The following is a 326,915-nucleotide window of genomic DNA, read 5'->3' as shown; positions in this document are numbered from 1 at the left end:
GCGGCAGTAGCGCGGTGGTCCCACCTGACCCCATGCCGAACTCAGAAGTGAAACGCCGTAGCGCCGATGGTAGTGTGGGGTCTCCCCATGCGAGAGTAGGGAACTGCCAGGCATCAAATAAGTAAAGTTCGCTTTTACGCGGATTGTTATAAGAATTAGCGTGCTGATATGGCTCAGTTGGTAGAGCGCACCCTTGGTAAGGGTGAGGTCCCCAGTTCGACTCTGGGTATCAGCACCAGTAATAAGCGTAGAGTTCGGTAAATTACAGAATTTGCCTGGCGGCACTAGCGCGGTGGTCCCACCTGACCCCATGCCGAACTCAGAAGTGAAACGCCGTAGCGCCGATGGTAGTGTGGGGTCTCCCCATGCGAGAGTAGGGAACTGCCAGGCATCAAAAAAAGACAAAAGCCCTGCACATTGTGCAGGGCTTTTGTCTTTTTGTTCTACGGATCAGCGATTAAGCACGCAATATTCAAACAAAAGGCCATCCTCAGGATGGCCTTTTCTATTTCTGCGCTCTACTCATCAGTGATTAGAGCTTTGCGAGATCCCGATCCCTGTTTGTGACCGCACAAACTGAGGGTAGAAACGCTCCCTTTCTTTCTGTCCTTCCAGTGAGTTATCTGTAATCGAGAAGAACCAGGTACCGGCAAAAGCAACAATCATCGAGAACAGCGCGGGGTATTCGTAAGGATAAATGGGCTTAGCATGTCCTAAGATCTGGACCCAGATAGTTGGCCCAAGAATCATCAATATGACTGCTGTAAGTAAGCCGAGCCATCCGCCAATCATTGCCCCGCGCGTTGTCAGTTTAGACCAGTACATTGAGAGCAGAATAATGGGGAAATTGCAGCTCGCAGCAATGGAGAACGCTAATCCAACCATGAATGCAATATTCTGTTTTTCAAACAGAATACCCAACGCGATGGCGACGATACCAAGCAGAACAACGGTGATCTTCGAAACCCTTAACTCATCACGTTCTGTTGCTTTACCGTCCTTGATGACGCTCGCATACAGATCATGAGAGACCGCCGAAGCCCCTGCCAGCGTTAAGCCCGCGACCACCGCTAAAATGGTTGCGAAAGCCACGGCAGAGATAAATCCGAGGAAGAAACTTCCACCGACCGCATCCGCTAAATGCACGGCTGCCATATTATTACCGCCGAGTAATATACCGCTGGCATCTTTAAACGCCGGGTTTGAGCTGACCAGAACAATAGCACCGAAACCGATAATGAAGGTCAAAATGTAGAAGTAACCGATAAAGCCAGTAGCATAGAACACGCTTTTCCTGGCTTCTTTGGCATCATTGACGGTGAAGAACCGCATCAGAATATGGGGTAAACCGGCGGTACCGAACATCAGTGCAAGCCCCAGAGACAGAGCGGATATCGGATCTGAAACCAGTCCTCCCGGGCTCATGATTGCAATCCCTTTAGAGTGGACGGCGACCGCCTGAGTAAAGAGGGTATTAAAGTTGAAGCCGACAGATCTCATGACCATAATCGCCATGAATGTCGCACCGGCCAGCAACAGGATAGCTTTGATGATTTGTACCCAGGTCGTCGCCAGCATTCCGCCAAACAACACGTAGAGTACCATCAGGATCCCAACCAGGATCACTGCGACATGATAGTTAAGCCCAAACAATAGCTGGATTAACTTACCGGCACCGACCATTTGTGCGATCAGATAAAGCGCAACAACCACCAGCGAACCGCAGGCTGAAAGCAGCCGGATTGGTTTTTGTTTCAACCGGTATGACGCGACATCTGCGAAGGTATATTTCCCCAAATTACGCAGGCGTTCGGCAATCAGGAACAAAATGATTGGCCAGCCGATCAGGAAACCGATGGAATAGATCAGGCCATCATAACCGGAGGTATAAACCAGTGCGGAGATACCCAGGAAAGAAGCGGCAGACATGAAATCGCCAGCAATTGCCATACCGTTTTGCAGGCCAGTAATGCGGCCGCCAGCTGTATAGTAGTCCTGGCGGGACCGTGTACGCTTTGCTGCCCAATAGGTGATATATAAAGTCGCGCCAACAAACAGCACGAACATTACGATAGCTTCAATATTAAGAGGCTGACGTTTAACTTCCCCGGCGATGCCCTCCGCAGCAAGCAAACTGAACGGGAAGGCGAGGGATAGCATCAGTAAAAGAAGAGAGCCGCGACGTGCGATCATGGCTGCACCTCGCGGATAATATCTGCCGTCAGGCGGTCAAACTCGCCGTTCGCGCGAATGACGTAAATTCCTGTCAGCACGAAGGAAATCACGATCAGCCCCACGCCCACGGGAATGCCGCGGGTGATGGTGGCACCGTCATAGAGAGGTGTTCCCAGCCACTGTGGATCGAACGCAATCAGTAAAATGAAAGCGACATACAGAACCAGCGTGATGCCTGACAGCAGCCAGGCAAAACGACTGCGTTTTTGCACCAGTTCCCTGAAGCGCGGATTACTTACAACTCTCTGATAAATGAGATCATTCATCTCAGTGACTCCTGTGAGGCATTGATAGAGTTCACCGCGCCAGGGCGGTGAAAAATTACGACGGCACTTTCATTGATTGTTTTTCTTCCAGCAATTTATCGACTACGCCCGGATCCGCCAGCGTAGAGGTATCTCCCAGATTGCTTGTGTCTCCGGCTGCAATTTTGCGCAGAATACGACGCATAATTTTGCCGGAACGGGTTTTTGGCAACGAATCAGTCCAGTGAAGAATGTCAGGCGTGGCAATGGACCCTATCTCTTTACGCACCCAGTTGCGTACTTCGGTATAGAGTTCCGGTGACGGTTCTTCGCCGTGATTCAGTGTGATGTAGGCGTAAATAGCCTGACCTTTAATGTTATGCGGAATACCCACAACGGCAGCTTCTGCAATTTTAGGGTGAGAAACTAATGCTGATTCAATTTCAGCCGTCCCAAGGCGATGGCCGGAAATATTGAGCACGTCATCAACACGGCCTGTTATCCAGTAATAACCGTCTTCGTCACGACGCGCACCGTCACCGCTAAAGTACATATTTTTAAACGTGGAGAAATAGGTCTGCTCGAAACGTTCATGGTCACCAAACAGTGTACGCGCCTGACCCGGCCAAGAATCGGTGATGACCAGATTGCCTTCGCATGCTCCTTCCTGAGGAACGCCTTCGTTGTCTACCAGAGCAGGCTGAACACCGAAGAACGGCCGCGTTGCCGAACCCGCTTTCAGCTCAGTGGCACCCGGCAGCGGGGTTATCATGAAACCGCCGGTTTCGGTTTGCCACCAGGTATCGACAATCGGGCACTGGCTGTTACCAATAGTCCTGTAGTACCACTCCCAGGCTTCCGGGTTAATCGGTTCGCCAACTGACCCCATGATCCGCAGTGAAGCACGGCTGGTGCCCTCAATGGCTTTATCCCCTTCAGCCATCAGTGCGCGGATCGCCGTAGGTGCGGTATAGAGGATATTTACCTTGTGTTTATCAATAACCTGCGCCATACGGGCCGGTGTCGGATAATTTGGTACACCTTCAAACATCAGGCTGATGGCTCCGCACGCCAGCGGGCCGTAGAGCAAATAGCTGTGGCCCGTTACCCAGCCGACATCGGCCGTACACCAGTAGATATCGCCATCATGATAGTCAAAGGTGTATTTGAAGGTCAGGGCCGCATAGACCAGATAACCGCCCGTGGTATGCAATACGCCTTTCGGTTTACCCGTGGAGCCGGAGGTATAAAGGATGAAAAGCGGATCTTCTGCTTTCATTTCTTCGGGCGGACAATCTGCAGAAATGCCTTCAATTGCATCATGCCACCAGATGTCACGACCCTCTTTCCATTCCCCCTGTTTGCCGGTGCGTTTGAAAATGATGGAATGTGTGATGCTGGTGACCGACGGGTTTTTCAGCGCATCATCCACATTTTGTTTCAGCGGAATGGTACGTCCGGCGCGCAGACCTTCGTCGGCGGTAATCACCAGTCTGGCATTGGAATCGATAATGCGACCGGCAACAGCTTCCGGGGAGAAACCGGCGAAGATAACGGAATGCACAGCACCGATACGGGCACAGGCCAGCATCGCGACAGCCGCTTCCGGTACCATAGGCATGTAAATAGCGACAACATCCCCTTTCTTAACGCCCAGGCCCTTTAAGACGTTAGCAAACTGACAAACATCATGATGAAGCTGTTTGTAGGTGACATGTTTATTCTCGGCTTTCGGGTCATCACCTTCCCAAATCAGCGCGGTCTGATCGCCTTTGTCGCTTAAATGACGATCCAGACAGTTAGCTGCAAGATTCAGAGTGCCATCCTCAAACCAGCGAATATCGACATTCCCCGGCGCAAATGAAGTGTTTTTCACTTTTGTGAAAGGCTTAATCCAGTCGAGCACTTTGGCCTGTTCACCCCAAAATGCGTCAGGATCTTCGACAGACTGTTGATAATACTGCTGATATTTCTCAGGTGTGATCAGGGTACGCTCTGCTATGGAGGCAGGAATAGGGTGCTTATAAACATGGCTCATGGTTTTTCTCCTTTAATTTGTTAATGATATGTCAATAAAAGGTTGGGTGTAGTTTGCGGTATGCCTTTGTTTGTTTTCTGGGGGACAGATCACGCAAGCGGAGAAAAAACAGCAGGATATATTCATTCGTCATGCGGAGCAGTCCACATAAGTCTGGGAAGTTCAGGAGAGAGTGGGAAAGAGATAAAGTTAAAAAATATGATTCTTAATGTGATTATCTGGTTAAAGAAAGCTTAACTCAGGGTTTGGTGTGGAAATTTTCTTATCTATTACGGAACATTTAATATCAGATATTTTAACCTCTGAGTTAATTTCCTTTCATAAATCGCATGTTTAAAGATTAATCTGAGAGTAAAACTCTTAATATTTGCAATTGGCAAATTATTATAACGTTAAATTTAAAATATCAGTATATTGATCTGGCAAGAGAGGGGTGCTCTCTTCGGTACAGCGAAAAATATCGCTTAATAGCTGCTTAATGCTTAATAGCTACCGTTAAATCTCAAGGACTTATTATGTTTAACGCCAAAAGAAAGACACTGGTTATTGCTTTATCTGCCTGTATTTCTGCATCAGCTTTTGCAGATGATACAACGCCTCCGACAGGAGCTGATCAAGGTTCAGGCCGTATTCATTTCACCGGGACGGTTATTAACGCACCTTGCTCAATTGCCGCAGGTGATGAAGACATTAATGTAAACATGGGGCAGGTCGCGAATAAGGTGCTCGAAAGCGGCAATAAATACTCTCAAAACGTGAATTACACCATTCATTTGCAAGATTGTGACCTGACCGCACAGACGGCGGGCACTGTTCAATATCCGGCTATGTCCAAAGTCGCCGTTTCTTTTGCGGGTACGCCTGACAGCAGCGCCGCTGAACTACTGGCCAACACCGGCAGCGCGAAAGGCGCAGGCATCCGCCTGATTGACGCCAACGGTGACCTGCTGAAAGTGGGAGACACCTCTAAAGATATTAACCTGGTCACAGGGAATAATGAGCTGGTATTCGCCGCACGCGTGGAAGCCAATTCTCAGCCTGTTTCAACCGGTACGATCGTTTCTCAGGCAACTTATGCCCTGAACTACAAATAAATATCGCTGCTATTTAGGGGAGTTTTCTCCCCTTTATTTTTTGGCTGTGCCAGCGCCAGGGATTGGTGTGGATTACTATTTTAGTAAGAAGTGATTTTATTATGTCGTTTGCGATGAATAGAACATCGGCTGAAATCAAGAATGTCCTGTGGTTTATTTTTCTTCTGTCAGGATGCTTTATTTCAGTCAGAAGCTTCGCAGTAGAATTTAACGTTAACTTCATTGATTCTGCCGATCGCAATAATGTCGATCTGTCACGGTTTCAGGTAGCCGATTATATCGCGCCCGGTGAATACCTGCTGGATGTGGTGCTCAATGGCCGCACGTTCGGCGAACAAAGCGTGATTCACTATATTCCCACTGCGGATAAGAAAAATAGCCGCCTGTGTTTACCGCCGGTACTGGTGGATAAATTCGAACTCACTAAAGACGTGCGCGAAAAGCTGACTTTGTGGCATCGCGGTGAATGCACATCTCTCGATCAGCAGCAGGAAGTCACCGCACGTTACGATCAGGAAAAACAAACGCTGAATATCAGCATTCCCCAGGCCTGGCTGACCTTTCACGATCAAAACTGGGTGCCGCCCTCACAGTGGGATGATGGCGTCAACGGTGCATTGCTCGACTACAACCTGCTCGGCAGCCGATACATGCCGCAGTCCGGCGACAGCACCACCAGTTTCAGCAGTTACGGCACCACCGGTTTTAACCTCGGGCCGTGGCGCGCCCGTGCCGATTATCAGTATTCTTCGTCGCGCACGTCCGGCGCGCCCGCCAGTGATAAATTCACCTGGACGCAAACCTATCTGTATCGTGCGCTGCCTTCTGTGGGCGCACGCCTGACCGGCGGGCAGACCTATTTAAGCTCAGATATTTTCGATTCATTCCGTTTTCTCGGTGTTTCACTCAACAGCGATCAGCGCATGTTGCCTCCGTCGCTGCGAGGTTATGCGCCGCAAGTCACCGGCATCGCCAAAACCAATGCCAAAGTGAGTATCAGTCAGAACGGGCGGGTGATTTATCAGACCAACGTGTCACCGGGCCCATTTGTGGTTCAGGATCTGACCGAAGCGGTACAGGGCGCACTGGATGTCAAAATCGAAGAAGAAAACGGCAGCGTGACGACTTATCAGGTGACCACCGCGACCATTCCGTTCCTGACCCGCAAAGGCCAGGTGCGTTTCAAAACCGCAATGGGCAAACCGACCACCGGCAGCAGCAATCACGTCTTGCAGCCGGGTTTTTACAGCGGCGAAATGTCCTGGGGTGCGCTGAATGATTTCTCGCTTTACGGCGGTCTGATCAGCACCACCGGTAACTATCAGGCGCAGGCCATCGGCGTCGGGCAAAACCTGCAAAAACTCGGTGCCGTATCTTTTGATGTCACGCGTTCCTCGGCGACCGTACCGGTGGCAGGGAAACAAACCGGGCTGAGTTACCGCGCCAACTACTCCAAGCGGTTTGACTCGACCGGCAGTCAGATTACGTTTGCCGGATACCGCTTCTCGGAAAAAACGTTTATGTCGTTCAGCCAGTACCTCGACAAGGTGAACGGCGACGGTTATTCCCGCGATGACAAACAAACCTACACCGTGACGGCAAATCAGTACCTGCCGTGGCCGGCGATCACGCTCTATCTCTCTGCTACCCACAAGGTCTACTGGAATGAGAGTGCGAGTAACAATTACAGCGTGTCGGTCAGCAAGGTTTTCGATATCGGCCGCTTTACCGGCATTTCTGCGACGTTTTCCGCCAGCAAGCTGAACTACCGCGATACCGATGAAAATCAGATGTTTCTGTCGCTCAGTTTGCCGTTGTCTTCCGGGCAACAGATCAGCTACGACGCGCAGCAGGATTCGCAAAGTGGTTACTCGCAAACGGCGTCGTATTACAACAGCCAGGATCCGAACAATAGCTGGCGCGTGGGCGCGGGCGGGAGCAGCCCGGATCTGCAAAAAGGTAACGGTGTGTTCCGCGCCAACTATCAGCATATGTCGCCGTACGGTCAGTTCGGTGCGAACGGCAGCGTGAAAAATAACGATTACCGCTCAGTGAATGCCAACTGGTACGGATCGTTTACTGCGACAGCGGCAGGCGCAGCATTGCATCAGAGCAGCGCCGGCAGCGAGCCACGCATGATGGTATCAACCGGCGTGAAAGGCATTCCGATCAGCGACGGTGCGTCAGTGACCAACGATTACGGCATTGCTGTTGTGAATGGTGTGTCCAGCTACCAGACCTCCGATATCCGCGTTGATGTGAATAATTTGCCGGATGACGTGGAAGTTTACAGCTCGGTGGTCAGCAAAACCCTGACGGAAGGCGCAATAGGCTTTCGCAAAATCCGCGCCATTAAAGGTGAACGTCTGATGGCGGTAATACGCCTCGCTGATGGCAGCCACCCGCCGCTGGGCGCCGCCGTTACCGACAACAGTTCCGGGTTTGAAGCGGGCCTGATTGGCGACAGTGGTCTGGCGTACCTGGCCGGAGTATCCGGCGAGAAATCCCTGACTGTTCGCTGGGGAGACGGGCAGCAATGTCAGATCCAGGTGCCACCTCAGCCCGTGACATATTCAGGGCAGGTATTGCTGCCCTGCACTTAATAATTTAAACGCTTTTAACAAAGCAGATCAGGAAAGGAATAATCCGATGAACAGGTATTTTTTGCGTTTTGGGGCAGCATTACTGCTGATGATTGGCATGACTTATCCGGCTTTCGCCGCCGTCAATCTGGACCGGACACGCATCATCTATAACGCCAGTGATAAATCCGTCAGCGTGATGCTGGAAAACCAGAGCAAAGATCTACCGTATCTTGCGCAGGTCTGGCTGGAGAACGCGCAGGGCGAAAAAATCACCTCTCCGCTGGTGGCGTTGCCGCCGATGCAGCGCATTGATGCTGGCCAGAAAAGCCAGATCCGCATTTTGCAGTTACCCGAAACCGCCGGTCTGCCGAAAGATCGCGAATCGCTGTTTTACTTTAACGTGCGTGAAGTGCCGCCAAAAAGTGACATGGCGAACGTGATGCAGGTGGCGATCCAAAGCCGCGTGAAGCTGTTTTTCCGTCCGGTGGAACTCAGGAAGCTGGTGAAAGGTCACTGGCAGGAACAGCTTCAGGTTGCCCGTCTCAGTGATGGGCTAAAACTGACCAATCCGACACCGTTTTATATCACTGTCGGCTATCTGGGCAAAGACAACAAAGGCAATATCCCTGGTTTTGACAGCGTGATGCTCGCACCGTTCGCCAGCGAAAATCTCACCGGCAAGCAGTACGTTAGCCAGCAATATAGTCTGGGTTACATGGATGATTACGGCGGTTTGCAGGTGAACGAGTACAACTGCCAGACACAACAATGTCAGCGCATCAGCAAAGACGCAAAACGCTAAGGAGTGGTGATGGCTGGTATTGACAGATTTCAGGCGGGTCGGATGGTATTTCTCCTGCTGCTGTTGTTTTTTTCCCGCAGTGCACTGGCGCTCGATTGTGTCGAAAAAGGTACCGGTATTGTGGACAAACCGGCTATTCCCGTCGGGCAACTGGCGATCCCGGCGAACGTGCCAGCAGGCACGAAAGTCTGGGAATCCAATGACATCAATGTCACGGCCTATTGCGACAATGTGCTGGGTTCGATCATTGATGTGGTGCATTTCTACTTTAATCCCAAATCACAGTCGATTGGTGAAGGGTTGCTGCTGGGCGTCAGTTACAACGGGCAGGATCTGGAGCAGAACGAACAGCGTCTGAGTACCAACAGTACGCCGATCAAAAAAGGTCAGAATGTGACGGTGAATGTCACGTTCCGTCTGTATATCAAAGTCAGCGGAAATGCGCCTTCCAGCGGACATTATCAGGGGGCCGACCAGTTTACGGTTTTCCAGCTTGACGGCAGCCGCGGGATTAACAAAACGCCGGGCGCAAAAAATCTTAAATACAACCTTTCAGGATTACAGGGGATCCGCTTTCTGGCCTGTGGCTCTGACCTGAAAGTCTATCCTGAGTCTCAGATTGTCGATTTTGGTGCGATTCAAAGTACCACGTTGTCCCGATCGTCCGGCGTTTCACTGCCGTTTGCCATTAAAGCGGTAAAACAAGGGTGCCTTGACAACTTCTCGCTGCAGGCGGAATTTTCCACCGCCAGCCCACTGCTGGACAACACCGCGATTGACCTGTCCAACGGCGCGAAGCTGATGCTCTATAACGACCAGGATAAAGCCATCACTTTCAACCGCTATGATGACTTTGCTGAGCTGAACAATGTGAATGAAGTCACCAAAAACTTTACGGCAAAACTGAGTGCGATTCCGGGGAAAACGCTTTCTCTCGGGCAGTTTGACGCATCCGTGATCGTCAAGATCAACTACTACTGACGACGGCTTAAGGAAAGGAGGAAGGCTATGCTAAGAACGGCAAAATTGCGGGCGCAGGCGCTCGAGGAACCGGTTTATAAGGTCCAGGCACCGGAGCTCATCGCAGAGACTCACATTCATGCCCTGCTGCAAACCCTGCGTGAAGATGCTGGACTGAGTAAGACAGAACTGGCCAGACGGCTGGGCATCACGCCACCGGCCATTACCCGCCTTGAGAAGCGGCCGGCTCAGGCCAGTTTTTGTACCTTGTCGCGTTACGCCCAGGCTTGCGGGTTTCATCTGTACCTCTACTATAAATAAGTGAGTTGCTAAATGTATTTGTATTCAAAGACTTTTTTTGAATACACACAATGCAATCGGAGACTGGTTGCTTTCAATCAACAGGGTGCTGTTATCGTATTTCTTCAGTACCAGCGTGTCAGTATGGCCGGTCAGAAAAAAACTGTTTATCAGCAGGAGAGACGAAATCTGCCAGTCCATATTGTCTACACTGTCGATATTAATCTGACTGCTGGTGAGCGAATACGTACTGGAGTTTGTGCTAACGTGAATATAGTCATAATAAATGTTTCTCAGCAATGTTTTCCGTTGAATAACAATCCCATTTTTGTCATACAAATAACCCGTTCCACTGAGTGAAACTAAAATTTTGTGGTTGTCAAGAAAACTGAAGTAGAGTGCGGCCACCAGTTTTGCGGTTTGATTATCATATTGTGCTTCTATGATCATATTTCCACGGCAAGGTATATTAACAGGGAATGCTTCCCGGTTCTTTTGGACGAAAAAACCATACAGGGTAAAGAGTAATATAAATACAGCCGGGATGAACGGGAGGAGGATGCTCTTCTTTCCCTGAAAAATACGTTTTCTATCACTGAACATGCGTGGTCCTGTCATTTGTATAATAGCTTATGCAAATGTTAGCTTTATAATTATCATCGGTAATGCACTGCGCCATAAAATCACGTACTGAGCCAGTATTGATGGGCGAGGTAAAACGCTCACTTTGGAATATGAAAATATCTCCTGGTTTGCAGGTAATATTATTTTTTTGCAGAAATGTCCCGGCCAGTTGAATAAATTCGCGCTTACGGGACGAAATGACGGGCGCGGTTGAATACAAATCACAGGCACCCAGCCTGGCAATTTTCAGCTCTGTTTTCGGATCCTGTAAATCGTTGTACATAATGAAAAATGCCCACACAGTCAAGACTGCCGCCACAAGCAGGCTTATCATAAAGCCAGAGGGGCGATTTTTTATCCTCTTTTCAGGTTGCGTTTTTAGCTGAAGTGATGCTGCCGTCGGCGCGATGTTCTCTTCCTTTTGCTCTGTTTCAGTCAGCCGGTTTTCCGGTGTTTTGTTGACCTGCACGTTGTGAACCTGAATTTTCTCCTCAGGAGGTTCATGCATGAGGTAAGGTTCAATAATGATTTCTTTACGGATAGTAAAACCGACCTTGGGCACGGTAACGATAAATTCATCAGGGTAACCCAAAGTGACCACTACTTTGCGTAATTTGCTGACGCAGTGATTAAGATTATTATTACTTGCTATCAGTCCGTAGTCATCCCAAACTTTTTTAAAAAATATTTCACGCTCAACAACGATACCCTGTTGTTCTATTAACAATAATAATATCCTGCGCGCAGGATTAGAAATGGCGATCTTGTTTTCTGAATCACCCGCTAATGAAAGTGTGTTATCTTCAGGGTTGAAGACTATTAGATTTTCAATCAGATAATTCATGTGCATTTCACGCCTCCCTGTTAAGAATATCCTGCCTCCACACATGCTTCATGCAATGAGAACAATGCGCACCCGGCGCGCATTCTTGATTTATATCTCACGCATCAGGTCAGTCAGTATAAACCGTTCTATTTCAAAAACAGATTTCTGTCGTAAATGTTTACAGAGCAGTCGTTCGAAATGTAATGGCGGAAAGCGTGGGGGGAAAAGCATATAAATCACGTACGGATTTTTAGTAGTACGTGATTTTTGATTTATTGCTGCAGATACGGGCCGACAATGTCGATGTGCTGCTGAGAGAAGTCGACAGCAATACGGGCACCCAGAGGAAGCGTTAACATCGGATGGGTATGGCAGCAGTCGAAGCCATCAACCAGCGGAATGTCTTGTCCGTTCAGCACTTCCAGCAGCACATCCGCCGGTTGCCTTCCTGTCCCCGCATTATCGAACAATTCGTGTTTGCCGAGCAGAATAGCGCTCACACGGTCGAAAATTCCGTTCAGTTTCAGCATTGAGAAAGAGCGCTCGATGGTCGCGATATTGTGCAAGCTGTCTTCGATAAACAAAATATCGCCCTGACGGATTTCCGGCATATAAGGGCTGCCCCAGATGCCAGACAACGTATTCAGATTTCCGCCGATGACGCGCCCCTCGATGCGTCCCTTGCCGTGAAAACGGCAGGTATTGGCGTACAACGTTTTCGCCCTGACCGGCGTGACATCATTCCAGTTGAGCTTTTCATCCGTCCAGTGCTGCGGTAAAGCGTAGCGATAAGGCTCAGAGCGGCGGGTCATCAGGATGTCAGCGAAAGACGCGTAGGTTTCATCAACCAGCGGCGGAAATTCGCCAAAAGAAGCCACCAGCGCCGGACCGTAAAAGGTGATCAATCCTGTTTGCGCATAAATCCCGGCCAGCAATGCGGTCGTGTCGGAATACCCGATGATGATTTTCGGATCAGTACGCAGCGCATCGTAATCCAGATAAGGCAGCAGGGAGTTAGTGTTGTTACCGCCTATCGACGACATTACACAACGCACCTGCGGATCACGGATCAACTGATTCAGTTCTTCGGCACGTGCCTGAATGGAGCCGGAGCGATAGTGATCATATTGTCCGGTCATTGTGCCGGCTTTCAGCACAAATCCTTTATCTTCAAGGAATTTCTTCCCGCGCAGATAACGGTTAGGGGCGGTGGCAGTCACCGGTGATGACGCAGAGAAAAAACCAATGGTATCGCCGGTTTTCAATGCAGGGGGGAACAGCGAAAGTTCTGACGAGGGCATTTTACATCCTATAAATCTGCTCAATGTTCAACCTGCAATGTATCAATTCAATTGCAGGTTGAACAGGGGCCTTACAGGATAAACCGGAGGATTAATGACCGGCGGCGATTTCTTCCGCTGGCGCTTTTTTGCCAAACAATTCATTCACTTTGTTCTGGCGTACCAGAATAGCCATTGCAATCACACCGACGATCGCCAGGCCACTTGAGAGGATGAAGGCTGACTGATATCCCCCGCCGTACTGGATTAAAAATCCGGTAATGCTCGGGGATAAAATCCCGGCCAGATTCGCCAGTAAATGCACGAAACCGCCTGCGGTCCCGATACGGTGCGCCGGAACGATATCCTGCAACAATGACCAGCACGCCTGTGGCGTCATATAAGCAAAAATACTGGCGACGGTAATCAGCGCCACGGCGCCTGCGGTGTTGCGGGTATAAGCCGTCATCAGCACACAACCGGCAGCAATAATCAGACCGGCGAAAATCACCGCTTTGCGTGAGAAGAGGAAATTACCGCTACGACGGTAGAGAATATCGGCGACAATCCCGCCACCGATGAAACCCGCAGTCGCGCCCAGCCAGGGCAGAATACCGATAATGCTCATGCTCTTAATGTCGAGATGCTGGAAGTCAGTGAGATAGCTTGGCAGCCATGACAGGAAGAAATACTGAATGTAGTTGAAGCAGAAAAAGGCTGCAGCCACCCCCAGCACCGGTTTGGATAAAACGTAATACCACAAGCTGTGCGCATCATTTTCTCTGGCGCCGTTTGTCACCGGTGTCGCCGGGCGGTCGCTGGCAATCAGACGTTTTTCTTCCTCTGAGACCCGCGGATGCTGCTCTGGCTTATCGCGGAAAAAGGTCATCCATGCCGCCAGCCAGACAAAGCCCAGTGCAGCAATCACCACGAAGGCGATGCGCCAGCCGAAATGCAACCCGACCAGCCCGACAATCGGCGCGGCGATGGCGGCCCCCAGTGGCTGCCCCGCATTGGTGAAGCCGACCGCGCGGCCGACTTCCTTGCGCGGAAACCAGTTGGAAATTGATTTGTTGGTGGTGGTGCCCATCGGGCCTTCGCCGATACCAAACATGACGCGCACGACCAGTAAATGCGCGAAACCGGTGACCAGTGCTGTTGCGCCGCAAAATACGGACCAGAACGCAGCAGCGAAGGCGAAGACTTTTCGCGGGCCAAACTTGTCTGCACTCCACCCGCCAATAAAGCAAAACAGGCAGTAGCCAATAAAGAAGGCGCTGAACAAAATCCCCATCTGGGCATCATTGATATGCAGGTCGCCTTTGATCAGTGGCGCCATCACCGATAACGCCGCGCGGTCGAGATAATTGAGCATGCCGGCAAAGAACAGCAGCAGGGCGATGACCACCCGATAATTGGATTTACGCATGTGCGGCCTCCGCGGTCAGAGAAAGGGTTTTCGAGCTGATGAGGTACTTCTGGATGATGGAAAGTGATGGCTCAAAACCTAGCCCCGGCGTATCCGGCAACAGCATATGCGGTTCAAAATTCAGTTGTGAATAAAGCGTTTCCTGCCACTGAATGTAAGGCACTTCCAGACTCACGCTGTCGTCGAGCGTAGCGACCAGTTGGGCGGTGGCCATCAGGCCGGCACCGTAATAAAAACAGTGCGGAACAACGCGGATGTGGTATTGCTTCGCCAGCGCAAACACTTTCAGCATGGCGGTGATCCCGCCGACTTTACTGACGCTGGGCTGTGCGACGTCAATCGCGCCGTGTTCGAAATGCTCCACAAAGCCCTGAACGCCTGCTGCATTCTCGCCTGCGGCAATACGGGTTCCTTGTTTTCGCACTTCCGCCAGACCGGCTAAATCATCCGGTGGCCAGACCGGTTCTTCCAGCCATCCCAGATTCAGAGAACGTAAAGCCTGCGCCTGTTGCGAGGCTTCTGCCACGTTCCACGGACAGTTCACATCAACCATCAGTTCAGCATCGGCAGGCAGTATTTCTCTGGCGGCGGCAATGGCCGGATAAGCCGTTTCATGCAATTTTATGGCGCGGAATCCCGCCTGCCAGGTACTCAGCACTTTTGCTGCCACACGTTCCGGATGATTGCCATAACTGACCAGGCTGGCGTAAACCCCGATTTTCTGACGTTTCGCCCCCAGCAATTGCCAAAGCGGCTGCTTCCATGCTTTCGCCAGCAAATCCCATAGCGCAATATCCACAGCTGAAAGGGCAAACATCACGGGACCGGTGCGCCCGAAAGCATGAAAGTTCACCTCGGCCTGCTGCATCAGTGCAGCAATTTCCTCAGGACTTTCCGGGCAGGTTTGGCCGAGAAAAAATCGCCCGACTAAGCCGTTCATCGCGGTTTCGGTGAGCGGATTACAAAGATGACCGAAACCTTCCCCCCAGCCGTGTAAGCCGCTGTCGGTCGTGATTTTGATCAGTAATGTTTCCATTCTGGTGAGTTCGGGAGATGCCGCGTTATAGGCATCCGCCTGTATCTCTGGTGTTTTATCCCTGTCGCTGCTGAATGGAATCGCAACGCGCAATACCTCAATTTTGGTTATTTTCATGAGACATTCCTGTTTTATAGGGCCTTGAGGAAACTTATCAGGCTAAGGAATCAGTCTAAAACGCAGGGATATGACCGTTAACGGACGTTGGCCTAACTTTTAAGCAGAATTGAACGGGAGTTTTGTGCAAATGAATGAAGGGATGAGAAGTGAATCACGAAAGGGTAAATACGTAAGATTTAAAAAGCAAAAAACCCGCCATAGGCGGGTTTCTTTAAATATGGTGCCCGGACTCGGAATCGAACCAAGGACACAGGGATTTTCAATCCCTTGCTCTACCGACTGAGCTATCCGGGCAACGGGGCGCATTAAACCGTATTGGGCCTGAGCCGTCAACGGGTTTGTTATCTAAAATACATAAAAGCCGTTTGTTTGCTGCCTTTTCATTCAAAAAGGATGAAATCGCCGGGCAGCAATGGGGGGAAGTCAGGAAAGTGCACCATGTTCACGGCAGCGGGCGATGTTCAGCACATCCTCTGCCAGACGGCGTGCGACTTCCACATCGTTCAGTTGGCGTTTAACGAGCAGTTTACTCAGGCAGCCTTCGAGGATCAGTTCCATCTGCTGAGCGACCATTTCCGGGTCATCCGAGCCCATTTCCTGCAAAAGCGACAAGGTGTAGTCGTAGGAGGCCCGTTTCTGCTGTTGAGCTAGCTGATGAATGGGCGCCTCGCTGTCAGGGAAAAACGTGCAAGCTGCGATAAACAGACATCCAGGATAGCGCTGCTGCCGCACCTGCTCATCCAGCACTTTATAGCGCGCCAGCAATTTCTGTGGCGCCGAAAGAGACTCATCCAGCATCAGCTGACGACGCCAGATATCAATCTGTTCGCCGTGATAACGCAGACTGTCATACAGCAGGGCTTCGGCATCCGGCCAGAAACGGCGTAATTCACTGAGCGGGACATCGACCAGTTCGGCGACCGTTTCCAGTGACAATGTTGCAAGGCCACGTTGTTCCAGGAAATTAAGGGTTTTATCGAGAACTTGTTCACGTAGCACGTTTGCCTCCTCACAATTCGCGTACTTCAAAGTGTAGTGTCGTTTAAGGGTGAGTTTTCTGCAAATGCGCGCTGAACTCCGCTGCATCCATAAAACCCGTCACCCGTGACTGTGGCAACTCATGACCATCAGGCCCGAAGAACAAAATTGTCGGCAGGCCCAGAACATTCAGACGTTCTAATAACGCTTTCTGCTCAGGGGAATTCTGGGTGACATCTGCCTGCAGCAATAAGGTATCCGTCAGTTCATTCTGCACGTCTGGCGCTGAGAAGGTATATTTTTCGAACTCTTTACACGCCACGCACCAGTCAGCGTACAAATCCAGCATAACGCGTTTGCCCTGCGCGCCCTGCAGGGCAGCGTTCAGTTCACCGACATTATGGATTTTCTGGAAATTAAGTGCGTGTACCTGTGTTGTCGTGTTAGCGGCTGGCGCAAATGCCCAGTCCTGCAAAGGACGGCTGACGATCAGCGCCGCGGCCAGGAAAAGTAATTGCAGCGTCCGCACCATGCCGCGCTGGCTTTTCAGGCTGAGCAGGAATGCCCAGCCGAAGAACGCCATGCCGAGCAGGCTCCATAAACGCAGCCCCCAGATATCGCCAATCACACGTTCGAGTAACAATACCGGCAGTGCCAGAATGACAAAGCCAAATCCTTCTTTGACGTATTGCATCCACGGCCCGCTGCGGGGCAGTAATTTGTTGCCGAACATCGTCACAATAATCAGCGGAATGCCCATCCCCAGCGCATACAGATACAGCGTGCCAGCCCCCGCCAGCAGATTCCCGCTCTGGGCGATATACAGCAGGATCGCGCTGAGCGGCGCGGTGGTGCAGGGCGAACAAATCAACCCGGCCAGTGCGCCCATAATAAAGACGCCGGGCAGCGAGCCGCCTTTTTGCTCGTTACTCCATAAAGCCAGCCGGGTCTGGACGGCAGAAGGCAGTTGCAGGCTGAACGTGCCAAACATCGACAGCGCCAGAACAATGAACATCACCGAAAGCACAATCAGTACCCACGGACTTTGCAACGCCGCCTGGAACTGCAAACCTGCCGCAGCGACCACCATACCAAGCAGTGTGTAAGTCAGCGCCATGCCCTGCACGTAAACCAGCGCCAGCAGGAAAATTCGCTTCATGCTGTGAGGGCGCTGGCACCCGAGAATAATGCCGGAAATCAGCGGATACATCGGCAGTACGCAAGGCGTAAAGGCAATACCGATGCCGATCAGCAAGGCCCACAGCGGAGAAAATGGTAGTGGTGTGGATAGCTTTTCAGGCGTCGCGATAACCGGTGCGGATGCTGTATCAGTAGCGGGCGTGCTGACACGCGTCGGTTCCGTGACGGCACTCAGCGGTACGTCACGAGTTTCCGGCGGATAGCAGAATCCTGCGGCGGCACATCCCTGATAGGTCACACGAACGGTTGCATCCGCGCTGGCCTGGCGGAGAGGGATCGTCAGATGCAGGGCATTCTCATAAACTTCGCTGTCACCGAAAAACTCATCATGATGATCACGGCCTTTGGGCATCAAAAACGCCGCGAGCTGAGCATTCTTCGGTTCCAGCTCAATCTTGCTGCGATATAAATAATAGCCGTCACGGATTTGCCAGTTCAGTTTGAGGTCGTGACCTTGCTGCTGGAAATCAAAACTGAATGCCTGATCGACGGGGACAAACTGTGGCGCGGCGGGTTTGCCAAATAAAGAGGCATTCGCCTGAAACGGCAAAAGACTCAGGCTGCACAGCAGGAAGAAAATTCGAAGAATGCGGTGATCCATGCGGAGTAAAGTTCTCTTTGTCGCGGCAGATGAACAGCCACTGAGCGAATCGACAGAAGATGCGCACGGCGTCATGCCATAGCGCGTTAATGAATTGTGAGTATACCCTGAGCAATCCCTGAGCAGAAAGCCCCGAGTGCTTAACGGGGGCCGCAGCCCCCGGAAAACTGTCAGAGAATAATACTGCCGAAACCAAATCCAAAAACTACAGACAGGAACACGCCAATCGTGCCGGGAATAAAGAATGGATGGTTGAAGACGAAGCGCCCGATGCGGGTAGTGCCGGTGTCATCCATCTGCACAGCGGCAACCAGCGTCGGATACGTCGGCAGAATGAATAAACCGGAAACAGCGGCAAAAGAACCCACGGCGGTCAGCGGCGATACGCTCAGTGCCAGCGCCATTGGCAGCAGGGCTTTGGTCGTGGCGGCCTGCGAATACAACAGCGCAGAGCTGAAGAAGAAAATCACTGCCAGCAGCCACGGATGCGCCTGGATCAGGCCACCCGCGGTTTCTTTGATCCAGCCGAGATTGGCCTGCACAAAAGTGTCACCCAGCCAGGCCACGCCGAGGATACAAATACAGGCGCTCATGCCGGATTTGAACGTGCTGGAGGTCAGAATGGCGTCGGTATCAATGCTGCACAGCAAGGTGATTAACGTGGCGACACTGAGCATGATAATCAGGATGGCGCTGTTGGTGGTCATCACCGGTTGTGCGACCCAACCCAGGCTCGGGCTGTTAATAACCGCATAAGCGACCACCGTCAGTACGCCGAGCAGGAACAGCAACACCGAGAGTTTGGCGCCGCGTTTGATTTCCAGCACTTTATCGCCACGCAGTTGGATCAAACCTTCTTCATACCGTTTGAGATAAACCGGGTCATTGGAAAGCTTTGCGTCAAAGCACCAGCTGACAATCAGCGACATCAGGATCACTGCAGCCAGTGTGGACGGGATCATCACCATCAGCAGATGAAGATAACTGACGCCGTGGCCTTCCATGGTGGATGCCATGTACACCACTGCGGCAGAAATCGGTGAGGCGGTAATGGCTATCTGCGCAGCAACCACGGCGGTGGAAAGCGGGCGGCAGGGTTTAATCCCTTGCTCTTTGGCGACTTCAGAAATAACCGGTAATGCCGACAGTGAAATGTTGCCAGTGCCCGCCATAATCGTCAGGAAATAGGTGACGATGGGTGCGAGGAGGGTGATGTGTTTGGGATTACGGCGCAGCAGCTTTTCAGTTTGTTGCACCAGATAATCCATCCCGCCTGCTACCTGCATGGTCGAAATCGCGGCGATCACCGCCATGATGATAGAGATTACGTCAAAAGGGATGGTTCCCGGTTTAACGCCTATCAGGGCGAGCACCAGAACGCCAAGCCCGCCCGCGAAACCAATGCCGATGCCGCCTAAGCGCGCGCCGAGGAAAATCGCCGCCAGTACAATAATAAATTCGATAATTAACATGGTTGTCCGTCCATATTCCCAGCACTCCTTAAGGAATTGATAATTAATTGTTGTGTAATTGTTGTGTTGTACAAAGTAAAAAGGCCCGCTGTTCTGCAGAACAACGAGCCTTTAAAAGGTCAGTATTTGAGTCTGTTACTGTTCATTTTCATCGGTATAGCGTTTTGCTTTGTAAGCCGGATGTTTCAGGTTTTCGATGGAGAAAATGTCGTCCAGCTCCGCCTCAGTCAGCAGGCCGCGCTCGAGCACCACTTCCCTGACACTCTTACCGGTTTCAGCACAAATCTTGCCGACGATATCGCCATTGTGGTGGCCGATGAACGGGTTAAGGTAGGTGACGATGCCGATAGAGTTGAAAACGTAGAACTCACATACTTCTTTGTTCGCTGTAATGCCGTTGATGCATTTTTCGAGCAGATTGTAGCAGGCGTTAGTCAGGATATGCACTGACTCAAACATCGCCTGACCAATTACCGGTTCCATGACGTTCAGTTGAAGCTGGCCCGCTTCTGCCGCCATCGTCACGCAGACGTCGTTACCGATGACTTTGAAGCACACCTGGTTCACGACTTCCGGGATAACCGGGTTCACTTTGGCTGGCATGATAGAAGAACCCGCCTGTAATTCCGGCAGGTTGATTTCATTCAGGCCAGCGCGAGGACCGGAAGAGAGCAGACGCAGGTCGTTACAGATTTTAGAAAGCTTCACGGCCAGACGTTTCAGCGAGCTGTGAACCATCACGTATGCGCCACAGTCGGACGTTGCTTCAATCAGGTCTTCAGCGGGTACACAGGCCAGATTGCTGACTTCTGCAAGTTTTTCTACCGCCAGTTGCTGATAACCTTCCGGCGTATTCAGGCGGGTACCGATTGCTGTCGCCCCGAGGTTCACTTCCAGCAGTAATTCGCCGGTACGCAACAGATTGCGGGTTTCCTCTTTGAGCAACACGTTGAACGCGTGGAATTCCTGACCGAGCGTCATCGGAACGGCGTCCTGCAACTGTGTACGGCCCATCTTGATGATGTTTTCGAATTCCTTCGCTTTACGCTCAAAACCGTCGCCCAGCTGGGAAATAGCATCAACCAGTTTCAGCAAGGACGCGTACACGGCGATACGAAAACCAGTAGGGTAGGCATCATTGGTGGACTGGCATTTGTTCAGATGATCATTTGGATTGAGGAACTGGTAATCGCCTTTCTGGTGTCCCATCAGTTCCAGACCGATGTTCGCCAGCACTTCATTCGTGTTCATATTTACCGAGGTTCCCGCACCGCCCTGATAGACGTCGATAGGGAACTGGTCCATGCATTTGCCTTTATCAAGCACTTCGTCGCACGCCTGAATAATGATATCCGCAATGTGACGTGGAATGGTGCGCAGCTCTTTGTTAGCAAGAGCTGCCGCCTTTTTCACCATCACCATGCCGCGAACAAACTCAGGAACATCACTGATCTTGGTGTTGCTGATATAGAAGTTTTCAATCGCCCGCAGGGTGTGAATGCCGTAATAAGCTTCTGCCGGTACTTCGCGCGTGCCCAGCAGGTCTTCCTCGATACGAATGGTGTTTGACATGAGAACCTTCTCTTCGGTACTGAATGCGTTATGCGATGTTTAAAATTATGTTACTGGCCGTAGTAAATTTAAAACGATCAACCGTTGTTTGAGCAACGGAGGCGATCATATGCTGCTTCAGACGAATTGCACGTACTAAGATCACTATCCTGCCCTATTATCGTGCATGTTTTTAGTATCTGTGAGAATTCTCACAATTCATTTACCTGCTCAATTAAATCAGGTCTGGTGGTTGAAATCATGATGAGTGATCACCATCTCAGTGTAGTCAGCCTGCATTTCTTTGATAGCGAAGATCTCAAGCAGGCACTTATTCAGGGTTTGGAATGCCGCTGCGACAGCGCTTCCGGAGCCAAATTACAAGGAGAATGCGGTGCGCTGGTTACCGTTATTACTGTTATTCCTGCTGGCTTACATTGAAATCACCTTATTTATCAAGGTGGCTGCGGTGGTTGGCGTGGCAACAACGTTATTGCTGGTTGTTTTCACCTCTTGCGTAGGTGTCTCTCTGGTGAAGAATCAGGGCATGAAGACGTTTATGCAGTTGCAGCAAAAACTGGCGGTTGGGGAAAGCCCGGCAGCCGAGATGGTTAAAAGTGTTTCGCTGGTGATCGCCGGATTCCTGCTGCTGGTACCGGGCTTCTTTACTGATTTCCTCGGTTTGCTGCTTTTGCTGCCACCCATCCAGAAACGACTGACGCTAAAACTGATGCCGCATTTGAACATTGTGCGTTCCGGCGGTAACTGGGGGAGCAGCGCGCCAACGGGGAATACCTTTGATGGCGAGTTCCAGCGGACGGATGAAACGCAGGAACGTCTGGTTACACCTAAAAAAGATGACGACACAGAGCACCGCGATCGCTAATCTCTGTGGCCTCAATTGTTAAAAGATTGTTGGGAAGCACTGCGAAGGTCGATTTTCGTCAACAGAGCAGCGAAAGAAAAAGAGAAAATTTTTCTGTTCTTCCCCTTGAAGGGCTGCGTATCGCCCCCATTAAACAAACCACGAGGCCGGGCAGGACTTTGCCAGGCATTCAACCCTAAAAATAGATATGGACCCGCTCACAGGAGAGTTATCAATGAAAATTCGTCCATTGCATGACCGCGTTATCGTCAAGCGTAAAGAAGTAGAATCTAAATCCGCTGGCGGCATCGTTCTGACTGGCTCCGCTGCCGGTAAATCTACCCGTGGCGAAATCCTGGCTGTCGGCCATGGTCGCATTCTGGAAAATGGTGAAGTTAAAGCGCTGGACGTGAAAGTTGGCGACATCGTCATTTTCAACGACGGTTACGGCGTGAAAGCTGAGAAGATCGACAATGAAGAAGTGTTGATCATGTCTGAGAGTGACATTCTGGCAATCGTAGAAGCCTGATTGTCCCCCGATCCACTTTTTTCTGAACAGAACGAATTTAAGGGAAATTAACAATGGCAGCTAAAGAAGTAAAATTCGGTAACGACGCCCGTGTGAAAATGCTGCGTGGCGTAAACATCCTTGCTGATGCAGTAAAAGTGACCCTGGGCCCTAAAGGCCGTAACGTGGTTTTGGACAAATCTTTCGGCGCACCAACCATCACTAAAGACGGCGTGTCCGTTGCACGTGAAATCGAACTGGAAGACAAGTTCGAAAACATGGGCGCACAGATGGTGAAAGAAGTCGCGTCCAAAGCGAACGATGCCGCGGGTGACGGTACCACTACCGCAACCGTTCTGGCTCAAGCCATCATCACTGAAGGCCTGAAAGCTGTTGCTGCGGGCATGAACCCGATGGATCTGAAACGTGGTATCGACAAAGCTGTCGTTGCTGCGGTTGAAGAACTGAAAAAATTATCTGTCCCTTGCTCGGACTCTAAAGCCATTGCACAGGTTGGTACCATCTCTGCTAACTCCGATGAAACTGTCGGTAAACTGATCGCTGAAGCGATGGAAAAAGTGGGCAAAGAAGGCGTCATCACTGTTGAAGAAGGCACTGGCCTGCAAGATGAGCTGGACGTTGTTGAAGGTATGCAGTTCGACCGTGGTTATCTGTCTCCTTACTTCATCAACAAACCAGAAACCGGTTCAATCGAACTGGAAAGCCCGTTCATCCTGCTGGCTGACAAGAAAATTTCTAACATCCGCGAAATGCTGCCAGTACTGGAAGCCGTTGCGAAAGCCGGTAAACCACTGCTGATCATTGCTGAAGACGTTGAAGGCGAAGCCCTGGCGACTCTGGTTGTGAATACCATGCGTGGCATCGTGAAAGTGGCTGCGGTTAAAGCACCAGGCTTCGGCGACCGTCGTAAAGCTATGCTGCAGGACATCGCAACCCTGACTGGCGGTACCGTTATCTCTGAAGAGATCGGTCTGGAACTGGAAAAAGCCACTCTGGAAGATATGGGTCAGGCTAAACGTGTTGTTATCAACAAAGACACCACCATCATCATCGATGGCGTTGGCGAAGAAGCAACCATCCAGGGCCGTGTTTCTCAGATCCGTCAGCAGATTGAAGAAGCGACTTCTGATTACGACCGTGAAAAACTGCAAGAGCGTGTGGCTAAACTGGCAGGCGGCGTAGCCGTTCTGAAAGTGGGCGCAGCGACTGAAGTTGAAATGAAAGAGAAGAAAGCTCGCGTTGAAGATGCCCTGCACGCAACCCGTGCTGCGGTAGAAGAAGGCGTGGTTGCTGGTGGTGGCGTGGCGCTGGTTCGCGTTGCTCACACTCTGGCTAACCTGACCGGCGACAACGACGACCAGAACGTGGGTATCCGCGTTGCTCTGCGCGCAATGGAATCTCCACTGCGTCAGATCGTTGTGAATGCTGGCGAAGAAGCCTCTGTTATCGCAAACAAAGTGAAAGCGGGCGAAGGCAGCTTCGGCTACAACGCTTACACCGAAGAATACGGCGACATGATCGCAATGGGTATCCTTGATCCAACTAAAGTCACCCGTTCTGCTCTGCAGTACGCGTCTTCTGTAGCTGGCCTGATGATCACCACTGAGTGCATGATCACCGACCTGCCTAAAGACGATAAAGTCGATATGGGCGGCGCTGGCGGTATGGGTGGAATGGGCGGCATGGGCGGCATGATGTAATCATCATCCCCCTGCGTTCATCCGCAGGTACGTAAAATCAGCGGGCTTTTTTGCTCACTGAGGCAACGTACTGAAGAAACCCGGTCTGTAAAGGCCGGGTTTTTTTATTTGACCCTTTTTTATCAGGTTCAGTAAGATAACTCTCATTGTCTCCGGCCTTTAACGTGTAGACTTGTTTCTGCGTGGATTTCGGATTTTTACCGATAGCACAAACTTGGGTATGCGTGGCAACGGATGCCTAAGAGAGCCAGGTGTTTTCTGATAGGCTTTATGTGATTACAAAAACAAATGGGGAAAGTGATGCGGATTAAAATGTTACTGGGCCTGTCAGCTATCGCGCTGCTTGCCGGGTGCAGTACCACTCATCAACTGGATGCAGCGGGCCAGCAGGTGAAATTCACGGACGACAAACCAGGCGCAAATTGTCAGTTGCTTGGCGAAGTCACCGGTGCCCAAAGCAACTGGTTCTCCGGTACCGGCGGTGACGGCAGCTCCATGCGTGGCGCAGCCAATGACCTGCGTAACAAAGCGGCAGCGATGGGCGGCAACACCATTTATGGTGCCAACAGCCCGTCCCAGAACTTCCTGTCCAGCTTTGCACCGGTTGACAGCAAAATGGTCGGTCAGGTTTATAAGTGCCCATAGTCGCGTGAAGGCTATAAATACTAAAGGGATGCCAATGGCATCCCTTTTTGCGTTCCCCCTTCATACTTCAAGCCGCAGGTGCGTTGGCTACGTTCAGTCACCCGAATCACTTACCTGAGTAAGCTCATCGGGACTCCATCACTTGCCGCCTTCCTGCAACTTGAATTATTTGGGGTTGGAAGAACGTGTTAAGACTGCTTCAGCCGCAGATCCAGAATGGTTTTGCTCGGCTCGCCGCCAATTTCACGGGTCAGTTTCGGTACCATATAACCTGACACTTTACTCATCAGCCCTTTCATAATGACGCGCGCTTCGTCGTCGTTCACCATGAAATGCGCCGCACCCTGTACTTTATCCAGCACGTGGATGTAGTAAGGCAAAATACCCGCGTCAAACAGCGCGTTGCTCAGTGTCGCCAGCACATCAGCAGAATCATTAACGCCCCGCAGCAGCACGCTCTGATTGAGCAGCGTCACGCCATGGCTTTTCAGCTTCGCCATGCTGGCGCGCAATGCATTATCAATCTCATTGGCGTGATTGATATGCGTCACCATCAGCACCTGAAGACGTGATTTTTCAAGGCGCTGGCAGAAGGAATCCGTGATACGTGCAGGGATAACCACCGGCAAACGGGTATGAATACGCAGCCGCTTAATGTGCGCGATCTCTTCGAGTTCACCGATCAACCAGTCGAGTTCATGATCCTTGGCCATCAGCGGATCACCACCGGAGAAAATAATTTCATCGAGTTCCGGGCGAGTGCGGATATAATCCAGCGCCTGAACCCAGTTAGCCTTATTTCCCTGGTTGTCCTGATACGGGAAATGACGACGGAAACAGTAGCGGCAATTTACCGCACATCCGCCTTTCACCAGTAACAGGGCGCGATTGCTATACTTGTGCAACAGACCCGGAACAACGCTGCGTTGTTCATCAAGCGGGTCAGTGGTAAAGCCCGGCGCGGCAATAAATTCCTCGCGTGCGGTCAATACCTGAAGCAATAAAGGATCCTGTGGATCGCCCGGCTGCATACGTGCCACAAAGGCGCGGGGCACGCGAAGCGGGAACAAACGACGGGCTTCACGCCCACTTTGCAGTTCTGCATTGTCGTTAAGTGCCAGAAGAGTAAGCAGTTCATCCGGGTCAGTGATAACATCGCCGAGTTGATACAACCAATCTTCTCTAAATGGCGTGTTTAGGGTTACAATGTTTGCCATTTTTTTGGCTAATACCAGTTTAAAATTAGAGGGCCATCATGGCGACTTATTCTAGCAACGATTTCCGTCCGGGTCTTAAAATCATGTTCGAGGGCGAGCCTTACGCTATCGAATCCAGTGAATTCGTAAAACCAGGCAAAGGCCAGGCTTTCGCACGCGTTAAAATGCGTCGTCTGCTGACCGGTTCCCGTGTAGAAAAAACCTTCAAATCTACTGACTCATGCGAAGGCGCTGATGTTGTAGATACCAACATGAACTACCTCTACAACGACGGTGAGTTCTACCACTTCATGCACCCTGAGACTTTCGAACAGCATCAGGTTGAAGAGAAAACTGTTTCTGACGCCTCTAAATGGCTGCAGGACAACGCAGAATGTATCGTGACGCTGTGGGATGGCCGTCCTATCGCTGTTCAGCCACCAAACTTCATCGAAGCTGAAGTTGTGGACACTGATCCTGGCCTGAAAGGTGATACCGCAGGTACCGGCGGTAAGCCAGCGACCCTGAGCACCGGCGCTGTGGTTAAAGTGCCATTATTCGTGCAGATCGGCGAAATCGTCCGTTGTGACACCCGCTCTGGCGAATACGTTTCCCGCGTTAAATAAGTTCTCAATACTTATTACGCCGGATGAAAGCTGCCACAGGTGAATGCCTGTCGCAGCTTTCCAGCCCCAACTTGTTGAATGGGATTATGTTTACCATGTTGAAGAAGATGATGTTTATCGTGGTTTCAGTGATGCTGCTGGCTTCGTTATCCGGCTGCAACACGGTTCATGGTTTCGGTGAAGACATCCAGCATCTGGGTGGCGCAATTTCCAAAGCAGGCTGATCCCTTCAGCCTCGTTTTACCAAATGTCTTAAAATCCTGCCTGTTCCCTTCTATATCCAGAAAATTAGCTACACTAAAAGTGTCGTACTTTACATTCTCTTATAGGAAGGAGATTTATATGCTGAAGAAAAGTATCCTCGCTATCTTGTCTGTTCTTATCTTGTCTTCTGCCTTAACAGCCTGCAACACCACGCGTGGCGTAGGTGAAGATGTGTCTGCCGGTGGGGAAGCCATTCAGAAAAGCGCGCAATAGCGAGCGAATAACGTTAAGTAAACTGATGTCTGCCTGCACGTTGATGCAGGCAGTGTTGTTTTTATGGCGCGAGTTTTATGGTGTAAGCATCAAGGCTGTTTCACCCACACCAGTTTGCTGGTATCAAATCCGTACTGCTGCGCCGTTTGCAGAAGTTGCTGCTTCACGCTGTCATCCAGCGTTGGCGTACGGGACAGGATCCACAGATAGCTTTTATCCGGTCCGCAGACCAGCGCGTAACGATAATCTTTATCCAGTTCTATGACGTTATAACCGCCATAGAACGGACCGAAGAATGACACTTTCAGCGCCGCGCGCGCAGGTGATCCGGTGAAGTAACCTTTGCCCTCACTTTCCTGCCATTTATTCTTCTGCGGATTAAACCCGCGATTAATCACTTTTACGCCGCCATCATCGCGCAGGCTGTAATTGGCGGTGACGCGTTCCAGTCCGCTTTCAAAACTATGGTCCAGTCTGGCGACTTCATACCAGGTACCGAGATAGCGGGTGAGTTCGAAATTATTGACGACTTTGACGTCAGCAGGCGGCGTTACGCTGCACGCGACTGACATAAGTGCTGTGATGATAACGCTGAGTTTTGACCAGATACGCATGGAGTTTCCTTCCTTAGTATGTTCTCTAAGTGTAGGTAACAAAAAAGAAAAAGGGAAAACCTGCGGATAAAGAATGAAAACAGCGGCCAGAGAGATGGCCGCTGGAAAGTCAGATCTTTGCGGATCAGAGGCGGATCAGCACGATAAGGGTGACGATACTTAAGATCGTCGCCAGCCCGTAGAACACCCATTTTCCGGCCGGAACGTGGATCTTCAGGTCGTGCATGCAGTGATGGATCCGGTGCAGACCGCACCACAGAGGCAGCACGATCATCAGCAGCAGGAACAGACGCCCGATCCCGCTTTGCGCAAATGCCAGCACGCGTGGATAGCTCAGTGCGTCGCCGGGGAAAAAGCCCAGCGGCAGCAGGAAGCACACCAGCAGAATCATCACCGGCGCAAAAATTGCGCTCCACATACCGCCCGCACCAAACAATCCCCAGAACACCGGCTCGTCTGAACGTTTAGGAAGAGTATTTTTCATGTCGCCTCCTTAAAGAAACAGTGCGATGACGAGAACAACCAGCGTCACAACGATCGTCACGCCCCAGAAACCGGCAATCACCGGTTCAGGTCCCATCTTTTTACCTTTCACCACCAGGATGGAGGCTTTCGGTGCCAGTTCGAACCAGGTTTTGGTATGCAACAGGGCCGCAAGCAGGGCGATCAGGTTAATCAGCAAGACCACCGGATTTTGCAGAAAATTCACAAAACCCGCCCAGCTTTCAGGCCCGTTACGTAACGAGCAAACCCCTGCCAGCAGTAAGAGACTGAACCATACTGCCGGAACCGCCGTGCCCTCACGCAGCATATAAAAACGGTAGAACGGTAAATTTTTCCACCAGCTGGCTTTCATCTCACGCACGTAGGGTTTACGTTTGCTGCCCGTACTTTGAGTCGTCATATTTTCCTCCCTCATTGCGGTCTCAGCCTTGCGATCATGAAGTCTTTCGAACTTTCGACTTTGCCTTGCTGAATGGCGGCGGCAGGGTCGACGTGCTTCGGACAGACTTCGGAGCAATAACCGACGAACGTACAACTCCAGACACCATTCTGACTGTTGAGCTGTGGCATACGTTGTGCTTTGCCGTGGTCACGGTTATCGAGGTTGTAGCGATGCGCCAGCGTGATAGCTGCCGGGCCGATGAATTCAGGATTCAGTCCAAACTGCGGGCAGGCGGCATAACATAAACCACAGTTGATACAGCCGGAGAACTGGTGATATTTCTCCATTTGCGCCGGAGTTTGCTTGCCCGGGCCTTCGCCGATCGTGCGGGTATTGCCGATAATGTAAGGTTTGATGGCTTCGAGGCTTTCGATAAAGTGGGTCATATCGACCACCAGATCACGTTCCACCGGGAAGTTCCCCAGCGCCTCAATCTGCATACCGTCCGGATATTCCCGCAGGAAGGTTTTGCACGCCAGCTTCGGCACCCTATTCACCATCATGCCGCACGAGCCGCAGATTGCCATACGGCACGACCAGCGATAGGAAAGGTCAGCGGCCAGATGATCTTTGATGTAGCCCAGAGCATCGAGCAGTGACGTTGTTTCATCGAAAGGCACGTCATACACCACCGGATGCGGCGCGCTGTCCGTTTCCGGGTTGTAGCGCATGATCTCAACCTTCAGGCTGCGCATTTTAGCCACGTGATTGCTCCTTATCTTTTTTATCGTGAGTCTCAGATTCCCCGCCGTACACGCGTTTTGCCGGTGGCAGCGTGGTAATTTTCACGTCGCCATATTCGAGGCGCGGGGCGGAATCTGGCTGATAAAAGGCCAGAGTATGTTTGAGGAAATTCACGTCATCGCGTTCGGTACAGCCTTCATCGAGACGCTGATGGGCGCCGCGTGATTCGCGACGATTGATGGCGGAATGCGCCATACATTCTGCTACTTCCAGGCCATGACCCAGTTCGATGGTATACAGCAGGTCGGTATTAAAGACACTGGAGGTATCCTGAATTTTCACCCGTTTGAAGCGTTCTTTCAGTTCGGCCAGTTTATCGATGGTTTTTTGCATCAGCTCGGTAGTGCGATAAATCCCGCAACCTTCTTCCATCGCCAGACCCATTTCGTCACGGATGGCGGCCCAGCTTTCGTCGCCTTCCTGTGCCATCAGCGCGGCAACACGGTTTTCGATATCACGCACCTGCGCTTCGAGCGCGACGCTGTTGCCGGTGTCTTTGGCTTCAACTGCGCGTTCTGCCGCTTTTTCACCGGCCATACGCCCGAACACCACCAGTTCTGCCAGTGAGTTTGAGCCGAGACGGTTGGCGCCATGCAGACCGACAGACGAACATTCACCGACTGCGAACAGACCTTTGATACGGGTTTCACACTGTGCATCGGTTTCAATGCCGCCCATGGTGTAGTGCGCGGTAGGGCGAACAGGGATCGGGTCCGTAATCGGATCGACGCCGACATACGCTTTGGCCAGTTCGCAGATGAACGGCAGACGTTCACGCAGTTTTTTCTCGCCGAGATGGCGTAAATCCAGATATACCACGTCGCCACGCGGCGTTTCGATGGTGCGTCCGGCGCGCCATTCGTGCCAGAACGCTTGTGATACTTTGTCACGCGGGCCGAGTTCCATGTATTTGTTTTTCGGCTCGCCCAGAGGGGTTTCCGGCCCCATGCCGTAATCCTGCAGATAACGGTAACCGTCTTTGTTGACCAGAATGCCGCCTTCACCGCGGCAGCCTTCTGTCATCAGGATGCCGGAACCCGGCAGGCCGGTCGGGTGATATTGCACGAACTCCATGTCGCGCAACGGAATGCCATGGCGGAACGCCATGCCCATGCCATCGCCGGTGACGATACCGCCGTTGGTGTTGTAACGGTAAACACGGCCTGCGCCGCCGGTCGCCATGACCACGGCGTTAGCCCGAATTTGCACGCGTGTGCCTTCCATCATATTGATGGCGACAACGCCGCGTACCTGGCCTTCATCGACCAGAATATCGAGGACGAAATGCTCATCGAATCGTTTGATTTGTGGGTATTTCAGCGAGGTCTGGAACAGGGTGTGCAGCATATGGAAGCCGGTTTTATCCGCGGCAAACCAGGTGCGTTCGATCTTCATTCCGCCGAAGCGGCGAACATTGACGGAACCGTCATCCTTACGGCTCCACGGACAGCCCCACAGTTCAAGCTGGGCCATTTCAGTCGGGCATTGATGAACGAAATGATCCACTACGTCTTGCTCACACAGCCAGTCGCCTCCGGAAACGGTATCCTGGAAGTGAAAATCAAAGCTGTCGTGATCTTGCGTCACAGCGGCAGAACCGCCTTCGGCCGCCACGGTGTGGCTGCGCATTGGGTACACTTTCGAAATCAACGCGATATTCAGGTTGGGATTGGCTTCCGCTGCGGCTATTGCTGCGCGTAAACCCGCCCCACCTGCACCTATAATTGCAATGTCGGCGTTAAAGGTTTGCACTGCATTCCTCCACTATCATCAATGAGATCGGGTTTGAAACACCCGCGAAAAGCTCTTCATAATCGAAGAGTTAGTGAACCCCGATGACATACAGGCGCTGTCCCGGTGGCTGATATTCTTATTGTTTGTAAGAGAATTATTATACCAAAGGGGTAGTCATGGTAATTTGATGTGAATGCAGGTTTAGGCTTTCTCTGCATTGCGCTTCGTAAAATGAGATATTTGTTTGCCTGCGGGGATGCAGGTAGACTGCATGACTTTTCTGAATTCGGAGTAAATCACCATGAGCGAAACAGCAAGCTGGCAACCCAGTGCTCCCGTCGCCAATTTGTTGAAGCGTGCGGCTATCCTCGCTGAGATTCGACGTTTCTTTGCCGATCGCGGCGTACTGGAAGTTGAAACGCCAGCAATGAGCCAGGCCACGGTGACCGACATTCATCTGGTGCCGTTTGAGACGCGTTTTGTCGGGCCGGGTGCGGCTGACGGCATGACGTTGTATCTGATGACCAGCCCGGAATATCACATGAAACGTTTGCTGGCTGCGGGCAGCGGGCCGATTTATCAGATGGGCCGCAGTTTCCGTAATGAAGAAGCCGGGCGTCATCATAATCCGGAATTCACCATGCTCGAATGGTACCGTCCGCGTTATGACATGTACCGTCTGATGAATGAAGTGGATGATTTACTCCAGCAGGTTCTCGATTGCGATAGCGCTGAAACCCTGTCTTATCAGCAGGCGTTTACCCGCCATCTCGGTGTGGATCCGTTATCCGCCGACAAAACGGAACTGCGTGAAGCGGCGGCAAAACTGGATTTATCCAACATTGCTGATACCGAAGAAGACCGTGACACCCTGTTACAGTTGTTGTTTACGATGGGTGTAGAACCGCACATTGGTCGCGACAAACCGACATTCGTCTATCATTTCCCGGCCACGCAGGCCGCTCTGGCAGAAATCAGTACGGAAGATCACCGCGTCGCCGAGCGTTTCGAGGTGTATTACAAAGGCATTGAGCTGGCGAATGGTTTCCGTGAACTGACGGACAGCCGTGAGCAGCGTCAGCGTTTCGAGCAGGATAACCGCAAACGCGCGGCACGCGGCCTGCCGCAGCATCCTGTCGATAACAATCTGCTGGATGCGTTAGAACACGGTATGCCGGAGTGTTCAGGTGTGGCGCTGGGTGTTGACCGCCTGATTATGATTGCGCTGGGTGCTGCCAGCCTGAGTGATGTCCTGGCCTTCCCGGTGACACGCGCCTGATGAGTGCTTAAGCCCTGTTCCCAAGGTCAGGGCTTCCTTCCACGATTTCCCTTTTTTGCCCCTTCATTGTGCAATAAACCCAAAACTGCACTTTTACTGAAACAAAAGTACCTAAATGACGCAGCGCTGATTTTAAAGTTTCAGTGCTGGCCCTTTCTCGCCAAGCGCCATAAACAGGGTCTTCTGCCTGAGTTAAGCTAAATTTTTTGCTGCTGGCCTGATTTATGCATTACCGGATCATCACTTATTATCCGGAAAACTCGTTATGTCAGAATCCAACGACAAAGAACTTCTTTATGGACTGGAAGAGCGCATTGCACCGGCACCGGCATTTTTCACCGCCATCCAGCACGTGCTGGCAAGCGTGGTCGGAATTATCACGCCGCCGCTGATTATCGGCTCGGTTCTCGGGCTGAATGCCTACTTGCCTTATCTGATCAGCATGTCTTTGCTGGCTTCCGGCATCGGGACATTTATTCAGGCGCGCCGGTTTATGTCGGTGGGCGCGGGGATGATTTGTTTGCAAGGTACCAGTTTTGCGTTTCTGGGGGTGATCCTCTCCGGCGGTATGTTGGTGAAAAGCCGCGGTGGCTCTCCTGAAGACATCATGGCGATGATTTTTGGGGTGAACTTTGTGGCGGCGTTTATCCCGCTGCTGGTTAGCCGGTTTATCGGGCAGATGCGCCGCGTGTTTACACCGCTGGTCAGCGGCACCGTAATCGCGCTGATTGGCATCAGCCTGATTAAAGTCAGCATTACCGACTGGGCGGGCGGCCATGGTGCCGCGAATTTCGGCGCACCGGCTAACCTCGGGCTGGGGGCACTGACGCTGCTGGTGATTGTCGCCTGCAACCGCATCGACGTGCGCTGGCTGCGCCTTTCATCAATAGTTTTAGGCATTGTTGTCGGCTGTATCGCCGCTGCGCTGACCGGCCATCTGACGGTGAAACCTTTGCAGGGCGACTGGTTTGCATTGCCGCAACTGTTCCGTTTTGGTTTTAAGTTTGACTGGATTATTTTTGTGCCGATCGCGCTGGTATCGTTTATCAGCATCCTGGAAGCGGTGGGTGATCTGACCGCTAACTGCATGTTGTCGCAGCAACCGATTGAAGGAGAAAGCTTCCGTAAACGTCTGCAGGGCGGGATTCTGGCTGACGGTATCAGTTGCCTTATCGCCGCAGCCTTCTCGTCATTTCCTAACACAACATTTGCACAGAACAATGGCGTGATCCAGATGACCGGCGTCGCCAGCCGTTTTGTCGGCATGTATATTGGCGCGGTATTACTGGTGCTAGGCCTGTTTCCGTTTATCGGCGAAGTGTTGCAGCAAATTCCTGCGCCGGTGCTGGGTGGCGCAACGCTGGTGATGTTTGGCAGCGTGGTCGCGGCGGGTATCCGAATCATGACGCAGTCGCCGGTCGGACGTCGTGAAATGCTGATAATTGCCATCGCCTTTGGCATCGGTCTGGGCATTGAAGCCGTGCCAGATGTGCTTGGTCAGTTCCCACCCATCGTTGGCAATATCTTCGGGCATGCCGTGACCAGCGGTGGCGTTATCGCTATTCTGCTCAATTTACTGATGCCTGCAGAACGCACCAGCGTGGTCGCGGAGGAGATCAAGGTTCACTGAAATTCTGCGCGTTGCGCCCCTGGATCAGCAGACAGGGCATAACTGAGCTGACTCACTTTTTGAATTTAATGTGACCTTAAAAAGGAAGTCAGACATGTCAGAGCAACGCACGTGGATCAAAAATCCGCTGGCGGTTTTTACCGCCAACTCACTGGATGCCCGTGGCGGCATCGTCACTGAAGGGCAGAAAATTGCTGAGTTGCTGACCGCGGGTCAGCCACCTTCGCAGCCGGTAGATCATATTTATGATGCCTCCGAGTCTGTACTGCTGCCGGGGCTGATTAACACTCATCATCATTTTTATCAGACGCTGACCCGGGCCTGGGCGCCCGTGGTCAACGTGCCGTTATTCCCGTGGCTGAAAAAACTTTATCCCGTCTGGGCGCGTTTAGGGCCGGAGGCGCTGGGCCTGGCAAGCCGCGTCGCAATGGCTGAACTGTTGCTCTCCGGTTGCACTACCACCACTGACCACCATTATCTTTTCCCGCAGGGCATGGAGGAGGCGATCGATGTGCAGGTGGGCGTCGTGCGTGAGCTGGGCATGCGTGCGTTACTGACGCGCGGCTCGATGAGTCTCGGCGAGGAGCAGGGCGGTTTGCCGCCGGAACAGACGGTCCAGTCGGGCGAGGTGATTTTGCAGGACAGCCAGCGCCTGATTGACCGCTATCATCAGCGCGGCGAGGGCGCGTGGATGCAGATTGCACTGGCACCTTGCTCGCCGTTTTCGGTCACCACCGAAATTATGCGTGAGAGCGCCAGACTGGCGCAGCGGGAAGATGTCCGGCTGCATACGCATCTGGCGGAAACGCTGGATGAAGAACAGTTTTGCCTGAAAATGTTTGGTCTGCGTACAGTCGATTATCTGGAAAGCGTTGGCTGGCTGAGTGACCGGACATGGCTGGCACACGGTATTCACTTTAACGACGACGAAATCCGCCGTCTGGGCGCGGCGGGCACCGGTATCTGTCATTGTCCGGTGTCGAATATGCGGCTGGCTTCCGGTATGTGCCCGACGCGGGATCTGGAGGCCGCTGGCGTACCGATTGGTCTGGGCGTTGACGGTTCGGCGTCGAATGATGCATCAAACCTGATGTATGAAGCGCGGCAGGCGCTGTATCTGCAACGTCTGAAATACGGGGCGGAATATGTCACGCCGGAGCGAGTGCTGGGCTGGGCGACGTGCGGTTCGGCGAAGCTTATCGGTCGCGATGATATCGGGCAGATTGCCGTGGGCAAACAGGCTGATCTGGCGCTGTTTAAACTCGATGAATTACGTTTCAGCGGCAGTCATGATCCGATTGCCGCGCTGCTATTGTGTGGTGCGGAAAAAGCCGATCGGGTGATGATCGGCGGGAAATGGCGGGTGACTGACGGTGAAATTGTCGGCATGGATATCAAATCGCTGATCTCTTTGCACCGCAACGCTGCTGCAGCGCTAATCGCGGATCTGTAAACTCCATCAGCCAATGTGCTTAAAAAAGGGCAGAAGAATCTGCCCTTTTGCTGTTCTCTTTTCTCTTACAAATCGCCCGGTGAGCGCGAACTGTTTCCGCTGCGGCCACTTCCGCTGCTGCTGGTAAAGGTCGCGTTATTGCCATTTTGCGCGCGGTGCAGTGTTTCCATACGCACCTGGAATGGCGGGAATGGCAGTGTAATGCCGTGCTCGCGGAATCCAGCCAGGATCAGTTGGTGAATTTCATGGCGAAGCGGCATACGGTGCGCCATTTCAGCGGCATGCATACGCAGCTCGAAAATCTGAATCCCCTGCTGGAGATCCACCAGATAGGCTTCCGGCGCAGGCATATCCAGCACCAGCGAACAGCGATGCGCAGCGTTGAGCAGAATTTCTGTCACTTCTTCACTGTTGGCCTCCGACGGTGCAGGCACGGTTAGCACCACACGCGTGACGGAATCCGACAGCGACCAGTTGATGAACTGCTCGGTGATAAAGGCCTTGTTCGGCACGATAATCTCCTTGCGGTCCCAGTCAGCGATCGTCGTGGCACGGGTGTTGATCCTGGTGATACTGCCGGTCAGGTTGCGGATCGTTACGGTATCGCCGATACGGATCGGTTTTTCAAACAGGATAATCAGGCCGGAAATAAAGTTAGCGAAGATCTCCTGCAAACCGAAGCCGAGACCGACACCGAGTGCCGCCACCAGCCATTGCAGTTTTGCCCACTCGATCCCGATCAGCGAGAAACCGGTCAGGCCGCCAATCAGCAGCAATACGTATTTGGTGACGGTCAGTACGGCATAGCCGGTACCCGGCGTCAGATCCAGGTGTTGCAGCAGCGCCAGTTCCAGCAATGCGGGCAGATTACGCACCAGTTGCGTGGTGATAATCAGCACCAGAATGGCGATCAGCACCGATCCGAGGGTGATCGGCTGCATGCTTTCCACCCCCTGAACCGTAGACGCAACCTGCCAGAGATGAATATTTTCCAGGAAAGAGAAGGCCGAGTGGATTTCAGACCACAGGAAGATCACCGAGATCAGCGCGATCAACGTCAGCAGAGAACGCACCAGCCGCAGCGACTGGGCAGAGATGGCATCCAGATCCACCACCGGTTCCTCAATCTCGACCGTGCCTTCATTGCTGGTGCTGATCTGATGGCCATCTTCCTCACCGCGGGCGCGTTGATTCAGCATTTCCGCACGGCGCTGCTTGGCGCGTTCGAAGGCGATACGACGTCGCTGAATCAGCATCCAGCGGCGGATAATGTGATAAATCACCAGCAACACGAACCAGATGGCGACCGAGGTTTCCAGGCGGGCCAGCAGCGCCTGTGAGGTCGCGAGGTAGCCCATCAGTGAAGCCAGCGCAGCGACAATCGGTGCGCCCAGCAGCATCCACCACAGCGTCTTGTTAATGATGTTTTCGCTGTTGCCTTTTTTATCGTGATACAGCGGAATGCCCGCGCGTTTCAGGCTATTGGTGACCAGTGCGACCACCAGACACAGAATCACGAAGCACAGACGTCCCAGCGTATTAGAGAACTCGCGATCGTTGAGATTATCGAAGGTAATCAGCGCCATAATGAGCGGCACCAGCACCCAGATCGACAGCGCGTAATAGCGCAGTGCCCTTGACACCGCACGCTGCGGCCAGCCGAAGTGTGCCACAAACAATCCCTGAGGATGTGCCAGCGCGGCACTGACCATAAACGCCCACAGGATTGGCAACGTCGCGGTGACGCCATCGCCGATCGCCACCGCAATCGGATACGGCCAGGCACTTTGCAGCCCGAATCCCAGCGCGGCCCACAGCACAGGTAACGGCATCGCCACCAGAATTGACCAGAACACGGTACGCAGGGTCAGCGAGAAATGATCCTGCGTGACTTTGCCGACTTTACTGCTGGCACGTTCCAGAAATGCATAATAGTGCTTGCGGGAACTGATGCTGATAATCACCAGAATCAGTGCGCCAAACAGCGGCAACAGTGTTTCTTTGCTGGTGACCATCATCATCGACGCGCCGCCAAGCTGGCTGAGCGAATCCAGCGAGACCAGCCGTTTCAGGTCATGCGCGACCTGCACCGGGTAAGAAATGCCGATGGCGCTGACGTCTGCCACCCAGAACAGATAACGGTGGGCGGCGTCATGTACGTCATTCAGCGCCTCCACCAGTTGGCTGTTTGCCACTTTCAGCTTGGTCAGTTCAAGAATTTGGGTATCGCAACCCGAGAGCAGGGAATTGAGCAAATCACGTTGCGTCCGCAACTGCGCATCCAGAATTTTTTGCTGATCTGTGGTGAGCGGTTTGCCATCGTCCTGCCGCGCCTGACGGTAAATAGCCTGCTTATCCAGCAAATCTTCATAGTGCAGACGCTGAACGCGCAACTGGCCCATATCGCGGTCAAGCTGTTGCGGTTTTGGCATATCCGGCAGACGCGCAACCTGCGCCCTCAGGGTTTCGCCAAGTAAATTAGACGCGCCAAGCCACTGCGCCTGTTCGCGAATGGTATTAATCGCCTGACGTACCTGCTGAGTCTGTGCAGCGGCCTGACGTTGTTGAGAGGAAATCAGGTCCATCCGCTGCGCCTGCTGATTCAGCGCCAGCGACAACTCGCGGTTTGCCTGTAACTGCTGACTGATCGAGTGTGGCAACTCGCCACTCTGTTCGGCCAGCAGCTCGGTTTTTTCCAGCGCCTGTTCGGCTTCCTGCTGACGTTGATTATTCAGCGTGTTGCGTAAAACCTGTAATTGCTGATCAAGAAAATCGGCGCGCTTTTTGTAGAGATCGGTGCGCATCCGCGACAATTCCTGCCGGTTATTGGCAGAAAGCTGAGCCAGTTCCAGTTCATCCACCTTCGCTTTGCGCGCTGCGGATTCGGCCTGAAGCGCGCTGAGTTGCGCCTGCGCCAGGGGTGAGGAGGTGGCCGCCGCTGTCGCCGCCTGTATGCGCTGATCGATGTCGCTCAGCGCGTTGCGGGCTTCGGATTGCTGTTGCGGGATCAGACTTAGTGAGTCGCTGATGTCACGGGAACGATCCTGCTCCTGACGTAACTGGCGGGTTTCTTCCAGTTGCTGGCTGCTGACTTGCAGAATTTGCTGCTCGAGCTGAGCGGCTGAGATGCTGTTATCCAGCGCGGGTGGCTTGTCAGGCTGATTTCGCAATTCCTGGCGCAGGGCCTGCGTCAGTTTTGGAAAGTCATCAATGACCTTTTGATATTCCGCCGTGCGCCCGGCTGAAACACTGGCTTCATTCAGCCAGTTGAGTGCGCTTTGCAGCGCCTCAACCACCTGCGTCTGATTGGCCATTTCTTTGTTGGCTTCCGCCTGTTTCAGCTCCTGTTTGAGCTGATCTTCAGTCGGGGCTGCACCCGCCATCAATGGCAGGGACAGCAGTAAACTCATCAGCAGGGCGGGGATCAGGCGCACTCGGTCACATCCTTTTTCTCAGTTCTTTTCGTCTGTTCAGGGCGAACTTAATAATCTTTCGGGACTTGTGGTTCAGCCGTTGCCACACCAGCAGGTGTTTCTGTTGCTACAGGTACTTCTGTTGCTGGTGCTTGCGCGTCAGTTGTTGCGGGTGCCGCTGCACGCAGCGCTTCAGCGAACGGTTCGCCCATGCGGGTCACGGTGCCATTGCTCAGATTCGGCATGAAGCGAATTTGTTTAGCGGCAAACAGGTTGATCACCGTAGAACCCAGTTTGAAACGGCCCATTTCCTGACCTTTTTCCAGCGCGATGGCACCTTCTTCGCCCGCCGCCGGATAGGTCCAGCGTTTGATAATGCCTTCGCGTGGTGGTGTGACACCGCCGGCCCAGACGGTTTCAATGCTGCCGACAATCGTTGCGCCGACCAGAATCTGCACCATCGGCCCGAATTCAGTATCAAAGACGCAGATGACGCGTTCGTTACGGGCGAACAGATTTGGCACATTCGCGGCGGTCAGCGGGTTGACGGAGAACAAATCACCCGGCACATAAATCATTTCGCGCAGCACGCCGTCACACGGCATATGCACGCGGTGATAATCCCGTGGTGCCAGATAAATGGTGGCGAACTGGCCGTCTTTGAACTGCTCAGCCAGCAGATAGTTACCCGCCAGCAGCGCTTCTAAACTGTAGAAATGACCTTTAGCCTGGAACAGCTTGCCATCGGTAATTGCCCCTAACTGGCTAACTGCGCCGTCGGCTGGCAGGCAAAGCATATCCAGACCGCTGACGACCGGACGTGCGCCATCGCGCAGCGGACGCACGAAGAATTCGTTAAATGTGGCGTAAGATTTGAGATCCGGGTTTTGCGCTTCTTTCATGTCGACGTTATAAAAACGCGCAAACGCTTTGATCACCCAATGGGTCAGCGTGGCCGCACGTTTGTCCGCGCCCCAGCCAGCAAGACGGGTCAGTCCTTGTTTAGGAAGTAAGTATTGCAGTTTGATTTTGATACTGTCCAGCACGGGGAAAACCTCTTGGATGGTATGAATGACCGGCGTTACCGGTCATTTTGCAGGAGACCCTGAAATCAGTTCAGGGTCACGCAGTGTTGTATGGCGGAGGATTGTAACGGGGTGAAATCAACGGTTCAACTTCCGTTAACCTCACCCGTTTGCCATTAACATGTTAATTCAATTAATTAGCATTACAGCGTGTCGAAGTTTTTACGTGTTTTTACGTCTTCCATGCTTTCCAGAATGCGGTGGTAGTTGTCGAAACGTTCTTCGGCTATTTCACCCCGGTCTACGGCGTCACGGATTGCACAGCCCGGATCACTGCCGTGTTTGCAGTCACGGAATTTGCAGTAGCCAAGGAAAGGACGGAATTCGACAAAGCCCTGGGTGATTTGCTCTGGCGCAAGGTGCCATAAGCCGAATTCACGCACGCCCGGGGAGTCGATGACGTCGCCGCCATGCTGGAAGTGATACAGACGCGCTGCGGTGGTGGTGTGCTGACCCAGGCCTGAGTTATCAGAGACTTCATTCACCAGAATTTGTTTTTCATCCGGTGGCAGCAGGGCGTTCAGCAGGCTGGATTTGCCTACGCCTGACTGGCCGGCAAAAATACTGATGCGGTCAGTCAGCGCCTTTTCAAACGCAGGCATGCCTTCGCCGGTCTGGCTCGACACTTCGAGTACGCGATAATTGATATTGCGGTAGATATCCATCATGCCCTGAACGAATTTACGGCCTTCGTCGTCGAGCAGATCGATTTTATTGAGCACAATCAGCGGCTCAACTTCAACGGTTTCGCACGCTACCAGATAACGGTCAATAATATTGAGCGACAGCTCCGGCAGAATGGCGGAGACAATGACGATCTGGTCAATGTTTGCGGCAATGGGTTTGACGCCATCATAGAAATCAGGGCGTGTCAGAACGGAAGTTCGTTCGTGGACCGCCTCGACGATACCTTTCACACTGGTATTTTCCCCGGCGCGCCATACAACGCGGTCACCGGTGACCAGAGAACGGATGGTACGGCGGATATTGCAACGGTGCTGGCTGCCGTCGGCCGCTTCAACGTCCGCATGCATCCCGAAACGGCTGATGACAACGCCGTCCTGCGGTTCGCCATGCAGAGAATCGTCCAGCTCTTTTCGTTTGTCGGTCTGTGTCAGACGACGCTGATGGTTAGTCTGAACGCGACGTTGTTGCCCTTTAGACAGTTTTGACTTAGTCACTGCGCCTCACTTGACTGGCTTTAATCGCTCGGTGCGACCAAAACGACTATGATACCAGCTATTTTATAGTAATTGCCCGAATGACGGAGATCTCCGTCAACTCTCTACTTTGTAACAGGACACATCATGGCTTCAAATGACTCGAACTTAATTTGGATCGACCTGGAAATGACCGGTCTGGATCCTGAACGTGACCGCATTATTGAGATTGCCACGCTGGTGACGGACGCGCATCTGAACATTCTGGCCGAAGGGCCGGTGATGGCGGTGCATCAGTCTGATGCTCAGCTGGCGCTGATGGATGACTGGAATGTGCGTACGCACACCGGCAGCGGTCTGGTGGATCGCGTCAAAGCCAGCCCGTTTGATGACAATGCAGCCCAGCAAAAAACTATCGAGTTCCTGCGCGAGTGGGTTCCGGCGGGGAAATCGCCGATTTGCGGCAACAGCGTCGGGCAGGACCGACGTTTCCTGTTTAAGTATATGCCGGAGCTGGAAGAGTATTTCCATTACCGTTACCTGGATGTCAGCACGCTGAAAGAACTGGCGCGTCGCTGGAAGCCGGAAGTGCTGGCCGGTTTTAAAAAGCAAAATACCCATCAGGCCCTGGATGATATCCGTGAATCCGTCGCTGAATTAGCCTACTACCGCGAACATTTTATTAATCTCCAGAATAACTGAAATCTTTTTTATTGCGCTGCGGAGCACGAAATCACCGTGTTTCGCTGATTAATTCATCTCTTTGATGTTTTAATCGACACTTGAACGAAAAATTCATTTTTTTGCTTTCAGGGGCTTGCGGCTAAAAGGATTTCTCGTATAATGCGCACCCCGTACCGATGAAGAATTTCGTTGAGTGCGCAGAGCGGGAATAGCTCAGTTGGTAGAGCACGACCTTGCCAAGGTCGGGGTCGCGAGTTCGAGTCTCGTTTCCCGCTCCAAATTTTTAAGTTACGTAGATTCAAAGATTTAAGCCGTAAAAAGCAGTGCCATGCGACGCGGGAATAGCTCAGTTGGTAGAGCACGACCTTGCCAAGGTCGGGGTCGCGAGTTCGAGTCTCGTTTCCCGCTCCAAAGTTTCAAAGGCTGTACATTTATAGCAAATGCCAGTACAGCAGATGTCAGACATCTCAATGCGGGAATAGCTCAGTTGGTAGAGCACGACCTTGCCAAGGTCGGGGTCGCGAGTTCGAGTCTCGTTTCCCGCTCCAGTTTTCTTCTTCAGTTCAAAATCATTTCTTAACGCTTTCTTCCTGCATTTTCTGTGCATAAATGACGTGATCATTACACGATTTGTAGTAATGTTTTAAACAGACTTATCCACAGGTTTAGTTGTTTTTTTACACTGTCTGTTTTTTGCGCTCGCCATATTGCCAAAATATAACTTGTTGATTTAAATCAATATAAATTTATAAAGAAACGTTATGACGATCACTTGCTCTTTTTTTTGCACTTGATTGGCAAAGCATTTTTATTTTTATGCACAGAAAATATCGCTTTTCTCATGCATTGCTTTGGGGAATGGTTATGCATCCCTTGGCAAACCCTTTTCCACTGCGCGGATCAGGCGTTTTTGCTGTGAAGTTTGCACTTCTATCCGATGTTCATTCCTTCTTTCTGTCTGCTGTGCGATTGCCCAACTGATATGTTCATCCAGCAACGCATTTTTCCCTTCCCGCGACTGTAAGGCATTAAGCACGTCTTCCGAATAGGGCGCATTGCCCAGCGCCACTGCAATATTGCGCAGCCAGCGCAGATGTCCGATACGCCGGATCGGCGAACCTTCCGTGATACGCAAAAATTTTTCTTCCGCCCAGCTAAACAATTCAATCAGCTCTGGTGCATGCAGCGCGGCGCGCGGGCTGAAATCTTCTTCATCCGTCAGTTGCGAATAGCGATTCCAGGGGCAAATCAGCTGGCAATCATCGCAGCCGTAGATACGGTTACCCATCAGCGCGCGGAATTCTTCCGGTATTGCGCCTTCCAGCTCAATGGTTAGATAGGAAATACAGCGGCGGGCATCGACGGTATAAGGCGCAACAATGGCACCGGTCGGGCAAGTGGTGATGCAGGCCACGCACTTTCCGCATTTCTCTTCCTGCGGCTGATCGACAGGCAGGGGCAAATCAATCAGTAGTTCGCCGAGAAAGAACCATGAACCGGATTCACGGTTAAGAATGAGTGAGTGTTTACCAACCCAGCCAAGACCGGCTTTCGCCGCCAGCGGGCGTTCCATCACGGGGGCGGAATCGACAAAAGGGCGAAAGGTGACGGTCTGATCAGCGTGTTCAGTACAATGCGCCTGAATCATATCGCCAAGTTTTTTCAGGCGCTGGCGCAAGACTTTGTGATAGTCACGTCCAAGGGCATAGCGGCTGACGTAGCCGAGTTGAGGATTATTCAGGATTTTGGCAAAGGCTGCTTTGGCGGGTAAATAATTCATGCGCACGCTGATCACCCGCAATGTGCCGGGCAGAAGTTCATGCGGCCGTGCGCGTAACATGCCGTGGCGCGCCATCCATTCCATCTCGCCATGATATTGTTTATCAAGCCAGTCTTGCAGTTTAGGCTCTTCGGCAGATAAGTCTGTATCGCAGATGCCAACCTGCTGGAAGCCTAGCGATTGGCCCCATTGCTTGATATGTTGAGCCAGTTGAACGAGATCGAGAGGGAGTGTCATGACGAACCAACGTGAAAAACGAAACGAGGCGAGTTTACCACATTCTGTGTTTTCTGCTGACTGGCTGCGACAGGCTGAACGCCAGGCGGCGCAGGAAACGGGGATTTCTCTGTTTACACTGATGCAACGTGCGGCAAAAGCCGCTTTTTTACTGGCGCAGCGTGAGTTTCCGCAAACCCGCCACTGGCTGATTTTGTGTGGCCACGGTAATAACGGTGGCGACGGTTTTGAAGTTGCGCGTCTGGCGAAAACTGCAGGCATAAGCGTGACGCTGCTGGCCGTGGCAGGCAGCAAGCCGCTGCCAGAAGAGGCAGAAACAGCGCGGCAGGATTGGCTGAAAAGCGGCGGCACGGTTAACCCTGCGGACTTTGCATGGCCGCAGGACGCTGATCTGATTATCGATGGTTTGCTTGGCACCGGTTTATCTTCCGCGCCGCGAGCACCTTATGACGGGCTGATTGAAGCCATTAACTCGGCGTCTTTGCCTGTCATCTCTTTAGATATCCCTTCCGGTCTTGATGCGCAAACAGGTCAGACTGCGGGGAAGGTGGTTCACGCCTCGCATACGATCAGTTTCATCGCCCTGAAACCCGGTTTACTGACCGGGCAGGCGCGCGACTACACCGGCAAATTACACTGCGATGCGCTGGGGCTGGAAAGCTGGCTGGGCGGGCATCTTGCTCCCTTACAACGGCTGGATGCGTCACAATTAGGCGCATGGCTGCACCCGCGTCGCCCTTGTTCTCACAAGGGCGAACACGGGCGTTTGCTGGTAGTGGGCGGCGATACCGGTTTTGCGGGGGCGATCCGCATGGCTTCGGAAGCCGCGTTGCGAAGCGGGGCCGGACTGGTGCGAGTACTCACTCACAAAGAAAATACCGGACCGTTACTGACCGCGAGACCTGAGCTGATGGTGGAAGAACTCACCGCAGAGTCGCTCGATGAAGGGCTTGAATGGGCGGATGTGTTAGTTATCGGCCCCGGTCTGGGTCAGAAAGAATGGGGCAAACAGGCGGTAGAACGCGCAGAAAATTGGGATAAACCGGCCTTATGGGACGCTGATGCGCTTAACCTGCTGGCAATCAATCCGCGGAAACGGCAAAATCGTGTGCTGACGCCCCATCCGGGCGAAGCGGCACGTTTGCTAGGTTGCAGCGTGAACGAAATTGAAAGTGACCGCTTACTTTCAGCGAAGAAACTCACGGAGCGATATGGCGGCGTGGTGGTGCTCAAAGGTGCCGGCACTCTGATTGCCAGTGAGCGTGGCGAGATGGCGGTCGCGGATGTCGGCAATGCCGGTATGGCATCCGGCGGCATGGGCGACGTACTTTCTGGTATTATCGGCGGCCTGCTGGCTCAGAAACTAAATAGTTATGATGCGGCCTGCGCGGGCTCAGTAGTGCATGGTGCTGCCGCAGACGAAATTGCCCACCGGCAGGGAACGCGCGGTATGCTGGCAACTGATCTTTTAGCGGTGATTGCCCCGTTAGTTAATCCAGACCTGAAGAAATAGATATCACTGAATGAATCAACTTAATATCTCTTTACCCGACGAAGCGGCAACGTTGCAACTAGGTGCTTCCCTGGCGAAAGCCTGTGAAGGTTCAACGGTTATCCATCTTTATGGCGATCTGGGAGCCGGTAAAACAACCTTTAGCCGGGGATTTCTTCAGGCATTAGGGCATCAGGGCAATGTGAAAAGCCCGACCTACACACTGGTCGAGCCTTATCAGCTGGAAAAGATTGCCGTGTATCATTTTGATTTATATCGCCTTGCTGATCCGGAAGAACTGGAGTTTATGGGGATCCGCGATTATTTCGCACAGGACGCTATTTGTCTGGTGGAATGGCCACAGCAGGGGGCAGGTGTGTTGCCAGAACCGGATATTGAACTGACGCTGGATTATTCCCTGACCGGTCGCACCGCGAAGCTGGTGGCGGTTTCTGAATCTGGCATAAAATTGCTGCATCGTGTTCAACAGCAAGGATGATCACGCGATGAACTCACGTTTTACCTCTCTTTATATTTCAGCCGCGATGTTGTTATCGACGCTGATATTGTTTGCTGTGCTCGCCTCACCGGTTCTTGCAGCAGGCATGAAAAACATCAATGTTTCCAACGGTGCCACGCAATCTACCGTTACGATTACATTTGATGGCTCACCGGATTACTCTTTTTTCCCTCTGCACAACCCTGAACGCGTAGTGATGGATATCCGTCAGGACGGCGTGATGAAAGGCTTGCCGTTGAATTTCAACGGTCAGAATCTGGTGACGCGTGTGCGTGCCAGTACGCCGCCCAATGCGCAGAGTCAGCGTCTGGTATTTGAACTGAATCAGAAAGTCAGAACCAACGCCACTAAACAAAAAGACGGCGGCCAGTACACCGTGGTGCTGACCATGAACGCCTCTGCTCCGGCACGTCAGCGTGCACCGGTTGCCGTGGCGACCAACACGCCATCGCCAAATGCGGGCAAAATGATTACGCCTTCCGAAAAATCAAACCCGTTTACCAATGATCAGACTAAAGTCGTAGCTACTACGGTGGCGCCGGATAACTCACGCTCTTCTACCGTGTCGACCAGTGACAGCAGGATAATTGTCGCGATTGACGCCGGTCATGGCGGGCAGGATCCTGGCGCAATTGGCGCGGGCGGGCTGAAAGAAAAAAATGTCACCATCTCTATCGCCCGTAAATTACAGGCGATTCTGAATGCCGACCCGATGTTCCAGCCGGTCTTGACCCGCGACGGTGATTACTTTATTTCCGTCATGGGACGTTCCGATGTGGCGCGTAAGAAAAACGCTAATGTGCTGGTTTCCATTCACGCAGATGCCGCGCCAAGCCGCAGCGCGCGTGGTGCATCAGTCTGGGTGCTGTCGAACCGTCGTGCTAACAGCGAAATGGGTAACTGGCTGGAGCAGCACGAGAAACAATCAGAACTGCTCGGCGGCGCCGGGGATGTGCTGGCGAATACCGCTTCAGACCCGTATCTCAGTCAGGCAGTGCTGGATTTACAGTTCGGTCATTCACAACGTGTGGGTTATGACGTCGCGACCCGTGTTCTGCGCGAACTGCGATCCGTTGGCTCTTTGCATAAAGCGAAGCCTGAGCACGCCAGTTTAGGCGTGTTGCGTTCGCCGGATATTCCTTCCCTGCTGGTGGAAACCGGCTTTATCAGTAATTCAACTGAGGAGCGGCTGCTGGGCAGCAGCGCGTACCAGGATAAAATTGCGAGGGCTATCCACATCGGCCTGCGTAATTATTTCCAGTCGCATCCGATACAAAACGGCCCAAAGGTCGAAAACCGTCCGCTGCTGGCCTCATCAGCAGCGGCGGCAGACAGTAGTGCGACAACCCGCTCTGCCGTGAGTCAGCCAGGTCCGATTGAAGTGACTGCCGGGGCAGCCGGTGCCACGCAGATCCATAAAGTGACACGGGGTGAAACCCTGACCGGGATCGCGAACAGCTATGGCACGACAAATGCGGCACTGCGCGACCTCAATAAGTTGAAAAAAGACGGCGTCTGGGTCGGCCAGCGATTGAAAGTCCCTGCGGGAACCCGCACATCTTCAATAGCCGCAGCACCGGATTCGACAGCAAAAACGGCGAAGAAACCCGCGAAACATAAAGTGAAACGCGGCGATACGCTGTCGGCGATCGCCAGTAAATATGGTGTCAGCATGAACGACATCAGAACCGCAAATCATATGAAGTCTGGCGAGGTACAGCTCGGCCAAACCTTAACTATTCCACAGTCATAGGCGGGAATAACCGTCTGCCACAGGAGCCGCTATGCCGATCAAGGTACTGCCGCCGCAACTTGCTAACCAGATAGCAGCGGGCGAAGTTGTCGAAAGACCGGCTTCCGTGGTGAAGGAACTGGTGGAAAACAGCCTTGATGCGGGCGCGACGCGTATTGATATTGATATCGATCGCGGTGGCGCCAAGCTTATCCGCATTCGCGACAACGGCTGCGGGATTGGCAAAGACGATCTGGCGCTGGCGCTGGCACGTCATGCCACCAGTAAAATCACCTGTCTTGATGATCTGGAAGCAATCCTGAGCCTCGGATTTCGTGGCGAAGCGCTGGCCAGTATCAGCTCGGTATCGCGCCTGATTCTGACATCGCGCACCGCAGAGCAGAATGAAGCCTGGCAGGCCTATGCCGAAGGACGGGATATGGCGGTGACGATCAAACCGGCGGCGCATCCGCAAGGCTCGACGGTTGAAGTGCTGGATCTGTTTTACAATACGCCCGCCCGCCGTAAATTCATGCGTACTGAGAAAACCGAATTCACCCATATCGATGAAGTTGTCCGGCGAATTGCGCTGGCGCGCTTTGACGTTTCCGTCAATCTCAGCCACAACGGCAAACTCATCCGTCAGTATCGCGCGGTGAAAGACCGTTCACAGTTCTCCCGCCGTCTGGCCAGTATTTGTAGCCCGGCGTTTGTCGAGCACGCACTGGAAGTGGAATGGAGCCACGGTGATCTGGCGATCCGTGGCTGGGTCGCCGATCCGGCGGGTTCGCGCAGTCTGACAGATATGCAGTATTGCTATGTGAACAACCGCATGATGAAAGATCGCCTGATTAATCACGCGATCCGCCAGGCGTATCAGGATCAGCTCAAAGATGATCAGCAGCCCGCGTATGTGCTTTATCTGGATGTCGATCCGCATCAGGTGGATGTGAATGTGCATCCGGCAAAACACGAGGTGCGTTTCCATCAGTCGCGGCTGGTACATGATTTTATTTATCAGGCGGTGATGTCCGTATTGCAGCAGGCCGGGGCACCCGTTCTTGACGAGCCACAGCTTCAGGAAGATACGCCGCGCTGGCAGCAGGAAAATCGTCAGGCGGCGGGTGGCAATCATTTCTCGCAGCCGGCAGAACGCAAAGTGCCGGCATCGCGGGAAAACAATTCCCCGCGCGAAAATGTGTTTCCTCAAACTGCCCGCGCCAGCCAGCCACGTGAATCTGCTTATCGCAGCACGGAACCTGCTTACAATCCTTCAGAAAGCAAAGCTTACGGACGTTTGTTGCAGCCCGCGCCGGAGTCGTTTTCCTTACAGGAACCGGCACCTGCTGTGGCACAGCCCGCTAAGCCCGCCGTTTCAGTGGCCCGTACACTGACGGAACCGGCGCTGGAATCGCACAGCCAGAGTTTCGGGCGCGTTCTGACGGTATGTTCCGCGGAATATGCGTTACTTGAGCGCGGCAAACAACTGGTGTTGCTGGCGTTACCGGTGGCCGATCGCTGGCTGAAATGGGCGCAGCTGACACCACCCGAAGAAGGATTGCGGCCGCAGCCGTTATTAATTCCGCTGAAGCTGACAATGCAGAAAGAAGAGACCGCCGTGCTGGCGCGCCATCAGGCGTTATTACAGCATTTTGGTTTAGAAATGCTCAGTGAGTCACAGCGTGTGACGGTTCGCGCGGTACCTTTACCATTACGCCAACAAAATTTACAAAAGTTGATACCTGATCTGTTAGGTTACCTTGCTGTTCAGCAGGAGGTGACTTCTGATGCGGTAGCTATGTGGTTTGCCCGCCACTGCGGCTGCGAGCATGAGGTCTGGACGATTTCGCAAGCCATACAATTACTCACGGATGTTGAGCGTCTTTGCCCGCAATTGGTGAAATCGCCCCCGTCCGGCCTCCTGCAACCTCTTGATTTACAGTCCGCGCTGGCGGCTTTTAAGCATGACTGATTCTGAAAACAACGCACTTCCCCCGGCAATCTTTATTATGGGGCCGACCGCCTCAGGTAAAACAGCATTGGCGATGTCGCTGCTGAAACACCTGCCTGTCGAGCTTATCAGTGTCGATTCCGCCCTGATTTATCGCGGGATGGATATTGGCACGGCGAAACCCACGGCAGAAGAGCTGGCTGAAGCACCGCACCGGTTGATTAATATTCTTGACCCGACGGTGGCTTATTCGGCGGCTGACTTTCGTCGAGACGCATTACGCGAAATGGCAGAAATAACCTCGCGCAATAAGATCCCGTTATTGGTAGGTGGGACTATGCTTTATTTCAAGGCATTGCTTGAAGGTCTTTCCCCTTTGCCACCTGCTGATCCTGTCGTGCGCGAGCGTATCGAAAAGCAGGCTGCAGAACAGGGTTGGGAGGCGTTACATGACCAGTTGCGCAAAATAGATCCCGTTGCGGCTATGCGAATTCATCCGAATGATCCGCAGAGACTGTCCAGAGCACTGGAAGTTTTTTTTATTTCGGGTAAAACTTTAACGGAACTGACTAAAATTTCGGGTGAAACATTACCCTATCGCGTACATCAGTTTGCGATTGCGCCGACCCGCCGGGAATTATTACATGTGCGGATCGAGGAACGTTTTAGTCAGATGTTGTCCAATGGTTTTGAAGACGAAGTCAGAACGCTGATAGCCCGGGGCGATTTGCATACAGATTTGCCTTCCATTCGTTGTGTGGGTTATCGCCAGATGTGGTCATATTTGTCTGGTGAATTCGATTACGATGAAATGGTTTATCGTGGTGTTTGCGCGACACGACAGCTGGCCAAACGTCAGATGACCTGGTTGCGAGGTTGGGAGAGTGTCGAATGGCTCGATTCTGAGAAGCCAGAAGAGGCCTTAAACCGTGTAATTCAGGTTGTTAGTGCATAGGTTGGGTGATTGTGTACAATTGATCAGTACTCAGCGCGCAAATTTTTTATGTGATTTATTTTCGAGCCGATAGGCTCAAAGTTACAAACAACAAACTAATAAGGAAAAGATAGAATGGCTAAGGGGCAATCTTTGCAAGATCCGTTCCTGAACGCATTGCGTCGTGAACGTGTTCCGGTTTCTATTTACTTGGTGAATGGTATTAAGCTGCAAGGCCAGATTGAGTCTTTTGACCAGTTTGTCATTCTGTTAAAAAATACGGTTAGCCAGATGGTGTATAAACACGCTATCTCCACCGTAGTGCCTTCCCGCCCGGTGTCACACCATAGCAATAATCCAGGTTCGGGCAGCACCAACAATTATCACCAAGGTAGCACTCCGTCTGCGCAACAGCCGCAGCAGGAAAACGATGACGCTGAATAAAGCGCAACGTTGGTCAACCACGAAGGGGTTCATAAGTATTCCGATTATGCTTATGCACCCCCGGCTGGCGAATTTTTCCCAAATGAGAGGTCGCAAGCTTGTTTGACCGTTATGAAGCCGGTGAGCAGGCCGTACTGGTTCATATCTATTTCTCGCAGGACAAAGACACGGAAGACCTGAGCGAATTTGAATCGCTGGTATCTTCTGCAGGTGTAGAGGCGTTGCAAGTCGTCACCGGGAGCCGCAAGGCACCGCACCCAAAATACTTTGTCGGTGAAGGAAAGGCCCAAGAAATCGCAGATGCCGTCAAAGCAACGGGCGCCTCTGTCATCCTGTTTGATCACGCCTTGTCTCCCGGCCAGGAAAGAAACCTGGAAGCCTTATGCGAATGTCGAGTTGTCGACCGCACCGGATTGATATTAGATATTTTTGCCCAGCGGGCCCGAACACATGAAGGTAAGTTACAAGTAGAACTGGCGCAATTACGCCACATTGCTACCCGACTGGTTCGCGGCTGGACGCACCTTGAGCGGCAGGGCGGCGGCATTGGCGCGCGTGGCCCAGGTGAAACCCAGCTCGAAACTGACCGCCGCTTGCTGCGGGACAGAATCACTTTGATCCTCAGCCGTCTTGAAAAAGTGGCTAAGCAGCGTGAACAGGGTCGTCGTTCACGCGTTCGTGCGGATATTCCGACGGTGTCTTTGGTTGGGTATACCAACGCCGGGAAATCCACACTCTTTAACCGTATTACTCAGGCCGATGTCTACGTGGCCAATCAGTTGTTTGCTACGCTGGATCCTACGCTGCGCCGTATTATAGTGGCAGATGTCGGGGAGACGGTTTTGGCGGACACCGTAGGGTTTATTCGTCACCTGCCCCATGATTTGGTTGCGGCTTTTAAAGCAACGTTGCAGGAAACCCGACAGGCATCTCTGTTACTCCATGTGATTGATGCAGCGGACATCCGTGTTCAGGAAAATATTGACGCGGTGAATACGGTGCTGGCAGAGATCGAAGCAGATGAAATTCCTGCGCTGTTAGTGATGAACAAAATAGATATGCTGGATGACTTTGTTCCGCGTATCGACCGCAACGAGGAGAATTTGCCGGTCAGGGTCTGGCTCTCAGCCGTGACAGGTGAAGGTATTCCGTTGCTTTTCCAGGCATTAACGGAGCGACTCTCTGGCGAGATTGCGCAGCATGAATTGTGCTTACCGCCGGAAGCAGGCCGACTTCGTAGCCGTTTTTACCAGCTTCAGGCCATTGAAAAAGAATGGATTGAAGAGGATGGCAGTATTGGTCTGATGGTGCGAATGCCCATCGTTGACTGGCGTCGCCTCTGCAAACAAGAGCAGGAACTGGAAAGCTATGTCCGCAACCAGAGTCTGTCTGATTTGGCCTGAAGAACACCAATCATAGAATAATGGAGCTATAACATGGCGTGGAATCAGCCCGGTAATAACGGACAGGACCGCGACCCCTGGGGCAGCAGCAATAATAATAGCGGCAACTCTGGTGGAAATTCTGGTGGAAATAACGACAACAAAGGTGGCCGCAATCAGGGGCCACCTGATCTGGATGATATCTTCCGTAAGCTCAGCAAAAAGCTGGGGGGCTTCGGTGGAAAAGGTTCAGGCAACAACAATAACAGCAACAATGGCGCACCAACGGGTTCCGGTCATGGGATGAGTGGTGGCCGGATTGTTGGCATCGCGGTCGCAGCGGTGGTGGTGATCTGGGCAGCAACGGGTTTCTATACCATTAAAGAAGCCGAGCGTGGCGTTGTGACCCGTTTTGGTAAGTTCAGCCATCTGGTTGAGCCTGGCCTGAACTGGAAACCGACCTTCATCGATCAAGTTCGTGCAGTAAACGTAGAATCGGTACGTGAACTTGCTGCGTCTGGTGTAATGCTGACGTCTGATGAGAACGTTGTGCGCGTTGAAATGAACGTGCAGTATCGCGTGACGGATCCTGAAGCTTATCTGTTCAGCGTCGCCAACCCTGACGACAGCCTGAGCCAGGCGACTGACAGCGCATTACGTGGCGTTATCGGCAAATACACGATGGATAAAATCCTGACGGAAGGCCGTACTACCGTGCGTAGCGATACCCAGCGTGTACTGGAAGAAACTATTCGTCCGTACAAAATGGGTATTACCATTCAGGACGTCAACTTCCAGACCGCGCGTCCGCCGGAAGAAGTGAAAGCTTCCTTCGATAACGCGATCGCCGCCCGTGAAAGAGAACAACAGTCTATTCGTGAAGCAGAAGCTTACGCGAACCAGATTCAGCCTCTGGCAAACGGTGAAGCACAGCGCTTACTGGAAGATGCTAAAGCCTATAAAGATCGTACGGTTCTGGAAGCGCAGGGTGAAGTGGCCCGTTTCTCCAAACTGTTACCTGAATATAAAGCCGCGCCGGAAATTACCCGCGAGCGTCTGTATATCGAAACCATGGAAAAAGTCCTCAGCCACACCCGTAAAGTGCTGGTGAGTGATAAAGGGAATAACCTGATGGTCTTGCCGCTGGATCAAATGCTGCGTGGAAATAACGCAGCAGCCAACGACACCAGCAAAAATGATGAAACAGGTTTGTTGCCTTCCGTTCCAGGTTTAACCAGCAGTAACAGTAAAAGCAGTGCCGATAACAGCAGTTCCCGTTCGTCTGGCAGTGTCATGGACCAGCGCCGTGCAAATGCACAGCGTGACGATACACTTCGCGTAGGGAGAGAATAACAATGCGTAAGTCATTTTTACTTATCGTCGTTGTGGTGCTGGTGGCGCTTTATGCTTCACTGTTTGTTGTTCAGGAAGGTCAGCGCGGTATTGTGCTGCGCTTTGGTAAAGTCCTGCGTGACAGCGATAATAAACCGCTGGTGTATGCGCCGGGCCTGCATTTTAAAGTTCCATTCGTGGAATCCATTAAAATGCTCGACGCGCGTATCCAGACCATGGATAACCAGGCTGACCGCTTCGTCACCAGCGAGAAGAAAGACTTAATCGTCGATTCTTACCTGAAATGGCGTATCAGTGATTTCAGCCGCTACTACCTGGCAACAGGCGGTGGTGATGTATCTCAGGCAGAAATTCTGCTGAAACGTAAATTCAGTGACCGTCTGCGTTCTGAAATTGGTCGTCTTGATGTGAAAGATATCGTGACCGATTCCCGTGGCCGTCTGACGCTGGATGTGCGTGATGCCCTGAACACCGGTAGCGTAGGCGATGAGCCTGAAGCGACCACCGAAGCCGATGATGCGATTGCCTCTGCAGCAAAACGTGTTGAGCAGGAAACCAAAGGTAAACAACCTGCGGTGAACCCGAACAGCATGGCGGCATTGGGGATCGAAGTGGTGGATGTACGTCTGAAACAAATCAACTTGCCGGAAGAAGTGTCCAGCGCGATTTACGATCGTATGCGTGCTGAGCGTAATGCGGTGGCATTGCGTCACATCTCTCAGGGTAAAGAAGAGGCGACCAAAATTCAGGCTGCTGCGGATTACGAAAGAACCCGTACTGTTGCTGAAGCAGAGCGTACTGCCCGTATCACCCGCGGTGAAGGAGATGCCGAAGCGGCGAAACTGTTTGCTGATGCGTTCAGCCAGGATCCTGACTTCTACGCATTCATCCGTAGCCTGCGTGCTTACGAGGCCAGCTTTAAGAGCGGCAACGACGTCATGGTGTTAAGCCCTGACAGCGATTTCTTCCGCTTTATGAAGTCACCTGAAAAAAATAAATAATTGCTTCTGCAATTTCCAAAAGGCCCTTCAGGGGCCTTTTGTCTTTTCTGAAATCCTTCTTTCTTTTAAGGAAGGGGTGCAATGAGAACGATTCATCATGAATGCGACAATCTGGCTGGCGCTGGCCTTAGTTTTGGTTCTTGAAGGCCTGGGGCCGATGCTTTATCCAAAAACATGGCGAAAAATGATCCTCTCGCTGGCGAATCTTCCGGACACGGTTTTACGCCGTTTTGGCGGGGGTCTTGTGGTCGCAGGCTTCGTAATTTACTACATGTTGCGTAGTCGTCTGGGTGGATGAGGGTTTGTTACGCCGGGCTTGTCACGTCTCGCTGAGACCGGTAGCACGCAATTAAAATTTTTCCCGCAAACGTGTGCTAAAAGTGCTGGAAAGCACAGAATGAGATGTTAGAATCCTTTTTTAAGCAACCTGGTGATTCTTGAGATGGGTAAGAACGTCGTCGTACTCGGCACTCAATGGGGTGATGAAGGGAAAGGCAAGGTCGTAGACCTGCTTACTGAACGGGCTAAATATGTTGTGCGCTATCAGGGCGGTCACAACGCCGGTCACACTCTGGTTATCAACGGTGAAAAAACCGTTCTTCATTTAATTCCTTCTGGCATTCTGCGTGAAAACGTGACCAGCATCATCGGCAACGGTGTTGTACTGGCGCCTGACGCGTTGATGAAAGAAATGGGCGAACTTGAAGCTCGTGGCATCCCTGTACGCGAACGTCTGTTACTGTCTGAAGCTTGCCCGCTGATCCTGCCTTATCATGTCGCACTCGACATGGCGCGCGAAAAAGCGCGTGGCGATAAAGCGATCGGCACCACCGGTCGTGGCATCGGCCCGGCTTATGAAGATAAAGTAGCCCGTCGCGGTCTGCGCGTAGGCGATCTCTTCAACAAAGAAACTTTCGCTATCAAGCTGAAAGAAATCATCGAATACCATAACTTCCAGCTGGTGAACTACTACAAAGTAGAAGCCGTTGATTTCCAGAAAACGTTGGATGATGTGATGGCGATTGCCGACATCCTGACCGCAATGGTTGTTGACGTCTCTGAGCTGCTGGATGGCGCGCGTAAGCGTGGCGATCTGATCATGTTCGAAGGCGCGCAAGGTACGCTTCTGGACATCGACCACGGGACTTATCCGTACGTAACCTCTTCCAACACCACTGCTGGCGGCGTTGCTACCGGTTCAGGTATTGGTCCACGTTATGTTGATTATGTGCTCGGCATCGTGAAAGCCTACTCTACCCGCGTGGGTGCAGGTCCGTTCCCGACTGAACTGTTTGATGAAACCGGCGAGTTCCTGCGCAAGCAAGGTAACGAGTTTGGCGCGACCACTGGCCGTAGCCGTCGTTGTGGCTGGCTGGACATCGTGGCGGTTCGCCGCTCTGTGCAGATCAACTCCCTGTCTGGTTTTTGTCTGACTAAACTGGATGTGCTGGACGGTCTGAAAGAAGTGAAGCTGTGTGTCGGTTACCGCATGCCTGATGGCCGTGAAATGACGACTACACCGCTGGCTGCTGAAGGCTGGGAAGGTATCGAGCCAATCTACGAAATCATGCCCGGCTGGACCGAAACCACCTTTGGGGTGAAAGAAGTCGAAAACCTGCCGCAGGCAGCGCTTAACTATATCAAGCGTATCGAAGAGCTGACTGAAGTGCCGGTTGATATTATCTCTACTGGCCCGGATCGTAGCGAAACGATGATTCTGCGTGACCCGTTTGATGCATAACAGTCAGAGCTGATTGTGTAAAAACGTCATAACCGGGCAAAATTGCCCGGTTTATTTTTTTCTGAATCCCTTCACTTGTTTACTTTCCATAAACCATCCACTATCTAAATGATTAGCTGCAAAGTTCGCGGCTGGTTTATCATCAAAGTGTCATAATAAACAATCATCTTCACCCTGTTGTCATTGCTGGCGTGGAAAGACCGGGTAATAGCTACCCAGAGGTATGTGTGCAGTTAACGAGTTTTACTGATTATGGTTTGAGAGCGTTGATTTATATGGCTTCGTTGCCTGACGATCAGATGACCAACATTTCGCAGGTCACCGAGGTTTACGGTGTATCGCGCAACCACATGGTGAAAATCATTAATCAGTTGAGCCGTGCTGGTCTGGTCACTGCCGTTCGCGGAAAGAACGGAGGTATCAAACTGGGCAAGCCCGCAGAGACCATTCGCATTGGCGACGTGGTGCGCGAACTGGAACCTCTTTCGCTGGTCAATTGCGCCAGCGACTTTTGTCACATCACGCCTGCATGCCGACTAAAACAAGTCCTGCACACTGCTGTAGAACATTTTCTTGATGAGCTGAATCAGTACACTCTGGCCGATATGGTCAAAGACAACTCAACGCTCTATAAATTATTGCTTGTTGAATGAAAGACTTTCAACAAACTGCTGATGACAACGGAGGAACCGCTATGTCACAAGATCCATTCCTGGAACGAGAAGCAGAAAAATACGAATCACCTATTCCCAGCCGTGAATTTATTCTGGAACATCTCGCGAAACGTGAAACCCCAGCCAGCCGGGAAGAAATTGGTAACGAACTGAATCTTTCCGGAGAAGAAGCGCTGGAAGCCCTGCGTCGCCGTTTGCGCGCAATGGAGCGTGACGGCCAGTTAGTCTTTACCCGCCGCCAGTGCTACGCGCTGCCGGAGCGTCTGGACTTGCTGAAAGGCACGGTTATCGGCCATCGTGATGGTTACGGTTTCCTGCGCCTGGAAGGCGTGAAGAAAGACGATGTGTATTTGTCTGCTGAACAAATGAAAATGTGCATCCACGGTGACGTGGTCCTGGCACAACCAGTTGGAACCGACCGTAAAGGCCGCCGTGAAGCGCGCATCGTGCGTGTTCTGGTGCCTAAAATGAGCCAGATTGTGGGCCGTTACTTTACCGATGCGGGTGCCGGTTTTGTGGTACCCGACGACAGTCGTCTGAGCTTTGATATTCTGATCCCGGCCGATGCCATTAACGGCGCACGCATGGGATATATGGTGGTGGTCGAGCTGACACAGCGTCCGACCCGCCGTACCAAAGCGGTCGGTAAAATCGTTGAAGTCCTCGGCGATAAAATGGGCACCAGTATGGCGGTAGATATCGCCCTGCGTACCCATGAAATCCCGCACGTCTGGCCGCCACAGGTTCTCAAACAGGTCGAAGACCTGAGCGAACAGGTGCCGGAAGAAGCGAAAAAAGGTCGCGTGGATTTACGCAATCTGCCGCTGGTCACCATTGATGGTGAAGATGCCCGTGACTTCGATGACGCCGTGTACTGTGAGAAAAAACGTGGTGGTGGCTGGCGCCTGTGGGTGGCAATCGCCGACGTGAGCTATTACGTCCGTCACGGCACCGCGCTGGACGATGAAGCCCGCAGCCGCGCTACGTCGGTGTATTTCCCGTCACAGGTTGTGCCGATGCTGCCGGAAGTGCTGTCTAATGGCCTGTGTTCGCTGAACCCGCAGGTAGACCGCCTGTGTATGGTCTGTGAGATGACTATCTCCGCGCAGGGCAAACTGACCAGCTCTAAATTCTACGAAGCCGTGATGAGCTCTCACGCGCGTCTGACATACAACAAAGTCTGGCGCATCATCGAAGGCGATCCGGAACTGCGCGAGCAATATTCGCCGCTGGTTAAGCATCTGCTTGAACTGCACACCATGTACAAAGTGCTGGATCAGGCGCGTGCAGAACGTGGCGGTATCGCGTTCGAAACCGAAGAAGCGAAATTTATCTTCAATGCTGAGCGTCGTATCGAACGTGTCGAACCGACCGTACGTAACGATGCCCACAAACTGATCGAAGAGTGCATGATCATGGCGAACATTGCTGCGGCGCGTTTTGTTGAAAAACATAACGAACCGGCGCTGTTCCGCGTGCATGACCGTCCAAGCGATGACCATATCTCCGCGCTGAAAAGCGTGCTGGGTGAATTGGGTCTGGTGATGGGCGGCGGCATGAAGCCTGAGCCGAAAGATTATGCTCAGATCATGGATGAACTGGCCGATCGTCCTGACCGCGAAATGCTGCAAACTATGTTGCTGCGTTCAATGAAACAGGCGATTTACGATCCGGAAAACCGTGGCCACTTTGGTCTGGCATTGCCTTCTTACGGGCATTTTACGTCGCCAATCCGTCGTTATCCGGATCTGGCATTGCACCGCGCGATCAAGTATCTGCTGGCGAAAGAGCACGGCACGTTGAAAGATCGCTGGACGCCAACCGGCGGCTGGCACAGTGATTACGAAGATATGTTGCAGCTCGGCGAGCATTGTTCGATGGCAGAACGCCGCGCGGACGAAGCCACCCGCAACGTGGCGGACTGGCTGAAGTGCGACTTCATGCAAGATCATGTGGGTGAAGTCTTCACCGGCATTATCGCCAGTGTCACCGGCTTCGGCTTCTTCGTCCGCCTCAACGATCTGTTCATCGACGGCCTGGTGCACGTGTCATCGCTCGACAATGATTATTACCGTTACGATAACATCGGTCAGCGTCTGGTGGGTGAATCCTCCGGTGCGGTTTATCGCCTGGGCGATACGGTAGAAATTCGTGTTGAAGCCGTGCATATGGACGAACGTAAAATCGATTTCGCGCTGGTTTCCAGCACCCGCAAAGCACGGGGTGAAGGCAAAACCGCGCGTGACCGCGCGAAAAAAGGTGGCGAACGTACCATGCGTTCTGCCGCGCCAGCTAATGCTGGCCGTCGCCGTACTGCTAAGAAAAACGTGAATTTTGAGCCGGACAGCGCGTTCCGCAAAGATGACGCAAAACCAGCCAAACCGAAGAAAGAGAAAGCGGTCAGTGCTGTGGGTAAAGACGGTAAACCGAAGAAAGCCAAAAAGCCTTCTGACAAAACTGCAAAAATTGCGGCGGCCACCAGAGCCAAACGCGCGAAGAAAAAGCAGTCTGACAGCTAGTCCTTTCTGACGATTCTTCTATGATAGAATCGTCTGTAACCTTACTAAATTGCGGACAGCTTGCTGTCCGCAAGTCTATTTTAAAGAGCATCATGAGCGAAATTATCTACGGTATTCACTCCGTTAAAGCCTTACTCGACAACGATCCGCAACGCTTTCTGGAAGTCTTTATCCTGAAAGGCCGTGACGATAAACGCCTGAAACCGCTGATCGACGAGCTGGAAGCCAGCGGTATCGTGATCCAGGTGGCGAGCCGCCAGTGGCTGGATGAGAAATCCGAAGGTGCTGTGCATCAGGGGATTATTGCGCGTGTGCGCGAAGGCCGCCAGTATCAGGAAAATGACCTGCCTGCGTTGCTGGAAAGCCTCGATTGTCCGTTCCTGCTGGTGCTGGATGGCGTAACGGATCCACATAACCTGGGTGCCTGTCTGCGTACCGCGGATGCGGCGGGTGTTCACGCGGTGATTGTTCCGCGCGACCGTTCCGCGAAACTGAACGCCACCGCCAAAAAAGTTGCCAGCGGCGCCGCTGAAAACGTGCCGTTGATCAACGTGACCAATCTGGCGCGTACGTTGCGCGTATTGCAGGAACATAATGTCTGGATCGTCGGCACGGCCGGTGAAGCGGATCATGACCTGTTCCAGAGTAAAATGACCGGCCCGATGGCGCTGGTGATGGGCGCAGAAGGCGAAGGTATGCGCCGTCTGACCCGCGAACATTGCGACGAACTGATCAGCATCCCGATGGCGGGGAGCGTCTCTTCCCTGAATGTTTCCGTAGCCACCGGTGTTTGCCTGTTCGAAGCGGTACGTCAGCGCGGCCTGAAGAAAAGCTGATTGTCGTTTATTGATCCGCTGATTAAACGGGAGCCTCAGGGCTCCCGTTTGCATTTCTGCCTTTGTGATCTGTCCGCCTGTTAATTTCCCGATTTTTACCATACTTACGCCATATCCTTTTAACAGGGAGCAGGCGATGGACTGGGAAACACACCGGGTTTTCAATCAACCCAAACCACTGAGTAACAGCAATTTATTCCTTTCCGACACCCCGTTGCGCGAAGCGGTTTCCCGCCAGCAGGCGGGCTGGGATGCCGATGTCCTGGCGTCCCTCGGGCAGCAGTTAGGCTCTGCAGAATCGCTGGAGCTGGGAAGGCTGGCGAATACCAATCCGCCCGATCTTTTGCGTTATGACACCACCGGTGAACGTCTTGATGACGTGCGTTTCCATCCTGCGTGGCATCTGCTGATGCAAGGGTTGATCGCCAACCGCGTGCACAATTTACCCTGGCAGGAAGATGCGCGTATCGGCTCGGTGGTGGCGCGTGCGGCGCGTTTTATTCTTCACGGTCAGGTTGAAGCGGGGACGTTATGCCCGGTGACGATGACATTTGGCGCGATCCCGTTGCTGCAAAAATATCTGCCGCCGGAGTTCAGTGGCTGGATGAAACCGCTGTTATCTGACCGTTATGATCCGCATCTGCAATCCGGCGATCAGAAGAAAGGCGTGCTGATCGGCATGGGCATGACGGAAAAACAGGGCGGCTCGGACGTGCTCAGCAACACCACGCGGGCGACGGCGCTGGAAGGACGCGGCAGCGGAAAACCTTATCATCTGGTGGGCCACAAATGGTTCTTCTCCGTGCCGCAAAGCGATGCGCATCTGGTGCTGGCGCAGACTGATGGCGGACTGTCCTGCTTCTTTCTGCCGCGCGTATTGCCCGACGGAACGCGCAATGCGATCCGCATCGAACGCCTGAAAGACAAATTGGGTAACCGTTCGAACGCCAGCAGCGAAGTGGAGTTTCAGAATGCCACCGGCTGGCTGCTGGGCGAAGAAGGCGAGGGCGTCCGCCATATCCTGAAAATGGGCGGTCATACGCGCTTTGACTGCGCGCTGGGAAGCCACGCTATGATGCGCCGGGCGTTGTCGGTTGCGCTGTACCACGCCTTCCAGCGGCAGGTTTTTGGTAAACCGCTTATCGAACAACCGCTGATGCGCCAGACGCTGAGCCGCATGGCGCTGTTGCTGGAAGGGCAGACGATGTTGCTGATGCGTCTGGCCACGGCGTCCGATGCGCAGGATAATCCGGCGGAACAATTGTTATGCCGCCTGCTGACGCCCGCTGCAAAGTTCGAAGTGTGCCGCCAGGGGATGCCGTTTGTGGCAGAGGCGATGGAAGTGTTGGGAGGGATTGGCTATTGCGAAGACAGCGAATTGCCGCGTTTGTACCGCGAAATGCCGGTCAACAGTATCTGGGAAGGATCGGGAAACGTTATGTGTCTTGATGTGCTGCGCACGCTGAAAAAACTGCCTGCCAGCGCGGAAATGGTTCAGCAGATTTTGCATCAGGCGCGCGGACAAAACCGCGTCTTTGACCGGGCGTCGCGCCAGTTTTTACAACGGTTGCGCAGGCCGGAAGAAGCGCAGGGGCGCTGGCTTACCGGTCAGCTATTTAACCTGCTGACCGCGACGCAAATGCTGGAGTTTGCGTCGCCACCGCTAGCAGACGCGTGGTGCCGTATGGTGCTTGATCCGCGTGGAGAAACGCTGTTGCCGGAACGTTTGTGCCAGTTGTTGCTTAACCGGGCGATCGGCGCTGAATAATCAGCGGTAGAGTGTGGCCTGTGAATACCAGCGGCCGGGAATAATAGTTTCGCTGTTAAACATGATCACGTAGTAATGCGCACCCGCCGCATCGGCGCGGCGCTGCACTTCTGCTTCTGCATCCATCGGACTGCCAATCACATCGACCGTGATGCTGCCAATTTTGGTGAGAGTGGAAGTCTGCGCACGGGTAATTTCCTGCGCTTTGGTTGTCACGGCAGGCGGCGGAACCGGCGTGATTTGCATCAGATTACTGCAACCGCTTAGCGCAACCAGTAACAACAGCGCAGCGGAGATTCGGAGGGATTTCATCGTGATATCCGGTAAAAGGGCGATACCCTGAAGTGTAGCCCTTTCACCGGTGTGCTGGCGAGTCCGCGCGGTGTATATTGCCGCGCAATTCACGTCTTACCGTTCGGAAATTTTAAAGACGCTGACCAGTTGTGAGAGATGGCGGCCTTGTTCGCTGAGCGCCGCCGCAGTTTGCTGTGAATTCTCCACCAGCGTGGCGTTCTCCTGCGTCGCTTTACCAATCTGCATAATGGCAATGTTTACCTGTGAAATACCGGACGACTGCTCGTGCGAGGCCAGATCGATATCGCTCATCAGCACTTTGACCTGGCGAATACCCTGCAAAATATCGTTCATGTTTATCTGCGTTTTGGCTGCACTCTGGTGGCCGTCCTCGACTTTGCTCAGGGAATCCGCGACCAGATTTTCAATCTCCTTCACCGCATTTGAACTGCGCTGTGCCAGCGCCCGGACTTCTGCAGCGACAACCGCGAATCCGCGCCCGTGCTCACCGGCTCTGGCGGCTTCTACGGCGGCGTTAAGGGCCAGAATATTGGTCTGGAAGGCGATGCCCTCGATGACGGTCGTGATATCCGCGATACGCGTTGAGGCGTGCTTAATGGCCTCCATGCTCTCAACCGACTGATTTACTGCATCAGCACCGACAGTGGCCGCTTTGTCGGTCTGTTGCACCAGTTGAGTGGCCTGTGTGGCATTGTCCGCCGTGTTCTGTACGGTAGCGGTGATCTGCTCCATGCTGGCTGAGGTTTCTTCCAGACTGCTGGCTTGCGTGCCGATCTGATGATTAATCTGCTCGCTGTCGTGCGCAAGTCCTTGCGTATTCATCATAATTTCAGAGGAAACCTGCCGGACTTCACCGACAATTTTTTCCAGCCCGTGGCCGATGCCGTCGATCGCATGCATCAGGGCACCAATTTCATCAACACGCTGGGTTTCAGCCCGCGCGCGCAGGTCACCGCTGGCATATTGTTGTGCAATACTCACGACGTCGCTCAGCGGGCGGCTGACCAGCTTGCGCGTCAGCCAGATAAACAGTGCAGCGAAACATGCCAGCGCCAGCAGGCTCACCATCAGGAAGTGATTACGCGTGCTGTTGACCTGTTCCACCAGGCTGTTTTTATCGGTACTGCCGACCACCACCCAATGCCAGGCCGGCACATTCGCATATACCATGAATTGCTGATGCTGGCTGGTTGCGTCAGTGTATTCACGCTGGCCTTTTGGCTGTGACATGACCTGCTGCAGTTCGCCTTCAGGCCACGCTGGCGTTTTTCCTTCATCAGTGAAATGCACCAGATATTTACCGAGATCTTTACCGGGTGCGCTGTTCAGCACAAAGAAATAGCCTTTCTCGCCAATGCGTTTGGACAGGATCTTCTGGCGCATATCAGCATATTCCTGGGTGATATCGACACCCACAAATAAAATCCCAATCACGCTGCCCTGCGTATCGCGCACCGGCTGATATTTGGTGATGTATTTCTTGCCGAACAGTGTCGCCAGCCCGTTGAAGGATTGTCCGGCCATAATCTGTGCGTAAGCCGGGCTGCTACTGTCGAGTAAGGTGCCGATGGCGCGGGTGCCGTCCTGTTTTTTCAGGGACGTGGTTACGCGGATAAAGTCATCGCCGCGGCGTGCAAACACTGTGGAAATTGCGCTGGTGCGCGCCAGAAAATCATCGGGGATTTTGCTATCCAGATTCAGTGGCGTACCGCCTGCTTTTATGACAGGTGCTGACTGATCGCCCACCATTATCGGGCTGGTAGTATCAAGTTCGAAATCCGATGGCAGAAAATGGCTGAACAGACGCGTATAGCTGTCCACTTCCGCATTCAGGCTGGCATTGTACATTTCGATCATGTCTACCACCCCGGTCACCTGCTCGGAAATGGCGTTAACGGCCAGTTCATTGACCTGCTTTCCGGCGGAGTGAGTCAGTGACAAAGTGAAAATAATAAATAAGGAACCGACCAGCAGGGAGGCGATGCTGGCCAGTTTTGCGCCAATGCTCCACCGTCGAAATGAGCGTTTTGATGCCGTTTTCATGGGTTTTTCCCGTTAGCTTCTGATAGCGCACTAACGGCGGAGAACGGGAAAGGATTAACGATCAAATGTAACTATTTATTTCATGTAAAATTGATCTGAATCAATGAAATAAATATAAACATGTGAATTTGAATTAAGGTCAGCCAACTGAAAAATGCGGATTTTGAATAACGGGTTATAAATCATACGAAAAAGGTTGTGGTCGCCGTTTTGCAGACCCGTAGAATGTCAAAACTCACAGAGGCCGATATTTTTTCTAAATGCACAGGGGAAAGCACGATGGTTGAGATGTACGAAGAAAATATTGAAGGGATCCAGATCATTCATGCCGTGCCAGCCGGACAGTATCAGCAACAACTTCCGACGATTTTTTTCTATCATGGTTTTCTGTCTTCCAAAGAGATTTACTCATATTTCGGCTACACGCTGGCAAAGGCGGGTTTTCGCGTGATATTGCCTGATGCATTAATGCACGGTGCGCGCGCAGAAAACGACGAAGCGCGATGTCTGGCGAATTTCTGGAGCATTTTGCAGAACAACATTGATGAACTGGCGTGTCTGAAAGACGAGTTTGTCGGACGCGGTCTGGCGGATCCGCAGCGTTTAGGCGTCGCTGGCGTTTCGATGGGGGGCATGACCACCATGGCGGCGCTGATCAAATTCCCATGGATTAAAGCGGCGGCTAACCTGATGGGCTCTGGTTATTTCGCGCGTTTATCTCACCACCTTTTTCCAGCTTACAACGCCGGTGGCATTGTGCAGCGTGACGTATTTGAACGCGAAATCGCGCCTTTGCTGAGTCTGGATTTCACCGGGAAAGCGGCGTTAATCGCAGATATTCCGTTGTTTGTCTGGCACGGTGAAGAAGATGATGTGGTGCCTTTTGCTGAAAGCCAGCGCTTGCGGCAGGAACTGGCTGAAAGCGGTGCAGATGATAATCTGACCTTTATTTCTGAAGCTGGCGCGAAGCATAAAGTCTCGGTTCATGCGCTGGCAGAAGTCACGGCATTCTTCGCTGCAAAGCTGTAGAGAAATTAATCTGCCTTTCTCCTTGAGTTTCCCACAGGCTGTACATATAATTGCGCGTCATTTTTTCGACCGCACACAAACACGTTCCTTGCTTCCATGGGCCGCGGTTGACCCTGACAGGAGGCTGAATAATCCGTAAGGAGCAATTCGATGCGTCATTACGAAATCGTTTTTATGGTTCACCCTGACCAAAGCGAACAGGTTCCGGGCATGATCGAGCGTTACAGTGCAGTAATCACTAACGCAGCTGGTCAGATTCACCGTCTGGAAGACTGGGGCCGCCGTCAACTGGCTTACCCGATCAACAAACTGCACAAAGCCCACTACGTTCTGCTGAACGTTGAAGCTCCGCAGGAAGCGATCGATGAGCTGGAAACTAACTTCCGCTTCAACGACGCCGTTATCCGTAGCATGGTTATGCGTACTAAACACGCGGTAACTGAAGCATCTCCAATGGTTAAAGCAAAAGACGAGCGTCGTGATCGCCGCGAAGACTTTGCTGAAGCTAACGATGATGCTGAAGCTGGGGATTCTGAAGAGTAATTGCCGTGACGGCGAATCGTCTGGTGTTGTCGGGCACTGTGTGCAAGACCCCCATTCGTAAAGTCAGTCCTTCGGGCATTCCACACTGCCAGTTTGTGCTAGAGCACAAATCGTCGCAGCAGGAAGCCGGATTTAACCGACAAGCATGGTGCAGAATGCCCGTGGTTGTCAGTGGACAAGCGTCACAAGCATTAACTCACAGTATAACGGTCGGCACGCAACTCACTGTGACCGGATTCATTAGCTGCCATCAAGGGCGCAATGGTCTGAATAAAGTGGTGTTACATGCCGAGCAGATTGATTTGATAGATTCTGGAGACTAGCCTAATGGCACGTTATTTCCGTCGTCGCAAGTTCTGCCGTTTCACCGCGGAAGGCGTTGTAGAGATTGATTACAAAGACATCGCTACACTGAAAAACTACATTACCGAAAGCGGTAAAATTGTCCCGAGCCGTATTACCGGTACTCGTGCAAAATACCAGCGTCAGCTCGCTCGTTGCATCAAGCGCGCTCGCTACCTTTCATTGTTGCCATACACTGATCGTCATCAGTAATCGGCCACTGTCTATTAACGACTTTGAGAGGATAAAGTAATGCAAGTTATTCTGCTTGATAAAGTAGCAAACCTGGGCAGCCTGGGTGATCAAGTTAACGTTAAAGCGGGCTACGCTCGTAACTTCCTGGTACCACAGGGCAAAGCTGTTCCTGCTACCAAGAAAAACGTTGAGTTCTTCGAAGCACGTCGTGCAGAACTGGAAGCCAAACTGGCTGACGTTCTGAACGCTGCTGAAGCTCGCGCAACTAAAATCAACGAACTGGGTTCAGTAACCATCGCGTCTAAATCAGGCGACGAAGGCAAACTGTTCGGCTCTATCGGTACTCGCGATATTGCTGATGCAGTAACTGCTGCTGGCGTTGAAGTTGCTAAAAGCGAAGTTCGTTTGCCGAATGGCGTTCTGCGTACCACTGGTGAACACGAAGTTGAGTTCCAGGTACACAGCGACGTATTCGCTAAACTGAACGTAGTTGTGGTTGCTGAAGCGTAATAGCGCTGAAGTTAACCTGTGAAACGCCGGCCATGTGCCGGCGTTTTGCTTTTCTGCATGATGAACAATGCAAAGATAAGAAGCCGATCAGTTACCGCGCTGGAAACTGCCGTCCGGCTGACGGGTAAACGTCACGGTAACATTTTGATCCGTTGTCACTTGCAGGGCCATGACCATCCCCTGCGCATCACGCTGTATCTTCACTTCCTGCCCGGTTTTCAGGGTACTCAGCGGTTTGTCCGCCCCTTCTACCCGTGCCATCGAAAATACGTCATTTACTGCCATATTATTATCGCGGAACAACTGCGCCAGCGTCTGACCCGACTGCACCTGATAACTGCGCCACGTGCCGCTGTTGTCATTACTCTGCGGCTGAACAGGCTCAGGCTGCGCCATTTGCGTTGTGCGGCCCTGATCGTTACGCAAATCGGCCTGCATCGGGATACTTGCCGGTTGTTGCGGTTGCGACGGCGCATAGGTGTTTTCTGGCGTATAGGGCCACAGTAATGCCAGCAGGATGACCAGCACAGCCAGAATAATGCCGCGGCGGTGCGCATACGGCAGGGGCGACAACCAGTGGAAATCGTCGCTCATGTGCCAGATTTTGCTCAGCAGCGTTTTGCCCCGGGCGGCGGCGGAAGTACCGGTTTCCGTTTCTGCAGAAGTGATTTCACTCTCGCTTTCACTCTGCGGTGCTGTGGTGTCTCGCATCGGCCTTTTCATAATGGCAATCCAGGATCTCAACATGGGTTGATAAATACGGATGGCTTTCCTTCTCCTGGGCGGGATTCTGCCCATGACGACCTCTCTTGTTAACTGTCGTAATGTCGACTGCCTGTTGCTGCCTAGTATAGCCGTTTAACTGCTTGATGCGGAAAGGGACAAAGCACAAATATCACCCGAACGATGTCGTGAATGGCGTCAAATGCGAAAAATTTACCGAAAAGGGAAAGGAACTGCGCCTGCCGTCATGTTGCCTCACAGAGAATTTTACCCAAAAGCCTTGCGCTGCTATGCTGCGCGTTCGACATTTTTAAGAGCTAAGGAAATTTCATGACTACCCCTTCATTTGACAGCGTAGAAGCGCAGGCAAGTTACGGTATCGGCCTGCAGGTCGGTCAACAGTTGCAGGAATCAGGTTTGCAGGGTTTAGAGCCTGACGCACTGCTGGCAGGCTTACGCGACGCGCTGGAAGGGAATACGCCAGCCGTTCCTGTTGATGTGGTTCACCGCGCACTGCGTGAAGTCCACGAACGTGCTGATGCTGTTCGTCGTGAACGCCAGGAAGCTCTGGCTGTTCAGGGTCAGGAATTCCTGGCTGCAAATGCACAGCGCGAAGGCGTGAGCAGCACCGAGTCTGGTCTGCAATTCTCTGTCATCACCCAGGGCGAAGGCACCATTCCGGGCCGTCAGGATCGCGTACGTGTTCATTACACCGGTAAACTGATCGACGGTACCGTGTTTGACAGCTCCGTACAGCGTGGCGAGCCGGCTGAATTCCCGGTCAATGGCGTGATCGCGGGCTGGATCGAAGCACTGACCCTGATGCCTGTCGGTTCTAAGTGGGAGCTGTATATCCCGCATAACCTGGCTTACGGCGAACGTGGCGCGGGGGCTTCCATCCCTCCATACAGCGCGCTGATCTTCGAAGTTGAGCTGTTGGAAATTCTGTAATTCCTTCCGGATAGCAGAAACAAGAAAGGGCGCATATGCGCCCTTTTTTACCTCTGAAACCTGAATTATTCGCCACGCAGCGCGCGCGGGAACAACAGGTTGTTTTCCAGATGGATATGCTCCATCAGGTCGGTGATGAATTCGTTGATCCCGGCGTACAGCGCCCGCCAGGTCACACACGCCCCTTCCGGCGGCGTCACGTTATTGGTCAGACGTTTAATCTCTTCAAGAATCTGCCCCGCATCATCGTGCTCACGTTCCATGACTGAAATCGGACCGGCAGCCTGACGGCCCATTCCGCCGCGGATCATCGGGAACAGGATCTGTTCTTCTTTCATCATGTGGCTGGTCAGTTCTTCCAGAATCAGTTGCAGCTGAACCGCCAGACCATGGGGGCAAGGCAATTTGTCACCGTGTACCCGTTCCACTTTCTCTGCCATCAGAACCAGTTCAGGCAACTCCTGACGGTGGCGGTCATGGTAGCGAGGAATAATAAAATCGATGATTTGCGCCAGCGGTGCGGTTTTCCAGTCAGTGGAGGTATCCGGCAGCCGGGCAATTTCAGCAATCTGCTGTTCGATGAGATCAATATCCAGCTCTTTTTTGGTGACGGCGCGCAGCAGGGTTTGTTTACCGCCACAGCAGAAATCGAGATCGTACTGACGGAACAGACGGGTAGCGCGCGGAATGGCAACAGCCAGAGCGCCAAGGGGTTGGTCGCGATAGTCCATGATGAAGCCTCGTTAAATGAAAGAATTTATAACATGTATTATAAATACATGTTTAAGGCGCGGCTATAGCTCAAAGGAAGTACAGAAAGAAAAAACGCCCCGGGCGGGGCGTTTGACAGGGCATTATTTTTGCAAATCGACCTGATAAATCTCAAAACCTATGGCATCGGTGCCTTTGGCCATCATCGGGTATTGCGCGTGAGACTGAATAAAGGCCGCCGCTTTGTCGCCAGGAGACGTTTCGAAACGGATATCCAGCGGTTGCGGTGCTGCAATTTTCGCCAGCTTCCAGTTGTTGTCCGCCGTTGGCGTGACCGCGCCTGCTTTTTTGGTTTCGGCACTGATGTACGCCGCAACCACGGAACGGTTTTCATCCGGTGACGCGAAAGCAATGTGTTTATCGCCGGTGCCTGCGAATTTTCCGCCGTAAGCCCGGTAATTATTCGTGGCGACCAGGAAGGTGGCTTTCAGGTCTATCGGCTTACCGTTGTAGGTCAGGTTTTTAATGCGTTCTGCATCTTTATTAATCAGTGCGCATTCACCATCGAATTTTGCCGGCTGGCTGACATCAACTTCATATTTCACGCCGTCGATAACGTCAAAATTATAAGTACGGAAGCCATCCCAGTTGATCAGCGGTTGTGGTTTGGTGCTGTGAATATCGATCTGATTAAACTGTCCGGCAGAACATTCCAGCCAGTCTTTGACTTCCTGTCCGGTGACTTTCATCACCACCAGTGTATTTGGATACAGATACAAATCTGCCGCATTGCGGAAAGTCAGCTCGCCTTTTTCCACTTCCACGAAACTGGCCGGATCGTTTTTACGTCCGCCGACTTTAAAGGGTGCAGCAGCAGAAAGTACCGGCAGATCGGCTAAATCCGGGTCGCCCTGAATGAAATGTTCGGTATAGGCTTTCTGCGCATTATTGACGATTTGTACCGTCGGGTCGTCCTGAACCAGTGCCAGATAGCTGTACATGTTGTCGGTGGATTTGCCGATTGGCTTACTGACAAATTTACGTGTTGCGTCATGAGAAGGGGCGAGCACTTTCACCAGACTCTGATCTTCCGCCGCCAGAGATTTCTTCTGCTCTTTATCGTAAATCGGGCGCGCTTCAGCTTTAGCCGTTTCGACTTTCCAGCTGCCACTGTCGTTGTTCAGCACCATATCCACGACACCAAGATGGTCGCCCCACATGCCGGGCATCACGGCAGGAACACCATTCAGCGTGCCTTGTCTGATGTCCGCGCCTTTGATGCTGGCGAATTCCTCACTCGGGAAAACCGCGTGCGCATGGCCGAACATAATGGCGTCGATGCCTTTCACCTGGCTCAGGTAATACACCGAGTTTTCTGCCATGGTTTTGTATGGGTCGCCGGAAAGACCAGAGTGCGGGATGGCGACAATGATGTCGGCACCTTGCTTACGCATTTCGGGGATCCACTTTTTAGCGGTTTCGGTGATATCCGCCACAGTGACTTTGCCTTGCAGATTAGCTTTGTCCCAGACCATGATTTGCGGCGGCACGAAACCGATATAGCCGATGCGGAGATTATGGGTTTTACCTTCCCGGTCTTTTACCGCGTTATCGGTGATCAGGAATGGTGTGAACAGCGGCTTACCGGTTTTATCATCAATGACGTTGGCATTTACGTAAGGAAACTTCGCCCCGGCCAGCGCTTTTTTCAGATAATCCAGACCGTAGTTAAATTCGTGATTACCGAGATTACCGACCGCATAATCGAGTGTATTCATCGCCAGATAAACAGGATGGACGTCGCCCTGTTTCAGGCCTTTCGCCGCCATGTAATCGCCCAGCGGGCTGCCCTGTATGATGTCGCCGTTATCGACTAATACTGAGTTGGTGACTTCGTTCCGTGCCGCATGGATCAGGCTCGCGGTGCGCACCAGTCCAAATTTATCGGTCGGTTTATCTTTGTAGTAATCGAAGTCCATCATGTTGCTGTGCAGGTCCGTGGTTTCCATAATGCGCAGATCCACCTGTGACGCCTGAACGGATGCTGCCGTCAGTACCGCCAGCAGGGATAACGTCAGATGACGTTTATTCATTGCCTTGCCTCCAGAGAAAGGGATGATGCCCGTAAGAGAAAACCGGATATGTATCTCAAAATTTGCTGAGAATGTAATCAGTTGTCATGGATAAATGTGAGATGTAACAGCTTTATGACGTGTTCACATTACGGGATGGCTATTCGCGGCAAAAAAAACTAGGCTTGAGAAATGAGAATCAAAGCACTGAGGTAAACGATGTTAGAGCAAATTTGTCAGTTAGCGCGCGATGCGGGTGACGCGATCATGGCGGTGTATGACGGTGAACAACCGCTTGATGCGCGCCATAAAAAAGACGATTCGCCGGTCACCGCAGCAGATATTGCAGCGCACAACGTGATTAAAGCCGGCCTGCAAACGCTGGATCCGCAAACGCCGATGCTGTCGGAAGAAGACCCGCAAAGCTGGAGCGAGCGTCAGAACTGGACGCGTTACTGGCTGGTTGATCCGCTGGACGGTACCAAAGAATTCCTGAAACGTAACGGTGAATTCACCGTTAATATTGCACTGATCGAAGACGGTATCCCGGTGTTAGGCGTGGTGTACGTGCCGGTGACCAAGGTGATGTACAGCGCCGCAGAAGGCAAAGCCTGGAAAGAAGAGCAGGGCGAACGTCAGCAGATTGCAGTGAAAGAAGCGCATCCGCCGCTGGTGGTCGTCAGTCGTTCACACTTCAGTAATGACCCTGAATTGCAGGATTACCTGGCGCAACTGGGCGAACATCAGACGGTAGCGATCGGCTCGTCGCTGAAATTCTGTCTGGTGGCGGAAGGTGCGGCACAACTTTATCCGCGCTTCGGACCGACTAATATCTGGGATACCGGCGCCGGTCATGCTGTCGCGCTGGCTGCCGGTGCGCAGGTACATGACTGGAAAGGGCAGACGCTGAACTACGTGCCACGCGAATCGTTCCTGAATCCGGGCTTCAGAGTGTCTTTATTCTGATATGACACCCCGGTTTACGCCGGGGTTTTTACGTTTTATTCTTTTACCAGCTGATCCACCAGCGTAATCACCTGCTGGACTTCCTGCGGTGACAACTGCCCGTCTTTGGCGAATTTAATTACCCCGTGTTTATCCAGAACCACCACCGCTGAACTTTCCGGTTGCAGGTCCCATGCCTTTTTCACCGCACCGTTGCTGTCGACAATTACCTGCGACCACGGGAATTCACGTTTGCCGCTTTCTATGCTTTTACGGACGAACATGCCGGTACCGATAATAGCGTCGTCGGTATTGACGATAGTCGTGGTCTGATAACGGTCATGGGGCAAATTCGCGGCTCTGATCGCCGTAATTAGCGGTTCGTTCAGGGCCTTGGCGCTGCTTCTTCCCGCCATGTGCTGCACAATACGCACTTTTCCAGGAAGTTTTGCGCTGTTCCATTTGCTGTAACTGAATGCATCCTTAACGTCATTCAGTTCGCCTTTATCATCCACCCCAACCGGTGCCAGACGCTGGCCGACGGTAAAGTTGTGGGCAGATGCAAAAAGCGAAAATGTCATAAAAGTGATCACAAAAAGACTTCTTAAAAGCATAGATTCTCCGGGGCGCAAAAGAACAGTCACGCCAATCATAGGACGCCCTAAGTGGTCTGTCCTGTTGGTATGTTAAATTTGTGTTGCTGATTACAAAATTGCCACATAAAGCAGGGTTATACTGTGTTTGAATGTCAGGGTTTAAGACAATACTGAAAATCAATGTAAAAGCAGTTAAATCCACTGGCAATACCTGAGTGCCCTGCTATGTTATAGGTCTCTTCACTGCAAAACACTTTTCTGTCCCGGTATCTGTCGCCTTGCGACGTGGCCGGTACCTGCAGTGATTTAACGGAGAACAATAGAAAAATGAGAATATTCCAGCGTTACAATCCGATGAAAGTCGCAAAGTACGTTAAGACACTGTTTCGTGGACGTTTGTATATCAAGGACGTCGGCGCTTTTGAATTCGACCAAGGCAAGATCCTGTTGCCAAAGGTACGCGATAAGCGCCACTTTAGCGTGATGTCTGAAGTTAACCGTCAGGTTACGCATTTGCAGGCAGAAATGGGCTAAGTGTGCCCTGCGTGTTGTCACTGCTTTATAGCAGCGTGCGCAAAAAGAAACGGCTCCCTGAAGGAGCCGTTAGTGTTTCTGGCGTTTGAATTTTCCACGCTTGAAAAAGCGCCTTACCCCTGCGCTTTCTTGTCGTCTTTAATTTCCTGCGGCGTTTTTGGCAGCAGCGGTGCAGCAGGCTGGTCGACAATACGCGTCACCAGCAACTGATCAATCTTATAGCTGTCGATATCGACCACTTCAAATTTGAAGCCGGAGAATTTCACAAAATCCGTACGCTTAGGGATCTTGCGCAGCATGAACATCATGAAGCCGCCGATGGTTTCATAGTTACCGGATTGCGGGAATTCTTCGATATGCAGCACGCGCATCACGTCTTCGATTGGCGTACCGCCTTCAACCAGCCATGAATGCTCATCACGGGCCACAATCTGTTCTTCCATACCCTGACCCACCAGATCCCCCATCAGCGTGGTCATCACGTCGTTAAGCGTGATAATACCCACCACCAGCGCATATTCGTTGAGGATCACGGCAAAGTCTTCGCCTGCCGCTTTGAAGCTTTCCAGTGCTTCGGAAAGCGTCAGCGTATCCGGCACAATCAGCGCATTGCGGATTTGCACACCGCTGCTCAACATTAAGCTCTGATTACCCAGCACACGGTTCAGTAAATCTTTCGAATCAACATAACCGACGACCTGATCGATATGACCGTCACACACCAGAAATTTGGAATGCGGGTGAGTGGCGATTTTCTCTTTAATACTTTCTTCGCTTTCACGCAGGTCAAAATAAATCACGCTTTCACGCGAGGTCATTGACGACGGAACGGTACGGGATTCCAGCTCGAACACATTTTCAATCAGTTCATGTTCCTGCTTACGCAGTACGCCCGCCAGCGCACCGGCTTCAAAGACGGCATAAATATCGTCGGAAGTGATGTCGTCGTTACGCACCATGGGCAGCTTGAACAGACGGAAAATCATGTTCGCCATACCGTTGAAGAACCACACCATCGGGCGGCAAATCATCAGACAGAAACGCATCGGGTTGACTATACGGACGGCAACCGACTCAGGTGAAATCATACCGATGCGCTTCGGTGTCAGGTCAGCAAACAGAATGAACAGGCTGGTGACCAGCACGAACGAAAAGATAAAGCTGATTTGATCCGCCATTTCAGGCGACATAAAGCGGATAAAAAAGGTCCGGAAAGCCGGGGAAAATGCGGCATCACCCACGATACCACCGAGGATGGCGACGGCATTGAGGCCAATCTGCACCACGGTAAAGAACAGGCCAGGGGTTTCCTGTAACTTCATGACACGGGAGGCATTGACGTTTCCTTCGTCTGCCAACTGTTTGAGTTTTATTTTGCGGGAAGCGGCCAGCGATATCTCTGACAGCGAGAAAAAGGCACTGATCGCGATTAATAAGAGAATCAGTAAAATACTGTTTAACATAATCTATCCGTTTAACACCGGAATTAACCGGCAGAGAAAGGCACTCATTATTTTTGTTGCTTAAAGAACACCCTTTTTAAAAAAACATTAAAAAGCTGTTCAGAAGAAAAAAGCGTTAAGGATGAAAAACAAAGATAATTGCCAGAAATAGTTTTCAAGGGCCACTTTTGTGACCCGCATAGTATAGCAGCAGCACTGAGACTGCCGCCAGCGCTTAAAAATCCCGCATTATTGCGGCGGCAGACAGACGCCTATGCCGCCTAATCCGCAGTAACCTTCCGGGTTTTTGAACAGATATTGCTGATGTTCATCTTCCGCATAATAGAACGGCAGTGCTTCGGTGATTTCCGTGGTAATAGTGCGCTTATCGTTCGCTTCGTCCATCGCCTGCTGGAAACTCGCCAGACTTGCCAGCGCCTGATCCTGTTGTTCTGCGCTCAGCACATACAGCGCGGAGCGATATTGCGTGCCAATATCGCCACCCTGACGCATACCCTGCGCCGGGTCGTGATTTTCCCAGAAAATCTGCAACAGTTTTGTGTAGCTGATAATCGCCGGGTCAAAGACTACGCGCACGACTTCCGCATGACCGGTCTGGCCGGTACACACTTCACGGTAGGTCGGGTTGGGAGTGAAACCGCCGCTATAACCGGCTGCCGTACTGTAAACCCCTTCCTGTTGCCAGAACAAACGCTCTACGCCCCAGAAGCAGCCCATCGCAAAAATCGCGACTTCCATGTTGTCAGGAACATGCGTCATTGAGTGGCCACTTACTGCATGAAGGGTTGCCACCGGCATCGGGGTTGTACGGCCAGGTAACGCTTCTGCCTGCGTGACAGACTGCGTTTTATCGGAAAGTTGCACCACAGAAAACTCCAGTTGTTGCTTTAGTGAACGAGGTTTGTCACAAAAGGTTTGTACGAATAACAACGACCAACAGGTCAGTGTTAGTTGTATCTGATTGCGTCTTTGCACACAATACGAAGGACGTTGCTTCGTCGTTGAACATTTTCAGGGGATTAGCACTAAAATGCTTTCATCAGACTTTAAAAAGATGAATCTGCCAAAGATGGGCAGATAATCTCCGGCGGGCATCTGATATTTTAACAGGACAGTAAAATTTAGCAGGAGTGCGTGTGCCACGATATCGTGAACTGGGTTTGTTATTTGTACTGCTGGCCCCCTCACTTTCCATGGCAGCGAAGGTGCGTTTGCAACTGGAAGGCCTGGATGGCGATTTAGAAAGGAACGTCCGCGTCCGTTTATCAGCCATTCAAAGCGATGAAGTCGGGGCTAACGGACGGTTCCGTGCCCGCGTCAGTGCTGCCATTGAACAGGGTTTAAGGCCGCTGGGGTATTATTCGCCGACCATCGATTTTGATTACCGCGAAACACCGCCGCCCGGGCGTCCGGTGTTGATTGCCAAAGTGACACCAGGGATACCGGTGAAAATCGCTGGCACGAGTGTCGTGATTGAAGGGCAGGCAGACAAAGATAATGAATTCGAACAGCTCAAACAGCGTGATGTGCCTGCGGTAGGGACGATTTTAAACCACGGGACGTACGACAATTTCAAAAGCTCACTGACCGGCATTGCCCTGCGCAAAGGTTATTTTGACGCCACGATGCGTAAAAGCCAACTGGGCGTCATCGAAGACGAGCACAAAGCGTTCTGGGACATTCAGTTTGACAGCGGCGAGCGTTACCGCTTCGGTGATGTGCATTATCAGGGATCGCAGATCCGTGATGAATATCTGCAAAATCTGGTGCCATTTCATCAGGGTGATTACTACACCACGGCGCAACTGGCTGAGCTTAACCGCCGCCTGTCTGCTACCGGCTGGTTTAACTCTGTTGTCGTGTCCCCGGATTTCACGGATGCCAAAGCCACGAAAACCCTGCCGCTGAATGCCGTGGTGTCGCCGCGCACCGAGAATACCATCGAAACCGGTATCGGTTATTCCACGGACATTGGCGCGCGGGTGACGGCCAACTGGAAGAAACCATGGGTTAACGATCGTGGCCAGAGTTTTGAAACCTCAACCACGCTCTCCGGCCCGGAGCAGTCTTTAGATCTCAGTTATAAAATTCCGCTGCTGAAATCCCCGCTGGAGCAATATTACCTGGTGCAGGGCGGTTTCAAACGTGAAGACCTGAACGATACCAATTCAGATTCCACCACCGTCAATCTGGCGCGTTATTGGGATCTCTCGAGCGGCTGGCAACATGCGGTCAATCTGCGCTGGAGCCTTGATCACTTTACACAGGGCAGTGTGACCAACACCACCATGCTGATTTATCCGGGTGTGAGTCTCAACCGTACGCGTCAGCGCGGCGGTCTGATGCCAACCTGGGGCGATTCTCAGCGCTACTCTCTTGATGTGTCCGATACTAGCTGGGGTTCTGATGTCGATTTCGCTGTGATTCAGGCGCAAAACGTCTGGATCCGCACCCTGGCTGACAAGCACCGTTTTGTGTTCCGCGGCAATCTGGGGTGGATTGAAACCAATGACTTCGAACGTGTGCCGCCATCCTTGCGCTTCTTCGCCGGTGGTGACCGCAGTATCCGTGGTTACAAATACAAATCCATTTCTCCACGTGATGACGAAGGCAAGCTGACCGGTGCGTCCTATCTGGGCACCGGTTCTGTGGAATACCAGTACAACGTGACCGGAAAATGGTGGGGCGCCGTGTTTGTCGATTCCGGTGAAGCGGTTAATGACATTACACAAAACGATTTTAAAACCGGCGCGGGTGTGGGTGTGCGCTGGGCTTCACCGATCGGCCCGGTGAAATTAGATGTTGCCGCTCCGGTTGGCGACAAAGATGAGCATGGATTGCAGTTTTACATCGGTTTGGGTCCGGAATTATGAGTTTATTTAAAAAAATCTGCCTGGGATTCCTGATTTTCCTGGTGCTGTTAATCAGCCTGGTGGCCTTTCTGGTCGGCACACAAACCGGTTTGCACCTGATGATCAACGGTGCCAACCGGTTCGTACCGGGCCTGAACATAGCCAGTACCGAAGGTGGATGGCGCGACCTGACACTGAAAGGCGTGCATTACGAAATGCCGGGTGTGGACGTTAAAGCCGGGGAGTTTCACCTTTCCCTCGATTTCTCCTGCCTGAAAAACAGCGCGCTTTGCGTCAATGCGTTGCGGGTGAAAGACGTGAATGTGGTGGTCAATACCAAAGAAATGACGCCAGCCGCCGCGCAACCTGAGCCGGAAAACAGCGAGCCGCTAACCAATCTCAGCACGCCGTATCCGATCACGCTGCGTTTGCTGACGCTGGATAACATCAATATTACGCTGGATGACCGGGCTATTTCGCTGGCGTCATTCCGCACAGGGGCGCACTGGGAAGGCCGCGCAATTCAGCTGATGCCAACGCGTATCGGCGGATTACTGATTGCGCTGCCGAAAACCCCGGTCAGCCCGTTACCGGACGTGGTGCAGGCCGCGCAGGACAAAGCCGTCGAAAAAGCGACGGGCAAACCGGCACAACCGCCGGTGGTCGTGCCGGAGAAACCGCTGGGTGAAACATTGCAGGAGTTGTTTGCTAAACCGCTGCTGCCTGAGTTACCGGATTTCCGTCTGCCGGTTGATCTGGATATTCAGCAAATTCTCGCCGAAAACCTGCGTCTCACCGGCGATACCGATGTGCTGATCACCCGTTTCGAGCTGAAAGCCAGTACGCAAAATCAGATTGTAAAACTGGATAAACTGATGGTGCGCTCGCCACAGGGTTCCGTGGATGGTATGGGGCAGGCGACGCTCAACCAGAACTGGCCGGTCGATATGACCCTCAATACCGCCGTGAATATCGATCCGCTGAAAGGGGAGAAGATCAAACTGAAAGTAGCGGGCGGGCTGCGCGATAAGCTGGATGTTGGCCTCAATCTTTCCGGCCCGGTGCGTGCTCAGCTGGCCTTGCAAACTCAGCTGGCGGAAGCCGGTTTGCCGTTGGATCTGCAACTTACCAGCGATGCGCTGCAATGGCCGCTGACCGGCACGCCGCAGTATCAGGTGAAAGGCTTCAAATTTAACGTGAGTGGTAAAGCGACCGATTACGCGCTGTCACTGCGTTCAGATTTCAAAGGCGAGCAGATACCGCCTGCGACGCTGACCCTTGACGGTAAAGGCAACGTGGAGCAGTTCAAACTGAGCCTGCTGCGCCTTGCCGCGCTGGAAGGCAATACCGACCTGACCGGCGTGGTGGACTGGAGTAAAGCCATCAGCTGGAACAGTGAACTGAAGCTGACCGGCATTAATACCGCTAAACAGTATCCTGACTGGCCGGCGAAATTGCAGGGTAAGATCACCACGCGCGGCAGCCTGTATGGCGGCACATGGCAGATTCAGGTGCCGGTGCTGGATCTTACCGGTAACGTGAAGCAAAACGCGGTCAAAGCGCAGGGTAATGTGCGCGGCAACAGTTATGGCCAGTGGGATATCCCGCAACTGCATCTTGAACTGGGGCGCAATAATCTGGATGTGAAGGGGACGCTCGCTGATACCTGGAATCTCGACGCTAAAGTCGATGCCCCACATCTTGACGGTGCATTGCCGGGGCTGGGCGGCGTAGTGAAAGGAATGCTGCAACTGCGCGGTGATCTCAAGGCACCGAAGCTGCTGGCGGATATAACAGCGACGGGCCTTAAATGGCAGGCGCTGACGGTGCGGCGCGTGGATATTAAAGGCGACGTCAGCTCTACCGATCAGATCCAGGGGAATTTTAGTGTACGCGTTCAGCAGCTTAAACAGGATGCGCTGGATATCACTGACATTAATCTCGAGGCCAAAGGTAACGAGAAAAAGCATGAACTGACGTTGAAAGTCGATGGCAAACCGGTTTCCGGCCGTCTGGCGCTGAGCGGCAGTTTTGACCGTGCAACCGAGGAATGGAAAGGCGACATCACCAATACCTTGTTTGATACGCCAGTCGGGCAATGGCGACTGAACCGTTCGATTGCACTGGATTACTTTAATAAAGAGCAACGGATCACCGTTGGCCCGCATTGCTGGCAAAACCCGGACGCTGATTTGTGTGTACCGAAAACGATTGATGCCGGTGCCAGCGGGCAGGCGAGCGTGGTGCTCAACCGCTTTGACCTGGCGATGATCAAACCTTTCCTGACCGATGATACACAGCTGAGCGGCGTGTTCAGTGGGAAAGCCGATGTGAGCTGGAAAGCGGAAGGCGGACTGCCGCAGGCCAGTGTTTCACTGGTGGGTAAAGGCGTGAAAGTTCAGCAACTGGTGCAGGGCAGCCCGCTGCCGGTGGCGTTTGATACGCTGAATCTGAACGCCGGGCTGAACAACGGTCGTGCCAGTCTCGACTGGCTGATTAAAATCACCCACAACGGTCAGCTTGACGGCAGCATCCAGATTGCCGATCCGCAGGGAAAACGTAACCTCAGCGGTAATGTGAATATTGCCCGTATCTCGATGGCCTTGCTGCAACCCGCGCTGATGGACGGCGAAAAAGCCTCGGGTATTTTGAATGCCAATCTGCGCCTCGGCGGTAACGCACAGAAACCGCTGGTGTTTGGCAGGCTTGCGCTGACCGGTGTTGATTTCGACGCGCAATTTATGCCGTTTGATATCACCGATGCCAATATCGGCATTAATTTCAACGGTATGTCATCCATCATGGAAGGGGTGATCAAAACCGCGCAGGGTCAGCTTGAGCTGAACGGTAACGCCGACTGGAGTGAAATTAATGCCTGGCGCGCCCGCATCGCGGCGAGAGGCAACAAAGTGCGGGTTTCCGTGCCACCGATGGTACGTCTGGACGTTTCACCGGATTTAGTGTTTGATGCCACGCCGCAGTTGTTCTCGCTTAACGGAACCGTTGATATTCCGTGGGCGCGCATTACGGTGCAAGAATTGCCGGAAAGTGCAGTGGGCGTGTCGTCGGATGAAGTAATGCTCAACGACCAGCGTCAGCCTATCGCACCGGCTTCTGCTTCTATTCCGATCAACAGCAATCTGATGGTGAACATTGGTAAAGATGTTCGTCTCGATGCCTTCGGTCTGAAAGCCCGGCTGGAAGGTGCGCTGAAAGTGGCACAGGACAGCCGCGGTCTGGGGCTGAACGGGCAAATTAATATTCCGTCCGGGCGCTTCCATGCCTACGGGCAGGATCTGATTGTACGTAAAGGCCAGTTGCTGTTCTCCGGCCCGGCGGACCAGCCGCTACTGAATCTGGAAGCGATCCGTAACCCGGACGCGACAGAAAACGATGTGGTTGCTGGTTTGAGAGTTACCGGTGAGGCCGATGCGCCTAAACTTGAAATATTCTCAGATCCGGCGATGTCACAGCAGGAAGCCTTGTCCTACCTGCTTCGCGGGCAAGGATTAGACAACTCCGGCGGTGACAGTGGCGCAATGACTTCCGCTCTTATCGGGTTAGGGGTTGCACAAAGTGGTAAACTTGTGGGTAAAATCGGCGAGGCATTCGGTGTCAGCAATCTGGCGCTGGATACTCAGGGCGTGGGAGACAGCTCCCAGGTCGTGGTCAGTGGTTATGTTTTACCGGGTTTACAGGTGAAATATGGCGTCGGGATATTCGACTCGCTGGCAACGCTCACTCTGCGCTACCGGTTGATGCCCAAGCTTTACCTGCAGGCTGTATCGGGCATCGATCAGGCATTGGATTTGCTCTATCAGTTTGAGTTTTAATTCATGTGACTTTTACTATACGAATATAAACATGCGAATAATTGTTTACGGTAGCTTACGACGCAAGCAAGGCAACAGTCATTGGATGACGAATGCTCAATGGTTGGGTGATCATGAGCTGGAAGGTTACGCCCTGTATAATCTGGGTCACTATCCTGCTGTTATACCAGGGGAAGGCAAAGTCTATTGCGAAGTTTACCGCATTAACTCGTCCATCATGGCTGAGTTAGATGAGCTGAAAAGTAATACGAAAGATTATCGTCGTGAGCTGATTTCGACACCTTATGGCAGCGCCTGGATTTACCTCTACATTCGTTCACTGGATGGTGTGCCGAGAATTGAGGGTGGTGACTGGGTTAAGCGTAACGAAGCAGTAAGTGAGTAATCTGAGCAAGGTCGTCGGAAAATAATCGTTGTCTGACAACGCTTAATACATAAAAAAACACCGCCATCTGGCGGTGTTTTTTTGTTCAAATGGCAGAAAACTTATTTGTTTTTAGCACGTTCGAAAGAGGTCACGATTTCAGCTTTTGCAGCAGCAGCATCAGCCCAACCGTCAACTTTTACCCATTTGCCTTTTTCCAGCGCTTTGTATTGCTCGAAGAAGTGGGTGATCTGGCCGCGCAGCAGTTCTGGCAGGTCGTTCACATCTTTGATGTGATCGTATTCTTTGCTCAGTTTGGTGTGCGGAACGGCAACCAGTTTCGCATCTTCACCGGCTTCGTCGGTCATTTTCAGCATACCGACAGGGCGGCAGCGGATCACAGAACCTGGTTGCAGCGGGTACGGAGTTGGAACCAGAACGTCAACCGGGTCGCCATCCAGAGACAGCGTGTGGTTGATGTAACCGTAGTTGCACGGATAGAACATCGCAGTAGACATGAAACGGTCTACAAACAGCGCGCCGGTATCTTTATCCACTTCGTACTTGATTGGATCTGCGTTTGCAGGAATTTCGATCACTACGTAGATATCTTCTGGCAGTTCTTTGCCCGCCGGGACATTCAGTAAGCTCATTGTTGGTTTCCTTCATTGAACCAGGAATAGAGTGCCGCACATTATAGCCAACTCTCCCGCGATTTCCCGCCCTTTTCGTCGAATCGTCTGCGCGCATTTTCCGGCATGACCTGCTGTTGAACCTCGGCTAAATCTTCCGTATTGGCAGTAAAATTTACTGATCCGATACTTTTCCGCGTAACTGCCTGTTTTTGCTTTTCTTATCAAGATATTCGAGCGATTGCCGATAACAATATTCAAACAAAAAATCAGGATTAACCTGATCCCTACCCATCTGAAGTATCTCCTTTTCACCTGAATGGCTGGATAACACCGTATGTTGAATAAGTTGAGCGTAAAAGCCGGTCTGATTGGCCTGCTGGTATTTATGACGTTAATTCTCTTGCTGGTGAGCGTACTGGGGGCGAATGCCATCCGGCAAAGTGCGACATCACTGCAAAAAATTAACCAGCTTCAGGGCGATGAACTTGGTTCACTGGCCGACAGCTACAGTTTCTCGTTGCGCACGCGTGTCGCCAGCGGCGTGGCGGTACGTCAGCTGGAAATTGGCATGATGGATGATGCGAAAAATACAGCGGACCGCATTAGCGGTTATATCAAACAAGCCGATACCGATCTGGCGAAATTTATCAGCATCCAGGATGACACTCAGCAGGGCAGAGATTTATCCGACGCAGTAAAGAAAACCTACGATGCCTATAAAGCTAACGGCTTAGTGCCGCTGCTGGCAGCAATTCAGGCGCAAAGTGCAGACGGTTATTACGATGTGCTGGAAAACAAAATCACGCCTTACAGCAATGCTTATGATAAAGCGCTGGCGGATTTCCGTGCCTATGCCGTAGATAATACCAACAACCGCATTGAACAGGCCCGCGCCAATGCACGTATCCAACTGACGGTGATTGCCACCAGCTTCATCATTGCGCTGATTATCGCGGTGCTGGCATGGTTCGCCTTGCAGAAGATCATCATGCATCCGCTGACATTCTCCATTGCGCAACTGGAATACATCGCCCAAGGCGATCTGACCCATGAAATTGATGATTCCCGTAATAACGAAATGGGGCGTTTACTGAAAGCGATGAAGCAAATGCAGGATTCGCTGGCGCTTTCTGTCGGACGCGTACGCGATGCCGGGAATCAGATCGATGTCGGTTCCCGCGAACTGGCTGCCGGTAACGTCCATCTGGCGCAGCGCACCGAAGAATCCGCTGCATCGCTGGAAGAAACTGCCGCGAGCATGGAGCAACTGACCTCAACCGTGCGCATGAATGCCGCGAACTCTGACCAGGCCAATCAACTGGCGCAAAGCGTGTCAGTCATTGCCAACAAAGGCAGCGAAGTCGTCCATCAGGTAATGGATAAAATGCAGGGCATCACCGATAGCTCAAAACGTATCGGCGACATTATTACGGTCATCGACGGCATTGCCTTCCAGACCAATATTCTGGCGCTGAATGCGGCAGTCGAAGCCGCACGTGCCGGCGAGCAGGGTCGTGGTTTTGCGGTGGTGGCGGGTGAAGTGCGAAGCCTGGCGCAACGCAGTGCGCAATCGGCTAAAGAGATTAAAGAGCTGATTGTGGATTCTGAAAGCCGGGTTTCTGAAGGTTCGGATATGGTGAGATCTGCCGCAAACACCATGCTGGAAATCTCCAGCGAAGTGACTCGAGTGACCAGCCTGATGCGTGAGATTTCCATCGCGACGACCGAACAAACGCACGGCATCGAACAGGTGAACGTGGCGATTACGCAGATGGATCAGGTAGCGCAGCAAAACGCCGCACTGGTGGAACAGGCGACAGCGGCCACACGTTCACTGGAAGAGCAGGCGCAGTTACTGGCAAAAAGCATGGCGGTGTTTAAACTCAATCGAGCCGATCATTTCTGAAAAAATCCTGAGCGGTAAACAATAAAAAAGGTGGCTTTTAAGCCACCTTTTTATGTTTGGGTCAATGCAAAGCTACACAGGTATCACATTCATTCTTTGATGATTTTTTGATGCGTATTTCAGTTATTCATCAGGGAACTGGGCAATGAAGCGCTCCGCGTCTTCCACCATTGAACTGTTGCCCACAAAGAATGGTGCACGTTCATGCAGTTTCTGCGGGATGATATCCAGGATACGGTTTTTACCGTCACTGGCTTTACCGCCAGCCTGCTCGGCCAGGAAAGCCATCGGGTTGCATTCATACAGCAGACGCAGTTTTCCGTTCGGATGGCTGGCGGTGCTTGGATAAATATAAATGCCACCTTTCAGCAGGTTGCGGTGGAAATCTGCCACCAGCGAGCCGATGTAGCGTGAGGTGTAAGGGCGTTGCGTCGCTTCATCCTGTTCCTGGCAATACTTGATGTATTTTTTAACGCCAAGCGGGAATTTAATGTAGTTGCCTTCGTTGATCGAGTACATGTTGCCCTTTTTAGGGAAACAGACTTTTTCGTGAGAGAGGCAGAAAACACCAAGTGAAGGATCGTAGGTAAAGGCATGAACGCCTGCGCCGGTGGTGTAAACCAACATGGTGGAAGAACCATATACCACATAACCTGCGGCGACCTGGCGGTTTCCCGGTTGCAGGAAGTCAGCTTCCGTCACCGGCTGACCCAGCGGAGTCGTACGGCGGTAAATCGAGAAAATTGTCCCGACAGAAACGTTAACGTCGATGTTTGAAGAACCATCCAGCGGATCCATCAAAATGACGTATTTTGCATTTTCAGCGCGTTCACCTTCGAAAATGACAATCTCATCTTCTTCTTCTGACGCGATACCGGCAATCTCACCACGCGCCTTCATCGCGGCTTTTAATTTTTCATTTGCGTACAGATCAAGTTTCATCTGCACTTCACCCTGCACATTCTCTGCACCACTGGTACCCAGAATGTCGACCAGACCCGCTTTGTTGATATCACGGTGAATGATTTTAGCGCCGAGTTTAATTGCTGAAAGTAACGCTGTCAGTTCACCAGTTGCATGTGGAAAATCTTGCTGCTTCTCAACAATAAATTCGCCTAACGTTTTCATGACACTTTCCCTGAATCGAGGATAGATAACGGTACGTTAATAAAAATTTCACAAGAGCGTGAGCAGTTTAGCCCAAATATATGGACGAATCATAGGCAAATCCATTTCTTCTGGAGGATTCTGAGCGGTAGAATAGCGGCTGACTTAAAGGCATTAATGGAAAATATATGCGCATTCATATTCTTGGGATTTGCGGCACGTTTATGGGCGGGCTGGCGATGCTGGCTCGTGCACAGGGGCATCAGGTAACCGGTTCGGACGACAACGTTTATCCACCGATGAGTACGCTGCTGGAAAATCAGGGGATCGACCTGATCCAGGGGTACGATCCTGCCCAGTTAGATCCTCAGCCGGATCTGGTGATCATCGGCAACGCGATGACGCGCGGTAATCCTTGTGTCGAAGCGGTGCTGGAGCTTGGGATCCCTTATGTCTCAGGTCCGCAATGGTTACATGATCATGTTCTGCCAGAGCGCTGGGTTATTGCCGTTGCGGGGACGCACGGTAAAACCACCACTGCCGGCATGGTAACGTGGATCCTCGAAGCCTGCGGTTATGAACCGGGCTACGTCATTGGTGGCGTGCCGGGCAATTTCGAGGTATCTGCGCGTCTGGGCAACAGCCCGTTTATCGTGCTGGAAGCTGATGAATACGACTGTGCGTTCTTCGATAAGCGTTCCAAGTTTGTTCATTACAGCCCGCGTACGCTGATCCTCAACAATCTCGAATTCGATCACGCTGACATCTTTGATGATCTGAAAGCGATTCAGAAACAATTCCACCATCTGGTGCGTCTGGTGCCGGGCAAGGGAAAAATCATTCTGCCGGAGCACGACACACCGCTGAAACAAGTGATGGCGATGGGGTGCTGGAGTGAGCAGGAATTTGTCGGTGATGCCGAAAATTGTGTGTGGGATGCTAAGAAACTGACGCCAGATTCCAGTACTTTCGAGGTTTATTTGCACGGCGAAGCGGTCGGGCAGGTGAAGTGGAATCTGGTTGGCGAGCACAACATGCATAACGGCCTGATGGCGATTGCTGCGGCACGCCATGTGGGCGTGAAGCCGGAAGATGCCTGTAAGGCATTGGGCGATTTCATTAATGCCCGTCGCCGTCTCGAATTGCGCGGCGTAGAAAATGATGTCAGCGTGTACGACGATTTTGCTCACCATCCGACGGCTATTCTGGCAACGCTTTCTGCATTGCGCAGCAAAGTCGGCGGAACTGCACGTATTCTGGCCGTGCTGGAACCCCGTTCAAACACCATGAAAATGGGCATGAGTAAAAATGAACTGGCACCTTCCCTGGGACGTGCTGATGAAGTTTTCCTTTTACAGCCGCAGCATATTCCCTGGCAGGTGGCCGAAGTGGCTGAACACTGTATTCAGCCTGCTCACTGGAGTGCAGACGTCGATTCACTGGTCGATATGGTCGTTAAGGCCTCGCAGCCTGGCGATCATATTCTGGTGATGAGCAATGGCGGTTTTGGTGGTATACATGGAAAACTGCTTACGGCCCTGGCTGCAAAAGCGAAAGCGTCACAAGATCAGTAAAATCATATTTTTATAGTGAATAAGCACAGCAGTTGCTGTGCTTTTTTTATGCCTGTGATCCGCCGTGTTAAGGTTTTCTCAGGCAAAAAAAGCCCCCGAAATTTTGAGGGCCAAAGGGTGTCGTCGGACAGGACGACGAGGGTATCGTTAGCAAGAGAGTCGGGCAGTGGCAGTGTCAACGCTCTTCCCAGCCTCAACAGCGCTTATTTTCGCTGGTCTGTGGCTGTTGAAACCCGGTAACGCTAATTTATGAAATAATCAAACAGCGGTTTTATATCAGTGACTTACTCAGGAATGTTATTGATAGATTTCTGCTGTCGCGTGATAAGCACCGTCGTTATGGGCTTCGATCACACGGAAAGATTTTGCGCCCTTGCTCTCAGCTTTATCAGACAGCTGCTGGCGGATATCCATTGGCACGCCGTTGACGCCGCTAACGCTGACCATGCCCATCGGTTGCAGATTTTCTGCCTGCTGGTTTGTCACAAGCTGTGCGGCAGAGGCACCAAAAGAAACAACAGACAACAGGCTAAGTGCGGCAATAGTGGTAATAATTTTCATGATGGTTTCCTGAATTCACAGACGTTGGTGCTTTTCATCAGAGAGCAACGTCGATTGAGATTTGGATTTATCAGGACTGTAATATCGTGTTCTGGAGCGCATAAAGCGTGCGGGAACGTAGATGGTGCAGTGACAAATCCTTCTTAGTGCGCATAGCGCGGGCCTGAGTCATTCAGGCCCCTTCGCTTCGTTTACCCGAAATTATTGGTAAATTTCTGCGGTCGCGTGGTAGTTACCTTCTTCACGAACTTCGATAACACGGAATGCTTTAGCACCTTTGGCATCGGCTTTATCTGACAGTGCCTGACGGATATCTGATGGTGCACCGGCTACGCCGCTGACGCTGATCATCCCTGTAGGCTGCATTGTTGCGGCTTGTTCTTGTGTAACAGGTTGTGCTGCAAAAACGCCAAATGACAATGCAGAGAGAATGCTTAATGTTGCGATGGTAGTTTTAACTTTCATGATTTTGACCTCGTCGATTTTATTATGTTTCCAACAACTGGTGCTTCACACCACGGAAATGAGTATACATCTAGTCACGCCATAAATTAATAGCTCGCTAATAGTTATTTGGGTTGTTATATGTCAACTATCTTTGTTTTTAATAACAAAAAGGCATAAAAAGTGGATGAAAAACGTTCGTTTCGTGTTAATTTTTAGTAAAATCAATGGAGTGAGTGAATTTGACTATTTGTGCTTATTCTTGCGGTGAATCATACCCTGGAAATATTTGTGTGACGGAATTTCGTAGGTTGTAGCGAGATTTAACAGAAAGGCGGTGCGTTTGCGGTTTTTTTGAGAAACGGAAGGCAGCAATAAAGGAAGGGAATAGCATTGAATGAGGTCAGAGAAGGTAATCTTCTGACCTCAGGCACAGAATGAAAGCGACAGGAGGTGCAAAATGTTGCAGCCCTAGAGCTCCTGCTCGAACAAACTGAGGATCGCATCGTGCAACTGTTTGACGCTAAATCCGCGGGCCGGTGTCGTGAAGATCGTATCATCACCGGCAATTGTTCCGAGGATCCCTTCGGATTTACCCAGGGAATCGAGTAAACGCGCGATCAGTTGTGCGGCTCCCGGGCTGGTTCGGATCACCACAACGGCATCGTTATGGTCGATATCCAGCACAAGATTCTTCAGAGGACTGGTGGTTGTCGGCACGCCAATTTCAGCGGGCAGGCAGTACACCATTTCCATCTTCGCATTACGAGTTCTGACAGCACCAAATTTTGTCAGCATCCGTGAGACTTTTGACTGATTGATATTTTCGAAACCATCATCCTGAAGTGCGACAACGATTTCGCCCTGAGAGCTGAATTTCTCTTCCTTCAACAGTGCCTTGAAGGCTTTGATCAAATCTTCCTGTTTAGCAGGATTACGCATTTTGCACCCTGGTCTCTGAATCATAGTGGGGCTGATTATGCAGATAATTGAATTTTTATGCAACAGAGGTTAATTGCAAAAATCATGAATTAAGCTTGGAACAAGGAATGTAAGTGCCGCTGTATTAAGCTCAATTTAATGAATATGCCAAAATTGTGCATTGCAGGTGAACTGTGTTGCACAAGGGATTTAATGTGATGATCTCGATTCAGCTCTCACATTGGACCGAATTTAACCATTTATTAACCTGGCCTATTTTGTGGTGCTATTTTTAATGATGAAGCTTTCCGATAAAAAGTCACTAAAAGCGGAAAAAGGTCATCTTAGAGATGTTTTTTTACTTTCTAAACGACCAACCTCAGATTCTCTGCAGGTGAGCGATTGTTTTTAACAGCGTAAGTGATTAAGGTCACACCAATTAATTACACGACACTTATAAGTTAATGATAAAAAAGGAGTATAGGATGAAAGTTGCAGTTCTAGGTGCTGCGGGTGGTATCGGTCAGGCCCTCGCGCTTCTGCTCAAGACCCAGCTACCTTCCGGTTCCGAACTCTCATTATATGATATCGCACCGGTCACTCCGGGTGTCGCCGTCGATCTCAGCCATATCCCTACCGCGGTCAAAATTAAAGGTTTCTGTGGTGAAGATGCTAAACCGGCTCTGGAAGGGGCTGACATCGTCCTGATTTCTGCGGGGGTGGCACGTAAACCCGGCATGGATCGTTCAGACCTGTTTAATGTGAATGCCGGGATCGTGCGGAATCTGATCCAGCAAGTTGCCAGTACCTGCCCGAAAGCCTGCATTGGTATTATCACTAACCCGGTAAATACCACGGTCGCGATTGCGGCTGAAGTATTGAAAAATGCGGGCGTCTACGACAAAAACAAACTGTTTGGCGTAACGACTCTGGACGCAATCCGCTCCAATACTTTTGTGGCTGAGCTGAAGGGTAAGCAACCTGAAGATATCGAAGTGCCAGTTATCGGCGGGCACTCCGGTGTGACGATTCTGCCTTTATTGTCTCAGATCCCAGGTGTCTCTTTCACTGAAAGCGAAATTGTTGCACTGACTCAGCGCATTCAGAATGCCGGAACGGAAGTGGTAGAGGCCAAAGCCGGTGGCGGTTCTGCCACGCTTTCAATGGGTCAGGCTGCAGCACGCTTCGGACTTTCACTGATGCGGGCGATGCAGGGTGAAGAGAATGTTGTGGAATGTGCCTATGTTGAAGGTAAAGGCGATTATGCGCGATTTTTCGCACAACCGGTTCTGCTAGGTAAAAATGGCATTGCAGAGCTTATCGATATCGGTCAGCTCAGTGCTTTTGAGCAGCAATCGCTGGATTCGATGCTGGATATTCTTCGCAAAGATATCGAGCTTGGTGAGCAGTTTATTAATAAGTGATCATTGAATAAAGCCGCCGGTTAACGGGCGGCTTTTGTTTTTCTTAACGCGGTGTTTCATTGGTCGGGCGGCAACGGCGTTCAATGATTTGCAACGTTTTGGGATCAAAATACCGGCTAGGCCAGATCAGTGAGGGATGGATACCCAAAGCGCCTGCGATAAGCAATTCTCCTTTTGGCCATGGCCGTGATAATGCATTTGAAAGTGTCGAAGAGCTCAGGCCTGCTGATCGTGATACTGCTGCGAGTGTGGTGCCCTTCTTTCTCAGTGCTGCAATAATATCAGCCTGGTGCCAGTCTTCATTCCTTGTCATCATGATCTCTTCCTTCTGAAAAATGATTTTCAATAAATACGCTATTAAACATACTTTTAAAAATTGCTCATGCTACTCATATAAACCATATCAATGTTTCCTAAAATCCATTATTTTACTTATTTAGAAAATACATTCTTATTTTGATTTAGACAAACAAGTAAATTCCTTTTGCTTTTTGTGATTTGTGTCAGTTTATAATTTTATTATTGTATGTTTTTAAAGTGAAAACGTAACTGGCATGTGTTTTTTTTGAACAAATACATTGATCGGATTAATTAACTAATTGAATTTCAGTTATTTAAATTATGATTTAAGGCGTTTTTTCTTGCTTTTTTAGATGGCTATCTACTTGTTGTAATTTGCTTTTTTTAATTTTCCTCTTATTTTAGTTTAAGATTTTATTTAAACTGCTTTCCGAAAAAAAATTTAATCAGTTCACCCGGCTGTTGATAAACATAATTCATGGAAGCATTTACATACATCTATAGACTCACTCCAAAAAATTGAATATCTTCTTTCTGTCAAATAGGTGTTTTTCTAAATGACTTATGTTAATACCACCTTTTATATAAACGCTCATTACCAGAAAATATCAGCATTACCCTCATGGATGTATAACAACGATCTTTCTTACTTACTTAATAAGAAACAAGGAATGTTATGAAAAAAGAGTGGTTTGCAGCAAAGGAACTGACCGGAAAAGAAGGACTGCCGACGTCAACCCAAGGTGTGCATGGGATGGCTCGCAGATTGTGCTGGATTAAACGCCGCAGGCTGGGCGTTCAGGGACGTGCAGTGGAATATCACATCGACAGCTTGCCCGGTAATGCCGCCGCCAGTTTATCGATGAATGAGCGTTCTGCTGAATATGTGTATACGTCACATCAGGACCCACTGGCGATCTGGATCGAAAGTTATAAGCAACTGAGAGAACCTGAACGTGAAACGATGATCTCATTCATTGTGAGGGAAGGGATATCTGAGTTGCTCAACAGATTACGTGAGCCTGAAAAAAACTAGCGCAATAATGCCTGTCGCGCCTGCTTTATTCCGGCAGGTACGACAGGCAAATATCAGAAATCGCGTTTTACAGACATATGCGCGAGGCCTTCAAGCGCAGAGCGATATTCGGACTCCGGGAGCACCTGAAGCGCCTGGATGGCTTTATCAGCTTCTTCTTCAGCACGCTGGCGGGTGTAAGCCAGAGAGCCCCACTGATGCATTGCTGCCAGCACGGGTTCCAATAAATGGCGCCCGTTACCTTCTTCGATAGCTTTGCGGATCATAGCGGATTGTTCGGCATCACCGTGCTGCATCGCATGCAGAAGGGGCAACGTCGGTTTTCCTTCATCAAGGTCATCGCCAGTGTTTTTGCCCAGCGTTTCGCCATCAGCATCGTAATCGAGCAAATCATCAATCAGCTGGAAAGCGGTGCCCAGATAACGACCATAATCTTGCAAAGCTGTAATCTGCTCATTGTTTCCGCCCGCCAGCATGGCAGAGGCTTGCGACGCGGCTTCAAAAAGACGCGCAGTTTTGCTGTAAATCACCTGCATGTAACTGGCTTCTGTGATGTCAGGATCATTGCAATTAATCAGTTGCTGCACTTCGCCTTCTGCAATCACATTCACCGCTTTTGCCATCAGAGCCAGAACAGGAAGCGATTCAAGATCTGTCATCATTTGAAATGCGCGGGTGTAGATAAAATCGCCGACCAATACGCTGGCGGCGTTGCCAAATGCGGCGTTCGCAGTGGCCTTTCCCCGACGCATATCTGATTCGTCAACCACATCGTCATGTAACAGTGTGGCGGTATGAATAAACTCAATCAGAGCAGCGACTTTGATGTGTTTATCGCCCCGGTAGGATAGTGCTTTGGCTGCCAGTACTGCTATCATCGGGCGGATACGTTTGCCGCCGCCACTGATGATGTAATATCCCAGTTGATTGATGAGAGAAACCTCTGAATTCAACTGTTCAAGGATGGATGCATTGACTGCAGCCATGTCGTCCTGGGTAAGATCAATAATCTGTTCTAGGTTCATTGTGTTTTTTCAGCTGTTGTTCTCTTCACCGCAATGAGGTCTGGCTCACATTGGCACATGGCGCTAACTGTAAAGGGGATTGTACTTGAAAAACAGTGTAGATAAATGATATCGGAAGAACTGCGCTTTTTTTCTTCTTTTGTCGTCATTGTACACTTGTCTTATGCTGATTTTTTGCGTAGAATTCGCGCCCTATTGTGAATATTTATAGCGCCCTCTGGACTATACAAAGTTGAGTGCGCGGAAAGCGGAGTTTTATATGTACGCGGTTTTCCAAAGTGGTGGTAAACAACACCGTGTCAGCGAAGGACAGACTATCCGTCTGGAGAAGCTGGACGTTGCAACTGGCGAAGCTATCGAGTTCGATCAGGTTCTGATGATTGCAAACGGTGAAGAAATCAACATCGGTCTGCCTTTAGTGGCTGGCGGTGTAATCAAAGCTGAAGTCGTTGCTCACGGTCGTGGCGAAAAGGTCAAAATCGTTAAGTTTCGTCGTCGTAAACACTATCGTAAGCAGCAGGGCCACCGTCAGTGGTTCACTGACGTTAAAATCACCGGCATCAGCGCTTAAGATTAGGAGAGCGGAACAATGGCACACAAAAAGGCTGGCGGCTCCACACGTAACGGTCGCGATTCAGAAGCTAAACGTCTGGGCGTAAAACGCTTTGGCGGCGAAGCAGTACTGGCAGGCAGCATCATCGTTCGTCAGCGCGGCACCAAATTCCACGCTGGTATCAACGTGGGTTGCGGCAAGGACCACACTCTGTTTGCTTTGGCTGACGGTAAAGTCAAGTTCGAAGTTAAAGGCCCGAAAAACCGTAAGTACATCAGCATCGAAGCTGAATAAGTTTTTCGCGTCTTAGTAAATAGATGTAAGCCCCGCAATTCGTTGCGGGGCTTTTTACATTCTGGTTAGCCCATTCTGGCGGGATATGGATACGAAATCACAGGCACCTGTCGGGATTCTGTTGGCGCTGATTACTGCCATGAGCTGGGGCTCTTTGCCTATCGCCATGAAGCAGGTTCTGGTGGTGATGGATCCCTTTACTGTGGTTTGGTATCGGTTTTCGATGGCGGCCGTTGTGCTGGGTTGCATTTTGGCCATGAGGCGAAGGCTGCCTCCGAGAGCGATTTTCAGGCGACCGCGTTGGCTGGTTTTAGTGCTGATTGCAACTTGTGGATTACTGGGAAACTTTGTTCTTTTTAGTTCTTCTTTGCAATTTCTTAGCCCGACGGCTTCTCAGGTTATCGGACAGCTTTCTCCGGTCGGTATGATGGTGGCCAGCGTAATCATCCTAAAAGAAAGGATGCGCGTTACGCAGGTTATTGGCGCCAGTATGTTAATTTTTGGGCTGATATTGTTTTTCAATACCAGTCTGATTGAGATTTTCACCCGTCTGACGGATTACACTTTGGGTGTGATTTTTGGCGTCGGGGCAGCAACAGTTTGGGTGATATACGGTGTGGCGCAAAAGGTTTTACTGCGTCAACTGGCTTCACCGCAAATCCTTTTTTTGCTGTACACTTTATGTTCTATCGCATTGCTCCCGCTGGCCAGCCCTGCGGTGCTTTCACAGCTCAGCGGCTGGCAGTTTGCCTGCCTGTTGTTTTGCGGCGCGAATACCTTGGTAGGATATGGCGCCTTAGCGGAAGCGATGGCGAGATGGCAGGCAGCTCAGGTAAGTGCATTAGTGACACTCACGCCGCTGTTTACCCTGCTATTTTCAGATTTATTGGCACTTGCCTGGCCTGACTTTTTTGCTGCACCAGTACTTAATTTTATTGGTTATCTGGGAGCATTTGTGGTGGTGGCGGGTGCAATGTTTTCCGCAATTGGCCATCGATGGTGGCCACGTCGGACAGAGCAAAACCTGGTAGCTAAACTTTAGCTGCCCGGCGAATGATTTACGGAGACAGAACAAATGAAGTTTGTTGATGAAGCCACGATTCTGGTTGTGGCCGGTGATGGCGGTAACGGGTGCGTCAGCTTCCGCCGCGAAAAATACATTCCACGTGGCGGCCCTGACGGTGGCGACGGTGGTGATGGCGGTGATGTGTACCTCGTTGCTGATGAGAACCTCAATACGCTGATCGATTTCCGCTTTGTGAAATCTTATCGTGCTGAGCGCGGTACTAACGGTCAGAGCAGCGACTGTACTGGTAAACGCGGTAAGGACATCACCATTAAAGTGCCTGTGGGAACGCGAGTTCTTGACCAAAGCACTGGCGAAGTCCTGGCCGATATGACCAAAAATGGTCAGGTTAATATGGTCGCTAAAGGCGGTTTCCACGGACTCGGTAACACCCGTTTTAAATCTTCCGTGAACCGTTCACCGCGTCAGAAAACCATGGGCACCAAAGGTGAAGAGCGTGATATCGCACTCGAACTGATGCTGCTTGCCGATGTAGGCATGCTGGGTCTGCCAAACGCAGGTAAATCGACGTTTATCCGCTCCGTCTCTGCAGCGAAGCCGAAAGTGGCTGATTATCCGTTTACCACACTGGTGCCAAGCCTCGGTGTTGTACGTATGGATCACGAACAAAGCTTCGTGGTTGCAGACATCCCCGGTCTGATCGAAGGGGCTTCTGAAGGCGCTGGTCTGGGTATCCGCTTCCTGAAGCACCTTGAGCGTTGCCGCGTTCTGTTGCACCTGATCGACATTGCGCCGATCGATGAATCTGATCCGATCGAAAATGCCAAAGTCATCATCAATGAACTGAAGCAATACAACGCCAAGCTGGCTGAAAAGCCGCGCTGGTTAGTGTTCAATAAAGTTGATCTGATCGAGAAAGAAGAAGCTGAAGCGCGTGCTAAGGCGATTGCTGATGCATTAGGTTGGGAAGGTAACTATTACCTTATTTCCGCTGCAAACCGCGAAGGTGTGAATGCATTGTGTTGGGACGTGATGAAGTTCATCAACGAAAATCCTAAGCACATGGCGATTGAAGAAGCGGCACCCGAGAAAGTTGAGTTCATGTGGGATGATTATCACCGTGAACAACTGGCTGAAGTGGAATCTGAAGCCGACGACGACTGGGATGATGACTGGGATGAAGATGACGACGAAGGCGTAGAAATCATTTACGAACGTTAATCCCGTGTATTAGCGTTTCATCGCTGAAAGAAAGGCTGCCATTGGCAGCCTTTTTCTTTTTGATCGCGTGTTAATCGGAGCGCGTATTAACGGGTGTCTGGTGAAAGTGTCAGCGAGCTTTGTAATGCAACATCCGGTAGCCAGCATTGTGCGCTGAGGCCAGTGTTGCCGGGGCGATTTCGCAATATCAGCGTACCGCCATGCAGGTGCGCAATCCGCACCACAATATTTAAGCCCAGGCCGCTGCCTCCATAACGTTGGTCGACGCGCTTAAAAGCCTGTGTCAGTTCACTGGCCTTCGTTTCATCAATACCCGGACCGGCATCGTCTATCTTTATCAGGAATCCGTTGTCTTGCGGTGCAATTGTGATGCCGATGTCGCTATTTTCAGGCCCGTAGCGGTAAGCATTTTCGACCAGATTGCGTACCATTAAACGTAGCAGCACAGCATCCCCCTGAATTTCAGCACGAGGCGGCAGGTGTATTTTCAAGTTTTGACCGCGTTCACTGAGCATTTCACACAGCTCTTCTCTGAGCGGCTCAACGACGTTACTGATCAGGTCAACCTGCTGATATTCGCCTTTGGCAAAATTCTGTCCGGCGCGGGCAAGCATAAGTAACTGCTCTATGGTATGCATTAACTGGTCGATGCGGCTTATCAGAGTATCGCTGCCTTCTACGCCTTTTTTGCGCATTATTTCCAGATGCAACCGGACGCCTGCCAGTGGAGTGCGCAACTCATGAGCCGCATCCGCAGTGAACAATCGTTCCTGCTGAATGGTGCTGGAGAGACGAGAGAAAAGCTGATTCAATGCATTCGTCACGGCCACAATCTCCCTGGTTTCGCTGTTGAGTGGCAGGGGAGAGAGGTTATCGGCTGAACGGGTCTCCAGTCGTTTTTGTAACTGGTTAAGAGGCCGGATAATCCAGCTGATGGCCCAAAAGGACAGTACCAGAGTAATACTCATCATGAGTAAGGAAGGGGCAATCAGTGAAGCAATGGCTTCTGCAATTTCTTTCTCAACGTGTGCGTTACGGACTTTGGCTGACAGGGTGTCATTGACCAGCAGGTTAATTTGTTCCTGGCTCTCGTGCCAGAGCCAGAAAATACTGATGAGCTGAGTCACGAACAGGATCAGAGCCAGCATAACCAGAAGGCGGCGGCGCATACTGGTCATACGATTATTTCCAGCCTGTAGCCGATACCACGTACAGTTCTGATGACTTCTTTACCCAATTTGCGGCGCAGATTATGAACATGTACCTCAAGCGTATTGGAGCCTAAATCATCCTGCCAGGTATAGAGATCTTGCTGGAGCAACTCGCGGTTTACAGTCTGCCCGGCACGCATCATCAGTCGTGACAAAATCGCGAACTCTTTGGGCGTGACCTCTACCGGCGCATCATTGAGATAAGCCTGCTGAGAGGAGAGATTGATTTTCAGGTTGCCGACGGAAATCTGGTTGTCACTCTGCCCCTGATAACGGCGGATCAGGGCGCGGACACGGGCCTGTAATTCGACTAGGGCAAAGGGTTTAATCAGATAGTCATCGGCACCGGCATCAAGGCCATCGACGCGGTCTTCAAGGGCATCGCGGGCAGTAAGAATCAACACGGGCAGGGAAATACTTTGACGTCGCCACTGGCGCAGCAGCGTTGCGCCATCTTTGTCTGGCAATCCTAAGTCCAGGATCACCAGACTGTACTGACTGGTTTGGATCAGACTCTGCGCCTCGGCCGCGGTTGACGCGCAGTCGCAGGCATAATTTTCACTGGTAAGTGCCAGCGTTAATCCCTGCCGTAAAAGTTCATCATCTTCAACTATCAGCAGTTTCATCGTCTGGCACTTCTCCGTGGTTAATTATTTTGGTAGATATCCCTGTAGAGACGGCTTTCAAAGCGCACCAGCGGTGCACGCCGTGTACGTTGATCTTCAGGGGGAACAGCATAGCCTGAAAGGAACTGCACAAAGGCCATACGCTGTCCGCTGGCTGTGGTGATGAAACCTGCCAGATTATATACGCCAGACAGTGAACCGGTTTTTGCCGATACTTTGCCGTCGACACCCGCTTCATGCAGACCACCGCGGTACTGTAAGGTTCCGTCATGGCCAGCTAAAGGCAACATCGAAATAAAATCTAATTCTTTGTCGTGCTGGGCGATATATTGCAGCACCTGCATCATTGTGGCCGGTGACAATAAATCATGGCGTGAAAGCCCGGAACCATCAACCTGAATCGAGTTACCCAAATCCACGCCTGCTTTCTGACGCAAAATCTGACGAACCGCGTCTGAGCCCGCCCGCCATGTTCCCGGCACACCAAAACGCTGATGACCAATCGTACGGAAGACCGTATCAGCGATCATGTTGTCTGATTTCTTAAGCATCTGATGCAGCAAATCATGCAGGGGCACTGATTGCGTTTGTGCCAGAACCGTACCTGCTGGTGTCGGCTGGGTTTGACGTTTCAGGGTGCCGTCAATCTGGATATCTGCCTGCAACAGCTCATCTTTAAGAATCGCACCGGCATAACTGGCACCATCCTGAATAGCAAAAGCCAGTGGCAGAGGCTCGCTGCGTTGAGTCAGACAACCAGTGAGTGTATATCGGTTGAATTCACCCGGGACGACATCCAGTTCGCAATACTGCGCATCCGGAGAGCCTTTTGCCAGCGTGCGGACTTCACTGAACATATGCACTGGATAATAAGAGGCTACGCGAATAAACGCGTTCTCGTCAGGTTTAGGCGCGCTATAGAGAGATACCGAGAAACAGTTTCTGTCGACAATTGCGGCGGCTGGGGGAGCGCTGAAGCATTGGGTGATATCGTTCCATGGCCATCCGGGAGCTTTGTCATGACTTGCAAACACGGAAGTGTTAATGACCACATCGCCAGTGATTTCTTTGACGCCCTGTTTTTTCAAAACAGCGACCATATTCCGAATATTCTGGCGTTTCAGGGTCGGGTCACCAGAAAACCGAGCGACCAGATCTCCCTTGAGAACTCCGTCAGAAACAGAACCCGATGTTTCGAGTGTAGTGGTGAAACGGAAATCAGGCCCCAACTGCAACAGCGCAGCCAGCGCCGTCAGAATCTTCATAGTACTGGCAGGCAGCGCCATCTGGGTACCGTGATAATCGATCACAGGCGCAGGGGCGCCAATTTTCTGTACCAGCACCGCCAGATTCGTGCCATCAGGCAGATATTCTGTGTAATTTTCGATCTGAGCCGCATTTGTATTCAGAACAAACGCGCATGCTAATCCACTGACAATTCGTAAAAAACGCATTATTTTGAGTAAAGGCTCTGAGTAACGGCAGGATAATGTGGTGCCATACTACGATGCTACGAACCAAGGCGCAACGTGGCTGAAAGTAAACGATGATCCTCAAGGAACTCTACGTTAAAATACGAATCAAAATGCGAAATGATTCCTGGCCTGGTGGCAACGCCGGGTGAGGTTTTTTTTGTTTTTCGCCAGAGAGTCGGTCAGAAGAACTGGCTTAATTTCTTACCTGATTCAATCAGGACGGTGTTTACCGAAAGGACCAAGTTAGAGGTAATAAATATATGAAACCGATTCCGATGACGTTACGTGGCGCAGAAAGATTACGTGAAGAACTGGACCATCTGAAGAGCGTCCGTCGCCCGAAAATCATTTCTGATATCGCGACCGCACGTGAGCATGGTGATTTGAAAGAGAATGCTGAATACCATGCTGCGCGTGAACAGCAGGGTTTTTGTGAAGGCCGTATCCAGGAAATCGAAGCTAAGCTTTCGAATGCTCAGGTTATTGATGTGACCAAAATGCCCGCAACCGGCCGTGTCATTTTTGGTGCGACAGTGACTGTGATGAACCTGGACACTGAAGAAGAACAAAAATACCGCATCGTGGGTGATGACGAAGCAGATTTTAAGCAAAATCTGATTTCTGTGAATTCCCCGATTGCCCGCGGTTTGATTGGCAAAGAGCAGGATGATGTTGTTGTCATCAAAACGCCTGGCGGCGATGTTGAGTTTGAAGTATTGAAGGTCGAATACCTCTAAAATCTGCATTAAAAAGGGCGAAACGTGATGTTTCGCCCGATAATTCTCACATTCATGCAGTGAATTGCTTCACAGTAAATTGAAAACTAAAGTAAAAAGGCCTGCTCAGACCTTCCCCTGAACGTGATTTCGTGGCACCTTTCCGAAAATCTACAGCGCTTTTCGTTAAACCTTAATGGATTAACGCGGTAAGATAATTTTGCGGTCTTCGGTGGAAGGGCGATAAAGTACCAGCATATTGCCGATGACTTGCACATTACACGCCTTGGTTTCACGCACAATCGCGTCTACGATCAAAGACTTCGTTTCGCGTTCTTCTGCCGCGACTTTAACCTTGATCAGTTCGTGATGTTGCAGCGCCTGTTCGATTTCGGCGAGCACACCCTCAGTCAGCCCGTTGTTGCCCAGCATAACAACCGGTTTCAGGGGATGCGCGAGGCCTTTCAGGTACTGTTTTTGTTTATTGTTAAGATTCATCGTCTTTTTTGCTTAAGTTGGGATTGAAAACGGGTCATTCTACCGCCATCTCATGTATATCACCAACCCGGACTGCTTCGGGGAGGGAATAATACTGACTTAGCCATAGACGTCATGATGCTAACAGCTTGTTCCAAAAGCTCTAACTCAGGGTGGTTGGAAAACTATATGGTTACTAAATAATGTCTAATAAAAAGCGTTCTGCAAGTTCCAGTCGCTGGTTGCAGGAACACTTTAGCGATAAATATGTGCTACAGGCACAGAAAAAAGGGCTGCGTTCCCGTGCCTGGTTTAAACTTGATGAAATACAGCAAGGCGATAAGCTGTTTAAACCGGGTATGACGGTGGTTGATTTAGGAGCAGCTCCTGGTGGTTGGTCACAGTATGTGGCGACGCAGATCGGTAACAAAGGGCGAATTATTGCTCTTGACCTTTTACCTATGGATCCTATTGTTGGAGTCGACTTCCTTCAAGGGGATTTTCGTGATGAATTAGTTCTCAAAGCGCTGCTTGAACGCGTGGGAGAAAGTAAGGTTCAGGTGGTCATGTCCGATATGGCCCCTAATATGAGCGGTACTCCGGCAGTCGATATTCCAAAATCGATGTATCTGGTTGAATTAGCATTGGATATGTGTCGGGATGTATTAGCACCAGGCGGAAGTTTCCTGGTGAAGGTGTTTCAGGGAGATGGCTTTGATGAATACCTGCGGGAAATTCGCTCCCTGTTTACGAAGGTGAAGATTCGTAAGCCAGACGCTTCCCGAGCACGTTCGCGAGAAGTGTACATCGTAGCGACAGGGCGGAAACTGTAGTTCCCTAACGCTGTTTGTTAACACAGTTGTAATATGAGGTTAATCCCTTGAGTGACATGGCGAAGAACCTGATCCTCTGGTTAGTCATCGCGGTTGTATTGATGTCTGTATTTCAGAGTTTTGGTCCCAGCGAATCTAATGGTAACAAGGTAGATTACACTACCTTTACAACCGAAGTGGCCCAAGACCAGGTCCGTGAAGTACGTATCAATGGACGTGCGATTGACGTTATCAAAAAAGACAGCAGCAAATACACAACCTATATTCCGGTTAATGATCCTAAATTGCTGGATACGCTGCTGAGCAAAAACGTGAAAGTTGTTGGTGAACCGCCTGAACAGCAGAGTTTCCTGGCGACTATCTTCATTTCATGGTTCCCGATGCTGCTTCTGATTGGCGTCTGGATATTCTTTATGCGACAGATGCAGGGTGGCGGTGGCAAAGGCGCAATGTCCTTTGGTAAAAGCAAAGCCCGCATGCTGACGGAAGACCAAATCAAAACTACGTTTGCTGACGTTGCAGGTTGTGACGAAGCGAAGGAAGAGGTGAGCGAGCTGGTTGATTACCTGCGTGAACCAAGCCGTTTCCAGAAACTGGGCGGTAAAATTCCTAAAGGCGTTCTGATGGTGGGTCCTCCGGGTACGGGTAAGACCTTGCTGGCTAAAGCCATTGCCGGTGAAGCCAAAGTCCCGTTCTTTACGATTTCGGGTTCTGACTTCGTTGAAATGTTCGTCGGTGTGGGTGCATCACGTGTCCGTGATATGTTCGAACAGGCGAAGAAAGCGGCTCCATGTATCATCTTCATCGATGAAATTGATGCCGTTGGCCGTCAGCGTGGTGCAGGTTTAGGCGGTGGTCATGATGAACGTGAGCAAACCCTGAACCAGATGCTGGTTGAGATGGATGGTTTCGAAGGTAACGAAGGTATTATCGTTATTGCCGCGACCAACCGTCCGGATGTTCTGGACCCTGCGTTGCTGCGTCCGGGCCGTTTTGACCGTCAGGTTGTTGTCGGCTTGCCAGATGTCCGTGGCCGTGAACAGATCCTGAAAGTTCACATGCGTCGTGTTCCGCTGGCGACAGATGTTGATGCTTCTGTGATTGCCCGTGGTACACCAGGATTCTCTGGTGCTGACCTGGCTAACCTGGTCAACGAAGCTGCACTGTTCTCTGCTCGTGGTAACAAACGTGTGGTGTCGATGGTCGAGTTCGAAAAAGCCAAAGACAAAATCATGATGGGTGCTGAGCGCCGTTCCATGGTAATGACCGAATCGCAGAAAGAGTCCACTGCATATCACGAAGCGGGACACGCCATCATTGGCCGCCTGGTTCCTGAACACGACCCTGTGCACAAAGTGACCATTATTCCTCGTGGCCGTGCATTAGGTGTGACCTTCTTCCTGCCCGAAGGTGATGCGATCAGCGCCAGCCGTCAGAAACTCGAAAGTCAGATTTCTACCTTATATGGTGGCCGTCTTGCTGAAGAGATTATTTACGGTGTGGAAAAAGTGTCTACCGGTGCGTCTAACGATATCAAAGTAGCCACGTCGATTGCCCGTAACATGGTTACGCAGTGGGGCTTCTCAGATAAATTAGGTCCGTTGCTGTATGCGGAAGAAGAAGGTGAAGTCTTCCTCGGTCGTTCAGTCGCGAAAGCTAAGCATATGTCTGATGAAACCGCCCGTATCATCGATCAGGAAGTTAAGTCTCTGGTTGAACGTAACTACGTTCGTGCGCGTACTCTGCTGATGGAAAACATGGATATCCTTCATTCAATGAAAGATGCCCTGATGAAGTATGAAACCATCGATGCACCGCAAATTGATGACCTGATGAACCGTACTGAAGTTCGCCCGCCAGCTGGCTGGGACGATGCTAACGGCAAAAACGGTAACAGCAACTCCAATGACGGCGGTACGCCAAAAGCGCCAACGCCTGTCGACGAACCTCGTACGCCGAATCCTGGCAACACGATGTTTGAGCAATTCAGCGGCAAGTAAGAGGCTGATTGGAAAATAATGCTGATGACACTCAACCCCGGGCTTGCCCGGGGTTTTTTATGCGTGCATTCTTTGCCTCGGAATTTGAAAAGCCTTTATTGATTGATCAGAAGGGACGTGATTTATGCACCTCACTGCCAGAGAGTCCAGATTGGACCTCACTTTCCCCCAGGTTATGGGGATCCTGAACGTTACCGCCGACTCATTTTCCGATGGCGGGCGACATAACACGCTTGATCTTGCTCTCAGACATGCTCAGGCAATGGTTGATGCAGGCGCGACAATTCTCGACATCGGTGGTGAATCGACCCGCCCTGGTGCAGCAGAAGTCAGCGAAGATGAGGAACTGGCCCGTGTGGTGCCGGTAGTCGAAGCCATTGCGCGGCGTTTTGATGTCTGGATCTCCGTGGATACCTCAAAAGCCGCCGTGATCCGTGAAGCGGCAAATGCGGGCATACATCTGATCAACGATATCCGTTCACTTCAGGAGCCCGGTGCGCTACAGGCTGCGGCCGAAACGGGTTTACCTGTTTGTCTGATGCACATGCAGGGTGACCCCAAAACGATGCAGCATGCCCCGCATTACGACAATGTCGTTGCGCAGGTGGATCAGTATTTTTTTGAGCAAATTGCCCGTTGTGTTAACGCCGGCATTGCGAAAGAAAAATTGTTGCTCGATCCGGGCTTCGGTTTTGGTAAAAATTTGGAGCATAACTATCAGTTGCTCGCACGGTTGGCTGATTTTCATCACTTTGGCATGCCATTGTTAGTGGGGATGTCGAGGAAATCCATGGTGGGGCAACTTCTGCATGTTTCTCCTGAGAAACGGGTTACCGGAAGTGTTGCTTGTGCTGTGATCGCTGCCATGCAAGGTGCTAAGATCGTGCGTGTACATGATGTAAAAGAAACCGTTGAAGCGATGCGTATCGTGGAAGCGACACTTTCTGCAAGGGATAAAAACTAATTATGAGCAACCGTAAATACTTTGGGACAGATGGCATCCGCGGAAAAGTGGGCGATACCCCGATTACCCCTGATTTTGTTCTGAAACTAGGCTGGGCGGCTGGCAAAGTATTAGCACGCCACGGTTCGCGTAAAGTGATCATCGGGAAAGATACCCGCATTTCGGGTTATATGCTGGAATCAGCGTTAGAGGCAGGGCTTGCTGCTGCAGGTTTATCGGCTTCTTTCACCGGCCCGATGCCAACGCCTGCCGTGGCTTACCTGACACGTACTTTCCGTGCAGAAGCGGGCATCGTTATTTCAGCCTCGCACAATCCTTACTACGATAACGGTATTAAGTTTTTCACAATCGACGGGACTAAATTACCTGACGAAGTGGAAGAGGCGATTGAAGCTGAGCTTGAAAAACCACTGACATGTGTTGAATCTGCCGAACTGGGTAAAGCCAGCCGCATCGTGGATGCCGCCGGTCGTTACATCGAATTCTGTAAAGGCACATTCCCGACAGAACTGAGTCTGAACAGTCTGAAAATTGTGGTCGACTGTGCCAACGGCGCTACTTATCACATTGCACCTAGCGTTTTGCGCGAATTGGGGGCAAAAGTCATCGCTATCGGCTGTGAGCCGGATGGGATGAACATCAACGAAGAATGCGGCGCAACGGATGTCCGTCAGTTGCAGCAGCGTGTTCTGGCTGAAAAAGCAGATGTCGGGCTGGCTTTTGACGGCGATGGTGACCGCCTGATCATGGTTGATCATGAAGGTAATAAAGTTGATGGCGACCAAATCCTCTACATCATTGCGCGTGAAGGGCTTCGTCAGGGCCAGTTGAAAGGCGGTGCCGTCGGCACGTTGATGAGCAATATGGGCCTCGAGCTGGCCTTAAAGCAACTGGGCATTCCCTTTACCCGTGCGAAAGTAGGTGATCGCTACGTACTGGAAAAAATGCAGGAAAAAGGTTGGCGGATCGGGGCTGAGAACTCAGGCCATATCATTTTGCTGGATAAAACTACTACCGGTGATGGCATTGTGGCAGGTTTGCAAGTGCTTACCGCGATGGTGCGCAATCATATGAGCTTGCATGACCTGTGCAGCGGCATGAAATTGCTTCCGCAGATCCTGATCAACGTCCGTTTTGCTGGTGAACATGATCCGCTGGAATCCGATGAGGTTAAGCAGGTCACGGCTGAAGTTGAAAAGCAGTTAGCGGGCCGCGGTCGGGTGCTGTTGCGTAAATCAGGTACCGAACCTCTGCTGCGCGTAATGGTCGAAGGGGAAGATGCCGAGCTGGTGGAAAAACTGGCCAACCGTATTGCGGATGCCGTCAAAGCGGTCAAAGCGTAAGCCGATAAAAAACGGTAAATTTTCGGTGAGTTTCTCGCTGCCGGACCTCCTGGCAGCATGTTTTATCCCGATTTGCCGTTTTTTTCCGCAAACGAACAGTTTGATGAAAATTGCCCTTGCACGGTAATACGGCTTTGGTTAGTATTCACACCCGCTTCAGTGGGTCCTTTGATGACCTGCTAAATGGTGAGAAGCAATTGGCATGCGGTGAACCCGCGAGGATACAGGTACTACTATGTACGACGCTCTTCTGGTGATTTTCCTTATCGTAGCAATTGGGCTTATCGCTCTGGTTATGCTGCAACAAGGTAAAGGCGCTGATATGGGAGCCTCTTTCGGGGCAGGTGCTTCTGGCACATTGTTCGGTTCGAGTGGTTCCGGTAACTTCATGACCCGCATGACCGGCGTTTTGGCAGCATTGTTCTTTATCATTAGTTTGATTCTCGGGAACATGAGCACCAATAAAGGCCAAAAAGGAAGTGAGTGGGAAAACCTGAGTCAGCCAGCTAAAACTGAGCAGACGACTGCACCGGCAGCTCCAGCAGCGCCTAACAGTGACGTTCCTCACTAAGCAGTAAACTTCTTATCAAAGAAGCTAAGTTTTCAAACAGTGGCTTATGCTTGGACAGTATAAGCGATTGTGAAAAAAAAGAGTGCCGAGGTGGTGGAATTGGTAGACACGCTACCTTGAGGTGGTAGTGCCCGAATGGGCTTACGGGTTCAAGTCCCGTCCTCGGTACCAATCTTTATGATAATTTGCTTTTTAGCGGTTATCGGCGTAGTATTTGCCACGTTTTCGGACGCGGGGTGGAGCAGCCTGGTAGCTCGTCGGGCTCATAACCCGAAGGTCGTCGGTTCAAATCCGGCCCCCGCAACCACTTTCCCTAAGTGTTTATTTCAAATAGACTTTCAGTATCTTCCTGTGATGTTCTGCAGCTTCAATTTGAAAACAACACTTCGCGAAAGTTGTACCGAAGCCGCTATGCGGCGAATAGGGTCCAGTTGCATAAAGCCCCGATTTATCGGGGTTTTTTGTTATTTGGCAACAGAATCACTGGGCTATTTAGCCCTTTTTTTATGTCTTGGGGGTGGGCTTGTCCACATTAGAACAAAAATTAACAGAGCTGATTACAGCACCAGTCGAGGCACTTGGCTTTGAGCTGGTGGGCATCGAGTTCGTTCGGGCTCGCCAATCGACGTTGCGCATCTATATTGATAGTGACGCCGGGATCAATGTTGATGATTGTGCTGATGTCAGCCACCAGGTGAGCGCTGTGCTGGACGTTGAAGATCCAGTCACTGTCGCCTACAACCTGGAAGTTTCCTCTCCAGGCCTTGATCGTCCTATGTTCACCGCTGAACATTATCAACGTTTTCTTGGCGATGAAGTCAGTGTTGTTTTGCGCATGGCAGTGCAAAACCGCCGCAAATGGCAAGGCATCATTAAAGCTGTCGAAGGCGAGATGATCACGGTGACAGTGGAAGGGAAAGATGAAGTGTTCGCACTGAGCAACATCCAGAAAGCGAACCTGGTACCCCACTTTTAAAGAGTTTGGAAGAGGCAACTAGGATGAACAAAGAGATTCTGGCTGTTGTAGAAGCAGTTTCTAATGAAAAATCCCTCCCGCGCGAGAAGATTTTTGAAGCGCTGGAAATTGCATTATCAACGGCGACCAAGAAAAAATACGAGCAGGAAATCGAAGTCCGCGTCAGCATTGACCGCAAAACAGGCGACTTCGATACTTTCCGTCGCTGGGTAGCAGTCAACGAAGTGACTCAGCCGACCCGTGAAATCACCCTCGAAGCTGCACAATACGAAGATCCGTCAATCGACCTCGGCGGATATATTGAAGATCAAATTGAGTCGGTCACTTTCGACCGCATCACTACGCAGACTGCTAAACAAGTTATCGTACAGAAGGTACGTGAAGCAGAACGCGCGATGGTGGTTGATCAGTTCCGTGAGCAGCAAGGTGAAATTGTTACTGGCGTCGTTAAGAAAGTTAACCGTGACAGTATTGCGCTGGATTTAGGCAGCAACGCTGAAGCTGTTATCCTGCGAGAAGACATGCTTCCTCGTGAAAACTTCCGCTCCGGCGACCGTATTCGTGGGGTGCTGTATGATGTTCGCCCTGAAGCACGTGGTGCTCAGCTGTTCGTCAGCCGTTCACGAAACGAGATGCTGATTGAACTGTTCCGCATCGAAGTGCCGGAAATTGGCGAAGAACTGATCGAAATTAAAGCGGCAGCTCGTGATCCGGGTTCCCGTGCAAAAATCGCTGTAAAAACTAACGACAAACGTATCGACCCGGTCGGTGCTTGTGTCGGCATGCGTGGTGCACGCGTTCAGGCCGTTTCCAGTGAACTGGGCGGTGAACGCATTGATATCATCCTTTGGGATGACAATCCTGCGCAATTTGTTATCAACGCAATGGCACCGGCAGACGTCGCTTCCATCGTAGTTGATGAAGATAAATGCACCATGGATATCGCCGTTGAAGCCAGCAATCTGGCACAGGCGATTGGCCGCAATGGCCAGAACGTGCGTTTGGCCTCCCAATTGTTGAAACAGCATCGTGGTGATGACAAGTGGGAACTGAACGTGATGACAGCAGACGACCTGCAAGCCAAACATCAGGCTGAGGCACACGCTGCGATTGATACCTTTACCAAATATCTGGCCATCGATGAAGATTTCGCCACGGTTCTGGTTGAAGAAGGTTTCTCTACGCTTGAAGAACTGGCTTACGTGCCAGTTAACGAACTACTTGAAATCGACGGCCTGGATGAAGACACCGTGGATGCGCTGCGCGAACGTGCGAAAGAAGCGCTGACCACACTGGCTTTAGCTCAGGAAGAAAGTCTCGGTGACAAAAAGCCTGCTGACGATCTGCTTAATCTGGCGGGTCTGGAACGTAGCATGGCATTTAAACTGGCTGCACAAGGGGTTTGTACGCTGGAAGATCTTGCCGAGCAGGGTGTCGACGATCTGGCTGATATTGAAGGTCTTACTGACGAGCAGGCTGGTGAACTTATCATGGCCGCGCGCAATATCTGCTGGTTTGGCGACAACGCGTAATAAACTGTAGCAGGAAGGAACAGCATGACAGATGTAACTGTAAAATCGCTGGCGGCAGAGATTCAGACTCCGGTAGATCGCCTGGTACAGCAATTTGCTGATGCAGGGATCTCGAAGTCCGAAGCTGACTCTGTGACCCAGCAAGAAAAAGAAACTTTATTGTCGCATCTGAATGGTGGAAATTCAGGTGCGTCAAACAAACTGACGTTACAACGCAAAACGCGTAGTACACTGAATATTCCGAGCACCGGCGGGAAGAGTAAATCGGTGCAAATCGAGGTCCGCAAGAAACGCACTTATGTTAAACGTGATATGACCGAGGCAGAACTTGCCCAGGCCGAAGCGGAAGAGCAGGCGAAGCGTGACGCGGAAGAACAGGCACAGCGTGCAGCAGCGGAGCAAGCCCAGCGCGAAGCTCAGGAAAAAGCCAAACGCGCCGCCGAAGAGCAAGCTAAACGTGAGGCCGCTGATAAAGCTAAGCGTGATGCAGCGGAAAAAGATAAAGTGACCAACCAAAATACCGATGAAGTAACTAAACCAGCTCAGGCAGAGAAAGCACGCCGTGAAGCTGAAGCCGCAGAGCTGAAACGCAAAACGGAAGAAGAAGCCCAGCGTAAGATTGAAGAAAACGCCAAGCGCATCGCAGAAGAGGCCCGTAAAATGGCTGACTCTGGTGTCTGGACTGAAGCTACTGCACCAAGCGAATCAGAATCTGCTGACTATCATGTCACCACTTCTACCCATGCTCGTGCTGCTGAAGACGAAAATGACGCCAAAGTTGAAGGCGAACGTCGCAGCCGTACTCGCGGTGGCAAAGCGACCAAACAGAAAAAAGGCAACAAGCTGTCCGAATCTAAAGCGGATCGCGAAGAAGCCCGTGCTGTTGGCCGTAACGGTAAAGGTAAGCGTAAGCCAAGTACCTTACAGCAGAGCTTTAACAAGCCTGTTGTTGCCGTGAACCGTGATGTTGTAGTGGGTGAAACCATTACTGTTGCTGAGCTGGCAAACAAAATGGCAGTTAAAGGTTCTCAGGTCATCAAAACCATGATGAAACTGGGCGCCATGGCCACCATCAACCAGGTCATTGATCAGGAAACTGCTCAACTGGTTGCAGAAGAAATGGGTCATAAAGTTATCCTGCGTCGTGAGAACGAGCTGGAAGAAGCGCTGATGAGCGATCGTGACACAGGCGCTTCTGCAGCCGCTGAGCCACGCGCTCCGGTTGTGACCATCATGGGCCACGTTGACCACGGTAAAACCTCATTGCTTGACTACATTCGTTCAACGAAAGTGGCAGCAGGCGAGGCCGGTGGTATTACCCAGCATATCGGTGCTTACCACGTAGAAACCGAAAACGGCATGATCACCTTCCTGGATACTCCGGGACACGCCGCGTTTACCTCAATGCGTGCTCGTGGTGCTCAGGCAACGGATATCGTTGTACTGGTTGTTTCTGCAGATGATGGCGTGATGCCACAAACCATCGAAGCCGTACAGCATGCGAAAGCTGCTGGCGTGCCAATCGTGGTTGCAGTGAACAAAATTGATAAGCCAGATGCTGATCCGGACCGTGTTCGTACCGAACTGTCTCAATACGGCGTTATGCCGGAAGAGTGGGGCGGTGAATCTCAGTTCATCCACGTTTCTGCGAAAGTCGGTACCGGTATTGACGATTTGCTGCAAGCTATCTTGCTGCAAGCCGAAGTTCTGGAACTGAAAGCAGTTCGCACCGGTATGGCAAGCGGCGTTGTGATCGAGTCCTTCCTGGACAAAGGTCGTGGCCCGGTTGCAACCGTTCTGGTTCAGGAAGGTACTCTGAACAAAGGCGACATCATTCTGTGTGGCTTCGAATACGGCCGTGTCCGTGCGATGCGTGACGAAATGGGGCGTGACATTACGTCTGCGGGTCCTTCTATCCCTGTCGAAGTACTGGGTCTGTCCAGTGTACCGGCTGCGGGGGATGAAGTTACCGTTGTACGTGATGAGAAAAAAGCCCGTGAAGTTGCTCTGTATCGTCAGGGTAAATTCCGCGAAGTTAAACTGGCTCGCCAGCAGAAATCTAAACTGGAAAACATGTTTGCGAACATGACTGAAGGTGAAGTTTCTGAACTGAACATCGTTCTGAAGTCAGACGTTCAGGGTTCATGTGAAGCGATTTCTGATGCATTGCAAAGCCTTTCTACTGACGAAGTTAAAGTTAAGATCGTCGGTATGGGTGTCGGTGGTATCACTGAAACTGATGCGACACTGGCCGCTGCTTCTAACGCGATCATTCTGGGCTTCAACGTCCGTGCAGATGCTTCTGCCCGTCGCGTCGTAGAAAGCGAAAGCCTGGATCTGCGTTACTACTCTGTCATCTATAACCTGATTGACGAAGTCAAACAGGCGATGAGCGGTATGTTGGCGCCAGAATACAAACAGCAAATCATCGGCCTGGCTGAAGTTCGTGACGTGTTCAAGTCACCTAAATTCGGTGCTATCGCAGGTTGTATGGTGACTGAAGGTATGATCAAGCGTAACAACCCAATCCGTGTACTGCGTGAAAACGTGGTGATCTACGAAGGCGAACTGGAATCCCTGCGTCGCTTCAAAGATGACGTTGCTGAAGTGCGTAACGGCATGGAATGTGGTATTGGCGTTAAGAACTACAACGATGTGCGTACTGGTGATGTGATCGAAGTCTTCGAAATCATCGAGATCAAACGTACTATCGCTTAACGTTTGCGAAGTAGCTGATATCCAGATGGGGGGCCTTGCGCCCCCTTATTTGTCTGGAGCAAGTGAGGAGAAAAGCATCATGGCAAAAGAATTTAGCCGTACTCAACGTGTCTCCCAAGAGATGCAAAAAGAAATCGCCATCATCTTACAGCGTGAAGTCAAAGACCCACGCGTAGGCATGGCGACAGTTTCAGGCGTAGAAGTATCACGCGACCTGGCGTATGCCAAAGTGTTCGTCACCTTCCTGGACGTGCTGACGACTGACAATCACGATCCTGATCGTGTCAAAAATGGCATCAAAGCTTTGCAGGACGCGTCAGGTTTCATCCGTACCCTGATCGGTAAAGCGATGCGTTTACGTGTCGTACCAGAACTGACTTTCGCTTACGACAACTCTTTGGTTGAAGGTATGCGTATGTCCAATCTGGTGACCAATGTCGTGAAGAACGATGCTGAACGCCGTTCAGCTGCAGGCGATGACGAGGAAGCATAATGAGTCGCCCACGTCGCCGCGGCCGTGACATACACGGCGTTCTGCTACTGGACAAATCTTTAGGCTTGTCTTCTAACGATGCCCTGCAAAAGGTTAAACGCCTTTATAACGCTAACCGCGCAGGCCATACCGGTGCGCTCGATCCCTTAGCAACCGGTATGTTGCCGCTGTGCCTGGGTGAAGCGACCAAGTTTTCCCGGTTCCTGCTTGATTCTGACAAACGCTATCGCGTGATTGCCCGCATGGGACAACGTACGGATACGTCAGACGCCGAAGGTGCCATCATTTCCGAACGTGAAATGACTTTCACTCAGCAGCAACTGGACGACGCACTCGACAGTTTCCGCGGAGAAACTCAGCAAATTCCTTCCATGTATTCAGCATTAAAATATGAAGGGAAAAAACTGTACGAATATGCACGTCAGGGCATCGAAGTCCCGCGAGAATCACGCAGCATTACCGTGTATGAATTGCAGTTTATACGCTGGGAAGGCTTTGATGTTGAGCTGGAGATTCATTGCTCAAAAGGCACTTACATCCGCACGATTGTCGATGATCTTGGTGAGAAACTGGGCTGTGGTGCGCACGTGACTTATCTGCGTCGTTTGCAGGTGGCAACTTATCCTTCAGAGCGAATGGTCACTATGGAAAAACTCCATGAGCTGATCGCTCAGGCAGAAGAGCAGGGCATTGAGCCGCGCTTGCTGCTGGATCCTTTGTTGTTGCCGATGGATAGCGCATGTGAAGATTTCCCGGAAGTGAATCTGTTGCCTGTGGTGGCCGGATATGTCAAACAGGGTCAACCTGTTCAGGCATCTGGTGCGCCTGTCAGCGGTATGGTTCGCATCACTGAAGGCGAAGAACGTAAGTTTATCGGTGTAGGAGAAATTGATGATGATGGCCGCATTGCGCCACGTCGTCTGGTCGTTGAATACACCGACTAAGCGCTTTCTGCCCACCTTGCGATCATATATAGCAAAGGGTAGAATAGCGCAGCTTATGCATTGGGTTGCTGAATTAGAGATCGGCACCCGTTTAATTATCTATAATATTTTGGAGTAAGATTATGTCTCTAAGCGTTGAAGCTAAGGCTCAGATCGTTTCCGACTTCGGTCGCGGCACTAACGACAGTGGTTCTACCGAAGTTCAGGTTGCTCTGCTGACTGCTCAAATTAACCATCTGCAAGGTCACTTTGCAGAACACAAAAAAGATCACCACAGCCGTCGTGGTCTGCTGCGTATGGTTTCTCAGCGTCGTAAACTGCTGGACTACCTGAAGCGTAAAGATGTAGCGCGTTACACCGGCCTGATCGAACGTCTGGGTCTGCGTCGCTAATCAAGCGAGTTTCAGTGTAAAGGGGCCAATAGGCCCCTTTATTCTAGGAAGCTCAGCCAAATCAGGGTACTGTATGGCTGCGGTTTCTACTGTTATTCTAAGAACATGAACTTCCGTTACAGATGTTTTCGCGCGGCTAATGAGAGACTTTATTGCCACTTTGTCAGGCATATAAGGATTGTCATTAGTCGCGAGAATGTAGTGAGAAGCTCGGATATTTATCGGCGTGAACTGCTGTCATAACAGCTGCGCGCCACAAAAAAGGATATTACATTGCTTAATCCGACTATTCGTAAATTCCAATACGGCCAGCACACCGTTACGCTGGAAACTGGCATGATGGCTCGTCAGGCAACTGCCGCTGTTATGGTTAGCATGGACGACACCGCGGTATTCGTTACCGTTGTTGGCCAGAAAAAAGCTAAACCAGGTCAGAGCTTCTTCCCGCTGACTGTTAACTATCAGGAGCGTACTTACGCTGCTGGTCGTATCCCAGGTAGCTTCTTCCGTCGCGAAGGCCGTCCAAGTGAAGGCGAAACACTGACTTCACGTCTGATTGACCGCCCGATTCGCCCGCTGTTCCCGGACTCTTTCCTGAATGAAGTTCAGGTTATCGCGACGGTCGTTTCTCTGAACCCACAAGTTAACCCTGACATCGTTGCGATGATCGGTGCGTCTGCTGCCCTGAGCCTGTCTGGTATTCCATTCAATGGCCCGATCGGTGCTGCACGCGTGGGTTACATCAACGACCAGTATGTTCTGAACCCAACCGCAGATGAGCTGAAAACAAGCCGTCTGGACCTGGTTGTTGCCGGTACTCAGGGCGCGGTTCTGATGGTTGAGTCTGAAGCTGAAGTGTTGAGCGAAGATCAGATGCTGGGCGCAGTGGTATTCGGCCACGAACAACAACAAATCGTTATCGACAACATCAACTCACTGGTTGCTGAAGTTGGTAAGCCAAAATGGGACTGGCAGCCAGAAGCGGTTAACGCAGAGCTGCACGCTCGCGTCGCTGCCTTGTCTGAATCCCGTCTGGGTGATGCGTACCTGATCACCGAGAAACAAGAACGTTACAACCAGATTAATGTGATCAAAGCTGACGTTGTTCAGGCTCTGCAAGCTGAAGACGAATCCCTGGACGCTGGTGAAATCTCTGACATTCTGGGCAGCATCGAGAAGAATGTGGTTCGTAGCCGTGTGTTGCGTGGCGAGCCGCGTATTGATGGTCGCGAAAAAGACATGATCCGTGGTCTGGACGTGCGCACTGGCGTTCTGCCACGTACTCACGGTTCTGCTTTGTTCACCCGTGGCGAAACTCAGGCGCTGGTCACTGCCACTCTGGGTACTGCGCGTGATGCACAGAACCTGGATGAGCTGATGGGCGAAAAAACTGACAGCTTCCTGTTCCATTACAACTTCCCTCCGTACTCAGTAGGTGAAACCGGGATGGTGGGTTCGCCAAAACGTCGTGAGATTGGCCATGGCCGTCTTGCTAAGCGTGGCGTGCTGGCGATGATGCCAAAACCAGAAGACTTCCCGTACACCGTACGTGTGGTTTCTGAAATCACTGAATCCAACGGTTCATCTTCAATGGCTTCTGTTTGTGGCGCATCTCTGGCCCTGATGGACGCAGGTGTTCCGATTAAAGCCGCTGTTGCGGGTATCGCAATGGGTCTGGTTAAAGAAGGCGAAAGCTTTATCGTTCTGTCCGACATTCTGGGTGACGAAGATCATCTGGGCGACATGGACTTTAAAGTGGCCGGTAGCCGCGACGGTATCACCGCGCTGCAAATGGACATTAAAATCGAAGGTATCACCCGCGAAATCATGCAGGTGGCTCTGAATCAGGCTAAGGGTGCACGTCTGCACATTCTGGGCGTGATGGAACAAGCTATCAGCATTCCACGTGGCGATATCTCTCAGTTTGCTCCGCGTATCCACACCATCAAGATCAGCCCGGACAAAATCAAGGACGTGATCGGTAAAGGTGGTTCTGTGATTCGTGCGCTGACCGAAGAAACCGGCACCACGATCGAAATCGAAGATGACGGTACTGTGAAAATCGCAGCCACCGATGGCGAGAAAGCGAAATACGCTATTCGTCGTATCGAAGAGATCACTGCTGAAATCGAAGTTGGCCGTATCTATCAGGGTAAAGTGACCCGTATCGTAGACTTTGGCGCATTTGTTGCCATCGGCGGCGGTAAAGAAGGTCTGGTGCATATTTCTCAAATCGCTGACAAGCGTGTAGAGAAAGTGACTGATTACCTGCAGATGGGCCAGGAAGTTCCGGTTAAAGTTCTCGAAGTTGACCGTCAGGGTCGTGTGCGTCTGAGCATCAAAGAAGCTACCGCACCTTCTCAGGACGAAACAACTGAGCAACCTGCAGCAGAATAATCTGTAACAGAAGTTTTACAGCTCCTTTCCATTTGGGAAGGAGCTGTTCGTCTCACGGACGCAGGACGCGTTTGTGTTAAGCAAGCGGATGACAGGATGTTCATCCAATGTTTGTCTCCGGGAGTAGAAATGAAGCCTTTCTTGCGCTGGTGTTATGTTGCGACAGCACTTATGTTGGCAGGATGCAGCAACCATGATTGGCGTAAAAATGAAGTTCTGGCGATTCCGTTGCAGCCGACGTTGCAGCAGGAAGTCATCCTGGCACGCATGGAACAAATACTTGCCAGTCGGTCATTAACCGATGATGAGAGAGCACAGCTATTATATGAGCGCGGTGTGCTGTATGATAGTCTCGGGCTAAGAGCACTGGCGCGAAATGATTTTTCACAAGCGCTGTCTATTCGTCCTGATATGCCAGAAGTTTTTAACTACCTGGGGATTTACCTAACGCAGGCAGGCAATTTCGATGCTGCCTATGAAGCGTTTGATTCTGTACTAGAGCTTGATCCAACTTACAACTACGCGCGTTTGAACCGAGGTATCGCCCTGTATTACGGTGGCCGATTCTCGTTAGCGCAGGATGATCTGCAGGCGTTTTATCGAGACGATCCAAATGATCCCTTCCGTTCGTTATGGCTTTATCTTGCGGAGCGAGAAATCAATCCAAAGAATGCCGACGTAGCGCTTCAACAGCGTTATGACAAAGCGAACAGAGGGCAATGGGGATGGAATATCGTCGAATTCTACCTGGGCAAAATCAGCGAATCTACGCTGATGGAACGCCTCAAGGCAGAAGCAACGGATAACACTTCGCTCGCTGAGCATCTCAGTGAAACTGACTTCTATTTAGGTAAACATTACCTAAGTCTGGGGGACAAGAACAGCGCCGCGGCACTGTTCAAACTGACGGTAGCTAACAACGTCCATAACTTTGTTGAGCACCGCTATGCATTGTTGGAATTGGCGCTTTTGGGCCATGAGCAAGACGACCTATCAGAATCGGACCAGCAATAGCTGACGACACCAATCAGCCTTTTAATCATGGTATTTACCATTTTTAAGCGCCTTAACGGGCGAGGGCTGCTTTGTTCGTTTTATAATCTAATTTGAGCCGGTTCACACTTTTCAATGAAAATGACTGAAAATTTTCTCGACGAGTTATGTAGACTGGCTGCCATTATTAATGAGGCACGTGTACATGACTACTGAGCTTGAAACCTCTTTTGCTGACCTGGGGCTGTCTGCTCCGATCATTTCTGCCCTTACTGATTTGGGCTACGAAAAACCTTCACCAATCCAGGCTGAGTGTATTCCTCACCTGTTAAGTGGCCGCGACGTTCTGGGTATGGCTCAGACAGGTTCCGGTAAAACAGCCGCATTCTCTTTACCGCTGCTGCACAATATTGATGCTTCACTGAAAGCACCACAAATTCTTGTTCTGGCACCTACCCGCGAACTGGCGGTTCAGGTTGCTGAAGCAATGACTGATTTCTCTAAACACATGCATGGCGTGAATGTGGTTGCCCTTTATGGCGGCCAGCGCTATGACGTCCAGTTGCGCGCACTGCGTCAGGGACCACAAGTTGTTGTGGGTACACCGGGCCGCCTGCTGGACCACCTGAAACGCGGCACCCTGAACCTCTCTAACCTGAGTGGCCTGGTGCTGGACGAAGCTGATGAAATGCTGCGTATGGGCTTCATCGAAGACGTCGAAACTATCATGGCGCAGATCCCGGCTGAACATCAGACCGCGTTGTTCTCTGCAACTATGCCAGAAGCTATCCGTCGCATTACCCGTCGCTTCATGAAAGATCCTCAGGAAGTGCGTATCCAGTCAAGCGTGACCACGCGTCCTGACATCAGCCAGAGCTACTGGTCTGTCTACGGTCTGCGCAAAAACGAAGCGCTGGTGCGTTTCCTGGAAGCAGAAGATTTTGATGCGGCGATCATCTTCGTTCGTACCAAAAACGCAACGCTGGAAGTGGCTGAAGCGCTGGAACGCAGTGGCTACAGCAGTGCTGCACTGAACGGTGACATGAACCAGGCACTGCGCGAGCAGACTCTGGAACGTCTGAAAGATGGCCGTCTGGACATTTTGATCGCAACCGACGTGGCAGCACGTGGTCTCGATGTAGAACGTATCAGCCTGGTTGTTAACTACGACATCCCGATGGACTCAGAATCTTACGTTCACCGTATCGGTCGTACCGGTCGTGCTGGCCGTGCGGGTCGCGCACTGCTGTTCGTTGAGAACCGTGAACGTCGTTTGCTGCGTAACATTGAACGCACCATGAAGCTGACCATTCCAGAAGTTGAAATCCCAACTGCAGAAGTTCTGGGCGAACGTCGTCTGGCTAAGTTTGCAGCGAAAGTTCAGCAACAACTGGAAAGCAGCGATCTGGATCAATACCGTGCGCTGCTGGCGAAACTGCAACCTGCAGAAGAGCTGGACGTTGAAACACTGGCGGCGGCACTGTTGAAAATGGCACAGGGCGAACGTCCTTTGATCGTTGCAGCGGATCCGGTCTTCAAAAGCCGTCCACCACGTCGTGAATTCGAAGAACGTGGTGACCGCGGTGATCGTGGCGATCGTCGTGACCGTCCGGTACGTAGCAATGATCGTCCTGCACGTGATGGCGACAGCCCACGTCGTGAGCGTCGTGACGCTGGCGAAATGGAACTGTATCGCATCGAAGTGGGTCGTGACGATGGCGTTGAAGTTCGTCACATCGTTGGCGCTATCGCTAACGAAGGCGACATCAGCAGCCGTTACATCGGTAACATCAAGCTGTTCGGTACGCACTCTACTATCGAATTGCCGAAAGGTATGCCGGGCGAGATCCTGTCTCACTTCACCCGTACACGTATCCTGAATAAACCGATGAACATGCAGTTGATCGGTGATGCGGTGCCACAGGCTCCACGTCGTGATCGTCCGGCCGGTGCTGGCGGTGAGCGTCGTGGTAACGGTGCTCCGCGTCCGTTCAACGGTGAACGTCGTGAAGGTGCCCGTGGTACTGGTGCTCCACGTACTTTCAGTGGTGACCGCCGTGAAGGCGCTTCAGCCGCAGGTGACCGTCGTCCGCCAAGCCGCGCACCACGTCGTACTTCTGACGCATAATCTGATTTCAGTTCGCTGATCCTCAGATAATAAAAAACCAGCCTTCATCAGGCTGGTTTTTTTTCGTCTGCAATTTACGGGGCCGGTTAGCCAATACGCTGCGCTTTAACCAGTTCACCTTGAAGCTGTGAAACAATCTCGAATGAATGCAGGCGTGCCTGATGATCAAAAATCTGGCCGTTGATCATCAGTTCATCGGCTTCGGTTTCACGCAGAATATTTTGCAGACCCTGACGCACCGTTTCTTTATTGCCGACCACCGACATACGTAGCGCATTATCCACGCCAAAACGTTCCTGAGCGGACCATAAGCTTTCGATGTTATCGACCGGCGCAGGCAGTTTGCCCGGCATGCCGCGACGCAAATTGATGAACTGCTGCTGATTAGAGGTGAACATCCGGCGCGCTTCTTCATCCGTATCGGCAGCAATGGCATTGATACAGACCATTGCGTGCGGTTTCTCAAGCTGCGCGGAAGGCTGGAACTTGCTGCGGTAAATCGCTAACGCCTGATACAGCATGTCTGGTGCGAAATGTGAGGCGAAGGCAAATGGCAGGCCGAGGGCCGCCGCCAGTTGAGCGCTGTACAGGCTGGAGCCGAGTAACCAGATCGGCACATGCAAACCCTGGCCGGGCACGGCCTGAACCGGCTGCTGAGGCTGAACATCACCGAAGTACATCTGCAATTCCTGCACATCCTGCGGGAAGTTATCGATTTCACCGGAAAGATGGCGGCGCAGGGCAATCATGGTGCGCTGATCGGTACCCGGCGCACGGCCCAGCCCCAGATCCACACGGTTCGGATAGAGCGTGGCGAGCGTACCGAACTGTTCTGCAATCACCAGCGGTGAGTGGTTTGGTAGCATCACGCCGCCGGAACCCACACGAATCGTTTTCGTTCCACCCGCGATATACCCCAGCAGCACAGAGGTTGCCGCACTGGCGATGCCGGTCATATTGTGGTGCTCTGCCATCCAGTAACGCTGGTAGCCCCATTTCTCGGCATGCTGTGCCAGTTCCAGTGAACACTGGAATGCGCGGGCAGGATCCGCGCCTTGCGGAACCGGTGCCAGATCGAGAACGGAAAGGGGAACGGTGTTTTTATCAGACATAATCGCAGCTCACTCTTAATGGAGGTGAGGGGAGAAAGTATTCACTCCGCTCATAATTAGAACGAGTATTACCCAATGCTGACGTATTGAATACGGCATTTGTGCTCTTAAATGCCGTTTAAACATCCTAAAATCAGATTGAAATAACTTAAACTATCATTTCAGTAAATATGTTGTTTTGTGTTAAAAACGGGCAAACAAAAAGGGTGTCGCACCGATGAGTAAACGAATTTTATTGACCCTCCTGCTGGTCGCCGTTGCGGTTTCTCTGGCGGTGCTGTTTCGGGCGCACAATCAGGATCTCTTGTTACAGGGCGAAGTTGACGCGCCGGAAGTGATTGTGGCGTCGAAAGCTAAGGGCCGCGTCATAGAACGCCATGTGGAACGCGGCGACGATGTCAAAGCCGGGCAGCTATTGATCACCCTCGACAGCCCCGAGCTGATGGCGCAGTTGCGCGCGGCCGAAGCGGCGCGCGATCAGGCAAAAGCCCAGCTTGATCTTTCCGTTAACGGCACCCGTGAAGAAAGTATCCGTAACCTGAAAGCCTCGCTGGCGCAGTCGCAGGCGGAATACATTAATGCACGTGATCTTTATAACCGTAATGCCCAAGTGGCGACCAAAGGCTTTATTTCTGCTTCTGATTTAGAAGATTCCCGCCGTGCCCGCGACAGTGCTTATCAGCAGGTATTAGTCGCCAAAGCTAATCTGGATGAAGGCGTCAACGGCGACCGCGTTGAGCAACGCGAAAGCTATGCCGCCCAGTTGCGTCAGGCGGAAGAAGATCTGCTGGAAGTGAAAGCGCAAACCGATGATTTGCAGGTTAAAGCACCGGTTGATGGTGAAGTCGGGCCAGTTCCCGTGGAAGTCGGCGAGCTGCAAAATGCCTCGAGTCCGTTACTGACGTTAGTTCGTCTGCCTGATGCGTATTTCGTGTTTAACCTGCGGGAAGATATTCTGGCGGGCGTGCGTAAAGGCGATAAAGTCCAGATGCGCGTTCCGGCGCTGAATAACCAGATGATCGAAGCTGAAGTGCGCTACATTGCACCGCTCGGCGATTATGCGACCAAACGTGCCACGCGTGCGACCGGCGACTTTGATTTAAAAACCTTTGAAGTGCGTCTGTACCCTGCGAAACCGGTGCCCGGATTACGACAGGGCATGAGCGCGTTGTGGCAATGGAAAGCTAAGTGAGACCGGTTAAAGCGCCGCGCAGTGAAAGGGTAAAAGCCGCATGGCGCTGTTTCAGTCGGGCTTTTACCCGCGAGACCCGGCACGCTTTCCGCAAGCCGGTGATTCACTGGTTGTGCTGGATTTTCCCTTTGCTGCTTTTCGGGCTCATCAGTAGCAACTTTTCGGAAGGCACTTTGCTGGATTTACCGGTTTCTGTGGTCGACAACGATCACAGCCCGCTGTCCAAAACGCTGATCCGTAAACTGGACGCCGGTTCCCATGCGCACGTGCAGGCTTTCGAAGGCGGCTTACCGGAAGCGGAATACCGTCTGCGTACCGCGCAGGATTACGCGCTTTTGTATATTCCCAACGACTTCGAAGCCGACGTGCTGGCTGGAAAACAGCCCAGCGCGGTGCTCTATTACAACGCTTTATTCTATGGTGCCGGACTGTACTCCACTCAGGATTTCAGCGGACTGATCACCGAACTTAACACCCGTTACCGTTCAATCATTGCGACAGAAATGGGCAAAACGCTGCCGTCGCTGGCAAGCGTCGATGTCTCTTATGGCAGCTTGTTTAACGCCAGCGGCAGCTACATCTATTACCAGCAATTTGCCGCGACCATTCACCTGCTGCAATTGTTTACAGTAACCTGCATGATCTACGTGATGGCGCGCAGTCAGGCCTTACTCAGCGCGCCTTCTTTCACTCTGGCATTGCTCGGTAAACTCGCACCGTATACGTTGTGTTTCACCACTTTGCTGATGGTGGAAATCGCTATGCTGGTCGGATTCTTTGACGCACGTGTCAGCGGTAATCCCTTATACATGCTGCTGATCGGTTTTTTCTATGTGATCGCCGCACAAAGTCTTGGATTGCTGCTTTTCACCTTCACCAAAACCACGATCACGGCTTACACCATGATGGGGATTTTCGTCAGTATCGCGCTGACATTCTCGGGAATGGCGGTACCGGTACTGTCGATGCCACTGCCCGCCCGTATTATCTCCGGCATCGAACCCCTGAGTTACGCACTGGCCGCCATGTTTGACGTTTTTCTGCGTGAAGTGTCGGTGCGCGGCATCCTGATGGTGTGCTGCATCCTGCTGATCTATCCGCTGCTGACCAGTTTGCTGGTACGTAAACGCCTGTATATGCGGATGAAACAACAGGAGCCAGGACAATGACCGGTCGCGAATGGGTTAAAACCTGGTGGAAAACCTTCGGTAAAGTGCTCACCGGTTTGCTCGATAAACCGATGTGGATGATGTTGCTGCTTTCACTGTGCGTGATGAGTCTGGTGTATGCCAACCGTACGGTGTGGGATTTGCCCGTCGCGGTGATCGACCAGGATCACAGCACCGCCAGTCGCATGCTGGCCCGTCAGCTTGATGCGGGATCGAAAATTGCCACTGTCGCTTATGACAATCTGGCGGAAGCGGAACACGATCTGGCGCTGCGAAAACTGTTCGCAGTGATCATCATGCCGGTCGATCTGGAGAAGAAGATCCTCGCCGGACAAAACATCGTGATCCCGGTGTACGGCGATGCGACTAACCGGCTGGCAAACGGGCAAATCCAGCAGGATGTGCTCGCGGCGTATCAGTCGATCCTCACGCAGTACAATACGGATTTGCTGCTCAGTAACGGTTTCAGTGAGCGTCAGGCCAGCGTGGTGCTTTCGCCGATCCTCGGCCAGTCGCTTGACGTGTTTAACCCCGGCATCAGTTTTGCCGCGATTATTTTCCCCGGCTTGCTGGTGATGTTATTGCAGCACTCGCTGCTGATCGCCAGCGTGCGTGTCAGTATTGTGCTCAATAGCGGGCCTGCCGGGAAACCTTCGATCCCGGCTTTTCTGGGGGGGATTTCGGCGCTGATCCCGGTCTGGCTGTTTCTGTCGATCGTATTGTTTGTGCTGTGGCCGTGGGTATTGGGTTACCGGCAAACGGCCACCATTCCTGAAATTTTGCTGCTGACCTTCCCGTTCCTGCTGGCGGTTCTGGGCTTAGGAAAACTGGTGACGGAATGCCTGCGCAGCGTGGAGCTGATTTACCTGACGCTGGCCTTCCTGACCACGCCGGTGTTCTATATTTCCGGTACCATCTGGCCGTTGCAGGCGATGCCAGCGTGGGTTCGGGCCATTTCTTCGATGCTCCCTTCAACGTGGGCGACTAAAGCGATTGCCGGTGTGAATCAGATGGGATTGCCGTTTAAGGATGTCGGCGGTGACATTATGATGCTGCTGATCCTCTGCGTGTTTTACACATTCATCGGCATTGCCGTGGGCATGCTGCGCGATGGTGTCCGGCTGCGCGCGATGTTCCGGCCGAAGCATCCCCGCGCATAAAAAAAGGGATATGACCGTAACGTCATATCCCTTTTTAATTTTGTCTGCATGCGGTTACTGACGCAGTTCCAGCCCGGCGACGCGCTGCCAGTAGCCGTTACAGTCGGCTTTATCGGTGAGCGTCAGCGGATGCAGACCACGTTCGTTAGTACGAAACGCTTCGAGTGTGGCGAGCGTGCCGATGGTTTCCGGCGACAGACGCACAATATCCACCAGTCCCTGCATCGACGTCAGTTCATTGCCGAGGTTATAGCAATACCCGCTCTGCGTCTGAATGCCGTTGAGCACGAACACCTGCTGATTTTCCTGAGACAGCATTTTGCGGCCCTGCGGATAATTGATGCAGCAGGTTTCACACTCATCCTTCGCCCGGTTTTCTGAGCGTGCGGTAAAACAGCGCGCCGAATACGCCAGCGGCAGATGTCCGTAGGACAACACTTCCACTTCAAACTTATCGCGGATGCCCAGATCCTGACACTGGTTCAGCAGGTTCACCAGCCAGTCGCGGGAAAGCTCGACCGGCATACACCAGCGCACCATGCCCTGTTTTTGCAGGATTTTCAGCGTGACCGCGTTATAGCAGTTCAGCGCATGGCCGACGACAAACGGCAGGTTACGCTCAGCCGCCATATTCACCGCGCCGAAATCATTGGCTTCCAGCAAAAACTCGCCATTCTCCACATAACGTTTCAGTTCGTTAAGCTCGGACGGTGCCTGTAACAACGCCAGCGTGGAAATCACCACCTGTTTGCCGGTTGCTGCCAGCTGACGGGCGATCTCCAGCCAGTCGTTCACTTTCATTTCACGGCGTTTGGTACATACATTTTCGCCGAGGTAAATCACATCCGCGCTGCTGGCCGCCGCGGCCTGATAAAAATCTTCAACCTGTGCTTTCGGCCAGTAATAAAGGATGGTGCCTAAAGAATATTTCATCATCGTCTCTTCAGTTACTGCCACTTGCGGTGATAGGCACCGAGCGTCGTTTGTGTGCCCTCAGACATGGAACCCAGCGTGTTCATCCAGGCTTCATCGGTTTTGAAGTTTTGCGGATCGGCCATACAGCGGTCGATGGCCGCACGCCATACGCGCGCGACCTGGCTGACGTACGCCGGGCTGCGCTGGCGTCCTTCAATTTTCACCGAGGCAATATTCGCGGCGAACAGTTCCGGTAATAATTCCAGCGTATTCAGGCTGGTTGGTTCTTCCAGCGCATGGTATTTCGCGCCATCCACCAGATAACGACCTTTGCACAGCGTCGGATAACCGGCGTTTTCACCTTCTTCATAACGGTCGATCAGGACATCATTCAGCCGTGATTCCATGCCCTGTGCGGTCTGTTGCCAGCGCACGAACCGCGCCGGAGAACAGGCACCGACGGTATTTGGCGATTCACCGGTCAGATAAGACGAAAGATAGCAGCGGCCTTCGGCCATAATGCACAAACTGCCGAACGCGAACACTTCCAGCGGCACAACGGTAGTACGGGAAAGCTGACGCACCTGATGCATGGAAAGCACACGCGGCAATACCACTCGGGCGACATCAAAGTTGCGTTTATAAAAACGAATGGCTTCGTCATTGGTGGCCGAAGCCTGCACCGACACATGGCGCTCAACGTGGGGATATTTATTCGCCGCGTAATCCAGCATCGCCAGATCTGCCAGAATCAGCGCATCAGCGCCGAGTTGTGCCGCCATATCCACCGCGCGTTCCCAGCGCTGATAGCCGTCAGGATGTGCAAACGTATTGATGGCGATATGCAGTTTACGGCGGTGGCGGTGAACATAACTGGCGGCTTCCTGCAGCTTTTTTTCCGTAAAATTCAGGCCGGCGAAATGGCGCGCATTGGTGTCATCTTTCAGGCCGATATAAACCGCATCAGCGCCATTGTCGATTGCCGCTTTCAGCGCAGGTAAATTTCCTGCCGGGCAAAGTAGCTCCATTCTCGTTCCTTACTGCAACCGGTCAGCCAAAGCTGAAAAGTTGGGGGTGATGAAAAGCCAGTTGCCGACGTCATTCATTCATCAGTCAGGGCTTTGATTGGTGAACTATTTTAGAGAAGGCAGGGATGCAATATTTTGATTTGAGGCAGTTTCTGCGGCGTTGAAGGGCTTACCGCCGTCGGGGAGGTTGTACGTGGCGTTTTTCTGTTGCAGTATTTATTGATGTAGACCGCTGAACGTTCCCGGCAATGTGTCAAAATAGGCCGTATAACTGCCTTAAAACTTGCCGAAAAGTTACCGAAAGGAGTAGTGCCAGTGTTGCAAAAACTACGTGCACGTTTGGTCCGCCAGGGCCCATCCCTGTTGAGTGTGCCTTTGAAATTTACGCCGTTTGCGTTGCAGCGTCAGGTTGTGCAACAGGTGCTGAGCTGGCAGCTTCGTCAGGCGCTGGCTGATGGCGAACTGGATTTCCTCGAAGGTCGATGGCTGAAAATTGATGTCAGCGATCTGAATCTGAGCTGGCTGATGTCGGTGGACGAAGGCAAGCTGGTGATCGCTGAACACGGCGAGGCGGATGTCAGCTTTAGCGGAAGCGCCAACGACCTGATCCTGATCGCCGCACGCAAAGAAGACCCGGATACGCTTTTCTTCCAGCGACGTCTGCGCATTGAAGGTGACACCGAGCTCGGTCTGTATGTGAAAAATCTGATGGATTCTATCGATCTCGATACCATGCCGCTGTTGCTGAAAAACGGTCTGCTGCGTCTGGCCGATTTCGTCGAAGCGGGACTGCAGGAGGACCGCGGGTCAAAAACTCCGGTAGCTGAGCCATGTTAATCCGTACTGAAATTCCGGTCGATGCTGCGGGCATAGACCGTCTGCTGCGCGCCTCATTCCCGACCGGCGCTGAGGCTGATCTGGTGCAGGAATTGCGCGAAGATGGTCTCCTGACGCTTGGCGTGGTCGCGACCGACGATGAAGGTGGCGTGGTGGGGTATGTGGCGTTCTGTCCGGTGGATATCCAGGGCGAAGACCGCAACTGGGTCGCGCTGGCACCGCTGGTGGTAGAGCAATCTCTGCGGGGGCAGGGGCTGGGTGAAAAACTGGTATACGAAGGGTTAGATTCCCTGAATGAATTTGGTTACGCCGCCGTCGTGGTATTGGGTGATCCTGCCTATTACAACCGTTTCGGTTTTAAACCTGCCGCCGTTCACGGGCTGCATTGCCGCTGGATTGGTACCGAAGCGGCGTTCCAGTTGTTCACCTTATCAGACGATGCGCTGTCTGACGCCAGCGGGGAAGTGGTTTTCCCTTCAGCATTTAACCGTTTCTGATTTTACTCAGAGGCAGTAAAGGCCGGTTTTCCGGCCTTTTTTATTTCCCGCTTTCCGCTAATCCCAGATAATTTTCCAGGCATTCCGGCGCGTTTCTCACCAGCAGCTCTTTCTGTGCCTTACTCAGTTTTTTGACTTTTATTTCCAGCTTTGATGCCAGCGAGCGGTCACCCGCAGGGCACTGGAATGCCAGCTGTAATTCCCCTTTTCCACGCAACGATTTCGCCCCTTTACCCGACTGATGCTGGCCGAGACGCCGCTGCACGTTTGTCGTGATGCCGGTATACAACATCCCGGTGGGGGTTCTCAGCATATATAAAAACCAGTTGGCGGCGGTGGGCATAAGCTCGGGTATGGGAAAGAAAAGGTTGTGTAAGTTTACCCGAAAGGCACAACAGAGTGAGGCAAAACATCGGCATACCGCGTTAAACTGCGAGAAATGAAAATAAGGATCGGCGATGAATAACCCTGATGACCTGAAACATATCCTGAAATTTCTGAAAAAGAACCATGTGCTGGCGCTGTGTGCCTCTGCTGACGGTGAAATGTGGAGCGCTAATTGTTTTTATGTCACCGACGGGGACAGCATGACGCTGTATTTCATGACGGAACTTAAAACCCTTCATGGTTCGCTGATGTCCCGATCGCCCCACATTGTGGGGACGATTGCGCCACATCCGAAAACCATCGCGCTGATTAAAGGCATTCAGTATCGCGGCAAAGCGACCGTTCTTGAGGGTGAGGAGGAAAGCCGTGCACGCAGTCTGTATTGCAAACATTTCCCCGTCGCCATCGCGATGAAAGCGCCGGTCTGGGCGCTGAAACTCAGTCATATCAAAATGACGGATAACGCGCTGGGATTTGGTAAGAAACTGCTGTGGGATCGGCAGTGAGTCTGACTGTCAGCAGTAACAGGAACTGTCTTATAGCGTGATATTCACATTCAGGTAACACTTCAATTCTCTGTGTTTGTATGCCGTTATTTAAAAGGAAGTGATATGGCAAAAGCTCTTCTGCTGGGTGGAAGCGGGCTGATCGGGCGGGAGCTTTTACGCCTGCTGCAACTGGATCCACGTGTCAGCCGTATTGTCGCGCCGAGCCGCCGTCCGCTACCACCGGGCAATAAACTGATTAATCCGCTGGGCGCGAATCTGACCTCGCTGGTTGTCGCACTCGATGAACCAATTGATTTGCTGTTCTGCTGCCTGGGGACCACGCGTAAACAAGCGGGCAGTGCACAGGCATTTCGGGCAGTCGATTACGATCTGGTGGTCGATTGCGCCAAAGCAGCACGGGAGCTGGGCGCACGTCATTGTCTGGCCGTCAGCGCCCACGGTGCGGATGCGCATTCGCGTTTCCTCTATAACCGTACCAAAGGGGAAATGGAACTGACGCTGATGCAGCAGGGCTGGCCGTTGCTCACGCTGGTCAGGCCGTCTCTGTTGGTTGGCCAGCGTCATCCGCCGCGCCTGCTCGAACAACTGAGTGCGCCGTTATTCAAAATGCTGCCAGGAAAATGGAAAGCCGTTGAGTCTGATGTCGTGGCAAAAGCCTTGCAGGAACAGGCATTTAACGCCGGTCTGGGCGGGATCACCGTGCTGGAATCCGATCAGATTGCCGCCAGCATTGAAGAACTTTAATTGGTGTGATCCGCTGAAGCGGATCCTTGTGATAAGGTATCAGGCAAAAAACGCAAATTTTCTGCCTGCCCGACCTTAAGCCCGATCCCTGTCGATCTTCACAGATATTTTTCCGCAAACACCGCCAGATCTCTGAAGTCTGGCATCCTTTCTTTCAGCGTTTCATGATCCCAGTTCCACCACTGACTTTTCTCGATCCTGGCGATCATATTGTCGTCAAAACGCATGCCAATCTTTTTCGCTGCCACACCCGCGACGATGGAGTATGGCCCGACGTCTTTGGTCACCACTGCCGACGTGCCGATTACTGCACCATTGCCGACGGTCACACCAGGCATCAGCACCGCGTTATGGCCAATCCACACATCGTTACCGACCGTGACGTGATGCTCACGCCGCCAGTCAAAGAAATCCTGATCGTCTTCACCGAGTCCGTACGCCGAACTGCGGTAAGTAAAATGGTGCTGCGCCACACGTTGATAAGTCGGATGATTGCCGGGATTGATCCGCACATAGGTGGCGATTGACACAAATTTGCCGATCGTCGCGTAGAAGATCTGATTGTTTCCGGCAGTGTAGGAGTAATCCCCGATCTGCGTTTCTTCGATGATCGCGTTATCTGCAATATGCACATATTGTCCGAGTTGCGATCCATTCAGCTCGACCTGCTGACCGATTTTAGGCTGGGCGTAATTTTGTTCCTCAGCCAGTGAAAAGGGAGAAATAATGTCTGTCATAGGATCCTTCATCGCGAAGTTACGGGATAAACGGGCACGCTGACCGGTAATGAAAGGACAGCCAGAAGATGCTGTAAAGTTTCCTGCAATGCGCCATCGTTGTTTAGCAGATGGCAGCCGGCGGGCAGCGCGCTGGCATATTCTCTGGCGCGCTGAAGACGACAGGCAATTTGCGCCGCGTCTTCGCGCCCGCGCTGCGAAAGGCGCGAGGCCAGCACATCGTCTGAGACCTGTAAACACACCGGCAGCAGGCGCTGACCATAACGCTGACGGGCTTTTTCCAGATGCGCGCGCGAGCCGTTCATGACCACATGACAGCCCAGTTGCATCCAGTGGTCTATCTCAATGCCCACGCCATACCGGCACTGATGCGCGTGCCATTCCAGCGCGAACAACCCCTGCTGGCGACGCTGAAGAAATTCGGCTTCACTCAGCGCAATATGGTTTTCCGAACCGGCGTCTGCGGGGCGCGTAATATAACGATGTGCCACGGTGACGTTGGCCGGTAAATGCTGGCGCAGGGCGTCGAGCAGACTGTCCTTTCCCGAACCCGAAGCGCCCATCAGATAGAGTAAACGACTCATTTTTTCTCCCTTGCTGAGTAAGAATCCGGCCTGCTGCCTCCCCTGCGAAGGGGGAGGAGCAGAACTCTCCTCCCCTCAGAACACCTGAATGCCCTGACGCCAGACGTTTTGCACGTAGTGATGATCGCCATGTGCCCGTGCCAGCACCAGATCAGCGCGCTTGCCTTCTGCGATTTCACCACGATCCTGCAATCCGAGCGCATTGGCCGGATTACGTGTCACCAGCTTCACCGCCTGCGGCAGGCTGAAAGCGTTATTGTCGTCAGTTGCAATGCGGAAGACCGCATCGAGCAGGCTGGCGGGATAGTAATCGGAAGAGAGAATATCCAGCAGGCCGAGCGAGGCCAGATGGTGCGCCGCGACGTTGCCGGAATGCGACCCGCCGCGCACGATATTCGGTGCGCCCATCAGCACCTGCAAACCGTTGGCGTGCGATGCACGCGCGGCTTCTTCAGTGGTCGGGAATTCGGCGATCACGCTGCCGAGTGCCAGTGATTCTTCAACATGCGCGGCAGTCGCATCGTCATGGCTGGCCAGCGAAATATTGCGCTCGCGGCAGTGTGCGGCAATCGCTTCACGGTTTGGCTGCGCCCAGCGGCGCGAGAGGGCTATTTGCTCTTCCTGATAGTCGTCCATCTGCTCGTCGTTAAGGTTGTACTTGCCCTGATAATACTCACGATACTTCTGCGGTGTGGCGAACTGGCGCTGTCCGGGCGAATGGTCCATCAGCGAAACCAGTGACAGTATTGACGTATCCATCAGCTTCTCGAACAACGGCAATGTGGTTTCATGCGGCAGTTCGCAACGCAGATGCAGCCGGTGTTCGGCGCGGTTCAGACCGGCATTCTGGCTGTTGATGATGGCGTCGATCATCTTTTGCAGATTATCCAGACGATGCCCGCCGTCGCGCACATCGCCGACAGCGACGGCGTCCAGTACCGTGGTAATGCCGCTGGCGACCATCAGCGCATCGTGGCTGCTCATGGCAGAATGGGCCGGCCAGTCAACTTTCGGGCGCGGCGTAAAAAATTTATCCAGATTGTCGGTGTGCAGCTCGATTAAACCCGGCAGCAACCAGCCTCCCTGCGCATCCAGCGCTTGCGGCAACTGACTGCTGCTGTCTGCGAAGGCGCTGATCACGCCATTTTTCATCTCAAGCGATCCTTCAACAACCTGATCGTCGAGTACCAGTCTGACGTTATTGATGATCATACGGACATCTCCGGCGCCGTTTCCGGGCTCATTTCATACAAACGATCGGCAACACGTTGGCGCACATCTTCATCGTGGAAAATCCCGACTACTGCTGCTCCGCGCGCTTTGGCCTGTTCAATCAGCGTGACCACGGCGGCGCGGTTGGTCGCATCCAGCGAGGCGGTCGGTTCATCGAGCAACAGCACCGGATAATCCACCACAAAGCCGCGGGCGATATTCACGCGCTGCTGTTCGCCGCCGGAAAACGTTGAGGGCGCAAGATGCCACAGGCGTTCCGGCACATTCAGATGGCGCAGCAATGCGCTGGCGCGGGCTTCGCTTTGCGCTTTATCCACACCCAGTTCCAGCAGCGGCTGCATCACCAGATTCAGTGCGCTGATACGTGGGATCACCCGCAGAAACTGGCTGACCCAGCCGACCGTATGGCGGCGAACGGCCAGGATCTCGCGCGCTTCGGCGCTGACCATATCAATCTGCTGACCCTGATGTTCGACCCAAATTTTGCCGCTGTCCGGCAAATAGTTGCCGTATAACGAGCGCAAAAGGGTGGATTTTCCGCTACCGGAGTGGCCGTGCAGCACCACGCATTCCCCGGCATCGACCGTCAGGCTGGCATTGCTGAACACCGGTAATCTGGCGCTGTTCTGGTTATGCAGAACGAAAGTTTTACTGAGATTTTCGACCCTGAGCTTCGTCGTCATTTTGGTCACTCTTTCTCTGGAATTAGATTCAGGACAGCACGGAAGAAACCAGCAGCTGCGTATATGGATGATGCGGATCGTCGAGCACGCGGTCGGTTAAACCACTTTCCACCACCTGACCTTGCTTCATCACCAGCAAACGGTGTGCAAGCAGGCGGGCAACGCCGAGGTCATGGGTGACAATCACCACCGCCAGTTGCATTTCCACCACCAGTGTGCGCAGCAGATCCAGCAAACGCGCCTGAACGGACACGTCCAGGCCACCGGTCGGTTCATCCATAAACACCAGACGCGGATGCGTCACCAGATTGCGGGCGATTTGCAGACGTTGCTGCATCCCACCGGAAAACGTGGTCGGCAGGTCATCAATACGTGAAACCGGAATTTCGACATCTTCCAGCCACTGACCGGCTTTCTTGCGGATATTGCCGTAATGACGTTCACCGACCGCCATCAGACGCTCGCCGATATTGCCACCGGCAGACACCTGGCGGCGCAAGCCGTCCATCGGATGCTGATGCACCACGCCCCAGTCAGTGCGCAGCAGACGGCGGCGGTCACTTTCTGGCATGTCGTACAGCGACTGCGCAGTGGTCTGGCCGTTGTTGTAGATGACCTGTCCTTCCTGCGGCGCAAGACGGGCGGAAATCGACTGCAACAGCGTGGTTTTGCCGGAACCGGATTCGCCGACAATACCCAGCACTTCACCGGGATACAGATTGAATGACACATCGCAAAAGCCTTTACCCGGCGCATAAAGATGGGTCAGGTTATTCACCGACAGCAGCGGTTCGGCGGCGAGATTTAACGGAGTGTTCATCAGCGGTTACCCTCGTTTGAAGCCTGTTGCTCAACCTGCTGAGCACAAAAATCAGTGTCGGAGCACACGAACATGCGGTTGCCCTGATCGTCGAGCACCACTTCATCGAGATAGCTGTGGTGCGAGCCGCAAATCGCACAAGGTTCATCCCATTGCTGAACGGTGAACGGATGATCGTCGAAATCCAGACTTTCGACTTTGGTGAACGGCGGCAGGGCGTAAATGCGTTTTTCACGTCCGGCACCAAACAGCTGCAATGCGGGCATCATGTTCATTTTCGGGTTATCAAATTTCGGGATCGGCGACGGATCCATCACGTAGCGGTCATTCACTTTCACCGGATAGGCGTAAGTGGTGGCGATATGGCCGAAGCGGGCGATGTCTTCATACAGTTTCACCTGCATCACGCCGTATTCTTCCAGCGCGTGCATTTTGCGGGTTTCGGTTTCACGCGGTTCGATAAAGCGCAGAGGTTCAGGGATCGGCACCTGGAAAATCAGGATCTGATCTTCCTGCAACGGCGTTTCCGGAATACGGTGACGGGTCTGGATCAGGCTGGCTTCCACGGTTTTCCCGGTCGTTTTCACTCCCGCGACGCTCTGGAAAAATTTGCGGATCGACACGGCATTGGTGGTGTCATCCGCGCCCTGGTCGATCACCTTCAGCACATCTTTTTCGCCGATCACGCTGGCAGTGAGCTGGATCCCGCCGGTGCCCCAGCCGTAAGGCATCGGCATCTCGCGACCGGCGAACGGCACCTGATAACCGGGGATCGCCACGGCTTTGAGGATCCCACGTCGGATCATGCGTTTGGTCTGTTCGTCGAGATAACCGTGGTTGTAGCCGGTGATCGTTTGGGCTGCATTATTGTTCATTGGCGGAGTCCTGTTCTTTCGTGGCGCGCAGGCGTTTTAACAACTCCAGTTCGGCCTGGAAATCGACGTAGTGCGGCAATTTAAGATGCGAGACAAAACCGGCAGCTTCGACGTTATCGGCGTGGGACAAGACAAATTCTTCATCTTGCGCCGGACTGCTGATCTGCTCGTTGTATTCACGGGTTTGCAGTGCGCGATCCACCAGAGACATCGACATCGCTTTGCGTTCGGCGCGACCAAACACCAGCCCGTAGCCACGGGTAAAGTGCGGCGGTTTGTCTTCCGGCGCGACAAAACCGTTCACCATTTCGCATTCGGTCAGCAGGATTTCGCCGATATCAACCGCAAAACCCAGCTCTTCCGGCACGATTTCGACGGTCAGCCAGCCGGTACGGATTTCACCGGCGAACGGGTGATTGCGTCCGTAACCGCGCTGGGTGGAATAACTCAGCGACAGCAGGAAACCTTCGTCACCGCGCACCAGTTGTTGCAGGCGCGCTGCTCGGGAGGCCGGAAACACCGGCGGCGTACGGGTGATATCTTCCGGTTCGGTGCCGTCATCTTCTTCACGAACTGCCAGCTGCTGATTCGTCAGCAAATCAAACACATGGCCGCACTCTTCCGGCTGGGGTTCATCGGCTATGGGTGTGAACGGTGCTTCACCTTCGGCCAGCAGCGCGAAATCCAGCAGGCGGTGGGTGTAATCGTAAGTCGGGCCGAGCACCTGTCCGCCGGGCAAGTCTTTATAAATGGCGGAAATCCGGCGTTCGAGGCGCATCGATTTTGTGTTCAGCGGCTCGCTGGTGGCCAGACGCGGCAAGGTGGTGCGGTAAGCGCGCAGCAGGAAAATGGCTTCAACCAGATCCCCGCCGGACTGCTTAATCGCCAGCGCGGCCAGTTCACGGTCATAAATCCCGCCTTCGCTCATCACACGGTCAACGGCTAAGCCCAGTTGTTGTTCGATCTGGTCACAACCGAGTTCATTTACCCCGGTGTTGCCACGGCGCTCGTGCGCCAGCAACTGGTGAGCGGCGGCAATCGCCTTCTCACCCCCTTTAACGGCGACGTACATCAGCACACCTCCACGCGCGTGGTGCGCGGTATGGCAATCAGTTCTTCGCCGCAGGTGAACATAAAGTCCAGTCCCAGCGGGAAACGGTGAGGGCGGTTGAGCAGATAGTCGCGAACGCAATCAGGCAACAGCGGAGAAAGGGTCCGGCTGTTTTCAATACCCGGCCCGCGCAGACGCAGCGGGGTGCCGCCGGTCAGGCTGTCCAGCTGAACAATCACGCTGGTGGCCAGCTCCGGCGACATCTCATCACCGCAGGGGAAAGCCAGCAGGGTGGCGCTGTCGAGCGCCGGATCGGCCAGCGCAAAACTGACAGAGGAAGGATCATCGGTGAGCACTGCGCCGGTATGAAAGCGCAGGTTTTTACGCAGGATTTCATCGTTGAGCGAGGCGCTCAGCCACAGCGGCGTGTCGTTATCGATAAGTGTCAGCAGCACGCAGGCGCTGGCGGAACCTAAAGCACCGAAACCAGGCATGGCGGGAAGTTGCACGCTGACGCCAGGCTCGCTTAACGCTTTGAGGATACGGCGAAAACTGTACTGCGCATCGGCAACCGGATGTTGAAAACTGGCAACAAGTGACATGAGTTATTCTCCGCGAACCAGAGTAAAGAAATCGACGCGGCTGGAAGCCACCTCGCGGGCGCGTTGCTGGCGGCGTTCCTGTTGCAGCGCAGCCAGAGGCGCTATCACGCGTTTATGCAGCAGTTCATCCATGCCCTGCATTTGCAGCAGGCCGTCAATAACCGCGCACAGTTCGGCGTGCGGTTTATTGCGACCACTGACGTAGCTGTAGCCGTAGACGCCACCGTCTAACTGAATGACGGCGCGGGTGACGGTCATATCGCCCATCACAAAACGTTTGCCGGTTCCGCCCATGCGCCCCTGAAGCTGGGTCAGACCGGTTTCAGCGGCGCGGATGCGCTCAAATTGCGGGGACAAATTCAGCGGCTGCCAGTGGGCGAGCAGCTCATCGGGACGGCTGTGAGCCAGCACCGACATCCAGCGCTGGCGGGTTTGCAGGTGATCCATTCAGTGCTCCATGGTCAGTTCGATCATGTCGGCGCGCGTCAGGCTGACGGAGTATTCCGCCACCGTATCGCTGCCTTCACAAATGTTCAGGGTGCGGACACACAGCAGCGGTGCCTGCGGGACGATTTCGAGTAATTTGCTCTCTTTTGCCAGCGCGCGGCGGGCATTGATGCGGGTGGTGCGGCGGCTGAGCTTTTGCTTAATTTCTTCACGGATAAAATCGTGCAGCGAGCCGTTATGGAAATTTTGCAATGCAGGCCACCAGTCGAGATCGGGCAAATAGTGGTCAATCACACAGACCGGCACGCCGTTAACGCGGCGCAGCGTACGCAGGTGAATAATTGTGTCGCCTTCCTGCCGTGACAGCGCCGCCGCGACGTGATCGGTCGCCGGACGCAGCACCGCCAGCAGACGTTCGCTGGTCGGATGGCTGCCCTGATCCAGCAGGTTCTGGCTGAACCGCGCCTGCGAATGCAGCGGATAATCGTAAGGACGCATCAGCACCAGCGTGCCAATGCCCTGCCTGCGTTGCAGCCAGCCGCGATCCACAAGTTCATCCACCGCACGGCGCAGCGTATGGCGATTTACCTGAAAACGTTCGGCAAGTTGTTGTTCCGGCGGCAGATAATCGCCGCAGCGGTAACCGTTACGCAGTTCCTGTTCCAGCTCGGCAGCGATTTGCTGATACACCCTGGCGTGACTGGTCGGATGTCTAGATAAGTTCATCACAATAAATACCTCGCGCAGTAGAAACGGGCAGTAGCAGGGGAAATTTGAAAGCGGTATGAAAGGGTCATGATGCAAACCTCAGTGTGGCGTTGGCATCATCTTGGGCGCGCTAAATGACAATTGGGTGAAGCTCTGGTTGCAGGAAAATGAAGAGTTGGAAGACGTCCCGCAGGAATGAAAGCGGGTGATTTACGGGATGAACAGTACAAATTACACTCTGGTTGTCGGATGTATTTTTAAACATTAATTACAAAAGGACTTTGTATGTCAGAAGCACTCAATCGTGAATTCAACGATTTACCTGTTACGTTAATACCCGAAACACCTGCGCAGAAATGGAGGCGTGAAAATCAAAAAGGAATTGAGGCGATAAATAAATACGTCGAAGAACATGGTTCGTTTTCTGATTATCAGCGTGCATTTTAGAAAAGTGAGGGGAATAATTTCCCCTCTGAAAGCATTAACGCAAATAATGAATCACCTGATTGCCGCTGCCGCGCCAGATAAGCGACGGGTCTTTCAGTTCCTGCACGAACTTCCCGTCGACCAGCACGTTGATTAACGCGGTGACTTCCTGCTGTTCAGCGCTCAGTTCCCCGAGCGTATAACCTGTCCACATCCACACATCTTTGCCAGGGCATTCCGCCTGTACGCGCACTAACAACTGGCGCACCGCCGACAGGTTCTGCGGATGCAGCGGATCGCCGCCGGAGAGCGTCAAACCCTGACGCGGGATCACCGTGTTTTGCAGATCGGCGATGATGCGGTCTTCGTCTTCCTGCGTAAAGAGTTTGCCGGAATCCAGCCGCCAGGTGCTTTTGTTATAGCACCCGCGGCATTCGTGGACGCAGCCGGAAACGAACAGCACGCAGCGTGTTCCCGGCCCGTTCACTACGTCGATTGGATAATATTGATGGAATCTCAAAATATTAACCCAGCTGACCGTTACCCAGATGTTTTATCCGGCGCTTCACTTCTTCCTGCTTACCGGCGTTAAACGGACGTGCATCCGGGCTGCCGAGATAACCGCACACGCGGCGGGTGACCGACACGCGGGAAGGCTCGTGATTGCCGCATTTCGGGCAGGTGAAGCCTTTGCTGGTGCATTCGAATTCACCGGTATAGCCGCAGTCGTAGCATTCATCGATTGGCGTATTGGTACCGTAATACGGCACGCGGGTGTAACTGTAATCCCACACATCTTCCAGCGCTTTCAGATTGTGCTGCAGGTTCGGGTATTCGCCGTAACAGATGAACCCGCCGTTGCTCAGTGGCGGATACGGTGCTTCGAAATCGAGTTTTTCATACGGATTGACTTTCTTCTCGACGTCAAGATGGAAGCTGTTGGTGTAATAACCTTTATCGGTGACACCGGCCACCAGGCCGAATTCGGCTTTATCCAGACGACAGAAACGGTCGCACAGGTTTTCGCTCGGCGTGCTGTACAGGCTGAAGCCGTAGCCGGTTTCATCTTTCCAGCTGTCGGTGGCGGCTTTCAGGCGGGCGACAATCGCCACGGCTTTTTCGCGTAACTGACTGGCATCGAACACGTGGGTCTGATCGCCGAACAGCGCGTTAATGGTTTCATGCACGCCGATGTAGCCGAGCGAAATCGAGGCACGACCATTTTTGAAGATGCCGGAAATATCGTCGTCGGCTTTCAGACGCACACCGCAGGCACCTTCCATGTACAGGATCGGCGCAACGCGGGCCTTGATGCCTTCGAGACGCGCAATGCGGGTCATCAGCGCTTTTTTCGCCAGCAATAAACGCTCGTCGAGCAGTGTCCAGAACGCCGCTTCATCGCGTTTGGCTTCCAGCGCGATACGCGGCAGGTTCAGGCTGATCACACCGATATTGTTGCGGCCTTCGTGGATCATTTCGCCGTTCTCTTCGTAAACGCCCAGGAAACTGCGGCAGCCCATCGGGGTTTTGAAGGAACCGGTGACTTTCACCACCTGATCATAATTAAGAATGTCCGGATACATGCGCTTGCTGGCGCATTCGAGAGCCAGTTGCTTGATGTCGTAATTGGCATCGCCGGCTTTATGGTTCAGGCCGTCGCGGATGGCAAACACCAGTTTCGGGAACACGGCGGTTTTGCGGTTTTTACCCAGCCCGGCAATGCGGTTACGCAAAATAGACTGCTGGATCAGGCGTGATTCCCACGACGTGCCGAGACCGAAACCGAAGGTAACAAACGGCGTCTGGCCGTTGGCGGTGTGCAGCGTATTGACTTCATATTCCAGCGACTGGAATGCGTCATAACACTCTTTCTCGGTACGGTTACGGGCGAACGCTTCGGCATCGGCAATCTGCCATTCTTCAGCGGTCTGACGATGTTTGTTGAAGCTGGCGGTAACAAACGGCGCCAGCACTTCGTCGATGCGGTTAATGGTGGTGCCGCCGTAAATGTGGCTGGCGACCTGCGCGATAATCTGTGCGGTGACGGCGGTTGCCGTTGAAATCGACTTTGGCGTGTCAATTTCGGCATTGCCCATTTTGAAACCGTGATTCAGCATGCCTTTCAGGTCGATCAACATGCAGTTAAACATCGGGAAGAACGGCGAATAATCCAGATCATGATAGTGAATTTCCCCGCGTTCATGCGCCAGCACCACGTCACGGGGTAAAATATGCTGTTTGGCGTAATGCTTGGCCACAATCCCGGCGAGTAAATCGCGCTGGGTCGGGATAACTTTGCTGTCTTTGTTGGCGTTTTCGTTGAGCAGCGCCATATTGCTTTGCTCAACCAGACCACGGATTTCCTGATTCAGGCGTCCGCGCATTTCGCGTTTCACGTCGCGGTCATGGCGGTATTCAATATAGGCACGCGCCAGTTTCTTGTGCGGCCCCGCCATCAGCTGGTTTTCAACCGCATCCTGAATTTCATGGATATCGACGCGCGCCTGATCTTGCAGATTCTCTGCCACAATACGGGCAACCTGCGCGCAATAACCAATGCTGTCGATACCGGCGGCTTCGGCTGCGCGTTGCACCGCTTGTTTGATCAGAACTTCATCGAAAGGGACCTGACAACCATCCCGCTTAATCACGATGGGCTGCATTTTGGTGGATTTTGCGGGTACGGTTTCCTGTCTGTCTGCCTTCACAATGATACTCCTTTTGGGCGGATCCCGCGCCCCACAAGGCTTACAGGCCGGTTGTGTGGCATTCGCGGTAAACCGCTATATATTGGGTTGGGTGTGTACTATACACACTAGATGTAGGATCTACGCGAGCGTTAATTCTCATTTTATTGACCTGAAACAAAGAATTTTTTCGGCGGAGGAATTGATGACCAAATGTAAATTCTGGCCTGAATTTTGCCTGTTGTTTTATAAGGGGATGCATACAAAATAAACGGGTCAGCCACGACTGTGACCGACCCGACATAAGGGGAAATTCAGACTATCGGGCGAGTTGCCAGAGACATTCGTACGGACGAAGCGTGCCGGAAATGGCAGGCGAGGCGTAATTACTCAGCAGCGTGTTGCCATCTAATTCTGCCAGCGTAAGTGTCTGCTCCTGCCCGCTCAGGTTTGCCACCACGCGCAAGGTTTTGCCTGACGCCTGACGGGTATAACACCACAGCTGCGGATGTTCCGGCAGCAAATCCTGATAATCGCCATCGGTCAGAACCGGCAGCGTTTTGCGCAGGCGGATCAGTTGCTGATACAGATAAAATACCGAGTCTTTATCCGCCAGTGCCTGTTCGGTATTGATGTCCTGCGCGTTGTGGCTGACGGAAATCCACGGCGTGCCGGAAGTAAATCCGGCCTGTTCCCCGGCATTCCACTGCATCGGCGTACGTGAGTTGTCCCGTGATTTCCTCGCCAGAATGCGCAACAGCTCTTCGTTGCTGCGCCCGTCAGTTTTCAGTTCGGCAAACATATTCAGGCTTTCCACATCGCGATATTGTTCGAGATGTTCAAAGCCCGGATTGGTCATGCCGATTTCCTCGCCCTGATAAATATACGGCGTACCCTGCAGGCCGTGCAGCACCATTGCCAGCATTTTGGCAGACGTCGTGCGCAGCGCGCCTTCATCGCCAAAGCGCGACACAATGCGCGGCTGATCGTGATTACACCAGAACAGCGCATTCCAGGCGTGACCGTGCATTCCCTGCTGCCACTCGCGGAAAATCTGCTTGAGCTGCACGAAATCCGGCGGTGCATCGGCCCATTTTTCACCGTTCGGATAATCGACTTTCAGGTGATGGAAGTTAAAGGTCATCGACAGTTCGCTGCCGTCATTGGCGGCGTAGCGGCGACAATGCTCCAGCTTTGTTGAAGACATTTCGCCGACGGTCATCAGCCCCAGCGGCTTAAATACGTCACGGCTGAATTCCTGTAAGAACTCATGAATACGCGGACCGTCAGTGTAAAAGCGCCGGCCATCACCGGCATCGTCGGTCGGGAAATCCTGTTGTTTCGACACCAGATTGATCACGTCCAGACGCAGCCCGTCGACGCCCTTATCCGCCCAGAACTGGCAGACTTTTTTCAGCGCCTCGCGCACTGGCGGGTATTCCCAGTTCAGATCGGCCTGCTCGGTGGCGAACAGATGCAGGTAATACTGGCCGCTGGTTTCGTGCCATTGCCAGGCACCGCCACCGAATTTGGATCGCCAGTTATTCGGCGGTCCGCCCTCCGTTGCCCCATCACGCCAGATATAGAAAGGCCGGAACGGGCTGCCCGCATCCTGCGACTGGCGGAACCACTCGTGATGCGTCGAGGTATGATTAAACACCATATCCATCACGATGCGGATCCCACGCTGATGCGCTTCTGCAGTCAGCCGTTCAAAGTCTTCGAGCGTGCCGTAAGCCGGGTCAATCTCGCAGTAATCGGCCACGTCGTAGCCGTTATCAATCTGCGGCGACAGGTACAGCGGTGTCAGCCATATCGCATCAACGCCAAGGGTTTTCAGGTAATCCAGGCGCTGTGTGATGCCGTTGATATCACCGGTGCCGCTGCCCGTGGTGTCCTGAAAACTCTTGGGATAAATCTGGTAAATCACACCGTTTTTCCACCACGGCAATTCGCTGTTCATTCCATTTTCCTTCTTGAATGTCTTACACCACTGCCAGTTCACCCCGGCGGGCTTTCCGCTGATAAACCAGCACGGTCAGGATAATCGGCACCACGATCGCCACCAGCATGGCCAGTGCGTAAATACTCCAGAACTGCGGTTTGATGGACAAAATACCCGGTAAGCCGCCGACGCCGATGCCGTTGGCCGTGACGTGGAACAGGCCGCAAATCAGGCCGGCACCGGCCGAGCCAATCATTGCGCACAGCATCGGGAAGCGGTATTTCAGGTTGATACCGTACATCGCCGGTTCGGTTACGCCGAGGAACGCGGATATCGCTGCGGGCACGGAGATCTCGCGCTCATTATGTTTGCGGCTGACGATAATCACGCCGACGACCGCAGCGGCTTGCGCAATATTGGACAGGGCGATCAGCGGCCACACCGGGGTTCCGCCGGTGCTTTGCACCATCTGCATGTCGATGGCAAGGGTGGTCTGATGCACGCCGGTGATGACCAGTGGCGCATAGAGGAAACCAAACAGCGCGGCACCGATGGGTGCGAGGCTGCCGGTCATGATGAATTTCACCGCGAAAGCCACGCCGTCGCCCACCATGCGGCCAAACGGCCCGATCAGCGTGTGCGCCAGGAATACGGCAATAATCAGCGAGCTGACGGGCACAATCACCAGATACAGATAATTAGGCACGATGCGTTTCAGGCCATTTTCGATCATCGCCAGCGCCATACCGGCGAGAACGGAAGGAATAACCTGCGCCTGATAACCGACCTTTTCGATGGTGAACCAGCCGAAATTCCACACTTCAGGGATTTGCTGCCCGAGGTTGTAGGAGTTCATCAGTTGCGGCGATACCAGCGTTATGCCAAGCACAATCCCGAGGATTTCGGTGCCGCCCATTTTTCTGACCGTCGACCAGCACACCGCCACCGGCAGGAACATAAACACGGCTTCGCCAAGCAGCCAGAGGAAGTCGTAAATGGATTGCCACAGCGGGTGCATCTGCGCCAGCGTCTGGCCGCCGCTCATCGGAATTTCGCCGATAACATTGCGGAAACCGAGAATTAAACCGCCGCTGATCAGCGCCGGTAACAGCGGGAAAAAGATTTCCGCAAAGTGAGAAATGCTGCGCTCAAACCAGCTCATATTCTGGCGGGCGGCAACTTTTGCCTGTTCTTTTCCGGCCGCACTTTTACCGGTGCTGGCGATCAGAACTTTGTAGTAATCATCCACTTCCGGCCCGATAACCACCTGGAACTGACCGGCGTTGGTGAAGCAGCCTTTGACCATCGGCAGGGCTTCGAGACCTTTCGGGTCGGCTTTGGACGGGTCATTGAGGACAAAACGAAGACGCGTAATGCAGTGAGTCACCATCGCGATATTGTCGCTGCCGCCAACGAGGGCGATCAGCTGATCAACATCCTGTTGCTTAACTTTGCTCATGGGAAGTGGCCTGTGATTTTGCGTAAGAGTGTAGGGTACGGTTCAAGCATAGCGAAGGCAGTGGGAACTTGTCCGGGAACGTTCCCGGTTTTGCCGGGACGATCACAAAGTTTCTGCTTTTTAGAAAGTCAAAGGTCAGAAAGGCGGGGGATTCAGAAAGCAAGCTTTCCGGGGATAATCAGCTGCCGCACCGTCGTGGAACCGCTGAGCTGCGCCAGCAGTTGCTTCGCCGCTGCTTCGCCGCCCGCGCCATAGCCGAGCTCTACGGAATACGATTCCGGGAACAGGAAATGCAGCAGCGGGTTGTTGCCGATACCGCATACCTGCACGCCACGGATTTGCTGTTGTTGCAGGTATTTTTGTGCGCCGATGGCAATGGTGTCGGACGCGCAGACGACGGCCTGAATGTTATTTTTCAGCAACTGCGGGATCAGGTCGAAGCCGCTCTGATAGGTCAGTTCGCCCAGCGCAATGTGCGGTGTCAGACCATGCTCTTTACAAAAAGTCCGGAAGGCCGCGCTGCGGCGCTGGCCGGTGGTGGTGTCCTGCGGCGACACACCGATAAAGCCAATCTCCCGTATGTTCTGCGCCAGCAGTTTTTGCATCAGCAGTTGCACCGCACCCGCATCGTCATAACACACCGAAGATAGCCCCGGCATATCGCGTGCCAGCACCACCATTTTATCCTGCCAGGGCGTCAGCATTTGGGCTGAAAGTCCGGTGAAACCAAACAGCACAATGCCATCGATATTGCGCTGTTTCAGCACCTGCAAATGCTCTTTCACGCGCTCTGCGCTGAACTGACTTTCCAGCACAATCGGGTCATACCCTTGCTGATAAAACAGCGGCAACATGGCGCGTACGGCCAGATTTTCCGAAGGAGAGTCGAGACGCGACACGATGATCGCCACAATTTTGTCGCTAAACCCGCGCATGGCCCGCGCCGATTTCGACGGACTGAAATGCTGTTGTTCAATCACCTGCAACACCCGTTCGCGGGTTTGCGGGCTGACGTTGCCTTCGTTATTCAAAACGCGGGAAACCGTGGATTTTCCGACACCGCTCAGGCGGGCAATATCATTAATGGTCAGGCGATTTTGCTGGGTCATGTTTTAAGGTGAATGAGGGTCAGGTTTAAAATTGGTTGTAGTTAACCGGCGTATACTGCGCTCGCCGGAGATGATGTACGCGTCATCCCGTGCCGTTACCCTAACGGATTTTTATACCCGATGCGTATGAATTTCCAAACCGTTCCTTACCGGAGGTGAAAACCCATGGAACCCGACCCCAATTCTGTAGGTCCGTTGTGATCCGGTAAGCACCCGCATTTTTGCCGCTGCTTGCCGTGACTTTACCTGGCAGGCAGTGGCGCACGTCTTTTCGTTCGCCCTGTTTTTAACAACCCTTTTGCCATGCTCATGGCGGCTTCGCTGTGGGCGCAACAAAGGTGCGAATGATGTTCAAAAATTTCACTTCCCGGCTGCTCAGTGCGCTCAGCCGTAATTTACCGCGCCGCTTAGTCCGCCGCGATCCGATGCTGGAAAACGTATCTGCCCGTGCAGTGCAGGCCATCCCTGCCGCTATGTCGGCGCATTGTCAGGCCTGTGCCCGCGCCACCGAAGACCAGCTTTACCTGCAATTTGCCAGTCATCCGGAAGGGCTGACTGCGCAGGAAGCCGATGCAATCCGCGAAGTTTCCGGCCTGAATCAGACCGGCGATCAGCAACCGGCACCCTGGTGGCTGCATCTGTGGCACTGCTACCGCAATCCGTTCAATCTGCTGCTGACCGTGCTCGGGCTGGTGTCTTACGCCACCGACGATTTAACGGCAGCGCTGGTGATTGGCGCGATGGTGTTTATTTCTACTTTCATGCATTTCATTCAGGAGGCGCGTTCCAATAAAGCCGCCGATGCGCTGAAAGCGATGGTCAGCAACACCGCGACCGTGCTGCGCAGTGACGCGCAAACCGGACGCAGCGAAACAGTGGAAATCCCGATCAGCCAACTGGTGCCGGGTGACCTGATCAAATTGTCAGCGGGCGATATGATCCCGGCAGACCTGCGCATTCTTTCGGCCAAGGACTTGTTTATCAGCCAGGCGGCGCTGACCGGTGAATCCCTGCCGGTGGAAAAACATGCCTGCGAGAAAAAACCGGTTGCGGCTGATCCGCTTGAACTGAACACCCTGTGTTTTATGGGCACCAACGTGGTGAGCGGCACGGCGATTGCGATGGTGATCGCCACCGGCAGCAAAACCTGGTTCGGTCAGCTTGCCGAACGTGTGGTACAGGAAGATACACAGCCAAACGCGTTCCAGGCCGGGATCAGCAAAGTCAGCTGGCTGCTGATCCGCTTTATGATGGTAATGACACCTGTGGTGCTGGTGATCAACGGTTACACCAAAGGCGACTGGTGGGAAGCCGCACTGTTTGCGCTCTCCGTGGCGGTCGGGTTGACGCCGGAAATGCTGCCGATGATTGTGACTTCCACGCTGGCCAAAGGCGCGGTAAAACTCTCCCGCCAGAAGGTGATCGTCAAACGTCTGGATGCGATACAGAACTTCGGCGCAATGGATATCCTCTGCACGGATAAAACCGGCACGCTGACGCAGGATAAAATCGTGCTCGAGCGCCACACCGATGTGCTGGGCGTGACCAGTGATGAGGTGCTGCATCTGGCGTGGCTGAACAGCCATTATCAAACCGGCCTGAAAAACCTGCTGGATGTTGCGGTGCTGGAAGCAGGCGATGCCGGTCCGGCGCATAACTCGCTGAAAGTGGATGAAATTCCGTTTGACTTCGACCGTCGCCGTATGTCTGTCGTCGTCGCCGAAAACGACCAGAATCACCGCCTGATTTGCAAAGGCGCGCTGGAAGAAATGCTGTCGATTTGTACGCTGGTGCAGCTCAACGGTGAGATTGTGCCGCTGACCGATGTGCTGCTGGCGCGCATCCGCCGCATTACTGACGATCTCAATCAGCAGGGGCTGCGCGTGGTAGCCGTGGCGCATAAAGTGATGCCATCGCGCACGCAGGGCTACGGCGTGACCGATGAGTCCGGCCTGATCCTGGCCGGGTATATCGCATTCCTCGATCCGCCAAAAGAAAGCACCGCACCGGCGCTGGATGCACTGCAACGCAAAGGCGTGACGGTGAAAATCCTCACCGGCGACAATCCGCTGGTGGCGCGTAAAGTCTGCAAAGATGTCGGATTACAGGCCGATAACGTCGTGATCGGCAGCGATATCGATGCGCTTGACGATGTGCAACTGCTGAACGTCGCCCGCGAAACCACGGTATTTGCCAAACTGACACCGATGCACAAAGAACGCATTGTGCGCGTACTGCGCGGTGAAGGGCATGTGGTTGGCTTTATGGGTGACGGCATCAACGACGCGCCTGCGCTGCGTGCGGCTGACATTGGGATTTCCGTGGATTCTGCGGTGGATATCGCCAAAGAAGCGGCCGATATTATTCTGCTGGAAAAAAGCCTGATGGTGCTGGAGCAGGGCGTGACGGAAGGGCGCAGAACTTTCGCCAACATGCTGAAATACATCAAAATGACTGCCAGTTCCAACTTTGGTAACGTGTTCAGCGTGCTGGTCGCCAGCGCCTTTCTGCCGTTCCTGCCAATGTTGCCGCTGCATCTGCTGATTCAGAACCTGATTTACGATGTGTCTCAGGTGGCGATCCCGTTTGATAACGTGGATGAAGAGCAACTGGCGAAACCGCAGCGCTGGAACGCCGGGGATATTGGCCGCTTTATGGTGTTCTTCGGACCGATCAGTTCCGTCTTCGACATTCTGACTTTCAGCCTGATGTGGTGGGTGTTTAAAGCCAATACGGTGGAGGCGCAGACGTTGTTCCAGTCCGGCTGGTTCATTGAAGGGCTGCTGTCGCAGACGCTGATCGTGCACATGATCCGCACCCGCAAAGTGCCGTTTATTCAGAGCCGCGCGTCCTGGCCGCTGTGCATCATGACGCTGATGGTGGTGATCACCGGTATCGCACTGATCTACTCGCCGGTTGCCGGATTCCTGCAATTGCAGGCGCTGCCGCTGAGCTATTTCCCGTGGCTGATCGCGATTCTTGCGGGCTACATGGTGCTGACGCAGTGCGTGAAAGGCTGGTTCGTGCGCCGTTACGGCTGGCAGTAATCTTTAAAATTCTATCCTGAATGCTAAAAAGCGCGACCGGTGAAGCGGCCGCGCTTTGCATTAATCAGTTCGAAATATTACGACTGCGCGTTGTTCTGGCGATCGTTACGACGGTTCACCCAGGTGTTAATCAGCAGGGTGATGATCAGAATCGACGCAATCACGCCCAGCGAAATCCCCACCGGAATGTGGAACACGTCGAGCAGCAGCATTTTGATACCGATGAAAATCAGGATCACCGCCAGACCGTATTTCAGCATCGAGAAACGTTCTGCCACGCCCGCCAGCAGGAAGTACATCGCGCGCAGGCCGAGGATCGCAAACAGGTTAGAGGTCAGGACGATGAACGGGTCGGTGGTTACCGCAAAGATAGCCGGAATACTGTCGACCGCGAAAATCACGTCGCTCAGTTCCACCATAATCAGCACCAGCAACAACGGAGTAGCGAACAAAATACCGTTACGGCGCACAAAGAACTTCTCACCCTGCAACTCATCGGTCATGCGCATTTTGCTGCGCAGCCAGCGGATCATCGGCTTCTCGCCAACCTCACCGTCGTCTTCTTTCGCCAGCGCCATCTTGATACCGGTGAACAGCAGGAAGGCGCCGAACACGTACAAAATCCAGCTAAATTGCCCCACCAGCCAGCTACCGGCGAAAATCATGCCGGTACGCAGGACGATGGCGCCGAGCACGCCGTAGACCAGTACGCGGCGTTGCAGGCTGGCAGGAATAGAGAAGTAACTGAACAGGATCAGCCAGACGAAGACGTTATCCACCGCCAGCGCTTTTTCCAGCAGATAGCCGGTCAGGAACATGGTGGCCTTGGCGTCGGCCACTTCACGGCCAAACTCGCCGTTGAGATACCACCAGAAGCCGAAGTTGAACAGCAACGACAGGCCTATCCACACCAGCGACCACATCGCGGCACTTTTCATACTCATGGTTTGCGCGCCTTTTCGACCCTGCAACAGCAGGTCGAACGCGAGCATAATTATCACTACCACGGCAAAGGAGCCCCACAACATCGGGTTGCCTACGGAGTTCATCATTGCGATATCCTCGAAAAAACATCAAAAAAAAACGGCCAGCGTCGGAAGACGTTAGCCGCTCATTTTTTGAGCTGTGAGCAAACCTCGCCTTCCGGCAAGGTCTCACTTACAAAGATAAGTATTCATCTTGTGAATGCTTATCTTTGCCCCGGTAACCGGGTGGCTGAGACGGCGCTGCATGAGCGCGGGTCCAGACACCGTAATGACGATTATCCGACGAAGAAGTTACTCCCCTTTGCAGTTCGCAAATTAATGCAAAATGTGTCCGGTGTCAAACATTCAGAAACATTATGGAGCATTAACCCGCCAGTGCCTGACGTTTGCCGAGTGCGCCGACGAAGGCCAGCAGCAGGCTACGGCTGAGGGGTGTTTCGCTAAGTTGCTGAGCCTGATGCGCAAAATCTATCGTATCGTCTTCGGCGATAGAGCCCAGCCATGACAGATACGTCTTCATTACCGCCAGACTGAATTCCGGATGGAACTGCGTGCTGATGGCATTCGGGCCGTAGCGCAGGATCTGATGCGGATCGTGCCGCGTTTTCGCCAGCACCGTCGCTGTCGCAGGCGGCGTAATGACGGTTTGCAGGTGGATCAGATTGGCTGCGAACTGTGCGGGAAGCTGCGATACCAGCGGATCAAGATGCCCGTCCGGCGTCAGCGTCACCTCGTGCGTACCGACTTCAATGCCTTGCGGATGGTAATCCACCTCGCCACCCAGCGCGTATGCCATCAGCTGATGACCGTAGCAGGCACCAAACATGGGTAATTCCTGCAACATGCCCAGCCGCACCCAGTCCGCCGCTTCTTCGCTCCACGCCAGATGCTCGGTGACCATGCTGCGCGAACCGGTAATGATCGCACCGCAATAGTTTTCCGGCGGCAGCGGGCGTTCACCCGCCTGCAAATCCACAATCACCACCTGCTGCGCGTCGATATCGCCCTGACGGATAAACATCTGCGGAAAGTTGTCGTGCGCACGACGGATAGGTTCCGGCGCGTGGCCGGTCTGTAAAATCAACAGCGATTTCTGGCTGGGTGCAATCATCTGTTACTCCCGATTTTTACTTAATATTAAGGCTGGTTATCGGCCGGGAATACCACGCCGGTCTGACGACGGATTTCCGTCAGCACTTTGGCCGTGATACGCGAGACTTCCAGCCCGGGGTGCGCGACAAACTGGCTGTCGACCAGAATCGCAAAAGTTTCTGCTTCATACAGCATGGTGTTGATGTGCTGGGGCTGCGTCAGATCCAGCTTCTGGCTGCCGCGTGGCGTCAGGCTGAGCGTCTGGCATTCAGACAGCTTTTCCATCTGCAAGGTGCCGTCTTCGCCCTGGATCTCACTGGGTAACAGGGAGTCGCTGATTTTCGAATGGTTGATAACCACTTCGAAATCATCCGCATAAGACAAGATCACCGTGCCCTGACCGTCAACGCCGCTTTCCAGCAGGGTTGCCGTGGCTTTCACCGATTCCGGTTCGCCAAACAACGAAATAGCACTCGCCAGACAGTAATAACCGATATCCATGATCGAGCCATTGGAAAACGCCGGGTTAAAGGTATTCGGGTTTTCACCGGCCAGATAGCGCGGATAACGTGAGGAATACTGGCAGTAATTCAGAATGGCTTTACGCAGTTTACCGATGCGGTTCAGCGCGCCTTTCATGTGCAGGAAGTTGGGCAGATACGCGGTTTTAAACGCCTCGAACAGCACCACGTTGTTTTCTTTTGCGCATGCGATCAGGCTTTCCGCTTCACGCAGATTGGAAGCCAGCGGCTTTTCGCAAATCACGTGCTTTTTATTGCTGAGGAACAACAGCGACTGCGGGTAATGCAGGGAGTTCGGGCTGGCAATATAGACCGCATCAATCAGATCAGAGGCGGCCATTGCTTCAAGGGAATCAAAGTAATGTTCAACCGGATAATCCTCGCCGAGCTTTTTAGCGCCTTCCAGCGTGCGGGAATAAATCGCGGTCAGCTTCATTTTACCGCTCTCGTGGGCGGCATCAATAAAACGCTGGGTGATCCAGTTGGTGCCCACAACGCCAATACGAATCATGAGAAATCCCTATAGTTAATTATTATTGATACAACTTACCGAATATTTCCAGATGCGTCAGATACATGCGCGTGTCGAATTCTAACTGATGATAGTCGGGCGTCATATGACAGCACAGGCTGTAGAATGCTTTGTTGTGTTCTTTTTCTTTCAGGTGCGCGAGTTCATGCACCACGATCATTTTCAGAAACGCTTCCGGCGCGCTTTTAAACACCGTTGCCACGCGGATTTCCGCTTTGGCTTTTAGCTTGCCGCCCTGAATACGGGATATTGCCGTATGCAGCCCCAGCGCGTGCTTCATCACGTGGATTTTATTGTCGTAAGCCACTTTGCTTAACGGCGATGAACTGCGCAAAAACTGATTTTTCAGGTCCAGCGTATACTGATAGAGCGATTTGTCAGTGGTCAGCTCGTGCGGTTCGGGATATCGCGTCAGCAAGACTTTACCTAAACGTTCCTGGTCGATTAACTGACGCACCTGAGCCTGAAGCGACTCCGGATAGCCTTGCAGATAGGTCAATTCAGGCATAACTGTTTGCTTTGTCTCTTATTGCCGGGGAAAAGATGCCGAAACGGGGTGCGGGGTTTTTACCACGATCGCGTCGATCCGGCAGATAAACCCCTTTTTAACTGAAAAAACGTTTTACTGATAGACCAAATTAAGGGATAAACAGCGCAAATTGAATATGAGGAGGGCCAATGAGCCAATTTGAAACCGAAACCGGTGGTCAGTTATTGCAACTGCGTCTGGAACGTTATCCGCTGGAAGAAGCGGCAACGCAGTTACAGGCATGGGAAGCGGCCGATGAATATCTGCTGCAAAACCTGAACACCGACGCGCTCAACGGCCGTCCGCTGCTGATTTTCAACGATGCTTTCGGCACGCTGGCCTGCGCCTTGCAGCCGCACAACCCGACCAGCGTCAACGACTCCTTTATGAGTCAGCTGGCGATGCGCCACAACCTGCGCCTTAACGGTTTTGACGAAGACAGCGTGGCGGCGCAAAGCAGCCTGGTGCCGTTGCCGATCAATCCGGGTCTGGTGATCATCAAAGTGCCAAAAACGCTGGCACTGCTGGAACAACAACTGCTGGCGCTGCGTGAAGTGGTGACGCCGGACACGCAGATTATCGCCGGCGCGAAAGCCCGTGATATTCACACGTCAACGTTGCAACTGTTCGAGAAAATCCTCGGACCGACCAAAACCAGTCTGGCGTGGAAAAAAGCCCGTCTGATCCATTGTGAAGCCACCTTGCCTGCGCAAACCGCAGAGCCGGTGATTTCTGAGTGGGCGCTGGATGACAGTGAATTCCGTATTTCCAACCACGCGAACGTGTTCTCACGCGGCGGTCTGGATGTCGGCGCTCGCTTTTTCATGCAACATCTGCCGGAAGGCATCGAAGGGCGCATGGCGGATTTGGGGTGTGGTAACGGCGTGATCGGCATGACCGCACTGGCGCTGAACCCCGATGCGGAAATGCTGTTCGTCGATGAATCTTATATGGCGGTAGAATCGAGCCGTATTAACGTCGAAAACAATTTGCCGCAGGATGTCAGCCGCTGTCATTTCGAAGTGAACAATATGCTGGCCGGTGTCGAGCGCGAAACACTGCACGCCGTGCTGTGTAACCCGCCGTTCCATCAGGGCACGGTCATCAGCGATGACACCGCGTGGCGCATGTTCTGCGATGCCAAACGCTGCCTGCAAACCGGCGGCGAGCTGCGTATCGTCGGCAACCGTCATCTGGATTACTACCAGAAGCTGCGTCGCCTGTTCGGCAACTGCACGACGATCGCCACCAATCAGAAATTCGTGATTTTGCGTGCCGTGAAAACGGCTGCACATCATTGATAGCTGAATTAGTCTGAAGTGCTGAAATGAAAAAGCCGCTTATCGCGGCTTTTTTTTCGTCTGTCGGTTTCTGAAATAGTTTTCTAAATTTTCAGCGCCAGCCGCGTGCCCTGATCGATAGCGCGACGCGCATCGAGTTCGACGGCGACGTCGGCACCGCCAATCAGGTGTACGATTTTTCCGGCCTCCTGTAACGGCTGATACAGCGCGCGCTGCGGTTCCTGTCCGGCGCAGATAATCACGTTATCCACTCCCAGACATACCGGTTCACCGTTCATTATCAGGTGCAGCCCCGCGTCGTCGATGCGTTCATAGCTGACACCACTTTGCATTTTCACGCCACGCTGCAACAGGCTGGTGCGGTGGATCCAGCCAGTGGTTTTCCCCAATCCTGCGCCGACTTTGGTGGTTTTGCGTTGCAGCAGAACGATATCCCGCGCGGCAGGTTCGGGCTGTGGCCCAAGTGGTGCCAGACCGCCACGGTGCGTCAGGCTCTGGTCGATCCCCCATTCGTGGCTGAAAGCCTGAGTGCTGAGGCTCGATGACGGGCCGGTGTGGATCAGGTATTCGGCGGTATCAAAACCAATGCCGCCCGCGCCAATAATGGCGACGCGCTGTCCGACCGGTTTTTTATCCCGCAGTACGTCGAGATAGGTCAGCACGCTCGGATGATCAATGCCCGCAATATCCGGCAGGCGCGGTGAAATACCACAGGCGAGGATCACTTCGTCATAACCCGTTAACTGGCTGGCGCTGACGGTTTCGCCCAGGCGCAGCGTTACGCCCAGTAATGTCAGCTGGCGCGAGTAGTAACGCAGCGTCTGATAAAACTCTTCTTTGCCGGGGATCTGTTTGGCGACATTAAATTGCCCGCCGATTTCATTGTGTGCATCAAATAATGTGACGTGATGCCCGCGGCTGGCGGCGGTAGTGGCAAACGCCAGCCCGGCTGGCCCCGAGCCGACAACGGCCAGATGTTTGGTGATTTCCGCACGGGTAACCGGTAACTGCGTTTCACGGCAGGCGCGCGGATTGACCAGACAGGAAGTGACTTCACCGGCGAATATCTGATCCAGACAGGCCTGATTACAGCCGATGCAGGTGTTGATTTCATCAGCACGTCCCTGCGCGGCTTTTTCGACAAACGCAGGATCGGCAAGAAACGGGCGCGCCATTGACACCATATCCGCACAACCTTCGGCGAGAATTTTCTCCGCCACGTCAGGGTCGTTAATGCGGTTAGTGGTAATCAGCGGAATCCCCACTTTGCCCATCAGTTTTTGCGTCACCCAGATGAACGCCGCGCGGGGCACCATGGTGGCTATGGTCGGAATGCGCGCTTCATGCCAGCCAATACCGGTGTTGATAATGCTCGCGCCTGCCTGTTCGATGCGCTGCGCCAGCATTTCGACTTCATTCCAGTCCGAGCCTTCTTCGACCAGATCCAGCATGGATAAGCGATAAATGATGATGAATTCCCGGCCACAGGTTTCGCGCACGCGGCGCACGGCTTCGGTGGCAAACCGCATGCGGTTATCGGCAGAACCGCCCCAGTTGTCCGTGCGCTGATTGGTGCGCGCGGTGAGGAACTGGTTTATCAGATAGCCTTCGGAGCCCATGATTTCCACGCCGTCATAACCCGACTCTTTGGCAAGCTGCGCGCAGCGGGCGAAATCCGCCAGTGTGGAGTCGATTTCTGCCTCGCTGAGGGCGTGAGGTGTAAAGCGGTTGATCGGCGCCTGAAGCGCTGAAGGCGCGACGGGGTGGGGCTGATAACTGTAACGTCCGGCGTGAAGGATCTGCAGGGCAATTTTGCCGCCAGCGGCATGCACCGCGTCAGTCACCACGCGGTGATGTGTGATGTGTTCCTGTTCAGCGAGAATCGAACCGCCCTGATAAACCACGCCCTGCGCGTTAGGGGAAATGCCGCCGGTGACAATCAGCCCGACGCCTGCGGCGGCACGTTCTGCATAAAAGGCCGCCAGACGTTCCGGCCCGTCCTCCCGTTCTTCCAGCCCGGTGTGCATGGAACCCATCAGCACGCGATTTTTCAGTTGGGTAAAACCTAAATCCAGCGGCGCCAGCAGGTGCGGATAAAAAAGCGAAGCGCGTTCAGTCATGGAATTCTCTTAAGTGGTCGGAGGAGATGAATTCAATTTAGCTGCTGGCAGAACAATTGGAAAGTCAGTGTGTAATGACTGTGATATGTATCACTCTGAGGAATTCGCTGAGCGTTAATTAACTATTACGCTTCTTATTACTCGCGGTTTATTAATTGGCAGAGGTGACTTTTGTCGCCGGAAAACAGCACAAGATAGCAGATGAAATACCTATTTCTTTGTTTTTACACACAATGGTCTTATTGCAGGTTGTTTATTTTTAACATTTTTTTCAGAGATTTTGGTCGTTAGGATTATTTTTAGAAAACCATATCGAATCGATTCAGTTCGGGTTAGAGCTGGACTAGGCTGGGGTTGCTTCACCCTAAAAATTCAATTCTAACCTGGATATATACTATGAATCTTATTGACCATACAGCCTGCCGCCCGTTCACCGAAGCCGGGCATTTGTCCCAGATTGCAGCCTATTATGAAGAGGGTCGTAACGTCATGTGGATGATGCTCAGGTCTTATCCACGTCCCTGTTTTAATCAGGAGCTTATCGAAGACATTATGACGCTGATGTATGCCGCGAAGGCATCCGGTCTGCGTTTTGATTTTTGGGTCACCGGCTCTTTGGTGCCCAATATGTATAATGTCGGCGGTGATCTGAGCTTCTTTGTTGATTCCATCGTCAATAATAAACGCGAAGCGTTACGTGCTTACGCCAGAGCCTGCGTGGATTGCGTTCACGCTGCCGCGCGTGGTTTTGACGTAGGCGCGATCAGTTTATCGATGATAGAAGGCACGGCACTGGGCGGCGGCTTTGAAGCCGCACTGGCACACCATTACGTGCTGGCGCAGAACACCGCCCGGATGGGGTTCCCTGAAATCGCATTTAACCTTTTCCCGGGAATGGGCGGTTATTCGCTGGTATCACGCAAAGCGGGGATGAAGCTGGCGGAGGAACTGATTTCCACCGGGGAGTCGCATACCGCCGAATGGTTTGAAAGCCGCGGGCTGGTGGACGTGTTATTCCAGCCGGGGGAAGCATTCACCGCCACGCGAACGTTCATGGATGTTTTGCGACCAAAACTCAACGGCATCCGGGCGATGATCCGCGCACGTCAGCGTGTGCTGCAATTATCACGTTCAGAACTGATGGATATTACGGAGGATTGGGTGGATGCAGCGTTTACGCTGGAGGAGAAAGACCTGAGTTATATGGAGCGTCTGGTCATGCTGCAAAACCGGCATACGGCGTCATTGCGTAAAACCGGCTAGCAGCAGGCAGAAGCAGCCCGTGACTGGCGCTATTTCTGTTTTGCTTTATGTTTAAAAACATTGGGTGAAGCAATCATTTTTTCCTCAAGCCAGTGCTCCAGTTCATTTGCTGGCATTGGCTTGGCATATAAAAATCCCTGTTTGCTGTCCACACCGATTTCGTCAATCAGCTTCTCTTCTTCCGCCGTTTCCACACCTTCCGCGACCACTGTCAGTTGCAGCGTTTTGGCCACCGCCACAATCGCCCGTACCAGCGCCTGAGACACCGGATTATCATTGATTCCACGAATAAAGCTTTGATCCAGCTTGATGCAGTCGAGGGGGATTCTCGCCAGTTGTGACAGTGAAGAATAACCGGTGCCGAAATCATCCAGATGTACCTGTGCGCCCAGTTTATGCAACTGGTTAATCATGGTGATCGCTGCACCTTCGTCTTCCACCAGGCAACTTTCTGTCAGTTCGAAATCCAGCAGGCAGCCTTTCATGCCGGCATTTTTCATGGCATCCGACAACGTCGTGATGAATGAACTATTGTTAAGCTGTCGTCCGGAGAGGTTTACCGCCACCCGCAAATTCAGCCCTTTTTTCTGCCATTCCGTCGCCTGACGGGTGGCGGTTTCGATCACCCATTTACCGACTGGCGTGATGAGACCGGATTCTTCGGCATAGGGAATAAAGCTCTGAGGTTGGATCAGACCGCGTTCCGGAGAATTCCAGCGCAGCAGTGCCTCCACGCTTTGCACGGTACCATAAAGCGATACTTTCGGCTGATAGTGTAAGACCAGCTGATCTTTCTCAGACAAGGCTTTGCGTAAATGTGTATCTAACCACATGTATTCAGAGGCTTTCTCATTCATCTCTGGTGAGAAAACACAGTGTACATTTTTGCCCTTTTCCTTGGCTGCATACATGGCAGTATCGGCGTTTTGCAACAGTATATCGCCGTCGGTACCGTGTTCCGGGCAAATCGCGATACCTGCTGAACAGCCGGTATACACTTCAATCAGCCCGATGCGGAATGGCAAACTGAGCCTGCGCAAAACGCGCTGACTCAGCGCTTCCAGCGCTTTTATTTCAGCATGCGTGCTGAGAATAATGAATTCATCCCCGCCGAGCCGCGCCAGTTTATCGTTGGGCGACAGGCAATCCTGAATGGCATCAGACACCGCGCGCAGCAGGTGATCACCAAACATATGTCCGTAGGCGTCGTTAACTTTTTTGAAGTTATCCAGATCCAGATAAATCAGCCCGACGTTGTTTTCACCACGCTCGATAAGTGCTCGGGCAAGGGACTCCTGCAAGGCATTACGGTTAGCGAAACCGGTGACCAGATCAGTATTTGCCAGCACGCGCAAACGCTCCTGCGCCTTGCGTTCGTCAGTGATGTCAGAGCCGGAGCAAATCAGATATTTTTGCTGTTTGCCGCTGCCGCTGTGGACGAATTTATTGCGAAACAGGAACAGGCGCTGGCCTTTGACGGTGTTGATCCAGCGTTCCACTTCATAAGATTGCTGATGCTGGAAAAAACCATTGATATTCTGACGTGAGGCCAGGCCTTCTTCCATCGACATAAAAAGGTCATAGGCGCTGCGTCCGATAACATCTTCTTCGCGCAGGCCGGTATATTCCTCGCTCAGACGGTTAAAACGATGGATTTTGCCTTCCTGATCGATAATCACGATCACGGAGTTGGCTTCAGAAACCACCTGCTCAGCAAAGGTCAGACCGACTTCAAGGTCATGGGCGACAGACTCAGTGTCCTGATAGGCGGAGGCCGTACCGGCCCAGGCTTTACTGTCGATTTTTCGCCCGACAAGATACAAACGCGCAGGGGATCCGAATAGCGTGATATCCAGGGTAAAACTCGAGGTGATCCCGGTGAGTTGCCTTATTTTCCCTGCCTGCCACTGCGTCAGAGAGATAGCAATATTGACGACGCCTTTCTCTGCGGATAACTCCAGGGCATTGCTGTCTGAACCCAGTCGCCAATATGGGCGTGGTGTACCAAAGTGCAGGTACAGGAGGGAAGCATCTTGAGAGTCGACCATGAATGTTTCTCCGCAAAGAACGCTATACGCCGCCAGTGTGGCGACGGGCGACAGTCAGCACAGACGGAGCTTACTCTGTTCAGCACATTCGCCACGTTCCGTAAAAAAACGGACAAGGGCGGAATGGCGTAACACATTGAATTTAAGGTTAGCCACTGCCAGTTATATATCCAGTTACCGGACAGAAATTACTGCTCAGAACAGGCGGTCTCCGTTACCGGAATACCGCCTGAGAGAGAAGGTTTTTGATTCTCTTCCGGGCCTGATGTCAGGCCCGGAAAGTTATTTCAGCAGGAAACTGGTTTGTTTCACATCCTGAGAATCTAACCCCACGAATACATTGAACTTTCCAGGCTCTGAAGCCCATTTCAATTTATCGTTGTAGAAGCGTAAATCTTTTTCGGTGATCGTAAAGGTAACAACTTTCTCTTCGCCCGGCTGCAGGTTGATTTTCTCAAAATTCTTCAACTCTTTAACCGGACGACTGATCGATGCCGTGACATCCTGCAGGTACATCTGGACGATCGTCGCACCGCTGACTTTGCCGGTGTTTTTCACCGTCACGCTGGCGGTGAGCGGGTGTCCGGCATCCATCGTGGTGGATGACAAACTCACGTCAGACACACCGAAGCTGGTGTAGCTCAGGCCATAACCGAACGGGAACAGCGGGCCGTTGGTGATATCAAAATAACGGGTGGTGTATTTATCTGGATGCTGAGGATTAAACGGACGGCCGGTATTGAGCACGCTATTGTACAAAGGAATTTGCCCGACTGAGCGTGGGAAGGTCATCGGCAGTTTGCCTGATGGATTGTAGTCTCCAAACAGAACGTCGGCAATCGCATGTCCGCCTTCGGTGCCGCTGAACCAGGTTTCCAGCATGGCATCAGAAATTTCGTTTTCCCACGACAGGGTCAGCGGACGGCCATTCATTAACACGACAACCAGCGGTTTACCGGTGGCTTTCAATGCCTTGAGCAGGTCACGCTGGCTTTGCGGAATGTTAATTTCGGAACGGCTGGACGCTTCGTGCGCCATGCCTTGTGCTTCGCCGACTACGGCGACCACAACGTCAGCTTTTTCTGCTGTTTTCACCGCTTCGTCGATCATATCCTGCGGTTTGCGTGGATCGTTGATCACCTGTTTCTCGTAAGAGTTCAGGAAATCGACCAGAGCCTGATCGTTGGTGACGTTGGCACCGCGGGCATAGAGGATAGTGCCTTTATCACCGAGCACATCTTTCATCCCCTGCAACACAGTGACTGCCTGCGCTGCCTTACCGGCTGCCGACCAACTGCCCATCACATCACGCTTGCTGTCAGCCAGCGCGCCAACGACGGCAATCGTGCCTTTTTTGTTTAACGGTAACGTTTGATTGTTATTTTTCAACAGCACCAGCGAGGTCCGTGCCACTTCGCGCGCCTCCTGACGATGCAGACGGCTTTCGGCGTTGGTGTCAGCCGGATCGCTCGACTGCGGGCCTAAATGACGATATTCATCAACAAACAGCCCCATATCCCATTTCGCGGCCAGAACATCGCGAACGGCGCGATCAATGTCTTTCTGGCTCACCATGCCGTCGGCAAGTAACCCTTTCAGGTACTTACCGTACATATTGTCAGCCATGTCCATATCGACACCGGCTTTCAGCGCCATCGCGGCCGCCTGACGATCGTCTTCGGCTACGCCATGTTTGACCAGCCCGCCAATGGCGCCGTGGTCGCTGACAGTCAGGCCCTTGAACTGCCAGTCATCGCGCAGAATATCTTTCAGCAGCCAGGTATTCGAGGTGGCAGGAATACCGTTAACGCTGTTCAGTGCCACCATCACACCGCCGGCACCCGCATCGACTGCCGCTTTATAAGGTGGCATGTAATCGTTGAACATGCGGGTCAGGCTCATGTCCACAGTGTTGTATTCGCGGCCGCCTTCGACAGCACCGTACAACGCATAGTGTTTGACGTTTGCCATGACGGCGTCAGGGGCAGACGGGTCTTTGCCCTGATAACCGGTAACCATTTCATGCGCGAGGCGCGAGGTCAGATAGGTATCTTCGCCGAAACCTTCAGAAACACGGCCCCAGCGCGGATCACGGGTGATATCGACCATCGGTGAGAACGTCATGTTCAGGCCATCAGCTGCCGTTTCCTGGGCTGAAATACGTGCGCTGGTCGCCACCGCCTGCATATCCCAGCTCGCCGCCAGACCGAGGCTGATAGGGAAAATCGTGCGCTGCCCATGCACCACGTCATAGGCATAAAACGGAGGAATTTTCAGGCGGCTGTACTGCACCTGATCCTGCATACGGCGGATATCGGGCTTAGTTACCGTGTTAAACACGCCACCGACTTTACCGGCGCGGATGTCAGCCATGATGGCTTCTTTTTGGTACTCAGGCCCCACAGTGACCAGATTCAGCTGACCGATTTTTTCATCAAGGGTCATTTTTTTCATCAAATCGGCAATGAACGCGTTGCGCTCTTTCACCTGATCCTGAGGAATGCCCGTTGTTTCAACGGCGAGAGAAGAAGCAGAACTTACCAGTAACACTAACGCGCCAAGCATGTGATGCGTATTCATCGGAATTCCTTCAACCATAAGCAGGGGAGCCAAATCAGAGAAAATTCAGCAGCCTGAAGCAAACAAAGCAATGATCATTCTAAGAAAAGTATAGAGTGAGAATCTAATACGTCCCTTCAACTATTAGCAATGAATAGTTTAGACGCCAGCACAATATCTTTTTACCTTTCGGTACATCCCGCAATTTACAGGTAATCAGAATGATAGATACAAAAAGACATTCGATGCGTCACGCAAATTTTTATATTTAGGATTACATGACATCCGGCTGAACAAATAATCATCAGAAGTAACACGGGGGAAAGCGCGGGATAACAAAAAGGGCAGAACATGCGGTTCTGCCCTTTAATAATCTGGAATATCCGCTAAGGAAATCGGATTAATAGTAGTAAGACATATCGGTCGGGGTTTTGCTCATGACATCAAAGAAAACGTCTTTGGTGTTTGCCCAGAATTGCGCGACGGCAACGGCGTTGTAGCTCATGCCCATCAGGCTCATGACAAAGAAACAGGTCACGGTGAGGCCGATACCACTGCAAACGAATGCCATGGTATTGCGGCTGGACTGGCGACAAACAATATTAAGCTGACTGGTGCAGAACATCAAAAAAGCGCTCAGCAATTCCCAGCGCATCATTAAAATCCCGGCAGTTAATGTACCCATCGATAAAATCCTTACTTACTACAGCCACTTGCACGAAGCCAAAATCAGCCGGAAGGCTGCTACGACGGGCGGGCAATGGGCTTTACAGAAGAAATGGTGAATTACAATTATGTGACGACGGTCACATTATATCACCGGATTTTATTTTTGAGTAAAAAATGTTCGCTAATAAAAAATAGGCATAACACATCAACTTATTTTGACGATGTGTTATGAAAAGCGGAGAAATCGTGATGTATTTTGAAGAGATAATTACGCGCCGTAACCCATCACTTGTAACAGGTGCTGAGCCTGCTGCACCGCTTCCTGCCGGTGCGCAACCCCCAGCTTCTGATACAGATTACGGATATGGGTTTTGATGGTCGTTGATGCAACGTCCAGCTCACCGGCAATCTGGTCATTACTGTAGCCGGAGTAAATCAGCCCCAGAACCTGCCACTCGCGCTGCGTCAGCGGACTGGTACGGATCAGTTCCGGCACTTGCGGATGGGTCAGCAGTTTGTTCACAAAGCCTTCGTCGAAATGCGCAAACTTGTGACGGTGATGCTGGTTAATTTCGCGCAAAATCTGCTGGGCGCGGCGCTGTTCCAGTTCCGGTAGCAGATTAAGCTGGATCAACTGGCGCAGTTGTTGCGCCATCATTTCCCCTTCGATGACGAAATGACTGACAAAACCGGTACGGTTCGCCAGCGCCAGCGCTTCGATCAATGCTTTTTGGGCGTCACTTTTGCGCCCGGTTTGCCAGTAAAGTAAGTTACTCAGCAGCAAATTGCGGTTCAGATCGCTGGTCAGGCGCAACTGCCGGGCATTCTGATTCAGTTCATCGAGCACCACTTCAGCTTCATCAAACTGTTCCAGCAAAATCTGTACGCGGGCAATATTTCGCCACTGGCCTTGCTGGAAATGGTTATCTGCCATGTCCGGTTTACGCGCCTGTTGCAGCCACTGGCGTGCAGCGTTTTTATCGCCAATCATCTGCCAGTAAATCACCCGCGGCTTATCGGTATTGGTCAGCCAGTCAATGTGATACTGACCGGTTTTCAGCAACGCTTCACAGCGCTGTAAATGGTGATGGGCGTTGTCGAGCTGACCGCGTGCCAGCGAACATTTCGCCAACATTGCCAGGCATTGCAACTGCTGTTGTGGCTGGAAATTGCTCAGCACATTAAGCCCTTCACGCGCAGCTTCTTCTGCATCATCGAGCCGCGACCATGACCACAGCAGCTGGGAACGTAAACGCAATAAAAATTCGTGCATCGGCAACTGTTCAAGATGCTGTTCGCGCACCAGTTCAAAAGCGCGATCCTGCATCTCAAACGCGGCCTGCAAAAAGCCCTGAGCAATCAGAATTTCACTCTGTTGCAGCAGCGCCCATAAGGCGTAGTGATAGGCTTCATAACGGCGGGCGATTTGCTCGGTCTGCTGCATCAGCGGCAGTGCGCGGGTGAGATCCCCTTTGCAGTGCTGGATTTCACCGGTCACGGACGTGGCCACAATGCGGCTGTAATAGCTTTCATAAGGCAGATAGCGCAGCGCCTCAGTGGCCAGTTTTTCCGCCTCATCCTGACGTCCGTCGTTGATAGCCACCTGTGCCCGCAGGGCATCAAACTCGGCCGCCAGTGCCTGTTCCATCACAATATTATGCTGTTTCATTTCGCTTTCAGCGCGGGCCAGCAACACCTCGACTTCAGCATAACGGTGCTGACTTTGTGCGAGCCATGCCTGCAACAACACCAGTTTAGGATTCTGAATCAGCCGGTCATAAGGCAGAGCGGCAAGACATTCTTCCAGCAACGCCAGCTCGCTTTGATTAAACAGGGCCCAGGCATGTTGCAGCAGAATATCGCGCAGCAGATTGGTGTCTTCGGCACCCAGCGCATGATGAATGGCTTCGGCCGGAAAACCTTGTGCCAGCCAGCCTTCGGCGGCAGCGCGGTGAATGGCAGGCAGCTCAGATGCCAGTTCCCACTGACAACGCTGACGCAGGAATGTGGCAAACAGCGGGTGGAAGTTAAACCATTCGCCGCTGTCATCCATACGGTTGATGAATAATCCCTGACGTTCCAGTTCTTCCAGCCGTTGCTGACCATTTTCGCTGCCGGTCAGGCGCACAATCAGCGCATCGTTCATTGAGCGCAACAGCGAGCAGCGCAGGAGAAAATCACGCGTCGGGGCATCAACGCGATCCAGCACTTCATCCACCAGATATTCAGAAAGATGGCTGGCATTCAGCCCGGCCAGTTTGCGTGCGGACTGCTGCGTCGAATGCTGTGAAGGGTGAGAAGACTGCCGCGCCGATAACGCAATTAGTTGCAAGGCGGTGGCCCAGCCCGCGACTTCGTCGCACAGCCGGCTGCTGTCTGCCTGATCAATCGGGTCTTTCAGCCGGTTGTCGAAAAATTGCTGTGTTTCCGGATGCGTAAAGGCCAGATGCGAGGCGTTGAGTTCCAGCAGTTGATCCCGCACACGCATATTGGCGATGCCCAGCGGTGGCAGGGTGCGTGAAAGCACCACCAGTGACAGGTTTTCCGGCTGATGGCGCAGGAAAAAACGCATCCCTTCATGAATGGCGTCATTGGAAATCAGATGGTAATCGTCGATCACCAGCAGCAGCGGGCTGTGCCAGTCGGAAAGCTCCACAAAAAGCTGGGCAAACAGCGCAGGTAAACTGGCGTACTGATGCTTGAGACTCAGCGCTTCGCTTTTGATGCAATGCCCGCCGCAGGCCTGCTGCACAGCAGCAATCAGATAGCTGGCAAAGCGCTCCGGCTGATTGTCGCTTTCATCAAGAGAATACCAGCCCAGATCGCTTTTACCTGCAGCCCAGTGCGCCACCAGCGTCGTTTTCCCATAACCCGCCGGACTGGCGACCAGGGTCAGACGATAATTTGGCGCAGTCGAGAGCTTCGTCAGCAGACGTTCCCGAACCACTGTATTTTGCTGCCGCACCGGGCGGCTCAATTTTGAAGGGATCAGCATTTTTTTCGATTCTTTTGACAGAAGGACAGAGGGGACGTTATTTATTTCACAGCGTGTAATTAATCACTTTTTCTAAAGTCCTCCTTTGAAACATTGATTGCAAGAATGTTACGTTTTTACATGCCGTTAAGTTGCTCTGCATCACACTTCTTAATACAAATTTTCAGGCATCTGCCCTGAACCTCCGTCTCCTCCGGCTACGCCCCGTTTCTCCTCCCTGCCTAATCTTTTACGGGAGGATGCCGCTCACCGACATACGCGTCAGCATAGTGATAATCAACACCAGACTTTCCCTACAAATTTCCGGATAAAGAGGCATGTGATGCAGGTGACTTTAGATAAGACGCAGTTTTTAGCCGCGCTGAAACGCCAGTGGCAAGGGTTCGGTTTGCAGCAGGCACAGGATATGACACCGCACCAGTGGTGGCAGGCCACCAGTGCCGCATTATCTGAACAACTGAGCGCGCAACCGGCACCGGCGGCGGCGAAACAGCCGCAACGGCACGTTAACTATATTTCGATGGAATTCCTGATCGGGCGCCTGACCGCGAATAATCTGATCAATCTCGGCTGGTACGACACGGTCAGTCAGGCGCTGAAAGAGCAGGGTGTCGAGCTGGCCGACGTACTGGAGCAGGAAACCGATCCGGCGCTGGGCAATGGCGGATTAGGCCGTCTGGCTGCCTGTTTCCTCGATTCCATGGCGACCGTCGGGCAACCGGCCACCGGCTACGGTCTGAACTATCAGTACGGTCTTTTCCGCCAGTCGTTCAGCGAAGGCAAACAACAGGAAGCGCCGGATAACTGGCATCGCGAATGCTATCCGTGGTTCAGCCACAACAGCTCACTGTCCGTCGATGTGGCGTTTGGTGGCAAACTGACAAAAAACGAAAAGGGCGCTGAACAGTGGCATCCGGCGTTTACCCTGCGCGGTGAAGCCTGGGATCTGCCGGTGGTCGGGTACAAAAATGGCGTTACCCAGCCGCTGCGTCTGTGGCAGGCCACTGACGTGCATCCGTTCGATCTGACGCTGTTCAATGACGGTGAATTTCTTAAAGCCGAGCAAAAAGGCATTGATGCGGCAAAACTCACCAAAGTGCTGTATCCGAATGACAATCACGACGCCGGTAAACGCCTGCGCCTGATGCAGCAGTATTTCCAGTGCGCCTGCTCGGTGGCCGATATCCTGCGCCGCCATCACTTCCTTGGCCGTAAAATTGAGGATTTACCGAAATTTGAAGTCATCCAGCTCAATGACACGCACCCGACCATTGCCATTCCTGAGCTGTTGCGTATTTTGCTCGACGAACACCAGCTTGAATGGGACGCCGCCTGGGCGATCACCCGCCAGACGTTCGCGTACACCAACCACACGCTGATGCCGGAAGCGCTGGAGTGCTGGGATGAAAAACTGGTGCGCAGCCTGCTGCCGCGCCATTTCTCGCTGATCAAAGCCATCAACGCCCGCTTCAAAAAAGTGGTCGAAAAACAGTGGCCGGGTGACAAAGCTGTCTGGGAAAAACTGTCTGTCCATCAGAACAAACAAGTGCGGATGGCAAATCTGTGCGTGGTCAGTGGTTTTGCGGTGAACGGCGTGGCGGCGTTGCATTCCGAACTGGTGGTCAAAGACCTGTTCCCGGAATATCACCTGTTATGGCCGAATAAATTCCACAACGTGACCAACGGCATCACACCGCGCCGCTGGCTGAAACAGTGTAACCCGGCGCTGTCATCGCTGATTGATGACACCCTGAAAACCGAATGGGTGAATGACCTGGACGCGCTGAAAGGGCTGGAAAGTTCTGCGGATAATAAAAAATTCCGTCAGCGTTATCAGGCCATTAAGCGTGAGAACAAAATCAAACTGGCGCATTACGTGAAACAGGTGATGGGGCTGACCCTCAACCCTGATGCCATTTTCGACGTACAGATCAAACGTCTGCATGAATACAAACGCCAGCATCTGAATCTGCTGCACATTTTGTCGTTGTACCGTCAGTTGCGTGATAACCCGGAAATGGACATGGTGCCGCGTGTGTTCCTGTTCGGCGCGAAAGCGGCACCGGGTTATTACCTGGCGAAAAACATCATCTATGCCATCAACAAAGTCGCGGAAAAAGTGAATAACGATCCGCTGGTGCGTGACCGCATCAAAGTGGTGTTTATTCCGGATTACCGCGTGTCCGTGGCTGAACTGATGATCCCGGCGGCTGATGTTTCCGAGCAAATTTCTACCGCTGGTAAAGAAGCTTCCGGCACCGGCAACATGAAACTGGCACTGAACGGCGCGCTGACCGTCGGCACACTCGACGGCGCGAACGTTGAGATTGCTGAAGAGGTCGGGGAAGACAATATCTTCATCTTTGGTAACACCGTCGATCAGGTCAAAGCCTTGCAGGCGAAGGGCTACGATCCGCTTAAAATTCGCAAGAAAGACAAGCACCTGGATAAGATCCTCAAAGAACTGGAAAACGGCTTCTTCAGCAATGGCGACAAACAGGCCTTCAGCCTGATGCTCGACAGTTTGCTTGGCGGCGGCGACCCATATCTGGTGCTGGCTGACTTTGCCGATTACTGCGCGGCACAGCAAAAAGTCGACGCGTTGTATCGCGACCAGGACGAGTGGACCCGTAAAACTATCCTCAACACGGCCCGCGTAGGGATGTTCAGTTCCGACCGCTCGATCCGCGATTATCAGCAACGGATCTGGCAGGCGAAGCGATAAGGAGCCCGCATGGAGAACAAAGCACTGGAGCAGGCCGCCAGGGAGGCGGGGATTGCTTCTGGTTTTATTAATGCGCACGGCAAACAACAGGCAATCGCTTCCGAGACCAAGCGTGAACTGTTATCGGCGATGGGCTGGGTGGCGGGCAGCCGCCGCCCGGTTGCCACGCCGGTGCCGTCGGTCAAAGTGTTTGTCACCGGCAGCCGTCTGGCATTGCCGGTCGGCGGTGAAGGCGAATATGCCTGGACTCTGAAACTGGAAAGCGGCGTGACCCAAAAGGGGCGGATCAGCGGCAAAATGACGCTGGCACTCCCGGGTAAAATTCCTGCCGGTTATCACCAGCTGACGTTGACGCAGGACGCGCAACAGTGGGAGTGTCGGGTCATTGTCGCGCCGAAACGCTGTTACGAACCGGATGCGCTGCTGGCCGGTAAAAAACTGTGGGGCGCCTGCGTGCAGCTTTATACATTGCGCTCGGAAAATAACTGGGGCATCGGTGATTTTGGCGATCTCAATCTGATGCTGAAAAACGTCGCCGAACGCGGCGGCGCGTTTGTCGGGCTCAATCCGATCCACGCGCTGTATCCGGCGAATCCGGTGGCCGCCAGCCCTTACAGTCCGTCATCCCGCCGCTGGCTAAACGTGATTTATATCGACGTCGGCGCGGTAGATGATTTCCGGCAGAGCGATGCGGCGCAACAGTGGTGGCATCAGCCGCTGACGCAGCAACGTTTGCAGGCGGTGCGCGCCAATGACTGGGTGGATTACGCCAGCGTTATGCCGCTGAAATTAGAAGGATTACGGCTGGCTTACGCGCATTTTCAGGGACGTAAGGCGCAGGATCCGCAGGTGAAATCCCTGCGCAACTTCGTCAAACAGGGCGGTGAAAGCCTGTATCTGCAGGCTGCGTTTGATGCGCTTTACGAGCATCTGGCGAAAGAAAGTGATGTGGCACTTGGCTGGAACCGCTGGCCTGAAAAATATCATGATGCCCGTGGCCCGGCCGTGCGGGCGTTCTGCGAACAACATGCGCAGGATGTGGAGTTTTATCTGTGGCTGCAATGGCTGGCGGAAACCCAGTTTACGCAGTGCTATCACACCAGCCAGCGGCACGAGATGCCGATGGGGCTTTACCGTGATCTGGCGGTCGGCGTGGTGGCAGGCGGATCCGAAACCTGGGGCGACGGCGAACTGTATTGCCTGAAAGCTTCAGTGGGTGCACCGCCGGATATTCTCGGCCCGCTCGGTCAGAACTGGGATCTGCGCCCGATGGATCCGCATGTGATGGTGAGGCGCGGCTATCAGCCTTTTATCGATCTTCTGCGTTCCAACATGACGAGTTGCGGCGCGTTGCGCATCGATCATGTGATGGCGTTACTGCGCCTGTGGTGGATCCCGGCGGGTGAAACGGCGGATAAAGGTGCGTACGTGCAATATCCGGTGGATGATCTGCTGGCCATTTTAGCCCTGGAAAGCCAGCGTCACCGTTGCATGGTGATCGGCGAAGATCTGGGCACCGTACCGGTCGAGATCGTCAGCAAACTGCGCGAAAGCGGCGTGTATTCCTACAAAGTGCTGTATTTCGAGCGCGACGAGGAAAACAACTTCCGCGCGCCGCAGTCCTATCCGGTTCAGGCGATGGCCACGATTACTACGCACGACCTGCCGACGCTGCGCGGCTACTGGCAAAGCGACGATCTGGCGCTGGGAAAATCCCTCGGTTTGTACCGCGACGAGGCTGTTTTACAGGAGCTGTACGCCGACCGCGCCCGCGCACGTCAGGGGTTGCTTGATGGTCTGCATCATTACGGCTGCATCCCGAAGAAAACCGGGCATAAAGCCGCACTGATGGAAATGACGCCAATACTCAACCGTGGTCTGCAACGTTACGTTGCTGACAGTGCCTGTGCCTTGCTCGGCCTGCAACCGGAAGACTGGCTGGACATGGGCGCACCGGTTAACGTGCCCGGTACCAGCGATGAATATCCGAACTGGCGCCGTAAGCTCTCCCATACGCTCGAAGAGATGTTTGCCGACGAGCAGGTGAATAAGCTGATTAAAGACCTCGATAAACGCCGCCGGAAAGTATCGGTGAGCTGAAGCTGAAAGGAAGGAAGTGAAAAGGGGTTCTGCCTTAGGGCAGGACCCCTTTTTTATGGGCAACCGTTGGGATCGGATGGCCTGTATATGAATCCTAAGGTGGTCTGGTGATCGCTATACAGTCCATTGCCTCTTGTGAGCTCGCTGATACCTTTGCACCGACTATTTGGTTATTCCCGATCCCTCCATTGCATAAAAAAAGGCGGCTTATTCAGCCGCCCAAGACACAGGGAATTGATCAAGTATTACAAAGCGCATTAGCCTTACAGTTAACCTTTCACACCGCCTGCCGTTAAGCCGCCGACCAGCCAGCGTTGAGCAATCAGGAACACCGCCGTAATCGGGATAGCCGACAATATGGCTGCCGCCGCGAAATCACCCCACAGGTAATTTTGCGGGTTCAGATATTGCTGCATACCGACCGCCAGGGTGTAGCTGTTGACGTCACGCAGCAGTAACGACGCCACCGGCACTTCGGTGATGGCCGCAATGAACGACAGAATGAACACCACTGCCAGAATTGGCACAGACAGCGGCAGCAGAACCAGACGGAATGCCTGCCACGGGCTGGCGCCGTCCAGCGCAGCGGCTTCTTCCAGCGAACCGTCGATGGTTTCGAAATAGCCTTTGATCGTCCAGACGTGCAGGGCGATGCCGCCCATATAGGCGAAAATCACGCCGCCGTGGGTGTTCAGCCCGAGGAAGGGCACGTACATGCCGAGACGGTCGAACAGGGCGTATAGCGCCACCAGCGACAGCACCGCCGGGAACATCTGAAAAATCAGCATCCCTTTAAGCAGCGAACTTTTACCGCGGAATTTCATGCGGGCAAAGGCATAGGCGCAGGTGGTGGAAAGCGCGACGATGCCGACGGCGGTGATCACGGCGATCTTGATCGAATTCCACAGCCACAGCATCACCGGGAACGGCGGTGGCGTAACGCTGCCGTCGCTGTTGTTGACGGCAATGCCGAGCGCCAGTTTCCAGTGATCCCACGAGACCTGATCCGGGATCAGGCTGCCGGTGGCGAAGTTACCCGGACGCAGCGAGATGGCGAACACCATCAGCAACGGGAACAGGATCAGCGCCAGAAAGCACAGCAACAGCAGGTGTGTGACCAGCAATCTGACTTTCTGCGACTTCGGTTTAACCATAGGCATTGTTTGTTTCTCCTCAGTCGAATTTCATACGTGATGCTTTCAGGTTCACGACAGCCAGCGCTCCCACCAGCAGGAAGATTAGCGTGGCAATCGCTGCCGCCAGCCCGAAGTCCTGCCCGCCGCCGCCTTCAAAGGCGATGCGATAGGTGTAGCTGACCAGCAAATCGGTATGACCCGCTGGCGTGGTGGTGCCGAGCATGTCCGGCCCGCCGTTGGTCAGCAACTGGATCAGCACGAAGTTATTAAAGTTAAACGCGAAGCTGGCGATCATCAGTGGCGTCAGCGGTTTGATCAAAAGCGGCAGCGTGATGCGGAAGAAGTTCTGCATCGGCGTCGCGCCGTCCATAGCGGATGCTTCGTAAAGATCGTCCGGGATCGCTTTCAGCAGGCCCATGCACAGGATCATCATGTACGGATAACCGAGCCAGGTGTTGACGATGATGATCATGCTTTTGGCCGTCCATGGATCGCTGAACCACGCCGGTTTGATGCCAAACAGCGCGCTGAGCATCAGGTTGATCTCACCAAAACTCTGGTTGAATAACCCTTTGAAAATAAGAATCGAAATAAACGCAGGCACGGCGTAGGGCAGGATCAGCAGGATGCGGTACGCCGCTTTCCCTTTCAGTTCTTCCCACTGGACCACGCAGGCCAGCACCATACCGACAGCCACGGTGAGCACCACGGTCAGCAGGGCGAATACAACGGTCCAGACGAAAATCGACAGGAACGGTTTCTGGATCCCTTCGTCATGTAACACGCGAAGGAAGTTGCCCCAGCCGATGCCGACGGTAAAGCCGGGGCTGAGTTTTTCTGCCTGCCATTCGCCCTGAGCGTTCACTGCCTGATAGAAGCCGGTGTCCATGTTCGGGCGGTAAATCGTGCCGGTTTGCACATTGGTCAGCTGCTTCTTATCTTCACCGAGTTTGTACAGCGGCTGAGTGCCGGAGAACTGGCGCAGGGAACTCATGCGCAGCGTTTCGCCGTCGGGTAATTTCGCTGAGATCTGACCGAGGGCCAGACGGTTTTGTGTCACTACCCGCAACCCGGCTTTTTCAGCCGATGGCGCGGTTTGCGGCAGCATGTCCAGCGTTTGCGGCGCGGAAGCGTTGAAAGCAAAAGGCGGGGAAACCAGCGTCTCGCTGTTATCCGCCGACGTCAGTGCCAGTTGCCATCTATCGCCCGCAGGGAAGAGTGCGAAATTCAGCACCTTGCCGCCCTGGAATTCACGTCCCATGAGAACGGACTGCGCACGTTCAAAGGTCAGCTGGTTGGTGCTGCTGTAGTTAGTGAAGGCAATCGCGATGGTGCAGATCAGCGGAAACAACACAAATAACGACATCCCGGCCAGACCGGGGTACACGTAGCGCCACGAATACGCGCGGCGGTTGCCATAAATGTATAAGCCGACACCGGATAGGATCAGGGTTAGAACGGCAAAGAGGTATTCACCCTGCGCATACATCAGCACGATCAGATAACCGGTAAAGCAGGCGAGCAGGGCGATGATCAGCCACTTAAGCGCATTGCTGAACGGCCTTTTTTTGGCTACTGGCATAGGGACAATCCTTGTAGTGGCGGTACGGAGCAGGTTGGCTCCGTACCGTTCATTGAGCTAAAACGCAGGCATTACTTGGTAATGCGGGTTTCTACATCTTTCAGTGCTTGCGGAACGGTCTGACGGCCATTCACCGCGTTGATGATGGCGCTGCGTTCTGCGTACCAGAAGGCGCTCATCTGCGGGATGTTTGGCATGATTTCACCGTTCTTCGAGTTCGCCATGGTGGCAGCAATGCGCGGGTCTTTTTCCAGTTTCTCCTGATAAGACTTCAGCGCCACGGCACCCAGCGGTTTGTCCTTATTCACGACGGCCAGACCGTCGTCGGTGATCAGGTAGTTTTCCAGGAACTCTTTCGCCAGCTCTTTGTTCGGGCTGGCGGCGTTGATACCGGCTGTCAGCACGCCGACGAACGGTTTAGACGGCTTGCCGTGGAACGTTGGCAGCAACGTCACGCCGTAGTTGATTTTGCTCTTGTCGAGGTTTGACCACGCCCACGGACCGTCGATAGTCATTGCGGTCTGGCCTTTGTTAAAGGCGGCTTCAGCGATGGAGTAATCGGTGTCGGCGTTGATGTGTTTGTTTTTCACCAGATCGATGATGAATTGCAGGCCAGCCTGTGAACCTGCGTTATTCACGCCGGTGTCTTTGATGTTGTATTTGCCGTTTTCATACTTGAACGCATAACCGCCGTCAGCGGCGATGATTGGCCAGGTGAAGTACGGTTCCTGCAGGTTCCACATGATGGCGCTCTTGCCTGTGGCGCGCAGCTCTTTGTCCAGCGCCGGGATTTCTTCCCAGGTTTTTGGCGCTTCTTTAATGATGTCTTTATTGTAAATCAGTGACAGCGCTTCAACCGCGACCGGATAGCCGATCAGCTTGCCGTTGAAGGTGACCGCATCCCAGGTGAACGGGAACAGTTTGTCTTTGAAGGTCTGGTCCGGGCTGATTTCAGCCAGCAGACCGGATTGTGCGTAGCCGCCAAAACGGTCATGCGCCCAGAAGATGATGTCAGGGCCGCCGCCTGTGGCTGCCACTTGCGGGTATTTTTCTTCCAGCTTGTCCGGATGTTCTACCGTGACTTTAATGCCGGTGTCTTTTTCAAATTTCTTACCGACTTCCGCCAGGCCGTTATAGCCCTTGTCACCGTTGATCCAGATGACCAGCTTTCCTTCTTCTATTTTGGCGAACGCGGAAGATGACAACACCAGCGTAGCCAGCGCCGAGAGTGCCAGTGTGTGTTTAACAATCTTTTTAATGCTGAGGGTCATAATCCAATCCTTTTGTAGTCGGTTTTTTTATCGTCTGAGACGGAAAAGACAGGGTACGACGCCAGTGTGGATTTAACCTGTCACAGCTTCATCATCCCCCCCTCTACGCCCCCACCTCTCAGAATGTGATCCCACCGACACTCTCAGGCGTTATGTGGTTCATCACTCAAAAATATGGTTCGTTTTTTGCCATTCAGATCACGAATTTGATTTTTGCTGTGAACTTTCATCCGGTTGCGGTGAATCGTCATCCTCCCTGCTCCTCCCCCATGAAAAACTTTGTTACGGATGATTACGGTTACCGGCTAATCCTTCACTCTTCGTTGCATTGAGTTTTCTCGCTGGCAGCAAGTACAGGAGTTCAGGATGGCGAGCGTTTCCCTTAACAGCGTGTACAAAGCCTTTGGCGACACCGTGATTTCCAGCGACATCAACCTGGAAATAGAAGAAGGCGAGTTTGTGGTGTTCGTCGGGCCGTCCGGCTGTGGTAAATCCACTCTGCTGCGCATGATTGCAGGCCTGGAAGACATCACGTCCGGTGAATTGAAGATTGGCGATAAACGCATGAATGAAGTGCCGCCCGCCGATCGTGGCATCGGCATGGTGTTCCAGTCTTATGCGCTTTATCCGCATCTGTCTGTGGCAGAAAACATGTCCTTCGGCCTGAAGCTGGCGGGGGCGAAAAAAGCCGAGATCAATCAGCGGGTGAATCAGGTTTCCGAAGTGTTGCAACTGGCGCATTTGCTGGACAGACGCCCGAAAGCGCTTTCCGGCGGACAACGTCAGCGCGTGGCGATTGGCCGTACGCTGGTTGCCGAGCCGACGGTTTTTCTGCTCGATGAACCGCTTTCTAACTTAGATGCTGCGCTGCGTGTGCAGATGCGTATTGAGATTTCACGCCTGCATAAGCGCCTGAAACGCACCATGATTTACGTGACCCACGATCAGGTCGAAGCGATGACGCTGGCCGACAAAATCGTGGTACTCGATGCCGGGCATATCGCGCAGGTCGGTAAGCCGCTCGAGCTGTATCACTATCCTGCCAACCGCTTTGTCGCCGGTTTTATCGGCTCACCCAAAATGAATTTCCTGCCGGTGAAAGTCACCGCTGCTGAGCCTGCGCGCGTACAGGTCGAATTGCCGAACCGCCAGCAAGTCTGGCTGCCGGTGGAAGGGACCGACGTGAAAGTCGGCAGCAACCTGTCACTGGGTATCCGCCCTGAACATCTTCTGCCAAGCGACGTCGCTGAAGTGACGCTTTCCGGCGAAGTGCAGGTCGTCGAGCAACTGGGTAACGAAACACAGATCCACATCCAAATTCCGGCAATTCGTCAGAACCTGGTGTACCGCCAGAACGACGTGGTGCTGGTAGAAGAAGGTGCAACATTCGCCATCGGTTTGCCGCCACACCGCTGCCATCTGTTCCGCGAAGACGGAACGGCATGTCGCCGGTTACACCCCGAACCTGGTGTTTGAAAGCACGCGATCCCCTACAGGAGAAAATGATGATCACAATGCGTAGTTCTTCCCTGGCGCTGGCAGTGGCTGCTGGCATCCTTTCTACACAAGCAATGGCGGTGGATTTCACAGGTTATGCCCGTTCGGGTATTGGCTGGACCGGCAGCGGCGGCGAGCAGCAATGTTTCAAAGCGACAGGTGCAGACAGCAAATACCGTCTCGGTAACGAATGTGAGACGTATGCAGAGTTGAAACTGGGTCAGGAAGTGTGGAAAGAAGGGGATAAGAGCTTCTACTTCGACACCAACGTGGCGTATTCCGTTTCTCAACAGAACGACTGGGAGTCAACCGATCCGGCTTTCCGCGAAGCAAACGTGAAGGGTAAGAACCTGATCGAATGGCTGCCGGGTTCGACTATGTGGGCCGGTAAGCGTTTCTACCAACGTCATGACGTTCACATGATCGACTTCTACTACTGGGATATTTCAGGTCCTGGTGCGGGTCTGGAAGATATCGATCTGGGCTTCGGTAAACTGTCTCTGGCTGCCACCCGTAACACCGAAAGCGGCGGTTCATACGGTTATATCGCTGACCAGCGTAATGAAGTGCCTACCTCCAACGACGTGTTCGACGTGCGTCTGGCAGGCCTGCAAACTAACCCGGGCGGTGTGCTGGAGTTAGGGGTGGATTACGGTCGTGCTAACGCGCGTGATGGTTATTCACTGGCTGACGATGCGACCAAAGACGGCTTCCTGGTCACTGCGGAACATACGCAAAGTATTTACAACGGCTATAACAAATTCGTGCTGCAATATGCCGCAGATTCCATGACGGATCCGGGTCAGGGCGCGGCGAACGGCCACTCGAATGGTGCCGCCATCAACAACAACGGCAGCATGGTGCGTGTGCTCGACCACGGTGCTATCGACTTCAACGACACCTGGAGCCTGATGTACGTGGCGATGTATCAGGACGTTGACCGCGATAACAACAACGGCACCACCTGGTACACCGTCGGTGTCCGTCCGATGTACAAATGGACCCCGATCATGAGCACCTTGCTGGAAGTCGGTTACGACAACGTGAAATCCCAGCGTACCGGCGACAAAAACGGCCAGTACAAAGTCACCCTGGCGCAACAATGGCAGGCGGGCGACAGCATCTGGTCACGTCCGGCCATCCGCGTGTTTGCCACTTATGCGAACTGGGATGAAAAATGGGGCTACGACACTGACAGCGGCGCAAACAATGGCTTAGCGATGAACGACACCAGCACGACCACATACAGCCGTGGTAATGACGACGAAATAACCTTCGGCGCCCAAATGGAAATCTGGTGGTAATTTTTTCCTTCCTCCTTCGCGCTGCCGATGCGTTGGCTGCGCGTCCTCGCCCCGGTCACGTAGTTGTCTACGCTCCCGGGGACTTGGACGCTTGCCGCCTTCCGGCAACCCGAAAGAGTTTGGAAAAATGGCAATGTAAGCTTTAAAAAAACGCAGTAAAGAAGATGTGCTGGCTGGCGGATTATCGCTGATGACCGCCAGCCTTCATGGTGATTTCAAAGGAAACAATAATGAAAAAGAATCTGCTGTCACTGTGTCTGTCGCTGAGCCTGTTGGCTGCTGCCCCTGCGGTGGTGAACGCTGCGCAAAATGATGCGAATACTGCACCGGCTATTTCCAGCCAGACCTTACGCAACCTTTCATGGACGCCGCTGGTTCCGCCAGTGACGCAGGATGTAACGCTGGGGACGTCCAGTGTTGAAATCAATCAGGGTGAGATTCAGGGCGCCGTCGGGGCTTTCGCTTTACCTGCTGACCGGGGTTCGCTTGAAATTACGCTGACCAGTATCGCGACCGGTAAAACCGTGTATGCGCCAAATGTTCTGGTGCTGGATGAGCAGATGCGTCCGGCTGCGTTTTACCCTTCCAGCTATTTCCCGTATCAGAAACCAGGTATCGTCTCGAGCGATCGTCTGGAAGGCACACTGAAACTGACGCCGGCACTGGGTCAGAAACAAATTTATCTGCTGGTGTACACCACCCGTCAGGACTTAGCTGAGACCACGCAGATGGTGAACCCGGCGAAAGCCTTCGCCGCTGGCGTGGGTAACGCGGTGCCGGATATCCCGGATCCGATTGCCCGTCATACCCCGACCGGCACACTGAGTCTGAAAGTCACTGCCGAGCAGAAAACCGGTAACGTGATGATTGGTCAGATCTTCCCGTCTTCCGCACCGGCAGCCGCTGCACCCGTGGTGGTCGGCAGCACACAAGCGCCTGCACCTGCGGCGGCTCCGGCTAAACCGAGCGAGCCAATGCTCAGCGATTCAGAAACCTACTTTAACGATGCGATTAAGAAAGCAGTGAAAGCAGGGGACGTCGATAAAGCCCTGAAATTGCTGGACGAAGCCGAACGTCTGGGTTCCAAAACCGCCCGTAAAACCTTTATTGAAAGCGTGAAGCACTAAGTTTTTCAGCGCCTCCCCCGAGAAAAAGCTGGCAGTTTTTTCAGCTCCTCCCCCTGCGAAGGGGGAGGCCGGGAGGGGGTTTTAAACCCACCGAGTTTTATTCACTCCGCCTATTTGTTACCCTGTTGTTAATTCATTCAGCGGGGGATGTATGGCGTCTGCAAACTGGGTCGATTTATCGAAAGATAAAGACAGCGGGATCGAGACGATCCACGCCCATTTCGAAGGCCATGCTTACGATCCCCACTGGCATGACAGTTATCTGGTCGGTGTCACTCAGTACGGTTTGCAGCAGTTCAGTTGTCGCCGCCAGAAACATCAAAGCCTGCCGGGCAAAGTCTTTATGCTCGAACCGGGCGAAATCCATGACGGCGATGCGGTGCAGCCCGGCGGTTTTACCTATCACATGCTGTATCTCGATCCGCAATGGCTGAGCCGCGAGCTGGCGGCACGGCGCGATTCCCTTTCTCCGGCCGGTGATCCGAGTTTCGAAAATACCTTAGCGCAGGATCCGCAACTGGCGCAGGCGACGTCACGGGCTTTTCAGGCGCTGCACGGCAAAGACCTGCGCATTGTCCGCCAGACCGCGCTCGACGGCTTGCTCTGTGCACTGGGCGGCCATCTCACCTGGCAGCCGCCGCGACTTCAGGGGCATGCGCCCTGGTCGCGGTTGGCGCATCAGGCGCGGGAATATCTGCATGCCCACTTGCACGAAGACATCGGCCTCGAACAACTGGCAGCGGCGACCGGCGAAAGCCGCTTTGTGGTCAGCCGTGCGTTTAAAGCTGAATTCGGATTGCCGCCGCACGCCTATCTTATTCAGCTGAAACTGACCCGCGCCCGTGAAGGGCTGGCGCTCGGGCGCACACCGGCTGACGTGGCGGCTGATTTAGGTTTTGCTGATCAGAGCCATCTCGGGCGCTGGTTCCGCCGCGCCTATCAGCTCACGCCAGCACATTACCGGCGTCTGTGCACAAATCTTCCAGATTGAGAAAAAGTGACGGGTTAAGCTCATGTTTCAACTGAACCGGAGCCTGCCATCATGAATACGCCTGCAACCATTCTGCCTTCGTCACCGGAACGCTGCGTGATTGTCATCAACCAGCAACTTGCCGCCGGACATGCCGCCAATGCCGCCGCCGTTCTGGCCCTGACGCTCGGGCAACGCCATCCGTCGCTGGTGGGCGAGCCGCTGATTGACGCTGATAACCGCGTGCATCCGGGGCTGATCCCGATTGGCATCAGCGTGCTGGTTGCCGACAGCGAACAGCTCACGCACCTTCATCAGCACCTGCTTCATGATGACGAAATGGACGGAATTATTTTTCCGGTCGAAGGACAGCAAACCACGGATTACGCCGCGTTTCGCGAAGCGGTGTCTGTTGTGCCGACGGACAACCTGCAACTGCTGGGCATTGCGCTGGCGGGTAAAAAGAAAGTGGTGCGCAAGCTGACCGGAAAACTCGGTTTGCTCGGCTGATGTTTGTCATTTAAGCGTCACACTTGTTCTCTACTCTCCTGATATTCAAACTAATATCAGGAGTTTTCCCGTGCGTAAGTCCCTCGTTGCTCTGCTGCTTTTCACCCTCGGTTCCACTTTTGTCGTTCAGGCGGCTGACGAAGCCAAACCCTTTATCACCAGCCAGGAACTGGATCTGACGAAATATCTGCCCGCGCCACCGGCGGATGATTCGGCGCAGACCAAAGCGGAACTGAAAGAATTGCTGGAAATTCAGGCCACCCGTACGCCGGAGCAGGAAAAAGCGGCGATTGCTGATGCTGAAGAAAACGTCTGGCGTTTTGCCGATGTGATGGGGCCGGACTTTGATGCTGCGAAACTGCCGAAAACCGCTGCGCTGTTTGATCGTATTGTGGCGACCGAAGACGTGGTGGACGATCACGCCAAGAAAGCCTTTAACCGCCCGCGTCCTTATATGCTCGATGAACAAATTCATCCGCTGCTGAAAAAATCCAAATCCGGCTCATGGCCTTCCGGTCATTCTACTATCGGCTATCTGATGGCGACGGTGCTGGGCGAAATGGTGCCGGAAAAACGCAACGCGCTGTTCACCCGGGCGGCCGGTTACGCCGAAAACCGTCTGGTAGCAGGTTTCCATTACCGTTCTGATACCGTGATGAGTCGCACCGGTGCTGCACTGATCGCGCAAAAAATGGAAGAACAGCCAGATTTCAAAACCGAATTCGACGCGGCGAAAGCGGAACTTCGCGCACAGTTGGGCCTGAAATAATTTTCGTCAGTTCCTGCCTTTCCGGTAAAGTGTGGGGCGTAAAACTTGCAGAGGAAGGGACTGATGGAAAACAGATTCAAGCGGATGGCATCGCCAGTCGGGTTACTCACACTGGCGGCGAAAGGCGATAAGCTGACCGCTATTTTGTGGGAATGTGAAATCGACGGGCGCGTGCCGTTGGGCGATATGATTGAAGACCCGTCGTTTCCGATCTTGCTGAAAACCGAACAACAGCTGAACGAATATTTTGCCGGTAAGCGTACCCGTTTTGAGCTGGAACTCGATTTCACCGGCACCGAATTCCAGAAAGAAGTCTGGGCGGCGTTGCTGGAAATTCCGTTTGGTGAAACGCGCAGCTACGGCGAGATCGCCCGTCGTATCGGTCGCCCGAAAGCGGTTCGTGCCGTGGGCGCGGCCAATGGCCGCAACCCGATTTCTATCGTGGCGCCGTGTCACCGGGTGATTGGTGCTTCCGGGAAATTAACCGGCTTTGCTGGCGGGCTGGACAACAAGTTGTTGTTACTGAAGCTGGAAGGTCGTAAATCTTAGGGTTTTTATTGGGAAATAAATTGCTTGATGTCCGCTTGTCAGTCGATGCATAGTCAAAAAATAAGCAGTAAATAAAAAAGACAACATCACTTACAAACGGAGTTTTACCTTAATGGATCAGATTCAATCCCTCGAACAGTTCTTATCCTCAGTTCAGCAACGCGACCCGCATCAGGTCGAATTCTCCCAGGCCGTACGTGAAGTTATGACCACGCTATGGCCTTTCCTCGAACAAAATCCGCAATACCGCCGTTCTGCTTTACTCGAACGTCTGGTGGAGCCGGAACGTGTCATTCAGTTCCGTATCGCGTGGGTGGATGACAAAAATCAGGTGCAGGTGAACCGTGGCTGGCGTGTACAGTTCAGCTCGGCGATTGGCCCGTATAAAGGCGGCATGCGTTTCCATCCGTCGGTCAATTTATCGATTCTCAAATTCCTTGGTTTTGAGCAGACCTTTAAAAATGCCCTGACCACGTTGCCAATGGGCGGCGGAAAGGGCGGCAGTGATTTCAATCCGAAAGGCAAAAGCGAAGGCGAGATCATGCGTTTCTGTCAGGCGCTGATGCTGGAACTTTACCGTCATCTCGGCCCGGATACTGATGTGCCTGCGGGGGATATCGGCGTCGGCGGGCGTGAAGTCGGCTATATGGCGGGGATGATGAAAAAACTCTCCAACAACACTGCCAGCGTGTTCACCGGCAAAGGGTTGTCGTTCGGCGGCAGCCTGATCCGCCCGGAAGCCACAGGTTATGGCCTGATCTATTTCACTGAATCGATGCTTAAACGCCATGGCCTGGATTTCGAAGGTATGCGCGTGGCGGTGTCTGGTTCCGGTAACGTCGCACAATATGCAATTGAAAAAGCCATGTCACTGGGCGCACGGGTGATTACGGCGTCAGATTCTAACGGTACTGTCGTCGATGAAGCAGGCTTTACTCCTGAGAAACTGGCGCTGCTGACCGAAATCAAAGCCAGCCGCGATGGTCGCGTGGCGGATTACGCGCAAAAACTCGGGCTGACGTATCTTGAAGGGCAGCAGCCTTGGAACGTGCCGGTGGATATCGCGCTGCCTTGCGCCACGCAAAATGAACTGGATGCGGATGCGGCACGCGTGCTGATCGCCAATGGCGTGAAAGCGGTAGCCGAAGGCGCGAATATGCCAACCACGATTGAAGCGACGGATTTGTTCACCGACGCGGGCGTGTTGTTCGCACCGGGCAAAGCGGCGAACGCCGGTGGCGTGGCAACGTCAGGGCTGGAGATGGCGCAGAACGCTGCGCGTCTGAGCTGGAAAGCCGAAGAAGTGGATGCGCGTTTGCGTCACATCATGCTGGATATTCACCAGTCGTGTGTCGAATACGGCGGCAAAAGCCAGCAGACGCAGTATGTCCGTGGCGCAAATATCGCCGGCTTCGTCAAAGTCGCTGATGCCATGCTGGCGCAGGGCGTGCTGTAAGCCCAAAGTCAGGTTTCAGACACAACAAAGCCACCTTTGCAGGTGGCTTTTTTTATGTGGGCAACATACTCAGAAGTGCGTATTCAGGCTCATATAGAACGTGCGGCCCGGCTCGTTGTAGGTTGCCGCGCCTGCGCCGTACATATAGGCGCCGGTGGTGGCATTACCCACGGTCTGGGCATTACCCGCACGGAACTGGCGTTTGTCGAAGACGTTATCAATACCCGCCGTGACGCTGACATTTTTGGTCGCGGTGTAGGTGCCGCTCATGCCGACCACAGAATACGGGCTGACTTCATTCTTCTCACTGCCGGTGACGGCTTCACCTTTGTAGTTGTATTTCTTCGGCTTCTGACGGCCATACCAGGTCAGGGTAGATTGCAGAGAGAGATCTTCCGTCGCCTGCCAGCTCAGCGTGGAGTTGATGGTAAATTCCGGGATGATCGACAGATAATCGCCGGTCTCTTTGTTTTTACTTTCAATCATGTACGTGCCGTTGTTATTCCAGGAAACGGTGCTGCTGACCGGAATATTCAGCGTGCCCTCCAGCCCCTGAACCACGGCTTTCGGCACGTTTTCCCATTTATATACATCAGTTGTGCCGGTGGAGGACGTGCCGGTTGGCAGATAACCGGATTCGATTTTGTTGCGATAATCGTTGCGGAAATAGGTCACGCCCGCCTGATAACCGTTGCGGTGGAATTCCAGTCCGATCTCTTTGTTAACGCTGGTTTCCGCATCCAGATCTTTATTCCCCACCAGATAACAACCGCCGCCGCTGGCCGCACAACCCTGGCCTTTACTGTACAGCACGTAGTTCGGGTTGGTCTGATACAGGCTCGGCGCTTTATAGGCGCGGGCGATACCCATTTTCAGGGTGAAATCGTCGCCCAGTTCCTGAGACAGGTTCAGCGACGGGCTCCAGTTATTGCCGACAATGGAGTGATGGTCGAAACGCAGACCCGGCACCAGCATGGTGCTGTCGGTCAGCTCAATATTATCTTCGGCAAACAGCGAGAAAATCTCTGCCTGAGAATAGGGGCTGCGGTTGGTGCTGTCGGTACCGGCAATCGCGCCGCCGAGCATAGCCTGCGTGTTGGAAGACGGATCTTTCATCTTCTGCTGGTTCCATTCCGTGCCGAACGTCGCGGTTTGCGGCACGCCCAGTTCAAACGGAATACTGACTTCGCTGTGCGCCAGAATGTCGCCCAGTGCGATGGTGTTGAAGTCTTCGTCAGAGAAGATGCCTTCGGTACCGCCCGCCAGCCCTTCATCCATGCGCGAGTTACGGGTTTTTTCGTACTGCACGTAGTTGTTGGTGGTCACACCGTTATCCCACGCGCCTTTGTAGGTCACCGAGTAGGACTGGCGGTAAATGCGGTTAGTCTCTTCACCGTACATGCTTTTCACCAAATCACTGGTGTTGGTGTTCTGCGTGTCGCCTGCGTACAGGTTGCCCTGACGGCTGTTGGACACTTCAAATTCCAGCGACTGCATACGGGCAAAATCCCAGTGCAACAGGGCGTCGATATTCTTATCGATCACGCCTTCGCGACCTGCCGGAACGGTGTCGGCATAGGTGCCGGTACGCTCAGACTGATGACCCTCGTTGATATATTGCGCGTCAGCCTGCGTTTTGCTGTAGCCACCGAACAGGCGGAAACTGAACTGATCGTTGAGCGGGCCGGAGAGGCTGAAATCGGTACGTTTGGTCGAGCCTTCGTCCTTATGTTGTGGTGCGTTCAGATAGGTATTCCAGGAACCGTGCCACTCCTGAGTGTCTTTTTTAGTGATGATGTTCACCACGCCACCCGCCGCGCCGTTACCGTAACGCGCCGCCGCCGGGCCGCGGATCACTTCGATGCGCTCGATCATATCGGGCGGAACCCAGCTTGTGTCGCCGCGGGTATCACGCTCACCGCGCCAGCCCTGACGCACTGAGTTGCGGCTGTTCACCGGCTTACCGTCGATCAGGATTAAGGTATTTTCCGGGCCCATACCCCGGATGTCGATCTGGCGGTTATTACCGCGCTGGCCGCTGGTAGAGTTGCCGGTCAGGTTTACGCCGGGCATGGTGCGGATAAGTTCGTTGATGTCGCGTGCCGGAGGGCGTTTTTGGATTTCATCAGAAGTGATGGTGGAAACGCCGGGAGCCTGAAGGTTTTGCTGTGCGGCGGTGACAACCAGTGTGTCGCTGGTGTCTTCCTGTGTTTCTGCGGTGTTCTGGCTGGCGTCTGTTGTGCGGGTTGTGGTGCTTTCTGCCGCGCTGACGGGCAAAGAAAGTGCTGATCCCAGCCCGATTAAGGTTGCCAGAGAATAGTGTGGTAGCCTGCTTTTCATAGTGGATTCTGCCCTGAAATCCATCCGTTCCTGCAAAACAGATTTAGTGAACAGGAGGATGGCCTGTTGTGTGTGTATTTTTATCGTCCCGTTTACGGGCGGTAACACACTATTGCAAATGCAAACAATTATCAATACGATTCCCATTCATAATTTGCAGGAAGCAGGTCAATTATTCTGCAAATTATGCCTTCTCTCACTGCCAAAAGACTGTAAAGCGTAAACATGATGAAATCGCAGTTTCCGGAAAAACCCACCGCGCAGGCGATGTTAGCAAGCTCTCAGGCGGGAAGTGCCGAATGGTGGAAAGACATTAAAGCGCAGGGTTCACCCTTGATCGAACGGCTGAACGATGATGTATGCAACGTAACGTTCTTCTGGCGGGATCCGCAGGGCAGTGAGGCGACATCGGATTTCCAGCGGGTGTGGATCAACATCAACGGCATCACCGATCACCATCAGTCTTTACCGCCGCAAAGCCTGCAAAGACTTGCGGGAACCGATGTCTGGTCGCTGAGTATTACGCTGCGCTCCGGCTGGCGCGGCAGTTACAGCCTGATCCCGCGCACCAGGCCCGGCAGAGAGTTCCCGCAGGATCCCGATGCCTATACCGCCATGCTGGCTGCGCGGGAATGGTGGAAAGATATGTTCGCCCATGCGATTTATGACCCGCTGAATCCGAATCAGCCGTGGCCGGGGGCGAAATCTCACGCGCTGTCGCCTTTGCATATGCCCGACGCATTGCCGCAGCCTGCCTGGCGGGAGTTTGATCTCCACGGTGCCGCGTTGCCACAGAAACCGGCAAAACTGCAAACCTATCAGTGGAACAGTGCGCGTCTGGGCAACCGGCGCAAGGTCTGGATCTACACTACCGGCGAAAGCCAGGATCCGGCATCGCGCCCGCTGGCGCTGTTGCTCGACGGCCAGTTCTGGGCGCAGCAGATGCCGGTCTGGCAGCCGCTGATGCAACTGACGCAGGAAGGCACATTGCCGCAGGCCGTCTACGTGCTGATTGATGTGATCGATACACAGACCCGCAGCCGCGAACTGACCTGTAATGCAGATTTCTGGCTGGCCGTTCAGGAGGAGTTATTGCCCGCCGTGGCGACGCTCGCACCGCACAGCAGCGATGCGAACAAAACAGTGGTGGCGGGGCAGAGCTTTGGCGGGCTGTCAGCGTTGTACGCCGGTTTGCACTGGCCGCAGCGCTTCGGTCTGGTACTCAGTCAGTCCGGTTCTTTCTGGTGGCCGCGACGTAATAAATCGCAGCAGGATGAAAATCCTGACGAGGCGGATTTGTTACTGCGTGCGGTGAGTAACGGGCTGGGGGCTGCCAGCCATCTGAAAATTTTCATGGAAGCGGGCAGCAATGAGCGACTGATTTATCAGGTGAATAATCAGATGGATGAACTGCTGAGCGGCACCAAAAACAGCGTGCGTTATCGCGTGGTCGATGCCGGTCACGATGCGCTGAGCTGGCGCGGCGGATTAGCCGATGGCCTTCAATACCTGTGGAACGAAGAGCCATGGAGCACCGGAGATTCAACCGTTACCCAGCGGGATAATTAACGGTGTATGCGAAACCGGACAGTCGATAATGGCGCAGCGTAGCCCGAAAACCTGTTCGATCAGTGCCGGTGTGACGATGTCTGCCGGTGCGCCCTCAGCCAGTATTTTTCCATCGCGCATGGCAATCAGATGCCCGGCGTAACGACATGCCTGATTCAGGTCGTGCAACACCACCACCAGCGTGCGGCCGTTTTCCTGATTCAGGCGACACATCAGTTCCATCAAATCAATCTGATGCGCGATATCCAGCCAGGTTGTCGGTTCATCCAGCAATAACAACGGCGTTTGTTGCGCCAGCACCATGGCTATCCACACCCGCTGGCGCTGTCCGCCGGAAAGTGAATTCACCGTGCTTTCCGCCAGTTCGAATACTCCCGTCGCGTGCATGGCGTCGTTCACCGCCAGCGTATCTTGCGCTGTCCAGCGGCTGAACAGGCTCTGATGCGGGTAACGCCCGCGGGCCACCAGATCCGCCACACTGATATCGCCCGGCGCCGTTGAACTTTGCGGCAGTAAACCCAGACGTTTCGCGACGTCTCTGGTGCCGTAATCACCGATCAGTTTGCCGTCCAGAAATACCGTGCCGGATTGCGGCGGCATCAGGCGGCTGAGCGTGCGCAATAATGTGGATTTACCGCAGGCATTCGGCCCGATAATCACGGTGAGTTTTCCCTGAGGGATAGAGACGGAGAGTTCGCGGGCGACGATTTTTTTATCGTAGCCCAGCGTCAGATCTTTCGCGTACAAAGGGGAAGAGTGTTCAGTATTCATGAGCGTCGCGACTCCCGGATCAGCAACCCAATCAGATAAATGCCGCCCAGACTGACGGTCAGCACGCCCACGGGTAACTGATAGGGCGTGAACAGCCGTTGTGCAGTGACATCGGCGGCGAGCAACAGCAGCGCGCCGGTCAGCGCCGCGAAAAATAAAGCGTGCTGCTGGCTGGCGCAAAGACGACGCGAAATTTGCGGTGACACCAGCGCAATAAAGGAAATTGGCCCGGCCAGCGCGGTGGCTGCGGCGGTCAACGCCACGCCCGCCAGCATCAGCAATAAACGTGAACGCGTCACCGGTACGCCCAGCGCACAGGCGGCATCATCGCCCATTTCGAGCAACCGCATCGGAGCGGATAAGCAACGCGCCAGCATGCAGGCGACGATAATCATCCCGGTCGCCGGCAGGCTTTTCTCCCATGTGATGCCATTGAGCGAACCAGCATTCCACAAGCCAGCCGTCAGCGCCGATTCCAGCGAGGCGTGAATAATCAGCCAGGTATTGACCGCAATCAGCAGCGCCCGTACGCCGATACCGACGATAATCAGGCGGAACGTTTCGATGCCCTGACGCCACGCCAGGGCGTATACCACCAGTGCGGTCACGACGCCGCCTGCCATCGCGCCGGGGAGAAGGTCGCCCGCAGCGCCATTGAACAACACGATAATCAGCAGAACGCCGGTATACGCGCCGGTGTTAAAACCGATAACGTCCGGACTTCCCAATGGATTGCGCAGCAGCGACTGAAAAATCGCGCCGCTGATGCCGAGTGCGGCACCGAGAATCATCGCCATCACCACGCGCGGCAGACGCCATTGCGTGACAATAATGCTCAGGTTTTTCGGCCCGTCGCCGAGCAGGGCGCTGACAACCTGCGACGGCGTCAGTGCCAGTGTTCCGCTACCCAGCGCGTAAACCGCCAGCAGGATCAGGCATAACACCAGTCCGCAGGCGGTCAGAAAGGGGCGCGACAGCAGCAAAGGTTTTTTCAGCGGGCGAGGTTCTGTAAGAGTCTGGCTCATGGTTAACCTCTGTGTAATCCACCGGGACGGCGTACCAGGAAAATAAGCACCGGCGCGCCGATAAAGGCGACCACCACGGAAACCCGCAATTCTCCGGTAACCAGAAAACGCCCGGCGATATCGGCTGCCAGCAACAGCGTCGGGGTTAACACCAGCGTCCACGGCAGCATCCAGCGCGGATCCGCACGACAGATCCAGCGCGCCATATGCGGCACCATCAGGCCGACAAAGGCGATGGGGCCGACAGCCGCTGTGGCGCTGCCGCACAACAACGTAATCGCCAGTAATCCCAGCAACTGCGTGGTCGCGATTTTGGTGCCGAGCGCCGTCGCCAGTTCGCTGCCCATCGTCAGATTATTCAGGGAGCGGGCCATCAGTAAGCTCAGGACAACCGCAAAAGTCACCGGCGGTGTGATGGTTTTAATCACGGTAATATTGCGGATATCCAGCGAGCCAGCCTGCCAGAATCGCAACTGATCGTAGACGGTCGGGTTGAGCAGGGAAATCCCCGAAGACATGCCTTCCAGCACAGCGCCGAGCGCGACGCCCGCCAGAGTTAAGCGTACCGGATCCAGCTTTCCGCGTCCCAGCGCGCCGATCATGGCGACCAGCAATGTTGCCAGTAAGGCACCGGCAAACGCGAACCACAAATAGTGGCTGACATCCGTTGCGCCAAAAAAGGCGATACCGATAACCACCGCGAAAGCCGCACCCGCATTAACGCCAAGAATACCGGGATCAGCCAGCGGATTGCGGGTGAGGATTTGCATCAGCGCACCGGATAATCCGAGCGCCATCCCTGCCAGCAAACCGGCCAGCGTGCGCGGCACACGGGCATCGGTGACAATCACGCAGTCCGCCCCAGTGCACTGGCCGTTAAGCGCTGACATCACGGTGCCGGACGCAAGCGATTTCTCGCCCAGCACCAGACTCAGCGCCATCATCAGGCAGAGCAAAAACAAGGCAACCAACAGCGCTGTGAGATTTTTTATTGAGCGGGACATCAGTGAGTTACGAACAGTTTTTCAAGCTGATTCAGCATGTTGCTGGCGCTGTAATAATCGAGTCTGAACGTGTCGTCACCCATGGCATACACGCGCCCGGCCTGCACGGCAGGTAACTTCGCCAGAAAAGGATTGGTCAGCAGCCGTTGTGCATCAGGCTGACTGGCGGAAAATAACAGCAGCGTCTGGCCGTTCATCGCCTCCGGCATTTTCTCACCGGCAAGCTGGATGATGTCATGGCGTTTGCCCTGACTGTAACTGGCGGCTAAATTCAGCGGAACCGGCGCGAGGCTGAATCCTAACTGCCGGAGCAACTGACCTTGCGGTGACGCGGGCGTCCACAGATTGGCGCTTTTGCCATCTGATCCATAAACCAGCGCGGACACCGGCTGCGGTGGCAAATGTATCGCTTTTTTCAGACTGTCTTCACGGGCTGAAAACTGCGCGATAACCTTGGCGGCATCGGTTTCTTTACCCGTCGCCCGGCCTAATTCGGTGGCGAGTTCCTGCCAGCTTTTATCGTCGTAATTGACCACCATGACCGGCGCAATGGCCGACAGCTGATCATAGAGTTTCAGTGCGGAATCCCCGCCTGTGGCGGCAATAATGATGAGATCCGGTGCCTGTCCGGCAATGGCTTCAGCATTCGGTTCGCCGATATAAAGCCGCTGCACACCGCGTTGTTTCGCGACATCGCCCCACTGGCGGAAAAAGCCCTGAGCATCGGAAACCCGATTATTGGGCGCAGTCGCTCCGCTGGCGATAACCGGCGCATTAATCGCCAGCAATGTGCCGGTGACGGTGACGCTGGTGGAGACAATCCGCTGCGGCGGCTGTTGTAATGTGATGCTTCCCTTTGAGGTCATAACTTGCCGTGGCCAGCCTTCTGCGAAAGCCTGCGTGGCGACAAGCAGCGATAACAACAGCGCAACCATCCCTGAAAAACGGCGAAAACCAGCCCTTGTCATTGGATCCATTCCTGATTCTTTAATGTTAATGGTTATCATTATTATATGCAGGGCGTATGGGGTCAATGACGAGAGAGGTTCAATCCGTGGAAAAGTCAGGGGAAGACAGGTATTCACGCAACAAAAAAGCCACTCCGTATGAAGTGGCTTAATCGTTTGAATCTCAAACTAAAATCTGGTGGCCCTTGCTGGACTTGAACCAGCGACCAAGCGATTATGAGTCGCGTGCTCTAACCAACTGAGCTAAAGGGCCGAGGTGCGGGATTATACGGTAAACTCTGCTTACAGGTCTATATGTCTTCGGTTTGTATGCGCGTTTTGTGCACAGTTTTAGTCTGTTGTGTTCACTGCGTTTTTACCTATAACTCAGGTAAATACATCTTAAGGGATAATAATGATTACAGATATTATCGCCCGGGATCTTTCTGTCGTGTTTTGCGGCATCAATCCCGGCTTATCCACTGCTCATCATGGTTTCCATTTCGCTAATGCCAATAACCGCTTCTGGAAGGTTATCTATCAGGCGGGTTTTACCGGGCGTTTACTTAAGCCTGAAGAAGAACAGCATTTGCTGGATACAGATTGCGGGATCACCATGCTGGTGGAACGTCCGACCGTTGAGGCAACGGAGCTGGTTCGCGATGAGTTGCGCGAAGGGGGCGCAGCGTTGATGGCAAAAATTGAATACTATCAGCCGCGTGCGCTGGCTGTTTTAGGCAAACAGGCATTCAGTAAAGCGTTTGGCATCAGTAAGGTGAACTGGGGACGTCAGGCGTTGAAAATCGGTGACACGGAAGTTTGGGTGCTGCCTAACCCAAGCGGCCTGAACCGGGCGACGCTGGATGAACTGGTATCCGCATACCGTGAACTATTCTTATCATTAGAAAACACAGCATAATCCCGTCACCTCCTCTTATTATTCCCTCAGATATAAAATCTCGCCATGATGATTATTTTATTAATAATCGTCTTGGTTTTGGTTGATTTACCAAATTATTTCGCTATTAAAGCAGCTTTATACTCTCTGAACCCCACCTGAATACATTTGCATATTTAATGTAAGAGGAATGCTTCCCCCGTGTGAATGCGCTCAACTGAACTAAAACTTATTCCATCGCCTCATTCGGGGTGAGCAGCAAAGTAGTCAGGCAGTTTGATTCTTCAGGAGCAGGAGATATGGCTAATGTTGAAACCGAAGAAAGACAGGAAAATCTGGAGGAATGGTTCGAACTATTTTCAGGACTACCGCTCCGGCATTCAGAAAGAGAAGCAAGATTAATCAGCTTTTGTGAAAAAAACAGCGTCTGCATCATGTCGGTGATGCCCTGGATAGCATCGGAATTTGCTGAACATGGTGGTTTCGCCGGATTATTTCATTTTATTCATCTCCATGGAGGGAGAAAAATATACATGCCCAAAGAGGCAGAGAAGTTTTATCAGATCTACGGGATTAATATCCCGCAAAATAAATATAACAGAATTTATAAAAAAATTGATTCTTCTGGATATCTGGATACGCCATCCAACTGGGGGGTGTTTATCGCTATTCGCCGGGCAGCAATGCAAGTGGCGATGAAAGAAGATATTCCGGCAAAACTACTCACACAAACTTTTGGTATTACGATGCGAAGTATCCGGCTAATTAAATCACGTAACGCGTGTCTGTAAAGGAGGTCGAGGAAGTTAAGAGAAGGCAAAGACTACACACAATTATTTTCTCATTCATTTTAATATAAAAGGTAAATATTATGACTCAATATTCTGTCACTGTAGCAAACAACTCTGTAAATACCGGCGCAATTTGTATTTATCAAACCTCTCCGGATATCACCGATCCCAAAGTGATGTCACTGGCGTGGTTCTCCAAAGTGGCACATCCAAAAACCAAAGTGCAGTTTGACTGGGGAATTGATTACAGTTTTGTTTGGGATGAAACCGGTGTGCTGATCCCCGGTGTGAAATTCGATGCCTCTCAAACCCTTCCTGCCAGCCTGACGAACAATAATCAGGTGACGCTGAGCTATTCCGAGGGGGCGTTTGAATTCGAACAACAGACCACCGGCGGAAAGAACGGTACGTTGTATGTCACGAACGACAGCAGTTTACCGCTGAATCAGGCCTCTGTCGGGGTCGGTATGTCGGGGGCGGGTACCTTTGTTGTTCAGGCACAGCCGAACATCAACCTGACCTTCACGCCGCATCCAACTTATTGGATCACTTTTGGTAATTATACGCCGGGTCAGGTGCTTGATATTGGTCAGATTACCAATAAGCAGCAGCTTGAGTTTGCGCCGAATACTTACAACCTGAATGTTCAGCTGAAAAATGATAACACCTGGTCTGTTGGCTGAGTCATCAGTTTAATTTACTTACGGAGTAATATTATGATTCTTATCGTCTGTACCGATGATCCGGAACTGGAACATGTTGCCAGTGCTTCAATGGCGCAGTACCAGTCAGTCTTTAAGTCGAGTTACAAAATATTTCATTCTGAGTTGCGGTTACTGGAACAGAATGAAAATCTGTTTATTATCTCCCACGGTGCTTTTCAGGGGGATAATGACCGGCCGGTCATCGGTGATAAAGCCCAGGCCTTTTATGTTAATGGTGATACGCTTTATTTAAACGTGAAAAGTATTTTCCCACCGGGTTATACGGGTAACGTTTATATTGATGCCTGCGAGTCAGCAGACAGTACGGAAGTTTTACTCAGTTTTGCTCAGACGTTTTATCTGGAATTGCATGCTGATTCGCCGGCCTCGAAAGTATTTGGTTTGACGGGTGTCAGCAGCGGGCTTATTCCATTACCGGATAATACTGCCTGGGTGAATGTCAGTTTAGAAAACCAGTAATAAAAAGCCCCGGCATTTCTGCCGGGGCTTTTCTGTTCGTGACTGACAACCAGAGGACGATTAATCGTCCAGGAAGCTGCGCAGCACTTCGGAGCGGCTTGGGTGGCGCAGTTTACGCAACGCTTTCGCTTCGATCTGACGGATACGTTCACGGGTAACGTCGAACTGTTTGCCCACTTCTTCCAGCGTGTGGTCAGTGTTCATATCGATACCGAAACGCATACGCAGAACTTTAGCTTCACGTGCGGTCAGGCCAGCCAGAACGTCATGTGTTGCAGAACGCAGGCTTTCAGACGTTGCAGAATCCAGTGGCAGCTCGAGGGTGGTATCCTCGATGAAATCACCCAGATGCGAATCTTCATCGTCGCCGATTGGCGTTTCCATGGAGATTGGTTCTTTCGCAATTTTCAGCACTTTGCGGATTTTGTCTTCCGGCATCAGCATACGTTCAGCCAGTTCTTCCGGCGTCGGCTCGCGGCCCATCTCTTGCAGCATCTGACGGGAGATACGGTTGAGTTTGTTGATCGTCTCAATCATATGTACCGGGATACGGATGGTACGCGCCTGGTCGGCGATGGAGCGGGTGATAGCCTGACGGATCCACCAGGTCGCATAAGTTGAGAACTTATAACCACGGCGATATTCAAACTTATCAACGGCTTTCATCAGGCCGATGTTACCTTCCTGGATCAGGTCAAGGAACTGCAGACCACGGTTGGTGTATTTCTTCGCGATCGAAATAACCAGACGTAAGTTTGCTTCAACCATCTCTTTCTTCGCGCGACGGGCTTTCGCTTCGCCGATAGACATGCGACGGTTGATGTCTTTTACCTGTTCGATAGTCAGGCCAGTTTCTTCTTCGATCTGACGCAGCTTCATCAGGCCGCGCTGTACGTCTTCGGTGACTTCTTTCAGCTTCTCAGACCAGGGTTTACCCATTGCCAGAGCAGCATCAAACCAGGTATCGCTGGTTTCGTTACCGGCGAACAGATTGACGAAGTTTTTCTTCGGCATTTTGCACTGTTCAACGCACACTTTCATGATCAGACGTTCCTGAGCACGAACGCGATCCATCATGGAACGCATGCTGTTAACCAGGAAATCGAACTGTTTTGGCACTAAACGGAATTGTTTGAACACATCGGACAGCTTCAGGATTTCTTCTGCTGCGCTCTTGTGGCTACGGCCGTTTTTCTTGATGACCAGACGCGTCGCTTCATGCTGTTCACGCAGTTCGGTGAACTTCTGGCGAGCCAGTTCCGGGTCGATGCTGTTGTCGTCTTCAGCATCGTCGTCTTCATCTTCGTCTTCATCATCATCATCCTGCTCTTCGGTGGTCAGTTCAGAACCCACGTGAGTCGCAGTTGGTGCGATTTCTTCTTCGGCGTTAGGGTCAACAAAACCTGTGATCAAGTCAGACAGGCGGACTTCGCCAGCTTCTACACGGTCATATTGCTCTAACAAATAAGTGATAGCTTCAGGATATTCAGCAACGGAGCACTGAACCTGGTTGATACCGTCTTCGATACGTTTGGCGATGTCGATTTCGCCTTCACGGGTCAGCAACTCAACGGTACCCATCTCGCGCATATACATACGCACAGGGTCGGTGGTACGGCCAATTTCGGATTCAACGCTGGAAAGTACCTGCGCCGCCGCTTCTGCAGCGTCTTCGTCGGTATCAGGGCGGTTTTCGGCCAGCATCAAATCATCGGCGTCCGGTGCTTCTTCAAGTACCTGGATGCCCATGTCGTTAATCATCTGGATGATGTCTTCGATCTGGTCGGAATCGACGATATCTTCCGGCAGATGGTCATTGACCTCAGCATAGGTCAGATAGCCTTGCTCCTTACCACGGGTGACAAGTAGCTTAAGCTGTGACTGCGGGTTTTGCTCCATAAGACGGTATCCACACTTCAGAGTATTTGGGTTGGTGTCGGTCGGGTAACATCGCCAACAATAACGTTAGGGGCGTTTATTGTGCCGCGGCCCACCAGGGCGGCTCTGCGCAGGGCCGTGCCCCGCTTTATATCGGCACTTAAGCCGTTTTTTAGTAGTAACGCCTGACGCATTACTTTTTATGTTCTTGTTATTTAACTTGTTAACTCTTTCTCGCTAACACCTGATTCAGGGAACTGACTTCGGTCCGTTCCTCCGGACTCAGGCCATGCGTCCTGGCTTTTGCAATCAAAGTTTCAAGCCGTTGCTCTAAAATCGAGTCATACAGGCTGGCTAACGTGGCGCGAAATTCCTCCTCGACCATGTCCTCTACGATCATGTGGTTCCATGTCGCCAGAGTTTCAAGCTGCTGGTAGAACTTATTGTCGCGATAAAGTTCCAGTAACTGGCCCGTCGTCAGCCCCGGCTGGGCTAAGCAAGTGGTTACTAACTCGCTGAACAGATCCAGTCCTGGTTGCTTCGCTTGCTCCAAACCTTGCAGTGAGGGTATAAGTGTAGCCAGTTGTGGATTTTGTACCAGTAACCCTATAAGTATACGCATGGTTGTGCGTTTTAGCTGGGGCGCCTGATAGACATTGCTACTTTCTGCCTGTTTAGGCATCAGCTTTTCCAGCTGGCTGTCATCCAAAATACCGAGCTTATTCCCTAACTGCTGACGCAAATACATTCGTAACGTTTCACCGGGAACCTGGCGGATCAGCGGCAATGCCAGCATGCTCAATTTGGTCCGCCCGTCAGGGCTGCTCAAATCTACCTGCGGCAACAGCGAATCAAACAGGAAAGTGGACAGCGGCATCGCCTGTTCCATACGTTGTTCGAACGCTTCTTTGCCTTCTTTACGCACCAGCGTGTCTGGATCTTCGCCGTCGGGTAAAAACATAAAACGCAGCTGGCGGCCATCATTAAGATACGGCAGTGCCGTTTCCAGTGCGCGCCATGCGGCTTCACGTCCCGCGCGGTCACCGTCGTAACAGCAAACGATGTTGTCTGTGCTGCGGAACATCAGCTGAATATGATCAGCGGTCGTGGACGTGCCCAATGAGGCAACGGCATAATCAATGCCGAACTGCGCCAGTGCGACGACATCCATATACCCTTCAACCACCAGCAAACGCGCTGGCGTCGGGTGCTTTAACTGTGCTTCATACAGGCCATACAACTGGCGGCCTTTATGGAAAATTTCGGTTTCCGGTGAGTTCAGGTATTTCGGCGTACCGTCACCGAGAACCCTGCCGCCAAAGGCAATTACGCGGCCACGTTTATCACGAATAGGAAACATCACCCGTTCGCGGAAACGATCATAGCTGCGGCCATTGTCATTGGTGACCAACATACCGGCATCAATCAGAGACGCTTTATCATCGGCATTTTTACCGAAACGCTTTAATGCGTTGTCCCAACCCGGTGGGGCGAAACCAATGGCGAAATGGCTGATGACGTCTTCACTTAAACCGCGCCGGGCAAGATATTCCCGTGCGGGAGCCCCTGCAGCCTGTTTAAGTGATTGCTGATAGAACTCGCTAAGCGGTGCCATCAACTGGTAGAGGCTTTGACGCTGATGACGCTCCATCTGGCTCGGACCGGTGCCTGCTTCGTACGGCACTTCCAAACCCTGCATTGTCGCCAGTTCCTCAATGCTTTCGACAAACTCAAGCCTGTCATAGTTCATCAGGAAATCGACGGCGTTGCCGTGGGCACCACAGCCGAAACAGTGATAAAACTGCTTATCGCCATTTACGGTAAATGAGGGTGTTTTCTCATGGTGGAAAGGGCAGCACGCGTGATAATTTTTACCCTGTTTCTTGAGCTTTACCCGAGCGTCGATCAAATCGACGATATCGATGCGAGCCAGCAAGTCATTGATAAATACGCGCGGAATTCTCCCAGCCATAAGCCCCTTACTCACTAGCCTATAAACGAGAACAAGCCGCGCATTCCTTTCGGAAAGCACGGCCTTCGTATGCTACTACGCAGTCTGCGCGTTCTTAATATTGCAAATCACGCGATTTGGGGTTGCCCCCGAAGATTAATACAGACGAGTGCGGCGTGCGTTTTCGCGAGCCAGTTTCTTGGCGTGGCGTTTTACTGCAGATGCTTTAGCGCGTTTACGTTCGGTAGTCGGTTTTTCATAGAATTCACGACGACGAACTTCTGCCAGAACACCTGCTTTTTCGCAGGAACGCTTGAAGCGACGCAGAGCTACGTCGAACGGCTCGTTTTCACGTACTTTAATTACAGGCATGTGCCTCTCACCTCGATAAAATCGGTTTGTTTGCTGATGTTGTACCAGCACATTTCAAAATGGTGCGGAATTTTACTCCAATTCGCGTCGTCTTGTAAAGCATAACGGCAAATTGAAACAGGCGCTTTCTGCAACCCTTCTGCAACATTGTGCGCTTGTTTTGCGTCGGGCGGCGATTATATACCAATCAATCAAAATTGCTCGACATTAATTGGCCTGCGAAGCGAGGAATTCCCACTCCGGTGCAGCACCCGCCGAAGCTTGTGTGCTAAACTGCGCGCCGCGAGTTAGCGCGAAAACATGATGGAAAGAGTGATGCGAGTACTGGGTATTGAAACCTCCTGCGATGAAACCGGAATTGCAGTTTATGACAGCGAAGCCGGTTTGTTAGCCAACCAACTGTATAGTCAGGTAAAACTGCATGCAGATTACGGCGGTGTGGTGCCAGAACTGGCATCGCGTGACCATGTACGTAAAACAGTACCCTTGATTCAGGCTGCGCTGAAAGAAGCCGGGCTGACTGCTCAGGATATCGATGGCGTGGCGTACACCGCCGGCCCTGGTCTGGTCGGGGCGTTGCTGGTGGGCGCAACCATCGGGCGTTCTCTGGCATTTGCGTGGGATGTGCCTGCCGTGCCGGTGCATCACATGGAAGGCCATTTGCTGGCACCGATGCTGGAAGATAATCCGCCGGATTTCCCGTTTGTGGCGCTGCTGGTTTCCGGCGGACATACGCAGTTAATCAGCGTCACCGGAATTGGCGAATATACCTTGCTCGGCGAATCCATTGATGATGCTGCCGGTGAAGCCTTTGATAAAACAGCTAAATTGCTCGGCCTTGATTATCCGGGGGGGCCGTTGCTGTCGAAAATGGCTTCTCAGGGCGTTGCCGGACGTTTTACCTTCCCGCGCCCGATGACAGACCGGCCGGGGCTGGATTTCAGTTTCTCCGGCCTCAAAACTTTCGCAGCGAATACCATTCGTGGCAATGACAGCGACCCGCAGACACATGCCGACATTGCCCGCGCTTTTGAAGATGCGGTGGTGGATACGCTGGCCATAAAATGCAAACGTGCACTGGATCAGACGGGTTTTAAACAGCTGGTAATGGCCGGTGGTGTCAGCGCGAACCGCACATTACGCGCCAAACTGGCTGAGGTGATGGCAAAACGTGGCGGTCAGGTATTTTATGCGCGTCCTGAATTCTGTACCGATAACGGTGCGATGATCGCGTATGCAGGCATGGTGCGGCTGAAAAGCGGTGCAACTCCTGATCTCGGTGTGACCGTTCGCCCTCGCTGGCCGTTAGCGGAGCTTCCGCCAGTCTGAGTGGGGCTGCGACTGCGTTGTTGCATCGACCCGAAATGCTCACATACTCAATTATGCTGCGCTTTCAGGTCTCCTGACGCCTTGTCTCGCTCCCGCTCAGTCAGGCTGGCTGAGCTGAAAAAAACCAATAAAAAACGACCCGCCTGAGGTCGTTTTTTTATGTCTGCAATCTGCATTTTACTGACTATTCGGTCTTATCTTCTTTCGCCGCTTTACGTTTTTTCTTCAGCTTATCCCAGATTTTTCCTTCCTGACCACGCCACAGGCGCTGAATATTATCGTGATGACGCAACAGGATCAGACAGGAAAGCATGGCGACCGGGAAGGTGAACTCCGGTTTGAACCACCAGACATAAAATGGCGCAATCAGTGCGCTGACGATCGCACCCAGTGACGAATAGCCGCTCAGCAGCACGGTCAGGAGCCATGTGCCGGTCATCAGGCCGGTCAGGTCCCAGCCGATGGGGGCGATAGCACCAAACGCCGTGGCAACACCTTTGCCGCCTTTAAAGCGGAAAAAGACCGGATAGATATGGCCAAGACATGCCGCGATGGCCGTCAGGCCAAGATACATAGGCGGAATGTTCAGACGGTATGCCAGCCAGACCGGCAGCATGCCTTTGAGGACATCGAAAATCAGAACAGCGGCAGCGGCCAGACGGCCACCCAGGCGTAAAACGTTGGTGGCGCCGGGATTACCTGAGCCCGCTGTGCGCGGATCGGGTAAACGGGCTACCCGGCAGACCAGAATAGCACTGGAAATCGAGCCGCAGAGGTAGGCGAAAATAATCATTCCAAGCGCGGTAGCACTCATAAAGCCGTTCCGTCTAATAAGGGTCGTTTTAATCGCAACATCCATGGATAATACGCATTTTCTGCTGGAAGTGGTATCCGGCTGGGCCAAAAACAGAGAATCACGTGATGGATATCGTATTTATTGAGCAACTAAATGTAATCACTACCATTGGCGCTTACGAATGGGAACAGACCATTAAACAGAAACTGGTATTCGATATCGAAATGGCCTGGGATAACCAAAAGTCCGCCGCCACTGACGATGTGAATGACTGTTTAAGCTATGCTGATGTCAGTGATGCGGTGATCGGGCATGTTTCTTCACAAAATTTTGCGCTGGTTGAACGCGTAGCGGAAGAGGTGGCGACATTGCTGCTGAGCCGGTTTAATTCTCCGTGGGTTCGGATTAAGCTCAGCAAACCGGGCGCTGTTGCTCAGGCAGCGAATGTCGGCGTGATTATCGAGCGTGGAAAGCGTTTTTAAATCCTGTTATGGATACAATTTAGAAAACGCTTGTCTATTGAATGTCATAAAGAAGCGTTAAAAGGAAAGTCCGGGTTGCCGGGTTTTCTTTACTGAAGCGGCTCAGCATGATGCCGCTTTTTTATTGTGTGTATTGTAAGCATATTTCCCATCAGCGGATCTTTTAAAGGGTAGGGTGCGATAATGATCGTCGAAAGTCATTCTTTGCTTGTTGCGGCTATTTTGGGGGTGGTTGAAGGACTCACCGAGTTTTTGCCTGTTTCTTCTACCGGTCATTTGATTATTGTCGGCAATCTTCTTGGCTTTACGGGAGATACCTCAAAATCATTTGAAGTGGTTATCCAGTTAGGTTCAATTCTGGCCGTGGTCGTGATGTTCTGGCGTCGTTTGTTCAACATGATAGGTTTGCATTTTGGTAAACCGCCGGTTCATGAAGGCTCGGGTTCTCGTCGTTTAAATTTATTGCATATTATTTTGGGGATGATTCCGGCAACGGTACTGGGGCTGCTTCTGCACTCTCAAATCAAAGCGTTGTTCGAGCCAAAATATGTCATGTATGCACTGGTGGTCGGCGGTATTTTGCTGATTGCTGCCGAGTTGCTGAAACCTAAAAAACCGCGTGCCGAGGGACTGGATGACATCACCTACGTGCAGGCGTTTATGATTGGTGTTTTTCAGTGTCTGGCGCTCTGGCCCGGGTTCTCCCGCTCAGGGGCAACCATCAGTGGGGGGATGTTAATGGGGATCAGCCGTTTTGCGGCATCTGAGTTCTCTTTCCTGCTGGCGGTGCCGATGATGATGGGCGCGACGGCTCTGGATTTGTACAAGAGCTACAGCTTCCTGAATATGGCGGATTTACCGATGTTTGCCACAGGGTTTGTCTCTGCGTTCATTGTTGCGTTGATCGCAATTAAAACCTTCCTGGCGGTGATTAAACGTATTTCGTTTATCCCGTTTGCGATTTACCGTTTCTTCGTGGCAATTGCCGTGTATTTTGTGTTTATCGCCTGATTTTTGCTTCCCTGAGGCAATAAAAAGCCCCGCACGGTGAATCACCGGCGGGGCTTTTCTTATGAATAAAGCCAGCGTTTAAATCGCCACGTCCTGAGTTTGTTTCCAGTCGGCGAGCGCCTGAGTACGGCGTTTCTTCAGTTCATCACGGATAGCCATACCCTGGAAACCCGCATCCAGCACCTCTTTATTTGAAACGCTGCTGGCGACTGCAAAGGCTTCACGCAGGTAATCGCCTTGCGGATAGGGATTATTTTCAAATGTCGTACGCCCGCGCGCATCGGCTTCACTGGTCATGATCATCTGCTCAAGACGCTGCGGTTTACGCCAGACATCAATGGTGTCGAACAGTTTTAACAAGGTTTCCGGACGCAGTTTATTGACGGTGTGGATCAGGTCATGGAACTCCGCGACCAGTTTCGCTAAATCACGAATGTGCGTCGGCACTTTCAGCCGCTGGCAGAGTTCCTCCACCAGTTTCACGCCCGCCGGGCCATGACCGTGATGGGCAGGCCAGAATTGCGGCGGCGTCAGAGCCTTACCCAAATCATGGCAAAGCGCCGAAAAACGCACATCGACGTCAGGCGTCAGGGTGCTGGCGATTTTCAGCGTCATCAGCGTATGTATGCCGGTATCAATTTCCGGATGCCATTTCGCCGGTGCAGGCACGCCAAATAATGCATCGATTTCAGGAAACAGCACTTTCAGGGCGCCACAATCGCGCAGCACCTGGAAATAGACCTGCGGATCCTGCGTTTGTAACGCTTTCTCAGTTTCTTTCCACACACGTTCAGGTGTGAGGGCTTCCAGCTCACCGCTTTCCGCCATCTGTTGCATCAGCGCCTGCGTTTCCGGGGCGACCGTGAAATCTAAATGCGCGAAGCGTGCAGCAAAGCGGGCAACGCGCAGAACCCGCAGCGGATCTTCGCCGAAAGCATCGGAAACGTGGCGCAAAAGGCGTTGTTCGATATCACGCTGACCGTGATAGGGATCGAAAAGTTCGCCATCGTTGCTTTTGGCGATGGCATTAATGGTCAGATCCCGACGCATCAGATCTTGTTCCAGCGTGACATCCGGTGCGGCATAACAGGTAAAGCCGTTATAACCGGAGCCAGATTTCCGCTCAGTACGGGCCAGCGCATATTCATCGTGAGTGACCGGATGCAGGAAGACCGGAAAATCTTTACCGACCTGCTGATAGCCATTTTCGAGCATATATTCAGGCGTCGCGCCCACTACCACCCAATCGTGTTCAGACACAGGCAGGTTTAATAAACTGTCTCGGACTGCGCCGCCGACCAGGTAAATCTCCACGCGATAACTCCTGAAATTAGCCAAAGGACTCTGTCTTCATCATAGCAAAGTTGCGCTGAAGATTTCCTGACTGATGGAAACACGAAAAGGCACCGAAGTGCCTTAGGGAAACGATCAGGATGCTGAGCTGTCAGCTCATCCAGCGATCTTTTTTCCTGCGACGTGGGATGAGATGTGGCAACAGCAGACCCAGCACCAGACCGACACCCGCGACACCGCCGCCATACATAAACCATTGTAAAATAATGGTTCTTTGTTTGTCGTCGAGCTGCACATTGACCGCGTCAACCTTCTTCTTCGCCACGATCAGCTGATTTTTCAAATCCTGATTTTCTTTCTTCAGGCCGTTGATGATGCCGTCACTGGAAGAGACTTTGGCCTGCATTTCTGCCGTGCGCTGGTTCCAGCTGGAATCAATATTGGTCAGCTTGTCGGTCAGCGTTTTCACCTGTTGTTCCAGATCCGGAACGCGGGTACGCAAGCTCGGCACATTGCTTAACTGATCAAGCGGGATCCAGGCTGTTTTACCTTTTGAATCAACAATCTCACCGTATTTCGTGCTGTCGTTGACACTGCGCAGGGTGACTTCTTCACCGGCATTCAGGGTGCCAACGATGCGATACTGATTACCTGGACCACTGTGGATATAGGTAATCAAATCGTCGGAGATATAGCGCTTCTCATCAGCGTGAGCGCCCCATGTCATGCTTAAACCAAGCAAAGCGAAACCAATTAGGCGTAATTTCTGCATTATTTCATCGTTTCTTTGTGAATTTAGGGAACGTGAAGTGTGGATCCGTTTTATCAGGATACGTCTTCTGGCAACCGCCACTGTCCGGCCATTGCACTCATATAAGTACTAAAAGTTGGAGACCGATAGTAAGGGCAACAGTGTGACGACGCAATGTATAAACCGGAATGAGAACTATCTTACAATCCCGCAACATGCGGCTTGCGCGCTGTGCTTATGATAGAATTGGCAGCGACGCGTTAATCCCTTTTGGCAGCAAAGAATCGGTGTGAAGACTCATATGACCGTAGAAATAGAATTAAAATTTATCGCCACCCCGGCCGCAATCGCCGAATTACCTTCGCAACTCGCTGGTTTTAACAGCGAGCACACCGCGCCTTCGAAACTGACCAACATCTATTTTGAGACTGCGGAAAACTATTTACGTTCGCATGACATGGGTCTGCGGATCCGTGGTTTTGACGATCAGTATGAAATGACCATCAAAATCGGTGGCAAAGTGGTGGGGGGTTTACATCAGCGCCCTGAATACAACGTTGAGCTGAAAAAGCCGGTGTTGAAACTGAGCGCGTTCCCGAAAGATATCTGGCCGGAAGGGTGCAAACCCGCTGCATTGCAGAAAGAACTCGCTCCGCTCTTCCGCACGGATTTCACCCGCGAGAAGTGGGTGATCACTTACGGCGAAAGCGAGATTGAACTTGGGTTAGATCAGGGCGAAGTGGTGGCTGGCGAATTAAACGAACCACTGGCTGAAATTGAACTTGAGCTGAAAAAAGGTAACACCGCTGATTTACTGGCGCTGGCGGCTGAAATTGGCGCGCACGGCGGCTTGCGGCAGGGTGGTTTCAGCAAGGCGGCTCGTGGTTATCATCTTGCAAAGGGCAATCCTGCCCGTGACATCAAACCGCTGCCGGTGTTTAAAGCGAAACCGAAAGCTACGGTTGAGCAGGCTATGTCTGCGATGTTCGAACTGGCGCTGGATCACTGGCAATATCATGAAGAATTGTGGGTTCGCGGCGACAAAACTGCGCGCCTGACTGTGTTGCAGGCCGTGGAAACGGTGCGTCAGGTTCTGGTGCTGTTCGGCGGACTCGTGCCGCGTAAAGCCTCTTCTGAGCTGCGTACCTTACTTACTGATCTGGTGCCGGTTCTGGAACAGAAATCGGCGGATGCACAGGAAATCTGTTACAGCGCGGCATATCTGAAATGCAAGTTAGTGCTTACTTCCTGGCTGGCAACATCAGGCTGGGCGCCGTTTATTGATGATAAATCTGCGAAAAAAATGGACGGTTCCTTCAAGCGCTTTGCTGACATCATGCTCGGCCGCACTGCCGCCGATCTGAAAGAAGCCTTTGCACAGCCGCTGACGGAAGAAGGTTATCGTGACCAACTGGCGCGCCTTAAACGCCAGATCATTACCTTCCATTTGCTGGCCGGTGCTTACCCTGAAAAAGACGTTGCCGCGTATATTGCCGGCTGGGCCGATCTGCAACAGGCCATCGTTCAGCAGCAACACGCCTGGGAGGATTCGGCCCGTTCTCACGCGGTGATGATGGATGCTTTCTGGTTAAACGGACAACCTCGTTAATTGACTGATAAGCCTGGGCAAATTGCCCGGGCTTTTTTTTGCAAGGAATCTGACTTCATGTTGCCACTTTCTTCTGTTTTGCAAAGCCATGCGCAGAGTTTGCTTGAACGCTGGCGTGAACATCCTGAAAACCTGCCCCTTCCCGATGATGCGCAACTGGCCGTGCTGAGCAGCAGTGAATTCGTAACGGACAGTTTGCTGGCTTTTCCGCAGTGGTGGCATGAAATTGACCAAAATCCCCCTCAGGCGCAGGAGTGGCAACTTTACCGCCAGTGGCTGGAGGAATCGCTGACACAGGTGGCTGACGAAGCCGGGCTGATGAAAGCGTTACGTTTGTTTCGTCGTCGCATTCTGACCCGCATTGCGTGGTCGCAGTCCGCGCAAACCAGTGAAGCGAAAGACACGCTTCACCAGTTGAGTGAACTGGCGGAATTATTGATTGTCAGCGCCCGCGGCTGGCTTTACGACGCTTGCTGTCGCGAGTTTGGTACGCCGGTCAATGCTGCTGGCGAACCGCAAAGAATGCTGATCCTCGGGATGGGTAAACTGGGCGGCGGCGAGCTGAATTTCTCCTCGGATATCGATCTGATTTTTGCTTATCCGGAAAATGGTCAGACCCGCGGCGGGCGGCGTGAACTGGATAATGCGCAGTTTTTCACCCGTCTCGGCCAGCGGCTGATCAAAGTGCTGGATCAGCCCACTATCGACGGTTTTGTATATCGCGTGGACATGCGTTTGCGCCCGTTCGGCGACAGCGGCCCGCTGGTGATGAGCTTCCCGGCACTGGAGGATTATTATCAGGAACAGGGGCGTGACTGGGAGCGTTACGCGATGGTGAAAGCGCGTCTGATGGGCGGCGCGGAGGACATCAGCAGTCAGGAATTGCGCAAAATGCTGATGCCATTTGTCTTCCGCCGTTATATCGATTTCAGTGTGATCCAGTCCCTGCGTAACATGAAAGGCATGATCGCTCGTGAAGTTCGCCGCCGGGGTCTGAAAGACAACATCAAACTCGGCGCAGGCGGTATCCGTGAGATTGAATTTATCGTGCAGGTATTCCAGCTGATCCGTGGCGGGCGCGAACCGGCATTGCAGCAGCGTGCGTTGCTGCCAACGCTTCAGGCGCTGGAAAATCTGGGGCTGTTGCCGGTAGAACAGGTGTTGCAGTTGCGTAACAGCTATCTGTTCCTGCGCCGTCTGGAAAATCTGTTGCAGGCAATAGCGGACGAGCAAACACAAACCTTACCGTCAGATGAACTGAATCAGGCACGTCTGGCGTGGGGGATGAATTATGCCGGCTGGCCGCAGCTTCTGGATGCAGTGAATGCTCACATGCAGGCCGTGCGCTCGGTGTTTAACGAGCTGATTGGTGATGACACGCCAGATGCTGAAGATGATGTGCAACTCTCCCAGTTCAGCAGTTTATGGATTGATGCGCTTGAGCCTGCCGAACTGGCGCCACTGGTGCCGCAACTTGACGAAAACGCGCAACGGCATGTTTTATATCAGATTGCCGATTTCCGCCGTGATGTAGATAAACGCACGATCGGGCCGCGTGGCCGCGACCAGCTGGATTTGCTGATGCCGCGTTTGCTGGCGCAGGTCTGCACCTATAAAAATGCCGATGTGACGTTACAGCGCCTGATGCAGTTGCTGCTCAATATCGTCACACGTACGACGTATATCGAGCTGCTGGTGGAATACCCCGGTGCGCTCAAACAGTTAATCCGCCTGTGCGCCGCTTCACCGATGGTCGCGAGCCAACTCGCCCGCCATCCTTTATTGCTTGATGAACTGCTCGACACACGCACGCTTTACCAGCCGGTGGAGCCGGGTGAGTACCGCGACGAACTGCGCCAGTATCTGATGCGGGTGCCGACGGAAGACGAAGAACAACAGCTTGAGGCGGTACGTCAGTTTAAGCAGGCACAGCATCTGCGCATCGCAGCCGGGGATATTTCCGGCGCATTGCCGGTGATGAAAGTCAGTGACCATTTAACCTACCTTGCGGAGGCCATTCTCGACGTTGTGGTGCAACAGGCGTGGGAACAGATGGTCGTAAAATACGGTCAGCCAGCGCATCTTCAGCACCGTGAAGGGCGCGGTTTTGCCGTGGTCGGTTACGGAAAACTCGGTGGCTGGGAGCTGGGTTACAGCTCGGATCTGGATCTGGTCTTCCTGCTCGACTGTGCGCCGGAGGTAATGACCGATGGCGAACGCAGCATCGACGGGCGTCAGTTTTATCTGCGGCTGGCGCAGCGCATCATGCATTTATTCAGCACCCGTACGTCGTCAGGTATTCTTTATGAGGTTGACCCGCGTCTGCGACCTTCCGGTGCCTCCGGCATGCTGGTCAGCACCATCGAAGCTTTTGCCGATTATCAGGCCAATGAAGCCTGGACATGGGAGCATCAGGCGCTGGTTCGCGCGCGCGTGGTTTACGGTGATCCGCAACTGACGCAGCAATTTAATGCCACGCGTCGCGACATTCTTTGCCGCCAGCGCGATGGTGAAGGACTGCGTAAGGAGGTCCGTGAAATGCGCGAGAAAATGTATGCCCATCTGGGCAGTAAAAAAGCCGACGAGTTCGATCTGAAAGCGGATCCGGGTGGCATTACGGATATTGAATTCATTGCACAATATCTGGTTCTGCGTTTCGCGCATGATGAGCCGAAGCTGACGCGCTGGTCCGATAATGTGAGGATTTTTGAGCTGATGGCGCAACACGACATCATGCCGGAAGAAGAGGCTCGAAATCTGACGCAGGCTTATGTCACGCTGCGCGATGAAATTCATCACCTCGCTTTGCAGGAGCACAGCGGGAAAGTGGCCGCAGACAGTTTTGCGGCGGAGCGCGCGCAAATCCGCGCCAGCTGGGCGAACTGGCTGGGCTGAGGGTTTTTATTCGGGTAACAGGCGCTTGTGATATTATCCGGCGCATTGTGTTTACCCGATTTGATTTATCTGTTTTGGAGTCTTGGGATGAAAGTGACTTTGCCTGATTTTCACCGCGCGGGTGTGCTGGTTGTCGGTGACGTAATGTTAGACCGCTACTGGTATGGCCCGACCAATCGTATTTCACCGGAAGCGCCGGTGCCGGTGGTGAAGGTCAATACCATCGAGGAACGTCCTGGCGGCGCGGCAAACGTGGCGATGAACATTTCGTCTCTCGGTGCTTCTTCGCGTCTGATCGGTCTGACCGGCGTTGACGATGCCGCCCGTGCCCTGAGTGAGCGTCTGGCGGAAGTGAAAGTAAACTGCGATTTCGTGGCGTTATCCACGCATCCGACCATCACTAAGCTGCGTATATTGTCCCGTAACCAGCAACTGATCCGCCTCGACTTTGAAGAAGGTTTTGAAGGTGTTGATCTCCAGCCGATGCTGACCAAAATCGAACAAGCTTTACCACAAAGTGGCGCACTGGTGCTGTCAGACTACGCCAAAGGTGCACTGACTGAAGTGCAGAAAATGATCCAGCTGGCGAGAAAAGCTGGCGTACCGGTGCTGGTTGATCCTAAAGGATCTGATTTCGAACGTTACCGTGGTGCGACTTTACTGACACCAAATCTGTCCGAATTCGAAGCCGTTGTCGGTCGTTGCAAAAACGAAGATGAAATTGTCGCCCGTGGTATGCAACTGATCGCTGATTTCGAACTTTCCGCGCTTCTGGTCACCCGTTCTGAACACGGCATGACCTTGTTACAGCCAGGCAAAGCGCCATTCCATATGCCAACGCAGGCGCAGGAAGTGTATGACGTGACCGGTGCCGGTGACACGGTGATCGGTACGCTGGCCGCTGCGCTGGCCGCCGGTAATACGCTGGAAGAATCCTGCTTCCTGGCGAACGCCGCCGCCGGTGTGGTGGTGGGTAAACTCGGCACCTCAACCGTTTCGCCGGTTGAACTGGAAAATGCGATCGGCGGGCGTTCAGACGTTGGTTTTGGCGTGATGAACGAAGAACAGCTAAAAGCCGCCGTGGCGATGGCGCGTCAGCGCGGCGAGAAAGTCGTAATGACCAACGGCATCTTTGACATTCTGCATGCCGGACACGTTTCTTACCTGGCAAACGCCCGCAAACTGGGCGACCGTCTGATTGTCGCCGTTAACAGCGATGCTTCGACCAAACGCCTGAAAGGCGAAACCCGTCCCGTAAACGCGCTGCAAAACCGCATGATCGTGCTGGGCGCACTGGGTGCCGTGGACTGGGTGGTTTCTTTTGATGAAGACACGCCGCAGCGTTTGATCGCCGGGATCTTGCCTGATCTGCTGGTGAAAGGTGGCGACTATAAGCCTGAGCAAATCGCCGGTTGTCAGGAAGTCTGGGCGAATGGCGGCGAAGTCCGTGTGCTGAATTTTGAAGATGGTTTGTCCACTACCAAAATCATCAATCAGATCAAAGCGCAGGACTGATTTCCTCGGCGAAGATCATGTTATCTGCACTGAAGGGCTTATCTGATAAGCCCTTTTCTTTTTGATTTTTCAATCAATAACGCAAAACGGAAGTGGCTCTGTTGTGAGCGGATTAAAACAGGAACTGAGTCTGGCGCAGGGCGTCGGGCTGCTTTCAACCTCATTACTGGGGACTGGTGTCTTTGCGGTGCCTGCACTGGCGGCTCAGCTGGCACAAAACGACAGCCTGTGGGCGTGGCCGGTGCTGATCCTGCTGGTGTTTCCGATAGCCATCGGGTTTGCTGCGCTTGGGCGGCATTTCCCCAGCGCGGGCGGTGCAGCGCATTTTGTCGGCAAAGCTTTCGGGCCGCATATGGCGCGGGTCACCGGTTGGTTATTCCTGTCAGTTATTCCGGTCGGATTGCCCGCCGCATTGCATATTGCTGCCGGTTTCTGGCAGGCCGCCTTTGGCTGGAGCAGCATAAACCTGCTGCTGGTGCAGTTGGGTACGCTGTTTGTTATCTGGTTCCTCGGCACACGCAGTGCCGGGTCCAGTGCCAATATTCAAACGCTAATCGCTTGTCTGGTGATCGCGCTGGTGGTGGCAATCTGGTGGAAAGGGGATATTTCTCTGCCTGAAATTCCGCTGCCTTCGGTGCGTGACGTCTCACCATCGAACCTGTTTGACGCGCTGGCGGTGATGTTTTGGTGTTTTGTCGGACTTGAGGCTTTCGCGCATCTGGCGACCGAATTCCGTCATCCGGAACGGGATTTCCCGCGCGCGTTGTTGATCGGCATGCTGGTGGCTGGTGCCGTTTACTGGGGATGTACGGTAGCGGTGCTGAAATTCCATGCCTGGGGAGAAGGGCGGGAAGCAGGCGCATCATTGCCGGGTATCGTCGTGCAGCTCTTCGGACAAAAAGCGTTGTGGATCGCCTGCATTATTGGCTATCTGGCGTGTTTTGCCAGCGTGAATATTTATACCCAGAGTTTCGCCCGGCTGGTGTGGTCACAGGCTCAGCTCAAGCCGCAAAGTAAACTCGCACAGCTTTCCGCTCAGCAAGTGCCGGTGCCCGCGCTGAATTTAGTGGTGGGCTGCTGCGCGTTGTTTACGTTACTGATTTACTGGCTGCACCTGCCGCTCGGCGCGCTAATCACTTACGGCAATGGGATTTTCATCCTGATTTATCTGTTATGTATGCTGGCGGGGATCCGGATCCTGGCAGGACGCTCGAAATGGATGGCGATGCTGGGCGCTGTATTGTGCTGCGGATTGCTGGCGATGGTCGGCTGGAAAGCGCTGTATGCAGTCGTGGTGTTTGCAGGATTGTGGCTGTTATTGCCACGCGCCACAACGGTACTTCATGTACGGTAACGCCGATTTCGCACAGCAAAAAGGCCTGCTGAGCAGGCCTTTTCTGATGATATCATTCGCAATAATCAGGCCGGATCTTGCGGCTTTTCCGCTTCAGTCAGCTTGCCTTCCAGCGCAGCAAGACGTTGTTCCAGTACAGCCAGTTTTTCACGGGTACGCAGTAAAACCTGGGTCTGAACGTCAAACTCTTCGCGATTGACTAAATCCATGCGGCTGAACTGCGCCTGCAATACCTGACGGATTTTCTTTTCGGCATCTTCACCAAACTCACGGATCCCTTTAGGCATAGATTCGTGAACCTGGCGGGCAATTTGTTCAATTTTTTTCGGGTCAATCATGTTATTTCCTTTTCTCGAAGGAGGTGCTTTTCCTTAGTGTAATCGCTGATGCTGTTTCTATAAACCTTCAGGGGCACTAATTGGACAAACCACAGGATTGCTCTGCTCATTTATTGGCGCTATAGTTGTTTTGCTTATTCTCAGGGCGGGGTGAAAGTCCCCACCGGCGGTAAACCACGGAATATCGGAAGGATCATAATCCCTTCCATGTGGAAGCCCGCGAGCGCTCAATCCTTCGGGGTTAGAGGTCAGCAGATCCGGTGTAATTCCGGGGCCGACGGTTAAAGTCCGGATGGGAGAGAGTAACGATTCAAGCCGGGCAAATATTGCCCGCTGCGTTATTTTTTATAACTGTAGCACGCCATCTGGCGGCTGCAGCTAGCCTCCTCAAGACGCCCTGATTCTGGTAATCCACATACAGAACATGAGGTTATTTTTACCATGAATCAGACCCTACTTTCCGAATTCGGTACATCAGCTGAACGCGTTGAGCGTGCTATTGACGCCATGCGTAACGGCGTGGGTGTGTTGGTGCTGGATGACGAAGATCGTGAAAACGAAGGCGATTTAATCTTTGCCGCTGAAAACATGACCGTTGAGCAAATGGCACTGACCATTCGCCACGGCAGCGGTATTGTTTGCCTGACCATGAACGAAGACAGCCGTAAAAAGCTGGATTTACCAATGATGGTTGAGAACAACTCCAGCCCGTTCCAGACGCCATTTACCGTGACTATTGAAGCGGTTGAAGGTGTGACTACCGGTGTTTCTGCTGCCGACCGTATCACCACTATTCGTGCAGCCATTAAAGATGGCGCGAAACCTTCTGACCTGAATCGTCCGGGGCATATCTTCCCGCTGCGCGCGCAGGCCGGTGGTGTGCTGTCCCGAGGCGGTCACACTGAAGCGTCGGTTGATCTGGCGACGCTGGCAGGCCTGAAGCCTTTCGGCGTGCTGTGTGAACTGACTAATGACGACGGCAGTATGGCGCATGCGCCTGAAGTTATTGTCTTTGCCCGTCGGCATAATATGCCGGTAGTGACCATCGCCGATCTGGTGGCCTATCGTCAGGCGCAGACCCGTCAGGCAAGCTAAGTAACGGGTTGTGCGTAACAGAAAAGGCCGCTTATGCGGCCTTTTTGCTTTTTATTGCCAAAATGGGTCTTTGCAAAATAGACTCCTTCTGCCTTCTTTGATTTTTTTCATCAAATTTATTGAATATCTCCTTCATGGTTATCCGGCTGTCAGCGGTAATCAAAAAGAGTACCGTATGGTCATCACGCGGCAGGTGACTCACTGGCTGCTCTCTTTTATCTTGCGGTAAGGAATTCATGATGACGACTCAACGTATGCCCGCACTTTTCTTAGGCCACGGCAGCCCGATGAACGTGCTGGAGGACAATATGTATACCCGTGCCTGGCATGCGCTGGGCGAAACATTACCGCGTCCAAAAGCGATTCTGGCCGTGTCAGCGCACTGGTTCACGCGCGGCACTGCAGTAACGGCAATGGAGAATCCGCGCACCATTCATGACTTTGGAGGGTTCCCGCAGGCGCTTTTTGATAAGCGCTATCCGGCACCCGGTTCACCGGCGCTGGCAAAACGTGTTCAGGAATTACTCAGCCCGGTGAATGTGATTTCCGATACCCACGAGTGGGGCTTCGACCACGGTACCTGGGGTGTGCTGATCAAGATGTATCCTGACGCGGATATTCCGGTGATCCAGCTGAGCATTGATGGCACGCAACCCACTGAATTCCATTATGAATTAGGCAAGAAGCTCGCGGCTTTACGTGACGAAGGGGTAATGATTGTCGCCAGCGGTAACGTAGTCCACAACCTGCGGATGGTAAAATGGGACGGTAACGCCGAAGCTTATCCGTGGGCGACATCTTTCGAGACATATGTGAAAGATAATCTGAACTGGAAAGGTGAGGCGAAAGATCATCCTCTGGTGAAATTTATGGAGCACGAAGGCGGCGCGTTATCCAATCCGTCTCCGGATCACTATCTGCCATTACTGTACGTTTTAGGGGCGTGGGATGGTGCTGAGCCAATCACGCAGCCAACGGACGGGATCGTAATGGGATCGCTTTCGATGCTTTCCGTTCAGGTAGGTTAATTTGGCGAATAAAAAGGATAATGAATTTATTCATTATCCTTTTTTAGTTTTTTTATCCGACAATAGTATGCGGATAGAAACGTGACAGATCCTGGGTGATCAGTGCTTTATCTTCGCGGATGCCGATCCCGCAAGGTTGATCGTTGACCAGCCAGCTGCCGATCAGCGTGTAACTGCCTTCAAACACCGGCAGCGGATGGAACTGCTGCACGATCATGCCTTCCGCGCCATACGGGCCATCAACGCGGGCCACTTCCTGGCCTTTCTCGATGACTTTAATGTTCGCGCCTTCGCGGGAAAACAGCGGCTTCACCACGTAGTGATCCAGTTCCGGATGCGGGTCTTCGGCAAAATAAGCCGGTAACAGATTCGGGTGATCCGGGAACATTTCCCACAACAGCGGTAACAAGGCTTTATTCGACAGAATGGCTTTCCAGGCCGGTTCCAGCCAGCGAACACCGGCATCTTCCAGTTTGGTCGCGAAGACTTCGCGGAACATGAATTCCCACGGATACAGCTTGAACAGATTCGAAATCACCTGATCCTGCGTATCGGTGAATTGTCCGCGTTCTCCCAGCCCGATTTCCTCGATAAACAGGAATTCGCTGGCCAGTTCTGCTTCCAGCGCGCAGTCCTGCAAATATTGCACCGTACCGCGATCTTCTTCAGTGTCCTGACAGCAGGCGATGTGCAGCAACGAGAAACCATGCTGATTTTTCAGCTCGGCAAAACGCTCAATCAGCTTTTCCTGCAGACTGTTGTACTGATCAGCGTCTTGCGACAAATTGCCTGCAGCTATCTGATCTTCAAGCCATAGCCACTGGAAGAAAGCGGCTTCATACAAAGACGTCGGCGTATCGGCGTTATTTTCCAGCAGCTTCGGCGGATTGACGCCGTCATAGGCCAGATCCAGACGTGAATACAGCGAAGGCTGTTGCGTGCGCCATGAACTGCGGACAAATTCCCAGACATGTTTTGGGATCTGGAATTTCGCCATCAGTTTGTCGTCATTCACCACGCGCTCAACGACCTTCAGGCACATCTGATGAATCTCCGCCGTCGCGTCTTCGATCTCTTCGATCTGCGCCAGCGTGAACTGGTAATAAGCATCTTCACACCAGTAGGGTTCGCCATACATGGTGTGGAAGTTGAAGCCAAACTCCGTGGCTTTTTCGCGCCAGTCCGGGCGCTCGTTAATGGCTAAACGTTTCATCAGAGTCTCTTAGCCACCCATGCTGCGGCCAGGGCTGCGTGACGTGGCAGAAGAGCTGCGTTGCATCGACGTTTGTTTTGCCACGCTGTCGCCAAAACCGCCACGGGTGATGGTGTTGGTCACGGCAGGTTTAGGGGCCATCGCCGTTCTCGGAACGTTCATGGTCCGGCCGCCCGCAGTTGCCGGGCCGTAGTTTTTACCGGTCGCATCGACGAATTTACCGTTCGCCGGGCTGGCCGGGTTTTTTGAGCTGAATAATGGCTGTTGCGCGTAACCGCCACCGCTCATCATGCGGCCCATCATGTAACCTGCCATCAGCGGCATCCACATGCTGCCACCGCTGCTCTGGTTTTCAGCCGTCGCGACGCCAGACTGTGCCGGAGCCTGAGTACACTGGCCTTCGCCGAATTCAGCGATACAGTCTTCGCGGCTGGCATATTTTGGTGCGGTTTTAGCCGCTTCCTGTTTCGCTGCATCATACGCTGCGACACATTGCGCGCTGCCGGAAGGATTGGCTTTCGAGCAGTCATCAGCGTTCTGATACAGAGAAACGGTTTCGTCGGTTTTCTCGCAGCCGGCCAGCATAAAGACTGCGCTGACTGCCAGAGCGACAGGAGTGATTCGAGAGCTACGCCATGATTTACGGAAGGTAGCCAGGTTAACGCGTTGTGTCCGTTTCATCGTTCTTATCCCATGTGTAGGGCTTTTTTGCCCTTTCCCAGTAGGGCCTAAGAATAGGGGAAAGCGGCTGATTGTTAAAGCAGCGACAGGCAATTGTTACGAGACTTTACAGAGCGGCGTGACACAGGCAAAAAAAAGCAGCCTTTTCAGGCTGCCTTAGTCGAAACGCAGGGAAACTTTTCCGTATCAGTTCTGGAAAGGATTGCCGCTTTTCTTCGGTGTGGTCGTTGCTGTGGATGCGCTGGCTTGTTGAACGCGTGGTGCAGGTGCAGCCGCGGTTTTGTTGCCGTAACCGTCTGCAGCGGCATCCTGATCTGGCGTTTCTGGCGCAACCTGATCGGGGGCTGTCGGAACAGGTTTACCCAAAGCACCGTTCAGTGCCAGCAGGTCGCTTTCGTTCAGCGTACCCAGCGCTGATTTAATGTTCAGCTGATTAATCAGGTACGTGTAACGTGCGCTGGAAAGTTGTTGTTTGGCGTTGTACAGCGTGGTGGTGGCATCCAGCACATCAACGATGGTACGGGTACCGACCTGGTAACCGGCTTCCATCGCATCTAAAGAACTCTGTGCAGAAACAACGGCTTGTTTATAGGCGTTGATGCTGCTGATCGAGGCAGAGATGTTGTTGAAGGAAGACCGAACGGTTTGCACGACGCTGCGGTGTGCGCTTTCAAGCTGTTCGCTGGCACCCACGAAATTATACTGCGCCTGTTTCACCTGAGAGGTGACAGAACCGCCGCTGTACAATGGCAGGGAGAAGCTCAGACCAATTTTGTTCTGGCCTGCGTCAGCATCCTGATAGCTTGAAGAACCGCCGGTTTTGTCGCCGTGGTATTTGGTATTGCTGATGCCGGTAGAGGCCGTCAGATCAACCGTTGGCATGTGGCCGGTTTCCGCATAGCGGATTTGCTCACGTGCCAGATCCTGTGACAGACGCGCAGACAGCAAGCTCAGGTTACGACTTTCTGCTTCTTTCAACAGCGTGGCGACCGGTTGCGGACGCGTGGTGTTGAAGTTGTCGACATTCAGGGAAGACAGTTGCGGATAATACATACCGGTAACCTGACGCAGGGATTCCAGCGCGTTATCCAGGTTATTACGGGCAGTCACTTCGTTTGCCAATACGGTGTCGTATTGTGAACGGGCGTTCTGCACGTCGGTAATAGCCACCAGGCCCACGTTAAAACGTTGAGTGGTTTGATCCAACTGACGGTAAATAGCCTGTTTCTGCGCTTCGGTATACGAGAGTGAATCGATCGCACTCAGGACGTTGAAATAAGCCGTTGCGGAATTCAGGATCAGTGATTGTTGATCAGTCTGATAAGACACATCCTGAATACCGGCAGTTTTTTCCTGCAGCGTCAGGGCGCGCCATTTTGACATATCAAAGATGGTCTGCGTTAATTGCAGGCTGGCGCTGCCAACATCGCTGTTAACGCCATTCGCATCACGGTAGCCATTGGTATAATTGTAATCCGCACCTAATCCGAGTTGCGGTAATAAAGGACTGCGGCTTTCGTTAATTTTTTCGAATGCAGCATCCCGGTCAGCAGCAGATTTGCGCAGGTCCGGGTTACTTGTCCTGGCTTGCTGATAGACCTGCATCAGGTTTTCGGCCTGGCTTATCGTACTAAAGCCGCCCAGGCTGAGTCCGATGAGAAGGGGGAGCAGTTTCTTCATTTGCATTCCTTGTTGTGCAGCAATGTTGTTATGTATGGTGGCGCAGTCAAATTAACCAATAGACGCGGATTCTAGCAGAGTCAGGCTAGCGGGGCGGTTGGCTTAACGTGCCTTCCCGAGTGAATGAGCCTAAATCTATCACAAACAACCTTGATTATTATTAACGCATTTTCATCAAATTGACCTCAAAGGGCGATAAATTACCTTTATGAGGGATAAGGAAACATTCCATGTCTTCATTTAAACGGTCACCGGTTACTTTCGGCAAAGATGATGTAGAAATTATTGCACGTGAGACGCGATATAAAGGTTTTTTTTCTATTATTGCATATCGGTTTCGCCATCGGCTGTTTAATGGGGAAATGAGCGGCGAAGTCGTCCGTGAAGTCTTTGAGCGCGGTCATGCCGCCGTATTATTACCTTATGATCCGAAAAGGGATGAAGTCGTGCTGATCGAACAGATCCGCATCCCGGCTTTGGATTCCAGTGATACTCCTTGGCTTCTGGAGATGGTCGCCGGTATCATTGAAGAAGGCGAGACAGTTGAAGATGTTGCCCGCCGCGAAGCACTCGAGGAAGCGAACATTGTGGTGAAACGCTGCAAACCGGCTGTGAATTACCTGGCAAGTCCGGGCGGAACCAGCGAGCGTCTTTCCATTATGGTCGGTGAAGTCGATGCCACGACGGCAGAAGGAATTCACGGTCTGGAAGCAGAGAATGAAGACATCCGGGTACATGTGGTCAGCCGTGAACAGGCTTACCGCTGGGTGGAAGAAGGAGCGATAGACAATGCGGCGTCAGTGATTGCCCTGCAATGGCTGCAGCTGCACCATGAATCCCTGAGAAAAGAGTGGGCCAACTAATGATTAAGCGCTATACCCCTGATTTCCCTGAAATGATGAGATTGTGCGAAACCAATTTTGCACAATTGCGCCGTTTGATGCCACGTACCGATGAACCTGGTGAAACTGTGGCATATCAGGTGAGTAGCGCAACGTATTGCCTGACGATCCTCGAATCAACGCGTTACACATCCCTGATAGAAATCAAACAGACCGCACCGGCGGTGAGTTACTGGAGCCTGCCTTCGCTCACCGTTCGCCTGTACCATGATGCGATGGTGGCCGAAGTGTGTGCGAGTCAGCAGATCTTTCGCTTTAAAGCACGCTATGATTATCCGAATAAAAAGTTGCATCAGCGTGATGAAAAGCATCAAATTAACCAGTTCCTTGCGGATTGGCTGCGTTATTGCCTTGCGCACGGAGCGATGGCAGTTCCGGTTTGTTAGACAGACTTCAACAACAAAGGAAACGATTTGGAAAGCCTGTTTACACTGCCTTTGGTGAATGGGGCCAAAGTCAGGATTCTACAGATTACTGATACCCATCTTTTTGCCGGTGAAGATGAAACGTTGTTAGGCGTGAATACGTTTAACAGCTATCGCGCGGTGCTGGACGCCATCAAAGCGCAGCAGCGTGAAGTCGATATTATCGCGGCAACAGGTGACCTGGCACAGGATCAGTCGGTGGAAGCCTACCATCAGTTTGCCCGCGGCATCAGCGAGCTGACAGCGCCCTGCGTCTGGCTGCCGGGCAATCATGATTTCCAGCCTGCCATGGTCAATGCCTTGCAGGATGCGGGGATCAGTCCTTCTAAACACGTTCTGCTCGGCGAGCACTGGCAAATTATCCTGCTTGATACGCAGGTGTTCGGTGTGCCGCATGGCGAGCTGAGTGAATATCAGCTGGAATGGATGGAGCGCTGTCTGAATGCGTACCCCGATCGTTTCACTCTGCTGATGTTACATCATCATCCGCTGCCTTCTGGCTGCACATGGCTCGATCAGCACAGCCTGCGCAATGCGCATATGCTGGCGAACACCCTGGTAAATTACCCGAAAGTGAATACGCTTTTGTGCGGACATATTCATCAGGAGCTGGATCTCGACTGGTATGGCCGCCGTCTTTACGCCACGCCGTCAACCTGCGTACAGTTCAAACCGCATTGCACCAATTTCACGATTGATACCGTTGCGCCGGGCTGGCGCTACCTTGATTTGTATCCGGATGGCCGTGTGGAGACTGAAGTCTTCCGTCTGGAAACCAATGAGTTTCATCCTGACACGGAGTCGGACGGCTACGAATGAACACCTTACTTTACCTGCACGGATTCAACAGTTCTCCCAACTCGGCGAAAGCCACGGCGTTAAAAAACTGGCTGGCGGTTAATCATCCCCATATCGATATGGTTATCCCGCAATTACCGCCTTATCCGGCCGAGGCTGCCGAAGAACTCGAGAGTCTGGTGATCAGCAATGCAGGTAAAAAACTGGGGATTGTCGGCTCATCGCTGGGCGGCTATTACGCTACCTGGTTGTCGCAATGTTTTGCCGTGCCGGCTGTGGTGGTGAACCCCGCCGTGAAGCCGTATGAGCTGCTGATCGACTTCCTGGGACAAAACGAGAACCCCTACACCGGCCAGCAATATGTGTTAGAGTCACGCCACGTTTACGATCTGAAAGTCATGCAGGTCGAACCGCTGGAGTCGCCGGATTTACTCTGGTTACTGCAACAAACGGGCGATGAAATTCTCGATTACCGTCAGGCTGTGGCGTACTACACCACCTGTCGCCAGACGGTCGAACCCGAGGGGAATCATGCATTTGTCGGCTTTGAACGCTATTTTTCGCCGATTGTAGATTTCCTGGAACTGGCCGCAGACTAACATCGTCAGGGTGACTTTTTCCCCCGGATTTATAGCGTCTGCTTGCTGCCAGAGCTTCCACCCGCCCACATACTGTATCGTTAGCCCACAAACCTATGAGCCACGAATAATCAACGATGAGCCAATCAACTTATAACGCGGATTCCATAGAGGTCCTCAGCGGACTCGAACCGGTGCGCCGCCGTCCGGGCATGTACACCGATACAACCCGGCCAAACCATCTCGGCCAGGAAGTTATTGATAACAGCGTGGATGAAGCATTAGCTGGCCACGCCAAACGCATCGAAGTGATCCTTCACGAAGACCAGTCTCTCGAAGTCATTGATGACGGTCGCGGCATGCCGGTGGATATCCACGCGGAAGAAGGCGTTCCGGCGGTCGAACTGATCTTCTGCCGTCTGCACGCGGGCGGTAAATTCTCCAACAAAAATTACCAGTTCTCCGGCGGCCTGCATGGCGTGGGGATTTCGGTGGTTAACGCCTTATCAAAACGCGTCGAAGTGGCGGTAAAACGCGGTGGCGAAGTGTATGAAATGGCGTTTGAAAATGGCGATAAAGTGCAGGATCTGCACGTTACCGGTACCTGCGGCAAACGCAACACCGGAACCAGCGTTCATTTCTGGCCTGACGGCAGCTTTTTCGACAGCCCGCGTTTTTCGGTCAGCCGCCTCAGCCATTTGCTGAAAGCGAAGGCCGTACTGTGTCCTGGCGTAGAAATCCTGTTCAAAGACAAAGTGAATAACACCGAGCAACGCTGGTGTTATGACGATGGTCTGACTGATTACCTGATGGAAGCGGTCAACGGCCTGATTACTCTGCCTGAAAAAGCGTTCGTCGGTAATTTTGCCGGTGATACTGAAGCTGTCGACTGGGCGCTGTTATGGCTGCCGGAAGGCGGTGAATTGCTGACCGAAAGCTACGTCAACCTGATCCCAACCATGCAGGGCGGTACACATGTTAACGGTCTGCGCCAGGGCCTGCTCGATGCCATGCGTGAGTTCTGCGAATACCGCAATATTCTGCCACGCGGCGTCAAGCTTTCTGCAGAAGATATCTGGGAACGTTGTGCGTATGTGCTGTCGGTAAAAATGCAGGATCCGCAATTTGCCGGCCAGACCAAAGAACGTCTGTCTTCGCGTCAGTGCGCGGCCTTCGTTTCCGGTGTGGTGAAAGATGCCTTCAGCCTGTGGCTGAACCAGAACGTTCAGGCGGCAGAACAGCTGGCGGAACTGTGCATTTCCAGTGCCCAGCGCCGTCTGCGTGCCGCAAAAAAAGTTGTGCGTAAGAAACTGACCAGCGGCCCTGCGCTGCCGGGCAAACTGGCTGACTGCACGTCACAAGATCTGAACATGACAGAATTGTTCCTGGTGGAAGGGGATTCCGCAGGCGGTTCTGCCAAACAGGCGCGTGATCGTGAATATCAGGCGATCATGCCGCTCAAAGGTAAGATCCTCAACACGTGGGAAGTCTCTTCTGATGAAGTGCTGGCCTCGCAGGAAGTGCACGATATTTCTGTGGCGATCGGTATCGATCCGGACAGTGAAGATCTGACGCAACTGCGTTACGGCAAAATCTGTATCCTGGCGGATGCGGACTCCGACGGCTTACACATCGCCACCTTGTTGTGCGCGCTGTTTGTCCGTCACTTCCGCTCCCTGGTGCGTGGCGGTCATGTGTATGTGGCAATGCCGCCTTTATACCGTATCGATCTGGGCAAAGAAGTGTTCTATGCGCTGGATGAGCAGGAAAAAGAAGGCGTGCTGGAGCAACTGAAACGTAAGAAAGGCAAGCCGAACGTGCAGCGTTTTAAAGGTCTGGGTGAAATGAACCCGCTGCAGCTGCGCGAAACCACGCTCGATCCGAATACCCGTCGTCTGGTGCAACTGACCATCGATGAGGACGATATCGACCAGACGCTGCGCATGATGGATATGCTGCTGGCGAAGAAACGGTCTGAAGATCGCCGTAACTGGTTGCAGGAAAAAGGCGATACCGCCGAACTTGACGTCTGATCCTTTCGCCGTCGCCATAAAAAAATGCCGGACGCTTTGCAGCGCCGGCATTTTTGTTTCCGAATTTAGCGATGTTCAGAAAATCAGACTTTCTCAATAATGTGGATCACCACATCCAGCACGTCGGCTTTGATGTTTTCACGGTGCTTATCCATGTGCTCAGCCTGCTGATGCGCTTCGAGGTGCGCCAGGCTTTCCCAGTCTTCCAGCATGAAAATGGAATCAGGTACTGTTTTACGCCAGGGGATCTGGCCGTTGAAATCAACATATGGCTCATAACGATGACAGCCTTTCTCTGCCAGAACGCTGGGCAGCAGTGCTGTGATTTTTTCTATAACCGAATCGCGACGGCCTGGTTTTACTTTGATTTCAGCAATAACAGTGATCATAAAAACCTCTTTCCCGGGTGACCTTCAACCTTAGGCCTGACCGAATACATTTTCAAGGTGAGCACGATAGCGTGCGAAATCGCCTTCCACATCAGGTTGTTTGATCACGTCGTTACACATAAAGGTTGGCAATGTATCAAGGCCGATAAACTGGTTGGCTTTGTGCTGTGCCATGTATACGCCGTCAACGCCCACGCCGTGGAAGAACTGTTCTTTATCTTCGAACGCTTCCAGCGGCGCGTTCCAGGTCACAGACAGCATGTAGCATTTGCCGTGCAACAGGCCGCCGGAACCGTATTTTTTCGATTCATCAGAACGGGTACGGCCATCGCTGGCGTACAGTTTACCGTGGCCTTCTGTGAACACTTCATCGATGTATTTTTTCAGTGTCCATGGCATCCCCATCCACCAGCCCGGCTGCTGATAAATGATGGCGTCCGCCCACAGATAGCTTTCAATTTCGGTCTGCACGTCGTAACCGTCTTCCAGAACAGTCACGCGCACGTCGTGGCCTTTGTCACGCAGAAAGCCGGTGGCGACGTCGGTCAGGCTGTTGTTCAGCGCGCCTTTGGAATGGGCAAAGGTCTTACCGGCGTTGATTATCAGGATGTTGCTCATGGTTTTTTCCTTATCGGGAATACTTAAATTCTGGTGGTCAGGCTGTTACCACGTAGTGTACTGAACTCTGCATGACAGAAAAATGTGATATTGCGCACAAGACTATTGACTCAGATGCAATAATTGAAGAAAGAGCGCGGCAATTTAACCAGTTTGTTGTGCAAAAACTGTTTAAAAATAAGGCATGAACACAGCAACTGTGACAGTCATACGGCAGATGATGTACTATCGCGAACATCATTGCCTCGCGGCAGCGGACATCGCGCGCCTGCGGGTGCAAGCTTCCTTAATTTCCAAAACGATAACGCCACGGGTCTGAGGATTAAACATCAATGAGCGAAATGACTCATGACGGAACAGAACGTTTAGCTCTGCACACGTTTACTGAGAACGCCTATCTCAACTATTCCATGTACGTCATCATGGACCGCGCGCTGCCGTTTATCGGTGACGGGCTCAAGCCGGTGCAGCGTCGTATTATTTACGCGATGTCCGAGCTGGGCCTGAGTAATAACGCCAAATTCAAAAAATCCGCGCGTACCGTCGGTGACGTGCTGGGTAAATATCATCCGCATGGCGACAGCGCCTGCTACGAAGCCATGGTGCTGATGGCGCAGCCATTCTCTTACCGCTATCCGCTGGTTGACGGGCAGGGAAACTGGGGCGCGCCGGATGACCCGAAATCCTTCGCCGCGATGCGTTATACCGAATCGCGCCTGTCAAAATATGCCGAAGTTCTGTTACGTGAATTAGGTCAGGGCACGGTTGATTATGTGCCGAACTTTGACGGCACCATGCAGGAGCCGAAAATGCTGCCTGCGCGTCTGCCGAATATTCTGCTTAACGGTACGACCGGCATCGCGGTCGGGATGGCGACCGATATTCCGCCGCACAACATCCGTGAAGTGGCTGCCGCTGCGGTGGCATTACTTGAGAAACCGAACAGCTCGCTCGAAGATCTGCTGGAATTCGTACAGGGGCCTGATTTCCCGACAGAAGCTGAAATCATTACGCCGCGCAATGAAATTCGCAAAATGTACGAGTCGGGTAAAGGCTCGGTGCGCATGCGTGCGGTCTGGCACAAAGAAGACGGCAGTGCGGTGATCACTGCGCTACCGCATCAGGTTTCCGGCGCGAAAGTGCTGGAGCAAATTGCCAGCCAGATGCGTGCCAAAAAGCTGCCAATGGTTGAAGACCTGCGTGATGAATCAGATCATGAGAACCCGACCCGCCTGGTCGTCGTGCCGCGCTCCAACCGTATCGATCTGGATCAGGTGATGAATCACCTGTTTGCGACTACCGATCTGGAACGCAGCTACCGCATTAACATGAACATGATCGGTCTTGATCATCGTCCGCAGGTCAAAGGGCTGCTTGAGATCCTGACGGAGTGGCTGGCTTACCGCCGCGATACCGTACGCCGTCGTCTGAACTTCCGCCTTGATAAAGTGCTGAAACGCCTGCATATCCTCGAAGGTTTGCTGACCGCGTTCCTTAATATCGATGAAGTGATCCACATCATCCGTACGGAAGATGAGCCGAAACCGGTACTGATGCAGCGTTTCGAACTGTCAGATACGCAAGCTGAAGCTATCCTTGAGTTGAAATTGCGCCATTTGGCGAAACTCGAAGAAACTAAAATCCGTGGTGAGCAGGATGAACTGGCGAAAGAGCGCGATCAGTTGCAGGCGTTGCTGGCGTCAGAACGTAAACTCAGCACGCTGATCCGCAAAGAGATTCAGGCGGATGCCGAAGCCTTTGGTGACGAGCGACGTTCGCCGATCACTGAGCGTGAAGAAGCCAGGGCGATGAGCGAGCACGATTTTATTCCGTCCGAGCCGGTGACCATCGTGTTGTCAGAATCAGGCTGGGTGCGCAGCGCCAAAGGCCACGACATCGATGCTTCCGGCCTGAGTTACAAAGCCGGTGACAGTTTCCGCGCTGCGGCCAAAGGCAAGAGCAATCAGCCCGTGGTGTTTATGGACTCCACCGGCCGCAGTTATGCGCTTGATCCGACCACGCTGCCTTCTGCGCGCGGCCAGGGTGAACCGCTGACCGGTAAACTGACACCACCGCCGGGCGCAACCATCGAGCACGTACTGATGGCGGCGGACGACCAGAAACTGCTGATGGCATCGGATGCCGGTTATGGCTTCGTTTGTACTTTCAACGATTTAGTGGCCCGTAACCGTGCCGGTAAAGCGATGATTACCTTGCCGGATAACGCCAAAGCCTTCACGCCAATGGAACTTCATGGCAGTGACGATATGCTGTTGTCGATTACTGCAGCGGGACGTATGTTGCTGTTCCCGGTGGCGGATCTGCCACAGTTGTCGAAAGGCAAGGGTAACAAAATTGTTTCAATTCCGGCAGCGCAGGCGGCCAGTGGCGAAGATAAACTGGCGTGGTTGCTGGTTCTGCCACCGCAAACGTCGATCACGCTGCATGTCGGTAAACGTAAGCTGGTTCTCCGTCCGGAAGACCTGCAGAAATTCCGTGCCGAACGTGGCCGCAAAGGAACGCTTCTGCCGCGCGGGCTGCAACGTATCGATCGTGTTGAAGTCGATTCACCTGTTCGCATCAGCGGCGGTGACAGCGAAGAATAAGACCGCTGTTAATCGGCAAAAGTCAGGGCACATTTGTGCCCTGAAATCTTTCGATGGAATTCAGTGGTCTGAGACTGTCGCGCAGTGCAAAGATTTTACATTTGTATTAATAAAACCGTTGTGCCGTGTTGAATGAGGCTTGAGAATAGTTCACCGCACAGGGAGCGAAACTGCACAGGTTTCTTACCGGCTTCGGCTGTAGTTTTAAGAGGATGTTATGTTATTTATTTTGCGTCTGATTATCGTGGTGATTTACTCGATTCTGGTCAGTGTCTTTGGTTGCATCTACTGTCTTTTCAGTCCGCGGAACCCGAAACATGTGTCGACTTTCGGTAAGCTGTTTGGTCGTCTGGCACCGGTATTTGGTCTTCGTGTTGAAAAACGTATTCCTGCAGAAGCAGTGAATAACGGCAACTGTATTTATATTGCCAACCATCAAAACAATTACGACATGGTGACGGCTTCGTCCGTCGTCATGCCAGGAACGGTGACCGTTGGCAAGAAAAGCCTGGCCTGGATCCCGTTCTTTGGTCAGCTTTACTGGCTGACGGGCAACCTGCTGATTGACCGTGATAATCGCGCCAAAGCGCACGGTACTATTTCTCAGGTGGTGGCCCAGATTAAGAAAAAGAATCTGTCGATCTGGATGTTCCCCGAAGGGACGCGCAGCCGTGGTCGTGGTCTGATGCCATTCAAAACCGGCGCTTTCCATGCGGCGATTGCTGCCGGCGTGCCGATTGTGCCGATTTGTGTATCGAACACCAGCAACAAGGTGAAATTAAACCGCTGGTCTAACGGGCTGGTGATTGTCGAAATTTTGCCACCGATCGACACCAGTGGTTACACCAAAGAACGCCTGCGTGAATTGTCTGAGCATTGCCGTCAGATCATGGCGGACAAAATCGCCGAACTGGATGCCGAAGTGGCACAGCGCGAAGCCGCCGCAAAAAAATAATACTATTTATAAATCCACTAAATAATTCGAGTTGCCAACGCACCTGCAGCCTGAAGTATGACGGGGATTCTTCCCGCTGCCATTGATGGCGGCGGCGTTCAATACAGTTTATGGTTCGTTTTCATGGAGAAGATATGTCACTCAGTCGTCGCTCGTTCCTGCAAGCCTCCGGCGTGGCTCTTGCCGCAGGTGCTCTGCCTTTAAAAGCAGAAGCGAGTGGTTCGCAACCGGCATTACCTGTTCCCCCGTTGCTTGAATCGCGCCGCGGGCAACCGCTGTTTCTGACGTTGCAGGCCGCGCACTGGTCATTCCTGGGGGGCGCAAAGGCACCGGTCTGGGGCATTAATGGCATGTACCTCGGCCCGACCGTCAAAGTGCACAGCGGCGATGACGTCAAACTTATTTACAGCAACCGTCTGGCTGAACCGGTTTCTATGACCGTCAGCGGCCTGCTTGAACCAGGAACGTTAACCGGTGGCGCAGCGCGTCTGATGCAGCCAGGCGTGGACTGGTCTCCGGTATTGCCTATTCGTCAGGCGGCGGCCACCTGCTGGTATCACGCCAATACCCCCAACCGCATGGCGCCACACGTTTATAACGGGCTGGCGGGGATGTGGATTGTTGAGGATGAAGTCAGCAAGAATCTGCCGTTACCGAATCACTACGGCGTGGATGATTTCCCGATTATCATTCAGGACAAGCGTCTGGATGGGTTCGGTGTGCCGCAATATGACACGCCAGCGTCAGGCGGGTTCTTCGGTGACACCATGCTGGTAAACGGTGTGCAAAGCCCTTATGTCGAGGTTTCGCGAGGCTGGGTGCGTCTGCGCCTGCTGAATGCATCGAATGCCCGCCGTTACGAACTGAGCATGACTGATAACCGCGCGTTCCACGTCGTGGCTTCCGATCTTGGTTTTCTGCCTGCGCCAATGACTGTTAAACGTCTGTCGCTCGGACCGGGAGAACGCCGCGAAGTGCTGGTGGATATGTCGCAGGGCGAAGAAGTGTCGATTACTGCCGGTGAAGCCGCAGGCGTGATGGACAGACTGCGTGGCCTGTTTGAACCCTCGAGCATTCTGGTGTCGACGATCGTGTTGACGCTGAAACCGACCGGCTTGTTGCCGCTGGTGACGGATAATCTGCCGATGCGTTTGCTGGCCGATCAGATCCTCTCCGGTAACGTTGTCCGCACCCGTGATTTGCGTCTCGGTGACAGTGAGCCGGGAATCAACGGCGCGATGTGGGATATCAACCGTATCGACCTGACTGCGCAACAGGGCACATGGGAACGCTGGACCGTTCATGCGGACATGCCGCAGACATTCCATGCAGAAGGCGTGTCCTTCCTGGTGAAAAGCGTCAACGGTGCGGCACCGCTGGTGGAAGATGCCGGATTCAAAGACACGGTCTGGGTGGATGGCGATGTCGAATTACTGGTGTATTTCAATCAGCCTTCCTATGAGCATTTCCCGTTTGTCTACCGCAGCGGAGCGCTGGAACTGGCTGACCGTGGTTCAGCGGGAAATATGCTGGTTCAGCCGTCGATGTAACGTTGTTCTGCTACATAAAAAACCCGCCATGGCGGGTTTTTGCGTTATGACATTGACTGAATGGCTTACAGGCCTTTTTCCGGATCCGGCCCCAGACGGTGCTCTTTATCCAGCTTGGTGACTTCCGCCAGTTCTTCCTTCTCCAGTTTAAAGTCAAACACGTCGAAGTTTTCACGAATACGTTTAGGTGTCACCGATTTCGGGATAACAATCAGTCCGTTATCCAGATGCCAGCGGATGACAATCTGCGCAGGTGTTTTGTCATATTTTTCTGCCAGTTTCTGGATCAGCGGCTGATCAAATACCCCTTCGCCGCCCTGCGCCAGCGGGCTCCAGGATTCAGTGGCGATGGTGTGGGTGGCATTCCAGGTGTGCAACTGGCGCTGTTGCATCAGCGGGTGTAACTCAATCTGATTCACAGCAGGGAAAATACCGGTTTCGTCTTTCAGCTTCTGTAAGTGTTGCAGCGGGAAATTACATACGCCGACACTTTTCGCCAACCCTTGCTCTTTGAGTTTCAGCAGGGCTTTCCAGGCATCGACGTAATGCCCCTGGGCCGGTTGTGGCCAGTGGATCAGGTACAAGTCGACATAATCAGTTTTCAGCTTTTTAAGGCTGGTTTCCAGCGCCTGTGGCGCGTTAAGCTGATCGTCATTCCACAGCTTAGTGGTAATAAACAGCTCTTCACGCGGAACCAGGTTAGCAGCAATTGCTTCGCCGACGCCTTCCTCATTTTTGTAGATGGCGGCGGTATCGATGTGGCGATAGCCGGTTTCAATCGCCGTTTTCACCGCACTGGTGGCTTCCTGATTACTGGCTTTCCATACGCCAAGTCCTAACTGAGGCATCAGATTGCCATCGTGAAGTTTGATGATGGGTTGCGTTGCCATGAGTTTCTCCTTTCAGGGCAGAGTGCCCGCCGGAATGCACGGGCACCGTGTAGGGATTGACGTTAAGTCTAGTTAACGAAACGGCATCTTGCTGAGCAGGCTACTTATTTTAAGTGTAAAAAATACCTAAGCATGCATATCCAGTACCACGCGGTAGCGCGCTTTCCCTTCATGCAGATGCTCCACCGCGTCATTGATTTTACTCAGCGGGAAGTGCTCAACCTGCGGGGTAATGCCATGACGGGCGCAGAACGCCAGCATGTCGGCAAGACGGGAAGGGGCACCGGTCGGTGAACCGGAAATTTCTGCCTGTTTGCTGATAAGCGCCATCACATGCAGCGGTACGGCTTCGGGCACCACCCCCACAAAGTGCAGACGGCCTTTGGGTGCCAGCGCGCCGAGAATGGCGTCCCAGTCCAGCGAGGCATTGGCGGTCACCATAATAAAGTCCAACTGACCGGCGATTTTCTTCAGTTCTTCGCTGTCTCGGGTGGCGATAACGCGGTGCGCGCCAAGTGAAATCGCTTCGTCACGTTTAGCCAGTGATGACGTAAAGGCGGTGACTTCGCAGCCCCATGCATTCAGGAAGCGCAGCGCCATATGACCTAAACCGCCGATACCAATCACACCGACGCGGTGAGTTGGCAGTACGCCAAACTGCAGCAGCGGGTTGAAGACGGTGATACCGCCACAGAACAGCGGACCGGCACTGGTGATATCCACGCCTTCCGGCAGCGGGATCGCCCACGCCCAGTGGCTGCGGATGCGGTCAGCGAAGCCGCCGTGATGGCCGATGATGGTGGCTTCCACGTCATGACAAAGGTGCTGATCGCCGGACATACAAGGATGGCAATGCATGCAACTGCCACGGTTCCAGCCCACGCCGACAATCTGGCCGACTTTCAGCCCTTTGTTTTGCGCATGATTACCTATTTTGACGATTTTACCGACCACTTCATGGCCTGGTACGAACGGATACTGCGTGATACCCCAGTCATTATTGAGCATAGACAGATCTGAATGACAGACGCCGCAGTAATCAATCGCGACTTCAATTTCTTCATCGCCAATCGGACCAGCGTCGAAAGCAAATGCTTCCAGTGGCTGGTTCGGGCCGGCAGCGGCCCAGGCGTTAAAGGTGTTTTCAGCAGCAACAGGTGCAGACATACAATCCTCCGAACTTTCGGGTTAGACAAATAATGAATTGAAATAAGAAGTTATCAGAAAAATGAATCGGCGAACGAAGGTCGCTCACGATCAGCGAATGAAAAGTGCGTTCATACAGACTAGCAGTTCATCGCGTTTATGCAGGTGTGTCCCCCTGCGGAAGGCGACATTAACTGTAAGAGAAAATGCGCAACAGGATGATGCCCATTTCTGCGAGAGTCTTGCCTGATTCTGCTTCTCTCTGTAGGAACGTAGGGTGTTATGGCAAAATCAATGTCAGTTTAATGAATGTGTGGAGCGGAATGATGGAAAACGTGAACAGCCTGTGCACCCGCATGGCAGCCAGAGTCGCCCGGCTCAGCGGAGATAAAAACCTGACGCCGTCGGCGGTACCGCAGGTGACGCTGATGTACACCACGCGTTACCATCCGCGCCAGCCGGTTTTGTACAATCCCGGCATCGTGATCCTTTTTCAGGGACGCAAAGTCGGTTATCTGGGCAAGAAAACCTTTTCCTACGATCCGCACAATTATCTGATGCTGACCGTGCCGTTGCCTTTCGAATGTGAAACGTTCAGCAGCCCCGAAGAGCCGCTGGCCGGTATCCAGATCAGTATTGATAACCTGATGTTGCAGGATTTACTGATGGATATGGGCGACGAAAGCGTGGTGCGTCAGAAAGAACCTTCAACCGGTATCAACTCCGGCGTGCTGGATGGCGATATTCTGTGTGCCACAGAGCGTCTGCTGGATGTGATGGATAAACCGCTGCATGCCCGCATTCTTGGGCCGAAGATTATCCGCGAAATCCTGTTCTTTGTTCTGACCAGCGAAAATGGCGGGGCGTTACAGGCGCTGGTCAACCGTCATACCCATTTCAGCCAGATTGCTAAATCCCTGCGCCGGATTGAAGCGCAGTACGCCGACAATCTTAGTGTGGAAGCGCTGGCCAGCGAAGTGAACATGAGTATTTCTGCGTTTCACCATAACTTCAAAGCCGTGACCAGCACGTCGCCGCTGCAGTATCTGAAAACCTATCGCCTGCATCGTGCGCGTACGCTGATGATTTTTGATGGTGTGAAAGCCAGTGTGGCGGCACTGCAGGTCGGGTATGAAAGCGCGTCACAATTCAGTCGTGAATTTAAGCGCTATTTTGGCGTCACGCCGAGTGATGAGATGGCACGTCTGCGCGAAGGGAGTTCCGGTGTGCTGGCGTTAGCCGATGTGGCATTTAAAGCCTGAACCGCGTGTTCAGGCCCGGCATTTGCGTTTCTTCCACACCACCACCAGTCCGCCAGCCAGCCCCATCACCAGCAACAGAACCGGTAAAATCATCAGCCCCGCCATAACCTGATCTTCATGGCGTTTAACCACCGGAATGTGGCTCAGCGCAAAACCGATGGTGATTACTCCGCCGACCCACAAAATGGCGCTCAGCCAGTTGAAGAACTGGAAGCGGGCATTGTTCAGACCGGAGATGCCCGCCATCGTCGGCAGCAGGGTGCGGATAAACGCCAGAAAACGGCCCACCAGTAAAGCCATCAGCCCGTGTTGGGTAAACATCTGATGTGCGCGCTGATGATAATGCGCCGGAAGCTGTAACAGCCAGCCTTTTACCAAGCGGGTATGTCCGAGCCAGCGCCCCTGAATATAGCTCAGCCAGCAGCCCAGGCTGGCAGCGGTCACCAGGATAATCAGGGTCGGGAAGAAGCTCATGACGCCTTTGGCGATAAGCGCGCCGGTCAGCAGCAATAAGCTGTCGCCGGGCAGGAAAGCGGCGGGAAGCAGTCCGTTTTCGAGAAAAAGCGTGGCGAACAGAACAGCGTAAATAACCCAGAGAAGTTTCGGGTCGGCGAGCATAATAAAATCATGTCGCCAGAGCGCATGAAAAATGTCGCAAATAACTGCCATATTCTGTCCTGTTTCTGTTCATTAAAAACTGTCACTTACCAGTGTACCGCGATTTGCGCCGGAAGACGTTGATCTGAGGACATTGTGAAAAAGACAGAATGCTCCGGCGTAAACTTACCGGAGCTAAAAGTAGAGCTTACAGATTATTCTCATTTTGCGAACGAAAATACGTCACACACCTTACCGATCTGCGCGGTGTGTCGCAATCTGTGCGGTTCAGGATGTCGCAATCCGTTCAAAGGCTGTTGAAAGATCGGCGATCAGGTCGTCACAATTTTCCAGCCCGATATGCAACCGCACCAGAGTACCGCTGAAATCCACGGTTTCTGCCGGACGTATCGCCTGAATTTCTTCCGGCTGATTGGCTAAAACCAGTGATTCAAAACCGCCCCAGGAATAGGCCATGCTGAAATGTGCGAAGTGATCGAGATAGTCGGAAAGTTGCTGTTTGCTCAGGCGCTGTTTCAGCACGAAAGAGAACAGGCCGCAACTGCCGCTGAAATCACGTTTCCAGAATTCATGGCCTTTGCTGCCGGGTAATGCCGGATGGTTGACCACCGCCACTTCCGGCCGCTCTGCCAGCCACCGCGCAATGCGGAGACTGCTTTCTGCATGCTGTTTCAGCCGCACGCCCATGGTGCGTAAACCGCGGCTGGCGACATACGCGGTATCAGCATCGACCATCTGGCCCATCAGATATGAGTGTTCCCGCAGTTGCTCCCAGCAACGTTCATTAGAAACGGCGGTGCCAATCATCGCATCAGAATGACCGACGATATATTTGGTGCCTGCCTGAATCGAAATATCGATATCGAATTCCAGCGCTTTAAACAGAATGCCCGCCGCCCATGTGTTGTCGATCATGATGACGACGTCCGGATTCACGGCCCGCACGGCTTTCACCATCGCCGGAATGTCCGGGACTTCCAGGGTGATTGAACCCGGCGATTCCAGGAACACCACTCTGGTGTTGGGTTGCATCAGCGAGCCTAACCCCGCGCCGATATTGGCCGGAAAATAGGTGGTGGATACGCCGAGTTTTTTCAGCACTTTTTCGCAGAAATCCTGCGTCGGTTCGTAGGCTGAACCGGCCACCAGAATGTGGTCGCCGCTGCTGACAAATGAGAGTACGGCGTTACTGACTGCCGCCGCACCACAAGGATACAGCGCGCAACCTGCGCCGCCTTCCAGCTCCACCATCGCTTCCTGGAATGAGAAATGCGTCAGGGTGCCACGACGACCGTAAAATAGTTCGCCGTTGGCGCGGTTAGCGGTGGCGTGTTTTTTATCCGCCACGGTTTCAAACACCAGCGATGAGGCGCGCTGGATCACGGCATTCACTGAACCCTGCGTGAATTTCTTGTCCCGTCCGGCGCTGACCAGCGCGGTTTCAATTTTCTTAGACGACATAATCCGTATTTCACCCTGTTTTATAGCGCGGTGCTCTCTGCATCCGCCGATATGTCATTAACTTAACATGATGAATTTCAGGGATCAGGCTTTTGGCGGGTGGATGAGAAAATTTCAGCAGCACGGCCAAAAAAAAGCCCGTCGTCACGACGGGCAAGGGAGAAACGAGTTTTGGGCATCAGCCGGTATAAACGCCAAACAGTTTGGGCAGGAACAGCGAAATGGTCGGAATATAGGTCACCAGCATCAGCACCACGAACAGCACGCAGTAGAACGGCAGCATGGCTTTCACCACTTTTTCGATGCTCTGTTTACTCACCGCGCTGGCCACAAACAGCACCGAGCCGACCGGCGGGGTGATCAGGCCAATCCCCAGATTCACCAGCATGATCATGCCGAAATGCACCGGGTCGATGCCGAGCGATAACACCACCGGCAACAGCACCGGCGTCAGGATCAGGATGATCGGCGCCATGTCCATCAGTGTGCCGATCACCAGCAGCATGATGTTGATCCACATAAGGATCACGTACTTGTTGTCAGAGATCGAGGTGAAGAATTCGGTGATGCGCATCGGCAACTGCATGTAAGTCATGACTGCGCCAAAACTGGCGGCAAACCCTATCAGGATCATCACGATGCTGACGGTTTTCACCGTGCGATACATCAGTTTCGGTAGTTCGCTCCACTTGTAATCGCGGTAGATAAACATGGTGACGAAGAATGACCACAAACACGCGATCGCTGCGGATTCCGTCGCGGTAAATATTCCGCTGAGAATGCCGCCCATGATGATCACGATGGTCATCAGCCCCCACAGCGTGTCGATAAAAATCTTCAGCGCCTGGCGGAACGGCACGCGCTCACCTTTCGGGTAACCGCGTTTGTGAGCAAACACCACGCACATCACCATCAGCGTCAGGCTGAGCAGTAAACCGGGCAAAATACCGGCGATGAACAGCGCGGCAATCGACACCGTACCGCCGGTCGCCAGCGAGTAAATCACCGAGTTGTGGCTGGGTGGCGTCAGGATCGCCTGTACCGAGCCGCTGGCGGTGACTGCCGCCGCAAAGTCACGCGGATAACCTTTCTTCTCCATTTCCGGGATCATCACCGAGCCGATTGAGGCGGTATCCGCCACGGAAGAACCGGAGATCGCGCCAAAAAAGGTTGAGGCCACAATGTTCACCAGCGACAGCCCGCCGCGGATAAACCCGACAAAGATGTAGGCAAAACTGACCAGCCTGCGGGCGATCCCTCCTTCGGCCATGATCGCGCCTGCCAGAATAAAGAACGGGATCGCCAGCAGTGAAAATTTGTTCACGCCGTTGGTCAGCTGGATCATCAGCGCTTCAAACGGCAGGTCAATCCACCAGGCTCCTGCCAGCGCGCTCAGCCCGACGGCGTAAGCGACCGGCACGCCAATCGCCAGCATCACTGCCAGCGTTAACAACAAGATTAATGCATCCATAACAGGCTCCGGTCAGGCGTCAGAATTGCCCAGCATCACCACAGGCCGCTGATGTTGCGGGCCGGCAATGATCTGCTCAATGATGAATAACAACGTCAGTGCAGAACCTATAGGTAGCGGCAGATAGGTCTGTCCGGCGGTCAGCAGCGGGAATTCCGCCACCGGCTGTTGCCAGAGTTCACTGCACAATTGCAGGCTGTACCAGAAAATAAACACGCTGATGGCCAGCATCATCAGGTCAGCCAGCAGGGCAGAAAATTTTTTCAGCGCAGGTGGCAGGCGGTCAGTGACCATCGCAACGACGATGTGTGAACCAGCGCGGTAACTGACAGCGGCTCCGATAAAGGTGAACGTCACCATGCACATAATCGCGATCGGCTCCGGCCACGACAGGGCGCTGTTCATCACGTAACGGGCAAAGATCCCAACCGGGATCACCGCCACCATCAGCAGCAACGCGATGCCCGCGATCCACATCGCGCAGCGGTAAAGAATGTCCATCAGGGTGTGATAACTCGAAACCATAAATCCCCCGGCGAAAGATCAGAAAGAAGCAGCCCGCAGGCTGCCGGTGTCAGGGTTTACTTCACGTCAGCGATTTGCTGCATCAGATCCTGATGGTCTTTGCCGAATTCATCGCGCACGGATTGCGTGGCTTTGACATACGTCGCGGGGTCAATCTCATAGAATTTCACGCCGCCCGCTTTCATCGTGGCGAGGGCTTTCTCGTTATAGGCTTTCCACAGTTCGCGCTGTTCGTCCTGTGCTTCTTTCGCCAGTTTGAGGATTAACTGCTGGTCTTCCGGTTTCAGTTTGTCCCATTTCACTTTTGAATACAGGAACAGCTCTGGGATGATGAAATGGCGGCTGTAGGTGTAGTTTTTCACTACCGGCAGGTAGTTATGGGCGACAAAGGTTGGCGGGTTGTTTTCGGTGCCGTCAATGACGCCGGTCTGCATGCCGCTGAACACTTCACTGACGCCCATCGCCACCGGATTGGCACCCATCGCTTTCAGCGTTGCCAGCGCAATCGGACTGCCCTGTACGCGGATTTTCATGCCGTGCAAATCTTCCGGTTTCACCACCGGTTTTTTGGTGATCAGGTTACGCGTCCCGCCATCCATCCAGCCGAGAAAAACCAGTCGTGAATTCGGGTTGTTGGTGATTTTATCGCCGATTTCTTTACCGATCTGACCGTCGAGCACTTTGTGCATATGGTCTTCGTCGCGGAAAATATAGGGCAGGGTGAAGACATTAATTTCTGGCAAAATCGAAGCAACCGGCGTCATCGACACACGGATGATATCCAGCGCACCGAGCTGCGCCTGTTCAATTTCCTGCTTTTCATCTCCCAGCACGCCGCCCGGAAACGTTTTAATTTCGAGGCGTCCGTCTGTTTGCTTTTGCAGTTTTTCGCCCATGTGCTGGACGGCGACCACGTTGGGATAGCCTTGCGGATGCACGTCGGCGGCTTTCAGCGTTTGTGCTGACACGCCATGCGTAAATAAGAGGGTCGCGGAACTCAGGCAAAGGCTGAGAAGTGCTTTTTGCATTTTCATCAGTTTGTCTCCAGGGTACTCGGTAAGGGAAAGATAAATGTGAACAAGTATCGAACAGGACGGGCGCAGAGGCGTTGCCGGTTCATTTTGAAAAATGTCTGAATAAGCTTTTAAATGATAGGGATGCATGACGTGCCGGTGTGAGGTCTTCGCCAGTGAATGCACTTTATCCTATTTTTTGTTGTGCGGTATTTGAGCGTTATCACAAACTCGTAACAAATGTAAAAAGCTGTTGCTTAATATTTAAAACGTTGTTTTAACTTGAGTAATGAAGCTCAGATGATTGATTTACTGTGTGATTTTTTTTGAAAGTGTGACGGAGGTTAAATTGTTCAACCTTTGTACAAACAGGAAAAACCTTGTCATCTGTCAATGACACGTCGGGCGGCAGGCGGGACAATGTAAATAATAATGAGAACGACTATCAATTAGGCCTTTTTCTTTGATATCATTCGGCGTTATTCATTCCTTCTACACACTGATTCTGGCTGGAGGCGACGCGTGAAAACGGCTCGCAATAAGATGAAAGAGGCGACCTCATTACTGATGTCGTTAATGTTGGTTGCTGGTCTGAGCGGCAACGCGATGGCTGCACCTGCGACGCCGGCGGGACAAGCCGTCAATTCTGCAGCAACTCAACCTGCAACGGCTGACGCACCGGCGACCGGTGACGCAACGCCAGCTCCGGTGATGCAACCCGCGCCAGCAGAGACGGCACCCGTGATCCCAACCGATTTGTCTGTTATGGGCATGTACCATCACGCTGATGTGGTGGTGAAGACCGTCATGATCGGTCTGCTGCTGGCTTCTGTGGTCACCTGGGCATTGTTATTTAGCAAGGGTGCGGAAGTCTTCACGGGCAAACGCCGTATGCGCCGTGAATTTGATGCGTTGTCCTCCGTTCGTACGCTGGACGAAGCCGCCGAGCAGGCTGAAAGTTTCGCTGCCAGCAGCATCAGCGCGCAGATGATCCGCGATGCGCAGAACGAGCTGGAACTGTCTGCCGGATCGACTGACAACAACGGCATTAAAGAGCGTACCGGTTTTCGCCTTGAGCGCCGCGTCAGCGCCGCGGGTCGTTACATGGGCCGTGGCAACGGTATTCTGGCGACCATCGGAGCAATCTCTCCCTTCGTCGGCCTGTTCGGTACCGTATGGGGCATCATGAACAGCTTCATCGGTATCGCACAGACGCAGACTACCAATCTGGCGGTCGTCGCACCGGGTATCGCCGAAGCCTTACTGGCCACGGCTGTGGGTCTGGTTGCAGCCATCCCTGCGGTGGTCATCTACAATATTTTCGCCCGTACCATCACCTCTTACCGTCATCAGGTAGGCGATGTGGCGGCGCAGATTATCCTGTTACAGGGCCGTGATTTGGATCTGGCTGCCAGCGAAGGCAATGCGCCACGCGGTCAGACAGGTCAGTTACGCGTAGGGTAAGAACAGATTATGGCTATTCGGTTAAACGACGATATCGACGAAAGTGGTGAAATGCATGACATCAACGTCACGCCTTTTATCGACGTCATGCTGGTATTGCTGATCATCTTCATGGTGGCGGCACCGCTGGCCACCGTTGATGTGCGGGTGGATTTACCGGCTTCGACGGCAAAACAGCAGCCGCGTCCGGAGAAACCGATTTTCCTGTCGGTGAAAGCTGACAAGCAACTGTTCCTCGGCGACACGCCCGTGAACAGCGATAATATGACCGCGATGCTGGATCAGCGTACTCAGGGTAACAAGCAGAGTACGATTTTCTTCCGCGCGGACAAAAGTGTCGATTACGAAACGCTGATGAGCGTGATGGATAACTTGCGTAAAGCCGGTTACCTGAAAGTCGGGCTGGTGGGTGCAGAACAAACCGGTGCCGCTGCGGCGCAGTAAGTTGTGAATCAAATCAGACGCACAAAAAAGGCCAGCATTGCTGGCCTTTCGTTTATCCGCAAAACGGTAACTCAGGTTACCGGCGCCGGGTTAAACACCGCCAGCGCATTATGGATGCCCCAGGTGTCTGACCAGGTTTTTTTGCGGCCGCTGGCGATGTCCAGAATGAAGTGGAACAACTCCCAGCCCACATCCTCGATGGTGGCATCACCGGTCGCAATTGTCCCGGCATTGATATCCATCAGATCGTGCCAGCGGTTTGCCAGCGTGGTACGTGTTGCCATTTTAATCACCGGCACGGCAAGCAGGCCGTATGGCGTACCGCGTCCGGTGGTGAATACCTGAACGGTAATACCGGAAGCCAGTTGCTGTGTCCCGCAGACGAAATCGCTGGCCGGTGTGGCGGCGTAAATCAGGCCTTTTTTGGTCGGACGTTGTCCCGGAGACAACACTTCTGAAATCGCACTGGTACCGGATTTAGCAATCGAACCCAGTGCTTTTTCAACCACGTTAGCCAGACCGCCTTTTTTGTTGCCCGGAGACGGGTTGGCGCTGCGGTCGGTCTGACCCAGCGACAGATAATTATCGTACCAGGCCATTTCTTCCAGCAGACGTTTGCCCACGTCCACATCGGCGGCACGCGGTGTCAGCAGATGGATAGCGTCGCGCACTTCTGTGACTTCTGAAAACATCACTGTTGCACCGCAGCGCACCAGCAAATCCGAAGCGTAACCGACTGCCGGGTTGGCGGTGACACCGGAGAAGGCATCACTGCCGCCGCATTGTGTGCCCACAACCAGATCGGAAGCCGGACAGGTTTCGCGCTGGCGGCGGTTCAGGCGTTCCAGATGAAATTGTGCGACCGTCAGGATATCGTCAACCATCGACTGGAAACCGACATGTTGCTCATCCTGCAAACGCACAATGTGCGTGTCATCGAGTGAAATCGCCTGCACATCCGGCGTGCCTTCCAGCAGGCGCTCGGGTTGCAGCTTCTCACAGCCCAGACCGACCACCATGACTTCGCCGCCAAAGTTCGGGTTCAGCGCCAGATTGTGGATGGTACGGATCGGGATAATGGCCGCAGGAGCGTTAATCGCCACACCGCAACCGTACAAATGGTTCAGTGCCACGACGCCGTCGACGTTGGGGAATTTCGGCAGTAAATCACGTTCAATGATTTTCACTACGTAATCCACTACGCCCGCCACGCAGTGCACACTGGTGGTGATTCCCAGCAGATTTTTGGTGCCGACGCTGCCGTCGGCATTGCGGTAGCCTTCAAAGGTATAGCCTTCGAGTGGTGGCAGCGCGGGTGGCACACGGGTGGCCAGCGGCAGGCTGTAAAGTTCAGGGGCGACCGGTAATTCCACCAGGGATTCATCAATCCAGCTGCCCTGCGCGATATCCCGTACGGCATAACCAATGACTTCTCCGTAACGAATAATATCGCCGCCTTTAGCAATGGGTTCTAACGCCACTTTATGGCCTTGCGGAATATGCTCAATTAATTCCAGACCGTTCGCAAATCGGGTGCCGGCTTTTAAGCCGTTGTCATTCACAATAATCGCCACGTTATCGCTTTCATGAACTTTAATAAAAAGCGCTTCGGTAGCGTGTTCTTTATCTTTATTACGTGACATAACTGTCTCCGCGTTTATTAAACATCCCGGAACAAAAAATTCCGGTAAATTATCTGAAGTTGACGCTCAATAATGTTCTTGTAAACATGCTCTGGTAATACAGGGTATGGCATCCATTATAAGGCAGTCTTCCGGCAACCTCATTGTGCAACTGACCAGCTTTTTGCCCGATGAACGTCATTCTGTGTGGCAGGTGACAGAATAAATGTGATGTAAATCACCCTTTGATTTGAGCGGTTATCGGTTCCGCACAATCTGTGATTCTCCTCCCACACCGATGTGTGGATGCAAAAGAATAGTCACAATCAACGGGGCTATTCTTGGGCGAATGCACAGTGTTATTTCGTGGCCTCCTTTTTATACTGTATTGGCCCTCTGAAGGTGACGTTGAAAGTAATACAGGTAAATTTCAGGCGATCATAAATAAAGTGTTTATTGCCTGTTTCGAATTAAGACGCTGTACGGCGAATAACCACAGGTGAACGAAAAACGTTATTTCAATAACGGTGAGCTCCCTGAAAAATTTTCGCATTATGACAATGAGGGTCACCATGAACATTCAATCTCAGTCCGGGACAATCGCGCAAAGTAAGGTACGGACCCATATCCGTTACTATATTTTGCTGATTATCTTTTTAATCACGGCGGTGAATTACGCTGACCGCGCCACGCTCTCTATCGCGGGAACCGAGGTCGCGCGTGAGCTGGGCCTGGATGCTGCCGACATGGGACAAATATTTGCCGCGTTCGGCTGGGCTTATCTGATTATGCAATTGCCCGGCGGCTGGCTGCTGGACAGATTTGGCTCCAAAAAAGTGTACACCTACAGCCTGTTCTTCTGGTCGCTGTTCACCCTGTTGCAGGGTTTTGTGGGCTGGTTCCCGCTGGCGTACGGCGCACTGACGCTGTTCATGTTGCGTTTCATGCTCGGTTTCTCCGAAGCTCCATCCTTCCCGGCGAACGCCCGTATTGTGGCTGCCTGGTTCCCGACCACTGAACGCGGCACGGCTTCCGCGATTTTTAACTCCGCACAGTATTTCTCACTGGCACTGTTTTCGCCTTTGCTGGGCTGGCTGACTTATGCCTGGGGCTGGGAACATGTTTTCATCGTGATGGGCGTGCTGGGTTTTGTGCTGACGCTGGTATGGATCAAATTCATTCACAACCCGCCGGAACATCCACATATTTCTAAAAGTGAGCTGGAGTATCTGACAGACGGCGGTGCCGTTGTTGATATCGACCACAAGAAAACGGACAGCGCGAAAAGTGGCCCGAAATGGAGCTACGTTCGTCAGATGCTGAGCAGCCGCATGATGCTTGGGATCTTCTTCGGACAGTATTTCATTAACAGTATTACGTGGTTCTTCCTGACCTGGTTCCCGATTTATCTGGTTCAGGAAAAGGGCATGTCTATTCTTAAAGTGGGGATGATTGCCGCAATTCCTGCGCTGTGTGGTTTTGCGGGCGGTGTGCTGGGTGGCGTGTTCTCAGATTTTCTGATCAGACGCGGCTACTCGCTGACCGTGGCGCGTAAAATTCCTATCGTGCTGGGCATGTTATTAGCCACCAGCATCATTTTGTGTAACTACACGGACAATAACGTACTGGTCGTCACCCTGATGGCGCTGGCGTTCTTCGGTAAAGGCTTCGGAGCGCTCGGCTGGCCAGTGATTGCGGATACTGCGCCAAAAGAAGTCATCGGTCTGTGCGGCGGCATCTTCAACGTGTTCGGTAACGTGGCCTCCATCGTGACGCCGCTGGTGATCGGCTACATCGTGAAAGGTCTGCATTCTTTCAATATGGCATTAATTTTTGTGGGCTGTTCAGCACTGATGGCGATGCTTTGCTATCTGCTGGTGGTCGGCGATATCAAACGTCTGGAACTTAAGAAATAGTAAATTGCGATGCGGGGTAATCCGGGCATCCCGGCTCTGCCCCCTTTTATGAGGTCAGATATGAGTAATCAAATGATTCCAAACCGGTTCCGCCAGGACTTATTGCAAGGGAAAACCCTGATTGGCTGTTGGTCAGCATTATCCAGCCCGATCTCAACCGAAGTGCTTGGCCTCGCAGGTTTTGACTGGCTGCTGCTCGACGGCGAACACGCGCCAAACGATGTTAGCACTTTTGTGCCGCAGCTGATGGCGCTGAAAGGCAGCCGCAGCGCGCCGGTAGTTCGTCCGCAATTCAACGATCCGGTGGTGATTAAACGTCTGCTGGATATCGGTTTCTACAATTTCCTGGTGCCGTTTGTGGAAACACAGGAACAGGCTGAGCTGGCCGTTGCTTCGACCCGTTATCCGCCTGCCGGGATCCGCGGCGTTTCCGTTTCCCACCGCAGCAACATGTTCGGCACCGTGCCGGATTACTTCAACAGCATCAATGACAACATCGCGGTGATGGTGCAAATCGAAAGCCAGCAGGGCGTCGATAATCTGGACGCGATTGCTGCCGTTGATGGCATCGATGGCATTTTCGTCGGCCCGAGTGATCTGGCCGCAGGCATGGGTCATCTGGGCAACGCCGGACACCCGGACGTGCAGGCCGCTATCCGTCACATCTTTGCGCGTGCAAAAGCGCATGGCAAACCGAGCGGTATTCTGGCACCGGTTGAAGCGGATGCGCGCCGTTATCTGGAGTGGGGAGCGACCTTCGTGGCTGTCGGCAGTGATTTAGGCGTTTTCCGTGCAGGCACACAGGCGCTGTGCGATCGCTTCACCCAGTGATTCGCTCTCATTACATCAATATAAAGAGGATACCCGAATGAAAATTGGCTTTATTGGTTTAGGCATCATGGGCAAGCCTATGAGCAAAAACCTGCTGAAAGCAGGTTACGAGCTGGTCGTTATGGACCGCAATCAGGATACCGTCGGCGAAATTGTCCAACTCGGCGCGACAGCCGCAGACACACCAAAAGCGGTGGCTGCGGTTTCTGATGTGATCATCACCATGCTGCCAAACTCGCCGCAGGTGAGAGACGTGGCGCTGGGCGAAAATGGTCTGATTGAAGGCGCTCGTCCGGGCACCATTTTCATCGACATGAGTTCTATCGCGCCGCTGGCAAGTCGTGAAATCAGTGAGGCGCTGGCCGCTAAACAAATCGCGATGCTCGATGCGCCGGTCTCCGGTGGTGAACCAAAAGCCATCGACGGCACTATGTCTGTCATGGTGGGTGGCGACAAAGCTGTGTTTGATAAATGCTATGAAATCATGAAATCCATGGCGGGTTCGGTGGTGCATACCGGTGATATTGGTGCAGGCAACGTGACCAAGCTGGCGAACCAGGTGATTGTGGCGCTGAACATTGCGGCGATGTCAGAAGCACTGGTGCTGGCAACCAAAGCGGGCGTGGATCCGGATCTGGTTTTCCAGGCAATTCGTGGTGGTCTGGCAGGCAGTACTGTGCTGGAAGCGAAAGCGCCGATGGTGATGGATCGCAACTTCAAACCGGGCTTCCGTATTGATTTACACATCAAAGATTTAGCGAACGCACTGGACACCTCACACAGCGTCGGCGCACAACTGCCTCTGACCTCGCTGGTCATGGAAATGATGCAGGCATTGAAAGCGGATGGTCACGGGCAATCTGACCATAGCGCTATTGCACGCTATTATGAAACCTTAGCGAAGGTTGAAGTTACCCGTTAGTCTGCGGCGGACGCGCGGCGCTGAATGAACACGGCCGGCGCGCGGCCCTTCAGGCAGGATGCAAAACTGACAGGACGCTTTTCCACATCGGCGCGTGCAGTTTATGAAGGTAATGACTTTATGAAAATAGTGATCGCACCGGATTCATACAAAGAAAGTTTGTCTGCTTTGGATGTGGCAAAAGCCATCGAGAGTGGGTTCCGTGAGATTTTCCCCGAGGCAGAGTACGTCAAGTTGCCGGTTGCCGATGGCGGCGAAGGCACGGTAGAGGCCATGGTGGCGGCTACCGGTGGGCGTGTGGTGAAGGTGAATGTCACCGGACCACTGGGCACCCCGCTTGAAGCGTTTTTTGGCCTTTCAGGTGATGAGAAAATCGCTTTCATCGAAATGGCGGCGGCCAGCGGGCTGGAAAGTGTTCCTCCGGCGCAACGTAATCCGCTGAAAACCACGTCGTATGGTACAGGTGAACTGATCCATTCTGCTCTCGGCCACGGCGTAAAACACTGCATTATCGGGATTGGTGGCAGCGCTACCAACGATGGTGGCGCTGGCATGATGCAGGCGCTGGGCGCGAAGTTGCTGACCAAAGATGGCAAATCTATTGGTCAGGGCGGAGGCGAGCTGGAAAAACTGCACCACATTGATATCAGCGGGTTGGATCCGCGAATTAAAACATGCCGCTTTGAAGTGGCCTGTGACGTCACGAATCCGCTGACCGGCAAGGACGGAGCTTCTGCCATCTTTGGCCCGCAAAAAGGGGCAACACCGGAGATGATCGAACAGCTCGACGGCTATCTGCATCATTACGCCCGGGTGATCAAACAGGATCTGGGTATTGACGTTGAGCATGTTCCCGGAGCCGGTGCTGCCGGTGGCATGGGAGCGGCACTTTACGGGTTCTGTCATGCCGAACTGCGCCAGGGCATTGAGATCGTCACCGATGCGCTGGGGTTGGATGAACTGGTGAAAGATGCCACGCTGGTGATTACCGGTGAAGGGCGGATTGACAGTCAGAGCATCAATGGCAAAGTGCCAATTGGTGTGGCACGGGTGGCTAAACGTTACAACAAGCCCGTGATTGGTATTGCCGGCAGTCTGACAAAAGATGTTGATGTCGTTTACGACCATGGTCTGGATGCTGTTTTCAGCGTGCTCTACAGCATTTGTACGCTTGATGATGCCCTGAAAAACGCCGCAGACAACTTGCGTAAATCAGCACGAAATATTGCCGCCACTATTAAGTTATCGCAAAAGCTTTAACCGACAGCACTCAGGATATAAAACCGGTGTTCAGGCCCAGCCTGCGCCGGTTTTTGTATTTTATTTCCCTCGGTTTTACGTTAGGTTTTAAAGACATTCGCCAATGAGAAAACACGTATGTCAGAGATCGATTTTTCACAGCAGCCGGTTAATACGCAAACGAAAGGGCTGGGGCCGCTGAATGACGGTGCGCGCATGCGCGATATCCGTGAACAGGGCTGGAATATCCTGCGTGAAGACGTCAGCCTGCCGGTGGCGGTGCTGCTCGAAGAGAGAATCGAACACAACCTTTCCTGGATGCGTGAATTTATCCAGCGTTATCAGCTCAAACTGGCACCGCACGGCAAAACCACCATGAGCCCTGAGTTATATCAGATGCAGCTGGAATTCGGCGCATGGGGCATCACGCTGGCAACGGCACCGCAGGTTTATGCCGCGTTCCGGCACGGTGTGCGCAAAGTGATCATGGCGAATCAGCTGGTGGGGAAAGGCAACATGGCAATCATTGCCGGGTTGCTGCGTGATGACCCGGCATTTGATTTTACCTGCATCGTTGATTCTGCTGAGAACGCCGATGCGCTCGGGCACTATTTTGCCAGCCAGCGGCAGAAACTGCGGGTGATGTTTGAGTACGGCATAACGGGCGGGCGCACCGGTATTCGCACCGAACAACAGGAAGCCGACGTACTGGCGGCGGTGAAGCGCTGGCCGCAGTCACTGGCGCTGGTCGGCGTCGAGCTTTATGAAGGCGTGAGCAATGATGAAGCGGTGATCCGCCGTTTCCTGCGTCACGTGATGACACGTACCGAAGCGCTGGCGCAGGCCGGAGAATTTGCTGAACCCCAGGTGATTTTGACCGGTGCAGGTTCCGCCTGGTTCGATGTGGTTGCCGAGGAACTGACGCGGGAAGAAACCCATCTTGATGCAGAAAAACGCTACGTGCTGGATATCATTCTGCGTTCCGGTTGTTACGTGACACACGACGTTGGCGCGTATCAGGCGGCGCTGGAACGCATGCAAACCAGCAATCCGGTGGCGCGTGAAATGAACAGCAGTTTACAGCCAGCGTTGCAGGTCTGGGCAGCCGTGCAGTCGTTGCCGGAACCGGGCAGGGCCATTATTGCGTTCGGCAAACGTGATGCCGGTTATGATGCCGGATACCCGAAAGCGGCCGGACATTTTCGTCCGCGCAGCGCCACACAGGCCGGATACACCACGGTGGTGCCCGCGCCTGACGACTGGAAAGTATTCGCGATGATGGATCAGCATGCGTTTATGTCGATCCCGGAAGATGCGGATTTGAAAGTCGGCGACATGCTGGTGTTTGATATCTGTCATCCGTGCCTGACGTTCGACAAATGGCGTCAGTTGTTGCTGGTGAATGAACAGTGGGATGTGACCGGCGCGGTGACGACCTGGTTCTGACGACACGAAAACGCCCGGACGATGCCGGGCGTTAATCTTTTTAATGACTACCTCGGTAAATACGCCACTGCTGCGCGCTTCACGTTGTCAATTTCATCAAGCAGTTCAAACCATTCCGGTTCCAGCGTTTCCACGCTGACGCCCTGACGAAGCTGTTGTTCAATGTAGAAACACAGTCGTTTCAGACGCGGTACGCCGCTGTAGCTGCAACTGCCATGAAGCTTGTGGATCAGCGCCAGAATATCGTCGTCCGGTTCGCCACGCGTGACGGCTTCCACCCGTTCTGCCACCTGCGGCAGAAACTCCACCAGCATTTGCAGCAAATCCTGCGCCAGCGCGACTTTATTGGCTGACTGACTCAGTGCCAGTTGCCAGTCGAGTGTGCTGATCGGCGCGAGTGACTCGCTGGCCTGCAACGGTGAATCCAGCTGTGTCTGATGCTGATGATGGCGCGACAGAACATTTTTCAGCATGCTTTCATCAATGGGTTTAGACAGGTAATCGTCCATCCCCAGTTTCAGTAACTGTTCACGCTCGCCGCTCAGCGAGTGGGCGGTGACGGCCACCACCGGCGTTTTGGCATGGCGCGCCATCTGGTGGATGATTTCGCTGGCGCGAATGCCGTCGATATCGGGCATCTGAATATCCATCAGAATAATATCCAGATCGGTATGACGTGCGACATCGATGGCTTCTTCACCGCTGTGACAAAGCACGGTGGTTTCCACCAGTTCTTCCAGCAAGGCGCCAATCAGTTTGAGGTTTGCCGGATTGTCATCCACCGCCATGGCGGTCAGCGGCAGACGCGAGGTTTTATCTTCGTCGTTACCGATCACCCTGACGGAAGCCTGTTGTTCATGTAACAACAGCGGCAGCAGGCGGATACTCGACATCGGTTTAATCAGACAGGCCTGAACGCCACGCCTTTTCAATTCTTCGGCATCCACCTGGAACTGACTCGGCAGCGCCAGCAGAAGGTGCTGTGTCATGCCCAGCACTTTCTGCAATTTACCCTCGTAGTCCGCCAGAACCTGATCCGGTTTGACCGGAATGCTGCACAACATGATGTCGTACCATGGCTCAGGAAGCGCAGCCAGCGTGGTGCGATGTGTGATATCCAGCGGTGTGGCCTGCAGGATTTCCATCGTGGCTTTCGCCGCCGCCGGATTGGCTTCAACATAGGCCAGACGTTTGCCTTCAAGATGATTCATGGAAACCGGCGTAATATGACGGTTTTCATTCAGCTCGAGCGTGACGTGGAACCAGAAGGTCGAACCGCGGTTCAGCTGGCTGTAGAAACTGATGTCTCCGCCCATTTCTTTCACCAGACGCTGGGTGATCACCAGCCCTAATCCGGTGCCGCCATGTCGGCGCGAAATGCTGGCATCAGCCTGACGGAAAGCCTGGAACAATTGCGACTGCTGACGTTCGGAAATCCCGATGCCGGTATCGTGGATCTGCACTTCCAGTTCCACCTGCAAATTGTTCTGCGAACGCAGCTCGACATTGATATCGATGTTGCCGGTTTCAGTAAATTTAATCGCATTTCCCAGCAAGTTAGTCACCACTTGCTGCATGCGCATCGGATCGCCCAGCACGTTTTCCGGCACGTTGTTGTGGACGTTCAGCGTCAGTTCCAGACCTTTATCATGCGCGGTGTGCGCCAGCAAAATAACCACTTCATCGAGCATTTCACGCAGCGAGAACGGAATATGCTCGAGCACCAGTTTGCCAGCTTCCAGCTTGGAGAAATCCAGCACGTCATTAATGATGGTTAACAGGTGATTCGCGGAGCGCTCAATGGTTTGCAGATAGTCCGCCTGCGTTGGCGAAAGCGGTGTTTTCAGTGTCTGGCGGGTAAAGCCGATCACGCCGTTGAGCGGTGTTCGCAGCTCGTGGGACATGTTCGCCAGGAATTCAGATTTGATACGCGCCGCTTCCTGGGCACGTTTCTTCGCCAGATCCAGCTCGACGTTTTGGATTTCCATCTGCTCCAGCGTTTCGCGCAGGTCTGACGTTGCCTGATCGATATTCTGCTGCACTTCTTCGTGGTAGGCCGTCAGCGACATCGCCATCGAGTTAATGCCGTTTTTCAGCATGCTCAGTTCGCCCGGCATGTTGCCTTCCACGCGGCTGTCGAGCTGCCCGCGGCGGATGCGGTCAACGGTATTCACCATGTTACGGATCGGTCCTGTCACGTCGCGCATCAGGCGGTAAGCGAACAGCGTGGCGATACCCAGACACAGCAATAACAGCATGGTGGATACGAACGCTTCCTGATATTGCGCCAGTTTTACCGAACGTAAATCCAGTTCAATGGCGATATAACCCAGCCGGTTGTCCGGCGAGGCACTGAAGGTTTCGTCATCCGCTTCCGTATGGTTTTCAGCCTGAATGGGCGTGCGCAGGATCAGCACATCGCCGGAACGGGTTTTCGTCAGCTCGCGCGGAATGTCTTCGATGCGTTTTACCTGCAACGGACTGTCGTCATGCTGGCTGGTCGAACTGGCAAACAGTTTGTTCTCGCCATCAAACACACTGATGCTGCGTACAATATCAGAGTGATTACGGTGCAGACGGCTGATCAGCCGTTTCACCGGTTCGCGTTCCCGGAACGTCATGCCATATTCGCTTGCGACTGCCAGAGGCTCGATAATACTGGCTCCGGCTTCTGTCAGCTGGTTCTGCAACTCGTTGTAGCGGTGCACCACAAAGAAGGTGCTGAGCAGCAAACCGATCATTAATGTCGGTGCCAGAATCAGGATCATCATCCGTGCGCGAAGGCTATATTTGGTCATGAGGTTCCAATGTGGGAGAATTAGCTAAAGTAAGCTTAATAAACCAGCGTGTAATCGACAATAATGGCTCAATTCTACTCTCCGAACCGTCGCGTGACGACCCGGCAAACGATAACTGTGACCGCCACCGACCTTGATACTTTCGGGCAAGGTGTGGCACGCCACAATGGCAAAGCCGTATTTGTCAGTGGTTTACTGCCCGGCGAACAGGCCGAAGTCACTTTAACAGAAGATAAAAGCAAGTACGCCAAAGGTAAGCTGAAGCGTTTGCTGACCACCAGCGACGATCGGGTAAAACCGCTGTGTCCGCACTATTCCACTTGCGGCGGGTGTCAACAGCAGCACGCCAGCGAGGCACTGCAACAGCGCAGTAAATCAGCGGCGTTATTACGCCTGATTTCCCGCGAAACCGGTATTCTGGCGGATCCGCTGCCAGTGATTGCCGGTCCGCAATACGGTTACCGCCGTCGTGCGCGTCTGGGATTGCAAATTGCGGGCGTTAAACCGGGGCGTAAAGCCGGTGCCGTCAGCGGCCCGCTGGTGATGGGGTTCCGTCAGGAAGGCTCCAACGATCTGGTGGCGATTACCCGTTGCCCGGTGCTGCGGCCTGAGCTGGAGCAACTGCTGGTGCCGGTGCAGGAATGTTTGTCGTCATTATCGGCGGCGAAACGCCTCGGGCATCTGGAAATGGTGCTGGCGGATAACGGCCCGCTGTTGGTGCTGCGTCATCTTGATCCGCTCAGTGAAGCCGATCGTGCGCGCCTGACGGCGTTTGCGGCGCAACATCAGTTAACGATTTTTCTGGCGCCTGACAGCGAGACTCTGGAGCCTTTGTGCGGCGAACCCCCTTATTATCAGATTGATGGTTTGAATCTGAAATTTGGCCCGCGCGATTTTATTCAGGTGAATGACGCCGTTAACCAGCAAATGGTGGCGCAGGCCCTGGACTGGCTGGAACTGACGCCGGAAGATCGCGTGCTGGATTTGTTCTGCGGGATGGGGAATTTTACCCTTCCGCTGGCAAAAAGAGCTAACCAGGTTGTCGGCGTCGAAGGTGTTGCTACACTGGTGGCGAATGGGCAAGATAATGCCCGGAATAATGGATTAGAGAATGTGTCCTTCTTCCATGAGAATCTGGAAGATGATGTCAGTAAACAACCCTGGGCGGCACAAGGTTTCAATAAAATCTTGCTGGACCCGGCCCGGGGTGGCGCTGCTGGCGTGATGACGCATATTGTTAAGCTTGCCCCGGCGCGTGTGGTGTATGTGTCATGCAACCCCACAACATTGGCGCGGGACAGTAAAATTTTGTTGGAGGCGGGTTATCGTTTGGCCGGGGTGCGTATGCTGGATATGTTCCCGCACACCGGTCACCTTGAATCGATGGCTCTGTTTATCAACCCGTCTGACACAGGTGTTGTGTCAGAAACGTAGGGAGAGGGTATGGTTGCGGTAAGAAGTGCACATCTGAACACGGCTGGCGAGTTCGCGCTCGACGACTGGATCAATAGTTTAGGACTGTCCAGCCAGCAATCATGTGAGCGTTTAGCCGAAACCTGGCGCTACTGCGAGCAACAAACGCAGGGCCATCCTGACGCCTCGCTGCTGCTATGGCGCGGTCTGGAGATGGTTGAAATCCTCTCGACCCTCAGCATGGATAACGACAGTATGCGCGCGGCGCTGCTGTTTCCGCTGGTTGATGACGGCATCATTGATGAAGACACCCTGACCCAACAGTTCGGTAAAGCCATTACTGATCTGGTACATGGCGTGCGTGATATGGATGCCATCCGCCAGCTGAAAGCCACGCAAAACGATTCCATGGCTTCCGAGCAGGTGGACAACGTCCGCCGCATGCTGCTGGCGATGGTGGAAGATTTCCGCTGCGTGGTGCTGAAACTGGCTGAACGTATCGCTCATCTGCGCGAAGTGAAAGATGCGCCGGAAGAAGAGCGCGTACTGGCGGCCAAAGAATGTACCAATATTTATGCGCCGCTGGCTAACCGTCTGGGTATCGGCCAGTTGAAATGGGAGCTGGAAGATTTCTGCTTCCGTTATCTGCATCCTGACGAATACAAACGCATTGCCAAACTGTTGCATGAACGCCGTATCGACCGTGAGCAGTACATCGACGATTTTGTCTCGACCGTTAAAAATGCGATGGCCGAAGAGGGCATCAAAGTTGATGTTTACGGCCGTCCCAAGCATATCTACAGCATCTGGCGCAAGATGCAGAAGAAATCCCTGTCCTTCGACGAACTCTTCGACGTGCGTGCCGTGCGTATTGTGGTGGAGCGTTTACAGGATTGTTACGCCGCATTAGGGATTGTGCACACTCATTTCCGCCATCTGCCGGATGAGTTCGACGATTATGTCGCCAACCCGAAACCGAACGGTTATCAGTCGATTCACACCGTGGTGCTGGGGCCGCGTGGGAAAACGCTGGAAGTGCAGATCCGTACGCGTCAGATGCATGAAGATGCTGAGCTGGGCGTCGCGGCGCACTGGAAATACAAAGAAGGCACCGCTGTGGTCGGTGGCCGCAGCGGGGGCTACGAAGGTCGTATTGCCTGGCTGCGAAAACTTATCGCGTGGCAGGAAGAAATGGCCGATTCGGGCGAAATGCTCGACGAAGTGCGCAGCCAGGTGTTCGACGATCGCGTCTACGTGTTTACGCCAAAAGGCGACGTGATCGACCTGCCGATGGGCTCCACGCCGCTCGACTTTGCGTATCACATCCACAGTGATGTGGGGCACCGGTGTATCGGGGCGAAAATTGGCGGCCGCATCGTGCCGTTCACCTATCAGCTGCATATGGGCGATCAGATTGAAATCATCACCCAGAAGCATGCGAACCCAAGCCGCGACTGGCTGAACCCAAGTCTGGGTTACGTCACGACCAGCCGCGGGCGCTCGAAAATTCAAAACTGGTTCCGTAAACAGGATCGCGATAAGAACATTATTGCCGGTAAACAAATCCTCGATGACGAGCTGGACAGACTGGATATCAGCATCAAAGATGCCGAGAAACTGCTGCTGCCGCGCTACAACGTCAACTCGCTGGATGAAGTGCTGGCCGCAATCGGTAACGGCGATATCCGTCTGAATCAGATGGTGAACTTCCTGCAATCGCAGCTGAAAAAGCCGAGTGCGGAAGAGCTGGATAAAGAAGCTTTGCGCCAGCTGACGCAGAAAACCACACCGCCACCGACCCGTACCAAAGACAATGGCCGCGTGGTGGTTGAAGGTGTCGGTAATCTGATGCACCACATTGCGCGCTGTTGTCAGCCGATCCCGGGCGACGAAATCGTCGGTTACATCACTCAGGGCCGCGGGATTTCCATCCACCGTGCCGACTGTGATCAACTGGAAGATTTACGTTCGAATGCGCCGGAACGTGTGGTCGATGCCGTATGGGGCGAAAGTTACTCCAGCGGGTATTCACTGGTGGTACGTGTGGTGGCTAACGACCGCAGCGGCCTGCTGCGTGATATCACCACGATTCTTGCCAATGAAAAAGTGAACGTACTCGGTGTTGCCAGCCGCAGCGACACACGCCAGCAACTGGCGACTATCGACATGGATATCGAAATCTACAACCCGCAGGTGCTGGGACGTGTGATTGCCAAACTGAACCAGTTGCCGGATGTAATTGAAGCCAAGCGGCTTCACGGCAGCTGATCAAACGCTTATAAGGCCCGCCAGTCGGGCCTTTTCTTTTATGTTTTTGACTCATCTCTTTTAAAACGGACAGATCCTATGACCGACTCTTCTTTACAACGCCTGCTCACCATTATGAAAACCCTGCGCGACCCTGAAGCGGGCTGCCCGTGGGATAAAGAGCAAACTTTCGAGACGATTGCCCCGTACACGCTGGAAGAAACCTACGAAGTGCTGGATGCCATCGCCCGCAAAGATTACGACGATGTGCGCGACGAACTGGGTGATCTGCTGTTTCAGGTGGTGTTTTACGCGCAGATGGGCAGCGAACAAGGGCTGTTTGAGTTTGACGATATCTGCAATGCTATTTCGGACAAATTAGAGCGCCGCCATCCGCAAATCTTTGGGCAGGAATCGGCCTGGTCGAAAGACGCCAGCAGTCAGGATGTGCTGGTCAAATGGGAAGCGCGTAAGGCACAAGAGCGGGCGGAGAAATCCCTGCATTCGGCGCTTGATGACATTCCTTCCGCGTTGCCTGCGCTGATGAAAGCACACAAAATTCAGAAACGTTGTTCGAATGTCGGGTTCGACTGGACCACACTCGGGCCGGTGCTCGACAAAGTCTACGAAGAGATCGACGAAGTGATGTTTGAAGCGCGTCAGGCAGTGATCGATGAAGAAAAGCTCGGCGAGGAAATCGGCGACCTGCTGTTCGCGACGGTGAATCTTTCCCGCCATTTAGGCCACAAAGCGGAAGATGCGTTGCAGGCGGCCAACCGCAAGTTTGAGCGCCGTTTCAGGCAGGTCGAGGAAATTATCCGTGGAAAAGGCTTAAACATGGAAGATGCTACACTTGAGCAGATGGAAGACGCCTGGCAGCAGGTGAAAAAGCAGGAAGGCTGAGTTAGCTCTCCGACTTTGATCGGAAACAAGATCTGAATCTGCTGAAACGGTTAAGCTCAATGTCATTCAGTGCTTAACCGGCTGATCTGAGAGCAGTAAAGTCCAACAAATTGAAATCTAAGATGTTTTAGTGCGTCATGCGAACAACACAGCACTTTTTACAAGCTAACTGTTTGTTTTTGAACGAATGAAAGAACAGCGCTGGCAGGGTTAACCCTTCTGAACTGACGGTAAGGAAAACGATGATGGACAGCAAAACGTTTATTTGTGGCGCACACAAGGTTCCGGTATACTGTTTTCCCGTCTTGGTTACTCCATCATCTTTAAACCTAACCTCTCAGGTTCAGCATGACAACTAATTATATTTTTGTGACCGGCGGGGTCGTATCCTCTCTGGGTAAAGGCATTGCCGCAGCCTCTCTGGCGGCTATTCTCGAAGCCCGTGGCCTCAACGTGACCATCATGAAACTGGACCCGTATATCAACGTGGATCCGGGTACGATGAGCCCAACTCAACATGGCGAAGTCTTCGTTACCGAAGATGGCGCTGAAACCGATCTCGATCTGGGTCACTACGAGCGCTTCATCCGCACCAAGATGACTCGTCGCAACAACTTCACCACGGGCCGTATTTATTCCGACGTGCTGCGCAAAGAGCGCCGTGGCGACTATCTCGGCGCAACCATCCAGGTTATCCCGCACATCACCAACAACATCAAAGAACGCATCATTGAAGGCGGCGAAGGCCACGATGTCGTGCTGGTTGAAATTGGCGGTACTGTCGGTGATATCGAATCCCTGCCGTTCCTGGAAGCGATTCGTCAGATGGCGGTTGAAGTGGGCCGTGAGCACACGCTGTATATGCACCTGACACTGGTGCCTTACATGGCGGCAGCCGGTGAAGTGAAAACCAAACCGACCCAGCACTCTGTAAAAGAACTGCTGTCTATCGGTATCCAGCCGGACGTGCTGATTTGCCGTTCTGACCGCGCAGTGCCTGCCAACGAACGCGCGAAAATTGCGTTGTTCTGTAACGTGCCGGAAAAAGCGGTTATCTCCCTTAAAGACGTTGATTCTATTTATAAAATCCCGGCCCTATTGAAATCTCAGGGTCTGGACGACTATATTTGTAAACGTTTCAGCATCAACGCACCGGAAGCCAACTTGTCCGAATGGGAACAGGTTGTTTACGAAGAAGCCAATCCGGGCGGTGAAGTGACTATCGGCATGGTCGGTAAGTACATTGAGCTGCCAGATGCTTATAAATCTGTGATTGAAGCGCTCAAACACGGCGGCCTGAAAAATCGTCTGACCGTGAACATTAAACTTATCGATTCTCAGGATGTCGAAACCCGTGGTGTCGAGGTGCTGAAAGGCCTGGACGCGATCCTTATCCCGGGTGGCTTCGGCTACCGTGGTGTGGAAGGGAAAGTGGCAACGGCGCGTTATGCACGTGAAAATAACATTCCTTATCTGGGCATTTGTCTGGGTATGCAGGTTGCGCTGATTGAGTTCGCCCGTAACGTTGCGGGTATGGAGAACGCCAACTCCACCGAATTTGTGCCAGACTGTAAGTTCCCGGTGGTTGCACTCATCACCGAATGGCGCGATGAAGAAGGTAACGTCGAAGTACGTTCCGAAGACAGTGATTTAGGCGGCACCATGCGTGTGGGCGGACAGCAATGTCACCTGAACGACGGTAGCCTGGTTCGTGAGATGTACGGCGAGCCGACAATAGTTGAACGCCATCGTCACCGTTACGAAGTGAACAATATGCTGCTCAAACAAATCGAAGCCGCAGGTTTACGCGTAGCCGGTCGCTCTGGCGATAAGCAACTGGTGGAAATCATCGAGCTGCCTAACCATCCGTGGTTTGTCGCTTGTCAGTTCCATCCAGAATTTACGTCAACGCCGCGTGATGGTCATCCGTTGTTTGCAGGCTTCGTGAAGGCTGCCGGTGAGTATCAGAAGCGTCAGGTAAAATAAAATACCGGGGAAGAGATGCGCCATTGGCGCATCTCTTGTCTGAAGCTTTAGTTAACTTGTACTGAGGAAATCTTAATGTCTAAAATCGTTAAAGTTATCGGCCGTGAAATCATCGACTCCCGTGGTAACCCGACCGTAGAAGCTGAAGTTCATCTGGAAGGTGGTTTTGTTGGTCTGGCTGCTGCGCCATCAGGTGCTTCTACCGGTTCCCGCGAAGCGCTGGAACTGCGTGACGGTGACAAATCCCGTTTCCTGGGCAAAGGCGTACTGAAAGCCGTTGCTGCGGTTAACGGTCCTATCGCTCAGGCTGTAACCGGTAAAGACGCGAAAGATCAGGCTAACATCGACAAGATCATGATCGATCTGGACGGTACTGAGAACAAATCTAAGTTCGGTGCTAACGCGATTCTGGCTGTTTCCCTGGCTGCTGCTAAAGCGGCTGCGGCTTCTAAAGGTCTGCCACTGTACGCACACATCGCAGAACTGAACGGCACCCCAGGCAAATACTCTATGCCACTGCCTATGATGAACATCATCAACGGCGGCGAACACGCTGATAACAACGTTGATATTCAAGAGTTCATGATCCAGCCTGTTGGCGCTAAAACGCTGAAAGAAGCTATCCGTATGGGTTCAGAAGTGTTCCACACTCTGGCTAAAGTGCTGAAATCTAAAGGCATGGGTACTGCTGTTGGTGACGAAGGTGGCTACGCGCCAAACCTGGGTTCTAACGCAGAAGCGCTGGCTGTCATCGCTGAAGCGGTTAAAGCAGCAGGCTACGAACTGGGTAAAGACATCACTCTGGCGATGGACTGTGCGGCATCTGAGTTCTACAAAGATGGCAAATACGTTCTGGCTGGCGAAGGCAACAAAGCGTTCACTTCTGAAGAGTTCACTCACTTCCTGGAAGACCTGACTAAACAGTACCCAATCGTTTCTATCGAAGACGGTCTGGACGAGTCTGACTGGACTGGCTTTGCTTACCAGACTAAAGTTCTGGGCGACAAAATCCAGCTGGTCGGTGACGATCTGTTCGTCACCAACACCAAGATCCTGAAAGAAGGTATCGACAAAGGCATCGTTAACTCCATCCTGATCAAATTCAACCAGATCGGTTCTCTGACCGAAACTCTGGCTGCGATCAAAATGGCGAAAGACGCTGGCTATACTGCCGTTATCTCTCACCGTTCAGGCGAAACTGAAGATGCGACCATCGCTGACCTGGCTGTGGGTACCGCTGCTGGCCAGATCAAAACCGGTTCTATGAGCCGTTCTGACCGTGTTGCTAAATACAACCAGCTGATCCGTATCGAAGAAGCGCTGGCGGCTGCGGGTACTCCTGCTCCGTTCAACGGTCTGAAAGAAGTTAAAGGTCAGTAATTACTGCCCCGTAACGCTTTCATAAAAACCCGCTCCGGCGGGTTTTTTTATGTCTGCAATTCAGGGAGATCGTTAAGATCTCCGTCTTACAGCAATAAAGAAAGCGTGGCACTCGCGCTGTGTTCGCTGGCTTGCAGATAATCCGGAGAGTGCGTTAACAGCTGATTGATCAGTAATTCCACCAGCAGCATCCCGCCGACTTTGGACGTCAGTAAACCCGCCGTCAGCGGACCTTCGGGTTTGGCGGCCACCAGTAAAATATCGGCCAGTGAGGAAAGCGGGCTGCGCAACGTATTGCTGATACCGATGACTGTGGTGCCCTGACGCTTCGCCAGCGCGGCGGCGTGCAACACATCTTTAGTGGAACCTGAGCTGGAAATCACGACCACAATATCCTGACTATCCAGGCTCACGGCATTCATCGCCGCGCGGTGCATATCAGCGAAACATTGCGACGCTTTGCCCAGACGCAGCAGCTTGTAACCCAGATAATCCGCCACGATAGCGCTGGCTGCAACACCATACACCTGAACGGAACGCGCGTTATGAATGCGAAACGCGGCGTCCACCAGCACCTGCCGATCGAGCAGTTTTCCGGTATCACGCAGGGCAGTGATGCTGTCTTCGATCAGCGTCTGAACGTCGTCATTCCCTTCAGCGGACGGCAATGTCGGATTTTGTCGCGTCTCAAGCGCGAGACCCATCTTAAATTCGGTAAACCCTTTGCAACCGAGCTGGCGGCAAAGCCGCGTGACGCTGGCTTCACTGGTATCACTCTCACGCGCCAGTTCAGTGATGGTCAGGTAAAGCACGCGCTGCGGTTGTTCCAGCACAAAACTGCCCAGCTTGTGCAGCGTCGGACTGTAATTCTCCAGTCCCTGACGCATTCGCAGTAACAGCGTGCCTGTTTCCTTGGTCTGACTCACTCGGCTCTCCTCAGAATAATTGACCTGACTAGTTTGGCTGATGTGACGCAGTTAACGCCAGAAGAATTCCATATGGATAACGTTGTACATTTGATGGTAATTATTATTTTAATTATATAGTGTGGTGAAAATAATTATCACAACAACACAACGCGGAGTTATCTCATGTCAATATTCAATGGTTCAGGGGGCGGGGCGTGGTTCGAAAGAGCCCAAAAGTTTGGCAAGTCTTTCATGTTGCCTATCGCTATTTTGCCCGCAGCCGGATTGCTGCTGGGTATTGGCGGGGCGCTTTCCAACCCCAATACCTTAACGGCATATCCGTTTCTGAATATTCCGGCCTTGCAGGCGATTTTCACCGTCATGGCCAGTGCCGGATCGATCGTCTTTGCCAATCTGGCGGTGTTGTTTGCCGTTGGGGTCGCCGTCGGGCTGGCACGCAGTGATAAAGGAACCGCAGGCTTGTCCGCGCTGCTCGGATACCTGGTGATGAACGCCACCATCAACGCCATCCTGATCCTCAAAGGGCAACTGGTGACCACCAATCTCAGTGCCGCCGGGCAGGGAATGGCGCTCGGCATTCAGACGCTGGAAACCGGCGTGTTTGGCGGCGTGGTAATCGGTCTTGTGACGTGGTGGCTCCATCAGCGCTACAACAAAATCGAATTACCGCAGTTTCTCGGGTTTTTTGGCGGTTCCCGCTTTGTGCCGATCATCTCCTCCGTTGCGGCCATCGTGGTCGGGGCGTTGATGTTCTTCATCTGGCCACATTTCCAGAAAGTGATTTTTGGCATGGGCGGGCTGGTGGATGCGACGGGATACCTTGGCACCTTCATTTACGGTTTTGTGCTGCGCATGCTCGGCCCGTTCGGCCTGCATCATATTTTCTATCTGCCTTTCTGGACCACCGCACTCGGCGGCAGCGAAGTAATTAACGGGCATCTGGTGGAAGGCACGCAGCGGATCTTCTTCGCCCAGCTGGCAGACCCCAATACGCAGCAGTTTTATATCGGCACTTCACGGTTTATGTCCGGGCGCTTCATTACCATGATGTTTGGTCTGGTGGGGGCGTGTCTGGCGATGTACCACACGGCGCGGCCTGAGAATAAAAAACGCGTCGCCGGGTTGCTGCTGTCGGCGGCACTGACCTCCTTCCTGACCGGGATCACCGAACCTATTGAGTTCTCGTTCCTGTTTGTCGCGCCGATGCTGTATGTCCTGCATGCGGTATTCGACGGTCTGGCGTTTATGATTGCCCACATTTTGCAGATCACCATCGGACAAACTTTCTCCGGCGGTTTTATCGATTTCATTCTGTTCGGGGTTTTACAGGGCGAAAGCAAAACGCACTGGATGTACGTCCCGCTGGTCGGCGTGCCGTGGTTTGCCCTTTATTACTTCTCTTTCCGCTACCTGATCAGGCGCTTCAACCTGAAAACGCCGGGGCGTGATGAGGCTGAAATTCAGCAGGATAACGTCGTGACCGATCGCGCCGGACTGATTATCGAAGCACTGGGCGGCGCGGCCAATATCGCCGAGCTGGATTGCTGCGCAACGCGTTTGCGCATCAGCGTTCATCAGGCTAGCGAAGTGGATGAAAACAAGCTGAAGTCGAGCGGGGCACGCGCCGTGCTGATCCGCGGAAACGGTATTCAGGTGATCTACGGACCGCATGTCACGATTATTAAAAATGAAATTGAGGAGATGTTGGGAGTATGAATCAGTCAATGTTAACGACCGTCAGGGGACAGTTGATCGTGTCCTGTCAGGCGCTGGATGACGAACCGCTGCACAGCGATTTTATTATGAGCCGTATGGCACTGGCCGCTATGCAGGGCGGTGCCGCGGGGATCCGCGCCAACAGCGTCGCAGATGTGAAAGCCATCCGCGCTACCGTGCCGCTGCCGGTTATCGGCATCATCAAACGTGATTACCCCGCAAGCGATGTCTATATCACGGCAACCCTGAAAGAAGTCCGTGAGCTGATGACTGTTGCGCCGGACATGATCGCGATGGATGCCACTTTCCATCAGCGCCCGGGTGAATTACAACTTGCGGCGCTGGTGCATCGCATCCGTGAGGAGTTCCCGTCCCTGTTGCTGATGGCGGATATCGCGACCTTAGAAGAAGCGCAAAACGCGCAGGCTTTAGGTTTTGATTGTATCGGGACAACATTGCACGGCTATACTCAGGAGACGCAGGGCAGCAAACTCTGGCATGACGACTTCGCTTTCCTGCGTCAGGTGCTGGCGCAGTGCACGACGCCGGTCATTGCCGAGGGAAACGTGGATACCCCAGAAATGGCGGCGCGATGTTTAGCGCTGGGGGCGCATTCCGTTGTGGTCGGTGGTGCAATTACCCGACCGCAGCAGATCACGCAACGCTTTACTGACGCCATCCGCTCTTTACGCTGATAAACATTTTTGCACACACTCCTGCTGCGCCCTGTATTTGGCGCAGCGCCTGCGATCTGCGATAATGTGCGCTGATTTTTTTAGAGATGACTGAGAAACCGATGCAGTACCCGATTAATGAGATGTTCGAAACCCTGCAAGGGGAAGGCTATTTTACCGGCGTGCCGGCGATTTTCGTTCGCCTGCAAGGCTGTCCTGTGGGTTGCAGCTGGTGCGATACCAAACACACCTGGGATAAAATTGCCGATCGGGAAGTCGATATGCAGCGCATTCTGGTCAAAACTGAAGAGAGTGATGCCTGGGGTAACGCCACCTCAGAACAACTGCTCGAGGTTATCGCGCAGCAAGGTTACACCGCGCGTCACGTGGTGATCACCGGCGGCGAGCCATGCATTTACGATCTGACTGAACTGACGTCATTGCTGGAAAAGAGCGGCTTCAGTTGCCAGATTGAAACCAGCGGCACGCACGAAGTCCGTTGCTCGGTGAATACCTGGGTGACGGTTTCCCCGAAAGTGAATATGCGTGGCGGTTACGACATTCTGCCGCAGGCACTGAAACGGGCCGATGAAGTGAAACATCCGGTGGCGCGTCAGCGTGATATCGACGCTCTGGATGCCCTGCTGGAAACCCTGACTGACAGCAAAGCGCGGATTATTGCCCTGCAGCCAATCAGTCAAAAAGAAGAAGCCACCAGACTGTGCATTGCGACCTGCATTGCAAGAAACTGGCGGCTTTCAATGCAGACACATAAGTATCTCAACATTGCATAAGAGATATGCTGAGTTAACCTTTATATACGCAACCTGCGGTGCAGGTTTCTTTCACGCGCACGGCGCTGAGCAGTGGCAGCTTAGGTTTCATCTCGTTCCAGATCCACGCGGCCAGCACTTCGCTGGTCGGGTTTTCTAAGCCCGGAATGTCGTTCAGATTATAGTGATCGAGACGATCCAGAGTCGGATTAAACGCAGCTTTCAGTTCGGCGAAATCCATCACCCAGCCGGTATGCGGATCCACTTCACCGGTGATTTCTAAACGGACGGTGAAAGAGTGGCCGTGCAACCGTCCGCACTTATGCCCTGCGGGCACATGCGGTAAATGGTGGGCGGCTTCAAACTGAAAATCTTTAAATAATGTGGTGGTCATGAGGCATGTCTCGTTGCTCGAAAAAACGCGGCATAGTACCGGAATACCGGCTTACGTGCCATGACTTAACTGCGCTTTTCTTCACCAAATCCTGACTTTTACTCTCTTTACTCCGCCCGCATTGCTGGCATACAGTGAGCCGGTAGAAACTAACTTGTTGAGATAGTGAATGATTACTGTGCTTCGTTGCGCTGTTCTGGCGTTGTTGTTCTCGGCTGGTGTTCAGGCAGAGACCACTGCCACCCCTCAGCAGTCCGTCCCCGCTGCGGCTAAACCGGTTCAACCCGCGGTTAAAGCCTCTCCGGTTGCCAAAACTCCGGTCAGTAAAGCACCTCTGGTTTTCCCACCGGGATCCGGTGTGATGCATATTGCACTGGCACCGGGTAAAAAGCCGCTGGAAGTTTTCACCTACCAACCGGCCGGTGCAGATGAGACTACGCCGGTGGTTATGGTGATGACCGGCGTGGACCGTAACGCCGCGACTTACCGCAATGACTGGATGACCGTTGCTGATCAGTATCATCTGCGCGTGGTCGTGCCGCATTTCAGTGAGCAGGATTTCCCCGGCGCCGCTGGCTATAACCTCGGTAATCTGACCGACAGCAAAACCCATCACCGTTTGCCGAAATCGCAGTGGGCGTTCAGCATGGTCGATAACTTGTTTACGACGCTGCAAAAGCAGGGCGTCACCAGCCAGAAACAATACTATTTATTTGGAAACAGCGCGGGTTGCCAGTTTGTACACCGCATGCTGACGCTGTTGCCTGAGCCGAATGTGAAAGCCGCGGTCTGTGCGGCGGCAGGCTGGTGGACATTACCGGATACCGATCAGCGCTGGCCTTACGGTTTACGCGAAGCGCCGGTGGCGGTCAGCCAGCAGCAACTGAATGATTACTTTGCCAAACCGGTGCTGATTGCCGTGGGGGCTGAAGACGACGATCCGGAAAACCGCCTGCTGCGCAAATCCAAGCAGGCGATGGCGCAGGGGACAAACCGTCTGGAGCGCGCCGAGAGTTATTTCACCACCTCCCAGCAACGCGCTGAACAGAACAACACACCGTTTAACTGGCACTTTATGGACCTGTCAGATGTCGGCCACAGTGGCAGTAAAATGTCAGTATTTGCCGCCGGACAGTTCGCCTGGTTTGAACAGCACAACGCTTTTCATCTTTAAAATCGTCACGCTTAGCTGAGTACTGAAAAATATTCATCACCCCGCTCCGGCGGGGTTTTTCTTTATGTATCCGGCACTTTGCAAAGAGCCTGCTCGCAGTGAGGTAAATTTTTTAGCGATTTCAGTAGGATAAAAATCATGCCTTACCACTTTTTCAGATAGACCTTACCTCTAAATCCTCTTAGTCATTTTGGTTATTTATTATTTCCATCACTTCTTTAATTGTTATTATCCTGCTCGTTAACCTACATCCTCTGAAAGGTTTTTCCCGCGCGAACATATACTGTAAAAAGCGCCGGAGGCCGGATTGATGACTTGCTTTTGCATAAGGGAATTCGTACCGCGATGACGACTCAGGCTCCTCCAACTTCACTGCTCCCGCTGACCCCCGAGCAAATGGCCCGCCTTCAATCGGCGATTGGTGATTACTCACCGACTCAGATGGCCTGGCTGTCAGGGTATTTCTGGGGCATGGTTAATCAGCAACCGGGTGCGGTGGCAGCTTCTGCTCCGGTACAGAATGCCGCGTCAGTCACTCTGATTTCCGCCTCGCAAACGGGTAACGCCCGCCGTGTTGCCGAGCAACTGCGTGATGACCTGATCGCCGCGAAAATTAACGTCAATCTGGTGAATGCCGGTGACTATAAATTCAAACAAATTGGTCAGGAAAAGCTGTTGCTGATCGTGGCCTCCACGCAAGGCGAAGGCGAACAGGCTGAAGAAGCCGTCGCGTTGCACAAATTCCTGCAATCCAAAAAAGCCCCGCAAATGAAAGACACGGCTTTTGCGGTGTTTGCGCTGGGTGATACCTCTTACGAATTCTTCTGTCAGGCAGGTAAAGATTTCGATACCCGTCTGGGCGAGCTGGGGGCAGAACGCCTGTTAGACCGCGTTGATGCTGATGTGGAATATAAAGAAGCCGCCGAAAACTGGCGTAAGCGTATTGTCGATGTGCTGAAACAGCGCGTACCGGCTGACACCGGGGCGCAGGCGGTTCCGACGCTGGCAGGCAGTGTGAATCAGGTCGACAGCAGCCCTTACACCAAAGAAGCGCCGCTGACCGCGACACTTTCCGTTAACCAGAAAATTACCGGCCGCGATTCTGATAAAGACGTACGTCATCTGGAACTCGAACTCGGTGATTCCGGCCTGCGTTACCAGCCGGGCGATGCGCTGGGGATCTGGTTTGAAAACGATCCGCAACTGGTGCAGGAAATCGTTGAACTGCTGTGGCTGAAAGGTGATGAAATTGTCGAGGTGAACGACAAAAAACTGTCGCTTTCAGAAGCGCTGCAACATCACATCGAACTGACCCAAAACACCACGCCGATTATCGAAAAATATGCCGCGCTGTGCCGCGATGAACACCTGACCGGTCTGCTGGCTGACAAGCCTGCGCTGCAGCAATACGCCCAGACCGTGCCGTTTGCTGACATGGTACGCCGCGCACCGACTGAGCTGGATGCCCAGCAACTGGTGGATTTACTGCGTCCGCTGACGCCGCGCCTGTATTCGATTGCCTCCTCGCAGGCTGAAACTGAAACAGAAGTCCATATTACTGTTGGCGTGGTGCGTTATGACATCGATGGTCGTCCGCGCTCTGGTGGTGCGTCCGGCTTCCTGGCCGATCGTCTGGAAGAAGACGGTGAAGTGAAAGTCTTCATCGAGCATAACGATAACTTCCGTCTGCCGGTGAATCCGGAGACGCCGGTCATTATGATAGGACCCGGTACCGGCATTGCGCCATTCCGCGCCTTCATTCAGCAGCGTGATAACGACGGCGCCACCGGCAAAAACTGGCTGTTCTTCGGCAACCCGCACTTTACCGATGATTTCCTGTATCAGGTCGAGTGGCAGCGTTACGTGAAAGACGGCTTGCTGACCCATATCTCTCTGGCATGGTCACGCGACCAGGCGGAAAAAGTATATGTACAGGACAAGTTGCGTGAGCAGGGCGCTGAAGTCTGGCAGTGGTTGCAGGAAGGCGCGCACGTGTATGTCTGCGGCGATGCTAACCGTATGGCGAAAGATGTAGAACAGGCGTTACTGGAAATCATCGCCGAATACGGCGAAATGGATCTGGAAACGGCCGACGAATATCTCAGTGAATTGCGCCTTGATCGCCGTTATCAGCGCGACGTCTACTAACGAATCTGAGCAATGAGCGAAAACCTTATGAGCAATAAGTTGTGGAGTGAACTCAATCCCGGTCCGGGCCCGTTGATCGTCGATGCCCCGCTGGCTGACGCCGAACGCCTGAAGAAGGAAAGCAATTTCCTGCGCGGCACCATCACAGAAGATTTAAAAGACGGCCTGACCGGCGGCTTCAACGGTGACAACTTCCTGTTGATCCGCTTCCACGGCATGTATCAGCAGGACGACCGTGATATTCGTGCTGAGCGTGCTGAGCAGAAGCTGGAACCGCGTCACGCCATGATGTTGCGTTGCCGCTTGCCGGGCGGGGTGATGACCCCTGCCCAGTGGCTGGGCATCGACAAATTTGCTGAAGACAGCACGCTGTATGGCAGCATCCGTATTACCAACCGTCAGACCTTCCAGTTCCACGGCATCCTGAAACCGAACGTCAAACCGGTGCATCAGTTGCTGAACAAACTTGGTCTGGATGCACTGGCGACCGCCAACGACGTTAACCGTAACGTGTTGTGTACCTCGAATCCGGTGGAATCTGAACTGCATCAGGAAGCGTATCAGTGGGCGAAGAAAATCTCCGAGCACCTGCTGCCGCGCACCCGTGCTTACGCCGAAGTGTGGCTGGATCAGGAAAAAGTCGAAACCACCGACGAAGAGCCGATCCTGGGGGCGACCTATCTGCCACGTAAATTCAAAACCACCGTGGTGATCCCGCCGCAAAATGACGTGGATCTTCACGCCAACGACCTGAATTTTGTGGCGATTGCCGATAACGGCAAACTGGTCGGCTTCAACGTGCTGGTCGGCGGCGGGCTTTCTATCGCCCACGGTGATAAAGCCACTTACGCACGAACTGCCAGCGAGCTGGGCTTTATTCCGCTGGAGAACACGCTGGCCGTCGCCGAAGCCGTGGTGACCACGCAGCGCGACTGGGGTAACCGTACCAACCGTAAAAACGCCAAAACCAAATACACGCTGGAACGCGTCGGCGTGCCGGTATTCAAAGCCGAAGTTGAAAAACGTGCAGGCATTCAGTTTGGTGATATTCGTCCTTACGAATTCACCGGTCGCGGCGATCGTATCGGCTGGGTAAAAGGCATCGATAAACAATGGCATCTGACACTGTTTATCGAAAATGGCCGTATTCTTGATTATCCGGGCAAGCCGCTGAAAACCGGACTGGCAGAAATTGCTAAGATCCATAAAGGTGATTTCAGGCTTACTGCTAACCAGAACCTGATCGTGGCCGGTGTCGCGGAACAAGACAAAGACGCGATCGAAACCCTGGCGCGTAATCACGGCCTGATTGACGACGGTGTCACCGAGCAACGTAAAAACTCGATGGCCTGCGTGTCTTATCCGACCTGCCCGCTGGCGATGGCGGAAGCGGAACGTTTCCTGCCTGAGTTTGTGACCAAAGTAGAAGGCATCATGCACGGCCACGGCGTAGGCGATGAACACATCGTGCTGCGTGTGACCGGTTGTCCGAACGGCTGCGGTCGTGCGCTGCTGGCCGAAATTGGTCTGGTGGGGAAAGCGATGAACCGCTACAACCTGCACCTTGGCGGAAACCGCGCCGGAACACGTATTCCGCGCATGTACCGCGAAAATATTTCTGATGCAGAGATCCTGGGCATCATTGACGAACTGGTCGGACGCTGGTCGAAAGAGCGCGAAACCGGTGAAGGCTTTGGCGACTTTGTGATCCGCGCAGGGATCATTAAGCCCGTGCTGGATCCGGCACGTGACTTTTATGATTAAGAGCGATAACCGACAGGAGGCGATATGAGTTTGCTGAACCTTACTCTGGCTGAACTGAATGAACTGCCGAAGTCCGGACAATCCATGGCGCTGGCGGAAATTAACGTCAGCCTCGAAAAATTGTCCGCGCAGGAGCGTGTGCAATGGGCGCTGGAAAATATGCCTGGTGAATTCGCCCTGTCTTCCAGCTTCGGGATTCAGGCGGCGGTCTGTCTGCACTTAGTCACTCAGCAGAAACCGGACATTCCGGTGATCCTGACCGATACCGGCTATCTGTTCCCGGAAACCTATCAGTTCATCGATACGTTAACCGAACAGCTGAACCTGAATTTACAGGTATTCCGTGCTGAACATTCGGCAGCCTGGCAGGAAGCGCGTTACGGCAAACTGTGGGAGCAGGGCGTCGAGGGCATCGAGAAATATAATCACATCAATAAAGTCGAGCCGATGAATCGGGCGATTCAGACGCTCGGCGTGCAGACCTGGTTTGCCGGTCTGCGTCGTGAGCAATCCGGCAGCCGTGCGCATCTGCCGGTGCTGGCGGTGCAACGTGGTGTGTTTAAAATCCTGCCGATTATCGACTGGGATAACCGTCAGATCTTCCGTTATCTGCAAGACAACGGCCTGAGCTATCACCCGCTGTGGGATCAGGGCTATCTTTCCGTCGGTGACACACACACCACGAAAAAATGGGAAGAAGGGATGAAGGAAGAAGACACGCGATTTTTTGGACTGAAACGCGAATGCGGCCTCCATGAATAAATCCCCGTCATACTTCGGGTTGCAGATGCGTTGGCTGCGCGCTCTTACCCCGGTCACATAGTAATCTATGCTCCCGGGGATGCGTTCACTTGCCGCCTTCCTGCAATCCGAATTATTTAGGGGATTCCTGTAATTAACGTCTCAACTCCCCATATTTAATCAGGCGTGTTTCGCCGGTTTCGCCAGATCCTTCAGCAGCGGGAATAACACTTTCACCGTATCGCGGGAACGTTTTTCAATGCGTCCCGGCAGGGCTTTATCCAGATACTGCAGATTATCGAACTGGCTCTGATAACGCGTGGTACCCAGCGGGAAGTGGCTGGTGATCGCGCGTTGCTGGAGGCCGTCTTTCTTACCCAGCGCATAGTTAGTCGCCGTCACGTTCAGCAGCGGCAGCCGTGCGTCATCCAGCGCTTTTATGCCATCGCAGCAATGTACGCCTTCGTGGCTTTCTGCCGGAATACCCAGACTGTGCGCAATATTCAGCGCCCGTACGCGGGTGAGTTTCGCCACGGCCACGGAAGTATTCGCGCCGCTGTTGAAATACAACCGGTCACCGGTGATCAGCGAATTCAGGTTGATCACCAGCAGCGTATTTTTCTTCTCTTCAGCACTCATGCGGTTCACAAAGTCTTCCGCGCCTTTAGCACCGGTTTCTTCCGCACTCAGCGCCACGAAACGCAAGCTGTAGTGCGTCGGGATGGCCTGCATGCGTTCGGCCAGCTCAAGCATCACACCGACGCCGGAAGCGTTGTCATCGACCCCCTGCAGCGTCAGGCCGCCGAGATTATGGTTGGTATCACTGTCGCTTTGCGGCACATAGGTATCGAAATGCGCTATCACGATGATTTGCTGCGGCACTTCTCCTGCACGTGCGGCAATCACCGACGTGGCGTGAATATTTTGCCAGTTCTTTTTGCCCGCATTGCTGGTGTAAAGATAGCGGGTATCGAAGCCACGTAAATCGCTCGTATATCCTAATTTATTGAACTGCTGATTCAGATAATCCGCGGCGATCAGTTCTGCCGGGCTGCCGGCCATGCGTCCGGGAAAATAGGTGGCGATATGGCGAATTTGCTGACTGGCGATCATCCCCACCGGCGGAAGCGGGGCGGACGCCGCCATCGCATGACCCATACAGACACAGCTCAGGCTCAGCGCCAGCAGCGTCCGCTTCATGCGTAAAAAAGAAAACATAGCCAAAAATCCTTATTTGCTGGTCAATATGACCGGAAGGCAATCAAACAACAGGCCGCGTGTGGCGGTCTTTCTGGGGCGTACAGTATGCGATTGTCTGTGCGATTAGACAATTTCCCGTTATCCCAAACCGCTCTTTTTGCCGGGCTATATTCCATTTAGTAACTATTCATTCCTTTTCGTCATTTCAGATCAATTATTGCCTGCACGTATAGTTTGTTTATTAACTCTGACAATCATTAAAGGCTTTTGTGGACTATCTACCAATATTTGCCGACCTCAAACAACGCCCTGTGCTGGTCGTGGGAGGTGGCGAAGTCGCTGCTCGCAAAATTGATCTCCTCCTGCGGGCAGGTGCGCAAGTACGGATAGTCGCACAGGCACTTTCTCCCGAGCTGGAACAACGCAGACAGGCCGCAGAAGTTAGCTGGTCGGCACAGGCATTTCTGCCGGAACAGCTCGACGATGTTTTTCTGGTGATTGCCGCCACCGACGATGCCGCGTTAAATGCTGAGGTTTTTGAACAGGCCGACCGCCGTCATGTTCTGGCTAACGTGGTTGACGATCAGCCGAAGTGCTCGTTCATTTTCCCTTCGATTGTCGACCGTTCGCCGATTGTGGTCGCGATTTCTTCCAGCGGTAAAGCGCCGGTACTCGCCAGAATGTTGCGCGAGAAGCTGGAAACTCTACTGCCGGGCAGCCTGGGGCAAATGGCCAATATCGCCGGACGCTGGCGCGACAATGTGAAAGTACAGTTCAGTTCAATGCGTGCGCGTCGCCGTTTCTGGGAACAACTGTTTGCCGGACGCTTTGCCAGCCTCGCTTCTGCGGGAAAGCTCGCAGAAGCAGAACAGGCGCTGCAACAGCAGTTAGAAAACGCGGAAGACATCTCGCATAGCGGGAATGTCACGCTGGTCGGTGCCGGGCCGGGTGATGCAGGATTGCTCACCCTTCGCGGGCTGCAGGTGATGCAGCAGGCCGATGTCGTGCTTTACGACTATCTGGTCAGCGAAGACGTGCTGGATTTAGTGCGCCGCGATGCGGACAAGATTTGTGTGGGTAAACGTGCGGGCAGCCATTCTGTCGCGCAGGAAGACACTAACCGTCTGCTGGTCGAACTGGCGCAGCAGGGGAAAAAAGTCGTGCGCCTCAAAGGCGGTGATCCGTTTATTTTCGGACGCGGCGGCGAAGAATTACAGGCGGTGCAGGCGGCAGGCATTCCTTTCCAGGTGGTGCCGGGTGTTACCGCAGCGGCCGGCGCAACGGCTTATGCCGGTATTCCGCTGACGCACCGCGATTACGCGCAGAGTGTGATATTCGTGACCGGGCATTGCCGTCCGGAAAACAACGGCGTGCAGTGGGAGACCCTCGCGAAAGGCCAGCAGACATTGGCGATTTATATGGGCACGCTTAAAGCTGCCGAAATCAGCCAGCAACTGATCGCTCATGGTCGCGCAGCGCATACGCCCGTTGCGGTCATCGGACGGGGAACGCGTTCTGATCAGCAGGTGCTGACCGGAACACTCGATAATCTTGAACATCTGGCTCAGCAGGCGCCGGCGCCGGCGTTACTGGTGATTGGTGAAGTGGTATCACTTCATCAGCAACTGGCCTGGTTTGGGCATCATCCTGAGACTGACGGCACCCAACGCCCGTCGGTTGTGAATTTGGCTTAAAGGATCTGTTATGGACGAAAAACGACTGACTCATTTGCGGCAACTGGAGGCGGAGAGTATCCATATCATCCGTGAAGTGGCTGCTGAATTCGCCAACCCGGTGATGATGTACTCCATCGGGAAAGATTCCTCGGTGATGTTGCATCTGGCGCGCAAAGCTTTCTTCCCGGGCACCTTGCCGTTCCCGCTGCTGCATGTGGATACCGGCTGGAAATTCCGCGAAATGTACGACTTCCGTGACCGCACGGCGAAGAATTACGGTTTTGAGCTGCTGGTGCATAAAAACCCGGAAGGTGTGGCAATGGGCATCAACCCGTTTGTGCACGGCAGTGCCAAACATACTGACATCATGAAAACTGAAGGTCTGAAGCAGGCGCTGAATAAATATGGCTTTGATGCCGCTTTCGGCGGTGCACGCCGTGACGAAGAAAAATCCCGTGCCAAAGAGCGTATCTATTCGTTCCGTGACCGCTTCCACCGCTGGGATCCAAAAAACCAGCGTCCTGAACTGTGGCACAATTACAACGGCCAGATTAACAAAGGCGAAAGCATCCGCGTGTTCCCGCTGTCTAACTGGACTGAGCTGGATATCTGGCAGTACATCTATCTGGAAAATATCGAAATCGTTCCGTTGTATCTGGCCGCACCGCGTCCGGTGCTGGAGCGCGACGGTATGCTGCTGATGGTTGATGATGATCGTATTGATCTGCAACCGGGCGAAGTGATCGAGAAGAAAATGGTGCGTTTCCGCACATTAGGCTGCTGGCCGTTGACCGGTGCTGTTGAATCTGAGGCACAAACGTTGCCGGAGATCATCGAAGAGATGCTGGTATCGACCACCAGTGAACGTCAGGGACGCGCGATCGACCGTGATCAGGCCGGTTCGATGGAACTGAAAAAGCGTCAAGGATACTTCTGAGGAGCCGCAGCTAATGAATAACGCAATTGCACAACAAATCGCGGAGCAGGGTGGCGTTGAAGCTTACCTGCACGCTCAGCAACACAAAAGCCTGCTGCGCTTTCTGACCTGCGGCAGCGTCGATGACGGCAAAAGCACCCTGATCGGGCGCCTGCTGCATGACACCCGTCAGATCTACGAAGATCAGCTGTCTTCTCTGCATAACGACAGTAAACGTCACGGCACCCAGGGCGAGAAACTGGATCTGGCACTGCTGGTGGATGGCTTACAGGCCGAACGCGAACAGGGCATTACTATCGATGTGGCTTACCGTTATTTCTCTACCGAAAAACGTAAGTTCATCATTGCGGACACGCCGGGGCACGAACAGTACACCCGCAATATGGCGACCGGTGCATCGACCTGTGATCTGGCGATCTTACTGATCGACGCCCGTAAAGGTGTGCTGGATCAAACCCGCCGTCACAGCTTCATTGCGACCTTGCTCGGGATCCGTCACCTGGTGGTGGCCGTCAACAAAATGGATCTGGTGGATTACAGCGAAGCGGTATTCGAGCAGTTTAAACAGGATTATCTGGATTTCGCGCAGCAACTGCCGACCGATCTGGACATCAAATTTGTGCCGCTTTCCGCGCTGGAAGGCGACAACGTTGCCACATCAAGCGATAAAATGAACTGGTACACCGGCCCGACGTTGCTCGACGTGCTGGAAACGGTAAACATTATTAACATTCGTGAACAGCAACCGATGCGCTTCCCGGTGCAGTACGTTAACCGCCCGAATCTTGATTTCCGTGGCTATGCGGGAACGCTGGCATCCGGTTCTGTCCGTGTCGGTCAGAAGGTGAAAGTATTGCCATCCGGTGTGGAATCTACCGTGGCACGCATTGTGACCTTTGACGGTGATTTGCAGGAAGCCTGGGCGGGCGACGCGATTACGCTGGTGCTGGCCGATGAGCGTGATATCAGCCGTGGCGACACGCTGGTCGATGCAGAAGAAACGGTTAAACCGGTACAGAATGCCAAAGTCGACGTGGTGTGGATGGCCGAGCAACCACTGAGCGTCGGCCAGAGTTACGACATCAAAGTCGGCGGCAAGAAAGCCCGTGCGCGTGTGGAAAATATCGAATATCAGGTGGAAATTAACTCGCTGACGCAGCGTGTGGTAGAAAACCTGCCACTGAATGGTATCGGACTGGTGGAACTGGCCTTCGACGAACCATTGGTGCTGGATAACTATCAGAGCAACGCGGTGACCGGCGGCATGATCTTTATCGATCGGCTGACCAACGTTACCGTGGGTGCTGGTCTGGTACGTGAAGCCATTGAACAGGTATATCAGGAATCGGATAAATACAGCGCATTTGAGCTGGAACTGAACAGCCTGGTTCGACGTCACTTCCCGCACTGGGGTGCGCGCGACCTGCTGGGTGGCAAATAAGATGGCGTCACAAGACAGCACTTTTTTAAAAGATGAGAATGTTGTCTGGCATCCGCACACGGTGACTCGTGCGGATCGCGAAAAGCAACATGGCCATCGTGGTGCGGTGCTGTGGTTCACCGGGCTTTCTGGCTCGGGGAAATCCACCGTGGCCGGTGCGCTTGAACAGGCGCTGTATGCGCAGGGCGTCAGCACTTATCTGCTCGATGGCGATAATGTCCGTCACGGACTGTGCCGTGATCTGGGCTTCACCGACGACGACCGGCGTGAAAACATCCGTCGTGTAGGTGAAGTGGCGAAACTGATGGTGGATGCCGGGCAGGTCGTGCTGACGGCGTTCATTTCACCTCACCGCGCCGAGCGTGAAATGGTGCGTGATTTGCTGGAAGACGGTCAGTTTATTGAAGTGTTTGTGGATACGCCGCTGGCTATCTGTGAGGCTCGTGATCCGAAAGGTTTGTATAAAAAAGCCCGTGCGGGTGAACTGAAAAACTTCACCGGTATTGACTCAGAATATCAGCCACCGGAAACCCCGGATGTGCATCTTGATGGTGAACAATTGGTAACACAATTGGTGCCTCAATTATTAGAAGTGATGCGCCAGCGCGCTATTATCAATCCCTGAATGTTGCCGGCCAAACGTCACAGAGCGTGCCGGTTTACACTGAAATACAGGGATCATCTATGCAGGCGTTATTTAGCAGACTTGTCAGTCGGAACCGCGTGGATCGCACCGGGGAAATTACCCCCCGGACACGCGTGCCGATACCGGAAACCGACAGTGCAGACACCGAAGATCCTTCCTACTCCATGCAGGGCGGATTCATCGGGTTTGTCTTCTACTGGCTGGCGTTCGCGATCCCTTTTCTGGTTTATGGTTCCAACACCCTGTTTTTCCTGCTCTACACCTGGCCGTTCTTCCTGGCGCTGATGCCCGTTTCCGTCCTGATAGGCATTGCGTTCAGCACGTTCTTTGGCGGTGGCTGGTTTAAAACCTCTCTGGCCAGCGCGGTCTGCGTTATCGGCATGTTCTGGACAGTCTTCTCTTTCCTGTCTGGCTGGTGACTTTTCCTGGCGGTTTTCCCTGCAAATTCCCTTCACGATGTAACCCATTGTGTCATTCTCACCCTTAATTGCGTGCGTAAGTCTGATTCTCACCGGCTTTACCACTGCCACAGTGGAGTCAGAGGGAAAGTTGTGGGATGATTGTCCAGCTTTTTTAGGGGGCGGGGATGGGCAAACTAACACTGCTATTACTGATTTTACTTGGCTGGCTACAGTATTCGCTGTGGCTGGGTAAGAATGGTATTCACGATTATGTACGTGTAAACGATGACGTTCAGGTGCAACAAGTTAATAACGGCAAACTGAAATCACGTAATGATCAACTTTTCGCAGAAATCGACGATTTAAACGGCGGTCAGGAAGCGATCGAAGAACGCGCACGCAATGAACTGGGCATGATTAAACCCGGCGAGACTTTTTATCGTCTGGTGCCTGACAACAAACGTGCGCCTGGTAGCACCGTTTCGCAAAACAACCTGAATCAATAGCCATGAGCCATATCGCAGTTTCCCTTCCAGAGGTTATTGCCGTGTTACCGGCTGCCGGCATTGGCAGCCGTATGCAGGCAGAATGCCCCAAGCAATATCTTTCTATTGGCGGTAAGACGCTGATAGAACACTCAATTTGCGCTTTGCTGCAAAGCGGCAAAGTCAGTCAGGTTATCGTGGCATTAAGCCCGCACGATACGCAATTCGAACAACTTCCCATTGCCCGTGATCCGCGTATTCGCGTGGTTGCAGGCGGTGCGGAACGTGCTGAGTCGGTGATGGCCGGGCTGGATGTTGCCGGAGACAGCGGCTGGGTGTTGGTACATGATGCCGCGCGCCCGTGTCTGCATCCTGACGATCTCCATAATCTGCTGGCGATTGCCACCACCAGTAAAGTGGGCGGGATCCTTGCCGCCCCCGTGCGCGACACGATGAAGCGTGGTGAACCGGGCATTACAGCGATTGCACATACGGTCGATCGTCAGGACCTGTGGCATGCACTGACGCCGCAATTTTTCCCGCTCGAATTACTGAAAACCTGCCTGCGCCGTGCACTCAATGAAGGTGCGGTGGTCACAGATGAAGCCTCGGCAATGGAATATTGCGGTTTTCATCCTATGCTGATCCCGGCACGGGCCGATAATATTAAAGTCACGAGGCCAGAAGATCTGGCCCTGGCTGAATTCTATTTAACCCGCTTATCCCAGGAGGAGAACGCATAATGCGTATCGGTCACGGTTTTGATGTACATAAATTTGGCGGAGAAGGCCCGCTGGTGATCGGTGGTGTGCGTATCCCTTATCCGCAGGGTTTACTGGCGCATTCAGATGGTGATGTTGCCCTGCACGCGGCTACGGACGCACTGCTTGGTGCCGCTGCGCTGGGAGATATAGGTAAACTTTTTCCGGACACTGACCCGGCATTCAAAGGTGCTGACAGCCGCGAACTGCTGCGCGAAGCCTGGCGCCGTATCCGTGCAAAAGGCTACAAGCTGGGCAATCTGGATATCACGATCATCGCACAGGCACCGAAAATGGCTCCGCACATCCCGCAGATGCGCGTGTTTCTGGCAGAAGATCTGCAATGTCATATGGATGACGTCAACGTGAAAGCCACGACAACCGAACAGCTGGGCTTTACTGGCCGTGGCGAAGGTATTGCCTGCGAAGCCGTTGCTCTGCTGATTAAGGAATGATGTTGTGGAAGATTACCGCATGATAGATATGTCCCGTCTCACCTGGTTGCTGGGCGAGCCTGTTGCCACCGGCCTGCTGAAAGCCAATCCCGAAGACTTTATTGTCGAAGAGGATCTGGGTTTTGAGCCGGATGGCGAAGGTGAACATCTGTTGGTGCGGATCCGCAAAAATGGCTGTAACACGCAGTTTGTCGCGGAACAACTGGCGCGATTTGCCAAAGTGCATCCGCGCGATGTCAGTTATGCCGGTCTCAAAGACCGCCATGCCGTTACCGAACAATGGTTTTGCCTGCATCTGCCGGGCAAGACTGATCCCTATTTAAGCCAGTTTGATCTCGAAGGCTGCGAAGTTGTCCGCGCCTCACGCCATCGCAAAAAGATGCGTATCGGTACGCTGAAAGGCAACGCGTTTACGCTGGTGCTGCGTCAGGTAAGCGATATGGCTGATGTCGAGGCGCGTCTGGAAAAAATCACCCAACAGGGCGTACCGAACTATTTCGGCACCCAGCGCTTTGGTCGTGGTGGCAATAATCTGGTGCAGGCGAAACGCTGGGCAACCAATGAAGCCCGTCCGAAAGAACGCGCCAAACGCAGCTTCTATCTTTCCGCCAGCCGCAGTGCGATGTTCAATATCGTCGCCAGCCAGCGTCTGGCCGATGGCACCGTACGTCTGCCGATGCTGGGTGATGCCCTGCAACTGAGTGGCCGTGGCAGTTGGTTTGTGGCGAAAGCCGAAGAGTTTGAATCGCTGCTACCGCGCGTTGAAAACGGTGAATTGCTGGTAACCGCACCGTTGCCGGGAGATGGCCCGCTGGGCACACTCGAAGACGCTGAAGCCTATGAGCTGGCCTGTCTGAATGGTCAGGAGGATTTACTGTCGCTGCTTAACCGTGAGAGGGTCGAACCGGCACGTCGTGCCATCATGCTGCAACCTTTGCAGATGCAATGGCAGCGCTGGGATGATGTTACTCTGGAACTCAAATTCTGGTTACCGGCCGGCAGTTATGCCACCAGCGTGGTGCGTGAACTGATGAATCTGGATGAAAGTGATGCGGATATTACTGAGTAACGACGACGGCGTACTGGCTCCGGGTATACAGGCGCTGGCGTCAGCACTGCGTGAATTTGCTGACGTGACGCTGGTGGCCCCTGATCGTAACCGTAGCGGCGCATCTAATGCGTTGACGCTGGACGGCCCGTTGCGTATTCAGTCTTACCCTAACGGGGATACCGCCGTAATTAACGGTACGCCGACCGATTGTGTGTATCTTGGCGTGAATACGCTGATGCGCCCTAAGCCAGATATAGTGGTCTCTGGCATCAATGCGGGGCCGAATCTGGGTGACGACGTCATCTATTCCGGTACGGTCGCCGCCGCGATGGAAGGCCGCCATCTGGGCTTTCCCGCGCTGGCGGTCTCACTGGACGGCCATCAGCATTATGACACGGCGGCGATCATCACCTGTCGGATCCTCAGGGCTCTGGCGCGTGAGCCTTTGCGTACTGGCAAAATTCTGAATATTAACGTCCCGGATTTGCCACTTTCGCAGATCAAGGGGATCAAGGTGACGCGTTGCGGTAGCCGTCATCCGGCCGAGCAGGTATTTTGTCAGCAGGACCCGCGTGGTCAGGACTTGTACTGGATTGGCCCGCCGGGGGATAAATTTGATGTCGCACCTGATACTGATTTTGCTGCTGTCGCGCAAGGTTATGTTTCAGTGACGCCACTTCAGGTGGATTTAACCGCCTATGCGGCTCAGGATGTCGTGGTCTCATGGTTGGAAAAGGCCGGGGTGAGCGCGAATGGTGAATAAACCGATGTACAACCTGCTGGAACAACTTCGCCAGCAGGGCATTCATGATGAAAAACTGTTGCATGCCATAGAATCTGTGCCGCGTGAGCGTTTCGTGGATGAGGCATTTCAGCATAAAGCTTACGAAAACACTGCGTTGCCTATTGGCTCCGGTCAGACCATTTCTCAGCCTTATACCGTGGCGAGAATGACCGAGCTGCTGCGCCTTGAGCCCACTTCACGCGTGCTGGAAATTGGCACCGGGTCAGGCTATCAGACTGCGATTCTGGCACATCTGGTTGAACATGTTTTCTCGGTTGAGCGCATCAAAGGGTTGCAGTGGCAGGCCAAAAGACGCCTCAAGCAACTCGATTTGCATAATGTCTCCACCCGTCATGGTGACGGCTGGCAGGGCTGGCCTTCGCGTGGCCCGTTCGATGCCATTATTGTCACTGCTGCACCTCCTGAAATACCTCAAGATCTACTGCAACAACTCGATGATGGCGGCGTATTAATTCTGCCCGTGGGCGAAGAAAATCAAACATTGCAACGGGTCACACGACGTGGTGACGAGTTTGTTGCAGAGACTATCGAAGCCGTTCGTTTTGTCCCGCTGGTGAAAGGCGAGCTCGCCTGAAACCGGTGATAAGCCGATCCCTGCAGGACTAACCTCTTAAAATTTAAATACAACTGTTATATGGTGCTGTACTGGCGATGTTGATAGCATCCACTACAGTTTTTTATGGCACAGCGGCATTTGGGCAAAGGCCTGAATGAGCATGTTGCCTGCCCGCACCGTGTCTGATGACACGAAAAGCGCCAGCTGGCGCGGTGTGCGAGGTTAAAGAGATATTCTGAGATTGCCGTAACGGGGGAAATATGAGCACGGGAAGCCCAATAAAAACACTAAGCCGCATTGTAATGTGTACTTTTATCAGTGCCTGGATGGCGGGATGTACGAACAATTCAACGACATCTGCACCCATCAGCAGCGTTAATGGCGGCGGTGGCAGTGGCAATAGTAGTCAGAATACTCTGAATTCCACTCCGCAAATGGCGCCTGCTGTCGGCCCTGGCGGACACATTGTGTACAACCGCAGCTATAACTCAATCCCTAAGGGAAGTTACAGTGGCAGCACCTATCAGGTGAAGCGTGGCGACACTCTGTTTTATATTGCATGGATCACGGGCAATGACTTCCGCGACCTGGCCGCGCGCAATAATATCCCAGAGCCATACAGCCTCGAAGTTGGCCAGACAATCCAGATAAATAACGTCTCTTCCGCAGCAAGTACCGGGGGTGCGATAGCGGTCACAGATGCCACAAATGGCGGTGTTCCGAAAGTTCCAACCGGGGGCATGCTCACAGGTTCTGTGGTTGCATCTCAACCAACTACCACGTATTCTGATTCTTCTGGTAAACAGAATGTAGGCAAGATGTTGCCTTCATCAGGTGCAGTTACTACCACCACAACACCTGTTGCTGTAGCCAGCACTCCCGTCGCCACATCTACAAATAATGGCGGTCCGGTTTCCTCCTGGAAATGGCCGACTGACGGGAAAATTATCGATAATTTCTCAGCTTCTGAAGGGGGAAATAAGGGGATCGATATTGCTGGTTCGCGTGGACAGTCTGTCGTAGCAACCGCCTCGGGGCGTGTGGTCTACGCCGGTAATGCTCTTCGCGGTTACGGTAATCTGATCATCATCAAACACAATGATGATTACCTGAGCGCCTATGCACATAACGATACAATGCTGGTCCGGGAACAACAAGAAGTGCAGGCGGGTCAAAAAATAGCGACTATGGGTAGCACCGGAACCAGTTCAGTAAGATTGCATTTTGAAATTCGTTACAAGGGGAAATCCGTAAACCCGCTGCGTTATCTTCCGCAGCGATAAATCGGGGCAGAGCATCGATTCTGCCCTCGGGACCACGGGTAGGAGCAGCTTATGAGTCAGAATACGCTGAAAGTTAACGAGTTACATGATGATGTAGATTTCGATGAGAACAGCGCTGAAGCCTTTGACGAGAAAGCAATAGTCGAAGAGACTGCCTACAACGATGCTGAAGAAGAATTGTTGTCGCAGACTGTAAGCCAACGAGTGCTGGATGCCACTCAACTGTACCTCGGTGAAATCGGTTATTCCCCTCTGCTTACCGCAGAAGAGGAAGTTTATTTCGCACGACGCGCGCTGCGGGGAGATGTTCCTTCCCGCCGCCGTATGATTGAAAGTAATCTGCGTTTGGTGGTTAAAATTGCCCGCCGCTACAGTAACCGCGGTCTGGCACTGCTGGATTTGATCGAGGAAGGTAACCTCGGTCTGATCCGTGCGGTTGAAAAATTCGACCCTGAGCGCGGCTTCCGTTTCTCTACCTATGCAACATGGTGGATCCGTCAGACAATCGAACGGGCGATTATGAATCAAACCCGTACTATTCGTCTGCCGATTCATATCGTTAAAGAACTGAACGTTTACCTGCGTACCGCACGTGAACTTGCACATAAACTGGACCATGAACCGAGCGCTGAAGAGATTGCTGAGCAACTCGACAAACCGGTACATGACGTCAGCCGTATGTTGCGCCTGAATGAACGCATCACTTCTGTAGACACCCCATTGGGTGGTGACTCAGAGAAAGCGTTGTTAGATATTCTGGCGGATGAAAAAGACAACGGCCCGGAAGACACCACACAAGACGACGATATGAAACAGAGTATCGTGAAGTGGTTATTCGAGTTGAATGCAAAACAGCGTGAAGTGCTGGCGCGTCGTTTTGGCCTGTTAGGCTATGAAGCGGCAACGCTGGAAGATGTGGGCCGCGAAATTGGTCTGACACGTGAACGTGTTCGTCAGATTCAGGTAGAAGGTTTGCGTCGCCTGCGTGAAATCCTGCAGGGGCAAGGACTGAGTATCGAAGCACTTTTCCGTGAGTAAATAACTCACAGGCAATTGCCACAATATGCAGCATCCAATAAAAACGGTGGGTTAATCCCCACCGTTTTTTTATGCATCCGGTTCAGTTCAGCGGACGTTTACACCATATCTTTCAGACGATAGATCCATTCCAGCGCCTGACGTGGCGATAAAGAATCTGCATCCAGTGACTCCAGTGCCTCAACTGCCGGAGACACTTCTTCGGTCAGTAAAGCCAGTTGCGGACCGTCAACTTTGCTGGCGGCAGCGTTGTTCGACAACGTTTCCAGCTCTTTCAGTTTCTGACGGGCGCGCTTAATCACATCACGTGGCACACCAGCCAGTGCGGCAACGGCCAGACCATAACTCTTGCTGGCGGCGCCATCCTGTACGCTGTGCATAAACGCGATAGTGTCGCCGTGTTCGATAGCATCCAGATGCACGTTGACGGTGCCTTCCATTTTTTCCGGCAGGGTGGTCAGCTCGAAATAATGGGTGGCGAACAATGTCATGGCTTTAATACGGCTGGCGAGGTTTTCCGCACATGCCCATGCCAGCGACAAACCATCGTACGTTGATGTCCCGCGCCCGATTTCATCCATCAGCACCAGGCTGTTTTCCGTCGCGTTATGCAGGATATTGGCAGTTTCAGTCATTTCCACCATAAAGGTTGAACGTCCGGAAGCCAGATCGTCCGCGGCACCGACACGGGTGAAGATGCGATCCACCGGCCCGATGACAGCGGCTTCCGCCGGCACATAGCTGCCGATATGCGCCATCAGAACAATCAGTGCTGCCTGGCGCATATAGGTACTTTTACCGCCCATGTTCGGACCGGTGATAATAAGCATCCGTCGCGCCGGGGACATGTTCAGCGGGTTAGAAATAAACGGTTCACTTAGCACCTGCTCAACCACCGGATGGCGACCGCCGGTAATATTAATGCCTGGTTTTTCACTCATGGTCGGACAGGCGTAATTCAGTGTGTACGCGCGTTCCGCCAGATTACTCAGCACATCCAGTTCGGCCAGTGCACTGGCGCTTTGCTGTAATGCAGACAGGTGCGGCATCAGCAAATCGAACAACTCTTCGTACAGCGCCTTTTCCAGAGACAAGGCTTTGCCTTTGGAGGTCAGCACCTTGTCTTCGTACTCTTTGAGTTCAGGAATAATGTAGCGCTCGGCATTTTTCAGCGTCTGGCGACGGACGTAATGAATCGGCACCAGATGGCTCTGACCGCGGCTGACCTGAATGTAATATCCATGAACGCCGTTAAAGCCGACTTTCAGCGTATCCAGCCCCAGCTTTTCGCGTTCGCGGATTTCTAAGCGGTCGAGATAGTCCGTCGCGCCGTCTGCCAGTGCGCGCCACTCATCCAGCTCAGCATTGTAACCCGGCGCGATAACGCCACCGTCACGCACCAGAACCGGCGGGCTTTCGATCACTGCGCGTTCGAGCAGTTCTACCAGTTCAGTGAATTCACCGGTTTGCTCAACCAGCGTTTTTACATGAGCGGCTTCGGTTTCCTGCAAAATTCCACGGATTTCCGGCAGTTGCTGCATCGCATGGCGCATTCGGGCCAGGTCACGCGGACGTGCGCTGCGCAGTGCCAGACGTGCCAGAATACGCTCGAGGTCGCCGACCTGACGCAGCACCGGCTGTAAATCGGCGGTGATATCCTGTAACGCACCAATCGCCTGCTGACGATGCGTCAGCAGTTTGATATCGCGGCTCGGCATGTGGATCCAGCGTTTGAGCATACGGCTGCCCATCGGCGTCACCGCCTGATCCAGCACTGCCGTCAGCGTGTTCTCTACACCACCTGCCAGGTTTTGCGTCAGCTCCAGATTACGGCGCGTGGCCGCATCCATAATAATCCCATCCTGCTGGCGCTCCATGGTGACGCCACGGATATGCGGCAGGGCGGTGCGCTGGGTATCTTTAACGTATTGCAGCAGACAACCGGCAGCACGCAGCGCCTGAGCAGCCTGCTCAACGCCGAAGCCGCTCAGATCGCGGGTACCGAATTGCAGATTAAGCTGCTGTTTCGCGGTTTCCAGCTCGAATTCCCACATCGGACGGCGGCGCAGGCCACGGCGGGAGGAAATCAGCGACATGGCTTCAAAGCTTTCCGGATACAGCAATTCCGCCGGATTTGTGCGCTGTAATTCGGCTGCCATGGTTTCCAGATCGTCAGGCTGTGCGACGCGGAAACGGCCGGAACTGATATCCAGCGTGGCATAACCAAACCCGCGCCCGTCCTGCCAGATAGCCGCCAGCAGGTTATCATGACGCTCGCTCAGCAACGCTTCGTCACTGACGGTGCCCGGCGTGACGATGCGTACCACTTTGCGTTCAACCGGCCCTTTACTTAGGGCCGGGTCGCCAATTTGTTCAGCAATCGCGACGGATTCCCCTAGCTGGACCAGTTTCGCCAGATAACCTTCTACCGCATGATAAGGCACGCCCGCCATCGGGATCGGCTCACCGGCAGAAGCGCCGCGTTTGGTCAGGGAGATATCCATCAGCTGAGATGCGCGTTTCGCATCGTCATAAAACAGTTCGTAAAAGTCACCCATGCGATAGAACAGCAGAACTTCCGGGTTCTCAGCTTTCAGACGCAGATACTGCTGCATCATTGGTGTGTGGGCATCCAGGTTTACATTATTTGTCATAGACTTAATCTTTTTAATCCATTTTTCGACGCGATGGGTTTAAGGATTTTTTCTGTTGCGTATCTTAGCCCAGCGGGCAAGAAGCTGTCACAACTAAAAATGGAAAGCATCGCGCAAACCAGACATGTAACACCCCCTTCGTTTGCAGAGCGTAAAGGTCAGGGGATTTGAACATGTTGCAACGGGCGTAATAATAGAGTTTTTATTTTTTTGAGAATAATAATAAGGGGGTGATAATAATAAAAAACGTGCCGTTATATTAATGGGTTAGTTGTTCGTAATATTATTAATAATAAGTATATAAAATGAATTAAGTGTGGATATGAATGTTTTACTCCTCTGCTAGGGTGATGGCTGTTCCCGGATGACCTTATTAATACGGGATTTTCCACGCTATTTATCCATCTTTGCGGAGAAGTATTATGCAATTGCAATTTAAATTAAACATGATCAACGATGCCTGGTATCCCACTCTCGATTTGAATGAGATTAAATCAACGTCTGGCGGCGCGGTTGATATTAAAGAAAAGTTAGTGATCGTATTTTCAGCACCCGGAAAAATAACTGCCGGTGATATTAATGTCGAAACCAATCCGTGGAAACCGCTCGGCACGAAAGTGGAATCCACGGAAGTTGGCGGCGGGATTTTTGATGTCAAAGTGACGATTGAGCCGACCGATGGACAGCCTGTGGGCGATGCCATTCAGAAAATTCATATGGGGCTGAACGTCTCCTCTGCGGATTCGCCTGCCTGGTCTGATTTCCGCGAAACCTTTGCGCTGGCCGCTGATGAAGAACCGGGTGTTACCGGTGAATTGTCGGTCAGTTGTCCGCCGTTGCCTGCCGGGCTGACAAATGCCGCACTCGAACTGCGTCTGGTGCGCGGCGATAAAACATTGCGCGTTTTGCCAGAGTTTGGTCACGTCTCTAAATTTTCCGTCAATGCGGGGAATTACAGTGTCTTTGCAGCAGAATTAAGCACGGAAGACGGTACTGTCCGCGTACCTGTCAATCTCGGACAGACAGAAATCACCATTGATAAAGGCCGTACCACCTCGCTGGCCGTCACTTTCGGCGCTGTGGATCGCAGTACGACCATTGATGTGGCACTGAATTTCTCAGGCATTGCCGGTTTGCGCGATGAAGAGCTGACGCTGATTTGCAGCGAGAACGGCACAGATAAACTGAGCCTGCCGGTACGCTCCGGCCAGCAATATCGTCTGGAACATTTACCTGCTACCGGCCGCTTTGAAATCCGTATTGCCGATTTACGTCTGAACAATATTCATTATCTGTTTGATGATTACGACGGTCAGTTCGACGGCCAGTATCACAGCATTAACTTCACTCAGGCGCAGGTCAGCCAGCGTGGTGATTCACAGCCAAATGCTGCGAAGCTGACGGTCAGTGTGAAAGCGGAAAGCGCGGTCAGTAAATCCATTTCCCTGCGACTGACAGACAATTCGGCTACACCGCGTCAGTACCGCTTCGATGCGATTGCCGCGCAAAATGGCAGCATTGAGCAGCCAGTTCTGGTTGTGCCGGGTTCTTATACCGTGGTCTCGGGAACCTTTATTCACAACGGCATCGTACATTACGTGGATGTCAGCCCTCAGCCGTTACTGGTCAGCGCGAATGCACCGGCACAGCTGAATGTGACGATTGTGAAAGGGGCGAATCTGCACGTGAAAGGTTTCCCTGAGTTCCTCACCTTTGGTGCCTGCGCCAATATGGTGCCGACTAACGTGGATGATTTTGCCGCGGCGCGTGTGTCTTCAATTTTCAAATATTCCGGTGATGACGGCATGGGCGATGCGGGCGATTATCTGTCACCGTCTAAAGAACCGACGCTGCAAATTATTAAAATGGCACGGGACGTCTCCGCCAAACTGAATGAACCCGTGTTGCCGCTGATGGTGTCTTACACCTGTAACTTATCATTGGGTGATGTGCCGAATATTATTGCCGATCCGGTACGCCATAAATTCAGCTTCGCCAACTTTATTCAGTCGTTGCAAATGGCGCAATCCCAGCAGGATGCGGAACATCCGGTACCAGCCGGGTATATTGTGAATCCGGATTATCTCGGCGAATGCCAGAAATACGGTTTCCTGCCAACGTATGAAATTCCGGTTCGTCAGCCTCTGAGCGAAGCACTTGCCCACCACAATGTGAATGTGCAGGTTCCGGCAGGCATCACCAATACCCTGAAAGGCTATATCCGGGCGGTAAACTGGCTGACGCGCGTGGTTGCGCCAGACGTCGTACTCGGCTGGCAGGTCAACCTGTGGGGAGTGGCAGGTTCGCAGTGGATTTATAAAGATTTCGTCTACGATGATGTTTTTGATGCCGCTGACGGGCAACATAAAAAAATGACGGTTGATCCGTTCACTGCGGGCAGACTGACGGCGCAATATGCATTGCTGGTCGGCGTGTTTGATGACATCGAATATATCCGTGCTGACGGTTCTCCTGATGTGGCGAAAGGCGCTGATTTTATGGCCGCTGACCGTTACGAAGCCGATGATTTCACTATCCGTTCATATGCCAATGGTTATTGTTATTCGCCATACGAATGGGAGCGTACGTTCGATTTCTGTGCCTCCTTAAGCCGCCATCTGCGTCAACCGGTTCTGCCATGGCAGATCCCGGCCAGCCATCTGCCAACTTCCGCAGATGAGGTTAATGCTGATTTCAACACCCAGAACTGGGGCAGCGGCGGCAGCTACCTGATGGGGCATTCCGAAATTGGTGCCTCGGTGGATGCCATCCATGAACGCCTCCTGCCGCTGAAATTCGATGCCGCTTATGCCTCAATGATGGGCCACGACACCCGGGAACTGTTCTCCCGGCATTCATGGGATCTTTCCACACCTAAGTATCTGGATTTCCCGTCACGCGGTATTTTCCATGTCCACCTGGGCGGCGGAGCGACGACCGGGGTGATCAGCGGCGTGGGTGATGCCAGCAGCTGGATGCGCAACAAGCTGAAAGCTTATCGTGATAATCCGGTGAAATTTGAGGAAAGCAGTACGCTTAAATCAGGCAGCCAGTGGCGTTCCAAGACGCCGTCGGTGAAATAATTACGCAGTATTTTTAACACGTGCGGGTCCGTTACAGCAGGCCCGTCACTTAGAATTTTTGTACCTTGTAAAGACGATGATTTTCAGTTTTTTCGGCTTTAATAATGCTCTACCATATCCGCACCTCTTTTTATTGCATGGTTACGGATATCCGATGCGCCACCTGGCAGTCATTCTTCCCCTGGTTCTTACACTTTCTGCATGTAGCAGTAATAAGCCCGCACCTCAACCTGAAGGCCCGCGAAATCCTTTTTCCGATGGAAGAAATGCCAGCGCGAATACGGTTCCCGCTGGTGGTTTTCTGCTGCAGGCTGAGCACACCGGTGCCGTCCAGACCGGTGATTTCGCCTATGATCCGGCCATGAACCAGTTTGTTGACAAAATGGTGCGCGAGCACGGATTTGACCGTCAGCAATTGCATGATGTCCTGTCGCAAACCAAACGTCTGGGATTTGTATTACGACTGATGGATCAGCAGGCGCCATCTGGCCCGCCATCTACCGTGCCGAATGGCGCATGGAACCGCTATCGCAGCAAATTCATTACGCCGGATAACGTGCAAAACGGCGTAGTGTTCTGGAATCAGTATCAGGATGCGTTACAGCGTGCGGAGCAGGTTTACGGCGTGCCGCCGGAAATCATTGTCGGGATTATCGGTGTGGAAACCCGCTGGGGACGCGTAATGGGTAAAACCCGCATAATCGATGCGCTGGCGACCTTATCCTTTGCTTATCCGCGCCGGGCAGAATATTTCTCCGGCGAGCTGGAAACCTTCCTGCTGATGTCCCGCCGTGAAGGCGATGATCCGCTGAGTTTACGTGGTTCCTTTGCGGGTGCGATGGGCTATGGCCAGTTTATGCCATCCTCTTATAAGGACTACGCTGTAGACTTTAACGGTGATGGTCATGCCAACCTGTGGGATCCGATTGATGCCATCGGCAGTGTCGCCAATTATTTCAAGGCACACGGCTGGACGAAAGGCGCACCGATTGCGGTGCCGGCAGCAGGCCAGGCGCCTCTGCTGGAGAATGGCTTCAAAACCAAGTATCCGTTGTATACGCTCAAAGCAGCGGGGCTTAGCCCGCTGGGTTCACTGGGCAATTATCAGGAAGCCAGCTTGCTGCGCCTTGATATGGGCACTAATTACCAGTACTGGTACGGATTGCCGAATTTCTACACCATCACCCGCTACAACCACAGCGTGCATTATGCGATGGCGGTATGGCAACTGGGTGAAGCGGTGAAAGCCGCGCGCTAACGCCGGTGAGTTAATCTTTCATGAGGGCCGCAGATTGTGGCCCTTCTTTTTCTTTTTATTCCAATTCTGAATACATCGCGCAAAACGCTTCGACGGGACTCACAGACCGGAAGAGAAATGCTAACATCGGGTCAGTTTCAGATGACCCGCCAGGAGGGAGTATGAGCGAAAAACGTTTACATGAACTGAGTGTGGAAATCGGGGCGGCGCTGAAAGCGAAGGGATGGTGGGTAACCTGTGCGGAATCCTGTACCGGTGGCCTGATTGCCAAAGCGATTACCGATATTGCCGGAAGCTCCGCCTGGTTTGACCGCGGATTTGTCACTTACAGCAATGCGGCCAAGCATGAATTGCTGGGCGTTTCTGAAAGCACGCTTGAGCAATATGGCGCAGTGAGTGAGCAGGTGGTGCATGAAATGGCACTGGGCGTGTTACATGCGGCGGGTGCTGATGTGGCGGTTTCGGTCAGCGGTATCGCCGGCCCTGACGGGGGTTCTGCAGAAAAGCCTGTCGGCACTGTCTGGTTTGGATTTGCCGGAAAAGACGGACGGGTTCTGACCGCGAAACAGCAGTTTTCCGGCGATCGCGAAGCAGTGCGTTTGCAAGCTGCTGTTTTTTCGTTACAAACTGCATTGCGTGAGTTTATTAAAAATTAGGCTTGATACTGTATGAGCATACAGTATAATTACTGCCAATTACCTGTACATAAATTATATTCAGTGATGCAGGCGGGATGTTCCCCTGTATCAGACGAGGAGTAAAAATGGCTATTGATGAGAACAAGCAAAAAGCGTTAGCTGCAGCACTGGGCCAGATTGAAAAGCAATTCGGTAAAGGCTCCATCATGCGTCTGGGTGAAGATCGCTCTATGGACGTCGAAACGATCTCTACCGGCTCTTTGTCTTTGGATATCGCGTTAGGTGCTGGCGGCTTGCCAATGGGCCGTATCGTTGAAATTTATGGTCCGGAATCCTCCGGTAAAACCACGCTGACTCTGCAGGTTATCGCTGCTGCACAGCGTGAAGGCAAAACCTGTGCGTTCATCGATGCAGAACACGCGCTGGACCCTATCTACGCTAAAAAACTGGGCGTCGATATCGATAACCTGCTGTGTTCTCAGCCAGATACCGGTGAACAGGCTCTGGAAATCTGTGATGCGCTGACCCGTTCAGGCGCCGTTGACGTTATCATCGTTGACTCCGTTGCCGCACTGACGCCAAAAGCTGAAATCGAAGGCGAAATTGGTGACTCTCACATGGGCCTCGCAGCTCGTATGATGAGCCAGGCGATGCGTAAGCTTGCGGGTAACCTGAAAAACGCCAATACCCTGCTGATCTTCATCAACCAGATCCGTATGAAAATCGGTGTGATGTTCGGTAACCCGGAAACCACCACCGGCGGTAACGCCCTGAAATTCTATGCCTCTGTACGTCTGGATATCCGTCGTATCGGCGCTATCAAAGAAGGTGATGTGGTTGTCGGTAGTGAAACACGTGTGAAAGTCGTGAAGAACAAAATCGCCGCACCCTTTAAACAAGCTGAATTCCAGATCCTGTACGGCGAAGGTATCAACATCAACGGCGAACTGATCGACCTTGGCGTTAAGCACAAACTGATCGAGAAAGCGGGTGCATGGTACAGTTACAACGGCGAGAAGATTGGTCAGGGTAAAGCGAACTCTTGTAACTACCTCAAAGAAAACCCGAAAGTTGCTGCTGAACTGGACAAAAAACTGCGTGATATGCTGCTGAGCGGCACCGGTGAATTGAGCGTTGCGACTACTGCTGAAGACGCTGACGACAACATGGAAACCAGCGAAGAGTTTTAATTTCGCGGTTGTCTGACAAAGACATTTGAAGGGCAGGGGACTTTGTCCGCTACTTTCAACAGTCGTTAAAATGCCAGTCTGGTTTCCAGACTGGCATTTTGCATATCAGGGGGAAATCTTATGCCCGATGAAAAAATACTTAATGAAAAAATCGTCGACCTGAAAAAATTGCTGGAAGACGTTGCGCAAAACAGTGAGTCCACGCTGTTTGAGCCGCAGAAAAAAGACGGTGATGCAGCGAAAATCAACACGCTGATTAACCGCGCTATGCGCCTGCTTTCTCAGCGTGATCACGGCGAAACAGAGTTGCGCCGCAAGTTGCTTATTCCACCAATGCCTTTTGTTAAACCTCAGAATAAGAAAAACAGCTGGTCATCACGTAAAAAAGCGGAGCAAAATGCGTTTGCTGAAGAAGAGGTGGTGAGAGCTAAACCTCAGCCGCGGCCAGTGCCAGAAGAAATTGCGGAAGAACATGTGCAGGCGGTGATTGACTACTGCTATCAGCATCACTGGCTCGATGATGCCAAATTTGCCAGCCGTTATATTTCCGGTCGCAGTAACAAAGGTTACGGTGCGCAGCGCATCCGTTCGGAATTACTGCAAAAAGGCGTCGATAAAGAAATCATTACAGTGGCGCTGGAAAACACTGAGGTAGACTGGTGCGTTCTGGCGCGGGATTTGGCCGTCAGGAAATTTGGTGAAAATTTACCGACTGACTGGAAAGAAAAATCAAAAGTTCTGCGTTATTTGCTCTACCGGGGCTTCTTTCAGGAAGAAATACAGTCTATTTATCGCGATTTTGACGATTGACCGCATACGGTATTTTACTTCCCCGCGCAGAAATTTTATCTTATCCGCACTTTTTCGTTCGTGAGCTGAACAGATTGCTGCCATATGCAGCGTTATCCGGCTCAAGAGCCGTTCTTCCAGCATGATTCCGGGACATTTATGAGCAAGAGCACCGCTGAGATCCGTCAAGCGTTTCTCGATTTCTTCCATAGTAAGGGACACAACATTGTTTCAAGCAGTTCGCTTGTCCCGACAAACGATCCGACACTGTTGTTTACCAATGCCGGGATGAACCAATTTAAAGATGTTTTCCTCGGTCTGGATAAGCGTGATTACAACCGCGCCACCACATCTCAGCGTTGCGTCCGCGCAGGCGGTAAGCACAACGACCTCGAAAACGTCGGTTATACCGCACGTCACCACACCTTCTTCGAAATGCTGGGCAACTTCAGCTTCGGTGATTACTTCAAACACGATGCCATCAACTACGCCTGGGAACTACTGACCGGCGAAAACTGGTTTAATCTGCCGAAAGAGAAGTTGTGGGTCACCGTCTATGAGACTGATGACGAAGCCTTCGAAATCTGGGAAAAAGAAGTCGGCGTTCCAAAAGAACGTATTATCCGCATTGGCGATAATAAAGGCGGCGCATTTGCTTCTGATAACTTCTGGCAGATGGGCGATACCGGCCCTTGCGGCCCTTGTACCGAGATTTTCTATGATCATGGCGATCACATCTGGGGCGGTCCTCCGGGTTCTGCTGAAGAAGATGGCGACCGTTATATCGAGATCTGGAACCTGGTGTTCATGCAGTTCAACCGTCAGGCTGACGGCACCATGCTGCCACTGCCAAAACCATCCGTAGATACCGGGATGGGGCTTGAGCGTATCACTGCGGTTATGCAACATGTGAACTCAAACTACGACATCGACTTGTTCCAGAAACTGATCGCTGCGGTGGCAGAAGTCACTGGCGCGACCGATTTGAGCAACAAATCCCTGCGCGTTATTGCTGACCATATCCGTTCATGCGCATTCCTGATTGCAGATGGCGTTATCCCGTCGAATGAAAACCGTGGCTATGTGCTGCGTCGTATCATTCGTCGTGCGATCCGTCACGGCAACATGCTGGGGGCGCAAGACACGTTCTTCTACAAACTGGTTGCTCCGCTGATTGAAGTGATGGGGCCGGCTGCGACAGAACTGAAAGAACAGCAGGCGATGGTTGAGCAACTGCTAAAAACCGAAGAAGAACAGTTTGCCCGTACTCTGGAGCGCGGACTGGCGTTGCTGGACGAAGAATTGGCTGCACTGAAAGGCGACACTCTGGACGGCGAAATTGCTTTCCGTCTGTACGACACCTTTGGTTTCCCGCTGGATCTGACTGCTGACGTTTGCCGTGAACGTAATCTGAAAGTGGATGAAGCCGGTTTTGAAAAAGCGATGGATGTTCAACGCCGCCGCGCACGTGAGTCCAGCGGTTTCAGCGCAGACTACAACAGCATGGTGCGTGTTGACGGCGTGACTCAGTTCTCAGGCTACGAACATTTGCAGCGCCATTCCAAAGTCGTGGCGCTGTTTGTCGATGGGCAGCCAGTGAATGATATTCAGGCTGGCGTTAATGCTATCGTGGTTCTGGATGACACGCCGTTCTACGGTGAATCTGGTGGACAGGTTGGCGATAAAGGCATTCTGAAAACGACTACTGGCGTATTCTCTGTTTCTGATACCCAGAAATATGGAAAAGCGATCGGTCATCAGGGCGCACTGAGCGCAGGTAAACTGAGTATCGGCGACAGCGTCGAAGCAGAAGTTGATGTCGCCCGCCGTGACCGCATCCGTCTGAACCACTCGGCAACGCACTTGCTGCATGCCGCGCTGCGTCAGGTGCTGGGCAAGCACGTTGCTCAGAAAGGTTCTCTGGTTAACGATAACTATCTGCGTTTTGACTTCTCGCATTTTGAAGCAATGAAACCAGAGGAAATTCGCCAGGTAGAAGATCTGGTGAATGCCCAGATTCGTCGCAACTTGCCGATTCAGACCACCATCATGGATCTGGACGAAGCGAAAGAAAAAGGTGCAATGGCGCTGTTTGGTGAGAAATACGAAGACAGCGTTCGTGTGCTGAGCATGGGCGATTTCTCTACCGAATTGTGTGGCGGTACGCACGCCAGTCGTACCGGTGATATCGGCCTGTTCCGTATTCAGAGTGAATCCGGTACTGCAGCAGGTGTTCGTCGTATTGAAGGGATCACCGGTGAAAACGCGATTAATGCCCTGCATCAGCAAAGTGATTTGCTGCAGGATGTCGCGCATCTGGTTAAAGGGGATGTGAACAGTATCACCGATAAAATTCGTTCTTTGATTGAGCGTTCACGTACGCTGGAAAAAGAACTTCAGCAGGTGAAAGGTCAGCAAGCCGCGCAGGAAAGTGCATCACTGTCCAGCCAGGCGAAAGAAGTGAAAGGCGTTAAACTGTTGGTTCGTCAATTGGATAACGTAGAGCCTAAAATGCTGCGTACGATGGTTGATGACCTGAAAAATCAGTTAGGATCAGTGATTATTGTCCTGGCAACCATTGCCGATGACAAAGTCAGCCTGATTGCAGGTGTCACAAAGGATCTGACCGATCGTGTTAAAGCCGGTGAGCTGATTGCTTCTGTGGCACAGCAGGTCGGTGGCAAAGGTGGTGGTCGTCCTGATATGGCGCAGGCTGGCGGCAGCGATGTACAGGCATTGCCTGCCGCGCTGGCGACTGTTGAAGCCTGGGTTGAAGCTAAGCTGTAATAAGAAATAAATAGCTAACCATGAAAACGTCATAATGTATTGTGCTGTATGGCGTTTTCAGTCTTAATGGCAATGTAAGCTTCGCGATTAAAGTCGCGACAATGACGATATCGGCTAAACTTAAAGTACTCATGGCTGAAGTTGCAGGCTGCTTACATTTTATGTAGGGGTCATGGCTTACGTTTTACCCGCTTATGATCGATAATGGCCGGGAAACTGAGAGACCCGACTCTTTTAATTATTCAAGGAGCAAAGAATGCTTATTCTAACTCGCCGAGTTGGTGAAACCCTCATGATTGGCGATGAGGTTACTGTTACCGTATTAGGTGTTAAAGGTAATCAGGTGCGCATTGGTGTGAATGCGCCGAAAGAGGTCTCTGTTCACCGTGAAGAGATTTATCAGCGTATTCAGGCTGAAAAGTCACAGCAGACGAGTTACTGATTTACGAGGCGTCTCGCTAATGGCGAGGCGCTGAACCTCTTTTGTGTGTGTTATCCCTTATTCTTCCCTCGTTTTCCTGCGTTTTAGTTTTTAATTTCTTCCTGTGTCTTATCTCCTGAATTGTCTTTTTCTAAAAATGAAGGCGTTTTTTACGCGTTCGCGGCCTGTTATTGTGTTCAAACTGCTCAGGTTGCGCGTGAAATGTCCAAACGGGTGATTGTTAGGAAAAAAGGGTTTGACTTATAAGGGCCAGAAAGTAATATGTGCGCCACGCAGTGCCGATGAGCTTGAACAAAGTTAGTCAGCACACTCGCAAGAGGCGTATGGTGAGGTGGCCGAGAGGCTGAAGGCGCTCCCCTGCTAAGGGAGTATGCGGTCAAAAGCTGCATCCGGGGTTCGAATCCCCGCCTCACCGCCATTTAAAATGCACCCATAGCTCAGCTGGATAGAGTACTCGGCTACGAACCGAGCGGTCGGAAGTTCGAATCTTCCTGGGTGCACCATACTTTCCTGAACGTATGTTGATTTGCAATCAAATGAGCGTGAAGGGCAAAAGCTAAAGCTGATGCAGTAGGGAAAAATGGTCAGGTAAATCTGCAGTAAGAATCAAAATGCACCCATAGCTCAGCTGGATAGAGTACTCGGCTACGAACCGAGCGGTCGGAAGTTCGAATCTTCCTGGGTGCACCATTCTTTTAGCAATTTCCGAAATAAAATCTGTAGTAACCCAATGCACCCATAGCTCAGCTGGATAGAGTACTCGGCTACGAACCGAGCGGTCGGAAGTTCGAATCTTCCTGGGTGCACCATATTTTGTGTATGTTGAAGCGATTTTTGTCTTTCAGCATTAGAAAACCCGCTTCGGCGGGTTTTTTGTTTTCTGGATTTCACGTCTGTATCTCACTCTTCTTTTTCATTTTCCTGATCTTTCTGACGTGTTCTGATGTGCTGTGCGCGTGGACAAAATGCGACTTTCTACAGACTTTGCGATAAAGTAGTTTTCCTGTTTTTTCGTGATCATGGAGCATCCGATGTACGATCGATACGAAGGGCTAATATTTGATATGGATGGCACCATATTGGATACCGAACCTACGCACCGTAAGGCATGGCATCAGGTCTTGACCAAATACAGCATGCGGTATGATGTCGACTCCATGGTCGCTCTGAATGGCTCTCCAACCTGGCGCATCGCCAAGTTTGTTATAGACAGCAATAATGTTGAGATGGACCCCCATCTTCTTGCTGCTGAGAAAACGGCTGCCGTGCAGGAAATGTTGCTCGATACCGTACGTCCTCTGCCGCTGATTGATGTCGTGAAGGCTTATCATGGCCGGCGTCCAATGGCGGTAGGAACAGGAAGTGAGCACTGGATGGCGGATGCACTCTTACGGCATTTAGGGCTGCGCGATTGCTTTGATGCGATTGTGGGGGCCAATGACGTGAAGAATCACAAACCTGCACCGGACACTTTTTTGCGTTGTGCGGAGCTGATTGGCGTGCCTCCTGAAAAATGTGTCGTCTTTGAAGATGCTGATTTCGGTATTGAGGCAGCAAAACGCGCCAATATGGATTTTGTGGACGTGCGTACGCTGTGAGCAGCGCCCTGGCGCTGGCTTCCTTATTCGGCAGCAGCTTTTTAAGTGCCACATTATTGCCTGGGAATTCAGAAGTCTTATTAGTGGCTTTATTGTCAGCTGGCAGCGCAATGCCAGCGGCACTGGTTTTGTCTGCATCAGTTGGCAATACCTTAGGTGGCATAACCAACGTCATCATCGGACGCTTTTTGCCGCAGCTTAAGCCTCAACGTGGACTCAATGTTGCACAGGGCTGGCTGAAGCGCTTCGGACCTGCGGCGTTATTGCTGAGCTGGTTACCGGTGATTGGTGATGTGTTATGCGTATTAGCAGGTTGGCTGCGAATGCCGTGGGGTCCTGTCGTCTTTTTCATGTTTATCGGAAAAGCAGTGCGTTACATCCTTTTGACTTTTGTAACGCTGGAGGGGCTCTCATGGTTCGGTTAGATTGGCATCAGCTATCAATTATGGTCACATCTATGCAGATTCAGTATGCTTGCAAATTAATGGTTTCACCAAGCGGGAGGTCAATTTGATCCCGGATGTATCTCAGGCGCTTTCCTGGCTGGAAGCCCACCCTCAGGCATTAAAAGGTATTCGTCGTGGTATCGAGCGTGAAACGCTTCGGGTTAATCCTGACGGTTCATTAGCGACTACGGGCCACCCGGAATCTTTAGGTGCGGCTCTGACGCATCGCTGGATCACCACCGATTTTGCTGAAGCCTTATTAGAATTTATTACGCCCGTCGATGACAATATTGAACATCTGATGGCGTTTCTCCGTGACATTCATCGTCATGTGGCCCGTGAGCTTGGTGACGAGCGTATGTGGCCGTTCAGCATGCCCTGCTTTATCGAATCCGGACAGGATATCGAACTGGCGCAATATGGTTCGTCGAACATCGGGCGTTTAAAGACACTTTATCGCGAAGGCCTGAAAAACCGCTATGGCGCGCTGATGCAGGTAATTTCCGGCATCCATTACAATTTCTCGCTGCCGATGACGTTTTGGCAGGAGCGGTTGGGCGTGACTGATACGGAAAGCGGGAAAGAGGCGATCTCTGCAGGTTATTTCAAACTCATCCGTAACTATTACCGTTTCGGTTGGGTGATCCCGTATCTGTTTGGGGCTTCGCCTGCAATCTGTTCCTCATTCCTCAAAGGACGTGAAACGGATCTGCCTTTCGAATATACCGAAGGTGGATTGTGTTATCTGCCTTATGCGACATCACTGCGTCTGAGTGATTTAGGGTATACCAATAAGTCACAGAGCAATCTGGGCATCACTTTTAATGATCTGAACACCTACGTTCAGGGCGTGAAGAGAGCGATCCGCACACCGTCTGCTGAATATGCGGAAATGGGTGTGAAAAAAGACGGTAAATATCTTCAGCTGAACACCAATGTGTTACAGATTGAGAACGAACTTTATGCGCCAATCCGTCCTAAACGGGTCACCAAATCGGGTGAAACACCTTCGGATGCGCTGATGCGCAGCGGGATCGAATATATTGAAGTCCGCTCGCTGGACGTCAACCCGTTCTCTCCGGTGGGGATTGATGCAACCCAGGCGCGTTTCCTGGATCTGTTTTTGGTATGGTGTGCTTTAGCGGATGCGCCGGAAATGAACAGCGATGAGCTGCTTTGTACGCGTAAAAACTGGAACCGTGTGATCCTCGAAGGACGTAAACCGGGCCAGACGATTGGTATCGGGTGTAACGATGAACGTCAGCCGTTAGCCAGCGTTGGCAATGCGTTGTTTGCTGATCTGAATCGGGTGGCTCAGATCATGGATAACCAAAACGGTGATCATCTCTATCAGGATGTTTGTAAAGAGCTGGTTGCTGCGTTTGATGATCCTGAACTGACTTACTCTGCCCGCATCCTCAAGGATCTGAAACAGCAGGGCGTCGGCAACCTCGGGCTGGAACTGGCAGAAAAATATCGTCAGATGCTGGTGAGTGAACCGCTGGAAGTGTTGGATGAAAGCGCTCTGATGGCTGAACAGGATGGTTCATGGCAGCGTCAGCGCACACTGGAAGCCAGTGATAAGCTAAGCTTTGAAGAATACCTGGCTGCGAATGCAGGCAGTAGCAATGAGTAGAAAAGAAAAAGGCCACAATTAATGTGGCCAAATAAACATCTCTGTTTACAGGGATGATGATAACAAATGCGCGTCTTTCACTAATTAAGACCCGCATGCTGGGAAAAGGTTTCCTGAGTTCGTAAAAAAAATTAATTTATTTAGGAGAGGTGACGATATGCCACTGTTGGATAGCTTTACCGTAGACCATACCCGTATGGCAGCACCTGCTGTTCGCGTCGCAAAAACCATGAAAACCCCGCACGGGGACACGATCACTGTGTTCGATCTGCGTTTCTGCCGCCCGAATATTGAAGTGATGCCGGAACGTGGTATCCACACGCTCGAGCACCTGTTCGCGGGTTTCATGCGTAATCATCTGAACGGTAACGGTGTTGAAATCATTGATATTTCTCCGATGGGTTGCCGTACCGGTTTTTACATGAGCCTGATTGGTGTGCCGGAAGAGCAACGGGTTGCTGACTCCTGGAAAGCAGCGATGGCTGACGTTTTGAAAGTGAAAGAGCAGCGCCAGATCCCTGAGCTGAATGAATACCAGTGCGGGACTTACGAAATGCATTCCCTGAAAGAAGCCCAGGAAATTGCACAGCACATTCTCGATCATGATGTTGTTGTGAACCATAACGATGATCTGGCTCTGCCAAAAGAGAAATTGTCCGAACTGCACATCTAGTTTTTAGTTTGTGCGGATGACAAAAAAGACGCGAAATTCGCGTCTTTTTTATGTCTGAAATTCAGAGGATTAGCGCTGATTCACACTGCTTTGCAACGGTTGTAACGGACGGACCTGCACCTGTTTGATCATGTTGTCCTGAACATCCAGGATCTCAACTTCATAGTCCTCAATGCGCAGATTAGTACCGATTGTCGGGATCTCTTCCAGCACTTCCAGCAGCATGCCGTTGATAGTTCTCGCTTCTTCGGCTGGCAGATGCCAGTTAAAGGCTTTATTCAGTTCCCGCACGTTCGCGCTGCCTTCGATCAGTACTGAACCATCACTTTGCGGCGTGACTTCTTCTGCCAGCGTTGGCGACATCGACGTCGTGAAATCACCGACGATTTCTTCGAGGATATCCTCAACCGTTACCAGCCCCTGAATATCACCGTATTCATCAACCACGATGCCCACTTTCTTTTTATTTCGCTGGAATTTTACCAGCTGAATGTTCAGCGGCGTGCCTTCCGGAATGTAGTAAATTTCGTCAGCGGCGCGCAGCAGATTTTCTTTGGTGAACTCTTTTTTCTCGGTCATCAGGCGATAAGCTTCGCGCAAACGTAGCATCCCAATAGCGTCGTCGAGTGAGTCTCGGTAAAGCACAATACGGCCATGAGGTGAGTGGGTAAGCTGACGAATAATCGATTTCCAGTCGTCATTGATATCAATACCGACGATTTCATTGCGCGGAACCATGATGTCATCAACAGAGACTTTCTCAAGATCAAGCACGGAAAGCAGCATGTCCTGATTCCGGCGCGAGATATTCGAGCGTGACTCGTTCACGATGGAACGCAGCTCTTCTTTACTGACGGCGTCACTGAGGCTCGTGGTGGTTTTGATACCGAACATTCGCATCAGCAAACGCGAGAGACTGTTAAGGATCCACACCAGCGGCATCATAATGGTTTGCAGCGGACGCAACAAAATGCTGCTCGGAAACGCGATGCGTTCAGGATTCAGGGCGGCAAATGTTTTAGGCAGCACTTCTGCAAACAGCAGTACGACAAATGTCAGTACACCCGTGGCAATCGCTACACCGGCATCGCCGTAAAGACGGATGCCCACAATGGTTGCCAGAGCGGAAGCAAGGATGTTGACCAGGTTGTTACCGATAAGTACCAGACTGATCAGCTGGTCCGGGCGTTTTAACAGCTTTTCGACGCGACGCGCCGCGCGGTTACCCTGTTTAGCCAGGTGACGTAACCGGTAACGGTTGAGTGTCATCATACCGGTTTCGGAGGCTGAAAAATAAGCCGAAACCACCACCATGATGATCAATGTGATGATCAGGGTTGTTGTTGAGACGTGCTCCAACGGGTATTCCTTTTAATTAATGAACCATGATTTGCTGGATCAGGCGACTGCCAAAATAGGCAAGAGTAAGCAGGATGGCGCCCGCCATGCTGAACCATACCACGCGACGGCCACGCCAGCCTTCGTGATAATGGCCCCACAGCAGAACGATATAAACAAACCATGCCAGTATCGATAAGACAGCCTTGTCGATATTCTCTGGGCTGAACAGGTTGTTCAGATAAAGTAATCCGGTGCACAACGTCAGCGTCAGTAAAATAACGCCAATCTGAGTGATGTGAAAAAGTTTGCGTTCAATACTCATTAACGGCGGCATATCAGCCGTAAACGTCAGGCGTTTATTCTTTAGCTGATAATCCAGCCACGCCAGTTGCAACGCGTAAAGGGCGGCAATCATCAGCGTGGCATAAGAGAATAATGCCAGGCCGATATGTACCAGTAAGCCTTTGCTTTCTTCAAGATGCGTGATGAATTCGCCAGGAAGAAACGTCACGAACGCCAGATTGATCAGCGAAAAGCTGTAAACAATTGGCAAAACAAACCAGCCGCGATTGCGCGAGGCTACGATGGTCATCACCGTTCCGATGATTAAACTGACCACCGAACCGATATTGACCAGGCTGAGGTTCTGGCCGGTGCTGACGTCGAAAATACGTTGCTGCAATGCGACAGCGTGGCAAACAAGTGCCACCACAACGGAAATCAGTGCTAAACGCCGGTATGCGCTGTTCTTCCGGATGATGCTCGGAATGATCAGCGCAAGGCTGAGCAGATAGGCCAACATGGCGACGAGAGCAAAAACTGACATAGCGTTTCGGTAGCATCGAAAAGTGAATGAGAACCGCAGTATAACGTTACCCGCGTCACGCTCCAACCTATCTGAGATGCCAAAGCAGAGATCGTCCGCGCTTCGTGTTATAATCCCGCAATTACGTCGCAAAAGCGGCCTGTCATTACGTTGAGCAAGAGACGATGTTTGAGAATTTAAGCGATCGATTGTCGCGCACACTGCGCAATATCAGCGGCCGCGGGCGGCTGACCGAAGAAAATATCAAAGAGACATTACGTGAAGTGCGTATGGCCTTACTGGAAGCGGACGTTGCGCTGCCGGTCGTACGTGACTTCATCAGCCGGGTGAAGGAAAGCGCTGTTGGCCATGAGGTCAATAAGAGTCTGACGCCGGGGCAGGAATTCGTCAAAATTGTCCAGAAAGAACTGGAAACTGCGATGGGCGAGGCGAACACCGAGCTTAATTTAGCAGCGCAGCCTCCGGCCGTGGTTCTTATGGCGGGTTTACAAGGTGCAGGTAAAACAACCAGCGTCGGTAAACTGGCGAAATTCCTGAAAGAAAAGAAAAAGAAAAAAGTACTGGTGGTGTCCGCCGACGTTTATCGCCCTGCGGCGATCAAACAGCTGGAAACCCTGGCGCAGCAAGTTGAAGTGGATTTCTTCCCGTCTGATGCACAGGAGAAGCCGGTTGATATCGTTAGCCGCGCCCTGCAGCAGGCGAAACTGAAATTCTACGACGTGCTGATTGTCGATACCGCCGGCCGTTTACACGTCGACGAAGCGATGATGGACGAAATCAAACAGGTACATGCCGCGATTAATCCGGTTGAAACCCTGTTTGTGGTTGATGCTATGACCGGTCAGGATGCCGCGAATACCGCGAAAGCGTTTAATGAGGCGCTGCCGCTGACCGGTGTGATCCTGACAAAAGTCGACGGTGATGCCCGCGGCGGTGCTGCGCTGTCGATTCGTCACATCACCGGCAAGCCGATTAAATTCCTGGGTATGGGTGAAAAAACCGATGCGCTGGAGCCGTTTCATCCGGATCGTATTGCCTCCCGTATTCTGGGTATGGGCGACGTTCTCTCACTTATCGAAGATATTGAGAGCAAAGTTGACCGCGCGCAGGCTGAAAAACTGGCCAGCAAACTCAAGAAAGGCGACGGCTTTGACCTGACCGATTTTCTCGAGCAGCTCAAGCAAATGCGTAATATGGGCGGCATGGCGAGTATGATGAGCAAACTGCCGGGTGTCGGTCAGTTGCCGGATAACGTCAAATCCCAGATGGATGACAAAGTGCTGGTGCGGATGGAAGCGATCATCAACTCGATGACGCTGAAAGAGCGCGCTAAGCCAGAAATTATTAAAGGTTCCCGTAAGCGTCGTATCGCGATGGGTTCCGGCATGCAGGTGCAGGACGTCAACCGCTTACTTAAGCAGTTCGACGATATGCAGCGCATGATGAAGAAAATGAAGAGTGGCGGCATGGCGAAAATGATGCGTGGCATGAAAGGTATGATGCCACCAGGTTTCCCTGGCCGTTAATCGACGTCACTGCCTATATATCAGCCATATAGGTGGCTCATGCAAAATGGTGGCTAAGGTTTCTACGCTTTAGATTGCTTTTTGCGCCAAAATGAGTAAAATTTTCGGGCTTTTTATATTGCAACCAGACCCCGTTCCCCGATGGGGTCTGGTTGTTTTATTAACTAAAGAGGATGTTATGGTAACAATTCGTTTAGCACGTGGCGGCGCAAAAAAGCGTCCGTTTTATCAAGTAGTAGTGACCGACAGCCGCAACGCTCGTGACGGTCGTTTCATCGAACGCGTAGGTTTCTTCAACCCATTGGCTTCTGGCCAGGCTGAAGCACTGCGTATGGATCTGGACCGTGTTGCCCATTGGGTTGGTCTGGGTGCTACCGTTTCTGATCGCGTTTCTGCGCTGATCAAAGACGCTAAGAAAGCAGCTTAATCTGTCGCGGTGGTGGCAATGAGCAAGCAATCCAATCCAGTGGTACCCGCTGAGCCGTTAGTTCTTGGCAAAATGGGTTCAACGTACGGCATTCGTGGTTGGCTCAGAGTGTTTTCATCCACCGAAGACGCTGAAAGCATCTTTGACTACCAGCCCTGGTTTATCCAGCGTGCCGGTAAGTGGCAAGTTGTCGAGCTGGAAGGCTGGAAACGCCACACTCAGGACCTGATTATCAAAGTCAAAGGCGTTGATGATCGGGATGCCGCGAATCTTCTGACTAATTGCGAAATTGTCGTCGATTCAAAGCAACTGCCTCCACTGGAAGACGGTGACTACTACTGGAAAGACCTTTTCGGTTGCCAGGTAGTGACAACTTCCGGTTACGAACTGGGCAAAATCATCGATATGATGGAAACCGGTTCTAACGATGTGATGGTAGTTAAAGCCAACCTGAAAGATGCCTTCGGACTCAAGGAGCGGTTGATTCCGTTCCTCGATGGGCAGGTTATCAAGAAAGTCGATCTCGCTACTCGCACTGTTGAAGTAGATTGGGATCCTGGTTTTTGACCTCCGTAGTGTTTACTGATGTAAACAACGTCTGGTTGAGCGGTCAAACATTTGGAAGGGGTAGGCTATGTGGATTGGTATAATTAGCCTGTTTCCTGAAATGTTCCGCGCAATTACGGATTACGGGGTAACTGGCCGGGCAGTTAAGAATGGCCTGTTGAGCGTAAATTGCTGGAGTCCTCGTGACTTCGCATACGATCGACATCGTACCGTGGATGAGCGCCCTTATGGCGGTGGTCCCGGAATGCTGATGATGGTGCAACCCTTACGGGAAGCTATTCATGCAGCAAAAGCAGCGGCAGGCGAAGGTGTGAAGGTGATTTATCTTTCACCTCAGGGGCGCAAACTGGATCAAACCGGTGTTTGCGAGCTGGCGGCCCATCAGAAAATTATTCTGGTTTGTGGCCGTTATGAAGGGATCGATGAGCGCATAATTAAAACCGAAATTGATGAAGAATGGTCAATTGGCGATTATGTTCTTAGCGGTGGAGAGTTGCCGGCAATGACTCTGATTGATTCAGTTTCCCGCTTTATACCGGGCGTTCTGGGTCGTCAGGCTTCAGCAGAAGAAGATTCTTTCGCTGACGGATTGTTGGATTGTCCCCATTATACCCGCCCTGAAGTGTTGGAAGGCATGGAGGTACCGCCAGTTTTACTGTCGGGCAACCACGCTGATATACGTCGCTGGCGCCTGAAACAGTCGCTGGGTCGAACCTGGCTTAGAAGACCTGAACTTCTGGAAAACCTAGCTCTGACTGACGAGCAAGAGGTGTTGCTGAGAGAGTTCCAAAAGGAACATCGGCTCAGTCAACAAAACTATGAAGGGAACGCCAAAGCATAACGCGAGGCCGTCCCGATATATCAGTTTACCTAGGGTAAGAGACATATTATGAGCAATATCATTAAACAAATCGAACAAGAGCAGATGAAGCAAGACGTACCTGCATTCCGTCCAGGTGATTCTCTGGAAATTAAGGTATGGGTCGTTGAAGGTTCTAAAAAGCGTCTGCAGGCATTCGAGGGCGTGGTTATCGCTATTCGTAACCGCGGTCTGCACTCTGCATTCACTGTTCGCAAAATTTCTAACGGCGAAGGTGTTGAGCGTGTATTCCAGACTCACTCCCCGGTAATCGACAGCATTACTGTTAAACGTCGTGGCGCCGTTCGTAAAGCTAAACTGTACTACCTGCGTGAGCGTACTGGTAAGTCTGCTCGTATTAAAGAGCGTCTTAACTAAGGTATCGCTAACGCGACATCTACTAGTTAATATAGAACAAGGGGTTAGCCATCGGCTAACCCCTTTTTTTACATCAGTGACTACAAAATGGCTACGCAGTGGCAGGTTGGCTACCCGGTTTTGAGATAACCCGGGCGACTGATTCATGCGTCGCAAAAGTACAACTGCATTTGATATTCTGGCACTGATGATAGCGTTCCTTGGTCGATTCACTCAGATAGCGGCTCGAACGCGTATGGGCTACTTTTCCGCAAAGTGGACAATGCATCATAAAAACCTCCGGCATAACAGGTAAGCGATGAGGTAATTATGAACTCATAACTCGCAAAAGCAAGTTATAGTTGCAAAATTGAAGACTGATAAGTGATATCTGCAACATAAGGTTTCAGAATCAATTTAGTAGTAAAACCTTTCTCATTAATCTCATGCAGAGCGGAATCAATCACCCAGCGCTGACTGTCGATCACGTCTTTAAACCCTTGCACATTGACCGGAGATTGCGCACTCAAATCAGCACGTCCCAGGGCCAGCCGTATGCTGAATGTTGCGGCATCATTCTGAATCTGATTGAACACTGAATCCGCAGCCCGCTTAGCAGTCTCTTCGTCAGGAAATATTTTGCCCAGTTCAAGAACATTTGTCCCGGATCCCGCGATGTAACTGGCAGGCTGGGCTTCTTTGCCTTCTGCGGGCGAACGCTTGAGAGCAACATTGCTGGTGGTCGCCGTTTTGAGATCATGCCACTGCGCCTTCACGCCATCGTATGCCTTCTTATCGACCATCTGATAGTTGTGGTTATCGCCGTCACTGCGGACAATGGTTTTCCAGGGGATTGCTTGTCCGGAAGAGGTTCGACCGGTGCCTGCTTTAAAAAATAAAATTGCGCCGTTTTTAACCGTTACCTGCGCACCGTAACGTTGTGCCAGCCGGGTGAGAAAGTAGCTGTCCGTTTCGCTGGTCTGGTCAATATGCGGGATCTTAACGCTATCAAGTTCCTGCGGGATTACTGGCAGATCTAATTTATTCCGGCTTGAAATGATTCTGACAATCGCGCCGAGCGTGTAATCATCGTAAGACTGGCTGATTTTGTTATCAAAGGAACCGCGGAAATCTGCGCTGCGGGCAACCACACCTATTTTGTCCGGAGAGCCGGAATGAGTGACTGTATCGACCGTGAAATAGCCGCAGTCATAGAGCGCCTGTTTCGACCATCCCAGATGCAGATGCAAAACGGTGCCGCGAACGGGCATTTGCAATTGCCCGTCGCTGTCATCGAAGGTTAAATTCAATGTGTCTGCGGTAAAACCGCTGTTATCCGTGACAGATAAACTGATGATCCGAGCAGAGATATTTTCTTCCAGCACCTTATTTTTTATCGTCAGCGTGAATGCGGGCGTGATGCGTGCGCCAACGGGTAGCTGCAAATCAGTAAGCATGATCAGACTCCGCTGGCGAAATTGTTGAGTGCCGAACTGGCCTTGTTATATAAGCCCTCGGCCTGGGTCAGCAGATCGCCGAACATGGCGGCCTGCGATTCATCGACGCGCGTCAGATTGAGCGTGAAATTGATGCTTCGCGCCTGGCCGCTGGAAGTAAACTCGGCATTGTCATTGGCTATACTTTTGATAACGAACATGCCGTAAATCGTGCCACTGCCTTCAATGAGCGGCCATGCCCGCCCTGAATCTGCCATGCTCTGCAGTGCCTGCAAATAGCGCATGCCGCCGGTCATTTCAGGCAATAATTGCCCGGTGATTTTTATCGTTTCCTCACCCAGCCCGAGAAACTGCGAGACCGGACGCTGTCCGAAACGCGCGTTCGCCCCCCAGCCATAGTTCACCTGACGGTTCGTATTCTGATAGGGCAGCGTGCTCAACTTAAATACAAATAAACCCAGTGACATCATCATGAGTAAATCCCTCCGTTGTTGTACTGGCTGAGGAGATTGTTGGTATTGTTCCATTCCCGCTGGTTAATGGAATCCTCGATCCAGGCTCTGACCTGGTTATGATCCGTCTCCGGGGTAGCTGTGAAACTTAAATTTACCGTCGTTGCCCGGTTATCCGTCAGGTTGTTGGCCACGCTGCTTTTAGCTGGCTGATACAGGTTCAGCGCACCGCCGGTTGGGGAGATGCCATCTAAGGGCGGTGTTGAAATATCCGGGCGTTCAGCGGGTTCATTGTCACCAAAAATGGAGTCCCATCCTTTTTTCGCCCAGCTAAAGACTTCGCCGATTTGAGAGACGGCTTTATTCAGCGTGACGAAAATCTCTGCGATCGCTTCTCCGACCCCTTTGCCGATATCAGTGAAGCCGCTCAGGGTGTCCTGAGTGAAGTGGATTGGCTCAAACAAATCCGTAATCCATCCCAGCGCGGTTCTGAACGGTGTAAACGCGCCACTTATTGGCCCCATTGCAGCAGTAAATCCGTCAATTACTCCGCCGACAAAGGCACTGATCGGTTCCCAAAGTTTCACTACGGCGATCCCGATCCCGGCGATCAGTGCGATGACGGGCAGAAGTGGCAACCCGATGGCCGTGAACGCTGCGGCAATCATGCCACCGGTACCGGTAAAAATAGTCCCAAGCAAACCGGCTCCCGCCATCAGCATACTGATGCCGCTGAGCACCGGCGCGATGACCATGCCGAGCGCACCCATACCGCCGACAATGCCCGTGATGCCTAATGCCAGACCGAGCAGGGAATTCACCAGCATAGGATTATCGGTGATCCAGGTATTGATCGTGCCCAGCCAGCTGGTAGCCGTTTGCGTCAGTTCACGCAGGGCGGCACTTTGCCCGTCAAAAAGATTGATACGGATAGTGTCCCAGGTGGCAAATAACTTAGTGATATCGCCATCCAGATTGTCGCCTTTCACGGTCACCGCCATCTGCGCAGCAGGCGTTGCGCCATTCAGTGCCGCCGGTGTTTGTTCCAGAACCTGATCGGCATTCATTCCGCCTTTCGCTAATGCCTGCTGTCTGGCGACAACCTCCGCCGGCGAATGGCCGGAAGCCGCCATCGAAAGACTTTGCTGACGCAGAGCGGCAATGTGCGGATCGTCATTTTTCAGTCCGAGGACCGACTGCACTTCAGCCAGCCCGGCCTCCAGATCTGCACCCGGTTTGAGAAAAGTTTGCGCCAGCGCCAGTTTCGGTTGTGCAAAGGAAAGGGCTGATGAGCTGATATTTTTTAACTGGCCAATTTTCAGTTCGCGATTTTTAAACTGTTGCCCGATCTCCAGCCCTTTCTGTTCCATTTGCATCGGGCGTTGCTGCCGCAACTTTTCTGCCGGCTGGCTGACCACCGCCTTTTTCAGGCCGGAAAATGCCTGCGTTTCGGTTTCGCTGTCCGGGGCGAAAAGCGACTTTTCAAACTGAAGGGAAGCATCAGTGATGTCTTCTGAGACGACGCTGAATAATGTCTTCCCGGGCAGCATCAGCAGGTTTTCTCTGACCTTGTCGGTTTCGGCCCTGAAGGTGGCCAGATCCTGATTTATTTTTTCCAGCGTGTGAGGTAACTGTTCGAGATTACTCATCTGTTTTTACTCCGCTGCGTTGCAGTGCCTTATGTCGCCAGTTCAGCAGATCGGTGAGTGACATACCGTCCATCTCGGACGGCGGCCAGTGAAATATCACCGCGATATCTGCCATCAGGTCATCCACGGTGAGGCGGGGCGCAATACTTACGCCACCGGTTTCGGCGATAAAAAACCTATCACCTTACCTGCCAGCGCGATCAGATCGGGAAGCTCCAGGCGCGAGCATTCTTCTTTGGTCAGATTCGGATACGTGATGCGCGGCAAAATAGTGATCAGCGCGTCCACATCGGCGTTCGCCAGCGCCGCGAGGCCGATACCCCGCAGGCTGCCGGCTGTGGGTTTAGTCACCTGAACTTCAGTGATTTCCATTTCACCGCGTTTTAGCGGAACATCCAAAATCACGGTGTTGTCGTTGATATCAGTGAGATTCATACGTTTTCCTGCTTAAATCGGAAATCAAGCCGGCAAAAGCTGCCGGCTCAGGGAAGGGATTACAAGCCGAGCGCGGTGCGGTGTTCCGCCAGACGGTCAACGCCGTTGACGACTTCCACCATATTGACGGTGTCGATCTCAATCAGCTCTTTGCCGTCGATGGTCAGTTTGAAATACGTACACTGGGTGGTGACTTTGGTTTCAGTATCTTCACCCTGTTTGTACTCGCCGAAATCAAACTCTTTGTGACGGCCGCGCATCATCACTTCGACTGCGGAGACATCACCGGTGTCGTCGCGCTGCAATGAACCGGCAAACCGCAGCGGAATGTCTGATGTGCTGCCCCATTGTTGCAGAACCAGCTCATCCAGACCGCCGATGGACCATTCCAGCGTCAGCGCATCGTCATCCAGCCCGAAGTCCACCGCGACCGAACCGCTCATGCCGCCGCCACGATAGTTTTGCAGTTTACGGGTGAGTTTCGGCAGCGTCAGTGAGGAGACCAGACCGAGGTAGCTGTTCCCGTCATTAAACAGGTTCAGGTATTTCAATTTCTTAGGAAGTGCCATGAGTTTTTGTCTCCTTAGCTGTTTACGGACGCGGCAAAGTTCACCAGGTAAGAGTCGGTGATACGCTGGCGCAGGGTCAGATCTTCCAGTGGAGGAACCGGAGTGTAGTCGTAATCGATATACAACTTACCGGCCTTCAGAGTTTCAGCGGTGTTCGCGGTTTCGTCATACCAGCAGTCGCCGTCAATGATGTAACCCGCTGATTTCATTTCGCGCATTTTGGCTTTGATGCCGTCAATCATGTCGCGCACCAGTGTCGGGGTCATTGGTTTATCGACCGCCCACATGTGCGCTTCGGCCATGGTGTCGGCCAGAACCTGCGCTGTACGGGTGTAGTTTTCGAACAGGAACAGTGTGTCATCGCTGCAGGTCCGGTTGCCCCAGAAACGGAAACCGTCTTTGCGCACCAGTGTTGTCACACAGGCTTCGTTCAGCAAATCCGCGTCGGTACCCGTTGCCTGCAAATCCCAGAAGACACTGGCGGACAGACCGGTAACACCGTTAACGCCGACGTTGGATAAGGTTTTATGCCAGCCAGTGTCCTGGTCAATTTTGGCGCGTAAACCCAGAGCGCGGGCGGTGGCATAAGCGATATCAGACTGGCTGGTGGTGGTATTCCAGTTAACAAAGTCTGGCCAGATCAGCATCAGCTCGCGCTGGCTGAAGTTGTCGCGGTATTTGATCGCATCAGAAATGGTTTTTGCACCATAAACGCTGACATAACCGAACGCACGCAGCTGCTGACAAACACCTGCCAGCGCGGTCGCGACAGCCTGATTATCCAGACCAGGAACACCCAGAATACGAGGCTTCACGCCCAGCTCTGCCTGCGCAGAAAGCAGCGCTTTCATACCGGTGTAACGGCCATTGGCATCAGAACCGCCAATGATGTTGCTGGTGGTTGCGGCTTCATCTTCACCCGTGGCGACACGTACCACGACGGTGACCGGTTTACACTGGTCTGCAATTGCCAGAAGCGCGGCACGCAATGTTCCGCTGGTGCCCGCTTTACCGCTGGCCGCCAGAACGTCAGTGATCAGAACCGGGGTATTCAAAGGGAAAACAGTCGCATCCGCATCTTCTGCGGTACAAACCATGCCGATAATTGCTGTGGAAACGGTGGAAATAACGCGGGTGCCGTCGTTGATTTCGACAACACGCACGCCGTGATGATAATCAGCCATCAGGGTGACTCTCTCTGTTGTGGGTGGTAAAGCAAGGATGCCGGTTCGCAACAGAAAGCGCATTTGATCAGGGGCGTGGGGGCGGTGGCACAACAGAGAGGGGAAATAAAATAATAAAAAAGCCCCCGAAGGGGCTTAAGATCAGGCCGGAATTTCGGGCCAGGTGATGTCAGGGGCAGTGGATGTATCAATTCTATTAACGAGTATTCTAAATATCATCCAGTCCTTTAGGGTTACTAATTCGTCTTCACTTGCCATTGCGAGTTCTTTAGCATCTTGTAATGGTGTAATAATATTCGTTGCCTTATTTAATAATTCCCTCTTTTTTTCATCTGCAATTTCTTGGTTTTCAAGTGGGGTATAAACTCTGGCTACAATTTTATTCCCATCAAAAGTCCAGTTCCCACCACTTACAGGAAGTGTGAAATTGTCGGTGAATTCTTTTAACTCTGTAATGCAAAAAGATTGTGGCCAAAGAGTGGATGCATCATGACTTGCAGATATGATTAATCCGTTACTTTCCTCATACACTATTTTTAAGGTGTCTTTTGAAAATCGTTTTTGTAACTGATACCAGTCATTACCGTGAGTATCTTCAATAAAAACAATTCCATGATTCTGGGCCAGAGTTAATTCTTCATCAGTAAGTTTATTACGAACTGTAAAAGGACCATAACTTTGAATTTTCATGCATACCCCACTGTATACCAGTTGCCACCGACTGCTTTTTGAAGAGGACGGAGTCTGATCCAATAGTTAGAACTGCCAGCATCTTTGAATGAAGTCATAACACCACCGCCCATCCTTTCGTTATTGCCGCGCTCCTGAAATTCTGCTGACGCTGCTAATCTGATATCCGAAACGAAACTCCCATATACCCAATTTCGGACATTATTCTCTGAAATATTAACTAAGTTTTGAGCATCGTTATGCATGTTGGTGTTATTATTTGCCAGCCACGTATTGAGATAGCCATTCCATACTGAACCATAGATGTTTCCATCTGAATAATGAGTTGCCGGGCCAAGTTGCAAATAAACATCAGGTCCGTTTAAATGAAGTGAACCTCCATTTCTAAATGTGTAATAGGCCTCTGCGCCACCTGACGCGACATGAAATCCTAATGCTGCATATTGGCCAATGGTTTCTTCAAAATATGAATCGGCAAATTGCCCTCCGTTCCCCTGAAGCCTTAAACCATTTGTCACATTAGTGTTCGCATTGACTGCATACCAGCCATTTTTTCCAATTAATCCTTTCCCATTAATTATGAAGTCATTGGAAACTATTAATGAGTTTACTGTGTCACCACTGGTATTAACAAAACGATTATCAGAGTCCGTTATGCTATAAGCACCGACATCAGTTGCAGTAAGATTAATATCTGCACTGAGAGCTTTCCCGTTAACTTTTCGGGTATTTGGAACACGCCCGTTAGCATTATCATTTGCTGATTTTGCCAGATCGTAAGACGTTTTTACCGCTTTTGGCGTAGCTGCCAGAACTTCACTGGTGCTATCCACCGCGCTGTTCAGCTGCACAAAACCTTTAGCGGTCAAGGTTCCGTCGGGGTGACGTCGTGAGGCTTCATGTTCTGCCAGCAGATTATTAACGTATTCTTCGGTCGCAATAATCAGGGTGTCGTCGATTGTAAGACTAACCGCATCGGTATCTGTTACGGTTAACACCATGCGCAGGGTTTGCGTCCGGCCAGAGCCTTCTTCGAGAGTGGGTTTATAGCTGTCAGCCATATTGCTGACGGCAATCAGCTCCCCTTGTGCTGAAAACAGCCCCATCTCACGCATCCAAAAACCGCCGACACTTGCCGGAATAATGGCTTCCGCAATAATCCAGTTGGCATTTTTATTGTCGATTTTGATCGAATTCAGCGCCAGACGGTAGGTTTCATGGACCAGCGCCGTCTGACCTGCGGAGGGTTCCGTGGCGCTGCCATTACCGTCACCGACGGCCAGATGGGTGATATTGACGTCTTTTCCACTTTCGATAGCTGATGCAATGCGCGCCTGCCCGATGGTGGTAACGATGGATTTGAATTTGCTCATAAAATTCCTTATCAGTCCGGATAAACAGTGAGTATTTCTGCGTCATACATTGCCGCAGCCAGATAGACGGTGCCGGGAATATCCTGGGTAATGGTCAGCCCGATCAGGTGACGGCTGGCGGGTTTCGCATCATCAATCAGGCGCTCCATTTCTTCGTACATGGCTTCATCGATACCCGAATCCAGAACGCCGATATCGAGTTTGAACGTGCCCGGCGGATCGTCGGTTTCCCACCATTCGGTGACCTTAATGACATAACCCAGAGGCTCGACCACGCGTTTGATGGCGCTGATGGTGCCTTTATGCTGATGGATGAACCAGGCAGACTGAATCACGCTGCGTTTTGTCGCTGTTGGCCATTCGCTGTCCCAGCGATCGACAGAAAGTGCCCATGCCAGATAGGGCAGAAATTTTGCCGGGCAGGTTTGCGGATCCCATAAGGTTTTCAGCGGAACATCCACACGGGCCAGTTCCGCGCAGGCTTCGGCAGCTGCCAGTTCCAGCGCGGATGAACCACTGGGCAGCAGCCTGTTACTCATCGGAACCTCCGACGGTAATCACGTAATTTGTACAATAAGAGGCTTGCGTGCTGTCGAGCACAATGTCTGCGGTGGGTTTAGCAAGCTCAACACGCTGGACGCCTTCGACATGCAGTGCGGCATAGATGGCGGAAAGCCTGATATCGCGGCCCAGGCGATGTTGATCGCTGATATAAGATTTCAGTTTTTCTTCGGCTGCCAGAATGATAGGTTCAGATTCTGGCCCCGGATACAGATAGAGCGTGGCATCAATTTCATAAGGCACCACACTGGCTGATTGCACCAGAACCCGGTCGGCAACAGGTCGTACATTTTCGTCGTTCAGTGCGATACGGACTTTCGTTAATAAGTCTTCCGGAGCGATACCATTGGCTTCACGCGACAGCACAGAAATAGTGACATTGGCGGGGGAGGGACTGATAACCGAGATGTCCGCCACCCGGCCATCTGCAGACAAACCGTGGAATTCGTATGACCCGGACGGGCCGGCAACACTCATTCCTTCAAAGGCCTGCGGGATGCGCGTTCGGAAATCTGCATCACTTTCCATGACAGCTGCGACTGGAGGAACTGTGGAGTTATCTGCAGGCGCCAGCACCAGTCTTTCTACGCCATTATTCGCCGCAAGCTGATCCAGATCACTGCCCGTCGCATAGGCCACCATCACGGCGCGTGCGGCTTCGTTCACCCGCTGGCGCAGGATCAGTTCGCGGTAGGCATTCTCCTGCAACAGTTTGACCAGCGGTTCGGATTCCAGCGTCAGCGTGCGGCTGATGGCCTCCTGCTGATCGGCTGGATAGAGCGAAATCAGCGTCGTTTTACGTTCTTCAAGCAGGCTTTCATAATCCAGTTCTTCGACCACATCAGGGGGCGGTAACTGGCTTAAATCGATCGTTGCCATAAGTGTCAGCTCACAGGAATATTCAGGGAAAAATCCGTTGCCGTGTCGTTACGGCTTCCGGTCAGTTCCACCACCATCTTGCCGGTGTAATCGGTCTCGAAAGTGATGGCATTCAGTGAAATGCGGGGTTCCCACTGCAACAATGCGGTGTAGCAAATTGCCATCATCTGCAGTTGCAGTGCGCCGTTTTGCGGCTGGTCGATCAGCTCAGAAAGTAACGAACCGTAATTGCGGCGCATCACTCTGGAACCGACCGGTGTATTCAAAATGTCGCTCACGGACTGGCGGATATGGTCGAGATCTTCGATAGCCATACCGCTGTTTCTGTTCATCCCCAGGTACTTGGGATTGCTCATTGCGGGCCTCCTGTCTGACCGCCGCCGGTCTGAACACCGCTGTGGCGGTGAGTGTGCACAACGATGCCGTTGGATGTCAGGCTGCCGCCGCTGTGGGTTAAGTTGCCGGTCAGCGTGCCGCCTTGTTTCACCTCGAGAGATCCGGTAGTCAGTTTGCTGGTGCAAACTACTTCCGGCGTGTCGAGCGTGATGCGGGTGCTGGCGGTACAGCGGATTTCGGGTGCGGTCACCTCAACCTTTTGCGCTGCGTTAATCACGGCTGTTTTAATTCCCGTCACTTTCAGAGCGCTTTGTGCCGGTTCGTATTCAAAAACTGCGCCGTCCGGGAAGGCCAGATGAAAGGCGTCCGGCGAGGCAGATGGGGCGGGCGAAGCATCAGAAAATACTGCCGGTAACACGAATGCCGTATTAAGCTCGCCGCCCATCGAGAGCAGCAAAACCTGTTCACCGACGGAGGGCGCCCACCAGCTGCGCGTACGTCCGGCGCGATGCGTCATCCACGGCAGCCAGGCTGTCACGTTGCTGCCCGTTTTGACGCGGCAGCGGGCGTTGGCAAGATCCAGTTCGGAGACTTTGCCGATGCGTACCAGATTGCCAATCAGCCGCATTATGTCGTTGAGTTGAAGAGTCGTGTTCATGGGATAAAGGATGCCGTTTCAGAGGGTTGAGCGACAACCGGTGACCGTTCGCCAGCGGCTGACACAACAAGGTTTATCGGATTACACCGTCCAGCTGCTGATCAGTTCGCCGTTGAGATAAACCTGACGCGGCAGCGCCACATTTTCTGGCAGTGGCGGTTCCGGGAGATGAGTGATGGTGCGCACCTCATCCTTGTCACTTACCTGGACGCGTTCTGTCAGTTGCAGCACCAGAGCGAGGCTTCGTTCCTGCTGAGTGAAGGTAAAATCATTTAGCCGGTGCAAGGCGTTGCCGAGAATTTCAGGCTGATTAACCTGCAGCCAGTCGAGAACGGTGACCACGGCCAGATCGACCAGCGTTTCGCTGAGCGCGTCGTCAGTGATCGTCACTGTCAGCGGATAGCGGTACTCAAAAGAAAGCGAAGGTGCAGATGTGGCCACCACATTGCCCGGCCCGGTGGCAATCACCAGTTTTTCAGGCGTAGCCGCAAGCAAGGGGATCTGTTCAATCAGCCGTTGTTGCAATTGAATCGGTTTTTGCATGTTGTGCCTCCTGACACTTTTTGATGGCTTCAATTTGTAAGCCGCAATCCATCAGCGCGGACTCCAGCTGAAGAATGTCGGTACTCAGATCTTCATTGGTGGCCGGTTTGCTGGCCGGAATAGGGCATGAGCTGACCGCCGGACAGCCAACGTAAATAATCGCTGGCGGAGCTGAAGGCGGGACGCTGGTGCAACCGGCTGATATCAGCAGGCAGACTGCTGTCAGCCCACTGACGGGTTTGCGGATCATCATGGAGGCTCCTCTGCCTTTGTTGCTCACGGCTTTGCATCACTTGCCGGGCGGTGTTCAGGTCTTCGCGTAACGCCAGTTCAGCTTGCTCGCGCTGGCGTATTTGCTGGTTCAGTGTGGCGATCAACTGCTCGCGTTGTTGTAACTGTGTAATCAGGGCATCGCGTTGCTGACTGGCATTGTTGAGGTCGTGCTGTAATGAGCGATTGGAAAGCAACAGGATGGCGACCAGTAAAACCATCCCCGCCAGAAGTGCTGTTAACAGACGCATTCAGACTCCTTTCAGGCAGAGAGTACGTTCGGCATTTCGCCTGCGTTCCAGACCCCGGTTGCGTTCGCCATTGACGAAAACCCACCGTGGCAACTGGTCGCAGGCTTGTTGCCACTGCTGTTGGTTGATGAAAAACGCCAGTGTTGATTTACAGGCGGCACCGGTGCCGACGTTAAAACTGAAGGACACCACGGCATCAAAAACCGGTTGCGGCATGATCACCGGCATACATTTTTTTACGGCGCGCTCTGTCTGCTGAATATCCCCCAGCAGGTTTTCAGCGGCCTGATGTTCGGTGACTTCCTGTGCCGGTTTAACGCCGGCCGTATGACCGATGCCGCTGGTCCATACGCCAGCGCTGCATTGATAGGGTTGCAGCTGACAGCCTTCAAAATCGGTGATCAACCGCAGACCCTCTTCTGACACCTGCAAAGAGCTGTAGCCTGGCAGTGCTGCCATCAGCCCCAGGACCACGGCGGCACTACAGCGTTTAAGAGTTGAGGTTTTCATAGTCGTCTTTGCTCAGACCTTTACGTGCCAGCAACTGATAGCTTTTGCGCCGGTAGTACCAGTTGATCAAAAACGTGCCGACGCCAACTGCTGAGCCGACCAGAAAGGCGACGTCCTGCGATGTCAGACTGGCGAGCCAGGTCAGCGAAGTGGCGATGAAATAGGCGCAGCCTGAACTGATGCGCTCCGTATTCAGTCCCATAATTTGATCGTTTCCTGAACCGGTTGTTCTGCAATGTCGGGCATAAAGACGGCTGTGCCGTGAGGTAATAACGGGCCTAAATCCGCGATGCCAATATTGGCGGCATACACTTTTTCGACGACGAGTGCCGTGCGGTTGTAATAGCGCCAGCAAAGAGAATCGAGGGTATCGCCCTGTTCTGCATAGACTTTCATGAACTTTCTCCACAAGTGAGTGAAATCGTCAGGAGGTGAGTTCAGTCTGCGCAATAGCACGCCGGGCGGCAATCTGAGTGGGATGTGAAACAGCTGGCACAACAGGTAAGCAGACAGCGAAGAGAGGGAAAGGGCGGGGCGCTTAGTCCGGAGGGAAACCGGTCGGGCAAGCGCCAGTAATGTTGGCTACTACCGCCGCAGGATCTGGCAATCAGTGGGTGTCGTCAGTGCTCCCGTTGCAATACACAACGTCCTGGTTCTCGTCAGTCAGCGCCTGGCTGGCCAGCTCTGAGATCAGTGACATCACGACCAGGAATTCTTTTGGATTGCATTGCGCCGTCTGCGAAATGTCTGCGATCAATTGTATCCTGGACAACGTTAACTGTTGTTTAGTCAGGTTTTCCATTTTCTCCCCTCGCCAGATACTGTGTTTATATACAGTATTCTTTAATTGATCTGATACGTCAACAGCCAGAGTATTTTAAAATTTATAATCCATTGAATTTATGTATGAATTTTTATTGGCGCGGTTTTTGTATCAATGACTGACTTTGTCAGGCGGGAGGCGATCCACAGTTATTGACAGAACTCCAAGGTATACGAATCTTCGATATTTCCGTATAAGAAGGCCGGTGACGGACAATCCGCCACTGTGCAGTGTGTGTCAGAAAAATATGAGAGATGCCCAGATGAGGGGCATAAATGCCGATGACTTTATTGCGGGGCTCGTCGTAGGCATTTTTCTCCTCGCTGAGTTGACGGGCAACGCGAACCGTTTGCGCCTTGCGGGGAATGTGAATACCACCCTGTGCCTGAATATAACGGGCGAAATCACCTTCATCGGCAGCGCTGCGCACGTTTTCAACCCGTGCGTCAAAACGGCTGGTCAGATTCTGGTAGCGGATCCGCCTGCATTCTCGCCAGGCGCCGACTGAGGGAATACCGATGGCGTGGAATTGTGGGATCCGCCACGTCGAGGCCCAGGAGGTGACCGCAGTGGCGATATCTGTCAGCAAGCGTCCAGAGTCAAAATCGGTTTCGCCATCGAGCGCGTATCCATCGATATTCTTGGCGACGTATTTCGCGATATATCCGGCTGCGCCACCCCGGTTTAGCGGCTTGCAATTGAAACGTGACTCAGCGGCACCCGGTTCATCCGAATCTTCTTCAAGAGCATAACGGCGCATAACCTCTGTCACTTTTTGCTGCTGATCCTGCGGTGTGAACAACATCATGTGCCAGTGCGGCGTGCCGTCATGATGCGGTTCGACGACGCGTACGCCGTAAACTTTCAGGTTCCGGTCTTTAAAAGTGGTACGGATTTTTGCCCAGACAGCCACCAGATAACGCTGCGCATCTTTGGGGGTAAACGCGTGCTGCTCCCATTTCTTATTAAAGATTGGAGCAGTACGGGTTCCGGTGGTTTTCAGCGGATGATATTTTGACGGCGTGGTCAGCGTAATAAACAGCCCACAGTCGCGCTGCCGGTCAGCGACATCTTCGACGCCGGCGATCAGCGTCATCAGTTCCATACGACGAAGTTTGGGATTGGAAATGCTGGCCAATACGGTATCCAGCAAACTCAGCGTTTCACCGGATTCAACATTTTCGAGCTGGCACTGTTTCAGGTAGTTGATGGCGGATAAGCGGCGTGATACCACGTCACGGATGGCGTTTTTACTGGCATAAGGCGATGTCGCGCGGCTGACATAACCGCAGGCAATCATCAGGGATTCCCGCCACAAACGCTGTTTTGAACGCAGCTGTTTTTCCCACCATTCGCCGCTGACCAGACGTGAAATGCTTGCGACAGCCGAATGCGTTGTCATACGGCCTTTTTGCCATTTCTGCCAGTAAAGAGGTTGTACGCGGCAGGAACGTGCCATCGCGGCGACATGGCTGTAAATTTCCTGCTGTGTGCTGTCGCGCAACAAAATGCCGGGTTCGTCAGGACGGTTTTTCAGCCAGCATTCACAGTGATATTCATAGGCATCCTGCATTTGCACGGCAAGTTTGTTGGCCAGCCTTCTCAGACCGTCATCATTAAGATCGGGCAAGCGGTTAAACATTTCTTCTTCAGTGAGTAGCTTTTGCGAGATTTGACGATTCAGTGTGTTTCGCGCATTTACCAGCTTAATACGCGGCCATACGCGTTGCGTGAAAACTGTCATCAGGAAATGAAACGCCACGCGCACTCCTTTAGTTTCCAGTAAAAATGTATACCGCTGATATAACGGCGTGCGCACGCAACGGGGCAGTGCTGCCAGCTGAGAAAGGGCCGTTTGCTGGCGCTGACAAAAGTCACGGGTCAGTGGTTTTTCCAGCGGGCTGCAGAGCGCTGCGCGGGGGGCATTCCACCACCAGGTACCCGCAAAATATTGCCCTGGTGTCCGGTTAAATGCAGGTGGGGGCGAAGGGATTGTTCTGCCTCTGATATTCTCTGACATACATTTATTCCGAAAAATAAAATAGAAAATCCTCTCCGGAAATAATATTATTTCCAGCGTGATGATTAATTTTAATAATATTAATTAGACTTTTTATACGGGGCGGTAATTCTTTCTTTTAATCTCCTCAATTTCCTGACATTCAATACATCGCTGTACACCGGGGATGATTTTCCTGCGTGGCTCCGCAATCGGAGAATCACAATCCACGCAGAAGAAGGCCGACAGTGCAGGCCGGGTACGGGTTGCCTGCGTAATCTGCGCTTCGAGGATTTTTAACTGATACTCCTGCGATTCATCTATCCAGTCTGCCATCAGTAAAGTTCTCCTTTAAATATCGCCGTGAAGTGGCGAAGTGATAATAATGCCTGCATTATTTTCATTTTTTCCTCATTATTTAATTGTGAATATGTCAGTAAGGTATGATGGCGTTTAAGACCGGCGTGAAAACATAATGTGAGTTTCCATTTTTCAGGAGCCTGATCATAAATAACCTCAACCTGATTCTTACTCTGAACGAAATAAGTTTCTTTCAGATGAGCGATATGGCGCAGGCCGGTTTGGCGCTGCTGCTCTGTTCCTAAAAACATCGCGTCTCCTTATTTCTCCACGACGCCGTAAATTTGGTATCATGGTCGTCTGTCGGTACATTACATAATCAATCTAAACTTGCATTTGCGAGTTGTCAAGATGATATTTACAGATTCAGGGGTTTTCGCCAGATGCAATTAGATGAACTTGAAGGTGGAAAAGCTGTTCTGACGCGTATGCTTCAGGCTTACGGCTTTAGCATGCAGAAGGAACTGGGGGATCTGTATGGATTATCATCTGGCACGATAAGTACCTGGGTAAGAAGAGATTATTTCCCCGGTGATGTGGTCGTGGCCTGTGCGCTGGATACCGGCGTCTCGTTGCGCTGGCTGGCAACGGGCAAAGGCGCGATGCAGGATGCAAGCTCTTCGGCTGCCGTGGCGTCAGGTGAAATCCGTCAGCTTAAAAAATTGAGATTGCGCGGCGGGGAGCTTGAGGAAGAAGGCCTCTGGACGGTTGACCCTTCGCTATTGGACGATTCGCTGGCGCAGCCTGCGTATATCGTGAAAGGCAATCATTCATGGATTATCGATCTGGGCAGCACACATCCCGGCAATGGTCGCTGGCTGTTGGACATTGATGGTGATCTGGACGTTTATGATGTGGCCCGTATTCCTGGTAACCGTCTGAGCGTGACGCGTCAGGAAAGCCATTTCGAGTGTGGCGTGGATGAAGTGACTGCTTTAGGGCAGGTATTTATTACCCTGGATCGTAATCTGTAAATTTCGTCTCCTCAGCAGCTCCCTGTTGCTGAGGGTATTTCTGACGTTGTTCTCCTTCCCTCCCCTGAAATTCCTTTTTCACCGCTGACAAACCATGTGTAATATTTACGGTACATCCTTTTCGTCTGATTCGCTTTTTATGTAAAGTTAACTTTCCGTTGTCTGCATATCAATGGTGAAATGGTAATGTTAAGTTTACAACTAAGGCTTGCTAAGTTTACGTGCTGTGTTAATGTTGTCCGCAGATGCCGCCGTGGCAGCCCATTTTCCTTATAACGGAACACGATCATGCAAAAAGACGCCCTGAATAATGTTCATATCACTGCCGAACAAATCCTTATCACTCCTGAAGAGCTGAAAAACCGTTTTCCTTTAAGCGTCAGCGACGAAAACAGTATTTCCGAAGCACGTAAAACCATCGCGGATATCGTCCATGGTCGTGATCCTCGTCTTCTGGTGGTGTGTGGCCCTTGCTCAATTCATGACGTGGATGCGGCGCTGGATTACGCGCGTCACCTGAAAACACTGGCGGCCGAACTCAGCGATCGTTTGTACATCGTGATGCGTGTTTACTTTGAAAAACCGCGGACCACTGTCGGCTGGAAAGGGTTAATTAACGATCCGCACATGGACGGCACGTTTGATGTGGAGGCGGGTCTGCACATTGCCCGTGATTTGTTGCTGCAACTGGTCGGCATGGGGTTACCGCTGGCAACAGAAGCGCTGGATCCCAACAGTCCGCAATACTTAGGTGATCTGTTCAGCTGGTCAGCAATCGGTGCGCGTACGACCGAATCTCAGACTCACCGCGAAATGGCGTCTGGTCTGTCAATGCCTGTGGGCTTCAAGAACGGGACTGACGGCAGCCTGGGTACGGCGATCAATGCGATGCGTGCTGCAGAAATGGCGCACCGCTTTGTGGGGATCAATCAGGCCGGTCAGGTTTGCCTGTTGCAGACTCAGGGCAACCCGGACGGGCATGTGATTTTGCGCGGCGGCAAAATGCCAAACTACAGCGAGCAGGACGTTCAGGCCTGTGAAAAACAGATGGCCGATGCGGGACTCCATCCTTCCTTGATGATAGATTGCAGTCACGGTAACTCAAACAAAGACTATCGTCGCCAGCCTGTTGTGGCTCAGTCTGTCATCGATCAGATTAAAGCCGGTAACCGCTCTATCACGGGGCTGATGCTGGAAAGTCATCTGAACGAAGGCAGCCAGTCTTCTGAACAACCGCGTTCAGAAATGAAATACGGTGTGTCTGTTACGGATGCCTGCATTAACTGGGAAACCACGGAAAACCTGCTGCGCACGATGCATCAGGAACTGGGCGACGCGCTGGCGGCACGAATCGCAGGAGAGTAAGTTTTTATGGTGGCAGAACTTAACGCGTTGCGCGATCAGATCGACGACGTTGATAAAGCGTTGTTAGATCTCTTATCACGGCGTCTTGCGCTGGTGGCAGAAGTCGGGGAAGTCAAAAGTCGTTATGGTTTGCCGATTTATGTCCCTGAACGGGAAGCGGCAATGCTGGCTTCACGCCGTCAGGAAGCGCAGAACCTCGGTGTTCCGCCCGATCTGATTGAAGATGTATTGCGCCGCGTGATGCGTGAGTCCTACTCAAGCGAAAACGATAAAGGCTTCAAAACATTGCATCCGGCATTGCGCCCGGTGGTGATTATTGGCGGAAACGGGCAGATGGGGCGCTTGTTCACTCGTCTGCTTGAACTTTCCGGTTATCAGGTAAAAGTGCTGGAGCAGGAAGACTGGCCGCAGGCAGAAACATTACTGGCGGATGCCGGAATGGTGATTGTCAGCGTACCGATCCATCTGACTGAAGAAGTGATCGCACGTCTGCCAAAACTGCCGGATGACTGTATTCTGGTGGATCTGGCGTCAGTGAAAAATCGTCCGCTGCAGGCGATGCTGGCGGTGCATGAAGGTCCGGTGCTTGGCTTGCATCCTATGTTTGGGCCGGATGTCAGCAGCCTGGCAAAACAGGTTGTGGTGTACTGCGATGGTCGTGAACCTCAGGCCTATCAGTGGTTGCTGGAGCAGTTACAGGTCTGGGGTGCTCGCCTGCATAAAATCAGTGCGGTCGAGCACGACCAGAACATGGCGTTCATTCAGGCGTTACGCCACTTTGCAACGTTTGCTTATGGCATGCATTTATCAGAAGAAAACGTTGAAATCGAACAGTTGCTGGCTCTGTCTTCACCGATCTATCGCCTCGAACTGGCGATGGTTGGTCGCTTGTTTGCACAGGATCCGCAGCTTTACGCTGATATTATTATGTCGTCAGAAAGTAATCTGGCGCTGATCAAACGTTACTATCAGCGTTTTGGCGATGCACTTGCTCTGCTGGAAACGGGTGATAAACAGGCGTTTATCGATAAGTTCAGGCAGGTTGAGCACTGGTTCGGTGATTATGCACCGCGTTTCCTGAAAGAAAGTGGTGCGTTACTCCGTCAGGCCAACGACAATCGCAAGTAAGCTTTTCGGAAATGCTGTCTGTAAATGAAAAGAAGGGCGTTGCAGTTGTATGCAGCGCCCTTTTTGTTTGTGGAAAATTACAGGTCGACGGAAACGACGTTTTCGCTTGGATAACAGCCGAGAACTTTCAGCGAGCGTGTGATTGGAGCCAGATCCTTCAGCGCCTTTTTCATCTCTTCTGAACGCAGGTTTGCCTGCACATCGATATAAAACATCTCTTCCCACGGATTACCGTTGATCGGACGTGATTCCAGCTTGGTCATGATGATGCCCTGATCACGCAGCACCAGAAGCGCGTTCACCAGCGCCCCCGCTTGCTGGCCAGTGGCCATAATCAGCGTGGTTTTAGCCGGAACCTGGTCTGTCACTTCAATGGCTTTGCGCGCCAGAATAATGAAGCGGGTGATGTTTTCCTGCTGGTTCGCCAGGTTGTGTTCGAGCACCTGCAATTTGTACAATGCACCACCGGCTTCGCTGCCCAGCGCAGCCACGTGCGAAGAGTTGGCTGCCGCCACTTTTTCCATCGCCGCCGCAGTGCTTTCGCAGTATTCAATTTTCCAGTGAGGGAAGCGGTTAATGAACTGGCTGCATTGCTGGAAGGGTTGCGGATGGCTGTAAACCGTCTGAATCTGCGACAAATCCGTGTCTGCCGCCACCAGAACGCAATGATCGATAGGGTTTGTCAGCTCGCCCACAATTGACAAACTGGTGTGTTGCAGCAGGTCATAAACGTCATTGATTGAGCCGGAACTGGTATTTTCAATCGGCAATACCGCGTAATCAGCCTGGCCGGTTTCAACCTGAGAAAAGATATCCTGGAATTTCTGGCAGCCACATTCGATGAACTGGTCGAAATGACGTGCGGCAAACTGACGGGCAGCGAGATGTGAATATGAACCTTTCGGACCGAGGAAAGCGATGCGGGCTGAATCAGAAGAGGTTTTATTCAGATGTTGCTGCAGGAGTGCCTGCTGTGTGAGAACGGAATCTTCAATGATTAGCTGATAAACGCGGGTGATGTAATGGCCGTCCAGCCCCTGTTTTTTCCCTTCCTGAATCAGTGTGTTAATCAGTTCTGCTTCGCGTTCTTTATCGCGGATAGGGCGGTGAGAGTGCATTTTGGATTGCGCGACCTCAATCGCCATCGTACGTCGTTCTGCCAGCAGGGCCAGCAATTTCAGGTCTAATGCGCTGATGCGTTCGCGCAGAGCCAGTAATGAGTTCTCGGTCATGTTATTACCCTTTTAGATGTTCTTTCTTTCAGCAAAATGTGTGAAACGCAGGCATAAAAAAAGCCCCCTTTTCAGGAGGCTTTGTTGTTCGTCTTCGCATTCATTCTTTCGCGACGAAACGCCTCCCAATCAGGGGAAGGTAAAAAAGAATGCGAAGAAAAACAGACGGGTATTCATGTATACGTTGTTTCCATAAGTTTGATCAGAGTCTTAAAGTAACCGCTGGGTTTTCCCTGTGTCAATAAGATTCCTTCAGACACAAAAAACGCGCCCCTCAGAGCGCGTTGTTACTGACATGCCGGATAACCCGGTTATTCCTCTTCTTCCTGCACCGGTTCCAGATTGAGTTCTTTGACGCCGGACTCTGCACGGCGGGCCTCACCTTTATGCTGCGCTTTATTGAGCTGGCGCTCGAGTTTGGTCGTCATTTCGTTAATCGCAGCGTACATATCATCGTGCGTAGCACTGGCAACCAGTTTTCCGTTTGGTGTACTGATGGTCGCATCGGCGACAAATCCCTGAGGTTCTTTCGACAGGATTATGTGTGGGTTAATGAGCTGAGTTTGCCATTTATCCAGTTTTTTCAGACGCCCTTCGATGTGTTCACGAATCGCGGGGGTGATGTCCATTTGTTTACTGGTAATGTTGACTGTCATATAACTTACCTCTCTTCTTTCCGTCTCCGATGAATCCAACATACCAGCCTTTTTTACGAAATGCGTCCCTAAACTCGCGGTTTTTTGTCACTTTTTGTCAATGTTGAAGTTTATGTGACTCAGGGTAATTAATGGCCGGAAAGGCCTTGAGACTTCATTCAGGAGCAGGCATGATTGATAGGATCAGTACGTTATTCTTTCCTGTGTTTCTGCAATTATCCCCTAAAAAGAGCCAAAAAAAACGGCAGCCTGAGCTACCGTTTGTCCACGGACATGTAAAATTATGCTGCGCTGTTGGCGGCAATAATTTTCGCGACTTTATCAGCCTGAGTGTTCAGCTGCAGTTCACGGTAGGCGTTTTCCATCAACGGCAGCGCATCATGCGTTGCTTTCGTATCCGGATAATCTTTCAGCATTTGTTCTACACGGTTAACGACAGCGACGTAAGCACCGCGTTTAGTGTAGTATTGCACCACTGACAGCTCGTATTTCGCCAAACGATCTTTCAGGAATACCAAACGTTTAGTCGCGTCAGTGGCGTACTGGCTGTTTGGATACGTGTGGATCAACTGGCTGAAATCACGGAATGCTGCACGTGCATGCTGTGGATCACGGTCTGAACGATCAACACCGAAAAATCCTTGCAGGGCACTGTCATCCAACGCCATATCCGTTAAACCACGCATATACATGACGTAGTCGATATTCGGATGTGTTGGGTTCAGACGCATAAAGCGATCAATAGAAGCCTGAGCCATAGGCAAGTCAGCAGACTTGTAATAGGCATAAATCAGATCTAACTGAACTTGCTGCGAGTAAGGCCCAAACGGATAGCGGTTATCCAGCGCTTCTAATTGCGCAATAGCGCCTTTAAAGTTACCGTCCTGCAGCTTTTGCTGGGCAGTGGCATAAAGGACGTTAGGCGGGTTATCGGGAACCGTTTCTTTGGAACTGGAGCAACCGACCAGCGCCAGGCTCAACGTGGCTGCTGCCACCAGATATTTCACACGCGTCATGACGTTTTGATTATCCTCAGGTGTTATTCTGGGAGACTGTCCGTTAAGCTCCCGACAAAGACCAGCTACAATAGCACATTATTTTAAACGGCATCGCCGTGAAAACCCAACGTTAACCAAGAAGCTGCATATGGCACAACAAGTACAACTCACCGCAACGGTGGCCGAATCTCAACTCGGTCAACGGTTAGATCAGGCTTTGGCCGAATTGTTCCCTGATTATTCAAGATCTCGCATAAAAGATTGGATCCTTGAAGACAGGGTCACGGTCAATGGCAAAAAAGTGACCAAACCAAAAGAAAAAGTGTTGGGTGGCGAGGCTATCGCAATCGATGCGCAAATTGAAGAAGAAGCGCGTTGGCTGCCACAAGATATCGCTTTAGATATCGTGTATGAAGATACTGATATTTTAGTCATCAATAAACCCCGTGATCTGGTTGTTCATCCGGGCGCCGGGAATCCTGATGGCACGGTACTGAATGCGCTGCTGCATTATTATCCTGCAATTATTGATGTACCGCGCTGCGGCATCGTGCATCGCCTGGATAAAGATACCACCGGTCTGATGGTGGTGGCGAAGTCGGTGCCTGCACAAACGCACCTGGTGACCGCACTTCAGGCCCGCGAAATTACCCGCGAATATGAAGCCGTGGCGATTGGTACAATGACGGCAGGCGGCACAGTGAATGAGCCGATTGCGCGCCATTCCACCAAGCGTACGCATATGGCGGTTCATCCGACTGGCAAACCGGCGACGACACACTATCGCATCATGGAGCATTTCCGTGCTCATACGCGTCTGCGCTTGCGTCTGGAGTCCGGTCGTACACACCAGATCCGCGTGCATATGGCGCACATTAACCATCCTTTGTTAGGCGATCAACTGTATGGTGGCCGTCCACGTCTGCCAAAAGGTGCTTCAGAACCGTTCATTAATATGCTGCGCGGATTCGATCGTCAGGCTCTTCACGCTACCATGCTGCGTCTTTATCATCCGGTCACTGGTATTCAGATGGAATGGCATGCGCCACTTCCGCAGGATATGGTTGACCTGATCAATGCGCTTAAAGCGGATACCGAAGAGTTCAAGGACCAGATGAACTGGTAATGAGCGTGCTTATCCAGCCTCAGTGGCCGCAACCGGCATCGGTGCGGTCATGTGCGACAACCCGCGAAGGAGGTGTCAGTTTGCCTCCTTACGGTTCGCTTAACCTCGGCAGTCATGTCGGGGATTCTCCTGAGCATGTTGCGCTGAACCGCCAGCGGTTGATCGAGCTGGGCGGTCTGCCTGCTTCGCCACACTGGCTTGAGCAGGTTCATGGCACCGACGTGGTTCGTTTATCATCGCAAACCCCCCTTATTCCGACACAGATTGCCGATGCGGCCTATACCCGCGAGCCAGGCGTTGTCTGTGCAGCAATGACAGCCGATTGTTTACCGGTTCTGTTTTGCAGTAAAAACGGCGATGAAGTCGCTGCAGCGCATGCGGGCTGGCGTGGTTTGTGTGCAGGCGTGTTGGAAAATACGGTTGCCTGCTTTGAGGCGGCTCCCGCAGAAATCATGGCGTGGATGGGACCGGCAATTGGTCCTGCGCATTTTGAAGTTGGCGGCGAAGTTCGCGAAGCCTTTATGGCTGTGGACTCTGCCGTATCCGTCGCTTTCAGACCTGCAGGTGCCAAATTCATGGCCGACATTTACCAGCTTGCACGGTTTCGCTTGCAAGCTGCGGGTATCACCGCCCTCTACGGCGGTGAATATTGCACTGTGACAGACAGCAACAAATTTTACTCTTATCGGCGCGACGGAATTACCGGACGGCTGGCAAGTTTAATTTGGCTGATATAACCTATCGAATCAAGACGATCCATCACGCATAACAGCTGTCCTCTGAATATACTGCCAAGATAACCTTGAAAACGTGAGGGTTGACCTCATCTAATCTCCAGTAGCAATTTTGTTCAGTATTGGAGGTGTTATGCGTCTGGATCGTCTTACCAGCAAATTCCAGCTTGCCCTCGCGGATGCTCAGTCACTCGCGCTCGGGCGCGACAATCAATTTATCGAACCTGTTCACCTGATGAGTGCTTTGCTTACTCAGGAAGGCGGAACCGTACGTCCTTTATTAACGGCGGCTGGGATAGATACCCAGAAACTGCGCACGGACGTTGATCAGGCTTTGGGGCGTTTGCCGCAAGTTGAAGGTACCGGCGGTGATGTTCAACCATCCCATGAGCTGGTACGTGTTTTAAATCTTTGTGACAAGCTGGCACAACAACGTGCCGATACTTTCATCTCTTCAGAACTGTTTGTTCTGGCCGTGATGAAAGACCACGGCTCTTTAACGGATCTGTTAAAAGCCTGCGGTACAACGGCCGAGAAAATCACAGCGGCTATCGATCAAATGCGTGGGGGTGAGAAAGTGGATGACCAGAATGCCGAAGACCAGCGTCAGGCATTAAAAAAATTCACTATCGATCTGACCGAACGTGCCGAGCAGGGCAAACTGGATCCGGTCATCGGTCGTGATGAAGAAATTCGCCGGACTATTCAGGTTCTGCAACGTCGTACCAAAAATAACCCGGTGCTGATTGGTGAGCCAGGTGTCGGTAAAACCGCGATTGCGGAAGGACTGGCACAGCGCATCATTAATGGTGAAGTGCCGGAAGGTCTGAAAAATAAACGTGTGCTTTCATTAGACATGGGTGCATTGGTTGCCGGTGCCAAGTATCGCGGTGAATTTGAAGAACGTCTGAAAGGCGTGCTGAGTGATCTGGCTAAACAGGAAGGCAACGTCATTCTGTTTATCGACGAATTGCATACCATGGTCGGTGCGGGTAAAGCCGATGGCGCAATGGATGCCGGCAATATGCTGAAACCGGCTCTGGCGCGTGGTGAACTTCACTGTGTAGGTGCGACGACATTAAATGAATATCGTCAGTTCATCGAGAAGGATGCGGCGTTAGAGCGTCGTTTCCAGAAAGTGTTTGTTGCCGAGCCTTCTGTTGAAGACACCATCGCTATCTTGCGTGGTCTGAAAGAACGCTATGAGCTGCATCACCATGTACAGATTACTGACCCGGCTATCGTTGCGGCGGCCACACTGTCGCACCGTTATATCTCGGATCGTCAGTTACCGGATAAAGCAATCGACCTTATAGATGAAGCGGCATCCAGCATTCGTATGCAGATGGACTCTAAACCGGAGTCTCTGGACCGTCTCGATCGCCGTATTATTCAGCTCAAACTGGAACAGCAGGCGCTGAAAAAAGAGTCTGATGATGCCAGTGTGAAACGTCTGGAAATGCTGGAAACCGAACTGAGCCAGAAAGAGCGTGAATATTCTGAGCTGGAAGAAGAGTGGAAAGCTGAGAAAGCATCCCTGACCGGCACGCAGAATATTAAAGCCGAGCTGGAGCAGGCAAAGATTACGCTTGAACAGGCTCGCCGCGTTGGCGATCTGGGCCGTATGTCAGAATTGCAGTACGGTAAAATCCCGGAACTGGAAAAACAGCTGGCAGCGGCGACTCAGGCAGACGGTAAAACCATGAAGCTGCTGCGCAACCGTGTGACAGATGTGGAAATTGCCGACGTGCTGGCGCGCTGGACCGGTATTCCGGTTGCCCGGATGCTTGAAAGTGAACGTGAAAAACTGCTGCGTATGGAAGAAGAACTTCATAACCGTGTGATTGGCCAGAACGAGGCGGTAGAAGCAGTATCGAATGCCATTCGTCGTAGCCGCGCAGGATTGTCAGATCCAAACCGTCCGATCGGGTCATTCCTGTTCCTCGGTCCGACCGGTGTGGGTAAAACAGAGCTGTGTAAAGCGCTGGCGACATTCCTGTTTAACAGCGATGACGCGATGGTTCGCATCGATATGTCAGAGTTTATGGAAAAACACTCCGTTTCACGTCTGGTCGGTGCGCCTCCGGGTTATGTCGGTTATGAGGAAGGGGGTTACCTGACCGAAGCGGTTCGTCGTCGTCCTTACTCTGTCATCTTGTTAGATGAAGTTGAGAAGGCGCACCCGGATGTCTTCAACATCTTATTGCAGGTGCTGGATGACGGCCGTTTAACTGACGGGCAGGGGAGAACAGTTGATTTCCGCAACACGGTTGTCATCATGACCTCTAACCTGGGCTCTGACATTATTCAGCAGCACTTCGGTGAGGCCAGCTATGCGCAGATGAAAGCGTCGGTAATGGAAGTGGTCACACACAGCTTCCGTCCGGAATTCATCAACCGTATAGATGAAGTGGTTGTGTTCCATCCGCTGGGTCATGGGCATATCAAGAATATCGCCAAGATCCAGCTGGCACGTTTGTATAAACGCTTAGAAGAACACGGCTACACGGCAACGCTGACCGATGCGGCGCTGGAACTGCTGGGTAACACAGGATTTGACCCGGTTTATGGTGCGCGTCCATTGAAACGTGCCATCCAGCAGGAGATTGAGAACCCGCTGGCTCAGCAAATCTTGTCTGGCAAGCTGATCCCAGGCAAACCAATTACTGTCGATGTGGAAAATGATCACATCATCGCAAGACAGTAAATAGATAAGTAGCGGCCTTATAACGGGCTCCGGAGTCATTCGGAGCCCGTTTTTTATGCATTACTTGTGTGTTACTTATTCATTTGGTGAATTTATGAACGCTTGGTAGGAAAAGTGAAATTAGCCCTTGCGGCCTGCTGAGAACTCCCTATAATGCCGCTCCATCGACAGGGAACAACGTGAACAACATCACGAAGTGACCGGGTCGGAAAGATTAAAAACAGCGGCAACCGGATAAAATAAACGGTTGACACTGAATGAGGAAAGC

At 52.6% G+C, this 326,915-nt stretch carries 297 protein-coding genes, 12 tRNA genes, 2 rRNA genes, 1 riboswitch and 1 other annotated feature; of the genes, 176 read left to right on the top strand and 135 right to left on the bottom strand.

All coding sequences use genetic code 11. The features are described from left to right. The 3 genes from rrf (GW591_RS21785) to rrf (GW591_RS21775) form a co-directional block, all read left to right on the top strand. Positions 1-112 (top strand): 5S ribosomal RNA (gene rrf / locus GW591_RS21785); the annotation flags it as partial. Between the two features lie 50 nt (positions 113-162). Next, positions 163-238: transfer RNA gene (locus GW591_RS21780), tRNA-Thr, on the top strand. Positions 239-274: 36 nt separating this feature from the next. Continuing rightward, positions 275-390, top strand: a 5S ribosomal RNA gene (gene rrf, locus GW591_RS21775). Between the two features lie 135 nt (positions 391-525). Here rrf (GW591_RS21775) and actP read toward each other — a convergent pair. Genes actP through acs form a run of 3 tightly spaced genes read right to left on the bottom strand, consistent with a single transcriptional unit; the run spans position 526 to position 4,518 of the window. Beyond that, positions 526-2,160: a cation/acetate symporter ActP gene (gene actP, locus GW591_RS21770; protein WP_370447459.1), complete on the bottom strand. Its 1,635-nt coding sequence runs from the start codon at positions 2,158-2,160 to the stop codon at positions 526-528. Positions 2,161-2,189: 29 nt separating this feature from the next. Beyond that, a complete protein-coding gene (locus GW591_RS21765) occupies positions 2,190-2,501 on the bottom strand; it encodes a DUF485 domain-containing protein (protein WP_013573722.1) in 312 nt (103 codons plus the stop codon). 55 nt (positions 2,502-2,556) lie between these two features. After that, positions 2,557-4,518, bottom strand: a complete 1,962-nt coding sequence (acs, locus tag GW591_RS21760) for an acetate--CoA ligase (protein WP_037034316.1) — start codon at positions 4,516-4,518, stop codon at positions 2,557-2,559. A gap of 515 nt (positions 4,519-5,033) precedes the next feature. Between acs and GW591_RS21755 the strand changes: the two genes are divergently transcribed. The 5 genes from GW591_RS21755 to GW591_RS21735 all read left to right on the top strand — a co-directional run bounded on the left by GW591_RS21755 (position 5,034) and on the right by GW591_RS21735 (position 10,280). After that, the gene (locus GW591_RS21755; RefSeq protein WP_014411543.1) at positions 5,034-5,612 is read left to right on the top strand and encodes a fimbrial protein; all 579 of its coding nucleotides are present in this window, start codon (positions 5,034-5,036) and stop codon (positions 5,610-5,612) included. 101 nt (positions 5,613-5,713) lie between these two features. Continuing rightward, the gene (locus GW591_RS21750) at positions 5,714-8,215 is read left to right on the top strand and encodes a fimbria/pilus outer membrane usher protein (RefSeq protein WP_121020164.1); all 2,502 of its coding nucleotides are present in this window, start codon (positions 5,714-5,716) and stop codon (positions 8,213-8,215) included. Positions 8,216-8,261: 46 nt separating this feature from the next. Beyond that, positions 8,262-8,999 (top strand): fimbrial biogenesis chaperone, encoded by a 738-nt coding sequence (locus GW591_RS21745; protein WP_121020163.1) that lies wholly within the window; start codon positions 8,262-8,264, stop codon positions 8,997-8,999. A gap of 9 nt (positions 9,000-9,008) precedes the next feature. Then, entirely contained in the window at positions 9,009-9,980 is a 972-nt protein-coding gene (locus tag GW591_RS21740; RefSeq protein ID WP_013573727.1) for a fimbrial protein, read from the top strand. Between the two features lie 27 nt (positions 9,981-10,007). Then, a complete protein-coding gene (locus GW591_RS21735; RefSeq protein WP_013573728.1) occupies positions 10,008-10,280 on the top strand; it encodes a helix-turn-helix domain-containing protein in 273 nt (90 codons plus the stop codon). A gap of 24 nt (positions 10,281-10,304) precedes the next feature. Here GW591_RS21735 and GW591_RS21730 read toward each other — a convergent pair whose 3' ends face one another. The 10 genes from GW591_RS21730 to aspA form a co-directional block, all read right to left on the bottom strand. Beyond that, positions 10,305-10,862: a FidL-like protein gene (locus tag GW591_RS21730; protein ID WP_013573729.1), complete on the bottom strand. Its 558-nt coding sequence runs from the start codon at positions 10,860-10,862 to the stop codon at positions 10,305-10,307. Then, entirely contained in the window at positions 10,852-11,727 is an 876-nt protein-coding gene (locus GW591_RS21725; RefSeq protein WP_225444976.1) for a winged helix-turn-helix domain-containing protein, read from the bottom strand. The genes GW591_RS21730 and GW591_RS21725 overlap by 11 nt, the downstream gene beginning before the upstream one ends. A 254-nt stretch (positions 11,728-11,981) precedes the next feature. After that, the gene (locus GW591_RS21720; RefSeq protein WP_013573731.1) at positions 11,982-13,010 is read right to left on the bottom strand and encodes a S66 family peptidase; all 1,029 of its coding nucleotides are present in this window, start codon (positions 13,008-13,010) and stop codon (positions 11,982-11,984) included. 91 nt (positions 13,011-13,101) lie between these two features. Then, positions 13,102-14,418, bottom strand: coding sequence for an MFS transporter (locus GW591_RS21715; RefSeq protein WP_121020162.1), 1,317 nt, complete (start codon positions 14,416-14,418; stop codon positions 13,102-13,104). After that, positions 14,411-15,571, bottom strand: a complete 1,161-nt coding sequence (locus GW591_RS21710; RefSeq protein ID WP_126124598.1) for a mandelate racemase/muconate lactonizing enzyme family protein — start codon at positions 15,569-15,571, stop codon at positions 14,411-14,413. The genes GW591_RS21715 and GW591_RS21710 overlap by 8 nt, the downstream gene beginning before the upstream one ends. A 221-nt stretch (positions 15,572-15,792) precedes the next feature. Then, positions 15,793-15,868, bottom strand: a tRNA-Phe gene (locus GW591_RS21705). Positions 15,869-15,997: 129 nt separating this feature from the next. Beyond that, positions 15,998-16,573 (bottom strand): division control transcriptional repressor DicD, encoded by a 576-nt coding sequence (gene dicD, locus GW591_RS21700; protein ID WP_014411550.1) that lies wholly within the window; start codon positions 16,571-16,573, stop codon positions 15,998-16,000. A 43-nt stretch (positions 16,574-16,616) separates the two neighbouring features. Continuing rightward, a complete protein-coding gene (locus tag GW591_RS21695; RefSeq protein ID WP_166861359.1) occupies positions 16,617-18,353 on the bottom strand; it encodes a protein-disulfide reductase DsbD in 1,737 nt (578 codons plus the stop codon). 170 nt (positions 18,354-18,523) lie between these two features. Next, the gene (locus GW591_RS21690; RefSeq protein ID WP_014411551.1) at positions 18,524-19,825 is read right to left on the bottom strand and encodes an anaerobic C4-dicarboxylate transporter; all 1,302 of its coding nucleotides are present in this window, start codon (positions 19,823-19,825) and stop codon (positions 18,524-18,526) included. A gap of 135 nt (positions 19,826-19,960) precedes the next feature. Continuing rightward, entirely contained in the window at positions 19,961-21,397 is a 1,437-nt protein-coding gene (gene aspA / locus GW591_RS21685; RefSeq protein WP_013573737.1) for an aspartate ammonia-lyase, read from the bottom strand. A gap of 373 nt (positions 21,398-21,770) precedes the next feature. Between aspA and GW591_RS21680 the strand changes: the two genes are divergently transcribed. The 4 genes from GW591_RS21680 to GW591_RS21665 all read left to right on the top strand — a co-directional run bounded on the left by GW591_RS21680 (position 21,771) and on the right by GW591_RS21665 (position 25,115). After that, entirely contained in the window at positions 21,771-22,262 is a 492-nt protein-coding gene (locus GW591_RS21680; RefSeq protein WP_013573738.1) for an FxsA family protein, read from the top strand. A gap of 214 nt (positions 22,263-22,476) precedes the next feature. Continuing rightward, positions 22,477-22,770: a co-chaperone GroES gene (locus GW591_RS21675; RefSeq protein WP_009636718.1), complete on the top strand. Its 294-nt coding sequence runs from the start codon at positions 22,477-22,479 to the stop codon at positions 22,768-22,770. A gap of 53 nt (positions 22,771-22,823) precedes the next feature. Then, positions 22,824-24,470: a chaperonin GroEL gene (groL, locus tag GW591_RS21670; RefSeq protein WP_013573739.1), complete on the top strand. Its 1,647-nt coding sequence runs from the start codon at positions 22,824-22,826 to the stop codon at positions 24,468-24,470. Positions 24,471-24,770: 300 nt separating this feature from the next. Beyond that, positions 24,771-25,115 (top strand): DUF4156 domain-containing protein, encoded by a 345-nt coding sequence (locus GW591_RS21665; RefSeq protein WP_014333641.1) that lies wholly within the window; start codon positions 24,771-24,773, stop codon positions 25,113-25,115. Positions 25,116-25,303: 188 nt separating this feature from the next. On the opposite strand, the gene epmB is transcribed toward GW591_RS21665, so the two are convergent. Continuing rightward, a complete protein-coding gene (epmB, locus tag GW591_RS21660) occupies positions 25,304-26,332 on the bottom strand; it encodes an EF-P beta-lysylation protein EpmB (protein ID WP_119261150.1) in 1,029 nt (342 codons plus the stop codon). 38 nt (positions 26,333-26,370) lie between these two features. Between epmB and efp the strand changes: the two genes are divergently transcribed. The 3 genes from efp (at position 26,371) to GW591_RS21645 (ending at position 27,414) form a co-directional block, all read left to right on the top strand. Continuing rightward, complete coding sequence (efp, locus tag GW591_RS21655; protein ID WP_013573742.1) at positions 26,371-26,937, top strand: elongation factor P; 567 nt, start codon at positions 26,371-26,373, stop codon at positions 26,935-26,937. Between the two features lie 95 nt (positions 26,938-27,032). Next, complete coding sequence (locus GW591_RS21650; protein WP_013573743.1) at positions 27,033-27,161, top strand: entericidin A/B family lipoprotein; 129 nt, start codon at positions 27,033-27,035, stop codon at positions 27,159-27,161. Positions 27,162-27,279: 118 nt separating this feature from the next. Further along, the gene (locus GW591_RS21645) at positions 27,280-27,414 is read left to right on the top strand and encodes an entericidin A/B family lipoprotein (RefSeq protein ID WP_013573744.1); all 135 of its coding nucleotides are present in this window, start codon (positions 27,280-27,282) and stop codon (positions 27,412-27,414) included. A gap of 89 nt (positions 27,415-27,503) precedes the next feature. Here the strand turns inward: GW591_RS21645 and blc are convergent, their stop codons facing one another. The 5 genes from blc to frdA all read right to left on the bottom strand — a co-directional run bounded on the left by blc (position 27,504) and on the right by frdA (position 31,470). Beyond that, positions 27,504-28,028, bottom strand: a complete 525-nt coding sequence (gene blc, locus GW591_RS21640) for an outer membrane lipoprotein Blc (protein ID WP_013573745.1) — start codon at positions 28,026-28,028, stop codon at positions 27,504-27,506. Between the two features lie 124 nt (positions 28,029-28,152). Then, positions 28,153-28,512 (bottom strand): fumarate reductase subunit FrdD, encoded by a 360-nt coding sequence (gene frdD, locus GW591_RS21635; RefSeq protein WP_014333645.1) that lies wholly within the window; start codon positions 28,510-28,512, stop codon positions 28,153-28,155. A 9-nt stretch (positions 28,513-28,521) separates the two neighbouring features. Then, positions 28,522-28,932 (bottom strand): fumarate reductase subunit FrdC, encoded by a 411-nt coding sequence (gene frdC, locus GW591_RS21630; RefSeq protein WP_037034293.1) that lies wholly within the window; start codon positions 28,930-28,932, stop codon positions 28,522-28,524. Between the two features lie 11 nt (positions 28,933-28,943). Continuing rightward, complete coding sequence (locus tag GW591_RS21625) at positions 28,944-29,669, bottom strand: succinate dehydrogenase/fumarate reductase iron-sulfur subunit (RefSeq protein WP_191996300.1); 726 nt, start codon at positions 29,667-29,669, stop codon at positions 28,944-28,946. A gap of 1 nt (position 29,670) precedes the next feature. Then, positions 29,671-31,470, bottom strand: coding sequence for a fumarate reductase (quinol) flavoprotein subunit (gene frdA / locus GW591_RS21620; protein WP_119261153.1), 1,800 nt, complete (start codon positions 31,468-31,470; stop codon positions 29,671-29,673). A gap of 283 nt (positions 31,471-31,753) precedes the next feature. On the opposite strand from frdA, the gene epmA reads away from it, so the two are divergent. The 3 genes from epmA (at position 31,754) to GW591_RS21605 (ending at position 35,814) form a co-directional block, all read left to right on the top strand. Continuing rightward, positions 31,754-32,731 carry an elongation factor P--(R)-beta-lysine ligase gene (gene epmA, locus GW591_RS21615; protein WP_013573750.1) on the top strand — a complete coding sequence of 326 codons (978 nt, stop codon included), beginning with the start codon at positions 31,754-31,756 and terminating at the stop codon, positions 32,729-32,731. 265 nt (positions 32,732-32,996) lie between these two features. Then, positions 32,997-34,361 carry a uracil-xanthine permease family protein gene (locus tag GW591_RS21610; RefSeq protein ID WP_013573751.1) on the top strand — a complete coding sequence of 455 codons (1,365 nt, stop codon included), beginning with the start codon at positions 32,997-32,999 and terminating at the stop codon, positions 34,359-34,361. A 94-nt stretch (positions 34,362-34,455) separates the two neighbouring features. Further along, entirely contained in the window at positions 34,456-35,814 is a 1,359-nt protein-coding gene (locus GW591_RS21605) for an 8-oxoguanine deaminase (protein ID WP_166861357.1), read from the top strand. A gap of 65 nt (positions 35,815-35,879) precedes the next feature. Here GW591_RS21605 and mscM read toward each other — a convergent pair whose 3' ends face one another. The 3 genes from mscM to rsgA all read right to left on the bottom strand — a co-directional run bounded on the left by mscM (position 35,880) and on the right by rsgA (position 41,493). After that, on the bottom strand, positions 35,880-39,248 hold the full coding sequence (gene mscM, locus GW591_RS21600; protein ID WP_013573753.1) for a miniconductance mechanosensitive channel MscM: 3,369 nt from the start codon (positions 39,246-39,248) through the stop codon (positions 35,880-35,882). A gap of 47 nt (positions 39,249-39,295) precedes the next feature. Further along, entirely contained in the window at positions 39,296-40,273 is a 978-nt protein-coding gene (gene asd / locus GW591_RS21595; protein WP_126124600.1) for an archaetidylserine decarboxylase, read from the bottom strand. A gap of 182 nt (positions 40,274-40,455) precedes the next feature. Next, positions 40,456-41,493 (bottom strand): small ribosomal subunit biogenesis GTPase RsgA, encoded by a 1,038-nt coding sequence (gene rsgA, locus GW591_RS21590; RefSeq protein WP_013573755.1) that lies wholly within the window; start codon positions 41,491-41,493, stop codon positions 40,456-40,458. Positions 41,494-41,619: 126 nt separating this feature from the next. Between rsgA and orn the strand changes: the two genes are divergently transcribed. From orn to GW591_RS21570, 4 genes are all read left to right on the top strand, one after another. Beyond that, positions 41,620-42,174, top strand: a complete 555-nt coding sequence (orn, locus tag GW591_RS21585) for an oligoribonuclease (RefSeq protein ID WP_013573756.1) — start codon at positions 41,620-41,622, stop codon at positions 42,172-42,174. Between the two features lie 184 nt (positions 42,175-42,358). Continuing rightward, positions 42,359-42,434: transfer RNA gene (locus GW591_RS21580), tRNA-Gly, on the top strand. A gap of 57 nt (positions 42,435-42,491) precedes the next feature. Next, positions 42,492-42,567: transfer RNA gene (locus tag GW591_RS21575), tRNA-Gly, on the top strand. Positions 42,568-42,628: 61 nt separating this feature from the next. Then, a tRNA-Gly gene (locus tag GW591_RS21570) sits at positions 42,629-42,704 on the top strand. Between the two features lie 314 nt (positions 42,705-43,018). Here GW591_RS21570 and queG read toward each other — a convergent pair. Then, positions 43,019-44,173: a tRNA epoxyqueuosine(34) reductase QueG gene (gene queG, locus GW591_RS21565; protein ID WP_126124601.1), complete on the bottom strand. Its 1,155-nt coding sequence runs from the start codon at positions 44,171-44,173 to the stop codon at positions 43,019-43,021. Here queG and nnr point away from each other — a divergent pair. From nnr to GW591_RS21490, 15 genes are all read left to right on the top strand, one after another. Further along, on the top strand, positions 44,172-45,686 hold the full coding sequence (nnr, locus tag GW591_RS21560) for a bifunctional ADP-dependent NAD(P)H-hydrate dehydratase/NAD(P)H-hydrate epimerase (protein ID WP_166861355.1): 1,515 nt from the start codon (positions 44,172-44,174) through the stop codon (positions 45,684-45,686). The genes queG and nnr overlap by 2 nt on opposite strands. Positions 45,687-45,696: 10 nt before the next feature. Then, positions 45,697-46,164 carry a tRNA (adenosine(37)-N6)-threonylcarbamoyltransferase complex ATPase subunit type 1 TsaE gene (tsaE, locus tag GW591_RS21555; RefSeq protein WP_013573759.1) on the top strand — a complete coding sequence of 156 codons (468 nt, stop codon included), beginning with the start codon at positions 45,697-45,699 and terminating at the stop codon, positions 46,162-46,164. A gap of 7 nt (positions 46,165-46,171) precedes the next feature. Continuing rightward, complete coding sequence (gene amiB / locus GW591_RS21550; protein WP_013573760.1) at positions 46,172-47,938, top strand: N-acetylmuramoyl-L-alanine amidase AmiB; 1,767 nt, start codon at positions 46,172-46,174, stop codon at positions 47,936-47,938. Between the two features lie 31 nt (positions 47,939-47,969). Then, positions 47,970-49,889, top strand: a complete 1,920-nt coding sequence (mutL, locus tag GW591_RS21545; protein WP_014411561.1) for a DNA mismatch repair endonuclease MutL — start codon at positions 47,970-47,972, stop codon at positions 49,887-49,889. After that, positions 49,882-50,823 (top strand): tRNA (adenosine(37)-N6)-dimethylallyltransferase MiaA, encoded by a 942-nt coding sequence (gene miaA / locus GW591_RS21540; RefSeq protein ID WP_126124603.1) that lies wholly within the window; start codon positions 49,882-49,884, stop codon positions 50,821-50,823. The genes mutL and miaA overlap by 8 nt, the downstream gene beginning before the upstream one ends. A 114-nt stretch (positions 50,824-50,937) precedes the next feature. After that, positions 50,938-51,246: an RNA chaperone Hfq gene (gene hfq / locus GW591_RS21535; protein WP_013573763.1), complete on the top strand. Its 309-nt coding sequence runs from the start codon at positions 50,938-50,940 to the stop codon at positions 51,244-51,246. A 98-nt stretch (positions 51,247-51,344) separates the two neighbouring features. Beyond that, a complete protein-coding gene (gene hflX, locus GW591_RS21530) occupies positions 51,345-52,649 on the top strand; it encodes a ribosome rescue GTPase HflX (RefSeq protein ID WP_013573764.1) in 1,305 nt (434 codons plus the stop codon). A gap of 33 nt (positions 52,650-52,682) precedes the next feature. Then, complete coding sequence (hflK, locus tag GW591_RS21525; protein ID WP_013573765.1) at positions 52,683-53,981, top strand: FtsH protease activity modulator HflK; 1,299 nt, start codon at positions 52,683-52,685, stop codon at positions 53,979-53,981. A gap of 2 nt (positions 53,982-53,983) precedes the next feature. After that, a complete protein-coding gene (gene hflC, locus GW591_RS21520; RefSeq protein WP_013573766.1) occupies positions 53,984-54,982 on the top strand; it encodes a protease modulator HflC in 999 nt (332 codons plus the stop codon). 97 nt (positions 54,983-55,079) lie between these two features. After that, on the top strand, positions 55,080-55,280 hold the full coding sequence (locus GW591_RS21515) for a DUF2065 domain-containing protein (protein WP_013573767.1): 201 nt from the start codon (positions 55,080-55,082) through the stop codon (positions 55,278-55,280). 144 nt (positions 55,281-55,424) lie between these two features. Then, positions 55,425-56,723 carry an adenylosuccinate synthase gene (locus tag GW591_RS21510; RefSeq protein WP_013573768.1) on the top strand — a complete coding sequence of 433 codons (1,299 nt, stop codon included), beginning with the start codon at positions 55,425-55,427 and terminating at the stop codon, positions 56,721-56,723. A 227-nt stretch (positions 56,724-56,950) separates the two neighbouring features. Further along, entirely contained in the window at positions 56,951-57,376 is a 426-nt protein-coding gene (gene nsrR, locus GW591_RS21505) for a nitric oxide-sensing transcriptional repressor NsrR (protein ID WP_013573769.1), read from the top strand. A gap of 41 nt (positions 57,377-57,417) precedes the next feature. Beyond that, positions 57,418-59,916 carry a ribonuclease R gene (rnr, locus tag GW591_RS21500; RefSeq protein ID WP_112152034.1) on the top strand — a complete coding sequence of 833 codons (2,499 nt, stop codon included), beginning with the start codon at positions 57,418-57,420 and terminating at the stop codon, positions 59,914-59,916. 92 nt (positions 59,917-60,008) lie between these two features. After that, positions 60,009-60,752: a 23S rRNA (guanosine(2251)-2'-O)-methyltransferase RlmB gene (gene rlmB / locus GW591_RS21495; RefSeq protein WP_014411562.1), complete on the top strand. Its 744-nt coding sequence runs from the start codon at positions 60,009-60,011 to the stop codon at positions 60,750-60,752. 136 nt (positions 60,753-60,888) lie between these two features. Then, positions 60,889-62,520, top strand: coding sequence for an isovaleryl-CoA dehydrogenase (locus tag GW591_RS21490; protein WP_121020154.1), 1,632 nt, complete (start codon positions 60,889-60,891; stop codon positions 62,518-62,520). Here the strand turns inward: GW591_RS21490 and bsmA are convergent, their stop codons facing one another. Next, positions 62,521-62,832: a biofilm peroxide resistance protein BsmA gene (gene bsmA, locus GW591_RS21485; RefSeq protein WP_166861353.1), complete on the bottom strand. Its 312-nt coding sequence runs from the start codon at positions 62,830-62,832 to the stop codon at positions 62,521-62,523. Positions 62,833-62,928: 96 nt separating this feature from the next. Further along, positions 62,929-64,878 (bottom strand): methyl-accepting chemotaxis protein, encoded by a 1,950-nt coding sequence (locus GW591_RS21480; RefSeq protein ID WP_166861351.1) that lies wholly within the window; start codon positions 64,876-64,878, stop codon positions 62,929-62,931. A 279-nt stretch (positions 64,879-65,157) separates the two neighbouring features. Between GW591_RS21480 and yjfP the strand changes: the two genes are divergently transcribed. From yjfP to rplI, 5 genes are all read left to right on the top strand, one after another. Further along, the gene (yjfP, locus tag GW591_RS21475) at positions 65,158-65,907 is read left to right on the top strand and encodes an esterase (protein WP_013573775.1); all 750 of its coding nucleotides are present in this window, start codon (positions 65,158-65,160) and stop codon (positions 65,905-65,907) included. Between the two features lie 150 nt (positions 65,908-66,057). After that, entirely contained in the window at positions 66,058-66,450 is a 393-nt protein-coding gene (gene rpsF / locus GW591_RS21470) for a 30S ribosomal protein S6 (protein ID WP_013573776.1), read from the top strand. Positions 66,451-66,455: 5 nt separating this feature from the next. Continuing rightward, on the top strand, positions 66,456-66,773 hold the full coding sequence (gene priB, locus GW591_RS21465) for a primosomal replication protein N (protein WP_013573777.1): 318 nt from the start codon (positions 66,456-66,458) through the stop codon (positions 66,771-66,773). Between the two features lie 4 nt (positions 66,774-66,777). Beyond that, positions 66,778-67,005: a 30S ribosomal protein S18 gene (gene rpsR, locus GW591_RS21460; RefSeq protein ID WP_002210155.1), complete on the top strand. Its 228-nt coding sequence runs from the start codon at positions 66,778-66,780 to the stop codon at positions 67,003-67,005. A 39-nt stretch (positions 67,006-67,044) separates the two neighbouring features. Next, positions 67,045-67,497 (top strand): 50S ribosomal protein L9, encoded by a 453-nt coding sequence (gene rplI, locus GW591_RS21455; protein ID WP_013573778.1) that lies wholly within the window; start codon positions 67,045-67,047, stop codon positions 67,495-67,497. An 87-nt stretch (positions 67,498-67,584) separates the two neighbouring features. Here the strand turns inward: rplI and GW591_RS21450 are convergent, their stop codons facing one another. Beyond that, positions 67,585-68,295 carry a LysM-like peptidoglycan-binding domain-containing protein gene (locus tag GW591_RS21450; RefSeq protein WP_013573779.1) on the bottom strand — a complete coding sequence of 237 codons (711 nt, stop codon included), beginning with the start codon at positions 68,293-68,295 and terminating at the stop codon, positions 67,585-67,587. A 255-nt stretch (positions 68,296-68,550) separates the two neighbouring features. Between GW591_RS21450 and fklB the strand changes: the two genes are divergently transcribed. Continuing rightward, positions 68,551-69,171, top strand: a complete 621-nt coding sequence (fklB, locus tag GW591_RS21445; RefSeq protein WP_037034256.1) for an FKBP-type peptidyl-prolyl cis-trans isomerase — start codon at positions 68,551-68,553, stop codon at positions 69,169-69,171. A gap of 65 nt (positions 69,172-69,236) precedes the next feature. Here fklB and ytfE read toward each other — a convergent pair whose 3' ends face one another. Together ytfE and GW591_RS21435 are read right to left on the bottom strand one after the other, a co-directional pair. After that, entirely contained in the window at positions 69,237-69,902 is a 666-nt protein-coding gene (gene ytfE, locus GW591_RS21440; RefSeq protein ID WP_013573781.1) for an iron-sulfur cluster repair protein YtfE, read from the bottom strand. 123 nt (positions 69,903-70,025) lie between these two features. Next, positions 70,026-71,975: a bifunctional 2',3'-cyclic-nucleotide 2'-phosphodiesterase/3'-nucleotidase gene (locus GW591_RS21435; RefSeq protein WP_153376581.1), complete on the bottom strand. Its 1,950-nt coding sequence runs from the start codon at positions 71,973-71,975 to the stop codon at positions 70,026-70,028. 198 nt (positions 71,976-72,173) lie between these two features. Here GW591_RS21435 and cysQ point away from each other — a divergent pair, with 198 nt between their 5' ends. Further along, positions 72,174-72,920: a 3'(2'),5'-bisphosphate nucleotidase CysQ gene (gene cysQ, locus GW591_RS21430; RefSeq protein WP_013573783.1), complete on the top strand. Its 747-nt coding sequence runs from the start codon at positions 72,174-72,176 to the stop codon at positions 72,918-72,920. Between the two features lie 35 nt (positions 72,921-72,955). Here the strand turns inward: cysQ and GW591_RS21425 are convergent, their stop codons facing one another. Beyond that, positions 72,956-73,513, bottom strand: a complete 558-nt coding sequence (locus tag GW591_RS21425) for a YtfJ family protein (RefSeq protein ID WP_121020152.1) — start codon at positions 73,511-73,513, stop codon at positions 72,956-72,958. 309 nt (positions 73,514-73,822) lie between these two features. Here GW591_RS21425 and GW591_RS21420 point away from each other — a divergent pair, with 309 nt between their 5' ends. Then, the gene (locus GW591_RS21420; RefSeq protein ID WP_013573785.1) at positions 73,823-74,029 is read left to right on the top strand and encodes a DUF1107 domain-containing protein; all 207 of its coding nucleotides are present in this window, start codon (positions 73,823-73,825) and stop codon (positions 74,027-74,029) included. 113 nt (positions 74,030-74,142) lie between these two features. Here the strand turns inward: GW591_RS21420 and GW591_RS21415 are convergent, their stop codons facing one another. Further along, the gene (locus GW591_RS21415; RefSeq protein WP_013573786.1) at positions 74,143-75,492 is read right to left on the bottom strand and encodes a hemolysin family protein; all 1,350 of its coding nucleotides are present in this window, start codon (positions 75,490-75,492) and stop codon (positions 74,143-74,145) included. Between the two features lie 228 nt (positions 75,493-75,720). Next, positions 75,721-76,356 carry a peptide-methionine (S)-S-oxide reductase MsrA gene (gene msrA / locus GW591_RS21410; protein WP_014411565.1) on the bottom strand — a complete coding sequence of 212 codons (636 nt, stop codon included), beginning with the start codon at positions 76,354-76,356 and terminating at the stop codon, positions 75,721-75,723. A gap of 272 nt (positions 76,357-76,628) precedes the next feature. Here msrA and tamA point away from each other — a divergent pair, with 272 nt between their 5' ends. The 3 genes from tamA to GW591_RS21395 are packed head-to-tail and all read left to right on the top strand — an operon-like array spanning position 76,629 to position 82,562. Beyond that, entirely contained in the window at positions 76,629-78,365 is a 1,737-nt protein-coding gene (gene tamA / locus GW591_RS21405) for an autotransporter assembly complex protein TamA (RefSeq protein WP_166861349.1), read from the top strand. Beyond that, complete coding sequence (gene tamB / locus GW591_RS21400) at positions 78,362-82,177, top strand: autotransporter assembly complex protein TamB (RefSeq protein WP_013573789.1); 3,816 nt, start codon at positions 78,362-78,364, stop codon at positions 82,175-82,177. The genes tamA and tamB overlap by 4 nt, the downstream gene beginning before the upstream one ends. 31 nt (positions 82,178-82,208) lie before the next feature. Continuing rightward, entirely contained in the window at positions 82,209-82,562 is a 354-nt protein-coding gene (locus tag GW591_RS21395; RefSeq protein ID WP_013573790.1) for a gamma-glutamylcyclotransferase family protein, read from the top strand. 101 nt (positions 82,563-82,663) lie between these two features. On the opposite strand, the gene ppa is transcribed toward GW591_RS21395, so the two are convergent. Continuing rightward, positions 82,664-83,194: an inorganic diphosphatase gene (ppa, locus tag GW591_RS21390; protein ID WP_013573791.1), complete on the bottom strand. Its 531-nt coding sequence runs from the start codon at positions 83,192-83,194 to the stop codon at positions 82,664-82,666. A 316-nt stretch (positions 83,195-83,510) separates the two neighbouring features. Between ppa and GW591_RS21385 the strand changes: the two genes are divergently transcribed. Beyond that, positions 83,511-85,082, top strand: a complete 1,572-nt coding sequence (locus GW591_RS21385) for a methyl-accepting chemotaxis protein (RefSeq protein ID WP_013573793.1) — start codon at positions 83,511-83,513, stop codon at positions 85,080-85,082. Between the two features lie 123 nt (positions 85,083-85,205). Here the strand turns inward: GW591_RS21385 and fbp are convergent, their stop codons facing one another. After that, positions 85,206-86,210, bottom strand: a complete 1,005-nt coding sequence (fbp, locus tag GW591_RS21380) for a class 1 fructose-bisphosphatase (RefSeq protein WP_013573794.1) — start codon at positions 86,208-86,210, stop codon at positions 85,206-85,208. A gap of 167 nt (positions 86,211-86,377) precedes the next feature. On the opposite strand from fbp, the gene mpl reads away from it, so the two are divergent. Next, positions 86,378-87,763, top strand: coding sequence for a UDP-N-acetylmuramate:L-alanyl-gamma-D-glutamyl-meso-diaminopimelate ligase (gene mpl / locus GW591_RS21375; RefSeq protein WP_112152041.1), 1,386 nt, complete (start codon positions 86,378-86,380; stop codon positions 87,761-87,763). Between the two features lie 297 nt (positions 87,764-88,060). On the opposite strand, the gene yhcN (GW591_RS21370) is transcribed toward mpl, so the two are convergent. From yhcN (GW591_RS21370) to argR, 3 genes are all read right to left on the bottom strand, one after another. Then, positions 88,061-88,324 (bottom strand): peroxide/acid stress response protein YhcN, encoded by a 264-nt coding sequence (gene yhcN, locus GW591_RS21370; RefSeq protein ID WP_014411566.1) that lies wholly within the window; start codon positions 88,322-88,324, stop codon positions 88,061-88,063. Positions 88,325-88,525: 201 nt separating this feature from the next. Further along, on the bottom strand, positions 88,526-88,789 hold the full coding sequence (yhcN, locus tag GW591_RS21365; RefSeq protein ID WP_013573798.1) for a peroxide/acid stress response protein YhcN: 264 nt from the start codon (positions 88,787-88,789) through the stop codon (positions 88,526-88,528). A 450-nt stretch (positions 88,790-89,239) separates the two neighbouring features. Beyond that, positions 89,240-89,710: a transcriptional regulator ArgR gene (gene argR / locus GW591_RS21360; RefSeq protein WP_013573799.1), complete on the bottom strand. Its 471-nt coding sequence runs from the start codon at positions 89,708-89,710 to the stop codon at positions 89,240-89,242. Positions 89,711-90,174: 464 nt separating this feature from the next. Between argR and mdh the strand changes: the two genes are divergently transcribed. Beyond that, the gene (gene mdh / locus GW591_RS21355; RefSeq protein ID WP_013573800.1) at positions 90,175-91,113 is read left to right on the top strand and encodes a malate dehydrogenase; all 939 of its coding nucleotides are present in this window, start codon (positions 90,175-90,177) and stop codon (positions 91,111-91,113) included. Positions 91,114-91,156: 43 nt separating this feature from the next. Here mdh and GW591_RS21350 read toward each other — a convergent pair whose 3' ends face one another. Next, the gene (locus tag GW591_RS21350; protein WP_013573801.1) at positions 91,157-91,429 is read right to left on the bottom strand and encodes a helix-turn-helix domain-containing protein; all 273 of its coding nucleotides are present in this window, start codon (positions 91,427-91,429) and stop codon (positions 91,157-91,159) included. Between the two features lie 660 nt (positions 91,430-92,089). On the opposite strand from GW591_RS21350, the gene GW591_RS21345 reads away from it, so the two are divergent. Then, a complete protein-coding gene (locus tag GW591_RS21345; RefSeq protein WP_013573802.1) occupies positions 92,090-92,449 on the top strand; it encodes a DNA-binding protein in 360 nt (119 codons plus the stop codon). A gap of 53 nt (positions 92,450-92,502) precedes the next feature. On the opposite strand, the gene ispB is transcribed toward GW591_RS21345, so the two are convergent. Further along, the gene (gene ispB / locus GW591_RS21340; RefSeq protein WP_119261164.1) at positions 92,503-93,474 is read right to left on the bottom strand and encodes an octaprenyl diphosphate synthase; all 972 of its coding nucleotides are present in this window, start codon (positions 93,472-93,474) and stop codon (positions 92,503-92,505) included. Positions 93,475-93,733: 259 nt separating this feature from the next. On the opposite strand from ispB, the gene rplU reads away from it, so the two are divergent. The 4 genes from rplU (at position 93,734) to cgtA (ending at position 96,569) form a co-directional block, all read left to right on the top strand. Further along, a complete protein-coding gene (gene rplU, locus GW591_RS21335) occupies positions 93,734-94,045 on the top strand; it encodes a 50S ribosomal protein L21 (protein WP_013573804.1) in 312 nt (103 codons plus the stop codon). A gap of 18 nt (positions 94,046-94,063) precedes the next feature. Further along, a complete protein-coding gene (rpmA, locus tag GW591_RS21330; RefSeq protein ID WP_013573805.1) occupies positions 94,064-94,321 on the top strand; it encodes a 50S ribosomal protein L27 in 258 nt (85 codons plus the stop codon). Positions 94,322-94,406: 85 nt separating this feature from the next. Then, the gene (locus tag GW591_RS21325; RefSeq protein ID WP_112152042.1) at positions 94,407-95,363 is read left to right on the top strand and encodes a DMT family transporter; all 957 of its coding nucleotides are present in this window, start codon (positions 94,407-94,409) and stop codon (positions 95,361-95,363) included. A 33-nt stretch (positions 95,364-95,396) separates the two neighbouring features. Further along, complete coding sequence (cgtA, locus tag GW591_RS21320; protein WP_119261165.1) at positions 95,397-96,569, top strand: Obg family GTPase CgtA; 1,173 nt, start codon at positions 95,397-95,399, stop codon at positions 96,567-96,569. 86 nt (positions 96,570-96,655) lie between these two features. On the opposite strand, the gene pmrB is transcribed toward cgtA, so the two are convergent. Genes pmrB through dacB form a run of 3 tightly spaced genes read right to left on the bottom strand, consistent with a single transcriptional unit; the run spans position 96,656 to position 99,860 of the window. Then, entirely contained in the window at positions 96,656-97,747 is a 1,092-nt protein-coding gene (gene pmrB, locus GW591_RS21315) for a two-component system sensor histidine kinase PmrB (protein WP_166861346.1), read from the bottom strand. Continuing rightward, positions 97,744-98,406 (bottom strand): two-component system response regulator PmrA, encoded by a 663-nt coding sequence (gene pmrA, locus GW591_RS21310; RefSeq protein WP_013573810.1) that lies wholly within the window; start codon positions 98,404-98,406, stop codon positions 97,744-97,746. Before pmrA ends, pmrB begins: the two co-directional genes overlap by 4 nt. A 20-nt stretch (positions 98,407-98,426) precedes the next feature. Next, on the bottom strand, positions 98,427-99,860 hold the full coding sequence (gene dacB, locus GW591_RS21305) for a serine-type D-Ala-D-Ala carboxypeptidase (protein WP_013573811.1): 1,434 nt from the start codon (positions 99,858-99,860) through the stop codon (positions 98,427-98,429). A 281-nt stretch (positions 99,861-100,141) separates the two neighbouring features. On the opposite strand from dacB, the gene greA reads away from it, so the two are divergent. Beyond that, positions 100,142-100,618 (top strand): transcription elongation factor GreA, encoded by a 477-nt coding sequence (gene greA, locus GW591_RS21300; RefSeq protein WP_013573812.1) that lies wholly within the window; start codon positions 100,142-100,144, stop codon positions 100,616-100,618. 180 nt (positions 100,619-100,798) lie between these two features. On the opposite strand, the gene yhbY is transcribed toward greA, so the two are convergent. Then, positions 100,799-101,095 carry a ribosome assembly RNA-binding protein YhbY gene (gene yhbY / locus GW591_RS21295; protein ID WP_013573813.1) on the bottom strand — a complete coding sequence of 99 codons (297 nt, stop codon included), beginning with the start codon at positions 101,093-101,095 and terminating at the stop codon, positions 100,799-100,801. A gap of 182 nt (positions 101,096-101,277) precedes the next feature. On the opposite strand from yhbY, the gene rlmE reads away from it, so the two are divergent. The 17 genes from rlmE to GW591_RS21210 all read left to right on the top strand — a co-directional run bounded on the left by rlmE (position 101,278) and on the right by GW591_RS21210 (position 119,358). Continuing rightward, the gene (gene rlmE, locus GW591_RS21290; RefSeq protein WP_013573814.1) at positions 101,278-101,907 is read left to right on the top strand and encodes a 23S rRNA (uridine(2552)-2'-O)-methyltransferase RlmE; all 630 of its coding nucleotides are present in this window, start codon (positions 101,278-101,280) and stop codon (positions 101,905-101,907) included. Between the two features lie 56 nt (positions 101,908-101,963). Then, positions 101,964-103,907: an ATP-dependent zinc metalloprotease FtsH gene (gene ftsH, locus GW591_RS21285; RefSeq protein ID WP_037034239.1), complete on the top strand. Its 1,944-nt coding sequence runs from the start codon at positions 101,964-101,966 to the stop codon at positions 103,905-103,907. A gap of 124 nt (positions 103,908-104,031) precedes the next feature. Further along, positions 104,032-104,871 carry a dihydropteroate synthase gene (folP, locus tag GW591_RS21280; protein ID WP_166861344.1) on the top strand — a complete coding sequence of 280 codons (840 nt, stop codon included), beginning with the start codon at positions 104,032-104,034 and terminating at the stop codon, positions 104,869-104,871. A gap of 2 nt (positions 104,872-104,873) precedes the next feature. Then, positions 104,874-106,214, top strand: coding sequence for a phosphoglucosamine mutase (gene glmM, locus GW591_RS21275; RefSeq protein WP_037034237.1), 1,341 nt, complete (start codon positions 104,874-104,876; stop codon positions 106,212-106,214). A gap of 235 nt (positions 106,215-106,449) precedes the next feature. After that, positions 106,450-106,785: a preprotein translocase subunit SecG gene (gene secG, locus GW591_RS21270; protein ID WP_013573818.1), complete on the top strand. Its 336-nt coding sequence runs from the start codon at positions 106,450-106,452 to the stop codon at positions 106,783-106,785. A gap of 84 nt (positions 106,786-106,869) precedes the next feature. After that, positions 106,870-106,956: transfer RNA gene (locus GW591_RS21265), tRNA-Leu, on the top strand. A gap of 59 nt (positions 106,957-107,015) precedes the next feature. Further along, positions 107,016-107,092: transfer RNA gene (locus GW591_RS21260), tRNA-Met, on the top strand. A 216-nt stretch (positions 107,093-107,308) separates the two neighbouring features. Beyond that, positions 107,309-107,761 (top strand): ribosome maturation factor RimP, encoded by a 453-nt coding sequence (rimP, locus tag GW591_RS21255; RefSeq protein WP_014411570.1) that lies wholly within the window; start codon positions 107,309-107,311, stop codon positions 107,759-107,761. Positions 107,762-107,784: 23 nt separating this feature from the next. After that, on the top strand, positions 107,785-109,293 hold the full coding sequence (nusA, locus tag GW591_RS21250; protein ID WP_013573819.1) for a transcription termination factor NusA: 1,509 nt from the start codon (positions 107,785-107,787) through the stop codon (positions 109,291-109,293). 24 nt (positions 109,294-109,317) lie between these two features. Further along, positions 109,318-112,011 carry a translation initiation factor IF-2 gene (gene infB / locus GW591_RS21245; protein ID WP_013573820.1) on the top strand — a complete coding sequence of 898 codons (2,694 nt, stop codon included), beginning with the start codon at positions 109,318-109,320 and terminating at the stop codon, positions 112,009-112,011. Between the two features lie 79 nt (positions 112,012-112,090). Beyond that, entirely contained in the window at positions 112,091-112,504 is a 414-nt protein-coding gene (gene rbfA, locus GW591_RS21240; protein ID WP_014333704.1) for a 30S ribosome-binding factor RbfA, read from the top strand. Beyond that, on the top strand, positions 112,504-113,448 hold the full coding sequence (gene truB / locus GW591_RS21235) for a tRNA pseudouridine(55) synthase TruB (protein WP_013573822.1): 945 nt from the start codon (positions 112,504-112,506) through the stop codon (positions 113,446-113,448). The genes rbfA and truB overlap by 1 nt, the downstream gene beginning before the upstream one ends. Positions 113,449-113,570: 122 nt before the next feature. Continuing rightward, positions 113,571-113,840 carry a 30S ribosomal protein S15 gene (rpsO, locus tag GW591_RS21230; protein ID WP_013573823.1) on the top strand — a complete coding sequence of 90 codons (270 nt, stop codon included), beginning with the start codon at positions 113,571-113,573 and terminating at the stop codon, positions 113,838-113,840. Positions 113,841-114,113: 273 nt separating this feature from the next. Further along, positions 114,114-116,237 (top strand): polyribonucleotide nucleotidyltransferase, encoded by a 2,124-nt coding sequence (pnp, locus tag GW591_RS21225; RefSeq protein ID WP_013573824.1) that lies wholly within the window; start codon positions 114,114-114,116, stop codon positions 116,235-116,237. 129 nt (positions 116,238-116,366) lie between these two features. Further along, positions 116,367-117,251: a lipoprotein NlpI gene (gene nlpI, locus GW591_RS21220; protein ID WP_166861342.1), complete on the top strand. Its 885-nt coding sequence runs from the start codon at positions 116,367-116,369 to the stop codon at positions 117,249-117,251. 114 nt (positions 117,252-117,365) lie between these two features. After that, a complete protein-coding gene (gene yrbN, locus GW591_RS24255; protein WP_096335046.1) occupies positions 117,366-117,446 on the top strand; it encodes a protein YrbN in 81 nt (26 codons plus the stop codon). Next, entirely contained in the window at positions 117,436-119,358 is a 1,923-nt protein-coding gene (locus GW591_RS21210) for a DEAD/DEAH family ATP-dependent RNA helicase (protein WP_013573826.1), read from the top strand. The genes yrbN and GW591_RS21210 overlap by 11 nt, the downstream gene beginning before the upstream one ends. Before the next feature lie 86 nt (positions 119,359-119,444). On the opposite strand, the gene GW591_RS21205 is transcribed toward GW591_RS21210, so the two are convergent. Continuing rightward, the gene (locus tag GW591_RS21205) at positions 119,445-120,470 is read right to left on the bottom strand and encodes a luciferase-like monooxygenase (protein WP_121020150.1); all 1,026 of its coding nucleotides are present in this window, start codon (positions 120,468-120,470) and stop codon (positions 119,445-119,447) included. 217 nt (positions 120,471-120,687) lie between these two features. Here GW591_RS21205 and GW591_RS21200 point away from each other — a divergent pair, with 217 nt between their 5' ends. Genes GW591_RS21200 through GW591_RS21190 form a run of 3 tightly spaced genes read left to right on the top strand, consistent with a single transcriptional unit; the run spans position 120,688 to position 123,991 of the window. After that, positions 120,688-121,662, top strand: coding sequence for an HlyD family secretion protein (locus GW591_RS21200; protein ID WP_013573828.1), 975 nt, complete (start codon positions 120,688-120,690; stop codon positions 121,660-121,662). Beyond that, positions 121,659-122,831, top strand: a complete 1,173-nt coding sequence (locus GW591_RS21195; RefSeq protein WP_166861340.1) for an ABC transporter permease — start codon at positions 121,659-121,661, stop codon at positions 122,829-122,831. The genes GW591_RS21200 and GW591_RS21195 overlap by 4 nt, the downstream gene beginning before the upstream one ends. Further along, positions 122,828-123,991, top strand: a complete 1,164-nt coding sequence (locus tag GW591_RS21190; protein WP_013573830.1) for an ABC transporter permease — start codon at positions 122,828-122,830, stop codon at positions 123,989-123,991. Before GW591_RS21195 ends, GW591_RS21190 begins: the two co-directional genes overlap by 4 nt. Before the next feature lie 54 nt (positions 123,992-124,045). Here GW591_RS21190 and GW591_RS21185 read toward each other — a convergent pair whose 3' ends face one another. Beyond that, the gene (locus tag GW591_RS21185; protein ID WP_013573831.1) at positions 124,046-124,924 is read right to left on the bottom strand and encodes a U32 family peptidase; all 879 of its coding nucleotides are present in this window, start codon (positions 124,922-124,924) and stop codon (positions 124,046-124,048) included. A 14-nt stretch (positions 124,925-124,938) separates the two neighbouring features. Beyond that, positions 124,939-125,934: a ubiquinone anaerobic biosynthesis protein UbiU gene (ubiU, locus tag GW591_RS21180; protein WP_013573832.1), complete on the bottom strand. Its 996-nt coding sequence runs from the start codon at positions 125,932-125,934 to the stop codon at positions 124,939-124,941. Positions 125,935-126,249: 315 nt separating this feature from the next. Between ubiU and ubiT the strand changes: the two genes are divergently transcribed. Together ubiT and GW591_RS21170 are read left to right on the top strand one after the other, a co-directional pair. Then, the gene (gene ubiT, locus GW591_RS21175; RefSeq protein ID WP_013573833.1) at positions 126,250-126,771 is read left to right on the top strand and encodes a ubiquinone anaerobic biosynthesis accessory factor UbiT; all 522 of its coding nucleotides are present in this window, start codon (positions 126,250-126,252) and stop codon (positions 126,769-126,771) included. After that, positions 126,765-127,268 carry a GNAT family N-acetyltransferase gene (locus GW591_RS21170; RefSeq protein ID WP_013573834.1) on the top strand — a complete coding sequence of 168 codons (504 nt, stop codon included), beginning with the start codon at positions 126,765-126,767 and terminating at the stop codon, positions 127,266-127,268. Before ubiT ends, GW591_RS21170 begins: the two co-directional genes overlap by 7 nt. A 40-nt stretch (positions 127,269-127,308) precedes the next feature. Here GW591_RS21170 and GW591_RS21165 read toward each other — a convergent pair whose 3' ends face one another. Next, on the bottom strand, positions 127,309-127,611 hold the full coding sequence (locus GW591_RS21165) for a GIY-YIG nuclease family protein (RefSeq protein WP_119261172.1): 303 nt from the start codon (positions 127,609-127,611) through the stop codon (positions 127,309-127,311). Positions 127,612-127,726: 115 nt separating this feature from the next. Here GW591_RS21165 and GW591_RS21160 point away from each other — a divergent pair, with 115 nt between their 5' ends. Both GW591_RS21160 and GW591_RS21155 read left to right on the top strand, forming a co-directional pair. Next, positions 127,727-128,161: a YhbP family protein gene (locus GW591_RS21160; RefSeq protein WP_013573836.1), complete on the top strand. Its 435-nt coding sequence runs from the start codon at positions 127,727-127,729 to the stop codon at positions 128,159-128,161. Positions 128,162-128,266: 105 nt separating this feature from the next. Continuing rightward, positions 128,267-128,908, top strand: coding sequence for a Rossmann-fold NAD(P)-binding domain-containing protein (locus GW591_RS21155; RefSeq protein WP_013573837.1), 642 nt, complete (start codon positions 128,267-128,269; stop codon positions 128,906-128,908). A gap of 98 nt (positions 128,909-129,006) precedes the next feature. Here the strand turns inward: GW591_RS21155 and GW591_RS21150 are convergent, their stop codons facing one another. From GW591_RS21150 to phnF, 10 genes are all read right to left on the bottom strand, one after another. Then, complete coding sequence (locus GW591_RS21150; RefSeq protein ID WP_013573838.1) at positions 129,007-129,645, bottom strand: LbetaH domain-containing protein; 639 nt, start codon at positions 129,643-129,645, stop codon at positions 129,007-129,009. A gap of 8 nt (positions 129,646-129,653) precedes the next feature. After that, a complete protein-coding gene (gene phnN, locus GW591_RS21145; protein WP_013573839.1) occupies positions 129,654-130,229 on the bottom strand; it encodes a ribose 1,5-bisphosphokinase in 576 nt (191 codons plus the stop codon). A 75-nt stretch (positions 130,230-130,304) separates the two neighbouring features. Beyond that, a complete protein-coding gene (phnM, locus tag GW591_RS21140) occupies positions 130,305-131,441 on the bottom strand; it encodes an alpha-D-ribose 1-methylphosphonate 5-triphosphate diphosphatase (protein ID WP_013573840.1) in 1,137 nt (378 codons plus the stop codon). After that, positions 131,438-132,145, bottom strand: a complete 708-nt coding sequence (gene phnL / locus GW591_RS21135; RefSeq protein WP_014411575.1) for a phosphonate C-P lyase system protein PhnL — start codon at positions 132,143-132,145, stop codon at positions 131,438-131,440. The genes phnM and phnL overlap by 4 nt, the downstream gene beginning before the upstream one ends. A 28-nt stretch (positions 132,146-132,173) precedes the next feature. Further along, on the bottom strand, positions 132,174-132,965 hold the full coding sequence (gene phnK / locus GW591_RS21130) for a phosphonate C-P lyase system protein PhnK (protein WP_112152052.1): 792 nt from the start codon (positions 132,963-132,965) through the stop codon (positions 132,174-132,176). Beyond that, positions 132,965-133,840, bottom strand: a complete 876-nt coding sequence (locus tag GW591_RS21125) for an alpha-D-ribose 1-methylphosphonate 5-phosphate C-P-lyase PhnJ (protein ID WP_013573843.1) — start codon at positions 133,838-133,840, stop codon at positions 132,965-132,967. The genes phnK and GW591_RS21125 overlap by 1 nt, the downstream gene beginning before the upstream one ends. Continuing rightward, positions 133,830-134,912: a carbon-phosphorus lyase complex subunit PhnI gene (locus tag GW591_RS21120; protein WP_013573844.1), complete on the bottom strand. Its 1,083-nt coding sequence runs from the start codon at positions 134,910-134,912 to the stop codon at positions 133,830-133,832. The genes GW591_RS21125 and GW591_RS21120 overlap by 11 nt, the downstream gene beginning before the upstream one ends. Beyond that, the gene (gene phnH, locus GW591_RS21115) at positions 134,912-135,493 is read right to left on the bottom strand and encodes a phosphonate C-P lyase system protein PhnH (protein WP_037034216.1); all 582 of its coding nucleotides are present in this window, start codon (positions 135,491-135,493) and stop codon (positions 134,912-134,914) included. Before phnH ends, GW591_RS21120 begins: the two co-directional genes overlap by 1 nt. Before the next feature lie 3 nt (positions 135,494-135,496). After that, on the bottom strand, positions 135,497-135,940 hold the full coding sequence (gene phnG / locus GW591_RS21110) for a phosphonate C-P lyase system protein PhnG (protein WP_013573846.1): 444 nt from the start codon (positions 135,938-135,940) through the stop codon (positions 135,497-135,499). Next, positions 135,941-136,666, bottom strand: a complete 726-nt coding sequence (gene phnF, locus GW591_RS21105) for a phosphonate metabolism transcriptional regulator PhnF (RefSeq protein ID WP_013573847.1) — start codon at positions 136,664-136,666, stop codon at positions 135,941-135,943. Between the two features lie 267 nt (positions 136,667-136,933). Between phnF and GW591_RS21100 the strand changes: the two genes are divergently transcribed. Then, positions 136,934-137,095: a type II toxin-antitoxin system CcdA family antitoxin gene (locus tag GW591_RS21100; RefSeq protein ID WP_112152055.1), complete on the top strand. Its 162-nt coding sequence runs from the start codon at positions 136,934-136,936 to the stop codon at positions 137,093-137,095. A 34-nt stretch (positions 137,096-137,129) separates the two neighbouring features. Here the strand turns inward: GW591_RS21100 and nrdG are convergent, their stop codons facing one another. From nrdG to treR, 5 genes are all read right to left on the bottom strand, one after another. After that, positions 137,130-137,594 carry an anaerobic ribonucleoside-triphosphate reductase-activating protein gene (nrdG, locus tag GW591_RS21095; protein WP_013573851.1) on the bottom strand — a complete coding sequence of 155 codons (465 nt, stop codon included), beginning with the start codon at positions 137,592-137,594 and terminating at the stop codon, positions 137,130-137,132. A gap of 4 nt (positions 137,595-137,598) precedes the next feature. Then, complete coding sequence (nrdD, locus tag GW591_RS21090; RefSeq protein ID WP_037034337.1) at positions 137,599-139,737, bottom strand: anaerobic ribonucleoside-triphosphate reductase; 2,139 nt, start codon at positions 139,735-139,737, stop codon at positions 137,599-137,601. Between the two features lie 343 nt (positions 139,738-140,080). Continuing rightward, on the bottom strand, positions 140,081-141,724 hold the full coding sequence (gene treC / locus GW591_RS21085; RefSeq protein WP_166861338.1) for an alpha,alpha-phosphotrehalase: 1,644 nt from the start codon (positions 141,722-141,724) through the stop codon (positions 140,081-140,083). A 22-nt stretch (positions 141,725-141,746) separates the two neighbouring features. Continuing rightward, positions 141,747-143,165 carry a PTS trehalose transporter subunit IIBC gene (gene treB / locus GW591_RS21080; RefSeq protein ID WP_013573854.1) on the bottom strand — a complete coding sequence of 473 codons (1,419 nt, stop codon included), beginning with the start codon at positions 143,163-143,165 and terminating at the stop codon, positions 141,747-141,749. Between the two features lie 152 nt (positions 143,166-143,317). Next, positions 143,318-144,274 carry a trehalose operon repressor TreR gene (gene treR, locus GW591_RS21075; protein ID WP_013573855.1) on the bottom strand — a complete coding sequence of 319 codons (957 nt, stop codon included), beginning with the start codon at positions 144,272-144,274 and terminating at the stop codon, positions 143,318-143,320. 344 nt (positions 144,275-144,618) lie between these two features. Here treR and mgtA point away from each other — a divergent pair, with 344 nt between their 5' ends. Further along, positions 144,619-147,321 carry a magnesium-translocating P-type ATPase gene (gene mgtA, locus GW591_RS21070; protein ID WP_099049191.1) on the top strand — a complete coding sequence of 901 codons (2,703 nt, stop codon included), beginning with the start codon at positions 144,619-144,621 and terminating at the stop codon, positions 147,319-147,321. A gap of 77 nt (positions 147,322-147,398) precedes the next feature. On the opposite strand, the gene GW591_RS21065 is transcribed toward mgtA, so the two are convergent. From GW591_RS21065 to GW591_RS21050, 4 genes are all read right to left on the bottom strand, one after another. Further along, a complete protein-coding gene (locus GW591_RS21065; protein ID WP_318646400.1) occupies positions 147,399-148,373 on the bottom strand; it encodes a TerC family protein in 975 nt (324 codons plus the stop codon). 298 nt (positions 148,374-148,671) lie between these two features. After that, positions 148,672-149,418, bottom strand: a complete 747-nt coding sequence (locus GW591_RS21060) for a glutamine amidotransferase (RefSeq protein WP_013573858.1) — start codon at positions 149,416-149,418, stop codon at positions 148,672-148,674. 26 nt (positions 149,419-149,444) lie between these two features. After that, entirely contained in the window at positions 149,445-150,431 is a 987-nt protein-coding gene (locus GW591_RS21055) for a Gfo/Idh/MocA family protein (RefSeq protein ID WP_013573859.1), read from the bottom strand. Positions 150,432-150,453: 22 nt separating this feature from the next. Next, positions 150,454-150,960 (bottom strand): M48 metallopeptidase family protein, encoded by a 507-nt coding sequence (locus GW591_RS21050; protein WP_013573860.1) that lies wholly within the window; start codon positions 150,958-150,960, stop codon positions 150,454-150,456. Positions 150,961-151,130: 170 nt separating this feature from the next. On the opposite strand from GW591_RS21050, the gene rlmG reads away from it, so the two are divergent. Then, positions 151,131-152,282 carry a 23S rRNA (guanine(1835)-N(2))-methyltransferase RlmG gene (gene rlmG, locus GW591_RS21045; RefSeq protein WP_013573861.1) on the top strand — a complete coding sequence of 384 codons (1,152 nt, stop codon included), beginning with the start codon at positions 151,131-151,133 and terminating at the stop codon, positions 152,280-152,282. Positions 152,283-152,365: 83 nt separating this feature from the next. Here rlmG and GW591_RS21040 read toward each other — a convergent pair whose 3' ends face one another. Then, positions 152,366-154,402, bottom strand: a complete 2,037-nt coding sequence (locus GW591_RS21040; protein WP_166861336.1) for an NADPH-dependent 2,4-dienoyl-CoA reductase — start codon at positions 154,400-154,402, stop codon at positions 152,366-152,368. Positions 154,403-154,798: 396 nt separating this feature from the next. On the opposite strand from GW591_RS21040, the gene GW591_RS21035 reads away from it, so the two are divergent. Continuing rightward, positions 154,799-155,665 carry a crotonase/enoyl-CoA hydratase family protein gene (locus GW591_RS21035; protein ID WP_013573863.1) on the top strand — a complete coding sequence of 289 codons (867 nt, stop codon included), beginning with the start codon at positions 154,799-154,801 and terminating at the stop codon, positions 155,663-155,665. A gap of 29 nt (positions 155,666-155,694) precedes the next feature. On the opposite strand, the gene pdeR is transcribed toward GW591_RS21035, so the two are convergent. From pdeR to malT, 4 genes are all read right to left on the bottom strand, one after another. Further along, complete coding sequence (gene pdeR / locus GW591_RS21030) at positions 155,695-157,713, bottom strand: cyclic di-GMP phosphodiesterase (RefSeq protein WP_119261176.1); 2,019 nt, start codon at positions 157,711-157,713, stop codon at positions 155,695-155,697. Positions 157,714-157,995: 282 nt separating this feature from the next. After that, a complete protein-coding gene (gene bglX / locus GW591_RS21025; protein WP_112152060.1) occupies positions 157,996-160,293 on the bottom strand; it encodes a beta-glucosidase BglX in 2,298 nt (765 codons plus the stop codon). 379 nt (positions 160,294-160,672) lie between these two features. Beyond that, positions 160,673-160,957, bottom strand: a complete 285-nt coding sequence (locus tag GW591_RS21020) for a YjcB family protein (protein ID WP_013573866.1) — start codon at positions 160,955-160,957, stop codon at positions 160,673-160,675. 252 nt (positions 160,958-161,209) lie between these two features. Further along, positions 161,210-163,936 carry an HTH-type transcriptional regulator MalT gene (gene malT / locus GW591_RS21015; RefSeq protein WP_013573867.1) on the bottom strand — a complete coding sequence of 909 codons (2,727 nt, stop codon included), beginning with the start codon at positions 163,934-163,936 and terminating at the stop codon, positions 161,210-161,212. A gap of 322 nt (positions 163,937-164,258) precedes the next feature. On the opposite strand from malT, the gene malP reads away from it, so the two are divergent. Further along, a complete protein-coding gene (malP, locus tag GW591_RS21010; protein WP_121020142.1) occupies positions 164,259-166,661 on the top strand; it encodes a maltodextrin phosphorylase in 2,403 nt (800 codons plus the stop codon). A gap of 9 nt (positions 166,662-166,670) precedes the next feature. Further along, positions 166,671-168,761, top strand: coding sequence for a 4-alpha-glucanotransferase (gene malQ, locus GW591_RS21005; protein ID WP_013573869.1), 2,091 nt, complete (start codon positions 166,671-166,673; stop codon positions 168,759-168,761). 269 nt (positions 168,762-169,030) lie between these two features. On the opposite strand, the gene malG is transcribed toward malQ, so the two are convergent. The 3 genes from malG to malE form a co-directional block, all read right to left on the bottom strand. Continuing rightward, positions 169,031-169,921, bottom strand: a complete 891-nt coding sequence (malG, locus tag GW591_RS21000) for a maltose ABC transporter permease MalG (RefSeq protein WP_013573871.1) — start codon at positions 169,919-169,921, stop codon at positions 169,031-169,033. Positions 169,922-169,934: 13 nt separating this feature from the next. Further along, positions 169,935-171,479 carry a maltose ABC transporter permease MalF gene (gene malF / locus GW591_RS20995; RefSeq protein ID WP_013573872.1) on the bottom strand — a complete coding sequence of 515 codons (1,545 nt, stop codon included), beginning with the start codon at positions 171,477-171,479 and terminating at the stop codon, positions 169,935-169,937. Positions 171,480-171,550: 71 nt separating this feature from the next. Continuing rightward, entirely contained in the window at positions 171,551-172,750 is a 1,200-nt protein-coding gene (malE, locus tag GW591_RS20990; RefSeq protein WP_013573873.1) for a maltose/maltodextrin ABC transporter substrate-binding protein MalE, read from the bottom strand. A 366-nt stretch (positions 172,751-173,116) separates the two neighbouring features. On the opposite strand from malE, the gene malK reads away from it, so the two are divergent. From malK to gdhA, 8 genes are all read left to right on the top strand, one after another. Further along, positions 173,117-174,226: a maltose/maltodextrin ABC transporter ATP-binding protein MalK gene (gene malK, locus GW591_RS20985; RefSeq protein ID WP_013573874.1), complete on the top strand. Its 1,110-nt coding sequence runs from the start codon at positions 173,117-173,119 to the stop codon at positions 174,224-174,226. 26 nt (positions 174,227-174,252) lie between these two features. Beyond that, positions 174,253-175,551 carry a maltoporin gene (locus GW591_RS20980; protein WP_014411581.1) on the top strand — a complete coding sequence of 433 codons (1,299 nt, stop codon included), beginning with the start codon at positions 174,253-174,255 and terminating at the stop codon, positions 175,549-175,551. A gap of 230 nt (positions 175,552-175,781) precedes the next feature. After that, positions 175,782-176,678 carry a maltose operon protein MalM gene (gene malM, locus GW591_RS20975; RefSeq protein WP_095923603.1) on the top strand — a complete coding sequence of 299 codons (897 nt, stop codon included), beginning with the start codon at positions 175,782-175,784 and terminating at the stop codon, positions 176,676-176,678. Between the two features lie 151 nt (positions 176,679-176,829). Beyond that, positions 176,830-177,669 carry an AraC family transcriptional regulator gene (locus tag GW591_RS20970; RefSeq protein ID WP_112152061.1) on the top strand — a complete coding sequence of 280 codons (840 nt, stop codon included), beginning with the start codon at positions 176,830-176,832 and terminating at the stop codon, positions 177,667-177,669. Between the two features lie 51 nt (positions 177,670-177,720). Further along, the gene (locus GW591_RS20965; RefSeq protein ID WP_112152062.1) at positions 177,721-178,158 is read left to right on the top strand and encodes a DUF2000 domain-containing protein; all 438 of its coding nucleotides are present in this window, start codon (positions 177,721-177,723) and stop codon (positions 178,156-178,158) included. Positions 178,159-178,228: 70 nt separating this feature from the next. After that, complete coding sequence (locus tag GW591_RS20960; RefSeq protein WP_013573879.1) at positions 178,229-178,927, top strand: acid phosphatase; 699 nt, start codon at positions 178,229-178,231, stop codon at positions 178,925-178,927. 63 nt (positions 178,928-178,990) lie between these two features. Continuing rightward, positions 178,991-179,476 (top strand): methylated-DNA--[protein]-cysteine S-methyltransferase, encoded by a 486-nt coding sequence (locus tag GW591_RS20955; RefSeq protein ID WP_013573880.1) that lies wholly within the window; start codon positions 178,991-178,993, stop codon positions 179,474-179,476. 112 nt (positions 179,477-179,588) lie between these two features. After that, positions 179,589-180,932, top strand: coding sequence for an NADP-specific glutamate dehydrogenase (gdhA, locus tag GW591_RS20950; protein WP_013573881.1), 1,344 nt, complete (start codon positions 179,589-179,591; stop codon positions 180,930-180,932). A 69-nt stretch (positions 180,933-181,001) separates the two neighbouring features. On the opposite strand, the gene GW591_RS20945 is transcribed toward gdhA, so the two are convergent. Then, entirely contained in the window at positions 181,002-183,272 is a 2,271-nt protein-coding gene (locus GW591_RS20945; protein ID WP_014411583.1) for a TonB-dependent siderophore receptor, read from the bottom strand. A 225-nt stretch (positions 183,273-183,497) separates the two neighbouring features. On the opposite strand from GW591_RS20945, the gene fes reads away from it, so the two are divergent. Further along, entirely contained in the window at positions 183,498-184,841 is a 1,344-nt protein-coding gene (gene fes / locus GW591_RS20940) for an enterochelin esterase (protein WP_013573883.1), read from the top strand. On the opposite strand, the gene GW591_RS20935 is transcribed toward fes, so the two are convergent. The 5 genes from GW591_RS20935 to GW591_RS20915 all read right to left on the bottom strand — a co-directional run bounded on the left by GW591_RS20935 (position 184,815) and on the right by GW591_RS20915 (position 188,862). Continuing rightward, positions 184,815-185,612 carry an ATP-binding cassette domain-containing protein gene (locus GW591_RS20935; RefSeq protein ID WP_013573884.1) on the bottom strand — a complete coding sequence of 266 codons (798 nt, stop codon included), beginning with the start codon at positions 185,610-185,612 and terminating at the stop codon, positions 184,815-184,817. The genes fes and GW591_RS20935 overlap by 27 nt on opposite strands. Further along, complete coding sequence (gene fepG / locus GW591_RS20930) at positions 185,609-186,637, bottom strand: iron-enterobactin ABC transporter permease (RefSeq protein WP_014411586.1); 1,029 nt, start codon at positions 186,635-186,637, stop codon at positions 185,609-185,611. Before fepG ends, GW591_RS20935 begins: the two co-directional genes overlap by 4 nt. 2 nt (positions 186,638-186,639) lie before the next feature. After that, positions 186,640-187,641, bottom strand: a complete 1,002-nt coding sequence (gene fepD, locus GW591_RS20925) for a Fe(3+)-siderophore ABC transporter permease (RefSeq protein WP_121020140.1) — start codon at positions 187,639-187,641, stop codon at positions 186,640-186,642. After that, the gene (fepB, locus tag GW591_RS20920; RefSeq protein WP_013573887.1) at positions 187,641-188,609 is read right to left on the bottom strand and encodes a Fe2+-enterobactin ABC transporter substrate-binding protein; all 969 of its coding nucleotides are present in this window, start codon (positions 188,607-188,609) and stop codon (positions 187,641-187,643) included. The genes fepD and fepB overlap by 1 nt, the downstream gene beginning before the upstream one ends. Positions 188,610-188,785: 176 nt before the next feature. Continuing rightward, positions 188,786-188,862, bottom strand: a tRNA-Ile gene (locus tag GW591_RS20915). A 141-nt stretch (positions 188,863-189,003) separates the two neighbouring features. Between GW591_RS20915 and mug the strand changes: the two genes are divergently transcribed. The 4 genes from mug to GW591_RS20895 all read left to right on the top strand — a co-directional run bounded on the left by mug (position 189,004) and on the right by GW591_RS20895 (position 191,461). Next, entirely contained in the window at positions 189,004-189,507 is a 504-nt protein-coding gene (gene mug, locus GW591_RS20910; protein ID WP_013573940.1) for a G/U mismatch-specific DNA glycosylase, read from the top strand. Between the two features lie 278 nt (positions 189,508-189,785). Then, entirely contained in the window at positions 189,786-190,277 is a 492-nt protein-coding gene (locus GW591_RS20905; RefSeq protein WP_041672991.1) for a hypothetical protein, read from the top strand. An 80-nt stretch (positions 190,278-190,357) separates the two neighbouring features. Then, positions 190,358-190,960 (top strand): hypothetical protein, encoded by a 603-nt coding sequence (locus GW591_RS20900; protein WP_013573943.1) that lies wholly within the window; start codon positions 190,358-190,360, stop codon positions 190,958-190,960. 33 nt (positions 190,961-190,993) lie between these two features. After that, a complete protein-coding gene (locus tag GW591_RS20895; RefSeq protein ID WP_013573944.1) occupies positions 190,994-191,461 on the top strand; it encodes a hypothetical protein in 468 nt (155 codons plus the stop codon). A gap of 60 nt (positions 191,462-191,521) precedes the next feature. On the opposite strand, the gene rpoD is transcribed toward GW591_RS20895, so the two are convergent. The 3 genes from rpoD to rpsU all read right to left on the bottom strand — a co-directional run bounded on the left by rpoD (position 191,522) and on the right by rpsU (position 195,662). Beyond that, positions 191,522-193,360: an RNA polymerase sigma factor RpoD gene (gene rpoD / locus GW591_RS20890; RefSeq protein WP_013573945.1), complete on the bottom strand. Its 1,839-nt coding sequence runs from the start codon at positions 193,358-193,360 to the stop codon at positions 191,522-191,524. Positions 193,361-193,562: 202 nt separating this feature from the next. After that, complete coding sequence (gene dnaG / locus GW591_RS20885) at positions 193,563-195,311, bottom strand: DNA primase (protein ID WP_013573946.1); 1,749 nt, start codon at positions 195,309-195,311, stop codon at positions 193,563-193,565. A 135-nt stretch (positions 195,312-195,446) separates the two neighbouring features. Further along, positions 195,447-195,662 carry a 30S ribosomal protein S21 gene (gene rpsU, locus GW591_RS20880; protein ID WP_001144069.1) on the bottom strand — a complete coding sequence of 72 codons (216 nt, stop codon included), beginning with the start codon at positions 195,660-195,662 and terminating at the stop codon, positions 195,447-195,449. Positions 195,663-195,977: 315 nt separating this feature from the next. On the opposite strand from rpsU, the gene tsaD reads away from it, so the two are divergent. Continuing rightward, positions 195,978-196,991: a tRNA (adenosine(37)-N6)-threonylcarbamoyltransferase complex transferase subunit TsaD gene (tsaD, locus tag GW591_RS20875; RefSeq protein ID WP_013573947.1), complete on the top strand. Its 1,014-nt coding sequence runs from the start codon at positions 195,978-195,980 to the stop codon at positions 196,989-196,991. A gap of 184 nt (positions 196,992-197,175) precedes the next feature. On the opposite strand, the gene plsY is transcribed toward tsaD, so the two are convergent. Next, positions 197,176-197,805 carry a glycerol-3-phosphate 1-O-acyltransferase PlsY gene (gene plsY, locus GW591_RS20870; protein ID WP_112152105.1) on the bottom strand — a complete coding sequence of 210 codons (630 nt, stop codon included), beginning with the start codon at positions 197,803-197,805 and terminating at the stop codon, positions 197,176-197,178. A 107-nt stretch (positions 197,806-197,912) separates the two neighbouring features. Here plsY and folB point away from each other — a divergent pair, with 107 nt between their 5' ends. Further along, positions 197,913-198,269, top strand: coding sequence for a bifunctional dihydroneopterin aldolase/7,8-dihydroneopterin epimerase (folB, locus tag GW591_RS20865; protein ID WP_013573949.1), 357 nt, complete (start codon positions 197,913-197,915; stop codon positions 198,267-198,269). A gap of 186 nt (positions 198,270-198,455) precedes the next feature. Beyond that, a complete protein-coding gene (gene bacA, locus GW591_RS20860; RefSeq protein WP_037034331.1) occupies positions 198,456-199,280 on the top strand; it encodes an undecaprenyl-diphosphate phosphatase in 825 nt (274 codons plus the stop codon). 78 nt (positions 199,281-199,358) lie between these two features. Here bacA and GW591_RS20855 read toward each other — a convergent pair whose 3' ends face one another. Both GW591_RS20855 and GW591_RS20850 read right to left on the bottom strand, forming a co-directional pair. After that, positions 199,359-200,594 carry a multifunctional CCA addition/repair protein gene (locus GW591_RS20855; RefSeq protein WP_013573951.1) on the bottom strand — a complete coding sequence of 412 codons (1,236 nt, stop codon included), beginning with the start codon at positions 200,592-200,594 and terminating at the stop codon, positions 199,359-199,361. A 130-nt stretch (positions 200,595-200,724) separates the two neighbouring features. Further along, a complete protein-coding gene (locus tag GW591_RS20850) occupies positions 200,725-201,345 on the bottom strand; it encodes a TIGR04211 family SH3 domain-containing protein (protein ID WP_013573952.1) in 621 nt (206 codons plus the stop codon). Positions 201,346-201,625: 280 nt separating this feature from the next. Between GW591_RS20850 and GW591_RS20845 the strand changes: the two genes are divergently transcribed. From GW591_RS20845 to yjeH, 4 genes are all read left to right on the top strand, one after another. Continuing rightward, positions 201,626-202,933: a CYTH domain-containing protein gene (locus GW591_RS20845; RefSeq protein WP_166861334.1), complete on the top strand. Its 1,308-nt coding sequence runs from the start codon at positions 201,626-201,628 to the stop codon at positions 202,931-202,933. A gap of 57 nt (positions 202,934-202,990) precedes the next feature. Beyond that, positions 202,991-205,828 (top strand): bifunctional [glutamate--ammonia ligase]-adenylyl-L-tyrosine phosphorylase/[glutamate--ammonia-ligase] adenylyltransferase, encoded by a 2,838-nt coding sequence (gene glnE / locus GW591_RS20840; protein ID WP_166861332.1) that lies wholly within the window; start codon positions 202,991-202,993, stop codon positions 205,826-205,828. An 87-nt stretch (positions 205,829-205,915) separates the two neighbouring features. Continuing rightward, complete coding sequence (hldE, locus tag GW591_RS20835) at positions 205,916-207,343, top strand: bifunctional D-glycero-beta-D-manno-heptose-7-phosphate kinase/D-glycero-beta-D-manno-heptose 1-phosphate adenylyltransferase HldE (protein WP_037034176.1); 1,428 nt, start codon at positions 205,916-205,918, stop codon at positions 207,341-207,343. 103 nt (positions 207,344-207,446) lie between these two features. Then, complete coding sequence (gene yjeH / locus GW591_RS20830; protein WP_166861330.1) at positions 207,447-208,697, top strand: L-methionine/branched-chain amino acid transporter; 1,251 nt, start codon at positions 207,447-207,449, stop codon at positions 208,695-208,697. A 65-nt stretch (positions 208,698-208,762) separates the two neighbouring features. On the opposite strand, the gene ubiK is transcribed toward yjeH, so the two are convergent. Next, a complete protein-coding gene (ubiK, locus tag GW591_RS20825; protein ID WP_015695854.1) occupies positions 208,763-209,035 on the bottom strand; it encodes a ubiquinone biosynthesis accessory factor UbiK in 273 nt (90 codons plus the stop codon). A 132-nt stretch (positions 209,036-209,167) separates the two neighbouring features. Next, a riboswitch (FMN riboswitch) is annotated at positions 209,168-209,343 on the top strand. 133 nt (positions 209,344-209,476) lie between these two features. On the opposite strand from ubiK, the gene ribB reads away from it, so the two are divergent. Next, the gene (ribB, locus tag GW591_RS20820) at positions 209,477-210,130 is read left to right on the top strand and encodes a 3,4-dihydroxy-2-butanone-4-phosphate synthase (RefSeq protein ID WP_013573958.1); all 654 of its coding nucleotides are present in this window, start codon (positions 209,477-209,479) and stop codon (positions 210,128-210,130) included. 31 nt (positions 210,131-210,161) lie between these two features. Here ribB and GW591_RS20815 read toward each other — a convergent pair whose 3' ends face one another. Beyond that, positions 210,162-210,368 (bottom strand): ABC transporter ATP-binding protein, encoded by a 207-nt coding sequence (locus tag GW591_RS20815; protein WP_225444973.1) that lies wholly within the window; start codon positions 210,366-210,368, stop codon positions 210,162-210,164. Between the two features lies 1 nt (position 210,369). On the opposite strand from GW591_RS20815, the gene ygiD reads away from it, so the two are divergent. Continuing rightward, positions 210,370-211,158, top strand: a complete 789-nt coding sequence (gene ygiD, locus GW591_RS20810; protein ID WP_166861361.1) for a 4,5-DOPA-extradiol-dioxygenase — start codon at positions 210,370-210,372, stop codon at positions 211,156-211,158. 52 nt (positions 211,159-211,210) lie between these two features. On the opposite strand, the gene GW591_RS20805 is transcribed toward ygiD, so the two are convergent. The 3 genes from GW591_RS20805 to tolC all read right to left on the bottom strand — a co-directional run bounded on the left by GW591_RS20805 (position 211,211) and on the right by tolC (position 214,738). Then, positions 211,211-212,371: a glutathionylspermidine synthase family protein gene (locus tag GW591_RS20805; RefSeq protein WP_013573961.1), complete on the bottom strand. Its 1,161-nt coding sequence runs from the start codon at positions 212,369-212,371 to the stop codon at positions 211,211-211,213. A gap of 9 nt (positions 212,372-212,380) precedes the next feature. Then, entirely contained in the window at positions 212,381-213,052 is a 672-nt protein-coding gene (locus GW591_RS20800; protein WP_013573962.1) for a DUF1190 family protein, read from the bottom strand. 186 nt (positions 213,053-213,238) lie between these two features. Beyond that, on the bottom strand, positions 213,239-214,738 hold the full coding sequence (gene tolC / locus GW591_RS20795; RefSeq protein WP_269147796.1) for an outer membrane channel protein TolC: 1,500 nt from the start codon (positions 214,736-214,738) through the stop codon (positions 213,239-213,241). Between the two features lie 224 nt (positions 214,739-214,962). On the opposite strand from tolC, the gene nudF reads away from it, so the two are divergent. The 5 genes from nudF to parE all read left to right on the top strand — a co-directional run bounded on the left by nudF (position 214,963) and on the right by parE (position 219,468). Then, the gene (gene nudF, locus GW591_RS20790) at positions 214,963-215,595 is read left to right on the top strand and encodes an ADP-ribose diphosphatase (protein WP_013573964.1); all 633 of its coding nucleotides are present in this window, start codon (positions 214,963-214,965) and stop codon (positions 215,593-215,595) included. Further along, complete coding sequence (locus tag GW591_RS20785) at positions 215,595-216,020, top strand: DUF1249 family protein (RefSeq protein ID WP_013573965.1); 426 nt, start codon at positions 215,595-215,597, stop codon at positions 216,018-216,020. Before nudF ends, GW591_RS20785 begins: the two co-directional genes overlap by 1 nt. A 27-nt stretch (positions 216,021-216,047) precedes the next feature. Beyond that, a complete protein-coding gene (cpdA, locus tag GW591_RS20780) occupies positions 216,048-216,878 on the top strand; it encodes a 3',5'-cyclic-AMP phosphodiesterase (protein ID WP_013573966.1) in 831 nt (276 codons plus the stop codon). Then, on the top strand, positions 216,875-217,456 hold the full coding sequence (yqiA, locus tag GW591_RS20775; RefSeq protein ID WP_013573967.1) for an esterase YqiA: 582 nt from the start codon (positions 216,875-216,877) through the stop codon (positions 217,454-217,456). The genes cpdA and yqiA overlap by 4 nt, the downstream gene beginning before the upstream one ends. Before the next feature lie 116 nt (positions 217,457-217,572). Further along, the gene (gene parE, locus GW591_RS20770) at positions 217,573-219,468 is read left to right on the top strand and encodes a DNA topoisomerase IV subunit B (RefSeq protein ID WP_013573968.1); all 1,896 of its coding nucleotides are present in this window, start codon (positions 217,573-217,575) and stop codon (positions 219,466-219,468) included. An 83-nt stretch (positions 219,469-219,551) separates the two neighbouring features. On the opposite strand, the gene GW591_RS20765 is transcribed toward parE, so the two are convergent. Beyond that, positions 219,552-219,857, bottom strand: a complete 306-nt coding sequence (locus GW591_RS20765) for a putative quinol monooxygenase (RefSeq protein WP_013573969.1) — start codon at positions 219,855-219,857, stop codon at positions 219,552-219,554. 30 nt (positions 219,858-219,887) lie between these two features. Beyond that, a complete protein-coding gene (locus tag GW591_RS20760) occupies positions 219,888-220,475 on the bottom strand; it encodes an NAD(P)H-dependent oxidoreductase (RefSeq protein WP_013573970.1) in 588 nt (195 codons plus the stop codon). A 332-nt stretch (positions 220,476-220,807) separates the two neighbouring features. On the opposite strand from GW591_RS20760, the gene parC reads away from it, so the two are divergent. The 3 genes from parC (at position 220,808) to ftsP (ending at position 225,586) form a co-directional block, all read left to right on the top strand. After that, positions 220,808-223,081 carry a DNA topoisomerase IV subunit A gene (gene parC, locus GW591_RS20755; RefSeq protein ID WP_037034166.1) on the top strand — a complete coding sequence of 758 codons (2,274 nt, stop codon included), beginning with the start codon at positions 220,808-220,810 and terminating at the stop codon, positions 223,079-223,081. 217 nt (positions 223,082-223,298) lie between these two features. Next, positions 223,299-224,036, top strand: coding sequence for a 1-acylglycerol-3-phosphate O-acyltransferase (locus tag GW591_RS20750; protein WP_013573972.1), 738 nt, complete (start codon positions 223,299-223,301; stop codon positions 224,034-224,036). A gap of 134 nt (positions 224,037-224,170) precedes the next feature. Continuing rightward, positions 224,171-225,586 carry a cell division protein FtsP gene (gene ftsP / locus GW591_RS20745; RefSeq protein WP_013573973.1) on the top strand — a complete coding sequence of 472 codons (1,416 nt, stop codon included), beginning with the start codon at positions 224,171-224,173 and terminating at the stop codon, positions 225,584-225,586. Positions 225,587-225,651: 65 nt separating this feature from the next. Here the strand turns inward: ftsP and dkgA are convergent, their stop codons facing one another. Both dkgA and ahr read right to left on the bottom strand, forming a co-directional pair. Beyond that, a complete protein-coding gene (dkgA, locus tag GW591_RS20740; protein ID WP_013573974.1) occupies positions 225,652-226,476 on the bottom strand; it encodes a 2,5-didehydrogluconate reductase DkgA in 825 nt (274 codons plus the stop codon). Positions 226,477-226,602: 126 nt separating this feature from the next. Next, a complete protein-coding gene (gene ahr, locus GW591_RS20735) occupies positions 226,603-227,643 on the bottom strand; it encodes an NADPH-dependent aldehyde reductase Ahr (RefSeq protein WP_013573975.1) in 1,041 nt (346 codons plus the stop codon). Positions 227,644-227,948: 305 nt separating this feature from the next. On the opposite strand from ahr, the gene GW591_RS20730 reads away from it, so the two are divergent. Next, positions 227,949-228,884: an AraC family transcriptional regulator gene (locus GW591_RS20730; protein WP_013573976.1), complete on the top strand. Its 936-nt coding sequence runs from the start codon at positions 227,949-227,951 to the stop codon at positions 228,882-228,884. Between the two features lie 9 nt (positions 228,885-228,893). Here GW591_RS20730 and GW591_RS20725 read toward each other — a convergent pair whose 3' ends face one another. The 5 genes from GW591_RS20725 to GW591_RS20705 form a co-directional block, all read right to left on the bottom strand. After that, on the bottom strand, positions 228,894-229,553 hold the full coding sequence (locus GW591_RS20725) for a DedA family protein (protein ID WP_013573977.1): 660 nt from the start codon (positions 229,551-229,553) through the stop codon (positions 228,894-228,896). A 216-nt stretch (positions 229,554-229,769) separates the two neighbouring features. Next, positions 229,770-230,963 carry a cystathionine beta-lyase gene (gene metC / locus GW591_RS20720; RefSeq protein ID WP_166861328.1) on the bottom strand — a complete coding sequence of 398 codons (1,194 nt, stop codon included), beginning with the start codon at positions 230,961-230,963 and terminating at the stop codon, positions 229,770-229,772. Between the two features lie 178 nt (positions 230,964-231,141). Then, positions 231,142-232,434 carry a TRAP transporter large permease gene (locus GW591_RS20715; protein ID WP_013573979.1) on the bottom strand — a complete coding sequence of 431 codons (1,293 nt, stop codon included), beginning with the start codon at positions 232,432-232,434 and terminating at the stop codon, positions 231,142-231,144. 12 nt (positions 232,435-232,446) lie between these two features. After that, positions 232,447-232,959: a TRAP transporter small permease gene (locus GW591_RS20710; RefSeq protein ID WP_013573980.1), complete on the bottom strand. Its 513-nt coding sequence runs from the start codon at positions 232,957-232,959 to the stop codon at positions 232,447-232,449. A 56-nt stretch (positions 232,960-233,015) separates the two neighbouring features. Next, positions 233,016-233,993: a TRAP transporter substrate-binding protein gene (locus GW591_RS20705; RefSeq protein WP_013573981.1), complete on the bottom strand. Its 978-nt coding sequence runs from the start codon at positions 233,991-233,993 to the stop codon at positions 233,016-233,018. A gap of 522 nt (positions 233,994-234,515) precedes the next feature. Between GW591_RS20705 and exbB the strand changes: the two genes are divergently transcribed. After that, a complete protein-coding gene (exbB, locus tag GW591_RS20700) occupies positions 234,516-235,436 on the top strand; it encodes a tol-pal system-associated acyl-CoA thioesterase (protein ID WP_191996295.1) in 921 nt (306 codons plus the stop codon). Between the two features lie 9 nt (positions 235,437-235,445). After that, the gene (gene exbD / locus GW591_RS20695; RefSeq protein ID WP_013573983.1) at positions 235,446-235,880 is read left to right on the top strand and encodes a TonB system transport protein ExbD; all 435 of its coding nucleotides are present in this window, start codon (positions 235,446-235,448) and stop codon (positions 235,878-235,880) included. Positions 235,881-235,951: 71 nt separating this feature from the next. Here the strand turns inward: exbD and garD are convergent, their stop codons facing one another. Next, the gene (gene garD / locus GW591_RS20690) at positions 235,952-237,523 is read right to left on the bottom strand and encodes a galactarate dehydratase (protein WP_013573984.1); all 1,572 of its coding nucleotides are present in this window, start codon (positions 237,521-237,523) and stop codon (positions 235,952-235,954) included. A gap of 551 nt (positions 237,524-238,074) precedes the next feature. Here garD and GW591_RS20685 point away from each other — a divergent pair. The 5 genes from GW591_RS20685 to GW591_RS20665 all read left to right on the top strand — a co-directional run bounded on the left by GW591_RS20685 (position 238,075) and on the right by GW591_RS20665 (position 243,856). Beyond that, complete coding sequence (locus GW591_RS20685; RefSeq protein ID WP_015689387.1) at positions 238,075-239,418, top strand: MFS transporter; 1,344 nt, start codon at positions 238,075-238,077, stop codon at positions 239,416-239,418. Positions 239,419-239,478: 60 nt separating this feature from the next. After that, positions 239,479-240,249: a 2-dehydro-3-deoxyglucarate aldolase gene (gene garL, locus GW591_RS20680; protein ID WP_013573986.1), complete on the top strand. Its 771-nt coding sequence runs from the start codon at positions 239,479-239,481 to the stop codon at positions 240,247-240,249. Beyond that, positions 240,233-241,171: a 2-hydroxy-3-oxopropionate reductase gene (garR, locus tag GW591_RS20675; protein ID WP_269147805.1), complete on the top strand. Its 939-nt coding sequence runs from the start codon at positions 240,233-240,235 to the stop codon at positions 241,169-241,171. The genes garL and garR overlap by 17 nt, the downstream gene beginning before the upstream one ends. A gap of 120 nt (positions 241,172-241,291) precedes the next feature. After that, entirely contained in the window at positions 241,292-242,431 is a 1,140-nt protein-coding gene (locus GW591_RS20670) for a glycerate kinase (RefSeq protein WP_013573988.1), read from the top strand. Between the two features lie 117 nt (positions 242,432-242,548). Further along, positions 242,549-243,856: an amino acid deaminase gene (locus tag GW591_RS20665; protein ID WP_166861326.1), complete on the top strand. Its 1,308-nt coding sequence runs from the start codon at positions 242,549-242,551 to the stop codon at positions 243,854-243,856. Positions 243,857-243,903: 47 nt separating this feature from the next. Here GW591_RS20665 and barA read toward each other — a convergent pair whose 3' ends face one another. After that, positions 243,904-246,654: a two-component sensor histidine kinase BarA gene (barA, locus tag GW591_RS20660; protein ID WP_013573990.1), complete on the bottom strand. Its 2,751-nt coding sequence runs from the start codon at positions 246,652-246,654 to the stop codon at positions 243,904-243,906. A gap of 63 nt (positions 246,655-246,717) precedes the next feature. Here barA and rlmD point away from each other — a divergent pair, with 63 nt between their 5' ends. The 5 genes from rlmD to eno all read left to right on the top strand — a co-directional run bounded on the left by rlmD (position 246,718) and on the right by eno (position 254,583). Next, positions 246,718-248,088 (top strand): 23S rRNA (uracil(1939)-C(5))-methyltransferase RlmD, encoded by a 1,371-nt coding sequence (rlmD, locus tag GW591_RS20655; RefSeq protein WP_119261242.1) that lies wholly within the window; start codon positions 246,718-246,720, stop codon positions 248,086-248,088. A gap of 9 nt (positions 248,089-248,097) precedes the next feature. Beyond that, a complete protein-coding gene (gene relA / locus GW591_RS20650; protein ID WP_013573992.1) occupies positions 248,098-250,335 on the top strand; it encodes a GTP diphosphokinase in 2,238 nt (745 codons plus the stop codon). 78 nt (positions 250,336-250,413) lie between these two features. Next, positions 250,414-251,217, top strand: coding sequence for a nucleoside triphosphate pyrophosphohydrolase (gene mazG, locus GW591_RS20645; protein ID WP_166861324.1), 804 nt, complete (start codon positions 250,414-250,416; stop codon positions 251,215-251,217). A gap of 348 nt (positions 251,218-251,565) precedes the next feature. Continuing rightward, complete coding sequence (gene pyrG, locus GW591_RS20640; protein ID WP_013573994.1) at positions 251,566-253,203, top strand: glutamine hydrolyzing CTP synthase; 1,638 nt, start codon at positions 251,566-251,568, stop codon at positions 253,201-253,203. Positions 253,204-253,278: 75 nt separating this feature from the next. Next, positions 253,279-254,583, top strand: coding sequence for a phosphopyruvate hydratase (eno, locus tag GW591_RS20635; protein WP_013573995.1), 1,305 nt, complete (start codon positions 253,279-253,281; stop codon positions 254,581-254,583). 86 nt (positions 254,584-254,669) lie between these two features. Here eno and GW591_RS20630 read toward each other — a convergent pair whose 3' ends face one another. Next, the gene (locus GW591_RS20630) at positions 254,670-255,470 is read right to left on the bottom strand and encodes a MurR/RpiR family transcriptional regulator (protein ID WP_191996294.1); all 801 of its coding nucleotides are present in this window, start codon (positions 255,468-255,470) and stop codon (positions 254,670-254,672) included. A gap of 204 nt (positions 255,471-255,674) precedes the next feature. Here GW591_RS20630 and GW591_RS20625 point away from each other — a divergent pair, with 204 nt between their 5' ends. The 3 genes from GW591_RS20625 (at position 255,675) to queE (ending at position 258,696) form a co-directional block, all read left to right on the top strand. Continuing rightward, complete coding sequence (locus GW591_RS20625; RefSeq protein WP_013573998.1) at positions 255,675-257,228, top strand: PTS transporter subunit EIIC; 1,554 nt, start codon at positions 255,675-255,677, stop codon at positions 257,226-257,228. Continuing rightward, complete coding sequence (locus GW591_RS20620) at positions 257,225-257,923, top strand: N-acetylmannosamine-6-phosphate 2-epimerase (RefSeq protein ID WP_134706350.1); 699 nt, start codon at positions 257,225-257,227, stop codon at positions 257,921-257,923. Before GW591_RS20625 ends, GW591_RS20620 begins: the two co-directional genes overlap by 4 nt. 101 nt (positions 257,924-258,024) lie before the next feature. Next, the gene (gene queE, locus GW591_RS20615) at positions 258,025-258,696 is read left to right on the top strand and encodes a 7-carboxy-7-deazaguanine synthase QueE (RefSeq protein ID WP_013574000.1); all 672 of its coding nucleotides are present in this window, start codon (positions 258,025-258,027) and stop codon (positions 258,694-258,696) included. A gap of 13 nt (positions 258,697-258,709) precedes the next feature. On the opposite strand, the gene queD is transcribed toward queE, so the two are convergent. After that, positions 258,710-259,069 (bottom strand): 6-carboxytetrahydropterin synthase QueD, encoded by a 360-nt coding sequence (queD, locus tag GW591_RS20610; protein ID WP_013574001.1) that lies wholly within the window; start codon positions 259,067-259,069, stop codon positions 258,710-258,712. Positions 259,070-259,238: 169 nt separating this feature from the next. Here queD and GW591_RS20605 point away from each other — a divergent pair, with 169 nt between their 5' ends. From GW591_RS20605 to GW591_RS20590, 4 genes are all read left to right on the top strand, one after another. Continuing rightward, the gene (locus GW591_RS20605) at positions 259,239-260,243 is read left to right on the top strand and encodes an alpha/beta hydrolase-fold protein (protein ID WP_119261244.1); all 1,005 of its coding nucleotides are present in this window, start codon (positions 259,239-259,241) and stop codon (positions 260,241-260,243) included. 345 nt (positions 260,244-260,588) lie between these two features. Further along, positions 260,589-262,391 carry an NADPH-dependent assimilatory sulfite reductase flavoprotein subunit gene (gene cysJ / locus GW591_RS20600; protein WP_112197361.1) on the top strand — a complete coding sequence of 601 codons (1,803 nt, stop codon included), beginning with the start codon at positions 260,589-260,591 and terminating at the stop codon, positions 262,389-262,391. 27 nt (positions 262,392-262,418) lie between these two features. Further along, entirely contained in the window at positions 262,419-264,155 is a 1,737-nt protein-coding gene (gene cysI, locus GW591_RS20595) for an assimilatory sulfite reductase (NADPH) hemoprotein subunit (RefSeq protein ID WP_013574004.1), read from the top strand. Between the two features lie 24 nt (positions 264,156-264,179). Further along, complete coding sequence (locus GW591_RS20590; protein ID WP_013574005.1) at positions 264,180-264,917, top strand: phosphoadenylyl-sulfate reductase; 738 nt, start codon at positions 264,180-264,182, stop codon at positions 264,915-264,917. 159 nt (positions 264,918-265,076) lie between these two features. Here GW591_RS20590 and GW591_RS20585 read toward each other — a convergent pair whose 3' ends face one another. Further along, on the bottom strand, positions 265,077-266,114 hold the full coding sequence (locus GW591_RS20585; RefSeq protein WP_166861320.1) for an aminopeptidase: 1,038 nt from the start codon (positions 266,112-266,114) through the stop codon (positions 265,077-265,079). A gap of 251 nt (positions 266,115-266,365) precedes the next feature. Between GW591_RS20585 and cysG the strand changes: the two genes are divergently transcribed. From cysG to rpoS, 13 genes are all read left to right on the top strand, one after another. Next, positions 266,366-267,790, top strand: a complete 1,425-nt coding sequence (gene cysG, locus GW591_RS20580) for a siroheme synthase CysG (protein WP_166861317.1) — start codon at positions 266,366-266,368, stop codon at positions 267,788-267,790. Positions 267,791-267,800: 10 nt separating this feature from the next. Continuing rightward, a complete protein-coding gene (gene cysD, locus GW591_RS20575; RefSeq protein WP_013574008.1) occupies positions 267,801-268,709 on the top strand; it encodes a sulfate adenylyltransferase subunit CysD in 909 nt (302 codons plus the stop codon). A gap of 13 nt (positions 268,710-268,722) precedes the next feature. Further along, complete coding sequence (gene cysN / locus GW591_RS20570) at positions 268,723-270,150, top strand: sulfate adenylyltransferase subunit CysN (RefSeq protein WP_112152124.1); 1,428 nt, start codon at positions 268,723-268,725, stop codon at positions 270,148-270,150. Position 270,151: 1 nt separating this feature from the next. After that, the gene (gene cysC, locus GW591_RS20565) at positions 270,152-270,775 is read left to right on the top strand and encodes an adenylyl-sulfate kinase (RefSeq protein ID WP_013574010.1); all 624 of its coding nucleotides are present in this window, start codon (positions 270,152-270,154) and stop codon (positions 270,773-270,775) included. A gap of 59 nt (positions 270,776-270,834) precedes the next feature. Further along, the gene (locus GW591_RS20560) at positions 270,835-271,215 is read left to right on the top strand and encodes a DUF3561 family protein (protein WP_013574011.1); all 381 of its coding nucleotides are present in this window, start codon (positions 270,835-270,837) and stop codon (positions 271,213-271,215) included. A gap of 167 nt (positions 271,216-271,382) precedes the next feature. Beyond that, a complete protein-coding gene (gene ftsB, locus GW591_RS20555; protein WP_013574012.1) occupies positions 271,383-271,703 on the top strand; it encodes a cell division protein FtsB in 321 nt (106 codons plus the stop codon). 2 nt (positions 271,704-271,705) lie between these two features. Continuing rightward, entirely contained in the window at positions 271,706-272,425 is a 720-nt protein-coding gene (gene ispD / locus GW591_RS20550; protein ID WP_013574013.1) for a 2-C-methyl-D-erythritol 4-phosphate cytidylyltransferase, read from the top strand. Then, positions 272,425-272,898, top strand: a complete 474-nt coding sequence (ispF, locus tag GW591_RS20545) for a 2-C-methyl-D-erythritol 2,4-cyclodiphosphate synthase (protein ID WP_013574014.1) — start codon at positions 272,425-272,427, stop codon at positions 272,896-272,898. Before ispD ends, ispF begins: the two co-directional genes overlap by 1 nt. Before the next feature lie 22 nt (positions 272,899-272,920). Next, entirely contained in the window at positions 272,921-273,967 is a 1,047-nt protein-coding gene (truD, locus tag GW591_RS20540) for a tRNA pseudouridine(13) synthase TruD (protein ID WP_165497408.1), read from the top strand. Continuing rightward, positions 273,948-274,712: a 5'/3'-nucleotidase SurE gene (gene surE, locus GW591_RS20535; RefSeq protein WP_013574016.1), complete on the top strand. Its 765-nt coding sequence runs from the start codon at positions 273,948-273,950 to the stop codon at positions 274,710-274,712. The genes truD and surE overlap by 20 nt, the downstream gene beginning before the upstream one ends. After that, positions 274,702-275,328, top strand: a complete 627-nt coding sequence (locus tag GW591_RS20530) for a protein-L-isoaspartate(D-aspartate) O-methyltransferase (RefSeq protein ID WP_037034145.1) — start codon at positions 274,702-274,704, stop codon at positions 275,326-275,328. The genes surE and GW591_RS20530 overlap by 11 nt, the downstream gene beginning before the upstream one ends. 242 nt (positions 275,329-275,570) lie before the next feature. Further along, the gene (nlpD, locus tag GW591_RS20525) at positions 275,571-276,593 is read left to right on the top strand and encodes a murein hydrolase activator NlpD (RefSeq protein WP_013574018.1); all 1,023 of its coding nucleotides are present in this window, start codon (positions 275,571-275,573) and stop codon (positions 276,591-276,593) included. A gap of 51 nt (positions 276,594-276,644) precedes the next feature. After that, positions 276,645-277,631 carry an RNA polymerase sigma factor RpoS gene (gene rpoS, locus GW591_RS20520; RefSeq protein WP_126124620.1) on the top strand — a complete coding sequence of 329 codons (987 nt, stop codon included), beginning with the start codon at positions 276,645-276,647 and terminating at the stop codon, positions 277,629-277,631. Positions 277,632-277,729: 98 nt separating this feature from the next. Here rpoS and mutS read toward each other — a convergent pair whose 3' ends face one another. Then, complete coding sequence (gene mutS / locus GW591_RS20515) at positions 277,730-280,285, bottom strand: DNA mismatch repair protein MutS (RefSeq protein ID WP_166861315.1); 2,556 nt, start codon at positions 280,283-280,285, stop codon at positions 277,730-277,732. A 422-nt stretch (positions 280,286-280,707) separates the two neighbouring features. Here mutS and GW591_RS20510 point away from each other — a divergent pair, with 422 nt between their 5' ends. The 15 genes from GW591_RS20510 (at position 280,708) to luxS (ending at position 294,825) form a co-directional block, all read left to right on the top strand. Continuing rightward, positions 280,708-283,368, top strand: coding sequence for a hypothetical protein (locus tag GW591_RS20510; RefSeq protein ID WP_013574021.1), 2,661 nt, complete (start codon positions 280,708-280,710; stop codon positions 283,366-283,368). Positions 283,369-283,522: 154 nt separating this feature from the next. Continuing rightward, a complete protein-coding gene (gene mltB / locus GW591_RS20505; protein ID WP_013574022.1) occupies positions 283,523-284,626 on the top strand; it encodes a lytic murein transglycosylase B in 1,104 nt (367 codons plus the stop codon). Between the two features lie 161 nt (positions 284,627-284,787). Further along, positions 284,788-285,282 (top strand): nicotinamide-nucleotide amidase, encoded by a 495-nt coding sequence (pncC, locus tag GW591_RS20500; protein WP_013574023.1) that lies wholly within the window; start codon positions 284,788-284,790, stop codon positions 285,280-285,282. A 107-nt stretch (positions 285,283-285,389) separates the two neighbouring features. After that, a complete protein-coding gene (gene recA / locus GW591_RS20495; RefSeq protein WP_013574024.1) occupies positions 285,390-286,454 on the top strand; it encodes a recombinase RecA in 1,065 nt (354 codons plus the stop codon). 171 nt (positions 286,455-286,625) lie between these two features. Further along, the gene (gene recX / locus GW591_RS20490) at positions 286,626-287,264 is read left to right on the top strand and encodes a recombination regulator RecX (RefSeq protein WP_370447458.1); all 639 of its coding nucleotides are present in this window, start codon (positions 286,626-286,628) and stop codon (positions 287,262-287,264) included. 138 nt (positions 287,265-287,402) lie between these two features. Beyond that, entirely contained in the window at positions 287,403-290,030 is a 2,628-nt protein-coding gene (alaS, locus tag GW591_RS20485) for an alanine--tRNA ligase (RefSeq protein ID WP_015689392.1), read from the top strand. Positions 290,031-290,286: 256 nt separating this feature from the next. Continuing rightward, on the top strand, positions 290,287-290,472 hold the full coding sequence (gene csrA / locus GW591_RS20480; RefSeq protein ID WP_013574027.1) for a carbon storage regulator CsrA: 186 nt from the start codon (positions 290,287-290,289) through the stop codon (positions 290,470-290,472). A 325-nt stretch (positions 290,473-290,797) separates the two neighbouring features. Continuing rightward, positions 290,798-290,890 (top strand) — tRNA-Ser (locus GW591_RS20475). Between the two features lie 8 nt (positions 290,891-290,898). Beyond that, positions 290,899-290,975: transfer RNA gene (locus GW591_RS20470), tRNA-Arg, on the top strand. 110 nt (positions 290,976-291,085) lie between these two features. Further along, a tRNA-Arg gene (locus GW591_RS20465) sits at positions 291,086-291,162 on the top strand. Positions 291,163-291,204: 42 nt separating this feature from the next. Next, positions 291,205-291,281 (top strand) — tRNA-Arg (locus GW591_RS20460). A 222-nt stretch (positions 291,282-291,503) separates the two neighbouring features. Beyond that, the gene (yqaB, locus tag GW591_RS20455) at positions 291,504-292,070 is read left to right on the top strand and encodes a fructose-1-phosphate/6-phosphogluconate phosphatase (RefSeq protein WP_112152129.1); all 567 of its coding nucleotides are present in this window, start codon (positions 291,504-291,506) and stop codon (positions 292,068-292,070) included. Then, positions 292,067-292,495 carry a YqaA family protein gene (locus GW591_RS20450; RefSeq protein ID WP_013574029.1) on the top strand — a complete coding sequence of 143 codons (429 nt, stop codon included), beginning with the start codon at positions 292,067-292,069 and terminating at the stop codon, positions 292,493-292,495. The genes yqaB and GW591_RS20450 overlap by 4 nt, the downstream gene beginning before the upstream one ends. 85 nt (positions 292,496-292,580) lie before the next feature. Next, positions 292,581-294,152, top strand: coding sequence for a glutamate--cysteine ligase (gene gshA, locus GW591_RS20445; RefSeq protein WP_013574030.1), 1,572 nt, complete (start codon positions 292,581-292,583; stop codon positions 294,150-294,152). Between the two features lie 157 nt (positions 294,153-294,309). Next, positions 294,310-294,825 carry an S-ribosylhomocysteine lyase gene (gene luxS, locus GW591_RS20440; RefSeq protein ID WP_013574031.1) on the top strand — a complete coding sequence of 172 codons (516 nt, stop codon included), beginning with the start codon at positions 294,310-294,312 and terminating at the stop codon, positions 294,823-294,825. 69 nt (positions 294,826-294,894) lie between these two features. Here the strand turns inward: luxS and GW591_RS20435 are convergent, their stop codons facing one another. Beyond that, the gene (locus GW591_RS20435) at positions 294,895-296,184 is read right to left on the bottom strand and encodes an HlyC/CorC family transporter (protein ID WP_013574032.1); all 1,290 of its coding nucleotides are present in this window, start codon (positions 296,182-296,184) and stop codon (positions 294,895-294,897) included. Between the two features lie 16 nt (positions 296,185-296,200). Then, a complete protein-coding gene (locus tag GW591_RS20430; RefSeq protein ID WP_013574033.1) occupies positions 296,201-296,992 on the bottom strand; it encodes a cytochrome C assembly family protein in 792 nt (263 codons plus the stop codon). 164 nt (positions 296,993-297,156) lie between these two features. On the opposite strand from GW591_RS20430, the gene ffh reads away from it, so the two are divergent. The 5 genes from ffh (at position 297,157) to rplS (ending at position 300,749) form a co-directional block, all read left to right on the top strand. Further along, the gene (ffh, locus tag GW591_RS20425; RefSeq protein ID WP_013574034.1) at positions 297,157-298,518 is read left to right on the top strand and encodes a signal recognition particle protein; all 1,362 of its coding nucleotides are present in this window, start codon (positions 297,157-297,159) and stop codon (positions 298,516-298,518) included. Between the two features lie 178 nt (positions 298,519-298,696). Next, entirely contained in the window at positions 298,697-298,945 is a 249-nt protein-coding gene (gene rpsP / locus GW591_RS20420) for a 30S ribosomal protein S16 (RefSeq protein WP_015689395.1), read from the top strand. Between the two features lie 18 nt (positions 298,946-298,963). Continuing rightward, positions 298,964-299,512: a ribosome maturation factor RimM gene (rimM, locus tag GW591_RS20415; RefSeq protein WP_013574036.1), complete on the top strand. Its 549-nt coding sequence runs from the start codon at positions 298,964-298,966 to the stop codon at positions 299,510-299,512. 67 nt (positions 299,513-299,579) lie between these two features. Then, entirely contained in the window at positions 299,580-300,353 is a 774-nt protein-coding gene (gene trmD, locus GW591_RS20410) for a tRNA (guanosine(37)-N1)-methyltransferase TrmD (RefSeq protein WP_013574037.1), read from the top strand. Positions 300,354-300,401: 48 nt separating this feature from the next. Continuing rightward, positions 300,402-300,749 carry a 50S ribosomal protein L19 gene (gene rplS / locus GW591_RS20405; protein WP_013574038.1) on the top strand — a complete coding sequence of 116 codons (348 nt, stop codon included), beginning with the start codon at positions 300,402-300,404 and terminating at the stop codon, positions 300,747-300,749. A gap of 91 nt (positions 300,750-300,840) precedes the next feature. Here the strand turns inward: rplS and GW591_RS20400 are convergent, their stop codons facing one another. The 24 genes from GW591_RS20400 to GW591_RS20290 all read right to left on the bottom strand — a co-directional run bounded on the left by GW591_RS20400 (position 300,841) and on the right by GW591_RS20290 (position 315,978). Next, on the bottom strand, positions 300,841-301,020 hold the full coding sequence (locus GW591_RS20400; protein WP_013574039.1) for an ogr/Delta-like zinc finger family protein: 180 nt from the start codon (positions 301,018-301,020) through the stop codon (positions 300,841-300,843). 64 nt (positions 301,021-301,084) lie between these two features. Further along, the gene (locus GW591_RS20395; protein WP_013574040.1) at positions 301,085-302,185 is read right to left on the bottom strand and encodes a contractile injection system protein, VgrG/Pvc8 family; all 1,101 of its coding nucleotides are present in this window, start codon (positions 302,183-302,185) and stop codon (positions 301,085-301,087) included. A gap of 2 nt (positions 302,186-302,187) precedes the next feature. Next, a complete protein-coding gene (locus GW591_RS20390; RefSeq protein WP_015689398.1) occupies positions 302,188-302,658 on the bottom strand; it encodes a phage tail protein in 471 nt (156 codons plus the stop codon). Then, positions 302,655-304,286 carry a phage tail tape measure protein gene (locus GW591_RS20385; protein WP_166861313.1) on the bottom strand — a complete coding sequence of 544 codons (1,632 nt, stop codon included), beginning with the start codon at positions 304,284-304,286 and terminating at the stop codon, positions 302,655-302,657. Before GW591_RS20385 ends, GW591_RS20390 begins: the two co-directional genes overlap by 4 nt. After that, the gene (locus GW591_RS20380) at positions 304,279-304,413 is read right to left on the bottom strand and encodes a GpE family phage tail protein (protein WP_013574043.1); all 135 of its coding nucleotides are present in this window, start codon (positions 304,411-304,413) and stop codon (positions 304,279-304,281) included. The genes GW591_RS20385 and GW591_RS20380 overlap by 8 nt, the downstream gene beginning before the upstream one ends. A 20-nt stretch (positions 304,414-304,433) precedes the next feature. Then, positions 304,434-304,721, bottom strand: coding sequence for a phage tail assembly protein (locus GW591_RS20375; protein WP_013574044.1), 288 nt, complete (start codon positions 304,719-304,721; stop codon positions 304,434-304,436). A 59-nt stretch (positions 304,722-304,780) separates the two neighbouring features. After that, positions 304,781-305,290: a phage major tail tube protein gene (locus GW591_RS20370; RefSeq protein ID WP_013574045.1), complete on the bottom strand. Its 510-nt coding sequence runs from the start codon at positions 305,288-305,290 to the stop codon at positions 304,781-304,783. Positions 305,291-305,304: 14 nt separating this feature from the next. After that, on the bottom strand, positions 305,305-306,474 hold the full coding sequence (locus tag GW591_RS20365; RefSeq protein WP_013574046.1) for a phage tail sheath protein: 1,170 nt from the start codon (positions 306,472-306,474) through the stop codon (positions 305,305-305,307). Between the two features lie 141 nt (positions 306,475-306,615). Beyond that, positions 306,616-307,164 carry a tail fiber assembly protein gene (locus tag GW591_RS20360; RefSeq protein WP_119261251.1) on the bottom strand — a complete coding sequence of 183 codons (549 nt, stop codon included), beginning with the start codon at positions 307,162-307,164 and terminating at the stop codon, positions 306,616-306,618. Next, entirely contained in the window at positions 307,161-308,537 is a 1,377-nt protein-coding gene (locus GW591_RS20355) for a phage tail protein (protein WP_119261252.1), read from the bottom strand. The genes GW591_RS20360 and GW591_RS20355 overlap by 4 nt, the downstream gene beginning before the upstream one ends. A gap of 11 nt (positions 308,538-308,548) precedes the next feature. Next, positions 308,549-309,076, bottom strand: coding sequence for a phage tail protein I (locus GW591_RS20350; protein WP_119261253.1), 528 nt, complete (start codon positions 309,074-309,076; stop codon positions 308,549-308,551). Next, a complete protein-coding gene (locus GW591_RS20345) occupies positions 309,069-309,977 on the bottom strand; it encodes a baseplate assembly protein (RefSeq protein WP_119261254.1) in 909 nt (302 codons plus the stop codon). Before GW591_RS20345 ends, GW591_RS20350 begins: the two co-directional genes overlap by 8 nt. 5 nt (positions 309,978-309,982) lie before the next feature. After that, complete coding sequence (locus tag GW591_RS20340) at positions 309,983-310,333, bottom strand: GPW/gp25 family protein (RefSeq protein ID WP_013574050.1); 351 nt, start codon at positions 310,331-310,333, stop codon at positions 309,983-309,985. Then, positions 310,330-310,971 carry a phage baseplate assembly protein V gene (locus GW591_RS20335; RefSeq protein WP_013574051.1) on the bottom strand — a complete coding sequence of 214 codons (642 nt, stop codon included), beginning with the start codon at positions 310,969-310,971 and terminating at the stop codon, positions 310,330-310,332. Before GW591_RS20335 ends, GW591_RS20340 begins: the two co-directional genes overlap by 4 nt. Positions 310,972-311,052: 81 nt before the next feature. Beyond that, positions 311,053-311,514 carry a phage tail protein gene (locus GW591_RS20330; protein ID WP_013574052.1) on the bottom strand — a complete coding sequence of 154 codons (462 nt, stop codon included), beginning with the start codon at positions 311,512-311,514 and terminating at the stop codon, positions 311,053-311,055. After that, positions 311,477-311,719 (bottom strand): Rz1-like lysis system protein LysC, encoded by a 243-nt coding sequence (gene lysC / locus GW591_RS24165; protein ID WP_232829710.1) that lies wholly within the window; start codon positions 311,717-311,719, stop codon positions 311,477-311,479. The genes GW591_RS20330 and lysC overlap by 38 nt, the downstream gene beginning before the upstream one ends. Continuing rightward, positions 311,607-312,035: an Rz-like lysis system protein LysB gene (gene lysB, locus GW591_RS20325; protein WP_166861311.1), complete on the bottom strand. Its 429-nt coding sequence runs from the start codon at positions 312,033-312,035 to the stop codon at positions 311,607-311,609. Before lysB ends, lysC begins: the two co-directional genes overlap by 113 nt. Next, the gene (locus GW591_RS20320) at positions 312,036-312,545 is read right to left on the bottom strand and encodes a lysozyme (RefSeq protein ID WP_013574054.1); all 510 of its coding nucleotides are present in this window, start codon (positions 312,543-312,545) and stop codon (positions 312,036-312,038) included. After that, positions 312,526-312,747, bottom strand: a complete 222-nt coding sequence (locus tag GW591_RS20315) for an HP1 family phage holin (protein WP_013574055.1) — start codon at positions 312,745-312,747, stop codon at positions 312,526-312,528. Before GW591_RS20315 ends, GW591_RS20320 begins: the two co-directional genes overlap by 20 nt. Further along, entirely contained in the window at positions 312,738-312,941 is a 204-nt protein-coding gene (locus tag GW591_RS20310; protein WP_013574056.1) for a tail protein X, read from the bottom strand. Before GW591_RS20310 ends, GW591_RS20315 begins: the two co-directional genes overlap by 10 nt. 211 nt (positions 312,942-313,152) lie before the next feature. Beyond that, positions 313,153-313,347: a hypothetical protein gene (locus tag GW591_RS20305; RefSeq protein WP_013574057.1), complete on the bottom strand. Its 195-nt coding sequence runs from the start codon at positions 313,345-313,347 to the stop codon at positions 313,153-313,155. A 148-nt stretch (positions 313,348-313,495) separates the two neighbouring features. Beyond that, complete coding sequence (locus GW591_RS20300; protein WP_119261256.1) at positions 313,496-315,388, bottom strand: replication endonuclease; 1,893 nt, start codon at positions 315,386-315,388, stop codon at positions 313,496-313,498. Between the two features lie 93 nt (positions 315,389-315,481). Continuing rightward, positions 315,482-315,703: a TraR/DksA C4-type zinc finger protein gene (locus tag GW591_RS20295; RefSeq protein WP_013574059.1), complete on the bottom strand. Its 222-nt coding sequence runs from the start codon at positions 315,701-315,703 to the stop codon at positions 315,482-315,484. Beyond that, positions 315,703-315,978 carry a DUF5347 family protein gene (locus tag GW591_RS20290; protein WP_037034122.1) on the bottom strand — a complete coding sequence of 92 codons (276 nt, stop codon included), beginning with the start codon at positions 315,976-315,978 and terminating at the stop codon, positions 315,703-315,705. Before GW591_RS20290 ends, GW591_RS20295 begins: the two co-directional genes overlap by 1 nt. 132 nt (positions 315,979-316,110) lie before the next feature. On the opposite strand from GW591_RS20290, the gene GW591_RS20285 reads away from it, so the two are divergent. From GW591_RS20285 to tyrA, 3 genes are all read left to right on the top strand, one after another. Further along, entirely contained in the window at positions 316,111-316,701 is a 591-nt protein-coding gene (locus GW591_RS20285) for a helix-turn-helix domain-containing protein (RefSeq protein WP_013574061.1), read from the top strand. 288 nt (positions 316,702-316,989) lie between these two features. After that, entirely contained in the window at positions 316,990-318,066 is a 1,077-nt protein-coding gene (locus GW591_RS20280; RefSeq protein ID WP_013574062.1) for a 3-deoxy-7-phosphoheptulonate synthase, read from the top strand. 6 nt (positions 318,067-318,072) lie between these two features. Then, positions 318,073-319,194: a bifunctional chorismate mutase/prephenate dehydrogenase gene (gene tyrA / locus GW591_RS20275; protein WP_013574063.1), complete on the top strand. Its 1,122-nt coding sequence runs from the start codon at positions 318,073-318,075 to the stop codon at positions 319,192-319,194. Positions 319,195-319,271: 77 nt separating this feature from the next. On the opposite strand, the gene pheA is transcribed toward tyrA, so the two are convergent. The 4 genes from pheA to bamD form a co-directional block, all read right to left on the bottom strand. Beyond that, a complete protein-coding gene (gene pheA, locus GW591_RS20270) occupies positions 319,272-320,426 on the bottom strand; it encodes a bifunctional chorismate mutase/prephenate dehydratase (RefSeq protein ID WP_119261258.1) in 1,155 nt (384 codons plus the stop codon). Positions 320,427-320,479: 53 nt separating this feature from the next. Beyond that, positions 320,480-320,604: a sequence feature (Phe leader region), on the bottom strand. Beyond that, positions 320,556-320,603, bottom strand: coding sequence for a hypothetical protein (locus GW591_RS24250; RefSeq protein WP_369794779.1), 48 nt, complete (start codon positions 320,601-320,603; stop codon positions 320,556-320,558). Its footprint overlaps the feature before it by 48 nt. A gap of 133 nt (positions 320,605-320,737) precedes the next feature. Continuing rightward, positions 320,738-321,082, bottom strand: coding sequence for a ribosome-associated translation inhibitor RaiA (gene raiA / locus GW591_RS20265; protein ID WP_013574065.1), 345 nt, complete (start codon positions 321,080-321,082; stop codon positions 320,738-320,740). Between the two features lie 281 nt (positions 321,083-321,363). Then, entirely contained in the window at positions 321,364-322,098 is a 735-nt protein-coding gene (bamD, locus tag GW591_RS20260) for an outer membrane protein assembly factor BamD (protein WP_013574066.1), read from the bottom strand. 130 nt (positions 322,099-322,228) lie between these two features. Between bamD and rluD the strand changes: the two genes are divergently transcribed. From rluD to clpB, 3 genes are all read left to right on the top strand, one after another. After that, positions 322,229-323,206 carry a 23S rRNA pseudouridine(1911/1915/1917) synthase RluD gene (rluD, locus tag GW591_RS20255; protein WP_037034119.1) on the top strand — a complete coding sequence of 326 codons (978 nt, stop codon included), beginning with the start codon at positions 322,229-322,231 and terminating at the stop codon, positions 323,204-323,206. Next, a complete protein-coding gene (gene yfiH, locus GW591_RS20250; protein WP_119261259.1) occupies positions 323,206-323,943 on the top strand; it encodes a purine nucleoside phosphorylase YfiH in 738 nt (245 codons plus the stop codon). Before rluD ends, yfiH begins: the two co-directional genes overlap by 1 nt. A gap of 130 nt (positions 323,944-324,073) precedes the next feature. Next, on the top strand, positions 324,074-326,647 hold the full coding sequence (gene clpB, locus GW591_RS20245) for an ATP-dependent chaperone ClpB (protein ID WP_119261260.1): 2,574 nt from the start codon (positions 324,074-324,076) through the stop codon (positions 326,645-326,647). The last annotated feature ends 268 nt before the right edge of the window (positions 326,648-326,915 follow it).

This window comes from Rahnella aceris, from assembly GCF_011684115.1.
Lineage (GTDB): Bacteria > Pseudomonadota > Gammaproteobacteria > Enterobacterales > Enterobacteriaceae > Rahnella > Rahnella aceris.
The sequence above is the reverse complement of the archived record's forward strand: the minus strand, read 5'-3'. Positions and strand labels throughout refer to the sequence as shown.

Excerpts from the sequence above, each read along its gene's own strand:
- actP (WP_370447459.1), bottom strand. The coding sequence starts at position 2,160 with ATGCTATCCCTCGCCTTCCCGTTCAGTTTGCTTGCTGCGGAGGGCATC.
- GW591_RS21765 (WP_013573722.1), bottom strand. The coding sequence starts at position 2,501 with ATGAATGATCTCATTTATCAGAGAGTTGTAAGTAATCCGCGCTTCAGG.
- acs (WP_037034316.1), bottom strand. The coding sequence starts at position 4,518 with ATGAGCCATGTTTATAAGCACCCTATTCCTGCCTCCATAGCAGAGCGT.
- GW591_RS21755 (WP_014411543.1), top strand. The coding sequence starts at position 5,034 with ATGTTTAACGCCAAAAGAAAGACACTGGTTATTGCTTTATCTGCCTGT.
- GW591_RS21750 (WP_121020164.1), top strand. The coding sequence starts at position 5,714 with ATGTCGTTTGCGATGAATAGAACATCGGCTGAAATCAAGAATGTCCTG.
- GW591_RS21745 (WP_121020163.1), top strand. The coding sequence starts at position 8,262 with ATGAACAGGTATTTTTTGCGTTTTGGGGCAGCATTACTGCTGATGATT.
- GW591_RS21740 (WP_013573727.1), top strand. The coding sequence starts at position 9,009 with ATGGCTGGTATTGACAGATTTCAGGCGGGTCGGATGGTATTTCTCCTG.
- GW591_RS21735 (WP_013573728.1), top strand. The coding sequence starts at position 10,008 with ATGCTAAGAACGGCAAAATTGCGGGCGCAGGCGCTCGAGGAACCGGTT.
- GW591_RS21730 (WP_013573729.1), bottom strand. The coding sequence starts at position 10,862 with ATGTTCAGTGATAGAAAACGTATTTTTCAGGGAAAGAAGAGCATCCTC.
- GW591_RS21725 (WP_225444976.1), bottom strand. The coding sequence starts at position 11,727 with ATGAATTATCTGATTGAAAATCTAATAGTCTTCAACCCTGAAGATAAC.
- GW591_RS21720 (WP_013573731.1), bottom strand. The coding sequence starts at position 13,010 with ATGCCCTCGTCAGAACTTTCGCTGTTCCCCCCTGCATTGAAAACCGGC.
- GW591_RS21715 (WP_121020162.1), bottom strand. The coding sequence starts at position 14,418 with ATGCGTAAATCCAATTATCGGGTGGTCATCGCCCTGCTGCTGTTCTTT.
- GW591_RS21710 (WP_126124598.1), bottom strand. The coding sequence starts at position 15,571 with ATGAAAATAACCAAAATTGAGGTATTGCGCGTTGCGATTCCATTCAGC.
- GW591_RS21695 (WP_166861359.1), bottom strand. The coding sequence starts at position 18,353 with ATGGATCACCGCATTCTTCGAATTTTCTTCCTGCTGTGCAGCCTGAGT.
- GW591_RS21690 (WP_014411551.1), bottom strand. The coding sequence starts at position 19,825 with ATGTTAATTATCGAATTTATTATTGTACTGGCGGCGATTTTCCTCGGC.
- aspA (WP_013573737.1), bottom strand. The coding sequence starts at position 21,397 with ATGTCAAACACCATTCGTATCGAGGAAGACCTGCTGGGCACGCGCGAA.
- GW591_RS21675 (WP_009636718.1), top strand. The coding sequence starts at position 22,477 with ATGAAAATTCGTCCATTGCATGACCGCGTTATCGTCAAGCGTAAAGAA.
- groL (WP_013573739.1), top strand. The coding sequence starts at position 22,824 with ATGGCAGCTAAAGAAGTAAAATTCGGTAACGACGCCCGTGTGAAAATG.
- GW591_RS21665 (WP_014333641.1), top strand. The coding sequence starts at position 24,771 with ATGCGGATTAAAATGTTACTGGGCCTGTCAGCTATCGCGCTGCTTGCC.
- epmB (WP_119261150.1), bottom strand. The coding sequence starts at position 26,332 with ATGGCAAACATTGTAACCCTAAACACGCCATTTAGAGAAGATTGGTTG.
- efp (WP_013573742.1), top strand. The coding sequence starts at position 26,371 with ATGGCGACTTATTCTAGCAACGATTTCCGTCCGGGTCTTAAAATCATG.
- GW591_RS21650 (WP_013573743.1), top strand. The coding sequence starts at position 27,033 with ATGTTGAAGAAGATGATGTTTATCGTGGTTTCAGTGATGCTGCTGGCT.
- GW591_RS21645 (WP_013573744.1), top strand. The coding sequence starts at position 27,280 with ATGCTGAAGAAAAGTATCCTCGCTATCTTGTCTGTTCTTATCTTGTCT.
- blc (WP_013573745.1), bottom strand. The coding sequence starts at position 28,028 with ATGCGTATCTGGTCAAAACTCAGCGTTATCATCACAGCACTTATGTCA.
- frdD (WP_014333645.1), bottom strand. The coding sequence starts at position 28,512 with ATGAAAAATACTCTTCCTAAACGTTCAGACGAGCCGGTGTTCTGGGGA.
- frdC (WP_037034293.1), bottom strand. The coding sequence starts at position 28,932 with ATGACGACTCAAAGTACGGGCAGCAAACGTAAACCCTACGTGCGTGAG.
- GW591_RS21625 (WP_191996300.1), bottom strand. The coding sequence starts at position 29,669 with ATGCGCAGCCTGAAGGTTGAGATCATGCGCTACAACCCGGAAACGGAC.
- epmA (WP_013573750.1), top strand. The coding sequence starts at position 31,754 with ATGAGCGAAACAGCAAGCTGGCAACCCAGTGCTCCCGTCGCCAATTTG.
- GW591_RS21610 (WP_013573751.1), top strand. The coding sequence starts at position 32,997 with ATGTCAGAATCCAACGACAAAGAACTTCTTTATGGACTGGAAGAGCGC.
- GW591_RS21605 (WP_166861357.1), top strand. The coding sequence starts at position 34,456 with ATGTCAGAGCAACGCACGTGGATCAAAAATCCGCTGGCGGTTTTTACC.
- orn (WP_013573756.1), top strand. The coding sequence starts at position 41,620 with ATGGCTTCAAATGACTCGAACTTAATTTGGATCGACCTGGAAATGACC.
- nnr (WP_166861355.1), top strand. The coding sequence starts at position 44,172 with ATGACGAACCAACGTGAAAAACGAAACGAGGCGAGTTTACCACATTCT.
- queG (WP_126124601.1), bottom strand. The coding sequence starts at position 44,173 with ATGACACTCCCTCTCGATCTCGTTCAACTGGCTCAACATATCAAGCAA.
- tsaE (WP_013573759.1), top strand. The coding sequence starts at position 45,697 with ATGAATCAACTTAATATCTCTTTACCCGACGAAGCGGCAACGTTGCAA.
- amiB (WP_013573760.1), top strand. The coding sequence starts at position 46,172 with ATGAACTCACGTTTTACCTCTCTTTATATTTCAGCCGCGATGTTGTTA.
- mutL (WP_014411561.1), top strand. The coding sequence starts at position 47,970 with ATGCCGATCAAGGTACTGCCGCCGCAACTTGCTAACCAGATAGCAGCG.
- miaA (WP_126124603.1), top strand. The coding sequence starts at position 49,882 with ATGACTGATTCTGAAAACAACGCACTTCCCCCGGCAATCTTTATTATG.
- hfq (WP_013573763.1), top strand. The coding sequence starts at position 50,938 with ATGGCTAAGGGGCAATCTTTGCAAGATCCGTTCCTGAACGCATTGCGT.
- hflK (WP_013573765.1), top strand. The coding sequence starts at position 52,683 with ATGGCGTGGAATCAGCCCGGTAATAACGGACAGGACCGCGACCCCTGG.
- hflC (WP_013573766.1), top strand. The coding sequence starts at position 53,984 with ATGCGTAAGTCATTTTTACTTATCGTCGTTGTGGTGCTGGTGGCGCTT.
- GW591_RS21515 (WP_013573767.1), top strand. The coding sequence starts at position 55,080 with ATGAATGCGACAATCTGGCTGGCGCTGGCCTTAGTTTTGGTTCTTGAA.
- GW591_RS21510 (WP_013573768.1), top strand. The coding sequence starts at position 55,425 with ATGGGTAAGAACGTCGTCGTACTCGGCACTCAATGGGGTGATGAAGGG.
- rnr (WP_112152034.1), top strand. The coding sequence starts at position 57,418 with ATGTCACAAGATCCATTCCTGGAACGAGAAGCAGAAAAATACGAATCA.
- rlmB (WP_014411562.1), top strand. The coding sequence starts at position 60,009 with ATGAGCGAAATTATCTACGGTATTCACTCCGTTAAAGCCTTACTCGAC.
- GW591_RS21490 (WP_121020154.1), top strand. The coding sequence starts at position 60,889 with ATGGACTGGGAAACACACCGGGTTTTCAATCAACCCAAACCACTGAGT.
- bsmA (WP_166861353.1), bottom strand. The coding sequence starts at position 62,832 with ATGAAATCCCTCCGAATCTCCGCTGCGCTGTTGTTACTGGTTGCGCTA.
- GW591_RS21480 (WP_166861351.1), bottom strand. The coding sequence starts at position 64,878 with ATGAAAACGGCATCAAAACGCTCATTTCGACGGTGGAGCATTGGCGCA.
- yjfP (WP_013573775.1), top strand. The coding sequence starts at position 65,158 with ATGGTTGAGATGTACGAAGAAAATATTGAAGGGATCCAGATCATTCAT.
- rpsF (WP_013573776.1), top strand. The coding sequence starts at position 66,058 with ATGCGTCATTACGAAATCGTTTTTATGGTTCACCCTGACCAAAGCGAA.
- rpsR (WP_002210155.1), top strand. The coding sequence starts at position 66,778 with ATGGCACGTTATTTCCGTCGTCGCAAGTTCTGCCGTTTCACCGCGGAA.
- rplI (WP_013573778.1), top strand. The coding sequence starts at position 67,045 with ATGCAAGTTATTCTGCTTGATAAAGTAGCAAACCTGGGCAGCCTGGGT.
- GW591_RS21450 (WP_013573779.1), bottom strand. The coding sequence starts at position 68,295 with ATGGGCAGAATCCCGCCCAGGAGAAGGAAAGCCATCCGTATTTATCAA.
- fklB (WP_037034256.1), top strand. The coding sequence starts at position 68,551 with ATGACTACCCCTTCATTTGACAGCGTAGAAGCGCAGGCAAGTTACGGT.
- ytfE (WP_013573781.1), bottom strand. The coding sequence starts at position 69,902 with ATGGACTATCGCGACCAACCCCTTGGCGCTCTGGCTGTTGCCATTCCG.
- GW591_RS21435 (WP_153376581.1), bottom strand. The coding sequence starts at position 71,975 with ATGAATAAACGTCATCTGACGTTATCCCTGCTGGCGGTACTGACGGCA.
- cysQ (WP_013573783.1), top strand. The coding sequence starts at position 72,174 with ATGTTAGAGCAAATTTGTCAGTTAGCGCGCGATGCGGGTGACGCGATC.
- GW591_RS21425 (WP_121020152.1), bottom strand. The coding sequence starts at position 73,513 with ATGCTTTTAAGAAGTCTTTTTGTGATCACTTTTATGACATTTTCGCTT.
- GW591_RS21420 (WP_013573785.1), top strand. The coding sequence starts at position 73,823 with ATGAGAATATTCCAGCGTTACAATCCGATGAAAGTCGCAAAGTACGTT.
- GW591_RS21415 (WP_013573786.1), bottom strand. The coding sequence starts at position 75,492 with ATGTTAAACAGTATTTTACTGATTCTCTTATTAATCGCGATCAGTGCC.
- tamB (WP_013573789.1), top strand. The coding sequence starts at position 78,362 with ATGAGTTTATTTAAAAAAATCTGCCTGGGATTCCTGATTTTCCTGGTG.
- GW591_RS21395 (WP_013573790.1), top strand. The coding sequence starts at position 82,209 with ATGCGAATAATTGTTTACGGTAGCTTACGACGCAAGCAAGGCAACAGT.
- ppa (WP_013573791.1), bottom strand. The coding sequence starts at position 83,194 with ATGAGCTTACTGAATGTCCCGGCGGGCAAAGAACTGCCAGAAGATATC.
- GW591_RS21385 (WP_013573793.1), top strand. The coding sequence starts at position 83,511 with ATGTTGAATAAGTTGAGCGTAAAAGCCGGTCTGATTGGCCTGCTGGTA.
- fbp (WP_013573794.1), bottom strand. The coding sequence starts at position 86,210 with ATGAAAACGTTAGGCGAATTTATTGTTGAGAAGCAGCAAGATTTTCCA.
- mpl (WP_112152041.1), top strand. The coding sequence starts at position 86,378 with ATGCGCATTCATATTCTTGGGATTTGCGGCACGTTTATGGGCGGGCTG.
- yhcN (WP_014411566.1), bottom strand. The coding sequence starts at position 88,324 with ATGAAAATTATTACCACTATTGCCGCACTTAGCCTGTTGTCTGTTGTT.
- yhcN (WP_013573798.1), bottom strand. The coding sequence starts at position 88,789 with ATGAAAGTTAAAACTACCATCGCAACATTAAGCATTCTCTCTGCATTG.
- argR (WP_013573799.1), bottom strand. The coding sequence starts at position 89,710 with ATGCGTAATCCTGCTAAACAGGAAGATTTGATCAAAGCCTTCAAGGCA.
- mdh (WP_013573800.1), top strand. The coding sequence starts at position 90,175 with ATGAAAGTTGCAGTTCTAGGTGCTGCGGGTGGTATCGGTCAGGCCCTC.
- GW591_RS21350 (WP_013573801.1), bottom strand. The coding sequence starts at position 91,429 with ATGATGACAAGGAATGAAGACTGGCACCAGGCTGATATTATTGCAGCA.
- GW591_RS21345 (WP_013573802.1), top strand. The coding sequence starts at position 92,090 with ATGAAAAAAGAGTGGTTTGCAGCAAAGGAACTGACCGGAAAAGAAGGA.
- ispB (WP_119261164.1), bottom strand. The coding sequence starts at position 93,474 with ATGAACCTAGAACAGATTATTGATCTTACCCAGGACGACATGGCTGCA.
- rplU (WP_013573804.1), top strand. The coding sequence starts at position 93,734 with ATGTACGCGGTTTTCCAAAGTGGTGGTAAACAACACCGTGTCAGCGAA.
- rpmA (WP_013573805.1), top strand. The coding sequence starts at position 94,064 with ATGGCACACAAAAAGGCTGGCGGCTCCACACGTAACGGTCGCGATTCA.
- GW591_RS21325 (WP_112152042.1), top strand. The coding sequence starts at position 94,407 with ATGGATACGAAATCACAGGCACCTGTCGGGATTCTGTTGGCGCTGATT.
- cgtA (WP_119261165.1), top strand. The coding sequence starts at position 95,397 with ATGAAGTTTGTTGATGAAGCCACGATTCTGGTTGTGGCCGGTGATGGC.
- pmrB (WP_166861346.1), bottom strand. The coding sequence starts at position 97,747 with ATGACCAGTATGCGCCGCCGCCTTCTGGTTATGCTGGCTCTGATCCTG.
- pmrA (WP_013573810.1), bottom strand. The coding sequence starts at position 98,406 with ATGAAACTGCTGATAGTTGAAGATGATGAACTTTTACGGCAGGGATTA.
- dacB (WP_013573811.1), bottom strand. The coding sequence starts at position 99,860 with ATGCGTTTTTTACGAATTGTCAGTGGATTAGCATGCGCGTTTGTTCTG.
- greA (WP_013573812.1), top strand. The coding sequence starts at position 100,142 with ATGAAACCGATTCCGATGACGTTACGTGGCGCAGAAAGATTACGTGAA.
- yhbY (WP_013573813.1), bottom strand. The coding sequence starts at position 101,095 with ATGAATCTTAACAATAAACAAAAACAGTACCTGAAAGGCCTCGCGCAT.
- rlmE (WP_013573814.1), top strand. The coding sequence starts at position 101,278 with ATGTCTAATAAAAAGCGTTCTGCAAGTTCCAGTCGCTGGTTGCAGGAA.
- ftsH (WP_037034239.1), top strand. The coding sequence starts at position 101,964 with ATGGCGAAGAACCTGATCCTCTGGTTAGTCATCGCGGTTGTATTGATG.
- folP (WP_166861344.1), top strand. The coding sequence starts at position 104,032 with ATGCACCTCACTGCCAGAGAGTCCAGATTGGACCTCACTTTCCCCCAG.
- glmM (WP_037034237.1), top strand. The coding sequence starts at position 104,874 with ATGAGCAACCGTAAATACTTTGGGACAGATGGCATCCGCGGAAAAGTG.
- secG (WP_013573818.1), top strand. The coding sequence starts at position 106,450 with ATGTACGACGCTCTTCTGGTGATTTTCCTTATCGTAGCAATTGGGCTT.
- nusA (WP_013573819.1), top strand. The coding sequence starts at position 107,785 with ATGAACAAAGAGATTCTGGCTGTTGTAGAAGCAGTTTCTAATGAAAAA.
- infB (WP_013573820.1), top strand. The coding sequence starts at position 109,318 with ATGACAGATGTAACTGTAAAATCGCTGGCGGCAGAGATTCAGACTCCG.
- rbfA (WP_014333704.1), top strand. The coding sequence starts at position 112,091 with ATGGCAAAAGAATTTAGCCGTACTCAACGTGTCTCCCAAGAGATGCAA.
- truB (WP_013573822.1), top strand. The coding sequence starts at position 112,504 with ATGAGTCGCCCACGTCGCCGCGGCCGTGACATACACGGCGTTCTGCTA.
- rpsO (WP_013573823.1), top strand. The coding sequence starts at position 113,571 with ATGTCTCTAAGCGTTGAAGCTAAGGCTCAGATCGTTTCCGACTTCGGT.
- nlpI (WP_166861342.1), top strand. The coding sequence starts at position 116,367 with ATGAAGCCTTTCTTGCGCTGGTGTTATGTTGCGACAGCACTTATGTTG.
- yrbN (WP_096335046.1), top strand. The coding sequence starts at position 117,366 with ATGAAAATGACTGAAAATTTTCTCGACGAGTTATGTAGACTGGCTGCC.
- GW591_RS21210 (WP_013573826.1), top strand. The coding sequence starts at position 117,436 with ATGACTACTGAGCTTGAAACCTCTTTTGCTGACCTGGGGCTGTCTGCT.
- GW591_RS21205 (WP_121020150.1), bottom strand. The coding sequence starts at position 120,470 with ATGTCTGATAAAAACACCGTTCCCCTTTCCGTTCTCGATCTGGCACCG.
- GW591_RS21200 (WP_013573828.1), top strand. The coding sequence starts at position 120,688 with ATGAGTAAACGAATTTTATTGACCCTCCTGCTGGTCGCCGTTGCGGTT.
- GW591_RS21190 (WP_013573830.1), top strand. The coding sequence starts at position 122,828 with ATGACCGGTCGCGAATGGGTTAAAACCTGGTGGAAAACCTTCGGTAAA.
- GW591_RS21185 (WP_013573831.1), bottom strand. The coding sequence starts at position 124,924 with ATGAAATATTCTTTAGGCACCATCCTTTATTACTGGCCGAAAGCACAG.
- ubiU (WP_013573832.1), bottom strand. The coding sequence starts at position 125,934 with ATGGAGCTACTTTGCCCGGCAGGAAATTTACCTGCGCTGAAAGCGGCA.
- GW591_RS21170 (WP_013573834.1), top strand. The coding sequence starts at position 126,765 with ATGTTAATCCGTACTGAAATTCCGGTCGATGCTGCGGGCATAGACCGT.
- GW591_RS21165 (WP_119261172.1), bottom strand. The coding sequence starts at position 127,611 with ATGCCCACCGCCGCCAACTGGTTTTTATATATGCTGAGAACCCCCACC.
- GW591_RS21160 (WP_013573836.1), top strand. The coding sequence starts at position 127,727 with ATGAATAACCCTGATGACCTGAAACATATCCTGAAATTTCTGAAAAAG.
- GW591_RS21155 (WP_013573837.1), top strand. The coding sequence starts at position 128,267 with ATGGCAAAAGCTCTTCTGCTGGGTGGAAGCGGGCTGATCGGGCGGGAG.
- GW591_RS21150 (WP_013573838.1), bottom strand. The coding sequence starts at position 129,645 with ATGACAGACATTATTTCTCCCTTTTCACTGGCTGAGGAACAAAATTAC.
- phnN (WP_013573839.1), bottom strand. The coding sequence starts at position 130,229 with ATGAGTCGTTTACTCTATCTGATGGGCGCTTCGGGTTCGGGAAAGGAC.
- phnM (WP_013573840.1), bottom strand. The coding sequence starts at position 131,441 with ATGATCATCAATAACGTCAGACTGGTACTCGACGATCAGGTTGTTGAA.
- phnL (WP_014411575.1), bottom strand. The coding sequence starts at position 132,145 with ATGACGACGAAGCTCAGGGTCGAAAATCTCAGTAAAACTTTCGTTCTG.
- phnK (WP_112152052.1), bottom strand. The coding sequence starts at position 132,965 with ATGAACACTCCGTTAAATCTCGCCGCCGAACCGCTGCTGTCGGTGAAT.
- GW591_RS21125 (WP_013573843.1), bottom strand. The coding sequence starts at position 133,840 with ATGAACAATAATGCAGCCCAAACGATCACCGGCTACAACCACGGTTAT.
- GW591_RS21120 (WP_013573844.1), bottom strand. The coding sequence starts at position 134,912 with ATGTACGTCGCCGTTAAAGGGGGTGAGAAGGCGATTGCCGCCGCTCAC.
- phnH (WP_037034216.1), bottom strand. The coding sequence starts at position 135,493 with ATGTCACTTGTTGCCAGTTTTCAACATCCGGTTGCCGATGCGCAGTAC.
- phnG (WP_013573846.1), bottom strand. The coding sequence starts at position 135,940 with ATGGATCACCTGCAAACCCGCCAGCGCTGGATGTCGGTGCTGGCTCAC.
- phnF (WP_013573847.1), bottom strand. The coding sequence starts at position 136,666 with ATGAACTTATCTAGACATCCGACCAGTCACGCCAGGGTGTATCAGCAA.
- GW591_RS21100 (WP_112152055.1), top strand. The coding sequence starts at position 136,934 with ATGTCAGAAGCACTCAATCGTGAATTCAACGATTTACCTGTTACGTTA.
- nrdD (WP_037034337.1), bottom strand. The coding sequence starts at position 139,737 with ATGCAGCCCATCGTGATTAAGCGGGATGGTTGTCAGGTCCCTTTCGAT.
- treC (WP_166861338.1), bottom strand. The coding sequence starts at position 141,724 with ATGAACAGCGAATTGCCGTGGTGGAAAAACGGTGTGATTTACCAGATT.
- treB (WP_013573854.1), bottom strand. The coding sequence starts at position 143,165 with ATGAGCAAAGTTAAGCAACAGGATGTTGATCAGCTGATCGCCCTCGTT.
- treR (WP_013573855.1), bottom strand. The coding sequence starts at position 144,274 with ATGACCCAGCAAAATCGCCTGACCATTAATGATATTGCCCGCCTGAGC.
- mgtA (WP_099049191.1), top strand. The coding sequence starts at position 144,619 with ATGATGTTCAAAAATTTCACTTCCCGGCTGCTCAGTGCGCTCAGCCGT.
- GW591_RS21065 (WP_318646400.1), bottom strand. The coding sequence starts at position 148,373 with ATGATGAACTCCGTAGGCAACCCGATGTTGTGGGGCTCCTTTGCCGTG.
- GW591_RS21060 (WP_013573858.1), bottom strand. The coding sequence starts at position 149,418 with ATGATTGCACCCAGCCAGAAATCGCTGTTGATTTTACAGACCGGCCAC.
- GW591_RS21055 (WP_013573859.1), bottom strand. The coding sequence starts at position 150,431 with ATGATTCGTATTGGCGTTGTGGGCACCAACTGGATCACCCAGCGTTTT.
- GW591_RS21050 (WP_013573860.1), bottom strand. The coding sequence starts at position 150,960 with ATGCCTGAATTGACCTATCTGCAAGGCTATCCGGAGTCGCTTCAGGCT.
- rlmG (WP_013573861.1), top strand. The coding sequence starts at position 151,131 with ATGAGCCAATTTGAAACCGAAACCGGTGGTCAGTTATTGCAACTGCGT.
- GW591_RS21040 (WP_166861336.1), bottom strand. The coding sequence starts at position 154,402 with ATGACTGAACGCGCTTCGCTTTTTTATCCGCACCTGCTGGCGCCGCTG.
- GW591_RS21035 (WP_013573863.1), top strand. The coding sequence starts at position 154,799 with ATGAATCTTATTGACCATACAGCCTGCCGCCCGTTCACCGAAGCCGGG.
- pdeR (WP_119261176.1), bottom strand. The coding sequence starts at position 157,713 with ATGGTCGACTCTCAAGATGCTTCCCTCCTGTACCTGCACTTTGGTACA.
- bglX (WP_112152060.1), bottom strand. The coding sequence starts at position 160,293 with ATGAATACGCATCACATGCTTGGCGCGTTAGTGTTACTGGTAAGTTCT.
- GW591_RS21020 (WP_013573866.1), bottom strand. The coding sequence starts at position 160,957 with ATGGGTACATTAACTGCCGGGATTTTAATGATGCGCTGGGAATTGCTG.
- malT (WP_013573867.1), bottom strand. The coding sequence starts at position 163,936 with ATGCTGATCCCTTCAAAATTGAGCCGCCCGGTGCGGCAGCAAAATACA.
- malP (WP_121020142.1), top strand. The coding sequence starts at position 164,259 with ATGCAGGTGACTTTAGATAAGACGCAGTTTTTAGCCGCGCTGAAACGC.
- malQ (WP_013573869.1), top strand. The coding sequence starts at position 166,671 with ATGGAGAACAAAGCACTGGAGCAGGCCGCCAGGGAGGCGGGGATTGCT.
- malG (WP_013573871.1), bottom strand. The coding sequence starts at position 169,921 with ATGCCTATGGTTAAACCGAAGTCGCAGAAAGTCAGATTGCTGGTCACA.
- malF (WP_013573872.1), bottom strand. The coding sequence starts at position 171,479 with ATGCCAGTAGCCAAAAAAAGGCCGTTCAGCAATGCGCTTAAGTGGCTG.
- malE (WP_013573873.1), bottom strand. The coding sequence starts at position 172,750 with ATGACCCTCAGCATTAAAAAGATTGTTAAACACACACTGGCACTCTCG.
- malK (WP_013573874.1), top strand. The coding sequence starts at position 173,117 with ATGGCGAGCGTTTCCCTTAACAGCGTGTACAAAGCCTTTGGCGACACC.
- GW591_RS20980 (WP_014411581.1), top strand. The coding sequence starts at position 174,253 with ATGATGATCACAATGCGTAGTTCTTCCCTGGCGCTGGCAGTGGCTGCT.
- malM (WP_095923603.1), top strand. The coding sequence starts at position 175,782 with ATGAAAAAGAATCTGCTGTCACTGTGTCTGTCGCTGAGCCTGTTGGCT.
- GW591_RS20970 (WP_112152061.1), top strand. The coding sequence starts at position 176,830 with ATGGCGTCTGCAAACTGGGTCGATTTATCGAAAGATAAAGACAGCGGG.
- GW591_RS20965 (WP_112152062.1), top strand. The coding sequence starts at position 177,721 with ATGAATACGCCTGCAACCATTCTGCCTTCGTCACCGGAACGCTGCGTG.
- GW591_RS20955 (WP_013573880.1), top strand. The coding sequence starts at position 178,991 with ATGGAAAACAGATTCAAGCGGATGGCATCGCCAGTCGGGTTACTCACA.
- gdhA (WP_013573881.1), top strand. The coding sequence starts at position 179,589 with ATGGATCAGATTCAATCCCTCGAACAGTTCTTATCCTCAGTTCAGCAA.
- GW591_RS20945 (WP_014411583.1), bottom strand. The coding sequence starts at position 183,272 with ATGAAAAGCAGGCTACCACACTATTCTCTGGCAACCTTAATCGGGCTG.
- fes (WP_013573883.1), top strand. The coding sequence starts at position 183,498 with ATGATGAAATCGCAGTTTCCGGAAAAACCCACCGCGCAGGCGATGTTA.
- GW591_RS20935 (WP_013573884.1), bottom strand. The coding sequence starts at position 185,612 with ATGAATACTGAACACTCTTCCCCTTTGTACGCGAAAGATCTGACGCTG.
- fepG (WP_014411586.1), bottom strand. The coding sequence starts at position 186,637 with ATGAGCCAGACTCTTACAGAACCTCGCCCGCTGAAAAAACCTTTGCTG.
- fepD (WP_121020140.1), bottom strand. The coding sequence starts at position 187,641 with ATGTCCCGCTCAATAAAAAATCTCACAGCGCTGTTGGTTGCCTTGTTT.
- fepB (WP_013573887.1), bottom strand. The coding sequence starts at position 188,609 with ATGACAAGGGCTGGTTTTCGCCGTTTTTCAGGGATGGTTGCGCTGTTG.
- mug (WP_013573940.1), top strand. The coding sequence starts at position 189,004 with ATGATTACAGATATTATCGCCCGGGATCTTTCTGTCGTGTTTTGCGGC.
- GW591_RS20905 (WP_041672991.1), top strand. The coding sequence starts at position 189,786 with ATGGCTAATGTTGAAACCGAAGAAAGACAGGAAAATCTGGAGGAATGG.
- GW591_RS20900 (WP_013573943.1), top strand. The coding sequence starts at position 190,358 with ATGACTCAATATTCTGTCACTGTAGCAAACAACTCTGTAAATACCGGC.
- GW591_RS20895 (WP_013573944.1), top strand. The coding sequence starts at position 190,994 with ATGATTCTTATCGTCTGTACCGATGATCCGGAACTGGAACATGTTGCC.
- rpoD (WP_013573945.1), bottom strand. The coding sequence starts at position 193,360 with ATGGAGCAAAACCCGCAGTCACAGCTTAAGCTACTTGTCACCCGTGGT.
- dnaG (WP_013573946.1), bottom strand. The coding sequence starts at position 195,311 with ATGGCTGGGAGAATTCCGCGCGTATTTATCAATGACTTGCTGGCTCGC.
- rpsU (WP_001144069.1), bottom strand. The coding sequence starts at position 195,662 with ATGCCTGTAATTAAAGTACGTGAAAACGAGCCGTTCGACGTAGCTCTG.
- tsaD (WP_013573947.1), top strand. The coding sequence starts at position 195,978 with ATGCGAGTACTGGGTATTGAAACCTCCTGCGATGAAACCGGAATTGCA.
- plsY (WP_112152105.1), bottom strand. The coding sequence starts at position 197,805 with ATGAGTGCTACCGCGCTTGGAATGATTATTTTCGCCTACCTCTGCGGC.
- folB (WP_013573949.1), top strand. The coding sequence starts at position 197,913 with ATGGATATCGTATTTATTGAGCAACTAAATGTAATCACTACCATTGGC.
- GW591_RS20850 (WP_013573952.1), bottom strand. The coding sequence starts at position 201,345 with ATGCAGAAATTACGCCTAATTGGTTTCGCTTTGCTTGGTTTAAGCATG.
- GW591_RS20845 (WP_166861334.1), top strand. The coding sequence starts at position 201,626 with ATGACCGTAGAAATAGAATTAAAATTTATCGCCACCCCGGCCGCAATC.
- glnE (WP_166861332.1), top strand. The coding sequence starts at position 202,991 with ATGTTGCCACTTTCTTCTGTTTTGCAAAGCCATGCGCAGAGTTTGCTT.
- hldE (WP_037034176.1), top strand. The coding sequence starts at position 205,916 with ATGAAAGTGACTTTGCCTGATTTTCACCGCGCGGGTGTGCTGGTTGTC.
- ubiK (WP_015695854.1), bottom strand. The coding sequence starts at position 209,035 with ATGATTGACCCGAAAAAAATTGAACAAATTGCCCGCCAGGTTCACGAA.
- ribB (WP_013573958.1), top strand. The coding sequence starts at position 209,477 with ATGAATCAGACCCTACTTTCCGAATTCGGTACATCAGCTGAACGCGTT.
- GW591_RS20815 (WP_225444973.1), bottom strand. The coding sequence starts at position 210,368 with ATGAATTCCTTACCGCAAGATAAAAGAGAGCAGCCAGTGAGTCACCTG.
- ygiD (WP_166861361.1), top strand. The coding sequence starts at position 210,370 with ATGACGACTCAACGTATGCCCGCACTTTTCTTAGGCCACGGCAGCCCG.
- GW591_RS20805 (WP_013573961.1), bottom strand. The coding sequence starts at position 212,371 with ATGAAACGTTTAGCCATTAACGAGCGCCCGGACTGGCGCGAAAAAGCC.
- GW591_RS20800 (WP_013573962.1), bottom strand. The coding sequence starts at position 213,052 with ATGAAACGGACACAACGCGTTAACCTGGCTACCTTCCGTAAATCATGG.
- tolC (WP_269147796.1), bottom strand. The coding sequence starts at position 214,738 with ATGCAAATGAAGAAACTGCTCCCCCTTCTCATCGGACTCAGCCTGGGC.
- nudF (WP_013573964.1), top strand. The coding sequence starts at position 214,963 with ATGTCTTCATTTAAACGGTCACCGGTTACTTTCGGCAAAGATGATGTA.
- GW591_RS20785 (WP_013573965.1), top strand. The coding sequence starts at position 215,595 with ATGATTAAGCGCTATACCCCTGATTTCCCTGAAATGATGAGATTGTGC.
- yqiA (WP_013573967.1), top strand. The coding sequence starts at position 216,875 with ATGAACACCTTACTTTACCTGCACGGATTCAACAGTTCTCCCAACTCG.
- parE (WP_013573968.1), top strand. The coding sequence starts at position 217,573 with ATGAGCCAATCAACTTATAACGCGGATTCCATAGAGGTCCTCAGCGGA.
- GW591_RS20765 (WP_013573969.1), bottom strand. The coding sequence starts at position 219,857 with ATGATCACTGTTATTGCTGAAATCAAAGTAAAACCAGGCCGTCGCGAT.
- GW591_RS20760 (WP_013573970.1), bottom strand. The coding sequence starts at position 220,475 with ATGAGCAACATCCTGATAATCAACGCCGGTAAGACCTTTGCCCATTCC.
- parC (WP_037034166.1), top strand. The coding sequence starts at position 220,808 with ATGAGCGAAATGACTCATGACGGAACAGAACGTTTAGCTCTGCACACG.
- GW591_RS20750 (WP_013573972.1), top strand. The coding sequence starts at position 223,299 with ATGTTATTTATTTTGCGTCTGATTATCGTGGTGATTTACTCGATTCTG.
- ftsP (WP_013573973.1), top strand. The coding sequence starts at position 224,171 with ATGTCACTCAGTCGTCGCTCGTTCCTGCAAGCCTCCGGCGTGGCTCTT.
- dkgA (WP_013573974.1), bottom strand. The coding sequence starts at position 226,476 with ATGGCAACGCAACCCATCATCAAACTTCACGATGGCAATCTGATGCCT.
- ahr (WP_013573975.1), bottom strand. The coding sequence starts at position 227,643 with ATGTCTGCACCTGTTGCTGCTGAAAACACCTTTAACGCCTGGGCCGCT.
- GW591_RS20730 (WP_013573976.1), top strand. The coding sequence starts at position 227,949 with ATGGAAAACGTGAACAGCCTGTGCACCCGCATGGCAGCCAGAGTCGCC.
- GW591_RS20725 (WP_013573977.1), bottom strand. The coding sequence starts at position 229,553 with ATGGCAGTTATTTGCGACATTTTTCATGCGCTCTGGCGACATGATTTT.
- metC (WP_166861328.1), bottom strand. The coding sequence starts at position 230,963 with ATGTCGTCTAAGAAAATTGAAACCGCGCTGGTCAGCGCCGGACGGGAC.
- GW591_RS20715 (WP_013573979.1), bottom strand. The coding sequence starts at position 232,434 with ATGGATGCATTAATCTTGTTGTTAACGCTGGCAGTGATGCTGGCGATT.
- GW591_RS20710 (WP_013573980.1), bottom strand. The coding sequence starts at position 232,959 with ATGGTTTCGAGTTATCACACCCTGATGGACATTCTTTACCGCTGCGCG.
- GW591_RS20705 (WP_013573981.1), bottom strand. The coding sequence starts at position 233,993 with ATGAAAATGCAAAAAGCACTTCTCAGCCTTTGCCTGAGTTCCGCGACC.
- exbB (WP_191996295.1), top strand. The coding sequence starts at position 234,516 with ATGAAAGAGGCGACCTCATTACTGATGTCGTTAATGTTGGTTGCTGGT.
- exbD (WP_013573983.1), top strand. The coding sequence starts at position 235,446 with ATGGCTATTCGGTTAAACGACGATATCGACGAAAGTGGTGAAATGCAT.
- garD (WP_013573984.1), bottom strand. The coding sequence starts at position 237,523 with ATGTCACGTAATAAAGATAAAGAACACGCTACCGAAGCGCTTTTTATT.
- GW591_RS20685 (WP_015689387.1), top strand. The coding sequence starts at position 238,075 with ATGAACATTCAATCTCAGTCCGGGACAATCGCGCAAAGTAAGGTACGG.
- garL (WP_013573986.1), top strand. The coding sequence starts at position 239,479 with ATGAGTAATCAAATGATTCCAAACCGGTTCCGCCAGGACTTATTGCAA.
- GW591_RS20670 (WP_013573988.1), top strand. The coding sequence starts at position 241,292 with ATGAAAATAGTGATCGCACCGGATTCATACAAAGAAAGTTTGTCTGCT.
- GW591_RS20665 (WP_166861326.1), top strand. The coding sequence starts at position 242,549 with ATGTCAGAGATCGATTTTTCACAGCAGCCGGTTAATACGCAAACGAAA.
- barA (WP_013573990.1), bottom strand. The coding sequence starts at position 246,654 with ATGACCAAATATAGCCTTCGCGCACGGATGATGATCCTGATTCTGGCA.
- rlmD (WP_119261242.1), top strand. The coding sequence starts at position 246,718 with ATGGCTCAATTCTACTCTCCGAACCGTCGCGTGACGACCCGGCAAACG.
- relA (WP_013573992.1), top strand. The coding sequence starts at position 248,098 with ATGGTTGCGGTAAGAAGTGCACATCTGAACACGGCTGGCGAGTTCGCG.
- mazG (WP_166861324.1), top strand. The coding sequence starts at position 250,414 with ATGACCGACTCTTCTTTACAACGCCTGCTCACCATTATGAAAACCCTG.
- pyrG (WP_013573994.1), top strand. The coding sequence starts at position 251,566 with ATGACAACTAATTATATTTTTGTGACCGGCGGGGTCGTATCCTCTCTG.
- eno (WP_013573995.1), top strand. The coding sequence starts at position 253,279 with ATGTCTAAAATCGTTAAAGTTATCGGCCGTGAAATCATCGACTCCCGT.
- GW591_RS20630 (WP_191996294.1), bottom strand. The coding sequence starts at position 255,470 with ATGCGTCAGGGACTGGAGAATTACAGTCCGACGCTGCACAAGCTGGGC.
- GW591_RS20625 (WP_013573998.1), top strand. The coding sequence starts at position 255,675 with ATGTCAATATTCAATGGTTCAGGGGGCGGGGCGTGGTTCGAAAGAGCC.
- GW591_RS20620 (WP_134706350.1), top strand. The coding sequence starts at position 257,225 with ATGAATCAGTCAATGTTAACGACCGTCAGGGGACAGTTGATCGTGTCC.
- queE (WP_013574000.1), top strand. The coding sequence starts at position 258,025 with ATGCAGTACCCGATTAATGAGATGTTCGAAACCCTGCAAGGGGAAGGC.
- queD (WP_013574001.1), bottom strand. The coding sequence starts at position 259,069 with ATGACCACCACATTATTTAAAGATTTTCAGTTTGAAGCCGCCCACCAT.
- GW591_RS20605 (WP_119261244.1), top strand. The coding sequence starts at position 259,239 with ATGATTACTGTGCTTCGTTGCGCTGTTCTGGCGTTGTTGTTCTCGGCT.
- cysJ (WP_112197361.1), top strand. The coding sequence starts at position 260,589 with ATGACGACTCAGGCTCCTCCAACTTCACTGCTCCCGCTGACCCCCGAG.
- cysI (WP_013574004.1), top strand. The coding sequence starts at position 262,419 with ATGAGCAATAAGTTGTGGAGTGAACTCAATCCCGGTCCGGGCCCGTTG.
- GW591_RS20590 (WP_013574005.1), top strand. The coding sequence starts at position 264,180 with ATGAGTTTGCTGAACCTTACTCTGGCTGAACTGAATGAACTGCCGAAG.
- GW591_RS20585 (WP_166861320.1), bottom strand. The coding sequence starts at position 266,114 with ATGTTTTCTTTTTTACGCATGAAGCGGACGCTGCTGGCGCTGAGCCTG.
- cysD (WP_013574008.1), top strand. The coding sequence starts at position 267,801 with ATGGACGAAAAACGACTGACTCATTTGCGGCAACTGGAGGCGGAGAGT.
- cysN (WP_112152124.1), top strand. The coding sequence starts at position 268,723 with ATGAATAACGCAATTGCACAACAAATCGCGGAGCAGGGTGGCGTTGAA.
- cysC (WP_013574010.1), top strand. The coding sequence starts at position 270,152 with ATGGCGTCACAAGACAGCACTTTTTTAAAAGATGAGAATGTTGTCTGG.
- GW591_RS20560 (WP_013574011.1), top strand. The coding sequence starts at position 270,835 with ATGCAGGCGTTATTTAGCAGACTTGTCAGTCGGAACCGCGTGGATCGC.
- ftsB (WP_013574012.1), top strand. The coding sequence starts at position 271,383 with ATGGGCAAACTAACACTGCTATTACTGATTTTACTTGGCTGGCTACAG.
- ispD (WP_013574013.1), top strand. The coding sequence starts at position 271,706 with ATGAGCCATATCGCAGTTTCCCTTCCAGAGGTTATTGCCGTGTTACCG.
- ispF (WP_013574014.1), top strand. The coding sequence starts at position 272,425 with ATGCGTATCGGTCACGGTTTTGATGTACATAAATTTGGCGGAGAAGGC.
- surE (WP_013574016.1), top strand. The coding sequence starts at position 273,948 with ATGCGGATATTACTGAGTAACGACGACGGCGTACTGGCTCCGGGTATA.
- GW591_RS20530 (WP_037034145.1), top strand. The coding sequence starts at position 274,702 with ATGGTGAATAAACCGATGTACAACCTGCTGGAACAACTTCGCCAGCAG.
- nlpD (WP_013574018.1), top strand. The coding sequence starts at position 275,571 with ATGAGCACGGGAAGCCCAATAAAAACACTAAGCCGCATTGTAATGTGT.
- rpoS (WP_126124620.1), top strand. The coding sequence starts at position 276,645 with ATGAGTCAGAATACGCTGAAAGTTAACGAGTTACATGATGATGTAGAT.
- mutS (WP_166861315.1), bottom strand. The coding sequence starts at position 280,285 with ATGACAAATAATGTAAACCTGGATGCCCACACACCAATGATGCAGCAG.
- GW591_RS20510 (WP_013574021.1), top strand. The coding sequence starts at position 280,708 with ATGCAATTGCAATTTAAATTAAACATGATCAACGATGCCTGGTATCCC.
- mltB (WP_013574022.1), top strand. The coding sequence starts at position 283,523 with ATGCGCCACCTGGCAGTCATTCTTCCCCTGGTTCTTACACTTTCTGCA.
- pncC (WP_013574023.1), top strand. The coding sequence starts at position 284,788 with ATGAGCGAAAAACGTTTACATGAACTGAGTGTGGAAATCGGGGCGGCG.
- recA (WP_013574024.1), top strand. The coding sequence starts at position 285,390 with ATGGCTATTGATGAGAACAAGCAAAAAGCGTTAGCTGCAGCACTGGGC.
- alaS (WP_015689392.1), top strand. The coding sequence starts at position 287,403 with ATGAGCAAGAGCACCGCTGAGATCCGTCAAGCGTTTCTCGATTTCTTC.
- csrA (WP_013574027.1), top strand. The coding sequence starts at position 290,287 with ATGCTTATTCTAACTCGCCGAGTTGGTGAAACCCTCATGATTGGCGAT.
- yqaB (WP_112152129.1), top strand. The coding sequence starts at position 291,504 with ATGTACGATCGATACGAAGGGCTAATATTTGATATGGATGGCACCATA.
- luxS (WP_013574031.1), top strand. The coding sequence starts at position 294,310 with ATGCCACTGTTGGATAGCTTTACCGTAGACCATACCCGTATGGCAGCA.
- GW591_RS20430 (WP_013574033.1), bottom strand. The coding sequence starts at position 296,992 with ATGTCAGTTTTTGCTCTCGTCGCCATGTTGGCCTATCTGCTCAGCCTT.
- ffh (WP_013574034.1), top strand. The coding sequence starts at position 297,157 with ATGTTTGAGAATTTAAGCGATCGATTGTCGCGCACACTGCGCAATATC.
- rpsP (WP_015689395.1), top strand. The coding sequence starts at position 298,697 with ATGGTAACAATTCGTTTAGCACGTGGCGGCGCAAAAAAGCGTCCGTTT.
- rimM (WP_013574036.1), top strand. The coding sequence starts at position 298,964 with ATGAGCAAGCAATCCAATCCAGTGGTACCCGCTGAGCCGTTAGTTCTT.
- trmD (WP_013574037.1), top strand. The coding sequence starts at position 299,580 with ATGTGGATTGGTATAATTAGCCTGTTTCCTGAAATGTTCCGCGCAATT.
- rplS (WP_013574038.1), top strand. The coding sequence starts at position 300,402 with ATGAGCAATATCATTAAACAAATCGAACAAGAGCAGATGAAGCAAGAC.
- GW591_RS20400 (WP_013574039.1), bottom strand. The coding sequence starts at position 301,020 with ATGATGCATTGTCCACTTTGCGGAAAAGTAGCCCATACGCGTTCGAGC.
- GW591_RS20395 (WP_013574040.1), bottom strand. The coding sequence starts at position 302,185 with ATGCTTACTGATTTGCAGCTACCCGTTGGCGCACGCATCACGCCCGCA.
- GW591_RS20390 (WP_015689398.1), bottom strand. The coding sequence starts at position 302,658 with ATGATGATGTCACTGGGTTTATTTGTATTTAAGTTGAGCACGCTGCCC.
- GW591_RS20385 (WP_166861313.1), bottom strand. The coding sequence starts at position 304,286 with ATGAGTAATCTCGAACAGTTACCTCACACGCTGGAAAAAATAAATCAG.
- GW591_RS20375 (WP_013574044.1), bottom strand. The coding sequence starts at position 304,721 with ATGAATCTCACTGATATCAACGACAACACCGTGATTTTGGATGTTCCG.
- GW591_RS20370 (WP_013574045.1), bottom strand. The coding sequence starts at position 305,290 with ATGGCACTTCCTAAGAAATTGAAATACCTGAACCTGTTTAATGACGGG.
- GW591_RS20365 (WP_013574046.1), bottom strand. The coding sequence starts at position 306,474 with ATGGCTGATTATCATCACGGCGTGCGTGTTGTCGAAATCAACGACGGC.
- GW591_RS20360 (WP_119261251.1), bottom strand. The coding sequence starts at position 307,164 with ATGAAAATTCAAAGTTATGGTCCTTTTACAGTTCGTAATAAACTTACT.
- GW591_RS20355 (WP_119261252.1), bottom strand. The coding sequence starts at position 308,537 with ATGAGCAAATTCAAATCCATCGTTACCACCATCGGGCAGGCGCGCATT.
- GW591_RS20350 (WP_119261253.1), bottom strand. The coding sequence starts at position 309,076 with ATGAGTAACAGGCTGCTGCCCAGTGGTTCATCCGCGCTGGAACTGGCA.
- GW591_RS20345 (WP_119261254.1), bottom strand. The coding sequence starts at position 309,977 with ATGGCAACGATCGATTTAAGCCAGTTACCGCCCCCTGATGTGGTCGAA.
- GW591_RS20340 (WP_013574050.1), bottom strand. The coding sequence starts at position 310,333 with ATGAGCAATCCCAAGTACCTGGGGATGAACAGAAACAGCGGTATGGCT.
- GW591_RS20335 (WP_013574051.1), bottom strand. The coding sequence starts at position 310,971 with ATGAACACGACTCTTCAACTCAACGACATAATGCGGCTGATTGGCAAT.
- GW591_RS20330 (WP_013574052.1), bottom strand. The coding sequence starts at position 311,514 with ATGCAAAAACCGATTCAATTGCAACAACGGCTGATTGAACAGATCCCC.
- lysB (WP_166861311.1), bottom strand. The coding sequence starts at position 312,035 with ATGCGTCTGTTAACAGCACTTCTGGCGGGGATGGTTTTACTGGTCGCC.
- GW591_RS20320 (WP_013574054.1), bottom strand. The coding sequence starts at position 312,545 with ATGAAAACCTCAACTCTTAAACGCTGTAGTGCCGCCGTGGTCCTGGGG.
- GW591_RS20315 (WP_013574055.1), bottom strand. The coding sequence starts at position 312,747 with ATGGGACTGAATACGGAGCGCATCAGTTCAGGCTGCGCCTATTTCATC.
- GW591_RS20310 (WP_013574056.1), bottom strand. The coding sequence starts at position 312,941 with ATGAAAGTCTATGCAGAACAGGGCGATACCCTCGATTCTCTTTGCTGG.
- GW591_RS20305 (WP_013574057.1), bottom strand. The coding sequence starts at position 313,347 with ATGGAAAACCTGACTAAACAACAGTTAACGTTGTCCAGGATACAATTG.
- GW591_RS20300 (WP_119261256.1), bottom strand. The coding sequence starts at position 315,388 with ATGTCAGAGAATATCAGAGGCAGAACAATCCCTTCGCCCCCACCTGCA.
- GW591_RS20295 (WP_013574059.1), bottom strand. The coding sequence starts at position 315,703 with ATGGCAGACTGGATAGATGAATCGCAGGAGTATCAGTTAAAAATCCTC.
- GW591_RS20290 (WP_037034122.1), bottom strand. The coding sequence starts at position 315,978 with ATGTTTTTAGGAACAGAGCAGCAGCGCCAAACCGGCCTGCGCCATATC.
- GW591_RS20285 (WP_013574061.1), top strand. The coding sequence starts at position 316,111 with ATGCAATTAGATGAACTTGAAGGTGGAAAAGCTGTTCTGACGCGTATG.
- GW591_RS20280 (WP_013574062.1), top strand. The coding sequence starts at position 316,990 with ATGCAAAAAGACGCCCTGAATAATGTTCATATCACTGCCGAACAAATC.
- tyrA (WP_013574063.1), top strand. The coding sequence starts at position 318,073 with ATGGTGGCAGAACTTAACGCGTTGCGCGATCAGATCGACGACGTTGAT.
- pheA (WP_119261258.1), bottom strand. The coding sequence starts at position 320,426 with ATGACCGAGAACTCATTACTGGCTCTGCGCGAACGCATCAGCGCATTA.
- raiA (WP_013574065.1), bottom strand. The coding sequence starts at position 321,082 with ATGACAGTCAACATTACCAGTAAACAAATGGACATCACCCCCGCGATT.
- bamD (WP_013574066.1), bottom strand. The coding sequence starts at position 322,098 with ATGACGCGTGTGAAATATCTGGTGGCAGCAGCCACGTTGAGCCTGGCG.
- rluD (WP_037034119.1), top strand. The coding sequence starts at position 322,229 with ATGGCACAACAAGTACAACTCACCGCAACGGTGGCCGAATCTCAACTC.
- yfiH (WP_119261259.1), top strand. The coding sequence starts at position 323,206 with ATGAGCGTGCTTATCCAGCCTCAGTGGCCGCAACCGGCATCGGTGCGG.
- clpB (WP_119261260.1), top strand. The coding sequence starts at position 324,074 with ATGCGTCTGGATCGTCTTACCAGCAAATTCCAGCTTGCCCTCGCGGAT.